General features: G+C 59.9%; 413 protein-coding genes, 10 tRNA genes, 6 rRNA genes, 1 other RNA gene and 4 pseudogenes (2 of these 434 only partly in view). 165 read left to right on the top strand and 269 right to left on the bottom strand.

What is annotated here, in order from left to right; all coding sequences use genetic code 11:
- Nucleotides 1–821, top strand: the 3' portion of a protein-coding gene (locus tag AB4N98_RS17440) for a diguanylate cyclase domain-containing protein (RefSeq protein WP_026067511.1). The gene continues 193 nt to the left of window position 1, outside the view; 821 of the gene's 1,014 nt are visible here — the last part of the coding sequence; the start codon falls outside the window, past its left edge; its stop codon occupies nt 819–821.
- A gap of 12 nt (nt 822–833) precedes the next feature.
- Here the strand turns inward: AB4N98_RS17440 and AB4N98_RS17435 are convergent, their stop codons facing one another.
- On the bottom strand, nt 834–1,862 hold the full coding sequence (locus tag AB4N98_RS17435) for an amino acid ABC transporter substrate-binding protein (protein WP_017531090.1): 1,029 nt from the start codon (nt 1,860–1,862) through the stop codon (nt 834–836).
- 222 nt (nt 1,863–2,084) lie between these two features.
- Here AB4N98_RS17435 and AB4N98_RS17430 point away from each other — a divergent pair, with 222 nt between their 5' ends.
- Nucleotides 2,085–3,335, top strand: coding sequence for a 2-aminoadipate transaminase (locus tag AB4N98_RS17430; RefSeq protein ID WP_135196886.1), 1,251 nt, complete (start codon nt 2,085–2,087; stop codon nt 3,333–3,335).
- A gap of 131 nt (nt 3,336–3,466) precedes the next feature.
- Complete coding sequence (locus tag AB4N98_RS17425) at nt 3,467–4,183, top strand: hypothetical protein (RefSeq protein ID WP_116079741.1); 717 nt, start codon at nt 3,467–3,469, stop codon at nt 4,181–4,183.
- A 61-nt stretch (nt 4,184–4,244) separates the two neighbouring features.
- Here AB4N98_RS17425 and ptaA read toward each other — a convergent pair whose 3' ends face one another.
- Nucleotides 4,245–5,339: a pyoverdine biosynthesis transaminase PtaA gene (ptaA, locus tag AB4N98_RS17420; protein ID WP_116079742.1), complete on the bottom strand. Its 1,095-nt coding sequence runs from the start codon at nt 5,337–5,339 to the stop codon at nt 4,245–4,247.
- Between the two features lie 143 nt (nt 5,340–5,482).
- Nucleotides 5,483–6,838: a serine hydroxymethyltransferase gene (locus AB4N98_RS17415; RefSeq protein WP_017531094.1), complete on the bottom strand. Its 1,356-nt coding sequence runs from the start codon at nt 6,836–6,838 to the stop codon at nt 5,483–5,485.
- Nucleotides 6,839–7,146: 308 nt separating this feature from the next.
- Here AB4N98_RS17415 and AB4N98_RS17410 point away from each other — a divergent pair, with 308 nt between their 5' ends.
- Entirely contained in the window at nt 7,147–7,749 is a 603-nt protein-coding gene (locus AB4N98_RS17410; RefSeq protein WP_017531095.1) for a helix-turn-helix transcriptional regulator, read from the top strand.
- Nucleotides 7,736–8,614 carry a queuosine precursor transporter gene (locus AB4N98_RS17405; protein WP_017531096.1) on the top strand — a complete coding sequence of 293 codons (879 nt, stop codon included), beginning with the start codon at nt 7,736–7,738 and terminating at the stop codon, nt 8,612–8,614. The genes AB4N98_RS17410 and AB4N98_RS17405 overlap by 14 nt, the downstream gene beginning before the upstream one ends.
- Nucleotides 8,615–8,671: 57 nt before the next feature.
- Here AB4N98_RS17405 and queC read toward each other — a convergent pair whose 3' ends face one another.
- The 8 genes from queC to hmpA form a co-directional block, all read right to left on the bottom strand.
- The gene (queC, locus tag AB4N98_RS17400) at nt 8,672–9,370 is read right to left on the bottom strand and encodes a 7-cyano-7-deazaguanine synthase QueC (RefSeq protein ID WP_460148842.1); all 699 of its coding nucleotides are present in this window, start codon (nt 9,368–9,370) and stop codon (nt 8,672–8,674) included.
- A 104-nt stretch (nt 9,371–9,474) separates the two neighbouring features.
- Entirely contained in the window at nt 9,475–10,362 is an 888-nt protein-coding gene (gene cyoE / locus AB4N98_RS17395; RefSeq protein ID WP_003194050.1) for a heme o synthase, read from the bottom strand.
- Nucleotides 10,363–10,373: 11 nt separating this feature from the next.
- The gene (gene cyoD / locus AB4N98_RS17390; protein WP_003176003.1) at nt 10,374–10,709 is read right to left on the bottom strand and encodes a cytochrome o ubiquinol oxidase subunit IV; all 336 of its coding nucleotides are present in this window, start codon (nt 10,707–10,709) and stop codon (nt 10,374–10,376) included.
- Nucleotides 10,709–11,335 (bottom strand): cytochrome o ubiquinol oxidase subunit III, encoded by a 627-nt coding sequence (locus AB4N98_RS17385; protein WP_003176004.1) that lies wholly within the window; start codon nt 11,333–11,335, stop codon nt 10,709–10,711. The genes cyoD and AB4N98_RS17385 overlap by 1 nt, the downstream gene beginning before the upstream one ends.
- Before the next feature lie 3 nt (nt 11,336–11,338).
- Nucleotides 11,339–13,357 (bottom strand): cytochrome o ubiquinol oxidase subunit I, encoded by a 2,019-nt coding sequence (gene cyoB, locus AB4N98_RS17380; protein ID WP_003176005.1) that lies wholly within the window; start codon nt 13,355–13,357, stop codon nt 11,339–11,341.
- Nucleotides 13,358–13,360: 3 nt separating this feature from the next.
- Nucleotides 13,361–14,302: a ubiquinol oxidase subunit II gene (gene cyoA, locus AB4N98_RS17375; protein WP_026067513.1), complete on the bottom strand. Its 942-nt coding sequence runs from the start codon at nt 14,300–14,302 to the stop codon at nt 13,361–13,363.
- 793 nt (nt 14,303–15,095) lie between these two features.
- A complete protein-coding gene (locus tag AB4N98_RS17370; protein ID WP_068937464.1) occupies nt 15,096–15,602 on the bottom strand; it encodes a disulfide bond formation protein B in 507 nt (168 codons plus the stop codon).
- 164 nt (nt 15,603–15,766) lie between these two features.
- Nucleotides 15,767–16,948: an NO-inducible flavohemoprotein gene (gene hmpA / locus AB4N98_RS17365; protein WP_017531100.1), complete on the bottom strand. Its 1,182-nt coding sequence runs from the start codon at nt 16,946–16,948 to the stop codon at nt 15,767–15,769.
- Between the two features lie 147 nt (nt 16,949–17,095).
- Here hmpA and norR point away from each other — a divergent pair, with 147 nt between their 5' ends.
- The gene (gene norR, locus AB4N98_RS17360; RefSeq protein WP_017531101.1) at nt 17,096–18,637 is read left to right on the top strand and encodes a nitric oxide reductase transcriptional regulator NorR; all 1,542 of its coding nucleotides are present in this window, start codon (nt 17,096–17,098) and stop codon (nt 18,635–18,637) included.
- Nucleotides 18,638–18,745: 108 nt separating this feature from the next.
- On the opposite strand, the gene AB4N98_RS17355 is transcribed toward norR, so the two are convergent.
- Nucleotides 18,746–19,648 carry a DMT family transporter gene (locus AB4N98_RS17355; protein WP_017531102.1) on the bottom strand — a complete coding sequence of 301 codons (903 nt, stop codon included), beginning with the start codon at nt 19,646–19,648 and terminating at the stop codon, nt 18,746–18,748.
- A gap of 138 nt (nt 19,649–19,786) precedes the next feature.
- Between AB4N98_RS17355 and AB4N98_RS17350 the strand changes: the two genes are divergently transcribed.
- The gene (locus tag AB4N98_RS17350) at nt 19,787–20,659 is read left to right on the top strand and encodes a helix-turn-helix domain-containing protein (protein WP_017531103.1); all 873 of its coding nucleotides are present in this window, start codon (nt 19,787–19,789) and stop codon (nt 20,657–20,659) included.
- Here AB4N98_RS17350 and AB4N98_RS17345 read toward each other — a convergent pair.
- From AB4N98_RS17345 to AB4N98_RS17315, 7 genes are all read right to left on the bottom strand, one after another.
- Nucleotides 20,656–23,157, bottom strand: coding sequence for a LuxR C-terminal-related transcriptional regulator (locus AB4N98_RS17345; RefSeq protein WP_217855363.1), 2,502 nt, complete (start codon nt 23,155–23,157; stop codon nt 20,656–20,658). The genes AB4N98_RS17350 and AB4N98_RS17345 overlap by 4 nt on opposite strands.
- Before the next feature lie 184 nt (nt 23,158–23,341).
- The gene (locus tag AB4N98_RS17340; protein WP_217855365.1) at nt 23,342–24,700 is read right to left on the bottom strand and encodes a DUF1329 domain-containing protein; all 1,359 of its coding nucleotides are present in this window, start codon (nt 24,698–24,700) and stop codon (nt 23,342–23,344) included.
- 26 nt (nt 24,701–24,726) lie between these two features.
- Nucleotides 24,727–26,517, bottom strand: a complete 1,791-nt coding sequence (locus AB4N98_RS17335; RefSeq protein ID WP_460148841.1) for a DUF1302 domain-containing protein — start codon at nt 26,515–26,517, stop codon at nt 24,727–24,729.
- Between the two features lie 484 nt (nt 26,518–27,001).
- Nucleotides 27,002–27,913, bottom strand: a complete 912-nt coding sequence (locus tag AB4N98_RS17330) for an SDR family oxidoreductase (protein WP_017531107.1) — start codon at nt 27,911–27,913, stop codon at nt 27,002–27,004.
- Nucleotides 27,914–28,031: 118 nt separating this feature from the next.
- Nucleotides 28,032–28,934: an alpha/beta fold hydrolase gene (locus AB4N98_RS17325; RefSeq protein ID WP_065876564.1), complete on the bottom strand. Its 903-nt coding sequence runs from the start codon at nt 28,932–28,934 to the stop codon at nt 28,032–28,034.
- Nucleotides 28,934–29,716: a class II aldolase/adducin family protein gene (locus AB4N98_RS17320; protein WP_017531109.1), complete on the bottom strand. Its 783-nt coding sequence runs from the start codon at nt 29,714–29,716 to the stop codon at nt 28,934–28,936. The genes AB4N98_RS17325 and AB4N98_RS17320 overlap by 1 nt, the downstream gene beginning before the upstream one ends.
- Nucleotides 29,717–29,915: 199 nt before the next feature.
- Nucleotides 29,916–30,371, bottom strand: coding sequence for a flavodoxin (locus AB4N98_RS17315; protein WP_017531110.1), 456 nt, complete (start codon nt 30,369–30,371; stop codon nt 29,916–29,918).
- A 128-nt stretch (nt 30,372–30,499) separates the two neighbouring features.
- Between AB4N98_RS17315 and AB4N98_RS17310 the strand changes: the two genes are divergently transcribed.
- Both AB4N98_RS17310 and AB4N98_RS17305 read left to right on the top strand, forming a co-directional pair.
- Nucleotides 30,500–30,967 carry a PAS domain-containing protein gene (locus AB4N98_RS17310; protein ID WP_017531111.1) on the top strand — a complete coding sequence of 156 codons (468 nt, stop codon included), beginning with the start codon at nt 30,500–30,502 and terminating at the stop codon, nt 30,965–30,967.
- A 59-nt stretch (nt 30,968–31,026) separates the two neighbouring features.
- A complete protein-coding gene (locus AB4N98_RS17305) occupies nt 31,027–31,632 on the top strand; it encodes a hypothetical protein (RefSeq protein ID WP_065876565.1) in 606 nt (201 codons plus the stop codon).
- Between the two features lie 2 nt (nt 31,633–31,634).
- On the opposite strand, the gene AB4N98_RS17300 is transcribed toward AB4N98_RS17305, so the two are convergent.
- Nucleotides 31,635–32,594, bottom strand: a complete 960-nt coding sequence (locus tag AB4N98_RS17300; protein ID WP_460148840.1) for a MerR family transcriptional regulator — start codon at nt 32,592–32,594, stop codon at nt 31,635–31,637.
- A 227-nt stretch (nt 32,595–32,821) separates the two neighbouring features.
- Here AB4N98_RS17300 and AB4N98_RS17295 point away from each other — a divergent pair, with 227 nt between their 5' ends.
- From AB4N98_RS17295 to AB4N98_RS17270, 6 genes are read left to right on the top strand one after another with little or no spacing between them, the layout of a single operon-like run.
- Nucleotides 32,822–33,382, top strand: a complete 561-nt coding sequence (locus AB4N98_RS17295) for an antibiotic biosynthesis monooxygenase (protein ID WP_460062896.1) — start codon at nt 32,822–32,824, stop codon at nt 33,380–33,382.
- Nucleotides 33,383–33,439: 57 nt separating this feature from the next.
- The gene (folM, locus tag AB4N98_RS17290) at nt 33,440–34,150 is read left to right on the top strand and encodes a dihydromonapterin reductase (RefSeq protein WP_065876567.1); all 711 of its coding nucleotides are present in this window, start codon (nt 33,440–33,442) and stop codon (nt 34,148–34,150) included.
- A 20-nt stretch (nt 34,151–34,170) separates the two neighbouring features.
- A complete protein-coding gene (gene folE, locus AB4N98_RS17285; protein ID WP_065876568.1) occupies nt 34,171–34,731 on the top strand; it encodes a GTP cyclohydrolase I FolE in 561 nt (186 codons plus the stop codon).
- 2 nt (nt 34,732–34,733) lie between these two features.
- Entirely contained in the window at nt 34,734–35,105 is a 372-nt protein-coding gene (gene folX / locus AB4N98_RS17280; RefSeq protein ID WP_003176029.1) for a dihydroneopterin triphosphate 2'-epimerase, read from the top strand.
- Nucleotides 35,106–35,121: 16 nt separating this feature from the next.
- The gene (locus AB4N98_RS17275; RefSeq protein WP_017531117.1) at nt 35,122–35,418 is read left to right on the top strand and encodes a DUF1244 domain-containing protein; all 297 of its coding nucleotides are present in this window, start codon (nt 35,122–35,124) and stop codon (nt 35,416–35,418) included.
- Entirely contained in the window at nt 35,411–35,752 is a 342-nt protein-coding gene (locus AB4N98_RS17270) for a HopJ type III effector protein (protein WP_460148839.1), read from the top strand. The genes AB4N98_RS17275 and AB4N98_RS17270 overlap by 8 nt, the downstream gene beginning before the upstream one ends.
- 158 nt (nt 35,753–35,910) lie before the next feature.
- Here the strand turns inward: AB4N98_RS17270 and trxB are convergent, their stop codons facing one another.
- Nucleotides 35,911–36,873 (bottom strand): thioredoxin-disulfide reductase, encoded by a 963-nt coding sequence (gene trxB, locus AB4N98_RS17265; RefSeq protein ID WP_017531119.1) that lies wholly within the window; start codon nt 36,871–36,873, stop codon nt 35,911–35,913.
- A 281-nt stretch (nt 36,874–37,154) separates the two neighbouring features.
- On the opposite strand from trxB, the gene cysZ reads away from it, so the two are divergent.
- Nucleotides 37,155–37,919 (top strand): sulfate transporter CysZ, encoded by a 765-nt coding sequence (cysZ, locus tag AB4N98_RS17260; RefSeq protein ID WP_017531121.1) that lies wholly within the window; start codon nt 37,155–37,157, stop codon nt 37,917–37,919.
- Nucleotides 37,920–37,973: 54 nt separating this feature from the next.
- Nucleotides 37,974–39,152, top strand: coding sequence for a glycosyltransferase family 4 protein (locus AB4N98_RS17255; RefSeq protein ID WP_460148838.1), 1,179 nt, complete (start codon nt 37,974–37,976; stop codon nt 39,150–39,152).
- A gap of 33 nt (nt 39,153–39,185) precedes the next feature.
- Here the strand turns inward: AB4N98_RS17255 and AB4N98_RS17250 are convergent, their stop codons facing one another.
- The 7 genes from AB4N98_RS17250 to rplU form a co-directional block, all read right to left on the bottom strand.
- Nucleotides 39,186–40,289 carry an NADH:flavin oxidoreductase gene (locus AB4N98_RS17250; protein ID WP_017531123.1) on the bottom strand — a complete coding sequence of 368 codons (1,104 nt, stop codon included), beginning with the start codon at nt 40,287–40,289 and terminating at the stop codon, nt 39,186–39,188.
- A gap of 174 nt (nt 40,290–40,463) precedes the next feature.
- Nucleotides 40,464–40,946 carry a glutathione peroxidase gene (locus AB4N98_RS17245; protein WP_116079750.1) on the bottom strand — a complete coding sequence of 161 codons (483 nt, stop codon included), beginning with the start codon at nt 40,944–40,946 and terminating at the stop codon, nt 40,464–40,466.
- Between the two features lie 100 nt (nt 40,947–41,046).
- Nucleotides 41,047–41,511: a CreA family protein gene (locus tag AB4N98_RS17240; RefSeq protein WP_017531125.1), complete on the bottom strand. Its 465-nt coding sequence runs from the start codon at nt 41,509–41,511 to the stop codon at nt 41,047–41,049.
- Nucleotides 41,512–41,527: 16 nt separating this feature from the next.
- Entirely contained in the window at nt 41,528–42,646 is a 1,119-nt protein-coding gene (gene proB / locus AB4N98_RS17235) for a glutamate 5-kinase (RefSeq protein WP_026067516.1), read from the bottom strand.
- A gap of 123 nt (nt 42,647–42,769) precedes the next feature.
- Complete coding sequence (cgtA, locus tag AB4N98_RS17230; RefSeq protein ID WP_003176048.1) at nt 42,770–43,993, bottom strand: Obg family GTPase CgtA; 1,224 nt, start codon at nt 43,991–43,993, stop codon at nt 42,770–42,772.
- A gap of 193 nt (nt 43,994–44,186) precedes the next feature.
- On the bottom strand, nt 44,187–44,444 hold the full coding sequence (gene rpmA, locus AB4N98_RS17225; protein ID WP_003176049.1) for a 50S ribosomal protein L27: 258 nt from the start codon (nt 44,442–44,444) through the stop codon (nt 44,187–44,189).
- A gap of 34 nt (nt 44,445–44,478) precedes the next feature.
- Nucleotides 44,479–44,793, bottom strand: coding sequence for a 50S ribosomal protein L21 (gene rplU / locus AB4N98_RS17220; RefSeq protein WP_017847748.1), 315 nt, complete (start codon nt 44,791–44,793; stop codon nt 44,479–44,481).
- Between the two features lie 239 nt (nt 44,794–45,032).
- On the opposite strand from rplU, the gene AB4N98_RS17215 reads away from it, so the two are divergent.
- The 3 genes from AB4N98_RS17215 to AB4N98_RS17205 all read left to right on the top strand — a co-directional run bounded on the left by AB4N98_RS17215 (nt 45,033) and on the right by AB4N98_RS17205 (nt 46,955).
- Nucleotides 45,033–46,001, top strand: coding sequence for a polyprenyl synthetase family protein (locus AB4N98_RS17215; RefSeq protein ID WP_017531128.1), 969 nt, complete (start codon nt 45,033–45,035; stop codon nt 45,999–46,001).
- Nucleotides 46,002–46,193: 192 nt separating this feature from the next.
- Entirely contained in the window at nt 46,194–46,535 is a 342-nt protein-coding gene (locus AB4N98_RS17210) for a zinc ribbon domain-containing protein YjdM (protein WP_017531129.1), read from the top strand.
- A 162-nt stretch (nt 46,536–46,697) separates the two neighbouring features.
- Complete coding sequence (locus AB4N98_RS17205; protein ID WP_017531130.1) at nt 46,698–46,955, top strand: PA4570 family protein; 258 nt, start codon at nt 46,698–46,700, stop codon at nt 46,953–46,955.
- Between the two features lie 58 nt (nt 46,956–47,013).
- Here the strand turns inward: AB4N98_RS17205 and AB4N98_RS17200 are convergent, their stop codons facing one another.
- Nucleotides 47,014–47,631 carry an FKBP-type peptidyl-prolyl cis-trans isomerase gene (locus AB4N98_RS17200; protein WP_017531131.1) on the bottom strand — a complete coding sequence of 206 codons (618 nt, stop codon included), beginning with the start codon at nt 47,629–47,631 and terminating at the stop codon, nt 47,014–47,016.
- Between the two features lie 178 nt (nt 47,632–47,809).
- Here AB4N98_RS17200 and AB4N98_RS17195 point away from each other — a divergent pair, with 178 nt between their 5' ends.
- The 3 genes and pseudogenes from AB4N98_RS17195 (at nt 47,810) to AB4N98_RS17185 (ending at nt 55,669) form a co-directional block, all read left to right on the top strand.
- Nucleotides 47,810–53,557: a membrane-targeted effector domain-containing toxin gene (locus tag AB4N98_RS17195; RefSeq protein WP_267864548.1), complete on the top strand. Its 5,748-nt coding sequence runs from the start codon at nt 47,810–47,812 to the stop codon at nt 53,555–53,557.
- A 192-nt stretch (nt 53,558–53,749) separates the two neighbouring features.
- A pseudogene (locus tag AB4N98_RS17190) lies at nt 53,750–54,766 on the top strand (methyl-accepting chemotaxis protein); the annotation flags it as partial.
- 39 nt (nt 54,767–54,805) lie between these two features.
- Nucleotides 54,806–55,669 carry a methyl-accepting chemotaxis protein gene (locus AB4N98_RS17185; RefSeq protein ID WP_411736595.1) on the top strand — a complete coding sequence of 288 codons (864 nt, stop codon included), beginning with the start codon at nt 54,806–54,808 and terminating at the stop codon, nt 55,667–55,669.
- A gap of 73 nt (nt 55,670–55,742) precedes the next feature.
- Here AB4N98_RS17185 and AB4N98_RS17180 read toward each other — a convergent pair whose 3' ends face one another.
- The 5 genes from AB4N98_RS17180 to AB4N98_RS17160 all read right to left on the bottom strand — a co-directional run bounded on the left by AB4N98_RS17180 (nt 55,743) and on the right by AB4N98_RS17160 (nt 62,495).
- On the bottom strand, nt 55,743–56,111 hold the full coding sequence (locus tag AB4N98_RS17180) for a glyoxalase superfamily protein (protein WP_116079762.1): 369 nt from the start codon (nt 56,109–56,111) through the stop codon (nt 55,743–55,745).
- 88 nt (nt 56,112–56,199) lie between these two features.
- A complete protein-coding gene (locus tag AB4N98_RS17175; RefSeq protein ID WP_068933584.1) occupies nt 56,200–58,680 on the bottom strand; it encodes a dermonecrotic toxin domain-containing protein in 2,481 nt (826 codons plus the stop codon).
- Between the two features lie 133 nt (nt 58,681–58,813).
- On the bottom strand, nt 58,814–60,271 hold the full coding sequence (locus AB4N98_RS17170) for an N-acyl-D-amino-acid deacylase family protein (RefSeq protein ID WP_065876573.1): 1,458 nt from the start codon (nt 60,269–60,271) through the stop codon (nt 58,814–58,816).
- A 1-nt stretch (nt 60,272) separates the two neighbouring features.
- Entirely contained in the window at nt 60,273–61,133 is an 861-nt protein-coding gene (locus AB4N98_RS17165) for a MurR/RpiR family transcriptional regulator (RefSeq protein WP_017531137.1), read from the bottom strand.
- A 12-nt stretch (nt 61,134–61,145) separates the two neighbouring features.
- On the bottom strand, nt 61,146–62,495 hold the full coding sequence (locus AB4N98_RS17160; protein ID WP_017531138.1) for a GntT/GntP/DsdX family permease: 1,350 nt from the start codon (nt 62,493–62,495) through the stop codon (nt 61,146–61,148).
- Nucleotides 62,496–62,742: 247 nt separating this feature from the next.
- Here AB4N98_RS17160 and AB4N98_RS17155 point away from each other — a divergent pair, with 247 nt between their 5' ends.
- The gene (locus AB4N98_RS17155) at nt 62,743–63,126 is read left to right on the top strand and encodes a lysozyme inhibitor LprI family protein (RefSeq protein WP_065876574.1); all 384 of its coding nucleotides are present in this window, start codon (nt 62,743–62,745) and stop codon (nt 63,124–63,126) included.
- A 4-nt stretch (nt 63,127–63,130) separates the two neighbouring features.
- Here AB4N98_RS17155 and AB4N98_RS17150 read toward each other — a convergent pair whose 3' ends face one another.
- The 4 genes from AB4N98_RS17150 to AB4N98_RS17135 all read right to left on the bottom strand — a co-directional run bounded on the left by AB4N98_RS17150 (nt 63,131) and on the right by AB4N98_RS17135 (nt 67,079).
- On the bottom strand, nt 63,131–64,576 hold the full coding sequence (locus AB4N98_RS17150) for a SulP family inorganic anion transporter (protein WP_065876575.1): 1,446 nt from the start codon (nt 64,574–64,576) through the stop codon (nt 63,131–63,133).
- A gap of 102 nt (nt 64,577–64,678) precedes the next feature.
- Nucleotides 64,679–65,575 (bottom strand): LysR family transcriptional regulator, encoded by an 897-nt coding sequence (locus AB4N98_RS17145; RefSeq protein WP_017531141.1) that lies wholly within the window; start codon nt 65,573–65,575, stop codon nt 64,679–64,681.
- 30 nt (nt 65,576–65,605) lie between these two features.
- On the bottom strand, nt 65,606–66,196 hold the full coding sequence (locus AB4N98_RS17140) for an NADPH:quinone oxidoreductase MdaB (RefSeq protein ID WP_017531142.1): 591 nt from the start codon (nt 66,194–66,196) through the stop codon (nt 65,606–65,608).
- Between the two features lie 118 nt (nt 66,197–66,314).
- On the bottom strand, nt 66,315–67,079 hold the full coding sequence (locus AB4N98_RS17135; RefSeq protein WP_017531143.1) for a sulfite exporter TauE/SafE family protein: 765 nt from the start codon (nt 67,077–67,079) through the stop codon (nt 66,315–66,317).
- 190 nt (nt 67,080–67,269) lie between these two features.
- Between AB4N98_RS17135 and AB4N98_RS17130 the strand changes: the two genes are divergently transcribed.
- Nucleotides 67,270–68,166 (top strand): LysR family transcriptional regulator, encoded by an 897-nt coding sequence (locus AB4N98_RS17130; RefSeq protein ID WP_017531064.1) that lies wholly within the window; start codon nt 67,270–67,272, stop codon nt 68,164–68,166.
- Here AB4N98_RS17130 and AB4N98_RS17125 read toward each other — a convergent pair.
- Together AB4N98_RS17125 and kynU are read right to left on the bottom strand one after the other, a co-directional pair.
- Nucleotides 68,112–69,518, bottom strand: coding sequence for an amino acid permease (locus AB4N98_RS17125; protein WP_065876576.1), 1,407 nt, complete (start codon nt 69,516–69,518; stop codon nt 68,112–68,114). The genes AB4N98_RS17130 and AB4N98_RS17125 overlap by 55 nt on opposite strands.
- A 67-nt stretch (nt 69,519–69,585) precedes the next feature.
- A complete protein-coding gene (gene kynU / locus AB4N98_RS17120) occupies nt 69,586–70,836 on the bottom strand; it encodes a kynureninase (protein WP_065876577.1) in 1,251 nt (416 codons plus the stop codon).
- A gap of 144 nt (nt 70,837–70,980) precedes the next feature.
- On the opposite strand from kynU, the gene AB4N98_RS17115 reads away from it, so the two are divergent.
- On the top strand, nt 70,981–71,454 hold the full coding sequence (locus AB4N98_RS17115) for an Lrp/AsnC family transcriptional regulator (RefSeq protein ID WP_017531067.1): 474 nt from the start codon (nt 70,981–70,983) through the stop codon (nt 71,452–71,454).
- Nucleotides 71,455–71,590: 136 nt separating this feature from the next.
- Here AB4N98_RS17115 and catA read toward each other — a convergent pair whose 3' ends face one another.
- From catA to AB4N98_RS17100, 3 genes are read right to left on the bottom strand one after another with little or no spacing between them, the layout of a single operon-like run.
- Complete coding sequence (gene catA, locus AB4N98_RS17110; protein WP_017531068.1) at nt 71,591–72,520, bottom strand: catechol 1,2-dioxygenase; 930 nt, start codon at nt 72,518–72,520, stop codon at nt 71,591–71,593.
- Between the two features lie 41 nt (nt 72,521–72,561).
- Nucleotides 72,562–72,852, bottom strand: a complete 291-nt coding sequence (gene catC, locus AB4N98_RS17105) for a muconolactone Delta-isomerase (RefSeq protein ID WP_017531069.1) — start codon at nt 72,850–72,852, stop codon at nt 72,562–72,564.
- 12 nt (nt 72,853–72,864) lie between these two features.
- Nucleotides 72,865–73,992 (bottom strand): muconate cycloisomerase family protein, encoded by a 1,128-nt coding sequence (locus tag AB4N98_RS17100; RefSeq protein ID WP_017531070.1) that lies wholly within the window; start codon nt 73,990–73,992, stop codon nt 72,865–72,867.
- 114 nt (nt 73,993–74,106) lie between these two features.
- Here AB4N98_RS17100 and AB4N98_RS17095 point away from each other — a divergent pair, with 114 nt between their 5' ends.
- A complete protein-coding gene (locus AB4N98_RS17095) occupies nt 74,107–74,982 on the top strand; it encodes a LysR family transcriptional regulator (protein WP_065876578.1) in 876 nt (291 codons plus the stop codon).
- A 48-nt stretch (nt 74,983–75,030) separates the two neighbouring features.
- Here the strand turns inward: AB4N98_RS17095 and AB4N98_RS17090 are convergent, their stop codons facing one another.
- Entirely contained in the window at nt 75,031–76,023 is a 993-nt protein-coding gene (locus AB4N98_RS17090) for an AraC family transcriptional regulator (protein ID WP_017531072.1), read from the bottom strand.
- Nucleotides 76,024–76,337: 314 nt separating this feature from the next.
- Between AB4N98_RS17090 and antA the strand changes: the two genes are divergently transcribed.
- The 4 genes from antA to AB4N98_RS17070 all read left to right on the top strand — a co-directional run bounded on the left by antA (nt 76,338) and on the right by AB4N98_RS17070 (nt 80,737).
- Nucleotides 76,338–77,729, top strand: coding sequence for an anthranilate 1,2-dioxygenase large subunit (gene antA / locus AB4N98_RS17085; RefSeq protein ID WP_017531073.1), 1,392 nt, complete (start codon nt 76,338–76,340; stop codon nt 77,727–77,729).
- Nucleotides 77,729–78,220: an anthranilate 1,2-dioxygenase small subunit gene (gene antB, locus AB4N98_RS17080; protein ID WP_017531074.1), complete on the top strand. Its 492-nt coding sequence runs from the start codon at nt 77,729–77,731 to the stop codon at nt 78,218–78,220. Before antA ends, antB begins: the two co-directional genes overlap by 1 nt.
- A gap of 35 nt (nt 78,221–78,255) precedes the next feature.
- Complete coding sequence (gene antC / locus AB4N98_RS17075) at nt 78,256–79,263, top strand: anthranilate 1,2-dioxygenase electron transfer component AntC (protein ID WP_017531075.1); 1,008 nt, start codon at nt 78,256–78,258, stop codon at nt 79,261–79,263.
- A gap of 70 nt (nt 79,264–79,333) precedes the next feature.
- Complete coding sequence (locus AB4N98_RS17070; protein WP_065876579.1) at nt 79,334–80,737, top strand: amino acid permease; 1,404 nt, start codon at nt 79,334–79,336, stop codon at nt 80,735–80,737.
- 45 nt (nt 80,738–80,782) lie between these two features.
- Here the strand turns inward: AB4N98_RS17070 and kynA are convergent, their stop codons facing one another.
- Nucleotides 80,783–81,640: a tryptophan 2,3-dioxygenase gene (kynA, locus tag AB4N98_RS17065; RefSeq protein WP_065876580.1), complete on the bottom strand. Its 858-nt coding sequence runs from the start codon at nt 81,638–81,640 to the stop codon at nt 80,783–80,785.
- Nucleotides 81,637–82,287, bottom strand: coding sequence for an arylformamidase (kynB, locus tag AB4N98_RS17060; RefSeq protein ID WP_065876581.1), 651 nt, complete (start codon nt 82,285–82,287; stop codon nt 81,637–81,639). The genes kynA and kynB overlap by 4 nt, the downstream gene beginning before the upstream one ends.
- A 298-nt stretch (nt 82,288–82,585) precedes the next feature.
- Here kynB and AB4N98_RS17055 point away from each other — a divergent pair, with 298 nt between their 5' ends.
- Nucleotides 82,586–82,930 carry a cupin domain-containing protein gene (locus AB4N98_RS17055; RefSeq protein ID WP_017531079.1) on the top strand — a complete coding sequence of 115 codons (345 nt, stop codon included), beginning with the start codon at nt 82,586–82,588 and terminating at the stop codon, nt 82,928–82,930.
- 53 nt (nt 82,931–82,983) lie between these two features.
- Here the strand turns inward: AB4N98_RS17055 and mmsB are convergent, their stop codons facing one another.
- The gene (gene mmsB / locus AB4N98_RS17050; RefSeq protein WP_017531080.1) at nt 82,984–83,871 is read right to left on the bottom strand and encodes a 3-hydroxyisobutyrate dehydrogenase; all 888 of its coding nucleotides are present in this window, start codon (nt 83,869–83,871) and stop codon (nt 82,984–82,986) included.
- Between the two features lie 14 nt (nt 83,872–83,885).
- Nucleotides 83,886–85,403, bottom strand: coding sequence for a CoA-acylating methylmalonate-semialdehyde dehydrogenase (locus tag AB4N98_RS17045; RefSeq protein WP_017531081.1), 1,518 nt, complete (start codon nt 85,401–85,403; stop codon nt 83,886–83,888).
- Between the two features lie 131 nt (nt 85,404–85,534).
- On the opposite strand from AB4N98_RS17045, the gene AB4N98_RS17040 reads away from it, so the two are divergent.
- Nucleotides 85,535–86,482, top strand: coding sequence for a LysR family transcriptional regulator (locus AB4N98_RS17040; protein WP_017531082.1), 948 nt, complete (start codon nt 85,535–85,537; stop codon nt 86,480–86,482).
- Between the two features lie 148 nt (nt 86,483–86,630).
- Here AB4N98_RS17040 and AB4N98_RS17035 read toward each other — a convergent pair whose 3' ends face one another.
- From AB4N98_RS17035 to mrcB, 20 genes are all read right to left on the bottom strand, one after another.
- Nucleotides 86,631–87,122: an OmpA family protein gene (locus AB4N98_RS17035; protein WP_065876582.1), complete on the bottom strand. Its 492-nt coding sequence runs from the start codon at nt 87,120–87,122 to the stop codon at nt 86,631–86,633.
- A gap of 4 nt (nt 87,123–87,126) precedes the next feature.
- Nucleotides 87,127–88,389, bottom strand: coding sequence for a diguanylate cyclase domain-containing protein (locus AB4N98_RS17030; protein WP_017530722.1), 1,263 nt, complete (start codon nt 88,387–88,389; stop codon nt 87,127–87,129).
- A complete protein-coding gene (locus AB4N98_RS17025; protein WP_017530723.1) occupies nt 88,386–88,952 on the bottom strand; it encodes a YfiR family protein in 567 nt (188 codons plus the stop codon). The genes AB4N98_RS17030 and AB4N98_RS17025 overlap by 4 nt, the downstream gene beginning before the upstream one ends.
- A 142-nt stretch (nt 88,953–89,094) precedes the next feature.
- The gene (recD, locus tag AB4N98_RS17020; protein ID WP_460148837.1) at nt 89,095–91,164 is read right to left on the bottom strand and encodes an exodeoxyribonuclease V subunit alpha; all 2,070 of its coding nucleotides are present in this window, start codon (nt 91,162–91,164) and stop codon (nt 89,095–89,097) included.
- Nucleotides 91,161–94,835 carry an exodeoxyribonuclease V subunit beta gene (recB, locus tag AB4N98_RS17015; protein ID WP_068932433.1) on the bottom strand — a complete coding sequence of 1,225 codons (3,675 nt, stop codon included), beginning with the start codon at nt 94,833–94,835 and terminating at the stop codon, nt 91,161–91,163. The genes recD and recB overlap by 4 nt, the downstream gene beginning before the upstream one ends.
- The gene (gene recC, locus AB4N98_RS17010; protein WP_068932432.1) at nt 94,832–98,281 is read right to left on the bottom strand and encodes an exodeoxyribonuclease V subunit gamma; all 3,450 of its coding nucleotides are present in this window, start codon (nt 98,279–98,281) and stop codon (nt 94,832–94,834) included. Before recC ends, recB begins: the two co-directional genes overlap by 4 nt.
- Before the next feature lie 134 nt (nt 98,282–98,415).
- Nucleotides 98,416–98,531 (bottom strand): 5S ribosomal RNA (gene rrf, locus AB4N98_RS17005).
- 157 nt (nt 98,532–98,688) lie between these two features.
- A 23S ribosomal RNA gene (locus AB4N98_RS17000) occupies nt 98,689–101,580 on the bottom strand.
- Between the two features lie 234 nt (nt 101,581–101,814).
- Nucleotides 101,815–101,890, bottom strand: a tRNA-Ala gene (locus AB4N98_RS16995).
- A gap of 30 nt (nt 101,891–101,920) precedes the next feature.
- Nucleotides 101,921–101,997: transfer RNA gene (locus tag AB4N98_RS16990), tRNA-Ile, on the bottom strand.
- A gap of 82 nt (nt 101,998–102,079) precedes the next feature.
- Nucleotides 102,080–103,616: ribosomal RNA gene (locus AB4N98_RS16985) — 16S ribosomal RNA — on the bottom strand.
- Together the 16S, 23S and 5S rRNA genes with 2 tRNA genes alongside form the textbook arrangement of a ribosomal RNA operon.
- A gap of 488 nt (nt 103,617–104,104) precedes the next feature.
- Complete coding sequence (msrQ, locus tag AB4N98_RS16980; RefSeq protein ID WP_017528759.1) at nt 104,105–104,725, bottom strand: protein-methionine-sulfoxide reductase heme-binding subunit MsrQ; 621 nt, start codon at nt 104,723–104,725, stop codon at nt 104,105–104,107.
- A complete protein-coding gene (gene msrP, locus AB4N98_RS16975; protein ID WP_068937239.1) occupies nt 104,725–105,738 on the bottom strand; it encodes a protein-methionine-sulfoxide reductase catalytic subunit MsrP in 1,014 nt (337 codons plus the stop codon). Before msrP ends, msrQ begins: the two co-directional genes overlap by 1 nt.
- Before the next feature lie 63 nt (nt 105,739–105,801).
- Entirely contained in the window at nt 105,802–106,659 is an 858-nt protein-coding gene (gene pssA / locus AB4N98_RS16970) for a CDP-diacylglycerol--serine O-phosphatidyltransferase (RefSeq protein ID WP_065876800.1), read from the bottom strand.
- A gap of 143 nt (nt 106,660–106,802) precedes the next feature.
- Complete coding sequence (gene ilvC, locus AB4N98_RS16965; protein WP_003194132.1) at nt 106,803–107,819, bottom strand: ketol-acid reductoisomerase; 1,017 nt, start codon at nt 107,817–107,819, stop codon at nt 106,803–106,805.
- 47 nt (nt 107,820–107,866) lie between these two features.
- Nucleotides 107,867–108,358 (bottom strand): acetolactate synthase small subunit, encoded by a 492-nt coding sequence (gene ilvN / locus AB4N98_RS16960; protein ID WP_003176102.1) that lies wholly within the window; start codon nt 108,356–108,358, stop codon nt 107,867–107,869.
- A 2-nt stretch (nt 108,359–108,360) separates the two neighbouring features.
- Nucleotides 108,361–110,085 carry an acetolactate synthase 3 large subunit gene (locus AB4N98_RS16955; RefSeq protein ID WP_026067331.1) on the bottom strand — a complete coding sequence of 575 codons (1,725 nt, stop codon included), beginning with the start codon at nt 110,083–110,085 and terminating at the stop codon, nt 108,361–108,363.
- 431 nt (nt 110,086–110,516) lie between these two features.
- Entirely contained in the window at nt 110,517–110,846 is a 330-nt protein-coding gene (locus tag AB4N98_RS16950; RefSeq protein WP_017528763.1) for a YqcC family protein, read from the bottom strand.
- Nucleotides 110,846–111,580, bottom strand: a complete 735-nt coding sequence (locus AB4N98_RS16945; RefSeq protein ID WP_017528764.1) for a tetratricopeptide repeat protein — start codon at nt 111,578–111,580, stop codon at nt 110,846–110,848. The genes AB4N98_RS16950 and AB4N98_RS16945 overlap by 1 nt, the downstream gene beginning before the upstream one ends.
- A gap of 16 nt (nt 111,581–111,596) precedes the next feature.
- Nucleotides 111,597–113,921: a penicillin-binding protein 1B gene (mrcB, locus tag AB4N98_RS16940; RefSeq protein ID WP_017528765.1), complete on the bottom strand. Its 2,325-nt coding sequence runs from the start codon at nt 113,919–113,921 to the stop codon at nt 111,597–111,599.
- Nucleotides 113,922–114,039: 118 nt separating this feature from the next.
- Here mrcB and AB4N98_RS16935 point away from each other — a divergent pair, with 118 nt between their 5' ends.
- The 3 genes from AB4N98_RS16935 (at nt 114,040) to AB4N98_RS16925 (ending at nt 116,509) form a co-directional block, all read left to right on the top strand.
- Nucleotides 114,040–115,596 carry a bifunctional aminoglycoside phosphotransferase/ATP-binding protein gene (locus AB4N98_RS16935; RefSeq protein ID WP_135196738.1) on the top strand — a complete coding sequence of 519 codons (1,557 nt, stop codon included), beginning with the start codon at nt 114,040–114,042 and terminating at the stop codon, nt 115,594–115,596.
- Between the two features lie 92 nt (nt 115,597–115,688).
- On the top strand, nt 115,689–116,033 hold the full coding sequence (locus AB4N98_RS16930; protein ID WP_017528767.1) for a pentapeptide repeat-containing protein: 345 nt from the start codon (nt 115,689–115,691) through the stop codon (nt 116,031–116,033).
- Between the two features lie 203 nt (nt 116,034–116,236).
- Complete coding sequence (locus AB4N98_RS16925; RefSeq protein WP_017528768.1) at nt 116,237–116,509, top strand: TfoX/Sxy family protein; 273 nt, start codon at nt 116,237–116,239, stop codon at nt 116,507–116,509.
- A gap of 244 nt (nt 116,510–116,753) precedes the next feature.
- Here AB4N98_RS16925 and AB4N98_RS16920 read toward each other — a convergent pair whose 3' ends face one another.
- Genes AB4N98_RS16920 through AB4N98_RS16910 form a run of 3 tightly spaced genes read right to left on the bottom strand, consistent with a single transcriptional unit; the run spans nt 116,754 to nt 119,433 of the window.
- Entirely contained in the window at nt 116,754–117,521 is a 768-nt protein-coding gene (locus AB4N98_RS16920) for a heme ABC transporter ATP-binding protein (RefSeq protein ID WP_460148836.1), read from the bottom strand.
- The gene (locus tag AB4N98_RS16915) at nt 117,521–118,504 is read right to left on the bottom strand and encodes a FecCD family ABC transporter permease (RefSeq protein WP_175404173.1); all 984 of its coding nucleotides are present in this window, start codon (nt 118,502–118,504) and stop codon (nt 117,521–117,523) included. The genes AB4N98_RS16920 and AB4N98_RS16915 overlap by 1 nt, the downstream gene beginning before the upstream one ends.
- A gap of 50 nt (nt 118,505–118,554) precedes the next feature.
- A complete protein-coding gene (locus tag AB4N98_RS16910) occupies nt 118,555–119,433 on the bottom strand; it encodes a heme/hemin ABC transporter substrate-binding protein (protein ID WP_065876796.1) in 879 nt (292 codons plus the stop codon).
- Between the two features lie 156 nt (nt 119,434–119,589).
- Here AB4N98_RS16910 and AB4N98_RS16905 point away from each other — a divergent pair, with 156 nt between their 5' ends.
- Nucleotides 119,590–119,907 carry a Rieske (2Fe-2S) protein gene (locus AB4N98_RS16905; RefSeq protein ID WP_017528772.1) on the top strand — a complete coding sequence of 106 codons (318 nt, stop codon included), beginning with the start codon at nt 119,590–119,592 and terminating at the stop codon, nt 119,905–119,907.
- Here AB4N98_RS16905 and sfsA read toward each other — a convergent pair.
- Both sfsA and AB4N98_RS16895 read right to left on the bottom strand, forming a co-directional pair.
- Nucleotides 119,904–120,614 (bottom strand): DNA/RNA nuclease SfsA, encoded by a 711-nt coding sequence (sfsA, locus tag AB4N98_RS16900; RefSeq protein ID WP_068937241.1) that lies wholly within the window; start codon nt 120,612–120,614, stop codon nt 119,904–119,906. The two genes, AB4N98_RS16905 and sfsA, sit on opposite strands and share 4 nt — an antisense overlap.
- The gene (locus AB4N98_RS16895; protein WP_017528774.1) at nt 120,614–121,786 is read right to left on the bottom strand and encodes a pyridoxal phosphate-dependent aminotransferase; all 1,173 of its coding nucleotides are present in this window, start codon (nt 121,784–121,786) and stop codon (nt 120,614–120,616) included. Before AB4N98_RS16895 ends, sfsA begins: the two co-directional genes overlap by 1 nt.
- Before the next feature lie 319 nt (nt 121,787–122,105).
- Here AB4N98_RS16895 and dksA point away from each other — a divergent pair, with 319 nt between their 5' ends.
- The 14 genes from dksA to AB4N98_RS16825 all read left to right on the top strand — a co-directional run bounded on the left by dksA (nt 122,106) and on the right by AB4N98_RS16825 (nt 141,544).
- Nucleotides 122,106–122,537: an RNA polymerase-binding protein DksA gene (gene dksA / locus AB4N98_RS16890; protein WP_065876794.1), complete on the top strand. Its 432-nt coding sequence runs from the start codon at nt 122,106–122,108 to the stop codon at nt 122,535–122,537.
- 83 nt (nt 122,538–122,620) lie between these two features.
- On the top strand, nt 122,621–123,508 hold the full coding sequence (gene gluQRS / locus AB4N98_RS16885) for a tRNA glutamyl-Q(34) synthetase GluQRS (protein ID WP_460148835.1): 888 nt from the start codon (nt 122,621–122,623) through the stop codon (nt 123,506–123,508).
- 62 nt (nt 123,509–123,570) lie between these two features.
- The gene (locus tag AB4N98_RS16880; RefSeq protein ID WP_003176118.1) at nt 123,571–123,747 is read left to right on the top strand and encodes a hypothetical protein; all 177 of its coding nucleotides are present in this window, start codon (nt 123,571–123,573) and stop codon (nt 123,745–123,747) included.
- Nucleotides 123,731–126,685, top strand: a complete 2,955-nt coding sequence (locus AB4N98_RS16875) for a sensor histidine kinase (RefSeq protein WP_017528777.1) — start codon at nt 123,731–123,733, stop codon at nt 126,683–126,685. Before AB4N98_RS16880 ends, AB4N98_RS16875 begins: the two co-directional genes overlap by 17 nt.
- Nucleotides 126,686–126,707: 22 nt before the next feature.
- The gene (locus AB4N98_RS16870; RefSeq protein WP_017528778.1) at nt 126,708–128,144 is read left to right on the top strand and encodes a sigma-54-dependent transcriptional regulator; all 1,437 of its coding nucleotides are present in this window, start codon (nt 126,708–126,710) and stop codon (nt 128,142–128,144) included.
- Between the two features lie 709 nt (nt 128,145–128,853).
- Complete coding sequence (locus tag AB4N98_RS16865) at nt 128,854–130,257, top strand: polynucleotide adenylyltransferase PcnB (RefSeq protein ID WP_017528779.1); 1,404 nt, start codon at nt 128,854–128,856, stop codon at nt 130,255–130,257.
- 2 nt (nt 130,258–130,259) lie between these two features.
- The gene (gene folK, locus AB4N98_RS16860) at nt 130,260–130,757 is read left to right on the top strand and encodes a 2-amino-4-hydroxy-6-hydroxymethyldihydropteridine diphosphokinase (RefSeq protein ID WP_017528780.1); all 498 of its coding nucleotides are present in this window, start codon (nt 130,260–130,262) and stop codon (nt 130,755–130,757) included.
- Between the two features lie 214 nt (nt 130,758–130,971).
- On the top strand, nt 130,972–131,772 hold the full coding sequence (gene panB, locus AB4N98_RS16855) for a 3-methyl-2-oxobutanoate hydroxymethyltransferase (protein ID WP_017528781.1): 801 nt from the start codon (nt 130,972–130,974) through the stop codon (nt 131,770–131,772).
- The gene (gene panC / locus AB4N98_RS16850) at nt 131,769–132,620 is read left to right on the top strand and encodes a pantoate--beta-alanine ligase (RefSeq protein ID WP_017528782.1); all 852 of its coding nucleotides are present in this window, start codon (nt 131,769–131,771) and stop codon (nt 132,618–132,620) included. The genes panB and panC overlap by 4 nt, the downstream gene beginning before the upstream one ends.
- 225 nt (nt 132,621–132,845) lie before the next feature.
- A complete protein-coding gene (pgi, locus tag AB4N98_RS16845) occupies nt 132,846–134,510 on the top strand; it encodes a glucose-6-phosphate isomerase (RefSeq protein WP_017528783.1) in 1,665 nt (554 codons plus the stop codon).
- Between the two features lie 105 nt (nt 134,511–134,615).
- Nucleotides 134,616–136,553 carry an acetate--CoA ligase gene (gene acs / locus AB4N98_RS16840; protein WP_135196737.1) on the top strand — a complete coding sequence of 646 codons (1,938 nt, stop codon included), beginning with the start codon at nt 134,616–134,618 and terminating at the stop codon, nt 136,551–136,553.
- Nucleotides 136,554–136,571: 18 nt separating this feature from the next.
- Entirely contained in the window at nt 136,572–137,441 is an 870-nt protein-coding gene (locus tag AB4N98_RS16835) for an oxygenase MpaB family protein (protein WP_017528784.1), read from the top strand.
- Between the two features lie 65 nt (nt 137,442–137,506).
- Entirely contained in the window at nt 137,507–138,523 is a 1,017-nt protein-coding gene (locus AB4N98_RS16830; protein ID WP_065876791.1) for a class I SAM-dependent rRNA methyltransferase, read from the top strand.
- Nucleotides 138,524–138,610: 87 nt separating this feature from the next.
- Nucleotides 138,611–141,544 carry a DUF748 domain-containing protein gene (locus AB4N98_RS16825; protein WP_017528786.1) on the top strand — a complete coding sequence of 978 codons (2,934 nt, stop codon included), beginning with the start codon at nt 138,611–138,613 and terminating at the stop codon, nt 141,542–141,544.
- Nucleotides 141,545–141,696: 152 nt separating this feature from the next.
- Here AB4N98_RS16825 and AB4N98_RS16820 read toward each other — a convergent pair whose 3' ends face one another.
- From AB4N98_RS16820 to rlmE, 16 genes are all read right to left on the bottom strand, one after another.
- Complete coding sequence (locus tag AB4N98_RS16820; protein WP_017528787.1) at nt 141,697–142,320, bottom strand: BON domain-containing protein; 624 nt, start codon at nt 142,318–142,320, stop codon at nt 141,697–141,699.
- Nucleotides 142,321–142,615: 295 nt separating this feature from the next.
- The gene (gene pnp / locus AB4N98_RS16815) at nt 142,616–144,721 is read right to left on the bottom strand and encodes a polyribonucleotide nucleotidyltransferase (RefSeq protein WP_017528788.1); all 2,106 of its coding nucleotides are present in this window, start codon (nt 144,719–144,721) and stop codon (nt 142,616–142,618) included.
- A gap of 196 nt (nt 144,722–144,917) precedes the next feature.
- The gene (gene rpsO, locus AB4N98_RS16810; protein ID WP_003177875.1) at nt 144,918–145,187 is read right to left on the bottom strand and encodes a 30S ribosomal protein S15; all 270 of its coding nucleotides are present in this window, start codon (nt 145,185–145,187) and stop codon (nt 144,918–144,920) included.
- Between the two features lie 115 nt (nt 145,188–145,302).
- Nucleotides 145,303–146,220: a tRNA pseudouridine(55) synthase TruB gene (gene truB / locus AB4N98_RS16805; RefSeq protein WP_003176136.1), complete on the bottom strand. Its 918-nt coding sequence runs from the start codon at nt 146,218–146,220 to the stop codon at nt 145,303–145,305.
- Between the two features lie 3 nt (nt 146,221–146,223).
- Nucleotides 146,224–146,619 carry a 30S ribosome-binding factor RbfA gene (gene rbfA / locus AB4N98_RS16800; protein ID WP_003176137.1) on the bottom strand — a complete coding sequence of 132 codons (396 nt, stop codon included), beginning with the start codon at nt 146,617–146,619 and terminating at the stop codon, nt 146,224–146,226.
- A 159-nt stretch (nt 146,620–146,778) separates the two neighbouring features.
- On the bottom strand, nt 146,779–149,304 hold the full coding sequence (infB, locus tag AB4N98_RS16795; RefSeq protein ID WP_017528789.1) for a translation initiation factor IF-2: 2,526 nt from the start codon (nt 149,302–149,304) through the stop codon (nt 146,779–146,781).
- 27 nt (nt 149,305–149,331) lie between these two features.
- The gene (gene nusA / locus AB4N98_RS16790) at nt 149,332–150,813 is read right to left on the bottom strand and encodes a transcription termination factor NusA (protein WP_017528790.1); all 1,482 of its coding nucleotides are present in this window, start codon (nt 150,811–150,813) and stop codon (nt 149,332–149,334) included.
- A 47-nt stretch (nt 150,814–150,860) separates the two neighbouring features.
- A complete protein-coding gene (rimP, locus tag AB4N98_RS16785) occupies nt 150,861–151,319 on the bottom strand; it encodes a ribosome maturation factor RimP (RefSeq protein ID WP_032865935.1) in 459 nt (152 codons plus the stop codon).
- 140 nt (nt 151,320–151,459) lie between these two features.
- Nucleotides 151,460–151,536, bottom strand: a tRNA-Met gene (locus tag AB4N98_RS16780).
- 96 nt (nt 151,537–151,632) lie between these two features.
- Nucleotides 151,633–151,718: transfer RNA gene (locus AB4N98_RS16775), tRNA-Leu, on the bottom strand.
- A 22-nt stretch (nt 151,719–151,740) separates the two neighbouring features.
- Entirely contained in the window at nt 151,741–152,124 is a 384-nt protein-coding gene (gene secG, locus AB4N98_RS16770) for a preprotein translocase subunit SecG (protein WP_003235031.1), read from the bottom strand.
- A 4-nt stretch (nt 152,125–152,128) separates the two neighbouring features.
- Nucleotides 152,129–152,884, bottom strand: a complete 756-nt coding sequence (tpiA, locus tag AB4N98_RS16765) for a triose-phosphate isomerase (protein ID WP_015885920.1) — start codon at nt 152,882–152,884, stop codon at nt 152,129–152,131.
- A 66-nt stretch (nt 152,885–152,950) separates the two neighbouring features.
- Entirely contained in the window at nt 152,951–154,288 is a 1,338-nt protein-coding gene (gene glmM, locus AB4N98_RS16760; protein ID WP_017528791.1) for a phosphoglucosamine mutase, read from the bottom strand.
- 16 nt (nt 154,289–154,304) lie between these two features.
- Nucleotides 154,305–155,156 carry a dihydropteroate synthase gene (folP, locus tag AB4N98_RS16755; protein ID WP_065876788.1) on the bottom strand — a complete coding sequence of 284 codons (852 nt, stop codon included), beginning with the start codon at nt 155,154–155,156 and terminating at the stop codon, nt 154,305–154,307.
- An 8-nt stretch (nt 155,157–155,164) separates the two neighbouring features.
- On the bottom strand, nt 155,165–157,075 hold the full coding sequence (gene ftsH, locus AB4N98_RS16750) for an ATP-dependent zinc metalloprotease FtsH (RefSeq protein WP_032883474.1): 1,911 nt from the start codon (nt 157,073–157,075) through the stop codon (nt 155,165–155,167).
- 200 nt (nt 157,076–157,275) lie between these two features.
- Nucleotides 157,276–157,926 carry a 23S rRNA (uridine(2552)-2'-O)-methyltransferase RlmE gene (gene rlmE, locus AB4N98_RS16745; protein ID WP_017528794.1) on the bottom strand — a complete coding sequence of 217 codons (651 nt, stop codon included), beginning with the start codon at nt 157,924–157,926 and terminating at the stop codon, nt 157,276–157,278.
- A gap of 105 nt (nt 157,927–158,031) precedes the next feature.
- Here rlmE and yhbY point away from each other — a divergent pair, with 105 nt between their 5' ends.
- Nucleotides 158,032–158,340 carry a ribosome assembly RNA-binding protein YhbY gene (gene yhbY / locus AB4N98_RS16740; RefSeq protein ID WP_017528795.1) on the top strand — a complete coding sequence of 103 codons (309 nt, stop codon included), beginning with the start codon at nt 158,032–158,034 and terminating at the stop codon, nt 158,338–158,340.
- A 9-nt stretch (nt 158,341–158,349) separates the two neighbouring features.
- Here the strand turns inward: yhbY and AB4N98_RS16735 are convergent, their stop codons facing one another.
- The 8 genes from AB4N98_RS16735 to grpE all read right to left on the bottom strand — a co-directional run bounded on the left by AB4N98_RS16735 (nt 158,350) and on the right by grpE (nt 168,817).
- Nucleotides 158,350–158,754, bottom strand: a complete 405-nt coding sequence (locus tag AB4N98_RS16735) for an MFS transporter (RefSeq protein WP_068935257.1) — start codon at nt 158,752–158,754, stop codon at nt 158,350–158,352.
- A gap of 28 nt (nt 158,755–158,782) precedes the next feature.
- Complete coding sequence (gene greA / locus AB4N98_RS16730; protein WP_017528797.1) at nt 158,783–159,259, bottom strand: transcription elongation factor GreA; 477 nt, start codon at nt 159,257–159,259, stop codon at nt 158,783–158,785.
- Nucleotides 159,256–162,477 carry a carbamoyl-phosphate synthase large subunit gene (gene carB / locus AB4N98_RS16725; RefSeq protein WP_017528798.1) on the bottom strand — a complete coding sequence of 1,074 codons (3,222 nt, stop codon included), beginning with the start codon at nt 162,475–162,477 and terminating at the stop codon, nt 159,256–159,258. Before carB ends, greA begins: the two co-directional genes overlap by 4 nt.
- 105 nt (nt 162,478–162,582) lie before the next feature.
- The gene (gene carA, locus AB4N98_RS16720) at nt 162,583–163,719 is read right to left on the bottom strand and encodes a glutamine-hydrolyzing carbamoyl-phosphate synthase small subunit (RefSeq protein ID WP_065876786.1); all 1,137 of its coding nucleotides are present in this window, start codon (nt 163,717–163,719) and stop codon (nt 162,583–162,585) included.
- 259 nt (nt 163,720–163,978) lie between these two features.
- Nucleotides 163,979–164,785 carry a 4-hydroxy-tetrahydrodipicolinate reductase gene (dapB, locus tag AB4N98_RS16715; protein ID WP_017528800.1) on the bottom strand — a complete coding sequence of 269 codons (807 nt, stop codon included), beginning with the start codon at nt 164,783–164,785 and terminating at the stop codon, nt 163,979–163,981.
- 10 nt (nt 164,786–164,795) lie between these two features.
- Nucleotides 164,796–165,920 (bottom strand): molecular chaperone DnaJ, encoded by a 1,125-nt coding sequence (dnaJ, locus tag AB4N98_RS16710; protein WP_017528801.1) that lies wholly within the window; start codon nt 165,918–165,920, stop codon nt 164,796–164,798.
- A gap of 317 nt (nt 165,921–166,237) precedes the next feature.
- Nucleotides 166,238–168,154 (bottom strand): molecular chaperone DnaK, encoded by a 1,917-nt coding sequence (gene dnaK, locus AB4N98_RS16705; protein WP_017528802.1) that lies wholly within the window; start codon nt 168,152–168,154, stop codon nt 166,238–166,240.
- 102 nt (nt 168,155–168,256) lie between these two features.
- Nucleotides 168,257–168,817 carry a nucleotide exchange factor GrpE gene (grpE, locus tag AB4N98_RS16700; RefSeq protein WP_065876784.1) on the bottom strand — a complete coding sequence of 187 codons (561 nt, stop codon included), beginning with the start codon at nt 168,815–168,817 and terminating at the stop codon, nt 168,257–168,259.
- Nucleotides 168,818–169,072: 255 nt separating this feature from the next.
- On the opposite strand from grpE, the gene recN reads away from it, so the two are divergent.
- On the top strand, nt 169,073–170,746 hold the full coding sequence (recN, locus tag AB4N98_RS16695) for a DNA repair protein RecN (RefSeq protein WP_017528804.1): 1,674 nt from the start codon (nt 169,073–169,075) through the stop codon (nt 170,744–170,746).
- A 77-nt stretch (nt 170,747–170,823) separates the two neighbouring features.
- Here the strand turns inward: recN and fur are convergent, their stop codons facing one another.
- Nucleotides 170,824–171,228, bottom strand: a complete 405-nt coding sequence (gene fur / locus AB4N98_RS16690; protein ID WP_003194220.1) for a ferric iron uptake transcriptional regulator — start codon at nt 171,226–171,228, stop codon at nt 170,824–170,826.
- A gap of 98 nt (nt 171,229–171,326) precedes the next feature.
- On the opposite strand from fur, the gene AB4N98_RS16685 reads away from it, so the two are divergent.
- On the top strand, nt 171,327–171,854 hold the full coding sequence (locus AB4N98_RS16685; protein WP_460148834.1) for an outer membrane protein assembly factor BamE: 528 nt from the start codon (nt 171,327–171,329) through the stop codon (nt 171,852–171,854).
- Between the two features lie 63 nt (nt 171,855–171,917).
- On the opposite strand, the gene AB4N98_RS16680 is transcribed toward AB4N98_RS16685, so the two are convergent.
- Together AB4N98_RS16680 and AB4N98_RS16675 are read right to left on the bottom strand one after the other, a co-directional pair.
- On the bottom strand, nt 171,918–172,220 hold the full coding sequence (locus AB4N98_RS16680) for an RnfH family protein (RefSeq protein ID WP_017528806.1): 303 nt from the start codon (nt 172,218–172,220) through the stop codon (nt 171,918–171,920).
- On the bottom strand, nt 172,213–172,647 hold the full coding sequence (locus tag AB4N98_RS16675) for a type II toxin-antitoxin system RatA family toxin (RefSeq protein ID WP_017528807.1): 435 nt from the start codon (nt 172,645–172,647) through the stop codon (nt 172,213–172,215). Before AB4N98_RS16675 ends, AB4N98_RS16680 begins: the two co-directional genes overlap by 8 nt.
- Before the next feature lie 168 nt (nt 172,648–172,815).
- Between AB4N98_RS16675 and smpB the strand changes: the two genes are divergently transcribed.
- Entirely contained in the window at nt 172,816–173,298 is a 483-nt protein-coding gene (smpB, locus tag AB4N98_RS16670) for an SsrA-binding protein SmpB (RefSeq protein ID WP_003176160.1), read from the top strand.
- Nucleotides 173,299–173,333: 35 nt separating this feature from the next.
- Here smpB and AB4N98_RS16665 read toward each other — a convergent pair whose 3' ends face one another.
- Nucleotides 173,334–174,101 carry an FCD domain-containing protein gene (locus AB4N98_RS16665; protein ID WP_017528808.1) on the bottom strand — a complete coding sequence of 256 codons (768 nt, stop codon included), beginning with the start codon at nt 174,099–174,101 and terminating at the stop codon, nt 173,334–173,336.
- Nucleotides 174,102–174,350: 249 nt separating this feature from the next.
- On the opposite strand from AB4N98_RS16665, the gene AB4N98_RS16660 reads away from it, so the two are divergent.
- The 4 genes from AB4N98_RS16660 (at nt 174,351) to ssrA (ending at nt 179,833) form a co-directional block, all read left to right on the top strand.
- Nucleotides 174,351–176,045, top strand: coding sequence for a lactate permease LctP family transporter (locus AB4N98_RS16660; RefSeq protein ID WP_017528809.1), 1,695 nt, complete (start codon nt 174,351–174,353; stop codon nt 176,043–176,045).
- Nucleotides 176,046–176,115: 70 nt separating this feature from the next.
- On the top strand, nt 176,116–178,929 hold the full coding sequence (locus AB4N98_RS16655; protein ID WP_065876781.1) for an FAD-binding and (Fe-S)-binding domain-containing protein: 2,814 nt from the start codon (nt 176,116–176,118) through the stop codon (nt 178,927–178,929).
- A gap of 136 nt (nt 178,930–179,065) precedes the next feature.
- Nucleotides 179,066–179,344 carry a hypothetical protein gene (locus AB4N98_RS16650; protein WP_017528811.1) on the top strand — a complete coding sequence of 93 codons (279 nt, stop codon included), beginning with the start codon at nt 179,066–179,068 and terminating at the stop codon, nt 179,342–179,344.
- Nucleotides 179,345–179,436: 92 nt separating this feature from the next.
- Nucleotides 179,437–179,833, top strand: a transfer-messenger RNA (tmRNA) gene (gene ssrA, locus AB4N98_RS16645).
- 237 nt (nt 179,834–180,070) lie between these two features.
- Here ssrA and AB4N98_RS16640 read toward each other — a convergent pair.
- The 4 genes from AB4N98_RS16640 to AB4N98_RS16625 are packed head-to-tail and all read right to left on the bottom strand — an operon-like array spanning nt 180,071 to nt 187,593.
- The gene (locus AB4N98_RS16640; RefSeq protein ID WP_460148830.1) at nt 180,071–180,982 is read right to left on the bottom strand and encodes a restriction endonuclease; all 912 of its coding nucleotides are present in this window, start codon (nt 180,980–180,982) and stop codon (nt 180,071–180,073) included.
- Between the two features lie 28 nt (nt 180,983–181,010).
- The gene (locus AB4N98_RS16635; protein WP_460148828.1) at nt 181,011–184,211 is read right to left on the bottom strand and encodes a type I restriction endonuclease subunit R; all 3,201 of its coding nucleotides are present in this window, start codon (nt 184,209–184,211) and stop codon (nt 181,011–181,013) included.
- Nucleotides 184,211–185,620 (bottom strand): restriction endonuclease subunit S domain-containing protein, encoded by a 1,410-nt coding sequence (locus AB4N98_RS16630; protein ID WP_460148826.1) that lies wholly within the window; start codon nt 185,618–185,620, stop codon nt 184,211–184,213. The genes AB4N98_RS16635 and AB4N98_RS16630 overlap by 1 nt, the downstream gene beginning before the upstream one ends.
- Nucleotides 185,617–187,593: a type I restriction-modification system subunit M gene (locus AB4N98_RS16625; protein WP_460148824.1), complete on the bottom strand. Its 1,977-nt coding sequence runs from the start codon at nt 187,591–187,593 to the stop codon at nt 185,617–185,619. The genes AB4N98_RS16630 and AB4N98_RS16625 overlap by 4 nt, the downstream gene beginning before the upstream one ends.
- Before the next feature lie 680 nt (nt 187,594–188,273).
- Between AB4N98_RS16625 and AB4N98_RS16620 the strand changes: the two genes are divergently transcribed.
- The 5 genes and pseudogenes from AB4N98_RS16620 to AB4N98_RS16600 all read left to right on the top strand — a co-directional run bounded on the left by AB4N98_RS16620 (nt 188,274) and on the right by AB4N98_RS16600 (nt 194,203).
- A complete protein-coding gene (locus tag AB4N98_RS16620; protein ID WP_017528849.1) occupies nt 188,274–189,224 on the top strand; it encodes an HD-GYP domain-containing protein in 951 nt (316 codons plus the stop codon).
- A gap of 108 nt (nt 189,225–189,332) precedes the next feature.
- Nucleotides 189,333–190,568 (top strand): annotated as a pseudogene (locus AB4N98_RS16615) (cache domain-containing protein); the annotation flags it as partial.
- A 42-nt stretch (nt 190,569–190,610) separates the two neighbouring features.
- Nucleotides 190,611–191,513, top strand: a complete 903-nt coding sequence (locus AB4N98_RS16610) for a methyl-accepting chemotaxis protein (protein ID WP_438811433.1) — start codon at nt 190,611–190,613, stop codon at nt 191,511–191,513.
- 107 nt (nt 191,514–191,620) lie between these two features.
- Nucleotides 191,621–192,652 carry a hypothetical protein gene (locus AB4N98_RS16605; protein WP_068935204.1) on the top strand — a complete coding sequence of 344 codons (1,032 nt, stop codon included), beginning with the start codon at nt 191,621–191,623 and terminating at the stop codon, nt 192,650–192,652.
- Nucleotides 192,653–192,769: 117 nt separating this feature from the next.
- Nucleotides 192,770–194,203 (top strand): ArnT family glycosyltransferase, encoded by a 1,434-nt coding sequence (locus AB4N98_RS16600; RefSeq protein ID WP_068935206.1) that lies wholly within the window; start codon nt 192,770–192,772, stop codon nt 194,201–194,203.
- Between the two features lie 15 nt (nt 194,204–194,218).
- On the opposite strand, the gene AB4N98_RS16595 is transcribed toward AB4N98_RS16600, so the two are convergent.
- Entirely contained in the window at nt 194,219–194,707 is a 489-nt protein-coding gene (locus tag AB4N98_RS16595; RefSeq protein WP_003176188.1) for a TIGR00645 family protein, read from the bottom strand.
- Nucleotides 194,708–194,871: 164 nt separating this feature from the next.
- On the opposite strand from AB4N98_RS16595, the gene AB4N98_RS16590 reads away from it, so the two are divergent.
- On the top strand, nt 194,872–196,695 hold the full coding sequence (locus tag AB4N98_RS16590) for a hypothetical protein (RefSeq protein ID WP_460148821.1): 1,824 nt from the start codon (nt 194,872–194,874) through the stop codon (nt 196,693–196,695).
- 6 nt (nt 196,696–196,701) lie between these two features.
- On the opposite strand, the gene AB4N98_RS16585 is transcribed toward AB4N98_RS16590, so the two are convergent.
- Complete coding sequence (locus AB4N98_RS16585; RefSeq protein ID WP_017528854.1) at nt 196,702–197,019, bottom strand: PA4575 family protein; 318 nt, start codon at nt 197,017–197,019, stop codon at nt 196,702–196,704.
- 327 nt (nt 197,020–197,346) lie between these two features.
- Nucleotides 197,347–199,785, bottom strand: a complete 2,439-nt coding sequence (locus AB4N98_RS16580; protein WP_017528855.1) for a Lon protease family protein — start codon at nt 199,783–199,785, stop codon at nt 197,347–197,349.
- Between the two features lie 266 nt (nt 199,786–200,051).
- Here AB4N98_RS16580 and AB4N98_RS16575 point away from each other — a divergent pair, with 266 nt between their 5' ends.
- The 5 genes from AB4N98_RS16575 to AB4N98_RS16555 all read left to right on the top strand — a co-directional run bounded on the left by AB4N98_RS16575 (nt 200,052) and on the right by AB4N98_RS16555 (nt 203,924).
- Nucleotides 200,052–200,540 carry a DUF3015 domain-containing protein gene (locus tag AB4N98_RS16575; protein WP_017528856.1) on the top strand — a complete coding sequence of 163 codons (489 nt, stop codon included), beginning with the start codon at nt 200,052–200,054 and terminating at the stop codon, nt 200,538–200,540.
- Between the two features lie 93 nt (nt 200,541–200,633).
- Nucleotides 200,634–202,487 carry an Lnb N-terminal periplasmic domain-containing protein gene (locus AB4N98_RS16570; RefSeq protein ID WP_068935207.1) on the top strand — a complete coding sequence of 618 codons (1,854 nt, stop codon included), beginning with the start codon at nt 200,634–200,636 and terminating at the stop codon, nt 202,485–202,487.
- 94 nt (nt 202,488–202,581) lie between these two features.
- Nucleotides 202,582–202,881 carry a chorismate mutase gene (locus tag AB4N98_RS16565; protein WP_017528858.1) on the top strand — a complete coding sequence of 100 codons (300 nt, stop codon included), beginning with the start codon at nt 202,582–202,584 and terminating at the stop codon, nt 202,879–202,881.
- 118 nt (nt 202,882–202,999) lie between these two features.
- Nucleotides 203,000–203,356: a hypothetical protein gene (locus AB4N98_RS16560; protein WP_017528859.1), complete on the top strand. Its 357-nt coding sequence runs from the start codon at nt 203,000–203,002 to the stop codon at nt 203,354–203,356.
- A 70-nt stretch (nt 203,357–203,426) separates the two neighbouring features.
- A complete protein-coding gene (locus tag AB4N98_RS16555) occupies nt 203,427–203,924 on the top strand; it encodes a GreA/GreB family elongation factor (protein ID WP_017528860.1) in 498 nt (165 codons plus the stop codon).
- Here the strand turns inward: AB4N98_RS16555 and gdhA are convergent.
- Both gdhA and ettA read right to left on the bottom strand, forming a co-directional pair.
- Nucleotides 203,921–205,258, bottom strand: a complete 1,338-nt coding sequence (gdhA, locus tag AB4N98_RS16550; RefSeq protein ID WP_017528861.1) for an NADP-specific glutamate dehydrogenase — start codon at nt 205,256–205,258, stop codon at nt 203,921–203,923. The genes AB4N98_RS16555 and gdhA overlap by 4 nt on opposite strands.
- Nucleotides 205,259–205,610: 352 nt before the next feature.
- Entirely contained in the window at nt 205,611–207,275 is a 1,665-nt protein-coding gene (gene ettA, locus AB4N98_RS16545) for an energy-dependent translational throttle protein EttA (protein ID WP_017528862.1), read from the bottom strand.
- 284 nt (nt 207,276–207,559) lie between these two features.
- Here ettA and AB4N98_RS16540 point away from each other — a divergent pair, with 284 nt between their 5' ends.
- Nucleotides 207,560–211,411 carry a bifunctional diguanylate cyclase/phosphodiesterase gene (locus AB4N98_RS16540; protein ID WP_065876767.1) on the top strand — a complete coding sequence of 1,284 codons (3,852 nt, stop codon included), beginning with the start codon at nt 207,560–207,562 and terminating at the stop codon, nt 211,409–211,411.
- Nucleotides 211,412–211,573: 162 nt separating this feature from the next.
- Nucleotides 211,574–212,827, top strand: a complete 1,254-nt coding sequence (gene glyA / locus AB4N98_RS16535; RefSeq protein WP_017528864.1) for a serine hydroxymethyltransferase — start codon at nt 211,574–211,576, stop codon at nt 212,825–212,827.
- Between the two features lie 78 nt (nt 212,828–212,905).
- Here the strand turns inward: glyA and yjiA are convergent, their stop codons facing one another.
- The 3 genes from yjiA to AB4N98_RS16520 all read right to left on the bottom strand — a co-directional run bounded on the left by yjiA (nt 212,906) and on the right by AB4N98_RS16520 (nt 216,300).
- Nucleotides 212,906–213,865: a GTPase gene (gene yjiA, locus AB4N98_RS16530; RefSeq protein ID WP_017528865.1), complete on the bottom strand. Its 960-nt coding sequence runs from the start codon at nt 213,863–213,865 to the stop codon at nt 212,906–212,908.
- 155 nt (nt 213,866–214,020) lie between these two features.
- A complete protein-coding gene (locus tag AB4N98_RS16525) occupies nt 214,021–214,218 on the bottom strand; it encodes a YbdD/YjiX family protein (RefSeq protein ID WP_003194308.1) in 198 nt (65 codons plus the stop codon).
- A gap of 15 nt (nt 214,219–214,233) precedes the next feature.
- On the bottom strand, nt 214,234–216,300 hold the full coding sequence (locus tag AB4N98_RS16520; RefSeq protein WP_017528866.1) for a carbon starvation CstA family protein: 2,067 nt from the start codon (nt 216,298–216,300) through the stop codon (nt 214,234–214,236).
- Nucleotides 216,301–216,473: 173 nt separating this feature from the next.
- On the opposite strand from AB4N98_RS16520, the gene AB4N98_RS16515 reads away from it, so the two are divergent.
- On the top strand, nt 216,474–216,842 hold the full coding sequence (locus AB4N98_RS16515) for a PilZ domain-containing protein (protein WP_017528867.1): 369 nt from the start codon (nt 216,474–216,476) through the stop codon (nt 216,840–216,842).
- Nucleotides 216,843–216,846: 4 nt separating this feature from the next.
- On the opposite strand, the gene AB4N98_RS16510 is transcribed toward AB4N98_RS16515, so the two are convergent.
- The 4 genes from AB4N98_RS16510 to katB are packed head-to-tail and all read right to left on the bottom strand — an operon-like array spanning nt 216,847 to nt 221,128.
- A complete protein-coding gene (locus AB4N98_RS16510; RefSeq protein ID WP_116079116.1) occupies nt 216,847–217,572 on the bottom strand; it encodes a hypothetical protein in 726 nt (241 codons plus the stop codon).
- 16 nt (nt 217,573–217,588) lie between these two features.
- Nucleotides 217,589–218,956 (bottom strand): DNA repair protein RadA, encoded by a 1,368-nt coding sequence (gene radA / locus AB4N98_RS16505; RefSeq protein ID WP_017528869.1) that lies wholly within the window; start codon nt 218,954–218,956, stop codon nt 217,589–217,591.
- Between the two features lie 35 nt (nt 218,957–218,991).
- The gene (locus AB4N98_RS16500) at nt 218,992–219,531 is read right to left on the bottom strand and encodes an ankyrin repeat domain-containing protein (RefSeq protein ID WP_068935217.1); all 540 of its coding nucleotides are present in this window, start codon (nt 219,529–219,531) and stop codon (nt 218,992–218,994) included.
- Between the two features lie 55 nt (nt 219,532–219,586).
- Nucleotides 219,587–221,128 carry a catalase KatB gene (katB, locus tag AB4N98_RS16495; RefSeq protein WP_065876763.1) on the bottom strand — a complete coding sequence of 514 codons (1,542 nt, stop codon included), beginning with the start codon at nt 221,126–221,128 and terminating at the stop codon, nt 219,587–219,589.
- 287 nt (nt 221,129–221,415) lie between these two features.
- Here katB and mscL point away from each other — a divergent pair, with 287 nt between their 5' ends.
- The gene (gene mscL, locus AB4N98_RS16490) at nt 221,416–221,832 is read left to right on the top strand and encodes a large-conductance mechanosensitive channel protein MscL (RefSeq protein ID WP_017528872.1); all 417 of its coding nucleotides are present in this window, start codon (nt 221,416–221,418) and stop codon (nt 221,830–221,832) included.
- Between the two features lie 48 nt (nt 221,833–221,880).
- Here the strand turns inward: mscL and AB4N98_RS16485 are convergent, their stop codons facing one another.
- Nucleotides 221,881–222,657, bottom strand: coding sequence for a ferredoxin--NADP reductase (locus AB4N98_RS16485; RefSeq protein ID WP_017528873.1), 777 nt, complete (start codon nt 222,655–222,657; stop codon nt 221,881–221,883).
- A 455-nt stretch (nt 222,658–223,112) separates the two neighbouring features.
- On the opposite strand from AB4N98_RS16485, the gene AB4N98_RS16480 reads away from it, so the two are divergent.
- Both AB4N98_RS16480 and AB4N98_RS16475 read left to right on the top strand, forming a co-directional pair.
- On the top strand, nt 223,113–223,835 hold the full coding sequence (locus AB4N98_RS16480; RefSeq protein WP_068935219.1) for a LuxR family transcriptional regulator: 723 nt from the start codon (nt 223,113–223,115) through the stop codon (nt 223,833–223,835).
- Between the two features lie 110 nt (nt 223,836–223,945).
- Nucleotides 223,946–225,070 carry a methyltransferase gene (locus AB4N98_RS16475; protein ID WP_065876760.1) on the top strand — a complete coding sequence of 375 codons (1,125 nt, stop codon included), beginning with the start codon at nt 223,946–223,948 and terminating at the stop codon, nt 225,068–225,070.
- Nucleotides 225,071–225,136: 66 nt separating this feature from the next.
- Here the strand turns inward: AB4N98_RS16475 and AB4N98_RS16470 are convergent, their stop codons facing one another.
- The 3 genes from AB4N98_RS16470 to AB4N98_RS16460 are packed head-to-tail and all read right to left on the bottom strand — an operon-like array spanning nt 225,137 to nt 227,765.
- On the bottom strand, nt 225,137–225,304 hold the full coding sequence (locus tag AB4N98_RS16470; protein ID WP_017528876.1) for a DUF2474 domain-containing protein: 168 nt from the start codon (nt 225,302–225,304) through the stop codon (nt 225,137–225,139).
- 12 nt (nt 225,305–225,316) lie between these two features.
- Nucleotides 225,317–226,324, bottom strand: coding sequence for a cytochrome d ubiquinol oxidase subunit II (cydB, locus tag AB4N98_RS16465; RefSeq protein ID WP_017528877.1), 1,008 nt, complete (start codon nt 226,322–226,324; stop codon nt 225,317–225,319).
- A 1-nt stretch (nt 226,325) separates the two neighbouring features.
- Nucleotides 226,326–227,765, bottom strand: coding sequence for a cytochrome ubiquinol oxidase subunit I (locus AB4N98_RS16460; protein WP_065876759.1), 1,440 nt, complete (start codon nt 227,763–227,765; stop codon nt 226,326–226,328).
- Nucleotides 227,766–228,098: 333 nt separating this feature from the next.
- Between AB4N98_RS16460 and AB4N98_RS16455 the strand changes: the two genes are divergently transcribed.
- Nucleotides 228,099–229,337, top strand: a complete 1,239-nt coding sequence (locus AB4N98_RS16455) for an MFS transporter (RefSeq protein ID WP_017528879.1) — start codon at nt 228,099–228,101, stop codon at nt 229,335–229,337.
- Nucleotides 229,338–229,397: 60 nt separating this feature from the next.
- On the opposite strand, the gene AB4N98_RS16450 is transcribed toward AB4N98_RS16455, so the two are convergent.
- The 4 genes from AB4N98_RS16450 to AB4N98_RS16435 all read right to left on the bottom strand — a co-directional run bounded on the left by AB4N98_RS16450 (nt 229,398) and on the right by AB4N98_RS16435 (nt 233,613).
- Nucleotides 229,398–231,581: a xanthine dehydrogenase family protein molybdopterin-binding subunit gene (locus AB4N98_RS16450; protein ID WP_135196727.1), complete on the bottom strand. Its 2,184-nt coding sequence runs from the start codon at nt 231,579–231,581 to the stop codon at nt 229,398–229,400.
- Complete coding sequence (locus AB4N98_RS16445) at nt 231,578–232,567, bottom strand: FAD binding domain-containing protein (protein ID WP_017528881.1); 990 nt, start codon at nt 232,565–232,567, stop codon at nt 231,578–231,580. The genes AB4N98_RS16450 and AB4N98_RS16445 overlap by 4 nt, the downstream gene beginning before the upstream one ends.
- Complete coding sequence (locus AB4N98_RS16440) at nt 232,564–233,070, bottom strand: (2Fe-2S)-binding protein (protein WP_460148816.1); 507 nt, start codon at nt 233,068–233,070, stop codon at nt 232,564–232,566. Before AB4N98_RS16440 ends, AB4N98_RS16445 begins: the two co-directional genes overlap by 4 nt.
- A gap of 96 nt (nt 233,071–233,166) precedes the next feature.
- Entirely contained in the window at nt 233,167–233,613 is a 447-nt protein-coding gene (locus AB4N98_RS16435) for a DUF4879 domain-containing protein (RefSeq protein WP_116079184.1), read from the bottom strand.
- 188 nt (nt 233,614–233,801) lie between these two features.
- Between AB4N98_RS16435 and AB4N98_RS16430 the strand changes: the two genes are divergently transcribed.
- From AB4N98_RS16430 to AB4N98_RS16415, 4 genes are all read left to right on the top strand, one after another.
- A complete protein-coding gene (locus AB4N98_RS16430; RefSeq protein WP_017528884.1) occupies nt 233,802–235,097 on the top strand; it encodes an NCS2 family permease in 1,296 nt (431 codons plus the stop codon).
- Nucleotides 235,094–236,173, top strand: a complete 1,080-nt coding sequence (gene trmA / locus AB4N98_RS16425) for a tRNA (uridine(54)-C5)-methyltransferase TrmA (protein WP_065876757.1) — start codon at nt 235,094–235,096, stop codon at nt 236,171–236,173. The genes AB4N98_RS16430 and trmA overlap by 4 nt, the downstream gene beginning before the upstream one ends.
- A gap of 158 nt (nt 236,174–236,331) precedes the next feature.
- Nucleotides 236,332–236,781, top strand: a complete 450-nt coding sequence (gene aroQ / locus AB4N98_RS16420) for a type II 3-dehydroquinate dehydratase (RefSeq protein WP_017528886.1) — start codon at nt 236,332–236,334, stop codon at nt 236,779–236,781.
- The gene (locus AB4N98_RS16415; protein ID WP_460148814.1) at nt 236,778–237,626 is read left to right on the top strand and encodes a shikimate dehydrogenase; all 849 of its coding nucleotides are present in this window, start codon (nt 236,778–236,780) and stop codon (nt 237,624–237,626) included. Before aroQ ends, AB4N98_RS16415 begins: the two co-directional genes overlap by 4 nt.
- Nucleotides 237,627–237,711: 85 nt before the next feature.
- On the opposite strand, the gene AB4N98_RS16410 is transcribed toward AB4N98_RS16415, so the two are convergent.
- Together AB4N98_RS16410 and quiC are read right to left on the bottom strand one after the other, a co-directional pair.
- Nucleotides 237,712–238,377: a TetR/AcrR family transcriptional regulator gene (locus tag AB4N98_RS16410; RefSeq protein ID WP_017528888.1), complete on the bottom strand. Its 666-nt coding sequence runs from the start codon at nt 238,375–238,377 to the stop codon at nt 237,712–237,714.
- Between the two features lie 77 nt (nt 238,378–238,454).
- Nucleotides 238,455–240,356 carry a 3-dehydroshikimate dehydratase QuiC gene (quiC, locus tag AB4N98_RS16405; protein WP_068935225.1) on the bottom strand — a complete coding sequence of 634 codons (1,902 nt, stop codon included), beginning with the start codon at nt 240,354–240,356 and terminating at the stop codon, nt 238,455–238,457.
- A 223-nt stretch (nt 240,357–240,579) separates the two neighbouring features.
- On the opposite strand from quiC, the gene AB4N98_RS16400 reads away from it, so the two are divergent.
- The gene (locus AB4N98_RS16400; RefSeq protein ID WP_065876753.1) at nt 240,580–241,914 is read left to right on the top strand and encodes an MFS transporter; all 1,335 of its coding nucleotides are present in this window, start codon (nt 240,580–240,582) and stop codon (nt 241,912–241,914) included.
- A gap of 1 nt (nt 241,915) precedes the next feature.
- Here AB4N98_RS16400 and AB4N98_RS16395 read toward each other — a convergent pair whose 3' ends face one another.
- Nucleotides 241,916–242,794, bottom strand: a complete 879-nt coding sequence (locus AB4N98_RS16395; protein WP_017528891.1) for a DMT family transporter — start codon at nt 242,792–242,794, stop codon at nt 241,916–241,918.
- Nucleotides 242,795–242,989: 195 nt separating this feature from the next.
- Between AB4N98_RS16395 and AB4N98_RS16390 the strand changes: the two genes are divergently transcribed.
- From AB4N98_RS16390 to AB4N98_RS16380, 3 genes are read left to right on the top strand one after another with little or no spacing between them, the layout of a single operon-like run.
- A complete protein-coding gene (locus AB4N98_RS16390) occupies nt 242,990–243,403 on the top strand; it encodes a membrane lipoprotein lipid attachment site-containing protein (RefSeq protein WP_017528892.1) in 414 nt (137 codons plus the stop codon).
- A gap of 56 nt (nt 243,404–243,459) precedes the next feature.
- Nucleotides 243,460–244,347: a KPN_02809 family neutral zinc metallopeptidase gene (gene ypfJ, locus AB4N98_RS16385; protein ID WP_017528893.1), complete on the top strand. Its 888-nt coding sequence runs from the start codon at nt 243,460–243,462 to the stop codon at nt 244,345–244,347.
- Complete coding sequence (locus AB4N98_RS16380) at nt 244,348–245,328, top strand: hypothetical protein (RefSeq protein ID WP_017528894.1); 981 nt, start codon at nt 244,348–244,350, stop codon at nt 245,326–245,328.
- A 64-nt stretch (nt 245,329–245,392) separates the two neighbouring features.
- On the opposite strand, the gene AB4N98_RS16375 is transcribed toward AB4N98_RS16380, so the two are convergent.
- From AB4N98_RS16375 to AB4N98_RS16365, 3 genes are read right to left on the bottom strand one after another with little or no spacing between them, the layout of a single operon-like run.
- Nucleotides 245,393–245,980, bottom strand: coding sequence for an HAD family hydrolase (locus AB4N98_RS16375; RefSeq protein ID WP_065876751.1), 588 nt, complete (start codon nt 245,978–245,980; stop codon nt 245,393–245,395).
- Nucleotides 245,977–246,846 (bottom strand): acyl-CoA thioesterase II, encoded by an 870-nt coding sequence (tesB, locus tag AB4N98_RS16370; RefSeq protein WP_017528896.1) that lies wholly within the window; start codon nt 246,844–246,846, stop codon nt 245,977–245,979. Before tesB ends, AB4N98_RS16375 begins: the two co-directional genes overlap by 4 nt.
- Nucleotides 246,847–246,884: 38 nt before the next feature.
- Nucleotides 246,885–247,454, bottom strand: coding sequence for a GNAT family N-acetyltransferase (locus AB4N98_RS16365; RefSeq protein ID WP_017528897.1), 570 nt, complete (start codon nt 247,452–247,454; stop codon nt 246,885–246,887).
- Between the two features lie 76 nt (nt 247,455–247,530).
- On the opposite strand from AB4N98_RS16365, the gene AB4N98_RS16360 reads away from it, so the two are divergent.
- Together AB4N98_RS16360 and AB4N98_RS16355 are read left to right on the top strand one after the other, a co-directional pair.
- Nucleotides 247,531–248,451 (top strand): histone deacetylase family protein, encoded by a 921-nt coding sequence (locus AB4N98_RS16360; protein WP_017528898.1) that lies wholly within the window; start codon nt 247,531–247,533, stop codon nt 248,449–248,451.
- 172 nt (nt 248,452–248,623) lie between these two features.
- Nucleotides 248,624–249,862, top strand: a complete 1,239-nt coding sequence (locus tag AB4N98_RS16355) for a TIGR03862 family flavoprotein (RefSeq protein WP_068935233.1) — start codon at nt 248,624–248,626, stop codon at nt 249,860–249,862.
- Between the two features lie 61 nt (nt 249,863–249,923).
- Here AB4N98_RS16355 and AB4N98_RS16350 read toward each other — a convergent pair whose 3' ends face one another.
- Both AB4N98_RS16350 and yedA read right to left on the bottom strand, forming a co-directional pair.
- Entirely contained in the window at nt 249,924–251,258 is a 1,335-nt protein-coding gene (locus tag AB4N98_RS16350) for a DEAD/DEAH box helicase (protein ID WP_017528900.1), read from the bottom strand.
- A gap of 48 nt (nt 251,259–251,306) precedes the next feature.
- Nucleotides 251,307–252,203: a drug/metabolite exporter YedA gene (gene yedA, locus AB4N98_RS16345; RefSeq protein ID WP_068935236.1), complete on the bottom strand. Its 897-nt coding sequence runs from the start codon at nt 252,201–252,203 to the stop codon at nt 251,307–251,309.
- A 159-nt stretch (nt 252,204–252,362) separates the two neighbouring features.
- On the opposite strand from yedA, the gene AB4N98_RS16340 reads away from it, so the two are divergent.
- Together AB4N98_RS16340 and AB4N98_RS16335 are read left to right on the top strand one after the other, a co-directional pair.
- A complete protein-coding gene (locus AB4N98_RS16340) occupies nt 252,363–252,824 on the top strand; it encodes an Lrp/AsnC family transcriptional regulator (protein ID WP_017528902.1) in 462 nt (153 codons plus the stop codon).
- Between the two features lie 493 nt (nt 252,825–253,317).
- Nucleotides 253,318–253,626 carry a DUF3077 domain-containing protein gene (locus AB4N98_RS16335; RefSeq protein ID WP_460148808.1) on the top strand — a complete coding sequence of 103 codons (309 nt, stop codon included), beginning with the start codon at nt 253,318–253,320 and terminating at the stop codon, nt 253,624–253,626.
- Nucleotides 253,627–253,766: 140 nt separating this feature from the next.
- On the opposite strand, the gene AB4N98_RS16330 is transcribed toward AB4N98_RS16335, so the two are convergent.
- From AB4N98_RS16330 to AB4N98_RS16320, 3 genes are all read right to left on the bottom strand, one after another.
- A complete protein-coding gene (locus AB4N98_RS16330; protein WP_017528904.1) occupies nt 253,767–254,378 on the bottom strand; it encodes a 3'-5' exonuclease in 612 nt (203 codons plus the stop codon).
- A gap of 42 nt (nt 254,379–254,420) precedes the next feature.
- Nucleotides 254,421–254,897, bottom strand: coding sequence for a LabA-like NYN domain-containing protein (locus AB4N98_RS16325; protein WP_017528905.1), 477 nt, complete (start codon nt 254,895–254,897; stop codon nt 254,421–254,423).
- Nucleotides 254,898–255,015: 118 nt separating this feature from the next.
- Nucleotides 255,016–255,747, bottom strand: coding sequence for a DUF2076 domain-containing protein (locus AB4N98_RS16320; protein ID WP_065876747.1), 732 nt, complete (start codon nt 255,745–255,747; stop codon nt 255,016–255,018).
- Between the two features lie 180 nt (nt 255,748–255,927).
- Between AB4N98_RS16320 and AB4N98_RS16315 the strand changes: the two genes are divergently transcribed.
- Together AB4N98_RS16315 and AB4N98_RS16310 are read left to right on the top strand one after the other, a co-directional pair.
- Nucleotides 255,928–256,587, top strand: coding sequence for a YciC family protein (locus AB4N98_RS16315; RefSeq protein WP_017528907.1), 660 nt, complete (start codon nt 255,928–255,930; stop codon nt 256,585–256,587).
- A 40-nt stretch (nt 256,588–256,627) separates the two neighbouring features.
- Nucleotides 256,628–257,716, top strand: coding sequence for an endonuclease/exonuclease/phosphatase family protein (locus AB4N98_RS16310; RefSeq protein ID WP_017528908.1), 1,089 nt, complete (start codon nt 256,628–256,630; stop codon nt 257,714–257,716).
- A 63-nt stretch (nt 257,717–257,779) separates the two neighbouring features.
- Here the strand turns inward: AB4N98_RS16310 and hrpB are convergent, their stop codons facing one another.
- Complete coding sequence (hrpB, locus tag AB4N98_RS16305) at nt 257,780–260,290, bottom strand: ATP-dependent helicase HrpB (RefSeq protein ID WP_065876746.1); 2,511 nt, start codon at nt 260,288–260,290, stop codon at nt 257,780–257,782.
- 110 nt (nt 260,291–260,400) lie between these two features.
- On the opposite strand from hrpB, the gene AB4N98_RS16300 reads away from it, so the two are divergent.
- Both AB4N98_RS16300 and AB4N98_RS16295 read left to right on the top strand, forming a co-directional pair.
- Nucleotides 260,401–260,820 carry a hypothetical protein gene (locus AB4N98_RS16300; protein ID WP_017528910.1) on the top strand — a complete coding sequence of 140 codons (420 nt, stop codon included), beginning with the start codon at nt 260,401–260,403 and terminating at the stop codon, nt 260,818–260,820.
- A 9-nt stretch (nt 260,821–260,829) separates the two neighbouring features.
- Nucleotides 260,830–261,723 carry a cation diffusion facilitator family transporter gene (locus AB4N98_RS16295; RefSeq protein ID WP_017528911.1) on the top strand — a complete coding sequence of 298 codons (894 nt, stop codon included), beginning with the start codon at nt 260,830–260,832 and terminating at the stop codon, nt 261,721–261,723.
- On the opposite strand, the gene AB4N98_RS16290 is transcribed toward AB4N98_RS16295, so the two are convergent.
- Nucleotides 261,720–262,751: a DUF6515 family protein gene (locus AB4N98_RS16290; protein WP_460148805.1), complete on the bottom strand. Its 1,032-nt coding sequence runs from the start codon at nt 262,749–262,751 to the stop codon at nt 261,720–261,722. The two genes, AB4N98_RS16295 and AB4N98_RS16290, sit on opposite strands and share 4 nt — an antisense overlap.
- A gap of 416 nt (nt 262,752–263,167) precedes the next feature.
- Here AB4N98_RS16290 and AB4N98_RS16285 point away from each other — a divergent pair, with 416 nt between their 5' ends.
- Nucleotides 263,168–263,647 carry an Lrp/AsnC family transcriptional regulator gene (locus AB4N98_RS16285; protein WP_003194418.1) on the top strand — a complete coding sequence of 160 codons (480 nt, stop codon included), beginning with the start codon at nt 263,168–263,170 and terminating at the stop codon, nt 263,645–263,647.
- Nucleotides 263,648–263,781: 134 nt separating this feature from the next.
- The gene (locus AB4N98_RS16280) at nt 263,782–263,991 is read left to right on the top strand and encodes a DUF2788 domain-containing protein (protein WP_025999909.1); all 210 of its coding nucleotides are present in this window, start codon (nt 263,782–263,784) and stop codon (nt 263,989–263,991) included.
- Here AB4N98_RS16280 and AB4N98_RS16275 read toward each other — a convergent pair.
- The 4 genes from AB4N98_RS16275 to AB4N98_RS16260 form a co-directional block, all read right to left on the bottom strand.
- The gene (locus AB4N98_RS16275; protein WP_017528914.1) at nt 263,986–264,621 is read right to left on the bottom strand and encodes a pseudouridine synthase; all 636 of its coding nucleotides are present in this window, start codon (nt 264,619–264,621) and stop codon (nt 263,986–263,988) included. The two genes, AB4N98_RS16280 and AB4N98_RS16275, sit on opposite strands and share 6 nt — an antisense overlap.
- Nucleotides 264,622–264,692: 71 nt before the next feature.
- A complete protein-coding gene (gene amn, locus AB4N98_RS16270; protein WP_003176267.1) occupies nt 264,693–266,165 on the bottom strand; it encodes an AMP nucleosidase in 1,473 nt (490 codons plus the stop codon).
- Between the two features lie 90 nt (nt 266,166–266,255).
- Nucleotides 266,256–267,911: an acyl-CoA dehydrogenase family protein gene (locus AB4N98_RS16265; RefSeq protein ID WP_065876741.1), complete on the bottom strand. Its 1,656-nt coding sequence runs from the start codon at nt 267,909–267,911 to the stop codon at nt 266,256–266,258.
- Nucleotides 267,912–267,980: 69 nt separating this feature from the next.
- Nucleotides 267,981–270,371 (bottom strand): hybrid sensor histidine kinase/response regulator, encoded by a 2,391-nt coding sequence (locus AB4N98_RS16260; protein ID WP_137220295.1) that lies wholly within the window; start codon nt 270,369–270,371, stop codon nt 267,981–267,983.
- 272 nt (nt 270,372–270,643) lie between these two features.
- On the opposite strand from AB4N98_RS16260, the gene AB4N98_RS16255 reads away from it, so the two are divergent.
- The 4 genes from AB4N98_RS16255 (at nt 270,644) to AB4N98_RS16240 (ending at nt 274,164) form a co-directional block, all read left to right on the top strand.
- On the top strand, nt 270,644–271,441 hold the full coding sequence (locus AB4N98_RS16255; RefSeq protein ID WP_017528918.1) for a hydroxymethylpyrimidine/phosphomethylpyrimidine kinase: 798 nt from the start codon (nt 270,644–270,646) through the stop codon (nt 271,439–271,441).
- A gap of 18 nt (nt 271,442–271,459) precedes the next feature.
- Nucleotides 271,460–272,089, top strand: coding sequence for a thiamine phosphate synthase (thiE, locus tag AB4N98_RS16250; protein WP_065876739.1), 630 nt, complete (start codon nt 271,460–271,462; stop codon nt 272,087–272,089).
- Between the two features lie 11 nt (nt 272,090–272,100).
- Nucleotides 272,101–273,384, top strand: coding sequence for a glutamate-1-semialdehyde 2,1-aminomutase (hemL, locus tag AB4N98_RS16245; protein WP_017528920.1), 1,284 nt, complete (start codon nt 272,101–272,103; stop codon nt 273,382–273,384).
- A gap of 225 nt (nt 273,385–273,609) precedes the next feature.
- Entirely contained in the window at nt 273,610–274,164 is a 555-nt protein-coding gene (locus AB4N98_RS16240) for a tetratricopeptide repeat protein (protein ID WP_017528921.1), read from the top strand.
- Between the two features lie 10 nt (nt 274,165–274,174).
- On the opposite strand, the gene AB4N98_RS16235 is transcribed toward AB4N98_RS16240, so the two are convergent.
- Nucleotides 274,175–274,501: a DUF1820 family protein gene (locus AB4N98_RS16235; RefSeq protein ID WP_003236992.1), complete on the bottom strand. Its 327-nt coding sequence runs from the start codon at nt 274,499–274,501 to the stop codon at nt 274,175–274,177.
- 131 nt (nt 274,502–274,632) lie between these two features.
- Between AB4N98_RS16235 and miaB the strand changes: the two genes are divergently transcribed.
- From miaB to lnt, 5 genes are all read left to right on the top strand, one after another.
- Complete coding sequence (gene miaB / locus AB4N98_RS16230; RefSeq protein ID WP_017528923.1) at nt 274,633–275,961, top strand: tRNA (N6-isopentenyl adenosine(37)-C2)-methylthiotransferase MiaB; 1,329 nt, start codon at nt 274,633–274,635, stop codon at nt 275,959–275,961.
- A 203-nt stretch (nt 275,962–276,164) separates the two neighbouring features.
- Nucleotides 276,165–277,169 carry a PhoH family protein gene (locus tag AB4N98_RS16225; protein WP_003176276.1) on the top strand — a complete coding sequence of 335 codons (1,005 nt, stop codon included), beginning with the start codon at nt 276,165–276,167 and terminating at the stop codon, nt 277,167–277,169.
- The gene (ybeY, locus tag AB4N98_RS16220; protein WP_460148802.1) at nt 277,162–277,620 is read left to right on the top strand and encodes an rRNA maturation RNase YbeY; all 459 of its coding nucleotides are present in this window, start codon (nt 277,162–277,164) and stop codon (nt 277,618–277,620) included. The genes AB4N98_RS16225 and ybeY overlap by 8 nt, the downstream gene beginning before the upstream one ends.
- Nucleotides 277,621–277,665: 45 nt before the next feature.
- Complete coding sequence (locus AB4N98_RS16215; RefSeq protein ID WP_017528925.1) at nt 277,666–278,505, top strand: HlyC/CorC family transporter; 840 nt, start codon at nt 277,666–277,668, stop codon at nt 278,503–278,505.
- 8 nt (nt 278,506–278,513) lie between these two features.
- Nucleotides 278,514–280,037 (top strand): apolipoprotein N-acyltransferase, encoded by a 1,524-nt coding sequence (gene lnt, locus AB4N98_RS16210; RefSeq protein WP_017528926.1) that lies wholly within the window; start codon nt 278,514–278,516, stop codon nt 280,035–280,037.
- Between the two features lie 57 nt (nt 280,038–280,094).
- Here lnt and AB4N98_RS16205 read toward each other — a convergent pair whose 3' ends face one another.
- Both AB4N98_RS16205 and AB4N98_RS16200 read right to left on the bottom strand, forming a co-directional pair.
- The gene (locus tag AB4N98_RS16205) at nt 280,095–280,856 is read right to left on the bottom strand and encodes a YdcF family protein (RefSeq protein WP_065876737.1); all 762 of its coding nucleotides are present in this window, start codon (nt 280,854–280,856) and stop codon (nt 280,095–280,097) included.
- 98 nt (nt 280,857–280,954) lie between these two features.
- Nucleotides 280,955–281,272: a hypothetical protein gene (locus AB4N98_RS16200; protein WP_017528928.1), complete on the bottom strand. Its 318-nt coding sequence runs from the start codon at nt 281,270–281,272 to the stop codon at nt 280,955–280,957.
- Between the two features lie 261 nt (nt 281,273–281,533).
- Here AB4N98_RS16200 and leuS point away from each other — a divergent pair, with 261 nt between their 5' ends.
- The 5 genes from leuS to AB4N98_RS16175 all read left to right on the top strand — a co-directional run bounded on the left by leuS (nt 281,534) and on the right by AB4N98_RS16175 (nt 287,581).
- Nucleotides 281,534–284,140 carry a leucine--tRNA ligase gene (gene leuS / locus AB4N98_RS16195; RefSeq protein WP_217855443.1) on the top strand — a complete coding sequence of 869 codons (2,607 nt, stop codon included), beginning with the start codon at nt 281,534–281,536 and terminating at the stop codon, nt 284,138–284,140.
- Between the two features lie 88 nt (nt 284,141–284,228).
- The gene (locus AB4N98_RS16190) at nt 284,229–284,834 is read left to right on the top strand and encodes an LPS-assembly lipoprotein LptE (RefSeq protein WP_017528930.1); all 606 of its coding nucleotides are present in this window, start codon (nt 284,229–284,231) and stop codon (nt 284,832–284,834) included.
- 39 nt (nt 284,835–284,873) lie between these two features.
- Nucleotides 284,874–285,911 carry a DNA polymerase III subunit delta gene (holA, locus tag AB4N98_RS16185; RefSeq protein WP_017528931.1) on the top strand — a complete coding sequence of 346 codons (1,038 nt, stop codon included), beginning with the start codon at nt 284,874–284,876 and terminating at the stop codon, nt 285,909–285,911.
- 118 nt (nt 285,912–286,029) lie between these two features.
- Nucleotides 286,030–286,194, top strand: coding sequence for an alternative ribosome rescue factor ArfA (gene arfA / locus AB4N98_RS16180; protein ID WP_003176285.1), 165 nt, complete (start codon nt 286,030–286,032; stop codon nt 286,192–286,194).
- 61 nt (nt 286,195–286,255) lie between these two features.
- Nucleotides 286,256–287,581 (top strand): lytic murein transglycosylase, encoded by a 1,326-nt coding sequence (locus AB4N98_RS16175; RefSeq protein WP_017528932.1) that lies wholly within the window; start codon nt 286,256–286,258, stop codon nt 287,579–287,581.
- A gap of 123 nt (nt 287,582–287,704) precedes the next feature.
- On the opposite strand, the gene AB4N98_RS16170 is transcribed toward AB4N98_RS16175, so the two are convergent.
- From AB4N98_RS16170 to AB4N98_RS16110, 13 genes are all read right to left on the bottom strand, one after another.
- On the bottom strand, nt 287,705–288,625 hold the full coding sequence (locus tag AB4N98_RS16170) for a S66 peptidase family protein (RefSeq protein WP_460148798.1): 921 nt from the start codon (nt 288,623–288,625) through the stop codon (nt 287,705–287,707).
- A 147-nt stretch (nt 288,626–288,772) separates the two neighbouring features.
- On the bottom strand, nt 288,773–289,774 hold the full coding sequence (gene lipA / locus AB4N98_RS16165; protein WP_161979900.1) for a lipoyl synthase: 1,002 nt from the start codon (nt 289,772–289,774) through the stop codon (nt 288,773–288,775).
- A gap of 26 nt (nt 289,775–289,800) precedes the next feature.
- Nucleotides 289,801–290,448 carry a lipoyl(octanoyl) transferase LipB gene (gene lipB, locus AB4N98_RS16160; RefSeq protein WP_137220293.1) on the bottom strand — a complete coding sequence of 216 codons (648 nt, stop codon included), beginning with the start codon at nt 290,446–290,448 and terminating at the stop codon, nt 289,801–289,803.
- On the bottom strand, nt 290,448–290,723 hold the full coding sequence (locus AB4N98_RS16155) for a DUF493 domain-containing protein (protein WP_017528936.1): 276 nt from the start codon (nt 290,721–290,723) through the stop codon (nt 290,448–290,450). The genes lipB and AB4N98_RS16155 overlap by 1 nt, the downstream gene beginning before the upstream one ends.
- Before the next feature lie 84 nt (nt 290,724–290,807).
- Nucleotides 290,808–291,965, bottom strand: coding sequence for a D-alanyl-D-alanine carboxypeptidase family protein (locus AB4N98_RS16150; RefSeq protein ID WP_017528937.1), 1,158 nt, complete (start codon nt 291,963–291,965; stop codon nt 290,808–290,810).
- A 178-nt stretch (nt 291,966–292,143) separates the two neighbouring features.
- Nucleotides 292,144–293,142, bottom strand: coding sequence for a septal ring lytic transglycosylase RlpA family protein (locus AB4N98_RS16145; RefSeq protein WP_017528938.1), 999 nt, complete (start codon nt 293,140–293,142; stop codon nt 292,144–292,146).
- Nucleotides 293,142–294,152 (bottom strand): lytic murein transglycosylase B, encoded by a 1,011-nt coding sequence (gene mltB / locus AB4N98_RS16140; RefSeq protein WP_017528939.1) that lies wholly within the window; start codon nt 294,150–294,152, stop codon nt 293,142–293,144. The genes AB4N98_RS16145 and mltB overlap by 1 nt, the downstream gene beginning before the upstream one ends.
- A 17-nt stretch (nt 294,153–294,169) precedes the next feature.
- Complete coding sequence (gene rodA / locus AB4N98_RS16135) at nt 294,170–295,273, bottom strand: rod shape-determining protein RodA (protein ID WP_050554003.1); 1,104 nt, start codon at nt 295,271–295,273, stop codon at nt 294,170–294,172.
- A 31-nt stretch (nt 295,274–295,304) separates the two neighbouring features.
- Nucleotides 295,305–297,203, bottom strand: coding sequence for a penicillin-binding protein 2 (gene mrdA, locus AB4N98_RS16130; RefSeq protein WP_017528941.1), 1,899 nt, complete (start codon nt 297,201–297,203; stop codon nt 295,305–295,307).
- Nucleotides 297,204–297,218: 15 nt separating this feature from the next.
- On the bottom strand, nt 297,219–297,686 hold the full coding sequence (rlmH, locus tag AB4N98_RS16125; protein WP_003176297.1) for a 23S rRNA (pseudouridine(1915)-N(3))-methyltransferase RlmH: 468 nt from the start codon (nt 297,684–297,686) through the stop codon (nt 297,219–297,221).
- Between the two features lie 9 nt (nt 297,687–297,695).
- Entirely contained in the window at nt 297,696–298,190 is a 495-nt protein-coding gene (rsfS, locus tag AB4N98_RS16120; RefSeq protein WP_003176298.1) for a ribosome silencing factor, read from the bottom strand.
- A gap of 69 nt (nt 298,191–298,259) precedes the next feature.
- Nucleotides 298,260–298,904 (bottom strand): nicotinate-nucleotide adenylyltransferase, encoded by a 645-nt coding sequence (nadD, locus tag AB4N98_RS16115; protein ID WP_017528942.1) that lies wholly within the window; start codon nt 298,902–298,904, stop codon nt 298,260–298,262.
- Nucleotides 298,904–300,169, bottom strand: a complete 1,266-nt coding sequence (locus tag AB4N98_RS16110) for a glutamate-5-semialdehyde dehydrogenase (protein WP_017528943.1) — start codon at nt 300,167–300,169, stop codon at nt 298,904–298,906. Before AB4N98_RS16110 ends, nadD begins: the two co-directional genes overlap by 1 nt.
- A 174-nt stretch (nt 300,170–300,343) precedes the next feature.
- On the opposite strand from AB4N98_RS16110, the gene AB4N98_RS16105 reads away from it, so the two are divergent.
- The gene (locus tag AB4N98_RS16105; protein WP_065876802.1) at nt 300,344–301,030 is read left to right on the top strand and encodes a DNA-3-methyladenine glycosylase; all 687 of its coding nucleotides are present in this window, start codon (nt 300,344–300,346) and stop codon (nt 301,028–301,030) included.
- 78 nt (nt 301,031–301,108) lie between these two features.
- Complete coding sequence (locus AB4N98_RS16100) at nt 301,109–302,425, top strand: bifunctional DedA family/phosphatase PAP2 family protein (protein ID WP_068936652.1); 1,317 nt, start codon at nt 301,109–301,111, stop codon at nt 302,423–302,425.
- Here AB4N98_RS16100 and AB4N98_RS16095 read toward each other — a convergent pair.
- The 3 genes from AB4N98_RS16095 to AB4N98_RS16085 are packed head-to-tail and all read right to left on the bottom strand — an operon-like array spanning nt 302,422 to nt 304,100.
- Nucleotides 302,422–303,012, bottom strand: a complete 591-nt coding sequence (locus tag AB4N98_RS16095) for an LON peptidase substrate-binding domain-containing protein (protein ID WP_068936650.1) — start codon at nt 303,010–303,012, stop codon at nt 302,422–302,424. The genes AB4N98_RS16100 and AB4N98_RS16095 overlap by 4 nt on opposite strands.
- Before the next feature lie 21 nt (nt 303,013–303,033).
- The gene (locus AB4N98_RS16090; RefSeq protein WP_017528947.1) at nt 303,034–303,750 is read right to left on the bottom strand and encodes an LrgB family protein; all 717 of its coding nucleotides are present in this window, start codon (nt 303,748–303,750) and stop codon (nt 303,034–303,036) included.
- Nucleotides 303,747–304,100 (bottom strand): CidA/LrgA family protein, encoded by a 354-nt coding sequence (locus AB4N98_RS16085; protein WP_017528948.1) that lies wholly within the window; start codon nt 304,098–304,100, stop codon nt 303,747–303,749. The genes AB4N98_RS16090 and AB4N98_RS16085 overlap by 4 nt, the downstream gene beginning before the upstream one ends.
- A gap of 163 nt (nt 304,101–304,263) precedes the next feature.
- Between AB4N98_RS16085 and AB4N98_RS16080 the strand changes: the two genes are divergently transcribed.
- The 3 genes from AB4N98_RS16080 (at nt 304,264) to AB4N98_RS16070 (ending at nt 307,214) form a co-directional block, all read left to right on the top strand.
- Nucleotides 304,264–304,719 carry a MaoC family dehydratase gene (locus tag AB4N98_RS16080; RefSeq protein ID WP_017528949.1) on the top strand — a complete coding sequence of 152 codons (456 nt, stop codon included), beginning with the start codon at nt 304,264–304,266 and terminating at the stop codon, nt 304,717–304,719.
- A 105-nt stretch (nt 304,720–304,824) separates the two neighbouring features.
- Nucleotides 304,825–306,543: a C13 family peptidase gene (locus tag AB4N98_RS16075; RefSeq protein WP_017528950.1), complete on the top strand. Its 1,719-nt coding sequence runs from the start codon at nt 304,825–304,827 to the stop codon at nt 306,541–306,543.
- Nucleotides 306,544–306,572: 29 nt separating this feature from the next.
- Complete coding sequence (locus tag AB4N98_RS16070; RefSeq protein ID WP_017528951.1) at nt 306,573–307,214, top strand: oxidoreductase; 642 nt, start codon at nt 306,573–306,575, stop codon at nt 307,212–307,214.
- A gap of 82 nt (nt 307,215–307,296) precedes the next feature.
- Here the strand turns inward: AB4N98_RS16070 and AB4N98_RS16065 are convergent, their stop codons facing one another.
- The 7 genes from AB4N98_RS16065 to AB4N98_RS16035 all read right to left on the bottom strand — a co-directional run bounded on the left by AB4N98_RS16065 (nt 307,297) and on the right by AB4N98_RS16035 (nt 316,197).
- A complete protein-coding gene (locus AB4N98_RS16065) occupies nt 307,297–307,581 on the bottom strand; it encodes a YceK/YidQ family lipoprotein (protein WP_017528952.1) in 285 nt (94 codons plus the stop codon).
- Nucleotides 307,574–308,203 (bottom strand): flavin prenyltransferase UbiX, encoded by a 630-nt coding sequence (gene ubiX, locus AB4N98_RS16060; RefSeq protein WP_017528953.1) that lies wholly within the window; start codon nt 308,201–308,203, stop codon nt 307,574–307,576. The genes AB4N98_RS16065 and ubiX overlap by 8 nt, the downstream gene beginning before the upstream one ends.
- On the bottom strand, nt 308,200–309,549 hold the full coding sequence (mpl, locus tag AB4N98_RS16055) for a UDP-N-acetylmuramate:L-alanyl-gamma-D-glutamyl-meso-diaminopimelate ligase (protein WP_217855447.1): 1,350 nt from the start codon (nt 309,547–309,549) through the stop codon (nt 308,200–308,202). Before mpl ends, ubiX begins: the two co-directional genes overlap by 4 nt.
- Before the next feature lie 232 nt (nt 309,550–309,781).
- Nucleotides 309,782–310,735, bottom strand: coding sequence for a hypothetical protein (locus AB4N98_RS16050; RefSeq protein WP_065876729.1), 954 nt, complete (start codon nt 310,733–310,735; stop codon nt 309,782–309,784).
- 231 nt (nt 310,736–310,966) lie between these two features.
- Nucleotides 310,967–313,129, bottom strand: a complete 2,163-nt coding sequence (locus AB4N98_RS16045) for a hypothetical protein (RefSeq protein ID WP_460148792.1) — start codon at nt 313,127–313,129, stop codon at nt 310,967–310,969.
- 32 nt (nt 313,130–313,161) lie between these two features.
- Complete coding sequence (locus AB4N98_RS16040) at nt 313,162–313,962, bottom strand: hypothetical protein (protein WP_460148791.1); 801 nt, start codon at nt 313,960–313,962, stop codon at nt 313,162–313,164.
- A 327-nt stretch (nt 313,963–314,289) separates the two neighbouring features.
- The gene (locus AB4N98_RS16035) at nt 314,290–316,197 is read right to left on the bottom strand and encodes a sigma-54-dependent Fis family transcriptional regulator (protein ID WP_223496190.1); all 1,908 of its coding nucleotides are present in this window, start codon (nt 316,195–316,197) and stop codon (nt 314,290–314,292) included.
- A gap of 271 nt (nt 316,198–316,468) precedes the next feature.
- Between AB4N98_RS16035 and exaC the strand changes: the two genes are divergently transcribed.
- The 9 genes from exaC (at nt 316,469) to AB4N98_RS15990 (ending at nt 325,873) form a co-directional block, all read left to right on the top strand.
- Entirely contained in the window at nt 316,469–317,989 is a 1,521-nt protein-coding gene (exaC, locus tag AB4N98_RS16030; protein WP_017528960.1) for an acetaldehyde dehydrogenase ExaC, read from the top strand.
- Between the two features lie 210 nt (nt 317,990–318,199).
- Entirely contained in the window at nt 318,200–319,633 is a 1,434-nt protein-coding gene (eat, locus tag AB4N98_RS16025; RefSeq protein ID WP_017528961.1) for an ethanolamine permease, read from the top strand.
- A 53-nt stretch (nt 319,634–319,686) separates the two neighbouring features.
- A complete protein-coding gene (locus AB4N98_RS16020) occupies nt 319,687–321,081 on the top strand; it encodes an ethanolamine ammonia-lyase subunit EutB (protein ID WP_017528962.1) in 1,395 nt (464 codons plus the stop codon).
- Nucleotides 321,078–321,911, top strand: a complete 834-nt coding sequence (gene eutC / locus AB4N98_RS16015) for an ethanolamine ammonia-lyase subunit EutC (protein WP_065876726.1) — start codon at nt 321,078–321,080, stop codon at nt 321,909–321,911. Before AB4N98_RS16020 ends, eutC begins: the two co-directional genes overlap by 4 nt.
- Before the next feature lie 91 nt (nt 321,912–322,002).
- Nucleotides 322,003–322,461 carry a GNAT family N-acetyltransferase gene (locus AB4N98_RS16010; RefSeq protein ID WP_017528964.1) on the top strand — a complete coding sequence of 153 codons (459 nt, stop codon included), beginning with the start codon at nt 322,003–322,005 and terminating at the stop codon, nt 322,459–322,461.
- A 308-nt stretch (nt 322,462–322,769) separates the two neighbouring features.
- Nucleotides 322,770–323,426 carry a DedA family protein gene (locus AB4N98_RS16005; protein WP_017528965.1) on the top strand — a complete coding sequence of 219 codons (657 nt, stop codon included), beginning with the start codon at nt 322,770–322,772 and terminating at the stop codon, nt 323,424–323,426.
- Between the two features lie 6 nt (nt 323,427–323,432).
- Nucleotides 323,433–324,248: a M90 family metallopeptidase gene (locus AB4N98_RS16000; protein WP_460148790.1), complete on the top strand. Its 816-nt coding sequence runs from the start codon at nt 323,433–323,435 to the stop codon at nt 324,246–324,248.
- Between the two features lie 108 nt (nt 324,249–324,356).
- Nucleotides 324,357–324,884: an inorganic diphosphatase gene (gene ppa / locus AB4N98_RS15995; protein ID WP_003176323.1), complete on the top strand. Its 528-nt coding sequence runs from the start codon at nt 324,357–324,359 to the stop codon at nt 324,882–324,884.
- A 212-nt stretch (nt 324,885–325,096) separates the two neighbouring features.
- On the top strand, nt 325,097–325,873 hold the full coding sequence (locus AB4N98_RS15990; protein WP_065876724.1) for a LexA family transcriptional regulator: 777 nt from the start codon (nt 325,097–325,099) through the stop codon (nt 325,871–325,873).
- A 312-nt stretch (nt 325,874–326,185) separates the two neighbouring features.
- Here the strand turns inward: AB4N98_RS15990 and AB4N98_RS15985 are convergent, their stop codons facing one another.
- The 3 genes from AB4N98_RS15985 to AB4N98_RS15975 all read right to left on the bottom strand — a co-directional run bounded on the left by AB4N98_RS15985 (nt 326,186) and on the right by AB4N98_RS15975 (nt 330,045).
- Nucleotides 326,186–328,540: a TonB-dependent siderophore receptor gene (locus AB4N98_RS15985; protein WP_460148789.1), complete on the bottom strand. Its 2,355-nt coding sequence runs from the start codon at nt 328,538–328,540 to the stop codon at nt 326,186–326,188.
- A gap of 102 nt (nt 328,541–328,642) precedes the next feature.
- Complete coding sequence (locus tag AB4N98_RS15980) at nt 328,643–329,584, bottom strand: FecR domain-containing protein (protein WP_223271458.1); 942 nt, start codon at nt 329,582–329,584, stop codon at nt 328,643–328,645.
- On the bottom strand, nt 329,581–330,045 hold the full coding sequence (locus AB4N98_RS15975; RefSeq protein ID WP_241665023.1) for a sigma factor-like helix-turn-helix DNA-binding protein: 465 nt from the start codon (nt 330,043–330,045) through the stop codon (nt 329,581–329,583). The genes AB4N98_RS15980 and AB4N98_RS15975 overlap by 4 nt, the downstream gene beginning before the upstream one ends.
- Nucleotides 330,046–330,390: 345 nt before the next feature.
- Between AB4N98_RS15975 and ycaC the strand changes: the two genes are divergently transcribed.
- From ycaC to AB4N98_RS15940, 7 genes and pseudogenes are all read left to right on the top strand, one after another.
- Nucleotides 330,391–331,023, top strand: coding sequence for an isochorismate family cysteine hydrolase YcaC (gene ycaC / locus AB4N98_RS15970; protein WP_017528971.1), 633 nt, complete (start codon nt 330,391–330,393; stop codon nt 331,021–331,023).
- A gap of 284 nt (nt 331,024–331,307) precedes the next feature.
- Nucleotides 331,308–335,873, top strand: a pseudogene (locus AB4N98_RS15965) (RHS repeat-associated core domain-containing protein).
- Nucleotides 335,870–336,292 (top strand): hypothetical protein, encoded by a 423-nt coding sequence (locus AB4N98_RS15960; RefSeq protein WP_460148788.1) that lies wholly within the window; start codon nt 335,870–335,872, stop codon nt 336,290–336,292. The pseudogene AB4N98_RS15965 and the gene AB4N98_RS15960 overlap by 4 nt, the downstream one beginning before the upstream one ends.
- 321 nt (nt 336,293–336,613) lie before the next feature.
- Nucleotides 336,614–336,856, top strand: coding sequence for an exodeoxyribonuclease VII small subunit (locus AB4N98_RS15955; protein WP_003176346.1), 243 nt, complete (start codon nt 336,614–336,616; stop codon nt 336,854–336,856).
- Nucleotides 336,853–337,740 carry a (2E,6E)-farnesyl diphosphate synthase gene (gene ispA / locus AB4N98_RS15950; RefSeq protein ID WP_017525996.1) on the top strand — a complete coding sequence of 296 codons (888 nt, stop codon included), beginning with the start codon at nt 336,853–336,855 and terminating at the stop codon, nt 337,738–337,740. The genes AB4N98_RS15955 and ispA overlap by 4 nt, the downstream gene beginning before the upstream one ends.
- A gap of 99 nt (nt 337,741–337,839) precedes the next feature.
- Complete coding sequence (dxs, locus tag AB4N98_RS15945) at nt 337,840–339,738, top strand: 1-deoxy-D-xylulose-5-phosphate synthase (RefSeq protein ID WP_068936637.1); 1,899 nt, start codon at nt 337,840–337,842, stop codon at nt 339,736–339,738.
- An 80-nt stretch (nt 339,739–339,818) separates the two neighbouring features.
- Entirely contained in the window at nt 339,819–341,714 is a 1,896-nt protein-coding gene (locus AB4N98_RS15940; RefSeq protein WP_135196956.1) for a TonB-dependent receptor domain-containing protein, read from the top strand.
- Between the two features lie 153 nt (nt 341,715–341,867).
- On the opposite strand, the gene AB4N98_RS15935 is transcribed toward AB4N98_RS15940, so the two are convergent.
- From AB4N98_RS15935 to nrdR, 11 genes are all read right to left on the bottom strand, one after another.
- The gene (locus AB4N98_RS15935) at nt 341,868–342,656 is read right to left on the bottom strand and encodes a cobalamin-binding protein (RefSeq protein ID WP_068936641.1); all 789 of its coding nucleotides are present in this window, start codon (nt 342,654–342,656) and stop codon (nt 341,868–341,870) included.
- Nucleotides 342,653–343,072, bottom strand: coding sequence for a nuclear FMR1 interacting 1 family protein (locus AB4N98_RS15930; protein ID WP_065879169.1), 420 nt, complete (start codon nt 343,070–343,072; stop codon nt 342,653–342,655). Before AB4N98_RS15930 ends, AB4N98_RS15935 begins: the two co-directional genes overlap by 4 nt.
- Complete coding sequence (ribA, locus tag AB4N98_RS15925; protein WP_017525991.1) at nt 343,069–343,686, bottom strand: GTP cyclohydrolase II; 618 nt, start codon at nt 343,684–343,686, stop codon at nt 343,069–343,071. Before ribA ends, AB4N98_RS15930 begins: the two co-directional genes overlap by 4 nt.
- Nucleotides 343,687–343,815: 129 nt before the next feature.
- Nucleotides 343,816–344,544 (bottom strand): substrate-binding periplasmic protein, encoded by a 729-nt coding sequence (locus tag AB4N98_RS15920; protein WP_065879168.1) that lies wholly within the window; start codon nt 344,542–344,544, stop codon nt 343,816–343,818.
- A gap of 66 nt (nt 344,545–344,610) precedes the next feature.
- Nucleotides 344,611–345,576 carry a thiamine-phosphate kinase gene (gene thiL / locus AB4N98_RS15915; protein WP_065879167.1) on the bottom strand — a complete coding sequence of 322 codons (966 nt, stop codon included), beginning with the start codon at nt 345,574–345,576 and terminating at the stop codon, nt 344,611–344,613.
- An 18-nt stretch (nt 345,577–345,594) separates the two neighbouring features.
- Nucleotides 345,595–346,095 carry a transcription antitermination factor NusB gene (nusB, locus tag AB4N98_RS15910; RefSeq protein WP_017525988.1) on the bottom strand — a complete coding sequence of 167 codons (501 nt, stop codon included), beginning with the start codon at nt 346,093–346,095 and terminating at the stop codon, nt 345,595–345,597.
- Entirely contained in the window at nt 346,092–346,568 is a 477-nt protein-coding gene (gene ribH / locus AB4N98_RS15905) for a 6,7-dimethyl-8-ribityllumazine synthase (protein ID WP_003194576.1), read from the bottom strand. The genes nusB and ribH overlap by 4 nt, the downstream gene beginning before the upstream one ends.
- Before the next feature lie 88 nt (nt 346,569–346,656).
- Complete coding sequence (gene ribBA, locus AB4N98_RS15900; RefSeq protein WP_017525987.1) at nt 346,657–347,748, bottom strand: bifunctional 3,4-dihydroxy-2-butanone-4-phosphate synthase/GTP cyclohydrolase II; 1,092 nt, start codon at nt 347,746–347,748, stop codon at nt 346,657–346,659.
- Nucleotides 347,749–347,763: 15 nt separating this feature from the next.
- Entirely contained in the window at nt 347,764–348,426 is a 663-nt protein-coding gene (locus tag AB4N98_RS15895; RefSeq protein WP_017525986.1) for a riboflavin synthase, read from the bottom strand.
- 48 nt (nt 348,427–348,474) lie between these two features.
- The gene (gene ribD, locus AB4N98_RS15890; RefSeq protein WP_137220457.1) at nt 348,475–349,602 is read right to left on the bottom strand and encodes a bifunctional diaminohydroxyphosphoribosylaminopyrimidine deaminase/5-amino-6-(5-phosphoribosylamino)uracil reductase RibD; all 1,128 of its coding nucleotides are present in this window, start codon (nt 349,600–349,602) and stop codon (nt 348,475–348,477) included.
- A complete protein-coding gene (gene nrdR, locus AB4N98_RS15885; protein ID WP_026067112.1) occupies nt 349,599–350,069 on the bottom strand; it encodes a transcriptional regulator NrdR in 471 nt (156 codons plus the stop codon). Before nrdR ends, ribD begins: the two co-directional genes overlap by 4 nt.
- Nucleotides 350,070–350,208: 139 nt before the next feature.
- On the opposite strand from nrdR, the gene AB4N98_RS15880 reads away from it, so the two are divergent.
- From AB4N98_RS15880 to trxA, 3 genes are read left to right on the top strand one after another with little or no spacing between them, the layout of a single operon-like run.
- Nucleotides 350,209–350,664 (top strand): YbaY family lipoprotein, encoded by a 456-nt coding sequence (locus tag AB4N98_RS15880; protein WP_017525983.1) that lies wholly within the window; start codon nt 350,209–350,211, stop codon nt 350,662–350,664.
- Nucleotides 350,661–351,323: a class I SAM-dependent methyltransferase gene (locus AB4N98_RS15875; RefSeq protein ID WP_065879165.1), complete on the top strand. Its 663-nt coding sequence runs from the start codon at nt 350,661–350,663 to the stop codon at nt 351,321–351,323. Before AB4N98_RS15880 ends, AB4N98_RS15875 begins: the two co-directional genes overlap by 4 nt.
- Before the next feature lie 32 nt (nt 351,324–351,355).
- The gene (gene trxA, locus AB4N98_RS15870) at nt 351,356–352,228 is read left to right on the top strand and encodes a thioredoxin (protein ID WP_017525981.1); all 873 of its coding nucleotides are present in this window, start codon (nt 351,356–351,358) and stop codon (nt 352,226–352,228) included.
- Here the strand turns inward: trxA and AB4N98_RS15865 are convergent.
- Nucleotides 352,225–352,572: a hypothetical protein gene (locus tag AB4N98_RS15865; RefSeq protein ID WP_017525980.1), complete on the bottom strand. Its 348-nt coding sequence runs from the start codon at nt 352,570–352,572 to the stop codon at nt 352,225–352,227. The two genes, trxA and AB4N98_RS15865, sit on opposite strands and share 4 nt — an antisense overlap.
- 131 nt (nt 352,573–352,703) lie before the next feature.
- Here AB4N98_RS15865 and AB4N98_RS15860 point away from each other — a divergent pair, with 131 nt between their 5' ends.
- From AB4N98_RS15860 to AB4N98_RS15840, 5 genes are all read left to right on the top strand, one after another.
- Nucleotides 352,704–353,306 carry a DUF2796 domain-containing protein gene (locus AB4N98_RS15860; RefSeq protein ID WP_065879163.1) on the top strand — a complete coding sequence of 201 codons (603 nt, stop codon included), beginning with the start codon at nt 352,704–352,706 and terminating at the stop codon, nt 353,304–353,306.
- An 8-nt stretch (nt 353,307–353,314) separates the two neighbouring features.
- The gene (locus AB4N98_RS15855; protein WP_017525978.1) at nt 353,315–354,025 is read left to right on the top strand and encodes an ABC transporter ATP-binding protein; all 711 of its coding nucleotides are present in this window, start codon (nt 353,315–353,317) and stop codon (nt 354,023–354,025) included.
- Between the two features lies 1 nt (nt 354,026).
- Nucleotides 354,027–355,292, top strand: a complete 1,266-nt coding sequence (locus AB4N98_RS15850) for an ABC transporter permease (protein ID WP_068934171.1) — start codon at nt 354,027–354,029, stop codon at nt 355,290–355,292.
- An 11-nt stretch (nt 355,293–355,303) separates the two neighbouring features.
- Complete coding sequence (locus AB4N98_RS15845; protein WP_065879161.1) at nt 355,304–355,825, top strand: DUF3299 domain-containing protein; 522 nt, start codon at nt 355,304–355,306, stop codon at nt 355,823–355,825.
- Nucleotides 355,826–355,919: 94 nt separating this feature from the next.
- Entirely contained in the window at nt 355,920–356,618 is a 699-nt protein-coding gene (locus tag AB4N98_RS15840; RefSeq protein WP_017525975.1) for an OmpW/AlkL family protein, read from the top strand.
- A gap of 63 nt (nt 356,619–356,681) precedes the next feature.
- Here the strand turns inward: AB4N98_RS15840 and AB4N98_RS15835 are convergent, their stop codons facing one another.
- On the bottom strand, nt 356,682–357,566 hold the full coding sequence (locus AB4N98_RS15835; protein ID WP_017525974.1) for a sugar nucleotide-binding protein: 885 nt from the start codon (nt 357,564–357,566) through the stop codon (nt 356,682–356,684).
- A 177-nt stretch (nt 357,567–357,743) separates the two neighbouring features.
- Complete coding sequence (locus tag AB4N98_RS15830; protein ID WP_065879160.1) at nt 357,744–359,843, bottom strand: mechanosensitive ion channel family protein; 2,100 nt, start codon at nt 359,841–359,843, stop codon at nt 357,744–357,746.
- A gap of 148 nt (nt 359,844–359,991) precedes the next feature.
- Between AB4N98_RS15830 and AB4N98_RS15825 the strand changes: the two genes are divergently transcribed.
- From AB4N98_RS15825 to AB4N98_RS15810, 4 genes are read left to right on the top strand one after another with little or no spacing between them, the layout of a single operon-like run.
- Nucleotides 359,992–360,918 carry a DUF72 domain-containing protein gene (locus AB4N98_RS15825; protein WP_017525972.1) on the top strand — a complete coding sequence of 309 codons (927 nt, stop codon included), beginning with the start codon at nt 359,992–359,994 and terminating at the stop codon, nt 360,916–360,918.
- On the top strand, nt 360,915–361,691 hold the full coding sequence (locus tag AB4N98_RS15820) for an endonuclease/exonuclease/phosphatase family protein (RefSeq protein WP_017525971.1): 777 nt from the start codon (nt 360,915–360,917) through the stop codon (nt 361,689–361,691). Before AB4N98_RS15825 ends, AB4N98_RS15820 begins: the two co-directional genes overlap by 4 nt.
- Nucleotides 361,688–362,956 carry a cardiolipin synthase ClsB gene (clsB, locus tag AB4N98_RS15815; RefSeq protein ID WP_223497107.1) on the top strand — a complete coding sequence of 423 codons (1,269 nt, stop codon included), beginning with the start codon at nt 361,688–361,690 and terminating at the stop codon, nt 362,954–362,956. Before AB4N98_RS15820 ends, clsB begins: the two co-directional genes overlap by 4 nt.
- Nucleotides 362,946–363,890, top strand: coding sequence for a lysylphosphatidylglycerol synthase domain-containing protein (locus AB4N98_RS15810; protein WP_068934167.1), 945 nt, complete (start codon nt 362,946–362,948; stop codon nt 363,888–363,890). Before clsB ends, AB4N98_RS15810 begins: the two co-directional genes overlap by 11 nt.
- Before the next feature lie 51 nt (nt 363,891–363,941).
- On the opposite strand, the gene AB4N98_RS15805 is transcribed toward AB4N98_RS15810, so the two are convergent.
- The 3 genes from AB4N98_RS15805 to AB4N98_RS15795 form a co-directional block, all read right to left on the bottom strand.
- The gene (locus tag AB4N98_RS15805) at nt 363,942–364,697 is read right to left on the bottom strand and encodes an alpha/beta hydrolase family protein (RefSeq protein ID WP_460148778.1); all 756 of its coding nucleotides are present in this window, start codon (nt 364,695–364,697) and stop codon (nt 363,942–363,944) included.
- A complete protein-coding gene (locus AB4N98_RS15800; RefSeq protein WP_217855463.1) occupies nt 364,687–365,796 on the bottom strand; it encodes a DUF3182 family protein in 1,110 nt (369 codons plus the stop codon). The genes AB4N98_RS15805 and AB4N98_RS15800 overlap by 11 nt, the downstream gene beginning before the upstream one ends.
- A gap of 170 nt (nt 365,797–365,966) precedes the next feature.
- Nucleotides 365,967–366,926: a GlxA family transcriptional regulator gene (locus AB4N98_RS15795; protein WP_026067109.1), complete on the bottom strand. Its 960-nt coding sequence runs from the start codon at nt 366,924–366,926 to the stop codon at nt 365,967–365,969.
- A gap of 97 nt (nt 366,927–367,023) precedes the next feature.
- Between AB4N98_RS15795 and AB4N98_RS15790 the strand changes: the two genes are divergently transcribed.
- On the top strand, nt 367,024–367,584 hold the full coding sequence (locus AB4N98_RS15790; RefSeq protein WP_217855465.1) for a cysteine hydrolase family protein: 561 nt from the start codon (nt 367,024–367,026) through the stop codon (nt 367,582–367,584).
- Nucleotides 367,585–367,596: 12 nt separating this feature from the next.
- Here AB4N98_RS15790 and tam read toward each other — a convergent pair whose 3' ends face one another.
- From tam to AB4N98_RS15770, 4 genes are all read right to left on the bottom strand, one after another.
- Entirely contained in the window at nt 367,597–368,358 is a 762-nt protein-coding gene (gene tam, locus AB4N98_RS15785; RefSeq protein ID WP_217855467.1) for a trans-aconitate 2-methyltransferase, read from the bottom strand.
- Between the two features lie 57 nt (nt 368,359–368,415).
- A complete protein-coding gene (locus AB4N98_RS15780; protein WP_135196962.1) occupies nt 368,416–369,987 on the bottom strand; it encodes a hypothetical protein in 1,572 nt (523 codons plus the stop codon).
- 148 nt (nt 369,988–370,135) lie between these two features.
- Nucleotides 370,136–370,651, bottom strand: a complete 516-nt coding sequence (locus AB4N98_RS15775) for a single-stranded DNA-binding protein (RefSeq protein ID WP_003176397.1) — start codon at nt 370,649–370,651, stop codon at nt 370,136–370,138.
- Nucleotides 370,652–370,660: 9 nt separating this feature from the next.
- A complete protein-coding gene (locus AB4N98_RS15770) occupies nt 370,661–372,055 on the bottom strand; it encodes an MFS transporter (RefSeq protein WP_017525961.1) in 1,395 nt (464 codons plus the stop codon).
- 178 nt (nt 372,056–372,233) lie between these two features.
- Here AB4N98_RS15770 and uvrA point away from each other — a divergent pair, with 178 nt between their 5' ends.
- On the top strand, nt 372,234–375,068 hold the full coding sequence (gene uvrA / locus AB4N98_RS15765; RefSeq protein ID WP_116079178.1) for an excinuclease ABC subunit UvrA: 2,835 nt from the start codon (nt 372,234–372,236) through the stop codon (nt 375,066–375,068).
- Nucleotides 375,069–375,134: 66 nt separating this feature from the next.
- Here uvrA and bfr read toward each other — a convergent pair whose 3' ends face one another.
- From bfr to tyrS, 55 genes are all read right to left on the bottom strand, one after another.
- The gene (gene bfr, locus AB4N98_RS15760; protein ID WP_017525959.1) at nt 375,135–375,599 is read right to left on the bottom strand and encodes a bacterioferritin; all 465 of its coding nucleotides are present in this window, start codon (nt 375,597–375,599) and stop codon (nt 375,135–375,137) included.
- Between the two features lie 155 nt (nt 375,600–375,754).
- Nucleotides 375,755–377,200 (bottom strand): catalase, encoded by a 1,446-nt coding sequence (locus AB4N98_RS15755; RefSeq protein ID WP_460148774.1) that lies wholly within the window; start codon nt 377,198–377,200, stop codon nt 375,755–375,757.
- 244 nt (nt 377,201–377,444) lie between these two features.
- Nucleotides 377,445–377,831, bottom strand: coding sequence for a 50S ribosomal protein L17 (gene rplQ, locus AB4N98_RS15750; RefSeq protein ID WP_003176402.1), 387 nt, complete (start codon nt 377,829–377,831; stop codon nt 377,445–377,447).
- A gap of 41 nt (nt 377,832–377,872) precedes the next feature.
- On the bottom strand, nt 377,873–378,874 hold the full coding sequence (locus tag AB4N98_RS15745) for a DNA-directed RNA polymerase subunit alpha (protein ID WP_003176403.1): 1,002 nt from the start codon (nt 378,872–378,874) through the stop codon (nt 377,873–377,875).
- Between the two features lie 22 nt (nt 378,875–378,896).
- Complete coding sequence (rpsD, locus tag AB4N98_RS15740) at nt 378,897–379,517, bottom strand: 30S ribosomal protein S4 (protein ID WP_003176404.1); 621 nt, start codon at nt 379,515–379,517, stop codon at nt 378,897–378,899.
- A gap of 18 nt (nt 379,518–379,535) precedes the next feature.
- The gene (rpsK, locus tag AB4N98_RS15735) at nt 379,536–379,925 is read right to left on the bottom strand and encodes a 30S ribosomal protein S11 (protein WP_002555466.1); all 390 of its coding nucleotides are present in this window, start codon (nt 379,923–379,925) and stop codon (nt 379,536–379,538) included.
- A 30-nt stretch (nt 379,926–379,955) separates the two neighbouring features.
- Nucleotides 379,956–380,312, bottom strand: a complete 357-nt coding sequence (gene rpsM, locus AB4N98_RS15730; protein WP_003194635.1) for a 30S ribosomal protein S13 — start codon at nt 380,310–380,312, stop codon at nt 379,956–379,958.
- A 129-nt stretch (nt 380,313–380,441) separates the two neighbouring features.
- Entirely contained in the window at nt 380,442–380,558 is a 117-nt protein-coding gene (gene rpmJ / locus AB4N98_RS15725; protein WP_002555468.1) for a 50S ribosomal protein L36, read from the bottom strand.
- Between the two features lie 28 nt (nt 380,559–380,586).
- Complete coding sequence (gene secY / locus AB4N98_RS15720) at nt 380,587–381,915, bottom strand: preprotein translocase subunit SecY (protein ID WP_003194637.1); 1,329 nt, start codon at nt 381,913–381,915, stop codon at nt 380,587–380,589.
- Nucleotides 381,916–382,353, bottom strand: coding sequence for a 50S ribosomal protein L15 (gene rplO, locus AB4N98_RS15715; protein WP_003176407.1), 438 nt, complete (start codon nt 382,351–382,353; stop codon nt 381,916–381,918).
- Between the two features lie 3 nt (nt 382,354–382,356).
- The gene (gene rpmD, locus AB4N98_RS15710) at nt 382,357–382,533 is read right to left on the bottom strand and encodes a 50S ribosomal protein L30 (protein WP_003176408.1); all 177 of its coding nucleotides are present in this window, start codon (nt 382,531–382,533) and stop codon (nt 382,357–382,359) included.
- 2 nt (nt 382,534–382,535) lie between these two features.
- On the bottom strand, nt 382,536–383,036 hold the full coding sequence (gene rpsE / locus AB4N98_RS15705) for a 30S ribosomal protein S5 (RefSeq protein ID WP_003186035.1): 501 nt from the start codon (nt 383,034–383,036) through the stop codon (nt 382,536–382,538).
- A gap of 3 nt (nt 383,037–383,039) precedes the next feature.
- A complete protein-coding gene (gene rplR / locus AB4N98_RS15700; RefSeq protein ID WP_003186037.1) occupies nt 383,040–383,390 on the bottom strand; it encodes a 50S ribosomal protein L18 in 351 nt (116 codons plus the stop codon).
- Nucleotides 383,391–383,400: 10 nt separating this feature from the next.
- Nucleotides 383,401–383,934, bottom strand: coding sequence for a 50S ribosomal protein L6 (rplF, locus tag AB4N98_RS15695; RefSeq protein ID WP_003176412.1), 534 nt, complete (start codon nt 383,932–383,934; stop codon nt 383,401–383,403).
- Nucleotides 383,935–383,946: 12 nt separating this feature from the next.
- Nucleotides 383,947–384,339, bottom strand: a complete 393-nt coding sequence (gene rpsH, locus AB4N98_RS15690; RefSeq protein WP_003176413.1) for a 30S ribosomal protein S8 — start codon at nt 384,337–384,339, stop codon at nt 383,947–383,949.
- Between the two features lie 208 nt (nt 384,340–384,547).
- Nucleotides 384,548–384,853 carry a 30S ribosomal protein S14 gene (rpsN, locus tag AB4N98_RS15685; protein WP_003176414.1) on the bottom strand — a complete coding sequence of 102 codons (306 nt, stop codon included), beginning with the start codon at nt 384,851–384,853 and terminating at the stop codon, nt 384,548–384,550.
- Nucleotides 384,854–384,866: 13 nt separating this feature from the next.
- The gene (gene rplE, locus AB4N98_RS15680; protein WP_003194642.1) at nt 384,867–385,406 is read right to left on the bottom strand and encodes a 50S ribosomal protein L5; all 540 of its coding nucleotides are present in this window, start codon (nt 385,404–385,406) and stop codon (nt 384,867–384,869) included.
- A gap of 22 nt (nt 385,407–385,428) precedes the next feature.
- Complete coding sequence (gene rplX, locus AB4N98_RS15675) at nt 385,429–385,743, bottom strand: 50S ribosomal protein L24 (protein ID WP_007896770.1); 315 nt, start codon at nt 385,741–385,743, stop codon at nt 385,429–385,431.
- Nucleotides 385,744–385,754: 11 nt separating this feature from the next.
- Nucleotides 385,755–386,123 carry a 50S ribosomal protein L14 gene (gene rplN / locus AB4N98_RS15670; RefSeq protein WP_002555479.1) on the bottom strand — a complete coding sequence of 123 codons (369 nt, stop codon included), beginning with the start codon at nt 386,121–386,123 and terminating at the stop codon, nt 385,755–385,757.
- Between the two features lie 23 nt (nt 386,124–386,146).
- Nucleotides 386,147–386,413, bottom strand: a complete 267-nt coding sequence (gene rpsQ / locus AB4N98_RS15665; RefSeq protein WP_003194644.1) for a 30S ribosomal protein S17 — start codon at nt 386,411–386,413, stop codon at nt 386,147–386,149.
- A 2-nt stretch (nt 386,414–386,415) separates the two neighbouring features.
- Nucleotides 386,416–386,607 carry a 50S ribosomal protein L29 gene (rpmC, locus tag AB4N98_RS15660; protein ID WP_002555481.1) on the bottom strand — a complete coding sequence of 64 codons (192 nt, stop codon included), beginning with the start codon at nt 386,605–386,607 and terminating at the stop codon, nt 386,416–386,418.
- Entirely contained in the window at nt 386,607–387,020 is a 414-nt protein-coding gene (gene rplP, locus AB4N98_RS15655) for a 50S ribosomal protein L16 (protein WP_003232424.1), read from the bottom strand. Before rplP ends, rpmC begins: the two co-directional genes overlap by 1 nt.
- 12 nt (nt 387,021–387,032) lie before the next feature.
- On the bottom strand, nt 387,033–387,719 hold the full coding sequence (gene rpsC, locus AB4N98_RS15650; RefSeq protein WP_003176422.1) for a 30S ribosomal protein S3: 687 nt from the start codon (nt 387,717–387,719) through the stop codon (nt 387,033–387,035).
- Nucleotides 387,720–387,732: 13 nt separating this feature from the next.
- Nucleotides 387,733–388,065 (bottom strand): 50S ribosomal protein L22, encoded by a 333-nt coding sequence (gene rplV / locus AB4N98_RS15645; RefSeq protein ID WP_003103908.1) that lies wholly within the window; start codon nt 388,063–388,065, stop codon nt 387,733–387,735.
- Nucleotides 388,066–388,076: 11 nt separating this feature from the next.
- On the bottom strand, nt 388,077–388,352 hold the full coding sequence (rpsS, locus tag AB4N98_RS15640) for a 30S ribosomal protein S19 (RefSeq protein ID WP_003232420.1): 276 nt from the start codon (nt 388,350–388,352) through the stop codon (nt 388,077–388,079).
- A 16-nt stretch (nt 388,353–388,368) separates the two neighbouring features.
- A complete protein-coding gene (gene rplB / locus AB4N98_RS15635; RefSeq protein WP_003176423.1) occupies nt 388,369–389,193 on the bottom strand; it encodes a 50S ribosomal protein L2 in 825 nt (274 codons plus the stop codon).
- Between the two features lie 14 nt (nt 389,194–389,207).
- Nucleotides 389,208–389,507 (bottom strand): 50S ribosomal protein L23, encoded by a 300-nt coding sequence (gene rplW, locus AB4N98_RS15630; RefSeq protein WP_002555488.1) that lies wholly within the window; start codon nt 389,505–389,507, stop codon nt 389,208–389,210.
- Nucleotides 389,504–390,106 (bottom strand): 50S ribosomal protein L4, encoded by a 603-nt coding sequence (gene rplD / locus AB4N98_RS15625; protein WP_003176424.1) that lies wholly within the window; start codon nt 390,104–390,106, stop codon nt 389,504–389,506. Before rplD ends, rplW begins: the two co-directional genes overlap by 4 nt.
- Nucleotides 390,107–390,118: 12 nt before the next feature.
- A complete protein-coding gene (rplC, locus tag AB4N98_RS15620) occupies nt 390,119–390,754 on the bottom strand; it encodes a 50S ribosomal protein L3 (protein ID WP_003194649.1) in 636 nt (211 codons plus the stop codon).
- Nucleotides 390,755–390,835: 81 nt separating this feature from the next.
- A complete protein-coding gene (gene rpsJ, locus AB4N98_RS15615) occupies nt 390,836–391,147 on the bottom strand; it encodes a 30S ribosomal protein S10 (RefSeq protein WP_003186070.1) in 312 nt (103 codons plus the stop codon).
- A 158-nt stretch (nt 391,148–391,305) separates the two neighbouring features.
- Nucleotides 391,306–392,499 carry an elongation factor Tu gene (tuf, locus tag AB4N98_RS15610; protein WP_003176426.1) on the bottom strand — a complete coding sequence of 398 codons (1,194 nt, stop codon included), beginning with the start codon at nt 392,497–392,499 and terminating at the stop codon, nt 391,306–391,308.
- A 30-nt stretch (nt 392,500–392,529) separates the two neighbouring features.
- On the bottom strand, nt 392,530–394,635 hold the full coding sequence (gene fusA, locus AB4N98_RS15605) for an elongation factor G (RefSeq protein ID WP_017525957.1): 2,106 nt from the start codon (nt 394,633–394,635) through the stop codon (nt 392,530–392,532).
- Between the two features lie 30 nt (nt 394,636–394,665).
- Nucleotides 394,666–395,136: a 30S ribosomal protein S7 gene (gene rpsG, locus AB4N98_RS15600; RefSeq protein ID WP_002555493.1), complete on the bottom strand. Its 471-nt coding sequence runs from the start codon at nt 395,134–395,136 to the stop codon at nt 394,666–394,668.
- A 118-nt stretch (nt 395,137–395,254) separates the two neighbouring features.
- A complete protein-coding gene (rpsL, locus tag AB4N98_RS15595) occupies nt 395,255–395,626 on the bottom strand; it encodes a 30S ribosomal protein S12 (RefSeq protein ID WP_002555494.1) in 372 nt (123 codons plus the stop codon).
- 216 nt (nt 395,627–395,842) lie between these two features.
- Nucleotides 395,843–400,042, bottom strand: coding sequence for a DNA-directed RNA polymerase subunit beta' (gene rpoC, locus AB4N98_RS15590; RefSeq protein ID WP_017525956.1), 4,200 nt, complete (start codon nt 400,040–400,042; stop codon nt 395,843–395,845).
- A 64-nt stretch (nt 400,043–400,106) separates the two neighbouring features.
- Nucleotides 400,107–404,180 (bottom strand): DNA-directed RNA polymerase subunit beta, encoded by a 4,074-nt coding sequence (gene rpoB / locus AB4N98_RS15585; RefSeq protein ID WP_017525955.1) that lies wholly within the window; start codon nt 404,178–404,180, stop codon nt 400,107–400,109.
- Nucleotides 404,181–404,399: 219 nt separating this feature from the next.
- On the bottom strand, nt 404,400–404,765 hold the full coding sequence (gene rplL, locus AB4N98_RS15580; RefSeq protein WP_003176432.1) for a 50S ribosomal protein L7/L12: 366 nt from the start codon (nt 404,763–404,765) through the stop codon (nt 404,400–404,402).
- A gap of 78 nt (nt 404,766–404,843) precedes the next feature.
- Entirely contained in the window at nt 404,844–405,344 is a 501-nt protein-coding gene (gene rplJ / locus AB4N98_RS15575; RefSeq protein ID WP_010174464.1) for a 50S ribosomal protein L10, read from the bottom strand.
- A gap of 199 nt (nt 405,345–405,543) precedes the next feature.
- Nucleotides 405,544–406,239, bottom strand: coding sequence for a 50S ribosomal protein L1 (rplA, locus tag AB4N98_RS15570; protein WP_003176434.1), 696 nt, complete (start codon nt 406,237–406,239; stop codon nt 405,544–405,546).
- Nucleotides 406,239–406,670 (bottom strand): 50S ribosomal protein L11, encoded by a 432-nt coding sequence (gene rplK, locus AB4N98_RS15565; protein WP_003176435.1) that lies wholly within the window; start codon nt 406,668–406,670, stop codon nt 406,239–406,241. Before rplK ends, rplA begins: the two co-directional genes overlap by 1 nt.
- Before the next feature lie 116 nt (nt 406,671–406,786).
- Nucleotides 406,787–407,320 carry a transcription termination/antitermination protein NusG gene (gene nusG / locus AB4N98_RS15560; protein ID WP_003176436.1) on the bottom strand — a complete coding sequence of 178 codons (534 nt, stop codon included), beginning with the start codon at nt 407,318–407,320 and terminating at the stop codon, nt 406,787–406,789.
- Between the two features lie 9 nt (nt 407,321–407,329).
- Entirely contained in the window at nt 407,330–407,698 is a 369-nt protein-coding gene (gene secE / locus AB4N98_RS15555; RefSeq protein ID WP_016969478.1) for a preprotein translocase subunit SecE, read from the bottom strand.
- A gap of 45 nt (nt 407,699–407,743) precedes the next feature.
- Nucleotides 407,744–407,819 (bottom strand) — tRNA-Trp (locus AB4N98_RS15550).
- A gap of 158 nt (nt 407,820–407,977) precedes the next feature.
- A tRNA-Thr gene (locus AB4N98_RS15545) sits at nt 407,978–408,053 on the bottom strand.
- Between the two features lie 25 nt (nt 408,054–408,078).
- Nucleotides 408,079–408,152: transfer RNA gene (locus tag AB4N98_RS15540), tRNA-Gly, on the bottom strand.
- Nucleotides 408,153–408,175: 23 nt separating this feature from the next.
- Nucleotides 408,176–408,260, bottom strand: a tRNA-Tyr gene (locus tag AB4N98_RS15535).
- Nucleotides 408,261–408,402: 142 nt separating this feature from the next.
- Entirely contained in the window at nt 408,403–408,840 is a 438-nt protein-coding gene (locus AB4N98_RS15530; protein ID WP_017525954.1) for a hypothetical protein, read from the bottom strand.
- A 7-nt stretch (nt 408,841–408,847) separates the two neighbouring features.
- The gene (locus tag AB4N98_RS15525; protein WP_017525953.1) at nt 408,848–409,597 is read right to left on the bottom strand and encodes a pantothenate kinase; all 750 of its coding nucleotides are present in this window, start codon (nt 409,595–409,597) and stop codon (nt 408,848–408,850) included.
- Nucleotides 409,587–410,546 (bottom strand): bifunctional biotin--[acetyl-CoA-carboxylase] ligase/biotin operon repressor BirA, encoded by a 960-nt coding sequence (birA, locus tag AB4N98_RS15520; RefSeq protein ID WP_017525952.1) that lies wholly within the window; start codon nt 410,544–410,546, stop codon nt 409,587–409,589. The genes AB4N98_RS15525 and birA overlap by 11 nt, the downstream gene beginning before the upstream one ends.
- A 158-nt stretch (nt 410,547–410,704) precedes the next feature.
- Nucleotides 410,705–410,820 (bottom strand): 5S ribosomal RNA (gene rrf, locus AB4N98_RS15515).
- A 157-nt stretch (nt 410,821–410,977) separates the two neighbouring features.
- Nucleotides 410,978–413,869: ribosomal RNA gene (locus tag AB4N98_RS15510) — 23S ribosomal RNA — on the bottom strand.
- A gap of 234 nt (nt 413,870–414,103) precedes the next feature.
- A tRNA-Ala gene (locus AB4N98_RS15505) sits at nt 414,104–414,179 on the bottom strand.
- A gap of 30 nt (nt 414,180–414,209) precedes the next feature.
- Nucleotides 414,210–414,286, bottom strand: a tRNA-Ile gene (locus tag AB4N98_RS15500).
- A gap of 82 nt (nt 414,287–414,368) precedes the next feature.
- Nucleotides 414,369–415,905 (bottom strand): 16S ribosomal RNA (locus AB4N98_RS15495).
- A 496-nt stretch (nt 415,906–416,401) separates the two neighbouring features.
- A complete protein-coding gene (gene tyrS / locus AB4N98_RS15490; protein ID WP_217855473.1) occupies nt 416,402–417,601 on the bottom strand; it encodes a tyrosine--tRNA ligase in 1,200 nt (399 codons plus the stop codon).
- Between the two features lie 208 nt (nt 417,602–417,809).
- Between tyrS and AB4N98_RS15485 the strand changes: the two genes are divergently transcribed.
- Both AB4N98_RS15485 and AB4N98_RS15480 read left to right on the top strand, forming a co-directional pair.
- The gene (locus AB4N98_RS15485) at nt 417,810–419,228 is read left to right on the top strand and encodes a peptidoglycan DD-metalloendopeptidase family protein (protein ID WP_065879390.1); all 1,419 of its coding nucleotides are present in this window, start codon (nt 417,810–417,812) and stop codon (nt 419,226–419,228) included.
- Between the two features lie 3 nt (nt 419,229–419,231).
- Nucleotides 419,232–420,323, top strand: a complete 1,092-nt coding sequence (locus AB4N98_RS15480; protein ID WP_017530834.1) for an anhydro-N-acetylmuramic acid kinase — start codon at nt 419,232–419,234, stop codon at nt 420,321–420,323.
- A gap of 65 nt (nt 420,324–420,388) precedes the next feature.
- On the opposite strand, the gene erpA is transcribed toward AB4N98_RS15480, so the two are convergent.
- Entirely contained in the window at nt 420,389–420,739 is a 351-nt protein-coding gene (erpA, locus tag AB4N98_RS15475) for an iron-sulfur cluster insertion protein ErpA (protein ID WP_003176443.1), read from the bottom strand.
- A gap of 165 nt (nt 420,740–420,904) precedes the next feature.
- Nucleotides 420,905–421,939 carry an N-acetyl-gamma-glutamyl-phosphate reductase gene (argC, locus tag AB4N98_RS15470; protein ID WP_065879389.1) on the bottom strand — a complete coding sequence of 345 codons (1,035 nt, stop codon included), beginning with the start codon at nt 421,937–421,939 and terminating at the stop codon, nt 420,905–420,907.
- Nucleotides 421,940–422,074: 135 nt separating this feature from the next.
- On the opposite strand from argC, the gene hemJ reads away from it, so the two are divergent.
- From hemJ to coq7, 6 genes are all read left to right on the top strand, one after another.
- On the top strand, nt 422,075–422,503 hold the full coding sequence (gene hemJ, locus AB4N98_RS15465) for a protoporphyrinogen oxidase HemJ (protein WP_017530832.1): 429 nt from the start codon (nt 422,075–422,077) through the stop codon (nt 422,501–422,503).
- A 25-nt stretch (nt 422,504–422,528) separates the two neighbouring features.
- Complete coding sequence (locus tag AB4N98_RS15460) at nt 422,529–423,491, top strand: NAD(P)H-dependent flavin oxidoreductase (protein WP_460148765.1); 963 nt, start codon at nt 422,529–422,531, stop codon at nt 423,489–423,491.
- Nucleotides 423,492–423,561: 70 nt separating this feature from the next.
- The gene (locus AB4N98_RS15455) at nt 423,562–424,527 is read left to right on the top strand and encodes a DUF805 domain-containing protein (RefSeq protein WP_017530830.1); all 966 of its coding nucleotides are present in this window, start codon (nt 423,562–423,564) and stop codon (nt 424,525–424,527) included.
- A gap of 61 nt (nt 424,528–424,588) precedes the next feature.
- Nucleotides 424,589–425,377, top strand: coding sequence for an SDR family NAD(P)-dependent oxidoreductase (locus tag AB4N98_RS15450; protein ID WP_068936418.1), 789 nt, complete (start codon nt 424,589–424,591; stop codon nt 425,375–425,377).
- A 46-nt stretch (nt 425,378–425,423) separates the two neighbouring features.
- Complete coding sequence (locus AB4N98_RS15445; RefSeq protein ID WP_005792015.1) at nt 425,424–425,762, top strand: histidine triad nucleotide-binding protein; 339 nt, start codon at nt 425,424–425,426, stop codon at nt 425,760–425,762.
- Between the two features lie 116 nt (nt 425,763–425,878).
- Nucleotides 425,879–426,526, top strand: a complete 648-nt coding sequence (coq7, locus tag AB4N98_RS15440; protein WP_017530828.1) for a 2-polyprenyl-3-methyl-6-methoxy-1,4-benzoquinone monooxygenase — start codon at nt 425,879–425,881, stop codon at nt 426,524–426,526.
- A 61-nt stretch (nt 426,527–426,587) separates the two neighbouring features.
- Here coq7 and AB4N98_RS15435 read toward each other — a convergent pair whose 3' ends face one another.
- Nucleotides 426,588–427,010: an OsmC family protein gene (locus AB4N98_RS15435; protein WP_460148762.1), complete on the bottom strand. Its 423-nt coding sequence runs from the start codon at nt 427,008–427,010 to the stop codon at nt 426,588–426,590.
- Nucleotides 427,011–427,256: 246 nt separating this feature from the next.
- Between AB4N98_RS15435 and crp the strand changes: the two genes are divergently transcribed.
- The gene (gene crp, locus AB4N98_RS15430) at nt 427,257–427,901 is read left to right on the top strand and encodes a cAMP-activated global transcriptional regulator CRP (protein WP_017530827.1); all 645 of its coding nucleotides are present in this window, start codon (nt 427,257–427,259) and stop codon (nt 427,899–427,901) included.
- On the opposite strand, the gene AB4N98_RS15425 is transcribed toward crp, so the two are convergent.
- From AB4N98_RS15425 to AB4N98_RS15360, 14 genes are all read right to left on the bottom strand, one after another.
- Nucleotides 427,898–428,593: a lipoyl protein ligase domain-containing protein gene (locus AB4N98_RS15425; RefSeq protein ID WP_065879388.1), complete on the bottom strand. Its 696-nt coding sequence runs from the start codon at nt 428,591–428,593 to the stop codon at nt 427,898–427,900. The genes crp and AB4N98_RS15425 overlap by 4 nt on opposite strands.
- Nucleotides 428,594–428,673: 80 nt before the next feature.
- Nucleotides 428,674–429,510 (bottom strand): indole-3-glycerol phosphate synthase TrpC, encoded by an 837-nt coding sequence (trpC, locus tag AB4N98_RS15420; protein WP_017530825.1) that lies wholly within the window; start codon nt 429,508–429,510, stop codon nt 428,674–428,676.
- Nucleotides 429,507–430,556, bottom strand: coding sequence for an anthranilate phosphoribosyltransferase (gene trpD, locus AB4N98_RS15415; RefSeq protein ID WP_015886156.1), 1,050 nt, complete (start codon nt 430,554–430,556; stop codon nt 429,507–429,509). The genes trpC and trpD overlap by 4 nt, the downstream gene beginning before the upstream one ends.
- A gap of 9 nt (nt 430,557–430,565) precedes the next feature.
- Nucleotides 430,566–431,159, bottom strand: coding sequence for an aminodeoxychorismate/anthranilate synthase component II (locus AB4N98_RS15410; protein ID WP_065879387.1), 594 nt, complete (start codon nt 431,157–431,159; stop codon nt 430,566–430,568).
- 10 nt (nt 431,160–431,169) lie between these two features.
- A complete protein-coding gene (gene trpE / locus AB4N98_RS15405; protein WP_017530823.1) occupies nt 431,170–432,651 on the bottom strand; it encodes an anthranilate synthase component I in 1,482 nt (493 codons plus the stop codon).
- A gap of 70 nt (nt 432,652–432,721) precedes the next feature.
- Nucleotides 432,722–433,540 (bottom strand): phosphoglycolate phosphatase, encoded by an 819-nt coding sequence (locus tag AB4N98_RS15400; protein WP_017530822.1) that lies wholly within the window; start codon nt 433,538–433,540, stop codon nt 432,722–432,724.
- On the bottom strand, nt 433,537–434,211 hold the full coding sequence (gene rpe / locus AB4N98_RS15395; protein ID WP_017530821.1) for a ribulose-phosphate 3-epimerase: 675 nt from the start codon (nt 434,209–434,211) through the stop codon (nt 433,537–433,539). Before rpe ends, AB4N98_RS15400 begins: the two co-directional genes overlap by 4 nt.
- Before the next feature lie 85 nt (nt 434,212–434,296).
- Complete coding sequence (locus AB4N98_RS15390; protein ID WP_017530820.1) at nt 434,297–435,445, bottom strand: iron-containing alcohol dehydrogenase; 1,149 nt, start codon at nt 435,443–435,445, stop codon at nt 434,297–434,299.
- Between the two features lie 169 nt (nt 435,446–435,614).
- Entirely contained in the window at nt 435,615–436,439 is an 825-nt protein-coding gene (locus tag AB4N98_RS15385; protein ID WP_003176462.1) for an ABC transporter permease, read from the bottom strand.
- 12 nt (nt 436,440–436,451) lie between these two features.
- Nucleotides 436,452–437,699, bottom strand: a complete 1,248-nt coding sequence (locus tag AB4N98_RS15380) for an ABC transporter permease (protein WP_017530819.1) — start codon at nt 437,697–437,699, stop codon at nt 436,452–436,454.
- Between the two features lie 161 nt (nt 437,700–437,860).
- On the bottom strand, nt 437,861–438,904 hold the full coding sequence (locus AB4N98_RS15375) for an ABC transporter substrate-binding protein (protein WP_017530818.1): 1,044 nt from the start codon (nt 438,902–438,904) through the stop codon (nt 437,861–437,863).
- Nucleotides 438,905–438,948: 44 nt separating this feature from the next.
- Nucleotides 438,949–440,061, bottom strand: coding sequence for an ABC transporter ATP-binding protein (locus AB4N98_RS15370; RefSeq protein ID WP_017530817.1), 1,113 nt, complete (start codon nt 440,059–440,061; stop codon nt 438,949–438,951).
- Between the two features lie 214 nt (nt 440,062–440,275).
- Entirely contained in the window at nt 440,276–440,905 is a 630-nt protein-coding gene (locus AB4N98_RS15365; protein ID WP_017530816.1) for a response regulator, read from the bottom strand.
- A 12-nt stretch (nt 440,906–440,917) separates the two neighbouring features.
- The gene (locus AB4N98_RS15360) at nt 440,918–442,918 is read right to left on the bottom strand and encodes a PAS domain-containing sensor histidine kinase (protein WP_223496764.1); all 2,001 of its coding nucleotides are present in this window, start codon (nt 442,916–442,918) and stop codon (nt 440,918–440,920) included.
- A gap of 77 nt (nt 442,919–442,995) precedes the next feature.
- Between AB4N98_RS15360 and AB4N98_RS15355 the strand changes: the two genes are divergently transcribed.
- Nucleotides 442,996–443,967, top strand: coding sequence for an alpha/beta hydrolase family protein (locus AB4N98_RS15355; RefSeq protein WP_068936425.1), 972 nt, complete (start codon nt 442,996–442,998; stop codon nt 443,965–443,967).
- Between the two features lie 63 nt (nt 443,968–444,030).
- On the opposite strand, the gene AB4N98_RS15350 is transcribed toward AB4N98_RS15355, so the two are convergent.
- The 3 genes and pseudogenes from AB4N98_RS15350 to AB4N98_RS15340 form a co-directional block, all read right to left on the bottom strand.
- Nucleotides 444,031–444,798, bottom strand: coding sequence for a TerB family tellurite resistance protein (locus AB4N98_RS15350; protein ID WP_017530813.1), 768 nt, complete (start codon nt 444,796–444,798; stop codon nt 444,031–444,033).
- 1 nt (nt 444,799) lies between these two features.
- The gene (gene murU / locus AB4N98_RS15345) at nt 444,800–445,474 is read right to left on the bottom strand and encodes an N-acetylmuramate alpha-1-phosphate uridylyltransferase MurU (protein WP_017530812.1); all 675 of its coding nucleotides are present in this window, start codon (nt 445,472–445,474) and stop codon (nt 444,800–444,802) included.
- A pseudogene (locus AB4N98_RS15340) lies at nt 445,471–446,495 on the bottom strand (aminoglycoside phosphotransferase family protein). Before AB4N98_RS15340 ends, murU begins: the two are co-directional and overlap by 4 nt.
- A 130-nt stretch (nt 446,496–446,625) precedes the next feature.
- Between AB4N98_RS15340 and AB4N98_RS15335 the strand changes: the two are divergent.
- From AB4N98_RS15335 to AB4N98_RS15285, 11 genes are all read left to right on the top strand, one after another.
- Complete coding sequence (locus tag AB4N98_RS15335) at nt 446,626–449,436, top strand: LPS-assembly protein LptD (RefSeq protein WP_065879383.1); 2,811 nt, start codon at nt 446,626–446,628, stop codon at nt 449,434–449,436.
- Nucleotides 449,411–450,751, top strand: a complete 1,341-nt coding sequence (locus AB4N98_RS15330; protein WP_017530809.1) for a peptidylprolyl isomerase — start codon at nt 449,411–449,413, stop codon at nt 450,749–450,751. The genes AB4N98_RS15335 and AB4N98_RS15330 overlap by 26 nt, the downstream gene beginning before the upstream one ends.
- The gene (pdxA, locus tag AB4N98_RS15325) at nt 450,748–451,737 is read left to right on the top strand and encodes a 4-hydroxythreonine-4-phosphate dehydrogenase PdxA (protein ID WP_065879382.1); all 990 of its coding nucleotides are present in this window, start codon (nt 450,748–450,750) and stop codon (nt 451,735–451,737) included. The genes AB4N98_RS15330 and pdxA overlap by 4 nt, the downstream gene beginning before the upstream one ends.
- Entirely contained in the window at nt 451,734–452,546 is an 813-nt protein-coding gene (gene rsmA, locus AB4N98_RS15320) for a 16S rRNA (adenine(1518)-N(6)/adenine(1519)-N(6))-dimethyltransferase RsmA (protein ID WP_017530807.1), read from the top strand. Before pdxA ends, rsmA begins: the two co-directional genes overlap by 4 nt.
- A 158-nt stretch (nt 452,547–452,704) precedes the next feature.
- Nucleotides 452,705–453,085, top strand: coding sequence for a Co2+/Mg2+ efflux protein ApaG (gene apaG / locus AB4N98_RS15315; protein ID WP_017530806.1), 381 nt, complete (start codon nt 452,705–452,707; stop codon nt 453,083–453,085).
- Nucleotides 453,085–453,933 carry a symmetrical bis(5'-nucleosyl)-tetraphosphatase gene (locus AB4N98_RS15310; protein WP_017530805.1) on the top strand — a complete coding sequence of 283 codons (849 nt, stop codon included), beginning with the start codon at nt 453,085–453,087 and terminating at the stop codon, nt 453,931–453,933. Before apaG ends, AB4N98_RS15310 begins: the two co-directional genes overlap by 1 nt.
- A gap of 9 nt (nt 453,934–453,942) precedes the next feature.
- Nucleotides 453,943–454,272 (top strand): thiosulfate sulfurtransferase GlpE, encoded by a 330-nt coding sequence (gene glpE, locus AB4N98_RS15305; RefSeq protein WP_017530804.1) that lies wholly within the window; start codon nt 453,943–453,945, stop codon nt 454,270–454,272.
- Nucleotides 454,273–454,556: 284 nt separating this feature from the next.
- Nucleotides 454,557–456,479: a PrkA family serine protein kinase gene (locus tag AB4N98_RS15300; protein WP_003176479.1), complete on the top strand. Its 1,923-nt coding sequence runs from the start codon at nt 454,557–454,559 to the stop codon at nt 456,477–456,479.
- Between the two features lie 113 nt (nt 456,480–456,592).
- On the top strand, nt 456,593–457,864 hold the full coding sequence (locus tag AB4N98_RS15295) for a YeaH/YhbH family protein (RefSeq protein ID WP_003194735.1): 1,272 nt from the start codon (nt 456,593–456,595) through the stop codon (nt 457,862–457,864).
- Nucleotides 457,861–459,426, top strand: coding sequence for a SpoVR family protein (locus tag AB4N98_RS15290; protein ID WP_065879381.1), 1,566 nt, complete (start codon nt 457,861–457,863; stop codon nt 459,424–459,426). Before AB4N98_RS15295 ends, AB4N98_RS15290 begins: the two co-directional genes overlap by 4 nt.
- Nucleotides 459,427–459,489: 63 nt before the next feature.
- Nucleotides 459,490–460,716 (top strand): multifunctional CCA addition/repair protein, encoded by a 1,227-nt coding sequence (locus AB4N98_RS15285; protein ID WP_017530802.1) that lies wholly within the window; start codon nt 459,490–459,492, stop codon nt 460,714–460,716.
- 6 nt (nt 460,717–460,722) lie between these two features.
- On the opposite strand, the gene folK (AB4N98_RS15280) is transcribed toward AB4N98_RS15285, so the two are convergent.
- Complete coding sequence (gene folK, locus AB4N98_RS15280; RefSeq protein WP_017530801.1) at nt 460,723–461,241, bottom strand: 2-amino-4-hydroxy-6-hydroxymethyldihydropteridine diphosphokinase; 519 nt, start codon at nt 461,239–461,241, stop codon at nt 460,723–460,725.
- A protein-coding gene (gene folB, locus AB4N98_RS15275; protein ID WP_017530800.1) for a dihydroneopterin aldolase crosses the window boundary here: on the bottom strand, nt 461,232–461,373 show its end. It continues 212 nt past the right edge of the window; the window shows 142 of its 354 coding nt (coding positions 213–354); the start codon falls outside the window, past its right edge; it ends in the stop codon at nt 461,232–461,234. The genes folK (AB4N98_RS15280) and folB overlap by 10 nt, the downstream gene beginning before the upstream one ends.

Here is a 461,373-nt window from a genome sequence, read left to right as displayed (position 1 = left end):
TCACCTGGGAAAACGTGATCCACCCCGACGATTACAACCAAGTGATGACGGTGTTTGACGACTACATCAACCGTCGCGCCCCCCAGTATCAAACTGAATACCGCTGCCGCAAAAAAGACGGCAGCTACCTGTGGATCGAGGACCGCGGTTATGTGGTGGCGCGTAACCCCGACGGTTCGGTGGCGCGGATGGTCGGGGCCCTGCGCGATATCCAGCTGCGCAAATATTCCATCGAGCAACTGGAGCGGCGCAATCAATCCCTTGAGGCATTGGTGGCCGAGCGCACGCTTGAACTGTCGCGGGTCAATCAGCAATTGCAGCTGCAGGTGGATGAGAACCGCGTCCTGGCTGAACGGGATGCCTTGACCCTCGTCGCCAACCGGTATCGCCTGGAAAAAGTGTTGCTCCAAGAGTGCGAACGCGCCCAGCGCTTTCACCTGCCGTTGTCACTGATCGCGATGGATGTTGACGACTTCAAGCCGATCAATGATCGACACGGGCACGGCGTAGGCGACCAGACCCTGGTGCAGGTGGTGGAACGCCTGGAAAGCTGCGTCCGCCAGGGCGACCTGTTGGCTCGTTGGGGGGGCGATGAGTTTATGGTGGTCCTTCCCGAAAGCTCATTGGAAACAGCCAAGGCCCTGGCCGAGACTATCTGCCAGAGCTTGAGAACTCACCGGATAACCGACGACGTCAAGGTCACACTGAGCCTGGGCGTGGTCGAACGCCAAGTGAATGAAGCCCCCGCCGCCCTGATGGCGCGCGCCGATCAGGCCCTGTATCGAGCCAAAGCGGCGGGCAAAGACGGCGTATCGACATAGGCCGCCCCGGTATCAGCGCACCGGCGGCGCGTACTGAATGCCGCCGTTGTTCCATAAGGCATTGAGCCCGCGCTTGATCTTCAACACGCTGCCCTGGCCGATGTTGCGCTCGAATACTTCGCCGTAGTTGCCCACTTGCTTGACGATCTGCACCACCCAATCCTTGCGCAGTTTGAGGTCCTTGCCATATTCGCCGTCGGCACCCAGCAGCCGCGCCACATCCGGATTCTTGGAATCCTTGGCCTGCGCTTCGACATTCTGCGACGTGATGCCCATCTCCTCGGCATTGAGCATGGCGAACAGGGTCCATTTGACGATGCTGAACCACTCGTCATCCCCCTTGCGCACCAACGGTCCCAGGGGTTCTTTGGAGATGACTTCCGGCAGCACCACAAACTCATCCGGGTGCGCCATCTTGATGCGCTGGGCATACAGGCCCGACTGGTCGGTGGTCAGCACATCGCAACGCCCGGCTTCCAGGCCCTTGGCGCTTTCGTCGGCGGTATCGAAGGTGATAGGCGTGTACTTCATGCCATGGGTGCGGAAGTAATCGGCCACGTTGAGTTCGGTGGTAGTGCCGGCCTGGATGCACACGGTGGCGCCATTCAACTGCTTGGCGGCGCTAACACCGAGTTTGTTGTTCACCAGAAAACCGATGCCGTCGTAGTAGGTAACGCCGGTAAACACCAGGCCCATGCCCGAATCGCGGGAGCTGGTCCAGGTGGTATTACGCGAGATCAGGTCGATCTCGCCGGACTGCAAGGCGGTGAAACGTTCCTTGGCGGTCAATTGGGTGAACTTCACTTTTGATGCATCGCCGAACACCGCGGCCGCCACGGCATGGCACACATCCACATCGATGCCGGTCATCTTGCCCGTACTGTCGGGCACGCCAAAGCCAGGCAACCCGTCGCTGACACCGCATTGAATAAAACCTTTTTTCTGGATTGCATCCAACGTCGCACCGGCGTGGGCGGTGCCGGCCAGGCCCAATAGGGCCGTAGCACTGATCGTGGCCAAGGTGGTTTTGAATAGGTTCATGCGAGGCGCTCCCTGTCGGTCCTTATTATTCGGCGCTGCACAGCCCGCGCCGGTTTCTGATGCTGCCGGGGGAGAGTGACGGGTTTACAGCGCCGCCACAAACGACCTTTTGGCAACAGCTCCTTCCGATTTGGAATGACCCGGCGATTTTATTTCCTTTGCGCCAGGGCCCCGCCGGCAGCTTAGATAAAAAGACGCCCGCCACTGCCGAGTCCAGGATCCATGAGCCGCGAAACCATCAGCCAGTCGATTTCCGTCGTTCACCCCATCAGCCTCAGCCACGGTAAAAACGCCGAAGTCTGGGACACCTCGGGCAAGCGCTATATCGATTTTGTCGGTGGCATCGGCGTGCTCAACCTCGGCCATTGCCACCCCGCCTTGGTGGCGGCGATTCGTGAACAGGCGACCCAACTGACCCACTACGCCTTCAACGCCGCGCCGCACAAGCCCTACCTCGAACTGATGGATCGCCTGACCGCGTTTATTCCGGTGGGCTATCCGGTCAGCGGCATGCTCACCAACAGCGGCGCCGAGGCCGCGGAAAATGCCTTGAAGATCGTGCGCGGGGCCACGGGCCGCACGGCGGTGATCGCCTTTGACGGCGCGTTCCACGGCCGCACCCTGGCCACGCTCAACCTCAATGGCAAAGTGGCGCCCTACAAGCAAAAGGTCGGCGTACTGCCCGGCCCGGTGTATCACCTGCCCTACCCCAGTGCCGATAACGGTGTCACCTGCGCTGAAGCATTGAAGGCCATGGACCGACTGTTCAGCGTAGAAATCGACGTCGACGATGTAGCCTGCTTCATCATCGAACCGGTACAGGGCGAAGCCGGCTTTCTGCTCCTGGACAGCGAATTCGCCCAAGCCCTGCGGCGTTTCTGCGATGAAAAAAATATCCTGCTGATCGCCGACGAAATCCAATCAGGGTTTGGCCGCACCGGCCAGCGTTTCGCCTTTTCGCGCCTGGGCATCGAACCCGACCTGATCCTGCTCGGCAAAAGCATCGCCGGCGGCGTGCCACTGGGTGCGGTGGTCGGGCGCAAAGCGTTGATGGACAACCTGCCCAAGGGCGGGCTGGGCGGTACCTACTCCGGTAACCCCATCGCCTGCGCGGCGGCGTTGGCGACCCTGGATGCAATGACCGATGAACAGGTGCACGCGTGGGGCGCCCGGCAAGAAGCGGCCATCGTCAGTCGCTACCAGGCCTGGCGCGAGCAGCATCTGTCGCCCTACCTGGGCCGCTTGACTGGCGTTGGTGCCATGCGCGGCATAGAACTGGCGCATGCCGACGGTACAGCCGCGCCCAAGCAACTGGCCCAGTTGCTGAGCCTGGCGCGGGACGCCGGCTTGCTGTTGATGCCCAGTGGCAAGTCTCGGCACATCATTCGCCTGCTGGCGCCGCTGACCATTGAACCTGCGGTACTGGAAGAAGGGTTGGATATTCTTCAAGCGTGTCTCAAGCAGTTGGTTTAACCCCCGCATCCGCCGGCCGGCAGCCCAACCGCACGATAAGGGCATTGTGCTGCCTTGACCTGATTCCCCCGCCCCCTGAAAATGCGCGACGTTTTTTTGTCTCCCCCGTTTACTGAAGTAGTGAAATTTCAATGTCCGATTCTTACACCGAACACACCGCCGAAGAATCCGTAGTCGCCTTGCACGCCAAAGCTGAATACGAAAATGCCATCAATCTTTCACAGCATGTACCCGCCGCCAAGATCATCAGCGAGATGGTGCTGGACGCGTTCCATACCTCCAAGGAAAGCGATCAGATCCGCGAACTGCGCATCGCCATCCGCCAGGCGCACGATGCCTTCGACGACGACAAAGCCTACGAACTGATGGGCCAGCTCAAGCAGTTGAAAGACGCCGAAGCCGCCGACAACATCGCACTGGAAGACCTGAGCAGCAAATTCTCGATCAGCCGCATCCTGTCCAGCTTCAAGGACGACCCCGAGTTCCAGGAGTTGGTCTACGGCCTGGCCCTCAAAGTGCTGAACCAGTCTCACCAGGCCATCAGCAACCCAAGCACCGGCAAGGGCAAGGCCGCACGCGCCAAGAAAGAAGCCGAAGTGTTTGTGATCAGCAAAGATGGCGTCAGCGTCACGCTGCCCCTGCGCACGCCGCGCTCCAAGTTGAATGTCGACCGTGAAGCCTTCGAGTTCCTGGGTTTGCGCTTTGTAGGCGAAGGCGATGAAGCGGAGTTGGAAGTGGACAGCTTTGTGGATAACGCCGGCATTGAACAGCCGCTGAGCCGCAAGAGCGTGATCACCGCCCTGCAGCAACAGAGCGCGTTCGAAGGCTACAGCATCGCGCAGCAATAACCCCTCCAGGCAACACCGCACAACTGAACGTGTGGGAGCAAACCCGCTCCCACACGTGGTATCAACCGACGCGCTCAACCTGCGCCGCGAACACCTCGCGAAAGCGCGCCATCTGCTGCTTGCTCCCCACCGTCACCCGCACCCACTGCGGCCAGTTTTCCCACACCCGTCCGATGAGTACGCCGTGTGCGGCGAGTGTCTCGATGACCTGCTCCGCCGGCCGCTTGACGTCGATCATGAAACAGTTGGCCTGGGAGGCCGTGCAGGCGAAACCGCGACCCTTGAGCCACGTGATGGTCTCATCGCGCAGTTGGGCATTGAGCGCCTTGCGTTGCGCCAATAATTTCACGTCTTCCAGGCTGGCAAGGCCTCCGAGCAAAGAAGCGCCCGCCGGAACGTTGTCGCCGCCAAATACCGCCAAGCGTTCCAGCAACGCCGGGTGGCCGATCGCCAAGCCCAGGCGCGCACCGGCCATGCCATAGATTTTCGAAAAGGTGCGCAGCACCAGCAGATCGTCGTGGTCCTTGACCCAATTGACCACGCTCGGCGTGTCGGCAAAGTCGATGTAAGCCTCGTCCACCACCAGCACGCTGCCCTTGGGTTTGTTGGTCAGCGCCTGGCGGATGGCTTCGATCGGGGTCAGGGTGCCGGTGGGGTTGTTAGGGTTGCACAGGTACAGCATGCCAGCCTGCGGGTCGGCCGCCAGCATGGCCGACACGTCGTGAGCATGCTCGGCGTTGAGGCTCACTTCCTTGACGGGCGCCTTGTGTGACTCGGCTGCCTGCCGTGGCACTTCGTACGACGGCGTGGCCATTACCAGGCCACGGGTTTGGCTGGTAAACGCCAGCACGGCATAACGCAATGCGGCCATGGAACCGGAAAATACCGCCACCTGCGTTTCGGCAAGCCCGTGTTGCTGGGCAAACAAACCGGCCAGCGCGTACATATGCGTGTAGGGATATCGCCCGGCCGTCGTGATCCCGCGCTGCATCGCCGCGCGGGCCGCCGGCGATGGTCCGTAGGGGCTTTCGTTATAGTTGAGCAGCACCTCGTCAGTCTCCGCCGCCGGCGGCGCGGCGACCGCCCAATTCAGGTGGCCCAGCACCGGCAGGGCGGCCCCCAGGGCCAGAAGGGATCGACGGCTGACGCTGACCATGGTGACTACTCCGTGTAGAGGGAATGGATGGGCACTGCTCCTATTGAAAGGTATGACGAGACAAGCGTCGGATGATTTAACCGAGCCCCGATAAACGAGCCGCGCGCGACCACTCAAGGCGGGGCTTTTTTCCAGCCACGGCCTCAGCTTTCCCAGTAGTCGGCGATGGGATATTTCGCGCACAGGTGCTCGAGTTCCGCACGCAATTGCGCCTGCATTGCCGGTTCCAACCGGTACTCGTGTTCGCCGAGCGGCGTCACCTGCTGCAGTATTCGGCACACCAGATCGACGACCTGTCGGCAGCCATCGGTGTCGATGTTACGTTGCGCCATGGATCCGGTGCCGATGCTCAACCCATTGTCGACAGCGCACGCGCGGGCCTGGCCCGGCACGCGATGCGTGTTCACCACGATGCCGCAGCTTTCCAATGCCACTTCGGCGATGGAACCGCTAATACCGTCGCGCAAGCGGATCTGCACGGTATGGTTTTCACTGCGCCCGCCCACCACTTCATAGCCGCGGGCCAGGAATGCACCGGCCAGCTCATCGGCCAGGCTGCGAACCCGGCCCATGCAGGCGTCAAACTCCGCGGTCATCGCGTAGCCCAGCGCGGCCGCTTTGGCGGCGATCATATTGACCGCCGGCGCGCCCTGCATGCGCGGAAATACAGCCTGGTCGAGCACACGGCTGAACGTCGCCCGCAAGCCGGGCACCTTGGTATGTGCATCGCGACCGCAAAGGATCAGCCCGCCGCGTGGGCCGCCCAGTTGTTTGTGAGTACAGGTGGTGGTGACGTGTGCCGCATTGATCGGGCTTGGGTGCCGACCTGTCGCCACCAGCCCGGCGATATGGGAGATGTCCGCCAGCAGGATCGCGCCCGCCTCATCGGCAATTGCACGGAACCGCTCGAAATCCACCACTCGCGAATAGGCCGAAGCACCGCAGAGGATAACGCGTGGCCGATGGGCCAGTGCCAGGCTGCGCACCTGCGCGTAATCAATCAGCCCCTCGGCGGTGGTGCCGTAGCGGATAGCCTTGTAATAGGCGCCGGTAAATATCGCCGGGCTGCCGTAGGTAAGGTGCCCACCATGATCAGGGGCCATGCCCAGCAGAGTATCGCCAGGTTCAAGCAGTGCGGACAGCACTTGGGCGTTGGCATGGGAGCCGGAGTGCGACTGAACATGGGCGTAGTGGGCATCAAACAGTTCACGGGCGCGGCCAATCGCCAGGGATTCGACCCGGTCGACATTCTCGCAACCGGCGCGATGGCGACTGCCCCGCGTGCCCTCGGCGGTGACGTTGACCAGTGCAGAAGCAGACGCCGCCAGAGTGCGGGGTTTTACAGCGCAGGAGGAAGGCACCAGCGACAGGGTTCGGTGTTGACGCTCGACTTCGGCGTCGAGGAGCATCGCCAGCTCCAAGTCCTCGGCGCGCAGATCTGCCATGCCTCGGCGCAGCAAGTCAGCCTGATCCTGCAGTTGTACGGTGTTGACTGCCATGGGCGATGTCCTTTTCTGGGTTGCTGCTCGTCAGTTCGTCCTGAACCGTGGCGACCAATTAAACAGGAAATTAAACATTTTCCAAATTATATGTTCTCTTTCGTCCGCTCCAACCGAGTTAATGGCCATCTGCCTTGCCTGCTGCCAGCGCCGAGCATCTTGGACTTTATTGTTGAACCGCACGCGTGCAACACTTGCGCCCGCCACGCAGCCATAAACGCCCCGGATGGGCGCTCAATCGCTGGAAAACATCCCATGGCAGCGGCAAGGTCCAAAGGTTCTGACTAAAAGGAAGTGGTGAGCACGTGATGCACAGACGCGAAAAAACCGAGCATTTGAAGAGCAACATCAAGTATCTGATCAAGAGCCGCGGCGAGACCCAGTTGTCGTTGTGCAACGCCGCCGGGCTCACCCGCACCACGATCTACAACATCCTCGAAGGAAAGGTCGTCAACGTGCAGCAGTCGACCCTGCGCAAGATTTCAGATTTTTTCGGTGTGTCTTACAAAGAAATCGAGACCATCGATTTTGAAGCCAAAGAGCTTATCGAGAGCAGCGTTTCGCCCCAAGGCAACATGAACCCGGCGGCCGTGCCGGTGCTCAAGCAAAGCCAGGTCATGCAGCACCTGGACAAGCGCATTGGCGAACTGGCCACACTCTTCCCCCTTACGTACTACTTCGGCACGTCCCACAACCTGATCGGCGTGCGGCTGGAGCAGGCCATACCGGGGGTGAACGAGCCGGGCGATCTGTTGATCATCCAAAAGGGCATGTCGAGCGACGATAAGGAAAAGTTGGTGTTCGACAGGGCCACCCAGACGCTGTCTATCCGCCGTGAACCCTGCGCCAGCTCAGAACGCCTGTGTGTACTGGGCGATATCATTGAGGAGCGCTTCAATGACGGCGTATGAAGGCGAGATCGAAAACAGCAAATACAAACTGCTTGGCTTTGAAAATGACAAGTGCCTGGCGGTGATCATGATCATCGCCACGGGCAAGATCATTCGGGTCAAGTTGAGCGAAGTCTTAAACAGCGAAATCATGGACAATCTGAACAAAATGGAAATTAAAAACCTGTACAAGAAGTTTTATTCCCAGGGCGGCGCGGTCACCGCGTACGACCTCAATGATCGCAATGAAAACTCCTGGATGATCTACATCATCCTGAACCTGCTGCTCTTCACGTTTTATATTTTTACCAGCATTGCCGCGACCAAACCGATCTACATCGAATCCCTCGACATCATCGTCACACCGGGCACTTTCCTGTATCCGCTGACCTTCCTGATCGTGGATCTGCTCAACGAGAACTTCGGCCTAAGGCTTGCCAGAAAGGCCATCCTGTTTGCCTTCGCCAGCAACGCGATGATTATTATCCTGCTCTACGGCTCGACCTTTCTGCCCGGCCTGCCAGGCTGGAAGCTCGATGGGCCTTACAACGCAGTGATCGTGCAGGTGTCATCGGTATTGATCGCGTCGTCGGTGTCGTTCCTGGTGTCGGAGAACATCAACTCGTATTTGCTGTGCAAGATCAAAGAGCTGACCAACTCCAGGTACTTGTACTTGCGCATCTTCCTCAGCACGTTCTTTGCGGTGATTATCGACAGCTTCCTGTTCTGTTTTATCGCGTTTTATGGCGCCATGCAGACCAGCGACATTGTGAGCATGATCTACGTGCAGATCGCGATCAAAGTCGGTTTTGCGTTCTTCAACATCTTGCCGGCCTATGGCGCACGTTCATTATTCAAACGCTACCTGACCAACGCCACTGCGTGATCGGCCGTTGCCTGGCGTCGTTGCAGCTGCCGAAGCAGCTGCCATGACGGTCGGCGGTCAGGCCAGTGGCAACTTCTGCTTGAGGCTCTGCATGACCCGCGCTTTGTTCTGCAGGTAATCATTCAAACCGCGCGCGCGCAGGTTGCACGCGTCGCAGTTGCCGCAGCCGGTGCCGATGATGCCGTTGTAGCAGGTCAGTGTCTGCTCACGGACCAAGTCCAGTTGCTGGTAGTAATCAGCCAATGCCCAGGTTTCAGCCTTGTTCAGCCACATCAACGGCGTGTCGAGGCGCACGTCGTATTCCATGCCCAGCTTGAGCGCCTGGTTCAACGCCTTGACGAACTCGTCGCGGCAGTCGGGGTAGCCCGAGAAGTCGGTTTCGCAGACGCCGGTGATCACCGTCTCAGCCTTGACCTGGTATGCGTAAATTGCCGCCAGGGTCAAAAACAGGATATTGCGCCCGGGCACAAAGGTGCTGGGCAGGCTGTCGCCCGAGCTGTTCACGGTGGGTACCGGGATGTTGTCACGCGTGAGGCTGCTGATGGCCAACTCGTTGAGCAACGACACATCCATCACTTTATGAACGGTGGCTCCCAACTGTTTGGCCAACTGTTGGGCGACTTCGACTTCCGCCACATGGCGCTGGCCGTAGTCGAAGGTGATGCAGTGCACTTCGTCATACAGCGCCAGCGCCTGGATCAGACAGGTCGTCGAATCCTGCCCGCCACTGAACACCATAACGGCTTTTTTACTCATTGCTTTGCTTCCTGCACGGATAGGGTTTAGCGCTAGTTTAAGGGTCACTCAATAAAAAACCCCGCGCTTCTTGCGAAGGCGGGGCTTTTTGTTGCTCATGCCACTCAGTGTGCGTAAGTCAGCAACAGCTCTTTGGGCACTTGGAAATCCAGGGACATCATCACGCTGAGCGCGGTGATGGTGAAGATCGAGAACACAAACAGCTTGCGCGCCCAGACGGTGTCATCCACCGCCTTGTAGCCGGTCCAGGCCATGTACAACCAGTACATGCCCATGGCGGCGGCGACGGCGAGGTAGCTCATGCCGGCGTAGCCACTGAAGGTCAACATCAAGGTCGCCACGAGGAAGGCCAGGATGTAGAGCAGGATGTGTTTCTTGGCGACCTGGATACCACGCTTGACCGGCAGGACCGGAATCGACGCAGCCAGGTAGTCGTTGAAACGGAAGATCGCAATGGCGTAGGAATGCGGCATCTGCCACAGGCTGAACATCACCAGCAGCGTCAGCGCGGCCATGTCGAAGCTATTGGTCACAGCCACATAACCAATCACCGGCGGCATCGCCCCCGACAGACTGCCCACCAGCGTGCCGTGAACCGACTTGCGCTTGAGGTACAGGCTGTAGAGGCCGACGTAGATGACAAAGCCGATCACGGCAAACAGCGCCGCCAGCGGGTTGGCCACCTTGTACAACAGCGCCACACCGGCAACACCCAAAACGGTCGCATAGATCAGTGCCAGCTTCAGGGAGATCAGGCCCTGGACCAGCACGCGATTCTTGGTGCGCTCCATCTTGATGTCGATGTCACGGTCGATGCAGTTGTTGAATACGCAACCGGAAGCCACCACCAGGGACGTACCGATCATCGCAGCCAGGAAGATGGCCAGATCGACATGTCCCTTGGAGGCCAGGAAGAAACCGCCCGCCACAGAAAGCACGTTACCGAAAATGATCCCCGGTTTGGTGATTTGGATAAAGTGCTTAAGCGACATCGGGTCTTACCTCACTTCGCCATCATGTAGGTGTGGATGCTGAACATGATCCACAGCGACAGACCAACCAGCAGAACGATCACCAGGCCTGCGAACACGAACGCAATCACGTTCTCGCGCTGGGCCTCGGAGCGGTCCAGGTGCAGGAAGTACACCAGGTGAACCAGCACCTGGATCACCGCGAACGCCAGGACGATCATCAGGGTGATCGACTTCGGCAAGGTCGGGTACATCACCAGGCCGAACGGGATCAGGGTCAGGATGACCGACAGGATGAAGCCGATAGCGTAAGACTTTACGCTGCCGTGGCTTGCATCGTGGCTGTCATGGGAGTGTGCATTAGCCATTACAGAGTCCCCATCAAGTAGACGACGGTGAATACGCAGATCCAGACCACGTCCAGGAAGTGCCAGAACAGGCTCAGGCAGCTCAGGCGCGTCTTGTTGGTGTTGGTCAGGCCGTGCTTATTGACCTGATACATCATCACCGCCATCCACAGCAGGCCGGCCGAAACGTGCAGGCCGTGGGTGCCAACCAGCGTGAAGAACGCCGACAGGAAGCCGCTGCGGTGCGGGCCGTAGCCTTCGGAGATCAGCAGGTGGAACTCGTTGATCTCCATGCCGATGAAGCCCAGGCCGAACAGGAACGTCAGGCCCAGCCAGCTCAGCACGCCTTTCTTGTTGCCCTTGTAGAAGGCCAACATGGCGAAGCCGTAGGTGATCGAACTGAACAACAGCAAGGCGGTTTCGCCGAGCACGTAAGGCAGTTCGAAGATGTCGTGGCCCGACGGGCCACCCGCTACGTTGTTTACCAGTACCGCGTACACCGCGAAGATCGACGCAAACAAGATGCAGTCGGTCATCAGGTAGAGCCAGAAACCGAAGACGGTCATTGGCCCCGAGTCGTGGTGATGGTCATCGTGCCCATGGTCATCGACATGGGCGTGTCCAGCATTGGTCACTAAGTTCGACATGGTTTAAGCCTGTTCCAACGAGGTTTCAACACGGTTGGCCGGGATTTTCTTCTCGGCTACCAGGCGAGCGTGCTGCTCGGCTTCGATGCGCTCGATTGTCTCGACCGGCACCATGTAGCCTTGATCATCACGTGCTGCGTGGACAATGAAGTAGCCGATGGTGCCCACCAGGCTCACGATTGCCAGCCACCAGATGTGCCAGATCATCGCGAAACCGAACACGGTCAACAGCGCACCCATCACCACGCCAGTGGCGGTGTTGCTTGGCATGTGGATCGGTTCGTAGTGCTTGGGTTGCTGGTACGCAGTACCGTCTTCCTTGGCTTCGGTGAACGCATCGATGGTGTTCGCAGTCGGGATCACGGCGAAGTTGTAGAACGGCGGTGGCGACGAGGTCGACCATTCCAGGGTGTGGCCATTCCACGGGTCGCCGGATTCGCACATGTTCTGCTTGCGATCACGCACGCTGACATACAGCTGGATCAGTTGGCAGGCGATGCCCACAGCGATCATCACCGCACCGAACATGGCGACGTACAGGTACGGCACCCACTCAGGGTTGGTGGTGGCGTTCAGACGACGGGTCATGCCCATGAAGCCCAGTGCATAGAGCGGCATGAACGCGACGAAGAAGCCCGAGATCCAGAACCAGAACGCAGCCTTGCCCCAACCCTCGTGCAGCTTGAAGCCGAACGCTTTCGGGAAGTAGAAGCTGAAGCCGGCGATGTAACCGAATACCGCACCACCGATGATCACGTTGTGGAAGTGCGCGATCACGAACAGGCTGTTGTGCAGCACGAAGTCAGCGCCCGGAATGGCCAGCAGTACGCCGGTCATGCCGCCGATGGCGAAGGTCACCATGAAGCCCAGGGTCCACAGGACCTGGCTGGTCATGCGCAGACGACCGTGGTAGATGGTGAACAGCCAGTTGAATAGCTTCACCCCCGTCGGGATGGAAATCAGCATCGTCGCCAGGCCGAAGAAGGCGTTGACGCTGGCCCCCGAACCCATGGTGAAGAAGTGGTGCAGCCAGACCATGAAGCCCAGTACGGAGATCGCGCCCGAGGCGTAGACCATCGAGTGGTGACCGAACAGGCGCTTGCCGGTAAAGGTCGAGATCACTTCGGAGAAGATACCGAACGCCGGCAGGATCAGGATGTACACCTCAGGGTGACCCCATGCCCAGAACAGGTTCACGTACATCATCGGATTGCCACCAAGTTCATTGGTGAAAATGTGGAAATCCAGGTAACGGTCAAGCGACAGCAGCGCCATGGTAGCGGCCAGGATCGGGAACGAAGCCACGATCAGTACGTTTGCCCAGGTGCAGGTCCAGGTGAAGATCGGCATGTCCATCAGTTTCATGCCAGGGGCGCGCATCTTCAGCACGGTGGCCAGGAAGTTGACCCCCGTCAGCGTCGTCCCGAGCCCTGATAACTGTAGCGCCCAGATGTAGTAGTCCACACCCACGCCAGGGCTGTACTGAATGCCCGACAACGGCGGATACGCAACCCAACCGGTCTTGGCGAATTCGCCGACGCCCAGGGACACGTTGATCAGCACAACACCGGAAACCAGCAGCCAGAAGCTCAGGGAGTTCAGGAACGGGTAGGCAACGTCACGCGCACCGATCTGCAGCGGCACCGCAAGGTTCATCAGGCCGGTGAAGAAAGGCATCGCCATGAAGATGATCATGATCACACCGTGAGCGGTGAAGATCTGGTCATAGTGTTCAGGCGGCAGGTAGCCAGGCGAACCCTCGGTGGCCATGGCCAACTGGGTACGCATCATGATGGCGTCGGCAAAGCCGCGCAGCAGCATGACCATGGCAACGATGATGTACATCACGCCAATTTTCTTGTGGTCGACCGAAGTCAGCCACTCGGTCCACAGGTAGGTCCACTTCTTGAAGTAAGTGATACCTGCAAACAGTGCCAGACCACCCAGCGCGATCATGGCGATGGTAATCATCACAATCGGCTCGTGGAACGGGACCGCATCCCAACTTAATTTACCAAACATCGTTTACTCCTCTGCCCCAGCAGTTGAATGCGCGCCCGTGTCAGAACCTTCAACCGCGGCCACTTCTTTCTTCTCGTGCTTGACCGGTTTGCCTGGTTTCATGCCTTCGTACTTGTCGACGATTTTCTGAAACAGGTTCGGCTCGTACGCGGAGTACAGGGCGACTGGGTTGTTCTGGCTTGGTTTGGTCAGGGCGTCGTATTCAGCTTGATCAAGCTGTTTAGGTGCGGCCTTGACTTCGGCTACCCAGGCGTTGAAGTCTTCCTGGCTCGTCGAGATCGCTTTGAATTTCATGCCGGTGAAGCCAGCGCCGCTGTAGTTGGCGGAGATGCCTTCCATTTCAGCTTTCTGGTTGGCGATCAGGTGCAGCTTGGTCTGCATGCCTGCCATCGCGTAGATCTGACCGCCCAGGGCAGGGATGAAGAACGAGTTCATCACAGCGTCGGAGGTGATCTTGAAGTTCAGCGGAGTGTGCTCCGGGAAGCGGATCTGGTTAACCGTGGCGATACCCAGGTCCGGGTAGATGAACAGCCACTTCCAGTCCAGCGCGACCACTTCGATGTTGATCGGCTTGACGTCGGATTCCAGCGGACGGTACGGGTCCAGTGCGTGGGTCGACTTGTAGGTCACATAACCCAGGGCAATGATGATGAGGATCGGAACCAGCCACACCGCGATTTCAATCTTGGTGGAGTGCGACCACTTCGGCGCGTAGGTGGCGCTGGTGTTGGACGCGCGGTATTTCCAGGCGAAGGCGAAGGTCATGATGATCACAGGGACCACGACCAGCAGCATCAGCAGGGTGGCGGTGATGATCAGGTTTCGTTCATCCAGGCCGACCTGTCCTTTTGGGTCGAGCAAGGTCCACTTGCAGCCTCCCAGCATTAAGAACATGCCAAGCAGCGGCAAAAAGCCTAGTAATCGGGGGTACCTGTTTTTACTCATCTCACGACCTCTAAAGCAGCTTGCGCAATGCAGTTGGGTTTTGATCGCCAACACTTCACCCTGCCAAGGGTTGGCATTTCTCTTCGATTGAATAAGAGCCTGCCCGTCACGTCACACATGTACGTTGCACGGACCTGCGGTGAGTTCTTATTCGATTTCGTGGTTAAAGGCCTTGTTACAGACCAATTCCCTTTGGTGCGGATAGTTGAAAGGCTGCCGGAACCTGGGGTCGCACAGAGCCATCCATCTGCCCCCTCGACCGCTCCAATGCTCAAATATTGAACAGCACCGGACATTCAGTGCGGGCGATTGTAGTTAGCTGGCGATGTATAAACCATGTCTTATAAAGAAATAATTTTTATCGAAAGCAGCAATAATCCTTCACCAATATCGCAAAGGTTCGCGATCTTATCGCGTTCGATTCTCAACAAAAACCACAAAAATTGCCGTGTTATAGGGCAAACCGCCACACCCCATACGCCTTGTAAGGGCAGGTAAAACCTATGCAAGCCCCCAGAAAACAAGGCATTCGGACATCACGCAAACACGCGTGCGGCGTGAGGTTGGCGGCATTGTCCAAGCTGCAAACTGACAGCACACCCCGGCTGTTTTTTGCAAATTTAAAGTGCGGTTCGGCGGCGTGGAAACGTCCTGCGCCCGCTTCCGTGTGACAACATGTCGCACACTGCGCGCACCCAAAATTGTCCGGCGTCACGCTCTGTTCACAAAACCCGCACATGCAAAAACGCCCCGGCCTTCTTTGTAGAGGGACCGGGGCGTTTGAGCGAATGGGTCAGGCCTTGCGCTGGCGATTGCGATAGATGCCCAGCGGCACCAGGACCACCGTGAGCACGAACGCCACCAGCGCCCATTGCGCCAGCGACAAGCCCAGCACCGGCGGATACGGTGTGCTGCAAAAACCATCGACCTGGAAGCCCAGCGGGAAGACCTTGGCCAGCGGCAGGTCATCGACAATCGGTTGCAGCACATCAACGCCGCAGCTCACCTGTGGGAAAAACTGGGTGTACACATGATGCCCGGCCGCCGCCACGCCCCCGAGGGCGCTGAGCACCACCAGCCCTTCGAAAAAGGTCAGCGCACTCTTGGTGCGCATGGCTGCGCCAATGAACGCGAAAAGCGCGATCAACAACAAGGCATAACGCTGCAGGATACACAGCGGGCATGGCGCCTCGCCCAGCACCACCTGCATGTACAACGCCCCGCCGATCAGCGCCAGGCAGATAATGCCCAGCAACACCAGAAAGCGCCGCTCCCTGCCTAAACGCAATTCGTCACTCATCCCCGTATTCCTTAGTTTGGTTGTGCCTATGGGCGCAAGTTTACACACAGGGAGTGGTTAAAACAGAAGGGGGTTAACAGCGGATTAATTTGGAGGAATAGAGAAGCAAATGTGGGAGGGGGCAAGCCCCCTCCCACACTTTGAACAGTGTTGTTTCGAAAAATCTATTCCAGGGCAGCCGCAGGGCCAAAGAACTCGTAGCGGCTCTGTTTCTCCGGCACGCCCAACGCCTTGAGGTGGCGCTTGATCGCCGCCATGAAGCCTTTAGGCCCCAGGAAGTAGGCGTCCACATCCCGCTGCTCGGGCAGCCACTCGGCCAGTTGCTCCTGGCTCAGCAGCCCGACCTTATCCGCCGCCGCGCTCACCCCGTCATCCTCGGCATAGCAATAGAAGCGCTTGAGCTGTGGATGCTTGGCCGCCAGTGCATCCACCCACTCGCGGAACGCATGCACCCCGCCATTACGCGCGCAATGAATAAAGTGCACCGGGCGCTGGGTGGCCAGGGCCGCTTCGAGCATCGGCAAGGTTGGGGTGATGCCGACGCCGCCGCTGATCAGTACCAGTGGCCTGTCGCTGTCTGCCAGGGTGAACTCGCCCGCTGGCGGGAACAGCTCGATCGTCGCGCCGACCTGCAACTGATCGTGCAGGTAATTGGACACCCGCCCACCCACTTCGCGCTTGACGCTGATGCGGTACTGGCCGGCATCGCTCAAGGCCGACAGGGAATAGTTGCGGCGCACTTCTTCGCCGTCGAGCACCAGCTTCATGCCGATGTATTGGCCGGGCGCGGCCTTGAGGATCGGGCCGTTGTCCACCGGGGCGAAATAAAAGGAGGTGATCTCGCCACTCTCTTGCACGCGCTGGACCACGGTAAACGATCGCGCACCGCGCCAGCCACCCACCGCATGGGCTTTCTCGTCATAGATCGCCGCCTCGGCGCCAATCAAAATATCCGCCAGTTGCCCATAGGCGGCGCCCCAGGCATTCATCACCTCGGGGGTGGCAATCTCGCTGCCCAGCACCTCGGATATCGCACGCAGCAAGCACGCCCCCACGATCGGGTAATGCTCGGGCAATATCTGCAACGCCACGTGCTTGTTGATGATCTTCGCCACCAGGTCGCCGAGTTGGTCAAGCTGGTCGATATGCCGCGCATACATCAACACGCCGTTGGCCAGGGCGCGAGGCTGGTCGCCGCTGGCTTGGTGAGCCTGGTTGAACAGCGGACGCACCTCAGGGTATTCGGCGAGCATCATGCGGTAAAAATGGGTAATCAGCGCCTCACCGCCGCTTTCCAGCAGAGGCACGGTGGATTTGACGATGGCACGGTCTTGGGCACTAAGCATGGGAGCCTCCTGGGCTTCTTTACTGACTGCCTTTACCTAGTCAGCATTCATGCCAACTAATAAACCGTTATTTTTCAATATCTTAAATTATATGTAGTCAGTATGACTTCCTACACTTTATAGTCATAAGGACTACAAGGAGTCATTATGACCGCACAGTCGCTGCTCACCACCCTGCTGCCCCTGGTCGCCGACCTGTCCCGCGACCTGCCCGAAGGCGAGCGCTACCGCCGCCTGCTGCAAGCCATGCGCGCCCTGCTGCCCTGCGATGCCGCCGCCTTGCTGCGCCTGGATGGCGAATGGCTGGTACCGTTGGCGGTGGACGGCTTGAGCGCCGACACCCTCGGCCGGCGCTTCAAGGTCAGCGAACACCCGCGCTTCGGCGTGCTGCTGAGCAGCCCCGGCCCGACACGTTTCGACAGCGACAGCGAACTGCCCGACCCTTACGACGGCCTGGTCGATGGCCTGCACGGGCACCTTGAAGTCCACGACTGCATGGGCTGCCCGTTGTTTGTCGACGACCACCCCTGGGGCCTGCTGACCCTGGACGCCCTCGACACCGAACGTTTCGAACGGGTTGAGCTCGACGCCCTGCAAGCCTTCGCCAGCCTCGCCGCCGCCACCGTCAACGTCGCCGAACGCATCGAACGCCTGGCCCTGCGTGCCGAAGACGAACACCAGCGCGCCGAGATCTACCGTCAGGCCAGCGGCCAGCAACACAACGAGATGATCGGCCAAAGCAAGGCTCATAAACGCCTGGTCGAGGAAATCAAACTGGTGGGCGGCAGCGACCTGACCGTGCTGATCACCGGCGAGACCGGAGTGGGCAAGGAGCTCGTGGCCCAGGCCATTCACGCGGCATCAACCCGTGCGGACAAACCGCTGATCAGCCTCAACTGCGCTGCCCTGCCGGAAACCCTGGTGGAAAGCGAGCTGTTCGGCCACGTCCGCGGCGCCTTTACCGGCGCGTTGAACGAGCGCCGGGGCAAGTTCGAACTGGCCAATGGCGGCACGTTGTTCCTGGATGAAGTGGGCGAACTGTCGCTGGCCGTGCAAGCCAAGCTGCTGCGGGTACTGCAAAGCGGCCAGTTGCAGCGCCTGGGGTCGGACAAGGAGCACCAGGTGGATGTGCGGCTGATCGCCGCCACCAACCGCGACCTCGCCGATGAAGTGCGCAACGGCCGCTACCGCGCCGATTTCTACCACCGCCTCAGCGTGTACCCGTTGCAAGTGCCCGCGCTGCGCGAGCGCGGACGTGATGTATTGCTGCTGGCGGGTTTCTTCCTGGAGCAGAACCGCTCACGCATGGGCCTGGGCAGCCTGCGCCTAGGCAGCGACGCCCAGGCGGCACTGTTGGCCTATAACTGGCCAGGCAATGTGCGCGAACTGGAGCATCTGATCGGACGCAGCGCGTTGAAAGCCCTGGGCAACTGTCGCGAACGTCCGAAGATTCTCAGCCTGAGCGCCCAGGACCTGGACTTGCCTGATGTCGGCGCACCGGTCGCTGACGCGCCCAGCCCAGTGGCGCCGATAACCGGCGATCTGCGCCAGGCCACCGAGCACTACCAGCGCCAGGTGATCAACGCCTGCCTCGAACGCCACCAGCACAACTGGGCCGGCGCCGCCCGCGAACTGGGCCTGGACCGCGCCAACCTGGGCCGCATGGCCAAGCGCCTTGGCCTCAAATAACCACACAACTGGATCAAATGTATGAAATGCAGGAAATGTGGGAGAGGGCTTGCCCCGCTATAGCGGTCTGGCTGACACACTGCCATCGGAGGCAAGTCCCCTCCCACATTAGACGGTCTTCGCCTGGAAGGCCGGGCTGGCAGACTTCGGCTTACGAAACACCAACACATTCCCCACCATCACCAGCACCAACCCCGCCAACGCCGGCGCGGTCCACTGGTAGCCCTCGACAAACGCCGACACATTCAGCGCCACCACCGGAAACAGCACCGTGCAATACGCCGCCCGCTCCGGCCCCATGCGCCCCACCAACGTGAGGTAGGCGGTAAAGCCGATCACCGACCCGGGAATCACCAGGTACCACAAGGCACCGATATAGCGTGCGCTCCAGTCCATCTCAAACGGGATCCCGCTTACCGCGCAATAGGTCGCCAGCATCGCGGCGCCATAGGCCATGCCCCAGGCATTGGTCGTCAACGGCTTGAGCCCGGCCTTCTGTTGCAGGCTCGACAACATATTGCCCGCCGAGAAGCACATCGTCCCCAGCAACGCCAAGCCGAGGCCGAGCAAGGTCTGAGGGCTGGCGGTATGCCCCACCAGTTCCGGCCAGAACAGCAAACCCAGGCCCGCCAGGCCGAGACCGCCGCCCATCAATACATTGCGCGCCACGCGCTGGCCGAAGAACACACGGGCGTTGAGGGCGTTCCACAACGTGGCCGTGGAAAACACCACCGCCACCAGGCCGCTGGGGATCCATTGGCTGGCGGTCAGGAAGCACATGAAGTTGATGCAGAACAGGCAGAGGCCCTGGGCCAGGCAGATCAGGTGCCCGCGTCGGTTCATCACCTGCAACTTGCGGCTGAGCAGCAACAACACAAACAGCACCAGCGCCGCGAGGCCGAAGCGATAGACGATGGACACCGGAATCGCCACCACGCCCAACTGCCATTTGAGTGCGATCCAGGTGGTACCCCAGATCAGCACGGTGAGTAGATACAAAGAAAGGTTCATAGCGGGCTCCATCGGTTGAGCCACAGTGTCGCCTTGAACCCGTACACCGTTCTTGCACAATCTTGCGCTTTTGTCGGGCGCCCGGATCACAGCGCAGGCTTCGCGGAGTAGGATGCAAAGCGTCGGAGAACACTCACCATGCCAGACCTGGAATCCCTGCAAGTCTTTCAAGCCCTTAACCGCTCGCCCAACGCACGCCTTGAAGCCTGCGCCGAGCTCGGTGACGGCTTGTCCGCAGCCTTGTGGAGCAACCACCACGACGCCCAGGATTACCAGGCGCCCAGCCATCACACTTTGTCCTGTTACATCGGCGGCGGCACCGGCACGTTTCGGCGTGACCAACCGGGCACCAAGGGTGGGCCCGACAAGTTGTGCATCCTGCCGGCCGAGCACCAGTCGGCGTGGGTGATCAACGGTGAGATCCGCCTGGCCCATGTGTATTTCAGCGCGGAGCAATTTGCCCTGGGTTGCGTCACCCTGCTCGACCGCGAACCGCGCGCGCTGGAGCTGCGCGAAAGCACCTTCCTGGAAGACGCCCGCCAGGCCCGGCGCTTCCACCAGCTCATCGCCCTCAACTGGGCCGAGCCCGCCGAACGCTTGCTGACCAGCAGCCTGGCCCATGAAATGCTCAGCCACACCTTGCTCAGCCAAGTCGGCAGCCGCGAAGGCCTGCGCCTCAAAGGTGGCTTGGCGGCATACCAGCGACGGCTATTGGTGGACTACATCGAGCAACACCTGGAAGAGCCGCTCAGCCTCGGGCAACTGGCCGGGCTGTGTGCGCTGTCGCACTACCACTTCGCGCGGATGTTCCGCCAAAGCTTCGGCCTGCCGCCCCACCAGTACCTGCTGGCGCGCCGGCTCAGCCGCGCGCAACACCTGCTGCGCAGCGGCGCCCTGGCCCTGGGTGAAATTGCCTTGCTGTGCGGGTTTTCCAGCGCCAGCCACTTCACCCATCGCTTCCGCCAGGCCATGGGCGCGGCGCCTGGCGATTACCGCCAGGCCTTCATTTAAACCATCAAGCCCAGCGTCTTGGCCTTGGCCACCGCTTGGGTGCGTCGCTCCACCCCGAGCTTGCTGTGGATACGCCGCGCGTGGGTCTTGACGGTGTGCAGGGAAATAAACAGCCGGTCGGCGATTTCCAGGTTGGAACTGCCCAACGCGATCAACTGCAACACCTCCAACTCACGCTGGCTCAAGGGGTTTTCCACTGCCCCCGAAGTGCATGCGCGGGGTTCCATGCCCAGTTCACTCAACAACCCCGGCGAGCGTAGCCGCAGCTCGCGGATCGCTTGTTGCACCTGGCAACGCTCGGCCAACTCCAAGCCGTTTTGCAGCGAGCGACGCGCCAACGCGGGCTCGCCGACGTGCCAGGCGACTTCCCCCAGCACCAGGTGCAGTTCGGTTTCCAGGCAGAGCATGCCGCGCTGATGAGTCGCCTGCAGCAAGGCACTGAGCCGCGCCACCGGTTGCTCGGCGCAACCGAGCTTCACCTCCGCCAACACCAGCAGGTATTCAAGGCGCGGGATCAATTCCAGGGTGGCCGGCGGCGCTTGTTTGGCCTGGGGCCCACGGAAGTGGCGCAATACGCGACGCATCGCTTCCACGGTCAGTTCGGCGCGGCCCTGCTGCAACCAGAAGTGCCCACTGACCAACAACAGCACGGCGCGGTACACCGTGTCCGGCACCTGGCGTTGCTGCATCAGGCGCTCGGCCTCGCGCAACTGGAAAAATGCCTGGGCGTAATCGCCACGATTGGCAGCCACCAGCGCCAGGCCGAGAAACCCGTAGAGCACGCGTTTGTCCTGGCTGTGCAGGCACATCTTCATGCCGCTCTCGAAACACTCCACCGCCAGGCTATCCTGCCCCTGGCGCAGGGCCAGATGCCCACGGCGCAGAGCGATACGCCCAACCAACGGGCCCGCGCTGAGCCGCTGTTTAAGCAACATCGCCTGCACCCCTTCCAGCAGGCTTTGCGCACGGTAAGGCGCGCCGCGCTGTTCCAGCAACTGGGCGTGATCCAGCTCGAGCAGCGCCTCCAGCAACAATGAGCCATGGGCGCGAGCCAGGCACAACGCCTCGCGGTTCAGGCCCTGGGCCACGTCCAGTTCACCGCGCAGCAAGGCTTGCTGGGTCAGCCCCGACAGGCACATCAGGCGCGAGGTCCAGGCGCTGTCGGGCAAGGCTTGCAGGGCTTCCAGAAAATGCCCGCGAGAACCCTCGGCATCGCCGCCCAGGTGCAACAGCCAGCCCCACTGCGCCTGCCAGCGCGCCAGCAAATGTCGCTGGCGGGGCGCCGTGGATTGCGGGGCAAACCGCGCGAGCTGATCGATGCACACCGCCGCCTGATCGAAGCGCCCGGCGAACAGCAGCGCCGCCGTCAGCAGGCCCACCAGTTGCGCCGAACCGAGCATCAATTCATCGCCGTGCTGTTCATGCAGACGCAACAGCAGCGCGGCGTTTTGCTGGCGGAACAGGTCCTCGAAACTGAAGTGCTGCAACAGGCTCACCGCCACTTCATATTCTTCGGCCAACAGCGCCTGCTCGAAGGCGGCCTGCCAGTCCTGTTCGGCGCAGAACCATTGGCAGGCGCGCCGGTGCCACGAGCGCTTGGCCGGCCAGGGTGCGTTGCGCATCAACTGCGCCAGCGGCGGAAAAACCTGCAGCCAGTCGCTGTCTTCCCACGGCTGGATAAATGCACCGAGGGCCTGTAGATCGCGCAGATACTGGTCGCCATCACCGGCGCCGAACAGATGCTCGCACAGGCCAATGTTGAAACGCGGCAGATGGGCCAGCACCTGCCAGGCCTCCGTCAGTTCGGGCGGCAGGGTGCTGAAGAGTTCATGTTGCAGGTAATCGAGCAGGGTTTTGTCGGGATGGCCGTCGCCCAGCAAGGCGATGCGCACCCCGGCGCACCAGCCGGCGCTGAACTGCAACACACTGTGCAGAGTCTGCCCCGGCGCATGGCTGAGCAGTTGCTGGATTTCCGCCGGGTTGAACGCCAGTTCGGCGCCACATTCGAGCAGCTCATCGTCGAGCAGCAGCCGCGGCCAGTTACACGCCGGCCGCCGTCGCGCGCCCAGCCACCAGGTCAGCGCCGGGCTGCTGGCAATGAGTAGGCGATCGAGCAAGGCGTCGGTGGCAGGAGCGGGCAAGCGGCAAAAATCATCGAGGAACAGCCAGGCAGGGGTCTGCCAACGGCTGAGGTCCAGCAGCAAGGTGGCTTCATCGGTAAACGCCAGGCCCAGGTTCTGCGCCAGGTGCCGACACAGGTCGAGCGGGCTGAGGGCCACGCCATTGAGGGGCAGCCAATACACCTGACAACCCGTCGGCGCCTGCAATGCGCATTCAGCGAGCAAGGCACTCTTGCCGCTGCCGCCGGGCGCGCACAACAACTTGACCCGTACCTGCGCCGCCAGCAACGGCTCGGCCAGGCGCGGGCGCAGCAGATGATGGGCGGACAGCCGAGGCATGAATCCAGGACGGTCCAGGCAGCGTGTCATGGCAGTCATTGCTGCATCCTGCGTTTTTATTGTTATGCAACGTGATGCGTACCCTAGTCCTGAGGCGGGCGGTTGTTGAAGAAGTATTCAGCGGGGTGATTGAGGGCCATGCATAGAACCCCATGTGTACAAAACCAGTGTGGGAGGGGGCAGCAAGCCCCCTCCCACATTTTGCCTCCACTTCGATCCGGGATCAGCGCACGCCCTCAGCCCGCAAGGCCGCCGGGGTGTAGTCCGCCGCCTTGGCCGCGAAGCCGAACACGAAGCTGCTTTTCTCCTCGTTTTTCATGCCCAGCGCGATGTAGCGCCCGGCGATCAGGTCATACAGGGTTTCCACCGTGTAGGCCGGCACCTGGTGGTCGTAATAGAACTGCGCATGGCCTTCGGCAACCCGCCACAGTTGGCCGCGGCCGTCGTAGTGATCCACCAGCGCGACTTGCCAGCTGTCTTCGTCGATGTACATGTGGCGCTTGGCATAGATATGCCGCTCGCTGGGCTTGACCGTACCGACCACTTCCCACACCCGGTGCAGTTCGTAGCGGGTCAGGTCCTGGTTGATGTGCCCGGCCTTGATGATGTCGTCGTACTTGAGCGAGGGCGAGTCGAGCTTGTAGCTGTTGTAGGGGATGTACATCTCTTTTTTGCCCACCAGCTTCCAGTCATAGCGGTCGGGGGCGCCGGAGAACATGTCGAAGTTGTCGGTGGTGCGCAGGCCGTCGGAGGCGGTGCCCGGGCCGTCGTAGGACACTTGCGGCGCGCGTCGCACGCGGCGTTGGCCGGCGTTGTAGATCCAGGCCAGGCGTGGCTCCTTCACTTGGTCGAGGGTTTCATGCACCAACAGCACGTTGCCCGCCAGGCGCGCAGGGGCGGTGACCGATTGCTTGAAATAGCTGAGCACGTTGGCCGCCTTGGCCTGATCGATATCCGGGATCGCTTGCGGCACCGCCACTTCTTCTTCGAAGCGGATCGGCGTGTAGCTGCCGTTGGTCTGCGGGGTGGCCTGGGTAATGATGCGGCGCAGGTTACCGCCGTGGTAACGGGTGATGTGGTTCCACAGCACCTCCACGCCGTTCTTCGGAATCGGGAATGCGTAGTAACGGTTGCCGGTGAAGTTTTCCAGGCCGTTACCGTCATTGATCGCCTTGACGTTCAGCGCGCTGCGCTTGATCGACTCGTAGATATCCGCCGGCAGGTTGACCGTACGGTGGCTGGGGTACACCGGGATCTTGTAGGTCTCGGGGTAGCGCTTGAACATCGCCACCTGGCCGTCGGAGAGCTTGTCTTTGTACTTGTCGACGGTGGCGGCGGTGATCACGAACAGCGGTTTTTCGCTGGCGAATGGGTCGGCAAGGAAACCTTTGCTGTCCACCGCGCCGGCGTTTTTCGGGATGCCGCCGGTCCAGGCCGGGATCGAGCCGTCGGCGTTGCCGGCCTTTTCGGCACCGACCGGGGTCAGGATGGTGCCCAGCTTGGCGGCTTCTTCCGGCGACACCGCCGCCATCACGTGGGCGGCCAACAGACTCAGGGCCAATACTGCAATTGTCTTACGCATAGGTTCTTGTCCTTCTTTAAGCCAGATCAGAAGTTCACGCCGAAACTGAGGGCGAGGAAGTCACGGTCGGTCAGGGTGTTGTAGTCGCCACCGAAGAAATCGGTGTAGCTGAGGCTGGCGGTGTAGGTGCTGCGGTAGTCCGCATCCACGCCGACGCTGATGGCCTTGGCGCCTTTATTGAACAGACCGTTGGGACCGTAACCGGCCACGTCATGGGACCAGGACAGGTTGGGCTTGAGGTTCACCCCGGCAATCGCGTTGTTGTAGTCCAGGATCGCCCGCGCGCGGTAGCCCCACGAGGTGGAAGTGACGAAACCGTCGGTGTCGCCCTGGAAACCATAGGCGCCGTACACCGAATCACGGCCGTAACGCAGTTTGGATTTATCTTCCAGCCCGGCCACGTGTACCACGGCCGCTTCGCCCACCAGCGTCAGGCGTTCGGCGCCCAGCACCTGGTCGAAGAACTGAGTCAGGGAGCTTTGGATCTGGGTGATTTCCTTGCGACGATAACCTTTGTTGTCGCTGCCGAAATTGCTGCGGATGGGCGAGGCGAGTTGGCCGGACGTCGGGTTGATCAGGGCCAGGGTCAGGTCGGTGGTATTCAACTGCACCGGGGCATTCGGGCGATAGCTGATCTCACCGGTCCACGCGGTGCCGGTGGGCAGGGTGGTGGAGAAACTGGCCCCAAACAGGCGGATATCTTCCGGATATTCAAGGTAGTACTGGCCACGGCCGAGCATCGTGCTGGTGACCAGGCTATCTCCCGTATTCGGCCGCAACAGGTTGGAAAGGTCGCGGATGGCGTCCATCGTCGTCGCGTTGGAGTTGTTGGTAATTGTCCCCACAGTCGGCGTCCGGCTGTGGTAGTTCATAAAGTACAAACCGTACTCGGTGTCGTCCCCCAACCACCGCAGGGCGGCGCCAAATTGACCGGAATCGCGAGCATCACGGTCGCCGGCGCGGCGTACGATCACCCCTTCATTGGTTACCCCAAAGCCTTGGCCAAAGCGCGCGGCCACGGGTTGCAACGGTGCAATCGCCGGGCTGCCCACCGTGTAATTACCCGTGCAACCATCCGCCGCCACATCCCCACCGAAGAACGTGCCGCAGTTATCCAGCACGGTCTGGTCCCACTCCAACTGGTAGAAACCCTCCACGGTCAGCTGGCTGGTCAGGCTCTGGGACGCGAATAGCATGTTCACCGGGATCAGGCCTTCCTTGATCTCGGCACCGGGCCGACGGAAGGCCGACACGTCAATGGGGTTGATGCTGTTGATGGAGTTGCCGATGAAGGTACTTTCGCCCCAACTGACCACCTGCTTACCGGCGCGCACGGTGCCCGGCAGGTCGCCCAGGGAGTAGTTGTGGTAGACGAACGCATCGAGGATCTGCGCGCCGCTGGATTTGGCGCCTTCCTTGCGGTTGTGGTCGCTGATCTGTTTGAACTCGCGGTCTTCGTCCTTGAGTTCAAAGTCGTACCAGTACTTGCCGCGAACGAACACACCGGTGTCGCCGTATTTGAGCTCAAGGTCGTGCAGGCCCTTGAAGATCTTGGAGAAGGTTTCGCCCTTCTTGAAATTGAGCCGCCCGTCATCCCCGGTGGACGCTTGCCCCGTACCGCCGTTGACGGTGCCGACCAGGCTCTTGTCGGCATCGCGCATGCCCCAACTCGCACCCACCGACAACGACGAATCGAATTGCCCTTCGATCTCGCCAATATTGAACGAAACAGCCTGAGCCTGGGCACAGCAACCCAAGGCAACCGTAGCGGCCAGCGCCTGTGGCGTGAAGATGGCGCGCATTGTTGTTTTTGTCATGCGTCTTCCCCGGTGAGTGACAGAAGGCTCCACCCTACTGCCGCGCATCGGGAGCGATAAGCGCACCAAGGAGGGATTCGCGTTGTCGCTCAAAAGGATTACCGGGCGCTCTGGCTGGGGTCTTGGCGACGGCATGGATCGGGTGGATGGTGGCTTATCAGGGGGATGGATGGCGCCCAGGGCAACTGTTGCCGTATCGGTAACAGTCCTTGTTCCGAAGCGCTATTACTCATTGTGTTACCAACGGCTATTCTTGCCGGGCTTTCAGGGCAAACCGCCCGCTTCCGCCACCGGAAGAAAAGCCATGTTCAAATGGATTGGTGCCTGTTTTCAATCTGTTACCGGTGTTCACTGACGTTGATTTGTCGCTCCTTGATCCAACGTCTTACTTCGGCCGCTGCGTTTGCAGCGGCCTTTTTTATGCCTGGAATAAAAACGGGGCGCCCATGGCGCCCCGTCATATTCAAGGGTATTCAAGCAACGATCACAGGCTGTATTTCTGCAGGTTGGCCATCATCTCCTTCAACGCCTCGATGTTGTCTTGAGGATGGGCTGCGCCTTCGAAATCGCAGATCTGCTGCCAGTGCGCCGCCACGTCATCGGGCGAAAAACCGGCCTCGGGGTCAAAACCCACACCCAGGCTGCGCTCCCAGCGGGTCTTGCCGACCCAGCCGCCGCCCACTTCGAATAGACCCGAGGTTTCCTGGCACGCCTCGCTGCCCAGGTACACCACCAGCGGGCTGACCAGCTCCGGCTTGAGGCGCTCGAATACCTGCGGCGGGATCAGGCCTTCGGTCATGCGCGTGCCGCCGGTGGGGGCGATGGCATTGACCAGGATGTTGTTCTTGCGCCCTTCCAGCGCCAGGGTGCGGGTCAGGCCATACAGGCCAAGCTTGGCCATGCCGTAGTTGGACTGGCCAAAGTTGCCGTAGATGCCCGAAGTGGACGCGGTGAAGATCACCCGGCCATACCCTTGCTCACGCAGATGGGGCCAGGCGGCGCGGGTGACTTTGTAGGCGCCTTCGACATGCACGCGGTAAACCAGGTCCCAGTCGGCGTCGTCCATTTTGTGGAAGGTTTTATCGCGCAGGATGCCGGCATTGTTGACCACCACATCGATGCGGCCGAAGGCGTCCAGTGCGTGCTGCACGATCTTGTCACCGTCGGTGACAGAGTCATGGTTGGCCTCGGCGATACCGCCCGCCGCGCGGATTTGCGCCACCACCCGATCAGCTGCCGACGCATTGGCGCCTTCGCCCTGGGTAGAACCACCCAGATCGTTGACCAGTACCTTGGCCCCGTGCCTGGCGAACAACAGCGCATGGGCCCGGCCCAAGCCGCCGCCGGCGCCGGTGACGATCACGACCTTATCCTGGAACTGCACTGACTCACTCATACCGAACTCCAATGGCGACAATGGCAATGGGTGGAGTGTCAGGCACAGCGTCTCTGGTCACAATAAAAACGGCCAGGGCTGAATGGTGCTCGATAAGGCTGGGGGATGATCCTGCGGCTCAGGAATAAGCCACTCGCGACTCAACCTGCCGGATGCGCTCACGAAACGCCAGGTAGTGCTTGAGCACCTGCACCGGCGCCTCGATCTGCGGGTAGTGGCCGATATTGGCGAGCAACACCGTGTCGGCGTGGGGCACCAACTGGTGGTAACGCTCCAGCATATGAACACCGGAGATGGGGTCGAGCTCGCCGTTGATCAGCTTCAGCGGCACCTCACCCTGCTGCATCGCCGTAACCCAGCGCTCACGCAGGCGCCGACGCTGAGGGATGTAGGCAATCAATTTGTGCAGGATGCGCGTGCCGTCATTGCCGTCGATCAGGCTCCAGAAGTCGTCCAGGGCGCTTTCGCTGGGGCGGGTATCGGGGCCGAAAATCTCGTTGAAGCTGTTCGCCAGGGCATTGCGCCCGAAGGCTCGACCGATCATCCAGCCCAATGGGCTGAGCAAGAGCTTTTGTACCAACGCCGGGCGATGGGTTTCCGGGAACAACCCGCCGTTGAGAAACACGCAACTGGCCATCCGGAACCGGCCCTCGGAATGGCGAGCCAACAGTTCCTGGGCGACGCTGTCCCCGTAGTCATGGGCCAGCACATGCACCGGCTGCTCAACCCGCAGGTGTTCGAGCAGGGCTTGTTGCACATCCGCCTGCTCCAACAGGCAGTAGCCGTGATCGAGCGGCTTGGCCGAATCGCCGAAGCCGAGCATGTCACACGCAATGACCAGGTTGTGCTGGGTCAGGGGCTGCCACAGGTAATGCCAGTCCCAACTGGCCGTGGGGAAGCCATGGATCAACAGCAAGGGTTCGCCCTGCCCCGCCACCCAATAGCGGAGGGTGTGGCCGCGAAAATCGAAACTCTGGCTGCGCTTGCGCCAGGCTCTGAGGGGGATCTCGGCGAGTGGCATCAGCTTCTATACCCAGGGTCTTGAGCATCCAATTTACGTAGCAACGCCGGCCAGGCCAGCGCGCCCCCCATACCTTGAGCACTCTTGGTGACCGCCGCCACCATGGCCTTGGCGCCCGCCAGAATCTGCGGGCCGATGGCGATCAGTTCCGCGCCGCCGTTTTGCGCCAGCACCTGGATATCGCAGGCACGCTGGAAGGTAAACATCATCAGGAAGGTGTCGGCGATGGTGTTGGCGCAGGTCAGCAGCCCATGGTTGTGCAGCATCAGGAAATGCTTGTCGCCCAGGTCGGCTTGCAGGCGCGCCTTCTCTTCGTGATTCAGCGCCACACCCTCATAGGCGTGATAGGCCAGGCTCGACAGCACGAAGATCGATTGCTGGCTGATCGGCAACACACCTTGCTTTTGCGCGGCCACCGCAACACCGGCGGCGGTGTGGGTGTGCAGCACGCAGGTCACGTCGTGACGCACTTCATGGATGGCGCTGTGGATGGTGTAGCCCGCCGGGTTGATCTCGTAGGGGCTGTCCATCAGCTTGTTGCCGGCCTGGTCGACTTTGACCAGGCTCGACGCGGTGATCTCGTGGAACATCAGCCCGTAGGGGTTGATCAGGAAATCATCGGTGCCCGGCACCTTGGCCGAGATATGGGTGAAGATCAAATCATCCCAGCCATGCAGCGCCACCAGGCGGTAGCAGGCCGCCAGGTCGACACGGGTTTGCCATTCGGCAGCGCTGACCTGGTCTTTGACATTCTGCGGCGATACAACCGGGGCTAGGCTCACGGCAATGACCTCCTTGGCGCACGTTCTTATTGTTTTTTAAGTGATGGGCCAGTCTAGTCAGACGCCCTGGCCGAAGGAGTTGCCTTCGCAGCCAGCTTGATGACCGAGCGAGTCAGCTGTGAGGATAGTTTAATTTTGTTTAAACGGCGTCAAAGAGACGCCGTCAATAAAACTGCCGCGCACCGTCGGCAAAGCCCGTTCAATTGCGCAGTGCGCTAACCAATTCGGCCAGCCAAGGCTCGGCGTCGGCTTCCGGGGTGACGCTTTCGCTGGCGTCCAGGCGCAACATCGGCAGCACTTCATGTACACCCAACTCACCGAACAACTCGCGCATCTGTTCGCCGCCGCCACAGAAGGTATCGCCGTAGCTCGCATCGCCCAGGCCGATCACCGCGCCGGGCAGGCCACGCCAGGCGGCGGGCAACTGATCGCGAATGGTCGAGTACAGCGGTTGCAGGTTGTCGGGCAATTCGCCCATGCCGGTGGTCGACGTCACTGCAAGGAAGGCCTGCGGGGCAAAGGCCTGCACCTCGGCCAGGGTAGCGCGCGGGTTGTGCAAGACTTCAAAACCGGCGTTATTGAGGATGCCTGCGGCGTGGCGGGCGACTTCTTCAGCCGTGCCGTACACCGAGCCGGAAAGGATGGCGACTTTCATCAATCTGATCCTGTGGTTGAGCGAAAGGCTGGGATATTAACAGCGGTGCAAAAATTTCGCGGCACGCCATGCAAGATTGTGAAGTTGCCATAAACTGTCTCACTCCTCACTCAGCCATGGATCGCCTAATGATCAACGCCAAGCTGATGCAAATGATCGTCAACGCTTCCAACGACGGCATCGTGGTCGCCGAACGCGAAGGCAAGGACAAGCCGCTGATCTACGTTAACCCGGCCTTCGAACGGCTGACGGGCTACACGCTGGATGAAATCCTCTATCAGGATTGCCGCTTCCTGCAATCGGGCGACCGCGATCAGCCGGCCCTGATGGCGATTCGAGAGGCCTTGGAAGACGGCGGTGCGTGCCGGGAGATCCTGCGTAATTACCGCAAGGACGGCAGCCATTTCTGGAATGAGCTGTCACTTTCAACGGTGTATAACGAGGCCGATAAACAAACCTATTTTGTCGGCGTACAAAAGGACGTCACGCTCCAGGTCAAGGCCCAGCAGCGTGTTACCCAGTTGGAAAGCGAACTGGCGGGGGTCAAGGCCGAGCTGGCCGCGCTCAAGGCGACGAGCGGATCTAACAAAATTTAGAATCCGCAGCCATTCGGTAGGATAATGGCACTTTAATGCCCTTCTATTGAGCAACCGCGATGCCACGCAACGCACTCTTGACCCAAGACGAACTGGATTTCATCCAGAGCATGCAGCACAACCCGCAACTGAACCTGCATGAGGCTTCGTCGAGCCTGACCGTCAATGGAGGCGCACAGATTCGCGACTTGCTCACCCGGCTGGCGGCCCACGACCAGGTCACCATCCAGGCGCAGTTCGACAACCAGCAACTGACCTTCCCTCTGCATCTGGTCGAAGATGAGTTCAATGCGGTGCATCTGCGCTTGGGGGTACCGAGCATTTTCGAAGACGGGCCGATGATCCGGCCGTGGCGCATGGCACTTGAGGAACCGGTGGCATTGGAGAACGTCAGGGGTACTCCTGGCGCGCTTTGGGTGCATGAAGTGTCGTTCAAGGGCGTGCTGGTGGAAATTCGCGGCCGGATCAAACCACCCAGGACCTTTTCACTATGGTTCAGCCCGTCCGGCTACGAACGCATCGCGTTGCGTGGCGCGCTGGAGCGGGAAACCGCCCGTGGCCTGCTTGCCTACCGCTTGAGCCAGACTGATGGGGGCGAGACCGAGCGCCTGCGCCAGTTCATCCTGCATCAACATCGCCTGATGCACCCGCACGTGCACGCCTGACCTCAGGTATCCAGGCTGCCATACAGAAACTGCTGCAAGCGGCGCTGCATCAAGCGCCCTTCACTGCCCAGGCAACCGACGGAAGACCCCGCGAGGTCGTGTTCCGCCAGGTCCGAAGCGGCCCCGGCGACGAACAGCGGGCAGTCCAGGGTCTGCGCCAGACGGTTCAGGCGCCCGACCAGTTCGTGGTTATGTGAATAGTTGGAGAACAACACCAGCGCCTTCGGACGAGCCTTCTCACACACCAGCGTCAACTCATCAAATGGCTGGCCCATGCCCAGCACCTTCACGGCCAGGTCTTCCCGGCTCATCAGCATTGCCGCCACCAGCAACTCCAATTTACGGCACTCGCCGGGCATCGCCGCCAGCAATACCCGAGGTGCAGGCGACGCGCTCGCCAGGTGCAAGCGCTCAAAGGTATGGATACGCAGGAAAGAGTCGTAAAACAGCCATTCACTGGCCTGGCCGAAACGGCCTTGATGACGCAACAGTTCATTCCAGAGGGGCATCAAGATGTCTTGGAATGCCACGCTGAGGGGGTAGGTCGCGCAGATCTGGCCATACAGGCATTCCAGTTGACGATCATCAAAGGCACTGACGGCCTGCCGCAGGCGGGCCCGCCACTGCGACCACTCGCACTCTTCGACGGCGCCCCGCTGAGCGCGAACCGCTTCGGCCTGCTGCTCGTCGCGGGCAAGAATTTTGCCCACTTTGCTGACCGCCACCCCGCGCTCAATCCAATCGAGAATACGATTGACGGTCACGATATCGGCTTGGGAGTAGAGACGGTGCCCGCTTTCGGTGCGCAGGGGCTGGATCAGGCCATAACGGCGCTCCCAGGCACGCAGGGTGACCGGGTTGACGCCTGTCAATCTCGAGACTTCACGGATTGGAAACAACGCGTCGGCGTCGACCGGTTCCAGATGCGAAAGACTATCAATGGGAGCAGTAATCACGGGCATTTGAGAGCAAAACACCGACGGATATTGGGCGCTTATTTAACGCCTTTACACCTGTCTTTTTCAAGTTCTGTGCTTTTCGGACCAATGTCGCTGATTTATTGCGCTAAAACAGGAATAATTCTTGCCTGTCTGCTCTGGTGAAAAGAGCAACGACGCGGCACCACCCCGCAGCGTCGTCCGTGCACCACCTACCCGGTTGAACGCACCCGAATACTTGGAGATACACAATGTCTACCTCTCCCGTCACCTTGATGGTTGCGCGCCGCGTCGCCAAAGGTCGTTACGAAGAACTGATGGCCTGGCTGCGCGAAGGCGAGCAACTGGCTACGGACTTCCCCGGTTACCTGGGTTCAGGCGTGCTCGCGCCACCGCCCAACGATGATGAGTTCCAGATCATTTTCCGCTTCGCCGACGAAAAGACCCTGCACGCCTGGGAGTTTTCCGCGTCCCGCAGTGCCTGGCTGAGCCGTGGCAGCGAGCTGTTTGCCGACCCCTCCGAGCACCGCGTGCGTGGCATCGATGGCTGGTTCGGTGCGGTGGGTTCAAGGCCGCCGCGCTGGAAGCAGGCCGTGGCGATCTGGCTGGCGTTTTTCCCGGTGTCGCTGCTGTTCAACTTTGTACTGGGGCCATTGCTCAACGAATTGGCCCTGCTGCCGCGCGTACTGGTCAGCACGCTGGCGCTCACACCGCTGATGGTTTACCTGTTCATTCCGCTGTCGACCCACCTGCTTTCGAACTGGCTGCATCCCGCGCCGGCACCGCGCAAGGCCACCGAAGCGGCGGCGTGAGTACAGGGGCGGCCCGTCGCTGGTATGATTTGCGCCTGCCAGCGACGCGAGCCTCCCATGACTGCAACGAACGCCCCGATCCTGATCACCGGCGCCGGCCAGCGCGTCGGCCAACATTGCGCCCAGCGCCTGCTGGACGAGGGCCAGTCGGTGATTTTCAGCTACCGCAGCGAACGCCCCGGCGTGCAGGCCCTGCGCGAACGGGGTGCGATCGGCGTGTTTGCCGATTTCTCCAGCGAGGCCGGGATCCTGGCGTTTATTGCTGAACTGAACACCCATACCCAGAGCCTGCGTGCGATCATCCACAACGCTTCGGCCTGGGTCGCGGAAACGCCAGGCGATGAAAGTCGCGCGTTCAGCGACATGTTCAGCGTACACATGCTTGCGCCCTACCTGATCAACCTGCATTGTTCACCGTTGCTGCAACGCTCATCACCTGCCGATATCGTGCATATCAGCGACGATGTGGTGCGCAAGGGCAGCCGTCAGCACATCGCCTATTGCGCCACCAAGGCGGGGCTCAACAGCCTGACACTGTCATTTGCCGCGCAGTTTGCGCCGCAGATCAAGGTCAACGGCATCGCCCCGGCGATGGTGATGTTCAACGCGGACGACGACGCGGCCTACCGCGCCAAGGTCCTGGCCAAGTCGGCATTGGGCATCGAGCCCGGCCCCGAGGTGATCTACCAGAGCGTGCGTTACCTGCTGGACAATCCCTATGTCACCGGTACCACCCTGACCGTCAACGGCGGGCGGCATATCAAGTAAGCCGTTTGTGAGGATGTTGTATGACTTTATCCCTGCCCCACCATTACCGTGAGATTCTCAAGGGCTTGGGTGAAGACCCGGAGCGCGAAGGCCTGCTCGATACGCCCAAACGCGCCGCCAAGGCCATGCAATACCTGTGTCATGGTTATGAGCAGAACCTGGAAACCATCGTCAACGGCGCACTGTTCGCCTCCGACAACGACGAGATGGTGATTCTCAAGGACATCGAGTTGTACTCGCTGTGCGAACACCACCTGCTGCCCTTTATCGGCAAGGCTCACGTGGCCTATATTCCAACCGGCAAGGTGCTGGGCCTGTCAAAGCTGGCGCGCATCGTCGACATGTTCGCCCGGCGCCTGCAGATCCAGGAAAACCTCACGCGGCAAATCGCCGACGCCATCCAGGACGTGACCCAGGCCGCCGGTGTGGCGGTGGTGATCGAGGCTAAGCACATGTGCATGATGATGCGCGGTGTGGAAAAACAGAATTCAACCATGAACACCTCGGTGATGCTCGGCGCCTTCCGCGAGTCGAACACCACGCGCATGGAGTTCCTGCAACTGATTGGACGGAGCAAGTAGCAATGCCACAACTTCAACCAGGCATGGCGCGCATCCGGGTCAAGGACCTGTGCCTGCGCACCTATATCGGCATCAATGAGGACGAGATCCTCAACAAGCAGGATGTGCTGATCAACCTGACCATCCTGTATGCCGCCCAGGAAGCCGTGCGCGACAACGACATCGACCATGCCCTGAACTACCGCACCATCACCAAGGCAATCATCGCCCACGTGGAGGGCAACCGTTTTGCCCTGCTCGAGCGCCTGACCCAGGAGTTGCTGGACCTGGTGATGAGCAATGAATCGGTCCTGTACGCCGAAGTCGAAGTGGACAAGCCCCATGCGCTGCGTTTTGCCGAGTCGGTTTCGATCACTCTGGCGGCCAGCCGCTGATAGTTAAGTGAGCCTTATGAACGACCAACAACGCCTCGAACTCGAAGCCGCAGCCTTCCGCAGGCTGGTGGCGCACCTGGACAGCCGCAAGGATGTGCAGAACATAGACCTGATGAACCTCGCCGGTTTCTGCCGCAACTGCTTATCCAAGTGGTACAAGGCCGAGGCCGATGAGCGCCAGATCGACGTCAGCCTCGATGACGCCCGTGAAGTGGTGTACGGCATGCCGTACGCCGAGTGGAAAGCCCACTACCAGAAAGAAGCCAGCGCCGAGCAACACGCGGCGTTCGTCAAAGGAAAAACCCATGACTGATTTGAACACCCTGCGCGCAAGCCTCAACAGTGGCGAACACGCGTTTGCCGACACCTTGGCCTTTGTCGCTGCCGGCTACGACTACCAGCCGCAATCCTTCACCAACGGCGGCGTGGAAAACGCCGCCGGGCAGAACGAAGGTTCGTGCAAGACCCTGGGTTTGGCGCTGCTGGAAGGGTTGAGTGACCAGGAGGCGTTGCTGGCGTTTGGGGAGCATTACCGTTCGGTGGTGGCTACGCCTGAGGGCAGCGATCACGGCAATATTCGGGCGCTGATCGAGCATGGCCTGGCCGGTGTCAAATTCACCGCACAGCCTCTGATCCGCAAACCCTAAGCCAGACGCAAACCAAAATGTGGGAGGGGCGGTGCGACGATTCGACTTGCTCCCGATAGCGGTGAATCAGCCAAAAATCCGGTGACTGACACCCTGTTATCGGGAGCAAGTCGAATCGTCGCACCGCCCCTCCCACATTTGTTTTTTTGCGGCGTTGGTTAGAACGAAGCGTCCTTCAACCCATCGAGGTACCGCTCGGCATCCAGAGCCGCCATGCAACCGGCGCCGGCCGAGGTGATGGCCTGGCGGTACACGTGGTCAGCCACGTCACCCGCAGCAAAGATACCTTCGATGTTCGTCGCGGTGGCATTGCCTTCACGGCCGCCCTGCACCACCAGGTAACCATCCTTGGCTTCCAGCACACCTTCGAACAGCGAAGTGTTCGGGGTGTGGCCGATAGCGATGAACACACCGTCGACTTTCAGCTCGTCGAAGCTGCCGTCGTTGTTCTTCAGGCGGGCACCGGTCACGCCCATGTTGTCGCCCAGGACTTCGTCCAGGGTGGCATTGAGCTTGAGGATGATCTTGCCTTCAGCGACACGGGCGTGCAGCTTGTCGATCAGGATCTTCTCGGCGCGGAACGTTTCGCGGCGGTGAACCAGAGTCACGGTGCTGGCGATGTTGGCCAGGTACAGCGCCTCTTCCACGGCAGTGTTGCCGCCACCGACCACGGCGACCGGCTTGTTGCGGTAGAAGAACCCGTCGCAGGTGGCGCAGGCCGAAACGCCCTTGCCCATGAACGCCTCTTCCGACGGCAGGCCAAGGTAGCGGGCGCTGGCGCCGGTGGCGATGATCAGCGCGTCACAGGTGTACACGCCGCTGTCGCCGGTCAGGCTGTAAGGCTTCTTGGAGAAGTCGACCTTGTTGATGTGATCAAACACGATCTCGGTTTCAAAGCGCTCGGCGTGCTCTTTCATGCGTTCCATCAGCGCCGGGCCGGTCAGGCCGTGGACATCCCCAGGCCAGTTGTCGACTTCGGTGGTGGTGGTCAACTGACCGCCCGCCTGCATGCCGGTGATCAGCAGCGGCTTGAGGTTGGCCCGGGCAGCATAGACGGCAGCGCTGTAACCGGCAGGGCCGGAACCCAGAATAATCACTCGCGAATGACGGGTATCAGACATGACTCGCTCCTATCGACCGCCCGGACTACAAGACGGCTGGAATAAAAAAGGACCGCGAAGCACTTGGGGAAGGCTTGAACTCGCAGATCCTGAAAATAATGGGTGCAGCGTATAGAGGGGGGCAAGATTAAGGAAATACGGAATAACAATCCAGCTCATAGGTGGTCTCTATGCAGTCGGCTCGGTCAATCGACAGGTTTGTTACCGCTGATGTCGCCGCTTTCGCCCGGAATACAAAGCCGGTAAGGTCGGCGCGTTCGTCCCTATGCTCGGAGTTTTCCATGCCTGCCCCTGCTCTTTCCGGCCCGCAATACCTGCGTGAAGGCCTCAAACTGGTGCTGAGCCCTGGCTTGCGCCTGTTTGTGCTGCTACCGCTGGTGATCAATCTCGTGCTGTTCGTCGGCCTGATTTATTTCGCCGGTCATCAGTTCAGCCTCTGGGTTGACCATTTGATGCCGACCCTGCCGAGTTGGCTGAGCTTTTTGAATTACCTGCTCTGGCCGTTGTTTGTGGTGCTGGTGGTGCTGATGGTGTTTTTCACCTTCACCATGCTCGCCAATATCATCGCGGCACCGTTCAATGGCTTTCTCTCGGAAAAGGTCGAAGTGGTGGTGCGTGGCACCGATGACTTCCCGGCCTTTAGTTGGGGCGAGCTGATCGCCATGGTGCCGCGCACCCTGGCCCGTGAAATGCGCAAGCTGGGTTATTTCCTGCCGCGGGCCATCGGCCTGTTTATCCTGTCGTTTATCCCGGTGGTCAACCTGATCGCCGCGCCGTTGTGGCTGTTGTTCGGCGTGTGGATGATGGCGATCCAATACATCGACTACCCGGCCGACAACCACAAGCTGGGCTGGAACGAAATGCTCGCCTGGCTGCGCCAGAAACGCTGGCAGAGCATGAGCTTCGGCGGGATCGTCTACCTGGTGCTGCTGGTGCCGGTGCTCAACCTGCTGATGATGCCGGCGGCGGTGGCCGGGGCGACGTTGTTCTGGGTGCGCGAGCAGGGTGCCGAGGCGATGGCCGTGGCGAAAGTGACCCCGTCATAAATCCATCATCTGCACGACACAATGGCGACATGGCCCACAGGGACACTGTGGGTCATGACGACTGCTTTGCTTCATATCACCCTGATTACCGAAACCTTCCCGCCAGAGATCAACGGAGTGGCCAATACCCTTGGCCGCCTGTGCGAAGGGCTACGTGCGCGTGGCCATCAAGTCGAACTGGTACGCCCACGCCAGGGCGCCGACCAAAGCCGCCCCAGCGACGACCAATTGTTGTTGTGCCGTGGCTGGCCGTTGCCCGGTTACCCAGGCCTGCAATTGGGTCAATCTTCGATGCACAAGCTGCTGCGACGCTGGACACGGCAGCGCCCGGACGTGCTGTATATCGCCACCGAGGGGCCGCTGGGGCTGTCGGCCTTGCGGGCGGCGCGGCGCTTGGGGATCAGCGTGGTCAGCGGTTTTCACACCAACTTCCAGCAGTACTCGAACCAGTACGGTTTGAGCCTGTTGAGCCGCATGGTCACGCAGTACCTGCGCTGGTTTCATAACCGCTCCACCCTGACCCTGGTGCCCAGCGCCAGCCAGCGCCTGGAACTGGAGCGTCGGCATTTCGAACGCCTGGGGATGTTGTCGCGTGGGGTCGACAGCCAACTGTTCCACCCGATCAAGCGCGACAACGCACTGCGTGAGGGCTGGGGCTTGGCAAACGACGATATTGCCGTGCTGCACGTTGGGCGCCTGGCCCAGGAGAAAAACCTCGGGTTACTCAAACGCTGTTTCGATGCCTTGCGGGCAACGTACCCACAGCGCCGGATGCGGCTGATCATCGTCGGCGACGGCCCGCAACGCCTGTTGCTGGAGCGCGAGCTGCCCGACGCGGTGTTTTGCGGGACCCAGCGCGGCGAGGAACTGGCAAGGCATTACGCCTCTGGGGATCTGTTCCTGTTCCCCAGCCTGACCGAAACCTTTGGCAATGTGGTGTTGGAAGCAATGGCTTCAGGGTTGGGCGTAGTGGCTTATGACCAGGCGGCCGCCACCCAGCACATCCGCCATGGCTACAACGGTGTGCTGGCGATGCCGGGGGATGAGGATGCGTTTTGCGATGCGGCCATTTGGCTGCTGGAAGAACGGGAAACGTTGCGCAGGGCGCGCCTGAATGCACGCCAACACGCCAGCCGCCAGGGCTGGCCGGCGATTATCGAGCAGTTCGAACAGCAACTGCGTGGGGCGTGCGGCGAGCAGCCTGCGCTTGCGGGGGCCTCGCGCCTGATCTGACACGCGTGAGGCTTGTCAGATCGCTGGCGCCGCTTAGACCAGGGTCGTCAACGCCTCACGACTGAACGGCAGAATATCGCCCTCGCGACCTTCCCGTACCTTCACCGCCCACTCCGGATCAACCAGCAGCGCACGGCCCACGGCAACCAGATCGAACTCATCGTTGTTCAGGCGCTCCAGCAGTTTCTCCAGGCTGGCTGGCTGCGCAACTTTGTCGGTGTTGACCATGAACTGCAGGAATTCGCCATCCAGGCCGACGCTACCCACCGTAATGGTCGGTTTGCCGGTGAGTTGGCGGGTCCAGCCGGCCAGGTTGAGGTCGGAGCCTTCGAATTCCGGCTCCCAAAAACGGCGGGTGGAGCAGTGGAAAATATCCACGCCCGCGTCGGACAACGGCTTCAGGAACTCACCCAGCGCTTCAGGGGTTTGCACCAGGCGTGCGGTGTAATCCTGCTGCTTCCACTGGGAGAAACGGAAGATGATAGGGAAGTCCGGGCCGACGGCTGCGCGCGTGGCCTGGATCAATTCGATGGCAAACCGCGAACGGTTGGCCAGGCTGCCGCCATATTCGTCGGTACGCTGGTTGCTGCCTTCCCAGAAGAACTGGTCCACCAGATAGCCGTGGGCGCCGTGGATCTCTACACCGTCCATGCCGATGCTTTGTGCATCCTTGGCGGCTTGAGCGAAGGCATTGATCACGTCCTTGATGTCCTGGGCGCTCATGCCGTGGACGACCACCGTGCCATCTTTGAGTTTTTCCATCGGGCCATAAGCCGGCACGCTGGCATCCGGCTCGGTGCCGATACGCCGCACGCTGCCCACGTGCCAGAGTTGCGGGACGATCTTGCCACCCTCGGCGTGGACGGCATCCACCACCTTCTTCCAACCGGCCAACGCAGCCTCGCCGTAAAAATGCGGCACATTCGGGTACCCATTGGAGGCCTGGTGACCGACCACGGTGCCTTCGGTGATGATCAGGCCTACGCCGGCCGCCGCGCGGCGACGGTAGTACTCGATGACGTTGGAATTGGGAACGCCGCCAGGAGAAAACGAGCGCGTCATCGGCGCCATGACCACACGGGTCGACAGCTGCAGTGCACCGAGCTGGAAGGGTTTGAACAGGGCTTGGACAGGCATGCGGGCACTCCACGAAAGACGAGGTTTATGACGCGGATAATATGGGCCGTGCCCGGTGCTGAGTAGCACTATTGATCTGGGTGATTAAAGGGTAAAAGCGGCAAAGGTTAGACGGGGCTGCTGCGCAGCCCAACGCGGGCAAGCCCGCTCACCCCAAAAGCCCAGTGGGAAGGGTCAGATCAGGGCTTTTTCGATGGCCTGGATGACTGTGGGATCATCCGGCGCCGTGCGTGGCGAGAAACGCGCGAGTACGCGACCGTCTTTGCCGAGCAGGAATTTCTCGAAGTTCCAGGTGATATCCCCTGGAAACTCGGCGCCCTCGCCTGCCAGCAAGCGGTACAGTTGGTGACGATCAGGGCCGTTGACGTCGAGTTTGCTGCCCAGGGGGAAGGTCACGCCGTAGTTCCGGCTGCAGAACGTCTGAATCTCTTGCTCGGTACCCGGCTCCTGGCCTGCAAATTGGTTGCAGGGAAGGCCCAGCACGGTAAACCCCTGGTCCTTGTATTGCTGATAGAGGTTTTCCAACGCCGCATATTGCGGGGTCAAGCCACACTTGGACGCCACATTGACCACCAGCACGACTTGCCCCTTGAAGGGCGCCAGCGGCAGTTCCTGTCCGTCTAAAGCTTTGAGTTTAAGGTCGTGGAAAGCACTCATGACGAACTCCAGATATTCCAGGTCTTTGCATTGCAGTGATTCGAGATTACAACCCGCAAGCCTGCAATCATAGACGCCGATTACAAAACTCGCCTGCGGGTTACTGAGCGGTCGCCCACGGCAAAATCGGAATCGCGGTGACGGCGTTCTGCGGGCTGCCTTCGATGAGGCGATCGCTGTAGACCAGGTACACCAGGGTGTTGCGCTTCTTGTCGAGGAAACGCACCACTTGCATGGTCTTGAACACCAGCGAGGTGCGCTCTTTGAACACTTCGTCGCCGTCCTTGAGTTCGCCCTTGAAGCGGATCGGCCCCACCTGACGGCAGGCGATCGAGGCTTCGGCACGGTCTTCGGCCAGGCCCAGGCCGCCTTTGACCCCGCCGGTCTTGGCGCGCGACAGGTAGCACGTCACGCCTTCGACCTTGGGGTCGTCAAAGGCTTCAACGACGATCCGGTCATTGGGGCCGACAAACTTGAACACCGTCGACACCTGGCCAATCTCTTCGGCCGAGGCCAGCAGCGGCATGGCCAACAGCAGGCCGAGTAATCCCTTCATCACGCGCATCGTGTACTTCCTATGGTTAAACCAGGATCAGGTTGTCGCGGTGAACCAGTTCCGGTTCGGCCATATACCCCAAAAGCCCGACAATGGCGTCAGACGATTGCCCAATAATTTTCTGCGCTTCCAGGGCGCTGTAGTTGGCCAGGCCACGGGCGATCTCGCGACCGTCCGGCGCGACACACACCACCATTTCGCCACGGCGGAAGCTGCCCTGCACCAGCTTGACGCCCACCGGCAGCAGGCTTTTGTTGCCCTGGGAAAGTGCCGAGACCGCACCATCGTCCAGCACCAGGGTGCCACGGGTCTGCAGATGCCCGGCCAGCCACTGCTTGCGCGCCGCCAGCATGCCGCGCTCCGGTGACAGCAGCGTGCCAATGCGCTCACCGGCCTTGAGACGGTCCAGTACGCGCGCCAGGCGGCCACCGACGATGATGGTGTGGGCACCGGAACGCGCGGCCAGGCGCGCGGCGCGCAGCTTGGTCTGCATGCCGCCACGGCCCAGGGCACCGCCGACGCTGCCGGCCACGGCGTCCAGCGCCGGGTCATCGGCACGCGCTTCATAGATAAGCTGGGCATCGGGGTTGTTGCGCGGGTCGGCGTCGTACATGCCGTCGCGGTCGGTGAGGATCACCAGCAGGTCGGCTTCCACCAGGTTGGCCACCAGGGCGGCCAGGGTGTCGTTGTCGCCGAAGCGGATTTCGTCGGTGACCACCGTGTCGTTCTCGTTGATCACCGGGATCACCTTGAGCTCCACCAACGCGCGCAAGGTGCTGCGGGCGTTGAGGTAGCGCTTGCGGTCGGACAGGTCGTCGTGAGTCAGCAGGATCTGCGCCGTGTGGCGGCCGTGCTCGGCGAAGCTCGATTCCCAGGCTTGCACCAGGCCCATCTGGCCGATGGCGGCGGCGGCTTGCAGTTCGTGCATCGCGCTGGGTCGCGCGGTCCAGCCGAGGCGGCTCATCCCGGCGGCAACCGCTCCGGACGACACCAGCACCAACTCCACGCCCGCTTCATGCAAGGCCACCATCTGTTCAACCCAGACGCTCATGGCTGCCCGATCCAGGCCCTTGCCATCTGCCGTCAGCAATGCACTGCCGATCTTTACGACCCAGCGCTGCGCACCTGTCACTTTGCTCCGCATCATCTTCAACCTTAGAGTGAGGGCCGCGCGACCCAGCGCGCCCCATAACGTTATTAGTGACTACGTATACCCAGATACCAAAACGCCGCTCATGTGAGCGGCGCTTAAGTTTACTGCAACGAATCAGTCGCGCACGTAAATGATTTCCGGACCGTCTTCATCATCCACGTCTTCTTCGTCCCAATCGTCGTCGCCGATGTCATGGACCGACTTCACGCCGCTGCGGCGCAGGGCACGCTGGTCGTCCAGGGCTTGCAACTGGGCGCGGGCTTCGTCTTCGATCTGCTGGTCGAGTTCGGCGAGTTCGGCCTTGTACACCGGGTCGGCCGCCAGGCGGTCGGCGCGGTCTTCCAGGTAGCGCATGATGTCGCGGGTCAGGCGTTCGGTGCCTTCTTTGGCAATGGCCGAGATCACGTAGACCGGACCCGTCCACTCCAGGCGGTCGACGATTTCCTTGACGCGCTCCTCGTGCTCTTCTTCGAGGATCTGGTCGCACTTGTTCAGCACCAGCCAACGATCACGCTCGGCCAGAGCCGGGCTGAACTTGGTTAGTTCGCTGACGATCACTTCGGCCGCATCCGCTGCGCTGGTCTCATCCAGCGGCGCCATGTCGACGAGGTGCAGCAGCAAACGCGTGCGCGACAAGTGCTTGAGGAAGCGAATCCCCAGGCCCGCGCCATCGGAAGCACCTTCGATCAGGCCGGGAATATCGGCGATCACAAAGCTTTTCCAGCGGTCGACGCTGACCACGCCCAGGTTTGGCACCAGGGTGGTGAACGGGTAGTCGGCGACTTTCGGCTTGGCGGCCGAGACCGAGCGAATGAAGGTACTTTTGCCGGCGTTCGGCAGGCCCAACAGGCCAACGTCCGCCAGTACTTTCATTTCCAGCTTGAGGTCACGCTGCTCGCCCGGCTTGCCCGGCGTGGTCTGGCGTGGCGCACGGTTGGTACTGGATTTGAATCGGGTGTTACCCAGACCGTGCCAGCCGCCCTGCACCACCATCAGCTTCTGGCCGGCCTTGGTCAGGTCGCCGATCACTTCCTGGGTCGCGGAGTCGATGATCGTGGTGCCGACCGGTACGCGCAGTACCAGGTCTTCACCTTTTTTACCGGTGCAATCGGTGCTGCCGCCGTTGGAGCCACGCTCGGCATCGAAGTGCCGGGTGTAACGGTAGTCGACCAGGGTGTTGAGGTTTTCGTCGGCCATCATGTAGATGGAACCGCCGTCACCGCCGTCACCGCCGTTGGGACCACCGTTTTCGATGAATTTTTCGCGACGGAAACTCATGCAACCGTTACCGCCGTCGCCTGCTTTTACTCGGATGGAAACTTCATCAACGAACTTCATAACAAAACGCCTCTCGCCGCACGGACGAGCTTAAAAAACCAAGACATAAGACTCTTGCAAAAATGAGCGCAGCGACCTCAAACAGCGACCGCCTATCCAGCGCCTGAGCCCATTACAAACAGCTTTGCAAGAGACTCACTCCACAAACGAAAAAGCCCCGTCGCAAGACAGGGCTTTTCCAGCGATCTCGCAATTAAGCTGCGACAACGCTCACGTAACGGCGGTTGAACGCGCCTTTTACTTCAAACTTGATCACGCCTTCGATTTTCGCGAAGAGGGTGTGATCTTTACCCATGCCTACACCGTAACCGGCGTGGAATTGGGTGCCGCGCTGACGCACGATGATGTTGCCCGGAATGATTTTCTGGCCGCCATACATCTTAACGCCAAGGCGTTTGGCTTCTGAGTCGCGACCGTTACGGGTACTACCACCAGCTTTTTTGTGTGCCATGAGTCAATTCTCCTAGTGAGGAATTAGGCTGAAATTAAGCCTGAATACCGGTGATTTTGATCTCGGTGTACCACTGGCGGTGGCCCATACGCTTCATGTGGTGCTTACGACGACGGAACTTGATGATGCGGACTTTATCGTGACGACCTTGGGAGATCACTTCAGCCACAACGGTAGCGCCAGCAACAACTGGAGCGCCGATGTTCACGTCATCGCCATTGGCGACCAACAGAACGCGATCAAATGTCACGGAGTCGCCAGTAGCGAGTTCCAGTTTTTCGATCTTCAGGTATTCACCTGGGGCGACCTTGTATTGCTTGCCACCAGTAACAATTACTGCGTACGACATGGTATTTCTCCGATAATCCTGCTCACCCAGCTCTTTATAAGAAGAGGTATTGGCTGGCATGGCTGCATGGGATGGACGTCCCGAATGCAATTGCGTAAGGCAGGTGCTGCCCAGGAAGTTCAGGGTGCGCGATTGTACGCAAGCTATTGAGGCCTTGCAAGTGGCCGTCTATCGCGCCTTGACACTGCGGGGTCAGGGTCCTAGCATGCCGCGCAACCCTTCTGGAGCGACTGTCGCTGATGCAACCCCAAGCTTTCTACCGCGCGGTCGCGGACGATTTTAGCGCCGTCGACGGCATCATCAAGCAGCAGCTGACGTCTAAAGTGCCGCTGGTCTCCAAAATTGGCGACTACATTACGTCGGCGGGCGGTAAACGCCTGCGTCCTTTATTAGTGTTGCTGTGTGGCAAGGCCCTGGGCCGTGAAGGCGATGACCTGCGCCTGCTCGCCGCCACCATCGAATTCCTGCACACCGCCACCCTGCTGCATGACGACGTGGTCGACATGTCCGGCATGCGCCGTGGCCGCGAGACCGCCAACGCGATGTGGGGCAACGCCCCGAGCGTGCTGGTGGGCGATTTCCTGTATTCGCGCTCGTTCGAAATGATGGTCGAGCTGGGCTCGATGCCGGTGATGAAGATTCTCTCCCAGGCCACGCGCATCATCGCCGAAGGCGAAGTCTTGCAACTGTCGAAGGTGCGTGACGCCAGCACCACCGAAGAAACCTATATGGAAGTCATTCGCGGCAAGACCGCCATGCTCTTCGAAGCCTCCACCCACAGCGCCGCCGCGCTGTGTGGCGCCACCGTCGAACAGGCCGAAGCCCTGCGCACCTTTGGCGATCACCTGGGCGTGGCGTTCCAACTGGTGGACGACCTGCTCGACTACCGTGGCGACGCCGAAACCCTGGGCAAGAACGTCGGTGACGACCTGGCAGAAGGCAAGCCGACCCTGCCGCTGATCTACACCATGCGCGAAGGCACGCCGGAACAGGCCGCCCTGGTGCGCAAGGCGATCCAGAAAGGCGGCATCGAAGACCTGGAAAGCATCCGCGCTGCCGTGGAAGCCTCGGGCTCGCTGGACTACACCGCGCAACTGGCGCGTGACTACGTGGCCCGCGCAATCAAATGCCTGCAAGCCCTGCCGGCCAGCGAATACCGGGATGCCCTGGTTGAGCTGAGTGAATTTGCGGTGGCGCGTACGCACTAAAATAGTTGCATGTAGGAGGGGGCTTGCTCCCGATGGCGGTATGTCAGTCACCGGATCTGCTGGCTGACACACCGCCATCGGGAGCAAGCCCCCTCCCACATTTAGTGTGTATTGCCAATTCCAGACCGCCCAGCGCACAAAACCCTATATAATGTGCGACTTTTAGCCATCCCTGACTCCCGAGGAGCTTTAGTGAGCACGTTGCCACCCTGCCCGAAATGCAATTCCGAATTCACCTACGAAGACGGCGCCCAACTGATCTGCCCGGAATGCGCCCATGAGTGGTCCGCCAACGGCGAGGCCGAAGTGGCCGGCGATGAAACCGTGAAGAAAGACTCTGTGGGCAACGTCCTGCAGGACGGCGACACCATTACCGTGATCAAAGACCTCAAGGTCAAGGGCACGTCTCTGGTCGTGAAAGTCGGCACCAAGGTCAAGAACATCCGCTTGTGTGACGGTGACCACGATATCGATTGCAAGATCGACGGTATCGGCCCGATGAAGCTCAAGTCCGAATTCGTGCGCAAAGTCTGAATACGTTGCTTCCATCCCGCGCCCGCCGCGGGATGGCGTTTTGCCCTCTCCGTTGACCCTTCTCAATATCCACACAGAAAAAAACCGGAAACCGCCAATAGGCTCTTGCTATTCCACGAATAAGAATTATTCTCATTGAAACCCATCAAGGAGATGCGCCCCATGACTTATTTGATCGATGCCTGGCTGGACCGTCCACACCCTTACCTGCGCATCCTGCATCGGGAAACCGGTGAAGTCTGTGCGGTGCTGGAAGAAGAAGCGCTGAATGAGCTACAGGACCAGGGCGACCTGGACGTCAATGGCCTGAGTTCGAGTGAACCGAGTGTGTTGAAAGAGGTGGTGCGTAATCTGTTTCTGTTCTGCTATGCCCGTGCGTTGCGCCCGGCGACAGAGCTGAATGGCAAATTCCATCCATGAAAAAACCAGCCAACAACGGTGGGAACGAGCAGGCTCGCTCCCACCGCTTCAGCAGGTCTTACAGAACGTCGAGCAGCTCGACGTCGAACACCAGAACACTGTGCGGCGGGATGCTGCCAACGCCTTGAGCGCCGTAGGCCAGTTCGCTCGGCACGTACAGGCGCCATTTGCTGCCGGCATTCATCAGTTGCAGGGCTTCGGTCCAGCCGGCGATCACGCCGCCTACCGGGAATTCTGCAGGCTGGCCGCGCTCGTAGGAGCTGTCGAACACAGTGCCGTCGATCAGGGTGCCGTGGTAGTGGGTACGCACTTGGTCTTCACGGGTCGGCTTGGCGCCGTCACCGGCAGTCAACACCTCAAATTGCAGGCCGGAAGCCAGGGTGGTGATGCCATCACGCTTGGCGTTTTCAGCCAGGAACGCCAGACCGGCGCCAGCCGCCGCTTCAGCCTTGGCAGCTGCTTCGGCTTGCATGACTTCGCGGATAACCTTGAAGCTGGCCGCCATTTGCTCTTGGTCAACACGGCTTGGCTTGCCTGCGAACGCGTCGGTCAGGCCGGCCAGGATCGCGTCCAGGCTTACACCCGGTGGCGGGTTGTCGCGCAGTTGGTCGCCCAATTGACGGCCAATACCGTAGCTGACGCGGGTTTCGTCGGTGGACAGATTAACTTCGGACATGAAGAGGCTCCGCTGTAGGACGACACGATTTCCCGCGCCATCCAAAACTAAAAGGGCCCGCAGACTAGCACACAAGCCCCCTTCCTGATGAGCCCCGCGTCTGGCGGCTATGTATCTACTACCGAGCCCCGGGTACCGGGCGACAAGCTGAGCCCCTCAATATCAAGGAGCTTCAGACATGACCCCCACCCCACTTGACCGCCCACCGACGTTCCAGGAGATACGCAACGACCTGGGACAGATCAGTGATTACCTGTTGCAGGGCGCCCCGATCAAGGCTCAGGCCAAACCTGAGGAACTCGTTGAGTTGGAGCGCCTGAACCAGGCCCTCAAAACCCATAACCAGACCCTGCTGCACAGTGCCCGCGCCCTGTATCAACCCGTTGAAAACAGCGACCTGCAGACGGCGCAGGGTAAGGCACTGATCACCCGGCTGAAGGCTGAGCTGAACCCAGCACTCAAGGAACTGGACGAGCGCACCCAGATCGAGAACAAGAGTCGCAAGACCTACCTCACCTTCGAGGCCGGCATTTTGGCCCTGGAACACGAGGCCAAGCTGCTCGCCAAGGATCGTCTGCTTCATCCGGACTGGAGCACAACGATCCAGAACATATCCCTGGGCCCCGACGCGCGCCCCGGCCTGTATGCACTGACCTTCACCTACCAGGACACACGTGTCGAAGTCGCCGGCGCCTTTGTGCTGACTGAAAAACCCACACCCGTGGTTACAAACCTGAGCGGCGACGCCAACGTTGGCCCCCTCCTGCTGTTCCTGCCTTCCCGCGGCCTGGAAGCCTTCGATTCGTTGGCGCAACTCGATACCTGGCTACAACACGCCGTTCACAGCGCCAGCCTGCGCCCAGCATTCGCCGACTGCCTGGCGCAGCAGTACCAAGCGCTCAGCGTGGCAGGAATCTGGCCCCTGGCCTTGGAAAAAATCGACGACGCGCCCCTTTTTGAACACCTCTACAACGCCCGCATCAGCAAGCGCACGCAGGACATCGAACGGGCACTGAGCCTTATCGACAACCCCGAGCACAGCGCAAGGCAGCTCTATCAATACCTGGACAAAGCCGTCGGCGCCGCCCTGCCCACCTACGACCAGCGTCTTGAGATGCGCGCCCAAGCCTTGTTGGAACGCAGCCTGCGCTACAGCGCACCGGACTGGTACCGCAGCGCCGATACAGCCAGGCGCACCTCGCTCGCCGAGCATGTTCAGCACTACAACCAGGCCCGCCAGGCACTGGCCGAGTTTTTTGGCCCCGCCGCCTCACCGCAGGCGCTGGCACACTATCAACTGATCGAACAGTTGGATGTCGATCTCGACATCCAGGACTTGGACCCCGATCAACTGATAGTTACCACGCAACGCCACGTGCCGCAGGTCGGTGCCTACGAGCATAAAAAGTCCCTGACCGACCTGGCCCTTCGCGGCCTGCATACCGGCGACGAAAATCCCGGCTCGGCCTTTCTCGAAAAAACCACGCTCAGTTACGCTGGCGCCCCACTGCCCGAGCGTTACCAAGACCTGACGCCGCGCTATCTGGCGCAACTGCTCAAAACCGTGCAGCCCCGCATGGCGTTCACCCAGCTCCAGCGTGAAATTCATGGCAGGCCCGGGCTCAAGGAGGCCATCCAGCACATGCTGGATCAACGCATCAATTGCCTGGCCTACGCCGCCCTGCTGCAACAGCACATCAGCGAGCCGGACTACCAACTGATCCAGAACCTGCGCCTGGGCAACGATCCGCGCCTGAGTGCATCGACCCTCTCGCTGCATGGGGCCCAACTCCAGGACCTGTGGGTACTGCGCCAGGTCGACAGCAACGGCAAGCCCATTCGCCTGTTGCTGTGTACGCCCTCCGCGCCCAGGCCAGAACAATTCATGGCGTTCGACAGTGAGATCGCCTGTCAGACCCACGTGCTGAGCTGGAGCCGAAACAGCGGCTCCGCTGCCGGCAAAACCATGAGCGATTACCTGCTGGAACGCGTTGCCCTACGGTTTCGCGAGGCCATGGCAAAAACCTTGATGGGCCTGAGCTTCAAGCCCCACGAACAGGAATACAAAGAAGTCACATTCGACACCCCCTGCAGCCATGCCGATTGCCTTGCCAGCATGGCCGCACATTTCATCGCCACCCAGTTGGACGACCACGACTCCAGCACTGCGCCGTGGTACCGATCGACGACCGCGGCCAACCGCAGCAAGTTGCTGACACTGGCCGACGACGCCGAAGGCGCGCTGCGCACCTACAACGCCGACCCGCAATCGGACAACGCCTTTGCCGGCTTCAAGGCCTATGTGCATCAACAGGCGAAAACCGCCCTTAACCGATTGCTTGGGCGTCGACAAGACGATGTCGACCCGGACAAGGTGTGGGCCTATTACCCCAAGCACTTTGTGACCTCGACACCGGCGCCGGTCAACTACACCACGCTGTACCGAGATGGGTATGACGACAGCATCGGTTTTCTGAACGAGGCATTCGCTGAATCCGCATCCTTCAAAGGCCCGGAAGGTATCGACCTGAGCCCACTGACTGCGCAGAAGGTCGCGGCGTCGGTGCGCGGTACCTGGATCGGCGAACGCTATATCAACCAAGTGCGTGCCAAGCTGCAAAACGCCAACAGCCCCGGCTACGACAAACGCCGCGAGGCGACCCTGGCAATCACGCAACTGCAAATGCGCAATGCCGCCCTGGAATGCCAGCTCAATGGCCATATCAGCAGCATGGATCTGGCTTGGCTTGAAGCCGCCATTCAAAGCATGGGCGATAAATCCGCAGCCGTTCGCCAGCAGTACAAGATCCATCGCCTGGTGATAGACGGTGACTGGATCATCGACACTTTGCTGTTCAGCCACGCGGATAACCCGGTGCTGCTCTACACCCCAAAAGCCCCCGATCACATCGTGTTTCGCGAAGCACGCCTGTTCAACCACACACTGAAAACGATCAGTGGGATGGTGGGCTACCTGACCAAGCGCGCGCCCATCCAGTCCCAGGCTCGCGTCGGGCAATTTCTTAAAAACGCCCGCGAGCAGCTGCCCGAGCACATCAATAGAACCACCCCCAGCGCGCCGCGCTACGACAGCCTCGAACGCGTCGCCCCGCTCATGGACTTGCGCCACGAGCTGTACAACATGAAGCTGCAACGCCGCATTGATGATGTGTTCGCCACCACCCATAACCGCACACAGATGATCATGGGGATTGTGTGGACCTGCGTTGAATGGGTCGTGGCGGTCGCGACCGCGCCCTTTCCAGTCCTGAGCCTGGGCACGGGCCTGCTGCTGGCCTTCAAGGACGCCATGTTGGCACTGGAGGCTTACGTTCAAGGCGATAACGATGCCGCCCTGCAACACCTGATCGGTTACTTGCTCAACGCAGGCGGCGCCTTGTTCACCGACCTGCGCCCCGCCCTCGGCTCGATCAAGGCGTTCAGCAAGCGCATACGCCCAAGCTTGCAAGGTACGCCTGCCAGCCAGGCCATCGCGCAGACGCGTTCTCTGCAAACCCCACTCCCATCACGCGAACACATGCAGCCGGTGCTGTTCCGTGGCGATTGGTACTGGGCGCCCGCCACGCCCGATCCGTTGGGGCGCTTCCTGTTGTTTCGCCTTGACCCCGCCAGCGGCCAGTTGCGTTCAACCGCACGACTGGTGGAAAAAACCACAGACGGTTGGCGACGTTCAGGCGTCGTGGGGGGCGCGCCCAAATATGAAAAACTGCCCGACACATACAACGCACTCAAGCCTTATGAAATCGATGCGCACCATTGGCGGGATGTCGAGCGCCTGCTCAAGCCGGACTTCAGGCGCTCACTGATCAGCGATGACCCGGTGCTTCCACGCCTGTATTTCGTCGACAAACATCGTGAACACATGGCACCCATTCATCAGGCGTACCTCAAGCAGGTCGACACGTTGAGCCGAGACGCCGAAGCGTTTTTCTCCGCCTCCAGGCCCAGCGTTGCGCGCCCTTCATTGCCGCCACTGGCCAGCGACGCCGCGCACCCGCAGATCCTTGATGCGCTGTTCAAACACAGCGACGGGTTGGTGCTCGGCGAGGTGAGCGAGTCGATCGCCAGCAAGCAGTTCCTGATCGATAACATGGGCGTGCTGGCCCGTCAGGGCGTCAAGCGCCTGTACATCGAACACCTGCCTAACGACGTGTTCCGCGAGAAGCTGCATAAACTCAACACCAAGGGTTCATCCCGGCATATCGAAAAACACCTGGGCAGCGTGGACCGTACCTTCAACCTCGCCGGCGGGTCTGCGCCGTCCTACCTGAACCTGATGAAAACGGCCCGCAAGCACGGCATTGAACTCAAGGCCCTCGACGCCGCGACCTCTTATGACTTGACCCACGCCTTCCATATCATCGAAAACGCCAAGGCCCCGCCACGCGCCAACGCCCTGCGCAATTTCTATTCACATAAAGCGATCAGCGCCGATCTGGCCGACCAGCCGGGAACACGCTGGGTGGCGCTGGTGGAACACAGCCGTGTACGCACCTCGGAGCAAATCCCCGGGCTGGCCGATTTGAACAACGCCATTGGCCTGCGTATCGACGACGTCGCCACGGACTCGGCGGTGGGCATCTGGAGCGACCCGGTGGATTTCAGGCTGAGGCTGAAAACCACTTACCAACCAGCCGCCCGCCCCCCTTCGCCGACGCTGCCGCCGCCCCTTGTGCCGACCGTGGCTGCGTTACCCGAGCCGGCCCACTTCAACACATTCGATGTTGCCCCAGCCCTCAGGGAACAACTGCGCAAACTGCAGATGATGCGCAGAGGCCTGGACTCAAACTACACGCTGGCGCTTCCTGAAGCGCAAGCGGCTTACACCGCCTTTATCGAAACCCGGCGGCGCCTTCTCACCACCGCCGATGAGTTCTTCAGTGATTACACGGCGCCTGCCAGGCCCTCGCTACCCGACCCAACGTTGCTGCGCACGGAAAAAGACTTTATCGAGCAGGCGTACGCTTATTCCTCGGGCTTGGTGATCGGCGAAGCCCATTCTTCGGAAGCGGCCAAGAAATTCTTCATAGAGCACATGGCCGACCTGAAAAAACAGGGCGTTCAAACCCTCTACTTCGAGCACTTGCAAACCGATTTGCACCAGCTCGAGCTCAGCGCCTTCAACCAGACAGCAACACTGGCCGACAGCCTCAAAGCATTTGTGCAAAGCCAAGACCTGGGGCAGATGCGTTTTTACGATGGCAAGACCGTCAACTACACCGGCCCGTACACCTACACCAACGTGTTGCAGGCGGCCAACAAGTACGGGATTCGCGTGCAGGCCATTGACTGCGCGGCGAGCTATAACCTCAAAGGGCTCAAACGCACCTCGGCGCCACTCGGCGACCCGGATGCCCTACGCAACGTGATGTTCAGCTACTTCGCATCGCGCGTGATAGCGGCCGACCAGGCCGCGCGCGGTGCGCACAAGTGGGTGGCGTTCGTGGGCTCCGCGCATACCGATACTTACCTCGGCATCCCGGGCCTGGCGCCGATACACGGCGTATTGAGTTTGCACATACGCGACAGCGCCACCCACCTCGCAAAAGGTATTGAGCCGGGTAGTTGGCAGGTATTCAGCGAAACCAAATGGCGTGCCTTGCGCAGTGACTTCGTACTGAATATGGGCTTTGAGCGTATAAAAGCCCCTGAGCCGTTCGTGCCGTTGGACCGCTCGCGGTTGAGGGACACCGGCCATTTCCTGATTGAGCGCCCCACGCCTGAGCAAACCAACCTTCTGCACAAATCCAACAGCGGTCAGGTGGTCTCCACGCCCATCCAGATGGATGACACCGGGCACTTTTTCATTGACCGCTGGGAGGCGCTCAAAGATCAGCGCTTCCTGTCGCAGGACAGCCTGATTCATGCACTGAGGTTCGTCATACAACTGACACCCGCACCGTAACCGCCCCTCATTGATTGCCTCCACCCGGAGGCAATCTTACCCATTCGTCGGGGGCCACCCCTGCGCGGCTAAAAAATTACTACAGCTCAAGATTTTGCGGCCGATACGGGCGTACACCTTTGTGTGCTGGCATCAAGAACAAAAACTTCCAGCTCCAGAAAACAAATCGACTGCGTGCCTGGAGGCATAGTAATGAACAGCTGGTTCGGTAACATCAGCGTCAACCTCAAACTGGGCCTGGGTTTTGGCCTGGTGCTCGTCCTCACCTCGATCCTGGCCCTTACCGGCTGGACCAGCCTGGGCGGCCTGATCGACCGCAGCAACTGGATGAGCGACATCACCCAGCTCAATGCGTCGCTGACCAAACTGCGTATCGTGCGCTTGCAATACATGCTGGCCAACGGCGACGAAGCCGTGGCCCAAAACGTACAGACCAGCCTCGACGCCTTTGCCGCCCAGCAACAGAAACTGCTCGACAGTTTCAAGAGCCCGGAAAACGTCAAGCTGCTCAACGAACAGAAAGCGATCATCACCGCCTACCAGCAGTCCCTGAACAAAATGCGCGAGGCTTACCGTAACGGCAACGCCTCTCGCCAGGTGATGGGCGACAAGGCCGACATCGCCAACGCCCAGATCAACGCACTGGATGCCACGGTGCAGCAGATGCCAGACAGCCCGGAACGCTTCGCTCAGTTCCAGGCCGTGACCAATGCCAAATTCGAATTCCTGTCGGCCCGCTACGAAGTGCGTGGCTATACCGCTAACGTCAACCCCGACACCGAAGCCCGCGCTGCCGCGCAGATCGAAAAAACCATCGCTGGCCTGAAAGACCTCGGCAGCGCCTTCGGCGCCAGCCAGCAAAGCGCACTGAGCGCGTTGGAAACCGCCCTGGGCGCGTACCGCACCGCCGTGCAGAACTACAAGGCGGCCAACGCCAACATCGTCGCCGCCCGTGCCGAAATGACTACTCAAGGCGCAGACATCGTCACCATCAGCGACAAGCTCTACGAGATCCAGCTCAACCGCCGCGACGCCGAAAGCGCCCAGGCCCGCAGCCTGCAATTGACCAGCACCTTGCTGGCCCTGCTGGTTGGCATCATCGCTGCCCTGGTTATCACCCGCCAAATCACCCGCCCATTGCAAGACACCCTGGCCGTGGTCGAGCGGATTGCCTCGGGCGATCTGAGCCACAACATCCAAGTCACCCGCCGCGATGAACTGGGTGTGTTGCAACAAGGCATCCAGCGCATGGGCAGCACCTTGCGTGAACTGATCAGCGGGATTCGCGACGGCGTGACGCAAATCGCCAGCGCCGCCGAAGAGTTATCGGCCGTGACCGAGCAAACCAGCGCCGGCGTCAACAGCCAGAAGATCGAGACCGATCAAGTCGCCACCGCGATGCATGAAATGACCGCCACGGTGCAGGAAGTAGCGCGCAACGCCGAACAGGCTTCGCTGGCGGCGGCGGATGCCGACGGCCAAGCGCGTGCAGGCGACAAGGTGGTGGCCGAAGCGATCGCCCAGATCGAGCGCCTGGCCGCCGAAGTGGCGCGCTCCACAGACGCCATGAGCCATCTGCAACAAGAGAGCAATAAGATCGGCAGCGTGATGGATGTGATCAAGGCCGTGGCCGAACAGACCAACCTGCTGGCGCTCAATGCGGCGATCGAAGCGGCGCGTGCCGGTGAAGCCGGCCGTGGGTTTGCGGTAGTGGCCGACGAAGTGCGGGGCCTGGCGCAGCGCACGCAGAAGTCCACCGAAGAAATCGAAGGCCTGGTCGCCGGCTTGCAGAACGGCACCCAGCAAGTGGCCAACGTGATGAACAACAGCCGCAGCCTCACCGACAGTAGCGTTGAGCTGACGCGCAAGGCCGGTGTATCGCTGGAGAACATCACCCGTACCGTCTCGAACATCCAGTCAATGAACCAGCAGATCGCCGCCGCGGCCGAACAGCAAAGTGCCGTGGCCGAAGAGATCAGCCGCAGCATCGTGAATGTGCGCGATGTGTCGGAGCAGACGGCCACGGCGAGTGATGAGACCGCCAAGTCGAGTGTGGAACTGGCACGCTTGGGTAGCCAGTTGCAGCAGATGGTCAGCCACTTCCGCGTTTAAACCCGGCCAATCACCGTGGCGAGGGAGCTTGTTCCCTCGCCACCGCCGTTAACTGACCGGCATTACCTGCCGCTCAGCCCTCGCCTTCCTCGACAAACACCACCCGATTGCCAAATGGGTCCTTGATGCTCATCTCCCGCGAGCCCCAGGGCGTTTGCTCAACCCCAGGCTTGGCGTAACGGTAGCTCTTGCCCTGCAATTGCTGCTGGTACACATCCACGCCTTGCGCCTGAATCCGCACCGCCGCACCCGGTGAGGCATCGCCATGGTGCTCGGACAGATGCAGCACGCACTCCCCCAACGACACCTGCAGATACAACGGGAAGTTCGCCTCGAAACGATGCTGCCAATCAACCTTGAACCCGAGGAAGTCCACGTAGAACTCCAGCGCCTTGGCTTCGTCGAATATGCGCAAAATCGGAACGACTTTCCCGCACTGCACAGGCTGCTCCATGACGTCAGTACTCCCTATTGATGGACCGCCACACTAACCGAGAAACAGGCGTGTGTGAACGTCAGGCCAGGCGCGCCTACCGCTGGCGAATGCGGCGGATCCTGCTGCTGCCCACCAAGTCGTTATCCAGATGGACCTCATCAAAATCAAAGGCCCCTTCGGAGAACCCTTTGAGCCCTCCATTCGCACGCGCGTGTGCGATCTCACCCGGATCCATGTGCTCGCGAAGCTCATAAAATTGCGGGTTGAGGTCGATATTTTCATTCAAGGAAACGGCCGGAATGCCCTGGCTGTCGATTTCATAGAGGTTGTAGTTGCCACCGAATTCGCTGTCCCCGAATTGCATGGCGCCCTCCATGGAACGCGACGTGACCAGCACATTGCCGTCGCGCATTTTTTCCGCTCCGGCAAAATAGTTGGAGTTCATGAAACCGTAATGCTCGGGGTCGCCACGGCGCTCTACACGCTCGGCCTTCTCTACGCGATAAACCTTGGGCAAGTCGGTGCGTTCGATCATGCCCCGACTGTTGAAATACCCACCGGCCGGCAACTGGACATTGGCCTGGAACGGGTTTTCCCGTATGACATCGCTGTCATCGTAGGGCCTGTAGTCCGCCGATGATGTGGCGTCGGATGCCACAGAATCCGGCGAGTCAGGCGAGTCAGGCGAGTCAGGCGAGGCCGGCGAGGCCGGCGACTGCGCCTGCGGCTCGTGCAGTTTCAGCCTTTTTCCGGAGCCTGCCTGCTCTTCATCAACACGAGGGCCGGAAGCGGCGCGCCTGCGGCCAGGCTCAAGGTAAACCTCCATGGTCGGATCCCAGGCCGGGTTCAACTCGGGCTCGGGCAGCGCCAGCGCATGCGGCCGGGTCGGGCTCATCAATACGCCGACCTGCCCGTTGACCCGCCTGTAATTGAAGAACGGCTTGGCACCCCCGCTATTCACGCCGGCGGAAGCCGTACGTTCAGCAGGCGCCCGGGCGGCACCCAACGAAGCGCCGGCTTTGCCCGCCGCATGAAAGAACGCAAGCGTGGCAACATCCATGACCGCCCCCTGCAACCCTGCCTGCCGCTCGGCCTGGGTATCACCCTCTACGGCTTTGTCGACTTCCATTCCCACCTGGGCGCCGAGTGCCGCGCCGCCGATGGCGAGGCCGATAGGCCCCAGTAACGCCAAGGGAATGGAAAGCAGCGCATTCCCCGCCTGTAGCATGCCCAGCGCGTTGTCCTTGTAGACCTCTGCGTTGGATTTCATTTCAGTGTCGGTGTCGCTGGCAATCCGCTCTCGCGTTTGCCTGGCCATCACCGAAAACACGTCCTCGGCAATCGGGTAGTTGCGGCTGTTGATGTGGTTACCGTTCGCCGCCATGGTCCCGGCGCCTATTTTCTGTAGCGCGCTGTCGACGCCGTTGACACTCAGAGCCCCGAAAATACCTTGCTGGCGATCCTTGAGGGAGAAGTGCTGGGCCAGCGCCATGGCCTTGGCCGGGTCCTTGCCTTGCTCCGCCACCCAGCGGTTCAACGCCACGCGGTCATTGAATTTGAGGAGCGCAGGCGTCGCGCCGGGTACATACAACACCTCGGAGCCGTCCCTGGAGACAAACCGCAGAATATCGCTGGCGACGTACCCATTGATGTCAAAACCCAACACTTTGCTATCCGGATCAGGGGCCGCCAGCGCCAGACACTGTGCCGGGGTCGCCGGCCCCTCCAGTGGCACATTCGCAGCCGCCGCCCTCATCACGCTTTGATAATCCTGCGGGCTCAGGCCTTCAGCAGGGTTTGCCTGGTGAAGCGCCAAGGCCGCCTTGGCCTCCTTGACGAATTGCCCCTTGGCCATGGCTCGCCATTGCGGCATGTGCCCTGACCAAAACGCATCGAGCTTGGCCAGCACCTTCTTTTGCAGGTCGCCCTCGCGCACGATGTTCAACAGTTCGCTGGGCTTGAGGCGCAATTCGTTGTCGGCGTCATAACGGCCCTTTTCCGGGCCATCCAGATAGAGGCCATAGGCGGCATCCAGATCACGCCAGCTTTCCGTCAGTTGCGGCACATCGTCATGGATTTTCGAATAGATATAACCAGGCCCGGTTCTATCAAAGATCGTTCGCCCCAGGCGACTGAAGAAATCCGACACGCTTTCGCTGTGGAAGATGGAGAACGGACTGACATTGGACGACAGAAAATGCGTCACCGCCTGGGCTTCGCCGATTGCGCCATAACGCTCCGCCGAAAAGAAATCACTGGCGACAGCGTCGGTCAGCGTCATGGTTTTTTCGGGGCGGCCGTTGTGCTGCCAACCCGTAGACGTGCCGCCGGACGCTACGGTATGAGTGCTGGAAAACTGATGCAGGTAGGTTTTGTCCGGATCAATTCGCTGGCCGGTGGCAGCGAAGACTTTGTCCTGGATCCAGGCCTTGATCGTGTCGCGAGGAAAAGGAAATGCCCCCATGCCTTCAGCGAGGGGCGTTGGAGCCGACTTGGTGGGCGCAGCGGCGCGACGGGGAAGGTGGCTCGCATAATCTTTGTTGAAGCAACGCATTTCAGCCAGGGGTGCTCGCATACAGGTTCTCCATGAAAGGGCCTGCATCATAAGCAGTGCCCTTTCAGGGGCAACGGGCCTTTTGTAAGCGCTCATTAGCCCGATATCCAGCTCTGCACGTGCGTTTCAACCGCGCCGACAACGGCCGTGAAACCTACTGGAAACCCGCGTTCAAATTGCCGGAACGCGCCAGGAAAACCCCGCCCCGCTGCCCGTTTGCCTGACCTTCGTGGTAGCTCAGAACGCCGTTGACCCACACCTCATCAATGCCCTGCGCCGCACGCTGCGGCGTTTTGAAATCCGCTACATCGCGCACCCGCAAGGGATCAAACAACACCAGATCCGCCCGGTGCCCTACACGAATTTCGCCGCGCTCCGACAACCCGAAACGCGCGGCCGACAAGCCGGTCATTTTGTGCACCGCCGTGTGCAACGGGAACAACCCCACATCCCGGCTGAAATGCCCCAACACGCGTGGAAACGCGCCCCACAATCGCGGGTGCGGAAACGGATCTTCCGGCAAGCCATCAGAGCCCACCATCGACAATGGATGCGCCAGGATGCGTCGTACATCCGCCTCGTCCATGCCGTAATACACCGCGCCCGCCGGTTGCAGGCGACGCGCGGCGTTCATCAGCGAAACGCCCCACTCTGCCGCGATAGCCTGCAGATCACGCCCGCCCATGTCAGGGTGCGGCGTGGACCAGGTGATGGTGATGCGAAACGCATCGGTCACTTGCTTGAGGTCCAGGGTCGAAGAGCTGGCCGCATAGGGATAACAATCGCAGCCCACCGGATGGCTTTTCGCGGCATGTTCCAACGCCGCCAACAGCTGCGGGCTACGCCCCCAGTTCCCCGCGCCGGCACATTTGAGGTGGGAAATAATCACCGGCGCCCTGGCATGCCGGCCAATCAAGAACGCCTCGTCCATGGCCTCCAGCACCGGTTCGAATTCGCTGCGCAAATGGGTGGTGTACACCGCGCCGCTGGCGGTCAGCTCTTCACTGAGTTGCAGTACCTCATCGGTCTTGGCATTAAACGCGCTGGCGTAGGCAAGCCCTGTGGATAAACCCAGCGCGCCAGCTTCAAGGCTCTGTCGCAACTGCACGCGCATGGCGGTAATTTCCTCCGCCGTGGCGGTACGGTGCAGGTCGTCCATATGGTTGCTGCGCAGCGCCGTGTGGCCGACCAGCGCCGCAACGTTGACGGCTGGGTGGGCGCGTTGCACCGCGGCGCGGTAGTCGGCGAAACGCGGATAGGTGAACGCCTTACGCGTGCCCAGCAGGTTCATCGGGTCTGGCGGATCACGGCGCAAACTGACCGGCGAGGCACTGATGCCGCAGTTGCCGACGATCACCGTGGTCACTCCCTGGCTGAGCTTGGGCAACATCTGCGGCTGGCGGATCACCACGGTGTCGTCGTGGGTATGCACGTCGATAAAACCTGGCGCCAATACGCGGTCACGGGCGTCGATATCATGCGCGGCCACGGCGGTGGACAAGTCACCGATCGCCTCGATACGCCCCTCGCGCAGCCCCACATCGGCGACGTAGCCAGGCGTGTTGCTGCCATCAATGACCATCGCCTGGCGAATCAGCGTGTCGTACTTCATATCAGTCTCCAAGCGGCAGGCTATCGGGGCCGCCACGGTAATCGTCCAGGGCCAGCTTGATTCGGCGCAGGCGTTCCTGGTTGGCGTCGGGCAGGGCCAGCGCCAGCTCGGTGGCGAGCAGGTCAATGGCCAGCAGCATGCCGTAGCGCGCCGCCGTGGGTTTGTAGATAAAGCTGGTTTCGGCCGGTTGCAGCGCCAGCACAACGTCTGCCAAGCGTGCCAGGGGCGAGTCGGCCAGGGTGATGGCGAGGATGCGCACATCGTAGTTGCGCGCCAGCTCCGTCACCGCCAGTAACTCGGGGGTGAGGCCGGTGAGGGAACACACGATCAGCGCGTGCTCCGCGCCCAAGGTGGCGGCGGTGACGCGCATCATCACCGGGTCATGACAGGCTGCAATCGGATAGCCCAGGCGCACCAGGCGCACTTGCAATTCATCGCTGCACAGGCTCGATGGGCCGCCCATGCCGAACGCATGGATCATCCGCGCCTTGCCCAACAGGCTCACCGCATCGGCAAAGCTCGCCTGACTGAACCCAGACAGGTGCTGACGCAACGTCGCCTCGATATCGCCGAGAATCTGCCGATGGAACGCCGACTGCTCGGGCAACCCCGCCGGGTCCAGGAAGCGGCTGCCGACGCCGCTGGCCTGGGCCAGTTGCAGGCGCAGATCGCGTAAATCCCGACATCCCACGCTGCGGGCAAAGCGCGACAACGTCGCCGTGCTCACCTCGGCCCGCTGGGACAGTTCTTCCAGGCTGGCGGACGCGGCAAAGCCCACGTCCTCCAGCATCAGTTGGGCAATACGCCCTTCGCCAGCGCTGAACGAGGCTTGGCGGGCGCGGATCTGGTAGAGGATGTCCATCGAGGCTCCGGGTTACAGAAGGCAGGACAGACCGTAGGTCAGAGCGAAGGCAACCACCGAAATCAGCGTCTCCAATACGGTCCAGGTCTTGAAGGTTTGGATCACCGTCATATTGAAGTATTCCTTGATCAGCCAGAAGCCGCCGTCATTGACGTGGGAAAAAATCACCGAGCCTGCGCCCGTGGCCAACACCAGCAATTCCGGGTGTGGATAACCCAGGCCCAGGGCGACCGGCGCGACCACGCCGGACGCCGTCGTCATCGCCACGGTGGCCGAGCCGGTGGCGATGCGCATCAAGGCCGCGAACAGCCAGCCCATCACCAGCGGCGACAGCTGGAAGGCATGGGCCAGGCCAAGAATTTCGTGGGTCACGCCGGCATCCACCAGAATGCGGTTCAACCCGCCGCCCGCGCCCACCAGCAAGGTAATGCTGGCGGTCGGTGCCAGGCATTCATTGGTGAATTTGAGGATCGATTCGCGGTTCAAGCCCTGGGCCAGGCCCAGGGTCCAGAAACTCACCAGGGTCGCCAGCAACAGCGCGATCACCGAGTTGCCGATAAAGGCCAGGAACTGGTTAAAGCCCGTGCCCGGCGCTGAGATCACGTTGGCCCAACCGCCGATCATCATCAGCACCACCGGCAACAGGATAGTGCCCATGGTCAGGGCAAAACTCGGTAGACGGGTGCGCGGTTCACGCTCGATAAACTGGCGCTCCAGCGGGTTTTCCGCCGGCAGTTGAATGCGCGGCACGATGAACTTGGCATACACCGGGCCGGCGATGATCGCCGTAGGGATGCCGATCAAAATCGCATACAACACGGTCTGCCCCACCGACGCGTTATACGCCAGCACCGCCATCATCGCGGCCGGGTGCGGCGGCACCAGTGCATGCACCACCGACAGGCCGGCGACCATCGGCAAGCCGACCATCAGGATCGACACACCTACGCGCCGCGCCACGGTAAAGGCGATCGGCACCAGCAACACAAAACCCACTTCGAAAAACAGCGGCAGCCCCACCAGGAACGCGATGCAGACCATCGCCCAATGGGCATTGCGCTCACCGAAACGGTTGATCAAGGTGCGTGCCACCTGCTCGGCGCCACCGGACTCGGCCATCATCTTGCCGAGCATGGTGCCCAGCGCCACCACCAGGGCAATGTGCCCCAGGGTCTTGCCCACGCCCGCTTCATAGGAGCCCATGATGGTGTCCGCCGGCATCCCGGCCATCAGCGCCAGGCCGATGGACACCAGGGTGATGACGATAAATGGGTTGAGCCGGTAGCGTGCGATCAGCACGATCAAAGCAATGATGGCGATGGCAGCATATGCCAGTAGCCCGAAGCCCGGTGATGCAGCCATGCGGTACTCCTCGTAAAAGGGTCACGTCGAATAGGTTGTGAAACTCATAAATCATTACCGAGGAGGGTTTTCAATTTTTATGAAAGTAAGTTTCGCCCACGGATAAGTGCTGTCGCGTCGGGATATGCGCGACACCCGCGGATGAAAATTCGCGGGGCGTTCTTACATGAAGATCACACGGCTGGAAACTCAACGGACGCGCTTGAGTCATAAAACTCACATCCCTTGATGCCCAGGAAAAACGCAGATGATTCGTACGCCATTCGCCGCCAGTATCTTGCTGCTCGCCCTGTGCGGTACTACTGCCACCGCCGCCGAGAACCCGGCCCTGAAAAAATGCATGGACGGCGCCAACACCACCGCCGACATGGTCACGTGCAATATCAAGGAAACCAAAGTGCAGGACACGCGCCTGAACACCGCCTACACAACCGCACTCGCGGCGCAGGAAGGCAACCGCCGGCAGCAACTGCAAGACGTGCAGCGCCTGTGGATAAAGTACCGCGATGCCAATTGCCAATTTATCGGCTCGGCCACCGGCGGCACCATCGATCAGGTCAATGGCACCGGCTGCGTGCTGGACATGACCCAGGCACGCGCCCAGGAACTGGAAGACCTGGTCGGGCCGTGATCACTTATTCAGGATGAACGCGAGCGCGCTTGAGCAGCTTCTTGCAGCGCTCCGACAAGTGCAGCACGCGTAAATGCTTGCCGGCCTTGGTGTACCGCTCGCGCAGGGTCATCAGCGCGGCAATTGCCGAGTAGTCGACAAAGCTCAGGTGGCGGCAATCCAGTGTGACCTGAGCCGGGTCGTTGGCCGGATCGAACTGGTTCAAAAACCCGGTGGTAGAGGCAAAGAACAACGTGCCGTGCAGGCGATAGAGCTTGCTGCCATCAGCCTCCAGATGTTCATCGGCGTACAGCTCACGGGCCTGTTGCCAGGCAAAGTTCAACGCTGCGATGACGATCCCGCACAGCACGGCGGTTGCCAGGTCGGTGAATACCGTGATCACCGTTACCGCAATAATCACCAGCACGTCATTGGCCGGTACTTTGTTGATCACCCGCAGCGACGCCCAGGCGAACGTCTGCTGGGATACCACGAACATCACCCCCACCAGCGCCGCCAGCGGGATGCGCTCGATCAGCGGCGACAGAAACAGAATGAACAGCAGGATCATCACCCCGGCAAACACCCCGGAGAAACGCCCGCGCCCGCCGGAACTAAGGTTGATCACGGTTTGCCCGATCATCGCGCAACCGCCCATGCCGCCGAACAGGCCCGACACCATATTCGCCGCGCCCAGGGCCACGCTTTCGCGGTCCGGGTAGCCACGGGTCTCGGTGATTTCGTCGGTGAGGTTGAGGGTCAGCAGGGTTTCCAGCAGGCCGACCATGGCCATCAGGAACGCATAAGGCGCAATGATGCCCAGGGTTTCCAGGGTCCAGGGCACCTGCGGCAGCGCGAAGCCCGGCAGGCCGCCGGCGATGTGCGCCATGTCGCCGAGGGTGCGGGTCGGCAACCCCAGCAGATACACCGCCAGGCCTACGCCGAGGATCGCCACCAGCGCCGGTGGCACCGCGCGGGTGATGCGTGGCAGCACGTAGACGATGGCCATGGTCGCCACGACCAGCCCGCTCATCACATACAACGGCGTCCCGCTGAGCCAGTGCTCGCCGCTCTTGAAATGCTCCAACTGCGCCAGCGCGATGATGATCGCCAAGCCGTTGACGAAACCCAGCATCACCGGATGCGGCACCATGCGCACCAGTTTGCCCAGGCGCAACAGGCCGAACGTGAGCATGATCAACCCGCCCAGCAGCACCGTGGCGAGCAGGTAGCCCACGCCGTGCTGCACCACCAGCGCGACGATCACCACCGCCATCGACCCCGCCGCGCCCGAGACCATGCCCGGGCGCCCACCGAACAACGCGGTGAGGGTGCAGATGATAAAGGCGCCATACAGCCCCATCAGCGGGTTGAGGTGAGCGACCAACGCAAAGGCGATGCACTCGGGCAGCAGCGCGAAAGACGTGGTGAGGCCGGCCAGGGCATCGGCGCGCAGACGGGTGAGGTTCATGAGATACCAGGGAATTGCGGGGGATTAGGCGGGGAATGGTACGAAATTGCAGCGGGTGGGGCCAGTAATGTGTAACAACAGATGAACCCGGTAGCCGCCCATTCAGCAGGCATACCGCGCCAACTTGGCCTGGATAAAGTCCAGGAAGCACTGGATCCGCAACGCCAACTGCGAGTTGCGATAGAACACCGCATGGATCGGCTGGCGATAGCCACTGTTGAACGCCTCCAGCACCGGCACCAGGCGCCCGGCGTCGATGTCGGCGCTGGTCATGAAGTTCGACAGGCAACAAATGCCCTGCCCTTCCAGCGCCAACTGACGCAGGGTTTCACCGCTGGACGCAGCAATACCCGGTTCGATCAGCCAGCGGTCGCCCTCCCCATGGCGCAACGGCCAGTGGTTGAGGGTTTCGGTGTGGGTGAAGCCAAGCAACGTGTGTTCCGCCAGTTCGGCAACGGCCTGCGGTGCGCCGTACTGCTTGAGGTAACCGGGGCTGGCGAGGATGTGCAACGGGGTGCAGCCAAGTGAGCGTGCGTGCAGGGTGGAATCCGCCAGGGCACCGATGCGAATGGCGATGTCGGTGCTTTGCTCAAGCAGGTCGATGATCAGGTCATCGCTGTTCAGCTCCAGCTGGATATCCGGGTAGAGGCTGCGAAACTCGGCGATGTACGGCACGATCCCATGCAGCATGAATGGCACGGCAGCGTTGATGCGCAAGCGCCCGGCGGGGTTCTGGCGGCGCGATGACATGCGCTCTTGCAGCTCATCCATCTGCGCCAGGATCAGCTTGGCCTGCTCGAAAAAGTACTTGCCCTCCTCGGTCAGGTCCATGCGCCGTGTGGTGCGGTTGATCAGCGTGGTGTCGAGCTTGGCTTCCAGACGCGACAACGTGCGGCTGACCGCCGAGGGCGTCTGCCCGACCTGCTCCGCCGCAGCGGAAATCGAGCCGCACTCGATCACGCTGACGAAGGTCTGTAGCTCATCGGATCGGGCTTTCATGGGCGGTCCTCGGTGTAGGTTGCGCGCAGCTTACACCGAGAGGCTGAACACCTGCGCCAGATGCTGCTCGTAGCGCGCCACGTCGGCCTCGATCGCCGGGCGTTTCATCACGTCCACGCAGAGGAAGGTCGGCAGGCGGCGCATGCCGAGGAACTCATTGGCCTTGTGGAACGGGAAGTACACCGCATCCACGCCCTTGGCCTCGAAGAAATCGCTCGGGTCGTCGAAGGCTTGCTGCGGTGCATTCCAGGTCAGCGAGAGCATGTACTGCTTGCCCTGAATAAGACCGCCACTGCCGTACTTCTGCGAGGCATCGGAACGCGTACGACCGTCGCTGGCATACAGGCTGCCGTGGCCTTCGGTAAAGACTTCGTCGATGTATTTCTTGACGATCCACGGTGCGCCCATCCACCAGCCGGGCATCTGGTAGATGATCACGTCGGCCCAGAGAAACTTGGCGACCTCTTCAGCCACGTCGTAGCCCTGGTCGATGTGCGTGACCTTGACGTCGACGCCGCCACGGTCCAGCACGGCCAACGCGGCATCATGCAGGGTGTTGTTGTAGCGGCCATCGGAGTGGGCGAACTTTTTGCCGCCGTTGAGCAGGAGTACTTTTTTCATGGGAGGGCATCCAGAAGGTTGAAATGTCTGGACGCAGACTATCGACCTCAGCCCCTGGGAATAAGCCGCCACGCGGCAAAATACCTTTGACCAAAAAGCACGAATACCCAGCGCATTGTTAACCGCTGATCAGCAGATGCCCGCCCAACAGTGCCATGCCGATAAAAAACAGGCGCTTGAACAGCACCGCACTGATGCGCTGGCGCAGTGCCTGGCCCAGCCACATGCCCAACAGCGCCGGCACCAGCGCCAGCAGCGAGGCGCTGATTTCACCCGTGCCCAGCATGCCGCGCCAGGCCAACCCCGCCGCCAGCGCCAGCGTCGACACGCTGAACGACAGCCCCAACGCCTGCACCAGTTGATCGCGATTCAAGCCCAGCGCTTGCAGGTACGGCACCGCAGGAATCACAAACACCCCGGTCGTTGAGGTGATCACGCCAGTGACCAGCCCACACAGCGGGGCCAGCCAGCGCTCGGTTTCAGGCTTGACCCTGAAGGCGGGCAGGAACAACCCGCTCAGCGCGTACAACAGCAGTGCCCCGCCCAGCGCCCGCACCACCCAACGCCCGCCATCCATGCCCAGCCACACCGTGCCAAGCCCCGTGCCGAGGAAAATCAGCACGAGCATTGGCCACAGCCGCTTGAGCAAGGCACTCAGGTGGCCGCCGAATGCCAGTTGCCACAGGTTGGTCACCGTTGACGGAATGATCAGCAACGCCGCAGCCTGCGCCGGCAGCATAGCCAGGCCGAGCAGGCCCATTGCGACAGTCGGCAAGCCCAGGCCGATCACACCCTTGACGGTGCCGGCCAGCAGGAAGGTGCCGATCACCAGCAAAGTCAGGGCGGGGCCGAGGTTTTGGTAGAGCGCGAGGAAGGTATTCATGGGGCGATTGTGCGGGTTTGGAGCTGGGCTGGATATTCGCCATATACTGAGGCAGCCTCTTGTTTTATGTGAGGCTGAGGGCCTCATCGGGGGCAAGCCCCCCTCCCACATTTGAATGTGTTCGCAAATCAACATGTGGGAAGGGGCTTGCCCCCGATGAGGCCAGTAACGCCATTCGAGAACCCCAGCCATGCACTTTGACCTGATCGACCTGCGCCTATACCTGCACACCCTCGACACCGGCAATATCACCGCCGGCGCCGGCCGCAGCCATTTATCCCTGGCCGCCGCCAGCGCCCGCATTCGCGCCATGGAAGCGTCGCTGGGCATCGAGTTGCTGGCGCGCGGTCGCCGTGGCGTCACGCCAACCGCCGCGGGCAAGGCGCTGGCCCGCCACGCGCGTCTGCTGCTGCAACAGGCCGACCATTTGCAACAGGACCTGGCCGAGTACGCCAAGGGCATCAAAGGCCAGGTGCGCCTGCTGTGCAACACCACGGCGCTGACGGAATACCTGCCGGAACTGCTGGCGGACTTTCTGTGCGAACACCCCAACCTTGAGATCGACCTGCAGGAGTTGCCCAGCCTGCGTATCACCCAGGCCCTGCGCCAGGGCACGGCGGACCTGGGGATTATTTCCGACGCCGTCGACACCCATGGCTTGCAGACATTGCCCTTTCGCGATGACCCGCTGGTGCTGATCCTGCCCCTGGAGCATCCCCTGGCGAATAAAACGGTGAGTTTTATCGACAGCCTGTCACACGATTACGTCGGCCTGGCCGCCCACAGTGCACTCGCGTCGTACCTGGAGGAACAAGCGCTGCACGCCGGCTTTCGCTTGCAGACGCGCGTCCGTGCCGAGGGGTTTGAGGGGGTGATTCGCATGGTCGCCCGGGGCGCGGGCCTGGGCATCGTGCCCCAGGCGGCACTGGACCGCTGGCCGTTGCAACGCGCCTTCACGGCCCAGCCTCTGCAAGAAGGCTGGGCCTGCCGCCAGTTGTTGCTCTGCGCGCGTTCGTTCGAGCAGTTGCCGGGTTACGCCAAAGCCTTGTTCGAGGCCTTGGCCCTGCCCTTGCGGAAAAACCCGTAATACACCGCGCTCAGAATCAACAGGAACGGCACGCCAAAGACCAAGGTCATCCTGAACGCGTCGGTGAAATACGTGGTGATCATCACCGCGCCCATCAGCACCAGGCCCAGCAGCGTACTGTAGGGAAACAGGCGCAGCTCGAAGGACAACTTCGCCCCGCCATGGCGCTTGCGATAGCGGCGGAAGAACAGGTGCGTGAGAAAGATCATGAACCAGGTGAAGATCGCGCCAAACATCGAGATCGCCATCATCAGGGTGAACGAGCTTTGCGGGTACAGCACGTTGAGCAAGGTCGCCAGCGCAATGCCCGAGCTGGACAGCAGCAACGCGTTCAACGGGATGCCGCTCTTGGTCAGGGCGCCCATGGACTTGGGCGCAAAGCCGGCGCGGGACAAGCTGAACATCATGCGCGTGGTGATGTAGAGCTGGCTGTTCATCGCCGACAACGCGGCAATCAGGATCACGAAGTTCATCACCCCGGTAGCGCCGGGAATGCCGATGGTCTGCATCACCGTGACGAACGGGCTCTGGGCCTGACCGGCCTGGTTCCACGGCACGATGGCCAGCATCAGCGCCAGGGTCAGCAGGTAAAACACCACCAGGCGCACGATGGTGGCGCGAAAGGCCTTCTTCACGGCCTGCTCCGGGTCGGCGGCTTCACCGGCGGCCACGGCAATCATTTCGACGCTGAGGTAGCTGAAGATCGATACGATCACCGCGATCCACATGCCGCTCAACCCATGCGGGAAAAAACCGCCGTGAGCCGTGTAGTGATGCACGCCGTATTCCGGGTTGCCGGAACCGAACACCACGTACACCGCCAGGATGATGAAGCCGACAATCGCGCTGATCTTGATGGTGGAGAACCAGTATTCAAAATTGCCGAAGGTCTTCACGCTGATGGCGTTGAGCACAATCAGCACACTGGAAAACGCCACGATCCACACCCACTCCGGCACGTTGGCGAACCAGTACTTCATGTACATCGCCACCGCCGTGACCTCGGCGCCCACCGCCAGCACAATCGCCGCCCAGTACGCATAACGCACCAGGAACCCGGCGAGTGGGCTGATGTAGAACTCGGCGTACGCGCCAAACGACCCCGAGGTGGAATGCGCCACCGTCATCTCCGCCAGGCAGCCCATCAATAGCAAGGTGATCAATGCGCCGATGGCGTAGCTCACCAGCACGCTGGGCCCGGCATAGCCGATGGCATAGGCACTGCCCATGAACAGCCCGGTGCCGATGGCGCCACCGATGGCGATCATGCTCATCTGGCCAGAAGTGAGCTGGCGCCTCAGGCCCAGTTCGCGGTGGGTGATTTCTGCAAAGCCTTGGTCTGGCGTGGTCACGTTGGTGTGCCTCTTTATTATTGTGATTGCACTGTTTGGATATTGGCGCCGATCCCCTGTGTCTAATTCAGGTGACGCTGTGGCGCACTTTGAACTGCGGTTGGTCCCAGGTGCTTTCATCGAGGATTTCACCGAGGATTTCCACCGCGTCCCACACCTCACTGAAACGGGTGTAGAGCGGCGTAAACCCAAAGCGCATGATGCGCGGCTCGCGGTAATCGCCGATCACCCCGCGCGCGACCAGCGCCTGGATCACCGCATAACCTTCAGGATGTTCGAAGCTCACATGGCTGCCGCGCCGGGCGTGTTCACGCGGGGTGATCAGCACAAGACCATGGGCGGCGCAACGCGCTTCGACCAACGCGATAAACAGGTCCGTCAACGCCAGGGATTTACGGCGCAGGCAGGCCATGTCGGTCTGTTCAAAAATCTGCAGCCCGCACTCGACCATGGCCAGCGAAGTGATCGGCTGGGTACCGCACAGGTAGCGGGCGATGCCGGCACTCGGCGCGTAGTTGGACTCCATGGCGAACTGCCGGGTATGCCCGAACCAGCCCGACAGCGGCTGACGCACCTGGTCGACCAACGCCGGGTTGACCCATACGAACGCCTGGGAACCGGGCCCGCCGTTGAGGTATTTGTAGGTACAGCCAATGGCGTAATCCGCCCCGGCGGCGCGCAGGTCGATAGGCACCGCGCCAGCCGAATGCGCCAGGTCCCAGATGCTCAGGGCGCCGCACTCATGGCTCAGGGCAGTGAGCGCCTGCATGTCGTACATGTAGCCGGTTTTGTAGTTGACGTGGGTAAGCATCACCACCGCCACGTCGGCGTCGATCGCCTGGGGCAGTTCGTCCGGGCTGTTCACCAGACGCAGGCAATAGCCCTGTTGCAGCAGCTCGGCCAGGCCTTCGGCGATGTACAGGTCGGTGGGAAAGTTGCTCGCTTCGCTGACGATCACCTTGCGCGCGGGTTCGCGTTGGCGCTGCACGGTCAAGGCGGCGCTGAGTACTTTGAACAGGTTGATCGACGTGGTATCGGTGATCGCCACTTCGCCCGCACCCGCGCCGATCAGGGGGGCCAGGCGATTGCCCAGGCGCAGCGACAGGTCGGCCCAGCCGGCGCTGTTCCAACTGCGGATCAAGCCATTGCCCCACTCCTCGGCGATCACCTGTTGCGCCCGCGCCAGCGAGGCCACCGGGCGCGCGCCGAGGGAGTTACCGTCGAGGTAGATCACCCCCGCCGGCAGCGCGAACTGATCGCGCAGAGGCGCCAGCGGGTCCTGGGCGTCGAGGGTTTGGCAATGGCTTCGGGAGGTCATGACAGGTCCTGGTTCTTATCAGTGAAGACGAAGCAAATAATGAACGAAGATTTGCAGAATTTTCGTGCAAAGTGGTGGGCAACAAGCTAATTAAGCTGTAGGAAATTCGAATTTAACACCTAAACACGCGGATTTATTCTAACCATGATTCTCGACGCCACCGACCTGCGCCTCCTGCATTTCCTGCAACAGGATGGCCGTATCAGCAACCAGGAACTGGCGGAAAAAGTCGCGCTGTCTCCCTCCGCCTGCCTGCGCCGTTTGCGCCTGCTGGAGAGCGAGGGAGTCATCAGCGGTTACCGCGCGGTGTTGAATGCCGAGCAACTGGGCATCGAGCTGGAAGCCATCGTGCACCTGTCGTTACGCCAGGATGTCGAGGACTGGCACGAAACGTTCATCAAGAAAGTGCAAGGCTGGCCGGAGGTGGCCAGCGCCTATGTGATCACCGGCGCGAGCAACTACGTGCTGCGGGTGCAGGCGAGGAACCTCAAGCATTTTTCGGACTTTATCGTGAACCACCTGAACCGCACGGCGGGGGTGATGGATATACGGTCGGAGATCGTGTTGCAGAAGATCAAGGATCGCGATGAGGTGCTGGATCTGGTCGTACGCAAATAGCGACAGCAACAAAGATCAAATGTGGGGGGCTTGCTCCCGATAACGACGGATCAGTAAACATTTAAGTGACTGACACGCTGCTATCGGGAGCAAGTCGAATCGTCGCACCGCCCCTCCCACATTTTGACCGCGCTTATCAGTCTTCGAGGGCTCGCACTCGCTGCATGCGTTTCTGTTCCAGCGGTGCATCAGCCACCTGCAGCTCAAAATCAAAATCAATCTGCGCGAGGCGCCCTTGCACCCCAAACTCCCGCGCCAGTTGCTGGTCGTCACTGAAGCGGATCTCGGCGATCAATTCATCGCGTGTCGCATACGCAAAGTCGTCGTGCAGGTAGGGGTCGTCCGACAGGTTGATCTGCGTGGTCAGGTGCCGATAGCCCGGCGCCGAGATGAAGAAGTGGATATGCGCCGGCCGCTGCCCATGGCGCCCCAGTTGGTCGAGCAACTGCTGGGTCGGACCGGTCGGCGGGCAGCCGTAGCCCGACGGCACGATGCTGCGAAAACGGTAGTTGCCCTGGGCATCGGTCTGGATACGGCGGCGCAGGTTGAACTCCGATTGAGTGCCATCGAACCAGGAATAAGTGCCGCCGGTATTGGCCTGCCACACATCGACAATCGCGCCGGCCAACGGTTTGCCATTGGTATCGCGCACCTGGCCGCGCATGAACAGCGGCACCGCGGCGTCGGTCCCATCATCCAAGCGCGCTTCGTACTGGGAGAGTGGCGCGCCGGCTACGTACAGCGGGCCTTCGATGGTGCGCGGAGTGCCGCCGGTCTTGCCGGCCTCTTCATCGGCGGCATCCATCAACATGTCCAGGTAATGCTCCAGGCCCAGCCCGGCGACGAGTAGCCCGGCCTCTTGGTTCTTGCCCAGTTCGTTGAGGTAGTTGACTGCCTTCCAGAACTCTTCGGGCGTCACCTCCAGGTCTTCGATGATGTTCACGGTGTCGCGCAATATGCGGTAGATCAGCGCCTTGGTGCGCGGGTTACCGCCGTCATTAAGGTTGCCGCTGGCTTCTTCGAGAAACTGTTGGGCATGGGCAGTCTGGGACAGTCGAATGGACATGGTGCACTCCTCATCTTGTAGTTATCAGGTGTAGGACCGGCTTAACGGTCGTCCTCATGGATCGACGAAGGGTGGCGGCACAGGGCGTTCACTTCGATGGCCATGTAAGGGTAAAGCGGCAGTTGCATCAGCAGGTCATGCAGTTCCTGCACGCTATCGACATCGAACACGCTGTAGTTGGCGTAAAGCCCGGCAATGCGCCACAGGTGGCGCCATTTGCCCTCCTGTTGCAACCGCTGGGCAAGCGCTTTTTCGTCGGCCTTGAGGTGGGCGGCGCGCTCGGGGTTCATGTCGACGGGCAGGTTCACAGTCATTTTTACGTGGAACAGCATGGCGGGCGCCTCTTAGTGTTTATCACGGCGGAAGAACGCCAGGCGCTCTTCGTCGATGGCCAGGCCCAGGCCCGGCGCGGTGGAGACATGCAGATGGAAATCGCGGTACACCAGCGGCTCGGTGAGGATGTCTTCGGTGAGCAAAAGCGGGCCGAACAGCTCGGTATCCCAAGCCAGTTTGTTCAGGGTCAGGAAGGCGTGGGCCGAGGCCAGGGTGCCGATACCGCCCTCCAGCATGGTGCCGCCGTACAGGCCGATACCCGCCGCTTCGGCAATGGCCGCCGTGCGCAATACGGCACGCGGGCCGCCATTCTTGGCGATCTTGAGCGCAAACACCGAGGCCGCACCGTCACGGGCCAGGTTGAAGGCATCTTCGACACACTCGATGGACTCATCGGCCATGATCGGCGCCGGGCTCGACAGGTTCAGCCGCGCCATGCCGCCACGGTTGTTGCGAGAGATCGGCTGCTCGATCAGGTCGATGCCGTTATCGCCCAACACCTTGCACGCCCGCAGCGCCACGGCTTCGTCCCAGGCCTGGTTGACGTCGACGCGCACACTGGCGCGCTCACCCAGGGCCTTCTTGATCGCGATGACGTGGGCCAGGTCGCGGCTCACTTCACCGGCACCGATCTTCAGTTTGAAGATACGGTGGCGGCGCAGGTCGAGCATCTTCTCGGCTTCGGCGATGTCTTGTTCGGTATTGCCGCTGGCCAGGGTCCAGGCCACCGGCAAGGCGTCTCGCACACGGCCGCCGAGCAGTTCGCTCACGGGAAGATTCAGGCGTTTGCCCAATGCGTCGAGCAAGGCGCTTTCCACGCCGGACTTGGCAAAGGTATTGCCGCGGATACTGCGCTCCAGGCGCAACATGGCGGCGTTGATATTGCTGGCGTCCTGGCCGACCAACAGCGGTGCAAAGTGCCGGTCGATGTTGATCTTGATGCTGTCGGGGCTTTCGTTGCCGTAGCTCAGGCCACCAATGGTGGTGGACTCGCCGATGCCTTCGATGCCATCGGCGCAGCGAATGCGGATGATCACCAGCGTCTGGTTTTGCAGGGTGTGCATCGCCAGCTTGTGCGGGCGGATGGTGGGGAGGTCGACGATAATCGTCTCGATCGACTCGATGGCGCAAATCGGCATGGCAATACCCGTTGGGTTCTTTATAGGTCTGCGCTGATTCTGTGCCCGTGCTTTCCAAGCAGCCAATATAGAATTAGTCTCGAACAATACTTTTAAGGTATCAAAGGAGCCGTCATGGAACTGCGTCACCTGCGCTACTTCCAGGTGTTGGGCGAAACCCTCAACTTCACCCGCGCCGCCGAACGCCTGCATATCGCCCAGCCGCCGTTGAGCCGGCAGATCCAGCAATTGGAAGAGGAACTGGGCGTGGTCCTGCTGGAACGTGGCCGGCCCTTGCGGCTGACCGAGGCCGGGCGATTCTTCTATGAGCATGCCAATGTGTTGCTCGAACAGTTGAACAAAATCTGCGACAGCACGCGGCGTATCGGCCAGGGCGAAAAAACCTGGCTGGGCATCGGTTTTGCGCCGTCGACGCTGTATGGCGTGCTGCCCGAGCTGATCCGACGGCTGCGTACCCACGAGGCGCTGGAGTTGGAGTTGGGCCTGTCGGAAATGACCACGTTGCAGCAGGTCGACGCACTCAAGGCCGGGCGCATCGATGTGGGTTTTGGGCGGATCCGCATCGACGACCCGGCCATCGTGCAACGCGTGCTGGTGGAGGACCGGTTGGTGGCCGTGTTGCCCGCCGGTCACCCGTTGCTCGCCGCGCCCGCCACCCTCGCCCAATTGGCCGCCGAGCCGTTCGTGCTGTACCCCGGCAATCCGCGCCCCAGCTATGCCGACCACGTGATCGCACTGTTCGACGCCCATGGCTTGAGCCTCAAGGTGGCGCAGTGGACCAACGAACTGCAAACCGCCATCGGCCTGGTCGGCGCGGGCATGGGCGTAACGCTGGTGCCTGCGTCGGTGCAGGTGCTGCATCGGGCGGATATCGGCTACACGCCAGTGGTGGAGGCCACGGCGACGTCGCCGATTATTCTGAGCCGAAGGGTGAATGATCAGTCGCCGGGGGTGAGGCATTGTTTGCAGTTGGTTGAAGAGCTGATCTGAGTTCATTCAAACGCCAAGCCCCCTCCCACATTTTGATCTTCATTGCTTTCAAAGACTGCGCAGGCGCTTGCGCTGCAACGTCTGGCTGGGGGATTCATCGAACAGCTTTCTGTACTCTGCCGAAAACCGCCCCAGGTGGGTAAACCCCCAGCCCAGGGCGATCTCGGAGATGGTGCTCGTGCAGCCCTGTTCAAGAATGTCCTGGCGCACCCCCACCAGTCGGTATTTCTTCACGTAGGCCATGGGCGACAGCGCGAAGTACTTGCGGAACGCATCGAACAACTTGAACCGCGACACGCCGGCAGCCGCTTCCAGGTCTTCCAGATGCACCGGTTCGCGGGCGTTGTCGTGAATGTACTGGCGCGCCCGAATCAAGTAGTGCGGCAGTTTCACGCCGAGGACAGCGCGCAGTTCTTCGGAATAGTTGTTCGGCTGGGCCAGGATCAGGCCCTTGATCAGCGAGCTTTCCAGGTCGCGGGTAAACGCGGCCTGTTCGTATAACTCGCTGCTGCGTTCCAGCTCGGCGATGAAGTAGCGCGCCATGCGCCACCACGAGGCCGGCGCGCCGTCCACCGCATCCATCACCGGTTCAAAGCGCAGCGGCGCATCGATGGGCCGTTGCAGCAGACCTTCCAGGGATTCACTCATCGCCGCCCGGGTGATCACCACTTGCAGCTTGCGACAGTCACCGGAAATCGCCAGCACCTGGTGCTCGTTGGGCGCGATGATGACCCCTTGATCGCGGTTGGAACTGACGCGCTCGCCGTTCTTGCAGAGTTCCTGCTCGCCCACCAGCGGCAGGCTCAGGCTGTAGCTGCTGAAGTGCTCGGCGTCTTCGATGTCGATGGTCACGTCGGTGCCGTATTCGATCACGCCCAGGGTGGTCGCGCGGGACTTGAATACGTTGGCGCTGTGATGAAAACGCAGGCGTTCCGGCGTACTTGTCGCCAGGCGGTGCGGCCCGCAGATGCCGGACATCCAGCGGCAAGCGCCTTCAAGGTCGAAGCGTTGAATACTGATATCGCGTGTCTGGCTACTCATCAGGGGGCACCCACGGCGGTTAGGCGTTTGCGCGCTCTGGCGGCGCGTCACGGTTGTTGGACAGCAAGTTCCACGCCACGCGGCGCGGGGGCAACCAGGTGGATAGCAACGGCCGACTATGTGGATAAAACACAGACGTTTCCCACAATCGCCCAGCGGGACGGTAGCGCATTGCGTCACCGCGCCGCACCGTTATGAGTATTTGCTGCCCAACTTTGCGGCCCATCTTCCCCCATTAAGCGGATAGCCCGCGCCCTGCCCGGCTGCCTCTAATACCCCACCCGATCAGCCCCTATCAAATAAAGGTGCCTCCCATGAGTGGTGCAAGAAGCGTCGAGCAGTGGAAGAGCTTTATCGAAAGCTGCCTGGATTTTCGTCCAGCCGATGAGGTGTTCCGCATCGCCCGCGACATGTTCACCGAGCCTGCGCTGTTTGACCTGGAGATGGAATTGATCTTCGAGAAGAACTGGATCTACGCCTGCCACGAAAGCGAACTGGCCAATAACCATGACTTTGTGACAATGCGCGCCGGGCGCCAGCCGATGATCATCACCCGCGACGGCGAGGGCCGCCTGAATGCGTTGATCAACGCCTGCCAGCATCGCGGCACCACCCTCACCCGCGTCGGCAAGGGCAACCAGTCCACCTTCACCTGCCCCTTCCATGCCTGGTGCTACAAGAGCGATGGCCGGCTGGTGAAGGTCAAGGCGCCGGGGGAATACCCGGAAGGCTTCGACAAGGCCACGCGCGGCCTGAAAAAGGCGCGCATCGAGAGCTACAAGGGCTTTGTGTTCATCAGCCTGGACGTGAACGGCACCGACAGCCTGGAAGACTTCCTCGGCGACGCCAAAGTGTTCTTCGACATGATGGTCGCGCAGTCCGCCACTGGCGAGCTGGAAGTGCTGCCGGGTAAATCCGCCTACACCTACGACGGCAACTGGAAGCTGCAGAACGAAAACGGCCTGGACGGTTATCACGTCAGTACCGTGCACTACAACTACGTGGCCACGGTGCAGCATCGCCAACAGGTGAATACCGAGAACGGCACGGCCTCGGGCACCACGTTGGACTACAGCAAACTCGGCGCGGGCGATGCGAATACCGACGACGGCTGGTTCGCCTTCAACAATGGCCACAGTGTGCTGTTCAGCGACATGCCCAACCCCAGCGTGCGCTCCGGCTACGCCACCATCATGCCGCGCCTGGTGGAAGAACACGGCCAGCAAAAAGCCGAATGGATGATGCACCGCCTGCGCAACCTGAACATCTACCCCAGCTTGTTTTTTCTCGACCAGATCAGCTCGCAGCTGCGCATCATCCGCCCGGTGGCGTGGAACAAGACCGAGATCATCAGCCAGTGCCTGGGGGTGAAGAACGAGTCGGACGCCGACCGCGAAAACCGGATTCGCCAGTTCGAAGATTTCTTCAACGTCTCGGGCATGGGCACGCCGGATGACCTGGTGGAATTTCGTGAAGCCCAGCGCGGTTTCCAGGGCCGCCTGGAGCGCTGGAGCGACATCTCGCGCGGCAGCCACCGTTGGGCCACCGGGCCGACGCCCAACAGCGAAGCCATCGGTATTCAACCGGCCATGACCGGCACCGAATTCACCCACGAAGGGCTGTACGTCAACCAGCACCGCAACTGGCAACAGTTCCTGCTCAAGGGCCTGGACAAACAAGCGCTGACACTGCGGGAGGTGGAATGATGAACGCCGAGTTGCAATACCGGATCGAGCAGTTTTTTTATCGTAAATCCGAGCTGTGCGACGCCCAGGACTGGGACGCCTATGTGCAGCTGTTCGACCCGCTGAGCGAGTTCCACCTGCCGCAGTGGGACTCGGAACACGTGTACACCCGTGACCCCAAGCGCGAGATGTCATTGATCTATTACGCCAACCGTTCCGGCCTGGAAGACCGCGTGTTTCGCTTGCGCACCGGCAAGGCCGCGTCGGCCACGCCGATGCCACGCACGGTGCACCTGATCAACAACGTGCGCATCGCCGAGCAAGCCGGCGGCACGCTGGAAGTGAAGCTGAACTGGCACACGTTGTTCTATCGGCTGGCGACCTCGGAGCAGTTTTACGGGCAGGCCACTTACACATTAAAGCCCGATGGCGACAGCTGGTTGATCACGCGCAAGCATGCCTTGCTGCTCAACGACACCATCAATTCGGTGCTGGATTTCTATCACCTCTGACCGCGGCTGTTGCACGTTTGTACGGAGTTCAATCCATGAATCACAAAGTTGCCTTCAGTTTTGCCGACGGCAAGACCCTGTTTTTCCCGGTGGGCGCCAATGAGATCCTGCTGGATGCCGCACTGCGCAACGGCATCAAGATCCCGCTGGACTGCCGCGAGGGCGTATGCGGCACCTGTCAGGGCCGTTGCGAATCCGGCGAATACACCCAGGATTACGTGGACGACGAAGCGCTTTCCAGCCTCGACCTGCAACAGCGCAAAATGCTCAGTTGCCAGACCCGGGTGAAGTCCGACGCCACGTTCTACTTCGACTTTGATTCGAGCCTGTGCAACGCGCCTGGGCCGGCGCAGGTGCGCGGCACGGTGAGCGCAATGCAGTTGGTATCGGCCAGTACCGCGATCCTGCAGGTGCAATTGGACGCACCGCTGGATTTTCTGCCGGGCCAATATGCGCGGCTGGCGGTGCCGGGCACATCCAGTTGGCGCTCGTACTCCTTCGCCAATCGGCCGGGTAATCAAGTGCAATTCCTGATCCGCCTGCTGCCGGACGGGGTCATGAGCAACTATCTGCGTGAACGTTGCCAGGTCGGCGACGAGCTGCTGATGGAGGCGCCTTTGGGTGCGTTCTACCTGCGCCACGTCACTCAGCCGTTGGTGCTGGTGGCCGGCGGCACCGGCTTGTCGGCAATGCTGGGCATGCTCGACGAACTGGTCGCCTCAGGCTGCGAGCAACCTGTGCACCTCTATTACGGCGTACGCGGCGCCGAGGACTTATGCGAGGCCGCGCGCATCGCCGCCTACGCCTCGACACTGGCGGGTTTTCGCTACACCGAGGTGCTCAGCGACGCCTCACCCGAGTGGGCCGGCAAGCGCGGTTACCTCACCGAACATGTTGACCTGGCTCCCTTGCGCGACAGTTCGGCGGATATGTACGTGTGCGGCCCCCCGCCGATGGTTGAATCCATCCAACAATGGTTGGCGGATCAGGCACTTGATAGCGTTCAGCTGTATTACGAAAAGTTTACGCAGAGTAATATCTGACCCCTCAGCACTGAGGGGCTGGTGTGGCGTGCAATCAACCCCAAGAAAAACAAAGTAAAAGGGAACCTTAATGGCGGATGACATGGTTAACCCGGTGGGCCTCAAGCGTGGCCTGAAGAACCGGCATATTCAGTTGATCGCCTTGGGAGGGGCGATTGGTACGGGGTTGTTCCTCGGCTCGGCCGGGGTACTCAAGTCGGCGGGGCCGTCGATGATCCTCGGTTACGCGATTGCCGGTTTCATTGCGTTCCTGATCATGCGCCAGCTCGGTGAGATGATCGTCGAAGAGCCGGTGGCCGGGTCCTTCAGCCATTTCGCGCATAAATATTGGGGCGGCTACGCGGGCTTTCTGGCGGGCTGGAACTACTGGGTGCTGTACGTGCTGGTGGGCATGGCCGAATTGACGGCCGTGGGCAAATACATCCAGTTCTGGTGGCCTGAAATCCCGACCTGGGTCAGCGCGCTGGTGTTCTTTGTCGCGGTGAACCTGATCAACACGCTGAATGTGAAGTTCTTCGGCGAGACCGAGTTCTGGTTCGCGATCATCAAGGTCGTGGCGATCGTCGGCATGATCGTGCTCGGCTGCTACCTGCTGTTCAGCGGTACCGGCGGCCCGCAGGCGTCCATCAGCAACCTGTGGAGCCACGGCGGGTTCTTCCCCAATGGCGGCATGGGGCTGTTGATGTCGATGGCGTTCATCATGTTCTCGTTCGGTGGCCTGGAGCTGGTGGGCATCACCGCCGCCGAAGCCAGCGAACCGCGCAAGGTGATCCCCAAGGCGATCAACCAGGTGGTGTACCGGATCCTGATTTTCTACGTCGGTGCCCTGACCGTGCTGCTGTCGCTGTACCCATGGGACCAACTGCTGCAAACCCTCGGCGCCTCGGGCGACGCCTACAGCGGCAGCCCGTTTGTGCAGATCTTCTCGCTGATCGGCAACGACACCGCCGCGCACATCCTCAACTTCGTGGTGCTGACCGCGGCGCTGTCGGTGTACAACAGCGGCGTGTACTGCAATAGCCGCATGCTGTTCGGCCTGGCCGAACAGGGCGATGCGCCCAAGGCACTGATGAAGCTCAACAAGCAGGGCGTACCGCTGCGGGCGCTGGCGATTTCGGCATTGGTGACGATGCTGTGCGTGGTGGTCAACTACGTCGCGCCGCAAAGCGCCCTGGAATTGCTGTTTGCGCTGGTGGTTGCCTCACTGATGATCAACTGGGCGCTGATCAGCATCACCCACATCAAGTTCCGCAAGGCCATGGGCGAGCAAGGCGTGACGCCGTCGTTCAAGACCTTCTGGTTCCCGTTCAGCAACTACCTGTGCCTGGCGTTCATGCTGATGATCATCAGCGTGATGCTGGCGATCCCGGGCATCCGCGAGTCGGTGTATGCGATGCCGATTTGGGTGGGGGTTATCTATATGGCCTACCGGTTGCGCACGAATAAGGCGAAAGCGGTAGCCGCAGCGCAGTAATACCCATGTGGGAGGGGGCTTGCTCCCTCCCACATTTGATTGCGTTTACAGAGTAGAGCGTACTCGCCACAGTTCGGGGAACAACACCGTGTCGAGCATCTTGCGCAGATACCCCACGCCTTCGGTACCACCGGTGCCCGGCTGGAAGCCAATAATCCGCTCCACCGTGGTCACATGCCGAAAACGCCACTGGCGGAACGAATCTTCCAGGTCGATAAACTTCTCGGCCAACTGATACAAATCCCAATACCGGTTCGGATCGCGATACACCTCGCGCCACGCCGCCTCCACCGACTCATCATGCACCGTGGCCGCCGTCGGGTCGCGCTCGGCACGCTTCGGATCAATCGCCAGGCCCGCCTTGATCATCAGGTTGATCGCCTCGTCATACAGCGACGGCGTGGCAATCGCCACTTGCAGCTGTTGCAGCAGCTCCAGGCGATGGGCGTGCGGACGCAGCAGCGCAGGGCTTTTGTTACCGAGGATAAATTCGATCTCGCGGTACTGGAACGACTGGAACCCCGACGACTGCCCCAGGAACGGGCGGATCGCCTTGTACTCGGACGGCGTCATGGTCGCCAGCACCGCCCAGGCATGTACCAATTGATCAAAGATGCGCGAGACCCGCGCCAGCATCTTGAACGCCGGCGGCAACTCGCCCAGGCGCACATGTTCGCGGGCGGCCTTGAGTTCGTGGAGCATCAGTTTCATCCACAGCTCGGAGGTCTGGTGCTGGATGATGAAGAGCATTTCGTTGTGGTCCGGCGACAGCGGGTGCTGGGCACTGAGCACTTTGCCCAGGTCCAGATAGTCGCCATAGCTCATGGACTCGGAAAAATTCAGTTCGGCGTTATGCCATTCTTCCGGGGGTTGGTAATCGGCAGAGAAGGGACATTGGCTCATCGCGTGGGCTCCAGAAGCGGGCGCAGGATTGCGCGGACGGGGCTGGCGTCGAGGTTGGCAAAGCGCAGCGGCAGGGCGATCAACTCGTAGTCGCCCTCCGGCACGTCATCAAGCACGATGCCTTCAAGAATCGCCATGCCATGACGGGCCACGGCGTTGTGGGAATCCATGGTCTTGGACTGCTGCGGGTCCAGGGACGGGGTATCGATGCCGATCAAGCGCACGCCCAGGCTGGCGAGCAGCTCGATGGTTTGCGGCGCGATGGCGGTGAAGTTTGAATCCCACTCGGTCAGCGGCGCTTGTGGATAAGTGCGCAACAGCACACGTTCCGGCAAGTTATCCACACGCCCTTGCAACTGATGCGGCTGCACCAGCGCGCCGCTGTCCAGGCAATGCAACACGCGACAAGGCCCCATGTACACATCCAGCGACACTTCGCCGATCGGCGCACCGTCGGCGCTGTAATGCAGCGGCGCATCCACATGGGCGCCGGTGTGCGGCGACAGGGTAATGCGCCCTACATTCACCGGGCACTCGGGGCCGAACTGCCACACGCGCTCTTCCTGGAACGGCGTATCACCCGGCCACGTCGGGGTCGCCGTACTCAAGGGCGGGCTGATATCCCACCACGTTTTTATTGGGTTCATTTGCAGGCTCTCGGCGGTTACTGAAGTGAATGATACGAGGGCCTGTCGTGAATTTTCTTGCGAATTCTGGCGCAGAGCGGGAAATCTTTCGCAGTTACTGCGAGGAAATGCCTGGTTTACGCTCGAAAGTGCCGCCCAACCACAGGGGAGCTGCCACCAAAGCCCCCACATTGTCCTCGCTGTGCCAGTAGAACCGTATGCGCCTGCGCTTCTGGGTATCCCAGTGTCGAGTTCAGACCACCGGCCCCGCGCCCAAGGCTTTAGGGTGCTTCTTTTAATTCCCTGCCTCGGAGTCATCATGCCCAAGCCCATCACTGTATTGCGCGACACCCATCCCCTGCCGGTCCTGGACGCCTGCAAATGGGAAAAGCTCGAAGGCGACCCGCACACCGTCAACCTCAATGCCTACACCAGCGAAGACGGCAGCAAGATCATGGGCACGTGGATCTGCACCCCGGGCAAGTGGTATGTGGACTACGTGAAGTGGGAATACTGCCACTTCCAGGAAGGCTACTGCATCATCACCCCTGAAGGGATGGCGCCGATCCACCTGCGGGCTGGGGATATCTTTGTGGTGGAGCCGGGGATGAAGGGAACGTGGGAAGTGGTCGAAACGGTGCGTAAGTATTTTGTGTTTGCCTGAAGCTGTTTTGTGGTGAGCGGGCTTGCCACCGCGAGCCCGCTCACCACAACGGGTTATTTGGGCTTGCGATAGCTGTTGATGATCGCCGAGAAGTCCTTGCCCCCCTCCCCGCGCTGGCTCATCGATTGATACAACTGCTGGGCCACCGCGCCGAGAATCACCGGTTGCCTGGCTTGGCGCGCCGCTTCGGTGGCCAGCCCCAGGTCCTTGAGCATCAAGTCCGCGCCGAACCCGCCGGTATAGCCGCGCGATGACGGCGCGGTTTCAATCACGCCCGGCCATGGGTTGTAGGTGTCGGAGCTCCAGCAACGCCCGGTGGAGCTGTTGATGATGCCGGCCAGCACCTGGGTGTCGATACCCAGCGCATCGCCCAGCGCCATGGCTTCGCTGACGCCGACCATGCTGATGCCCAGCAGCAGGTTGTTGCAGATCTTGGCGATCTGCCCGGTGCCCACATCACCGCAATGCACGATGTTACGACCCATCTGCGCCAGCACCGGTTGCAGGGTGGCGAACAGTTCCGGGGTGGCGCCGACCATGAAGGTCAGGGTGCCGGCTTGTGCCCCGCCGGTACCGCCGGAGACCGGCGCGTCGGCCATCACTACACCGTGTTTGGCGGCAGCCGCCGCCACCTCGCGCGCGGTTTGCGGGTCGATGGTGCTGCAATCCACCGCCGGCACGCCCTTGCCGATACCGGCGAGTACGCCATCTTCGTTCAACCAGACGCTGCGCACATGGGCGGCGGCCGGCAGCATGGTAATGACCAGCTCGGCGCCACTGGCCGCATCACGCGGTGAGTCGCTGATGCGGCCGCCCAGTTCGGCGAGTTCCTTGAGCACGGCCTGGTTCAGGTCGAACAGGTTCAGCGCATGGCCGGCCTTGATCAGGTTGCGGGCCATGGGCGCGCCCATGTTGCCCAGGCCGATAAATGCAATTTTCATGGTCGTCTCCAAAATCAGCGCAGGTTGATGGTGGTGTTGACGCCATCGTTGACCGTGTCGTCATCGAACCAGCGGCTGGTGACGGTTTTGGTCTGGGTATAGAACTGCACCACTTGCTTGCCGTAAGGGCCGAGGTCGCCGAGCTTGGAGCCACGCGAGCCGGTAAAGCTGAAGAACGGCACCGGCACCGGGATCGGAATGTTGATGCCGACCTGGCCTACGTCGATCTCGCTCTGGAACTTGCGCGCCGCCGCCCCACTCTGGGTGAACAGACCGGTGCCGTTGCCGAACGGGTTGGCGTTGACCAGCGCAATGGCCTGGTCGAGGGTGTCGACTTCCAGCACCACCAGCACCGGGCCGAAGATTTCCTGGGTGTAGATCTGCATGTCCGTGGTCACGCCCGAGAACAGGGTCGGGCCGACGAAGTTGCCTTGCTCGAAGCCCGGCACTTGAATGTCACGGCCGTCCAGCTCCAGCTTGGCGCCTTCTTTGACGCCGCTTTCGATCAGCTCCAGGATGCGCGCCTTGGCGCGCTTGGAGATCACCGGGCCCACATCGGTGCCGGCTTCGCTGCCCGCGTTGACCTTGAGTTTCTGCGCCAGCGCCTTGAGGTCCGGCAGCCATTGCTTGGCGGCGCCCACCAGCACCACCACCGAGGTGGCCATGCAGCGCTGGCCCGCCGCGCCGAAACCGGCTCCCACCAAGGCGTTGAGCGTGTGTTCGCGATTGGCATCCGGCAGCACCACCGCGTGGTTCTTCGCGCCCATCATCGACTGCACGCGCTTGCCGTGTTTGCCGGCCAGGTCATAGACGTGAGTGCCGACCGCCGTCGAACCGACGAAGGAGACGGCCTTGATGTCTTTGTGGGTACAGAGCGCATCCACCACGTCCTTGCCGCCATGCACCACGTTGAGCACGCCGGCCGGTACACCGGCTTCCAGCGCCAGCTCCACCAGCAGCAGGGTCGACAGCGGGTCCTGCTCGGATGGCTTGAGGACGAAGGTGTTACCGCAGGCGATGGCCATCGGGAACATCCACAGCGGGATCATCGCCGGGAAGTTGAACGGGGTGATGCCGGCGCACACGCCGATGGGCTGGCGCAGGGTATAGGTGTCGACCCCGCCCGCGACGTTCTCGGCGAACTCGCCCATTTGCAGGGTGCCAATGGAACAGGCGTGTTCCACCACTTCCAGGCCACGGAAAATATCGCCCTCGGCGTCGGCAATAGTCTTGCCCTGCTCGGCGCTGAGGACGACGGCGATACGTTTGGAATGTTCACGGATCAAGGCTTGCAGCTTGAGCATGATGCGCATGCGTGCGCCGATCGGCGTGAGCTTCCAGGTCTGGAAGGCGCGATGGGCGGCGTCGATGGCGGCGTTGACTTCCTCGGCCGTGGCAAACGGGACTTTGGCCAGTACCTGCTGGGTGGCCGGGTTGACGATGTCTTGCCAGTGGGTGGTCTTGGATTCGACCCACTCGCCATTGATCAGCAATTTGACCTGTTGTACGGAAATATCGGCAGATGCGTTCATGGGGTCTCCAACTCTTATATTTATCTAGAGACAAGGCGCTTGAATCGCCTTGAAGAATGAGGCGTTCGGACTGTTTTTGGAGTATAGATGTGCAAATCTCTAATAAGAACGCACATAAAAGCCGGTCCAATATGCAAAAAAACATCACATCACTGGGTTCCCTGAACTGGGATGACCTGAAGTTTTTCCTCGAAGTGGCGCGCACCCGCAAGGCCAGCGTCGCCGCCAAGCGCCTGGCGGTGGACTACACCACCGTGTCGCGGCGCATCAGTTCACTGGAAGTGTCGCTCGGCACGCTGCTGTTCGAAAAATCCCGGACCAACGGCTTCGTGCTCACCGCCGAAGGCCAGCGTTTGCTGGGCTACGCCGAGTCCATCGAAAGCACCCTGCACATGGCCTGCGAGCAAGTCTCCGGCTCTGGCGTGGCGCTGTCCGGGCATGTGCGCATGGGGTGCACCGAGGGCTTCGGCAGTTTCTTTGTTACCCCGCAGTTGAGCCACTTCGTCGACACCTACCCGGCGATTTCGGTAGACATCCTGCCCCTGCCCCACTTCATCAGCCTGTCCAAGCGCGAAGCCGACATCGTCATCGCCCTGGAACGCCCGGAACACGGGCCCTATGTGTGCTGCAAACTGTGCGACTACAAATTGCAGTTGTACGCCACCCAGGGCTACCTCGACCAACATCCCCCCATCCAACGCCCGGCGGATTTGGCCGAGCATCCGTTTATCAGCTACGTAGACGACTTGGCGTTCAGCTCGGAGTTGCTGTACCTGGCGAACGTGGTGCCCGGCGCCAGCGCCAGCCTGCGCAGTACCAGCGTAATCGCGCAATACGTGGCGGCGCAGCAGGGCCGGTCGATGGCGATACTGCCGTGCTTTCTGGCGGCGCAGGACCCGCGGTTATTGCCGGTGCTGGGGGAGCAGATTGCGATTACCAGACAGTTTTGGATGTATTGCCGCGAGGATCTGAGGAAGTTGAAGCGCATTACGTTGCTGTGGGATTACATCCGCGAGGTGACGGAGCAGAACCAGGGGTTGTTGATGGGGGAGACGCGGGAGATGAGGTTTGCAGATTGAAGGCCAGCATTCGGCGGTTGAAATGTGGGAGGGGCTTGCCGCCGATAGCAGTGTGTCAGTCACTGGAGGTAGTGACTGATGCATTGCTATCGGGAGCAAGCCCCCTCCCACAGTTGATTGCATTTCAGATAAGAACTGGCGAGTGCGCTCAGTCGGCAATCACCACGATCGACACCCGCCGATTCTCGGTACGCCCTGCTGCGGTGTCGTTGGACGCCACCGGCTCGCTGCTGCCCAACCCGCGCAGTTGGACGTTTTCTTCTTTCATGCCTACGCCCGTCAACACCGTGGCCACGCTTTTGGCGCGGCGCAAGGAGAGTTGTTGGTTGTAGATTTCCTTGCCCGAGGTGTCGGTATGGCCGTCGATGCGCACACGTTCGATGCCGACGCCCAGCAGGGCCTTGCCGATGCGTTGGACGATCTCGGTGCTGGGTGGGTTGAGGGTTTCGACGTCGCTGCCAAACAGCACTTTGCCCGACAAGCCGAATGCCCAGCCTTCGTCGGTGAGTTCGAAACCTTGTTGTTTGAGGACCGCCACCTGCGCCGGGGTCAGGCCTTTGGGGGGTGGTGTCTGACAGCCGCCGAGGGCCAGCAGCGCCACCCATAACATGAAGAACATAACGCGTGCAGTCGAAAACAAGGGATCAACTCCTGTGTTGAACATTGACGGCGGAGTGCTCCGACTCTGCCGTTTGATGGCCGCCCTGGAAAAACCGTTTGGCCTGGTACATCGCCGTGTCGGCGGCATTGAGTAAGGCGCCGGGTGTCGCGCCATGGTCGGGATAGATCGCGATACCGATGCTCAGTGAGGTCAGCACCTGGGCGTCGCCAGGTACAACGATGGGTAAATCCATGCTGGCGATGATCTTGTCGGCGATGCCTTGGGCATCCTCGACCGTGTGCAAGGGTGCCAGCAGGATGGCGAACTCATCACCGCCCAGACGCGCCACCAGGTCGTCTTCACGCAGCTGCGCACGCACGCGGTTGGCCACGGCGACGAGGACGGCATCGCCGGCGGCGTGGCCAAAGCTGTCGTTGATTTCTTTGAAACGGTCGCTGTCGAGGAACAGCACCGCCACTTTTTCGTCGAGCTTCGCGGCGCTGCGCAGGGCGCGGATCAGCCGGCCTTCGAAGAACGCGCGGTTGGGCAGGCCGGTGAGGCTGTCGTGATTGGCCTGGTGCGCCAGGGTTTCGTTTTCGCTTTGCAGGTGGTTTTGCCAGGCTTGCATTTCGCCCAGCAAGGCATTGAAGTCGCTGCCCAGGCTGTCGAGTTCGGCGATGCGCGCCGGCGGCACGCGGCGGTTAAAATCGCGCTCGCTGCGTGCGGCGTGGGCCACGGCGGCAAGGCTTTGCAGCGGCTCGGTGATGCCCCGCAGCAGGCGCCGCGCCAAGTGCAGGGCCACCCAGGCGCTGAGGGCGGTACACACCAGAATGCCGGCCAGGCCGCTGAGCAAAAAGCGCAACAGGCTGCCGCCGTGGCCGCTCAGGTGGATGCTGCCGATGGTACGCCCCTGGTGCAGTATCGGCTGGCTGATGGGCTGTTCGAGCAGGGTGTGCGCCAGCGCCAGTTCCAGCCGCGAGAGCATGCCGGTTTCCGGGCGTTCCCAGTTCGCCAGTGACTTGCCGTTGGCATCCAACACTTGGGCCTCGGCCACTTCCTCGGTAGACGCAATCAGGCTGAGCGCCTCGGTGGCAGCGGCGCGGTCGTTAAACACCACGGCGGCTTCCACGGTGTAGTTGATGGAGCGAGCGATCAGGTGCAGGTTGTGTTCGGCGTAGACCCTAAGCGCCAATACGCCGAGCAGGGTCAGCGACACACTGGCCAGGGTCACTGCCACCAGAGCCAGGATCAAGTGCCCTCGACCGATGACGGAACGCAGGGTCGGTCGCGCTTTCACGGCTGTCATGAACCGGGTGCCCGACGACGTGACAGTTGCAGCACACTGGGATGAATGCGCACGCCGCTGCGCGCCACCGAGTCGAGGTTGACCTCAAACGACACCTGCTCATCGCCCACTCGCAGGCAGAACAAACTGCCCACGGTGCATTGGTCGCCGCCTTCGCTGATGCTGAGCACCGGGTGGCCGATCAAGGAGGTAAACAGGCGGCTGCGTTCGTCATTGCTGAGCTTGCCGATGTACACCGCGTCACAGGCATTGACGATATCGGGATGGTCGGCCAACAAGCGCCGCACCTCCACCGGGCGCCCGGTGGCTTGGGTGGTGCCTTTGATCAGGTCATCGGTGTATTGGGTCGGGCCGACAATGCACAGGTGCAGTTGGGTGGGTTCTACCGGCCAGCGGGCATAGCTGAGAATACCGAGCACCACCTGGGTGACCGCCTGGGCACGCTGGTCCGCTGCGCTCGGCGCCTCGGCAAACGCGCACGGTGCCAGCAGGCAGAGAATCGCCACCAACCACACGCGTCTCCAGCTCAAGCTACGGCCTATGGGCGAGACAGCCACGTTCATGCAGCGATTCTCTTTGGTCTTGTTGGGATGATGCCGCAACGATAGCACACGGCAGGAAAACCCCGTGAGGGTGCCACCTCGAAGGGTCCTGCTATTTTTTCAGAAAACACCTACAACTCAACCAGAAAGATTAAATAACCGTTCAGTCAGTTTTGTCTGCTTCCTGGCCCAGCTCCAGCATCAACCCACTCAAGCGCTTGACCTTGCGCCGTACGGCCTCCTCAAACACCCCGCCACGCGGTTCGATCAGGCTGAACCAGCGCTTGGCGCGGGTAATGCCGGTGTAGATCAGCTCCTTGGTCAATACCGGGTTCAAGGCGTCTGGCAGGATCAATGCCGTGTGAGTGAACTCCGAGCCCTGGGATTTGTGCACGGTCATGGCGTACACGGTTTCCACATCGTTAAGCCGGCTGGGCAGCACAAATCGCACGCCGCCCTGGCCGTCGTTACGTGGGAACGCCACGCGCAACACGTGGGGGCCGCCGTTGCTTTCGGGGAGTTTGAGGGCGATGCCGATGTCGCCGTTCATCAGGCCCAGGCCATAGTCATTACGGGTCATGAGTACCGGGCGGCCTTCATACCATTGCTCTTCGCCCTCGATCAGCCGAACTTTGCGCAAGGCCGCGGTGATGCGCAGGTTCAGCCCTTCCACGCCCCACGGGCCCTTGCGCACCGCGCAGAGCAGCTGAAACGCATCGAAGGCTTGCAACAATTGCTGTGCCCAGTGGGTCCAGGCGGCGTCTTCACGCGGGGTGTCGAGGGACGGACGGGCGCTGTGCAGCAGGTTGAGGTAATAGCGATAGCCCTCGGCACCCTCACCCTGCCCGTCCAAAACCAGACGTTCCAAGGCGTGGTCGTGCTCACCCTTAAGGCCTACGCAGAACAGGTCGCGGTGGCTGCGCGCGGCCAGCAGTTTGCGCGCCTCTTCGGCGTTCTGCTGGTTAACCCAGCGTGCCAGTTGGCCGATGCCGCTGCCTTCGCCGAAACGTCGCGAGTAACGCAGCATCACCACTTGCTGGGCCAGGGGATGGCTACCGTCGAGGTCTTCGCGCAGGCCGCCGGCGCTGAGGTCTTCGCCGCTGACGGTTTGCAGCCATTGGCGGGTCTGGGGGTTGTACCAGCCGGCTTCGGCGTCGCGGCACAAGTCGCCGAGTACGGCGCCGGCCTCCACCGAGGCGAGTTGGTCCTTGTCGCCCAACAGCACCAGGCGCGCATGGGGCGGCAACGCGTCCAACAGGTTGGCCATCATCTCCAGGTCGATCATCGAGGCTTCGTCCACCACCAGCACATCCAATGGCAATGGGTTGCCCAGGTGATGACGGAAGTGCCGGGTGCCGGGGCGACTGCCCAGTAAACGGTGAACAGTGGTGACTTGGGTCGGGATCTTTTCCTTCACGCTTTGCGGCACTTTCAGCGACAGCACTTGCTGGCTGATGGACTCGGTAAGGCGCGCGGCGGCTTTACCGGTGGGCGCGGCAAGACGGATGCGCAACGGGCTGCCGGCCTCGACGGCAGGCGCCTGCAACAAGGCGAGCAAGCGCACCACGGTGGTGGTCTTGCCGGTACCGGGGCCGCCGGTGACGATGCTGAAGGCACCTCGGGTAGCCAGGGCGCAGGCGAGCTTTTGCCAGTCGATCACGCCATCGGGCGCCGGCTGGTCAAACAGACCGTTGAGGCGTTCGGGCAAATCGGCGGCGACCGCTTCTTCGCTCGCCAGCCGCTGGCGTAGAGCGCTGTCGATGCGGCGCTCGTAGGCCCAGTAGCGGCGCAGGTACAAGCGTTTGCCGGACAGCACCAGCGGACGGCTTTGCGCGGCTTCGCTGGCGTCCAACGCCAGGGCGACCAGCGGGCTCGCGGCCAGGGCATGGCACCAATGGGCACCGTCGAGACCATCAAGCAATTGCGACGGCAGTAGCATGGCACCGGTTTGCAGGTCGCCTTCGGGCGGCAAGGACAAGGCGAAATCCGGCGCCTTGAGGGTTTCAAACAGGTCGAGGCACACGTGACCGTGGCCCAATTGATGGCTGGTCAAGGCCGCCGCCAGCAGCACCAAGGGGTCGGCCTGCGGGTCGAGTTCATGCAGGAAACCGACAAAGGCCTTGTCCAACGCCCGCAGCCAACCACGGTCAACCCATCGCTCAAGCAACTGCACCAGGTCGGCGGCGCGGCCCAGGGGCTCCAGCGCTTCAAGCGGTAACGGCGACAGGCTCATAACAACACTCCTTGTTCCCAGGCGGGCTCAACCTTGGGCGGGATGGGCTTGCCCTGGAACAACAGGTCCAGGCCTTCGATCAGTTCTCGTGGCGGCCGGGTGAAATACGCGCCCCGGCTCGCGGACTGGGTGCCGCGCAGAAACACATACAGCGCACCACCGACGTGACGGTCGTAGTCATAGTCCGGCAGACGAGCCTTCAGTTGGCGGTGCAGGGCCAGCAGGTAAAGCACGTATTGCAAGTCATACCGATGCTCAAGGATCGAACGTTCCATGGCATCGAGGGTGTAGGCCGAATCGTCTGGGCCGAGCCAGTTGGATTTGTAGTCGGCCACGTAATAGCGGCCGTCATGTTCGAAAGTCAGGTCGATAAAGCCCTTGAACATACCGTTGAGCAGCACCGGCTCGGCGGCTACCCGCGCGACACCGTTGTGGGTGTACTGGCACACCAGCTTATCGAGGGCGAGCACGTCGACTTTATGGCTGGCAAACCAGAACTCCATTTCGATCTGGTATTGCTGCAGGCTGCTGAGGGTAACGTGAGCGTTATCCACCGGCAGCGGCGTTTGCAGCAAATGGCCCAGCCAACCGCTGAGGGTGATGATCCAGCCTTCCCAGTTGCGGCGATTGCAACGGGCGCCTACGGCGTTTTCGATGGCCTGCGGTGACACGTTGAAGCCTTCTTCGCCGGCCCACTCCAGCAAGCCGTGGAGGAAGGTGCCGGGGTTGGGGCCGCGTGGGAAACGGTGTATGTCGCCGCCGGACACCGCCACTTCACGCGGTGCGTCGGGGTCGAGGCGTTCGTCATCGAACAGCTTTTGCGCTTGCGGGCTTTCTGGTGCCTCGAGATTGGCGACGCTCATGCTGTCGCCAATGCGCAAGGCGCTGTAGGACGCGATCCACCAGTTTTCGGCGGCCTTGCGCTTGGGCAATAACGGCGCGAGCAAGGTGGCCTGGTTGCGCGGTGGGTGAAACAGGCTTTCTTGCGCTTCGGGTACGTGGGCGTAGTGGATGGCCGGGCAGCCTTGCTGCAGGTCCAGCAGCCAACGCGCCAGGCCTGCCGATTCCGCCAACGAGGCCCCGCCGCCGAGCAAATAGCCCAGCGCCGACAGGTGCAATACCGAACTGGCGCTGTTGCCGCGCTTGAGGTCGGCAACGCCAAGCCAGCAGGCATGTTTGGCGCGCGTCAGGGCTACGTAGAACAGACGCAGGTCTTCGGCCAGACGCTCGTCATCGGCCTGGGCAATCAACTCGGCGGTTGGGCGCAGGCTGACCTGGGATTTACCGTGTTCGTCGTGGTAGTGCAGCGGCAATCGGCTGCCGTCTACCGGTTTGGCCGAACAAATGAACGGCAGGAACACCAAGTCGTACTCCAGGCCCTTGGATTTGTGGATGGTCACTACCTTGACCAGCTGCTCATCGCTTTCCAGCCGCAGGATCTGCTCTTCGCCGGCCTGGCCGGACGACGCCAGGTGTTCGGCCAGATGGCGGATCAGCGCCTGTTCGCCATCCAGCTCCGAAGCGGCCTGTTGCAGCAGTTCACTCAGGTGCAGCAGGTTGGTCAACACGCGCTCGCCGTCGCTGCGGGCGATCAGGGTTTGTGGCAGTTTGAAATCGTGGAGCAGGCGACGCAGCATCGGCAGCACGCCTTGGGTACGCCAGATCGCGCGATAGCCACGAAATTGCATCACACGGGTTTCCCACGCCAGTTCGTCCTGGTTCAGACGCTCCAGTTCCGGCAGGGAAAGGTTGAGCGTGACGCAGGCCAGCGCGGCGCGCAGCGGGCGCTCGACGTCGGGCTCTGCGCAGGCCTTGAGCCAGGCCAGCAGGTCGTGGGCTTCTTGGGCGGCGAACACCGAGTCCTTATCGGACAGGTACACGCTACGCACACCACGAGCAGCCAACTCGGCGCGCACGGCCTGGGCTTCTTTACCGTCGCGCACGAGGATGGCGATGTCTGACGGTAGTACGCCTTTGAAGCTGTCATCTGAGTGTAGGAAGCCGGCCGTGCCCTGCTGGCCGCCGTTGAGCAACGCGACAATCTGCGTGGCGCAGGCGCCGGCCAATTGCTGGCGGTACACCGCGTTGGATACGGGTTGGTCGGTAGGCAGGTGCCAGAGGTTCATCGCCGGCAGCGTTTGGCCATCGACCTGGAGTTTTTCCTTGCGTCCTTGGGACAGCACCGGCTGGAACGGCACCGGGTTATCACCATTGGGTTCACGGAACAAGAACGCACCGCGACCTGTTTCCGCGCGCTGGAATACATGGTTTACCGCCTCGACCATCGCATGGCTGGAGCGGAAGTTGGTGCCCAAGGTGTGGTGCCGTCCGGTGGTGGACTGCCGCGCACGCAAGTAGGTATAGATATCGGCACCACGGAAGGCGTAGATCGCCTGCTTGGGGTCGCCGATCAGGAACAAGCCGCTGTCGGGGTGGTTTTCTTCGATGCGGTAAATGCTGTCGAAGATGTTGTATTGCACGGGGTCGGTGTCTTGGAATTCATCGATCAGGGCTACCGGGAACTGCTCACGAATCACGTTAGCCAGGCGCTCGCCGCCGTCGGCTTGCAAGGCCGCGTTGAGGCGGATCAGCATGTCGTCGAAGCCCATTTCGGCGCGGCGGCGTTTTTCTTCTTCGAAGCACTTGCTCACCCAGCCGGCGGCGTGTTGCAACACGGCGGCATCGGGGGTAGGCAGGGCGTCAAGGCTGGCTTTAAGGCTGGCCATGGCGTCAATGCCGGGATGCTGCGGTGGGTCGCCCTTCCAGGCTTCGGCTATACCGTCGGGGGTGAGCCGGGTAAAACCGGTGCCGATGTCCAGTTGTTCCAGGATGTCGTCTGCGGCCCAGGCGCTGATCTTCTCGAACCAGGGCTCAAAGTAGCGAGCTTGCATCTTGCGGCCGTCGACCGCTTTGGCGGCCACCGCTTGCAGGCAGATATCGCGTAGCTCAGCGGCCCATTGTTGCCAGGGAGCTTTGATGTTGATCAACGCTTCGCGGCGTTCTTGTAGGCAAGCGCTGATCAACTCGGCGGGTTCGCGGTTTTCATCTGTCGGCCGTTCGCTGCCGAACAGTGCGCGCACGCGTGGCATCAACGCAGCGGGGCCACCCCAGTTACTGCGCACCCAGTTGAGGGCGTCGTCGTGCATGGGGTAGCAGAACAACCGCCAGTAATCGCGCAGCACTTGGCCCAGCAGGTCGCTGTGGTCGGTCTCCAGGGTCTGGGTAAACAGGCTGCCGCTGTCGAACGCATGTTCGCGCAGCATGCGCTGGCACCAACTATGAATGGTCGAAACGGCGGCCTCGTCCATCCACTGCGCGGCAATGTCCAAGCGGTTGGCGCAGCCGGGCCATTGCTCGGGTGGGTATTCTTCGCGCAGCTCTGCGATCAGGGCATCGGGCTGATCGATTTCGTCGCGAAAAAACCGCGCGGCTTCAGCCAGGCGAATGCGGATACGTTCACGCAACTCTTTCGTTGCCGCATCCGTGAAGGTCACCACCAGGATTTGCGGCGGCAGCAGTTCGCGGCCAAAGCCGGACTCTTGACCGCCGTGGCCAAGCACCAGGCGCAGGTACAACGCGGAGATGGTGAAGGTTTTGCCGGTACCGGCGCTGGCTTCAATCAGTTGGCTGCCTTTTAGCGGGAAGGCCAGGGCCAAGGGTTTGTTGTTCATGTGCCGACCTCCTCGCCTGTAAGTGATCGCCAGGGAGCATTGAGCAGTGGGCGATAGAGGGTTTCGCACCAACCTTCGAATTCTTCATTCGCGATCAAGGCGCTGTAATCGGGGAATTGTCGGGTGAGCGCGGGGGTTTCGCGGCGCTCGCCGTCGGAGGTCAAGCCGTCGCCTTCGAAGGCTTTGCGCGCTGCGGCGTGGGCCTTGTCCGGGTCGGTTTGGCTGAGCCAGGCGAAGGCAGTTTTAACGGCTACCGCAAGTGGTTTTTGCATGCCGTAGCGCCAGGCCAGCAGCAGTTCGCCGAGGGTTTCCCGGGCGGCGGCTTTATCCAGCGGGGCCAGCAGCAAGGTGTCGTCGCTGGCCACCAGACCGGTGCTCAGCGGCAGACCGCAGGCACACGCCACCAGGTGATTGACCCACGGACGGATCAGGCGATGCCACTTGCGCGTTTTGACCGAGCCAATGCTGTTGGGGATGGTGGTGATGCTTAGCAACCCGCCATCACTGCGTCGATGCAGCCCACTGATCCAGCCCTCCAGCGCAATGCCTTGATGCTCGAAACTGATCGGTTCGGCACCGGGATGCGGGGTTGGCCAGAGGGCCAGTAATTGGTGGTAGCGCTGTAGCAGGTCGGGCAAAGGCTCGATCAGTTCGTTGCGCAGGCACTCGCCGAAACCGACCATGGGCAACAGACCGCTGCCTTGCAAACGCAAGGCCTGGGCGTTGAGGGCTTGGTCGAGCTGAGCCGGCTGTGACAGCGCGGCGTTCAACAGGCTGTCACTCAAGCTGTAGCGTTGCAATGCATCGAGGACGAAGGGTTCTTCATCAGCCAAAGGCACTTCGGCAGCTTCGAAAAATACCTTGAGGCGCTGGCTGAAGAAGTGTTTGACCGGGTTGCGCAGGAAGTCTTGTAGCTGGCCAAGGCTCAGCGGTTCCTCCTGGTGGTGCTGCGCCAGCTCATCTGCATTAACCACGGCTTCGGCCGTTTGGTGGAGCAATTGCCACTCGCGGGCATAACTGAACAGCGGGTCGTCTTCGTGGAAATAGCGGGCGCTGAAAGGTTGAAGAGGGTGTTCCTGGGTCATCGCCTCCACTAGGGGGGTTGCTTGTGCGTTATGCCAGCCGCTGGCGATATGATCGCGCAGTTGGCCGATCAGTACTGATGCGGGGCGCTCGCTATTGTCGCGGATGCTGCGGCCCACCCAACTGATATAGAGCTGATCGCGGGCGGACAGCAAGGCTTCGAGTAGCAGGTAGCGGTCGTCTTCGCGGCGTGAACGATCACCGGGGCGGTAGTCGCTGCCCATCAGGTCGAAATCCAGCGGCGGTTGCGCGCGAGGGTAGTCGCCGTCGTTCATGCCGAGCAGGCAAACGAGCTTGAACGGGATCGCTCGCATAGGCATCAGGGTACAAAAATTGACAGCACCGGCGAGGAAACGCTGGGACAAGCGGCCTTGATCGAGACCGGCCAGCCAGGCTTCGCGCACTACAGTGAGAGGTAATTGGTCCTGCAGGCCAACGGACTCGCAGGTTTCCAGCCACGTTTCCCGGAGTTGTTCGAGTTGGCCGAGCAGGTAGTCGTCGTGCTCGCTGCTGGGCAGGAAGAAAAGTTGCATCAATCGTCGTAGACGTTCGCCCCACTCTTGGGGCGCGGCCGGTTGGGAGAGCGTTTGATGCGCGTCATGCAATGCGTCGAGCAGAGCGACCAAGGGGCCAATCAACGCCGCGTCGAGGCCCCCGATTTCATCGTAGGGTTCAATGCCGTTGCAAGCGGCACCGGTGCCGACGGCGTACCCCAACAGCATACGACGCAGGCCAAATCGCCAGCTGTTCTGCTCCAGGTCTACCGGCAGACCGAGGCCGGCACGTTGTTCGGCGTTGAGGCCCCAACGAATGCCGGCGCCTTCGATCCAGCGGTGCAGCGTGGGCAGGTCGCGCTCCTTGATGGCGAAACGTTCGCGCAGCGCGGGAACGTCGAGCAGGTCAAGAATTTCGCTGACGGGGAAGCGGCTGTCAGGGAGTTTGAGCAGGTGTTCAACGGCGATCAGCAGCGGGTCGCGGCCACGCTGGCCTTGATCGGTAAGGGTGAAGGGGATGAAGCGGGAGTCGCTTCTTTCCAACTGGCCGAACACGGCGCGAATATGCGGCGCGTAGCTGTCGACATCGGGGACCATGACGATGATGTCGCGGGGGCGCAGTGCCGGATCGTCGCTGAAGCGTTGAAGCAATTGGTCGTGGAGAATTTCCACTTCGCGTTGAGCGCTGTGGGCAATGTGGAAGCGGATTGACGTATCACGTTGCAGATCGACAGCAGCCCATCGCTCACGCGTCTCATTGAGTGGGCGTAGCTCGAGGATATCGTCCTGGAGTTGGTTGAGCAGTGTGGTGGGGACGCTGTCGCTGAACAGGTCGATGCGACCGTCGTGGAAGGCTGCGCGGTAACTGTTGGGGTCGTCATAACTGTCCAGCAGGCTGATGTAGTCGCGGCCTTGCTTGCCCCAGGCAGCGAGTAACGGGTGGGCGTGCTGGTGCAGGGTCTGTGAATCGAGCGTGAGCGGCATGCCAGCTTTGCGCGCTTGGCGTTTGTATTCGTTACGCAGTAGGTCTTTGTCGGCAACGATGTCGGACCAATGATGGCGACAAGGGTTGTGCACGCACAGCAGGACTTGGCTGAAACGGGCGAGTCCGGCAAGGGCTTCGAGCGCTTGGGCAGGCAGGGAAGAAATCCCGAAAACGATCACCCGCGAAGGCAGCCCATTAGGTGCTTGCGCAAGGGCATTGATGCGTTCGATGAAGCGCTGATGAACACCGGCCCGGCTTTGGGCCATGCCCTCTGCCCCTACATCCAGTAGCAATGCGCGCCATAACTCAGCTTGCCAGCAGTTGGAGGGGTTGAGTGGCTTGGGTTCGCCTCGACCGTTGCGCAATTGGTGGCGACCGGCAGCCCAGTCTTCCAGCCAGTCGGCGCGGTAGACCTGATATTGGTCGAACAAGTCGGCCAGGCGCTCCGCCAGTTGGTAGCGTTTACGTAGATCCGTGTCGTGGGTCAAAAAGCGTTGTAATGGCTCGAAATGCGGTCGATCGATGAGTTCCGGAAGCAAGCGCATCAAGCGCCATGTGAGTGGAGCTTTATCGAGCAGAGACTTGGGGGGGATTTCGTCACGTCCCAAGACCATGCGATAGAGCTGCCACATGAAGCTGCCGGGAAGTTGCACGTCGATGGCGGCGGCGATGCCGCAGCCGCCCATATCGTCCTCTTGCGGGTCTTCCGCCAGGGCCAACTTGAGCCATTGAGCAATGCCGTTGCTTTGTACCAACGCGATTTCGTTTTCCAGGGGCGCCAGAGGGTAACGGCGCATCCAACTCACCACCAAGCTGCGCAGTTCGTCCAGGCGATTGCCGTGAACCACCATGAATCCAGCGCTGAGTGACGTCGCATCCGGCATAACGGCTTCCTTGGGAAAAGCTAAATCGAGGAAAGGACTTTAGCATTGAAGGTCGCTCTGATGAGCTTCTTGCACTTTCCGAGCGCCCAAAACAAAACCCCATCTGCTTTCGCAAATGGGGTTTTGGAATTTAATCTTGACGATGACCTACTCTCACATGGGGAAACCCCACACTACCATCGGCGATGCATCGTTTCACTGCTGAGTTCGGGATGGGATCAGGTGGTTCCAATGCTCTATGGTCGTCAAGAAATTCGGGTACTGACTCGTGACCAGATGGCCTCGCTTCAGCAAATTGGGTATGTGACAGCAGTCGGTGTTTTGTGAGTTACAAACTTTCGGTTCGTTTCGTCTTCACACACCGCAATCTGATGCTCTTTCGAGTAGTCAAATTGCTTGGGTGTTATATGGTCAAGCCTCACGGGCAATTAGTATTGGTTAGCTCAACGCCTCACAGCGCTTACACACCCAACCTATCAACGTCGTAGTCTTCGACGGCCCTTCAGGGAACTCAAGGTTCCAGTGAGATCTCATCTTGAGGCTAGTTTCCCGCTTAGATGCTTTCAGCGGTTATCTATTCCGAACATAGCTACCCGGCAATGCCACTGGCGTGACAACCGGAACACCAGAGGTTCGTCCACTCCGGTCCTCTCGTACTAGGAGCAGCCCCTCTCAAATCTCAAACGTCCACGGCAGATAGGGACCGAACTGTCTCACGACGTTCTAAACCCAGCTCGCGTACCACTTTAAATGGCGAACAGCCATACCCTTGGGACCGGCTTCAGCCCCAGGATGTGATGAGCCGACATCGAGGTGCCAAACACCGCCGTCGATATGAACTCTTGGGCGGTATCAGCCTGTTATCCCCGGAGTACCTTTTATCCGTTGAGCGATGGCCCTTCCATACAGAACCACCGGATCACTAAGACCTACTTTCGTACCTGCTCGACGTGTCTGTCTCGCAGTCAAGCGCGCTTTTGCCTTTATACTCTACGACCGATTTCCGACCGGTCTGAGCGCACCTTCGTACTCCTCCGTTACTCTTTAGGAGGAGACCGCCCCAGTCAAACTACCCACCATACACTGTCCTCGATCCGGATAACGGACCTGAGTTAGAACCTCAAAGTTGCCAGGGTGGTATTTCAAGGTTGGCTCCACGCAGACTGGCGTCCACGCTTCAAAGCCTCCCACCTATCCTACACAAGCAAATTCAAAGTCCAGTGCAAAGCTATAGTAAAGGTTCACGGGGTCTTTCCGTCTAGCCGCGGATACACTGCATCTTCACAGCGATTTCAATTTCACTGAGTCTCGGGTGGAGACAGCGCCGCCATCGTTACGCCATTCGTGCAGGTCGGAACTTACCCGACAAGGAATTTCGCTACCTTAGGACCGTTATAGTTACGGCCGCCGTTTACCGGGGCTTCGATCAAGAGCTTCGCGTTAGCTAACCCCATCAATTAACCTTCCGGCACCGGGCAGGCGTCACACCCTATACGTCCACTTTCGTGTTTGCAGAGTGCTGTGTTTTTAATAAACAGTCGCAGCGGCCTGGTATCTTCGACCGGCATGAGCTTACGGAGCAAGTCCTTCACCCTCACCGGCGCACCTTCTCCCGAAGTTACGGTGCCATTTTGCCTAGTTCCTTCACCCGAGTTCTCTCAAGCGCCTTGGTATTCTCTACCCAACCACCTGTGTCGGTTTGGGGTACGGTTCCTGGTTACCTGAAGCTTAGAAGCTTTTCTTGGAAGCATGGCATCAACCACTTCGCTAACTAAAAGTTAGCTCGTCATCAGCTCTCGGCCTTAGAATCCCGGATTTACCTAAGATTCCAGCCTACCACCTTAAACTTGGACAACCAACGCCAAGCTGGCCTAGCCTTCTCCGTCCCTCCATCGCAATAACCAGAAGTACAGGAATATTAACCTGTTTTCCATCGACTACGCTTTTCAGCCTCGCCTTAGGGACCGACTAACCCTGCGTCGATTAACGTTGCGCAGGAAACCTTGGTCTTTCGGCGTGGGTGTTTTTCACACCCATTGTCGTTACTCATGTCAGCATTCGCACTTCTGATACCTCCAGCAAGCTTCTCAACTCACCTTCACAGGCTTACAGAACGCTCCTCTACCGCATCACTTACGTGATACCCGTAGCTTCGGTGTATGGTTTGAGCCCCGTTACATCTTCCGCGCAGGCCGACTCGACTAGTGAGCTATTACGCTTTCTTTAAAGGGTGGCTGCTTCTAAGCCAACCTCCTAGCTGTCTAAGCCTTCCCACATCGTTTCCCACTTAACCATAACTTTGGGACCTTAGCTGACGGTCTGGGTTGTTTCCCTTTTCACGACGGACGTTAGCACCCGCCGTGTGTCTCCCATGCTCGGCACTTGTAGGTATTCGGAGTTTGCATCGGTTTGGTAAGTCGGGATGACCCCCTAGCCGAAACAGTGCTCTACCCCCTACAGTGATACATGAGGCGCTACCTAAATAGCTTTCGAGGAGAACCAGCTATCTCCGAGCTTGATTAGCCTTTCACTCCGATCCACAGGTCATCCGCTAACTTTTCAACGGTAGTCGGTTCGGTCCTCCAGTTAGTGTTACCCAACCTTCAACCTGCCCATGGATAGATCGCCCGGTTTCGGGTCTATTCCCAGCGACTAGACGCCCTATTAAGACTCGCTTTCGCTACGCCTCCCCTATTCGGTTAAGCTCGCCACTGAAAATAAGTCGCTGACCCATTATACAAAAGGTACGCAGTCACCCAACAAAGTGGGCTCCCACTGCTTGTACGCATACGGTTTCAGGATCTATTTCACTCCCCTCTCCGGGGTTCTTTTCGCCTTTCCCTCACGGTACTAGTTCACTATCGGTCAGTCAGTAGTATTTAGCCTTGGAGGATGGTCCCCCCATATTCAGACAAAGTTTCTCGTGCTCCGTCCTACTCGATTTCATGACTAAGAGATTTTCGCGTACAGGGCTATCACCCACTATGGCCGCACTTTCCAGAGCGTTCCGCTAATCTCAAAGCCACTTAAGGGCTAGTCCCCGTTCGCTCGCCACTACTAAGGGAATCTCGGTTGATTTCTTTTCCTCAGGGTACTTAGATGTTTCAGTTCCCCTGGTTCGCCTCTTGCACCTATGTATTCAGTACAAGATAACCATCTTATGATGGCTGGGTTCCCCCATTCAGACATCTCCGGATCAAAGTCTGTTTGCCGACTCCCCGAAGCTTTTCGCAGGCTACCACGTCTTTCATCGCCTCTGACTGCCAAGGCATCCACCGTATGCGCTTCTTCACTTGACCATATAACCCCAAGCAATCTGGTTATACTGTGAAGACGACATTCGCCGAAAATCTGTAATCACTCACAAATTTTACCTTAGCCTGATCCGTTACCAGTGAAAGTAACGTTCAGTCTATCTTTCTATCACATACCCAAATTTTTAAAGAACGATCTAATCAAAGACTAGAAATCAACATTCACCATCGCTAGGATGGAATGCTCATTTCTAAGCTTTCATACGTCAGAAGCAGTAGTGGTGGAGCCAAACGGGATCGAACCGTTGACCTCCTGCGTGCAAGGCAGGCGCTCTCCCAGCTGAGCTATGGCCCCATATTTCTACAGGCGTTTCCCACACAAAATTGGTGGGTCTGGGCAGATTCGAACTGCCGACCTCACCCTTATCAGGGGTGCGCTCTAACCAACTGAGCTACAGACCCAATTTCGGGCTGCTTCTTATCGTCTTCTTCAATGAATCAAGCAATTCGTGTGGGAACTTATGGAGCAGCTGATGTCGTCGATTAAGGAGGTGATCCAGCCGCAGGTTCCCCTACGGCTACCTTGTTACGACTTCACCCCAGTCATGAATCACACCGTGGTAACCGTCCTCCCGAAGGTTAGACTAGCTACTTCTGGTGCAACCCACTCCCATGGTGTGACGGGCGGTGTGTACAAGGCCCGGGAACGTATTCACCGCGACATTCTGATTCGCGATTACTAGCGATTCCGACTTCACGCAGTCGAGTTGCAGACTGCGATCCGGACTACGATCGGTTTTATGGGATTAGCTCCACCTCGCGGCTTGGCAACCCTCTGTACCGACCATTGTAGCACGTGTGTAGCCCAGGCCGTAAGGGCCATGATGACTTGACGTCATCCCCACCTTCCTCCGGTTTGTCACCGGCAGTCTCCTTAGAGTGCCCACCATGACGTGCTGGTAACTAAGGACAAGGGTTGCGCTCGTTACGGGACTTAACCCAACATCTCACGACACGAGCTGACGACAGCCATGCAGCACCTGTCTCAATGTTCCCGAAGGCACCAATCTATCTCTAGAAAGTTCATTGGATGTCAAGGCCTGGTAAGGTTCTTCGCGTTGCTTCGAATTAAACCACATGCTCCACCGCTTGTGCGGGCCCCCGTCAATTCATTTGAGTTTTAACCTTGCGGCCGTACTCCCCAGGCGGTCAACTTAATGCGTTAGCTGCGCCACTAAGAGCTCAAGGCTCCCAACGGCTAGTTGACATCGTTTACGGCGTGGACTACCAGGGTATCTAATCCTGTTTGCTCCCCACGCTTTCGCACCTCAGTGTCAGTATCAGTCCAGGTGGTCGCCTTCGCCACTGGTGTTCCTTCCTATATCTACGCATTTCACCGCTACACAGGAAATTCCACCACCCTCTACCATACTCTAGTCAGTCAGTTTTGAATGCAGTTCCCAGGTTGAGCCCGGGGATTTCACATCCAACTTAACAAACCACCTACGCGCGCTTTACGCCCAGTAATTCCGATTAACGCTTGCACCCTCTGTATTACCGCGGCTGCTGGCACAGAGTTAGCCGGTGCTTATTCTGTCGGTAACGTCAAAACAATCACGTATTAGGTAACTGCCCTTCCTCCCAACTTAAAGTGCTTTACAATCCGAAGACCTTCTTCACACACGCGGCATGGCTGGATCAGGCTTTCGCCCATTGTCCAATATTCCCCACTGCTGCCTCCCGTAGGAGTCTGGACCGTGTCTCAGTTCCAGTGTGACTGATCATCCTCTCAGACCAGTTACGGATCGTCGCCTTGGTGAGCCATTACCTCACCAACTAGCTAATCCGACCTAGGCTCATCTGATAGCGCAAGGCCCGAAGGTCCCCTGCTTTCTCCCGTAGGACGTATGCGGTATTAGCGTCCGTTTCCGAACGTTATCCCCCACTACCAGGCAGATTCCTAGGCATTACTCACCCGTCCGCCGCTCTCAAGAGAAGCAAGCTTCTCTCTACCGCTCGACTTGCATGTGTTAGGCCTGCCGCCAGCGTTCAATCTGAGCCATGATCAAACTCTTCAGTTCAAACATCTTTGGGTTTTTAAGAAACCCTAAACTTGGCTCAGCAATCGTTGGTTACATCTTTGATTTCTCGCGGAGTAACTTGTGATGCTGATAATCTTGTTGACTATCAGTCTGACTCCACAAGCACCCACACGAATTGCTTGATTCAGTTGTTAAAGAGCGGTTGGTTAAGAGCTTTCGTCTCAACCGAGGCGCGCATTCTACAGCAGCCTCACTTGCTGTCAAGCGGTTATTTTCAGAAGCTTTCGAAGATTTCTTCAACAACTTCAACCACTTGCGCTTCCGATCCCTCGTCAGCGGGAGGCGAATTCTACAGCGTTACACGCTGCTGTCAACACCTCTTTTTCAACTTCCTTTTGGCTTCGATGAACTGAAGCAACTTGCTGCCGAAAACTGCGTAACTCATTGTTTACCAAGGAGTTTTACGTTTCGACTGCGCCGGAAGTGGGGCGAATTATAGGCTTCCAGAGTCTGCGGTCAAGCGTTAATTACACTTTCGTTGCAGAAGGTGCTTTTTTTGCAATAAGGCGAGGGATTCGACGCATCAAGGGCGGAATCCGTAATACGAGGAGCAGCGTACCTATAGAAGCATAGATAGCCCACTCCTTCAGATCAGCCCGCACAATCCACAACATATGCAGTAGGCCAAGCCCCAGAATCACATAAACAAGGCGATGCAATTTCTTCCAGCGGCTACCCAGCCGACGCTGGCTATAGCGATTGGACGTTACCGCCAACACCAACAACGCCAAGAAGCCCAACGCCCCGACAATAATGTAAGGCCGCTTACGTAACTCCACGCCCAACTGTGACCAATCAAGGCCCAGGACAAACACACAATAGGCAGCCAGGTGCAGCACGACATAAGCGAAGCACCACAAACCAAGCTGGCGGCGTACAGCAATCCACCCAGCCCAACCACTGAGCTTCTGCAGTGGCGTCATACCCAGGGTAACCAACAACAGGATCAACGTACCCAAGCCGAGTCGATCAACCAATACCTTGCCCGGGTCCGGCCCCAGCGCAAAGCTCCACGCTTGATATAGCCATAACAACGGCCACACCGCCGCAGCGATAAAGATGCCAATGCGCCAGATGGGGTAACGCATCAGTAGTTCTTCCGCAGATCGAGACCGCTATAAAGAGAAGCAACCTCCTCTGAGTAGCCATTGAACATCTGCGTTTCACGCACATTGGGACTGAACAGGCCACTCGGCAAGCGACGCTCGCGCGCTTGGGTCCAACGAGGATGATCGACTGTCGGGTTCACATTTGCATAAAACCCATACTCATCCGCCGCAATGCTCTGCCAGGTGGTTTTCGGCTGCTCGCTTACCAGGCTGATCCGCACGATTGACTTCACGCTCTTGAAACCGTACTTCCACGGCACAACCAGACGCAACGGTGCGCCGTTCTGATTCGGCAGCTCCCGCCCATACATACCAACAGCAAGAATCGCCAAGGGATTCATTGCTTCATCCAGACGCAACCCTTCTACATACGGCCAGTCGATCAAGCCGAAACTCGAACGCTGCCCAGGCATGCTCTTGGGATCCTGAAGGGTTTCGAAACGAATGTATTTGGCCTTGGAAGTTGGCTCAACCTGCTTGAGCAAGGCAGAGATTGGAAAGCCTATCCATGGAATGACCATCGACCAAGCTTCCACACAGCGCAAACGATAGATCCGCTCTTCCAATTGATAGGGCTTCATGAAGTCTTCCAAGGCATAACGCCCCGGTTTTGCAACCTCACCATCAATCACCACGCTCCAGGGCTCGGTCTTGAGTGAGCCTGCATTGTTCGCAGGGTCGCCCTTATCTATGCCGAACTCATAGAAGTTGTTGTAGTGGGTGGCATCCTTGAATGGCGTAATGGCTTCGTCTTTAGCCGTCACTGCCTGCCATTTGGTAGCCGGCAGTTTCTCGGCAAACCAATCAGGCGCTTTGCCCGGTTCAACGTCGGCATAACGCGCAGCATCCTCGGCACTGGCCCAACGCGGCAAGCTGCTGGCGGCAATACCCGCCAACGCACCACCGAGTAAGCTGCGGCGAGAGAGATAAAAAGATTCAGGCGTGACATCCGATTCATGACAATCGGACGCTTTAGACAATTTGATTAACATGGCAACTCCGCAGCATTGGAGGACTGATGCACCAATAGACTGCGGAGTATGGGGGAAATTACATTAAGGCAACGTTTTGTCCCGACGCAGATGCAGCAGGTACTGAATCGGCCCCGAGACGGCATAAACCAGAAATGCCAACAGCAGGATACGCGGCGGATCACTGAAGACCACGGCGAACGCCAGCACGACCACCAGGATAGCCACGAAGGGAACGCGCCCCTTAAGGTCCAGCTCCTTGAAGCTGTTGTACTTGATGTTACTGACCATCAACATCCCGGCCGCAGCGACCATCAAGGCCACCAGGAACGACATTTTCGATCCCTGGATGCCATAGTCACTAAACGCCCAGACGATCCCCGCCACTACACCCGCCGCCGCCGGACTGGCCAGGCCGATGAAGTAACGCTTGTCGGCAGTTCCTACCTGGGTATTGAAGCGTGCCAGACGCAACGCCGCGCCCGCGACATAAATAAAGGCAACCATCCACCCCACCTTGCCCATATCACCCAGCGCCCAGGCGAATGCCAAAAGCGCCGGAGCAACACCAAAGGCAACCATGTCCGAGAGCGAGTCGTACTCGGCACCGAAGGCACTTTGAGTATTGGTCATACGCGCCACGCGACCATCCAGGCCGTCGAGCACCATGGCGACAAAGATCGCAATGGCAGCAAAGCCGAAATACTTGCTGGCACTCGCAGCATCACCCGCCGCCAGCGCGCTCTGAGCACTCATGGAGTTGATAATGGAATAGAACCCGGCGAACAGGTTCGCCGTGGTGAACAGGTTGGGCAAAAGATAGATGCCACGATGCCGGACCTTGCGGCCTTCCGCGTCATGCCCTTCTTCGACATGCTCATCGATCGGCAGCAGGCTTTCGGCGTCAGAAGCCTGGCTTGGCTCTTCGGGACGTTCGCTCATGGACTTTACCTTGCAACGGTGTGAAAAATTCGACAAATACTCGCGGCGAGTGTTCGCACGCAAACGATGCAGCTTTATACCAGAACCGGCCTCTCAAACGAAAAAACGCGGCCTAGGCCGCGTTTTCTCTTGATGCGCTCGACTTAGTTTTTGGCTTTGTCGACGATCTTGTTGGCACCGATCCACGGCATCATCGAGCGCAGTTGCTCGCCGATCACTTCGATACCGTGAGCAGCGTTGTTACGACGCTTGGCGGTCATAGAAGGGTAGCCGGTAGCGCCTTCGCTGATGAACATTTTGGCGTACTCGCCGTCCTGAATACGTTTCAGGGCGTTGCGCATGGCCTGACGGGACTCGGCGTTGATCACTTCCGGGCCAGTCACGTACTCGCCGTATTCGGCGTTGTTGGAGATCGAGTAGTTCATGTTGGCGATACCGCCTTCGTACATGAGGTCAACGATCAGCTTCAGTTCGTGCAGGCATTCGAAGTAGGCCATTTCCGGCGCATAGCCAGCTTCAACCAGGGTTTCGAAACCTGCTTTGACCAGCTCAACGGTACCGCCACACAGAACGGCTTGCTCGCCGAACAGGTCGGTTTCGGTCTCGTCCTTGAAGGTAGTTTCGATGATGCCGGTACGACCGCCACCCACGCCGGCAGCGTAGGACAACGCAACGTTCTTGGCGTTGCCGGAGGCGTCCTGGTAGATAGCGATCAGGTCTGGAATACCGCCGCCTTTCACGAACTCGGAACGTACGGTGTGACCTGGCGCTTTTGGCGCGATCATGATCACGTCCAGGTCAGCGCGCGGCACAACCTGGTTGTAGTGAATCGCGAAGCCGTGGGAAAAGGCCAGGGTGGCGCCTTTCTTGATGTTCGGCTCGATTTCGTTTTTGTACAGCGAGGACTGGAACTCGTCCGGAGTCAGGATCATGACCAGGTCGGCAGCCGCAACAGCGGAAGCAACGTCAGTCACTTTCAGGCCGTGAGCTTCAGCCTTGGCAACAGTGGCCGAGCCTTTACGCAGGCCAACAGTCACGTCAACGCCGGAATCTTTCAGGTTGCAGGCTTGCGCGTGACCTTGGGAGCCGTAGCCGATGATGGCGACTTTCTTGCCCTGGATGATCGACAGGTCACAATCTTTATCGTAATAAACTTTCATGAGGTTCCTCTATATATCCAGGCCGTAAGGCCATTCACTAATTTGGGTTAGATGCTGAGTACTTTGTCGCCACGGGCAATCCCGGTGACACCACTGCGTACCGTTTCCAGAATCGAGGCCGTCCCGATCGACTGGATGAAGCTGTCCAGCTTGTCGCTTGTACCGGTCAGTTGAACGGTATAAACGCTGGCACTCACATCGACGATCTGCCCGCGATAGATGTCGGTAGTGCGCTTGATCTCGGCACGTTGAGCACCCGTGGCCTTGACTTTAACCAGCATCAGCTCGCGCTCGATGTGGGCACTTTCCGACAGGTCGACCAGCTTGACCACTTCGATCAGCTTGTTGAGGTTCTTGGTGATCTGTTCGATCACTTCATCATGACCCACGGTGGTCAACGTCAGGCGCGACAGGGTCGGGTCTTCGGTCGGGGCCACGGTGAGGCTTTCGATGTTGTAGTTGCGTTGCGAAAACAGGCCGACAACACGAGACAGAGCGCCGGGTTCGTTCTCCAGAAGCAGGGAGATAATATGCCGCATGATTAAGTACGCTCCGTCTTGTTCAGCCACATGTCGCGCATAGAGCCGTCTTTGATCTGCATCGGATAGACGTGCTCGCTGGTATCCACCTGAATATCGATGAACACCAGGCGGTCTTTCATGGCGAACGCTTCTTCCATCTTCGGCTTTAGATCTTTCAAATCAGTGATGCGAATGCCGACATGGCCATAGGCTTCAACCAACTTGATGAAATCCGGCAACGATTCCATGTAGGAATGGGAGTGACGGCTACCGTAGCTCATGTCCTGCCACTGACGAACCATGCCCAGTACGCCATTGTTCAAGCAGACGATCTTCACCGGAAGGCCGTACTGCAGGCACGTCGACAACTCCTGGATGTTCATCTGGATGCTGCCTTCGCCGGTGACGCAGGCAACGTCGGCATCCGGGAAGCTCAGTTTCACCCCCATGGCCGCGGGAAAACCGAAGCCCATCGTGCCCAGGCCACCGGAGTTGATCCAGCGGTTGGGCTTGTCGAACTTGTAATACTGCGCGGCGAACATTTGGTGCTGACCTACGTCGGAGGTCACAAAGGCATCGCCCTTGGTCACTTCGCACAGGGTCTCGATCACGGTTTGTGGCTTGATGATGCTGCCGTCGCCCTTGTCGTAAGGGAACAAGCCGCGATCGCCGCGCCATTCATCGATCTGCTTCCACCAGCTGGCAACGGATTCCTTGTTCGGCGTCTCGCCGATGTCCTTGAGCGCGGCGACCATTTCGGTCAACACGCTTTCCACCGGCCCAACGATCGGCACGTCGGCCTTGATGGTCTTGGAAATGGACGCCGGGTCGATGTCGATGTGAATGATCTTGGCATTCGGGCAGAACTTGCTCGCGCCGTTGATCACACGGTCATCAAACCGTGCGCCCACCGCCAGGATCACGTCGGCGTGGTGCATGGTCAGGTTGGCGGTGTAGCTGCCGTGCATGCCGAGCATGCCGACAAACTGACGATCCGTGCCTGGAAATGCGCCGAGGCCCATCAGGGTATTCGTGACCGGCAGGTTGAGCATCTTGGCCAGTTCGGTCAACGGTGCGGAACCGCCGCCCAGAATCACGCCACCGCCCGAGTACAGCACTGGGCGCTTGGCCGCCAGAAGCATTTCTGCTGCCTTGCGGATTTGCCCAGAGTGCCCACGCACGGCCGGGCTGTAGGAGCGCAGCTTGGCTTTCTTCGGGAAAACGTATTCGAATTTTTCAGCCGGGTTGGTCATGTCTTTCGGGATATCGACCACTACAGGACCCGGACGACCGGACTGAGCGAGGTAGAAGGCCTTTTTCATGACTTCCGGGATTTCCGACGCATGCTTGATCATGAAGCTGTGTTTCACGATCGGCCGGGAGATACCGATCATGTCGGTTTCCTGGAATGCATCGGTACCGACCATGGTGCTAGGCACCTGGCCAGAGATGATCACCATCGGGATAGAGTCCATATACGCAGTCGCGATGCCGGTAATGGCATTGGTTGCGCCTGGGCCAGAGGTCACCAGTACCACACCGGCTTTACCGGTGGCACGGGCATAACCGTCAGCCATATGGGTCGCGGCCTGTTCGTGGCGAACCAGGATGTGGGTAACAGCCGGCTCCTTGAACAGTGCGTCGTAAACATGCAGCAGAGCACCACCTGGGTACCCGTAGATATAGTCGACGCCTTCGTCACGCAAAAAGCGGACGAGCATCTCACCGCCAGATAAAAGCTCCACGTTGTTCACCTCTAAAACGCCAGAATACCGTCCGTTGAAAACCGACGGGTCTTAATAGGTTTACTTCTCAACAGAGCATGAGCGACGGTGGTCGCCGACTACGTCAGCACTGACTGAGCAAGTATTGGGATCGTCCCAAGTGTTGCGGGCTTTTCCCACCCAGCGCGAGGTAACGCGTTGCGGGTGTAACAGGTCGGCGCGGATGTGCGCCTCATGATCTGCCGAGCGGGCCTGCTTCTGGCAGTCCCGATACAGCGGACTTTGGATTCTTGTGTTTCAGGCCCTTCAAGTCAAGCAATAATTGCGCTTTTTTCCAACTAAGCGCATGAGAACGTAGAAGAAAGGCCTTTGAGGAGGGATAAAACTCGCCTGAATGTCGTCAAGCGGTAGAAATATGCGCAAGACTGCCGAAAAACCCGGCAGTCAGGCAATTAACGAGCGTCGACGATCAATTGATCGAACTTTTTCAGCGCATTGCGCAATCCAAGGCTCTCGCGTGGCCGATCGGCGTAAACCATCTCTGCCATTTCGAGGATGCCCGAGGCATTGGGCAACGGCAGGTCCTGTTCGAGGATCTGCTTCATACGTGCCAGGAAGATCCACTGCAGCCACTGATGGAAATCCAGTGTGTCCACCGAAAACGGCTCGACGCTGCTGAGCGCCTGCGCACTGGGGGACACTTCGTCCCACCAGCCCTGCACGCGCAACTCGCGCTCGATCAGCAATAACTGTTCGGCTATCGCGGGAAACCGTGCATCCATCAGAGGTTGACCTTGGCTTTTTGACGGGCCTGCGCAGCGCCGGCGGCATCGCCTTGCGCAGCACGTGCATCACCAATCAGAGCCCACAGGCTGGCTTGCAGGTCGGGACGACCATTGGCCAGCGAGAGCCCACGACGAGCGAACTGCTCGGCTTGCGGCGCATCCCCCTGGGCCATGCGGACCTGTGCCAGGCGGTACAGCACTTGCGGCTCGCGAGGCGCAACGCGTTGCGCGCGCTCAAGGCTGGACGACGCACCGTTCAAATCGCCCCCCGCCTGTTGTTGCTGCGCAGTGGTCAGCAGCGCCAGCACCGGGCCATCCAACTGCTCATCAGCCGACAGGCCGCCCGCATTGGAAGACGAAGGAATGCCACTCGGCGTCGACGGCATCGTGTAGGTGCCTTGGTTGACCGGCGCCGCCTGAATCGGCGCAGCGTCGATCGGCCCGGAAGTGCTTGGCCCTGGCGTCCACGGCTCCGCACTGATCGGCGCCGACGTGGCAGCACCGCCGCCCGGCACCATCACTACAACGCCCGAATCCTGAGGCATGGCCTGCGGCTTGGCTTGCGCCGGACGGTTGGTCACGGTCTGGCGGAAACCGCCATTGGCCGAGATGCGGTCGTTATTGGAAACGGCCGTGCTCGAGTCCACCACGGGAATGGAGCCGCGCTGCACGCTGGAACAGCCGCCGAGCAAAGCCAGAACTGTAATCGCTGGAATACACCACTTGTTCACTTGAAACCCTCTTTGCTTAATTCATCCAGCCCTTGACCCAGTCCATCACCGATTCCGCGTCAGCGGGGGCACCGCCACCGCACGCAGCTCCAGGAGGTGGTTCGCTGCCGCGAATATACGGCATCTGCACCGCGCCCGGGCAGTTGGCATCGGAGCCTTGACCTGTGTGCGGATCAATCCAGGCCTGCACGATGTTATCCGGCTGCGGCATGTTTAACGGCAGCGGGTCGGCCTTGCGCATGAAACTGGTCCAGACCTGCAGCGCACCGGTCGCACCGGTAAACGGCGTCTTGCCATTATCGTCACGACCCAGCCACACCACCGCCAGCACGTCCTGACCAAAACCGGCGAACCAACTGTCACGTGAGTCGTTACTGGTACCGGTCTTGCCCGCCAACGTGAGGTTGGACGGCAGCACTTTATAGACAGAACTGCCGGTACCTTCACGCATCACGCGCTGCATCGCGTTCTGGATCAGGTAGATCGAACCCGCATCGAAACGCTGCTGGATCTGGAACGGGTAGCGCTTGAGCGGCTCACCTTCAGCGGTCAGCACACTGCGAATCCCGCGCATAGGGGTATTGAAACCGCCGTTGGCGAGGGTCTGATACATGGTCGCGACTTCCATCGGCGTCATTGCGCCAGCACCCAGCAGGATCGACGGAAAGGCCGGGAACTCACGGGTAATACCCAGTCGCGCCAGGGTCTTGAGAACATTCGGCACGCCCACTTCAAGGCCCAGGCGCGAAGTGGAAATGTTGTAGGAATGCGCCAGCCCCTGGTACAGGAATACGGTGCCATGGGAGCGGCGATCGAAGTTCTGCGGCGTCCACACCTGGCCATCCCCGCCTTTGACCGACAATGGGTCATCCGACAGCCAACTGGTCAGGGTGTATTTGCTCGGTTTTTCCAACGCCGTCAGGTAGACCGCCGGCTTGACCAGCGAGCCGATCGGCCGCACCGCATCCAGAGCACGGTTGAAGCCGGCAAAGCTGGCCTGGCGACTGCCGATCATGGCCTGGACTTCACCCGTTTCCGGGTTGGTCACCACCATCGCCGCTTCTACTTCATCGGAACCTTTACGGCCCGTCAGACGCTTGAAGGTGTCGTTGACCGACGCTTCCGCTTTCATCTGCAGGATCGGGTCAAAACTGGTAAAGATCCGCAGGCCTTCTTCGGTCAAGTCTTCGTCGCGGTAATCTTCACGTAACTGGCGTTTAACCAAATCGATGAAGCCGGGGAAAGAGCTGTCCGCCAATTTGCCACGAGTGGTCACACCCAATGGCATTTTCTTCGCTGCTGCAACTTGCTCAGCGGTGGCCACACCCTGCTGCTCCAACACATCAAGCACCAGGTTGCGACGCTCCAACGCACGCTCAGGGTTGCGGCGCGGGTTGTAGTAGGACGGGCCCTTGACCATGCCCACCAACAAGGCGACCTGATGCAACTTCAGCTCGGACAGCGGCTGACCGAAGAAGAACTGGCTGGCCAGACCGAAACCGTGTACCGCACGCTGGCCATCCTGGCCGACGAAGACCTCGTTGAGGTACGCCTCGAGGATTTCCTGCTTGCTGTAGTGCAGCTCAAGCAGCATCGCCATCATGGCTTCGGTGAGTTTGCGGGTCAGGCTGCGCTCGCTGGTCAGGTAGAAGTTCTTGACCAACTGCTGGGTCAGCGTACTGCCGCCCTGAGTCATCTTGCCGCCGGAGGTGTTGATCCAGATCGCGCGGGCAATCGACTTCGGCGAGACGCCCCAGTGGCTATAAAAGTCGCGGTCCTCGACGGCAACCAGGGTTTCAAGCAGATACGGCGGCACCTGATCAAGCTTGATCAAGATGCGATCTTCAAGGTTCTTCGGGTAAATCCCACCGATCATCAGTGGTTCGAGGCGCACCACCGGTAGCTTAGAGCCGTTGAGCGATGACAGCTCCGCCACATAGTCACCGGAAAAACGCACGCGTACCGGCTGGGCTTTTTCCAGGCCTTCATAGAATTGAAAGCCGCGGGTATTCAGGTCGACCGTATTACCGCTGACAGCCGCCGCGCCCGGCCCGTTGCTCACGGGTTCACGACGGTAGCCCAGGGCATCGAGCTCAGTGAGGAAGTCATCCTTGCTCAGCTTCTGGCCAGTGAACAGCTCCAGCGGGCGCGCGTACACCTTGGCCGGAATGGTCCAGCGCTTGCCGGAGAACTTCTCCTGGACCACGGCGTCGAGGTACACCGCGACGCCTGCGAGCACCACAAGGCCCACAAGGCCGAGCTTGAGCGCCCAGCCGAGCCACGGACGCAGGCCACTGGAAGGAGGTTTTTTACGGGAACGGGGAGATCGGGTTCGAGTCATGGCGGCGGATTATACGCACTTTATTGATGTTCAACATGAGCCCGACAGCGGTTTGCACGACCGCCCGTAGCGGCCATAATGCCCGCCATGATTTCCCCCAGACTCTGAAGGATCGCCCGTGAGCCAAACACTGATCGCTGCCCTGCAAAACCCGGCTTTATACCCGCATCCGGTTGAAGCGTTCCACGTCATCGAAACCCATATTTCGTGGGTAGTGCTCACGGGGCCTTACGCTTATAAATTGAAGAAGCCGATGAACTTCGGCTTTCTGGATTTCACCGATCTGGAAAAACGCGGCCACTTTTGCAACGAAGAACTGCGCCTCAACCAACGCTTGACCCAGGATTTGTATCTGGACGTGCTGCCGATTACCGGTACGGCCGACGCACCTCGATTGGGCGGTGAAGGGCCGGTGATCGAGTACGCACTGAAGATGCGTCAGTTCCCGCAAAGCCAATTGCTCAGCACTTTGCAGGCCAACGGCGAGCTGACCAGCGTACACATCGATGAGATGGCCAAACAAATTGCGCACTTTCATCTCACCGCACCAAAGGTCCCGCAGGAACACCCCGCCGGTACCGCGAACGAAGTGATGGCACCGGTTCGGCAGAACTTCGATCAGATTCGCCCGTTTCTCAGCGATAAAGCCGACCTGGCCCAACTGGAAGCGCTCCAAGCCTGGGCCGAAAGCAGCTTCGAACGCCTTAGACCCCTGCTGGCACAGCGCAAAATCGACGGTTTCACTCGCGAGTGCCACGGTGACATTCACCTGGGTAACGCCACCTTGATCGATGGCCACGTAGTGATCTTCGACTGCATCGAGTTCAACGAACCGTTCCGTTTTACCGACGTGTACGCCGACACCGCGTTCCTGGCCATGGACCTGGAAGACCGCGGCCTCAAGTCCCTCGCTCGCCGCTTCATCAGCCAATACCTGGAGCTGACCGGCGATTATCAGGGCCTTGAACTGCTGAATTTCTACAAAGCCTACCGCGCACTGGTACGCGCCAAGGTGTCGCTGTTCAGTATGCCGAGCGAGGCAAGCCCGGTGCAGCGCGCCACCACCCTGCGTCAATACCGCAACTACGCCAACCTGGCGGAAAGCTACAGCACCATTCCGTCGCGTTTCCTGGCGATTACCCACGGCGTGTCCGCAGTGGGCAAAAGCCACGTCGCCATGCGCCTGGTAGAAGCACTGGGGGCCATACGCTTGCGGTCGGACGTGGAGCGCAAGCGCCTGTTCGGCGAGCAGCAGGTAGAAAACACCCCGCAGGCGGGTATTTACACCACAGATGCCAGCGCCAAGACCTACGCTCGCCTGAATGAAATCGCCGACACCGTGCTACGCGCCGGTTTCCCGGTGGTGCTGGATGCCACTTTCCTCAAGCGCGAGCAGCGCGACGCAGCCGCCAAGGTTGCCGAAGCCACTGGCGCTCCCTTCCTGATCCTGGATTGCAACGCGCCATCAGCTGTTATCGCCAGTTGGCTGGCACAACGTCAGACAGATAAAAATGATCCGTCTGACGCTACGCTGGCCGTTATTGAAGAACAGCAGGCCAACCGTGACCCGCTGACCGCTGAAGAGCTGCTGCTGAGCAAATGTGTCGAGACCAACCAAAGCGGAACCCTCGATGCGTTGGTTGCACAAATTCGTCAACGCCTGCCTGGTCTGTAAGAAAAATTTCTTGGGCGTGTCGTCTTCTTGGGCGCACGCCCCAGCAATAGTGGCACTATAATGGCGTCATAAATCCAACAGGAGGTGCCCTCATGAGTCAGCCTAAGCTTCTTGATACCCCGCTCTACGCGCTCCTGCATAAAGACGATATTCGAGGCTTCAATCATCAACGCCCGAAAGAAGGCGTCATCGACATGCGCGGTGGCGACTTCCGTGGGCTGGACTTACGCGACCTGCACGCGGATGACGTGGATTTCACTGATGCGTACTTCCGCTCCGCCGATCTGCGCGGCCTGGATTTGCGTCACTGCTCGCTGGAGGGCGCCAGCCTGGCCCATGCACAGATTTCGGGCACCTACTTCCCGCCTGAGTTGACCGCCGACGAAATCCTTATGTCGGTCAACTTCGGCACCCGCCTGCGCTATCGCACCAAGTAATACATCCGCCCAAGGCCCGACTACGCGCAATGCGTAGCGGGCGCTTTACCCTGCCCGCCGTCAAAATCCCCGCGCCATTCTTATAAGCTTTTGGGCCGTTTCGGACCAAAGAACCACGCTTTTCCTACTGAGCGCTACACTCCCTTTCAGGCTTGCCTGGTCACGATACCCACCGCACCATTCGGCCGTTGCAAGGAGGCTTGATGAACGATGAGCTGCAACACCTGAAGAACCTCGGCAAGACATCAGCACAATGGCTGCATGCGGTGGGCATCCACAGTGCATCGGACTTGCGTCGCCTGGGGGCGGTCGATGCGTATCGAGCCGTAAGGACCCGTGGCTTCCGGGCCTCCAAGGTTTTGTTGTACGCCATTGAAGGCGCCTTGATGGATGTGCACTGGAACGACATTCCTGCGGAGCGCAAGGAAGCATTGAACCGGCAACTGGAGGCGATTGCAGCGCGCCAGAAAATTTAAAATGGCCGGCAAACCCAAGGTCTACGCGGGTTTCGAACAGATGTTTGAGAAAAAACCAAAAGCAGGCAAAAACAACTGTTGACTCACAAATGAGAATCGTTATGATTATCACAACTGGTCGCGAGATCAGCCGATAACTGAAAGACCATTGGTTCGGACTCTCAGATTATCTCCTCATCAGGCTAATCACGGTTATTTGACCCGGCTCTTGCCGGGTCTTTTTTTGCCTGCGCGAAAGCTGGCATCACCGCGTGATAATCAACGCATGCCCACGTTCCGGATGCGGCTGCACCAACACATCCAGCCCAAACACCGCTTTAAGCGGCTCGGGCCGCATCACCTGTGCCGGCATATCCAGAGTATGCGGGCGCCCCTTCTCCAGCAGCAAAATGCGGTCACAGTAACGCGCGGCCAGGTTCAAGTCGTGAAGGATTACCAGCACCGCCGCCCCGCGATCGGCAAACGCCCGAATAGCCTGCAAGGTCGTGTGTTGGTGTAGAGGATCAAGCATTGATGTGGGCTCATCCAGCAACAAGGTCTGCCCCGCCTCTCCAGGCCATAGCTGCGCCAGCACGCGCGCCAGGTGCACGCGTTGACGCTCCCCGCCGGATAACGCCAGGTAACTGCGGCCCTTCAAGTGCGCGACATCCGCCGCCTGCAAGGCCGCCTGGATGATTTCGTCATCGCGTACGCGGCCGGTTTGATGAGGTAAACGGCCCATGCCGACCACCTCTTCGACACGGAACGCAAAATCCAGGGTCGAGGTTTGCGGCAACACCGCCAGTCGCTGTGCACGCTGCGATCCGCTCCAGTTTTCCAGCGCTTGCTGATCCAGCCACACCTTGCCCTGATTGGGGCGTAACTCACCGCATAACGCACCGAGCAGCGTACTTTTCCCGGCGCCGTTGGGGCCCAGCACGCCGAGCACTTCGCGCGGCAGCAGGTCCAGGGTGATATCCGCCAGCACAGTCTTGCCGCCGCGACGAATCTGCAGGTCTTGCACACTCAACATCAGGCACGCCCCCGCAACAACAGGTAAAGAAAAAACGGCGCGCCAATGAACGCGGTCACGATACCGATGGGCAGTTCAGCCGGTGCCAAGGCCAGCCGCGCGACCAGATCGGCAAACAACAGCAAACTCGCGCCCGCCAATACCGAAGCCGGCAACAACACCCGGTGATCAGGCCCCGCCAGCAACCGCACCAAATGCGGCACTACCAGCCCGACAAAACCAATCATGCCCGCCGCCGCCACCGCAGCCCCTACCCCCAAGGCAGTGCAGAACACCAATTCACGCTTGAGCCTTTCAACGTCAATTCCAAGATGATTGGCCTCGGATTCACCCAGCAACAATGCATTCAGTGCTTTCGCCCGGCGCGGCAACCACAGCGCCACCCCAGCGCTGACCAGCAGCAACGGCCACAACCGCGAATAACTGGCACCGTTGAGGCTGCCCAGATTCCAGAACGCCAGAGTGCGCAGAGTGGCGTCATCCGCCAGGTAGGTGAACAGGCCTACCGCCGAACCGGCCAACGCCGTAAGGGCGATACCCGCGAGCAGCATCGTCGCGACATTGGTCTGGCCGTTATGCCGCCCCAGGCGATAGACCAGCGCGGTAACGCCCAACCCGCCCAAAAAAGCGCACAACGACAGCAAGTAGGGCCCGAGTGCATCCGGCAGCCCACCCAACAGCGAACCGCCGACAATCGCGATAGCCGCCCCCAGCGCCGCGCCACTGGAAACGCCCACCAAACCCGGATCTGCCAGCGGGTTGCGAAACAGCCCCTGCATCGCCACGCCCGACAAGGCCAATACGCCACCCACCGCCAGGCCCAGCAAGGTTCGCGGCAGACGAATCTGCCCCAGGATCAGTTCAGCCTGCTCCAAACCTTGCGCTTCGATCGGCACGCCGACCAACCGCAACGCCGCCTTGAGCGTATCCAGCAACGGCAAACTCACCGGCCCCAGTGCCAACGAGAGCCAGGTCGCTAACACACACAACAGCGACAGCCCGACAAACAGTGTTTTCGGTTTAACCAGAGAGGTCATGGGGAAGGCTTGGCCTGAGGCGGATAAAAGCCGCTGGATAAATGCACCAGGCTTTGCGGCAGGCGCGGCCCAAGCCCGCCCACCAACAGCGTCGGATCCAATTCAAATACTCGCCCATTCTTTGCGGCAGGCGTTGAAGCCAGGATCGGATTTTCCTTGAACAACGCCGCGCGTGCCGCATCCCCCGTAAGGGCACGGTCAGCAAATACCAGTACATCCGGGCTCAACCCTGCCAGCGACTCCACGGAAAACGGTTTGTAACCACTATGGGTGGCCAAGTTATGCCCACCCGCCTGCTGCAGCACCCAATCGCCCGCCGTGTCTTTACCGGCGATCAACGGCTTGCCCCCGGCATGGCCGATCAGCAGCAACACACCCGGCGCCTTTTGCGTGGACCGGGCCTTGGCAACCCAGTTTTTTTGCTGAACCAGCGCCTGTTCATATCCGGCAAACAATTCGCGGGCCTTGGTTTCGTCCCCGAGTAATTTGCCCAGGTGTTGAAGATTGCCGTTCAAGCTCGGCAGATCTGGCTGCGCGGAGAACATTTCGACCTGGACACCTGCGTTGCGAATCTGCGCCAGCACCGGCGGCGGCCCCATCTCTTCGGTACCCACCAACACCTGGGGGCGCAGGCTGAGAATACCTTCGGCCGACAACTGCCGCTGATAACCAATGCTGGGTAGGGCCTTGAGCGATTCAGGATGCTGACTGGTGGTATCCACCCCCACCAGTTTCGACTCGCCGCCCAACGCCGTCACCCATTCAGACAGCGCCCCACCGGCACTCACCCAGCGTTGTGGCGGCTCAGAGGCTTGCGCCCCGGGGTTGACCAGCAGTCCGACAACAAGCGCAATAGCGCTGGCACTCAGGCGCATAACAGGGTTTCCTTCCAGAAGCAGGGCCTCTTGAGCGCTCACGAATGTGACAGATAATCCCTGCCAGGCATCGAACCGAGTACCCAGTCAGCAAACGGGCGAAGCCGGCATTTGATAATTGTTTGCATTTGAACGTCAAGGCACTTAAGGATTGTAATGAAGTTTCTCTGCCCCTCTGATGAGCTAGCGCCAGACAGCAGCCGCGGGTTTGATATCGACGGCTGCAAGCTATTGGCGGTGCGCCGGGAGGGCATTGCCTACTTCTATATCAACCGCTGCCCCCATCGAGGCATCCCCCTGGAATGGCACCCTGATCGCTTCCTCGACGACAGCGCCAGCCTGATCCAGTGCGCCACCCACGGTGCACTGTTCCTGATCGAGAGCGGCGAATGCATCGCAGGCCCGTGCGCCGGCAAGAGTCTCATTGCGCTGCCCGGCCGTGAAGACGAACAAGGCCTGTGGGTAGACGTCTAGTCGAGCAGCACGTCCAATCGGCGGTCCACGCCAATTTCCTCGGATGTCACCCGTACGCCATAGGCCAGCACTTCCACGCCGGCCGCCTTGGCTTCGCGCAGGGCCGCAGCGTAGATGGCGTCGATTTCCACCGCCGGGCGCACCGCATCAATGCCCGACAGGTTGACGCAATACAACTGCACCGCCCGCGCACCCTGCCGCGCCAGGTGCGCCAGCTCGCGCAGATGCTTGGCGCCACGCTGGGTCACCGCATCGGGGAAAGCGGCAACCCTGCTGTCGTCAAAGCCCAGGGTGACGCTTTTAACTTCCACGTAGGCCGCGCCGTCCGGGTATTCCAGCCGGAAGTCGATCCGACTTTTCTCCTGACCGTAGGGCACTTCACGCTTCAATGCGGTGAAGCCGTTGAGTTCCGTGATCACGCCCGCGCGCAACGCTTCCTCCACCAACTGATTGGCGCGCGCCGTGTTCACACATGCCAGGCGCCCTTGCGGTGTTTCGGCAATTTCCCAGGTACCAGGCAATTTACGCTTGGGGTCACTGGAACGGCTGAACCAGACCTGCCCGCCTTCGACCATGCAATTGAGCATGGAACCGGTGTTTGGACAGTGAATGGTGAGCAACTCGCCGGTAACGGTTTCGATATCGGTGAGAAAGCGCTTGTAGCGCCGGATCAGCCGACCCTCTTCGAGGGGAGGATAAAAACGCATCAGCCTTGCCAACTCCGCAGACCACGGGCAATTCGCTCTACGGCTTCCTGTAGGCGCTCAAGGTTTTGGGTGTAGGCAAAACGCACGTGGTGGCCGGCTTGATAGCGACCAAAATCCAATCCGGGGGTAAAGGCGACGTGTTCGGTTTCCAGGAAGTGACGACAAAACGCGAAGGCATCACCGCCGAACGCGCTGATATCGGCGTACAAATAGAATGCACCTTGCGGCTCTATCGCGATGCCGAAACCCAGTTCGCGCAGGGCCGGCAATAGAAAGTCGCGACGGCGGCCAAATTCGGTGCGGCGCTCTTCCAGAATGCTCAGGGTTTGCGGGGTAAAGCAGGCCAGCGCCGCATGCTGAGCCATGCTGGGTGCGCTGATATAGAGGTTCTGCGCCAGTTTTTCCAGTTCACTTACCGCCGCCGGCGGGGCTACCAGCCACCCCAGGCGCCAGCCGGTCATACCGAAATACTTGGAAAAACTATTGAGCACGAAGGCATCGTCGTCGACTTCCAGCACACTCGCGGCGTCTGTGCCGTAAGTCAGACCGTGATAGATCTCGTCCACCACCAGATGGCCGTCACGTGCCTTGATCGCGCTCGAAAGCCCAGCCAACTCGTCCCGCGTGAGCATCGTCCCGGTAGGGTTGGCCGGAGAGGCGACCAGCGCGCCTACGCTGTCCTGGTCCCAGTGCTTGGCGACCAGGTCGGCAGTCAACTGGTAGCGCACTTCAGGGCCCACGGGCACCAGTTGGGCGGCACCTTCAACCAGCCGCAGAAAGTGCCGGTTACAGGGGTAACCGGGATCTGCCAGCAGCCAGTGCTTACCCGGATCGACCAGCAGGCTGCTGGCCAACAACAACGCGCCGGAACCGCCAGGCGTGATCAGAATGCGCTCGGGGTCTACGCACAATCCGTAACGCTGCTGGTAAAACCCGCTGATGGCTTCGCGCAACTCCGGCAAGCCACGAGCGGCCGTGTAACGGGTCTTGCCATTGGCCAGCGCCGCCTGGCCGGCCTGGATAATCGGCTCGGCGGTAGTGAAATCCGGCTCGCCGATTTCCAGATGGATCACATCATGGCCAGCAGCCTGCAGCTCATTGGCCCGCGCCAGCAATGCCATGACATGAAAAGGTTCGATGGCGCGACTGCGCGCACTGTAGGGCTGAGCCATTAGCCTTCCTTAACGGTGAGGACAAAATCCGGATTCTACCGAACCCTGGCGCTAAAACATGCTCTATTGCCTGTTCGGCCGCCTGTGTGGTCCGGGCAAGCGCGTACAAAACGACTAAAATCAACATCCGAGCCGAGACATACCCAGCCACGACAGGCGATTGCAGTTTGCAACCTCTGCGCGACGGGCCTCGACAACCGGGAGTGGCGCACCCCGAATCTATCTGGTAAGTTCGCCCGCTTGCAGCCGCAGGGCCGGCAGGTGTCGGTGACGTTGCAATCCTGCGCAATGGATTAGAAGAGTGAGAGGCGGTCTATTCATGTCCACCCAAGACAAGCAAAACATCAGCGGCTTCGAACCTTACGTAGAAAAGAAAGGTGAGGAGTACATGGGCGAGCCCATGCGCGCGCATTTCACCAAGATCCTGAACAAGTGGAAACAGGACTTGATGCAGGAAGTTGACCGCACCGTTGACCACATGAAGGACGAAGCAGCCAATTTTCCTGACCCGGCCGACCGTGCCAGCCAGGAGGAAGAATTTGCCCTCGAACTGCGCGCCCGTGACCGCGAGCGCAAGCTGATCAAGAAGATCGACAAGACCCTGCAACTGATCAAGGACGAAGAATACGGCTGGTGCGAATCCTGCGGCGTCGAGATCGGCATTCGCCGCCTGGAAGCCCGCCCGACTGCGGACCTGTGCGTAGACTGCAAGACCTTGGCCGAAATCAAGGAAAAACAGGTCGGCAAGTAATCCTGCCGGGCTGAACGAATGGGGCGTGCGAACGCCCCATTTCTGTTTCTGGCGTTTACCGATTTTCCAGTAGTATCCGGCCCATGACAGCCTCTACCTATATCGGGCGTTTTGCCCCCACGCCCAGCGGCCATTTGCATTTCGGCTCACTGGTCGCCGCCCTCGCTTCTTACCTTGACGCCCGCGCCCACAAAGGCCGTTGGCTGATGCGCATGGAAGACCTTGACCCTCCCCGCGAAGAGCCCGGCGCACAGGCTGCGATTCTTCATGCATTGGCAAGCTATGGTTTCGAATGGGACGGTGAACTGGTCCGACAAAGCGAGCGGCATGATGCCTACGCCAAGGTATTGAACGACCTGTTCAACCATGGCTTGGCCTACGCCTGCACCTGCTCGCGCAAACAGCTGGAACCCTATAACGGGATCTATCCCGGCCTGTGCCGCAATGCCGGCCATGAGCAGCAGAATGCGGCCATCCGCTTGCGTGTTCCTGAGCTGGAATACCACTTTACCGACCGCGTGCAAGGCGAATTCCGACAACACTTGGTCCGCGATGCAGGAGACTTCGTTATCCGTCGCCGTGACGGTCTCTACGCCTACCAACTGGCCGTGGTGCTGGATGATGCCTGGCAAGGCGTTACCGATATCGTGCGCGGCGCCGACCTGCTCGATTCCACCCCGCGCCAGCTGTACCTGCAAGAGCTGCTGGGCCTGCGCCAACCACGCTATTTGCACGTGCCATTGATCGTCCAGCCGGACGGTAACAAGCTGGGCAAGTCCTACCGTTCACCGCCGTTGACGCCAGGCCAGGCCACCCCCTTGCTGGTCAGGGCCTTGCGCGCGCTCGGCCAGCAACCGGCGGCCGAACTGCTTCATGCCAGCCCGCGGGAGCTGCTCGACTGGGGCATCGAGCACTGGGATGCCACACTGATCCCACGCACACTGACGCTGGCCGAGGCGCAATTGAGCTGAAGGCGCTTGCAGCTTGCCCGGCATCCGTTACCATCGCCGCAGTTTTTTAATCAGAGGCCAACATGTACATCTATCGATTGGTCCTGCTGCTGGTCGTCGGGATCTACCTGTTTTCCCCCGCCATCATGGATTGGTGGATCGACGCCACGGGCGCCTGGTATCGCCCCTATCTGCTGTGGCTGATCCTGATCGTCGTGACTTTCATCCTGCAGAGCCAAAAAGATGCCGATGAGCTTTAGCCTCACCCAGATGTTGCTGATCAGCGCCGCCTACCTGGCCGCGCTGTTCGGCGTCGCCTGGATCAGTGAGCGCGGAATGATCCCGCGGGCGATCATTCGCCATCCGTTGACCTACACCTTGTCCCTTGGCGTGTACGCCAGCGCCTGGGCGTTTTATGGCACGGTCGGTCTGGCCTATCAGTACGGCTACGGTTTCCTGTCCAGCTACCTCGGCGTATCCGGCGCCTTTTTGCTGGCGCCGGTGCTGCTGTACCCGATCCTGAAGATCACCCGCACCTACCAACTGTCGTCCCTGGCCGACCTGTTTGCCTTCCGCTTTCGCAGCACCTGGGCCGGCGCATTGACAACCGTGTTCATGCTGATTGGCGTATTGCCCTTGCTGGCCTTGCAAATCCAGGCCGTGGCGGACTCCATCAGCATCCTCACCCGCGCACCGGTGCAACATGTGGTTGCCCTGGCCTTCTGTGCACTGATCAGCCTGTTTACGATTTTCTTCGGCTCGCGCCATATCGCCACCCGCGAGAAGCACGAAGGCCTGGTATTTGCGATTGCCTTCGAGTCGGTGATCAAGCTGATCGCCATCGGCGGCGTGGGCCTCTATGCGCTTTACGGCGTATTCGATGGTCCCCAACAGCTGGAACTGTGGCTGCTGCAAAACCAGACCGCCCTCGCCGCCCTGCACACGCCATTGCAGGAGGGCCCTTGGCGTACGCTGCTGCTGGTGTTCTTCGCCTCGGCAATCGTGATGCCGCACATGTACCACATGACATTTACCGAGAACCTCAACCCACGCTCGCTGGTCAGCGCCAGTTGGGGCTTGCCGCTGTTCCTGCTGCTGATGAGCCTGGCGGTGCCGTTGATTCTGTGGGCGGGCCTCAAGCTGGGCGCCACCACCAACCCCGAATATTTCACGCTCGGCATCGGCATTGCCGCCAATAGTCCCGCGCTGGCCCTGCTCGCGTATGTAGGTGGTTTGTCGGCCGCCAGCGGCTTGATCATCGTCACCACCCTGGCGCTGTCGGGCATGGCGCTTAACCACCTGGTGCTGCCGCTGTACCAGCCCCCCGCCGAAGGCAATATCTACCGTTGGCTGAAGTGGACGCGTCGCGCGCTGATTGTCGCGATCATCATGGCCGGCTACGGCTTCTACCTGTTGCTGGGCGCCGGGCAAGACCTCGCCAACCTTGGCATCGTTGCGTTTGTCGCCACCCTGCAGTTCTTGCCGGGCGTGTTGTCGGTGCTGTACTGGCCGACCGCCAATCGCCGTGGGTTTATCGCCGGTCTGCTCGCCGGGATTCTGGTCTGGGTCGTGACCATGCTGCTACCGCTGGTCGGGAACCTGCAGGGCTTCTACATCCCGCTGCTGAATATGATCTATGTGCTGGACGACACCAGTTGGCACATGGCCGCGATTGCTTCGTTGGCCGCCAACGTACTGATGTTCACCCTGATCTCGCTGTTCACCAATGCCAGCCCCGAGGAAACCAGCGCCGCCGAAGCCTGCGCCGTGGATAACGTGCGTCGCCCGCAACGTCGCGAATTGCACGCCGCCTCGCCCCAGGAGTTCGCCACGCAGTTGGCCAAGCCACTGGGCGCCAAGGCCGCACAAAAGGAAGTCGAGCAGGCGCTGCGCGATCTGTACCTGCCGTTCGACGAGCGGCGCCCCTATGCGCTGCGCCGCTTGCGCGACAGGATCGAGGCCAACTTGTCCGGCCTGATGGGCCCCAGCGTGTCCCAGGACATGGTGGAAACCTTCCTGCCCTACAAGGCTGGCGGCGAAAACTATGTCACCGAAGACATCCACTTCATCGAGAGCCGGCTGGAGGATTACCACTCACGCCTTACCGGCCTTGCCGCCGAACTCGACGCCTTGCGCCGCTACCACCGCCAGACCCTGCAGGAACTGCCGATGGGCGTGTGCTCACTGGCCAAGGATCAAGAGATCCTGATGTGGAACAAAGCCATGGAAGAACTCACCGGTATCGCCGCGCAACGGGTCGTGGGGTCGCGCCTGAACACCCTGGGCGAGCCGTGGAAAGAACTGCTGCAAGGCTTTATCGACGTGCCCGATGAGCATTTGCACAAGCAGCACCTGGCCCTCGATGGCCAGACCCGCTGGCTCAACCTGCACAAAGCGGCCATCGACGAGCCCCTGGCCCCCGGTAACAGCGGCTTGGTGCTGCTGGTCGAAGACCTGACCGAAACCCAGATGCTCGAAGACAAACTGGTACACTCCGAACGTTTGGCCAGCATCGGGCGGCTGGCGGCGGGCGTGGCCCACGAGATCGGCAACCCGATTACCGGGATTGCCTGCCTGGCGCAAAACCTGCGCGAAGAACGCGAGGAAGATGGCGAAATCATCGAAATCAGCGGGCAGATCCTCGAACAGACCAAACGCGTGTCACGCATCGTGCAGTCGCTGATGAGTTTTGCCCACGCCGGCGCCCATCAGAACCTTGATGAGGCCGTGTGCCTGGCCGAAGTGGCACAGGACGCCATTGGGCTGCTGGCCTTGAACCGGCGCAATTTCGAAGTACAGTTTTTCAACCTGTGCGACCCGGACCATTGGGTCGACGGCGACTCACAACGCTTGGCCCAAGTGTTGATCAACCTGCTGTCAAACGCCCGCGATGCGACGCCCGCCGGTGGCGCAGTACGGGTCAAGAGTGAGGCTTTCGAGCACACGGTCGACCTGATCGTGGAGGACGAAGGCAGCGGCATTCCACAGAACATCATGGACCGATTGTTCGAACCCTTCTTCACCACCAAGGATCCGGGTGAAGGCACCGGTCTGGGCCTTGCACTGGTCTATTCCATCGTTGAAGAGCATTATGGACAAATCACCATCGACAGCCCGGCTGACACCGAAAGCCAACGCGGCACCCGTATTCGGGTGACCTTGCCGCGTCATGTCGAAGCGACGTCCGCTGTGAACTGAGACCGTCGAGAGAATTGAATCAATGCCGCACATTTTGATCGTCGAAGACGAAACCATTATCCGCTCTGCCTTGCGTCGCCTGCTTGAACGCAATCAGTACCAGGTCAGCGAAGCCGGCTCGGTGCAGGAAGCACAAGAGCGTTTCAGCATCCCCACGTTCGACCTGATTGTCAGCGACCTGCGCCTGCCTGGCGCACCTGGCACCGAGTTGATCAAGCTTGGCCAAGGCACCCCGGTGCTGATCATGACCAGCTACGCGAGCCTGCGCTCGGCGGTAGACTCGATGAAGATGGGCGCGGTGGACTACATTGCCAAGCCTTTCGATCACGATGAAATGCTCCAGGCCGTGGCGCGCATCCTGCGCGACCGTCAGTCGGCCAGCAGCGCACCGGCCGAACAACGCCCCACCGGCAAAGCCGCCGGCGGCGCCGACAAACCGGGCGTCGACAACAGTAATGGCGAGATCGGCATCATCGGCTCCTGCCCACCGATGCAGGACCTGTACGGCAAGATCCGCAAAGTGGCGCCTACCGACTCCAATGTGCTGATCCAGGGCGAGTCGGGCACCGGTAAGGAACTGGTGGCTCGCGCCCTGCACAACCTGTCCAAGCGCGCCAAGGCACCGATGATCTCGGTGAACTGCGCGGCAATCCCCGAATCCCTGATCGAGTCCGAATTGTTCGGCCACGAAAAAGGCGCGTTTACCGGTGCCAGCGCCGGGCGTGCGGGCCTGGTGGAAGCGGCGGACGGCGGTACATTGTTCCTCGACGAAATTGGCGAGTTGCCATTGGAAGCACAGGCGCGATTGCTGCGCGTGCTGCAGGAAGGCGAGATCCGCCGCGTGGGTTCGGTGCAGTCGCAGAAGGTAGATGTTCGCCTGATCGCGGCCACCCACCGTGACCTCAAGAGCCTGGCCAAGATCGGCCAGTTCCGTGAAGACTTGTACTACCGCCTGCATGTGATCGCGCTCAAGCTGCCGGCCTTGCGCGAGCGTGGTGCCGACGTCAACGAGATCGCCAACGCGTTCCTGCTGCGCCAGAGTGCGCGCATCAACCGTACCGACCTGAGGTTTGCGCCGGATGCCGAGCAGGCGATCAGGCACTACTCGTGGCCGGGTAACGTGCGGGAACTGGAGAATGCGGTCGAGCGCGCGGTGATCCTGTCCGAGAGCCCGGAAATTTCCGCCGAGCTGCTGGGCATCGATATCGAACTCAGCGACCTGGAGGATGACGATTTCATCGGCCTGGCCCCGCAACAGGGCGGTAGCAATACCAGCCATGAGCCAACCGAGGATTTGTCACTAGAAGATTACTTCCAGCATTTTGTTCTGGAACATCAGGACCATATGACCGAAACCGAACTGGCGCGCAAACTGGGCGTGAGCCGTAAATGCCTGTGGGAGCGGCGCCAGCGCCTGGGCATCCCACGGCGCAAGACCGGTGTGGCCAGCGAAAGTTGAGGGCGCGCGCCCTTAGGTAACACCCACAGATGTGAAAAAACTGTTACCGCTGATTTTTTGCGTAACAAAAGCCGGGGCTTACGGTAACGAAGCCCCGGCTTTTTTTGGCCCGTCAAAAACCCAAAAACCCCTCAAACCCCCGGTTTTGTTAGGCGGCGCAAAAGTTGGCACGCACCCTGCTATATGCTTAGTACAAAAACAATAACAAGCTTTGTACAAGACAATAAAAATAAGACGAATCGACTCACGCATAACAAAAACAACACGGCGGAGGCGCAGCTAACTGATTCTTTTGGAGAGGCGTTGCATTTGGGGCTTGCCCCGCAACCAGGCCGAGAACAACAAAAACTGCCCTAAGGCAGAGCCTGAACTGGTTGGATCATAGATCAGCAACACAGCGACCAAAGCAATCCGTTTGCTCTTGACTCCCGATTGGGAGTGTCATGAAGGTGAAGCTTCATGGCGAGGGCGATCAACAAAAACAAGAAGCCCGAAACCAATAATAAAAATAGAGCACGCAACTACTTCTGGGGGAGCTTCGGCTCCCCTTGTAGTTTCTGGTAAATAGCTACGAACTCGACGCTCAAAGGCTTCTGGCGCAAAGCCTGCAGCTTGTTCCTACACCATCCCCCGACTAAATGCTAGAATCCCCGCCCATCATGCGGTCATTCTTCGTTATGGCCGAACATTCCTTCAAACAGTGCATCCCATGCTGAAGAAGTTGTTCCAGTCATTCCGTTCTCCCTTGCGTCGTACGCAACACAAACGCAGCACGCCTGAAGTGCTCAATAGCAGCCAACATTCGCTGCAACGCGCTCAGTTCAGCCGTTATGCGGTGAATATCGTCGAACGTTTGCAGAACGCCGGTTACCAGGCCTATCTGGTCGGCGGTTGCGTACGCGACATGCTACTTAATATCACGCCCAAGGATTTCGACGTCGCCACCAGTGCCACGCCTGAACAGGTGCGCGCCGAGTTTCGCAATGCGCGCATCATCGGCCGCCGCTTTAAGCTGGTGCACATCCATTTCGGGCGCGAAATCATCGAAGTCGCAACGTTCCGCGCCGGCCATCCGCAAAACGATGAAGAGGAAGACACCAATCAGTCCTCCCGCAACGAGAGCGGTCGCATCCTGCGTGACAACGTTTATGGCACCCTGGAAGAAGACGCGCAACGCCGCGACTTCACCATCAATGCCCTGTACTACGACCCGGTCAGCGAACGCATCCTCGATTACGCCAACGGCGTACACGACATCCGCAACAACCTGATCCGCCTCATCGGCGACCCGACGCAACGCTACCAGGAAGACCCGGTACGTATGCTGCGGGCCGTGCGCTTTGCCGCCAAGCTCAACTTCGGCATCGAGAAGCATACCGCTGCGCCGATTCGCGAATTGGCGCCCATGCTGCGGGAAATTCCCTCGGCACGTCTGTTCGAAGAAGTGCTCAAGCTGTTCCTCTCGGGCTACGCCGCCGACACGTTCGAGATGCTCGTCGACCTGCAGTTGTTCGACCCTCTGTTCCCGGCCAGCGCCGAAGCATTGGAATACAACCCAACCTATACCCACACGCTGATCAGCGAAGCGCTGATCAACACCGACCTGCGCATCAAGCAGAACAAACCGGTCACCCCGGCGTTCCTGTTTGCCGCCCTGTTGTGGCCAGCCCTGCCAAAACGTGTACTGCGTTTGCAGGACCGTGGCATGCCGCCGATTCCGGCCATGCAGGAAGCCGCTCACGAACTGATTGCCGAACAGTGCCAGCGCATCGCCATTCCAAAGCGCTTCACCATGCCGATCCGAGAGATCTGGGACATGCAGGAGCGCCTGCCGCGCCGCAGCGGAAAACGCGCCGACCTGCTGTTGGACAACCCACGCTTCCGCGCCGGCTACGATTTCCTGCTGCTGCGCGAAAGCGCCGGCGAACAGACCGACGGCCTGGGCGAATGGTGGACCGATTACCAGGACGCCAATGACAGCGAGCGTCGCGAGATGATTCGTGAGCTGGGCAGCAAAGGTGAAGCAACCGGCGAAGGGCCGAAGAAGCGCCGGCGCAGCGGTACCAAGCGCAAGCGCAGCGCAGCCGATGCCTCGGGCGCCGCAGGCGAATAAACGTGGAACGCATCTACATCGGCATGGGCAGCAACCTGGCCGCCCCGGACCAGCAATTGCGCAGCGCTATCCAAGCGCTGGCTCAGTTGCCAGGCACTTGCGTCGCGGGTGTGTCCGCCTTTTACCAAAGTGACTCCCTGCTCCCTGGCCAACCGCGCTACACCAACGCGGTTGCCGCCCTGGACAGCAGCCTTGCGCCTCTCGACTTGCTGGATGCGCTGCAAGCCATCGAAAACGACCAAGGCCGCGAGCGCCTGGAGCGTTGGGGCCCACGCACGCTTGACCTGGACATTCTGCTGTTTGGCGATCGCCTGATCGATGAACCGCGCCTGAAGGTGCCCCACTACCAGATGCACCTGCGTGCGTTTGTGTTGTATCCGCTGGCCGAACTGGCGCCCGCGGCATTGCAACTGCCGGATGGCACATGCCTCGGTGCCCTGCTTGAAGCCTGCCCGTTTGTCGGCCTGGAACGCCTTCGCGCTGCTGAATCGCATCAGTAACAGCGGTAACACCCCCGTCGTAACAATGCGGTAACACATCCAATTGACTTCCCGTGTCCTCCTCACGACTATAGGCGTCCCGCTGCCGCCAACCCGGCGCTAAAGGGCGCAATCCAGGCCTTATAAGCACTGCTCTCAAGACGGTGCGCCTGTATAAACGAAGACTCACGCGCGTTACTCGCTGTTTCCAAGCGCCTGAACGAGGACCCTTTTCATGCCAGACATTACCCTGACCACCTTGCAGAGCCTCAAGCTCAAAGGTGAAAAAATCACCATGCTGACCTGCTATGACGCCACCTTCGCCAACGCCTGCTGCCAGGCTGGGGTTGAAGTGTTATTGGTAGGCGACTCCCTGGGCATGGTTCTTCAAGGGAATGACAGCACCCTGCCCGTGACCACCGATGAACTCGCCTACCACACCGCCAGCGTCAAGCGCGGCAATGAGGGCGCGTTCATCATCGCCGACCTGCCGTTCATGGGCTATGCCACGCTTGAACAGACCTTCCTGAACGCCGGCAAACTCATGCAGGCCGGCGCGCACATGATCAAGGTGGAAGGTGCCGTATGGCTTGCCGAATCGATCCGCCTGCTGGCTGAACGCGGCGTGCCGGTGTGTGCGCACATGGGCCTTACGCCGCAGTCGGTGAACATCCTCGGCGGCTATAAAGTGCAAGGTCGCAATGAAGCCCAGGCGCGCCAGATGCGTGCCGATGCCATCGCCCTGGAGCAAGCGGGCGTGGCGATGATCCTGCTTGAGTGTGTGCCCAGCGAATTGGCCGCAGAAATCACCCAGGCCGTTAAGGTGCCGGTGATCGGTATTGGCGCAGGCTCGGCAACGGATGGCCAGGTGCTGGTATTGCACGACATGCTCGGCCTGTCGATCACCGGCCGCGTGCCGAAGTTCGTGAAGAACTTCATGACCGGCCAGGACAGCATCCATGCTGCGTTGAGTGCTTACGTCGCTGAAGTCAAAGGCGTGACCTTCCCAGGCGCCGAACACGGATTCTCTGCATGAACACCGTAAAAACCGTACGCGAACTACGCGCTGCCGTCGCCCACGCCCGCAAAGCCGGCAAACGCATCGGCTTCGTGCCCACCATGGGCAACCTGCACAGCGGCCATGCGACCCTGGTGAACAAGGCGGTGCAGCAGGCCGACTTTGTCGTCGCGAGCATCTTCGTCAACCCGCTGCAATTTGGCGCCGGCGAAGACTTGGACAAATACCCCCGCACCCTCGCCGCCGACCAGGAAAAACTCCTGCAAGCCGGGTGCAACCTGCTGTTCGCGCCCACCGTCGAAGAAATGTACCCCGGCGGCATGACCGGCCAGACCCGCGTCAGCGTTCCGCAATTGTCCGAAGGCTTGTGCGGCGCCAGCCGTCCCGGGCACTTCGAAGGCGTGGCCACGGTGGTCAGCAAGCTGTTCAACATGGTGCAGCCGGACATCGCGGTGTTTGGCCAAAAGGACTACCAGCAACTGGCGGTGATCCGCGCCATGGTCCACGACCTGAACATGCCGATCCAGATCATCGGCGAACCTACCGTGCGCGCCGACGACGGCCTCGCGCTGTCTTCACGCAATGGCTTTCTCAGCGAAGAGCAACGTGCGATTGCGCCGGTGCTGTTTCGCAGCCTCAGCCAGATTGCCGCCGCCATCAAGGACGGTGACCTCGATTTCGCCAAATTGCGCGCGCAACAGGTACAACAGATCCAAGCCGCCGGACTGCGCCTGGACTACCTGGAAGTTCGCCAAGGCCTGCACCTGCGCCCCGCCACGCCTGAAGATCGGGACATTGTGATTCTGGTCGCGGCCTTTCTGGGTACGACCCGCCTCATCGACAACTTGCACCTGAACCTCAACTGACCCCCTCCGAACAGCTCGCCTGTTGCCCTGAATGCTGCGCCGGTATAAAAAAGTACCGGCCACAGCGCAGACAAAGCCAAGACATATCGACACGCTAGGTTTAATGTAATCGCCCGGCGCTAAGGTTAGCGCTGTCTGGAACCCAATCCTTGATAGAAAGACTGGATGTTCCGGACTTTGAAGTGTCCTAAAGGCAGTCCCCGTAATAAAAGGAAACCCGCAGCGATGGCGTACTACCGCACCCCTCATGACGTTACCGCTCTGCCCGCCTGGCAAGCGCTTAACCAACACCGCCAAGCCATGCAGGATTTCAGCATGCGCGAAGCGTTCAATGCCGATCCCCAGCGCTTCTCCCAGTTCACCTTGAGCAGCTGCGGACTTTTCCTCGATTACTCAAAAAACCTGATTACCAGCGAAACCCGCGACCTGCTGGTGGGTTTGGCCAAGGAAGTCGGTCTGAAAGACGCGATCGATTCGCTGTACGCCGGCGAGCCGGTCAACTCGTCCGAAGGCCGCCCTGCCCTGCACACCGCCCTGCGCCGCCCGGTGGGCGACAAGCTGTCGGTAAACGGCGTGAACATCATGCCGGACGTGCATAAGGTGCTGAACCAGATCACCGATCTGGTCGGCCGCATCCACGATGGTCTGTGGCGTGGCTACACCGAAAAGCCGATTACCGACGTGGTGAACATCGGCATTGGTGGTTCGTTCCTCGGCCCGGAGCTGGTCTCTGAAGCGCTGTTGTCCTACGCCCATAAAGGCGTGCGCTGCCACTACCTGGCGAACATCGACGGCAGCGAGTTCCACGAGCTGACCATGAAGCTGCGCGCCGAGACCACGCTGTTTATCGTCTCGTCGAAATCCTTCAACACCCTGGAAACCCTGAAAAACGCCCAGGCCGCCCGCGCCTGGTATCTGGCCCAGGGTGGCTCGGAAGCCGAGTTGTACCGCCACTTTATCGCCGTATCGAGCAACAACGCGGCAGCCGTGGCGTTCGGCATCCGTGAAGAAAACATCTTCCCGATGTGGGACTGGGTCGGCGGCCGCTACTCGCTGTGGTCGGCCATCGGCTTGCCAATCGCCCTGGCCATTGGCATGTCCAACTTCAAGGAACTGCTGTCCGGTGCCTACACCATGGACCAGCATTTCCAGAACGCGCCGTTCGAGCAAAACATGCCCGTGTTGCTGGGCCTGCTGGGTGTCTGGTACGGCAACTTCTGGGGCGCGCAGAGCCATGCGATCCTGCCGTACGACCACTACCTGCGTAACATCACCAAACACTTGCAACAGTTGGACATGGAATCCAACGGCAAGAGCGTGCGCCAGGACGGTAAACCGGTGTCCACCGACACCGGCCCGGTGATCTGGGGGGGCGTGGGCTGCAACGGTCAGCACGCGTACCACCAACTGCTGCACCAAGGCACCCAACTGATCCCGGCCGACTTCATCGTGCCGATCGTCAGCTTCAACCCGGTGTCCGACCACCATCAGTGGCTGTACGCCAACTGCCTGTCGCAAAGCCAGGCGCTGATGCTCGGCAAGACCCGCAGCGAAGCCGAAGCCGAGCTGCGCGACAAGGGCATCGCCGAAGACGACGTGCAGAAGCTCGCCCCGCACAAGGTGATCCCGGGCAACCGTCCAAGCAACACCCTGGTGGTAGAGCGCATCAGCCCACGTCGCCTGGGCGCGCTGGTGGCAATGTATGAGCACAAGGTGTTCGTGCAGAGCGTGATCTGGGGCATCAATGCCTTCGACCAATGGGGCGTTGAGCTGGGCAAAGAGCTGGGCAAGGGCGTGTACAACCGCCTGACCGGCGCTGAAGAAACCTCAGCCGAGGATGCCTCGACCCAGGGCCTGATCAACTACTTCCGCGGTCGTCACCGCGGCTGATGCAGGTAACGCAAGGCCAACATCCGTTTGGACGTTGGCCTTGAACCCTCCTCCCACAGGGTGCATCTTTATCACTTGTCGCAAAAACAAGAATAAGGATCGCTCATGTTCGATATCAGCACGTTTCCAACCGCCGATGCCGTCCGCCGGGCTGCGCAACTCAGTCAAGAGGACTACCAGCGCCTCTATCGTCAATCCATCGAGCAACCCGATACCTTCTGGGGCGAACAGGCCAAGGGCTTTCTCGACTGGATAACCCCCTGGCACACCGTTCAACACTCGGATATCCACACCGGCGCAGCCCAATGGTTTGCCGGCGGCCAACTGAACGTCAGCTACAACTGCATCGACCGTCACCTGGCGCAACGCGCCGATCAAGTGGCCTTCATCTGGGAGGGCGACGATCCGACAAAGTCTGCCAAAATCACCTACCGCCAACTGCACCACAACGTTTGCCGCCTGGCCAATGTGCTGAAAAGCCGTGGCGTGAAGAAAGGCGACCGCGTGTGCATCTACATGCCGATGATCCCGGAAGCGGCCTACGCCATGCTGGCCTGCACGCGGATTGGCGCGGTGCATTCGGTGGTGTTCGGGGGCTTCTCGCCGGATGCCCTGCGCGACCGCATCCTCGATGCCGACTGCCGCACCGTGATCACCGCCGATGAAGGCGTGCGCGGCGGTAAGCCAGTGGCCTTGAAAAAGAACGTCGACAAGGCCCTGGCAAGCTGCCCGGGGGTCAATACCGTGCTGATAGTGGAGCGTACCGGTGCGCCCTTGGACTGGAGCGAAGGCCGCGACCTCAAGTACCAGCAAGCCCTGGATGCCGCCAGCGATGACTGCCCCCCCGAGCCGATGGGCGCCGAAGACCCGCTGTTCATCCTGTACACCTCGGGTAGCACCGGTAAACCCAAGGGCGTGCTGCATACCACCGGCGGCTATCTGCTGCAGGCCGCGATGACCTTCAAGTACGTACTCGATTACCGTGATGGCGAAGTGTTCTGGTGTACGGCGGATGTGGGATGGGTCACCGGCCACAGCTATATCGTCTACGGCCCGCTGGCCAATGGCGCGACCTCGCTGATGTTCGAAGGCGTGCCGAGCTACCCGGACAGTTCGCGCTTCTGGCAGGTGATCGATAAACATCAGGTGAATATCTTCTACACCGCGCCCACCGCCCTGCGCGCCTTGATGCGTGAGGGCCACGGCCCGCTGGAGAACACCTCCCGCGCCAGCCTGCGGCTGCTCGGCAGTGTGGGTGAGCCGATCAACCCGGAGGCCTGGGACTGGTATTTCAATGCGGTAGGCGAACAGCGCTGCCCGATTGTGGACACCTGGTGGCAGACCGAAACCGGCGGCATCATGCTCAGCCCACTGGTCAGCGCCCAACGGATCAAACCGGGTTGCGCGACCCAACCGATGTTTGGCGTACAGCCTGTGCTGCTGGATGAGCACGGCAAAGCAATCAGCGGCGCCGGCAGCGGCGTACTCGTCATCAAAGCCAGCTGGCCGGGGCAGATCCGCAGCGTCTATGGTGACCCGCAGCGCATGGTCGACACTTATTTCAAACCCTACCCCGGCTATTACTTCACCGGCGATGGCGCGCGCCGCGACGAGGACGGCGACTACTGGATCACCGGACGCATCGATGATGTGATCAACGTGTCCGGCCACCGTATCGGCACGGCCGAGGTGGAAAGCGCACTGGTGCTGCACGACCAGGTCGCCGAGGCCGCCGTGGTCGGCTACCCCCACGATGTCAAAGGCCAGGGCATCTACGCCTTCGTCACCCCGATGAATGGCGTGGAGCCCAGCGAAGCGCTGAAAAAACACCTGCTGGAACTGGTCAGCAAGGAAATCGGCAGCTTTGCCAAACCGGAACTGATTCAATGGGCACCGGCCTTGCCGAAAACCCGCTCCGGCAAGATCATGCGCAGGATTCTGCGCAAGATCGCCTGCAACGAACTGGACAGCCTCGGTGATACCTCAACCCTGGCCGACCCCAGCGTGGTGGACGGTCTTATCGACAAACGCCTGAACCGCTAGGAGACACCCCGAGTCGCCATGGAATTTATCCGCAGCCGTATCGAAACCCAGTTGATGAGCCTTACCGGTTTGTCACTGGGCCAACTGGACCTGGAAAACCCCAAGGGCGACCCCGGCCTGTTCGGACCGGATTCGGTCAGTTGGCAAGTGCATGGCGACTTCAGCAGCATGCTCATCGGCGGCATCAGCGCCTTGATGCTGCAAGCCTTGCACCCGCTGGCCCTGGCGGGCGTGTGGGACCATTCGAACTTTCGCCAGGACATGCTTGGGCGCTTGCGGCGCACATCACAGTTCATTTCCGGCACCACCTTCGGTTCGCGTAAGGACGCCGACTGGCTGATCGAAAAGGTGCGCACCATTCACTTGCAGGTAGTCGGCCATGCACCGGACGGGCGGCCATATGCGGCAAGCGACCCGGAACTGCTGACCTGGGTGCATGTTGCCGAAGTGAGCAACTTTCTGGCCGCTCACCTGCGCTACCGCAACCCCGGGCTTTCGGGGCGCGACCAAGACCGTTACTACAGTGAAATCGCCCTGGTGGCGGAACGCTTGGGCGCACGGCAAGTACCGCACTCACGGCAGGAAGTTTCCACTTACCTGGCACGCATCCGCCCGCAATTGCTGTGCGACGAGCGCAGCCGCGAAGTGCTGCGCCTGCTATTGAATGCGCCCGCGCCAAGTCCGCTGGCCAAGCCGTTTGGCGCATTAATGATGCAAGCCGGTATCGACCTGCTGCCGGACTGGGCCAGCGCCCTGCTCGACCAGCACCAAAGCCCGCTGCAGCGCCATCTGATTCGTGCCGGGGTCAAGCGCAGCGCGCCATTGTTGCGCTGGGCAATGCGCAATGGTTCGGTGCAACGGGCACACCGACGGATGGGGTTGATGTAGCCAAGGCCCCATAGCTGTTAAACTCCGCGCCCTCACTGCCCCCCTTACTTAGCAAGGCGCGCTCCATGTCTTCCTTGAATCAGGCGCTGCGCGCCGCCCTCGATCATCGCCAAGACCTGATCAGCGAACTGCACGCCCAGGGTACCGATTGTTATCGCCTGTTCCACGGCAGCCAGGAAGGCGCCGGCGGCCTGACCATCGACCGCTATGGCCCGCAGTTGCTGGTGCAAAGCTTTCACCAGTCGCTGGAAACCGCAGAGCTGCTGGACCTGCACCAACTGATCAACCAGTACATGGGTTTGGAATTACTGTTGGTGTACAACGACCGCTCCCGCGGCAACTCGCGGATCGATCGCGAAGACTCGGTGTACCGCGCAGAACCCGCCGCGCTGCAAGACCTGGTCGGTCACGAATGGGGCCTGAATTACCGCGTACGTGGGCGCCATGTCGGGCAAGACCCGCTGCTGTTTCTGGACCTGCGCAACACCCGCGGCTGGGTCAAAGCCCACAGCGCCGGCAAAAGCGTGCTGAACCTGTTCGCCTACACCTGCGGCGTGGGCCTGAGCGCAGCCGCCGGGGGCGCACGCGAGGTGTGCAACCTGGACTTCGCCGAAAGCAACCTGGCGGTCGGCCGTGAGAACGGCCTGCTCAACCCGCAGTTGCCGGCCATGGAGTTCGTGCAATCGGACTACTTCCCGGCGATTCGCCAGTTGGCCGGCTTGCCGATCACCCAGCGTCGAGGGCAGAAACTGCCGAGCTATCCGCGCCTGGAACAACGCCAATACGACCTGGTGCTGCTCGACCCACCCGCCTGGGCCAAGAGTGCATTCGGCACCGTCGACCTGTTGCGCGACTACCAGAGCCTGCTCAAGCCCGCCCTGCTCGCCACTGCCGACAACGGCGTGCTGATCTGCTGCAACAACCTGGCAAAAGTCAGCATGCACGAGTGGCGCGAACAGGTCCTGCGTTGCGCGGAAAAAGCCGGGCGACCGGTACGTGACTGGAAAATCATGACGCCGGGGGCGGATTTTCCTTCACTGGACCAGCAGCCTCCCCTGAAAACTCTGATACTTCAGCTGTAGGACTCTTCCCATAGGCTCGGTTCTTCGGAACCGAAAACCCGTGCCATACTCCAAGGCACTCTTGTTCGACATAGATGGCGCCGCCCCATGCCCAAAGGATTGATCCGCGCCACTGGCGCCTTGTTGACTGCCCTTGCTCTGTACAGCTTGCTGGGCTTTTTGATTCTGCCCGGCATCGCCCTTCGCGTTGCCAACCAACAGTTGGCCCATTACGCCACGACACCTGCACGCATCGAGCGTATCGAACTCAACCCATTCAGCCTGGAACTGACGCTCTGGGGCCTGAAAATCGGCGAACCCGGCAAGGAGCAGGTGGGTTTCGAACGGCTCTATGCCAACCTGCAGATCGACAGCCTGTGGACCCGCGCCCTGCACCTGGCTGACGTGCAACTGGACAAACCCAAGACCGAGCTGTTGTTCGACAAGAGCGGGAAGTTGAACCTGGCGCAGCTGTTCAAACTGCCACCAAGCGAACCAACGCCGACTGACCCCGATGCCAAGCCGTTCCCGCTGCGCATCGACAGCATCAAGCTGGCCGGCGGCTACGTGCATTTCGAAGACCTGCGCCCCAGCGAGCCCATCGAGTTCCTCTACGACACACTCGACTTCGAACTGAAGAACCTCAGCACCCTGCCCGAAGACAATGCCGACATGACCCTCGTGGCGGCAGGCCCTGAAGGCGGGCAGATCGACTGGAAGGGCAACTTCAGCCTGGTGCCGATCACCTCCGAAGGCACCTTGAAAGTCACCGGCGGCAAGATGAAAGCCTGGTGGCCCTACGTGCGCGACGCACTGCCTCTGGTACTGGAAGACGGCGTGCTCAATTTCAGCACCGAGTATAAATTCAGCCTGGCCAAACAAACCGAACTGAACCTGACCAACACCGCCGCCAGCATCGCGCCATTCGCCATCAAGGCACCGGATGGCCGTCCGCTGGTACGCCTGGAGCGTCTGGACGTCAGCGAAGCCTCCGTAGACCTGGCCAAGCAGCAGGTGCTAGTCGGCAAGATTCGCAGCAATAAGCTGGAAACCTGGGCCGCCCTTGAAGCCGATGGTCAACTGGATTGGCAAAAACTGTTCGCCAGCCAACCGAGCAAACCCGCCAAGGCGCCGGAGCCGGCGACGGCCCCCGCCACCGCTGACTCGCCAAAGCCCGAACCCGCTGCGCCAAGCAAACCCTGGCAAGTACTGCTCAAGGACGTACAGCTGCGCAACTATCAAGTGCACTTGGCTGACCGCCAGGCTAAGCCCGCTGTGGCACTGGAATTGGGCCCATTGAACGTCGATGTGCAGGACTTCGATAGCCTCAACCAGAACCCCTTCACACTCAAGATCGACAGCGGCGTGGGCAAGCAAGGCAAGCTCCAGGCCGCCGGCGTGGTCAACCTCAACCCAGTCAGCGCCAAACTGAAGGTCAATACCAAAGACATCGACCTGCGGGTTGCGCAGTCCTACATCAGCCCGTTTATCCGCCTGGAACTGCGTAGCGGTATGCTCGGCAGCGACCTCGACGTGAACCTGAAAAGCACCGCGCCACTGGCCTTGCAGATCACCGGCCGTGCGCAGGTCGACCAACTGCACACCCTTGATACGCTCAAGACCCGTGATTTTCTCAAATGGCAGCGGTTGGTCATCGAGGGCCTGAACTATCAACACGGGGACAGCCTGTCGATCGACAAGGTCAACCTGTTGCAACCTTATGCGCGCTTCATGATCAACGACGACCGCACCACCAACGTTGACGACTTGCTGATTCCGCAGCCGGCCGACAGTGGCGCCAAGTCGTCGAGCAAAGCCCCCGCGAGCAAAGAGAAGCCCCTGGGCATTCATATCGGGCAGGTTGCGATCAACGACGGTTCGGCCAACTTTGCCGACTTCAGCCTCACGCCCAACTTTGCCACGGCGATTCAACAGCTCAACGGCCAGATCGGCACCATTGACAGTCGCCAGAACAAACCGGCCAGCGTCGATATCAAGGGCAAGGTGGATCGCTATGCCCCGGTGACCATCAAAGGCAGCGTGAATCCGTTTGATCCTATGGCCGCGCTGGATATCGCCACCAGCTTCAAGCGCGTAGAGCTGACCACACTGACACCTTACTCCGGCAAATTCGCCGGCTTCCGTATCCGCAAGGGCCGTCTCAACCTCGACCTGCACTACGTGATCACCAAGGGCCAGCTGAAGGCCGAAAACAAAGTGGTGATCGAGCAGCTGCAACTGGGTGAGAAAGTCGACAGCGCCGATGCCGTGGATTTGCCGATTCGCCTGGCAATCGCCCTGCTCAAGGACACTGACGGCAAGATCTCCATCGAACTGCCGGTGAGCGGCGACCTGAATAACCCGCAATTCAGCGTGATGCCGATTGTGTGGCAGACCCTGCGCAACCTGGTGGCACGCGCGGCCACCGCGCCGTTCAAGTTTATCGGCGGGCTGGTCACCGGCGGCGGCGCGGAGGACCTTGGCAACGTGTCATTCGCCGCCGGGTCCAGCGAATTGAACAAAGATGCCGAAGGCGCTCTTAACACGCTGGCCAAGGCGCTCAAGGAACGTCCTGCCCTGCGCCTGGAAATCGAAGGCACGGCCGCTGCCAGCAGCGATGGCCCCTTCCTGGCCGCCCAGCGACTGGAACGTGAATACCAATACAACTATTACAAGATGCTCCAGCGTCGCGGCGACAAGGTTCCGGCCCAGGCCTCGTTGCTGGAAGTTCCGGAAAGCGAAAAAGCACCGTTGCTCGAAGGTATCTTCCGGACCCGCGTGAAACAACAGCCCCCGGCCGAGTGGAAGGACCTGAGCCGTGACGACCGCACCGCCAAGCTGCGTGAAGGTGTGATCAAGTTCTGGAGCGGCAGCGATGTGCTGCTGCGCCAACTCGGCCAGGACCGTGCCAGCACCATCAAAGACTACCTGGTCGACAAGGGCCAACTGGAAGATGACCGGGTGTACTTCATCGATGCCAACCTGGGCCAGGCAGAGAAAGACGGCCGGGTGGTCACGCCGCTGCACCTGGACGCCGAATAACCGCCCCGCAATAGAACAGGCCCCGACACAAAGTGCCGGGGCCTGTAATGACCACATCCGTGTGGTCGGTCGCATGAACCTCAGAGGTGCATTGAGTGGATATCTAACTCACGCGCCGCCGCCGCTGTTTAGTTCAAACTCAGTGTCAAGCGTTACTCGGCTTTCAGACCGTCAGCCGATACAGCTTTAACGCCTTTGATTTTCTTGGTGATCGCTACAGCGGTGGCTTTCTGCGACTCCGTCACGGCAGTGGCGGACGACAGGGAAACCACGCCTTTATTGGTCTCGACCTTGATATCGGTGCCAGGAATACCCTTCTCGGTCACCAAGTCAGCTTTCACTTTGGTGGTAATCCAGGTGTCGCTGGTGGTCTCTTTGGCGTCATGGGCTGCGCCTTTGGTTTTGTCGATGCCGTCTGCTTTGGTAGCGCCGCCAGCCAGCAGGCCATCAGCGGATACGGCAGTCACACCTTTGATTTTTTTGGTGATCGCTACAGCAGTCGCTTTCTGCGCGTCCGAGATAGCTACGTCCGACGACAGGGAAACCACACCTTTGTTGGTCTCAACCTTGATGTCCGAACCTGGGATGCCTTTTTCAGTCAGCAGGTCGGCTTTGACTTTGGTGGTGATCCAGGTATCCGAAGTGGACTCTTTGGCTTTGGTCATTTCGCCAGCGGCCAGGGTCATTGGCGCTTGGGTAGGCTGAGCAAAGGCGGCGTTAGCCATGGCCAGGGTCAGGGCAGTAGCAGTTGCGGTAGCGAGAGCGAACTTCTTCATACGAGTAACTCCTGTTTTATTAAAAGTCTGCAGTGTGTGAACCTTGATGCTGCAGCGTTAACAGGGATATTGCAGGCAGTGTGCCAACTCCCAATCACCCATGAAAACCTTTTAAATCAACAGCTTACAAAAACCTGTGCTTTTTGAAATCGTGCAACTTGCATGAAGTGGATCGCGCCTGCATGCAAGTTGCGGGTTTTGCAGTGTATTAAGCGACTGATTTTTAGGCACTTTCCGGTCCCCATAAAAAAAGGACTCCGAAGAGTCCTTTTTTTCAGCTTGAGCTGTGGGGTGATTAAACGCCCGAAGCCTTGGCTGCTGCTACGTCCTTGATGGACAGCTTGATACGACCGCGGTTGTCCACGTCCAGTACCAGCACTTCCACTTCCTGGCCTTCTTTCAGAATGTCGGTCACTTTCTCAACGCGAGCGTCGCTCAGCATGGAGATGTGAACCAGACCGTCTTTGCCAGGCAGGATGTTGACGAATGCGCCGAAGTCGACGATGCGCTCAACCTTACCAACGTAGATCTTGCCGATTTCGGCTTCAGCGGTGATGCCCAGAACGCGCTGACGTGCTGCTTCAGCCGCTTCCTTGGTTTCGCCGAAGATCTTGATCGAGCCGTCGTCTTCGATGTCGATCGAAGCCTTGGTCTCTTCACAGATCGCACGAATGGTCGCGCCGCCTTTACCGATAACATCGCGGATTTTGTCGGTGTCGATTTTCATCGCGATCATGGTCGGAGCATTTTCCGACAGCTCGGTACGCGACTGACCAATGATCTGGTTCATCTGACCGAGGATGTTCAGGCGCGCTTCCAGGGCTTGGCCCAGGGCGATCTCCATGATTTCTTCGGTGATGCCCTTGATCTTGATGTCCATCTGCAGCGCGGTAACACCTTTAGCGGTACCGGCTACTTTGAAGTCCATGTCGCCCAGGTGGTCTTCGTCACCCAGGATGTCGGTCAGGATGGCGAACTTCTCGCCTTCTTTAACCAGGCCCATGGCGATACCGGCAACCGGTGCCTTCATCGGCACACCGGCATCCATCAGGGCCAGGGAAGCACCGCAAACGGAAGCCATGGAGCTGGAACCGTTGGACTCGGTGATTTCCGACACAACACGGATGGTGTACGGGAACACGTCAGCGGCAGGCAGCATGGCCTGGACCGAACGACGCGCCAAACGGCCGTGACCGATTTCGCGACGACCAGCACCGCCCATGCGACCACACTCGCCCACCGAGAACGGAGGGAAGTTGTAGTGCAGCATGAACGGGTCTTTTTTCTCGCCTTCCAGGGTGTCCAGCAGCTGTGCGTCACGGGCAGTACCCAGGGTCGCAACTACCAGAGCCTGAGTTTCGCCACGGGTGAACAGTGCCGAACCGTGAGTTTTCGGCAGAACGCCGACTTCGATGTTCAGCGGACGTACGGTGCGGGTGTCGCGACCGTCGATACGTGGCTTGCCGTTAACGATGTTCTCGCGAACGGTGCGGTATTCGATTTCACCGAATGCAGCTTTAACGTCGCTGGCCGAAGGCTGACCTTCTTCACCGGACAGTTTGGCTACAACCTGGTCTTTCAACTCGCCCAGGCGAGCATAACGGTCGGCCTTGACGGTGATGGTGTAGGCATCGGAGATGGCAGCGCCGAACTCGGAGCGGATAGCGCCCAGCAGTTCGGTGGCTTCCGGGGCAGCAGCCCAGGTCCAGGTTGGCTTGGCAGCTTCGGCAGCCAACTCGGTGACAGCCTTGATAACCGCTTGGAACTCGTCATGGGCAAACAGTACGGCGCCCAGCATCTGGTCCTCGGTCAGCTCTTTGGCTTCCGATTCAACCATCAGGACGGCTTCCGAGGTACCGGCAACGACCATGTCCAGGCTCGATGCTTTCAGTTGCTCGTAAGTCGGGTTCAGCAGGTAACCAGTGCTTTCGTGGAACGCAACGCGGGCAGCGCCAATCGGGCCATCGAAAGGAATGCCGGAGATGGCCAGGGCCGCCGAAGTACCGATCATCGCAGCGATGTCCGGATCAGTCTTCTTGCTGGTGGAAACGACGGTGCAGACAACCTGCACTTCGTTCATGAAGCCTTCTGGGAACAGCGGACGGATCGGACGGTCGATCAGTCGGGAAGTCAGGGTTTCTTTCTCGGAAGGACGGCCTTCGCGCTTGAAGAAACCGCCAGGGATCTTACCGGCAGCGTAAGTCTTTTCCTGGTAGTGAACGGACAGAGGGAAGAAGCCCTTGCTCGGGTCAGCGGTCTTGGCGCCAACAACGGTCACCAATACGGTCACGTCATCGTCAACGGTAACCAGCACTGCGCCGGAGGCTTGACGGGCGATACGGCCTGTCTCGAGGGTAACGGTCGACTGACCGAACTGGAATTTTTTGATAACCGGGTTCACGGTGTCCTACCTTCTTTGTGGCTCTTGGGGGAACGTGTCTTCTTGCGAAATTCTTGGGCAATGTCGGGAATCGGCCCAACCCTTGTCCAGGGGTAAAACATGCATCCAGATAAAACTTGAGGCTGGGAGCCTACCATGGGCCAACGGGAATCCCGATGACACACGGCAGACAACCAACCTCTAGCGCAATCGCTGATTAGCGACGCAGACCCAGGCGACCGATCAGAGTCTGATAACGACCCAGATCCTTGCCTTTCAGGTAGTCCAGCAGCTTACGGCGCTGGTTTACCATGCGGATCAGACCACGACGGGAGTGGTGGTCTTTACCGTTGGCCTTGAAGTGACCTTGCAGTTTGTTGATGTTGTGGGTCAGCAGTGCAACTTGCACTTCTGGCGAACCAGTGTCACCAACAGCTTGCTGATAGTCAGCTACGATTTGTGCTTTTTCTTGAACGTCGAGAGCCATGAGGCAATCCTTTTTTCAGGAAACCACCCAAAGGGCAGTTTCAACAGGCCAGGGACAAATCCCTGTATCTAAAAATGAGTAGTGACCGTGCCTGTTAACAGCCACACTCGTTCGGTCATTCTGACCGAATCAGTCGACGCGGCGCGATACGCCCGTCTTCGCTCACTTCACCGATACCGATAAAGCGACCGTTGTGATCCTGTACTCGCACCATGCCGAACTTCGGGGCATCCGGGGCGCGTACCGGCTGGCCGTTGAGCCAGTAGAACGCGCTGTGCTCCGAGAAGTGCAGCAATGGCCAATCGAGCAAACCGCTGTCCGAAGGCATCAGGAAGCGATCAACCGCTTCGTTGCCGCCTTCGGCGTGTACCGCCTCCAACTCTTCCAGCGTGACCGTCTGGGCCAAGGTGAAAGGACCGGCTTGTGTACGTCGCAGTTCGGCAACGTATGCGCCGCAGCCCAGTTGCTCACCAATATCCTCTACCAGGGTACGGATATAGGTGCCTTTGCTGCAGTCCACCGCCAATCGGGCAGTGTCACCCTCACAGGCGAGCAATTCCAGCCGGGCAATAGTAACAGAACGCGGTTCACGCTCCACCACTTCGCCTGCACGTGCCAGCTTGTAAAGAGGCTGCCCGTCGCGCTTGAGAGCCGAGTACATCGGCGGTATCTGGCTGATTTGCCCACGAAAAGCGGGTAAAGCCGCTTCGATATCAGCGCGACCAACGGTCACGTCGCGAACCTGCAAAACATCACCTTCGGCGTCCGCCGTGGTGGTGGTTTTGCCCAGTTGCATCAGGGTTTCGTAACCCTTGTCGGAATCGAGCAGGTATTGCGAGAACTTGGTAGCTTCGCCAAAGCACAACGGCAACACACCGGTGGCCAGGGGGTCGAGGCTGCCGGTGTGCCCGGCCTTCTCGGCATTGAGCAGCCAGCGAACCTTCTGCAAAGCGGCATTGGAGGTAAAGCCAATGGGCTTGTCGAGCAGAATAATGCCGCTGACGTTGCGACGGATACGTTTGACCTGAGCCACCGCTTACTCCTTGGCGTCTTCAGGTGTGGACGGATGTTGGCTGTCTTCAGCCACCGCACGCTCGATCAGTGCCGACAGGTGCGCCCCCCGCACGACGCTTTCGTCGTAGTGGAAGTGCAACTGAGGCACGCTGCGCAGCTTCATTTCACGGGCCAACTGCATGCGCAGGAAGCCTGCAGCCGAGTTGAGCACCTTGATGCTTTGCGCGATTTCTTCGCTGTTGTCCTGGCCCATCACGGTGATGAAGATTTTGGCGTGACCCACGTCACGGCTCACTTCAACGGCGGTGATGGTGACCAGGCCAACGCGCGGGTCTTTGACTTCGCGACGGATCAGTTGGGCCAGCTCACGCTGCATCTGATCGCCGATACGTTGGGTGCGGCTGTATTCTTTTGCCATGTCTTGTTACCTGTTACTGCCACATGGTGAAACCCATGGGGTCTGAAAGCGGCAAACGCCCGGCCTGACAAAAGCCAGACCGGGCGTTGCGTTTAGAGTCCTGACACGGCGCGGGGCATGTGCATGCCCACACGCTGCGTGGCTCCTGAAGTGCGCGAGTTAGAGGCTGCGAGCAACCTGGACCTTCTCGTACACTTCGATCTTGTCGCCAGCTTTGACGTCGTTGTAGCTCTTGACGCCAATACCGCATTCCATACCGGCACGCACTTCGGAAGCGTCATCCTTGAAGCGGCGCAGGGATTCCAGCTCGCCTTCAAAAATAACGATGTCTTCACGCAGTACACGGATTGGACGGTTACGGTGCACAACACCTTCGATAACCATGCAACCGGCGATCGCGCCGAACTTCGGCGAACGGAACACATCACGCACCTCGGCAACACCCAGGATATTTTCCCGAACGTCGCTGCCAAGCATACCGGTGAGGGCTTTCTTGACGTCTTCGATGATGTCGTAGATGACGTTGTAGTAACGCATATCCAGGCCTTCCTGCTCGACGATCTTGCGAGCGCCGGCATCGGCACGCACGTTGAAGCCGAACAGTACAGCGTTCGAAGCCAGTGCCAGGTTGGCGTCGGATTCGGTGATACCACCGACACCGCCACCCACCACACGCACTTGCACTTCGTCGTTACCCAGGCCGTTCAAGGCGCCGTTCAACGCTTCGAGAGAACCGCGGACGTCAGATTTGAGGACGATATTGAGCGTCTTCTTCTCTGCCTGACCCATGTTCTCGAAGATATTTTCCAGCTTGCCGGCGTGAGCACGAGCCAGTTTGACTTCGCGGAACTTGCCTTGACGGAACAGAGCCACTTCACGGGCTTTCTTCTCGTCCGCAACCACGCTCATCTCGTCGCCAGCGTCCGGGGTACCGTCCAGGCCGAGGATCTCGACAGGGATGGAAGGACCGGCCTCTTTGATCGGCTTACCGTTTTCGTCGAGCATGGCACGTACACGGCCGTAGTTCGAACCGACCAGAACCATGTCGCCTTGGCGCAGGGTACCGTCTTGAACCAGTACGGTAGCAACCGGGCCACGACCTTTGTCGAGACGCGATTCAACCACAACACCGCGGCCTGGGGCCGATGGGGTTGCCTTGAGTTCGAGTACTTCAGCTTGCAGCAGGACCGCTTCGAGCAGCTCGTCTACGCCGGTACCGACTTTGGCCGAGACCGAAACGAACGGCGTATCACCGCCCCACTCCTCAGAGGTCACACCGTGAACCGACAGTTCGCTACGGATGCGATCCAGATCGGCGCCCGGCTTGTCGATCTTGTTCACGGCAACAACCAATGGAACACCTGCGGCCTTGGCATGCTGGACAGCTTCAATGGTCTGCGGCATCACGCCGTCGTCCGCTGCAACTACCAGGATCACAATGTCAGTCGCCTTGGCACCACGGGCACGCATCGCGGTAAACGCGGCGTGACCTGGGGTGTCGAGGAAGGTGACCATGCCGCGCTCGGTTTCAACGTGGTAGGCACCGATGTGCTGGGTGATGCCGCCGGCTTCGCCCGCAGCTACCTTGGCACGACGGATATAGTCGAGCAGCGATGTCTTACCATGGTCAACGTGACCCATTACGGTCACAACTGGCGCACGAGAGAACGTCTCGCCTTCAAACTTCAGGGACTCGGCCAGGGAGTCTTCCAGGGCCGTGTCGCTGACCAGGGTCACTTTGTGGCCCAGCTCTTCGGCTACCAGTTGAGCAGTTTCCTGATCAAGCACCTGGTTGATGGTCGCTGGAGTACCCAGTTTGAACATGAACTTGATGATTTCAGCAGCCTTGACCGACATCTGGTTGGCGAGGTCGCCAACCGTGATGGTCTCGCCGATCTGCACATCACGCACGACAGGGCCGGTTGGGCTCTGGAAACCGTGGGCGTTGCGCTTTTTCAGTTTGGCCTTGCCGCGACCACCACGACGGAAGCCATCGCTTTCTTCGTCGGTAGTACGTGGAGCAACGCGTGGTGCGGGCGCTTTTTCTTTGACCGACGCACGATGCGGAGCGTTTTTGCGCTCGCCATCGCCACCACCGCCACGACGATTGTTATCGTCGGCACGTGGTTTGTCCGGGCGACGAGGTTCGTCGCGCTTGCGCGCATCGGCAGCAGGTGCCGGCGCAGCGGCAACCGGAGCGGCCTCGCGTACAGCCTCTGCAGGAGCGCCGGGCGCGGCGACCGCTTCAGTGGAAGCAGGTTGCGCAGCAGCAGGCTGGCGACGCGCTTCTTCTTCGGCGCGACGCTTGGCTTCTTCTTCAGCCTTCTGACGAGCAGCATTTTCTACTGCGCGACGTTCTTCCAGTTCGCGTTTGCGCTCGGCTTCGATTTCTTCCGGGCTGCGCTGTACGAAGACTTTCTTCTTGCGTACTTCAACGCTGATGCTTTTGCTACCAGCAACACGCAGGGTGCTGGTGGTTTTGCGCTGCAATGTAATCTTGCGCGGTTCTTCCACTTTCGCCTTGTGGCTGCTCTTCAAGTGAGTCAGCAAAGACTGCTTCTCACTATCGCTCACACCTTCATCGGCGGCGGTGTGCGGCAGACCTGCCTCACGCATCTGCTGCAACAGGCGCTCTACCGGTGTTTTGACCTCATCGGCCAGTTGTTTCACCGTGACTTGCGTCATGCACTTCTCTCCTCAGGCCGCGCCTAATTACTCGAACCAATGGGCTCGGGCGGCCATGATCAACTTGCCGGCACGATCATCGTCAATGCCGTCGATGTCGAGCAGATCGTCAATAGACTGCTCGGCCAGGTCTTCGCGGGTAATTACGCCGCGCACCGCCAGTTCCATCGCCAAATCCTTGTCCATACCCTCAAGCGAGAGCAGGTCTTCGGCCGGATGGGCGTCTGCCAGCTTTTCCTCAGTAGCGATGGCTTTGGTCAACAAACGATCCTTGGCCCGAGCGCGAAGCTCGTTGACGATATCCTCGTCAAAGCCGTCGATGTTGAGCATTTCCTCCACCGGTACGTAGGCAATCTCTTCCAGGCTGGTAAAGCCTTCGTCCACCAGCACCTGTGCCAGTTCTTCATCGACTTCAAGCTCTTCGATAAAGTTGCGCAGGATGTCGCCGGTTTCAGCTTGCTGCTTAGCCTGGATGTCCGATTCGGTCATCACGTTCAGGGTCCAACCGGTCAGTTGGCTGGCCAGACGCACGTTCTGACCACCACGACCAATGGCCTGAGCCAGATTGTCTGCGCCAACGGCGATGTCCATTGCATGGGCATCTTCGTCAACGATAATTGCCGCCACTTCAGCTGGCGACATGGCGTTGATCACGAACTGCGCCGGGTTATCGTCCCACAGGACGATGTCCACACGCTCACCACCCAACTCGCCCGACACGGCCTGGACGCGCGAACCGCGCATACCAATGCACGCGCCTTGCGGGTCGATGCGTTTGTCCTTGGAGCGAACCGCGATCTTGGCGCGCGAACCCGGGTCGCGGGACGCAGCCATGACTTCGATCAGGCCTTCGGCGATTTCCGGCACTTCGATACGGAACAGCTCGATCAGCATTTCCGGCGCAGTGCGCGACAGGATCAACTGAGGGCCACGGTTCTCGGTGCGGATTTCCTTGAGCAGCGCACGCAGACGCACGCCAACTCGGAAAGTTTCGCGAGAGATGATGTCTTCGCGAGCCAGCAACGCCTCAGCGTTGTTGCCCAGGTCAACGATCACGTTGTCGCGAGTTACTTTTTTCACGGTGCCGGAGATGATTTCACCCAGGCGTTCGCGATAGGCGTCAACGACTTGAGCGCGCTCGGCTTCGCGAACCTTTTGCACGATCACCTGCTTGGCGGTCTGTGCAGCAATACGGCCGAATTCGATCGACTCGATCTTTTCTTCGACGACGTCACCCACCTTGGCGCCCGGGTGCGTTTGCGCAACCTTGCTCGGCCAGGTCTCGATCGCCGGATCATCAAGATCGTCCTCTTCAACCACCGTCCAACGACGGAAAGTCTCATAGGCACCCGTGTGACGGTTGATTTCCACACGCAGATCTACTTCGTCTTCAAAACGTTTCTTGGTAGCAGTGGCCAGGGCCAGCTCCAACGCTTCAAAAATCACGCTTGCCGGTACGCCCTTTTCATTGGATACCGACTCAACAACCAGCAGTACTTCTTTGCTCATCGTACGCCTCGCCTTTCGCAAGCCATTGGATCCGCGGGATCCGCGTCTCAGTCAAAACTGGGAATAATGTTGGCCTTGTCGATCATATCGATCGGCAACAGGAACTCATGGTCTTCTACCTGCACCACGACATCCTGCTCTTCTACACCACGCAGAAGGCCCTGAAAGTTGCGTCGCCCCTCAAAGGGAGATCGCAGCTTGATCTTCACTTGTTCACCGGCAAATTTTGCAAACTGATCAATAGTGAACAGTGGGCGTTCCATGCCTGGCGAGGAAACTTCGAGGGTGTACTCAACGGCGATCGGATCTTCAACATCCAGGACACCGCTGATCTGACGGCTGACAATGGCACAATCGTCCACCAGCACGCCGCCCTCTTTATCGATATAAACGCGCAACATTGAGTGGCGACCTTGAGCCGAAAACTCAATACCCCAGCATTCATAGCCTAGGGCCACGACCACCGGGGCCAACAAGGCCTGCAACTCTTCTAGCTTGCTCGACACCTGAACCCCCTCGTGCATGTATGTGCATGCTGTGCAAAATAAAAAAATGGGCGAAACGCCCATCCTTGAAACGCCGTCGAATAGCGGCGTTGAAAGTGTCCAGCTAACAAAAAGCCCCTTAAAAGGGGCTCCGCTAAAACTGGTTGCGGGGGCCGGATTTGAACCGACGACCTTCGGGTTATGAGCCCGACGAGCTACCAGACTGCTCCACCCCGCGACAAAGCTGGGGCGGAAGTATACGACCGATCCCTTACAGGGTCAATGTAACCTTCCACCTACAAGAAAGCCCGCAACAGCGGGCTCTCCTGATAATTGGTACCGAGAAGGGGACTCGAACCCCTACACCCTATGGGCACAACCACCTCAAGGTTGCGTGTCTACCAATTCCACCACCTCGGCAATACAGCGTTTACAACCCTTCTTACTTCTGCTCTTGAGCTGGAGGCACGTCAGTCGCTGGAGTAGCCGACTTTTGCTCTTGAAGCACCGGGACATCATCAGAAGCCGGTTTTGCTTTTGGTACTTCCAACACTGCTGGGTTTGGCAAACCTGCCTGAGTCAGCACATGAGCTTTCTCTTTAGCAAAGTAACCTAACCCTAAGCTGGTTATGAAGAAACCGGCGGCAAGTATAGCAGTAAACTTACTAAGAAAGGTAGAGGAACCTTGGCTTCCGAACACAGTATTTGAAGCACCTGCACCGAAAGACGCACCAGCATCCGCACCTTTACCCTGTTGCAACAAAACCAGGGCAACTACGCCCAGGGCAGCCAACAGATGAAAAACGACTACGACTGTTTCCAGCATTTTTTCAGTTTCCCGCGGCGCGACAGATCGCACCGAACTCATCTGCATTCAGGGAGGCTCCACCAATGAGCCCCCCATCGATATCCGGCATGCCGAACAGTTCGACCGCATTGGCCGCCTTCACGCTGCCGCCGTATAGAAGACGCACACCTTGTGCGACTTCAGAATTCTCTGCCGCCAACTGAGCGCGAATGGCTGCATGCACATCCTGCGCTTGTTGTGGTGTAGCAGTCAGCCCGGTACCAATGGCCCAGACCGGCTCGTAAGCAATTACTGCCTTTGCAAACGCACCAACACCCAGCTCCTCGATAATGCTGCCAAGCTGACGCGAGACAACCTCAAGAGTTTTGCCCGATTCGCGCTGCTCAAGGGTTTCCCCTATGCACAACACCGGAATCAAGCCACAAGCCTGTGCCGCTGCGAACTTGCGATTGAGTGTCCCATCACGCTCGCCCATCATCTGACGGCGCTCGGAGTGCCCGACAAGCACATAGGAACAACCCGCATCAACCAGCTGACTCGGTGCAATCTCACCGGTCAAGGCACCTTGCATGGCTTCCACCGCAGAATTCTGCGCGCCGACCTGGATCGACTTACCTTTCAAGCCATCAACCACTTGGGTGATATGCAAGCAAGGCGGGAAAACCGCGATATCAACACCGCTAGGCAAGGCCAAGTGACGAAGGCCGTTGATCAGCTCAGCGACACTGGCGCGGGTACCGTGCATCTTCCAGTTACCAGCTACCATAGTGCGACGCATGCTGTACCTCGTCGGTCAAAGTGGGCGCAGATGTTACCCAACCACATCATCACTGGCAAGCCGAATTCAGACGCAAACTTCAGTTACTAGTTTTGCCAAGTCTTCGGCATGGCCACGAACCTGTATTTCATCGTCACCCTCGACCATAACGCGCACCAAAGGCTCTGTGCCGGACTTGCGCAACAGCACCCGGCCACGCCCCGCCATTGCCAGGGTCACACGCTCGCACGCTTCTTTGACAGCTGGGTGCTCAATCGGGTTTTCACCGCCCGCAAAACGCACATTAAGCAAGACTTGAGGGCATTTACGCAGCGCCTGACGCGCCTGGGCCAGGCTCTCGTCTCGACGACGCAAGGCCAGCAACACCTGCAATGCCGCAATAATCGCATCGCCCGTGGTGGTGTGCTGGAAGCACACGACATGCCCGGAGTTCTCACCACCTACTTGCCAGTTACGCTCCAACAGTTCGGCAATGACATAACGGTCACCGACATTGGCGCGCACAAAGGGAATACCCAGGTCTGCCAGCGCCAACTCGAGACCGAGATTGCTCATCAGCGTCCCGACGACACCACCTTGCAGCTTGTTACGCTCATGCAAATCGCGAGCAATGATAAACAACAGGTCGTCCCCATCGACCACTGCACCCGTATGATCGACCATCAAGACACGATCACCGTCACCATCGAAGGCGATACCCAGATCGGCATGCTCAGCAAGCACGGCTGCCTGCAACTGCTCCATATGGGTGGAACCGCAGTTTTCGTTGATGTTCAACCCGTTTGGCTGGGCCGACAGCACCGTCACATCCGCACCCAATTCTCTGAATACGCTTGGCGCCACTTTGTAGGTGGCGCCATGAGCACAGTCCACCACGACTTTCAGGCCTGCGAAGTTGGTGCTGGTTGGCACACTGCTCTTGCAGAATTCGATATAGCGGCCGGACGCGTCATTAATACGCGACACCTTGCCCAATTTACTGGACTCAACCACCGTCATCGGCGCATCCAGCAGCTCTTCGATCATCAGCTCGATTTCGTCCGGCAGCTTGGTGCCCTGCCCCGAGAAGAACTTGATGCCATTGTCATCATGAGGGTTGTGCGAGGCGCTGATCACGATACCGGCTTCAGCGTGAAAGGTACGCGTCAGGTAAGCGATCGCCGGTGTCGGCATTGGCCCCAGCAACATCACATCAGCACCTGCGGCAGACAGACCAGCCTCCAGCGCGGACTCAAACATGTATCCCGAAATTCGGGTGTCCTTGCCCACCAGGATGCGGCAAGCGCCCATGCTGCGGAACGCCATGCCTGCCGCCCAACCCAGCTTGAGCATAAAATCAGGAGTAATCGGAAATTCGCCGACCCGACCACGGATACCGTCGGTGCCAAAGTATTTTTTAGTCATAAGTGCTCCATCATTCTTATTCGGCTGATTCTACTGCGGCAAGCATGCGCACCACATCCACGGTTTCGGCGACGTCATGTACACGCAAAATACGCGCGCCCTTGGTCATCGCAAGCGCTGCCAGTGCAAGACCACCGTACAGCCGCTCACCCACCGGGCGATTCAACGCGAGCCCTATCATGCTCTTGCGCGAAACACCGACCAACAAAGGCCGACCAAGGGCATGCAGGGATTCCATATGCTTGAACAGGCTTAAGTTATGTTGCAGGGTCTTGGCGAAACCAAATCCGGGATCAAGGATGATTTTCTCCGGCGCAATTCCTACGCTGGCACATTGAGTCATCCTTTCAGCAAGAAACCCACTTACTTCACCAACGAGATCATCATAGTGCGGACTGTCCTGCATATTGCCGGGCTCTCCCAGCATATGCATAAGGCACACGGGCAAGCCGGTAGCCGCAGCCGCATCCAAGGCGCCGTCACGCCGAAGGGAACGCACATCATTGATCAGCCCCGCCCCCAGACGCGCCGTTTCGTGCATCACGGCAGGCGTCGATGTATCAACCGAGATGATCACATCCAGCTCACGGGCGATAAGCTCTACTATTGGAGCCACTCGCTCAAGCTCCTCCACAGGAGAAACTACGCGAGCGCCCGGCCGGGTGGACTCACCACCGACATCAATCAAGGTCGCGCCAGCGTTCATCATCGCCTCGGCATGACGTAACGCGGCATCCAACTGGCTGAAGCGGCCACCATCGGAAAAGGAATCGGGGGTTACATTGAGAATGCCCATGACATGCGTATGGGCCAAATCAAGAACCCGGTTGCCGCAAGGCAACCGGGTGGAGGACAACACAGAAGTCATTTCAAACCTTAGTGATCAGCTGCTGGGCCGCCGATAGGGGTTTCAGGCCGCTCATTCTGAACGACTGGCGGGGTGCCAGAAGTGCCCGAACCGCCTTCCCAATCGCGAGGCTCACGAGGCTCGCGACCCGCCATGATGTCATCGATCTGATCGGCATCTATGGTTTCGTACTTCATCAGCGCATCAGCCATTGCGTCCAGCTTGTCGCGGTTATCGGTCAGGATCTGCTTGGCCGTGCCATAGCACTGGTCAATGATGCTGCGCACTTCGGAGTCGATCAGCTTGGCTGTTTCACCGGAGAAGCTGGCACTCTGACCGCCACCGCCACGCCCCAAGAACACTTCACCTTCTTCCTCGGCATACATCAGAGGGCCCAGCTTTTCCGACAAGCCCCATTTCGTCACCATATTTCGTGCAATCTGACTGGCCCGCATGATGTCGTTGGAAGCGCCGGTGGTTACGCCGTCGAAACCCAAGGTCATCTCTTCAGCGATACGACCGCCATACAAAGAACAGATTTGGCTGATCAGCGCACGCTTGGAGAGGCTGTAACGATCTTCTTCCGGCAGAAACATGGTGACACCCAGCGCCCGACCACGAGGAATGATCGACACTTTGTAGACCGGATCGTGCTCAGGCACTACGCGACCGACAATGGCATGACCCGCCTCATGATAAGCAGTGTTCTGCTTCTCTTTTTCAGACATGACCATGGATTTACGCTCAGCGCCCATCATGATCTTGTCTTTAGCCAGCTCGAACTCCTTCATCTCAACGATGCGCTTGCCGGTACGGGCAGCAAACAGCGACGCTTCGTTCACCAGGTTGGCCAGGTCAGCACCAGAGAAGCCTGGCGTACCCCGCGCAATCACCGCCGGGGCTACGTCATCACCCATTGGCACTTTGCGCATGTGCACTTTCAAAATCTGCTCACGCCCACGAATATCTGGCAAGCCCACCACGACCTGCCGGTCGAAACGGCCTGGACGCAGCAACGCCGGGTCCAGTACGTCTGGTCGGTTGGTTGCGGCAATAACGATGATGCCGTCATTCATTTCGAAGCCATCCATCTCGACCAGCAACTGGTTGAGAGTCTGCTCACGCTCATCATGACCGCCACCCATGCCGGCGCCACGATGGCGACCCACGGCATCGATTTCGTCGATAAAAATGATGCAGGGAGCATGCTTCTTGGCCTGCTCGAACATATCGCGAACACGGCTGGCGCCCACACCGACAAACATTTCGACGAAGTCAGAACCGGAAATAGTGAAGAACGGCACCTTGGCCTCGCCGGCAATCGCCTTGGCCAGCAAGGTTTTACCGGTACCCGGAGGTCCAACCATCAGTACGCCACGGGGAATACGACCACCCAGACGCTGGAACTTGCCTGGATCGCGCAGGAACTCGACCAGTTCGCCGACTTCCTCCTTGGCTTCGTCGCAACCGGCAACGTCCGCCAGGGTAGTCTTTACCTGATCTTCGGAGAGCAGGCGCGCCTTACTCTTGCCAAAGCTCATCGGCCCGCCCTTGCCTCCAGCACCGCCTTGCATCTGGCGCATGAAGAACATGAACACAGCAATAATCACCAGGATAGGAAAGCTGGCTACAAGCAGTTGAGTCCAGATGCTCTGCTGCTCAGGCTGCTTGCCCTCGACAACCACGTGGTTATCCACCAGGTCGCCGATCAAGCCATTGTCTGGGATATTCGGGCGAATGGTCTTGAAGCCATCGCCATCGTTGCGCTTGCCGGTGATAACCGCGCCATCGACCGTCACGCGCTCTACCTTGCCATCCTTGACTTGCTGGATGAAGTCGGAATAGTTGAGGGTCTGTGGCTCGTTAGGGCTGGAGAAGTTGTTCATCACCGTCACAAGGACAGCCGCGATGATCAACCACAGGATCAGATTCTTTGCCATATCGTTCAATTAACTACCCTCTGAAGCAAGCTCCGCTACTGGCGCGTGCTTCGCATGATATTCACCAGCCTAACTTACTACATTACCTACAACTCTGGCAGGCGCCGTCTGTAACCCTTTGTGAAACTTTGACTACACAATATTCGTAAAGCTTCGCGACGAAAGCGATATAAAAAAACCTATCGACTCCCTTCAAACCTTCAAAGACGCTCATCACTGGCGGCACCTTCGATGCCGCGGTACCCCCGCGCCAACAGGTATTGCTCGCGCGAGCGGTCTCGGGAAGAGTCCGGCTTACGCATCTGAACCTTGTCGAACAGCTTGCGGATGTTCTTGTGATATTCGTCGAAGCCTTCCCCTTGGAAGACCTTGACCAGGAAATCCCCACCCGGACGCAATACCCGCCCGGCCAGGTCCAGCGCCAGCTCGCAAAGGAACATGGCTCGCGGCATATCAACAGCCGGTAATCCACTCATATTGGGGGCCATGTCGGAAATCACAAGGTCAACCTGTGAATTTCCCACAGCCTCCAGGATCTCGGCCAGAACGGCATCCTGGGTAAAATCGCCGTGCACGAAGGTCACATCGGGGATGCTGTCCATCTCCAGGATATCGGAAGCGATCAACCGACCTTGCCCACCAATCAGACGACTGGCCACCTGGGACCAGCCACCCGGCGCAGCGCCCAGGTCTATCACGCTCATGCCGGGGCGAAACAATTTGTCCTTGTCCTGCAGCTCCAGCAGCTTGTAGCTGGCCCGGGAACGGTAACCATCCTTTTGCGCCTTTTTGACGTAAGGATCGTTGAAATGCTCTTGTAGCCACTTAAGGCTGGTTTTGGAACGGGCCACGGGCCACCTCGAAAATAAAACGGGTCGTGATTAACTGGGCGGTCCCGGACTCGCTCGGGTAAACTGGCCGCCGCTTTTTACAAGATCAGACGCAGGGGTCAGATTATGCCGCTCACTCAAGAGCAGAAGAAACAGTACAAATCCATTGGCCACCATCTGAAACCAGTTCTGATTGTGGCAGACAACGGTTTGACTGAAGGTGTGTTAGCCGAATTTGAACGCGCACTCAATGATCATGAACTGATCAAGATCAAGGTCAATATCCTTGATCGCGAAGCGCGCCTGGCCGCCGTTGCAGAACTGTGCAAGGTGGGCAAGGCAGACTTGGTTCAAGTCATCGGCAAGATGGCGCTGCTGTATCGCAAGAATTTCAGCGCCAATAAGCAATTGTCGAACGTCCATCGCTTCAAGTGATGAAAAGGGTCAAGGGCGTGCTTCGCGCGCCCCGCCACTCCACCCCGGTGCAGGCTGCATAATCAGCACCAAGCCAGAGAACCCTAGCACAAGATAGCTGAATAACTGCCAGCGCAACGCTTCCGGCACCCACACATGCAATACGCAAAACAATGCGCATGCATACAGCGCCATCAACAGCAGTTGGCCGCGAATATCCCGCCACAAACTCCCCAAGCCTTCAGCCTTGACCAGCACCAATGCCTGGATCGTCACGCACGCCGCCGAAAAACCCACCAGCAACCCGCTCAGCAATCCATCGATTTCATCGATGAGCAGCGGAGCCAGGCCTATCAGACCCAGCGCCGGCAATACACCGATGTGCAGCAGCCAAAGGCCGCCCACCCACAACATCTGGACAAGCTGCCAAAGCATGGCGCCCGCACGAAGCGGGCGCCGCCTTTCAGATGTGACGAACTTCAACGATCTCGTACTCGATCACGCCGCCAGGCGTCTTGACGGCCACCACATCACCCTCTTCCTTGGCAATCAAGGCGCGGGCCAGCGGTGAACCCACAGAGATCTTGCCGAGCTTGAAGTCAGCTTCATCCTCTCCAACGATGTGGTAGACAACGCTTTCGTCAGTCTCAACGTTGGCGATTTCCACGGTAGTACCGAAAATCACCTTGCCGGTGCGAGGAATGGTCGTCACATCAATCACCACCGAATTTTGCAGGCGGCCTTCGATGTCACGGATCCGCGCCTCGACCATACCTTGCTGCTCGCGAGCAGCGTGGTATTCGGCGTTTTCCTTTAAGTCACCCAGCTCGCGGGCCGTACCGATGTCCTGGCTCAGCTTTGGACGTACGACCTTGGTCAGATGAGCGTGCTCCTCTTCCAGCGCCTTGAAGCCCTGGACTGTCATTGGGTATTTGGTCATGCCTTCAATCCTGCGTGTAGATCCTGCAAGCGACGCACGGTCTTTTCCGGACCGAACTTGAGCGCTTCGCAGATAGCTTCGCCAGCAGCAATGGTGGTGGTGCAGTAAATCTTGTGCTGCAGGGCGTTACGACGAATGGAGTAGGAGTCCGCGATCGACTGGCGACCTTCGGTGGTGTTGATGATCAGGGTGACTTCGTCATTCTTGATCATGTCGACCACATGCGGACGGCCTTCCGTTACCTTGTTCACGCGACGCACTTTCAGGCCGGCAGCTTCGATCAGCTTGGCGGTCCCGGCAGTGGCGACGACTTCGAAGCCCAAGTTGATCAGATCACGCGCCACACCTGCAACCAGTGGCTTGTCGTCATCACGCACGCTGATGAACGCGGTACCGCCGGTCGGCAGCACTTCGCTTGCGCCCATCTGAGCCTTGGCGAACGCCTCGCCAAAGGTATCGCCCACGCCCATCACTTCACCGGTGGACTTCATCTCTGGGCCCAGGATCGGGTCCACGCCAGGGAATTTGGCGAATGGGAACACCGCCTCTTTCACGCTGTAGAAGTTCGGGATGATTTCCTTGGTGAAGCCGATTTCCTTCAAGGTCTTACCAGCCATCACGCGGGCAGCGATCATGGCCAGGGACACACCGATGCACTTGGAAACGAACGGCACGGTACGCGAAGCGCGCGGGTTGACTTCGATGACGTAGATGTCTTCGCCTTGCAGCGCCAACTGTACGTTCATCAGGCCGACCACGCCCAACTCCAGCGCCATCTTCTTGACCTGTTCACGCATCTCGTCCTGGATATGCAGCGGCAGCGAGTAAGGTGGCAGCGAGCACGCGGAGTCACCGGAGTGAACACCGGCCTGCTCGATGTGCTGCATGATCGCGCCGATCACCACGTCGGTACCGTCGCAGACCGCATCTACGTCCATTTCGATAGCACAGTTGAGGAAGTGATCCAGCAGCACCGGGCTGTCGTTGGATACTTTCACCGCATCACGCAGGTAACGCTTGAGCTCTTCTTCCTCGTAGACGATTTCCATCGCACGCCCGCCCAGTACGTAGGACGGGCGCACCACCAACGGGTAGCCGATCTTGCTGGCTGCACGGATGGCTTCGTCTTCGCTGCGCACGGTGGCGTTCGGCGGCTGACGCAGGTTCAGGCGCTCAACCATCTGCTGGAAGCGCTCACGGTCTTCGGCACGGTCGATTGCATCCGGGCTGGTACCGATGATCGGCACGCCGGCGGCCTCAAGGGCACGCGCCAGTTTCAGCGGTGTCTGGCCGCCATACTGGACGATCACGCCTTTAGGCTTCTCGACGCGACAGATTTCCAGCACGTCTTCCAGCGTTACCGGCTCGAAATACAAACGGTCGGACGTGTCGTAGTCAGTTGAAACAGTTTCCGGGTTGCAGTTGACCATGATGGTCTCGTACCCGTCTTCGCGCAGCGCAAGCGCGGCGTGTACGCAGCAATAGTCGAACTCGATGCCCTGGCCGATACGGTTCGGACCGCCGCCCAGGATAATGATCTTGTCGCGGCCCGACGGTGCGGCTTCGCACTCTTCCTCGTAGGTGGAGTAAAGGTACGCAGTGTCGGTGGCAAATTCGGCGGCGCAGGTGTCAACGCGCTTGTAGACCGGAAAGATATCCAGCTTATGGCGATGCGTGCGCAGGTTTTTCTCGGTCACACCCAGCAATTTGGCCAGGCGCTGGTCGGAGAAGCCTTTGCGCTTGAGGCGGAACATCAGGTCGCGGTCGATAGACGACAGACCTAGGGTCTTGACCTTCTCTTCTTCCTTGATCAGATCTTCGATCTGCACCAGGAACCAAGGGTCAATCATGTTCATGCCAAAGATATCTTCGACGGTCATGCCCGCACGGAAGGCGTCAGCCACGTACCAGATACGCTCGGCACCCGGCACGGTCAGCTCGCGCTTGAGCACGCTCATGCTCTCCGGGTTGCTCAGGTCAAGCTTCTCGTCCAGACCGCAAACGCCCACTTCCAGGCCACGCAGGGCTTTCTGCAGGGATTCCTGGAAAGTGCGGCCGATGGCCATGACTTCACCCACAGACTTCATCTGGGTGGTCAGGCGCGCGTCAGCCTTGGCGAATTTCTCGAAGGCAAAGCGCGGCAGCTTGGTCACAACGTAGTCGATGGACGGCTCGAAAGAGGCCGGCGTAGCGCCGCCCGTGATTTCGTTTTGCAGCTCGTCCAGGGTATAGCCGATAGCCAGCTTGGCAGCGATACGCGCAATCGGGAAGCCAGTAGCTTTCGAGGCAAGCGCCGAAGAACGCGATACACGCGGGTTCATCTCGATCACGACCATGCGGCCGGTATCCGGGCAGATGCCAAACTGAACGTTGGAACCACCGGTTTCAACGCCGATCTCACGCAATACCGCCAGCGAGGCGTTACGCATGATCTGGTATTCCTTGTCCGTCAGGGTCTGCGCCGGAGCAACGGTGATCGAATCGCCGGTGTGCACACCCATCGGGTCGAAGTTTTCGATGGAGCAGACGATGATGCAGTTGTCCTTTTTGTCGCGGACAACCTCCATCTCATACTCTTTCCAGCCGATCAGGGACTCGTCGATCAGCAGCTCTTTGGTCGGCGACAGATCCAGACCACGGGCGCAGATTTCTTCGAACTCTTCACGGTTGTAAGCAATGCCACCGCCGGTGCCGCCCATGGTGAAGGACGGACGGATAATGCACGGGAAGCCCAGTTTTTCGAGAACCGCGTTGGCCTCTTCCATGCTGTGGGCGATGCCGGAACGCGGGCAGTCAAGGCCGATGGACTTCATGGCTTTGTCGAAACGCGAACGGTCTTCAGCTTTGTCGATGGTATCGGCGTTGGCGCCGATCATCTCTACGCCAAACTTCTCCAGGACGCCTTCGCGCTCCAGGTCCAGGGCGCAGTTCAGGGCAGTCTGGCCACCCATGGTTGGCAACAACGCGTCCGGGCGCTCTTTTTCGATGATCTTGGCAACGGTCTGCCATTTGATCGGTTCGATGTAGGTGGCGTCGGCCATGTCCGGGTCGGTCATGATGGTGGCCGGGTTGGAGTTCACCAGGATGACGCGGTAGCCCTCTTCGCGCAGGGCTTTACAGGCCTGGGCGCCGGAGTAGTCGAATTCGCAGGCCTGGCCGATCACAATCGGGCCAGCGCCGAGAATCAGGATGCTTTTTATGTCTGTACGTTTTGGCATGGGTTTGTCACTCAAATCCGCAGGTCAGTCGGCAAGCCGTCTTGAACAATCTTTGAAGAGCCAGCGGGGGCCACCGAGGTTCGGGGCCGCCCGCAGGCCGCTCACTCAGCGTCGCTTGGCCATCTCATTGATGAAACGGTCGAACAGCGGCGCGACGTCGTTCGGGCCCGGGCTGGCTTCAGGGTGGCCCTGGAAGCTGAACGCGCTCTTGTCGGTGCGCTCGATGCCTTGCAGGGAGCCGTCGAACAGCGACTTGTGAATGGCGCGGACGTTGCCCGGCAAAGTCGCCTCATCCACCGCAAAACCGTGGTTCTGGCTGGTGATCATTACAACGCCGGTATCCAGGTCTTGCACGGGATGGTTGGCACCATGATGGCCGTGACCCATTTTCAGGGTTTTGGCGCCGGAGGCCAGGGCCAGCAACTGGTGGCCGAGGCAGATACCGAATACCGGAATCTCGGTCTCCAGCACTTCCTTGATTGCCTGGATGGCATAGTCGCAAGGTTCCGGGTCACCCGGCCCGTTGGACAGGAACACACCGTCCGGCTGCAGGGCCAGTACGTCGCTGGCAGGCGTTTGCGCCGGCACCACGGTAACGCGACAGCCACGCTCGACCAGCATGCGCAGGATGTTGTACTTCACACCGTAGTCATAAGCGACAACGTGGTAAGGCAGGTCCGCGGACTCGATGGTCGCGTGGCTGTCAGTCTTCAGATCCCAGACGGTGGAGCGCCACTCGTACTGTTCCTTGGTGCTGACGACTTTCGCCAGGTCCATGCCTTTCAGGCCAGGGAAGCCTTGCGCCGCGGCAATCGCCGCCTCTTCGGAAATATCGTCGCCGACCATGATGCAGCCGTTCTGCGAGCCTTTTTCACGCAGGATGCGCGTGAGGCGGCGCGTATCGATACCGGCAATCGCCACAACGTTGTTGGCTTTCAGGTAGTCCGACAGCGACATCGTGTTACGCCAGTTGCTTGCAACCAGCGGCAAGTCACGGATCACCAGGCCGGCCGACCAGACACGATCAGACTCGACGTCTTCCGGCGTAGTACCGGTGTTGCCGATGTGCGGATAGGTCAGGGTAACAATCTGTTGGGCGTAGGAAGGATCGGTAAGGATTTCCTGATAGCCGGTCATGGCGGTGTTAAACACCACCTCTCCAACGGTCTGACCGTCGGCTCCAATGGCTTCGCCGCGAAAAATGCTGCCATCAGCAAGGGCGAGTATGGCTGGCTTAGTCAAGAAGACCTCCCGTAAATAAAGCCTGAAAGGGCGATCGCAGGTTGTAAAAAAGCGGAGTGACGTATGGACACGTCACCCCGCTTCTTCACTGAATTATTCTGCGCGCTTTTAGTGGACACACTAAAGCTGTAGCTTACAGAAAAAGGGTTTTTTGGTCCACCGCTAAAGAGCCTAAAAGGCAGGAGAATGCGACAGGGCGTCGCTTAGCGGGTAAAAACGGGGCCTCAGGATAATCCCGAGGCCCTGTTTTAGCTACTGATTAGTGCAAATCCAGCACATCGCGCATGTCGTACAGGCCAGGTTCGCGACCTTCCAACCAGAGCGCCGCACGCACCGCGCCCTTGGCAAATGTCATGCGACTGGAGGCCTTATGAGTGATTTCCAGCCGCTCGCCTTCTGTGGCGAACAGCACGGTATGGTCACCCACCACATCACCACCGCGAACGGTTGCAAAACCAATGGTGTCACGCGCACGTGCGCCGGTATGACCTTCACGACCGTACACCGCCACCTTCGACAGGTCGCGACCCAGCGCATCGGCAATCGCTTCTCCCATACGCAGCGCAGTCCCGGACGGGGCATCGATCTTGTGACGGTGATGAGTTTCGATGATCTCGATATCCGCTTCATCCCCAAGCACACGAGCCGCCATATCCAGCAACTTGAGCGACAGGTTCACGCCGACACTGAAGTTGGCGGCGAAGACGACAGGGATATCCTTGCCCGCCTCCACCAGCAATTGCTTTTGCTCAGCCGTCAAGCCGGTGGTACCAATGACCATGGCCTTGCCTGCCTTGCGGCAGAATGCAAGATTTTTGAGCATGACGTCGGGCAAGGTGAAATCGATCAGTACGTCGAACTCCTCAACCACCTGCTCAAGACTGCCGGACATCGACACCCCGATACGACCCAACGAGGCCAACTCACCGGCGTCCGCACCGATCAACGTGCTGCCAGGGCGAACAATGGCCGCTGTCAGCCCCGAGGCCGGCGAGCGCTGCTGCACCGCCTCGACCAATGTTTTGCCCATGCGCCCGGCGGCACCCATTACGGCTATACGTCGCATACTCACTTCCTTACAGGTCGCCGAAGAAGCGCTTCACGCCTTCGAAGAAGCCAGTGGTTTTCGGCGAATGGGTGTCGTCGCCTTCCAGCGAACTGCGAAACTCCTCAAGCAGCTCGCGTTGACGGCGATTCAGATTGACCGGTGTCTCCACCGCCACCCGACACATCAGGTCGCCAGCACCGCCGCCACGCACCGGGGCAACACCCTTGCCGCGAATACGGAACTGCTTGCCGGTCTGCGTCCCCTCAGGGATCTTGAGCTTCACGCGACCATCAAGAGTCGGGATCTCCAGCTCGCCACCCAAGGCCGCATCGACAAAGCTGATTGGCACTTCACAGAACAGGTGCTTGCCGTCGCGCTGGAAGATCGAATGCTCGCGCACATTGATCACCACGTACAGGTCGCCCGTTGGGCCACCCTGAGCACCCGCCTCGCCTTCGCCCGACAGACGAATACGATCCCCGGTATCCACGCCGGCCGGCACTTTCACCGACAACGTCTTGTACTCTTCGACACGACCTTCGCCGTGGCAGGAGTCGCACGGATCGGAAATGATCTTGCCCTGGCCATGGCAGCGCGGGCAGGTCTGCTGCACCGAGAAGAAGCCCTGCTGCATCCGCACCTGGCCAATACCGCCACAGGTCGGACACGTAATCGGCGCGGAGCCTTTTTTGGCACCCGAACCGTCGCACGGCTTGCAGTTCACCAGCGTCGGCACACGGATATTGACGCTGGTACCGCGCACGGCTTCTTCCAGGTTCAGCTCAAGGGTGTAGCGCAAGTCGCTGCCACGCTGGGCGCCACCACGCTGGCCACCCCGACCACCACCGAAGAAGTCGCTGAATACATCGCCAAAAATATCGGAGAAATTCTGACCACCAAAACCGGCACCGCCGCCGCCCATGCTTGGATCGACACCAGCATGGCCATACTGGTCGTAGGCCGCACGTTTGTTGGGATCAGACAGGCATTCGTAGGCCTCGTTGGCCTCCTTGAACATTTCTTCGGATTCTTTGCTATCCGGATTACGGTCTGGGTGATGCTTCATCGCCAGGCGACGGTAAGCCTTTTTCAGGTCCGCCTCGCTGGAGCCACGCTCCACACCCAATACTTCGTAATAGTCACGCTTTGCCATAAGTCTTTGCACTCTTAAGGACGTTCAGCCAGACCCTCCTGAGCCTCGCCAAACTCGTTGAGCCCCAATACAGGCCCGGACCCAACTCACGTCAATTCAACGATCCTGGACATTACTGCTTTTAGCCAGGGACCCGGCCAAAAAAGCGGTATTTATTGCTCGGAAAGCAGGAGCATTCCCGATCACACCGCCAGCATCCGAACGTTGTCGCACGCTGTAAAAATTCGCATACCCCAGACACACCAACGCGGGAGCAAGCTCCCGCGCGGCGACATCCTACCAGTCACCGCTGGACAGCGGTCAACCGGGCGACCAACTTACTTGTGGTCTTTGACTTCTTCAAACTCAGCATCGACAACGTCATCATGCTTGGCTTCAGGCTCTGCTTGCTGCGCAGCACCTTCAGCCGGCTGGCCTTGCTCGGCGTACATCTTTTGGGCAACCGGCGCGGAGACTTTCGACAGCTCCTCGACCTTGGCTTCGATGGCGGCCTTGTCGTCGCCCTTGATGGCAGCTTCCAGGGCAACCACGGCAGCTTCAATCGCGGTCTTCTCTTCAGCGGTCACTTTGTCGCCAGCATCCGCAACCATTTTGCGCGTCGAGTGAACAAGCGCATCACCCTGGTTACGCGCACCGGCCAGCTCTGCGAACTTGGCATCCGCTTCGGCGTTGGCTTCAGCATCACGAATCATCTGTTGAATTTCTTCATCAGACAGTCCGGAGTTGGCCTTGATGGTGATCTTCTGCTCTTTGCCGGTCGCCTTGTCTTTCGCGCCGACGTGCAGGATGCCGTTGGCATCGATGTCGAAGGTCACTTCGATTTGCGGCACGCCACGTGGAGCCGGTGGAATCTCGGCCAAGTCGAACTTGCCCAGGGACTTGTTCTGCGCAGCCTGCTTACGCTCACCTTGCAGCACGTGGATGGTCACAGCGCCCTGGTTGTCATCAGCCGTCGAGAACACCTGGGATTTCTTGGTAGGAATCGTGGTGTTTTTCTCGATCAGCGCAGTCATCACGCCGCCCATGGTTTCGATACCCAGGGTCAGCGGGCTGACGTCCAGCAGCAGCACGTCTTTCACGTCACCGGCCAATACCGCGCCCTGGATGGCAGCACCCATGGCAACTGCTTCGTCCGGGTTCACATCCTTACGCGCTTCTTTACCGAAGAACTCGGTGACTTTCTGCTGCACCAGCGGCATACGAGTCTGACCACCAACGAGGATGACGTCATTGATGGAGCCAACGTCGATACCGGCGTCTTTCAGTGCGATACGGCAAGGCTCGATGGTGCGCTGCACCAAGTCTTCAACGAGCGCTTCCAGCTTGGCGCGGGAAATTTTCACGTTCAAGTGCTTAGGACCCGTGGCGTCTGCAGTGATGTACGGCAGGTTCACGTCGGTCGACTGAGCGGAAGACAGTTCGATCTTGGCTTTCTCGGCAGCTTCTTTCAGGCGCTGCATCGCCAGCGGGTCGCCCTTGAGGTTCATGCCGCTTTCTTTCTTGAATTCGTCAACGAGGTAGTCGATCAGACGAATGTCAAAGTCCTCGCCACCCAGGAAGGTGTCACCGTTGGTGGCCAACACTTCGAACTGGTGCTCGCCGTCCACTTCAGCGATCTCGATCACGGAAACGTCGAAGGTACCGCCACCCAGGTCATAAACGATCACGGTGTGATCGCCCTTGGCCTTGTCCATGCCGTAGGCCAGAGCAGCCGCGGTAGGTTCGTTGATGATACGTTTTACGTCCAGGCCCGCGATGCGGCCGGCGTCTTTGGTCGCCTGGCGCTGGCTGTCGTTAAAATAGGCCGGAACGGTGATCACCGCCTCGGTGACGGCTTCGCCCAGATAGTCTTCGGCTGTCTTCTTCATCTTTTTCAAGACTTCAGCCGAGATCTGCGGTGCAGACATTTTGTTGCCGTTTACTTCAACCCAGGCGTCACCATTGTCAGCCTTGGCGATTTTGTACGGCACCATCTTGATGTCTTTTTGTACGACTTCTTCGTCGAACTTACGACCGATCAGACGCTTTACCGCGTACAGGGTGTTGTGCGGGTTGGTGACAGCCTGACGCTTGGCCGACTGACCAACGAGGATCTCGCCATCGTTGGCGTAAGCAATGATCGACGGCGTAGTACGCGCACCTTCGGCGTTTTCGATAACTTTGGCTTTGCCGTTTTCCATGACGGAGACGCAGGAGTTGGTGGTCCCCAGGTCGATACCGATGATTTTGCCCATGATTTACTCTCCCGAAACTTGAATTTGGTTGCCGCAGCAGTGGTGGCTAACTGCGGTAGCACTTAAACGCTTGACTTATAAATGGGGGCCTTGCGGCAGATTTCAAGCCTGCTCATCAATAGAAGGCGAAACGGGTGCAGGAGCCTTGCTCACCACTACCATCGCCGGGCGCAGCAAGCGGCCGTTGAGCAGATAACCCTTCTGGAACACTTTCAACACGCTGTTTGGCTCAAGGTCATGGCTTTCCTGCATGGCCATTGCCTGGTGATGTTCAGCATTGAATGGCTCGCCGCCTTGCGGATCGATGGCTTCCAACTGATAACGCTTCAGGGTGTCCTGGAACATTTTCAGCGTCAGCTCGATCCCTTCGCGCATCGGACGGATGTTTTCGTCGTCCGGGTTGGACAGCTCAAGACCACGCTCCAGGCTGTCGATGATCGGCAGCAAATCACTGGCAAATTTTTCCAGCGCGAACTTGTGCGCTTTTTCTACATCCTGCTCGGCACGGCGGCGGACGTTCTGCAGATCGGCGGCAACACGCAAAGACTGATCCTGCGCAGCGACCAACTGCTCTTCGAGCACTTGCACGCGAGTTGCCAGTTCATCACCGACGGCCGAATTGGCGTCTGGAGCTTGCGTATCCTGCGTCTGTTCGTCAGCCATAGTTTTCTCCTTTCAAAATCATGCACGAGCTCAACTCGCGCTTCTGTTCCGGTATATGGGGTCACAATTTCCAGGTTCAAGAGCGCGAACGTCAGCAAAAGTCTTTCCGATGCCCAGGATCAATTCCTGCTCCTTACATTCCCCGTCGCGCTTAAAAAACGTTCACATCAAACGAATCGAGCTAAGCGCGAGGATTGTCAGCTCCAGACAAAACACTGTATAAATAACCAGACCTAACATCTGGGAGCGGCCGTCATGCTCGTGCACCTGTCTGTACATAACTACGCCATCGTTGAACATCTGGATCTCGAACTGGATCGCGGGATGAGCGTAATCACAGGCGAAACCGGCGCCGGCAAGTCGATCATGCTCGACGCCCTGGGCCTGACCCTGGGCGACCGCGCCGACAGTGGCGTAGTGCGCCCCGGTGCAGAAAAGGCCGACATCCTCGCCACCTTCGATCTATCAGACATTCCCGAAGCCGAAACCTGGCTGACCGAGCGCGACCTCAATAATGAAGGCCCCTGCATTCTGCGCCGGGTCATCACCGCCGAAGGGCGCTCCCGCGGCTACATCAACGGCACCCCCTGCCCTCTTGGCGATTTGAAAGCCCTGGGCGAGTTGTTGATCGACATCCACAGCCAGCACGAACACCAGTCACTGCTCAAAACCGATACCCATCGCCGGCTGCTCGATGAATACGCAGGCGCCACTGACCTTGCGCGCCAAGTCCAGTTGGCTGCCCAACGCTGGCGCCAAACGCGCCAAGAGCTGGAACGCCTCTCCAACTCGGGCGATGAACAACGTGCTCGGCATCAACTTCTCAGCTACCAGCTTGAAGAATTGGAAAGCCTGGGTCTTGGCGAGACGGAGCTGGAGCAACTGGAGCAGGAACACAAAAACCTGACCAATGCCGAAACCCTGCTGGGTATCTGCCGCCAGGTGGTGGAGCAATGCAGCGAAAGCGATTCTGGCAATGTGCTCAACGCACTTACCGCCAGCCTCAATCGGCTATCCAGCGTAAATAGCGCCTCGGGGTCGCTAAGCGAGGCGACCACGCTGCTGACCAGTGCGCAAATACAAGTCGAGGAGGCTGTGGGCGAACTGAATCGTTTTCTGGACCACTTCGATGCCGACCCGGCGCGCCTGCAAGAAATAGAAGAGCGCCTGGACACCATCTATACCCTGGCGCGCAAACATCGAATCCAGCCCACTGAAGTGGCAACGATGCAGCAAAAACTGCTCGATGAAATCGAGACGTTGAATGCCAATGACGAATCCATTGAGCGACTGGGCGAAGAGCTCACCTCTTTTGCCCGCCACTATCAAGAGAAAGCCCGGGAACTGAGCGACCTGCGCCAACAGGCCGCCACAAGCCTGGCCAGCGCCGTAGAGCAGGAAATTCAGCGCCTGGGCATGCCGGGTGGGCGCTTCACCATTGAGCTGCGCGCCAACGCCGGCCATGAGCTGCAGCCCCACGGACTGGAACAGGTAGAACTACTGGTCAGCGCCAACCCAGGCCAACCGCTCAAGGCACTGGCAAAAGTGGCGTCTGGTGGCGAGCTGTCGCGAATCAGCCTGGCGATCCAGGTGATTACCGCGCAAACCTCACGGGTACCGACATTGGTATTCGACGAAGTTGACGTCGGTATCGGCGGGCCGACTGCGGAAATTGTTGGCCAGCTGTTGCGCCGCCTGGGGGACCGGGGCCAGGTGCTTACGGTCACGCACCTGCCACAAGTGGCAGCCCAAGGGCACCAGCACTTGTTTGTGCACAAGGTAAGAGGCAGCGATGCGACACATACTGCGGTATCCAAGCTGAACAAGTCGGAGCGAGTGGAAGAAGTGGCGCGAATGCTCGGCGGGATAGACTTGACCAAAGAGTCTTTGGCTCACGCCAAAAAAATGGTTGTAGCCGCCAAGGCCTGAATACCTCTCCTATAGAAAGCACGAAGGCGACCCTAAGGTCGCCTTCGATCGTTTCGCAGAGCAATTCTGCGTCGTTTTTACTTTTTCTTACGGATGTACAACACCAGATTGTGGTCGACCAGATCGAAGCCATGCTCTTCAGCAATCTTATGCTGCAGCGCTTCGATTTCGGGGCTGGTGAACTCGATAACCTCGTTGGTATCCAGGTCAACCATGTGGTCGTGATGACCACCGTCAGCCAATTCGAACACCGCATGACCGCCGTCGAAATTATGACGAACCACCAGCCCTGCGGCTTCAAACTGGGTCAGTACACGGTAAACCGTGGCCAGGCCGACATCCTCGTTAGACTCCATCAGCGCCTTGTAAACATCCTCGGCACTCATGTGACGCTGCTCAGCAGAATCGAGCATTTGTAGAATCTTGACTCGTGGCAGAGTCACTTTAAGACCGGCTTTGCGTAGTTCGCTATTTTCAACCATGGTTAGCTTTCTCGCGGATGCTGCTTCGCAGCTTCTCTTAATACGGGTATGATCGGCGTTTACGTTGTCCCAGCCAAGATAGTGGAAGTCGCCCACCGATGCAAAACACCAAGCTCTTGCTAACCAGTTTCACCTTTGTGGGACTGCTCGCACTCGCCGGTTGTTCATTCCCCGGGGTTTACAAAATCGACATCCAGCAGGGCAATGTCGTCACGCAGGACATGATAGACCAGTTACGCCCGGGAATGACCCGACGGCAAGTAAGGTTTATCATGGGCAATCCCCTGCTGACCGACACTTTCCATGCCGATCGCTGGGATTATCTCTATAGCCTCCAGCCTGGTGGCGGTGAACGCCAACAGGAGCGCGTCAGCGTCATTTTCAATGGCAATGACCAGCTCGTCAGCCTGTCCGGCGACTTCATGCCTGGCGTAAGCCGTGACGAAGCCCTGCTCGGCAAGGACAACGGGGCCAACGTGACCGCGCCAGCGCAGGAAAGCGAGAAGCCGAAGTCCGAAGTACCGGCCAAGCCTGGGTCCTTGCTCGACAAGATCCAGAAGGACGTCGACGGGGTCGAAACCGTTCCAGTCCCGACGCCTCAGCCTCTGGACACCAGCCCGCAGTAACTTCGTGGCGCTCAACAAAAAGCCCGGCATGCCGGGCTTTTTGTTGCCTGTGGTTTGGCGACTTTATAAAGACTGCTGCTTGGCCAGCGCCGCCTTGGCCGCACGTAGCCTGCGGACTTCCTTAGGGTCTACCAGCAAGGGGCGGTAGATTTCAATACGATCCCCCGCTTGCACAGCGCGCGCATCAGCGTCTGCGACTACCTTGCCGAAGACCCCCAAAGGGCAGCCCGCCAGGTCCACTCCAGGAAATTGCGCCGCCATCCCCGACGCCAGCACCGCGGCTCGCAGACTGGTTCCCGGCGCCACCGCAACCGCCAACAGAACCTGACGTTCAACAGCGGCGTACACCACCTCAATCTCAACCATGCAGTTGCTTGGCTCGCTGGCAGAATGCATCGACCAAGGTGTTGGCCGCCTGATTGAACAAAGGCCCCAACGTCGCGCGCACAATCGGCCCCGCGTAATCGAACGAGAGGTCCAGACTGATCTTGCAAGCCTTGTCGGTCAGCGCCTTGAACACCCACACGCCGTGCAGTTGGGTAAATGGCCCTTCCTGCAGATTCATTTCAATGGACTTGCCCGGCACCAGCACATTGCGCGTCACAAAATGCTGGCTAAGGCCACCCTTGGCCACCCCGACACTGGCGACCATGTGCTCCTCACTGCCTTCCAACACTTCGGCGGTGGAGCACCACGGCAAGAATTCCGGGTAACGCGCCACGTCGTTGACCAGGTCATATAGCGCCTGCGCCGGGTAAGGCAGCAGGGCCGAGCGTTGAATATGCGTCGTCATGTGTGCGTTATTTCCACAGCTGAGCAGCAAACATCGCGAAAGAACAGGCCGATTCGCGAGAGAAAAAAACCAAAGAACTGCCCGCATTGTCCGGGATTCGTCCAACACGCTCAAGCACGCAGGTTGACCGTAGCCGATACGCTCGCAACTCCCTATAATGCCGCCCCTATGGCTAAACAAAAGAAACACCCCACAGGGACCATCGCGCAAAATAAAAAGGCGCGACACGATTACTTCATCGAACATCGTTTCGAGGCTGGTCTGGTCCTGGCCGGCTGGGAAGTAAAAAGTCTGCGCGCCAGCAAGCTGCAACTGGTCGACAGCTACGTACTGCTCAAAGATGGCGAGGCATGGCTGCTCGGCAGTCATATCACCCCGCTGACCACCGCGAGCACCCACGTGATTGCCGACCCGGTGCGCACGCGCAAGCTGTTGCTCAATGCCCGCGAACTGGAAAAACTCGCTGCCGCCGTACAGCAGAAGGGCTATGCCTGCATCTGCCTGTCCTGGTATTGGAGCAAGCATCTGGTCAAGTGCGAGATCGCCCTGGGCAAGGGCAAGAAGGAATACGACAAGCGTGATACCGAGCGCGAGCGCGATTCCAACCGCGAGCTGCACCGCGCGGTACGCAACAAAGGCAAGGAAGAATAGCCGTTGCCACGATGTAGCCCTGGGTAACCCCTCGGCTACATTCCTTTACGCCGCTCCGCACGCGCTACCCGCTGAACCTCCTGACGCACTTCCTCCAACACCTCCTGCACATACTCCAAATGACGCGTTGAGACTTCTCGCGCCTGCTCGGCCCGCCCTTCGATAATCGCCAGGTACAAATCCCGGTGCTGACTGATCAGCATGTCGCGGGTTTCCGTACGCTGCTGGTACATGCCACCAATGTTGGTCACCACGTTACGCTTGAGCAGGTCGAACAAACCGCGAATGGTGTGCAGCAACACCGCATTATGGCTGGCCTCGGCAATTGCCAAGTGGAACCTCGCATCCGCCACCCCCTCCTCGGCCCGGCTCACTTCGTCGACACGGGTGTAGCAATCCTGAAGGGCATCAAACGCAGCGGTCAGCCGCTCGCGATCGACTTCGGTCGCACGCAACGCGGCGTAATAGGCACAGGACGCTTCAAGCGTCTGACGAAACTCCAGCAGGTCGCGCTGCGCTTCAGGGTTGTTTTCCAGCAAGTGCAGCAGCGGATCGCTGAAGGTCGACCCCAGGGACTCTGCGACATAATTGCCGCCGCCCTGACGACTCACCAACAGCCCTTTGGCAGCCAGCTTCTGGATAGCCTCCCGCAACGATGGGCGCGATACGCCAAACCGCTCAGCCAAGGCGCGCTCGGCCGGCAAGCGCTCGCCCGACTTCAACGTGCCCTCGAGAATCATGCCCTCAAGTTGCTCGACAATATCGTCAGACAAACGGCGCTGACGCACCTGATCAAACCCCATAACTCGCTCTCCACCATCCCGACCACTCGCCGGGCCCTCTATTCTGGCCTATCGCCAAACTTCCAGCACCTATCAGAACACCTTCGTTTTACCCGATCAGAGGCCTCCAGCAGCGACCTACGACCAAAGTTTCGCAGGCGGCAAATTGACACATCCTCCGAAGGCTTTTAACCTAGCCGACAGCGATTGTAAATTGGTATTACCAATTATCCAAGCTGACCAAACAACAACAATCAGGGGCCACCCCATATGCAAACCTGGCAACAGCTCTACAGCCCACTCGGCAGCCTCGGCCTGTCCGCATTGGCCGCCGTCATTCCGATCGTATTCTTCTTCCTGGCCCTGGCCGTGTTCCGCCTCAAAGGCCATGTAGCTGGCAGCATCACGCTCGCGCTGTCGATCCTGGTCGCAATCTTTGCCTTCCAGATGCCGGTGGACATGGCGTTCGCAGCCGCCGGTTATGGCTTCGCCTATGGCCTCTGGCCTATCGCGTGGATCATCGTCGCGGCCGTGTTCCTCTACAAACTCACCGTCAAGAGCGGCCAGTTCGAGATCATTCGCAGCTCAGTCCTGTCGATCACTGACGACCAGCGCCTGCAAGTCCTGCTGATCGGCTTCTGCTTCGGGGCCTTCCTCGAAGGTGCCGCCGGCTTCGGCGCTCCCGTGGCGATCACCGCCGCATTGCTGGTAGGCCTGGGTTTCAACCCGCTGTACGCAGCCGGGCTGTGCCTGATTGCCAACACCGCGCCCGTTGCCTTCGGCGCCCTGGGCATCCCGATCATCGTTGCCGGCCAAGTGACCGGCATCGATGCGTTCAAGATTGGCGCCATGACAGGCCGGCAACTGCCCCTGCTGTCACTGTTCGTGCCGTTCTGGCTAGTGTTCATGATGGACGGCCTGCGCGGCGTGCGCGAAACCTGGCCGGCAGCACTGGTGGCAGGCTTGAGCTTTGCTATCACCCAATACTTCACCTCCAACTTCATCGGCCCCGAACTGCCGGACATCACCTCGGCCCTGGCCAGCCTGATTTCCCTCACCCTATTCCTGAAAGTCTGGCAACCCAAGCGCACCGCAGGCGCGCAGATTGCCGGCGCCACCTCCGGCGTAGCGATCACCGCCAGCGCCGGCGGCTTCGGCTTACCCCGCAGCACCGTCGCCTCGCCTTACAGCTTGGGCCAGATCTTCAAAGCCTGGTCGCCGTTCCTGATCCTCACCGTACTCGTCACCATCTGGACCCTCAAACCGTTCAAGGCGATGTTCGCCGCCGGCGGGTCGATGTACAGCTGGGTGTTCAACTTCGCGATCCCACATCTGGACCAATTGGTGGTCAAAGTCGCGCCGATCGTCACCGCCCCGACCGCCGTTGCGGCCGTCTTCAAGCTAGACCCGATTTCAGCGACCGGCACCGCGATCTTCTTCTCTGCCCTGATCTCAATGCTGGTCCTGAAGATCGACATAAAAACTGGTCTTACCACTTTTAAAGAGACCTTTTACGAACTGCGCTGGCCAATCTTGTCTATCGGCATGGTGTTGGCATTCGCCTTTGTCACCAACTACTCCGGCATGTCCTCGACCATGGCCTTGGTATTGGCCGGCACCGGCGCAGCCTTCCCGTTCTTCTCGCCGTTCCTTGGCTGGCTGGGGGTTTTCCTGACAGGCTCCGACACATCCTCCAACGCCTTGTTCAGCTCGCTGCAAGCCACCACCGCGCACCAGATCGGCGTCAACGACACGCTGCTGGTGGCCGCGAACACCAGCGGCGGCGTGACCGGCAAAATGATCTCACCACAATCAATCGCCGTGGCCTGCGCCGCCACCGGGCTGGTCGGCAAAGAATCCGACCTGTTCCGCTTCACCCTCAAGCACAGCCTGTTTTTCGCCACGATCGTCGGGCTGATCACGCTGGCCCAGGCCTACTGGTTTACCGGCATGCTGGTGCACTGAGACCTGCACGTAATAGGGTAAGAACCGACGCCGGCCCCTTATACCGGCGTCAGCTACTTTTGGAGGACCCATGAGCCTGCCTGCCGCTTTCCTTGCTGACGTCGCACAGCTGATTCCGAAACAGCGGTGCTTTGACGACCCGCTTTCCACCCTCGCATTCGGCACAGACGCCAGCTTTTACCGACTGATCCCACAACTGGTTATCCGCGTGGAGTCGGAAGACGAAGTGGTCGCTCTGCTGCAACTGGCCCAGCGCGACCGCGTGCCGGTGACTTTTCGCGCAGCCGGCACCAGCCTGTCCGGGCAAGCGATAAGCGACTCGGTGCTGATCGTGCTGGGGGATAACTGGAACGGCCGCGAAATTCGCGGGCAAGGCACGCAGATCCGCTTGCAGCCCGGCGTGATCGGCGCCCAGGCCAATGCGTGGCTGGCACCGTTCGGGCGCAAGATCGGGCCGGACCCGGCGTCGATCAATGCCTGCAAGATCGGCGGAATCGCCGCCAACAATGCCAGCGGCATGTGTTGTGGTACCGCTCAAAACACCTATCACACCCTCGCCGGCATCCGCCTGGTGCTGGCCGACGGCAGTCGCCTGGACACCGAAGACGCGGCCAGCGTCAGTGCCTTTCGCGAACAGCACGGCGCTCTGCTTGAACGCCTGGCGACATTGGGGCACGAGACGCGGGCAAATGCCGAACTGGCTGCGAAAATCCGCCACAAATATCGCCTGAAAAATACCACCGGCCTGTCACTCAACGCCCTGGTCGATTTTGACGAGCCGCTGGATATTCTCAGCCATCTGCTGATAGGTTCCGAAGGGACCTTGGGGTTTATCAGCGCCATCACCTACGACACTGTGGTCGATCACCCGAACAAGGCGTCGGCATTAATCGTGTTTCCGGACGTTGAAACCTGCTGCAACGCAGTGACCGTTCTGAAAACCCAACCAGTCTCAGCCGTAGAATTATTGGATCGACGCAGCATGCGCTCGGTGCAGGACAAACCGGGCATGCCGGCTTTCGTACAGCACCTTTCGGAAAATGCCTGCGCCCTGCTCATCGAATCCCGCGCTGCCTCGCCCTCCCTGCTGCACGAACAACTGGCGCTGATCATGGCGTCCCTGGCCGTTTTTCCGGTTGAGAAACAGGTCGATTTCACCGAAGACCCCACAGAAAACGCGCGGCTGTGGGCAATCCGCAAAGACACCTTCCCCGCCGTCGGCGCGGTGCGCAAAACCGGCACCACGGTAATTATCGAAGACGTGACCTTCCCGGTCGAACAACTGGCCATCGGCGTGAACCGTTTGATCGAGCTGTTCGACAAACATCACTACGACGAAGCCATCCTTTTCGGACACGCCCTGGAAGGCAATCTGCACTTCGTGTTCACCCAAGGCTTCAACAGCGCGCAAGAAGTCGCACGCTATCAAGCGTTCATGGACGACGTCGCACAGTTGGTAGCCGTGGAGTTCGGCGGCTCATTGAAAGCCGAGCACGGCACCGGCCGCAATATGGCGCCTTTCGTGGAGTTGGAATGGGGCAGCGAGGCTTACCAGTTGATGTGGCAGCTCAAGCGCCTGCTCGACCCCAGCGGCATCCTCAACCCGGATGTGGTGCTCAGCGAAGACCCGCAGATTCACCTCAAGCACCTCAAACCGCTGCCTGCCGCCGATGAACTGGTGGACAAGTGCATCGAGTGCGGGTTCTGCGAGCCGGTCTGCCCATCCAAGGGGCTGACCTTGAGCCCGCGCCAGCGCATCGTGATCTGGCGTGATATCCAGGCGAAGAAACGCGCCGGCATCGATACCGCAAAACTGGAAGAGGCCTACCACTATCAAGGCATCGACACCTGCGCGGCTACCGGGCTGTGTGCCCAACGCTGTCCTGTGGGAATAAACACCGGCGATCTGGTGAAAAAGTTGCGCAGCCGTAACGCCGACCGTACGAAAACGGCCGAATGGCTTGCCACCCATTTCGCCACCGCATTGCAGGGAGCACGCTTTACCCTGCACGTGGCTAATGGCGCACGCATGCTGCTGGGCGCACCTCGCCTGGCGAAGCTATCGGCTAAGGTGACCAAACTGTCCAACGGGCAAATCCCGCAGTGGACCAACGCCATGCCTCAGCCGGAAAAAGCCATTCGCTTCAGCCCGCCGGTGATGGACGAACGCCCTCGCGTTGTCTACCTCGCGGCTTGCGTGTCACGTGCCATGGGCCCGGCTGCCGATGATAAAGAGCAAATGTCGCTGTACGACAAAACCCGTGGCCTGCTGGAAAAAGCCGGTTACCAGGTGGTACTTCCCGACAACCAGGACAGCCTGTGCTGCGGCCAGCCGTTCGCCTCCAAAGGCTACACCGAACAGGCCGAACACAAACGTCAGGAACTGATCGGCGCCCTGCTCCACGCCAGCCGTGGTGGCCTTGACCCCATCTATTGCGACACCAGCCCCTGCACCCTGCGCCTGGTGCAAGACCTCGGCGAAACGCGGCTGGACCTCTACGACCCCGTGCGTTTTATCCGCACGCACCTGATCGACCGCCTTGATTTCACACCTCAGGATGCGCCAATCGCCGTGCACGTCACCTGCAGCACCCAGCACCTTGGCGAGAGCCAGGCATTGATCGACCTGGCCCGGCGCTGCGCTAAAACCGTAGTGATCCCGGAAGGCATCCACTGCTGTGGCTTTGCCGGTGACAAAGGCTTCACCACGCCGGAACTCAACGCCCACTCGCTGCGCTCCCTCAAAGACGCGGTGCAACATTGCAGCGAAGGTATCTCCACCAGCCGCACCTGCGAAATCGGCCTGAGCCAACATGGCGGCATCGACTACCACGGGTTGGTATACCTCGTGGACCGCGTTACCCAGGCCCGCGCCCTCCACTAATCCTGCAAAAAAACAGAACCCCTGCGCTCCGGCGCAGTCATCTGCATAGGCCTCGGCGAACGAGGCCCATCAGTGATGTCGCTGGCAGCACTTGAACGCCAGCAGCGTCGAGCCCTTTTGCGCAAGGAGATACCCTATGAAGCGTTCCGCTCTTGCTGGCTTGTTCATTACCGCGGCAATGCTGGCCTCCCCTGTTTTCGCGGCGGGCGAGCCCGATCTGTGCAAGATCAACCTGGATAAAATCAACAACGGCAAGGCGCTGCTCGCGACCGACACCACGGGCAAAAGCGGCGAAATCGACACCGCCGTCTCCCAGGCCAAAGCCGCCCACGCCGCCGGTGACGACAAGAAGTGCATCGAGATCACGTCCAAAGCCCTGCAAGATTTGCAGAACAACGAGAAAGGCGGTCAGTAAACGATGGGCCAACCTACGGGTTGGCCTTCCGTAAGCATTTGGCGTACACTGCACAGGCTTGTCACTCACTGGAAACAACGAGTTACAAGCACGGGGCCGTTTAGGATTCGACGCCGGTCGCGAAACTTTAGGTGCATGCCGAGTTGGTAACAGAACTCGTAAATCCACTGTTGCAACTACTTATAGTTGCCAATGACGAAAACTACGGCCAGGAATTCGCTATCGCTGCGTAAGCAGCCTTAGACCTGAGCTTCTGGTACCTTCGGGTCCAGCAATCACCAGGGGATGTCTGTAAACCCAAAGTGATTGTCATATAGAACAGAATCGCCGTGCAGTACGTTGTGGACGAAGCGGCTAAAACTTACACAACTCGCCCAAAGCACCCTGCCAGTCGGGTCGCTGAGGGTTAACTTAATAGACACGGCTAAGCATGTAGTACCGACAGCGGAGTACTGGCGGACGGGGGTTCAAATCCCCCCGGCTCCACCACTTCAACATCTAAAGACGTCCACGGACGTCTTTTTTTGTGCCTGAGACCCGCTAAGTACGGGAGCTTCAGGACTATTGGGGGTTTTCCAGGTTTTTTGAGTTCCAGCCGATTTGGTATTCCCAATGGTATTCCAAGGCATGCGGTACTATTTTTTGGAATACCAAAACGGTGTCAGAGGTAGCTCTCATGCCCGCTCCAGCTCTCTGCCTTTCCGACCGCCAGCTTAATTCGGCAAGTCATTCTCCGGCGAAATAATCACTGTCCAGTTGCTTCACTTCGTACACCTGCTTAACGCTCACGCCCAGGTTGTTCTCTACCATCAGTCGCGCGAGCTCAACACCATCGATCAATACCACTTTGATATCCAACCCCAGCGCTGCAGTCCGGGCCCCCTCGGAGAACTCTGAAGTAGTGATGAACACACCCTTACGCGCACGCTGGCGAGTCAGTGCGCCGATAAACTTGTCGATCTCCGGACGATGCACCGTGTTGGCCCAGCGCTTGGCCTGCAGATAGATCACGTCGAGGCCAAGCTTGTCTTCTTTTATGATGCCGTCGATACCATCATCATTGGTCGCCTGGGTCGCTTTACCCGCTTCTTTACGCGAGCCGCCGTAACCCATGGCAATCATGAGATCGACTACCAACTGTTCAAAGAAGCTCGGGGTGGCTAGCCGGACTTGCGTCAGCAGCTCATCTGCGAGGGACTGCATCAGCGCCTGATGCGCATCGGCCAACTGCTCGTCTGGCGTGGTTTCGGCAGTACCAATGCTCAGCACGGCAGGGGCATCAGCTGATTGCGGTTTGGCTGTATGAAAGTCCGCAAACTCAGGAAACTGCTTCAACCAGCTCACCGTGATGCGCTGCGGACCATTGGTCAAGGCATCAAGGCCACGCGGGGTGATTTGCACCATGCCCTTGGCCGGAATGCACAACAGCCCAGCCTTATTCAAATAGGTACGAGCCCAGCCCACGCGGTTGTTGATCACCGTCTGCTGGCCTGAGGGTAGCCGCTCTCTACGTTCGTCCTCGGTCAGTTGGAACTGATCAGCCACCCGCTCGCGCAATTCATTGAGCGGCAGCGGCGCACCGTTCTGTACGGTGCTCAGCACCGGGCGCATCACGCTTTGAAAATCCGGAATTGCCACTGTTACTCCCCCAACCTTAACGACCGCTTTAGACCCCGCCCACGCGGTTCTCATCGAAAGAAGCCGCGGTCTTGAGCATCTTCAAAATCACCAGCGCAAACGCGCGGCTCTTCGTTTCGTTATCCAATACTTCCAGTGACAGCTTCTCGTGGTCGGTCATGGCATCCAGCACGGTGTCGAGAACACGCTTGGGAAACAGGCCGTGCATCACTTGATCCACCGAATGGTTGTTCACCTGGGCCATCACATCTTCCTGACGACTGATGCGCTGGGCGATACCGGTAAGGAACTGCAACTGGTCGTCGTCGCTCACTTCGGCACCAAAGATATCGTTCAGCGCCTCAATGATTTCGGATAAGCGCTTCTTCTCCGGATCATGCGGCTTACCGCTCCCAACGTCACTGCCGGGTTTGACGGTATATGTGCCCGCTTCCTCGTTCAGACGCAGCACGTGTTCAGCTCGCTTACTCAGGCGGTAGTGGCTCAGTTGCAGTTCACCCACATCCACGTCATCTTCCAGCAGGCGATCTACACGCAGCAATGGGTGCAGATGTTTGGCGTACACACATAGCTGTTCTAGTTCGCGATCTTCGTAAGGCACGATCTGCGACAGAAACTCGTACAGGCGCACAAAGCTCTGCAGGTTCTTGCGGAACAGGTCGAGCTGATCGACTTGCTCGCCAGCTTCTTTCAACGCGTGCTCGGCTTTTTTCAAGCCGGCGCTATCCCCGTTGGCTTCGGCGGTTCTTTTGTAATCAAGCGCCTGCTGACGAGATTCCAGCGAGAAGGCATAGCGCTTGGCAAAACGCTCTTTGGCCGGCGCGCAGTAATAACTGAGCTTGCTGGCTTGCGCCTTAGGATCGAAGAAGGCCAAGGCAAACGCTTCGACCTCTTGCCAGTGATAGATGCCCTCGGCATCCAGCTTCTTCTGCAGGTCATAGATGATCTGCGGGTCGGTCACGTCGGTCAGCTCGGCCTTGGTGTAGTACGGCAAGAAGGCGTCGAGAATGTCCTGTGGCTCGTTGAAAAAATCGAGGATGAAGGTTTGTTTGCTATCACCGAACGTGCGGTTCAATCGCGAGAGGGTCTGCACGCAGTCCACGCCTTGCAGCTTTTTATCCACGTACATGGCACACAGCTTGGGCTGATCAAAGCCGGTCTGATACTTGTTGGCCGCGATCATCACGTTGAAGTCTTGGGTGTCGAAAGCGTCCGCCAAGTCGCGGCCATTCAGGCCCGCGTTGAGCAAGCTGCTGTTTTCGGTCACTTCCTCGGGAATCACCTCATCCGGCAACACACTGCCGGAGAACGCCACCAGCGGGTGCACATCGTTGTAACCCATCTGTTGCACATAATCTTTCAACGCCAACTGATAACGAACCGCTTCTTGACGGCTGCTGGTCACTACCATGGCCTTGGCTTGACCATTGAGCAGACCGCGGATATTGGCGCGGAAATGCTCGACGATTACTTCGACCTTCTGGCTGATGTTGTACGGGTGCAAGCGCACCCAGCGTGCCAGCTTGATGCGTGCTTTTTTGCTGTCCACCTCATCGTCTTCGCCATCCGGGTGGGCGATCTTCCAGGCGGTGCTGTAGGTGGTGTAGTTGCGCAGCACGTCGAGGATAAAACCCTCCTCGATAGCTTGGCGCATGGAATACAGATGAAACGCCTCAGGCTTATTGCTGGTGCTCGCTGGCAGCGTGGAGTCGGCCGGACGACCGAACAGCTCCAGGGTTTTAGCTTTTGGGGTGGCGGTAAAGGCGTAGTAGCTGATGCGCTCATTGGGCTGGCGCGCTTGTACGGCGGCATCCAGTAACTCTTCGGCGCTGACTTCTTCCGCCTCCAGAGCATCGCTGCCGAGAATTTGTTTCAACTTGCTGGCCGATGAGCCCGTTTGCGAGGAGTGCGCCTCGTCGGCGATCACGGCATAACGCCCGCTGGCCAGCTTGGGGTACTTGTCCAGTGCATCGAACAGCGCCGGGAAGGTCTGGATGGTGACGATGATGATGCGCGTCTGCTCGGCCAGCGCTTCGGCCAGTTGTTCGGATTTGCTCTGGTTGCCGACATCGCGACTGATCGGTTTGACCACGCCCTGGGCGTGCTCGAACTGGTAGATGGTGTTCTGCAGCTGGCTATCCAGCACTGTCCGGTCGGTGACCACGATCACCGAGTTGAACAGGCGCTGACCGCTATCGTCGTACAGCGAGGCCAGTTGATGGGCGGTCCAGGCGATGGAGTTGGACTTGCCCGAGCCGGCGCTGTGCTGAACCAAATATCGCTTGCCCGGCCCTTCGGTGCGGGTGGTATTGATCAGCTTATTGACCACTTCCCATTGATGGTAACGGGGGAAGATCATCATCTCCTTGGTCACCAGCGTACCGTCGAAGCCTTCACTGGTTTTCTTGTCCAAGTGCAAAAAGCGCCCAAGCACTTTGAGCCACGCATCCGGCTGCAATAGGCGTTGCCAGAGGTAACTCGTGGCATATTGGCTGTCGTCCTCAGGCATCGGGTTGCCCGCGCCGCCTTCCTCGCTGCCGAGGTTAAACGGCAGGAAGAAGGTTTCTTTACCCGCCAGCTTGGTGGTCATCGCGACTTCGTTTTGGCCCACGGCAAAGTGCACCAGCGCGCCGCGCTTGAAGGTCAGCAGCGGCTCGGGTTTGCGTGTCAGTGGGTCTTTTACCGGGCGGTCATTGCGGTACTGGCGCTTGGCGTTTTCCACCGACTGTTTGAATTCGCTTTTCAGCTCCAGCGTGGCGGTGGGAATGCCGTTGACGAACAGCACCAGATCCAGGCGCGGGTCGTAGCTCTGTCCACCGGCGCCAGCATCACGCGCGTGCGGTGAATAAGATACTTCCGGCACCACGCGCAAGCGGTTGCAGTGGTAGCGCTTGAGGGTGTCCGGGTTCATGCCGTGATCGGGCTGGAAGCTGCACAGTTCCACTTTTACTGCCGGTAGTTTGAAGCCATGACGCAGCACATCGAGGGTGCCGCTCTGCTCCAGCTCACGTACCAGCTTTTGCACCAGCACATTATCCGGATTGTTCGGGTTGGCCTTGGCGAACTTTTCCCAACGTTCCGGCCATGCGTCTTTGAAGTAGCCCAGCACATCTTCGATATACAGCGCCGTGCGGCGGTCATAGCCGCTGGAGGTGCCGACAAGCCAGCCTTGGGTTGCCAAGGCCTCGGTGATGTCCTGCTGGAATTGCGCTTCCTTGCTGCTCGCCATTACACGGCCTCTTTTGCTAATTCGGGGGATGGCGCATCGGTCGGTGGCTGCCAGCCGCGCACGTCGATTTTGCCGGTGACGGCGGCGGAGATTAGTGCAGAGCGGCGTTCTTGGAGAAGTTCTACTGCTAAGTCGCCCTCGGCAATCAGCTCGTCAATTCGCCCAGTTTTTTCATTGATCAGTTCGGCAATCGCGCCTTGTTCGTGTTCAGGAGGTATAGCCAGCCAGAATGCGAGCAAGGAGGACTGTGGCAAATTATTAGCCAAGCCATTCCCGCCACTCAGCGCCTGTTCTATTTGAGATCGCATGAATTGCGCGTTCATTACCCAAACAAAAAATTGAGTACTGACCTTTTCTTCCAAATGGACACGGAAGATTTTGTCAGAAAGCATCAGCCGTTCACGCACCTGCCCCAGCAATGCAGTCGAACCGACTAGCTCAGGCGACCCACTCGCTCGTGACATCAATATGTCCCCCGCACGAACCTCATACTCGGGAATTGGTTTCAGCGTAGAAGGTAGTGTCTTGTTCTCGGACGAATCGAAAAAGCCTCCGTTAACGCAACCCGCTTTCAGTACGCCCCAGCCATCTTCTTCGGCAGGATATGACTCACATTCAGGACTCCAACCTTGCTCAATAAATCGGATTGCTCGCCGAGTGGCACAAACAACCCAATGCGCTGGCACATCGCCTAGCCACTCCACGCCTGAGTCTTTCATTGGCACCATCGGATCGAGACCTTTGGTAACGGCGTGGGAGATCACGGCCTGGCGCTTTTCCTTGAGCAGTTCGATCAGGCGCTGTTGCTCTTCGATCAACGCGTCGATGTGGGCGGTTTCGTGATCGAGGAAGCGGGCGATTTGGGTTTGTTCGACGACAGTTGAAACAGGTAAGAGAATTTCGCCAATCAAGGTTCCGTTTAAGTTGGCAAGCCCAGTTGTTGAGTTCGAAAGCAAATCCAGCTGAGCTCTAGCCAGCTCATTGTTCATGACATACCAAGCTAGTTTCGGAGTAAAACTTGAGTTCACCCTTAGCCTCTGCATGAAGTTTCCATAGCAGCAACCCTGTTTAGCTATAGCAGCAGTTACCAGCGTCGTTTTACCTATGTGCAAGGAGCTTCCGCTGGATTTCGTTACTACTAAATCGCCCTGGACAAGAAGCGCGCTAGCTTTCTCCTTGTTGCTAAGCTTTCGGGGTGCGGGGTCAATAAGCTTCCAGTTTCCGTCTACGGTTTGATCCGTAGAACGCAACACTAACGTGTCACCTTCCCCCGATGGGTCATCCCCCCAAACACCGCCGTCGTTATTGCTAAGTAACCACTTGAATGGCTTGACCGCCCAAGAGGTTGGCACGTCACCAATCCAAGTTACCTCAGAGTCCTTGTATACCGGATACGCAGGAAAGCTCATGCCGACAGCCCCTCAATCATCTGCTTGATACGGTCGGTACAGACTTTCAGATCGTGGTCAATCTCAGCCAACGAGCGCGGCGGCTGGAACACATAGAAGTGGCGGTTAAACGGGATCTCGAAGCCGACAATACCCACCTCGTCATCCAGCGCATCGGTCTTGCTTTCGTCGATCCAGGCATCCGGCACATGGGGGATGACTTCACGCTGGAAGTAGTCATACACCGATTCGCCCAGCGGCACGTTTTCGTTGTCACGCAGGCCGGTGTCTGCTTCCGGTTGGCCTTTGGTGGTGCAGATATCCGCCTCGGGGTCGCGCTCGCTCAGGGCGCTCATCAGGGCTTTTAGCTCCGGCGTGCTGAGGCTGACGCCGTTGTCGGTGAGGGCTTTTTTCAGCAATTTGCTGAACTGCTCGCGGTTACGGTGCAGTAGGCTGGCGTCCATCGTTTGTAGGGCGGTAATTAGTTGCTGCCGAGCGGCGCTGTCGAGTTTCTCGATGGCTTTTTCTTCCAGCACCTTGGCGATGCGCTCGGCGCTGGTTTGAAAGTTCAAACGCAACGGCCGCTCGACGGTAATCCGGCGATAACCGAAGGCGTCGATGGGGAAGATCTTGCTCTGCGCGCTGTGCTCGAAGCTGCCATACAGACGCACCAGCTCGCTGATTTGATCTTCGGTGATGTACTGGCGCTTACTGCCCAGCGACTTGCGCATTTTGGCGTAATGCTGGCTGCCGTCGATCAACTGCACCTTGCCCCGGCGCGCATCGGCCTTGTGGTTGCTGAGGATCCACACATAAGTGGCGATGCCGGTGTTGTAGAACATGTCCGTCGGCAGCGCGACGATGGCTTCGACCAAGTCGTTCTGCAACAGGTAGCGGCGAATCTCCGACTCACCCGAACCCGCGCCACCCGTAAACAGCGGCGAACCGTTGAGGATGATGCCGATGCGCGAGCCACCGTCGCGCGGGTCACGCATCTTGCTGACCAAATGCAGAAGGAACAGCAGCGAACCATCGGACACGCGCGGCAGGCCGGGACCGAAGCGGCCGTCGAAGCCCTTGTGGTTATGCTCGTCGGTGATCTGCTTTTGTACCTTCTTCCATTCCACGCCGAACGGCGGGTTGCTGAGCATAAAGTCAAAGCGCTTATCGGCCAACTGGTCGTTGGACAGGGTGTTGCCGAGCTTGATACTGGCTACGTCCTGGCCCTTGATCAGCATGTCCGCCTTGCAGATGGCGTAGGACTCGGGGTTGAGCTCCTGGCCGTGAAGCGACACGCTGACCTTCTCGCTGATGGACTGGATGTACTCATCACCTTCGGACAGAAAGCCACCGGTGCCCGCGGTTGGGTCATAAATCGTGACGATGCTGTTGGGCGCGAGTTTGTGATCCTGATCGGTGATCACCAGCGAGGTGGTCAGGTGCACGATGTCGCGCGGGGTGAAGTGCTCCCCGGCGGTTTCGTTGGAGCTTTCCGCGAACTTGCGGATCAGTTCTTCGAAGATAATGCCCATGCCGAAGTTGCTGATGAACTCGGGGCTCAGGTCCGTGGCGGCAAAGCGTTGCACCACCTGATACAGCAGGTTGGCGGTTTCCAACTGCTGAACGAAATCTTCGAAGTGGAAGTGCTCGAAAATCTCGCGGGCGTCCTTGCTGAACGCTTGTACGTAACTCATAAGGTCGGCGGCGGTCTGAGTGTCAGAGAGCGTGCCGAGGGTCAGCGGCGAGCCGTTGAAGAACTGCTGACCGGCAGCCCGCAGCAGAATCATCTCGCGCACCTGATCCGGACGGCCTTCCTGGGCGAAGGTTTGTTTGATCACCTCAGCCTTGGTCGGTGCGAGTACACACTCCATCCGCCGCAACAGAGTGAACGGCAGGATGATCCGGCCGTATTGCGATTGCTTGAAGTCACCGCGCAGCAGATCGGCAATGGACCATAGAAACGCGGCCGTCTGGGAATGATTTTCCGTGTTCACGCAATAACTCCTTGGAGTACAGGCAAAAAACGCAAGTCTAACACTTGAGGATGCCCATCCGGAGCGTGCGCTTTAGGTCATGAACGGTCGCCGAACCAGGGGCCGCTTTTGAGCGGCTTTGCCAGTGCTGAGCCGCTCACTCAACCTGGCCCATTGCAAATCACAAAAAGACAACACCTCGCAAACTTATTACAACCCCCGTTCAACCTTAATCATTCTCAACATCCAAATAGCAAGTTAGCGAACTATCTATTCCACCCCATCAACTGGATAGACAATCACAAACCACCCATTGCTTTAACGATAAACCCCCTCGTTATTTTGTTTTCAAATGCATTTCAAATACCCACACCCATGCTAATGTCATTACGATATCAGTGCTGTTTAAGCAGGCCTGGGAGGTTATTCGTTGCCCCACATTCTCTCTACTACCAAAGTCTAATAACGATATTTGTGGAGTCACCAATATCCGAGGCGCGCGCATCCTCTTCTAGACGCGTAATAAGAAGACCATCAGCAGAGGGCATACCATGTTGAAGTGCAATGGACCCAATGATCGGGCTGCCGGCGAGGCGAAGCCATTTTGGCGAGATCGCGTGGAGGCACCGTGTACCCAGGAGTGTGATGTTCAACCCGCCTCTGACCCGGCAGAACCGGCCACCTTGGCTCCTCTAACGTCCATGAAAGACGAACTGATCGCCGCGCAGGCGATTTGTGGTCGCGCCAAGTCCGCGGTGGTCGAAATGTTCGGCCATGCCCGCATGGGCCGGGCGTTGGAGTTGGAGCATATCGGCGCATTGGTCGACGATATTTCAAGCTCCATTGCACGCCATCCCAATGCTTTTATCAGCCTGGCACGTCTGAAAAGCATCGATGACTACACCTACATGCATTCGGTCGCGGTGTGTGCGTTGATGATCGCCCTGGGCAATCAGTTAGGCCTGCCCACCGCCCTGATTCGCAAGGTCGGGCTGGCCGGACTGCTGCACGACATCGGCAAAATGGCGATTCCCGGTGCCATTCTCAACAAGCCCGGCCGCTTGAGCGATGACGAATTACAGGTGGTGCGAACGCATCCGCTTGAAGGGGAAAAAACATTGCTGGCCACCGCGCAAGTATGCGAGATGGTCGTGGATGTATGCCTGCATCACCACGAGAAAATCGACGGCACCGGCTACCCCCATCAGTTGGCTGGCGACCAGATCAGCCTTGTGGCTCGGATGGCCGCGGTCTGCGATGTCTACGACGCAATTACCTCGGACCGTTCGTACAACCAGGGCTGGGACCCTGCCGTGGCTATTCAACAAATGTCGACATGGGAAGGGCATTTTGACGATGACGTATTCCGCGCGTTTTTAAAGTCCGTGGGTATTTACCCCGTCGGTTCTATCGTTCAATTGCAAAGCGGCGGTATCGGTGTAGTGATAGAACAACATGCCGACTCATTATTGACGCCAAAAATCAAAGTGTTTTTCCTGCCGGCTTTAAATGTCTATATCCCCTACCAAATAATAGACCTGGGCACCCCCAACCAACACGATCGTATTATTGCGCGGGTAGCGCCGCAACGTTATGGTTTCAAAAATACCGAGCGTTTATGGCTCGACGACGCCGCACCCAAAACGCGTTAAGCAACTTACAGCGCTGTACAGCATGCCAATGCCAAAGCAGCCGATGATCCAATAAGCCGTGCGAATACAAAGACACTGGAATGTCGACATCCGATTATTTTGGTCGTTATGAGCGTGGGCGAAAACATCATGAAATTCAAATCATTGCAGACTCGAATCTGTTTTACGGCCGGACTCTGCCTGTTTATTTCCTGCGCAAGTCTGGTGTTATATGGGCTGTATTCCTCAAAGGCCAACGAAGCCTATGTGGGCACGCAAGTATCGGCATTGATTGAAACCGCCACCATCCGCGAAGTGCAGAATCTGGCAGAGTCTCGTGCCACCGCCATCCAGGCGAAGCTGCAAAACGCGCTGGACTCGGCACGCACACTGGCCAATACGCTGGGCGCGGGCAAAAGCGCCCAAAGCCCGCTGGTATTGGGTCGGGACTCAATCAACACAATGTTGCTCAGCGTGCTCAAGGACAACCCCGACTTCAACGGCACGTACTCCTGCTGGGAGCCCGACGCACTGGACGGCCAGGATCAAGCCTTTCGTAATAACGAGGGCGGTAACAACCCCTTGACTGGCCGCTTCACCCCTTATTGGACACGCAGTTCAGACGGTCATATCGCCGTGCAACCACTGGTCGAATATGACTCCGATGCCCGCCACCCCAACGGTGTGTTGAAGGGCGGCTGGTACTCAGGCCCCCGGGACACCTTGAAGGAAAGCGTACTCGACCCCCTCCCCTACGTGGTGCAAGGCAAGAATGTATGGCTGACCACCCTGTCGGTGCCGATCACCGCCAATGGCAAGTTCTACGGCGTGGTCGGTGCTGACTTCGATATCTCGTTTATCCAGAAACTCAGCGAGCAGATGTCCGCCGACCTTTATGGCGGCAACGGCTCCGTATCGATCCTCAGCCATCAAGGGCTGGTGGTGGCCGACAGCAAACGGCCGGAACTGATCGGCCAGCCGCTCAAAGCCTTGCTGCCCGACGCTTGGGAGAAGGTGTTGGCCAATGTTCAAAAAGGCCAGGGCGACAGCCAAATCAACCAGGGCACCCAGGAAATCGAGGTGCAGATGCCCATCAACCTGGGCCGCACCGACAAGCCGTGGGCCATCGTGATCCACCTGCCCAAGGCGGTCGTCATGAGCCAGGCCCTGGCTCTGGAGCAAGAATTGCAATCGCGCGGCGTCAACAGCAGCATCTGGCAGGTCGCGGTGGGCATCGCCATCTCCATGCTGGCTTTGCTTACCCTGTGGTTGGCTACCGCCAAAATCGTCGGCCCGATTCGTGAAGCCGCCCACCTGGCCGCTAACATCAGCCTGGGCGACTTTTCGCGTCGGCTGGTGCAAACGTCTGAAGATGAGGTCGGCCAATTGTCCTTTGCCCTGAACGATATGTCGGAAAGCCTGCAACGCCAGGTGCGCGTGGCCGAACGCATTTCCGAGGGTGATCTGGACCTGGAGGTACGTCTGTCCTCGCCCAATGACACGCTGGGCAAATCCTTGGAAAAAATGGTCGGCAACCTGAACACCTTGATTTCCCAAGTGCAGGCCAGCGCCACGCAAATCACCGGCAGCTCTGCACAGGTCACGCAGTTGAGCCAGTCGCTGTCCGACGGCGCATCCAATTCGGCGTCGTCGATCACTGAAATCAGTGCCGTCATGACCCAAATGGCGGCGCAGACCACCGACAACGCCGCCAATGCCAAAAAGGCCGACGAACAATCCCAGGCGGCGCGCGCCGACGCGGGGGAAAGTGACAAGCTGATGAGCGAACTGATCGCGGCCATGGCCGAGATCGATAATTCGGGCAAAGACATTACCGCCATCATCACCACCATCGACAACATTGCCGCGCAGACCAACCTGCTGGCGTTGAACGCCGCGATCGAAGCCGCACGTGCCGGGGAGCTGGGCCGCGGCTTTGCCGTGGTGGCCGATGAAGTGCGCAGCCTCGCGGCACGCAGTGCCGAGGCGGCACAACAGACCGCAGCGCTGATTGCCGACTCGTCGACCAAGACGCAACGCGGCATGATCATCGCCGGCCGCACCGCCGACTCGCTGCGCAACATTGTCACCGGCACCGGCACCGTCTCAAGTCTGGTGTCACTGATCTATCAGGCGTCCAGCGAACAGGCGTCCGGCTTGCAACAGGCGAGTATTGGGCTGGAGCAGATCGACGAGGTCACCCAGCAAAACCAGGCCAACTCCCAGCAATGCGCGATCGCGGCCAGGAACCTGTCAGAGCGGGCCAATGCAATGCAGCAGGGGTTGGGGCGTTTTAAAGTCAAAGCCTAAGGTGTTAACCGGCGCGCACTGACCGCCACGCAGGCGCAACCACTTGGACTCCACCCGACTTCCCATTACCCTGAGCGCCCCATCAGACAACCGGAAGTCAGATACCCGTGTTCAAGCCCGTCGCTGCTATCGCTCTTGCCTGCACACCTTTGCTCGCCAACGCCGCCGACCTCGCCGGCGTCTGGACCGGCACGCTGGGCAAATCCGCCATTACCGCCTGTTTCAACGGAGCTGACGGGGAGCACGGCAGTTATTACTACCAACGCATCCTCACCCCCATTCAACTGACCCAAGCCAGCGACAGCGCGCCGTGGGTGGAGGAAGGCGATACCGGGTTCTGGACGCTGGATAATCGCTCCGGCGATACGCTGGCGGGCGCTTGGCGTAAAACGCAAGGCGGCAAACCGCTGCCGATTACCCTGAAACGTGTCGGTACGCCAAACGACGGCTGCGGCAGCGATGCTTATAACGCCGCCCTGGAAGCGGCGCCGCTGCCGGTCAAGACGCAGGAAAAATCCTTCGGCGGTCACCGCTACGTGCTCAAGACCCAAGGCGCCCGAGTCACGCTCAAGCTTGAGGGTGATGGCCCGGCGGTGCAGAAAATCAATCGGCAACTCGCGGCGCTGGCGGTCAACGACGACGATCAGGCCGACTATTTGCGCGAGCGTCGCGAGTATCTGGGACGAAACGGCTCGGCCCTCACCAGTGAAATCACGGTTGAGCCGACGTATTGGTCGTCGCAGTGGATCACCGTGAAGTTCTACCGCTGGACCGCGGGCATGGGCGCCCGGGGCATCAGTTGGGGGCAGCATTCCTGGAACCTGCAGACCGGCGAAGCGGTTGACCCCTGGACGTGGCTGGGCGGGCACCAGCAGTGGTATGACGCCTATTCCGGCGAAGTGAAGCTGTCGACCCCGTTCAAGACATGGCTGGCCAGACAAACCACCACCGACGAGGGATGCCCGGCGATCAACAGCTATTCCACGTTCGACCTGAGCTTCAACACCCAAGGATTGCAGCTGTCGACACCCGCCAACGGTGACGGGTGCGACAACGAACTGAGCTTTACCTGGGAGCAATTGGCAGCCGTGTTGACAGCCGAGGGTAAAGCCGCGCTGCCCAGCTTGAAGGCGCCGTGAATACCTGAATACAAAAACCCTACACTCGTTCACGAAACATTCAGAAACGCCGACAGATACTAGCCGAATGCCACGGCCGCTCCCCCGAGCGGCCCACTGCCTCGGTAGCCACAACCCATGACACGCCCCGCCTCTTTATTGTTTCTGCTCGCCGGTCTTTTATTTTTTTTCGCCCTAGGTAGCCACGACCTGCAAGGCTCCACCGAAGCCCGCGTCGCCGGGATCGCCATGGCCATGCATCTGGACAATAACTGGGTGGTGCCACAGTTATTTCGCGAGCCTTTTTTGGAAAAGCCGCCCTTGAGCCTGTGGCTGGATGCCGGGGCGATTCGCCTGTTTGGCGGCACCACCTGGGCTGTGCGCCTGGCGTCGGCGTTTGCCGGGTTGTTCAGCGTAATGCTGCTCTACGCAATGCTGCGCAGGTTCGGCCGGCCGCAGACATTGGCGTTCAGCGCAGCCTTGATCCTGGCGACCATGGCCAGTTACTGGAGCAACGTGCGGGGCGTGGGTGAGGACTCGTTGCTCAGCCTCGGCGTGACCACTGCGCTGCTGGCGTTCTATCAGGCGGTGCGGCCGGACCGCGAAGGCCCCAACATGGGCCATTGGGCGCTGTTTACCGTCGGGATGGCGATCGCCACGCTAAGCAAAGGTGTGCTGGGGCTGGCCATGCCGGGCATTGTGATTTTTGTGTACCTGGCCGCTACCAGCGTGATGGACAAACGCCTGCGCATCGGCAACTGGCTCAAACCCGCGCTGTGCACCCTATTGGCATTGGTGCCGCTGCTGATATGGCTGTGCTTCCTGTACCAACGTGGCGGCATGCAGGCTGTAGGCGAAGTACTGTGGACCAACAGCGTCGGCCGGTTCAGCGGCTCGTTTGTCGAAGCCGGGCATTACGAGCCGTTCTACTACTACATCGCCAAACTGCCGGAGGCGTTCCTGCCCTGGAACATCCTGGTGTACCTGGGGCTGTGGCATTTGCGTAAAAGCCTGGCGCGCAATCGCTATCACCTGTTTTTCAGCGTATGGCTGGTGGCGCAATTCACCTTGCTGACCCTGGCGTCCAGTAAGCGCACGGTGTACCTGATGACGCTGGCCCCGGCCGCCGCCGTGTTGGCCGCCGAATATGCACGGGTACTGCTGCAATGGCTCAAAGAGCACAAACCCGCCCTGTATAAACACCACCGACCTCTGGTGGGCGGCGTGTTCACCCTGGCCATTGCCAGCTACCTGATCGCTGCCTTCTGGTTTGCGCCCAAGGCTGATGTGCGCCAGTCATTCGTGCCGGTCATCCGCCAGATCCAGGCACTGCAAGCCGAAGGCAAAGAAGTCGTATTGTTCCAGCCCAATGAACGCATCGCCGGCGCCGGCGTGTTCTACATGCAGGGCTATTTGAAGATGCTGCAGACAGAACCCGAGCTGCACCGTTACCTGGCGGCCAAGCCCGGCAACGTTGCGCTGCTAGACCACACCAACGGCTTGAATCCCCAGGTGAAGGTGATCAAGCACATGGCGATCAACCGCCAGCCCTACTACTTCGTCGAGCAGTAGGGCCGGCGCAAGGCATCAGTGCTTGGTGAGTTTGTCCAGGTAGCCCATCGCGAACGCGGAGATCACGAAGGTCATGTGGATGATCACGTACCACATCAGGTGCTGCGGATCGACGTTCTTGGCATCCATGAAGATGCGCAGCAAGTGGATCGAGGAAATCGCCACGATGGAGGCCGCCACTTTCATCTTCAGCGACGAAGAGTCCATGGTGCCCAGCCAGTTGAGTTTCTCTTTGTTGTCATCGATATCCAGCTGCGAGACGAAGTTCTCGTAGCCGGAAATCATCACCATCACCAGCAAGCCACCGACCAGCGCCATGTCGATCAACGACAGCAGCAGCAAGATGACGTCCGCCTCCAGCATGCTGAACACATTCGGCAGAACGTGGATGATTTCCTGAAAGAATTTCAATGCCAGGATCAGCAGGCCCAGGGACAAGCCGAGGTAGATCGGCGCCAACAGCCAGCGTGAAGCGTACATAGTATTTTCGATAAAGCGTTCCATGGGGGTCTCACACAGCTTGGCTAGAAATGGCGGCGAGTATACCAGCCGCCACAAGTCACCTGTAACCGCGAGAAAACTGACCCAGGCGGCTTCTGTAAGAGAATTTTTCTGCTAGTGTCGAGCCCATCAACTCGGCTCGATGACGTCGGACAGGAAAAACTCAGATGATGGATGTGCGCTCCCCCTTGGCCGGTGTTGGCCTGTGTGCGGCGTTGCTGATGGGCAGCGGTTGCTCCCCCAGTGATGAGCAGAAACAGACGACCCTCGAAGAGAAAACCGCCAAGTTCGAACAATCCCTCGACAGCATCCAGGACCCCAAGCTGCGCGACGCCATCGCCGACCTCGGCGGCTCGCTGTTATTGCTGGAGCGGGCCCAGGCCAAGCTCGCCACCAAGCCCATTGAGGCCGAGTACGGCGACGACACCCTGGCCCTGCTCAAGCACTACCCCACGCCGCAAGCGCTGGTGGACACCTACATCAATGGCCTGTTCGTGCTGCGCAAGACCTCTCACTCCGACTACCTGACGGATTTGCAGCCGGTCTTCCCGTTCAGCTTCAACATGCCCGACCAATTCCCCTTCCCCCATGGCCTGGAGTGGCAATCGGTCACGTTGAGCAACAACAAAGTCATCCCCTTCCAGCCGGAATGGTCGGAAACCGACCCAGGTATCCAACTGAGCCCCAGCAGCTCCAACCTGACCAACCCCGATGACCTGACGGTGACCTATCCGTTCATCGATGGCCTCGAAACCGAAAACAAGAGCCAGCCTCAGCCTGTGAGCCTCAAGGGCCGCGTGGAAGTGATCGCGCCGGGCAGGGTGTTGACGTTCGACCTGTCGAAAAAAGACGTGGGCCATAAGCGCACCGAGGGCAATATCACCGTCAACCTGCTGCTCCTGGAAAAAAACTACGCCGAAATCGAACTGACCAACAGCCAGCCGCTCGCTCCGCAAGTGGGCGACGATTCGCCGAACCCGTTGCTGGTACAGGCACGCGATAGCACCGGGCAATTCCTCACACGTTCGGGCTCGATCAATGAAAGCGCCGCGCAGGTGGCGTTTTACCAGAAACAATTGGCCGAGATGCAAAAACAGAACACTTGGTCCGAAGCCTTCGAAAAACAGCTTATCGACGAACAAAAAGCCTTCGAGCACAAACAGGGCAGCCATTACGCCAAGGTATATTTCAATGGCCTGATCGATAGCGTGCAGGTCAACGTGCTGGACTTTTCCACAGCCTCCGTCACCCGCAAGGACCTCGACCTGCCGATACTGCGTTTCGACAAGAACAGCCTGCAAAAAACCGTACAAGCCTTGCCGATGCCAGTCACCGTGTACGACGACGGCGCCGCCAACTGGCTCAAGGGCGCCACGCTCAGCGAGGAACAACTGAAAAACAGCGTGACGATCACCCAGTCCGTCGAAGACGCCAGTGCCGCGCATATCACCTTCGATCACCCCTTCACCTTCAACGACGAATTGGTGGGCGCCGAGCGCAACAGCAGCGAATCGCCAGTGACGTTCTTTACCGCCGACGACAAGGGCGAACGCGGCGAGCCCATCGAATTGCCCAGCGAAGCCTACGAGCTGACCCCGGCGCGCGGCACGCTCACCTACGACCTCAACCTGTTCCCGGAAAACCCGGCGTTCGTGGTGGGCTCGATCCCGCTGTTCCTGGCGACCATCGAGAAAGGCGAGATTGACGTGGCCAAGCTGCCCAAGGGCCTGTCGCTCAAGGACAACGCGCTGATCGTCGACCAGAAGGCATTCCCCGCCGACAGCTGGCGCTTCTACGCCAAGGACGCCAGCGGCCATTACCTCAAGGAAATCCTCGGCGTCAGCCACCGTGCGCAGGAGTACGGCACGGCGATGTTTGACGTGCATTATTTCTATGGCACGCCGACGGCGCTGGAAAGCTACCAGCGCACCGACCTGACGACCGTGCAATACGGCTTCGAGGTCAAGCTGGACAAGCCCGAGGGCAAATGACCCGGCCTACAGCGCAAGCTGCTCATGGTTGCCGTTGAGCTGTCGCAGGTGGGCCTGCATGTGCAGGCACCAGATCTGCGGATCGCCCGCCAGCTCGTAGCCATGCAGGGTCAGGCTGTCGACGATTGATTCCAGAATGGTCTGCGCCGCAATCGGCCCATGAAACGGGCCTTGGGACTTGATGGTGGACGGCTGTTCACCGGACATGCCGGCGGCAAACAATAAGGTCCACATGCCGGTATCCCCCGCGAGCGGGCGAATGGAACATTCGATACGGGTGACCAGGCCAAAGCACTGGCGGGTAAGGCAAAGGTTGCGCGACATGGCGGCGCCCCTCGGTAGATCGGTGTTCAACCCCGGCCAATGGCGAGGCTGTTTCTATCCAGCGACTCCTGTGGATATCCCTAAAACAGAGAATAGAAGAAAAACACAACAAACCAAGGCGCTAGAGACCAACGGTGGCGGCCACCGGAATCGAGTCAATTTTATGGCGGCCACAGGTCTGAAGGCACTGACATCCATTGTGGGAGGGGGCTTGCTCCCGATAGCGGTGTACCAGCTACCCATAAGCTGGCTGACCCACCGCCATCGGGAGCAAGCCCCCTCCCACATTGGGATCTGCTTCGTTCTACAGATCCTACTTACCACGCGTCAGCTCGGCTTGGCCTCAGCCAACGCCTGCTGCGCCAACTCCTTCTCCGCCTCCTTCAAGTCTTCCTCGCTGATCATCTCGGCAATCGCACGCAAACGCTCAACCACCCGCGCGTTGACGCTGCCTTCGGGGAATTGCCCCTCGGCATCCGGCTCGCCGGCAGGTTCACCCACCAGCAGGCTCAAGGCCTCGTCCGCCTGGCGTACCGCGTAGATGTGGAATTGCCCGGCGCGTACGGCCTGCAACACCTTCTCATCGAGCATCAGCGTGGCGACGTTGGCCTGGGGGATGATCGCCCCTTGCTCGCCGGTCAAGCCGCGCGCTTCGCAGAGGCGGAAGAAGCCTTCGATTTTCTCGTTGACGCCACCCACCGCCTGCACTTCACCAAACTGGTTGATCGAGCCGGTGATGGCAAAACACTGCTTGAGCGGCGTTTTCGACAGCGCCGAGATCAGCGTGCAGGCTTCGCCCAAGGACGCACTGTCACCATCCACATACCCGTAGGACTGCTCCAGCGCGATACTCGCCGAAATCGCCAACGGGAATTCCTGGGCATAACGGCTGCCCAGGTAACCGGTGAGGATCATCACGCCCTTGGAGTGAATCGGCTGGCCGAGGTTAACCTCGCGCTCGATGTCGACAATACCGCTGCCGCCGGGGTACACCGTGGCGGAAATGCGTGCCGGCACGCCGAACGCCGAATCGCCCACCTCCAGTACCGTCAGCCCGTTGCATTTGCCGACGGCCGCACCCGCGGTATCGATCAGGATCACCCCGGCGAGCATGTCATCGAGAATCCGTGCCGACACGCGCCCGGTCCGCGTGGCCTTGGCCTTGAGCGCGCGCTCGATGTGGCCGGCGTCGGTCATGTCATCGCCCGCCAGGTGGCGGATAAAGTCCGCCTCGCTGACCAGTTGGAACAGGTCGCCAATGCGTGCCGACAAGCGCCCCTGGTGCTCGGCCAGCCGGGCGCTGTACGTGGCCAACCGCGCCACTGCGTCCGAAGTCAGCGGCGCCATGCCTTCTTCCGAGGTGCGGGTTTTAAGCAACTGGGCGAACTGTTCCAGGCTCTCGTCCACCATCGGGATGTCTTCGTCGAAGTCCACCAGCACCCGGAACATCTCCTGGAAGTCCGGATCGGCGTCCTGCAATGCGTAATACAACTGGCGCGAACCGATGATGATCACCTTGACCTGCAACGGAATCATTTGCGGGTTGAGGGTGACGGTGGCCAGGCGGCCCAGCTCGCCCAGTGGCGATTCCATCTTCAGCTTGCGCGATTGCAGGGAGCGCTTGAGCGCGTCCCATACAAACGGTTCGCTGAGCATTTTTTCGGCTTCAAGAATCAGAAAACCGCCATTGGCACGGTGCAAGGCGCCCGGGCGCAACTGACGGTAAGTGGTGTAGAGCGCGCCCTGGTCGGTGCTGTACTCGATACGGCCGAACAGGTTGTCGTAGGTCGGGTGCGGTTCGAACACCACCGGTGCGCCGCCGTTGACCGCATGGCCCACCACCAGGCTCGGGCAGTATTGCTCTTCAAGCAGCTTGCGCGCCTGGGCGTCGGTCTTGGCGTCGTCCACCAATTGCTCGACCACGGTTTTGAGCAGGTACACCTGCATGGCTTGCAGATAACCGCAGACTGCGGCGTTTTCCGCGTATTTTTCCGACAGCGGCGCCAGCAAAGGTTGCAGGGCCAGGGTGATGGTTTCTTCGTTGAACTGGCGCAGTTGGTTGTTGGACTCGCGCTTCCACTGCGGCAGGCTGGCCAACTCTTCGTTGAGGCGCTCTTCCAGCTCGGAGATGTCCGTGTGGAAACGTTCGCGATCCACTTCCGGCAGCTGCGAGAACTCAGCCTCGTCCAGCGCCTTGCCGTCGAGCATCGGCGTGAACGCGATGTTGGAACTGTCACGGTACAGCGCCACGTCTTTTTCCAGGGCCAGCCGTTCGATCACGTCCAGGGCCTTGTCGTAACGCTGGTTGAAGGCACGGTCGATGGCGCTTTTGCGCTGTTGATAGGTCGGGTGCTCGAAGGCGGCCGGGAACGTCGCCACCAGGTTGTCGACCAGGCCATTGATATCTGCGATGAACGCCGCCGCCGCGCCGCCAGGCAATTCCAGGGCGCGGGGTTCGCGAGGCTCATCGAAATTATTCACGTAGACCCAGTCCGCCGGGGTCTGCAGGCGCTTGCCTTCGGCCTTCAGGTAACGTTTGACGAACGAAAAGCGGCCAGTGCCCGGCTCGCCCATGACAAACACGTTGTAACCGGGGCGTGGCATCGCCACACCGAACTGCAACGCTTCAACCGCGCGTTCCTGGCCAAGCACACCGCGAAAGGGCTCCAATTCATTGGTGGTCGAGAAGCTGAACTGTTCAGCGGAGAAAGGGCGAGTCAGCGCTTCGGGCGCTAGGCGCAAGCTGGCAGCAACAGGATCAGGCATCGGGCTTCCTTACATCAGGCGGGGCAGATGACGGCATTCTGGCTCCCCCTTGCGCGCTCTGGCAAGGCGCGCCGTAGGGAAAGCACAGGTACGGGACGCGTCCTACAAAAAATCGCGACAATGCTGATTGTTTTATAAAAACCCACGGAACCCTTGGAACCTGCCTAAACTCCAAACTGCGCGGGTTGGACTAATAACCGATCCCTAGGGCGCTATGAAGTGCCTGAACCCTTGTCCATTGGTTTGCACACAAAGAGAACAAAGCTATGAAACGGATCCTTCTCGGTACTCTCTTCACCGTTGTCTCCCTCAATGCAATGGCAGAATCACCAGGTGGCCCGAACTGCGGTTGGGGCAACATGTTGTTCGAAGGCCAGCGCGGTACTCCGGCTCACTTCCTGGCTTCCACCACCAACGGCACTTCGGGTAACGCCACCTTCGGCATGACCTCGGGCACCAACGGTTGCAGCACCAACAGCGCGCTGACCTACGGCGGCAAGTCCTGGATTGCCATGAATGGCATGATGAACGAGCTGTCCGAAGACATGGCCAAGGGTAATGGCGAAGCACTGACCACCTACGCCGTGGTACTGGGCGTTGCACCGGAAGATCGCGCGCACTTCGCGGCCGTGGCGCACGAACACTTCCAGCAAATCTTCAGCAAGGCCGACGTGACCGCTGAAGACGTGCACAACAACACACTGGCTGTACTCAAAGGCGATGCCCGCCTGGCGAAATACGCTACCCAGGCTTAAGCTCGACCTGCCCGCGCCTCCCGAGGCGCGGGTTTTATTTTTGGGCCCGCCTCCCCTTTGGGTCTGTCTAAATATCCGACTTAAGTTGCCCCTATGCTCAAACGCTTTGCCTGGATGGCACTCTTCGCCTGCGCCCCGCTGTACGCGGCACCGCATCTTGATGATCAACGTTTGCAGCAACTGGCCAATGATCCGTTCTGGCTGTCGCTGGGCCATTACGAAGCCGGCAAGCTAAAAGGCTGGCGCAGTTATGTCAGCGAGCAGAAATTCTTCCTCGCAGCCGATGGTGCCCACCACCCGGATGCGGAGCTCAAGGCCACCGTTGACGCCCTCTATGCGCCGGCCAGCCTGGGTGAAAAACATGCCCAATGCGTCTACCCCGCACGTACCCGCTGGCTCAAGGACCAGTTGCACCTGGCCGACCTGCCGGCCGTGAACTGCAAGGAATTCAAGCAATGGTTCAAGGACGTCGCCCCCCACAGCGCGGTGATGATCTTCCCGGCGGCCTACCTCAACAGCCCGTCATCGATGTTCGGCCACACCCTGCTGCGTATCGACCAGGCCGACGTGCAAAGCAACAATACGGCGCTGCTCAGCTACGCGATCAACTTCGGCGCGTACATTGAAGGCTCGGACAACAGCATCCTCTACGCCTGGAAAGGCCTGATGGGCGGCTATCCCGGCCTGTTCGCGCTGGTGCCCTACCAGGAAAAACTCTCCGAATACCGTAGCCTCGAAAACCGCGACCTGTGGGAATACCGCCTCAACCTCACCCAAGTCGAAACCGAGCGCATGGTCGAGCACGTGTGGGAGCTCAAGCAAATCCAGTTCGACTACTTCTTCTTCGACGAAAACTGCTCCTACCGCCTGCTGGAGCTGCTGCAAGTGGCCCGCCCAGGCCTGCGCCTGACCGAACAGTTCCCGCTGACCGCCATTCCTACCGACACGGTCAAAGCCGTTAAAGATGCGGGGCTGGTCGAGAAAATCGACTACCGGCCTTCCCGCGAGCGCGAACTGCTGGAGCGCGCCAAACCGCTGGACAGCGACGAGCAACAATGGGTATTGAAGGTCAGCGACGACCAGAACCAATTGCAAGAGCCCGCATTCAAAGCCCTGCCTCGCGACCGCCAGGCGCTGATCATCGACGCCGCCTATCGCCTGGGCCGCTACCGCGCCAATGGCCTGGAACGCGACACCGCACGCTCCCAGCGCAGCTTCGAACTCTTACGCGCGATCAACCAAAACCCCGCGCCGGACCTTGAGATCACGCCCCCCGGCCTGCCGGAAAACGGCCATGAATCCCGTACCTGGCAAGCCGGCATCGGCACCCGGGGCGACAAAACCTTTGGCGAATACGGCCTGCGCATGGCCTATCACGACCTCAACGACAACGCCGAAGGCTTCCCCCTCGGTGCGCAGATCGAAATCCTGCAAATGAAGTTGCGCCAGTACGAAGGCAACCACTGGCAACTGCAACAACTGGACCTGGCCACCATCCGCTCCCTGACGCCACGCAACGCCCTGTTGCAACCCTGGTCATGGCAAGTCACCGGCGGCCTGGAACGCGTACCGGGCAAACACGACGACGAAACCCTGGTGGCGCACGTCAATGGCGGCGCCGGCGGCACCTGGCAACTGAGCGACGACATGCTCGGCTTCGCCCTCGGCACCGTGCGGGTGGAGCACAACAATGACTTCAGCGAAGCCATCTCCCCCGCTGCTGGCTTCAACACTGGCGTGCTGTGGAAAAACCCGCTGGGCAACCTGAGCCTGGAAGCCAAGGGCGACTTCTTCACCAATGGCGAAGTGCGCCGCAGCATCAGCCTGAACCAACAATGGGAATTGTCCCGCAACCTGGGCCTGCGCCTGAGCGCACAGCGCGAGTACAGCCACTTATCGACGCCGGTCAATGAGGTGATGCTTGAAGTGAAGTGGTATCACTACTGACCACAGCCAGACCAGGACCCAAAATGTGGGAGGGCTTGCCCCTCCCACATTTGGCCTGCATTTATTCAGCTTTATCTCAAGGAGTTCAACCAACATGGCCGTTAACTGCAGCAGTCTCGAAGAAGTCCGCGACAATATCGACCGACTCGACCAGCAAATCGTCAGCCTGCTGGCTGAGCGTGGCCACTACGTATCCCAAGCCGCCCGCTTCAAAAAGGACACCGATGGCGTCAAGGCGCCGCAGCGGGTCGAACAGGTGATCGCCAAGGTGCGGGACTTGTCGCACACGCTGGGCGCCAATCCGGACGTTACCGAACAGGTGTATCGGGCGATGATTGCAGCGTTTATCCAGCAGGAGTTGGCTGAGCATGCGGCACTGACACCCCCTAGGTAGCCCGTTGACGTTGAATTGAGCGTTACCCCGACACCGTTATCACCTCGCCTTCACACCCTCCCGACAAATCCCCTTCTAAACTTCCCTTATCAGCCGTGAAACGGCCAGGGAGTATGTCATGTGGCGGTATGCGGTATTGCTGTGTGCGGTGGTGGGATTGTCGGGTTGCCAGTCCACCCATCAGGAATTACTCGCCCGCGGTTATCCACCCGCTTTTGCCGATGGCTTTGACGACGGTTGCAGCAGCGGTCGCCAGGCTGCCGGGGTGATTAGCGGGACGTTTCGCAAGAACGTGCCGCGTTACCTGAAGGACCGGCTATACGCCGAAGGCTGGGAGGACGGTTTCCGCCAGTGCAAGGCCATGCGCGAAAACGAGGAACTGCGCGACTACAAGAACAACCACTGGGATGACCGCGAACGCGCCTGGCAGCAAGAGAAGGATCGCGATGCGGCGCGGGCCTATCGCTCGCAATAGGTCGCTTTCAGACATCCATCGAAACTAAAGCACGGCGACCATGGCCCAAGCTCCAGAGAGGGAGAACACCATGAGCCGAGCTTTTGTGAATGAAGACAACGCCGCCGCTCAGGCCGATCAGCCGGTGGAGCGCCAGGTCAGTGAGCAACCCAATCGCCTGACCGCGCAGGGTTTGGCGCAGTTGCAGGCCAAGGTTGCGCAACTGCAGTCTGAATACGGCGCCGAATCCGCCAAGGGCGAGCAGGCCGATAAACAGCGCCAGGCCGACCTTGAGCGGGACCTGCGCTATTTCAACCAGCGGGTGCAGAGCGCCCAGGTAGTCGCGCCGGCCACCGCCACCGACAAGGTCCGGATTGGCAGTTGGGTAACCTTTGCCAACGAACAGGATGAGCAGCAGCGCATCCAGTTGGTCGGTGAAGACCAGGCGGACGCCGGCGCCGGCCTGATCAATTGGGGTTCGCCCCTGGGTCGCGCCTTGCTGGGCGCCCAGGTCGGTGACGAGGTGCTGTGGAAGCGCCCCGTCGGCGATCAGTTGATCGAAGTGCTGCGCATCGACGCCGAAGCCTAGACGATGCCTTGGGCCAGCATTGCATCGGCCACTTTCACGAAGCCTGCGATGTTGGCGCCCTTCACATAATTGATCCGGCCGTTTTCTTCGCCGTAGTGCACGCAGGCGTGGTGGATAGATTGCATGATGTTATGCAGCTTGCTGTCCACCTCCCCGGCGGTCCACAGCAAACGCATGGCGTTCTGCGACATTTCCAGGCCACTGACGGCCACACCACCGGCATTGGACGCCTTGCCCGGTGCGAACAGAATGCCCGCCTCGATAAAGATATCCACAGCCTCAAGCGTGGTCGGCATGTTGGCGCCTTCGGCCACGCAGATGCAGCCGTTGCGCAACAGCGTGCGGGCGGCGTCGGCGTCCAGCTCGTTCTGGGTAGCGCACGGCAGTGCGATATCGCACGCCAACTCCCAAGGCGTTTGGCCTTTGCGAAATTCCAGGCCGAAACGCTCGGCCAGTTCGCTGATGCGGCCGCGCTGTACGTTTTTCAGTGCCAGCAGGGCCGACCATTGCTCTTCGGTCAAACCACTTTCGGCGTACAGCGTCCCTTCGGAGTCAGACAGTGAAACCACTTTGCCGCCCAGGTCCATGACCTTGCGTGCGGCATACTGCGCCACGTTGCCGGAGCCGGACACCGCCACGCGCTTGCCTTCAACGCGCTGGCCGTTGCGCTTGAGCATCTCTTCGGCGAAGTACACGCAGCCAAACCCGGTGGCCTCCGGACGGATCAGGCTGCCGCCGTAGGTCATGCCTTTGCCGGTGAGCACAGACGTGAACTGGTTGCTCAAGCGCTTGTACTGGCCGAACAGAAAGCCGATTTCGCGAGCGCCAACGCCGATATCACCGGCGGGTACGTCCACGTCTGCGCCGATATGGCGGTACAACTCGCTCATGAACGCCTGGCAGAAGCGCATGACTTCGGCATCGCTTTTACTTTTTGGATCAAAGTCCGAGCCGCCTTTGCCGCCGCCCATGGGCAGCGAGGTCAGGGAATTTTTGAAGGTCTGCTCGAAAGCGAGGAATTTCAGCACCCCCAGGTTTACCGACGGGTGGAAACGCAGGCCGCCCTTGTACGGGCCAATGGCGCTGTTCATCTGGATCCGGAAACCGCGATTGACCTGGACCTTGCCGTGGTCATCCACCCATGACACTCGGAAGGTGATTGCGCGTTCCGGCTCGCAGATGCGTTCCAGAATGCCCGAGGTCAGGTAATGCGGATTGGCTTCGAGAAACGGCCACAGGCTGCGTAGGACTTCTTCAACAGCCTGGTGGAATTCCGGCTGGTCTGGGTCGCGTTTCTTGAGGCGGGCGAGGAAGGATTCGACGGATTCGGTCATGAACAGTCTCGGCAAATTGATTGTTTTTAAGTGAGATTGGGCCGGACTTTATCAATTCATGTCGCACCGCGACAGGGCAAAATGTCGCTTTTGTGAATTTAAATGGTGCATTGGATATAACTGTATCCAGTTTTTTGGCGGTTTATGCACTTAAAAGAGGATTTAAAATCTGAGGGATGCACCAACAGGTAGATCGCTATCGGGGGCAAGCCCCCTCCCGCATTCGACTGCATTTCAAGGTTGGAACGCGATCAAATGTGGGGCTTGCTCGCGAATGAATTGAACGCGGTATTCCTGAAAACACCCAAAAAAAACGGAGCCCGAAGGCTCCGCTTGTTTCAAACCAGCCGGATCAGGCCAGTTTTTTGTGGCGTACGCGGTGCGGCTGGGCAGCCGCTTCGCCCAGGCGCTTCTTACGGTCGGCTTCGTACTCGGTGTAGTTGCCTTCGAAGAACACCGCTTGGGAGTCGTCTTCGTACGCCAGGATGTGGGTCGCGACGCGGTCAAGGAACCACCGATCGTGAGAGATCACAATGGCGGCGCCCGGGAAGTCCAGCAGGGCTTCTTCCAGGGAACGCAGGGTTTCCACGTCGAGGTCGTTGGACGGTTCGTCGAGCAGCAACACGTTGCCGCCCTCTTTCAGCGTCAGCGCCAGGTGCAAGCGGCCGCGCTCACCGCCGGACAGGTCCTTGACGAACTTCTGCTGGTCGCCGCCCTTGAAGTTGAAACGGCCGACATAGGTGCGCGACGGGATTTCATAGTTGCCGATGCGGATCTGGTCGGAGCCATCGGAGATCTGCTGGAACACGGTCTTGCTGCCGTCGAGGTCGTCGCGGCTCTGGTCCACACAGGCCAGTTGCACGGTTTCGCCGATCTCGATGCTGCCGGAGTCCGGCGTTTCCTTGCCCATCAGCATGCGGAACAGCGTGGACTTACCCGCACCGTTACCGCCGATAACGCCGACGATCGCGCCTTTTGGCATGGAGAACGACAGGTTGTCGATCAACACGCGGTCGCCATAGCCTTTGCACACGTTTTTGAATTCGATGACCTTGTCACCCAGGCGCGGGCCGGCCGGGATGTAGATCTCGTTGGTTTCGCTGCGTTTCTGGAATTCCTGCGACTGCATTTCTTCAAAGCGCTGCAGACGGGCCTTGGATTTGGACTGGCGGGCCTTGGCGCCTTTGCGCACCCATTCCAGTTCTTCCTTCATGGCTTTTTCGTGGGCCGATTGCTGCTTGGATTCGGCGGCCAGACGGTCGGACTTGGCTTCCAGCCAACCGGAGTAGTTGCCCTCGTAAGGGATACCGGCGCCGCGGTCGAGTTCGAGGATCCAGCCGGCAACGTTGTCCAGGAAGTAGCGGTCGTGCGTGATCGCAACCACGGTGCCTGGGAAGTCGTGAAGGAAATGTTCCAGCCACGCGACGGAATCGGCGTCCAAGTGGTTGGTCGGTTCGTCGAGCAGCAACATATCGGGAGCCGACAGCAGCAGGCGGCACAGGGCCACGCGACGTTTTTCACCACCGGACAGGTGTTCGACCTTGGCGTCCCACGCCGGCAGGCGCAGCGCGTCGGCGGCAACTTCCAGCTGGCGCTCCAGGTTATGACCGTCGCCGGCCTGCAGGATGGCTTCGAGCTTGGCTTGTTCGGCGGCCAGCTTGTCGAAATCGGCATCCGGCTCGGCGTAGGCGGCGTAGACCTCATCCAGGCGAGCCTGGGCGTCCTTGATCACGCTGACGGCCTCTTCGACCACTTCACGCACGGTCTTGGCCGGATCCAGCTGCGGCTCCTGGGGCAGGTAGCCGATGTTCAGTTCGGGCATCGGACGGGCTTCGCCTTCGAACTCGGTGTCGACGCCGGCCATGATTTTCAGCAGCGTGGACTTACCCGAACCGTTGAGGCCGAGCACACCGATCTTGGCGCCGGGGAAGAAGGACAATGAAATGTTTTTCAGGATTTCCCGCTTCGGTGGGACAACTTTGCCCAGCCGATGCATGGTGAAGACGTATTGAGCCATGGTGAACCTAGCGTCAGTGACTGATGAATTGAGCGGGCGAAGCCCGTGCCAGACCATGCGCCGCGCGGGCCTTTGACTATCATCAATGCCAGCGAGCGGAAAAGGCCTGAATGTTTGGGGCTGGAACGCCCCGCGTAACCGGCAAAGCTACCTGAATGCGCTTGGTCAGTCCAGCCGAGCGGGACTGGCACTTTGCCACAACTCAAGGCATGCTAGCCGCCCTTTGGGCGTCCGGCTTATAGTGCACGTCGCGCGCCAATCCAGCCAAACCGCAGGATCACAGCTTGTCCAAAGTCACGCCGCCCACTCCTCTGCGCGCCGCTCATATAGCGCCGGGAGCGCCCCTGCACGGCACCCTCAAAGGCGCGTTGGCGACGCTCGTCCTCATGCTGCTCGCGTTATTGTTCTGGCAACTGCTGGATCAACTGCAGCAAAACCAGAAAAACCAGCAGCAATACACCATCGACTACAGCGCCGACCTGGCGGAGCAGATCAGCCTGAATATGGCCCTGAGCGCAAAAATCGCCCTCAACCTGCTCCCGATGCTCGAACCGCCGCGCGACAACGAACAGCAACAAGCCTTGATGCGCACCTTGCAGCGCTCGCTGCCGGAGCTGCGCAGTATCGCCCTGCTCGCCCCCAGCGGCGCGATCATCAGCGACAGCGCCACCGACAGCCAGGACGGCGCCTGGCTCGAAAACTTGGTTCAACGCAGCCACGGCCAGTCCTATTACCTGAGCAACAACGACGACGGCACCCTCATTTATCTGCTCCTGCACCAGCCCAGCGGCGGCTCGCGGGTGTACTGGGCGCTGCGCCTGGCACCCGCCTACCTGGCCAACCTGACCCGCCAGGACAGTCAGGGCCAGCGGCCGATGTGGGCCATCGAGAACCGCCTGAACCACCGCGTAGTCAGCCGTGACAGCGGCATGCCGATGCAATGGGACGGGGCCCTGACCCCGGACGACCTGAATAAAAGCGTGCTGGTCACCCCGTTAAGCAAAAGCGACTGGCAACTGCGCGGGATGTTCGACCGTACGGCCGTGCTGGAGCAACTGTTGCCGGCGTTTATCGGCAAGTGCCTGCTAGGCCTGGCTTTTTCGCTGATCCCGGTGATCGTGCTGCTGAACATGCGCCGCCGCCAACGCCAAGTGCACGAAGGCCGCCGGCGCTACCAGGATATTTTCGAAGGCACCGGCGTCGCCCTCTGTGTACTTGACCTCTCGGGCCTGAACAGCTTTTTTGACAAGCCGTACATGCAGACCCGTGAGCAACTGCGTCTGTGGTTGCAGGACCATCCCGATGGGCATAAGCAATTGCTCAAGGAATTGCGCATCACCGAGGTCAACCAGGTGGCGGTGCGCCTGCTGAACGTGTCGTCCTGCGAAGACGCCTGGGAACGGCTTATCAATGATTGCCCGGACAATGCCACGTCCATCGGCCATCAGATACTCGAAGCGGTGCGCACTCACCAGAACCAGCTGGAGCTGGAAATCCAGTGCAAGGACATCGCCGGCAACGAGCAATACCTGTGGCTGGTCATGCGCCTGCCGGAGCAGCAAGACGACTTCAATGCGGTGATCCTCAGCATCAGCGATATCACCAGCCGCAAGCTGATCGAACTGTCGCTGGTCGAGCGTGAAGGTTTCTGGTCGGACGTCGTACGCACAGTGCCCGACCACCTGTACGTACAGGATGTGATCAGCCAGCGCATGATTTTCAGCAACCACCACCTCGGGCACACCCTCGGCTACACAAAGGCCGAACTGCAGCAAATGGGCGAGTACTTCTGGGAAATCCTGCTGCACCCCGAAGATGCCGAGCACTACCACGATTTGCGCCTGCAACAGCGCCAGGCCGGCTATAGCGCCCAACTGCAATGCCAGTTGCGCTTTCGCCATCGCAACAATCAATGGCGACGCTTCGATATTCGCGAACAGGCCCTGGCGCGGGACACGACCACCCAAGTCACGCGCATCATCGGCGTGGCCAAGGACATCACCGACCAGATCGAAGCCAGCGAATCCCTGCGCGACAGTGAACAGCGTTACCGCATGCTGGCCGAAAGCATCAGCGACGTGATCTGCTCCACCGACAGCCAGTTGGCGCTCAACTACATCAGCCCGTCGGTGAATGCCGTGCTGGGGTATGACGTGGACTGGGTGTTCAAGAACGGCTGGCAGTCGATCATCGCCAACCCAAAGCAACTGGCCGGCATTTATAGCCTGGTGGAGCAAGTCAGCCGTGCGCTGGGCGATATCGAGGCGCTGAACAAGCTGCGCGATGACGTGCAGACCCAACTGTTCCTGTTCGATTGCTTGCGCGCCGACGGTCGTAAAGTACCGATCGAGTTGCGCCTGGTGCTGGTGTGGGATGAACACGGCGCCTTCGAGGGCATCCTGGGGGTAGGCCGCGACATCAGCCAGCAACGCCGGGCCGAAAAAGACCTGCGCATGGCGGCCACGGTATTCGAGCACTCCACGTCGGCGATCCTGATCACCGACCCGGCGGGCTATATCGTGCAGGCCAACGAGGCGTTCAGCCGGGTCAGCGGCTATGAGGTGAGTGACGTACTCGACCAATTGCCGAACATGCTCACCGTTGACGAGCAACAGGAAGCGCACTTGCGCTACGTGCTCAAACAACTGCACCAGCACAGCACCTGGGAAGGCGAAGTGTGGCTCAAGCGCCGCAATGGCGAGCACTACCCTGCCTGGGTCGGCATTACCGCCGTGTTCGACGATGAAGGCGATTTGGCCAGCTACGTGTGCTTTTTCAGTGATATCAGCGAGCGCAAGGCCAGCGAACAACGCATCCACCGCCTGGCGTATTACGACGCCCTGACCCACCTGCCCAACCGCACACTGTTCCAGGACCGCCTGCACACCGCGTTGCAGTCGGCGGAGCGGCAGAAGTCGTGGGTGGTGCTGATGTTCCTCGACCTCGACCGTTTCAAGCCGATCAACGACTCCCTGGGCCACGCCGCCGGCGACCGCATGCTCAAGGAAATGGCCACCCGCCTGCTCGGCTGCGTGGCCGAAGACGATACGGTGGCGCGCATGGGGGGTGACGAGTTTACCTTGCTGCTGCAACCGCGCCTGAGCCGCGAGATGGCGCTGAACCGTGCGATTCACGTGGCCGAGCAGATCCTCGCCAGCCTGGTAAAACCCTTCGTGCTCGAAGGCCGCGAATTCTTCGTGACCGCCAGTATCGGCATCGCCCTCAGCCCCCAGGACGGCAACGAGCTGAGCCAACTGATGAAAAACGCCGACACCGCGATGTATCACGCCAAGGAGCGCGGCAAGAACAACTTCCAGTTCTACCAGGCCGACATGAACGCCAGCGCCCTGGAACGCCTGGAGCTGGAAAGCGACCTGCGCCACGCCCTGGACCAGAACGAATTCGTGCTTTATTACCAACCGCAGTTCAGCGGCGACGGCAAACGCCTCACCGGCGCCGAGGCTTTGCTGCGCTGGCGCCATCCACGGCGCGGGCTGGTGCCGCCGGGGGACTTTATCCCGGTGCTGGAAGAATTGGGCCTGGTCGTGGATGTCGGCGACTGGGTGATCAGCGAAGCCTGTCGCCAGCTCAAGACCTGGCATCAGAACAAGGTCCGCGTGCCGAAAGTGTCGGTGAACATCTCGGCGCGGCAGTTCTCCGACGGGCAACTGGGCACGCGCATCGCCACTATCCTCAAAGACACCGGCCTGCCGCCGGCGTGCCTGGAACTGGAGCTGACCGAAAGCATCCTGATGCGCGAAGTCAACGAAGCCATGCACATCCTCGACAGCCTGAAAAACCTGGGCCTGAGCATCGCGGTGGACGACTTCGGCACCGGTTATTCCTCGCTCAACTACCTCAAGCAGTTCCCTATCGACGTCTTGAAGATCGACCGTACCTTCGTCGACGGCCTGCCGTCCGGCGAGCAGGACGCGCAGATCGCCCGCGCGATTATCGCCATGGCCCACAGCCTGAACCTGGCGGTGATCGCCGAGGGTGTGGAAACCCATGAACAACTGGACTTCCTGCGCGAGCATGGCTGCGATGAAGTACAGGGCTACCTGTTTGGGCGACCGATGCCGGCGAATCGGTTCGAGGCGCAGTTCAGCAATGACGCGCTGTTCATGTTCGACTGACATGCTGCTGTGGTGGGGCTTGCTCCCGATGAGGCCGGCACAGACACCGCCCACCCCCAGATGAGCCCCACTTGTCCGCGACATGATGTCCTTTCATATGCCATCTAAAACCCATTGGGTTAGAATGCCCTCCTTTTCTGCCCCCGATCCTTGAGGACCGCCATGTTCAGCCGTGATTTGACCATTGCCAAGTACGACGCCGATCTCTTCGCCGCCATGGAGCAAGAAGCCGTGCGCCAGGAAGAGCACATCGAGCTGATCGCTTCGGAAAACTACACCAGCCCTGCGGTCATGGAGGCTCAAGGTTCGGTTCTGACCAACAAGTACGCCGAAGGCTACCCAGGCAAGCGCTACTACGGCGGTTGCGAGTACGTCGACGTGGTTGAGCAGTTGGCCATCGACCGTGCAAAAGAGCTGTTCGGCGCCGATTACGCCAACGTCCAGCCGCACGCCGGCTCCCAAGCCAACAGCGCGGTGTACCTGGCCCTGCTGCAAGGCGGCGACACCATCCTGGGCATGAGCCTGGCCCACGGCGGTCACCTGACCCACGGCGCCAGCGTTTCATCCTCCGGCAAGCTGTACAACGCCGTTCAATACGGTATCGATGCCAACGGCCTGATCGACTACGACGAAGTCGAGCGCCTGGCGGTCGAGCACAAGCCAAAAATGATCGTGGCCGGTTTCTCGGCCTACTCGCAGATCCTGGATTTCCCGCGCTTTCGCGCAATCGCCGACAAAGTCGGCGCCTACCTGTTCGTCGACATGGCCCACGTGGCCGGTCTGGTCGCCGCTGGCGTCTACCCGAACCCGGTGCCTTTCGCTGACGTGGTCACCACCACCACGCACAAGACCCTGCGCGGTCCACGTGGCGGCCTGATCCTGGCGCGCGCCAACGCCGAGATCGAGAAGAAGCTGAACTCCGCCGTATTCCCTGGCGCCCAGGGTGGCCCGCTGGAGCACGTGATCGCCGCTAAAGCGATCTGCTTCAAGGAAGCCTTGCAGCCTGAGTTCAAGACCTACCAGCAACAAGTGGTGAAGAACGCCAAGGCCATGGCCGGCGTGTTTATCGAGCGCGGCTTTGATGTCGTGTCCGGCGGTACCGAGAACCACCTGTTCCTGCTGTCGCTGATCAAGCAGGACATTTCCGGTAAAGATGCGGACGCTGCCCTGGGCAAAGCCTTCATCACCGTGAACAAGAACTCCGTGCCAAACGACCCACGCTCGCCGTTCGTCACCTCGGGCCTGCGCTTCGGCACCCCGGCCGTGACCACTCGTGGCTTCAAGGAAGCAGAGTGCAAGGAACTGGCCGGCTGGATCTGCGACATCCTGGCAGACCTGAACAACGAAGCCGTGATCGACGCGGTCCGTGAGAAGGTCAAGGCCATTTGCAAAAAGCTGCCGGTGTACGGCGCTTGATAGTAGCTGCCTGAATAAAAAGCCCGGCTCTTGAGCCGGGCTTTTTTATTTATGCCCGTTTGAAATGCAATCCCCAAATCAGGACTGGTAGACCTTGGCAAAGCCTTGGCGAATCTTGTCTTCCGGCAATTCATCGGCAATAAACACAATCACACTTTCCCGCGTCTCGCCTTCGGCCCATTCGGTATCCCAGTCGAAGCCATAGAGCTTCAACACCCCCTGGAACACCATGCGCCGATCCTCCCCGGCAATGTTCAGCACGCCCTTGTAGCGCAGCAGTTGCTTGCCGTGGTCTTCCAACAACTCGTTCATGAATTCACTGAGGCGGTCGATATCCAGCGGTTGGTTGGTGCGCAGCACCAGGCTGGAGATACGGTCGATGGACGGCGCCTTGCTCACCGGGCGCAGGCTCATGCCGGCGTTGAGGTTGAAGCCGCGCACATCGAGCAACTCGGCGAGGTCGATGTTGCCGTGGTTTACCACACGGATCGGCGCGCGACGGTTGATACGCGTCAGGCGTTCGCTGAGGGCGTCGAAGGTCGCGTCGTCTACCAGATCACGTTTGCTGACCAGCAGGCGGTCGGCGAAACCGATCTGCGCCTGGGCGATGGTTTGGGTCAGGTGATGCTCGGCGTGGGCCGCATCGACCAGGGTGATGATGCCGTCGAGGATGTAACGCTCGCGCAGGTCTTCATCGATGAAAAAGGTCTGGGCCACGGGAGCGGGGTCAGCCAGGCCGGTGCATTCGATGACCAGGCGGTCGAAGGCAATTTCACCGCTGTCCAGGCGCTCCAGCAGCAGGTAAAGGGCTTTGGTCAGGTCGGTGTGGATGGTGCAGCACACGCAACCGTTGGACAGGGTCATGACTTGCACCGGTTCTGCGCCCAACAGTTGGGTGTCGATGCCGGCGTCGCTGAATTCGTTTTCGATCACGGCGATTTTAAGGCCGTGCTCGGCTTTGAGCAGGTGGCGCAGCAAGGTGGTCTTGCCGGCGCCGAGGAAGCCACTGAGGACGGTGACGGGGATGGGAGAGGACAAAGACAGTTCTCCTTATGACTGAAGAAACACAAAACAAATGTGGGAGAGGGCCTGCTCCCGATAGCAGTGTGTCAGGCAGTTATCTGTCACTGACACACCGCTATCGGGAGCAAGCCCCCTCCCACAATAGATCACCACTGGCCCGAACTATCGGGTCAGCAGCACTTGGGCCCACCCTTGCCACCGTAACGGGCTTCCTGGCGTTCCCGGAAGAACGCCTTGTAGTCCATCACCGGTTTGTCCGGGTGTTTGGTTTGCATATGCTCGACGTAAGTGTCGTAGTCGGGCATGCCGACCATCAGGCGCGCGGCCTGACCGAGGTATTTACCGAGGCGACTGATGTCATTGAACATGGCTGCAATCCTCGATCAAGCGTCCGGTACGGCCTGGAACGGGGCTTCTTTATCCGTGCGTTCTTTGTTGCCCCAGGCGGCGACACCGACCTTGAGCGCATAGAACAGGATGCTGAATACCACGAACAGGAACAGCGCCGTCAGCGTTGCGTTGGTGTAGGCGTTCCAGATCACGTGCTGCATCTGGTCGATGCTCTTGGCCGGAGCCAGGATCTGGCCGCCTGCCAGGGCATCGCTGTACTTCTTGGCCAGCGACAGGAAGCCGATCGCCGGGTTAGCGTCGAACAGCTTGATGAAGCCCGCCGTGGTGGTGCAGATCAGCAGCCAGACCGCCGGCAGCATGGTCACCCAGATGTAGCGTTGGCGCTTCATTTTGATCAGCACAACGGTCGCCAGCATCAGCGCGATACCCGCCAGCATCTGGTTGGAGATACCGAACAGCGGCCACAAGGTGTTGATGCCGCCCAGTGGGTCGATCACGCCTTGGTACAGCAGGTAGCCCCACATCGCCACGCAACCGGCCGTTGCGATCAGGTTGGCGGTCCAGGATTCGGTGCGCTTGAGCGCCGGCACGAAGGAACCCAGCAGGTCCTGCAACATGAAGCGACCGGCACGGGTGCCGGCGTCAACGGCGGTCAGGATGAACAGCGCTTCGAACAGGATCGCAAAGTGGTACCAGAACGCCATGGTGTTTTCACCCGGCAGCACACTGTGCAGGATCTGCGCGATACCCACGGCCAATGTCGGCGCACCGCCGGCACGTGCCAGGATGGTGGTTTCACCGATGTCATGGGCCACGGCCGACAACGCCTCAGGGGTAATTGCAAAGCCCCAGTTGCTGACGGTCTGCGCCACGGTCACCACGTCGGTCCCGACAATCGCCGCAGGGCTGTTCATGGCGAAGTACACGCCAGGCTCGATCACCGACGCGGCAACCATCGCCATGATGGCGACGAACGACTCCATCAACATGCCGCCATAACCGATATAGCGGGCATGGCTTTCACTGGCCAGCAACTTGGGCGTGGTGCCCGAGGAGATCAGCGCGTGGAAGCCCGAGACCGCGCCGCAGGCGATGGTGATGAACAGGAATGGGAACAGGCCGCCCTTCCACACCGGGCCAGTGCCATCGATGAACTGGGTCAGCGCCGGCATTTTCAGGTCGGGCATGGTCACCAGGATGCCGATTGCCAGGGCAATGATGGTGCCGATTTTCAGGAACGTGGAGAGGTAGTCACGCGGTGCCAGAATCAGCCAGACCGGCAGCACTGCCGCGACGAAACCGTAGCCGATCAGCATCCAGGTGATCTGGATCCCGGTGAAGCTGAACGCCTTGGCCCAGACCGGGTCAGCGGCAATCTGCCCGCCCAGCCAGATCGAACCCAGCAGCAACGCCACGCCGATGACCGAAATTTCACCGATGCGGCCCGGGCGGATGTAGCGCATGTAAATGCCCATGAACATCGCGATCGGGATGGTCGCCATCACCGTGAAAATGCCCCATGGGCTCTCGGCCAGGGCCTTGACCACGATCAGCGCCAGCACCGCGAGGATGATGATCATGATCAGGAAGCAGCCAAACAGCGCGATGGTGCCCGGAATGCGGCCCATCTCTTCGCGAACCATGTCCCCCAGGGAACGGCCGTTGCGACGGGTGGACAGGAACAGGATCATGAAGTCCTGCACCGCACCGGCCAGCACCACGCCGGCGATCAGCCAGAGCGTGCCGGGCAGGTAGCCCATTTGCGCCGCCAGTACCGGGCCGACCAACGGGCCTGCGCCGGCAATCGCCGCAAAGTGGTGACCGAACAGAATGTGTTTGTTGGTCGGCACATAGTCCAGACCGTCGTTATTGATCACTGCGGGGGTGGCCCGCCGTGGGTCGAGTTGCATCACGTTATTCGCGATGAACAGGCTGTAGTAGCGATAAGCAACCAGGTAGATGGCCACTGCGGCAACCACAATCCACAAGGCGTTGATCGCCTCGCCGCGGCGCAATGCCACTACGCCAAGGGCGCACGCTCCTACGATTGCCAGCACCAGCCAGGGTAGGTGGCGTAGCAGGCTATTATTATTTTTCATTTTTATATTCCAGCCAGGGTGGACAGAAAGGACAGCATCCGGAGTTTAGCGCTGTTGGCTTTAAAGGCCACCCCCCTACGTTGGTCTAGAGCCTTGCAACGGCAAAAAAAGCCGAAATAAAGGCTAAGTGATGGCGCAGGGCTACACTGCTTCTATCCATCGAGGGTTTCACCATGACCGATCACCCGTCCGACCGCCGCTGTTTCCGCCGGATTGCGATTGACGCCAAGACCGAAGTTCGACAAAACGGCCAGGAATGGCCGGTTAAATTGCTGGATCTGTCGCTGAAAGGCTTGGCGATAAAACGGCCCGAGTCCTGGAAAGGCAATAACGCACTCCCCTTCGAAGTCGACATCCGCCTGGACCCGAAGGCGCATATAAAGATGCGGGTAAAACTGACCCACGACGACCACGGCCAATTAGGCTTTGAGTGCAAGGAAATCGATCTGGACTCGATCAGCCACCTGCGGCGGCTGGTCGAGTTGAACCTGGGTGATCAGCAAGAGCTAGAGCGGGAACTCGGCGCGTTGCTGCACGTGTGATGGCTCAGGGAAACGCCTTACGCGCGGGAAACTCGCTTTCCGTGTCCCAATAGCCTTTTTTCTGGCTGGACACGCCCCGCCATTGCCCATCGACAAAACGATAGGTCTCGTATCGGGTGGCAAAATCGTCCTCGCCCTCGCCGTCCATGAAGGACGACACCTGCAACAGTTCATCCGCGCCGCCGCTGGCGCTCACGACCTTCCACTCGGCCTTGCCGGTTCGCGCCAGGGTCAAGGGCTCGACCTTGCCGTCGGCGGCGGTGTAATTCACCGGTTTGAGTTGCTGTTTGGCCGGCAGCAGCAATTGGGTGGCAGGCCCGCTGTAACTGCCCATCGGCGCGGTCTGGTCGATGGTCAGAAAATACACAGGTTCAGGCTGCCCTTTAAGCGGCGCTTTCTTGACCTTGGCCAACGGATAGCCCAGGTTCTGGTGTGCGATCACATCACCGGCAGGCGATACCAGGCGCACTTGCGCCTCAAGCAGCGGGTTCTCCAGCAGATCGGCGGTGTCGTCGAACGAGTCCGCATCCAGCCCGCTGCCCCAGCTGTCTTTATGCATCTGCGCGCTGATGCGCTGGTCTTCCAGCACTTGCAACGCGCTGCCATCTTCCATCGACAGTTTTTGCGCCAGGCGATAACCTGCGGGCAGTTCAGCCGCCCACGCCATGGCCGGCGATACGGCCAGGGCGACACACAGGGCAGCGATTGCCCGGTAGTTCAAACGTTGCATAGCGTGCCTTCCTGATTCATTCGAAAAGTGCATCCAATGCCTGCTCCAGGCGTGTTACCGCAATAATCTGCAAGCCCGCCGGCGCCTCCTTCGGCGCATTGCCCTTGGGCACGATGGCGCGCTTGAAGCCGTGCTTGGCGGCCTCCTTGAGGCGTTCCTGGCCGCTGGGTACCGGGCGTACTTCGCCGGACAGGCCAACCTCGCCAAACACCAGCAAGTCGTGGGGCAACGGCCGGTTACGCAGGCTGGACATCACCGCTGCCATCAAGGCCAGGTCGGAAGCGGTTTCCAGCACTTTGACCCCGCCCACCACGTTGAGGAATACATCCTGGTCGTGGGTAGGAATGCCGCCGTGCCGGTGCAATACCGCCAGCAACATTGCCAGTCGGTTCTGATCCAGGCCAAGCGTTACCCGGCGAGGGTTGGCCAGGTGACTGTCATCCACCAGCGCCTGCACTTCCACCAGCATCGGCCGGGTACCTTCCCACGTTGCCATCACCACGCTCCCCGGAACTTCTTCCTGGGCACGGGTCAGAAAAATCGCCGACGGGTTGGAGACTTCTTTCAGCCCCCGGTCGGTCATGGCGAATACGCCCAACTCGTTCACGGCGCCGAAGCGGTTCTTCACCGCCCGCAGCAAGCGCAAGCGGCCGTCGGATTCGCCTTCGAAATACAGCACGGTATCGACCATATGCTCCAACACCCGTGGCCCGGCCAATGCGCCCTCCTTGGTCACATGGCCGACGAGGAAGATCGCCGTGCCGCTCTGCTTGGCATAACGCACCAGCAGCGCCGCACTCTCGCGCACCTGGGACACGCCGCCGGGCGCCGATTGCAGTTGCTCGGTGAAAATCGTCTGGATCGAGTCGATCACCATGACCTTGGGTTTTTCGATGCGGGCCGTGGCGATGATGCTTTCGATGCAGGTTTCGGTCATGACCCGCAGTTGATCCTGGGGCAAGCCCAGGCGGCGCGCGCGCATGGCCACTTGCTGCTGGGACTCTTCGCCGGTGACGTACAGCGCCGGCATGCGGCTGGCGATGCTGCACAGGGTTTGCAGCAGGATGGTGGATTTGCCGATACCGGGGTCGCCGCCGATCAGTACCACCGAACCGTCCACCAGGCCGCCGCCCAACACCCGGTCCAGCTCGCCGGAGGCGGTGGAAAACCTTGGGATCTCTTCGACGCTGACTTCGGCCAGGGTCTTGATCTGCGCCTGTTGCCCGGTCCAGCCGGCACGGCCGGTAGGGGCTGCCGCGCCGCCGCTCTCGATCATGGTTTCGGTGAGCGTGTTCCAGGCCCCACACTCGCCGCACTGGCCGGCCCACTTGGGAAAGGTCGCGCCGCACTCGGTGCAGCCGTACATGCGCTTGGCCTTTGCCATTTGAGAACCTCCAACCGAAAAACCGCGATGATAGCTCAGCGCGACGCCGGGGTCCGGATTTCACCGCCGGCCAATCGTGAAGCACTGTTGCCGACCGGGTCTTCGGCATTCAGGTCAGCGCCCTTGGCTTTCAAGGCGTCGAGCAACTCCACGCGCTTGAACAAGCCGGCGTACATGGCTGCCGTCTGCCCGGCACCGTTGCGTTGGTCGGGGTTGCAGTCAGTGGCCAGCAGGCGCTGGGCGATTTTCAGCTCGCCCTTGAAGATTGCGCCCATCAACGCCGTATTGCCGCGATTGTCCTGCACGCAGGCATCGGCGCCGGCGGCGAGCAGGCGGTCCACATAGGCGCCTTCACCGTGGTACGCGGCGAGGATCAGGGCGGTATAACCCTTGTCGTCCTGGGCGTTGAGGCTGTAGCCGGCCTCGATAAAGGTATTGAGCATGTCGACGTCGCCACGGCGGGCGGCGTCGAAGTAATAATCCTGCAGCTGTGCCTTGAGTGCCGCAGGTTCGGGCGGCTCGGCATGGGCGACAAAGGCCAGCATGGCCATCAATAAACCGATAGAAATACGCATAGGGTTCTCCTGTCAGAGGTCGACGCCCCCTTGGGCGTCGACCGGAACCAACGGGTCAGTCCGTCAGTTTTTCAGCCAGCGCCTTCACGCGCGCCAGGTCACCCTTGGCAACCTTGGTCACGCCCGTGCCGTACTCCGGGTCTGCCTTGTAGAGGAACGACAGGATGATGTGCTTGCTCTCGTCATCGGTGGTGGCCAGGGAGCCGCCGAAGTTGTCGATCAAGTCCTGGCGCTCCTTCTGGTTGTAGGAGCGGTACAGGTCACCGGCCTGCTTGAAGTTCTGCTCGCGCTGGATCTTCGCCTGCTGGGTACTGCCCACCAGCGCCGACTGGCTGTATCGCGCGGCTTGCGGCTCTTCGCGCGGCATCAGGCGGCTTGGCTGGTAATTCACACCCGTGGTGGTTTTGCCGACGTTCATCGCGCCATCCTGGTTACCATTGTTGACGGTGGCCCGTGGGGCGTTGATCGGCAATTGCAACGCGTTGGCACCCAGGCGGTACATCTGCGTGTCGGCGTAGGAGAACACCCGGCCTTGCAGCAGGCGGTCTTCCGACGGCTCGATACCCGGCACCAGGTTGGCGGGGGCCATGGCTACTTGCTCGGTTTCCTGGAACACATTCGCCGGGTTGCGGTTCAGCACCATTTGCCCGACTTTGCGCTCGGGCACATTCGGCCAGATCTTGGTCGCGTCCAGCGGGTCGAAGTCGAACTTGGCCAAGTCTTCAGGTTTGAGCACTTGCACATACAGATCCCACTTGGGGAAGTCGCCCTTGTTGATGTGCGTGACCAAGTCGTTAGTCATATGGCTGTAGTCACGGCCCTGTACCTCGGTGACTTGTTTTGGGTCAAGGTTCTTGATGCCCTGCAGGCTCTTCCAATGGAACTTGACGTAGTGCACTTCGCCCTTGGCGTTAATCAACTTGTAGGCATGTACGCCGTTGCCGTCCATTTCCCGATAACTGGCAGGCGTGCCGGCATCGGAATACAACTCGGTGAGCGTACGCGTGGACTCGGGAACATGGGAGAAGAAGTCAAAACGGCGGGAGTCGTCATCCAGGTTAGTGCGGGGGTCCGGTTTAAAGGCGTGGACCATGTCCGGGAACTTGATGGCGTCGCGGATAAAGAACGTCGGGAAGTTATTACCCACTAAGTCCCAATTACCCTCGGCGGTGTAGAACTTGGTGGCGAAGCCGCGTGGATCACGCAGTGTTTCCGGCGAGTGGTTGCCATGCACCACGGCCGAGAAGCGCACGAATACCGGGGTCGCTTCGCCGGCGGCAAAGACTTTGGCCTTGGTCAGGTCGCTGAGGTTATCGGTGACGGTGAAGGTACCGTGGGCACCGGTGCCACGTGCGTGCACCACGCGCTCCGGGATACGCTCGCGGTCAAAGCGCTGCAGTTTCTGGATCAACTGCACGTCTTGCAGCAGCACCGGGCCGTTGGCGCCGGCGGTTTGCGAGTTCTGGTTGTCGCCTACCGCGGCGCCGTTATCGCGGGTCAGGTTGGCGGCCTGCACCGACAGGGAAAGCAGGCTGGCGGTCGCCAGCGCCACTACGTGACGCGCCAGCAACGGCCCGCGGCTCATTGACTTGTTCATCGAGGTTTCCTCTGGTTTTTTTAATGCACATTCAGTTGTGCTTGCCAGAGGCTAGTGACCCGCGAGTCAGAAGATAAATAGAAATAGCCCACCAGGGCGATTGAGAAAATAGTGTAGTAACCCACTGAAATGACGGGTATTCCGCGCGCGATTGATGGCACTTTGCAAACTATTTGCGATTTAATGTGTCGATAAAAACTAACAGTGTTAACAGTTGTGTCGGGCAAGCCTGCTACGTCTGACTTACACTGGGCTCCACCCTTCTCATCTGTAACAAGGAATAACCTATGGGCGTGATCAGTGAGTTCAAGGCCTTCGCGGTCAAAGGTAATGTGGTCGACATGGCCGTCGGTATCATCATCGGCGCCGCCTTCGGCAAAATTGTTTCCTCGTTCGTAGGCGACGTGGTGATGCCCCCGATTGGCCTGTTGATCGGCGGCGTGGATTTCGGTGACCTGGCGGTGACGCTCAAAGCGGCCCAGGGCGATGCGCCCGCCGTGGTGCTGGCGTACGGCAAGTTTATCCAGAGCGTGATCGACTTCGTGATTGTCGCGTTTGCGATCTTTATGGGCGTGAAGGCCATCAACCGCCTCAAGCGCGAAGAAGCCGTGGCGCCAAGCCTGCCGCCGACGCCGAGCAAGGAAGAGGTGCTGCTGGGCGAGATTCGCGACCTGCTCAAGGCACAGAACGACAAACCGCTTTAATCCGCCTGAGCTAGCAAAAAAGGCGCCTGTTTGCAGGCGCCTTTTTTATTACCAGTAGTTTTCCACCGCCACTTGCCCTGGGCGGCGGCTCAGGCTCAGTTGCAGGTCACGTTGTTTGAGCAACTGGCGGGTGTCATCGACCATTTGCGGGTTACCGCAAATCAGCACGCGGGAATGCTCAGGGGTCAGTTCAACGCCGGCTGCGCGTTCCAGTTCGCCATTTTCAATCAACGCGGTAATGCGCCCATTCAGCGCGCCCGGATGCTGTTCACGGGTGACAATCGGTATGTAGGTCAACTTATGTGCGTACTCGGCCAGGTACTCACGCTGCCCCAGCTCGTTGATCAACGATTGATAGGCCAGTTCTTTGGCTTCCCGGGCGCTGTACACCAGAATGATGCGCTCGAATTTTTCCCAGGCCTCGAAGTCCTGCAGGATCGAAAGAAATGGCGCTACCCCGGTGCCGGTGCCCAGCAGCCACAAGTCGCGGCCGTCCACGAAGCGGTTCAGGGTCAGGAAGCCCGTGGCCTGGCGTTCCACCATCAGCGTGTCGCCTACCCGCAGGCGACTCAGCTCACTGGTGAACTCGCCTCCTGGAACCACAATCGAGAAGAAATCCAAATGTTCATCAAAGGGTGAAGACACCACGGAATAGGCGCGCCACACCGTAGTGCCGTCGGCCTTGGTCACACCCAGGCGCACGAACTGGCCGGCGGTAAACCGAAAACCCGGATCGCGGGTGGTACGCAGGGTAAACAGGCTGGGGGTCAGCGATTGCACATCGAGCAATGTCTGGCGGGTGAATTTTTCAGCACTGGCCGTCATGGGGAACTCCGTTTTGCACAGAGCCCTAGTGTCCCTCAAAGTCGCACCGGCTAACACCGGTGATTTGTGCGGTATTGCGGCCCCGCATCTTTTACGCGCTGATACGTTGTAAAAACCTTTATTTTTTTGCGGGAATTCACCGCAAAAACCTTGTTTAAAATCAACTAATCATTTCGCTATTAATGGGCCGGCCTATACCGCCAGATGACGTAAATGCTTTAACTAGCTATCAATTTGGCATCACTTACAACGCCTTAAATTAAATAAAATTTTTACTGATGCCTAAACCCTCTTATACAAAACAAAACACCTTGTACAAAATCAGATTTTTTAAATACTGCGGGGAGATAAACTTTTTTCCCACCAACAAGTAGCCGTTATCCTACAATCATTTCCGTGCTTCGTTGGGATTCAGGACGTACCCAAGTCACACAGACATTCATGGAGAGTTATAGATGGTCAACTGGCGCAACACACGGCTCCCAAGACAGGAAGAGGAAGACCAGATCACCGATGTTTTTGAAATGGTTATCAACGAGACATTCGCGCTCGGCTTCCAATTCTGTTCCTTTAAGATGAGTACCCATCAACTTACGCACCCAAAAAATCTGTTTGAAAAAAACAACTATCCAGATGAGTGGAACCACCTTTATAAACAAGCAGCCTTCTCTGACGACGACCCGGTTGTAGCCCACTGCCAGCGCTCCGTACTGCCTTTCGTCTGGCACGAAACCTCTTTCAACGGCGCTCCTAATCTGTGGGCATTGGCCAAGACCCATGGTGTGCACTTGGGGTGGACCCAACCGCTGCACGGGCCAAGGGGCGTGTTCAGTATGCTGACGCTGGGCCGAAGTAAACGTGAGATCACCCCGGAGGAGCTTTACGAAAAAGCCGGCAATGCCCTGTGGCTCTGCCACGCCATGCATACCGTTGTGTCGCACAAGTACGCGAACGAACCGGATGCCGTGCCCTGTAACAACTTGACGCCGCGCGAGCTGGAAGTTCTGCGCTGGTCAGCCCTGGGCAAGACTGCAGGTGAGATCGCCAAGATTCTGTGCCTGTCTGAACGTACCGTCGGCTTTCATAACTGCAGTTCAATGAGAAAACTGGGGGTCAATAATAAAATCGCAGCCATCATGAAGGCCGCCAAAGCCGGTTTCTTTAACGACCTCATGTAATCCTTGCGGAAAAAACGTAACATTCTCGACCAGTTCCGGGTGATGACGCAGTTAGCAATCTCGCGCCGCCGTTCCCCCGGATGGTTCGATTACCCAGAGTTTCCCCCGCCATGCCCCTGCTCGACAGCCCCTTCGCCCAGCTCGATCTGATCCGCCAGCCCGAACAGCACAACGATCCGCTGCAAGCCTTCGATGCCGCCGATGAGTACCTGCTCAGCTACCTGGCAGAACAACAGCCTGCTGCCGTCACCCGCGTGCTGGTGCTCAACGACAGCTTCGGCGCCCTGGCCGCCAGCCTTGAAGGTCGGGTGCAGGTGGTGTCCAGCGGTGATTCATTTCTCGCCGCCCAGGGGCTGGAAAAAAACCTGGTGCGCAACGCCAAGGCCTTTGATGCCGTGATGTTTATCCCTGCCAGCCAAACCCCGAACGGGCCCTTCGACCGCGTACTGATCCGCGTGCCCAAGACCCTGGCGTTGTTGGAGGAGCAACTGATCCGCCTGCAAGGCCAACTGGCACCGGGCGCCGAAGTGATTGCCGGGGCAATGGTCAAGCATCTGCCCCGGGCGGCCGGTGAATTGCTGGAGCGCTATATCGGGCCGATGCATGCTTCATTGGCCGTGAAGAAAGCACGACTGCTGATCGCGACCCTTGCGGATCGGCCGGCGGCGGTCTCGCCCTACCCGACGCGCTATACCCTGGAAACCCCCGCCATCGAACTGCTCAACCACGCCAACGTGTTCTGCCGCGAAGGCCTGGACATCGGCACCCGCGCATTCCTGCCGCACCTGCCCAAGGGCCTGGGCAACGCGCGCGTGGCGGACCTGGGCTGCGGCAACGGCGTGTTGGCGATTGCCAGCGCGCTGTACAACCCCGACGCGCAGTACACCTTGCTGGACGAGTCGTATATGGCCGTGCAGTCCGCCGCCGAGAACTGGCAGGCCGCGCTGGGCGACCGCGCGGTGACGGTCCGCGCCGGCGATGGCCTGGCCGGCCAGGAACCGCAGTCCCTGGACGTGGTGCTGTGCAACCCACCGTTCCACCAGCAGCAGGTAGTGGGTGACTTCCTTGCCTGGCGCATGTTCCAGCAAGCCCGCGAAGCGCTGGTGGTCGGAGGCGCGCTGTATATCGTCGGCAACCGTCACCTGGGTTATCACAGCAAGCTGGCGCGCCTGTTCCGGGGTGTCGAGCAGGTGGCCGCGACGCCGAAATTCGTCATCCTCAAGGCACGCAAATAAAAAAACCCTGCCGATCTCGCGAACGGCAGGGTTGGAAAACCGGGCCGCGAGGCCCGGATCGGGATGTCAATGCGTGGTCAGGCCGGCCGCATTCATAAACATGCGCATCAGGCTGGCGACCATAAACAGGGCCAGCACACTGCCGGTCCAGATCATCGCGAGCCACCCAAGGCGCCGCCACAACGGCTGTTTCTCGGCCTGTTCGATATCGTGCAACGTAGGTTTGCCGGACATGCGACGACCCTCCTAGTGATAACCGTCTTCATGGGTGACCTTGCCGCGGAACACGTAGTAGCTCCAGAAGGTGTAGCCCAGAATGAACGGGATGATGAACAAGGTGCCCACCAGCATGAAGCCCTGGCTTTGCGGCGGCGCGGCGGCGTCCCAGATCGACACTGAAGGCGGAATGATGTTCGGCCACAGGCTGATGCCCAGCCCGCTGTAGCCGAGGAAGATCAGCACCAGCGTCAGCAGGAACGGCGTGTAGTGCGCATTGCGCGCCACGGCGCGAACCAGCCCGTACATGGTCACCAGCACCAGGAGCGGCACCGGCAGGAACCAGAACAGGTTCGGCAGGGTGAACCAGCGCGAAGCGATTTCCGGGTGCGACAACGGGGTCCAGATACTGACGATGCCGATCACCGCCAACACCACGAAGGCCAACGGCCGCGCCAGGTTGTGCATCTGCTCTTGCAACTTGCCTTCGGTCTTCATGATCAGCCAGGTGCAGCCGAGCAAGGCATACGCCACGATCAGCGCCACGCCGCAGAACATCGTGAACGGTGTGAACCAGTCCAGCGAGCCGCCGGCGAACTGCCGGTTGACCACCGGGAAGCCGTCAATGAACGCCCCCAGCGCCACGCCCTGGAAGAAGGTGGCGGCAATCGAACCGCCGATAAACGCCTTGTCCCACAGGTGCCGCTTGTGGTCCTTGGCCTTGAAGCGGAACTCGAACGCCACACCCCGGAAGATCAGCCCGATCAACATCAGGATCAACGGCAGGTACAGCGCCGACAACACCACCGAGTAGGCCAGCGGGAACGCGCCGAACAACCCCGCGCCGCCCAATACCAGCCAGGTTTCGTTGCCGTCCCATACGGGCGCCACGGTGTTCATCATCACGTCGCGGTCGGTCTTGCCCTTCACGAATGGAAACAGGATGCCGATGCCCAGGTCGAAGCCGTCCATGACCACGTACATCATGATCCCGAAGATGATGATCACAGCCCAGATCAGCGGAAGATCAATACCCATCTCAATGCCCCTTGTGCTGGATGTGGTCGTGGTCTTGGTCGGTGCCATCGTCGGCAGCCGACAACGGACGCGCCGGTGTGCGTTTCTGGCCAGGGCCACCGTGGGTCGACTCGCTGCCTTCGTGAATCACCGGGCCTTTGCGCACCAGGCGCATCATGTAGCCCAAGCCGGCGCCGAACAGCGCGAAGTACACCACCACGAACAACACCAGAGTGATGGTCATCTGCGCCAGGCTATGCCCGGAGGACGCATCCGCTGTGCGCATCAGCCCGTAGACCACCCACGGCTGGCGGCCGATTTCGGTGGTGAACCAACCGGCAAGAATCGCGATCAGGCCGGACGGCCCCATCCACAACGCCAGGTACAGGAACGGTTTGGACGTGTACATCTTGTCGCCCCGACGCAGCCACAAGCTGAACAGCCCGGTGAAGATCATCAGCAAGCCCAGGCCGACCATGACCCGGAACGACCAGAACACAACGGTCGAATTCGGGCGATCCTCAGGCGGGAACTCCTTGAGCGCCGGCACCTGTTTGTCCAGCGAGTGGGTCAGGATCAGGCTGCCCAGGTACGGGATTTCCACCGCGTATTTGGTTTTTTCGGCCTGCATGTCCGGCCAGCCGAACAGGATCAGCGGCGTGGGCTCATTGCCTTTGTTTTCCCAGTGACCTTCAATCGCCGCGATTTTCGCCGGCTGGTGCTCAAGGGTATTGAGGCCGTGGAAGTCACCGATCACGGCCTGGATAGGCGCCACGATCAGGGCCATCCACATCGCCATCGAGAGCATTTTGCGGATCGCCGGGTTGTCCTTGCCGCGCAGCAAGTGCCAGGCCGCCGAGGAACCGACAAAGAACGCGGTGGCCACAAAAGCGGCCGTGGCCATGTGCATCAGGCGGTAGGGGAACGACGGGTTGAAGATCACCGCCAGCCAATCGGTAGGAATCACCCGGCCGTCGATGATTTCGAAACCTTGCGGCGTCTGCATCCAGCTGTTGGACGCAAGAATCCAGAACGTGGAGATCAACGTACCGACAGCCACCATCACGGTGGAGAAGAAGTGCAGCTTGCGCCCCACCTTGTTCCAGCCGAACAGCATCACGCCAAGGAAACCGGCCTCGAGGAAGAAGGCCGTCAGCACTTCATAGGTAAGCAGTGGCCCCGTGACAGCGCCGGCAAAGTCCGAGAAGCGACTCCAGTTGGTGCCGAACTGATAGGCCATGACCAGGCCCGAGACCACGCCCATGCCAAAGTTGACGGCAAATATCTTCGACCAGAAATGGTAGAGGTCACGGTAGGTGTCGTTGCGGGTCTTGAGCCACAACCCTTCCAGCACCGCGAGGTAGCTGGCCAGGCCGATAGTGATCGCCGGGAACAGGATGTGAAACGAGATGGTGAACGCAAATTGAATTCGGGCGAGATCTAGCGCCTCCAAACCGAACATAAGTTTTCCTCTGTCAGGTAATACCGGCTGCTGGCGGGAGCCTGCACCCACTGCCCCCACGGATATGGAGTGTGGCGAATTTCAATTCGTTTCTTTTTTAAACCAGCCACGTAGGGATTCTGGCCTTGCGGCCGCCCGATCAGTTCCTCTGAAGGTTTTGATCTGGATCAAGCATTGCTCAAAGAGTAGTCCCATTTTGTGTGTGCAGTTATGTGGTCTTTTGCCGCGTGACAGCTTGCCTCATGGGGGCTTTCATCGAATCAGTCTTTGCAACTATTTGTTACAGCTTGATGCTAATCTGGCCATTCCCTCCCGCCTTGACCTGAACTCCCGATGCCTAGTGAACCCGCGTTGCTGTTGCGTCACCACCGCCCTTTCATCGCGTTCTGGCTGGCGCGGATCTTCACCGCCAGCGGCTTCCAGATGCTAACCGTGGCCATCGGCTGGAACCTTTACCAACTGACCGGCAACGTGCTGGACCTAGGCTTGGTCGGCCTGGTGGAATTTGTGCCCCGCGTGTTGTTCATGCTGCACACCGGGCATGTGGCCGATCGCTATGAGCGACGCAAAGTCGCGGCCATCTGCCAGACCGTGCAGGCGTTGATCGCGCTGTCCCTGGCCATCGGCGGCCTGACCGGCAATGTGACCCGCGAGATGATTTTTATCCTGGCCTTCGTGCTCGGCGCCGCACGCTCGTTCGAAATGCCCACCACCCAGGCGCTGCTGCCGAGCATTGTGCCCAGCGCGCTGTTCCCCAGGGCCGTGGCTTCGTCGCAATCAGCCCAGCAACTGGCAACCATCGTGGCCCCGGCCCTCGGCGGTTTGCTTTATGCGTTCGGCAGCGTCTGGGTGTATGGCCCCACGGTGGCGCTGTACCTCATCGCCTGCCTGCTGACCCTCAACCTGCCCGCCCGCCAGACCCCGCTGAACAAAGGCAAGGCGACCCTGGATTCGCTGCTGGCCGGCATCCGTTTTATCCGCAGCCGCCCCGACATCCTCGGGGCGATTTCCCTCGACCTGTTCGCCGTGCTGCTGGGCGGCGCCACCGCGCTGCTGCCGGTGTTCGCCAAAGACATCCTGCTGACCGGCGCCTGGGGCCTGGGCCTGTTGCGTTCGGCACCGGCGGTGGGCGCGTTGTTGATGTCATTGTGGCTGGCGCGCTTCTCGGTCGACCGCCAGGTGGGCCGCGTGATGTTCACCGCCGTCGGCGTGTTCGGCGTGGCGACCATTGCCTTCGGCCTGTCCACCTCGTTCTGGTTTTCCCTCGCGGTGCTGGTGGTGCTGGGCGCGGCGGACATGATCAGCATGGTTATCCGTGCGTCGTTCGTGCAACTGGAAACACCGGACGAAATGCGCGGGCGGGTCAGTGCGGTCAACGGCCTGTTTATCGGCGCCTCCAATCAATTGGGCGAGTTCGAATCCGGCATCACCGCGCACTGGTTCGGCACCGTGCCGGCGGTGGTGATGGGCGGCATCGGTACGCTGGTGGTGACCGGGGTGTGGATCAAACTGTTTCCGACGCTGGCGAATCGGGACCGGATGCATGTGCCGGTGGAAGAAGCCAAAGTCTGAGCGTCACCACGCGACCTTATTGGGTAATAAGCCCCCTCCCACAAGGGTTGTGCGGTGTTTTCAGAGCACCTTATCCAACGTGATCGGAAACTCCCGCACCCGCTTGCCGGTGGCGTGGTAGATCGCATTCGCCACCGCCGCCGCCACGCCGACAATGCCGATCTCCCCCACGCCCTTGGACCCCAGGGCGTTGACGATCTCGTCGTGCTCTTGAACAAACACCACGTCAATCTCGCCGATATCGGCATTCACCGGGATGTGATACTCGGCCAGGCTGTGGTTCATGTAGCGCCCCAAACGGTGGTCGACCTGGGTTTCTTCATGCAACGCCATGCCGATGCCCCACACCACGCCGCCGAGGATCTGGCTGCGCGCCATTTTCGGATTGACCACCCGCCCGGCGGCAATCGCGCTGACCACCCGGCTGACCTTGATAGTGCCCAGGTCTTCGTCGACGCGAACTTCCACAAAAACCGCCGAATGAGTGGCGGTGGCATAGCCCTCGCGTTTTTTGTCGGGCTGGCTGTCCACCTGTGCCTCCAGCGTCGCTTGACCACTGTCCTTGACCAGTTGCGCCAGCGACACACTCACATCACCGGTATGCAGTTGGCCGTCTTCAAAGCGCACAGATTCGGCCTCCTTAAATACCGGGTACGTCTGCCGAGCGATGCCCAGCAGTTTGGCCGTCAACGCTTCGCAGGCTTGCTGCACGGCGGTGCCCACCGACGACACGGTAAACGAGCCGCCCTGCAGCGGCGCGGTGGGCAGTGAGGAATCGCCGAGCAGGAAGCTCACATCACCCATGGCCACACCGCTGGCTTGCGCCGCAATCTGGGTCATCACCGTGTAGGTACCGGTGCCGATATCCGTGGTCGCGCTGCTGACCGTCAGTTTGCCTTCAGTGTCGATACGCGCCTTGGCGCTGGCCTTCATTTGCATGGCCTCCCACACGCCGCCGGCCATGCCCCAGCCGATCAACTGGCGGCCATCGCGCATGCTGCGCGGTTCCGGGTTGCGCTGCTTCCAGCCGAACCGCTCGGCGCCCTCGCGGTAGCATTCGCGCAGGGCTTTGCTCGACCAGGGTTTGTCTTCGTTGCCGTTGCGCTCTGCATAGTTGATCAGCCGCAGTTGCACCGGGTCGATGGCCAGGGCGCAGGCCAGTTCATCCATGGCGCATTCCAGGCCGATCAACCCCAGGGCGGCGCCGGGTGCGCGCATGTCCAGCGGCGTGAACACGTCCAGCGGCACCAGTTTGTAGGTCAGTTGCACGTTGTCGCAGTGGTAGAGCATGCCGCTCCACTCCACCACGTGCTCGCTGAAGTCTTCGAAGCGCGAGGTCTGGCCAATCGCCGTGTGCCCCAGCGCCAGCAACCGACCGTTGGCCGCCGCGCCCACTTGCAGGCGCTGCAAGGTGCGTGGGCGGTAGCCGAAGGTGAACATCTGCTGGCGCGTGAGGGTGACACGCACCGAACGCTTGAGCGCCAGCGCGGCCATCACCGCCAGCGGCAGTTGGTACTGCGGGCGCAGGCCCGAGCCGAACGCACCGCCGACAAACGCGGCGAAGACGCGCACCTGGCTTTTATCCAGGCCGAAGACTTTTTGCACATAGGCCTGGCAGTTCTGCGGCCCCTGGGTTTTTTCATGGATATGCAACGTGCCGTCCGGCTGATACAGCACGGTACTGGCATGGGGTTCCATGGGGTTGTGGTGTTCGATGGGCGTGCTGTAGTGCAGATCGAGGCTGATGGCCGCGCCGGCCCACTCGGCCTGGAAGTTGCCGCGCGGCGCGGGCGGCGTTTGCGGTGAGGGGTGGGCCCGCTCCTGCTGGGTGAGCAGGTCCGTCTCGAAGGCGTCGCGGTCGTACTCGATTTCGACCAGGGAGCCCGCATGCCGGGCCAGTTCCAGGTTGTCTGCCACCACCAGGGCCAACGGCTGCCCGCTGTAGAGCACGCGGTCGTTGTAGAGCGGGCGAAACGGCGAGCCATCGGCGGCATCGGCGTCGGCAAAAGCGTCGTCGTAGCTGGCGATTGTCGGCCGGTTGAGGTGATGGATAACGTCCACCACACCCGGCAGTGCCAGGGCTTTTGAAGCATCGATACGGGTTACCCGGCCTTTGGCAATGCTGCTGGACACCACGCTGCCATGCAGCAGGCCGTCTTCGGGAAATTCCGCTGCATAACGCGCCTGGCCCGTGACCTTGAGCACACCGTCGACACGGTCCAGGGGTTTGCCGATGGCAATCATGGCTGTTCTCCCGCGACAGCGGCGTCGCTCAAGGCGCGAATAATTGCACGGCGCGCCAGCTTGATCTTGAAGCCGTTGTGCTGCAGCGGCTCGGCGTCTTGCAATAAGGCATCAGCGGCGTTGCTGAAGGTTTCGCGGCTGACGGCTTGGCCGATCAACGCGGTTTCCACTGCGCGGTCACGCCAGGGTTTGTGGGCCACGCCGCCGAGGGCCAGGCGCGCATCGGTGATCACATCGCCGTTCAGTTCAAGCGCGGCGGCGACGGAAACCAAGGCGAAGGCATAGGAGGCGCGATCGCGGACCTTGAGGTAATGGCTGTGCCGCGCCAACTGATCGGCGGGCAGTTCAATGGCGGTGATCAGTTCATCGTCGGCCAATTGGTTGTCGCGTTGCGGTGCATCGCCGGGCAAGCGGTGGAAGTCGGCGAACTCGATCACCCTGGCGCCGGCGCGGCCTTCGACATGCACCCGCGCCTCCAGCGCCGCCAGGGCCACGCACATGTCCGACGGGTGAGTGGCCACGCACTGCTCGCTGGCGCCGAGGATCGCATGGATGCGATTCAAACCGCTGCGCGCCGGGCAGCCGCTGCCAGGCTCGCGCTTATTGCAGGGCACCGTGGCGTCATAGAAGTAATAGCAACGGGTGCGTTGCAACAGGTTGCCACCGGTACTGGCCATATTGCGCAGTTGCGGCGACGCCCCGGCCAGGATGGCCTGGGACAGCAAGGGGTAACGCTGTTCGATCAAGGGGTGCCAGGCCAGGTCGGCATTGCTCACCAGCGCGCCGATGCGCAGGCCGCCGTCGGCGGTTTGCTGGATGTCATGCAGCGGCAGGCCAGTGATGTCGATCAGGTGCTCGGGGTGGCTGATGTTCTCTTTCATCAGGTCCAGCAGGTTGGTGCCGCCGGCGATGAAGCGCGACACACCGCTGCTCAGGTGCACAGCTTCTTGCACATTAACGGGCTTGCTGTAATGGAAGGGATTCATCGCTCACCTCCCAGGGCATCTTCAATGGCATCGCGGATATTGGAATAGGCGCCGCAGCGGCACAGGTTGCCGCTCATCAATTCCTGGATTTGCGCCGTGTCGTGGGCACGGCCTTCATTGGCCAGGCCGACGGCGGAGCAGATCTGGCCGGGGGTGCAGTAGCCACACTGGAAGGCGTCATGCTTGATGAAGGCTTGCTGCATCGGGTGCAGTTGGTCGCCGTTGGCCAGGCCTTCGATGGTGGTCAGCTCGGCGCCATCGCACATCACCGCCAGGGTCAGGCAGGCATTGATGCGCTTGCCGTCGCGCAACACGGTGCAGGCGCCACATTGGCCGTGATCGCAGCCCTTTTTACTGCCGACCAGGTCCAGTTGTTCGCGCAGCAGGTCGAGCAAGGTGGTCCAGGGCAGGATGTCCAATTGGCGATCCTGGCCATTCAAGCTCAAGCGTATCGAGTGGGCGACGAACGGTTGGGCCGCCGCGCCATTGGGGGTCGCGCTCATAAACACCTCACGGTTGGTGTACGTCCGCGGCGTTCAGGGAAACCGCCGTCTCAAGGGGTACGACTTCCCGGGGTTTTGAGCGTTCAAGCTGATTGATCAGTGGATATTGAGCTGGGTTTTCAGGGTGTTGCGCGGGGGGTTGATCGAGGAGTTGCTGTATTCGAACCAGCCCTGGGCCTCGACGTCCAGGTCAAACACATAGATGTAGCCCATCAAGGTGCCCGCGCCATTGCAGGCCTGGCTGATGTTACCGACCTGGCACACCGCCGTGCGCTGGCCGTTGAGTACCGCGCCGTTGAACAGGCCGACCGGGTTGTTGCCCAGGCCCACCTCCATCACCGACACCTTGGTGGGCCCACGGTGGGTACACATCTGGGTACTGCCGGCGCGCTCCGGGATGGTTTCCGTGCACCGCGCCGATTCGACCTTGAACACGCGCACCTCGCTCAAGGCCGGTGCAGTCGCGCTCCACGCTGGTGCCGCGCCCAGCCACAGGCCGAGACAAGGGATCAGGGCTAGACTCCACGCGTTGGCTTTTTTCATGCTGTCGATGACCCGCTGTTGAACGTCGGCGCAGTATGCCTCAAGGCCATGCGCCACACAGCCTCGGCTGCTGGTATGATGCGCCGCTTTTTCCGATCCTCTCTGAAACCACAGGCGCTTGGCGCAGTTTGTGCTTTGACTTAGAGGTCAACAAATCACGACGCAAAATAGCGTCACAGGGAGCCGGCATGCTGGAAAAGCTGTTTCAACTCAAGGCACACAACACCAACGTGCGCACCGAGATCCTCGCGGGTATCACGACATTCCTGGCCATGGCCTACATCCTGTTCGTGAACCCGAGCATCCTCGGCGAAACCGGCATGGACAAGGGCGCGGTGTTCGTCGCGACTTGCCTGGCGGCCGCCATCGGTTCCACCGTGATGGGCCTGATCGCCAACTACCCGATTGCGCTCGCGCCGGGCATGGGCCTCAACGCCTTCTTTACCTACACCGTGGTGCTGCACATGGGCCACACCTGGCAGGTGGCGTTGGGGGCGGTCTTTATTTCGGCGGTGCTGTTCTTCCTGCTGTCGATCTTCCGTATCCGTGAGTGGATCATCAACGCCATCCCCCTGCCCCTGCGCTCGGCGATTGCCGCCGGTATCGGCCTGTTCCTCGCGTTGATCGCACTGCACAACGCGCAGATCGTGGTCAGCAACCCGGCCACCATGGTTGGCCTGGGCGACCTGACAAAAGCCGCCCCCATCCTCGCCACCCTCGGTTTCGTGCTGATCGTCGCACTGGAAGCCCTGGCCGTGCGCGGTGCGGTGTTGATCGGTATTCTCGCGGTCACCATCGCCTCCATCGTATTGGGCGTGACCCCGTTCGGCGGCGTGACCTCGATGCCACCCTCCCTGGCCCCGACCTTCCTGCAGCTGGATATCAAGGGCGCGCTGGATATCGGCCTGGTCAGCGTGATCTTCGCCTTCCTGTTCGTCGACCTGTTCGACAACTCCGGCACCCTGATCGGCGTCGCCAAGCGCGCCGGCCTGATGAGCAAGGACGGCCACATGCCGAAAATGGGCCGTGCGCTGATCGCCGACAGCACCGCCGCCATGGCCGGCTCGCTGCTGGGCACCTCGACCACCACCAGTTACATCGAATCCGCCGCGGGCGTGAGTGCCGGTGGCCGAACCGGCCTGACGGCCATCGTGGTCGCGATCCTGTTCCTGCTGGCGTTGTTCTTCTCGCCGCTGGCCGCCAGCGTACCGGCCTTCGCCACCGCGCCGGCGCTGCTGTTCGTGGCGGTGCTGATGACCCAGGGCCTGGCCGAAATCGACTGGGATGACATTACTGTGGCCGCGCCGGTGGTGATCACCGCCCTGGCGATGCCCTTCACTTACTCCATCGCCAACGGCATCGCCTTCGGTTTCATCGCCTGGACCGCCATCAAGCTGCTTTCGGGCCGCTACCGTGAGCTGAACCCGGCGCTGGTGATTCTGTCGATTCTGTTTGTGATCAAGCTGGGCTGGTTCAACGCATGACTTTTGACGCCGCACACTACACCGCGCAACTGCAAGACAAGGTCACGCGCCTGCGTGACCTGCTGGCACCGTTCGACGCGCCCGAACCGCAGGTATTCGACTCGCCCCTGCAGCACTTTCGCCTGCGGGCGGAGTTCCGCCTGTGGCGCGAAGCCGGCGAGCGCCACTACGCGATGTTTTCCCAGGACGACAAGCGCACGCCGATCCTGATCGAAGAGTTCCCCATCGCCAGCCAGCGCATCAACCAATTGATGCCGCAGCTCAAGGCCGCCTGGCAGGCCAGCGCCGCCCTGAGCCACAAGCTGTTCCAGGTGGAGTTCCTCACCACACTGGCGGGCGACGCAATGATCACCCTGTGCTATCACCGCCCGCTGGATGAGCATTGGCACACGGCGGCGAACAAACTCGCGGCCGACCTGAACGTGAGCATCATCGGCCGCTCCAAGGGCAAGCGCGATGTGATCGGCCACGACTACGTGGTGGAAAAACTCGAGGTTGGCGGGCGCACCTTCAGCTACCGCCAACCTGAAGGCGCGTTCACCCAGCCCAACGGCACGGTAAACCAGAAGATGCTCAACTGGGCCTACGAAGCGTTGGGCGAGCGCCCGGATGACTTGCTGGAGCTGTATTGCGGCAACGGCAACTTCACCCTGCCGCTGGCGACCCGCGTACGCAAAGTGCTAGCCACCGAAATCAGCAAGACTTCGGTCAACGCAGCCTTGAGCAACCTTGATGAAAACGCGGTGGGTAACGTCAACCTGGTGCGCCTCTCCGCCGAAGAACTCACCGAAGCGCTCAACGACGTGCGCCCCTTCCGGCGCTTGCACGGCATCGACCTGAAGAGTTACGAGTTCGGTAGCGTATTCGTCGACCCGCCACGCGCCGGCATGGACCCGGACACCTGCGAACTGACCCGACGCTTCGACAACATCCTGTACATCTCCTGCAACCCGCAAACCTTGGCGGCGAACGTCGCGCAACTGCATGACACGCACCGCATTACCCGCTGTGCGCTGTTTGACCAGTTCCCATGGACGCACCATATGGAATCCGGGGTGTTGCTGACCCGGCGATAAACCCGACGCACACCGCCGCCCGACATGTGAGAGCGGCGCTGTTCCGGCGGCTGATTAAAGGTTCGATAATCGAACACATCCGCCGCCTTTAATTGACCAAATTAACCATTCAGTACATTTTATCCCCACAACGAACAAGACCTGTGGAGATACATCTGATGCCGCCTATCGTGCTGGTGCTCAACGGCCCCAACCTCAACCTGCTCGGCACCCGCGAGCCCGCCACCTATGGCCACGAAACCCTGGCCGACGTCGCCGCCCTGTGCGGGCGCAGCGCCGAGAAACTCGGGCTGAAGATCGAATTTCGCCAGACCAACCACGAAGGTGAATTGCTCGAGTGGATCCACGGCGCCCGCGAACGTTGCGCCGGCATCGTGATCAACCCGGCGGCCTGGACCCACACCTCGGTAGCGATCCGCGATGCGCTGGTGGCCAGTGAAGTGCCGGTGATCGAAGTGCATTTATCCAACGTGCATGCACGTGAGGCGTTTCGTCATCACTCGTTCGTGTCGCCCATCGCCAAGGCAGTGCTCGCAGGCTTTGGCAGCCATGGTTACCACCTGGCCCTGGAACATTTCAGCCGGTTGCTCAAGGGTTCAGCTCAATGAAATCGCGCATCCTCGCCGGCCTGATCGGCGCCGGTATCCAAGCCTCCCGCACCCCAGCCCTGCATGAACAGGAAGGCGACGCCCAAGGCTTGCGTTACCTGTACCGTCTCATCGACCTTGAGCCCCTGGGCCTGGACATCAACGCCCTGCCCGACCTCCTACGCGCCGCCGAGCAGATGCACTTTACCGGGCTGAACATTACCTACCCGTGCAAACAGGCGATCCTGCCGTTGCTCGATGAACTGTCCGACGAAGCCAGGGGCATTGGCGCGGTGAATACGGTGGTGTTCAAAGACGGCAAACGCATCGGCCACAACACCGATTGCCTGGGGTTTGCTGAAGGGTTTCGACGCAACCTGAGTGATGCGCCGCGCCGGCGCGTGGTGCAGATGGGCGCCGGTGGCGCGGGCGCTGCGGTGGCCCATGCACTGCTGGCCGGAGGCGTGGAGCACTTGAGTATTTTTGACGTGGATGCCCAGCGTGCCCGCGAGCTTGTGGATAACCTCGCCCAGCGTTTCGGCAGCGGCCGCGTGCAAGTGGGTCAGGATTTGGAAAACGCCCTGGCCGAGGCGGATGGCCTGGTCAACACCACGCCAATGGGCATGGCCAAACTGCCCGGTATGCCGGTGCCGGCAGCCTTCTTGCGGGCGCAATTGTGGGTTGCGGAAATCGTGTATTTCCCACTCGAAACCGAACTGCTGCGCAACGCCCGCGCCCTGGGTTGCCGCACGCTGGATGGCGGCAACATGGCGGTGTTCCAGGCGGTGAAGGCGTTTGAGTTGTTCAGTGGCGAGGTGGCGGATGCGCAACGGATGTTGGCGCACTTCAAGAGCATGAATACCTGACTGTAGAAACCAAATCCAAATGTGGGAGGGGGCTTGCTCCCTCCCACATTTTGAGCCAGTTTTCACATGAGGTTCAGCGGTGAATTCAGGCCTGCAGGTACCGCAACACCGACTCACAGATCATCTCGCGATGCCGTTGTTTAACCGCCTCATCCGACAGCTCGATCTGAAAGATCTCACTGAACGTGTGGCGGTTGGACACCCGGTAAAAGCTGAATGAGTTGATCAGCAAGTGCACATCCAACGGCTCCAGCCCTTCCCGGAATACGCCCATTTCAGCCCCGCGGCGCAAGGTCTCCCCCAGCCCTTCCAGGATCTTGCTGTTCATCGCCTTGATCGTGTCGGTGCGCTTCACGTACTCGGCATTGTGGATATTTTCGATGCTGACGATCCGCACAAAATCCACGTTCTGGTCATGGTGATCAAAGGTGAATTCCACCAACCGCCGGATCGCCTCACGCGGTTCAAGCGCGGTGAGGTTCATGCGCGTTTCGGTATTGCGGATATCGCCGTAGAGCTTCTCCAGCACCTCGACGTACAGCTGCTCCTTGCTACCGAAGTAGTAATAGATCATGCGCTTGGAGGTGTGAATGCGCTCGGCGATGGCGTCCACCCGAGCCCCGGAAAGGCCCTGCTGGACAAACTCCGCAATAGCCTCCTGGAGTATGTTTTCGCGGGTCTTTTCCGGGTTGTTCTTACGACTCTTGCGCGGTGCGTCTGACACCGCAGGGAGTTCGGGACTCGAGGTCATGGTGCGCTCACGGCCATTGTTGTGCAGGCGCTGATTATGGGCCGCGGCGCCTGCCGAAGGAAGCGCTCGACTCGCCGTTATAAACGCGCCTGGCGCAAGGCACCGCTGCGCGATTTGGCCATCGCCGCTAGACGCACGGCCACGTTGGCCGCTCCGTAGCCGGCATAGCCGTGCTTGCGCTGGATGATTTCGAAGAAAAACCGCCCTTCGAACGGTTCGGTGTACACGTGAAATAACTCACCGCCCTGGGCGTCACGGTCGTACAACACGTTGTAGTACGCCAGTTCGCTGAGGAACTCATCGTCAAAGTCGAAACGCGCCGCCAGGTCGTCGTAGTAGTTGAGCGGGATGTCCAGCAGCGGTACGCCGGCCTCTTTGGCGCGGCGCACCTCGGCGAAAATATCCGCACAGTCGAAGGCAATATGGTGCACGCCAGAGCCGCGATAGCTCGACAGCGCGTGGGAAATGGCGGTGTTGCGGTTCTCGGAGATGTTCAGGGGCAGGCGAATCGAGCTGCAGCGGCTACGCAATGCGCGGCTTTTAACCAGGCCATACGGGTCGGGCAGCACCACTTCGTCATCGGCTTCGAAATCCAGCAGGCTCTTGTAGAACAGCACCCAACTGTCGAGGCTGTCGGCCGGCAAGGCCATGGCCATATGGTCGATGCGCAGCAGGCCACCGCCATCGGTCGCGGCCGGTTGCAGGTTGAAATCGGTGTCGTACAGCCCGCCTTCGCCTTGGTCTACCAGGTAAATCAGGCTGCCATCCGGCGCGCGCACGGCCGCAAGTTCCAGTTCGTTGGGCCCGACCAGGCCACGATAGGGCTGGCCCTTGTAGGCCACCGCTCGTTCCAGGGCCTTGGCACTGTCCTTGACCCGGATGGCGGTGGCGCACAACGACGGCCCATGGGCTTCGAAAAAATTATGCGCGAAGGAATAGGGCTCGCAATTGAGGATCAAGTTGATATCGCCCTGGCGCAACAGGCTCACGCTCTTGGAACGGTGCTGCCCGGCCTTGACGAAACCCAGACGCTCCAGCCAATGGGTCAGCTTGGCGCCAAGGTTTTCATCCACGGCGAACTCAAGAAACTCAATGCCGTCGTACTCGCTGGCCGCCGGGGTTTCGAAGAGGATATCCAGCGGCGCGGCGGGCTGCTCCTCGGCCAGCCGTTCGCGGGTTTTCTCTTCCAGGTACAGCAGCGATCGCAGGCCATCGGCGGCATTCGCGCGGGTCGGCGCGGCGCGGAAGCCATCGTTGAAAATTTCCAGGGACAACGGCCCGGTGTAGCCACTCTTGATGATCGGCGCGAGGAAGCCCGCCAGGTCAAATTCACCCTGGCCAGGGAAGCAGCGAAAATGCCGGCTCCACTCCAGCACGTCCATGGCTAGGATCGGCGCGTCGGCCATTTGCACGAAGAAGATCTTATCGCCGGGGATCTGGGCGATGGCACTCGGGTCGCCCTTGAGCGACAAGGTGTGGAAACTGTCGAGCAACACGCCCAGGCTGGGGTGATCGACCTGACGCACCAGGTTCCACACCTGCTGCCAGGTGTTCACATGCCTGCCCCAGGCCAGCGCTTCATAGCCGATGCGCAAACCTCGGCGGCCGGCATGTTCGGCCAACAGGCTGAGGTCGTCGAGCAGAATACGTTCATCGCCCACCGAATCCGCCGCGGCGTTGCTGCACACCAGCACCAGGTCGGTGCCCAGTTCCTGCATCAGGTCGAACTTGCGCTCGGCGCGCTCCAGGTTGCGCGCCAGGCGGTCGCGTCGGCAGCCTTCAAAGTCGCGGAACGGCTGGAACAGCGTGATAGCGATACCCAGGTCGGCGCACATTTGTTTAACTTCGCGCGGGCTGCCGTCGTAATACAACAAGTCGTTTTCAAAGATCTCGACCCCATCAAACCCGGCGGCGGCAATGGCTTCGAGCTTTTCCGGCAGGGTGCCGCTCAAGGACACAGTGGCGATGGAACGTTGCATGGGCGACTCCCGGCAATTGTTGTTTGTGGCAAATTATTCGCCGCCAGCCTACGCGCAGCAATTAAAATGTACGAACCGGTTAGTTTTCAGTGCGATTATCGAACACAATGCCCCATAGCGAATTGACGATTTTTTAGCCACTGCGCACCATCGACTTCGCTTCTACCTGTAAGAAAAAGACCCAGAACACACCATAAAAATTTCAAAAAACGGGTACAACCACATGCCTCTGCAAAACTCCGCCCTGGCCTCGCGCCCCGGCACCCCGCACGCCGGCATCGGCGACAAGATCCGCGGCGCCATGGCCGTAGGCAAAACCCGCTGGGGCATGCTGGCCCTGGTGTTTTTCGCCACCACCCTCAACTACATCGACCGCGCCGCGTTGGGCGTGATGCAACCTATCCTCGCCAAAGAAATGAGCTGGACGGCGATGGACTACGCCAACATCAACTTCTGGTTCCAGGTGGGTTATGCGATCGGCTTTGTGCTGCAAGGCCGCTTGATCGACCGCGTCGGCGTGAAACGCGTGTTCTTTTGCGCGGTGCTGCTGTGGAGCCTGGCCACCGGCGCCCACGGCCTGGCCACCTCGGCCGTCGGCTTTATGGTGTGCCGCTTTATCCTCGGGCTGACCGAGGCCGCCAACTACCCGGCCTGCGTCAAGACCACACGCCTGTGGTTCCCGGCGGGTGAGCGCGCGGTGGCCACCGGTATCTTCAACGCCGGCACCAACGTCGGCGCGATGATGACGCCGATGCTGCTGCCGTTGATCCTGCATGTGTGGGGCTGGCAGGCGGCGTTCTTGTGCATGGCATCGCTCGGCGCGATCTGGCTGGTGTTCTGGGGGCTGAAATACTACAACCCGGAAGAGCACCCAACCGTCAAACAATCGGAACTGGACTACGTGCAACAGCACGCCGAGCCGGAACAACCCGGCGTCCCGTTCAGCCGCATCCTGCGCATGCGCGGCACCTGGGCGTTCGCCATCGCCTATGCGCTGACCGCGCCGGTGTTCTGGTTCTACCTGTATTGGCTGCCGCCGTTCCTGAACCAGCAATACAACCTGGGCATCAACGTGACCCAAATGGGCATCCCGCTGATCATCATCTACCTGACCGCCGACTTCGGCAGTGTGGGCGGTGGCATCCTGTCGTCATTCCTGATCGGCCGCGGGATGAACCCAATCAAGGCGCGGCTGCTATCGATGCTGCTGTTTGCCTGCTGCATCGTGGGCGTGATCATGGCGGCCGGTTCCAGCCAACTGTGGGTCGCGGTATTTGCGATCTCCCTGGCCATCGGCGCGCATCAGGCCTGGACGGCCAACATCTGGAGCCTGGTGATGGACTACACGCCCAAGCACATGATGAGCACGGTGTTCGGCTTCGGCGGCATGTGCGCGGCCATCGGCGGCATGTTCATGACCCAGATCGTCGGCCATATCCTCACCGTGACCAACAACAACTACACCGTGTTGTTCACCCTGATTCCGGCGATGTACTTCATTGCGCTGACGTGGATGTACTTCATGGCGCCGCGCAAGATTCCTACGGTAGACGTGTAATTCAACGACGCCGCTGCTGCCAGGCAGCGGCCAACCCGCTCATGCAGATCACCCCGATACCGGCCACCGTGGTCATGTCGGGGGTATGGCTGAATACCAGCCAGCCCAACAACCCCGCAAACACGATCTGGCAATAGCCGAACGGCGCCAGCAAGGCCGGCGCCGCAAAGCGGAACGCCTGGGTCAGCATCAAGTGCGCGGTCATCCCGCACGTGCCCAGCGCCAGCATCAACACGCCGTGCCACAGCGTCGGCACCTGCCAGAAGAACGGCACCATCGCACTCATCACCAGGGTATTGCACAGCCCGGCAAAGAAGTTGCTGGTAGTGGGCGTGTCGTATTGGCTGAGGATGCGTGTGAGCAACTGGTAAAAGCAGAAGAACATCGCCGAACACAATGGCAGCAGCACCGCCGGGGTGAACAGCTCGCCGCCGGGATGGATGATCACCAGCACGCCGACAAACCCGCAGATCACCGCCAGCCATTGGCCGCGCGTGACGTGTTCGCCCAGCAGCGGCACCGAGAGAGCCGTCACCAGGATCGGTGCGAGGAAGTTCACCGCCGTGGCTTCCGCCAGGGGGATGTAATGCAAGGCGCTGGTAAAAAACAGACTGGTGCCCAACAGGCACAACGCCCGCACCACCTGCATACCGGGCCGTTTGCTGCGCAGCACGCGCAGGCCCGATTGCGGCAGGAAGATGCCGGCCATCAGCAAGGTGTGCACCACATACCGCGCCCACACCACCATCACGATCGGGTAGAACCCGGCCAGGTATTTGGACAAGGCGTCGTGGCTGGAAAACAGGAACGTCGCCAGCACAATCAGCAGGATGCCTTTAAAGGGGTGGTTGACGCCGGAAAGTGGGGTACTGACAGTCATGGAATTCTCTTGCGTGGCGAGCGGAACACTGAGCACTGAACGAGGTAGCGCTAACCCGGTAATCTAGCAGCCGGGCCGGAGTCTGCCCCAAGAGCATAACCAAACACCGGGCGAACAGCGCACTAAATCAGCGGATTCGAGTCCAACCCTGCACGCCCGCCCCCGCGCTGCGCACTTTTCAACCAAGGCTTTGCTATGAAAAAAATCTTCTTTGTTGTGTCTGCCCTTGCCCTGCTTACCGCCTGTAACGAGCAAGCCAAGGACGCGCCAAAACCCGCGCCGGCGTCGGTACAAGCCACCCTGGTACCGGAACACCCGCCCACCGATAAGTGGGTCGGCCAATGGGTTGGCGTCGAAGGCCTGAACCTGACCATCGCCAAGGACGACGCCATCGGCCGTGGCCATTATCGGCTCACCATGCAATACGGCCTCGACGCCACCGACAGCGGCACCTTCAAGGGTGAAGCCAATGAAGAGGGCATCGCCTTCGTACGCCCGGACGGCCCACAACTGCTGCGGGCCGGCGACGGCGAAGCCACCGGCCTGAAGTGGCTGGCCGATAAAAAAGACTGTTTGATCGTGAACACCGGTGAAGGGTATTGCCGCTAATAACGGCCATACTCCACCCATAACTTTGTAGGACCGTTCATCAAGAGGATTGCCCCATGCTATGGAAAAAAGGCCGACGCAGCGACAACGTGGTGGATGCGCGGGATGACAGTGGCGGCGGTGGTGGCGGCATGCGCTTTGGTGGCGGCAAGGGCCTGAGCCTCACGGCGATTGTGCTGATCGTCGGCATCGGCTGGCTGACCGGCCAGGACCCGCTGCAGATCCTCGGCCAGTTGACCGGCCAGATGGAACAGGCGCCGTCGGTCAGCACACAGACGCGCCAGGCGCCGCCGGCCAACGATGAGCAGGCCGATTTCGTGCGTGCGGTGCTGGGCGACACTGAAGACACCTGGGCCCAGGTGTTCCAGGAAAACGGCCTGGCCTACAAGAACCCGAAACTGATCCTGTTCCGTGGCCGGGTCAATTCCGCCTGCGGTGGCGCCACCTCGGCCACTGGCCCGTTTTATTGCCCGGCGGATCAACAGGTGTACCTGGACCTGGACTTCTTCCGGGAAATGTCGCAACGCTTCCAGGCCGCCGGCGACTTTGCCCAGGCTTACGTGATCGCTCACGAAGTGGGGCACCACGTGCAGACCCTGCTGGGCATCTCGTCCAAGATCCAGGCCGCGCGCCAGCAAGGCCGACAGATGCAAGGCGACGGCGGCCTATTGGTACGCCAGGAACTGCAAGCCGACTGCTTTGCCGGCGTGTGGGCCAACCGCGCGCAAAAACGCTTGAACTGGCTGGAGCCCGGCGACATCGAAGAAGCCCTGAACGCGGCCAACGCCATTGGCGATGACCATTTGCAACAGCAGGGTCAGGGCCGCGTGGTGCCGGACTCGTTTACCCACGGCACTTCGGCGCAGCGGGTGCGCTGGTTCAAGACCGGCTTCGCCCAGGGCCAGATCACTCAATGCGATACGTTTGCCGCCAAGAGCCTTTAAATGAATAAACCATGGGGTGTGCTGCTGGGGGTTCTGGTCTCGTGTTCAACCCTGGCCGCCGAGCATGGCGTCGCGGTGGTCAGCCCCGAGCGGTTCCACCTGCAGGCCGGCGACCTCAGCCTGGGCCTGAGCCAGGACTGGCGCCAGCCGCTGCCCCGCGTGACCCGCGCGTTGATCATCGTGCATGGCCGCTTGCGCAATGCGCAGACCTACCTGCAAAGCGGCAAGGAGGCCGCTGAACACGCGGGGGTTGGCGCCGCGACCCTGGTGATTGCACCGCAGTTTCTCAACAACGCCGATGTGAGGCGCCACGCGTTGGGTCAACAGGTATTGCGCTGGAACGGCAACAGCTGGATGGCTGGCGAGCCGTCGGTCGGCCCTGGCCAACTCAGTTCTTACGGCGTGCTGGACCAACTCATCAAGCACCTGGGCAACCGCACACTGTTCCCGGCGCTCAAGGAAATCGTAGTGGCCGGGCATTCCGGCGGCGGGCAAGTCGTCCAGCGCTTCGCCCTCACCGGTCACGACCACCCGACTCTGCAAGCCGAAGGCATCCGCCTGCGCTATGTGGTGGCCAACCCTTCGTCCTACGCCTACTTCAGCCCGCAACGCCCGGTCCAGTTCGACGCAACCCTGTGCCCGGGTTTCAACGACTGGAAGTACGGCATGCAGCACCTGCCCGCCTACGCCCATGGCCAGAGCCCGCAACATCTGGAACAGGTCTATGTGTCACGGGACATCACCTACCTGCTGGGCCAGCAAGACACCAACCCCAACCACCCGGCGCTGGACAAAGGCTGCGAAGCCGAGACCCAGGGCGCGTATCGATTGATTCGCGGACACCACTACTTTGACTATCTCACGCTGCGCCATCCGCAACTGCGCCAGAAGCTGGTGGAAGTGCCGGGGGTGGGGCATGACGGGGATAGGATGTTTACCTCGCCGGAGGGGCAAAAGGCGCTGTTCCCCAATAACCCCTGAAGAAACCGGCTCAAAATGTGGGAGGGGGCTTGCCCCCTCCCACATTTGATCTTTATTGACTGGGCTAAATCATTCGGCGCAGTACCGTGCAGTCTGGTGCATGCCAATCCGCCAACTCCGGCCAGGGGTTGTCCGGCAGGTTGACCAGCACCGTGCGGGCGCCCGCCGCCCGACCGCAATCCAGGTCAAAACGGTAATCGCCGACCATCACCAACTCACTCGGCGCCACGTCCCACGCGGCCGCCAGTTTCAACAACCCACCCGGGTCGGGCTTGGGCGGCGCATCCTCTCTGCCGAGTATGTCGTCGATGGCAAAACACTCTGCCAGGCCAATCGCTTCCAGCGTCACATGCGCCAATGCCTGCGCATTGCGCGTCAGAATCCCCAGGCGATACCCACGACTGGCCAATTCGCGCACCAACTCCACCGCGCCAGTGGCCGCCACCGAGCCCAGCGCCAACTCACGCTCATGCTCCAGCAACCAGGCATGCTTGGCCGCCGCAACATCGGCGGGCAATGCGGCCAGATGGGTGAGGATGTCGTCCTCGGGCGGTATCTCCAGCGCCACGCGGATGGCCGCAAAGTCATGCACGGCCACCGTGAGGGTGCCGTCCATATCAAATACCCAGTGCTTAACGTCGCTCAGGCTCATGCCCAATCCTTGCGATGGCGAATCAACCCTTCCTGGGTCACCGATGCCACCAGTTGGCCGGCGCGGTTGTACACACTGCCACGCGAGAATCCGCGGGAATTGCCGGCCCACGGGCTGTCCATGGCATACAGCAACCAGTCATCGGCGCGCAGGTCGGCGTGGAACCACAGCGCATGGTCGAGGCTGGCGACCTGCATGTCTTTTTGCCACACGGTCTTGCCATGCGGCAGTAGCGAGGTGGTCAACAGGCCGAAGTCCGAGGCGTACGCCAACAGGTATTTATGCAGCGCCGGCGTGTCGGCCAGCGCACCGTCGGCGCGAAACCACACGTATTTGACCGGGTCGGACGGCTGCGGGTTGAACGGGTCTTTTTCGGTGACCGGGCGCACTTCGATCGGCTTGGGGCACAGCAGCTTTTCGCGCATGTGCTCGGGGATCAGGTGCGCGCGCTGCTGGGTCAGCTCAAGCTCCGACGGCAGGTTTTCCGGGCCGACCACCACGGGCATGGTGGTTTGATGCTCAAAGCCTTTTTCGTCGTACTGGAACGATGCGCTGCAGGTGAAGATCGGGTGGCCCTTCTGGATCGCCGTGACGCGGCGCGTGCTGAAACTGCCGCCATCGCGCACGCGGTCCACCGAGTACACCACCGGCAACGCCGCATCGCCGGGGCGCAGGAAATAACCGTGCAACGAATGCACGTGGCGTGCTTCTTCGACGGTCTGGCTGGCCGCCGACAACGACTGGCCGAGCACCTGGCCGCCGAACAGTTGACGAAAACCCAGGTCCTGGCTGCGGCCGCGAAAGAGGTTTTCCTCGATCGGCTCCAGGGTCAGCAAGTCCACCAGATCTTCCAATACTTGGCTCATAGAGCAACTCCTACAATCTATGGGGCATTCCGGGCTGCTTATCCGTGCAGCGTGTCCAACCATTGGGCGCGGGTGATGCGGTACAAAACATGCGGGCGCAGCGGGTCATCGGCTGCGACCTTGGGGTGTGCAAAATCTGCCTGCGGATCGTAATGCATACCGATGGCCTGCATGACTTTTTGTGAGGGCTGATTGGCCTCCGTGGTAAAGGCGACAATTTCATCCAACTGCAAACGGTCGAAACCACAGCGCAGTGCGGTCCAGGCCGCCTCACTGGCGTAACCCAGGCCCCAATGCTCGCGAGCCAGGCGCCAGCCAATTTCCACTGCCGGGGTAAAGCCGGCTTCAAAGTTGACGTTCTGCAAACCGGTCAGGCCGATGAACTCACCCGTGTCCTTACGCTGCAACGCCCAAAAGCCAAAGCCGTATTCGGCGAAGTGGCCGCGGATCCGCCCTATCAGCGCAGCGCTTTCCAGGTGGCTGAGCTTGGCCGGGAAATAGCGCATCACCTGCGGGTCGGCGCACATGCGCGCAAACTCCGGCAAGTCGGTGTCGCGCCATGGGCGCAGCACCAGACGCGCGCTTTCCAATTCGAGTATCGGCTCCATGGGTCCCCTCCCCTTGCCATGTGCGTGAGTGTACAGCGCTGGTAAGATCCTTCGCAGTTTCCCGTCAGAAAATCCCATGCCTTTGCCATTGATCTACCACGACGACTACAGCCCCGAGTTCCCGCCGGACCACCGGTTCCCCATGGACAAATTTCGCCTGTTGCGCGACCACCTGGTGGACAGCGGCCTGACCCAGGACAGCCAACTGCTGCGCCCGCCGCTATGCCCGGCGGACATTCTGGCCCTGGCCCATGAACCTGGGTATATCGAGCGCTACATGAGCGGCGAGTTGTCCCGCGAAGACCAGCGCCGCCTCGGCCTGCCCTGGAGCGAAGCCCTGGCCCGGCGCACCGTACGGGCGGTGGGCGGTTCGATACTGGCCGCCGAGCAGGCGCTGGAACACGGCCTGGCCTGTCACCTGGCGGGCGGTACCCATCACGCGCATTACGATTACCCGGCGGGCTTTTGCATCTTCAATGACCTCGCGGTGATCAGCCGCTACCTGCTGGCCAGCGGCCGGGTCAACCGCGTGCTGATCTTCGACTGCGACGTGCATCAAGGGGACGGCACCGCACGCATCCTGCACGACACGCCGGAGGCGATTACCGTGTCGCTGCACTGCGAAAAGAACTTCCCGGCACGCAAGGCCCACAGCGACTGGGACATCCCGTTGCCCATGGGCATGGGCGACGCCGACTACCTCAAGGTGGTCGACGATGCCCTCAACTACCTGCTGCCGCTCTACCAGCCCGACCTGGTGCTGTACGACGCCGGTGTGGATGTGCATAAAGACGACGCCCTGGGCTACCTCAAACTGACAGACGCCGGCGTGGCCGCCCGCGATGAAAGCGTGATGCGCCATTGCCTGGGCCGCGACATTCCGGTGATGGGCGTGATCGGCGGCGGCTACAGCAAGGACCGCCCCGCCCTGGCGCGCCGCCACGGCATCCTGCACCACAGCGCGCAACGGGTGTGGACGTCATCAGGTTGTCATTGAGCTGTGAGCGTTACCCACAATGGCTGTGGAACGGCCTGTGGATAACTTGAGCGTAAGCGGCTGAGAGCGAGCCGCCATAAGGCTTGTAGGAAAGTGTACATTTTTTGATCAGGCAGCCGCCGCTCCGTCCGGTAGAATGCTCGGCTTATTCACAGCCCGTGTAGCCTTGCCCATGCCTCACACCGCACCTCCACACGTCACTATTATCGGCGGCGGCCCAGCCGGGCTGATGGCCGCCGAAGTCTTGAGCCAGGCCGGGGTGCGCGTGGACCTGTACGACGGCATGCCTTCGGTGGGGCGCAAGTTCCTGCTGGCCGGCGTGGGCGGCATGAACATCACCCACTCCGAAGCCTACCCGGCTTTTGTGTCGCGCTACGCCGAACGCGCACCGCAGATGGCGCCGTTGCTGCGTGGGTTTGGTGCCCAGGCATTGTGCGAATGGATCCATGGTCTGGGCATCCAAACCTTTGTCGGCACTTCCGGCCGCGTATTTCCTACCGATATGAAAGCCGCCCCGCTGTTGCGTGCCTGGCTCAAACGCCTGCGCGACCAGGGCGTGGTTATCCACACCCGGCATCGCTGGGTGGGCTGGAATGCCGAGGGCGGTTTACTTATCCACAGCCCGGACGGCGAAAAAGTTGTCCACAGCGCTGCCGTGCTGTTGGCGTTGGGCGGTGGCAGCTGGTCGCGCCTGGGCTCCGACGGGGCGTGGCTTAACCTGCTGGAGGGCAAAGGCGTGCCCTATGTTCGCCTGCAGCCGAGCAATTGCGGCTTCGACGTGTCTGCCTGGAGCGAACTGATGGTCAGCAAATTCGCCGGCGCGCCGTTGAAGAACGTCGCCATCGGCCTGGGGGACGACGCGCCTCGACTGGGCGAGTGTGTCATCACCGCCACGGGCATCGAAGGCAGCCTGATCTATGCGCTGTCGGCGCCGATTCGCGAGACGATCAACCGCGACGGTTCGGCGACGGTGCATATCGATTTGTTGCCGAGCAAACCGTTGGACAAGGTCCGGGCCGCCCTGGCCAAGCCGCGTGGCTCGCGGTCGATGAGCAAGCATTTGCACAGCCAGTTGGGGTTGGATGGGGTCAAGGCCGCGTTGTTGCGCGAACTGACGCCGGCTGAGCACTTCAACGATCCGGCGCAGTTGGCGGTGGATATCAAGGCGTTGCCGTTGAGGCTGGTGAAGACGCGGCCGATAGATGAGGCGATCAGTACCGCCGGTGGCGTGCCGTTTGAGGCGCTGGATGAGCGGTTGATGCTCAAGCAATTGCCGGGGGTGTTTTGTGCGGGGGAGATGCTGGATTGGGAGGCGCCGACTGGGGGGTATTTGCTGACGGGGTGCTTTGCCAGCGGGCGGGCGGCTGGACGGGGGATGTTGGAGTGGCTTAGAAGCAGCCACAAGCTATAAGCGACAAGCTACAAGTAAAGGCACCACGGCGCCGACTTGCAGCTTGCGGCTTATAACTGCTTCACTTCTTCTTACGCGGCCCCGTGTTAAACACTGGCACCTTGCGCACCGGCTTGATCGACGGCTCCACCGGCGCGGCGTCCCCACTGTCCACCCACTTGCCCAGGTTGCGCTTACCGCCGCCACCGGAGGTTTTAGGCTTCTTCGGTTTTTTCGGCTTCTTCACCACTTGCCCGCTGGCATCGGTGTCCGGCACGCGGTGTTCCGGTTCGAAGTCGGCTTCCATTTTGCGGGTCAGGGTCTGACGAGTGAGCATCTCGATGGCCGACAGCATGTTCACTTCATCAGCGCACACCAGGGAAATCGCCTCACCGGTGTTGCCCGCACGACCGGTACGGCCGATGCGGTGGATGTAGTCTTCGGCGACGATCGGCAGGTCGAAATTGACCACCAGCGGCAGGTCTTCGATATCCAGGCCACGGGCGGCTACGTCGGTGGCTACCAGGATCTGCACTTCGCTGGCTTTGAAACGGTCCAGGGCACGCTGGCGGGTCGCCTGGGGTTTGTCGCCATGGATACCGTCGGCATTGATGCCCAAGCCCTGTAACTTGTCCACCAGCGCATCCACGCCGTTGCGGGTCTTGGCGAACACCAGCACCTGCTTCCAGCGACCTTTGCGCATCAGGTGGACGAACAACTCCGGCTTGCGCTTCTTGTCCACCGGCACCACCCATTGCTTCACGGTGTTGGCGGCGACGTTGCGCGGGCTGACTTCGATGCTCAGCGGGTCGTTGAGCATCTGCCCGGCCAACAGGCGGATGTCGTCGGAGAAGGTCGCGGAGAACAGCAGGGTCTGGCGCTTTTTCGGCAGCATGCGATAGATGTTCGCCAGCTCTTCGGAAAAGCCCAGGTCGAGCATGCGGTCGGCTTCATCCAGCACCAGGGTTTGCAGCTGGTTGAGTTTCAGCGCGTTCTGGCGGAACAGGTCGATCAGGCGGCCAGGCGTGGCGACCAAAATGTCGACGCCCTTGCGCAGCTTCATCATCTGCGGGTTGATGCTCACGCCGCCGTACACCGCGTAGGTGGTCAGCGGCAGGTGTTGCGCGTATTCGGCGACGCTGGCGTGTACTTGCTCGGCCAGCTCCCGGGTGGGGCAGAGGATTAACGCGCGCGCCGAGTTAGCGGCGACTTTCGGCCCTTCCATGGTCAGCAGTTGCAGCAGCGGCAAGGCGAAACCGGCGGTCTTGCCGGTGCCGGTCTGGGCCGCGGCCATCAGGTCGCGACCGGCCAGCACCGCCGGAATGGCTTGCGCCTGCACCGGCGTCGGGGTCTGGTAGCCAAGCGTCTCAAGGGCGCGCAGCAAGGGTTCGATCAGGCCAAGGGTGGCGAAAGTCATGTAGTTACCGTAGGAAAATTCAGCGCAAGGTCGCAATTGCGCCGCAGTTTACCTTATTTCCGGCTTCGGCTTGCGCCACTGCGGCAGGCTGATCAGCAGCACCGCGCTGATGATCACCAGCATCGCCAGGGCTTCTTCCACGCCGATGGTTTCGCCCACGAACACGATCCCCAGCAACACTGCCACCGCCGGGTTCACATAGGCATAGCTGGTCGCCGCCGCCGGGCGCACGTGCTTGAGCAGGTACATATAGGCGTTGAAGGCGATGATCGAACCGAACACCGTCAAGTAGGCCAGCGCCAGCCAGCCTTCCAGCGGCGGCATGGCCTGCAGGTGTTCACCGGACACCGCGCTGCCGATCAACAGTGCCACACCGGCCACCAGCATCTCCGCCGCGCTGGCCATGGCGCCCTGGGGCAGCGGCAAATGCCGGCTCCATACCGAGCCGAACGCCCAGGAGGCCGCCGCGAACAACAGCAACGCGGCGCCCATCGGGCTCGATTGCAAGGTGCTGCCCATGTTGAGCATGGCAATGCCGACAATGCCCAGGATCACCCCGGCCCATTCCAGGCGCGTATTACGCGCGCCCCAGAAGTACCCGCACAGCAAGGTGAACAGCGGCACCGTCGCCACCGCTAGCGCGGCCACCCCGGATGACACGCCCGTGTGTTCGGCCACGCTGACCGCGCCATTACCGAAGGTGAGCAGCAAGATGCCGATCATCGCGGCTGCCTTCCATTGCGCCCAGGTCGGTGCCGGCACCCCGCGCCACCTGAGGTAGCCGTACATCAACGCCCCCGCCGTGCAGAACCGGATACCCGCTAGCAACAGCGGCGGCCAGTATTCCACGCCGATGCGAATCACCAGGTAGGTGGAACCCCAGATCACATACAGCGCAAAAAAGGCGGCGATCAACGGTAAGGGAAAGCGACGTGGGCCAGGCATTGGGCGGCTCTATGGCAGGAGTGGGAGGCTTATTCTAGAAACGAAGGAGAATAAACATAAGTTACAAAACCTGTTTAAACCGCCCATACACTTTTCAAAGCATGGTTATGAAGGCTATAACCCGTGCTTTCGAAAGCCACGCGCAATTGGAGCCTTATCATGGACAAATACGATCGTATGCTCCTCAGCGCCCTGCTCGAAGACGGCCGCGCCTCCTATGCGCAACTGGCCCGCACGGTAAACCTCTCCGCCCCCGCCGTGGCCGAGCGCGTGGCCAAGCTGGAGGCCAGTGGGGTGATCACCGGGTACCAGGCCAAGGTGGACTTATCCAAAGTGGGGTTGCCGATTCAATGCGTGATTGAACTGCGGCTGACCAATCATGGCAGCCAAAAGGTCTACGACGCCCTCGCCGAAATCCCCGAACTGACCGAATGCCACCGGGTAACCGGCGACCCGTGCGTGATCATGCAAGCCGCGGTGGGCTCGATGCCTGAGCTTGAGAATTTGATCAACCGGATAGCCAAGTTCGGCTTCAGCAAAACTTCGATTATTTTGTCGAGCGCGATAGAACGGCGCGTGCCGTTGGGGCAGTTGGAGGGCAATGGGAAAAGTGGTGGCTGAGCGATCGCGATCGGGAGCAAGCCCCCTCCCACACTTGTGAACTCCTTCAAAAGGTCTGTTGAAATCGCCCTCGATTAAAAAAACGGAAGGCTCCGATAGCAGTGCAGGACTTAACCTACTGACTGTTCTGACGACACATAAAAAAGCCATCCACCGCGCAGTGTTTCGATGGCCAGCAAGACCAATCCCTTTCATTTGCGGGACGTTTCCGAGAGAATTCCACGGCCTTGTTTCCGTCGGATTCGGTAGCTAGTCTCGCTCCGTCATCGAGTTTTCGGTGATCGGACGTGCAAGTCCGACGACGGTAATACGCATAGCCTTAACTCTCTACGCCTGGGTTTATCTCAGGCGCTAAGTGTCATGGCAGCTGTACGCGGGAGGTCTTCGGATCTACCGGACTCCGTCTCGGTCTTGCACACCCGCGTACTGCTGCCACCCTAATTCGTGTGCAAGCGAACGGTTGCAGCTTCTTAACTGACGGAGAAGTTTCACCATGGTCAAAATCACCCCCGATCCACCCAAGCCCAACGCCGACTTCCCCAGCGAAGACGCCCTGCTCCACCGCCGTGCCATCGACTATTACCGCAAAGCGTGCGCCCCGGATGCGCCGACCTTCATCCTGAATGACAACCTGAGCCTGGAAGACGCCCTCGCCCATGCGGCGGATTTGCTGCATTGCGCGGTGGAGGCGGCGCATGCCTCGGGTGAAGTGATGAAGGCGCCGCAGCGGGCGGTGATGCATTTGGTGGAGATGGCCAAAGGCGTGGTGGACCAAGCCTTGGGCTGTGTGCAGCCTCGATAGGCGCCGCATAACTTAATGTGGGAGGGGGCTTGCTCCCGATGGCGGTGGGTCAGTGACAAATACATTGCCTGACACACTGCTATCGGGAGCAAGCCCCCTCCCACATTTGGACCTCCAGTGTTCTTGAGGTCGTGGCTGGCTTAGAACCCGCGATGTTTCTTCAAATGCTCATTGATCTTCGCCGCCGGCACTTTCTGCAAGGTGCATAGCAAATCGTGGGACAGCTCGCGCAGGCCGTGGGTCTGGCGCAGTTCCCGGGCCAGGTGCGCGGTGAGGTTGGCGGCCATTTCCGCATCCGCCAGCGCCCGGTGAGCCTGGCCGGTGTGGGGCAGTTTGGCGTAGGTGTTGAGAGTGCCGAGTTTGTGGTTCGGTGCCGCCGGCATGAGGCGCCGGGCCAGCAGCAGCGAGCAGGCGAATTTTTGCAGGCGGGTGCGGCGGATCAGGCCCAGCTCAAAGTCCCAGAACTTCTGGTCGAACGCGGCGTTATGCGCCATCAGCGGCGTGGTGCCGACGAATTCGTTGACCTCGTTCATCACCCGCTCGGCCGACGGCGCGCTGCGCAGCATGGCGTTGCTGATGCCGGTGAGTTGTTCGATAAAGCCCGGCACGCGTACGCCGGCGTTCATGAGGCTCTGGTAGCGATCGACGATTTGCCCGCGCTCAAGGATGACCACGCCAATTTCCGTGGCCCGGCAGTGGCTGCTCGGGGTGATGCCGGTGGTTTCAAAGTCGATGACCGCTATACGTTCCAAACCTGTTTCAACTCCGTTTAACGATTGATTGAGCCGCAGCGCTTACTTGAGCAGCAGCGCGCCTTCGATCGGCACGTAGCGGCTGGCGGCGCGTATCAATGAATTGGCCGTGAGCCCCGGCACGCCGTAGGCCACGGCGTGTACGCCATGCTTTTGGATGATGCGTTCGAGCAGCATGTCGAAATCACCGTCGCCGGAGGCCAGCACCACTTCGTCGACATGGTCGGCGGCGTCCATGATGTCAAGCGTGATGCCCACGTCCCAGTCGCCCTTGGCCGAGCCGTCGGCACGCTGGATATACGGTTTGAGTTTTACCGTAAAGCCCAGGTTGCGCAGGATCTGCTGGAATTGCTGCTGCTTGCTGTCGCCTCGGTCGATGGCATAGGCGTACGCCTCGACGATTTGCCCGCGTGCGCTGATGTCAGCCCACAGGGCCGCGTAATTGAAGTGGCAGCCATAGGCCTGGCGCACGGTGTAATAGAGGTTTTGCACATCGGCGAACACTGCAATTTTTTTCACCGCACTTCCCCATGACAGCCAGGCGCCAGCGCCCGGAAAGGGTGCCAGTATGCCAGCCGCGAGAAGGTTTCCGGGAAAATCAGCCCGGCGCGACGAAGCGCACCGGGCGTGGGGAGGGTCAGACGAAGGAATCGTCGTCGCCAAAGGAGGATGAGTCGTCGGAATAGTCGCTGTCGGCGAAGCTGTCCGAGTTGTTGGCGCCCCAGCTGTCATTACCGGCGAACTTCTGGTCGTCATTGCCCCAGCCACCCTGGTCGCTGGCCGGTGCCGGTTGTTCGATGATTTCTTCCACCACCTGCGGCTGCTGGTTGTGATGGAACAGGCTGCTGATGCCTTCGGCCAGCAACACACCGCCGGCCACACCGGCGGCGGTTTTCATCGCACCGCCGAGGAAACCGCTGCCCACGGGCGCGGCGGCGGCCGGTTGTTGCGGCGGTTGCTGATAGTTCTGCTGCGGTGCGGGTTGGCTGAATGCCGGCCGCGCCGGTTCACGCCAGCCACCTCCCGCGTTGCTCGGCGCAGGTTGCGCCTCTCGCGAGCCACCGCCAAAGATGCTCGACAAAAAACCGCCACCGCTTGGCGCGGCCGCCTGCGGGGATCTGGCGCGCTGCAGCTCCTGCTGCAATTGCTCGATCTGTTGCGCCTGTTGCTTGTTCTGCGCGTCGAGGCTTTTGAGTGCGTGTTCCTGCACCAGGATCGACTGGGTCATGTAGTACCCGGCGGCGGGTTGGCGAGTCATGTGCTCCTTGATCCGCGCTTCGGCCTGGGCGTCGCGGGGGGCTGAGTCCGTTTCGGCTTGCTGCAACCGTGAAAACAGTCCATCGATCAGGGTTTGCTCTTCGCTGTTCATGGCGACCTCGTTAGATTGCCGGTAAAAATCGTGGTCCTGCCTGTGATCAGGCCAGGTGCGCTCTAGTTATGGGGGTGTTACGAGTTGTTTCAATGGTCTTTACGCAAGGTTTACGTTTGCGCCCTACAGACCCTGATCGGTTAAAGTGTCGCCCTTGCTTTTAAGCCAGCGATGAACCCGATGAATCCGTTAGATGTATTGCGCGACTCCTTCCGTTTTACCCGGCATAACCTGGGCGCCATCGTGCAGTTGTGCCTGCCGCTGGTGATCCTCGAGGCCCTGTTGCAACAGGTACTCGACCACACGCTCGGCCCGGATGCCTTCCCGGGTTACAGCGTGGTGGTGGGGTTATTGGTGTACCCGCTGTACACCGGCGCCTTGATCCTGTTCCTCGACGCGCGCACCCGTGGCGAGTCGCCGCGTACCAAAGACGTATGGGCCATGGCGCTCACGCTGTGGCCGCGTTTTGCGGTGTTGACGGCCATGAGCACCCTGCTGATCCTGCTGGGCTTGTCGATGTATTTGCTGCCGGGCCTGTGGCTGATGGTGGTGCTGGCGTTTGCCGAGTATTTACTGGTGCTGCGCGGCCTGTCGGCGCTGGAGGCGATGAAGGAAAGCTTTCGCCTGACACGCGGGCATTTCTGGCGAATCCTGGTGTGCCTGCTGTGCGTGATGACCCCGCTGTGGCTGCTCAAGGGCGCCAGCGTCGCGGCCTATCCCAACCCGGCGCCATGGCTGGGCCTGTTGATGGATAGCGCCCACAGCTTCCTGCAATTGTTTACCAGTGTGGTGTTGTTCCGTTTATTCATGTTGATCGGTGGCGATGCCGACGCACGGTGATATGCTCCGTGCCATTCCTGAAACGCCATAAGCCGAGCCGATGACCCGTTTATTGCGCATCACCTTGCTGGGCCTGTTGATCATCGCAGGCCTGCTCACCGCCCTGATCTATAGCCTGACCTGGCGCCCCGCCGCCAAGGAGACCTTGCCGGTAAGCTGCGTCGCGCCGCGTGCGCCGACCCTGCTGCCGGGGCAGGCGCTCAAGGTGATGACGTGGAACGTGCAATATCTGGCCGGCAAGAACTATGTGTTTTGGTACGACACCGCCGACGGCAGCGGCCCCGATGATCGCCCCACCGTGGAAGACATGGCCGTGAGCCTGGACGAAGTGGCACGGGTGATCCGCGACGAACAGCCCGACATTCTGCTGTTGCAGGAACTCGACGAAAACGCCAAGCCCTCCCACTACCAGGACCAGCTTGCCCTGTTGCAAGAGCGCCTGGTCGACCTCTACCCCTGCAGCGCCCAGGCGTTCGACTGGAAGGCCGATTTTGTGCCCGACCTGCATATCTTCGGCAGCGTCGGACGCAAACTCGCGACCCTGAGCCGTTACCAGATCGAACACGCCGAGCGCCTGCAATTGCCGGCACCGGAGGCCAACCTGATCAGCCGCCAATTCCAACCCAAGCCGGCCTTGCTGCTGACCTACCTGCCGCTGAGCGACGGCGGCCAACTGGCGGTGCTCAACACCCGTTTGGACGCTGGCGCGCCGGGGCGCAGCGCGGTGCAGGAACAGGTGAAAACCACGGTCAAGCTGCTGGATAAATTCGAAGGCCGCGGTACGCCCTGGCTGATCGGCGGCGATTTCAACCTGCTGCCCCTGGGCCAATTCCTGCGGTTGGACGCCAGCAAACGCGGGCAGTATTCGCCGGACAGCGAGCTGCACCTGCTGTGGGATAAATACCCGATGATCCCGAGCAACAGCCAGTCCAGCGGTATCGATCGCGAAAAATGGCTGACGCACTTCCCCAATGACCCAAGCCTGGATGGCCCGGATCGCACCTTGGATTACCTGTTCTACAGCCCGCGGATCAAACGGGTGGACACCAAGGTGCGGCAGGAGGATACCTTGCGTATCTCCAACCATCTGCCGGTGATTGCCCGGTTCCTGTTGCCCGCCGCGCAATAACAAAACGCCGCAAAACCTAATGTGGGAGGGGGCTTGCTCCCTCCCACTTTTGGATCTTTGGCGTTACGGCTTTCGGGGTTTGATCCTGGCAGTCGGCTCTGCGATCAGCGGATCATCCGGCCAATAATGTTTCGGGTACCGCCCCTTCAGATCCTTCTTCACCTCGGCGTAGGTACTGCGCCAGAAGTTCGCCAGATCCTGGGTAACCTGCACCGGCCGCCGCGCCGGCGACAGCAGGTGCAGCTTCACCACCTGGCGCCCACCGGCAATGCGCGGAGTATCCGCCAGCCCGAACAGTTCCTGTAGGCGCACCGCCAGGATCGGCGGCTGTTCGCTGTAGTCCACCCGCACCGATGACCCCGACGGCACTTTCACATGCTGCGGCGCCAGTTCGTCCAGGCGCTGGGGCAGCGGCCAGGGCAGCAGGTTGTGCAAGTAGCTGGAAATATCCAGGTGGGCGAAATGGCTCAGGCGCGAGACTTTGCCCAGGTAGGGCATCAGCCAATGCTCCAGGCCGGCGAGCAACGCCTTGTCGCTGACGTCCGGCCATTCGCTGGTTTTACCCGCGTCCAATTGGCGCAGCAGCATCACCCGGGCCTGCCATTGGCGCAGTTCGGGGGTCCAGGGCAGCAGTTCCAGGCCTTTGCGGCGCATCAGGTTGACCAGCGCCTGGCTGCGGGCGTTTTCGTCGAGGCCGGTAAGGGGTTCGCGGCTGAGTACCAGTTCGCCGACTTTGCGCTGGCGCTCGGCGCGCAGCACGCCTTCACGCTCATCCCAATCGAGCTGATCGACGTTGCGCACTTGCTCGGCGAGTACCGTATCAAACAACGCCGGGTCAAAGTCCGCCGCGAGGTAGATGCGTTCTTCGCGCTGGCCCTGGCGGCTGCCGAGGTCGGCGATCACCAGCCAGGGTTGTTTCATCAGGCTGTCGGCTTCGGCGAACAGCGCCGCGCGGCCGTTGGCCAAGCGATATTCGGCGCCACCGGGACGACGTTGCTGGGCGACGCGGTCCGGGTAGGCCAGTGCCAGCAAGGCGCCCAGCCAGCGTGGGTGGTCAGGATCGGCCACGGGCTGCACGGCCTGGCCCCGCAAATAACCGCGATATTGCCGCGCCAGTTGCTTGGCCCGTTGCACGCCACCTTGAGTGGCGCGTGCGCGTTCTTCACCAGACAACAGCGCCAGACGGCTGTGCAAATCCGCACCGCCACCGCGCAAAATATCGCGCTCGCCCAACAACGCGGCGACGTCACAGGCCGTTGCCGCCAGCCCCAAAGCCTGCCCGCGCAGCAGTAGATGCGCGATACGCGGGTGCGCCGGCAGTTCGGCCATTTTGTGCCCATGGGCGGTGAGTTTTTCCTCATTCAACGCGCCAAGGCGCACCAGCAGATCCTGGGCCTGGGCATACGCGGCGGCCGGCGGCACATCCAGCCACACCAGTTGCGCGGGCGTGACGCCCCAGCGCGCCAGTTGCAAGGCCAGGCCTGCGAGGTCGGCGGCGAGGATTTCGGCACTGCCATAGGCGGCGAGCCCTTCGTGCTGGTCCTCGGACCACAAGCGATAACACACCCCCGGCTCCAAACGCCCTGCCCGGCCGGCACGCTGGGTGGCGCTGGCGCGGGAGATGCGTTGGGTGTCGAGGCGGGTCATGCCGCTGCCGGGGTCGAAACGCGGTACCCGCGCCAGCCCGGCGTCGATCACCACGCGCACGCCGTTGATGGTCAGGCTGGTCTCGGCGATGTTGGTGGCGAGCACCACTTTGCGCTTGCCGGCCGGCGCCGGGTCGATGGCGGCGCGTTGGGCGTTGAGGTCCAGTTCACCGTGCAGCGGGCACAGCAGCACATCCTGGCGATCACCCAGCGCGTCGGCCAGTTGCTGATGGACGCGGCGGATCTCGGCCTGCCCCGGCAAAAACACCAGCACGCTGCCGGTCTGGTCTTGCAAGGCTTCGAGGAGGGTCTGCACCACCCGAGGCTCAATGAATTCGCCCGGCTGGTACGGCCGGCCCCAGCGCATCTGCACCGGGAACATACGCCCTTCGCTGCGCAGGATCGGTGCGTCATCCAGCAGGCTGGCCAGGCGCTCGCCTTCGAGGGTGGCGGACATCAGCAGGATTTTCAGCGGTTGTTCATCGCGAAACAGCTCGCGGCCGTTCAGGCTCAGGGCCAGCGCCAGGTCGGCGTCGAGGCTGCGTTCGTGGAATTCGTCGAAGATCAAAAGCCCCACGCCGTCCAGCGCCGGGTCGTCCTGCAGGCGGCGGGTGAGGATGCCTTCGGTGACCACCTCGATCCGCGTGTTGGGGCCGACTTTGCTATCCAGGCGGATGCGATAACCCACTGTCTCACCGACTTTTTCCCCCAGTTCGCTGGCCAGGCGTTCAGCGGCGGCGCGGGCAGCCAGGCGGCGCGGTTCGAGCATCAGGATGGTTTGCCCGGCCAGCCAGGGCTCATTTAACAATGCCAAGGGCACGCGGGTGGTTTTACCGGCGCCGGGCGGTGCTTCCAGCACGGCTTCATGGCGGTTCGCCAAGGCGTCACGCAGGGCGGGTAAAACATCATCAATGGGCAACGAATTCATACTGGCTCCAAAGCAGAGCCGCGAGTATAACGGCGAACTGCCGCATGCCGACGCTGGTCTCAAGGTCAGTGTTATATAGTCGCGTACCAACCGAGTTCAGGAGAGTTTCCATGCGTATCGCTTCCCGTGTTATCGGCGGTGTTTTAGCCGTCACCCTGTTGAGCCAACTCACCGCCTGCGGTTCGATTTTCTACCCGGACCGCCGTGGCCAGATCGAAGGCAAAATCGACCCGACCATCGCCGTGCTCGATGCCGTAGGCCTGCTGTTTTATGTGATCCCAGGCCTGATTGCGTTTGGCGTCGACTTCGCCACCGGCGCGATTTATTTCGAGCCGGGCAAGACCGCCCAAGTCGCGCCGGAAAAACTCCACGAAGCCATCGGCGCCGACGGCCAGGTCGACAACGCCAAGCTGCAATCGATCATCCAGAAAGAAACCGGCCACAGCTTGCCGCTGGACGACCCGCGCCTGATCCAGTTCAAGGGCAGCGTGCAGCAACTCGCCACCCTGGGCCTGCAACCTGCCGCGTAAGGACTGCTTATGACCAGCAGTCCCGAACACGCCAGGCTCCTGCGCCTGGCCACCCGCGCCTCTGTCGGTGTGGCCTGTGTGCTGATCATTACCAAGGCGATCGCCTGGTGGTTCAGCGGCTCGGTGAGCATGCTCGCCGGGCTGACCGACTCGCTGCTCGATGGCGTGACCTCGTTGCTGAACCTGCTGGCGGTGCATTACGCGCTACGCCCGGCGGACGATGACCACCGCTATGGCCACGGCAAGGCGGAGTCACTGGCGGGCATGGCCCAGGCGTTGTTTATTGGTGGCAGTGCGGTGTTGATCGCGCTGCAAGCCTACGAGCGGTTGCACAACCCGCAACCGGTCGGTGCGCCGTGGTTGAGCATCGGGGTGATCGTATTTTCGCTGGTGCTGACCGTTGCGCTGCTGATGCTGCAACACCGGGTAATCCGCGAAACCGGTTCCAACGCCGTGCGCGCGGACTCGCTGCACTATCGCTCGGACCTGCTGCTCAACGGCAGCATCCTGGTGGCGCTGGTACTGGCCGCCATCGGTTTGCATCAGGTGGACGCCTGGTTCGGCCTGGGCATCGCGGCTTATATTTTGTGGAGCGCGATCCACATCGCCAAGGAAAGCTTCGCGGTGCTGATGGATGAGGAACTGCCGCCGGACGTAAGCCAGCACATGCTCGAACTGGCCCGTGGCGTGCCGGGGGTATTGGGTGCCCATGACTTGCGCACGCGCGTGTCGGGCAACCATTGGTTTGTGCAACTGCATCTGGAGTTGCCGGGCGAGTTGACGCTGTCTGTGGCCCATGGCATCAGCGACCAGGCCGCCGATGCCATTCACAACGCCTACCCGCGCGCCGAAGTGCTGGTACACGCCGACCCACGGGAAGTGGTCACCGGCAACAAGGCTTAATACTGCACCTGGTAACCGCGACTGCTCAGGCAGTTACCCTGGGCCTGGCGGTAGGTTTGCACCACCGCCGGGTCCGGGGCGTACGTGGTGGCCTGCGGGTCGAAACCGCTTTGCTGCACGGCCCAGCGATAACAGTCGTAACCGTCCTGCTGCACTTGGGCCGGTGACTGGCCGTTGGCGGGATAAGCCACCACGTCATAGCCGTTGCCTTGCGGCGCGGGCGGTGCCGACGGCACTTGCGCCGGCGGTTGCACCACCACGTATTGCTGGGAGCTTTCTTCGTAGGCGTAGTAGGCACCCGCGGCAAGAAACAACAACGAGCCCCCCACCCACACTTCACGCGCATAGTCCGGCAGGTAATGCACGCGGATGCCATAGGGCGGCGCCACTACGACGTAGCGCGGCCCCTGTGGACGGTACCAGTAGCCGCCGGAAAAAAAGTAGTCCTGCCCGCGATACGGCACGCGGAAATTGCGCTCGGGGAAACGATCCACCACATAGCCGGGCCGATACTGCGGGCCCGGCCCCCAGCCATTGCCATGACCGTCGGGGCGACCGGGCCAGCGATGGTCATCGGGGCGGCCATTGTTGAAACCGCCGCCGTTATTGCCGGGGCGCTGGCCAGGGCCGCCAGCCTCCCAATGTCGGTTGTCGTCATTGCGCCGGGGGATGTCGCGGTAGTAACCCTGGCGCGGCTCCTGGGTCTGACGCACGGTGTCGGGCCGGCTCTGGATCGGCAGGTTGTTCGACGGTTGCGGTTGCGGTGCCGGCCGGCTCGGCTCATTGCCTTGCGGGCGACCTTGCCACTGGCCGGCGCGTTCACCGTGAGGGTTCTGCGGGCGTGGCTGATTGTTCTCGGGGCGCGGCGGCGCGTTTTCCGGCCGTCGCCCGCCTTCGGGACCTCGCTCATGCTGGCCCTGCGGCCCTTGGCCCTCGCGAGGTGCGTTATCGCGCTCATCGGCCATTACCTGCGCGCCGACGCTGACCACCAGCAAACCAACACCTGCCATACGCCAGATGCGCTTCATGCTTTTCCTCACTGCGGGTTAGGGCTTACAGATGAGACTGGAAAAGCCTCGCCCGGTTCTGAGACAGGTTATCAGTCACGAGAAGTATTTTCTTAAGGCAAAAAGAAAAGGGGCGACCCGTCGGCCACCCCTTGAGAACTTCGTCCATGCTCAACGCTTTTGACGTTGGCTCACCTCACGCCGTCTGGTGGACAGTGTGCAGCCTGGAGGCCGGCTCAACCCTGCTGGGGTGGCGGCCGCAGCGGGCCTGATTGGGCGCGCTGCGTGGACTGTTGTCCAGGCGGTGATTCTGTTGATAAAGATACCCGCCCGCGCCCGACAGAGGATTGCGAAGATTGCGTCAATAAACAGTGCTTGCGCAATTTTTAACCCTTCATGGATAATTCATCGCAATAGTTACGACAAAGGCTAACCCAATGAGCAAGCTTGACCGATACGATCTGAGTATTTTGGCGGAATTGCAGCGCGACGCGAGGATCTCCAACCAGGAGTTGGCCGAACGCATCGGCCTGTCACCGTCGCCCTGCTCGCGCCGGGTCAAGCAACTGGAGGACGACGGCTACATCGCCCGCCAGGTCGCCCTGCTCGACCGCAAGATGCTCGGCCTGAGCCTCACGGCTTATGTGCTGATCGGCATGGACCGGCACACTCCCGAGCGTTTCGAGAACTTCGAAGCGGCCATCCGCACCCTGCCCCAGGTGTTGGAGTGCAGCCTGGTGACCGGCATGGATGCGGACTATCAACTGAAGGTGGTGGTCCCGGACATGGATCACTACCAGAAACTGCTGCTGGGCCACCTCACGCGGATTGAGGGGGTGACCAGCGTGCGGTCGAGCTTTGTGCTCAACCAGGTGCTCAACAGTACCGAGCTTCCCCTGACCCACCTGCGCACCTAAGATCAGTGAAGGTCAAATGTGGGAGGGGCTTGCCCCCTCCCACATTTGGATTGCGCTTCGATCCAGATCAATGTTGCGCCTGTAGCGCTGCCCTATACTTGCCGCCTGCCCCAACGGAATAGCCCATGGACAACATCGACCCCGCCCTCTTCGAAGAATGGATGATGACCGGCCTGGTCACGATCCTGATCATTTTCATGGGTTTTATCGTCTGGGACCTGGCGAAGAAGTCCAAGGCCGGGCGCTTTGGTTCGTTCATCCTGTTTTTTGTGCTGGGGCTGGGCGTGGCCGCGTTTATCATCAAGAGCGTGGTGATCGGCCTGATCGAGTCCGGCGCCTTATAAGCGCGCCGGCACGGCTTTCCATTGGCCCTGATCGAGGCCTTCGATCGACCAATCGCCAATGCGCACGCGCACCAGGCGTAACGTCGGCAACCCTACCGCCGCCGTCATACGCCGCACCTGACGGTTGCGCCCCTCGCGAATCACCAGCTCCAGCCAATGGGTCGGCACGCTTTTACGAAAGCGCACCGGCGGGTTGCGTGGCCATAACTGGGGCTCTTCCAATGGCCGCGCTTCGGCGGGCAAGGTCATGCCGTCATTGAGCTGCACGCCGTCGCGCAGGCGTTGCAATTGTTCTTCCGTCGGCTCGCCCTCGACTTGCACCCAGTAGGTTTTCGCCAACTTGTGCTTGGGGTCGGCAATACGCGCCTGCAACTGGCCATCGTTGGTCAGCAACAACAGGCCTTCACTGTCACGGTCCAGACGGCCCGCCGGGTAGATGCCGGGAATATCGATGAAATCCTTGAGAGTCGCCCGCCCGCCTTCGTCGCTGAACTGGGTCAGCACATCGAAAGGCTTGTTGAACAGGATCAGCTTGGGCTCGGCCGGCGGCGCCTTGGCGACACGACGAGCAGCGGAGTGCGGAGGTTTCACGCCAGGGCGGCGCGAATCAGGGCGAGCAGGACGGGACATGGCAAAGGAACATCTAACGGTCAGGGCCGACAATGCTAGTGGCCTGACCGTTAAATAACCATCCCAACCGCTTAGCGGAACGGGGGCTCGTCGAAGCTGCGCAGTTTGCGCGAATGCAGCGAGTTGAGTTCGGTGCGCAACAGGTCCACCGCTTCAATGCCGATCTTCAAGTGCTGGCTCACCGCACGCTCATAGAACGCGTTGGCCGAACCCGGCAGCTTGATCTCGCTGTGCAACGGTTTATCCGAGACACACAGCAACGTGCCGTACGGCACACGCAAACGATAGCCCTGCGCGGCGATGGTGCCGCTTTCCATGTCCACGGCCACGGCGCGGGACAGGTTGATCAGCGGCCGTTCCTGGGCCCAGCGCAGTTCCCAATTGCGGTCGTCGTAGGTCAGCACGGTGCCGGTGCGCAGACGTTTTTTCAGCTCTTCACCTTTTTCGCCGGTGACATTCGCCGCCGCCTGCTGCAACGCCATCTGCACTTCGGCCAGGGCCGGGATCGGAATGTTCGGCGGCACCACGCGGTCGAGGATTCCGTCGCGGCGCATATAAGCGTGGGCCAGTACGTAGTCACCGATGGTCTGGGATTGGCGCAGGCCGCCACAGTGGCCGATCATCAGCCAGCAATGTGGGCGCAGCACGGCGAGGTGGTCGGTGATGTTCTTGGCGTTGGACGGGCCTACGCCGATGTTCACCAGGGTCACGCCGTGGCCATCAGTGGCCTGCAGGTGATAGGCCGGCATTTGGTAGCGGTGCCAGACCACGCCGGCGGCGATGGCCGACGCTTCGCCGTGGTCCATGCTCTTGTCGATCACCACGTTGCCCGGCAACACCATGCGGATAAACCGCGGGTCGCTGCGCAGTTGCTCCAGGCCATGCAGGATGAACTGGTCGACATAGCGGTGGTAGTTGGTCAGCAGGATCCACGGTTGCACATGGCGCCAGTCGCTGCCGGTGTAGTGCACCAGGCGGCGCAGGGAAAAGTCCACGCGCGCCGCATCGAACAACGCCAGCGGCAGGGGGTCGGTGTTTTCCCAGTCATAGAGGCCATCGGCGATGCCATCGGTGGCGGCCGACAAGTCGGTGCTGGGGAACACGCGGGCCAGGGTCGCAGCGGTCACGCCGGAACCGGCCAGTTCGTCGCCCTGCTCCACCACGTACGGGTAGGGAATGTTCTGCTGGCTGACGCCCACTTCGACCGTCACGGTGAAGTCGTGCATCAATGGCACCAGTTGCTCCAGCAAATATTTACGGAACGCCGACGGATGGGTGACGGTAACGCTGTAGGTGCCCGGCAATTGCACCTTGGCATATGCCCGGGTGGTCTGTGGGACTTCGCCGTGGCAGTGGTAGGTCAAACGCAGTTCCGGGTAGCGAAACAGTGCGCGTTGCGCGGCGTCGGGTTCGACGCGGTCCTTGAGATATTGCTTGAGGGCCTGGTTGAGCGCGCCGGTGGCCCGCTCATGCAGAGCGGCCAGCCGGTCCACGGCTTCTTCGGCGGTTTGAACGACAACAAAAGCTTCGGTCACGGTAAGCATCCTGTGTTCTGACGTGCAGGCCTTTATCTTGCCTGTATCCAGGGCTCACCGAAACAGCAGAGTTGGAATGCAATCCAATGTGGACCGTGTTTACATAGGTGAATGAGGGGTTGAGCGGGCGACGATGGCTGCCACATCCACACCACGCGGCAACGCCCCATACACCCGCCCGGACGACTCGCCCAACCGACTGGCAATAAACCCATCACTGACCGCCGCATTCCCGGCTTCCAGCAACAACTTGGCCTGCAACGCCACGGCAATATCCTCGGTCAGTTGGCGTGCACGGTATTGAATATCCTGAGTGTCCATAAACGCCGACTTGAGCTGCTCGATACGCCGCGCCAGTTGCCTGTCGCCGTGTCCATCACCAAGCTCGACAAACAACACCTCCAGCACGCCCGGCTCTTTCGACAGCGCACGCAACACGTCCAGGCACTGCACATTGCCGGAACCTTCCCACGTGGAATTCACCGGCGCCTCACGGTAGAGGCGCGGCAGGATGCTGTCCTCCACGTAGCCGGCACCGCCCATGCATTCGGCAGCTTCGTTGATCATCGCCGGCGCGCGCTTGCAGATCCAATACTTGCCCACCGCCGTCACCAACCGGGCGAACTTGGCTTCCCGCTCATCGCCCAAGTGGTCCAGGGCGCGCCCCATGCGCATGCTCAAGGCCAGCGAGGCCTCGCTTTCCAACGCCAGGTCGGCGAGCACGTTTTGCATCAGCGGTTGTTCGCTGAGCACGCGCCCGCTGACCGAGCGGTGGGCACAATGATGGCTGGCCTGGGTCAACGCCTGGCGCATCAAGGCGCTGGAGCCGACCATGCAATCGAAGCGGGTCATGGCGACCATCTCGATGATGGTGGGTACGCCACGGCCTTCTTCACCCACCATCCAGGCCAGTGCGCCACGCAATTCCACCTCGCTGGAAGCATTGGAGCAATTGCCGAGCTTGTTTTTCAGGCGTTGGATGTAGAACTCGTTGCGAGTGTCATCCGGACGCTGCCTGGGCAGTAGGAAACAGGTAAGGCCCTTGTCGGTCTGCGCCAGGGTCAGGAACGCATCGCACATCGGCGCCGAGCAAAACCACTTATGGCCAACCAGTTCATAGGCTTGCCCAGGGCCGCTCGCGCCTACCGGATAGGCGCGGGTGGTGTTGGCGCGCACGTCGGTGCCGCCCTGTTTCTCGGTCATGGCCATGCCGATGGTGGCGCCCGGTTTGTGGGCGATGCCGACGTTGCGCGGGTCGTATTCGGTGCTGAGGACTTTTGGCAGCCAGGTCTTCGCCAGGTCCGGTTGCAGGCGCAGCGCCGGGACGCAGGCGAAGGTCATGGTCAGCGGGCAACCGGTGCCGGCTTCGGCCTGGCTGTGCAGATACGTCAGGGCGGCGCGAGCCACGTGGGCGCCGGATTGCGGATGGGCCCAGGGCAGCGACGGCAGGCCGTGTTCGACGGCGGTGCGCATCAGCTCGTGGTAGGCCGGATGAAACTCCACCAGGTCAATGCGATGGCCATAGCGGTCATGGCTGCTGAACACCGGCTTGTACTGATTCGCCAGGAACCCGGCCGCCATCAACGGCCCACCGGCCAGCGCACCGTAGGCATTGATGCGTGGCTCTGCCCAGCCGGCACCAAAGCGGCGCGACCAGTCTTGCAAGGGCAGATCGATGCGGTACAGGTTGGTGCCGTCCAGGGACGGCGGCTGGTTGGTGACGTCGTGGGTTTCGGCAAACGGGTGCGGGTGCATGACGGGCCTCCTGGAAAAAAGGCCGCGTTTGGATGGGGCCTGAAGGTCAGTTAAGCACCGTAACCTGGCTTAAAAAAGTGGCATACCCGCCGAATTGACGGCGCTTTCACCCTCCATTACAGCCAGAACCCGGCGCTCCAGTACCCTCTGCAACGCGTCGAAGCGTACGGGTTTGGCGAGGCGCTCGGAGATGCCGATGCCCTCGCAGTGCTCACGCTCAGCCACGTTCAGCGATGGGCTCACAGCGATCACCGGCAGCTCGCCGCAGCCCGGCAGTGCACGGATCTGGCAGCACAACGAGAAATCACCTTCAGGCATATCCAACAGCACGCCGTCGAAATTGCCCGCCTGCAACGCCCCTAAAGCACTCGGGCCGCTGTCCACGGTTTTCACCCGGTAACCAAGCTTGAGCAACATGCCGCGCACCACCAGTTGCCCGACACTGTTGTCATCCACCAACAGCACCGTGCACTCCTGGGGCGAGCGCTGGTGATCGGGCGCGGGTTTAGGCTCGGACGCCACCGGGCTGACGCACAGGTCCAACTGGAACCGGCTGCCTTTGCGCGGTTCGGAGTGATGGGTGAGCCGCCCGCCCAACAACTCGATCAGTTGCCGGCAGATGGCCAGGCCGATACCTAGGCCACCGTATTCGCGGGTAGTGGAACCATCAAGCTGGAAGAAGCGCTGATACAGCGTGGCCTCGTCGAGAAAGGCAAAACCGATACCGGTGTCCGTGACGATAAAGCTCAGGCGCAAGCCGCCATCACTCTCCGGCACGCCCACCACACGCAGGCGCACGGCACCTTGGTGGGTGAACTTGAAGGCGTTGTCCAGCAGGCAGTCCAGACACTGAAGCAGCTTGTCGGCGTCACCGCGCACGCGGTCCGGCAGTTCATCGGCCACGTCGATGGAAAACGCCAGGCCTTTGCTCTGGGCGCTGGCATTGAATTGCTGGCGCAGGCTGTCGAGCACGCCGCGCAGGCTGAACACCTGAGGCTGGGCACTCAAGCGCCCGGCCTGCAATTCGGTCAGGGTGAGGATGCCGTTGACCATGCGCATCATGTCCCGCGCCGAACCGGCGGCGGTTTGCTGGTACTGCGCCAGGTCGCTGTCCAGGGGCACGGTTTGCATCAGCTCCAACGAGCCGATCACCCCGTTCATCGGCGTGCGCAGTTCGTGGGTCAGGGTGGCGAGGAATTCATCCTTGAGCCGGTTGCTGCGCGCCAACTGTTGGTTGAGCACTTCGAGCTTCTGGCTCGCGTCGAGCAGAATCTGCGCCTGTTGTTCACGCATTGCGTTGATGCGGTCGGCCAGGGCCAGGGAAAGCAGCGCCACTTCAATCGCCGAGCCGATCTGGCTGGCGTACATCGTCAGGAACACATTAGGCAGGTAGCCCAGCACCATCAGTGTGTTCACCACCCCGCCCAGCAGGAACGCCGACCAGGCGATGATGAAATAGCGCGCCACCCGCTGGCCGCAGTACCAGGCATTGATGGCGGCCACAAAAATGCTCAGGGTGAAGACCAGCGCCAGGCCCGTAGCCAGGCGCAGCGCCAGTGCGTAGCTGGTCATTAGCGACAGCAACATCACCACCGCGCCGCAGGCCACCAGCGCCAGCAGCAGGCGGTTGATCCAGCGACTGTGTTGCGCGGTGTGCAGGAAACTGCGCGCAAACAGGCTGCCAAACAGCGCCGATGCACCGATCAGAAAAGGCGTCGCGGCATTCGCCCACCAGGGGTTGTTCGGCCAGAAGTACTCCACCGCCGCGCCGTTGACCGACAACTGGTACATGCCGAACGAGGCGATATAGAAGATGTAATAGAGGTAGCTGGTGTCGCGCACGCTGAGGTAGATAAACAGGTTGTACACCAGCATTCCCAGCAGCACGCCATAGATCAGGCCCAGGACGTAAAGGCGCAACGGCTGTTGCTCAAGGTACGCCGTGCTGGACCAGAGGGTCAGCGGCGCCTGGATCGAGCCTTCGCTTTGCAGGCGCAGGTAAACGGTTTTCGCCTCGCCGGGGGTGAAGTCGAGCTTGAACAGGTAGTTGTTCTGGCGAATCTCACGGGCCGAAAACGGCAACGCATCCCCGGTGCGCCCGGCCAGGCGATAGGTGCCGGTGCTGTCGGGCTGGTACAGGTCGAGGTGGTCCAGCGGCGGGTAAGCCAGTTCCAGCAACCAGGTGCGCTGGGCCTCGCGGTTCTGAGGCAGGTAGTGCAGGTCGACCTTGAGCCAGAACACCGAGCGCGAGTAGCCGGCGTTGAGCGTGTCTTTTTCGTGGGGCTTGAACTGCCGGGCGGCGGAAGGTGCGCTGACCTGGGCAATGGTGAGGGCATCGGTCGGGTCTTCGAGCACTTGCATGGCTCGGCCCAGCGGCAGGCTGCGCGTGTCCTGGTTGAACTCGATGGCGCTGGCGAGCATCGGTAGCCCGCACAACAATAAAATCAGCAAATAGCGCATAGAGCCCCAGCGTGGCCTGTCCGGTCGTGTCAAAAGCCCCCATTCCTTTTGAGCAGACGTACACCGGCAATACAGTTAAGTTGTTTGGATCCACTCTAGCATAGCCGGCAAAGGCCATTGGACACCATTGAAGATTTCCCACAAAGGCTCTAGTACAAGGCTTACAGAGCGCTGTAACGATTAATTGCGCATCCAAAAGCACTATTTCCCGTCAAAAATCCCCCTTCGCCCGACAGCCACGCAAAAAGCGTTTGGTGGTAAGCTCGCGCACCATGAATATCTACAGCTCTCGCCCTGTTGTTCTCTGTCTCTCCGGCCATGATCCCAGTGGTGGCGCCGGCTTGCAGGCAGATATCGAAGCCCTGCTCGCGCAGGGTTGCCACGCGGCTCCGGCCGTCACCGCGCTGACCGTGCAGAACACCGTCAATGTCAGCGATTTCCGCGTGCTCGACCGCGAGTGGGTGCTGGCCCAGGCCAATGCCGTGCTGGGCGACTCCGAAGTGGCGGCGGTCAAGCTGGGCATGCTCGGCTCCACCGCGATGGTCGACACCGTGGTCGAACTGCTGCAGGCGCACCCGCACCTGCCGGTGGTATGCGACCCAGTGCTGCGGGCCGGCGGCGGCGGCAGCCTGGGCAAGGATGAAGTGGGTTACGCCATGCGCGAGCGGCTGCTGCCCTTGTCGCTGATCGCCACGCCCAACCTACCCGAAGCGCGCATCCTTGCCGAACTGCCGCACGGCACGGCGGACGAATGCGCCGACAAGCTGCTGCCGTTTATCAAGCACCTGTTGATCACCGGTGGCCATGGCGATGAGCATGAAGTGCATAACCGCTTGTACAGCCGCGATGGCACGCGCCAGACCTTTACCTGCCAGCGCCTGCCGGGCAGCTATCACGGTTCGGGCTGCACGTTGGCCAGCGCCCTGGCCGGGCGGATCGCCCAGGGCGAAAGCCTGGCCAGCGCGGTGCAATCGGCGCTCAACTACACTTGGCGCACCCTGCGTGACGCCGAGCAACTCGGGCAGGGCCAATTTGTACCGCGCCGCCTGCCACTGGATTTCTGCTCCTGATACCGAGAGGCCTGCACGATGAAATTACGTGGCCTTTACGCCATTACCGACAGCCAACTGTTGGCCGGCAAATTCCTCGCCTACGTCGAAGCGGCGCTGGAAGGTGGCGTGACCCTGCTGCAATACCGCGACAAAAGCAGCGATGACGCCCGGCGCCTGCGTGAAGCGCAAAAGCTCAAGGAGTTGTGCGCGCGCTATAAAACCCAGCTGATCATCAACGACGACGCCGAATTGGCCGCGCGCCTGGGCGTCGGCGTGCATCTGGGCCAGACCGACGGCCCATTGACGCCAGCCCGTGCGCTGCTCGGGTCCAAGGCGATCATTGGTGCCACCTGTCATAGCCGGATCGAACTAGCCGAGCAGGCCGCACAGGAAGGCGCCAGTTATGTCGCCTTCGGTCGCTTCTTCAATTCCACGACCAAGCCCGGCGCCCCGGCCGCCACCGTTGAAATGCTGGCCGATGCGCGCAAGCGCCTGCACCTGCCGATCTGCGTGATCGGCGGCGTCACCCTGGAGAACGCCGAACCCCTGGTGGCCCACGGCGCCGACCTGCTCGCGGCGGTGCACGGCCTATTCGGTGCCGACACCACCCAGGAAGTGACGCGCCGCGCCCGCGCCTTTAACGACCTTCTTAAATATTCAGTTTAGAGAGCCCGCACATGTCACGTTCCGAAACCCTGTTTGCCAATGCCCAGAAGCACATCCCCGGCGGTGTGAACTCGCCCGTGCGTGCGTTCAAAAGCGTCGGCGGCACGCCGTTGTTCTTCAAACATGCCGAAGGCGCCTACGTCACCGACGAAGACGACAAACGCTATGTGGACTACGTGGGTTCCTGGGGCCCGATGATCCTGGGCCACAGCCACCCGGACGTGCTCGATGCGGTGCGCAAACAGTTGGAACACGGTTTGTCCTATGGCGCGCCGACTGCCATGGAAACCGAAATGGCTGACCTGGTGTGCTCAATCGTGCCGTCGATGGAAATGGTGCGCATGGTCAGCTCCGGCACCGAAGCCACCATGAGCGCGATCCGCCTGGCGCGCGGTTTCACCGGCCGCGACAGCATCATCAAGTTCGAAGGCTGCTACCACGGTCACTCCGACAGCCTGCTGGTCAAAGCCGGCTCCGGCGCGCTGACGCAGGGCGTGCCAAGCTCGGCCGGCGTGCCGGCGGCGTTCGCCAAACACACCCTGACCCTGCCCTTCAACGACATCGGCGCCGTCGAGCAGATGCTCAGCGAAGTGGGCCAGGAGGTGGCGTGCATCATCGTCGAGCCGGTAGCCGGCAACATGAACTGCGTACCGCCGGCGCCGGGCTTCCTCGAAGGCCTGCGCGCGCAGTGCGACAAGCATGGCGTGGTGCTGATTTTCGACGAAGTGATGACCGGTTTTCGTGTTGCCCTCGGCGGCGCCCAGGCGCACTACGGCGTCACGCCGGACCTGAGCACCTTCGGCAAGATCATCGGCGGCGGCATGCCGGTCGGCTGCTTCGGCGGCAAGCGCGACATCATGCAGCACATCGCGCCGCTGGGCCCGGTCTACCAGGCCGGCACCCTGTCCGGTAACCCGTTGGCCATGGCCGCCGGCCTGACCACCCTGCGCCTGATCAGCCGCCCGGGCTTCCATGCCGAGCTGACCGACTACACCACGCGCCTGCTCGACGGCCTGCAACTACGTGCGGATGCAGCCGGTATCCCGTTCGTCACGACCCAGGCCGGCGGTATGTTCGGCCTGTACTTCAGCGGCGCCGACGATATCGTCACGTTCGATGACGTAATGGCCAGCGACGCCGGCCTGTTCAAGCGCTTCTTCCACCTGATGCTGGAAGGCGGTGTGTACCTGGCACCAAGCGCCTTTGAAGCAGGCTTTACGTCAATCGCCCATGGTGATGCCGAGTTGAAACTGACTCTGGATGCCGCTGAACGCGCGTTCGCAGCCCTGAAATAAACAGCCGCGCAGGTTTGACACCGCCCATGCGGTGTCAAATTTGCTACCTTGCTTACAGATATTTCCCTATTTGTCTGAGAATTCACCTGTAATCCGGCAGATAACTTGCCTGACCAGCAGAAAAACGAGTAAAGACTTTGTAAGCAGGGGCCTGCTTATTTCATAATGCGCGCTTATTGGACCCTACGAGGGTCCGCGTGCCCCGTCAGAGGTAAGTCGATTCCCATGAAACGCACCGGCCGCACCCTGGTTCTGGGCTGCCTGTTGCTCCTTCAGCCGCTGCTGGCACATGCACAAGCAGGCGGCAACTCGTTGTTAATCCCAGCGATGGGTCGTTGCACCCTCAATACCCAGCCGGACAGCCAGGCCGAAGCCCTGAGCGCGTGCCAGAAGCAGGCCGACGGTGGGGATGCGCAGGCGCAATACGAGTTGGGCGAGTACTACCACGACAGCAAAAACCCCGCCCGTGACCTTAACAAGGCCTTGAGTTACTTCGAGAAAGCCTCGTTGCAGGGCCACGCCCAGGCACAGTTCCAGCTCGGCACCATGTTCTTCAAAGGTGAAGGCGTACCGGCCAATAACGTTCAGGCGTACATCGTGCTGAAAATGGCCGCGGTCAACGGCGCCGAAGACGCGCTGGACACCGCCGACGAGGTCGCCGAGCACATGCAACGCGATGAACTGGAAGTGGCGACCCAGGTGCTGGGGCAGATTTTCCGCAACTACCTGCAGGAATTGCAGAGCGCCGATGGGCGCTCGCCCTTCTCGCCCCTGCCCTGACCCACCAGCCTTACTTCTCAGGCATCGGCATCGGAAACGGCATGACATTGCTCACGCCCCGCGCCTCGCTGATTTTCGGCGTGCCCAGGCGCTCCACTTCGTCGATGCGCACAATTGAATGCATCGGCACAAAACTGCGCACAACGCCTTCGAACTGAGCCTTGAGCTTTTCTTCGCCCGGGTCGACGACCAACTGGGTGCGCTCGCCAAAGACGAACTCTTCCACCTCCAGGAAGCCCCACAGATCACTTTGATAGATCTGCTTGGCGTACATTTCGAACACCTGGCCCTGGTTGAGGAAAATCACCTTGTAGATTGGAGCTTCACGTTTGGTCATGGTGGGCGAATAACACATCGGGGATATAAAAGAGGGCGCGAACTATAGCATGGCACCCGATGCACAACGCTAGGAACCAATGGGCATGCCCCCTATAATGCGCGGTTCTTTACCACCAGTTGACGATTCCCATGGCCAAGAAGCTTTATATCGAAACCCACGGTTGCCAAATGAACGAGTACGACAGCTCGCGCATGGTTGATCTGCTGGGCGAACACCAGGCCCTGGAAGTCACCGCCCGCGCCGAAGATGCCGACGTGATCCTGCTCAATACCTGCTCGATCCGCGAACGGGCCCAGGACCGTGTGTACTCGCAACTGGGTCGCTGGCGTGAACTGAAACTGGCCAACCCGGACATGGTGATCGCTGTCGGCGGTTGCGTGGCCAGCCAGGAAGGCGCCGCCATCCGCGATCGCGCCCCCTACGTAGATGTGGTGTTCGGCCCGCAAACCCTGCACCGCCTGCCGGAAATGATCGACGCCGCCCGCGTTACCAAGCTGCCGCAGGTTGACGTCTCGTTCCCCGAAATCGAAAAATTCGACCATTTGCCCGAGCCACGCATCGACGGGCCAAGCGCCTATGTGTCGGTCATGGAAGGTTGCAGCAAGTACTGCACGTTCTGCGTGGTGCCCTACACCCGTGGCGAAGAAGTCAGCCGGCCGTTTGACGACGTGCTGTCGGAAATCATCCACCTGGCCGAAAACGGCGTGCGCGAGGTGACCCTGCTCGGCCAGAACGTCAACGGCTATCGTGGCCAGACCCATGACGGGCGCCTGGCCGACCTGGCGGAACTGATCCGCGTGGTGGCGGCGGTGGACGGTATCGAACGCATTCGCTACACCACCTCGCACCCGCTGGAGTTCTCCGACAGCCTGATCCAGGCTCACGCCGAGGTACCGGAACTGGTCAAGCACCTGCACTTGCCGGTGCAATCGGGTTCGGACCGCATTCTGTCGGCGATGAAGCGCAACCACACGGCCTTGGAATACAAATCCAAACTGCGCAAGTTACGCGCAGCGGTGCCGGGCATCTGCATCAGTTCGGACTTTATCGTCGGCTTCCCCGGCGAAACCGAGAAAGACTTCCAGCAAACCATGAAGCTGATCGAAGACGTTGGTTTCGACTTTTCCTACTCGTTCGTCTACAGCCAGCGCCCAGGCACACCGGCGGCCGACCTGCTGGACGAAACACCGGAGGCGCTGAAGAAGGAACGGCTAAATGCGCTGCAACATCGCTTGAACCAGCAGGGCTTCGAGATCAGCCGACAAATGGTCGGTTCGATCCAGCGCATTCTGGTGACCGATTACTCCAAAAAAGACCCCGGTGAATTGCAGGGCCGCACCGAGAACAATCGCATCGTCAATTTCCGCTGCGACAACCCGACCTTGATCGGCCAGTTTGCCGATGTGCATATCGATGCGGCGCAACCGCACTCGTTGCGCGGCTCGCTGGTGCAATAAATGTGATCCAGTGTGGCAGGGGGCTTACTCCCGATAGCGGTGTGTCAGTATCAAATGTACTGACTGCCCCATTGCTATCGGCAGCAAGCCCCCTCCCACATTGGAACCGTGCAGCATTGCGATGACGTAAGTGCTTTCGCACCCGCGCCACTGGCGTTATTCTCTCTTTCACATCAACAGCCAAAGGGCGGCTAAAAGCGACCTTGAACGCACCCATAGTAGAACCCCATCGTTTTCTCCTCGAGCCGTTTGAGGCTCGCCGTTTCGCCAATCTGTGCGGACAGTTCGACGAGCACCTGCGTCTGATCGAACAACGCCTGAGCATCGAGATCCGCAACCGCGGCAATCAGTTCGAGCTTATTGGTGAACCCCAACACACCACGTCCGCAGAGAACCTGCTGCGTCGTCTCTATCGCGAGACCAAAGGCAGTGAACTGTCGCCGGAAACGGTGCACTTGTACCTGCAAGAGTCCGCCGTGGAAGACCTGGCCAACAATCCCGTGGCCGAAGCCAGCGTGGCCCTGCGCACCAAAAAAGGCATGATTCGCCCTCGCGGCTTGAATCAGCAGCGCTACGTCAAGGAAATCCTCGGCAACGACATCAACTTCGGCATCGGCCCGGCCGGTACCGGCAAGACCTACTTGGCCGTGGCCTGCGCGGTCGATGCCCTGGAGCGCGAGCAAGTACGCCGCATCCTGCTGGTGCGCCCAGCGGTTGAAGCCGGTGAAAAGCTCGGCTTCCTGCCCGGCGACCTGGCCCAGAAGATCGACCCGTACCTGCGCCCGCTCTACGACGCGCTCTACGAGATGCTCGGCTTCGAATACGTGGCCAAGCTGATCGAGCGCCAGGTGATCGAGATCGCCCCGCTCGCCTACATGCGCGGCCGTACGCTGAACAACAGCTTCATCATCCTCGACGAAAGCCAGAACACCACCGTCGAGCAGATGAAGATGTTCCTGACCCGCATCGGTTTCGGCTCCACTGCCGTGATCACCGGCGACATCACCCAGGTCGACCTGCCCAAGGGCACCAAGTCGGGCCTGGGCCAGGTGATCGAGGTGCTCAAGGACGTGCCGGGCATCAGCTTTACGCACTTCATGCCCAAGGACGTGGTGCGCCACCCGTTGGTGCAGCGCATCGTCGAGGCCTACGAGCGCTTCGAACACCGTGATGACGGGCTGTCAAAGGACGTTCGCCGCGATGCTTGAGCTAGACCTGCAGCTTGAAAGCACAAAGCCCGCCCCCAGCGAAGCGCAGTTTCGCCAATGGTGCGAGCTGGCCCTGCGCCAGCGCAGCGCCGACTCGGAACTGACCATCCGCCTGGTGGACGAGCCAGAAGGCCGCGAACTCAACCACACCTGGCGCCAGAAGGACTACGCGACCAACGTGCTGTCCTTCCCCGCCGACGTACCCGATGAGTTACTGGACATTCCCTTGCTGGGCGATCTGGTGATCTGCGTCGCGGTCGTCGAGCGTGAGGCGAAGGAGCAAAACAAGGAACTTGAAGCCCACTGGGCTCATCTAGTCATTCACGGTTGCTTGCATCTCTTGGGTTACGACCATATAGACGATGAGGAAGCCGAGGAAATGGAAGCACTGGAACGAACGTTGCTTGCAGAACTGGGTCATCCCGACCCGTATGCAGCTGACGAAGCTTGAACATCACCTACTAACTGTAACGATAAAGGATTCAGAGTAATCGCTATGAGCGAAGACCGATCGAGCAACGGGCAGAAGTCGTGGCTGGGTAAACTGACCCAGGCTTTTGCCCACGAGCCGAAAAACCGCCAGGAGCTGCTGGAGCTGCTGCGCGAGGCCCATCAGAACAAGTTGCTGGACAGCGAAGCGCTGGCCATCGTCGAAGGCGCCATCCAGGTGGCTGACCTGCAAGTGCGTGACATCATGGTCCCGCGCTCGCAGATGATCAGCATCAAGGCGACCCAGACTCCACGGGAGTTCCTCCCGGCCGTGATCGACTCGGCGCACTCGCGCTACCCGGTCATTGGTGAAAGCCATGACGACGTCATGGGTGTCCTGCTGGCCAAGGACCTGCTGCCGCTGATCCTCAAGGAGAACGGTGACAGCTTCAACATCAAGGACCTGCTGCGTCCGGCCACGTTCGTCCCCGAATCCAAGCGCCTGAATGTGCTGCTGCGCGAATTTCGCGCCAACCACAATCACATGGCCATTGTGATCGACGAATACGGCGGCGTGGCGGGCCTGGTGACCATCGAAGACGTGCTGGAACAGATCGTCGGCGACATCGAAGACGAACACGACGTCGAAGAAGACAGCTACATCAAGCCGCTGCCCAGCGGTGACTTCCTGATCAAGGCGCTGACGCCGATCGAGAACTTCAACGAGTTCTTCGACAGCGAATTCTCCGACGATGAGTTCGACACCGTTGGCGGCCTGGTGATGAATGCGTTTGGCCATCTGCCCAAGCGTAACGAAACCACCGAGATCGGCGCCTATCGCTTCCGCATCCTGAATGCGGACAGCCGCAGGATCCACTTGATTCGCCTGACACCTATTGCCCGCTAAGGACTGACATGCGCCGTTTGATCGCACCCGGCTGGCCCGGTAACTTGCTGGCCGTGGTGGCCGGCGCCATCACCACCCTGGCGCTGGCGCCGTTCGATCTGTGGCCGTTTGCACTGGTGGCGGCGGGATTGTTCTACGTGGGCTTGCGGGAACTCACCCCGCGTCAGGCGCTTGGCCGTGGCTGGTGTTTCGGTTTCGGCCTGTTTGGCGCCGGCACCAGTTGGATCTACTACAGCATTCACCACTTCGGTGGCGCTTCGGTGCTGCTGGCTGGCTTTTTGATGCTGTTGTTTACCGCCGCCATCGCCTGGTTCTTCGCCCTGCCAGCCTGGTTATGGGCACGCTGGTTACGTCGCAATGAAGCGCCGTTGGCGGATGCGCTGACGTTCGCCGCGTTATGGGTGGGCCAGGAAGCCTTTCGCGGTTGGTTCCTCACCGGTTTCCCGTGGTTGTATTCCGGTTACAGCCAACTCGATGGCCCGCTCACCGGCCTGGCGCCCGTGGGCGGCATGTGGCTGATTTCCTTTGCCCTGGCACTCACGGCCGCCTTGCTGTGCAACCTGCCGCGCCTGCTGGCCGCCAAGCGCAATGCTTTTATCGGTGCGGGCCTGGTGCTGTTGGTTGCGCCGTGGGCTATCGGCTTGGCCCTCAAGCATCACGCCTGGACCAGCCCTTCCGGCGCCCCACTCACCGTGGCGGCCATTCAGGGCAACGTCGAACAAAGCATGAAATGGGACCCGCAGCAGCTCAACGCGCAATTGGCCCTGTACCGCGACATGAGCTTCACGTCCAAGCCCGTCGACCTGCTGGTTTGGCCGGAAACCGCCGTGCCGGTGCTCAAGGAATCGGTAGAGGGCTACCTGGGCATGATGGGCAAGTTCGCCGCCGACCGGCATACCGCGCTGATCACCGGGGTACCCATTCGCCAGGAAGTGCATCATCAGAAGCGCTACTTCAACGGCATCACCGTGGTGGGTGAAGGCGACGGCACCTACTTGAAGCAGAAACTGGTGCCTTTCGGTGAGTACGTACCGCTGCAGGACATGCTGCGCGGGCTGATCGCCTTCTTCGATCTGCCGATGTCGGACTTCGCCCGCGGCCCCGCTGACCAGGCCATGTTGCAGGCCAAGGGCTATCAGATCGCGCCGTTCATTTGCTACGAAGTGGTGTACCCGGAATTCGCCGCCAGCCTCTCGGCCCAGAGCGACCTGCTGCTGACCATCAGCAACGACACCTGGTTCGGCCGCTCGATCGGTCCGTTGCAACATTTGCAAATGGCGCAGATGCGCGCGCTGGAGGCCGGCCGCTGGATGATCCGCGCCACCAATAATGGCGTGACCGGGCTGATCAACCCGTTTGGGCAGATCACGGCGCAGATCCCGCAGTTCGAACGCGGCATCCTGTATGGCGAAGTAGTGCCGATGCACGACCTCACGCCGTACCTGCAATGGCGTTCGTGGCCGTTGATTATTGTGTGCCTGGTGCTGTTTGGCTGGGCGCTGCTGGCGGCCCGGATGGCCAAAACTGTCTGACTCAATGTGGGAGGGGGCAAACCCCCTCCCACATTTTTTGCATTTTAATCAGTAGGGTCAGCGATAGAACAACCGATAACCCACCTGCCCCACCGCCTCGTTGATCAACTGCCCGCTCTGCCACACCGCCTTGAACTCCGGCATCCAGCCGCCCAGCGGCCGGGCGTTGTCCACGCCCAGGAACCCCACAGGCGCCGGCACCACGGTGAGGCCAGCCTTTTCAAAACTCCAAACCGCCCGCGACATGTGCCAGGCCTGAGACACAACCACCACGCGCTTGACGCCCGCCGGCAATAGGATTTCAGCGCTCATCTGCGCGTTTTCCCAGGTGGTGCGGCTGCGCTCTTCCTTCCAGCGCACGCTCACGCCGAAATCGTCCTGCATCGACACCGCCATCAACTGCGCCTCGCTGGGCGGCGTACCGTAATGCAAGCCGCCTGTGGTGAGCACCGGCAACCCGGAGGCCTTGGCCAGTCGCGCGGCATAGCGCTGGCGCTCCAGGCCGACACCGGTAGGCTGGTCGCTGCCCCACGCCGGGTCCCCACGCTCGCGCCCCGACCCCAGCACCACAATGGCGTCGGCACGCTGCGCCAGTGTCGCCCACTGCTCGGGCGCCAATGGCGGCTCGGTCTCCAGGGCACGCGCGCCCCACTCCACCATCACCGGCAAACTGACCAACCACATGCCGCCCAGGCCCAAGGCGAAGCAACAGCCCGCCAACCGTGGGCGACTGCGGCGAAACCACCAGGCAAACGCCAGCAGCAGCAAAAGAATGCCGGGCGGCAGGAGCAGTTGTTTGATGAAGTAACGAATAGGCATCGGGCATCTCCAAAGATGCCCGAAGCCTAAGGTGTAACGGGGTTTAGCGACAATCTTTACAGTGACATACACGCGGGTGCGGCTGCGCGGGGAGTGAATTACTTGTAGCGGGCGGACCGGAGTGTTTCCGGGCCACGGCCGGCCGGCAAGTCCTTGAGCCACACCACCTTGGCAGAGTGCGTGGGCTCTTTGGCTGGCGGGGTTGCCACCCAGGGAGGCGCACTGCGCTTGTTGCGTTCCAGATAAGCCTTGATCAACTCCAGCTCCGCGCGGCTCAACCCGCGCAGTTCCAACTCCACAGGCCGCTCATCACGCAATCGGCCCGCAGTCCTCGCTGCATCCAATGCACGACCCAATCGGTCGATCAATCCTTCGTAGATTTCCGGTTTCGTTGCGGTTCGCTGCGATTCAACCATCCCCTCACCTCATTGAAGAAAGACTTGCTCCCCAATAAACAGCGTAGTCCCCGTGGCTGCGCCTGCCTGGCGCCGCGACAGACGGCCTCGACCGCGCAATCAGGGTTTCCCTCGATAGAGTGGGGTCATGTATGCTACGGCGCTTCCTGTAACTCCACTTCCCGCAAGGTTTGGGCACGGACGCGCCGCTTTTTGGTGTCGATCTACCTGGACAATGCTCCGAAGAGGATTAGGCCACCCCTATTCAGTTCAAAAGTAGCCATGCACGAACAATATCAGCCCCGTGAAATAGAAAATGCCGCCCAAACCTTCTGGGACGAGCAAAAGTCCTTTGAAGTCAGTGAACAGCCGGGCAAGGAGACTTACTACTGCCTATCGATGTTCCCTTACCCCAGCGGCAAGCTACACATGGGGCACGTGCGCAACTACACCATCGGTGACGTGATTTCCCGTTACCAGCGCATGCAAGGCAAGAATGTCCTGCAACCCATGGGTTGGGACGCCTTCGGCATGCCGGCGGAAAACGCCGCGATGAAAAACAACGTAGCTCCCGCCAAGTGGACCTACGAGAACATCGCCTACATGAAGACCCAACTGCGCAGCCTGGGCCTGGCGGTGGACTGGTCCCGCGAAGTGACCACCTGCAAGCCGGACTACTACCGCTGGGAGCAATGGCTGTTCACACGCCTGTTCGAAAAAGGCGTGATCTATCGCAAGAACGGCACCGTGAACTGGGACCCGGTCGACCAGACCGTACTGGCCAACGAACAGGTGATCGACGGTCGCGGCTGGCGTTCCGGCGCGGTGATCGAAAAGCGCCAGATCCCCATGTACTACTTCAAGATCACCGCCTACGCCGATGAGCTCTTGTCGGGCCTCGATGACCTGCCGGGCTGGCCTGAACAGGTCAAGACCATGCAGCGCAACTGGATCGGCAAATCCAAGGGCATGGAAGTACAGTTCCCGTACAACGTCGACTCGATCGGCGAGGCCGGTGCCCTCAAGGTCTTCACCACCCGCCCGGATACCCTGATGGGCGCGACCTACGTCGCCGTGGCCGCCGAACACCCGCTGGCCACCCAAGCCGCACAGAACAACCCTGAGCTTGCCGCGTTCATCGCCGAATGCAAAGGCGGCAGCGTGGCCGAAGCCGACGTCGCCACCCAAGCGAAAAAAGGCCTGCCGACCGGGCTGTTCGTCGAGCACCCATTGACGGCGGAGAAACTGCCGGTATGGGTCGCCAACTACGTGCTGATGCACTACGGCGATGGCGCCGTCATGGCCGTACCGGCCCACGACGAGCGCGACTTCGAATTCGCCACCCAGTACAACCTGCCGATCAAATCGGTAGTGCGTACCAGCTCGGGCAACACCAACCCGGCCCCGTGGCAGGACGCCTACGGCGAGCACGGCACTTTGATCAACTCCGGCGAGTTCGACGGCCTGGACTTCCAAGGTGCCTTCGACGCCATCGAAGTGGCGCTGATCAAGAAAAACCTCGGTGCCTCGCGCACCCAGTTCCGCCTGCGCGACTGGGGTATCAGCCGCCAACGCTACTGGGGCTGCCCGATCCCGATCATCCACTGCGACACCTGCGGCGACGTGCCGGTACCGGAAGACCAACTGCCGGTCGTGCTGCCGGAAGACGTGGTGCCGGACGGCGCCGGTTCGCCACTGGCGCGCATGCCTGAGTTCTACGAGTGCAGTTGCCCGAAATGCGGCGCGCCGGCCAAGCGTGAAACCGACACGATGGACACCTTCGTCGAGTCGTCGTGGTACTACGCGCGCTACGCCTCGCCGCACTACGAGGGCGGCCTGGTCGAGAAATCCGCGGCCGACCATTGGCTGCCGGTGGATCAGTACATCGGCGGTATCGAACACGCCATCCTCCACCTGCTGTACGCGCGCTTCTTCCACAAGCTGATGCGTGACGAAGGCCTGGTGACCTCCAACGAACCGTTCAAGAACCTGCTGACCCAGGGCATGGTGATCGCCGAGACTTACTATCGCCGCGAAGCCAATGGCGCCTACACCTGGTTCAACCCGGCGGATGTCCAACTTGAGCGCGACAGCAAAGCCAAGGTCATCAGCGCCAAGCTGATCGCCGACGGCCTGCCGGTGGAAATCGGCGGCACCGAGAAGATGGCCAAGTCGAAGAACAACGGCGTCGATCCGCAGTCGATGATCGATCAGTTCGGTGCCGACACTTGCCGCCTGTTCATGATGTTCGCCTCGCCGCCCGACATGAGCGCCGAATGGTCCGACTCCGGCGTCGAAGGTTCGCACCGTTTCCTCAAGCGCGTCTGGCGCCTGGCGCACGCCCATGTCAGCCAGGGCCTGCCGGCCAAGCTGGACGTGGCGGCCCTGAACGACGAGCAGAAAGCCATTCGCCGCAGCACTCACCTGGCCATCAAGCAAGCCAGCCAGGACGTGGGCCAGAACCACAAGTTCAACACCGCCATCGCCCAGGTGATGACCCTGATGAACGTGCTGGAAAAAGCCCCGCAGGTCACCGAACAAGACCGCGCACTGGTACAGGAAGGCCTGGAAACAGTCACCCTGCTACTGGCGCCGATCACGCCGCACATCAGTCACGAACTGTGGAACCGCCTGGGCCACAGCGACGCGGTCATCGATGCGCGCTGGCCGGTACAGGATGACAGCGCCCTGGTACAGGACACGCTGCAACTGGTTATCCAGGTCAACGGTAAACTGCGTGGCCATATCGACATGCCGGCCAGCGCCAGCCGCGAAGAAGTCGAAGCGGCCGCACGCTGCAACGAGAACGTGCTGCGCTTCACCGAAGGCCTGACGATCCGCAAAGTGATCGTGGTGCCTGGCAAACTGGTCAATATCGTCGCTAGCTAATCGGATCGGGCGCAGGGCTTGAGCCCTGCGCCGAACAAAGCCTTCAGGGCCTCGATAAGGCCCACATGGTTTCAAGGGGAGCAACAAAATGATCAAACGCAACCTGCTGGTTATGGGCCTGGCCGTACTGCTGAGCGCTTGCGGCTTCCAGCTGCGCGGCACCGGCACTACCGACCTGACGATCAAGGAACTGGACGTCAGCGCCCGCGACGCCTACAGCGAGACTGTCACCCAATTGCGCCAGGTCCTAAAAAGCAGCGGCGTGCACGTCTACACCGGCGCGACCTACAAGCTGTTCCTGGCCAACGAGAAAGAAACCCAGCGTAACCTGAGCTACGCCAGCGCGGGGCGTGCGTCCGATGTCGAAGTGAGCACCGAACTGAACTTCGAGATCCAGGGCCGCGACCATCAGCCATTGATGGGTGACAAGATCCAGATACAAAAAATCGTCAGCCACGACGGTAACAACCTGGTGGGTTCGGATTCCGAAGTCACCCAGGTTCGCAAGGAAATGCGTCGCGAGCTGGTGCAACGCCTGGTCCTGCGCCTGTCGATGCTGACCCCGGAACAACTCGAAACCTTGCAGCAAGCGGCTGACAACAAGGCCAAGGCTGATGCCGACGCGTTGAAGGCCGCCAAAGAGTACGAAGACAACACGCCGAAACAATCGCCTGTTGAAGTCCCTGTCGAGTAAGCCAGACGGGGCGCCACAGGCGCCCCGTTCGCCCTGCCTATGAAACTCGCACCCGCCCAACTCGCCAAACACCTGCAAGGTGGCCTTGCGCCCGTCTACATTGTCAGCGGAGATGACCCGCTGCTGTGCCAGGAAGCCGCGGACGCCATCCGCCTTGCCACCCGCCAACAAGGCTTTGATGAACGCCAGGTGTTCAGCGCCGACGCCAGTTTCGACTGGGGCACGCTGCTGCAAGCCGGCGCGAGCATGTCGCTGTTTGCCGAAAAGCGCCTGCTGGAACTGCGCCTGCCTTCGGGCAAGCCCGGTGACAAAGGCGCGGCGGCCTTGATGGAATACTGCGCACGCCCCGCGGACGACACAGTGCTGCTGATCAGCCTGCCCAAGCTCGACGGCAGCGCGCAGAAAACCAAGTGGGGCAAGGCCCTGGTGGAAGGGACACAGACCCAGTTCATCCAGATCTGGCCGGTGGACAGCAATCAGTTACCGCAATGGATTCGCCAGCGCCTGTCGCAATCGGGGCTGTCCGCGACTCAAGACGCGGTCGAGCTGATCGCGGCCCGGGTCGAAGGCAACCTGCTTGCCGCCGCCCAGGAAATCGAAAAGCTCAAGCTGATGGCCGAAGATGGGCAGATTACTGTCGAAACCGTCCAGGGCGCCGTGGCAGACAGTGCGCGTTTTGACGTGTTCGGGTTGGTGGATGCGATCCTTAACGGCGAACCCGCGCATGCCCTGCGCATGCTCGAAGGCCTGCGCGGCGAAGGCGTGGAGCCACCGGTGATTCTCTGGGCCTTGGCGCGCGAGTTACGGGTGCTGGCCAATATTTCCCTGCAATACAGCCAGGGAACGCCGCTCGACAAGTGCTTCAGCCAGGCCAGGCCGCCGGTATGGGACAAGCGCAAACCCTTGATGAGCAAAGCCCTGCAACGGCACTCGGCGCAACGCTGGGCGCAGCTCTTGCTGGAGGCTCAGCGCATTGATGCGCAGATCAAGGGCCAGGCGGCCGGTTCGCCATGGATGAGCCTCAGCCGTTTGTCGCTGCTGATGGCCGGTCAGCGCCTGGCACTGCCTGCCGAGTAACCTCAAGACAACTGCCCCTTCTACATTTTTGATTGTGTTTACCATTCATGGGCTTTACAGCGACCTGACTTAGGCAGATTATTTGCGCCGTTCAAACCACCCCATGAGAGTAATCAGCATGAGCAAAAAGCCATCCAAGCATGGCCCCAACAAGGCCAAATCCATCATCGCCCAGCCACTGTTCCGCAGCCGTCAGGAACGCGCCGGCAAGGGCAAAGGCAGCTACCGCCGCGAAGCCTTCCAGTCTAATAGCTGGGAGGCTTCTTACTTTCTGGCTGCCTGAAGGCAAGCGCCCCTCTGGCATGATAAGGTCTGTACCTGATTTGTAATCCCTGGACCTGTGCATGCCCTCTAGTCTTTCTCGTCGTTGGCACCTTCGCCAACTGATCGCTGCCTCCAGCCTCATTCTGCTTGTCGCCTGCGCCGAAAAACCCACCGCCGCCGACGCCCAACCACTCCCCAAGCTCCAGGCCGCCCCGGTGGTAGCACCCGCTGTCGTAGCCCCGCTGGCCGTGGACAATCTCGATATCCAACCGACCCAGACTTTCGCCGAATGGCAGGCAGGCTTTCGCGTGGATGCGCTGAAAGCCGGGATTACCCCAGCCGTCTTCGATAACGCCTTCGCCAACGTCACCCCGGACATGGCGGTGATTCGTGCCGACCGCAGCCAACCGGAATTTTCCCGCCCTGTGTGGCAATACCTCGACGGCGCCCTGTCACCAGTGCGTGTGCGTAACGGCCAGGCACTGCTGATCAAGTACGCCGACATCCTGCAAAGCATCGAGCAACGTTATGGCGTGGACCGCCAGGCGCTGGTGTCGGTATGGGGCATGGAGAGCAACTTCGGTCAGTTCCAGGGCAATAACTCAGTGATCCGATCACTGGCGACCCTGGCCTATGAAGGCCGTCGCCCGGCATTTGCCCAGGCGCAACTGCTGGCGGCGCTGCAGATCATCCAGCACGGCGACATCCAGGCCGACCAGATGAAAGGCTCCTGGGCCGGTGCGATGGGCCAGACGCAATTTATCCCGACCACTTACAACACCCACGCCGTGGATTTCGACGGCGACGGCCGCCGCGACATCTGGAACAGCCCAGCCGACGCCCTCGCGTCTACCGCGCACTACCTGCAAAGCTCCGGCTGGCAGAAAGGCCAGCCGTGGGGCTTCGAGGTGCAACAACTGCCAGCGAACTTCGATTACGCACTGGCCGACGGTGGCGTGCGCAAAAGCGTAGCCGAATGGCTGAAACTGGGCATCCAGTTGCCAGCCGGGGCCAGCCTGCCGCCCAACGTCGACCAACTGTCGGCCGCCCTGCTGCTGCCTGCGGGCTACCGTGGCCCGGCCTTCCTGGTATTGGATAACTTCCGGGCAATCCTCAAGTACAACAACTCGTCGTCCTACGCGCTGGCCGTTGGCCTGCTGTCGGAGCGGTTTGGTGGCGGTGGTGTGATTCGCGGCGATTGGCCCAAGGATGAGCTGCCGCTGAGCCGCTCCCAGCGTATCGATTTGCAAACGGCGCTCAGCGCCAACGGCTACGACGCGGGTAACCCGGACGGGATTATCGGCGCCAATACGCGTAAGGCGATTCGTGCGGCGCAGCAGGCACTGGGCTGGCCGGCGGACGGGTATCCAACGGTGAAATTGCTGGAGTCGTTGCAGGGCCGATAGATTGGCTTATGACGCCTACTGCTATCGGGAGCAAGCCCCCTCCCACATTGACCGCATCCACAGTGCGCGCGTCCATGTGGCAGGGGGCTTGCCCCCGATGCGGTTCAGCAGTCAGCAACCGATTCAGGACCTCACGACCACGTCCTGCTCCAACACCACCCGCTGCTCCCCCGCATCCAACCGCACCTGCGCGCCCAGCGGCAACGTCAGGTTCGGATCACAATGCCCGCTGCGCCAGCCGGACAACACCGGAATGCGCAGCGGCGCGAAGGTCTGTTTCAGCAGCCGCTGCAACGCGGCGTTATCCACACCGGCAACATCGCCCACCAGCACACCGGCGATCTGAGCGAACTTGCCCGACAGGTGCAGATGCGTCAGCAAGCGGTCGATGCGGTAGATCGGCTCGTTAACGTCTTCGATAAACAGAATGATGCCTTCAGCGTCGATTTCGTAAGGCGTGCCCATGACGGCCGCAATCATCGACAAGTTGCCACCCAGCAAGCGCCCACAGGCGATGCCCGGCTCAAGGGTGGTCAACGGGTAGGCAACCGGGTGCGCGAGCACACTACCGGCGCCAAGGTCACCGCGTAGCAGGCTGAACAGGGATGACTCGGTGGGGGGCTGTTTGTTGCCCAGCAGATCGGCATTAAGCATCGGGCCGTGAAAGGTCACGAACCCGGCGTAGCGGTTGATCGCCAGGTGCAAGGCGGTGATGTCGCTGTAGCCCACCAATGGTTTGGGGTTGGCGCGCAGCAGGTCGAAATCCAACGCGTCGAGCAGCCGTGGCGTGCCGTAGCCACCACGCAGGCAGAAGATCGCATCGATATCGGGATTGGCGAAAGCGGCATGCAGGTCGCGCAGGCGCACTGCATCGCTGCCGGCAAGATACCCGTCGCGCTCGTAGACGCCAGGAAAGATATGCAGGTCGTAGCCGCGGGCGCGCATCCATTGCCCGGCCTTTTCAACGTCCAGCGCGGCGGGGCCGGCGGGCGCGATCAGTGCGATGGTGCCTTCAGCACGAAGGGCTGGAACGGCGGCGGTCATACACAACTCTCCCTAATTAACGCGCAACGAAATGTGGGAGGGGGCTTGTTCCCGATAGCGGTGTATCAGTGACAGATAAGTGCCTGACACCCTGCTATCGGGGGCAAGCCCCCTCCCACATTGGATCTGCGGTGTGGCACAGATTTTTTACGAAACCAGGCTCGCCTTGACCAGCTTGGCCTGTTCGTCGGCGTGGTACGAAGAACGCACCAGCGGGCCAGAAGCGACGTTCTTGAAGCCCATCTTGTAGCCTTCCTCGGCGAACCAGGCGAAGGTGTCCGGGTGCACGAAACGCTGCACCGGCAAGTGGCTGCGCGACGGTTGCAGGTACTGGCCCAGGGTCAGCATATCGATGTCGTGCTCGCGCATGCGCTTCATGACTTCGATGACTTCTTCGTCGGTTTCGCCCAGGCCCAGCATCAGCCCGGACTTGGTTGGGATGTGCGGCATCATCTGCTTGAATTTCTGCAGCAGGGTCAGCGACCACTGGTAGTCCGAACCCGGACGCGCGGCCTTGTACAGGCGCGGCACGGTTTCCAGGTTGTGGTTGAACACGTCCGGTGGCTCGGCGGCGGTGATTTCCAGCGCCACGTCCATACGGCCACGGTAGTCCGGGACCAGGGTTTCGAGCATCACGTTCGGCGACAGTTTGCGGATTTCGCGGATGCAGTCGGCAAAGTGCTGGGCACCGCCGTCGCGCAAGTCATCGCGGTCTACCGAGGTGATCACCACGTATTTGAGTTTGAGGTCGGCGATGGCGATGGCCAGGCTTTCTGGCTCGTTGACGTCCAGTGGCTTCGGCCGGCCGTGGCCGACATCACAGAACGGGCAACGACGCGTGCAGATATCACCCATGATCATGAAGGTCGCGGTGCCGCCGGAGAAGCACTCGCCGAGGTTCGGGCAGGACGCCTCTTCGCACACGCTGTGCAGCTTGTGTTTGCGCAGCAGCGCCTTGATACGGTCGACTTCCGGCGAAACCGGGATGCGCACGCGGATCCAGTCGGGTTTCTTCGGCAGTTCGGTGGTCGGAATGATCTTCACCGGGATGCGTGCAACCTTCTCGGCGCCGCGCAGCTTGACGCCGGCTTCCACCTTGGCACGCGGGGCCGCAGCCGGACGCTCGGTGACGTCCAGCGTCGGGATCATGGTTTGCACTGCATCAGTAGTCATAGTCAGTCGATTCCGCCCGTAAGGGTCGTCTGCTCAGCATAGTCGAGGTGTTTGACGAGCTGCGCGCGCAGCCGGGCACTTACCTCGGCAAATTTAATCGGTGTCGCGTGGTCGCTCAACTGTGTCATCGCCAACCCGGCATAGCCACACGGGTTGATCCGCCGGAACGGCGCCAGGTCCATGTCCACATTCAGGGCCAGGCCGTGAAAGGAACAACCGTGACGAATGCGCAGCCCCAGGGAGGCGATTTTCGCGCCGTCGACGTACACACCCGGTGCATCCGGCTTGGCCATGGCGGTCACGCCGTAACTGGCCAGCAGTTCAATCAGGCAAGCCTCCATGCGGCTCACCAGTTCACGCACACCAAAGCCCAGTTTGCGCACATCCAGCAACAGATAAGCGACAAGCTGACCGGGGCCATGGTAAGTCACTTGGCCACCTCGGTCGACCTGCACCACCGGAATATCGCCCGGAAGCAGCAGATGCTCGGCCTTGCCGGCCTGCCCCTGGGTGAACACCGCAGGGTGCTCCACCAACCAGATTTCATCGGGGGCCGACGTGCCGCGTTCATTGGTGAAGCGCTGCATGGCGTGCCAGACCGGCTCGTAAGCCATCTGGCCGAGCTCGCGAAAGCCCAGGACCGGTGACATCAAAGCACCATATGCACGAAGCCGGTGGCCCGCAGTTCGCTGTTGATGTCGTAGAGCTGGTCTTGACCGGTCGCAACGATGTGCAACTGGATCGTGGTGTATTTACCGGTCGAGCTGGATCGCTCATCCACACGGTTATCGTTGATCGTGGCGTGTTTACGCACGATGTCGAGAATCTGGTCTTTGCGGCCCACACCGGTGTCGCTGATCACCTTGATAGGGTAATCGGTTACCGGGAATTCGATCTTTGGCGCCTTTACTTCTTTATCGGTCATGGCGTAACGGCCTCGTAAGCGTAAGCCGTGGCGACGGGCAAAGCCCCGTGTCGGATCAACACGGGGCTCTGCAGTTGCACACTATCAGTTGAACAAGCCGTAGAAGAATAGACGGATGCTATCCCACACGCGGCGGAAGATACCACCTTCGTCGACGGCGTCCAGCGCGATCAGGTCGGCGCTGTGCACAACCTTGTCGTCCAGCTTGACTTCGACTTTACCGATCACGTCGCCCTTGGCGATTGGCGCAACCAATTGCGGGTTCATGGTCATGCTGGCAGCGAGCTTTTTCAGCTGGCCTTTAGGCATGGTCAGGGTCAGGTCTTCGGCCAGGCCGGCCTTGACTTGCGAGGTGGCGCCTTTCCACACCGGCGCGGTCGCAAGCTCTGCACCCTTCTGGTAGAAGGTCTGGGTTTCGAAGAAGCGGAAACCGTAGGTCAGCAGTTTTTGCGTCTCGGCCGCACGGGCCTGCTCGCTGTTGGTGCCGAAGACTACGGCGATCAGGCGTTGGCCATCACGCACGGCGGACGACACCATGCAGTAGCCGGCTTCGTCGGTGTGGCCGGTTTTCAGACCATCGACGGTCTTGTCGCGCCACAGCAGCAGGTTGCGGTTAGGCTGTTTGATGTTGTTCCAGAAGAACTCTTTCTGGGAGTAGATCGCGTAATGCACCGGGTCGACACGAATGATCGCGCGGGCCAGGATCGCCATGTCGTGAGCCGACGAATAATGCTCAGGGTTCGGCAGGCCGGTCGGGTTCATGAAGTGGCTGTTGGTCATGCCCAGGTCGGCCACGGTTTTGTTCATCATGTCGGCGAACGCGTCTTCGCTGCCGGCGATGTGCTCGGCCAGGGCGACGCTGGCATCGTTACCCGACTGGATGATGATGCCGTGCAGCAGGTCACTCACGGTGACTTGCGAACCCACCTTGATGAACATCCGCGAACCGCCGGTACGCCAGGCGTTTTCGCTGACGGTCACCGGGTCGTTTTCACCGATCTGGCCGCGACGGATTTCCAGGGTGGCGATGTAGGCGGTCATCAGCTTGGTCAGGCTGGCCGGTGGCAGACGCTGGTCACCGTTGCTCTCGACCAACACGTTGCCGCTGGCGGCATCCATGAGCACCCAGGCCTTGGCGGCCAGTTGCGGTGAAGCCGGCACCATTTCAACCGCCCAGGCGGCGGGGGTGATGATCAGCGAAAGAAGCAGGCACGTGCGTTTGGCTAAGGTGGTGATGTTCATCCGTCTCTCGAAATTGCTTATGGAAACTTGCCCTCGCGGGCAAAACTTATTCAGACAGCCCGCTACCAGACTGTCACGTGTTCGGTTGCCCGCTCTCCCCTTGCCTTCGGGTTTTTATTGTTCAAAGAGCCAACAACCAGGGTTCGGGCACGCGCACGCGCCCGCACCATCAATCTTTTTATTCGGCGGTCACTACACTGGGTTGCCCCAGGTTGGCCAGGCGCACACTGTTCTGTACCTGGGCGACTTCGCTCGGCGAGCCGATCGGCCCCATGCGCACGCGGTGCAGGGTCTGCTGGTTACGCACGATAGAGCTGATGAACACCGGGGCATTGACCATGCCGCTGAGCTTGGACCTTAACAGCTCTGCCGCATCCGGGTTGGCGAAAGCGCCGACCTGCAAGTACTGCCCACCCGCTGCCGAGGCACCCGGTGCCGCATGGGGCACAACCACCGTGTCCGGCGCGTGCTGCTGCGGTGGCGGCGTCCACTGCTCGATCTTGCCGGTCGACGCGGTCACCTGCGGCTGCGGGGTCTGCGGTTCGTTGAGCATCAACGGTGCCGGCTTGCCACGCTGGGCCCAATACTGCGCCGGGTCGATACCTTCGACCTTGACCCGCGCGGTACCGGTTTCGGCATAGCCGAGTTTCTTCGCGGCAGCGTAGGACAAGTCGATGATGCGGTCCGAATAGAACGGCCCGCGGTCGTTGACCCGCAGGATCACCGTGCGGTTGTTGTCCAGGTTGGTCACCCGTACGTAGCTGGGCAGCGGCAGCGTCTTATGCGCCGCGCTCATGCCATACAGGTCATACACTTCACCGTTGGCGGTGTTCTGGCCATGGAACTTGGTGCCATACCAGGACGCCGTGCCCGATTGCACGTAGGTCTTGGAATCCTGCAACGGGAAATAGGACTTGCCCAACACCGTATAAGGGTTGGCCTTATAGGGGCCGGTGTGCAGGGTCGGGGTGGCATCCGGGATTTTCGACACGTCGACATCCCACCACGGCGCGCCGTCTTTGTGCGCGCGGTTGATGTCCAGGCCCGGCTGTGAACGCACTGCCGTGCCGCCGGACTTCTGCGTCGGCGCCCGGCTGGTGGAGCAACTGACGACCAGCAGGGACAACGCGGCGAACGCCACCAGCTTGAGCGGTTGATTGAACAGCGATGCCCGCATTACTTGTTGCCCCGTGCTTGGATAAGCATGTCTGACAGCTGATGCACCGCCATGGCGTACATCACACTGCGGTTATAACGCGTGATTGCGTAAAAATTCTTCAGGCCCATCCAGTATTCAGGGCCATTTTCGCCTTCCAGGCGGAACGCCGTGACCGGCATGTCATCGCGTGGCGCATTCTGACTCGACCAGCCCAGCGCCCGCAACTCCCCGACCGTCTTGGCCGGTTCGATACCCTGGGTCAGCCCTTCATCGGCGCGGTCCCCGGTCACCTCGGCGCGGATCACGACCGGCTCGCCGGCGACCCAACCGTGGCGCTTGAAGTAGCTGGCCACGCTGCCGATGGCGTCGTCAGGGTTGCTCCAGATATTGATATGGCCGTCGCCGTCAAAATCCACCGCATAGGCGCGAAAGCTGCTCGGCATGAACTGCGGCAAGCCCATCGCACCGGCGTAGGAACCCTTGAGGGTCAGTGGGTCGAGTTGCTCTTCGCGGGCCAACAGCAGGAACTCGCGCAGTTCCTTGCGAAAGAAGTCGGCGCGCGGCGGGTAGTCGAAGCCCAGGGTCGACAAGGCGTCGATCACCCGGTAACTGCCGGTATTGCGCCCGTAAAAGGTTTCGATGCCGATGATCGCGACAATCACCTGGGCTGGCACGCCATATTCCTGCTCGGCGCGGGCCAGCACGGCCTCATGCTGGCGCCAGAAGTCCACACCCCGGGCCACACGGGCGTCGGTGAGGAACATCGGGCGATATTCTTTCCACTGCTTCACGCGCTCGGCGGGACGGGAAATGGCATCCAGGATCGCCTGCTTTTTCTGGGCTTCGCGGAACACGCCCATCAGTTGTTCACCGGCGAAACCGTAGTCGCGGGTCATTTCACCGACAAATTCGGCGACCTGGGGTGAACCATCGTAGTCACCGGCCAGCGCCTCTTGCGTTGCGCCCAGCAGCCCAATCAGGCTCATCCAGGACGCATGCCGAGTCGCCCAGCCGCGCATTACTTGCATTGACATCTTCACCTTATTCAAACCTGCGCGATCCACTTGCGATGCGTGTGAATCGACATCAAAACCCCAAACGCTGACAGCAATGTCACCAGCGAAGTTCCGCCGTAGCTAATGAACGGCAACGGCACCCCAACCACCGGCAACAGGCCACTGACCATACCGATGTTGACGAAAACGTAAACAAAAAAAGTCATGGTCAGGCTGCCGGCGAGCAATTTGCCGAACAGCGTCTGCGCCTGGGCGGTAATGACCAGGCCCCGCCCGATCAGCAGCAAATAGATCAGCAACAACGCGCAAATGCCCACCAGGCCGAACTCTTCGCCCAGCACCGCAATAATGAAGTCGGTGTGGCTTTCGGGCAAAAAGTCCAAATGGGATTGGGTGCCCAGTAACCAGCCCTTACCAAATACTCCGCCGGAACCAATGGCGGCCTTGGATTGGATAATGTTCCAGCCGGTACCCAGCGGGTCGCTTTCCGGGTCGAGGAAGGTGAGGATCCGCTGCTTCTGGTAGTCGTGCATGAAAAAGAACCACATGGCCACCGCCACAGGTACCGCGGCGGCCAGCACGCTGAGGATCCAGCGCCAACGCAGCCCACCCATAAACAGTACGAACGCACCACCGGCCAGGATCAGCAGCGAGGTGCCGAGGTCCGGCTGACGCACAATCAGCACAAAGGGAACGCCGATCAGGATCAGGCTGATACCCACGTGCTTGAGCTGCGGCGGTAGTGTGCGCTTGGACAAATACCAGGCAATAGTGGCCGGCATCAGGATCTTCATGAATTCCGACGGCTGGAAGCGAATCACCCCTGGAATGTTGATCCAGCGGGTCGCCCCCATCGCGTTGTGGCCCATGACATCCACCACCACCAGCAGCAACACGCCGGCGACATACCCCAGCGGCACCCAACGCGCCATAAAGCGCGGCTCCAACTGGGCGATGACCACCATCGACAACAGGCCAAGGCCAAACGAGGACGCTTGCTTGATCAGCAGGTCCCAGTTTTTACCACTGGCCGAATACAGCACGAACAGGCTGCCGGCGGCCAGGGTCAGCAGCAGGATCAACAACGGGCCATCAATGTGCATGCGCTGCAGCAACGTCGCGCGGCGACGCATCACGTCTTCGCTGGAGAGGATGCGGTCAAAATTACTCTTCACTGGCCGTAACCTCGGGGGTTGAAGGGGGGCCGCCATATTCGGGCTTGAGCCTGCCGTCGGGGCCCAGCAGCCAGGCGTCCATCACCTGGCGCACCACGGGCGCGGCGACGCCGGAGCCGGACTCGCCGTTTTCCACCATCACCGCCACGACGATTTTAGGGTCGTCCGCCGGGGCAAAGCCGACAAACAACGCGTGGTCGCGGTGGCGTTCCTGGACCTTGGAGCGGTCGTATTTCTCGCCCTGCTTGATCGCAACCACCTGGGCCGTACCACTCTTGCCGGCAATGCGGTATTGCGCGCCGATCGCCGCTTTGCGCGCGGTACCACGGGCACCGTGCATCACTTGCTGCATGCCATGGTTGACCTTGGTCCAGTCGGACGGGTCACGCAGCACGATGTCCGGAATCGGATTGTCATCCACCGGCTTTTCGCCTTCGATGGTCTTGGCCAGGTGCGGTCGATTCCAGATGCCTTTGTTGGCCACCAGCGCGGTCGCCTGGGCCAGTTGCAATGGCGTTGCCTGCATATAGCCCTGGCCAATCCCGAGGATCAGCGTTTCACCAGGGAACCACGCCTGACGTCGGGTGGCACGCTTCCATTCCCGCGATGGCATCAGTCCGGGGGACTCTTCGAACATATCCAGGGAAACTTTCTGACCAAGGCCGAACTTGCCCATGTAGGCAGACAGACGATCGATCCCCAGCTTGTGGGCCAGGTCGTAGAAATAGGTGTCGTTGGACCGCATGATTGCCGTATCCAAATCGACATAGCCGTCACCGGTGCGGTTCCAGTTACGGTATTTGTGATCATAGTTGGGCAGCATGTAATAGCCGGGGTCATAGACCCGGCTCGATGCGGTCACCACACCGGCATCCAGGCCGGCAATCGCCACGGCCGGCTTGATGGTCGAGCCGGGCGGGTAGAGGCCGCGCAGCACGCGGTTGAACAATGGCCGGTCGATGGAATCGCGCAACTCGGCGTACGCCTTGAAGCTGATCCCGGTGACAAACAGGTTGGGGTCGAAACTCGGCTGGCTGACCATGGCCAGCACTTCACCCGTCTTCGGGTCCAGCGCCACCACGGCGCCGCGCCGACCGCCCAGAGCCATCTCGGCCGCTTCCTGCAACTTGATGTCCAGGCTCAGCACAATGTCTTTGCCGGGCACCGGATCGGTGCGCTTGAGCACGCGCAATACGCGGCCGCGGGCGTTGGTCTCGACTTCTTCGTAACCCACCTGGCCGTGCAGCTCGGGCTCGTAGAAACGCTCGATGCCGGTCTTGCCGATATGATGGGTGCCGCTGTAATTGACGGGGTCGAGGCTTTTGAGCTCTTTTTCGTTGATGCGCCCCATATAGCCGACCGAGTGGGCAAAATGCGGCCCTTGCGGGTAGTGGCGCACCAACTGCGCCACCACTTCCACACCCGGCAGGCGGAACTGGTTGACCGCGATACGTGCGATCTGCTCTTCGGTCAGCTCGAACAGGATCGGCACCGGCTCGAATGGCCGCCGCCCCTGCTTCATGCGTTTTTCGAAGACCACTCGATCTTCCGGGGTCAACTGCAGCACCTCGACAATCACATCGAGTACCTGCTGCCAATCGCCGGAGCGTTCGCGGGTCATGCTCAGGCTGAAACTGGGCCGGTTATCCGCGACCACCACGCCGTTGCGGTCGAAGATCAACCCACGGGTCGGTGGAATCGGTTGCACATGCACCCGATTGTTTTCCGACAGCGTGGAGTGATAGTCGTACTGGACCACTTGCAGGAAATACAGGCGGGCGATCAGCACCCCAATCAACGCCACCACCATGATCGCGCCAAACACCACGCGCGCACGTACAAGACGTGCGTCTTTCTCATGGTCCTTGATGCGGATCGGCTGGGTCATCGGGAGGGGCGCAGATTATTTGTGGTAAGGGTGCCCGGACAGAACTGTCCAGGCGCGATACAGCTGTTCACCGATCAGAATCCTTACCAACGGGTGCGGCAGCGTCAGCGCCGAGAGCGACCAGCGCTGATCCGCCCGCGCGCACACTTCCGGCGCCAGCCCCTCGGGGCCACCGACCATGAAGTTGACCGTGCGCGAATCCAGGCGCCAGCGATCCAGTTCCACCGCCAGTTGCTCGGTGCTCCAGGGCTTGCCGTGCACTTCGAGGGTGACGATGCGCTCGTTGGGGCCGACCTTGGCCAGCATGGCTTCGCCTTCCTGGCGGATAAAACGCGCCACGTCGGCATTCTTGCCCCGGGTATTGAGCGGTATTTCCACCAGCTCAAGCGACAGCTCGGCGGGCAGACGCTTGGCATACTCGTGCCAGCCTTCTTCCACCCACTTGGGCATGCGTGAACCGACAGCGATCAGACGCAGGCGCACAGCCGTTCCTTATTCCTGGTCTTTGTTGAGCTTGTCGAAGTGTGCGTGGCCCACTTCCGGGCTGTGGTGCTTACCATCGGCGGCACGGCTCTGCTCGGCGCCTTTCCACAGACGCTCCAGGTCGTAGAACTGGCGGGCGTTGGAGGTCATCATGTGAACGATCACGTCGTCCATGTCCAGCAACACCCAGTCGCTGTCGCCCTTGCCTTCTTCACCCAGTGGCTTGACGCCCTGGGCTTTGACGGCTTCGCGAACCTTGTCCAGCATCGCGCCGATCTGGCGGTTGGAGGTACCGGTGGCGATGATCATGAAGTCGGTGATGCTCTGCTTGTCGCGTACGTCCAGGACCTGGATGTCCTGGGCCTTCACGTCTTCCAGGGCGGCAACGGCGACTTTCACCAGCTCTTCGCCAGCCAGTTCCGGGCCAACATGGGCTTCGACCGGCAGCGGGGCGCTTTTGAAGGTGCCTTTGCGCTTAACTTTGCTTACGTCTTTGTTCGTCATATAAAACTCGTTTTGCTCGTATGTTCGGGCGCTCGCTGCACGACTGTTCGTGCGTTCAAGCGCGCCTTTTCAGTTCGACGCACGGTAAAGCCCGTGCGCATCGATGTAGGCCAGGACCGCGTCAGGCACCAGGAAACGTACCGACTTCCCGCTGGCCAGCAGTTGACGGATCTGGGTGGCAGACACCGCAAGCGGGGTTTGCCAGACGAATGCAATATTCCCGTTCGGCCCGGTCAGGGCCAAGGGGTCACTTACCGACCGCGCGGCCAGCAGGTTGCGCAAGGCATCCGGCGGTTCGCTGTCGGCATCCGGGCGTTGCAGCACCAGGATGTGGCAATGCTGGAGGAGTTCCTCCCAGCGATGCCAAGAGGGCAGGCCGCAAAATGCGTCCCAGCCCAAAAGCAGAAACAGCTGGTCATCCGCGGCCAACTCGGCGCGCATCAGTTCCAGGGTGTCGACAGTGTAGGACGGTTTATCGCGCTTGAGTTCACGATCGTCCACCACCAGCGGCGGTATGCCCTCTACGGCCAGGCGTACCATTTGCAAACGTTGTTGCGGTGACACTTGCGGCGTGTCGCGATGCGGCGGCCGGAAATTGGGGGTCAGGCGCAGCTCATCCAGCGCCAGGGCATCCGCGACTTCCAGGGCACTGCGCAAATGGCCGATGTGCACGGGGTCGAAAGTACCGCCGAGCAGCCCGATGCGTTTAGCCATCAAGTGCGCACATGACCGTCGCCAAACACCACGTACTTCTCGCTGGTCAGGCCTTCGAGGCCAACCGGGCCACGGGCGTGGAGCTTGTCGGTGGAAATACCGATCTCCGCCCCCAGGCCATACTCGAAGCCATCGGCAAAACGCGTCGAGGCGTTGACCATCACCGAAGCGGAATCCACTTCGTTGAGGAAACGTCGCGCATCGCTGAAATGCTCGGAAACAATGGCGTCGGTGTGCTTGGAACCGTACTTATTGATGTGTTCGATGGCTTGGTCCAGGTCGTCAACGATGCGGATCGACAGGATCGGCGCCGTGTATTCGGTGTACCAGTCCTGCTCGGTCGCCTCGATCACGTCCGCGCCCAACAGCGCACGGGTGCGCTCGCAGCCTCGCAACTCGACACCCTTATCGCGGTAGATGGCAGCCAGCGGCGGCAGCACGCGCTCGGCAATGCCGGCATGCACCAGCAGGGTTTCCATGGTGTTGCACGGCGCGTAGCGATGGGTCTTGGCGTTGTCGGCGATACGGATCGCCTTGTCGAGGTCGGCGGCGATGTCGATGAACACGTGGCATACACCGTCCAGGTGCTTGATGACAGGCACCTTGGCATCACGGCTGACACGCTCGATCAGGCTCTTGCCACCGCGCGGCACGATCACATCGACGTACTCCGGCATGGTGATCAGCGCCCCCACGGCGGCGCGGTCGGTGGTCTCGACCACTTGCACCACTTCGGCCGGCAACTCGGCCACGGCCAGGCCCTGCTGGATGCAGGCGGCAATGGCACGGTTGGAATTGATCGCCTCGGAGCCGCCACGCAGGATGGTGGCGTTGCCGGACTTGAGGCACAGGCTCGCGGCGTCGATGGTCACGTTCGGACGCGACTCATAGATGATACCGATCACGCCCAGGGGCACGCGCATCTTGCCGACCTGGATGCCGGACGGCAGGTAGCGCATATCGCGGATTTCACCGATGGGGTCAGGCAGCTTGGCCACCTGACGCAGGCCTTCGATCATGTCGTCGATACGTGCCGGCGTCAGTGCCAGGCGGTCCAGCAGGGCCGGCTCCAAGCCATTGGCGCGGCCGTTGGCCAGGTCCAGCTCGTTGGCGGCGGCGAGCTCGGAGCGCGAAGCATCCAGAGCATCGGCGGCCGCCAGCAAGGCGCGGTTCTTCTGCGCCGTGCTCGCACGGGCGATCAACCGCGAGGCCTGCCGGGCAGCGCGACCCAGGCGGGTCATGTAGTCAAGAACGGACTCAGTCATGGTCAGGGAGTCTTGGCAAAGAGGAAAGCGGCAGATTATAGCCGTGACGCCGCTCGACTGACAGCGGTGAGGGGCGGATGGTCGAAATGAACTGTAAAAACTTGGGGTTCAGCGGTAATTAAGGTGGGAGTTGTTATGATTCCGTCACATTTAGCCGTATTTCTCCTGACCACCATGCCCAGCCCATTGCCCAAACGCCCCGCCAGCGCCCTGCCCGACAGCTTCTTCGACCGTGACGCGCAGATACTCGCGTGCCAATTGCTCGGAAAAGTCATACGCCATCGCGTCGGCGAAATCTGGCTTTCGGCGCGAATTATTGAAACCGAAGCCTATTACCTGGCCGAAAAAGGCAGCCACGCCTCACTCGGCTACACAGAAAAGCGTAAGGCTTTGTTTCTGGATGGTGGCCATATCTACATGTACTACGCCCGTGGCGGCGACTCCCTGAACTTCAGTGCCCATGGCCCGGGCAATGCGGTGCTGATCAAATCGGCCTACCCGTGGGTCGATAATGTCTCCGGCCCCGCCAGCCTCGCGCAGATGCTGCTGAACAACCCAAACGCCGACGGCAGCCCGCGCACCTCGCAAAAGCTATGCGCGGGGCAGACGCTGCTATGCAAGGCATTGGGGCTGAAAGTGCCCATGTGGGATGCCAAGCGGTTCGACCAGGAGCTGCTGTATGTAGAAGATGTGGGCCAGGTGCCCACGCAGATTATCCAGACCACGCGGCTGGGTATTCCCAGCGGGCGTGACGCGCATTTGATGTACCGCTTCGTCGATGCTGGCTATGCGCCTTACTGCACACGGAACCCGCTGCGTCGGGGCCAGGTCGAAGGCCGCGACTATTTTTTGATTGGATGAATTGAACACAGCTGTTCGTGCTGCACATGGATACCCGCAGCGCTGAAGAGCCTGTATCGCATTGATGGAGTGGATCGTATGAGCCAATGGCTCGATAGCATTACCGGCTGGCTGACCCTGAACCCCCAATGGCTGGCCATGGCGGTGTTTGTCGTCGCGTGCGTGGAGTGCCTGGCCATTGCCGGCTTGATCGTGCCCGGCACGGTGTTGTTGTTCGCTATCGCCGCGCTGGCCGGCAGCGGTGCGCTGTCGTTGAGTGAAACCTTGCTGATGGGCTTTCTGGGAGGCTTATTGGGCGACGGGGTTTCCTACTTTTTAGGGCGCCATTTCCATCAGAACATCCGCCGCCTGCCCGGCCTGCGCCACCATCCGGAATGGATGAACGGCGCCGAAACCTACTTCCACAAGTACGGCATTGCCAGCCTGCTGGTCGGACGTTTCATTGGCCCATTGCGCCCCATGCTGCCGATGGTAGCGGGTATGTGCGATATGCCATTCCCGCGCTTTGCCCTGGTCAGCATGCTCGCCGCAGCCGGTTGGACGGTGGCGTATCTGCTGCCCGGCTGGGCCACCGGCGCCGCGTTCCGCTTGCCGCTGCCTGAAGGTTTCTGGCCTGAAGCGGGCGTGGTCACGGCGTGTCTGGCATTGCTGCTGGGCCTGAGCCTCAACAGCAGCCTGCGCGAACATCGACGCGCTACCTTATGGGTCGGTTGCGCCAGCCTGGTTCTGTTGATTGCGCTGTTTATCGGCTACCCGCACCTGAACGACTTCGACCAGGGCCTGAGTGCGCTGGTGCAAGAACATCGCAGCCCGTGGCTGGATGAAACCATGGTGAGGGTGACGCAGCTGGGCGAGTTCAAGAAGATGTTTATCGCCAGCGCCGTGTTCACCGGCCTGCTGTTGCTGGCTCGGCAGTGGCGTCACGCGATCTTTGTCGGCGCAGCATTGGCGGGTACGGCGGTCATCAACACCGGCACCAAGCTGTTTTTCGCGCGTGGCCGCCCCGAAATCCTGACCGACCCACTGACCAGTTTCAGCATGCCAAGCGGCCATGCATCCGGCGCCTTCGCGTTTTTCCTGGCGCTGGCGGTGTTGGCGGGTCGCGGCCAACCGATACGGCTGCGCCTGACCTGGATACTGCTGGGCTGCATTCCCGCCGCGTTTATCGCCTTGTCCCGCGTGTACCTGGGCGTGCACTGGCCCAGCGACATCCTCGCCGGCACGTTGCTGGCGATGACCGTGTGTGCGCTCAGCCTGACCGCTATCCAGTACCGCAGCCCGTTGCCGGCAATGCGCAAGAAAACCTGGTGGCTGCTGTTGCCGGCGATTGTGGCGGTGTTCAGTTTTATCGCACTCACCGGCACTTCCCACGCACTGTTGCGTTATGCCTACTAAGTGAAGAGTTCACCCTGCAACTCGTCGAGCAGCATCTGGATCGCGTCCAGGCGCTGCTGCGGGTCATCGAGTTGCAACAGGTCGATCTTGTCGGCTTCGGTGAAGGGCAAGAGGTAAGCCAACTGATTGCCCAAGGCTTGCTGGCCTTCGGCACTGGCGTCCATGTCCAACGATGCGACCATCGGGTGCTCCGCCAGTGCTTCAAGCAAGGCCAGCAAATCAGCATCTTCTTCGTGCAGTGGCTGGTCCGGCAACTCTTTAAGCCATTGCACGTCAGCCACCAGCAGTTGGTCCTTCTGCACCCCGGCCTCCCGCACGCGGAAACGGCGGCCGCCTTCGACGCGAATGCCGAGCAGGCCGTTGTCCTGCTGCTTGAAGTCGCGAATCAGCGCTTCGCAGCCAATCAATGCATAGCCATCCGCCGCCATGCCGACCTCCTTGCCGCCAAGGATGCAGACCACGCCGAAGCTTTCGCCCTTTTTCATGCAGCGGCTGATCATATCCAGATAGCGCGCCTCAAATATTTGCAGGTCGAGGGTGCAACCGGGGAACAACACGGTATTGAGCGGGAACAGCGCCAGACTCATAAAGGCTTCCTTAAACCTGGTTTAAACAATTACCGACACGGCCAGCGGTAGGAAGACCGCCGTAGCCACGCCCATCAGACTCATGGCCAGCGCCGCAAAGGCACCGCACTCTTCGCTTTCCTGCAGGGCCACCGAGGTGCCGACCGCGTGGGCGGTCATGCCCAGGGCCATGCCACGCGCCTCGGGGCCGTGTACGCGCAGAAGCGTCAGCAGCGCCGGGCCGACCATCGCGCCCACCACACCGGTTATCAGTACGAACACGGCCGCCAGGGCCGCCACGCCGCCAATCTGCTCGGCCACCAACATGGCAATCGGCGAGGTCACCGACTTGGGCGCCATGGTCATCAACATCATGTGTTCGGCGCCAAACCACCAGCCGAGCAGCACACACAGGCCGGTGGCCAGCACCCCGCCTATTACCAGCGTAGTAAAAATCGGCCAGAACAATTGGCGAATCCGTCGCAGGTTCAGATAAAGCGGCACGGCCAGGGCCACTGTCGCAGGGCCGAGCAGAACCCCCAGGATCTCGGTGCTCTTGCGGTACTCGGCGTAACTCAAGCCGCAAGTGAGCAACACCCCGATCACCAAAAGCATAGAGACCAGCACCGGTTGCAGGAAGATCCAGCGGGTTTTCTCAAAGCCCGCCAGCACCAGCTGATAGGCGCCGAGGGTGATGCCGATGCCGAACAGCGGGTGATGGATCACCGCCGTCCACGCGCCGTGCCAGTCGAACATCATTGGTCCTTCTCCTTGCGCTTGACCATCTGCTGCATCAGCACACCGACAAAGGCCATGGCCACCACCAGCGACAACACCAACGCGCCGACGATGGCCCAGAAGTCGGCGGCGATATCCTTGGCGTACACCATCACCCCCACCGCCGGCGGCACCAGCAGCAACGGTAGGTAACGCAGCAGGCTGCTGGCCGCCAGGCTCAGGGGCTCGCCGACTTCGCCACGCCACACCAGATAACCCAGCATCAGCAGCAGGCCGATGATCGGCCCCGGCAGCACCGGCAGCAATAAATGATTGATGGCCGTGCCGATCAATTGAAACAACACCAGCCATGTCAGCCCGCGTAACAGCATCCGCTCTCTCCCCTCAAGACCCGCCCGCATTATAAGCACGCCCGCGCTATGCATCGGCATTCGCCAAAAGCATGGTGGGTTGACCGGGCCGGGTGCCCATGATGATCTACATTGGTTCTCTGTAACCCCTAAAAACAGCATCGATGGACCAAGGAGAGACGCAATGCCCTATGTACCCGTAGCGCAGCTCAACGATTATGTCGGCAAGGAACTGGGACGTTCCGAATGGCTCACCATCGACCAGGCCCGTATCAACCTGTTCGCAGAGGCCACCGGCGATCATCAGTTCATCCACGTCGACCCGGTCAAGGCCGCGCAAACCCCGTTCGGCAGCACCATCGCCCACGGTTTCCTGTCGCTGTCGCTGATGCCCATGTTGATGGAAGACATTCTGATCATGCCCGAAGGCCTGAAGATGGCGATCAACTACGGCCTGGACAGCGTGCGCTTTATCCAGCCGGTGAAGGTCGACTCCAAGGTGCGCCTTAACGTGACCCTGACAAGTGTCACCGAGAAAAAACCTGGCCAGTGGCTGTTCAAGGCCACCGCCACCCTTGAGATCGAGGGCCAGGAAAAACCGGCTTACATCGCCGAGTCGCTGTCACTCTGCTTCGTATAAGGTTTTCCCTGTGGTGAGGCACTGAAACTCACCACAGGGTATGTAAATTTATGTATGAAACCTGCAGCTGCGGCATACTCGGCGCTCAATTATCCGGATCCCGCTATGCGCCCACTCGCCCCCCTCGCCCTTGCCCTGTTGCTCACCGCTTGCGGAGACGGCGAATCGCTGTTGCCGCCCGATGCGCGCCTGCCCGATGGCGGCCGTTACCGGGGCGATGTGGTCAATGGTTTGCTGCAAGGCCAGGGCCGCGTCGACTACCCCAATGGCAGTTGGTACGCCGGTGAGTTCGATAAGGGCCAGTGGCACGGCCAGGGCGAATGGCATGGCAGCAACGGCGAAGTCTATAAAGGCCAGTTCAAGCAGGGCCTGTTCGACGGCCAGGGCAGCCTGACCACGGCGGGCAGCCACTATGTCGGCGGTTTCAGCAACGGCCGGCGCAACGGCGAAGGCACCCTCAAAGAGGGGCAGATGACCTATCGCGGCGAATTCAAGGACGACCAGTATTCCGGCCTCGGCCGCCTGGAGCTGGCCGACGGCAGCCAATACCAGGGCCAGTTCGCCCACGGCAAGCCGAACGGCGAAGGCCAGCGCAACGACGACAGCGGCAACCAGTTCAGCGGCCATTTCGTCGATGGCCAGTTGGAGGGCAACGGCACCTTCAACAGCGCTGACGGCGACATCTATGTCGGCCAGTTCAAACAGAACCAACTCAACGGCAAGGGCCGTTATGAAAACGCCGACGGCGACGTGTGGATCGGCCAGTTCAAGGAGGGCGCGCTCAGCGGCAAGGGCGAGTTGATCGGGGTGGATGGCAGCCACTACGTCGGCCAGTTCAGCGACTGGCGCTTCACCGGCGAAGGCCGCCTGAACCTCACGGACGGCAGCTTCTACATCGGTGGCTTCGACAGCGACAACTATCAAGGCCGGGGCACCCTGGTACTCACCGACGGCACCGTACAGGCCGGCACATGGGTCAACGGCATGCGCGTGCGTGACGCCGACGGCAAGCTGCTGCCCGACCCTCTGGAAATCGGCGTATTGGCCCAGGGTCGCCTGCTCGATGCGGCACTCGCCGCCGTGCCCACCTCCACGCCGGCCGTCGAGCTGTATACCCTGGCGCTGGCCGGCGATGGCAAGCAAAGCGTGTTCCTGCGCGAAGCCGACTACGTCAGCAACATGCTCGCCTCACGCTTCGGCGCGCGCGGGCAGATCCGCCTGGTCAACCACCGCGACCATATCGCCGATCGCCCGCTGGCCACCCGTGAAAGCCTGCGCCGTGCCGTGCAAACCCTGGCCGAACGCACCGGGCCGGAAGACCTGGTGTTTATTTACCTGACCAGCCACGGCACCCACGAACACGAACTGGTCCTGGACCAACCGCGCATGGAACTCGCCGACCTGCCCGCCGACGAGCTGGCGGCCGTACTCGCCCCGCTGAAGAACCGCGACAAAATCGTGGTAATTTCCGCCTGCTACTCCGGAGGGTTTATCCCCGCGCTCAAAGACGATCGCACGCTGATCATGACCGCCTCGCGAGCCGACCGCGTGTCCTTCGGCTGCTCCGAAGAGGCTGACTTCACCTACTTCGGCGACGCCCTCTTCGCCCAAGCCTTCAACCAGACCGACGACCTGCAGCAAGCCTTCAAGCTGGCGCAACTGCACGTGACCGAGCGCGAACAGGCAGACAACTTCGAGCCCTCCGAACCGCAGATGTGGGCGCCTAAAGGGGTGATCGCTCACTGGCAACTATTACGCAAGCAGCAGGCACGAAAGGCGCTCGAAAGCGTCTCAATGAATAGCAAGGAAGCCAAAGGCAACTAAGCTGTAACGTGTAACAAGGGGGAAACACTATGTACCTGACACCTCAGCATATTTTGCTCGCTGGCGCCTCTGGCCTTACCGGCGAACACCTGCTCGATCGCCTGCTCAACGAACCCACCGTCACCCGCGTACTCGCGCCCAGCCGCAAGCCCCTGGCCGAACACCCACATCTGGAAAACCCGGTGGGTGACCCGGCGGTATTGCTGGCGCAACTGAGCGGTCGCGTGGATATCGCTTTCTGCTGCCTGGGCACCACCATCAAGAAGGCCGGTTCCGAGGCGGCGTTCCGGGCTGTCGACCTGGACATGGTCGTGACCTTCGCCAAGCGCGCACGGGAAATGGGCGCGCGGCATCTGATCGTGATCAGTGCGATTGGCGCCGATCCGCAATCCTCGGTGTTCTACAACCGGGTCAAAGGCGAAATGGAGCAGGCGCTGAAGGCGCAGGATTGGCCGCAACTGACCATCGTGCGCCCGTCTCTATTACTGGGGGAACGGCTGGAACCCCGCCTGGCCGAGCAACTGGCCGGCCCGTTGTCGCGCTTGATTCCGGGCAAGTACCACGGCATCGAAGTGTGCGAACTGGCCCGCGCCATGTGGCGCCTGGCACTGGAAGAGCAGGATGGGGTGCGGATCGTCGAGTCGGATGAGCTGCGCAAACTCGGTAAGTAATGCGATCTAAAAACCTGCACCTATCCAACTGTGGGAGCAAGCCCCCTCCCACATGAGTGATGTGGTGCCTTTAAAACCCAGGCTAGAGTCCGCCGGTTGCGTTGAATCCAACTCCCAGCACCGTCAACACCGACAACGGCAACAGCAGCGTATCGAGCAACGCACTGGCCGGCAGGTCGACGCCGGGGTAGCTCGGCGCCTCGGCGCCAAACCGGTCCTTGGCGCAGCAGCCACCATTTATCGCATACACGTCCAGCCGCGTGCCGGCATATACCACCGGCGCGCCCGGTTGCGCCGCGTCCAGCGTGCGCGCGGTGGCGCAGCCGCTCAGGTGCAGCGCCAACACCAGCAGCAGCGCCTTATTCATCGCTGCTCAGATGGTGCTCGCCCCAACGCGGCAGCATGTCCTGGGGGATGCTCAGCAGGTTGAGAATGCGAGCCACCACAAAATCCACCAGGTCATCGATGGTTTGCGGCTGGTGATAAAAGCCTGGCGATGCCGGCAAGATGGTCACGCCCATATTCGACAGCTTGAGCATGTGCTCCAGATGAATACTCGAATATGGCGCCTCGCGCGGTACCAGGATCAACTGGCGACGCTCCTTCAACGTCACGTCCGCCGCGCGCTCGATCAAATTATTGCAGGCCCCCGTGGCAATCGCCGACAAGGTGCCGGTAGAGCACGGCACCACCACCATCGCGGCCGGCGCACCGGAGCCCGAAGCCACCGGCGACATCCAGTCCTCTTTGCCATACACCTTGATCTGCCCCGCCGCCGCACCGGTGTATTCGGTGAGGAAGGCTTGCATCATCTGCACCTTGGGCGGCAGCTGCACCTCCGTCTCGGTAGCCAGCACCAATTGCGCCGCTTTGGAGATCAGGAAATGCACCTCACGGTCTTCACGCACCAAACAATCGAGCAGGCGCAGACCGTAAGGCGCGCCCGAGGCGCCGGTCATCGCCAGGGTAACGCGTTCCGGCCCGCTCACTTGAGCGCCTCGGCCAGCTTGCCGTGCAGGCCGCCGAAGCCGCCGTTGCTCATGATCACCACCTGGGTGCCGGGCTTGGCGTGGTGCTTGACGTCTTCGATGATGGCGTCGAGGGAATCACACACCTTCGATGGCACGGTGCACAGCGCGGCAATGGCCGGCAGGTCCCAGCCGAGGTTGGCCGGGGCGTACCACACCACCCGATCGGCGTCATTGACGCTTTGCGGCAACCCATCGCGGTGCGCGCCGAGCTTCATGGAGTTGGAGCGCGGCTCGACAATCGCGATCACTTGGGCATCCCCGACGCGCTTGCGCAGGCCATCAAGGGTGGTGGCGATCGCCGTGGGGTGGTGGGCAAAGTCGTCGTAGAGGGTAATCCCGTTCACATCGGCGACTTTTTCCATGCGCCGCTTCACGCTTTTGAACGCGCTCAAGGCCGCGATGCCCATGGACGGCACCACACCCACATGGCGCGCGGCGGCCAAGGTGACCAAGGCATTGGCAACGTTGTGCTGACCGGTCATGTCCCACTCGACGACGCCCTGGGCCTGGCCTTCGAACAGCACTTCAAAGCGCGAGCCGTCGTCGCTGAGCAACTTGACCTGCCACTGCCCGCCGACGCCGGTGGTTTGCACCGGGGTCCAGCAGCCCATGTCAATGACACGCTGCAAGGCCGGCTCGGTCGTGGGGTGAATCACCAGGCCTTCGCTGGGGATGGTGCGCACCAAATGGTGAAACTGCCGCTCAATGGCCGGTAGATCGGGGAAAATGTCGGCGTGATCGAACTCCAGGTTATTGAGGATCGCGGTGCGCGGACGGTAATGAACGAATTTGGAACGCTTGTCGAAGAAGGCGCTGTCATATTCATCCGCCTCAATCACGAAGAACGGCGTATCGCCCAGGCGCGCCGACACCGAGAAATTCTGCGGTACGCCGCCGATCAGGAAACCCGGGCTCATGCCCGCGTGCTCCAGCACCCAGGCCAGCATGCTGCTGGTGGTGGTCTTGCCATGCGTGCCGGCCACAGCCAGCACCCAGCGGCCTTGCAGCACATGATCGGCCAGCCATTGCGGGCCGGACACATAAGGCAAACCTTTGTTAAGCACGTATTCAACAGCAGGGTTACCACGGGACATGGCATTGCCGATGACCACCAGGTCAGGGACCGGGTCGAATTGCGCCGGGTCGTAACCCTGGGTCAACTCAATCCCCTGGGCCTCCAGTTGCGTGCTCATGGGTGGGTAAACATTGGCATCGGAGCCGGTCACGTGATGGCCGAGTTCCTTGGCCAGAACGGCCATCGAGCCCATGAATGTGCCGCAGATACCGAGAATATGAATGTGCATGGTTGACCTCTTAAACATCGAGGCAGGTTAGCGCAGGGAGGGGCAAATCGCACCTTTTATACGGTCAGCCGCCTGGTAAAATGCGCCAACGTTAACGCATGCACCGATAACCGCAGCGTGACTTTATGGCATGAACAACACGATAAGCAGTTGCCCCCCTGTTAAGTGAGCAACTGCTTATGAGCGGTTCAGTCGGAACCGCCCATTACACCGTGTATGAGGCGCGAATTAACTACACCTTGGGTTTTATGGCGCTCAACAGACCGTTGATGTATGCCATTCTGGACTCCATGCCAGTGGCCCGGCTCTTGATATCCTCTTCTTGCGCGCCGATTGACGGAGGCTGAGTTTGAATACCCCGCGAGTTCGCTTCTACAGCAAACTCCTTTTCAAGGTAGTCCAGCATCTCATCCAAGTAATCCATGCGTTCATCATTTGTTTTTGCCAACCACTCCACACTGGGTTTGACGCCCTCTTCCGAACGAAGACTACCCAGCGTATTTGCTAACAGAAATACGTTCCGTTGAGCATTATCAACCAGCCGCGACTCCATCACATGCTGCTCTGTAGCTGGCGTCTGCGCTGGATTGATTTTGGGTTTGAGACGTTCCAGAACGACGTTCGCGGCAAGTGTCGCGGTCGCCGTTATGGGTGCTGTGATCGCCGTCGTAATCGCGGCGGTCTTGGCTATATTTCGCGCCTCAAGCGGAAGCGCCCGATTCGCTTTCGCAGTTTTAGCCTTTACTACCACCTCGGCGTTGTCTTCAAGGCCACTCTGCGAAAAAGGCTCAGCCTCCCTTCCGTCTACTCGACCTGGGGTCGGCTGATCAAACAACTTATCCCGGGCTTTAGCATCTTGTTCAGCCTGCCACTTCTTCCTGTTCGCCTCTCTGTATTGAGTGATTTCTGGAGAATCAGGAGTATCTGCATCGGGGGTATCCCCTGGCTGGCGCTTGCCACTGACGTGCCCCGGCCCTTCAAAGCCACTCACTTTTTTATCGACGAAGTCCTGATCGAAATCGTGCTTGCTGCTGCCTGCAGACTTGGGCCCGGCCTGGACTTCTATCTTTGTAAGTTCAAACCCCTTGATAGGGGGTGGGGTGGGGGTCCTGGTCCACCCCCCACTAAAAATATCCCCAACTTTTGAGAAAGCTACCCGCCGTGTCACTGAATTTGAAAATATCATAATGCCCTACCTAATGATTGATTTACATTAGAAAGCCATCCGTTTCTTTCACCCACTGTGTAACTAAAAGAGCTTTAACGGTTCCAAATTAAAATTAAAAATTCATCACTAACACATAACGCGCCAACATTGACCACTGACACTGGAGCGTGTGAGGAGCAGTTAATTGGCCACCCGCAAATCATTTCGGTTTATTCGAGGACTGCAGTGCGCTCAACGTACCAAATTGCACTAACTGAGGGCCAAACGGGGTATTGGTGACACTACTGTACGCATACCACCCCCCTTTTTAAGTATCGCGACGATGGGCTTATACACGCCGTCAGATTCTATTTGATAGAACCCCTTGACAATATCACCTTCCTTATAAGTCCTAGTCACTTCATAAGATCCATAATTCCCTTTTAATCGAGGGAGCACCTCATCTGCATGTTTTTGCAGCGATCTTGCATCCTGACCCAATGCTACTGCCCCCCGCTTGAGGTTTTTCGGAAGCTCAATAGTATCGGTGACACCCGTAGAAGCGCCAAGGCCAGCAAAGAAAGAGCTTTTGAGTATTTTTCCGGTTGATTTTCCAAGTTTCGCCGCTCTGCTCGCGGCGCGCGCCCCAGGAAGAAAGAACCCTAAGAGGTCAAACCCGAGATTAAAAACCGAGCCCGCAACATTACCCTTGATCGCATCTTTGATGCCGTCATAAAAAGGGACAAGCGAAAGAATAAAATCATTGATCGCCTTAATTTTTCTATTATTCTTTTCAATAATTGTTTCACCGGCAGCCCGTGCCTTTAAGTCGCCATAATCTTTGGTGAAGAATTTACCCACGACGGTCGCCAGCCTACCCGTCCGTCGAGAAAAATAAGGTGCGCTTTCTTCACCCGCTACGTCAGGCGAGGCTGGGTTCGGATCAACAGCATCAAATATCGTAAACACATTATTAGTACCCGGCACACGCGGCGTTGAGTCCGAGGGAAAATACTTGCTATCGTCAAAGTTAGACTGTTCTTCCGGCACGCCCTGTTCCTTAACTATTTTCCCTAGGCCTGGAAAATAACTGTAGTACTCAACCTTGCCATCCGCTGCCTTCACTTTCATAAGTAAACCGCACACCCCGTCTAGTTCTTTGAGTTCATGCGGGGTCGGCGTTCGTGGTATGCGCTCAGGGAACAGGCCGCCGCGACTATTTAGCTTCGTTCCCAAAAACGGGCGAGACACACCGACGAACGTTACCTCAGAGTTTTTTATACGCTCCTGTTCCACCCATGGTAGCAAAGACACTTGATACTTGAACTGAATAGCCCAGGCAGCTGCTTGAGTCTTCGTATACACTTCAAACTCATCAGAGAACTTTTTATCGATATTGTCATCAAGCTCAGAAAAGCGAGCTTTCACCTGTTCCCACGAAAATTCCTTTTCATTTCGCGACTTCCACCAATCCAAATGCTGAGGCTTCGTCATATAGACATCCAGGGGCGATACGACATACCCGGCTTCATGAACACTCCGTAACGTCGCCTTCGTCGGATCAACCTCAGGGAACACCCGTTTGAACTCGGCCAACGCCGCTTCCTGCCGAGTAGGCGTTGGTTTCATTAGCTCGACGCGCGCCCACTCCAATTCCTTTTTCTGTTTTTTTAATACCTTTAATGATTGTTCAATCTCTTCGGACGTGTACTGCCCTTTTGGATTGCATTTAATCACCTGATTAGCGAGGCCCCACGCAATAAGCGGATCGGTTGACGCTGCGGCTAACGCCTCCCTCCCTTCAAGAATACGAAGTTGCGCATCCGCATAGCTCATGACTTGACTGAACGTCATGTTCCCCGACGCACCGGGTGCCTCATGCTCTACCAATGCAACCGCTATAGAGAACTCCCCCCACGTATGAGATCCATACACAAGGTTCGCAGGCGTGTTCTTCACCAGCAGTTCAGGAGCGACGGCTGATAGCAATAGTTGCGCAGCAAGCGGGGCGGCTTCAACTCCCACTTTACTTTCAAGGTGAGCAGTAAAGCGTTTGACGATTTCAGCAGCGCAGGCACCCACATTTTCGCTTTTATAAAGGTTATAGCCCGCCACGTTGAAACGTGACCGCTCTGGGTTAGGATCGAGCTCTTGCAAGAGCGCCGCAGTCAAGGCCTCAAGCGCACCGGTCGGCGATGCTGCTAGTTTGATACGCGTTTGTATAGCGCTGCCCAATGCCTGAGCATCGGGCGACCGAATGAGCTGGTCCACTCCCCATGAAGGATTGTCGGCAATTGCCTTCTTCTCAGATGCTGAAAGCGTGCTAATCAGGCTACGTAACAAGCTACCTGCCCCTGCCCCCACTTGCGGTTCAGCAGCTTGACTTGCATGCGCCAACTTCCACTGATCCACCACCGCTTTCATCTTGCGCAATGAGGTTTTGTTCAGCAGCCCAACAATATGCCTTACCCCCCAGCATCGGCACCAGGCACCCGGTGGGCAAGGTCAAAGGACATAGCGTTGGCCAAGTCATGCGCCAGTTCGCTGCTCGCAGGTGGTTTCTGCCCTTGCTCTTCGAGCAGTTGCGCAACACTTATTTCCCGGCGCTGTTCGCGAAGGAACAAACTCGAACGTGGGTCAATCGCAACCCTGACGTTACTCAGGTCGATCTTCCCTTCGGCGTCGTCTACCTGTGACCTCAGCGCAGCAAGAAGCGCATGACGATTTGCTTCATTCCCCAGCGCCTCCTCGTGCCCCGCCAGCGCCTCTACAGATCGCTGCAGTGCCTGCTTTACAGGCGCAAACTCAAACGCGCGCCCTTCTTTCAATTGCTTAATGTGTGAGGCGGCTTGTGAAGGCGAGAGGTCGACAGGTTCGCCATAAAACCTCCCCACCGTGTACAACGGCACCTTCCCTTCGGGCCAGGGATAATCGAACGCCTGCCCGGACATTGGGGCGATCGCCTTTGCAATGGATAACAGCACTCGAGAAATATCTGACCAACCCGAATCGTCGGTCAGGGAGAACGTTTGCAACTGGCCATTTACAATTGCAGTCAACTCCCCGAGGAACGGATCCAGTTTGAGTTTTTTGGTATCAAGCCCCTGCTCTTTTGCCCACGATATAAATCCGGGGCTCTTGAAAGCACTGTCCAATTGGGTACGCCAGCGCCCAAGCGTCGACTCGGGAGCAACTGGAACATCGGGAGGGGAAATTGAGGTGTGGTAAGAGCGCGTCGCCAATGCGATCGCGTAGGGCTTGGCCAATTGAGCGTCAGCAGTAGCTCGCGCTTCGGGGGTGTCCGGTATTTTCGCGGAGGGGGGTTGGTAACGAATGCATTATCTTTAGTCGCCCTGGCGGCAACCAATGGTAATTCGCGCGCCATGTTATTCGAAAAGAACGGTGTTGCTTTTACACCTTCAAAATTCGTCATCTTTCCACACTCGGGTACGATTAAATTCAGTAACTGTTCGTACCCTGAGTGGTGTGATTTCATACAAGTAATTCAAAAAAAATTCGAAAACTCTTATCCAATTATTTCGGCCCTACCCCCTCCCTCAGGCTTCGTAAATTTTGTGGCGACAAGGTGGCGATCATACTTGTGAACAACGTTCGATTCCGTGTTTGCGCAGCTTCCTGTAAAGCGTATTCCGGCTTACCCCTAAGCTCTTTGCCGTATGGGACATGTGCCAATGTTGCTGCTTCAATGCGTTGAGCAACGCCACCCGCTCTGCATCGTCCAGTGCGCGCTCTTGGCCAGACTCGACAACCGTCATCGCTCGCGCCTGGCGGATGATTGGCGGCAGGTCTTCAAAACCGATTTGCCCGTTCTCGCACAGCGCTGCCAACGTGCGAAGTACGTTGCGCAATTGCCGAACGTTGCCAGGCCAAGCGTATTCGAGCAGAGCGTGGTGCGCCGCCTCATCAAGCGACACAACCTGTCCTGCAGCTTCATTTGCAAGCAAAAACGCCAGCAATTGTGCTTTGTCGCTACGCTCGCGTAAGGGGGGCACCGCAATTTCAAGGCCGTTGAGACGATAGTAAAGATCTTCGCGGAAACTGCCATTGGCAACACGTGCTGACAGGTTACGATGGGTGGCGCTGATAACTCTGACATCCACCGCCTGCGGCGCGCCGCCGATGGGCACCACCACTCGATCTTCCAACACCCGCAGCAGACGGGTTTGCAACGCGAACGGCATGTCACCGATCTCATCGAGAAACAACGTGCCACCATCGGCCTGTTGCAGCTTGCCGCGCATCCCTTCTTTGAGCGCACCGGTAAAACTGCCACCGCGATAACCGAACAACTCACTTTCAATCAGGTTTTCGGGGATGGCGGCGCAGTTGAGGGCCACGAAGGGCTTGTCGGCACGCGAGCTGGCCTGATGCACGGCCTTGGCAAAAGCTTCTTTACCGCAGCCGGTTTCGCCGTTGATCAATAACGGCACGTCGCGCTCAAATACGCGCAGTGCTTTACGAAAATCATTTTGCAGGGCCGGGTCGCCCAGGCAGATATCTGCAAGGCGCGGCGCCACGGGCTTGGCGGTGGCGACCGGCACATTGCGTGCCTGCCCCCGCAACGCCGCAAATAAATGCCGGCCATCACGGGTGCGCAGGGGCCAACTGGCGGTCGCATTGGCGCTGGAGCGAGCGAGCAATTGGTCCAGGGAGCACTCGAAAAACGCTTCCACCGGCTGGCCCAGCAACCCCCCACGCACCTGCCCCAGCAGGTTCAACGCACTTTGGTTGACCGCGCACACCCGACCTTCGCCATCGAACGCCAACAGCCCTTCACTGAACAACCCCACGGACTCGGCCTGCAAATGGAAACGCAGCAGCCAGTGGTTCTCAAAATGACGCAGGAAGTAACAGCTCTCGATCATCTTCGCGGAGAGATTGACCAATGCCATGGTGTGAAACTGGCTCTGGCGCGACACCGCCTCCCGCGCCGACGACACATCCAGCACCGCCAGCAGCTCACCGTGAGGGTCGAACACCGGGCTGGCCGAACAGGTCAGCCCGGTATGCCGGCCGCGAAAGTGTTCATCGCGGTGGATGGTCAGGGACTGGCGCTCCACCAGGCAGGTGCCGATGCCATTGGTACCTTCGCAGGCTTCACTCCAATCGGCACCGAGCCACAGCCCGGCGCGCTCGAAAATCTTGCGCTCGGACGGCGCGGTGACACAGTTGAGGATCACCCCGCGCGCATCGGTCAGCAGCACCGCGTGGCCGGCGCCGGAGAGTTGTTGGTGCAGGCTGTTCATTTCGCTGCCGGCGATGTGCAGCACGTGCTGCAGACGCTCGCGGCTTTCCAGCAGACGCGCGTGTTCAAGCACGGTGGGAGCGATGGTCAGCGCAGGGTCGAGGTGGTAGTCCTGAAGGCAACGCAACCAGGAGCGGGCGATGGACGGGTCGCTGCCGGGGCCCTGGGTCAGGTCTTGCCCACGGGTAACGGTCAATACTTGCTGGGCATGGCGACTGAAATGATCGTTGTGCATGTTCTTATTATTCTCCCGGCGTGAGAGCGCCCAGCATCCCCCAGCCCTGCGGCAGATGCAATCCCGCGCCGACCCACCGGTCACAGCCTGTACCGTTTATGGCACAAACTGTCACGCGGCTGTACCGCCTGCGTGACAGCAACGCCTTGCAACAAACCCCAAGCCCTTGATTTAACTGACCCGCAGAGCACTGGCCCAACCTTTGCTCTACGCTTTATCAAGCGCTTGAGCGCTGCACTCCAATAAACATAAAAGCCAGGAGATACCCACCATGCGTTACGCACACCCCGGTACTGAAGGCGCGATCGTTTCGTTCAAAGCCAAGTACGGCAACTTCATTGGTGGCGAGTTCGTTGCGCCGGTCGACGGCAATTACTTCACCAACACCTCGCCGGTCAACGGCAAGCCTATCGCCGAATTCCCGCGTTCCACTGCCAAAGACATCGACAAGGCGCTAGACGCCGCCCACGCCGCCGCTGACGCCTGGGGCAAGACCTCGGCGCAGGACCGCTCGCTGGTGCTGCTGAAAATCGCCGACCGCATCGAACAAAACCTCGAACTGCTGGCCATCACCGAAACCTGGGACAACGGCAAGGCCGTGCGTGAAACCCTCAACGCCGACATCCCACTGGCCGCCGACCACTTCCGCTACTTCGCCGGCTGCCTGCGCGCCCAGGAAGGCACCAGCGCCGAGATCAACGAGCACACCGCGTCCTATCACTTCCACGAACCCCTCGGCGTGGTCGGCCAGATCATCCCGTGGAACTTCCCGCTGCTGATGGCCGCCTGGAAACTCGCCCCGGCCCTCGCCGCCGGTAACTGCGTGGTTCTCAAGCCGGCCGAGCAGACCCCGCTGGGCATCAACGTGCTGATGGAAGTGATCGGCGACTTGCTGCCACCGGGCGTGCTGAACGTCGTGCACGGCTTCGGCAAAGAAGCCGGCGAAGCCCTGGCCACCAGCAAACGCATCGCCAAGATCGCCTTCACCGGCTCCACCCCGGTGGGCTCGCACATCATGCATGCGGCGGCCGAGAACATTATTCCGTCGACCGTCGAGCTGGGCGGCAAGTCGCCGAACATCTTCTTCGCCGACATCATGAAAGCCGAGCCGTCGTTTATCGAAAAAGCCGCTGAAGGCCTGGTGCTGGCGTTCTTCAACCAGGGCGAAGTGTGCACCTGCCCATCCCGCGCGCTGGTGGAAGAGTCGATCTACGACGACTTCATGAAAGTGGTGATGAAGAAAATCGAACAGATCAAGCGCGGCGACCCGCTGGACACCGACACCATGGTCGGCGCCCAGGCATCCGAGCAGCAGTTCGACAAGATCCTGTCCTACCTGGAAATCGCCAAGGGTGAAGGCGCGCAACTGCTCACCGGTGGCAAAGTGGAAAAACTCACCGGCGACATGGCCGGCGGTTATTACATCCAGCCGACCCTGCTCAAGGGCACCAACGACATGCGCGTATTCCAGGAAGAAATCTTCGGCCCGGTGGTGAGTATCACCACCTTCAAGGACGAAGCCGAAGCCCTGGCGATTGCCAACGACACCGAGTTCGGCCTGGGCGCCGGCGTGTGGACCCGCGACATCAACCGCGCCTACCGCATGGGCCGGGCGATCAAGGCCGGGCGCGTGTGGACCAACTGCTATCACCTGTACCCGGCGCATGCTGCGTTCGGTGGTTACAAGAAGTCCGGCGTGGGCCGTGAAACGCACAAGATGATGTTGGACCATTACCAGCAGACTAAAAACTTGCTGGTGAGTTACGACATTAATCCGTTGGGCTTCTTCTAACCCATCACCCCACCCACTTTGAAATGCGGTTAAACCTGTGGGACGGGGCTTGCTCCCGATTGCATTGTGTCAGCCAATGTTTATATCACTGGCCCACCGCCATCGGGAGCAAGCCCCCTCCCCCAGGTTTGGATATTCATAAGTACTTGCGATGTGCATCCGGCACAAAGATGCCGAGTTAAAAACAATAACAATGAAAGGTACTTTCCCATGCCTAGCGAACCCACTGGCTCTTCCGTCGACTTTGAAAAAGTCGGCACCGACTACTTCCAACAACGCGAACTTAAAAAAGGCGCCGCCGGCTGGGTGCTGCTGGTCGGCCTCGGCGTCGCCTATGTGATCTCGGGCGACTACGCCGGCTGGAACTTCGGCCTGGCCCAAGGTGGCTGGGGCGGGATGTTCCTCGCAACCTTGCTGATGGCCACCATGTACCTGTGCATGTGTTTTTCCCTGGCCGAACTGTCTTCCATGATCCCCACCGCCGGCGGCGGCTACGGTTTTGCCCGCAGCGCCTTCGGCCCCTGGGGCGGGTTCCTCACCGGCACCGCGATTTTGATCGAATACGCCATCGCCCCGGCCGCCATCGCGGTGTTTATCGGCGCGTACTGCGAATCGCTGTTCGGCATTGGCGGCTGGATGATCTACCTGGCGTTCTACATCATCTTTATCGGCATCCATATCTTCGGCGTCGGTGAAGCCTTGAAGCTGATGTTTGTGATCACCGCCGTCGCCGCGATTGCCTTGGGCGTCTTCCTGGTGGCGATGGTGCCGCACTTCAACGTCGCCAACCTGCTGGACATCCCGGTGACCGAAGCCAAGGGCGCCAGCACCTTCCTGCCCTTCGGCTACGTTGGCGTGTGGGCGGCGATCCCCTATGCCATCTGGTTTTTCCTCGCGGTAGAAGGGGTGCCACTGGCCGCCGAAGAAACCAAGAACCCCAAGCGCGACCTGCCGCGTGGCTTGATCGGCGCCATTGTGGTGCTGACCAGTTTTGCTCTGTTGATCCTAGTGATCGCACCCGGCGGCGCGGGGACTTATGCGCTGATCAAATCCGGTAACCCGCTGGTAGAAGCGCTGGCGTTGTCCTACGGCGGCTCGACCTGGATGGGCAGCTTCGTCAACCTGGTGGGCCTGGCCGGGCTGATTGCGAGCTTTTTCTCGATTATCTATGCCTATTCGCGGCAGATCTTTGCCTTGTCGCGCGCCGGTTACCTCCCACGCAAGTTGTCGCAGACCAATAAAAGCAAGGCCCCGGTGCTGGCGCTGGTGATCCCCGGCATCATCGGTTTCGGCCTGTCGCTGACCGGCCAAGGTGATTTGCTGATCCTGGTGGCGGTGTTTGGCGCGACCATTTCCTACGTGCTGATGATGGCCGCACACATCACCCTGCGCATCCGCCGCCCCAAAATGGAACGTCCTTACCGTACGCCGGGCGGCATCTTTACTTCCGGCGTAGCGCTGGTACTGGCCTGCGTGGCCGTGGTGGCGGGCTTTCTGGTGGACCCACGGGTGGTGATTGGCGCCGCGATCATCTATGGAGTATTAATTGCTTACTTTGCTTTCTACAGCCGGCATCACTTGGTAGCAGGCACGCCCGAAGAGGAATTCGCGGCGATCCAGGCCGCGGAGGCCGCCTTGCACTAACTGCCGTAAACCTCGGCGCGGGCGCCTTGCCCGCGTCGCCAAGGAGACACTGTATGGCAAGCTTTTCCCACGCGGTGGGTACACAAACCTACCGCTTCGACAGCCTCAAGGACGTGATGGCCAAGGCCAGCCCCGCGCGCTCCGGGGATTTTTTGGCCGGCGTGGCCGCGCAAAACGACGGTGAACGGGTGGCGGCGCAAATGGCGCTGGCGAATATCCCGCTCAAGCACTTCCTGCAGGAAGCGCTGATCCCCTATGAAAGCGATGAAGTCACTCGGCTGATCATCGACACCCACGATAAACAGGCGTTTACCCCGGTCAGCCACCTCACCGTCGGCGGGTTACGCGACTGGCTGCTGAGCGACGCGGCCGATGAGCAATCCCTGCGCGCCTTGGCGCCCGGCCTGACGCCGGAAATGGCCGCCGCCGTCTCCAAGATCATGCGCGTGCAGGACCTGGTGCTGGTCGCGCAGAAGATCCGCGTGGTCACCCAGTTTCGCGGCACCATGGGTTTGCGCGGGCGCCTGTCGACCCGCCTGCAGCCCAACCACCCGACGGACGAACCGGCCGGCATCGCCGCGAGCATTCTCGACGGCCTGCTGTATGGCAACGGCGACGCCATGATCGGCATCAACCCGGCCACCGACAGCATCGCCTCGATCTGCGCCATGCTCGAGATGCTTGACGCGATCATCCAGCGCTACGAAATCCCCACCCAGGCCTGCGTGCTGACCCACGTCACCACCTCCATCGAGGCGATCAACCGTGGCGTGCCGCTGGACCTGGTTTTCCAGTCGATTGCCGGCACCGAGGCGGCCAACGCCAGTTTCGGCATCAGCCTGAGCGTGCTGCAGGAAGGCTACGATGCGGGCTTGAGCCTGAACCGCGGCACCCTGGGCCAGAACCTGATGTACTTCGAAACCGGCCAGGGCAGTGCCCTGTCGGCCAACGCGCACTTTGGCGTCGACCAGCAAACCTGCGAAACCCGCGCCTATGCGGTGGCCCGACACTTCAAGCCGTTTTTGGTCAATACCGTGGTCGGGTTTATCGGCCCCGAATACCTGTACAACGGCAAACAGATCATCCGCGCCGGCCTCGAAGACCACTTCTGCGGCAAGTTGCTCGGCGTGCCGATGGGCTGCGACATCTGCTACACCAACCATGCCGAAGCCGACCAGGACGACATGGACACCCTGCTGACCCTGCTCGGCGTGGCCGGCATCAACTTCATCATGGGCATCCCCGGCTCCGACGACATCATGCTCAACTACCAGACCACGTCGTTCCACGACGCCTTATACGCCCGCCAAACCCTGGGTTTAAAACCGGCGCCGGAGTTCGAACAGTGGCTGGCGAAAATGGGCATCTTCACGCAAGCCGACGGTAAAGTACGCTTCGGCAACAGCCTGCCACCGGCGTTTCGCCACGCCTTGGCGCAATTGGGATGAAGGAGCCGACCGTGCACCCAGAATTGCCTGACAACCCGTGGTTGGAACTGCGCCGCCTGACCCCGGCGCGTATCGCCCTGGGCCGTACCGGTACCAGCATCCCAACCAGCGCCCAGTTGGACTTCCAGTTCGCCCACGCCCAGGCGCGCGATGCCGTGCATTTGCCCTTCGACCCTGCAGGCCTGAGCAGCCAGTTGGCCGAGCGCGGCCGCGACAGCCTGTTGCTGCACAGCGCCGCCGCCGACCGGCACAGCTACCTGCAACGCCCAGATTTGGGCCGGCGCTTGAGCGATGAATCGGCGCAAACCCTGCGTGACCATGCGGCGGCCAACCCTGGCGGCGTGGACTTGGCGGTGGTGGTGGCCGATGGCTTGTCTGCGCTGGCGGTGCATAAACACACGTTGCCGTTTCTGACACGCATGGAGGAACAGACCCACGCCGAAGGCTGGTCCTTATCACCCGTCATACTGGTGGAACAAGGCCGCGTGGCCGTGGCCGATGAGATCGGGCACTTGCTCGGCGCAAAGATGGTGGTGATCCTGATCGGCGAGCGGCCAGGGCTCAGTTCGCCGGACAGCCTGGGACTGTATTTCACCTACAACCCCAAGGTCGGCCTCACCGATGCCTACCGCAATTGCATCTCCAACGTACGCCTGGAAGGCTTGAGTTACGGCATGGCGGCCCATCGTTTGCTGTACTTGATGCGCGAGGCATGTCGCCGACAGTTATCAGGGGTCAATCTCAAGGACGAGGCGCAGGTGCAAACGATCGAGTCCGACGATCCGGACCTGATGAAGGGTAATTTCCTGCTCAGCCCACCCGCAGACTGATCCCGGCACGATTGCGCTTTTTGGCGTCTTTAGGCAGCATCGAGTCACGGCCGCGCGCGTGGTCATACCCCTTTGGAAGTCGAGGCCTGGCATGCGGATTACTCAAGCGACCCTGGAACACCTGGACCTGCTGACCCCCCTGTTCGTCAAATACCGTGAATTTTACGGGGCCTTGCCCTTCCCGGACTCGTCGCGGGCCTTTCTGGAAAAGCGCCTGCGCCGCAAGGAGTCGGTGATTTACCTGGCCCTGGCCGATGATGACGACAAAAAACTGCTGGGCTTTTGCCAGCTGTACCCAAGCTTTTCGTCGCTGTCGCTCAAGCGGGTGTGGATCCTCAACGATATCTATGTAGCCGAGGACGCACGCCGGCAACTGGTGGCGGACAACCTGATGCGCACAGCGAAAAAAATGGCCAAGGAGACCCACGCGGTGCGGCTGCGGGTGTCTACCAGCAGTGACAATGAAGTGGCGCAGAAGACCTATGAGTCGATCGGTTTTCGCGAAGACACGGAGTTCAAGAACTACACCCTGCCGATCAGCGAGGATTAAGTTCGACAGACCAAACACCGCATATCCCCGTGGGAGAGGGCTTGCTCCCAATTGCGCTGGGCCAGTCAGACTATTTATAACTGACCCACCGTAATCGGGAGCAAGCCCCTCCCACAGTTGAGTCTCCAGCGGTTCCCACGCCGTGCACCACGACACTCTTCGCTACAAAACCCACACGCTTTTCACAGTTCAATCCGTATAATGCGGACCTTTCAGGGTTGTAAGAAAATACGGCATACCGGTGTAGCCTTATTACCCGAGCTTCCGCACAGGCCTGCAGAGCCGGGCCGTTCACACAGGTGTCATCCATGGATTTCAACCCGCTCGACCTTATCCTGCATCTCGACGTTTACCTCGACCTGCTGGTAACCAATTACGGTCCGTGGATCTACGCCATCCTGTTTCTGGTCATCTTTTGCGAAACCGGCCTGGTGGTCATGCCCTTCCTGCCGGGTGATTCCTTGCTGTTTATCGCCGGCGCCGTCGCTGCAGGTGGTGGCATGGACCCGGTGTTGCTGGCCGGTCTGTTGATGTTGGCGGCGATCCTCGGTGACAGCACCAACTACGTGATCGGGCGAACCATCGGCGAGCGCCTGTTCAACAACCCGAATTCGAAAATCTTCCGCCGCGACTACCTGCAAAAAACCCACGACTTCTACGACAAGCACGGCGGTAAAACCGTGACCCTGGCGCGTTTCCTGCCGATCCTGCGCACCTTTGCGCCATTCGTTGCCGGCATTGCGAAGATGCCCTACCCGCGGTTCTTCGGTTTCAGCGTGCTGGGCACCATCCTCTGGGTCGGCGGCCTGGTGACCCTGGGCTACTTCTTCGGCAACGTGCCGTTTATCAAGAAAAACCTGTCGCTGCTGGTGGTGTTCATCATCCTGCTGTCGCTGGTGCCGATGATCATCAGCGTATTGCGCAGCCGCTTTGGCCGTACCTCCTCCGAAGCCAAGCAGCAGTAACCGGCCATGTGGTCCTTCGGCGCTTGGCGTCGCCGGCGACTGCTGGCCAAGAACCCGATTGCCGATGACACCTGGCAACGGGTGCGCCACCACCTGACCTTCCTCGACGGCATCAGCGCCGAGCAGGACCAGTGGCTGCGCGAAGCCTGCGTAGTATTTCTCGCCGAAAAACACCTCACCGCACTGCTCGGCGTCAAGCTGCACCAGGAGCAACGCCTGCTGCTCGCCGCCCAGGCGCAACTGCCGCTGATGCACCTTGGCGATCTCGATTGGTACCAGGGCTTCCACGAAATCGTGCTGTACCCCGACGACTTCCTGAGCCCCCAGCGCCATCGCGATGCCAGCGGCGTGGAACACGAGTGGGACGGCGAACACAGCGGCGAAGCCTGGCAACAAGGCCCGGTGATCCTCGCCTGGCCCGGCGTGCTCGCCAGCGGCCAGTGGGAAGGCTACAACCTGGTGATTCACGAACTGGCGCACAAGCTCGACATGCTCAACGGCGACGCCAATGGCTTGCCGCCGCTGCACAGCGACATGCGCGTGCAGGAGTGGGCCAGCGTGATGCAAAGCGCGTTTGATGATCTCAATCGCCAGTTGGACGCCGACCCGGATGCCGAAACCGACATAGACCCGTATGCGGCGCAAGACCCGGCGGAGTTCTTTGCCGTGACCAGTGAATATTTTTTCAGTGCCCCGGATTTACTGGTCAACCGTTATCCACAGGTGTACGCCCAGCTCAGCCGCTTTTATCGCCAGGATCCCCTGGCCCGCCTGATCCATTTGCAGGCGCACGACCCACGTTATCAGCCACAAGACGAATGACCGTACGACGTCTGGCGCATGGCATCGGCGTCAGAATATGCCTATAATCGCCGCCACTTTTAGGCCAATCCGGCCATGTCATATGGCCAACTACGGGGGCAACGCCCAATGAGCTACAGCAAGATTCCGGCTGGCAAAGACCTGCCGAACGACATCTACGTCGCCATCGAGATTCCGGCCAACCACGCGCCGATCAAATACGAAATCGACAAAGACAGCGACTGCCTGTTCGTTGACCGTTTCATGGCCACCCCGATGTTCTATCCGGCCAACTACGGTTTCATCCCTAACACCCTGGCTGACGACGGTGATCCCCTCGACGTGCTGGTGGTGACCCCTTACCCGGTTACCCCAGGCTCGGTTATCCGCGCACGCCCAGTCGGCATCCTGAACATGACCGACGACGGCGGCGGCGATGCCAAAGTGATCGCAGTCCCGCACGACAAGCTCTCCCAGCTGTACGTGGACGTGAAGGAATACACCGATCTGCCGCCATTGCTGCTGGAACAGATCAAGCACTTCTTTGAAAACTACAAAGACCTCGAAAAAGGCAAATGGGTGAAGATCGACGGTTGGGGCAACGCAGACGCCGCCCGCGCCGAGATCATGAAGTCGGTCGCTGCCTATAAAGGCTGATACCTGCTCCTCTTGCCCAGGCAAGTTAAAAAGCCCCGACTGCTCGGGGCTTTTTTATGAAAAAAATTAAACTCCCAGTTAAACGCGTAACACATAACGTTGACCTAAGTTGCACAACTGAAAGATCAAGCCACAACTAAGTAAAAACCTACACGCGCAATTCAACGCATGGTTTATTTGAATGGTTTTTTCGGCCAGTAAACTCTGCGTTTATGAATACATCAGGTGATCGATTAAAAGCGCTGTTACGGGAAGTGCATCTTTCCGCCTCCGACTTCGCCAAGAACCGCGGCGTCACGCCTCAACACGTGAACAACTGGTTCAAACGCGGCGTGCCCATGGGCCGACTCAACGAGTTCGCAGAACTGCTCTGCGTCTCCAGCCGTTGGCTGCGCACCGGCGAAGGCCCCAAACACCCACCGGCCAACTTCCTCCTGGAAGGCCCGGAAACACGTAAAGGACTGCCCACCACCCGCGAAGGAAGCGGAAAGTACCTCACAGGCCCTGCCTGCCCTCCAGAAAAACTCGACGTGGAGATCCCCCTCCACCAAACCTTCACCTCAACCGAACGCATCCGCGTCGCCCTGCACACCCTCGACGCGCTCAACGTAAACCCCGACCGCGCGCTAGGCGCCTACATGGTCGACAACAGCATGATCGACATCATCCAACAAGGCGCCACCCTCGCCATCGACAAAGGCCGCACCCAAATCATCGACGGTGAAATCTACGCCGTCGAACACGACGGCATGCTGCGCATCAAATACCTCTACAACCGGCCGGGAGGTGGCCTTCGCATGCGTAGCCACAACGCCGGCGAACACCCGGACGAATACCTCACCTACGAGGAACGCTTCGAACAGAACTTCACTATCGTCGGCTGGGTATTCTGGTGGTCCACCCTCAACAACCGCCGTCCACCCGTGCCGCTGGATGAGCATCTTTTGGGCTGGGAAGGCTCTAAGTCGGATCCGGAGGTGGGCATTTGAAATGAATGTGGGTATCATGCGCCGCACATTTGGCAGGGGGTGGCAAACGCTTATCCACCCTGCTCGGCGAAGCGGAGGAGTTCCCGCGGATGCCCCTACTATTCAGCCCGACGCAACGTGGGCTGAGCGATTTGAAGGCTGGTGAGGCTTGTCAAAAACAAGCTGAGGCAGTCCCCGAGAAGCCGGCCACAAGCCGGCTTTTTAATGTCTTTTTGAAAGCCACTCTCGTAGCTCCCCTTACCTGCCCAGTCAGGAATATCGCAATTTGCGAATGCGTGCTCACCCGCCAACAGATGCCCACTCTGCGGGCTATCACCACTTATACGTAACCGAACCAATCAAGCTACGCTCATCGCCATACCGGCACGTGGTATTGCAATACAGATACTTCCTATCAAACAGGTTCTGCGCTTTAGCCTGCAGCTGCCAATGGCTGTCCAGATCATAACTAACCAGCGCATCTACCAGCGTGTAAGCCGGAATTTTCCCGTCATAAACACTCGGTGTCGTCCGCGTAGTTCCTATGTAGCGGGCGCCAGCACCCACGCGCAAGCGCTCAAGACCAAGGCTCGCCAAGCGGTAGCTGGCCCACAGGCTCGCGGTGTTGTAGGGCACGCCCTCGATGCGCTTACCTACGTTACTCGCGGTCTTGTCTTCCAGTACGTGGGTATCGGTGTAGGCGTAGCCGGCACTGAGTTGAAGGTTCTCGGTGAGGTTGCCCTTGGCTTCGAGCTCCAGGCCTTTAGAGCGGGTCTTGCCATATTGCACGTAGGTGTTGGTGAGGCTGTCGAGGCTCAGTGAGTTGTCCTGGTCGAGCTGGTAGACGGCGGCGCTGAGCAGGGTATCGGTGCCGGGAGGCTGGTAGCGCAGACCGATTTCGTATTGTTCGCCTTCCAGCGGGGCAAACGCGTTGCCGAAGGCCGGGTTGCTGACGCTGGCCGGCTGGAATGATTGGCTGTAGCTGATATAGGGCGCCAGACCGTTGTCCGCGAGGTAGACCAGGCCTACACGGCCGGTGGCTTTTTTGTCGTTGCGGGTGGCGCGAGCCTCAGTGGCGAAGGTAGTGGTGACGCTCTCAGCCCAGTCCTGGCGGCCGCCAAGCAGCAGTACCCATTTGTCGTCAAAGGTGATCTGGTCTTGCAGGTAGATGCCGGCCTGGCTGCTGTGCAGGTCACTGCCGGTATCGGCCGCGGTGTTGGCACCGACACCGGTGTATTGCGGGTTGGCCAGGTTCAGCGGCGGTGCCAGTTGGGCCACGGTCGAGCTGATAAAACGGTGCGAATCGTAAGTCTTGTGGTAGTAGTCGACGCCCAGCACCAGGTCGTGCTGCCAGCGCCCGCTGTCGAACGTGAAGTTGAGGTTATTGTCGCTGGTCCAGCCAGTGGAACGCTCTTCGCGGGCGCTGTAGCGGCGCAGCAGTCGGCTGCCACTGACCGACACAGGAATCAGGTAGTCCCAATTGGTATTGGCCTGGAAGTAACGAAGACTGTGGTTGACGGCGAGGTTGTCGTTGAAGCGGTGCTCGAAGAGGTAGCCGAGTGTGTCCATACGGTTGGTGAAGTGGTCGTAGCCGGGTTCACCCACGAACTGGTTGCGGCCGATCTTATAGCCGGCGGTGTTGCTGTAACTGCTGAGTGCATAGCTCATCGGCGGCGAGAAACCGGTATAGGTGTCCTGGTGGCTGGCGAGGACGGTCAGTGAGGTATCGTCGTCGGGTTTCCAGGTCACGGCCGGGGCAATGTAACGACGGTCATCATCGACGTGGTCAACCTGGGTACCGCTGTCGCGCCAAAGGCCGGTCAGGCGGTAACTGAACTCACCCTGGTCATCCAGCGGGCCGCCGAGGTCGATGGTGTACTGGCGGCGGTCGTAATTGCCTAGTTCCAGGCCGATTTCGTGCAGCGGCGTATCGGTAGGACGCTTGCTCACGGTATTGATCATGCCGCCCGGCGAGAGCTGGCCGTACAACACGGACGAGGCGCCCTTAAGTACCTCGACGCGCTCCAGACCATAGGCTTCGACGCTGCCATCGTAAGGGTTCGATTGCAGTTTCATACCATCGCGCAGGATACCCCCGGTACCGGCGCCGACGTTGAAGCCGCGTAGGGTGTAGTCGTCGGCGGTGCGGCTGAAACTGGCGGGCTGGCTGCTGAACCCGGGGGTGTACTTGAGCGCGTCGGAGAGGTTGTCGCTTTTGCGCGTGTTGAGCTCTTCGCGAGTCACTACCGACACGGATTGTGGGACTTTTACCAGTTCCGTGCGGGTTTTGGTGCCGACCGAGGAACGTTGAGCCACATAGCCGGCGTCAGCGGTTTCCCCGCTCTGACGGATTGCATTAATGGTGGTGGCATCCAGGGTCAGGCCGTCACCGGTTCGTTGCACGCTCAAGGCACCGCTTGCGGTGACCAGCACACTCAGGTCGGTGCCCGCCAGGCTCTGGCGTACCGCTTCACTCGCGCTCAGGAGGCCGCGCACCCCAGGCGCCTGACGACCTGCCACATCAGCCGGAATAAACAGCACCTGCTGGCCACTCACCTGGCCAATCCCTATCAGAGTCGCGCCCACGGCGCCGGCGGGCAGGTTGAAGTCATAGACGGTTTCGGCCGCTTGCAGGGTAAAGCTGGCCAGGCAGCCGGCAAACACCGGCAAAAGGAGGTTGGGATGCATGAGCGGGCTCGCAGAAGTACGGAAACGAGTGCGCGGAATACGCGCGTCTAACAGGTATGTGACGCAAGCCCGGGATATTTTCAGGGGTGTGGGAAAAAAAACTCAAACACGCTCGATTCGCGTCCATACGCCCAGCCAGTTATCGATGCGCAACGGCAGCACATCCCTAAGCGCGGCCAGCGCGCCACGCGTGTCATCCAGGGCGAACACCCCGGAAATCCGCAACACCGCCGCCGCTGGCGAAACATGCAGCAGCCCTTGGTGGTAAGGCGCCAGGTGCTCAACCACCTGGCCCAGAGACTGGTCATGCACTTCGAGCATCCCTCTGGTCCAACTGCGCTCGTCAACATAACGCGACGGGAGGTCCCGCCAGCGGTGGCCATCGAACGCCAGGCCCTCGCCGGCGGCGAGGTGTTGGCTGTCATGGGGCGTGCGCAACTGCAAGGAACCTTCCAGTGCCCACACTTGTGGCTGGCCGGCCTGCATCGCCAGCAGGCACTGCCCACTGTCGAGCCAGACCTCGCCCCACGGGCACGCCAGCACAAACGGCCGCGCCGGATCACTTCGCACCTGGGCCTGGGCCGCGCCGCGTAACAGCTGGACGTGACGCTGCAGAGGGTTGAAATTCACGTCGACGGAACTCTGGGCGTTGAGTTGCAAGGTCGAACCGTCTTCGAGGGTGAAACTACGGCGTTGGGCCGTTGACGTGCGCAGGTCGGCGCGAAAACGTGCGTGTAACGGCCCACCCGGCATGGTCAACAACTGCCCACCGACAGCCATCGCGCCCAGACCGAGGGCGCCACGCAGCAAACGTCGACGACTGTGCCCGGCATCGCACAGCGCATGGACGGCGGCCTGCTGCTGCACCAACGGTGCCACCGTACGGCTCAACTGCCGCTGCAAGGTCTGCCAGGCATGCAGATGACCAGGGTCGGCTTCGAGCCACAGCATCAATTGCTGTTGCTCCTGCTCAGTGAACACGCCCGAAGCACGCCGTGCATACCACTCGATCGCCTGTGCCGCCGCTGCGGACACTGTCGTCACGGAACGGCTCGATAACATGCAGTCAGTCCCTGCACCACGTACTGATGCACCCGCGTCACCGACACTCCCAGCTCATCGGCGATGCGCGCGTAAGTCAGGCCATCAATCTGGCTATATAGAAACGCCGCGCGGGCCTTGGACGACAAGCCATCGAGCAACTGATCGACCGCCATCAACGCCTCCATCACCACCCAGTGTTCCTCGGGCGAAGGCACGGTCGGCTCGGGCAAAGAGGTAAGGGCGTCGAGATAGGCTCGTTCGATATCATTGCGTCGCCAGCGAGCGAACATCAGCCGCTTGCCAATGAGGCTCAACAACGCCCGAGGCTCGCGAATGGCATGGGGATCCGGCAGCGCCACAACCTGGGCAAAGGTTTCGGCGGCCATATCGGCAGCATCTTCACGACAGTGCAGGCGCAGGCGCAGACGTTCGAGCAGCCAGCTGTGGTGCTCGCCGAACAAGCGGTGGAGCGCCTGCTGGCGGGGATCTTGGTTTGCCGAGCGAGTAGGAAACACAGCGGGAGGCGTCCGTGCTAATGAAAACTATTCTCAATAGTGGCGTGATTGGAGCCTGATTGCAAGAGTGGGCCGGGCTTGGCGGTGCAGGAGCGACTGGTCATCGATGCCAATGCCTGTACAACAGCTCATTCACCTCGCCCACGCCAACACCATCAGCTTACGCACATTGTCGCTTTTAAGTTGACAGTAAGACACCTACCAGCCGATTTATCCCCCCTCGCTCACCCATTAATCTATGCCCATGTTGAACGCAACGCCCAACCAACCTAAACAAAAAAGGATTCAACCATGAGCGCTCCAACCTATAACCGCTTGAACAAAGACGACGCCGTAGTTCTGTTGGTCGACCACCAGACCGGCCTGATCTCCCTGGTGCAGGACTTCTCGCCCAACGAGTTCAAGAACAACGTGCTGGCCCTGGCCGACCTGGCCAAGTTTTTCAACCTGCCGACGATCCTCACCACCAGCTTCGAACAAGGCCCCAATGGCCCGCTGGTACCAGAGCTGAAAGAGATGTTCCCGGACGCGCCCTACATCGCTCGCCCTGGCCAGATCAACGCGTGGGACAACGAAGACTTCGTCAAGGCGATCAAAGCCACCGGCCGCAAACAGATCATCATTGCCGGCGTGGTTACCGATGTGTGTGTAGCGTTCCCGACCTTGTCGGCGCTGGCGGAAGGGTTTGAGGTGTTTGTGGTGACGGATGCTTCCGGCACGTTCAACACCACCGTGCAGCAAGCCGCGTGGAGCCGCATGACGCAAGCCGGTGCGCAGTTGATGAACTGGTTCTCGGTGGCGTGTGAGCTGCATCGCGACTGGCGCAACGATATCGAAGGCTTGGGCAACCTGTTGTCCCAGCGCATTCCCAACTATCGCAACTTGATGAATGGGTATGCGGCGCTGACAGCTCATCAGAAGTAAGTCAGCCGAGATCCGCGATAAGCCTGCCCTGAAAAGCAGGCTTTTGCGCATCTATGCAAGGGCTTGCATAGATCTGAACGCAGACCGAACAACGCTCCCCCCTCCCACCTTGGAAAGCCCTGTTTCCTATGTGCAATGTCGCTATTTTAAGTAGCCCTTGCCCACCAGTTGACGCCGACTTTTACATCCTGCTCGTCAGCCTATTCTGACTTTTCCAACCGTTCATCCAGCCGCTTTTTGCTGCGGCAGACTCCGACGCCTTGCCCTCTGCCGAGACGTCACGGATGACACACGCCTCCCACATTGCCTCTATCGAACATGAGCTGGATGGCTTTCATCAGAGCCTGATGATTTATCGCCAGCAGATGGGCGCCTGGTATTCGCGGGCGCTGGATTCGGTGAGCCACGCGGCAGATATACCGTCCTTGTTGGGGATGGATCGGGTGGTGCGGGTCGGGGACTCGCAGCGTTCGGTAAGTATTTCCGATGCGGATTTTTCCACCGTGGCCCGCTGCCGTGCGGGCGGCGAGCTGAAGATCGAGAGCAAATTCGAGTCGCTGTATGACGTGCCGATTGGCGGGATTGCGGTCGAGGTGGTCGGGCTGGATGACGGCAGCTCCACGCCAGTCATGCTGGATGAGCACGGCAAGGGCTCTCACCACTGCGCTGCCGGCGGGCGCTATCAAGTGCGGGTGCAGGGCGGCGTGTCGGCAGAACAGGTCGATGCACTGTTTGCCTCCTATGCCGGGCTGACAGCGGACCTGGAGCAGTGGCTTCGCGAGCAGTGGCGAACCTTCAAGCCCTATTGGGAACAGTCCACCGCGAGTGCGATTGGCAGCGGCGTGCTGGCGGGCAGTTGGGCCGCGATCATGGACGTGTGGGACAGCGTCAAGCGGGTGCAGGCGGTTCTTGAAGACCCGCTTAAATACGTCGAAGAGCTCGGTGATCAGGCCGCCAAATTGGCGCAAATCGCCACCGACGCGCCCAAGGTCATGGAACAGGCGATGTTGCTCGCCAGTGACGAGGCGGCGCTGTTTCTGCTGGTGCGCACGGCGATGATCTGGTTGGACGCATTGCCGCCCAGTGAGATTGCGCAAGTGGCCGCTGGGTTTGTGGTGTCGCTGCTGATTGACCTTGTGATTGGCGCGGTGCTGACCATCGCATTGCCAGCGGCGGCTGTGGCGTATCTGAGCCTGCGGCTGGCCAGGTACGGCGCGCAGATTGTGAAGGAGGCCGTTGGTTTTGTTCAGAGCGTGCTGGCGATTCTTGCGAAGTTCATGCAAGCGGTGGGTCGCTACAAAGCGGTGGCGGTGCGCGGGGTCGTCGGTGGGGTGAAGCAAGGCAAGCTGCAGATGCGCTGGCGGGCGCGGCAGAACGCGGTGCTGAAGCAAAAAGAGCATGTCGACGATGCGCCTGTTTCGGGGAAAAACCCGAACGGAGATGCGGCGGCTTCGGCGGACAAGACCGTCACCAATGGCTGCCCGGTGTCGATGGTCACTGGGGAGGAATTGCTCACCCTCACCGATGGTGTTTTAGACGGGATATTGCCGTTTGAGTGGACCCGTTTGTACCGCACCAGCGCGGTGGAAGTGGATGTTGGGCTGGGGTTTGGCTGGAGTCATTCGCTGGCGCAGCGGCTTTCTGTTTCGGGCGATTCGGTGGTGTGGACCGACCATGAAAACCGCACTGTTTCGTTTCCACTGCCGACTGTTGCGCGACCGGCGATCACCAACAGCCTGGCTGAAGCGGCGATTTATTTGGGATCTTCGCCGGATGAGTTAGTGCTGGCCCAGGCCTCGCGGTTTTATCACTTTCGTGACGGGGTGCTGGTCTCGATCAGCGATGCGTATGACAACCGCCTGCGGATTTCGCGGGATGTGGTGGGGCGTATTGCACGGCTGGATAACGGCGTCGGGCGCTCGTTGTGTTTGCGCTATGAACTGGGCCGCATGGTGGCGGTGGATTACCAGGTTCAGCGGGCCAAGGGGTATGAGCCTTACGAATGGATCACGGAACAGAACGTTGTTTCCTACGCCTATGACGACGCGGGACGACTGCTTTCGGCAACCAACGCCGTCGGCGAAAGCGAGGTTTATCGGTACGACGAGCAGCACGTCATTCTGGAGCGGGGCTTGGCCGGCGGGGCGAGTTTCTTCTGGGAATGGGAACGCTCTGGCAAGGCGGCGCGGTGTGTCCGGCACTGGGCCAGTTTTTCGCAGATGGATACGCGGTATGTCTGGGAGGACAACGGCCGCGTGGTCGTGCATAACGCCGATGGCAGTCAGGAAGTGTATGTCCACGATGACCGCGCACGGCTGGTGCAGCGCATTGATCCGGACGGCGCTCAGCACTTCAAATCCTACGACGCCAAAGGCCGGCTGACGGTCGAGCAGGATCCGCTCGGGGCGGTGACGGCGTATCAGTACGACGATGCCGGACGCTTGGTGGCGTTGTTTCCGGGAGATGATGAACCGACGTCCTACGAGCATGACAACGGCTTCGTACGGGTGGTGCGGCGTGGTGAGGCGGTCTGGAAATACGAGCGTAACGACCAGGGCGACGTGACGCGTAGGACCGATCCCGATGGTGAGGTGACGGACTACAGCTACAACAAGTACGGGCAACTAACGGGCGTTTGGTATCCCGACCACAGTTGTCATCGGCTGGTGTGGAACGAACGCGGCCAGCTCATTGAAGAGCAACTGCCCAATGGCGGCGCCAAGCGCTATCGCTACGATGATCTGGGCCGCCAGATTGCCCGCGAGGATGAACAAGGCGCGCTGACCCAATACCAATGGGACAGCGTCGGCCGATTGATTCGCATCGTGTTGCCAGGCGGTGCCACGCGAGAATACAGCTACAACCCCTACGGAAAAATCACCGCCGAACGCGACGAACTCGGCCACGTCACCCGCTACGAATACGCCGACGGCCTACACCTGATCAGCCGCCGCCTCAACGCCGATGGCAGCCAGGTCAACTACCGCTACGACAACGCTCGGCTGTTGCTCACCGAAATCGAAAACGAAGTCGGCGAAACCTACCGGCTCAACTACCACCCCAACGGCCTGATCCAGCAGGAAATCGGCTTCGACGGCCAGCGCACCGCCTACGTCTACGACCTTAACGGCAACCTTCAGGAAAAAACCGAACACGGCGACGATGGCCGTCAGCTAGTTACCGTTTACCAGCGCGATCACGCCGGCCGCCTTGTACGAAAAACCCTGCCCGACGGCAATACCGTTGATTACGTCTACGACCGCCAAGGCAACCTCCTCAGCGTCGACGACGGCCACTGGGCGCTGGCCTACGAGTACGACACACAAAACCGCCTGACCGCCGAGCATCAAGGCTGGGGCACCTTGCGCTATGGCTATGACGCCTGCGGTCAACTGCAACACCTGCGCTTGCCGGACAACAATCGACTGACCTTCAACCATGCCAAAGGCGGCCATCTCGCCACCGTTGAGTTGAACGGCACACTGCTGACTTCCCACCTTTTCAAAGCCGGCCAAGAGCACCAACGCCAACAAGGTCAACTGCTCAGCCACTACCACTACGACGACCAACACCGCCTGCATGCGCACAGCGTCACGCAGCAGGAAAACCACCTCTACCAACGCCACTACGACTACGACAAAGCCGGCAACCTCACTCGCCTGAACGACACCCGCAAAGGCGAACACCACTACCGCTACGACCCACTAGGCCGCCTCACCCGCGCAGACCATTCGCAAGACCTGCAAGAACGCTTCGGCCACACCCCTGCCGGTAACCTGCTGATGCACGACCGCCCCGGCCCGGACATCGTCGCCGGCAATCGGTTGATGATCCAGGGCGACCGGCACTAAGACTATGACGCCTTCGGCAACCTGATCCGTGAACGGCGCGGCAAGGGCCATCAACTCGTTACCGAGTACCGCTACGACTGCCAGCATCGCTTGATCGGCCTCACCCAGCCCAACGGCCAAACCGGGAGTTACCGCTACGACCCGTTTGGGCGGCGCATCAGCAAAACCGTCGATGGCATAACGACCGAGTTTTTCTGGCAAGGCGACAAACTGATCGCCGAACACCATGCAGATCGCCACCGCAGTTTTATCTACGAACCGGACAGCTTTCGTCCGTTGGCCTTGCTGGAAGGGTTTGGTCCCAAAGAAACCAAGCCCTACCACTACCAACTCGACCACCTCGGCACGCCGCAGGAACTCACAGCTCCTGATGGCGAAATTGTCTGGTCCGCCCACTACCGCGCCTACGGCCAAATCAGCCGCCTCGACATAGGAAAAATCGACAACCCGCTGCGTTTCCAAGGCCAATACTTCGATCCGGAAAGCGGACTGCACTACAACCGCCATCGCTACTACAATCCGGATGTTGGTCGTTACCTGACGCCGGATCCGGTGAAGCTGGCGGGTGGGATCAACGCATACCAGTACGCGCCCAATCCTACGGGGTGGGTGGATCCGTTGGGATTAACTTGCGTCTCCGGGAGGTGCCCTGGACAAAGAGACGAAGCGTTAGCGAAAAAACATGGCCCCACCTCCCCGGAGACTAGTGGCGCTATCCGCTCATCAACATATGAACAGGCCGCAAATAAAGCACTAGATTGGCTGCTTGAAAATAACTTCCGCGCAGAAAAGCCAACTCCAGGAAGATTCGGTCCACGCAAAGGGGAGCCAGTGGGAATGCAGACAGCCGACGGTAAGACTGGTTACCGGGTTGAGCATGACAATAAGAATGGCGCCCATATAAATGTTTGGTCTGCGAAGAAAAAAGGACCACACTACCTTTTTGACGCCAGCCCAAAAACCGTATTCAAATTGACTAAAAGGTTCGCGAAAAAATGAGTTACTTTGATGACGAGCTAATTAAAGAGCTTAAGGCCCACAACATCCCCTTTAATATTCTATCTGTGAATAACCACAATTCTATCGTTAGAGAAATCAATGAGCGCATACCTTTCTCAGGAAGCAAAATCGCTTGGAGCAAATTAAAAAAGAGCATTAGCTTTGAGGATGAACTTCCGCACGCAGCGAATTCGCAACTCGCCAAGGAAATAAAAAATGTAGCAACCGACGAAATATTTATTTTAGGCGATTCGGTTTGTGATGAGGCTTACATCATACATTCCGAAGACTTAGAAGAAGCACTCAGATTTTTTTCAGAAATACCACAGCACACCTATATAACATCTAAGTCATTGGAATGGATTGCATGCATCTCATTCGAAGGACAATTGAACTTCGCTAATCTTGTCTCAGAATAAAAATTCGGGCCCTTGTTAAATCACTCCCATGGCTTGAGCCACAAAGATGGTCGCAGATCTGAACAACCATGAAACATGAAAAAGTTAGAATACTGCAGCACACCAAAACAAAAAAACAATAGCTAGACGCTTTCCAAAGCTCGTGTCAAGGCACGCCATGAGCATGACAATTCCTGCCAGCAAACCCATCCGCTTCCTGAGAGACCGCCGCAGCACGCGTTATCAGGTCGATACAGCGGACCGCTGACAGCCCACTCATTTGCCCCCATCCCCCATGTCTGCTAGTGTCGCGCCGGTTTACCGTCTACCGGAATAGCCGCCATGGCCCGCAAAAAAGTTGCACTCGATTTCGAACAATCCCTCGCCGATCTGCAAACCCTGGTCGAGCGTCTGGAGAACGGCGAGTTGTCGCTGGAGGACTCGCTGACAGCGTTTGAGCAAGGCATCGGCCTGACCCGTGACTGCCAGAGCGCGTTGGCGCAGGCCGAGCAAAAGGTGCAGGTGTTGCTCGAGCGTGACGGCGAGTTGGCCGAGGAACCTTTCGATGCGGAACAGCCGGAATGATCGACGCGTACCAGGCCAGTAGCCAAGCCCGGGTGAATGCGGCGCTGGAGCCCTTGTTTGTTGCGCCAAGCCCGGAAATGAAGCGTTTATACGAGGCCATGCGCTACAGCGTGATGAATGGCGGCAAGCGTGTACGCCCGTTGCTGGCGTATGCGGCCTGCGAAGCACTGGGCGCGCCCGCCGAGCAGGCCAATGGTGCGGCGTGTGCGGTGGAGTTGATCCACGCCTATTCCCTGGTGCACGACGATCTGCCGGCGATGGACGATGACGATCTGCGTCGCGGCCAGCCGACCACCCACAAAGCCTTTGACGAAGCCTATGCGATTCTGGCCGGCGATGGCCTGCAAAGCCTGGCGTTCAGTGCCTTGCTGGACCCGCGCCTGAGCAGTGTCAACGCCGAGATCCGTCTGCGCATGGTCACCGACCTGGCCCTGGCCGCCGGTCCGGCCGGCATGGTCGGGGGGCAGGCGATCGACATGGGCTCGGTCAGCCTCAAGTTGGATCAAACCGCCCTCGAACACATGCACCGCCACAAGACCGGCGCGCTGATCGAGGCCGCCGTGCAGTTGGGCGCCCTGGCCAGTGGTCGTGCCGACGCGGCCCAATTGGCGGCGTTGCAGACCTATTCCCGAGCCATCGGCCTGGCGTTCCAGGTGCAGGACGACATTCTCGACGTAGAAAGTGACACCGCAACCCTGGGCAAACGCCAGGGTGCCGATATCGCACGGGATAAACCGACGTATCCGGCACTGCTCGGCCTGCAAGCCGCCAAGGCCTATGCCCTGGAACTGCGCGATCAGGCCCTGGACGCCCTGCGACCATTCGACGCGGCAGCCGAGCCATTGCGTGACCTGGCGCGGTATATCGTCGAACGCCGCCACTGATAAAGGCCGCATATCGGCCAACTTCGGTGCTCTGCGTGGGCAGTTTGCGATGCTTGAGGTAAACTGCCGCCTCTTCTTATACCTATAACGATTCGCCTGATGCCCACGACGTTTCAAGAGATTCCCCGCAAGCGCCCGTCCACGCCCCTGCTCGACCGTGCTGCCATGCCGGACGGCCTGCGTCGACTGGGTGAAGCCGAGCTGGAAACCCTGGCCGATGAACTGCGCCTGGAATTGCTCTACACGGTCGGCCAGACCGGTGGGCATTTCGGCGCGGGCCTGGGCGTCATCGAGCTGACGATCGCCTTGCATTACGTGTTCGACACCCCGGACGACCGGCTGGTGTGGGACGTGGGCCACCAGGCGTATCCGCATAAAATCCTCACCGGCCGCCGCGAGCGCATGGGCACTCTGCGCCAGAAGGACGGCGTCGCCGCCTTCCCACGTCGCTCCGAGAGCGAATACGACACCTTCGGCGTCGGCCACTCCAGCACCTCGATCAGCGCAGCACTGGGCATGGCGATTGCCGCCCGTCTGCAAAACAGCGATCGCAAGGCGATTGCAGTGATCGGTGATGGCGCGCTGACCGCCGGCATGGCGTTTGAAGCGCTGAACCATGCGCCGGAAGTGGACGCCAACATGTTGGTGATCCTCAACGACAACGACATGTCGATTTCGCGCAACGTCGGTGGCTTGTCCAATTACCTGGCAAAAATTCTCTCCAGCCGTACCTACGCCAGCATGCGCGAAGGCAGCAAGAAAGTGCTGTCGCGCCTGCCCGGTGCGTGGGAAATTGCCCGGCGCACCGAAGAATATGCCAAGGGCATGCTGGTACCCGGCACGCTGTTCGAGGAGCTGGGCTGGAACTACATCGGCCCGATCGACGGTCATGACCTGCCCACCCTGATCGCCACGCTGCGCAATATGCGCGACCTCAAGGGCCCACAGTTCCTGCACATCGTTACCAAGAAGGGCAAAGGCTTCGCCCCGGCGGAAGTCGACCCAATTGGTTACCACGCCATCACCAAGCTCGAACCACTGGACGCCCCCGCCGCCGCGCCGAAAAAGCCCAGCGGGCCAAAGTATTCCGGTGTGTTCGGCGAATGGCTGTGTGACATGGCCGCCGCCGACCCGCGCCTGGTAGGCATCACCCCGGCGATGAAGGAAGGCTCCGACCTGGTGGCGTTCAGCGAGCGTTTCCCGCTGCGCTACTTCGACGTGGCCATTGCCGAGCAGCACGCGGTCACCTTCGCCGCCGGCATGGCCTGTGAGGGCGCCAAGCCGGTGGTGGCGATCTACTCCACGTTCTTGCAGCGCGGCTATGACCAGTTGGTACATGACGTCGCGGTGCAGAACCTCGATGTGCTGTTCGCCATCGACCGCGCCGGTTTAGTCGGCGAAGACGGCCCGACCCACGCCGGCAGCTTCGATTTGTCTTATCTGCGCTGCATCCCCGGCATGCTGGTGATGACGCCGAGCGACGAAAACGAACTGCGCAAGATGCTCAGCACCGGTCACCTGTACAACGGCCCGGCCGCCGTGCGCTACCCGCGCGGCAACGGCCCGAATGCCGTAATCGAAAAAGACCTGGAGCCAATCGAGATCGGCAAAGGCATCGTGCGGCGCCAAGGCAGCAAGGTCGCGTTCCTGGTGTTCGGCGTGCAATTGGCCGAAGCGCTGAAAGTCGCCGAGAAGATCGACGCAACCGTGGTCGACATGCGCTTCGTCAAACCGCTGGATGAAGCCCTGGTTCGTGAGATTGCCGGCAGCCATGAATTGCTGGTGACCGTCGAAGAAAACGCCATCATGGGCGGTGCCGGTGCGGCGGTCAGTGAGTTTTTGGCGCGGGAAAACATCCTCAAGTCGGTGCTGCACCTGGGCTTGCCGGATGTGTATGTCGAACATGCCAAACCGGCGCAGATGCTGGCGGAATGTGGGCTGGATGAAGCAGGGATCGAGGCTTCGGTGCGCGAGCGCATGGCGATGCTGGGCCTGTAGAAACCGGGACCTGAAAGGTGGGAGGGGCTTGCCCCTCCCACCCTTGGTTTTGTGTCAATTTTAAAAGCCACGTACAACCCATGAACCGCCTGCGCCTCGCCCTGCCCCTGCTGCTTCTCCCCGCACCCGACCTGCTCGCCGACACCCGCGACGCCGCCCTCAAACTCCCCGATGTGGTCATCAGCGCCAACCGCCAGGTCCAGGCGCGCAATGACAGCAGTGCGGCCAACACCGTCTTCACCCGCGACGACATCGACCGCCTGCAACCCACCAGCCTCGCCGACCTGCTCAGCCGCGTTCCCGGCGTACAAGTGGCACCCACCGGCGGGCGCGGCAGCCTGCCGGGGATTTACCTGCGCGGCACCAAATCCGCCCAAAGCCTGGTGCTGGTGGACGGCCAACGCATCGCCAACGCCACGTCCGGCGACAGCGGCCTGCAATACCTGAATGTCGACCAAATTGAGCGTGTGGAAGTGCTGCGCGGCTCACGTTCGGTGATCTACGGCAGCGATGCAATCGGCGGGGTGATCCAGCTGTTCACCCGGCGCAACGCCGAACAAGGTCTGCAACCGCGCCTGAAACTGGGTGTTGGCAGCCGCCAGACCTGGGAGCGCAGCCTGGGGCTGTCGGGCGGCGACGCACGCACGCGGTTCAACCTCGGGGCGAGCCTGGATGACACCGCCGGTATCAACTCAACCCACCGATCCTTCCCCAGCGACGGCGACCATGATGCCTATCGCAACCAGTCGATCAGCCTGAACCTCAGTCATTCGTTCAGCGATGAATTGGAGGCGGGATTCAACCTGCTGGATAACCGTGGCAAGTCGGAGTATGACAACAGCTTCGGTCGCTATGACGCCGCCAGCGGGCAGACGTTGGGGCAAAAGCCCTACACCGATTACGCCGTGAGCAGCGCCAGCGGCTATCTGGACGCCACGCTCAGTGAGCGCTGGCAGTCGCGCCTGGAACTGGGCCACAGCGAAAACCGCGACACCAAGCGCGATACGCTCAGTGATGAATTCAGCGTATTCAACACCTACCGCGACTCGGTCAACTGGCAAAACGATGTGACGCTGGACGAGCAAAACCGCCTGATCCTTGGAGGCGACTGGTACGAAGACCGCTTCCACGGCTCTACCACCTTCAGCGAAAACAGCCGCTGGAACCGCGCCGCATTTGTGCAGCACCGCTTCCACAGCGAGTGGTTCTCCACCGAACTGGGCCTGCGCCGCGACCAGAACCAACAGTTCGGTGGCCAGAACAGCTGGAGCGGCACCCTGACCTTGCCAATCAACCCCGACAATGACCTGCTGCTGACCTACAGCGAAGGCTTTCGCGCGCCGACCTTCAACGACCTGTATTACCCGGACACGAAGTACAGCAACCCCAACCTGCTGCCCGAAACCTCAAAAAGCTACGAGCTGCAATGGCGCAGTCAACTGACGGATAGCACGCAGCTGGAAGCCTCGCTGTACCGCACCGATTTGAGCGATGCGATTATCCTCGACAGCTCCGGCAAGCCGCAGAACGTGGCGTCGGCGCGCATCAATGGCTTTGAAGCGGCGCTCAAGCAGACGTTATTCGGCTGGCAGGGCAACCTCGGGCTTTCGATCATCGACCCGCGTGACCGCGACAGCGGCCATACCCTGGCCCGCCGCGCACGGCGCACGTTGAGCCTGGACCTGGACCGGCAATTCGACAGATTCGGGGTGGGCGCCAACTGGCAGGCGATCAGCCGCAGCTATGACGACGAAGACAACCGCAACCGTCTGGGCGGCTATGCGCTGCTCGGTCTGCGCAGCAGTTGGGCGATCAATCATGATGTCAGTGTGTCGTTGAAAGTCGACAACCTGCTGGACCGCCGCTATGCGCGGGCCCGCTACAGCTATGACGCAGCGGACTTTTCCAACAACCACGACTACCGCGAAGAGGGCCGCACCTGGCTGTTGGGGCTCACGTGGACGCCCCACCTGTAGCGACTCGACTCAATAGACCTGGCGCATAGGTTCGTTGTCGCTCAGGTAACCCGCTTTGATTGCCTCGGCACAGGTGATGAAGCCTTAGGCGCGCCTGTCGGTGAAGCCGACGTTCAGGTCTTAATAACCCGTCGGAAAATGCCCAGGCTCAGGCTAGCGCTGTGGCGCAATCAATTGGCACAGCTTCGCCACTGCGTCGACCATCTGCGCACTGGGCCGCTCCAGGCCTTTGTCCGTCACAAGCCGCACCCGCCCCGCCATCGCCGGCCAGACCTTCCAGGCATCCGCCTGAGCCTGGTCACCGACCAGAATCACCTCGGGATCGCGCTGCAACACCGACTCAATGCTCACCTGCGGCGCAGGCAGCTTCAGGTCATCAAACACATTGCGCGCACCGCATACCGTCAAGGCATCGCTGATGATCTGCCCGCCGCCCACGGTATAGAGCGGCTGGTTCCAGACTTGGTAAAACACCCGCACCGGCTCGGCCCGCTGATAACGCTGGCGCAGCTCGGCCAGACGCTGGCGCAGTTGAGCGGCCAATTGGCGGCCGGCATCGGCACGGCCCAGTTGCCGGGCAATCGCTTCGACCTGGGTGGTCAGTTGTTCAAGGCTATGGGGTTCGGCCACGTAGACGGGGATATTCAGGCGTTGCAACTGCTCACGCTGGGCCGGGCCGAGGCTGCCGGGCCACAGCAGGATCAAGTCGGGCTTGAGGCTGAGCAGGCGCTCGATGTTCAACTGGCCGTATCGGCCCACCGACGGCACCTGCGTCAACGCGGCCGGCCGCTCACCGCCATCGAGCACGCCCACCAGCAGGTCGGCGGCCCCCAGTTCAAGCACAATTTCCGACAGCGACGGCGCCAAGCTCACCACCCGCTCCGCGGCCGAGGCCTGGGCACTCGTTGCCAGCAGCAGAACCGCCAGCCAGTGGCGCATCATCCCAACTGACGCGGAATGCGATAGAGGTAAAACAGCACCAGCGTCGACAGCGCCAGCAAAAACAGCGGTACCGCCTCCAGGCCGACAAACACCGCCAACGCGCCGACCCAGGCCGGGAGCGCCGCCACCAGCAACGCCATGCGACGACGCGCCGCCAAGGTGATCCAGGCCGCCGGTTCTTCAGGGGTATCGAGGGCTTTGGAGGTCGCGATCAACGCGTGTTTATAGCCGTTAAAGAAGCGCAGGCTGAGAAACATCGAAGCCATGCCGGCGATAAAGAACGGCATGGCCAGCACCGGCAGCAGGGCTTCGGCGCGGCCGAACACCAGGTTGATCACGAACAATGGCAGCAGCGCGAGGGCCAGGTATTGCCACCAGTTGAAGGACAGTCGTCGCTTTACCTGGCCACGGGTCACGCGCGATCGACCTCGCCTTGGTGCTCATTGCCCATCATGTGGTCGAGCTTGCTGGCTTTAGTGGCCAGGTAGAGCTTGTTGTGCGGGTTGTGCCCGGTGTGCAGCGGCACGCGCTCGGCCACGGTGATGCCCATTTCGGTCAAGGCTTTGACCTTGCGCGGGTTGTTGGTCATCAGGCGCAGGGATTTCACGCCCAGATGTTCCAGCATCGGCAGGCAGATCGCGTAGTCACGCTGGTCGGCGGCGAAGCCCAGGCGCTCGTTGGCCTCAACGGTATCGGCGCCGCCGTCTTGCAGTTCGTAGGCGCGAATCTTGTTCAACAGGCCAATGCCACGACCTTCCTGACGCAAATACAGCAGCACGCCACGGCCTTCATGGGCGATGGCGCGCATGGCGGCTTCCAGTTGCGAGCCGCAGTCACAGCGCTGGCTGAACAACGCATCGCCGGTCAGGCACTCGGAGTGCACTCGCCCCAGCACCGGCGCGCCATCGGCGATATCGCCCAGGCTGAGCACAACGTGCTCGCGGCCAGTGGCTTCTTCGAGAAAGCCATTCATGGTGAACGTGGCAAAAGGGGTAGGCAGCTTGGAAGCAGCGACGAAAACGACGGGCACCGTGTGCTCCTGATTTCAGATTTCACAGAGGCGGGCATTGTAACAGCAGGTTCCTACAGACGCTTAAGCTGAATGATCGCTGATAAAGATCAATCGGTTTGATTGGCCTTCGTCCCGGTTCTATGCAGGTTAGAACGGATACGGCAGTTTCCAGCGCTGGAAGATCGGCTTGAGCTCGCCACTTTTTACCAGGACGGCCATGCGCTGGTCGAACACCGTGCGCAATGCCCGCCCGCGTTCGGTATCGGCAAAACCTACGTAGAGCGGCAAGTCGATGATGTGAGTAAGCCGGAATGTGGCGGGGTCTTGCGCCTGGCTGAGAACCTCGTTGGCTTCGGCGAGGGCATCGATGTAGAAGTCGGCACGGCCATGCTGGAGCATCGGCAAAATGCCCTCGCGCCGCTCGATCTGTTTAAAGCGCCGCATGTTAGGCAAATACCCTTCGTACTTGTAACCGCGCATCCAGGCCAGGCGGTAGTCGCCCAGCGTTGCCGCGCTCGGCGTCGGTGAGGAGGCCAACCCGAGGGCATAGATCCGGTCGGAGTCGAAGTTCCAGCGCGGGTACAGCACGCCCTTGACCTCATCGCGGTAAGAACCGACCCAGCCGTCCACTTCACCGCACTGGGCCAGGCCCACGGAGCGGGTGTAGGGCTCGATGCGGGTGTGCAAGGTGATCCCGGCCGGTTCGAATACCCGTCGCAATACGTCCCAGGCCAGGCCGCTGCCGTCGGCATTGGTGTAGTCGTCCCAGGCCTCACTGGCCAACATGACGTTGCCGGGAGGCACCGCGCTATCCTCTGCCCGCCCACAGGTCGAAACGACACACAGCAGTATCAGCAGCCAGCGGCGCACGTGCATCGGTACGACCTCCTGCAAAGCCTTGCATCGGTAATGACGTTATAGAGGGTAGCCCAGCACACCGATTCAGGGCGTCTGGCCAAAATGTTGATAACCACGCAGAGCGGGAGTGATGTCTTGCCCGCCGGCATCAAGCAGCGTTACGCCCTGCCCGGCCTCGACGCGGCCGATAACATGCACCGGCCAGCCGGCGGCCAGTAACGGCGCCAACTCGACGGGCGGCAGGGTGAACGCCAGCACATAGTCGTCGCCGCCGCTTAACGCGGCCACCCTGGCCTGCTCATCCCCCAAAAACGCGAGCAAGGCCTCGGACAACGGCAAGCGCTGACGCTCGATCAACAGGCTTACGCCCGACGCCTTGGCGATATGCCCGCAATCGGCCAACAAACCGTCCGAAATATCCATGGCGGCTGTCGCCCTGCCCCGCAGCGCCAGGCCCAGCGCCAATTGCGGTTGCGGCGACCAGTAATGCGCCAGCAGCGGGTCGGCAATGCTCGCATCGGCATTGCGTTGGCCCAGTACCAGCGGCAAGGCACCTGCGGCGTTGCCCAAGGCGCCGCCGACACACATCAGGTCGCCCGGTTGCGCACCGCGCCGCGTCAACGCTTGCCCGGCCGGCACACGGCCGAACACCGTCAGGGTCAGGCTGAGCGGCCCGCGCGTGGTATCGCCGCCCACCAGGCCCACACCGCAGCGTTGCGCCATGGCGTTCAACCCTTGGGCATAGCGTTGCAGCCAGTCGGCTTCGACCGTCGGCGTGGTCAGGGCAAGGGTGAATGCGAGGGGGTTGGCGCCCATGGCAGCCAAGTCGCTGACCGCCACGGCCAGCGAGCGCTGGCCGAGCAGGAACGGATCGCAAGGGTCGGCAAAATGCACGCCGGCCACCAGGGTATCGGTGGAAATTGCCAGTTGCTCCCCAGGCGGGAGTGCCAGCAAGGCGCAGTCGTCGCCGATCCCCAGGGCAATGCCTTCGCCACCCTGCGCACAGGGCGCGGCGGCGAAGTAGGTGCGGATCAGCTCAAACTCACCCATTCGGGACTCAAGCGCAACTTAGCGCTTGTGTTCCTTCACTTCGGCTTCACGCAGGCGCGGGGCCAGCTTGTCGAGCACGCCGTTCACGAACTTGTGGCCGTCGGTCGAACCGTAGACTTTCGCCAGTTCGATGCCTTCGTTGATCACCACGCGGTACGGCACGTCGACGCGCTTGAGCAACTCCCAGGTGGACAGGCGCAGTACGCACAGCTCAACCGGGTCGAGTTCTTCGAGGGTCAGGTCCAGGCAGGGCGCCAGGGCTGTATCGATCTCGGTCAGGTTGGCATGCACACCGTGCAGGATGTCGTGGAAATAGCTCTGGTCGGCGAAGGTGAAGTCGTTATCGACGCGAAACTGCGCCTCGATTTCGTTCAGCGAAGCGCCTGCCAGGTGACGCTGGTACAGCGCCTGGGTCGCGAGCTGACGCGCTTTACGACGCTTTTCGCTCTTGGATGGCTTGCCGGCATCCGCAGGGCGCGGGTCCTGAGGGTTGAACTGATCGCTCTCGTCGGAAATCACTTGGCCTCCAACTGCGACAGCAGGCTGACCATTTCCAGGGCGGACAGGGCAGCTTCAGCGCCTTTGTTACCGGCCTTGGTGCCGGAACGCTCGATGGCTTGCTCGATGGAATCAACGGTCAGTACGCCGAACGCGACCGGCACGCCGAACTCCATGGACACCTGGGCCAGGCCCTTGGTGCATTCACCGGCCACGTATTCGAAGTGCGGAGTACCGCCACGAATGACCGCGCCCAGGGCGATGATCGCCGCGTATTCGCCCTGTTGGGCAACTTTTTGCGCAACCAGTGGAATTTCGAAGGCGCCAGGGGCGCGGATGAGGGTGATGTCGCTTTCGCTCACACCGTGGCGAACCAGGGCATCCACGGCACCGCTTACCAGGCTTTCAACCACGAAGCTGTTGAAGCGGCCAACCACCAGGGCATAGCGGCCTTTGGGGGCGATGAAGGTACCTTCGATGGTCTTCAGGGTCATTCGACAAATCTCTTAAAGAGCCGGGACGCGAAAAGTGCGCCCCTCAGTGATGATTTAACCGCGAACAAGGGGCAAAAATAGCCGGCCTTTATTCGGAGGGCACGTATTCTACAACTTCCAGATCGAATCCGGATATCGCATTAAATTTCATCGGTGCGCTCATCAGGCGCATTTTGCGCACCCCGAGGTCGCGCAGGATCTGCGAACCGGCACCGACGATGCTGTAGGTGGTCGGTGTTTTCACCTGGGTCTGCTCGGCAGTTTCGCGAATATGCGCCAGCAACACGTCGCCATCCACCGGGTTGCCCAGCAGCAGCACCACGCCGCTGCCGGCCTCGGACACCGCAGCCATGGCGGCGCGCAGGCTCCAACGGCCGGGTTGCTTGACCATCAACAGGTCGCGTAGCGGGTCCATGTTGTGTACGCGCACCAGGGTCGGTTCTTCACCGCTGATGGCGCCCAGGGTCAGTGCCATGTGCACATCGCCTTCCACCGAATCACGGTAGGTCACCAGGTTGAATTGGCCCAGTTCGCTGTCCAGCGGCTGCTCGGCAATCCGCTGAACGGTACGTTCGTGGATCATCCGGTAGTGAATCAGGTCGGCGATGGTGCCGATCTTGATGCCATGTTCGGCGGCAAAGGCTTCGAGTTCGGCGCGACGGGCCATGGTGCCGTCGTCGTTCATCACTTCGCAGATCACGCCGCTCGGCTCGAAACCGGCCATGCGCGCCAAATCACAGGCGGCTTCGGTGTGGCCGGCACGGGCCAGGGTGCCGCCCGGCTGGGCCATCAGCGGGAAGATATGGCCGGGGCTGACGATGTCTTCGGCCTTGGCGTCCTTCGCGGCCGCGGCTTGCACGGTGCGGGCGCGGTCGGCGGCGGAAATACCGGTGGTGACGCCGGTGGTCGCTTCGATCGATACGGTGAACTTGGTGCCAAAACCAGAGCCATTGCGCGGCGCCATCAGCGGCAGCTTGAGCAGCTCGCAGCGTTCGCGGCTCATGGGCATGCAGATCAGCCCACGGGCGTGCTTGGCCATGAAGTTGATGTGCTCGGGCTTGCAGGCCTCGGCGGCCATGATGATGTCGCCTTCGTTCTCGCGGTCTTCGTCATCCATCAGGATGACCATCTTGCCTTGGCGGATGTCTTCAACCAGTTCTTCGATGCTATTGAGCGCCACGTGGCACCCCCTTGGTCAGGATTTCAGGTAGCCGTTAGCGGCCAGAAAACTTTCAGTGATGTTCCCGGACGCAGGCTCTGCGGCCTTGTCGCCCATCAGCAGGCGTTCCAGGTAACGGGCAAGCAAGTCGACTTCCAGGTTCACCCGGCGACCCGGCTGGTACGACGCCATGATGGTTTCGCTCAGGGTGTGGGGAATGATGGTCAGTTCGAATTCGGCGCCATTCACGGCGTTCACGGTCAGGCTGGTGCCGTCGACGGTGATCGAGCCTTTGTGGGCGATGTACTTGGCCAGCTCTTTGGGCGCGCGGATGCGAAATTCCACGGCGCGCGCGTTTTCGCTGCGCGCAACCACTTCACCGACACCGTCGACATGGCCGCTGACCAGGTGGCCGCCCAGGCGCGTGGTGGGGGTCAGGGCTTTTTCCAGGTTGACCGGGCTGCCGGCCTTGAGGTCGTTCATCGCGGTGCAGTCCAGGGTTTCCCGGCTGACGTCGGCGGCAAAGCCGTTGCCAGGCAGCTCGACGACGGTCAGGCACACACCGCTGACGGCGATGCTGTCGCCCAGCTTCACGTCGCCGAGGTCGAGTTTGCCGGTTTCAACCAGCAGGCGCACGTCGCCGCCTTTGGGGGTCATTGCACGGATGCTGCCGATGGATTCGATAATGCCGGTGAACATTTCGTTCTCCTGAAAACGGGGGGCTGACGCTCAAGCGCAGGCCGGGAATTATACGCTCGCTGCTGGCACAGGGATGGCAGTGACTCGCCAGTCATCGCCTACAGCGCGCATTTCAGTGATCTTGAGTTGGGGGGCATCGGCCAGTTTCTCAAGCGGCCAGTCGAGCAACGGCCGCGCAGCGGAACCGAGGAACTTGCCGGCGATGAAAATCACGTATTCGTCCACCAGGCCTTGTTGGGCAAAGGCGCCTGCCAGGCTTGGGCCGGCTTCCACCAGCACCTCGTTGACGCCACGCGCAGCGAGGGCGACCAGGGCCGAGCGCAGGTCGACCTGGCCGTCCACGCCGGGCACCACCAGGCACTCGGGGCCACGGGGAAACTGGTTTTCCGGGGTGACGCACGTAATGACCAGTGCCGGGCCGGCCTTGAAGAATGGCGCATTGAGCGGCACGCGCAGGCGGCCGTCGATCAATACGCGCAGCGGCGGGCGCGACATGGCCAGGGCCGTGGTGGCGGCATCCAGGCCCAGCTCGGCGGCGCGCACGGTCAGGCGGGCGCCGTCCGCCAACACCGTGTCGGCGCCGGTCAGTACCACGCTGGCCTCGGCACGCAGGCGCTGCACCGCCGCGCGGGCAGCGGGGCCGGTGATCCATTGGCTTTCGCCGCTGGCCATGGCGGTGCGCCCGTCCAGGCTCATCGCCAGCTTGACCCGCACAAACGGCAGGCCATGTTCCATACGTTTGAGAAACCCCGGGTTCAACGCCCGCGCCTGAGCTTCCAGCACGCCGCTGCGAACCTTGATCCCGGCCTGGGCCAGACGCTGCATGCCGCGCCCCGCCACTTCCGGGTTCGGGTCCTGCATGCCGGCCACCACGCGCGCGACGCCGGCACTCACCAGCGCATCGGCGCAGGGCGGCGTGTGGCCGTGGTGGCTGCACGGTTCGAGCGTCACGTACACCGTGGCGCCACGGGCCTTGTCACCGGCGGCGCGCAGGGCGTTGGGTTCGGCATGCGGTTCGCCGGTGCGTTCGTGCCAACCTTCACCGACCACCTGCCCATCGCGCACGATCACGCAGCCCACTCGCGGGTTGGGGTGAGTGGTGTACAGGCCGTTGCGCGCCAATTCTAGGGCGCGGGCCATGTAGTGGGCGTCGAGCACTGCCTGTTCAGAGGTCATTGTTTGGCAGGCTCACGGGCCAGGCGGTCGATCTCTTCGCGGAACTCATTGAGGTCCTGGAAGCGTCGATACACCGAAGCGAAACGGATATAGGCGACTTCGTCGAGCTTTTGCAGCTCGCTCATCACCAGCTCTCCTACCACCAGGCTCTTGACCTCGCGCTCGCCGGTCGCCCGCAGCTTGTGCTTGATATGCGCCAGCGCCGCTTCCAGGCGCTCGACACTCACCGGGCGTTTTTCCAGGGCGCGCTGCATACCGGCGCGCAGTTTTTCTTCGTCGAAGGGCTGGCGGCTGCCGTCGGACTTGATCAGACGCGGCAATACCAGTTCGGCGGTTTCGAAGGTGGTGAAACGTTCACCGCAGCCAGAGGCCAGGCATTCGCGCCGGCGACGCACTTGATCGCCCTCGGCGACCAGACGCGAGTCAATGACCTTGGTGTCGTTGGCACCGCAGAAGGGACAGTGCATGGTGGCAGGCAACAAAAAAAGGGAGGGCCATGGTAGCGCATCCCCGTGGCAAGACAAGCCATAGCCTTTCCGGTATACAGGCGGGCTATTATGTTTGTTACCTTTCACGTCACGGATTTTGTCCTTTTTGGAGCCGTACATGCAGTTACGACCCTTTGTTTTGCTCGCTTTGTTCAGTGTTCTGGTCGCCTGCAGCAGCGAAGCCCCCAAACCGTCCACGCCTCAACCCGTGCCCGCGCAAGAGAAAAAAGTCCCAGGGATCGAAGACCTCGGCCCGTTGCCGGCGTACCAGCGTGAAATCAATGGCAGCCTGACCAACGTGCCTGCCGGCGCGGAAGTCGAGATGGCCCTGCTGGTGATCGACGACCGTTCACGCCCACAACAATTGCTCGCCAGCAGCGTGCTCACCGGCAACGGCAAGCCCCTGGCGTTCCGCCTGCGCTTCAACCCCGAGGCCTTCCCGGCCGGTGCGCGGGTCGAACTGCGCGGCCGCGCCAGCCAGTCTGGCCAGTTGATCCTGCACCTGCCCGCCGTGCGCATTACCCAGGCGATCACCCAGACCACCGGCCCACTGGAACTCGTCAAGGCACCATGACGCCACCGTTGGACTTGCAGCGCGCGCTGAGCGAGCTGATCGGCGACGCCCACTTGGTGCCCTGCCCGCTGCCGGGCACGCAGCTGTCGTTGTGGCTGCTGGATGCCGACAATATGGACCGCGCCTTCAGCCCCGAAGAAACCCGACGCATCCTGCACGAACCGCCCTACTGGAGCTTTTGCTGGGCGAGCGGCCTGGCATTGGCGCGCTACCTGGCGGCCAACCCCGAGTGGGTCGCCGGCAAACGCGTGCTGGATTTCGGAGCAGGCTCCGGCGTGGCTGCGATTGCGGCCGTCAAGGCAGGCGCATTGGAAGTGGTGGCCTGCGACCTGGACCCGCTGGCGTTAGCCGCTTGCCGCGCAAATGCCGCGCTCAATAACGTGGCATTGACCTATTCGGCGGACTTTTTCGCCGAGGCTGACCGCTTCGACCTGATCCTGGTGGCCGATGTGCTCTATGACCGCGCCAACCTGCCGCTGCTGGACCAGTTCCTCACCCGTGGCCGCGAAGCGCTGGTGGCGGATTCGCGAGTGCGAGACTTCCAGCATCCGAGCTATCAGCGCCTGGAAATCCTGGATGCCCTGACCCTGCCAGACCTGGCCGAGCCTTGGGAGTTTCGCAAGGTGAGCCTGTACCATTCGCGGCGCCAGCCCTTATAGTTGCCCCATTCCCGCTTTATTCGAGACGCCCCATGAGTGAGCCCACGCCGTACATCTTCGACGTCACCAGCGCCAACTTCGACCAGGCCGTGATTCAGAACTCTTTCGAAAAACCCGTATTGGTGGATTTCTGGGCCGAGTGGTGCGCGCCGTGCAAGGCGTTGATGCCGATGCTGGCGCAGATTGCCGAGAGTTATCAGGGTGAGTTGCTATTGGCCAAGGTCGATTGCGAAGCCGAGCAGGATATCGTCGCGCGGTTTGGCATCCAAAGCCTGCCGACCGTGGTGCTGTTCAAGGATGGCCAGCCGGTCGACGGTTTTGCCGGGGCGCAGCCCGAATCAGCGGTGCGCGCGCTGCTCGCGCCGCATGTGCAGATGCCACCGCCCGCGGCGGCAGATCCGTTGGAACAGGCCCAGGCATTGTTCGCCGAAGGCCGCATCAGCGATGCCGAAGCCGTGCTGGTCGCGCTGCTGGGCGAGGACAACAGCAACGCCGCCGCGCTGATTCTGTACGCCCGCTGCCTGGCCGAACGCGGTGAGCTGGGTGAAGCCCAGACCGTGCTCGACGCGGTGAAAAGCGATGACCATAAAGCCGCCCTCGCCGGCGCCAAGGCGCAAATCACCTTCCTGCGCCAGGCTGCCGACCTGCCGGACGCCGCCGACCTGAAAAGCCGCCTGGCGCAAAACCCGCAGGACGATGAAGCCGCCTATCAACTGAGCATCCAGCAACTGGCCCGCCAGCAATACGACGCGGCGCTGGAAGGACTGCTCAAATTGTTTATCCGCAACCGCAGCTACAGTGAAGGCCTGCCGCACAAGACCTTGCTGCAGGTGTTCGAGTTGCTGGGCAACGATCACCCGCTGGTCACTGCATACCGCCGCAAATTATTCGCTGCGCTGTACTAATCGCCGACCCAGCTGTACAGCGGCGTATCCCCGCCGCTGGCGACTTTGACCTTGGCACTGTGGCGCAGGCGCACGAGCAGGCGCTTACCCGCCGAGGCGTCGCCGGCCAGGCCTTCGAGCCGGTCGAGCAGTTCCAGGCCGCTGAGCTGCCCGGCGTTGCGCAACAGGTCTTGGGCGCTCTGCCACAATTCATCGTTGTGTTTAGCCGGTGCCGCCGGCGCGGTGGCCGTGTTGGCCACGGGCGCCGTCTGCAACTGCGCGCCCAGCCGTGCCCAATCGCCGTCGTCCAGCTCCAGGGTCAAGTCCACCGGCAGGTTGCCGACGGTTCCACGAATTCGCAACATCGTCCTCACTCCTGCATTTTTCTGACGGGCATGCTCCCATGCGGCTTGCGCAACGCCAAGCAGGCGGTCAAACTCTCGGGCATATTGTTATAAGATCACATAACAAAACTTTCATCTTCTGGAGTGTACTCATGCGCCGTCTGTTGCTCGCTTTGCCGTTTGCCCTGCTGCCACTGGCCATTGCCCATGCCGCAGACGAACATGATCACGACCATGAGCACGGCAGCCTCGGTGCCCACGAACATGGCGTGGGCCGCCTCAACGCGGCACTCGACGGCCAGGCCCTGGAGCTGGAGCTGGACAGCCCGGCAATGAACCTGGTGGGCTTCGAACACCTCGCCAGTAGCGCGGCGGACAAAGCCAAGGTCGCCGCCGTGCGCAAACAACTTGAAAACCCACTGGCCCTGTTCAACCTGCCAGAGGCCGCCGGTTGCGTGGTCAGCAGCCAGGAACTGAACAGCCCCCTGTTCGGCGACAAACCCGAGGCCGACCACGACGACGATGATGATGACCATGACGCCAAGGACGGCGCCCATGAGCATCACCACGACCACAGCGAAATCCACGCCCACTACCAGTTCACCTGCGCCACGCCGACCGCGCTGAGCAACCTGGACCTGAGCCAGGTCTTCAAGACCTTCCCCGCCACCCAGAAAATTCAGGTACAACTGATCGGCCCAAGCGGCCAGCAGGGTGTTGATGCGACGGCCCAGGCAGCCACCCTGAAGTTCTGAGATACCCAATGACTCAAGCCTTAATCGAACTGTCTGACCTGGGCTTCAACTGGCCTGGTCACCCACAGTTGCTGGACATCCCCACGTTCCGTCTGGAACGCGGGGAAACGCTATTTCTCAAAGGCCCCAGCGGGAGTGGCAAGACCACCTTGCTGGGTTTGCTCGGCGGGGTGCAAAAACCCAGCCGGGGCAGCATTCGCCTGCTCGACCAGGAGTTGACCGCACTGTCGGCCGGCGCCCGCGACCGTTTCCGGGTTGACCACACCGGCTATATCTTCCAGCAGTTCAACCTGCTGCCGTTTCTGTCGGTGCGCGAGAACGTCGAGTTGCCTTGTCACTTTTCCAAGCTACGCGCGCAACGCGCCAGGCAGCGCCACGGCAGCGTGGCCCAGGCCGCCGCCGCCCTGCTTGCGCACCTGGGGTTGAAAGACCACGAGCTGCTGGAGCGTCGCGCCGACTCGCTGTCCATCGGCCAGCAGCAACGGGTGGCCGCCGCCCGCGCGCTGATCGGCCAACCGGAACTGGTGATTGCCGATGAGCCCACCTCGGCCCTGGACTACGACGCCCGCGAAGCCTTCCTGCAACTGTTATTTGCCGAATGCCGCGAAGCCGGCGCGAGCCTGTTGTTTGTCAGCCATGACCAGAGCCTGGCGCCGTTGTTCGACCGCAACCTGTCGCTGGCCGAACTCAATCGCGCCGCCACGCCCGCAGAGGTTTGAGATGTATTTGTTTCGTCTAGCCATGGCCAGCCTGGCTAACCGCCGCTTTACCGCGATCCTCACCGCTTTCGCCATCGCCCTGTCGGTGTGCCTGTTGCTGGCGGTGGAGCGCGTACGCGTTGAGGCGCGCAACAGTTTCGCCAGCACCATCAGCGGCACCGACCTGATCGTCGGTGCGCGTTCCGGCTCGGTGAACCTGCTGCTGTATTCGGTATTTCGCATCGGCAACGCCACCAACAATATCCGCTGGGACAGCTTCGAGCATTTTGCCGCCAACCCCCAGGTGAAATGGGCGATCCCGATTTCCCTCGGCGACTCTCACCGCGGCTACCGGGTGATGGGCACCAACGATTCCTACTTTGCGCACTACCAGTACGGGCGCAAACAACACCTCGAACTGGCCAGCGGCCGCGCCTTCGCCACCGACCCGTTCGAGGTGGTACTCGGCGCCGAAGTCGCCGACGCGTTGCACTACAAACTCGGCGACAAACTGGTACTGGCCCACGGTGTGGCGGTGGTCAGCCTGGTCAAGCACGATGACAAACCGTTCACCGTGGTCGGCATTCTCAAGCGCACCGGCACGCCGGTGGACCGCACGTTGCACATCAGCCTGGGTGGCATGGAAGCCATCCACATCGACTGGCACAACGGCGTGCCGGCCCAGGGCAAAGGCCGCATCAGCGCCGACCAGGCGCGCAACATGGACCTGACCCCGCAGGCCATCACCGCCTTCATGCTCGGCCTGAACAACAAGATTTCCACCTTCGCCCTGCAACGGGAGATCAACGAATTTCGCGGTGAACCGATGCTGGCGATCCTGCCGGGCGTGGCGCTGCAAGAGCTGTGGAGCATGATGGGCACCGCCGAAAAAGCCCTGTTCGTGATCTCGCTGTTCGTGGTGCTGACCGGTTTGATCGGCATGCTCACGGCGATCCTCACCAGCCTCAACGAACGTCGCCGCGAAATGGCGATTTTGCGTTCGGTGGGCGCGCGGCCTTGGCACATCGCTACGTTGCTGATCTTCGAAGCATTCGCCCTGGCCTTGTCCGGCGTGATCGCAGGCGGCGGTCTGCTGTATGTATGCATCGCCGCCTCGCGCGGGTATTTGCAGGCCAACTATGGCCTGGACCTGCCGATGGCGTGGCCGAGCGAATATGAATGGACCTTGCTCGCCGGTATCCTGGGCGCTGCGCTGTTGATGGGCAGCGTGCCCGCGTGGCGCGCCTACCGCCAGTCTTTGGCCGATGGCCTGTCCATCCGTTTATGAGGAAGGTTTCGATGCGTCGTGCCCTGTTTGCGCTGTTGTTGCTGGTGGCCGTGCCCGCGTGGGCGCAGGACCAGCCCAAGGATTTGTCCTGGCAGGAGATGATCCCGCCGGACGCCCCGCCGGAAGTGCCCAATATGAAACCGCTGCACAACCTGTCGAACATGGCCGATGCCTTGTCGGTGGAAGCCGCGCCGGCCGCCAAGCAGGATTTGCCCAACGCGCCGGTGGTGCAAAGCCTCAATGGTCAGCATATTCGCTTGCCGGGCTATATCGTGCCGCTGGAAGTCAGCGAAGAAGGCCGCACCACCGAGTTCTTGCTGGTGCCGTATTTCGGCGCGTGCATCCACGTGCCGCCGCCGCCTTCGAACCAGATCGTGCATGTAAAAAGCGAAGTCGGCGTGAAGCTCGACGAGCTGTACCAGCCGTATTGGATTGAAGGCGCGATGCAGGTCAAACCGTCCACCAGCGAACTGGCCGACGCCGGCTACCAGATGGATGCCGAGAAAATTTACATGTACGAACTGCCGGAATAACGCTGATCGCCCTTTCATTGAGCTGAGTCAACGGACAGAACGGAACGATCTTTACCATTGGACGTACAACTTTTAAACGTCCTTTGGAGCTCCCATGAACAAGTCTCTGCTCGGCGCGTCCCTCTTCGCGCTCGCCCTCGTCGCCCCCGTTGCCCACGCTCACGAAGCGGGTGACATTCTGATTCGCGCCGGTGCAATCACCGTGAACCCGAAGGCCGACAGCAGCACTGTCAAAGTTGACCAGGGCCCACTGGCCGGCGCCAACCTGGGCGGTAAGGCGACCATGAGCAGCGACACGCAACTGGGCTTGAACTTCGCCTATATGCTGACCAACCACGTGGGTATCGAACTGCTGGCGGCCACGCCCTTCGAGCATGACGTGAAGATCAAAGGCACCGCCCTCGGCGCCGCCAACGGCAAGCTCGGCACCCTGAAGCACCTGCCGCCAACCCTGAGCGTCGTGTACTACCCGCTGGACAACAAGTCCGCCTTCCAGCCCTACGTCGGCGCCGGTATCAACTACACCTGGATCTACGACGAACACGTCGGCAGCCGCGCCTCCGAAGCCGGCTTCAGCAATTTCAAAGCCGAAAACTCTTGGGGTTGGGCCGCGCAGATCGGTGCTGACTACATGATCAACGACAAGTGGATGATCAACGCCCAGGCGCGTTACATCGACATCAGCACCAAGGCCACTGTGGAAAACAACGCGGTCGCGCCGGGCACTCGCGCCAAGGTAAATGTGGACGTAGACCCGATGGTTTACATGGTGGGTATTGGCTACAAGTTCTAATCGGCACCGCATAACCCATGTGGGAGGGGGCTTGCTCCCTCCCACATTTTGCTTTGTGGTGGGTCAGCTGTGGCGGTAGAACCTGTCCAGCAACGCCGGCAGCCCCGCCCGCCATGCCCGTGGCTTGATGCCAAAGGTATGCAGGATTTTCTTGCAGGCCAGCACCGCGTGCTGCGGTTCGTCCGCCGCGTCCGGCCGGGCCGCGTGGGCCTGGGCGGTAGGCGCTTCGATGGCCAGCGCGTGGTAGCTGCGCGCTTCAGTGAGTATCGCCTGGCCCAGCGCCAGCGGCGTGGTCGCCTCATGCCCGGCGTAGTGGTACGTGCCCCATAGCGGCGCCGCGCAATCGAGTTGCTTGAGCACCGAGATGATCACCCGCGCCGCATCGTCCACCGGTGTCGGGTTGCCGCGACGGTCGTCCGCCATCAGCAATTGATCCGGTTGTTCGGCCTGGGCCAGAAAGCGACCCAAGGTGCCGTCGACACTGTCGTCCAGCAACCAGCCAAAGCGCAGCAGCACATGCTGCGGGCACGTGGCACGCACGCTCTGTTCGATACGCCACAACGCCTGGCCGCGCAGGCCCAGGGGCACCGGCTCGTCCTTCTCGCTGTAGGCGGTGGCGCGGGAGCCATCGAACACGCGGTAACTGGACGGTTGCACCAAGGTGATGGTGTGGTGCTGACAGAGTTCGGCCAGGCGTTCGATGGCGAACTCCTGGGCGGCCAAACGGGTTTCGCTGACCGCTTCGGCCTGGAACCAGTCGAAATAGTAGGCGAGGTTGATCAAGGCATCGGGACGGGTGTCGTCGAGCAATTGGGTGAGGCTCGCGGCATCCCAGCCGTCTTGGGGCGGTTTAGGGGCGAGGAAACCGATGTCTTCCTCCGCACCGAGGCGAATCAGCGCCTGCCCGAGGGCATTCCCGCCGCCCAGTAACATAAGGCGCATTCGCATAGATTGAGCAGGCCCGGTCTGTTGGGAACGATGGTTATGGTCGGCAGGCCCGTGAGCCTTGCCGTTGGCATTTGCCAGAATCGTTGCATTTTGCGGGTTTGTAGCGCAACCGTCACGGATAAAGTACGCACTGGCAACGTGTTGGCCGTCATTGCGAGCAAGCCAGAGCAGCCAACCTCATTCTTGTTGCCCGGGCTGCTCGGTCAGCGCCGCCGAGGCGGGCCTATCCTCATCCACCTGCGCCATCCGCCGGGGCAACAAAACCTGCTGTGGATAAGTTTGTGCGAAGTGCACCTCGGCGCAGTTATCCACAAGCTTTTTCAAGCGCTGGTTAAACGCCCGGCTCACCGCATATTGCCCGCCCGAGACGGTACGAAACTGCGCCGTGAGCACGACGCCGTTGAGGTCCATCCTGTCGACGCCAAACACTTCCAGCGGGCCTTGCAGGTTGTACTTGAGGAACACATCGTCGCGGATCGACTGCCCGGCCTCGCGAATCAGCTCCACGGCTTTGTCCACATCGGTGTCGTAGGTGAACTGCACCGAGAAGAACGCATAAGCAAATTGCCGCGACTGGTTGGTGACCGCCTTGATCTGCCCAAACGGAACCGAGTGGACAAAGCCCTTGCCGTCGCGCAGGCGCAGGGTGCGGATGGTCAGGCCTTCGACCGTGCCGGCGTGGCCGGAGTCGAGCACCACCCAATCGCCGATGGACAACGTGTCTTCGATGATGATGAACAGCCCGGTGATCACATCCTGCACCAGTTGCTGGGAGCCAAAGCCAATGGCCAGCCCGACCACGCCGGCGCCCGCCAGCAGCGGCGCGACGTTGATGCCCAGATTGGCCATGGTGGTGATCGCGCAGATCACCACCAGGATGATCTTCACCGCATTGCGCAGCAGCGGCAGGATGGTTTTGACCCGCGTGCTCGGTTGGCGGCTGGCGCGTTTATTCACCGGTGGTTTCAGCGCTTCCTGGATGGCCGTGTCGAGCACCACCCAGAACAGCCAGGTCACCAGCAGGATCAGCCCGATGCTGCTCAAGGAGTTGCTGATGGCGCGACCTATGGAGTTGCGCTCGGCAAACTCAAACAATGACACGCCCCAGATGCGCCCGAGGATTTCGATAAAAGCCACGGCCATGACAATGCGCAAGACCGCGTGCAACAAGCTGAGGAAGCGCTCTTTGTAGGCACTGCTGCGCTGGATCGCCACCTGGCTGCGGGATTTGAACAGGTGCTGCAACACCGTGCTGAGAAATACCGTGCCGATCAGCAGGATGGTGGTGAACAGTGCGCAGCGCAGGACCTTTTGATTATCGTCACCGGCGCCGATCAGGTTGATCGCCGAGACCAGCACCATCAATAAAATCGGCCAGTACCACAGCCCGGAGAAGATCCGCAGCGATTGCTGCAAGGCCGGGTGTTTGAGGCGCTGGGCCAGTGGCCGGTTGCGGATCAAATGCGCGACAGGCCTGCGCAGGCGCACCACCAGCACGCCGAAAATCAGCGTCGCGAACAGCGCGGTAAATACCGCGACGCTGCTGGTGATATTGCCGCCAAGTTGGCGGGCGATTTGCGGGCTGGTCAGCGCGTCACTGAGGGCGGCGAGAAAGCCGATCAGGAACAGCGGTTTGGGGCAGTAGCCGCGAATAATCCGCACCGCCCGGCGCTTATGGCCGACAGTGAACATCACGATCACGCACAGCAGCATCGAGGTGGTAAAGATGCCGCTGCTGGTCGCATAGGCAAAACACAGCGCCAGTGCGCGGCCGACCGAAGTGGCTAAAAAATGACTGACATACAGGGTCAGCGGCAGGCAAATCAGGGCCGGGATCGTATAGGGCAGCACATAGCCAAGCACTCCCAGCAGGCGCCCGCGCCGTTCGACGAATGCGCGCTGGCTCAGGCGCCGCACGAGCAGTCGCCCCAGCAGCGTCAGCAGCGCAAAGGCGCCCAGCCACACACCCGACAACAAGAGGAAATCGCCGGCCACGCTCCACGGCGAACGCGCAGCCGTCTGGTCGACCAGGCGCCCGACTTCGTTCGCGGCCCGGTCGGCACGCAGGCGCCATTCGTCAATGACGTTCTGATTGAGATCCAGCTTCTGCTGTACGTCATCAATGCTGGAACTGATGGCGCCAAGCAGCCCGCCCTCCACCAGCAACTCCGGCTTGGCCGGCGCCTCCGGTTCCGGCGCGGTCGCCGCGGCGTGCAACGCGCCGTTGCCGCAACACAGCAGCACGCCGAGCAGTAAGGCAGTTTTTAAGTTCAGCAAAACTCCGAGCTCCTTCAGACGGGTCCGTAAGGAACTGACGGATTTGCGCTCTGATCGTTCCCGGGAATGTGCCGTCTGTAGGAACAGCGAAACTTTCAGCCAAATAGCGCAGTCATCCCACAACGACCCTATCTCTACGGGAGCAACCATGGCGGCGATTCATATCGGCATTTCCGGCTGGCGCTACACGCCCTGGCGCGGGGGCTTCTACCCCCAGGGGCTGACTCAGAAACGCGAATTGCAGTTTGCCTCGCGTGCCGTCAACAGTATCGAAATCAACGGCTCCTTCTATGCCTTGCAAACTCCCCAGCGTTACGCCGAGTGGTATGCCGACACGCCTGAAGCGTTCATGTTCAGCGTCAAGGCGCCGCGCTACATCACGCACACCCTGCGCTTGAAGGACGCACACGCGGCCATGGCCAATTTCTTTGCCTCCGGCGTGCTTGAACTCAAAGAAAAGCTGGGCGCCATCCTTTGGCAATTCCCGCCCAGTTTCAAATTTGATCCCGCGTTGTTCGAAGGCTTTTTAAAGCAATTACCCACCGACACCCAACAGGCCGCCGCCCTCGCCCGCCAGCATGAGCCGCGCCTGAACGGCAAGGCGAGCCTGCAAGCCCACGGCAAACGCGTGCTGCGCCATGCGGTGGAGATACGGCATAAAAGTTTTGCCGAACCGGCCTTTGTGCAATTGCTTGAGCAGCACGGCGTAGCCTTGGTGGTGGCGGACACCGCCGGCAAGTGGCCGTATCTGGAAGACGTCACCGCCGATTTCGTGTACCTGCGCCTGCACGGCGATAAGCAGTTGTACGCCAGCGGTTATACGAGCGAGGCGCTCAAGCGCTGGGGTGACCGCATCGAGTGCTGGCGCCACGGCAAACAACCGCCGGACGCTCACCTGATCGACCCGCATCACACGCCCCATGCGCGTAAGCAGCGTGATGTGTTCTGTTTTTTCGACAATGACATCAAGGTGCGGGCGCCCTTCGACGCGCGCCAATTGCTCCACCGTTTCGGGTTGGATAAACACCTCGCCACCGAGCCCGGCCAACTGCCGCAACCGGGGGTATTGCCATGACCCACCCGGAACTGATCCCCACCCCGCCCTCCGCCGCCATCCGACGGTTTACGGTGCTGACGGTGAATATTCACAAGGGCTTCACCGCCCTGAACCGGCGTTTCATCCTGCCCGAGTTGCGCGAGGCGGTGCGCAGCGTAGGCGCCGACATGGTGTTTTTGCAGGAGATCCACGGCACTCACGAACGCCATCCACAGCGCTACAGCGACTGGCCGAGCATGCCGCAATATGAGTTCCTCGCCGACAGCATCTGGCCGCAGTTTGCCTACGGGCGCAACGCGGTTTACCCCCATGGCGATCATGGCAATGCACTGCTGTCGAAATTCCAGATCGTGCGCCACGACAACCTGGACATATCCCAAAGCGGGCACGAAAACCGTGGCCTGCTGCATTGCGTGCTGCGCCTGCCAGGTACCGGGCAAGAAGTCCACGCGATCTGTATGCACCTGGGCTTGCGCGAGGTCCATCGCCAGCAGCAACTGCGCCTGCTGGAGCAGCGTATCAGTGAGATTCCCGCCGATGCGCCGTTGGTGGTGGCCGGGGATTTCAACGATTGGCGCCAGCGCGCCGACCTGAGCCAGAGCGGCCTCAAGGAAGTGTTCGTCGAAGCCTTGGGCAAGCCGGCGCGCACCTTTCCCGCGCGCCTGCCGTTGCTCGCGCTGGACCGCATTTACGTGCGCAACTTAAAGGCCCATCACCCGAAAGTGCTGAACACACGGCCCTGGTCCCATCTGTCGGACCATGTGCCGCTCTCGGTGGAGGTCGAACTATGAACGTCGCGGTAGAGCACATTCCCACCGACCAACCGCCGGATGAAACCAAGGCCCGCGACCTGGACTACAGCTGGCAAAGCGGCAACCAGATCCAGTTGCTGGAGAACGGCGAGGCCTACTTTCCACGGGTGTTCGAGGCCATGCGCCAAGCCCAGCGCGAGATCCTGCTGGAGACGTTCATCCTCTTCGAAGACAAGGTTGGGTACGCGCTGCAACGCATCCTGATCGCGGCGGCGCAGCGTGGCGTGAAGGTGGTGGTGAGCCTTGACGGTTTTGGCTGTGGCGAACTGAGCCCGGCGTTCCTGAGCGAATTGGCCGACGCCGGGGTGATGGTGCAAATGTTTGATCCCGCCGCCAAAACCCTCGGCATCCGTACCAACTGGTTTCGCCGCCTGCATCGCAAGATCGTGGTGGTGGATGCCAGCGTGGGGTTTATCGGCGGGATCAATTTTTCGGCCGATCACCTGGCCGATTTCGGCGCCGAAGCCAAACAGGATTACGCCGTGCAAGTGGTTGGCCCGGCAGTGGCCGACCTGCATCACTTCGCCCTGGCGCAAAGCGGCCGCCAAGTGCGCACGCGACGCGGTTGGCGGCGCCGCCAGCAACGGCCTGCGCCTTGGTCGACCGAGCAGGGCGATGGCTGGGTACGTTTGATTTACCGCGACAACCTGCAACACCGCGACGATATCGAAGAGGCCTATATCCAGGCACTGAGCAAAGCCCAAACACGGGCGGTGATCGCCAATGCATATTTCTTTCCCGGCTACCGCCTGCTGCGCGAGATCCGTAATGCCGCACGCCGTGGCGTGCAGGTGCAACTGATCATGCAGGGCCAGCCCGACGTGCTGCTGGCCAAGCTGGCGGCGCGCATGCTCTACGACTACCTGCTCAAGGATGGCGTGGTGATCCACGAATACTGCCAGCGCCCGCTGCACGGCAAAGTGGCGCTGGTGGACGACGCCTGGAGCACCGTGGGCTCCAGCAACCTGGACCCGTTGAGCCTGGCGCTGAACCTGGAAGCCAACGTGTTGATTGGCGACCGTGCGTTCAACCAGCAGTTGTATGAACGCCTGCAAGCCCTTGCGAAAAATCACTGCCGGACCATCCCGCAAAAGCGCAAGCCGCGCCTATGGCTGTGGCGATTGACCGTGGGTTTCCTGGTGTTCCATGTGATGCGCCACTTCCCGGCGCTGACCGGCTGGCTGCCGGCGCACAAACCGCGCTTGAAACCTTTTGTACACGAGGGCCAGGCCCATGACGTCTGAACGCTTCAAACGCTGGAAGAAACCCCTGACCGTCGCATTCTTCCTGCTGCTGATCGCGCTGTTCACCCTGCTCGCTCGCAGGATCGACTGGAGCGAAGTGGTCCAGACCTTGGGCGATTTCAAACTGCGCACGTTGTTGGTCGCCAGCGCGCTGACCTTATGCAGCTTTATCGTCTACGCCTGCTTCGACCTGATCGGCCGCACCTACATCCGCCAGCCCTTGCGCTGGAAGCAGATCCTGCCGGTGGGGATCATCAGCTACGCGTTCAACCTCAACCTGAGCGCGTGGGTCGGCGGCATCGCCATGCGCTACCGGCTGTACTCGCGCCTGGGGGTGAGCACCGGCAATATCGCCAAGATCCTCGGCTTGAGCCTGGCCACCAATTGGTTTGGCTACATGGCATTGGCCGGCGCGGTGTTCAGCAGCGGGCTGGTGACGATGCCGCCGGGTTGGAAGCTGAGCAGCGGCGCCTTGCAGGGGGTGGGCGTGCTGTTGGTGCTGGCCAGCCTGGGTTACCTGGCGGCGTGCCGGTTTGCAAAAAAACGCGCCTGGTCGATTCGCGGCATCGAGATCAACCTGCCCTCGCTGCGCATGGCCTGCTTGCAGTTGGCCCTGGGTGCGCTGAATTGGTCGCTGATGGCCGCGGTGATTTTTACCCTGCTGCCCGCCAAGCTGGACTATCCACTGGTACTCGGCGTGTTGCTGATCAGCGCGATTGCCGGGGTGTTGACGCATATCCCGGCCGGGCTCGGCGTGCTGGAAGCGGTGTTCATCGGCTTGTTGCAGCATGAAGCATCACGGGGCAGTTTGTTGGCCGGCTTGATTGCTTATCGGGCGATCTACTTTATTTGCCCGCTGCTGATTGCGCTGGTGATGTACCTGGCGGTGGAGGCCAAGGCGAAGGCGTTGCGGGTTAAGAAAACCGCCACGTGAGGGAAGAGTTGCCGGGCGTACCGCCTTCGCGGGTACGCCCACCTACACGAATTACCTGGACTGGATGATGCTCAAGCGCTCCCCCACTACCATCTCGGTGATCCAGTCCACCAGAATCGACGTGTAAGCCTGTTGCGACACCGGATCACTCAAGGCATGGTCGGCACCGTCGATGATGCGGTGCGTCAGGGAATGGGTCTGCTGGCACGCCGCGCGGTAGCTCATGATGGTGGCGTGGGGCACATGGTCGTCGGTTTGCGATTCGACGATCAGCACATCCCCGGTAAATTCCGAGCACGCCTGCAAGGCGCGATTGGTTTGCGCATGCACCAGCGTACTGCGGTAATCCATCAAGTCCATCTTGTCCAGGTCACGCTTGGGCTTGGTCCATTCCTGGTCGCGATACAGCGCCGGCACCCGCAGCGCCAACCAGCGTACCGGGCGCAACGATGTCAGGATCGCGGCCAGGTAACCGCCATAACTGGTGCCCACCACGGCCACCGCCGACGTGTCGATGGCCGGGTGCGAGAGCAGCCGGTCGTAGGCGGCCAACAGGTCGCGCAGGTTGTCTTCGCGGGTGACGCGCGATAGCGGAATACCGGTGTCGGCATGGCCGCGCAGGTCGAAGGTGAGGCACACACAGCCGAGGCCGGCGATGCCTTTGGCGCGCTCAAGGTCGCGCTCCTGGCTACCGCCCCAACCGTGTACGAACAACACGCCCGGCACTTTGGATTTGGGGCTCAGGAATGTCCCGCTCATCTGTTCGTCGTCGATATCGATCCCAATGCTTTCGCTTCTAGCCGTCATAAGAGTTAACCGTTACGTACTTAAGGAGAAAGTCGCTGTTTTGCGCCGGGCCGCGGTACACCTCGATGGCGTCCGCCGGCAGCGCCTGCTCCACGTAGGTCTCTACCGAGGACACACGAATGGCCTTGAGACCTGGTTGATTGACAAAGCTCTGCAGCGCCGCGACTTCCGCGCTGCTGGCCCCGCCCATGCGCCAGGATTGTTCAAGCACGCCACTGCGGCGCTGGCCATCACTGTCCAGGCCCTGGGCGATGTCGTAGTTGCGCCGCGAGGCGTAGAAGCCGGGGTAGGCTTCATCCGCTGCGGCATCGAAGACCTGGGCTTGCTCGATAGCCAGGCGCACATCGTCGGGCAGGTCGAGCTTCAGCAAATCCGCGTAATCACCCGGCACCACCAGCAGGTTGGAGCCGCCATAGACCTTCTCGCCCTGCCCGTCCTCGGTGAGGTATTGCTCGCCGCAATAGCTGAACACACGCTCGCCGATACAACTGTGGCCCACACTATGGGTGACCACATCATGCAGGTCTTGTTCCAGCACCACGCCTTGGTTGAACAGTTGCGCCGCATCGGGCCGCGCCAGCAGCGCATCGAATTCGTCGAGGCTGTGGATAACTTCCTGACCGCGCCCAGCACACGCATGCACCGGTTTCAGCCGAATGGGCCCGCTGTAGAGCAAGCGCGTGGCGGCGGGCCGTGCATCGTCCAGGGCAAATACGCTGAGGCCGTCGAGCACCACATCGCGTACACGCTCACAGAACAACGCCGACCAGCCTTCGGGCGCCTTGGCTTCGGGACCTAACAGGCCATGGCTGATGGCTTTGGTGCAGATGAAATCGTGCTCGACATACCCGCCCCACAAGTCTTGCGGGCCTCTGATATTCAGGGCGAGCGCCTGCTCCGGCCCCACCAACGTTTGGGTGGGCAGCAGGTAAAGTTCGCGGCCTGCGTGTTTTTGCCGGTCGTAGCTACCACCGAATTCAAGCCCCAGGACCTGCGCCAGCCAACGGGCCAAGGCGCGGTTGGTGTCGACTTCATGCTGTGGCGCGCCCGCTCGCGAGGAGTGAGCAACCACCAGTTTTTTACGTTGATTTGGGGTCATGCTTCCCCCTTGGCTATCCCACCGTGTGTGTACAACAAGGGGTTGCAGGGATCAGGCCAAGGCTGATTGACGCGTAGGGTCCGGAATTTCATCCGTTGTGGAAAAAAGATGGCAGATGGCCTGTTTTATTCTGCACGACGGCGATGCGAGGGCGCGGCGTTCTGCACGACTTACACGCCAAAGCGGCTGCGGTAATCACTGGGCGCCAGGCCGGTGATTTTTTTGAATGTGGCACGAAAGGCACTGGGGTCCTGGTAGCCCACGGTCCAGGCGATATGGTCGATGGTGCCGTTGGTGAACTCCAGCATCTGCCGCGCCTTGCCCACGCGCAGGTGCTGGCAGTATTCGGTGGGCTTCAGGCCGGTGGCGCCGCGAAAACGCCGCAGGAAGGTGCGTTCTTCCAGGCCCGCTTCCTGCGCCATGGCCGCGACAGACACATCCACCGCGCCGCTGGCCTGCAACCAGTGCTGAACCTTGAGAATGGCCGCGTCGCCATGGCCGAGGATCGGCGCAAAATTACTGCCGCACTGGCTGGCGCTGTCGCTGTGTTCGATCACCAGAAAGCGCGCCGTGTCGGCGGCGATGCTTGGCCCCATCAGCCGATCGACCAGGCGCAAGCCCAGCTCGGACCAGGCCATCAACCCGGCCGTGGTGATCAAGTCGCCGTCATCGACGATGGGTTTGTCCGCTTCCAGGCGCACTGCGGGGTAACGTGCGGCGAAGGATTCGGCGGATGACCAATGAGTGGTGGCGCTGCGCCCATCCAATAAACCGCTGCGCGCCAGCATGATTGAGCCGATGCACACGCCGCCAAGGACGGTGCCGGCCGCATGTTGTTGGCGGATCCATGCCAGCAGCGCCGCCGGCGCCTGTGCCTCGGTGAACTCGCCGATCGAAGGCGGTACCAGCACGGCCATCAGCGGCTGCTCGGGGCCTGGGTGAGTGTCGAATACTTTTGCCGGTAGGCCATCGGCCTGCACTTGCCAATGGCTGACGCGTAGCAGCGGCAATTGCGCCGACTGGTGCTCGGCGCCAATCCGGTTGGCCACCCCAAACAGGTCGGTCAAGCCATGCACGGCGGCCAACTGCGCACCTTGGTAAATCAACACACCCAACTCAACAACAGCCATTGTCAGTTTTCCCCCTGTTATTGTCGGTGCAGCCAATGCCCGGCGCCGGCGCCAGCTAAGATACTGAGCCCATCAACCCATCAAGAGGCAATTACCCATGGCCAAGCAAGCGCTCATCCTAATCGATATCCAGAACGACTACTTCCCCCAAGGCAAGTGGCCGCTTGACGGCGTGGAAACGGCTGCGGACAAGGCCGCCCAGGTGCTGCAGGCTTTCCGCGAGGCCGGGGATGCGGTGATTCATGTGCGTCATGAGTTCACCTCCGAGGACGCGCCGTTCTTCACACCCGAGTCCAAGGGTGCGCACCTGCATCCAAAAGTGCTGAACGAAGGCAACGAGCCGGTGGTGCTTAAACATTTCGTGAATGCATTTCGCGAAACCAACCTGCGCACCCTGCTGGAAAAACGCAGCATCACCGAACTGGTGGTGGTGGGCAGCATGAGCCATATGTGCGTCGATGCCGTGGTGCGGGCAGCGGCCGACCTGGGTTACACCGTCACGGTGATCCACGACGCCTGCGCCACCCTGGACCTGGAGTTCAACGGGCAGGTGATTCCGGCGGCGCAGGTGCATGCCGCGTATATGGCGGCGCTGGCGTTTGGGTATGCGAATGTGGTGTCGGCGGACGAGTATGTGCAGGCCCGCGCAACGGCATGACCACCACTGGTTTTAGCAGGTGGCGATGACGAACAGGCGCGGGAATGGCAGCAATACCGTGCCATCGGCCAGGGCGGGATAAGCCTGGGTAATCCGCGCTTGATAATCCTGCAGGAACGCGACTTTTTCGCTCTGCGTGAGCGGTGCGAGATAGGGGCGCAACGCCGAGCCCTTGAACCACTCCACCACAGCGGCATGATCGGCCAGGGGATGCTGGTAGGTGGTGCCCCATACATCGACAGTGCTGCAATGCCGGCTCAGCAGTTCGTAGTAGTAGCTCGCGGTGTGTCGCTCGTTGTGTTTGATCGTGCCAACCTTGGCAGCCCACGGGCCATCCGCCGCGACTTGCCGAGCCAGGCGGTGCGCCGGCTCGTCGAGGTTGTCGGGGGTTTGCACCGCCAGCGTGCCGCCGGGGTTCAGTTGCCTGACCAGGTGCGGGTACAGCTTGGCGTGATCCGGCAGCCATTGCAGGGAGGCATTGGCCAGGATCACGTCGAATGGTTGCGCGGGGCTCCACGCACCAATGTCCGCCAGTTCGAAAGTCAGCGCGGGCAGCCTTTTGCGCGCGTCGGCCAGCATGTCATCGGAACTGTCCAGGCCGGTGACGCGCGCTTGAGGGAAACGCTCGGCCAAGACTTCGGTGGAGTTGCCGGGCCCGCAGCCCAGGTCGACAGCGGTGCGCACATTGGTATCAGGAATGGCGGCAACCAAATCCCGGACGGGGCGGGTACGCTGTTGTTCAAACAGCGTGTATTGCTTGGCAGACCAGGTCATTGCCGCTTTCCTTCTAACCCGTGGTGGTAGTGGACCGTACTGGAGCCGCGCATAGCGCTAAAACATCCACGTATCGTAAGGCGCCTTGAAGATCAGGTAGTCGCGCTCAAACATAACCTTGATGCCGTTGGGGTGGAAGAAGCGGAGCAGTGGTTCCTGATGAACGTCGCCGTTCTTGTCCGTCCACCGGTAATAGGCGGAGCCCTGCGGCGACACTTTCAGTTGGGCCTCGACCTGCTCGCCCAGGTGTTGTCGCTGCGCCGGCTCAAATGCCTCGGCAGGTACCTCCAAGCGCAGGCTGGTAACCACCTCATCCTGATGAACCGTATTGAAAAACCGCGCGAATGCGACCAGGTTTTTCGGTTGTTCAAGCGCGAACAACGCGCTTAGCAGCTGCGAATCTTCGAACAGCCGATCAAGGGGGAAATCAACGTGATTAATGGTGCCGGAGGTGTGAGTGAACTGCATCGATAGCCCCGGTTTCCCGGCAATATTGTCAATCACGCCCAAGCCCAGCCCATCGGCCATGGCCAGAGAGAGACTCTCGGCAATCATCCGTCGTAGCTTCGCTCGATCCGCCGGAGGATTCGCTGGGTCAAGGTCAGCCATTGACTGAAACGACGGGTGTGGCAGCAAGCTGATCCATCCGGCGGCAAGCGAGGTGTGCAAGATAATCCGCGTTGCTCGGGGCTGCTTTTGCAACTGCTGCACAAACGTGGTGAGTGCGGGGTTGAAGGGATCGATCTTTGCCAGATATTGCGCAACTTCAGCGGTGCTGTCGGGATCCTGAGTGGCGTCCAACCGCTCAAGGGCGTATTGGTGCGCCAACGCGCCGCCCTCGGAATCAAGACGCTCGTTCTGCAACATCTTGAAGGCCTGGAAGCGAAACGGCTTCGGGGAGTCGGCACGCTTGAGAATACTGACCGCCACGGGCATCAATCCCTCATCGCGGTCCATGATTTCGAGGATGTAGAGCTTGCGGTTGTTGTCGAAATCAACATCCTGGAAGAGCGCTCTCAACCGCACGCTGATTGAGTCGTTACGCGCGCCGAAGGCCCAGCCGCCACGGGCCACCGAGAGCAGTTTGAGCGCATCGAGAAAATCCGAGCTGTCCGAGTCTTTCGACTCGATAATCGACAGCAGGCGGTTTTCGTCGCCCTTTCTGAAATCCAGGTTAACCATGGACTCCCCGCGCGCCTTGCGGCGAGCCAACTGGATCATGTAGGAGTCAAGCAATGCTCGGGTGCGGTAGGTATCCAGCGTCTTGCTGGCGACTGAGGATTCGTTCTCAAGTGAAAGCCACGACTCCACACGCTGCTTCATCTGGGATTCAAATGTCGTCTGCAAATTGCTGCTGATGAAATAGGTCAGCGCAGACCCGCCGACCACAACCACCGAGATGATGAAGGTCAGCGCCTGGGTCGCCCGGGTAATGGGCGCATTGGCCTGCTCTAGAATCTCTTTGCTCAGTTCGTACTTCAGATGGCTTATTTGAGCCGCCTGGTTCGCTTCCAACTGGCGAACCCTCTCGAGGGCTTCCTGGATGCGCTGCTCGGCATCCTGAGTTTGCTCTCGGCAGGCTTTGAGGGCCTGGGCCAACGCATCCGATGCGGACGTATCAGTACTCACGTTTCAACTCCTGTTCCATTCTGCTATCCCTGACGTGCCTGACCGCGCAGGGGTGCAGACCTGCGCAGTATTCCGCGGGCAAAAATAAAGCCCCTGGTGAATACACAGGGGCTTTATTTGTTATTGACAACCGTTGCGACTATCCGTTTTAGAACGGGATATCGTCATCAAAGCTGTCAAAGTCAGGAGCCGGTTGCGCAGCGGCCTGCTGTGGCGCTGGACGCGACTCACGCTGCGGCTGCTGGCTTGGCTGTGGACGCGACTGCTGTGGGCGCGGAGCCGAGTTGGACATGCCACCCTGGCCCTGTTGGTCGCCCTGTGGACGACCGCCCAACAGTTGCATGGTGCCTTGCATGTCGACCACGATTTCAGTGGTGTAACGCTTGATGCCGTCCTTTTCCCACTCGCGGGTTTGCAGTTTGCCTTCGATGTAGACCTGCGAACCTTTGCGCAGGTATTCGCCGGCGATTTCCGCGACCTTGCCGAACATCGACACACGGTGCCATTCGGTCTTTTCGACCTTCTGACCGGTCTGCTTGTCGGTCCACTGTTCACTGGTCGCCAGACTCAGGTTGGTCACGGCGTTACCGTTAGGCAAGTAGCGAACTTCGGGATCCTGGCCGCACGTACCTACCAATATGACTTTGTTAACCCCACGGGCCATAACGTTCTCCTAGGCTGGGCGCGCTGTCGGCACTGGGTTGACCAGTTGCTCGAGCGTCGCGCGGTCCAATAATTCGGTGTCCAATTTGATGTAGATCGCAGCTTCTTCTGCGACCACTACTGCGTCCGTTACTCCAACGACGGCCTTCAGGCGCTCGGCCAAGCCAGCTTCGCGAATCGCTTCAGGCGATAACGGCAGGCGTAGGCTCGTCACATACGGAGGTTCGCGCATGGTAACAGCAAAGGCCAACCAGAGGGCAGCCAGACCTGCGCATCCCAGGAACACAACCGACAAACCGCCATGCTGGAACATCCAGCCGCCCATAATGCCGCCGAGCGCGGAGCCCAGGAACTGGCTGGTGGAATACACCCCCATCGCCGTGCCCTTGCCGCCGGCCGGTGAAACTTTACTGATCAGCGAAGGCAGCGAAGCCTCCAGGAGGTTGAACGCGGTGAAGAACACCACCGTGCCGATCACCAGCGCCCGCAGGCTGTCGCCGAACTGCCAGAAGAATAGTTCAGTGAGCATCAATGTCGCGACGGCGCCCAGCAAAACTCGTTTCATTTTGCGTTTTTTCTCGCCATAGATGATGAACGGGATCATGGCGAAGAACGAAATCAACAGCGCGGTGAGGTACACCCACCAGTGCTGCTCCTTGGGCAGGCCGGCTTTTTGCACCAGTGCCAGGGGCAAGGCGACGAAGCTGCACATCAGCATGGCGTGCAATACGAAGATACCTAAATCCAGGCGCAGCAGGTCCGGGTGCTTGAGCGTCGGTAACAACGCCTTGCGCGCAACCCCGGACTCGCGGTGCTGCAACGTGCCGGTGGAGCGCGGCACCATGAAGGCCACGATGAGGATACCGATCAGCGCCATGCCGCCGGTAGCGAGAAACAAACCGTGCAAGCCGAACGCACGCGTCAGCAACGGGCCAACCACCATGGCCACGGCAAACGACAGGCCTATGGTCATGCCGATCATGGCCATGGCCTTGGTACGGTGCTGTTCGCGGGTCAGGTCCGACAGCAGTGCCATCACCGCAGCGGAAATCGCGCCGGCGCCTTGCAGGATACGTCCGGCGATCACGCCCCAGATCGAATCGGCCTGGGCCGCCAGCACACTGCCGAGGGCGAAGACGATCAGCCCCAGGTAAATCACCGGGCGGCGGCCAATGCGGTCGGAGATGATCCCGAACGGAATCTGAAAAATCGCCTGGGTCAGACCATAGGCGCCAATGGCCAGGCCGATCAGTGCCGGGGTCGCACCGGCGAGGTCCATGCCATAGGTCGCCAGTACCGGCAACACCATAAACATGCCCAGCATACGGAAGGCGAACACCAGGGCCAGACCGCTTGCTGCTCGGGTCTCGCCGCTACTCATGCGTTCGCTGTGGGGATCGTGCATGGAAAAACCTCGTGTGAACCGGCGGCGATTCTACCAGTCCCATCGATTGAGAGGGTATATGCGGCGCTTTGCCGCGCAGCTTTCATGTAAGGCTGCACCCGGCACTTTGACAGTGTATATTCATCCAGTCTTCCGTCGTATACTCCCGCATTATTTACGCCCGCCGTGCGAGGCCATCTTGGACAAGATCCTGATTCGTGGGGCTAGAACCCACAACCTGAAGAACATCGACCTGACCCTGCCCCGGGACAAACTGATCGTCATCACCGGCCTGTCCGGCTCCGGCAAATCGTCCCTGGCGTTCGATACGCTGTATGCCGAAGGCCAGCGTCGCTATGTGGAGTCACTGTCGGCCTATGCCCGCCAGTTCCTGTCGATGATGGAAAAACCCGACGTCGACACCATCGAGGGGCTGTCGCCGGCGATTTCCATCGAACAGAAATCGACCTCCCATAACCCGCGCTCCACCGTGGGCACCATCACCGAAATCTACGACTACTTGCGCCTGCTCTATGCGCGAGTCGGTATTCCGCGCTGCCCGGACCACGACATTCCCCTGGAAGCCCAGACCGTCAGCCAGATGGTCGACCTGGTGCTGGCCCAGCCGGAAGGCGCCAAGCTGATGCTGCTGGCCCCGGTGATTCGCGAGCGCAAGGGCGAACACCTTTCCGTCTTCGAAGAGCTGCGCGCCCAGGGTTTTGTGCGCGCGCGCATCAACGGCAAGCTCTATGAACTGGACGAAGCGCCCAAGCTCGACAAGCAGAAGAAGCACTCCATTGATGTGGTGGTCGACCGTTTCAAAGTACGTGCCGACCTGCAGCAGCGCCTGGCGGAGTCGTTCGAGACAGCGCTGAAGCTGGCGGACGGCATCGCCCTGGTAGCACCGATGGATGACGAGCCGGGCGAAGAGATCATCTTCTCCGCGCGCTTCGCCTGCCCGATCTGTGGCCATGCCATCAGCGAACTGGAACCCAAGCTGTTTTCCTTCAACAACCCGGCCGGCGCCTGCCCGACGTGTGATGGCCTGGGTGTGAAGCAGTTCTTTGACATCAAGCGCCTGGTTAACGGTGAACTCACCTTGGCGGAGGGTGCGATACGCGGATGGGACAGGCGCAACGTCTATTACTTCCAGATGCTGGGGTCGCTGGCGTCGCACTATAAGTTCAGCCTGGAAATGCCCTTCAATCAACTGCCGGCGGACCAGCAGAAAGTCATCCTCCACGGCAGTGGCTCGCAGAATGTCGATTTCAAATATTTGAACGACCGCGGCGACATTGTTAAGCGCTCGCATCCGTTTGAAGGCATCGTGCCGAACCTGGAACGGCGCTACCGCGAGACCGAATCGGCCAGCGTGCGCGAAGAGCTGGCGAAATTCCTCAGCACCCAGCCCTGCCCGGATTGCCGAGGCACTCGCCTGCGTCGTGAGGCGCGGCATGTGTGGGTAGGCGAGAAAACGCTGCCAGCGGTGACCAACCTGCCCATCGGCGATGCCTGCGAGTACTTTGGCGTACTCAAGCTGACCGGACGCCGCGGGGAAATTGCCGACAAGATCCTCAAGGAAATCCGCGAGCGGTTACAGTTCCTGGTTAACGTGGGCCTCGACTACCTGTCGCTGGATCGTAGCGCCGACACGTTGTCCGGCGGTGAGGCGCAGCGCATTCGTCTGGCCAGCCAGATCGGTGCCGGCCTGGTGGGTGTGTTGTATATCCTCGATGAGCCGTCGATTGGCTTGCACCAACGGGATAATGATCGCCTGCTGGGTACGCTGAAACACCTGCGCGATATTGGCAACACCGTGATCGTGGTCGAGCACGATGAAGACGCGATCCGCCTGGCGGACTATGTAGTCGATATCGGCCCGGGCGCCGGTGTGCATGGTGGGCATATCGTTGCCGAGGGCACCCCGGCCGAAGTGATGGCGCATCCCGACTCGTTGACCGGCAAGTACCTGTCCGGCCGCGTCAAGATCGAAGTACCGGCCAAACGTACACCGCGTAACAAAAAGATGGCGTTGCACCTCAAGGGCGCGCGCGGTAACAACCTGCGCAATGTCGACCTGGAGATTCCGTTGGGCCTGCTGACATGCGTGACCGGTGTTTCCGGCTCAGGCAAATCGACGCTGATCAATAACACGCTGTTCCCTTTGAGCGCCACTGCCCTGAACGGCGCGACTACCCTGGAAGCCGCTGCGCATGACAGCATCAAGGGCCTGGAGCACCTGGACAAGGTGGTCGACATCGACCAGAGCCCGATCGGCCGTACACCGCGCTCCAACCCGGCAACCTATACCGGGCTGTTTACGCCGATTCGCGAGCTGTTTGCCGGAGTACCGGAGTCCCGCTCGCGCGGTTACGGGCCTGGTCGGTTCTCGTTCAACGTCAAGGGCGGGCGATGCGAAGCATGCCAGGGCGATGGCTTGATCAAGGTAGAGATGCACTTTTTGCCGGACATCTACGTGCCGTGCGATGTGTGCAAGAGCAAACGCTATAACCGTGAAACCCTGGAGATCAAATACAAAGGCAAGAGCATCCACGAAACCCTGGAGATGACTATCGAGGAAGCTCGTATGTTTTTCGACGCGGTCCCAGCGTTGGCGCGCAAGCTGCAAACGTTGATGGATGTGGGCCTGTCGTATATCAAGCTGGGGCAATCGGCGACCACGCTGTCTGGTGGCGAGGCGCAACGGGTCAAGCTGTCTCGCGAGCTGTCCAAACGCGATACCGGCAAGACTCTGTATATCCTCGACGAACCGACCACGGGGCTGCATTTTGCGGATATCCAGCAACTGTTGGACGTGTTGCACCGGTTGCGCGACCACGGCAATACGGTGGTAGTGATCGAGCACAACCTTGATGTGATCAAGACCGCGGATTGGCTGGTGGATCTGGGGCCGGAAGGCGGTTCCAAGGGTGGCCAGATCATTGCGGTAGGTACGCCGGAGCAGGTCAGCGAGATGGAGCAGTCCCACACCGGTTACTACTTGAAACCGTTGTTGGAACGCGATCGGGCCTGAGTGATTCAGGCCCAAGAAAAAGCCCCTGTCACGTTGCGGTGACAGGGGCTTTTTTGTAAGCGGAAATCAGAATTGCGATTGCAGGTAGTTTTCCAGGCCAATCAGTTTGATCAGGCCCAACTGCTTTTCCAGCCAATAGGTGTGATCTTCTTCGGTGTCGTTCAACTGCACCCGCAGAATCTCCCGCGTGACGAAGTCGCTGTGCTGCTCGCAGAGCTCGATGCCCTTGCAGAGTGCGGCACGAACCTTGTATTCAAGACGAAGATCAGCTGCAAGCATGTCAGGTACGCTGGTGCCCACATCCAGATCGTCGGGACGCATACGCGGCGTGCCTTCGAGCATTAGAATCCGGCGCATCAATGCATCGGCGTGCTGTGCCTCTTCTTCCATCTCATGGTTAATACGCTCGTAGAGTTCGGTAAAACCCCAGTCTTCGTACATACGCGAGTGGATGAAATATTGGTCACGAGCTGCCAGTTCTCCCGTCAGCAACGTGTTGAGGTAATCGATTACGTCGGGGTGACCTTGCATCGCCCTACATCTCCCTGCTTGAAAGCCTGTAGTTTGAACCATCATGACTCGGAGGTCACGGGATCAACGGCATAAAAGTGCAGATTTGCGGAGAAAAGTAGCTGAAATAACGCAAAAACCGCCCAAATGAGGGCGGTTCTGCTTCTCGTTTAGAGTCAGCTAAGCGTTACACCCAGCGCCTTTGCGATTGCTTCTCCATAAGCCGGGTCGGCGTTGTAGAAGTGTTGCAGTTGGACCTGTACCACTGCGCTGGTGACGCCTTCCATCGCACCGGCGATGTTGCTGACCAGCAGAGCTTTCTGGGCATCATCCATCAACCGGTACAGCGCACCTGCATGGCTGTAGTAATCGGTGTCTTCACGTTGATCATACCGGTCTGCTGCACCGTTCAACGGCAGGGGCGGCTCTGCATACTGGGGTGCCTGCTTTGGAGCATCAGCGTAACTGTTAGGCTCATAATTTGGTGCAGCTGCGCCATTGCTACCAAATGCCATGGAGCCGTCACGCTGATAGCTGTTCACCGGGCTTCGCGGGGCGTTCACCGGCAGTTGCTGGTGATTGGTCCCTACGCGATAGCGGTGTGCATCAGCATAGGCAAACACGCGACCTTGCAGCATGCGATCCGGCGACAACCCAACACCAGGCACCATGTTGCTTGGGCCAAATGTAGCCTGCTCGACCTCGGCAAAATAATTCAAGGGATTGCGATTCAGCTCCAACTCGCCGACTTCGATCAGTGGGAACTCCTGCTGCGACCAGGTCTTGGTCACATCGAAGGGGTTCTCATAGTGAGCGGCAGCCTGAGCCTCGGACATGATTTGGATATTGACACTCCATTTCGGAAAGTCGCCGCGCTCAATCGCAGCAAACAGGTCGCGTTGAGCGTAATCAGGATCGGTACCGGCCAAGCGCGCAGCCACATCTGGCGCCAGGTTCTTGATGCCTTGTTTGGTTTTGTAGTGCCACTTCACCCAATGACGCTCACCCTTAGCGTTGATCAGGCTGTAGGTGTGGCTACCAAAGCCGTGCATATGACGGTAGCCGTCGGGGATACCGCGGTCCGAAAACAGAATGGTGATCTGATGCAGCGCCTCGGGCGAGTGTGACCAGAAGTCCCATTTGGCTTGGTTACTGCCAAGGTTGCTCTGCGGCAGTCGCTTCTGGGTGTGGATGAAATCGGGAAATTTGAGCGGATCGCGGATGAAGAATACCGGGGTGTTATTGCCAACGATGTCCCAGTTACCTTCTTCGGTATAGAACTTCAAAGCGAAGCCCCGCGGGTCACGCGCAGTGTCTGCCGAACCACGCTCACCACCCACGGTAGAGAAGCGCAGGAACGTTGGCGTTTGTTTACCAACGGTCTCGAACAACTTGGCACGTGTGTATTGAGTGATGTCGCGTGTAACGGTGAACGTTCCGTAGGCACCTGAACCCTTGGCGTGCACACGACGCTCAGGAATGTTTTCGCGGTTGAAGTGCGCAAGCTTTTCAATCAGATGAAAGTCATCAAGCAGCAACGGGCCGCGCGGGCCAGCAGTGCGGGAGTTCTGGTTGTCAGCAACGGGAGCGCCACTGGCGGTCGTAAGCGTTTTCAGGCTCATGCTCAATCTTCCTCAGGTCAGGCTTAACTGCCGGCTATCGGCTTGGAGGGAGTATTGACCATCAAGATGACACCATCAAATGCATTAAATTATGGGCTTTGATAGAAAATAACTAATTACCCGTCAGGGCGAATAGCGTCTGCTTAAAAGAGAACCGGTAGCGACCCGAATAATATAGATGGCTTTTCTATCGCCCACAAAAAACCGGGCACTAAGGCCCGGTTCTTCGTTACAGCTTGTCGTCTTACTCGGCGCTTACAGCTTCGCCGGCAGTAGCACGATCAACCAACTCAACGTACGCCATAGGCGCGTTGTCACCAGCGCGGAAACCGCACTTGAGGATGCGCAGGTAGCCACCCTCACGGGTAGCGTAACGCTTGCCCAGGTCGTTGAAGAGCTTACCAACGATAGCTTTCGAACGAGTACGGTCGAAAGCCAGACGGCGGTTAGCCAGGCTGTCTGTCTTGGCCAAAGTGATCAGCGGCTCAGCAACGCGACGCAGTTCTTTAGCTTTCGGCAGTGTAGTTTTGATCAGCTCGTGCTCGAACAGCGACACCGCCATGTTTTGAAACATGGCCTTGCGGTGCGAGCTGGTACGGCTCAGGTGACGACCACTTTTACGATGACGCATGGTTCATTCCTTACCAAACTCACGTTCGGTGATTACGACGATCAGGCAGTCGCCTTGTCGTCCTTCTTAAGACTTGCAGGCGGCCAGTTGTCGAGGCGCATGCCGAGGGACAGACCGCGGGAGGCCAGAACGTCCTTGATTTCAGTCAAGGATTTCTTGCCCAGGTTCGGAGTCTTCAACAGTTCTACTTCGGTACGCTGAATCAGGTCACCGATGTAGTAAATGTTTTCCGCCTTAAGGCAGTTAGCCGAACGTACAGTCAGTTCCAGATCGTCAACCGGGCGAAGCAGGATCGGATCGATCTCGTCTTCCTGCTCGATTACCACTGGTTCGCTGTCACCTTTGAGGTCGACGAACGCAGCCAACTGCTGTTGCAGAATGGTTGCAGCGCGGCGAATAGCCTCTTCAGGATCCAGAGTACCGTTGGTTTCCAGATCAATAACCAGCTTGTCCAGGTTAGTACGCTGTTCGACACGGGCGTTTTCCACCACGTATGCGATACGGCGAACCGGGCTGAACGAAGAGTCAAGCTGCAAGCGACCAATGCTGCGGCTTTCGTCTTCATCGCTCTGACGCGAGTCGGCCGGTTCATAACCACGACCACGAGCTACAGTGAGCTTCATGTTCAGGGCGCCGTTAGACGCCAGGTTAGCGATTACGTGATCGGGGTTAACGATCTCGACATCATGATCCAGCTGAATATCGGCAGCGGTAACCACCCCCGAACCCTTCTTCGACAAGGTCAGCGTAACTTCGTCACGGCCGTGCAGCTTGATAGCCAGACCTTTAAGGTTCAACAGGATTTCAATTACGTCTTCCTGTACACCTTCGATGGCGCTGTACTCGTGGAGCACACCGTCAATCTCGGCCTCGACTACTGCACAGCCGGGCATTGAGGACAACAGGATGCGGCGCAGCGCGTTGCCCAGGGTGTGGCCAAAACCACGCTCGAGAGGCTCGAGAGTGATCTTGGCGCGGGTTGGACTGACAACCTGCACATCAATGTGGCGGGGTGTCAGGAACTCATTTACCGAAATCTGCATGGATGCACCTATTTTCTAGCCCTTACTTGGAGTAGAGCTCGACAATCAGGCTTTCGTTGATGTCGGCGGACAGATCACTGCGAGCTGGAACGTTCTTGAAAACGCCCGACTTCTTCTCAGTGTCTACTTCTACCCATTCTACGCGGCCACGTTGGGCACACAGATCGAGAGCTTGGACAATGCGAAGTTGGTTTTTAGCTTTCTCGCGAACTGCGACCACGTCACCAGCACGAACCTGGTAGGACGGAACGTTTACGGTCTGACCGTTAACGCTGATCGACTTGTGCGATACCAGCTGACGGGATTCGGCACGAGTAGAACCAAAGCCCATACGGTATACAACGTTGTCCAGACGGCATTCGAGCAGTTGCAGCAGGTTTTCACCGGTTGCACCTTTCTTGCCAGCAGCTTCTTTGTAGTAGCCGCTGAACTGACGCTCGAGAACGCCGTAGATACGACGGACCTTCTGCTTTTCACGCAGTTGGGTGCCGTAATCGGACTGGCGACCGCGGCGTTGGCCGTGGATACCAGGTGCTGCTTCAATGTTGCACTTCGATTCGATCGCGCGCACGCCGCTCTTCAGGAAGAGATCGGTGCCTTCGCGACGAGCGAGTTTGCATTTTGGACCAATGTAACGAGCCATTCTTTACAATCTCCTGGATTACACGCGGCGCTTCTTCGGCGGACGGCACCCGTTGTGCGGGATTGGCGTCACGTCGGTGATGCTGGCGATCTTATAGCCACAGCCGTTCAAAGCACGGACAGCAGACTCACGACCTGGACCTGGACCTTTGACGTTAACGTCGAGGTTTTTCAGGCCGTATTCCAGCGCAGCTTGACCAGCACGTTCAGCAGCTACTTGAGCAGCAAACGGGGTGGACTTGCGGGAACCGCGGAAACCCGAACCACCGGAGGTAGCCCAAGAAAGCGCGTTACCTTGACGGTCGGTGATGGTCACGATGGTGTTGTTAAAAGATGCATGGATGTGGGCGATGCCATCAACCACTGTCTTTTTAACTTTTTTACGAGGACGAGCAGCAGGTTTTGCCATGATAATTTTCCTGTCGATTCGCTGGGGCGATTACTTGCGGATCGGCTTACGCGGACCTTTACGGGTACGCGCGTTAGTCTTGGTACGCTGACCGCGTACTGGAAGACCACGACGATGACGCAGACCGCGATAGCAACCGAGGTCCATCAAACGCTTGATTTTCATGTTGATTTCGCGACGCAGGTCACCTTCAGTGGTGAACTTCGCCACTTCGCCACGCAGCTGTTCAATCTGCTCGTCGCTCAGATCCTTGATCTTAGCGGCTGGGTTTACCCCAGCAACTGCGCAAATTTTCTGCGCAGTAGTGCGACCAACACCATAGATGTAGGTCAGCGAGATAACAGTGTGCTTGTTATCTGGAATGTTAACGCCTGCAATACGGGCCATTCAGTGGGACTCCAATTGACAGCTACCTACGCCCCGGAAGCCAAGAAATAGGGCGCGAGATAATATCGCTGTAATAACAAATAATCAACCCGGCAGCGCACTAGCTGCCGGGCTTCAAGCGGATCACACTCAGCCTTGGCGCTGTTTGTGACGCGGTTCCGCGCTGCAAATTACTCGAACAACACCTTCGCGGCGAATAATCTTGCAGTTACGGCACAGCTTTTTCACCGATGCACGAACTTTCATCACCAACTCCTCGAACCTTATGGGGTACTCAGCGCAACATGCCGCTGCCGTAGCCCTTCAGGTTGGCTTTCTTCATCAGGGATTCGTACTGGTGCGAAACGAGGTGCGATTGTACTTGGGACATGAAGTCCATCACAACCACGACGACGATCAGCAACGAGGTCCCGCCAAGGTAGAACGGAACGTTTGCTGCAACCACCAGGAACTGGGGCAACAAGCACACGGCCGTCATATATAGAGCACCGAACAGGGTTAAACGGGTCAGAACGCCATCAATGTAGCGTGCAGACTGCTCACCTGGACGAATGCCCGGAATAAAGGCACCGGACTTCTTCAGGTTTTCCGCTACGTCTTTCGGATTGAACATCAACGCCGTATAGAAGAAGCAGAAGAAAATAATCCCTGCACTAAACAGCAGAATATTCAACGGCTGACCAGGAGCGATCGACTGAGAGAGGTCCTGCAGCCAGCCCATATTTTCAGACTGACCAAACCAGGTACCCAACGAAGCCGGAAACAGCAAAATGCTGCTCGCGAAAATTGCCGGAATAACACCGGCCATATTCACTTTCAGCGGCAAGTGGCTGGTCTGCGCGGCAAAAACCTTACGGCCCTGCTGACGCTTGGCGTAGTGAACAGCAATACGACGCTGACCACGCTCAATGAACACCACAAAACCGATAATCGCTACTGCCAGCAAACCGATGGCAACCAAGGCGAAAATGTTGATATCACCCTGACGCGCAGACTCGAAAGACTGCCCTATCGCTCTCGGAAGACCGGCGACGATACCTGCGAAAATCAACATCGAGATACCGTTGCCAACACCACGCTCAGTAATCTGCTCACCCAGCCACATCATGAACATCGCACCAGCCACAAACGTGGATACCGCGACGAAATGGAAGCCAAAGTCACCAGTGAACGCAACGCCCTGCCCGGCCAAGCCAACGGACATGCCGATAGCTTGGACCAGGGCGAGGACGACAGTGCCGTAGCGGGTGTACTGGCTAATCTTGCGACGACCAGCTTCACCTTCCTTCTTCAACTGCTCCAGTTGCGGACTGACGGCGGTCATCAACTGCATGATGATCGATGCCGAGATGTACGGCATGATCCCCAACGCAAAGATGCTCATCCGTTCCAGCGCGCCACCGGAAAACATGTTGAACAAGCTAAGAATGGTCCCCTCATTCTGTCGAAACAGGTCTGCGAGTCGGTCCGGGTTGATACCTGGAACCGGGATGTGTGCGCCTATTCGGTAGACGATAATCGCCAGGAACAGAAAACGCAGACGAGCCCAAAGTTCAGACATACCGCCTTTGCCGAGCGCTGAGAGAGCACCTTGCTTAGCCATTTATTCCTCGAACTTGCCGCCAGCTGCTTCGATAGCCGAACGCGCACCTTTGGTGGCGCCGATTCCCTTGCCGATAGTGACAGCGCGAGTCACTTCACCGGACAACATGATTTTCACACGTTGTACGTTGACGTTGATCACGTTGGCATCTTTCAGGGTCTGCACAGTAACGATGTCGCCTTCCACTTTAGCCAGCTCGGACAGACGCACTTCTGCGCGGTCCATGGCTTTCAGGGATACGAAACCGAACTTAGGCAGGCGACGATGCAGCGGCTGTTGACCGCCTTCAAAGCCTGGAGCAATGGTGCCACCGGAGCGGGAGGTTTGACCTTTGTGGCCACGGCCACCAGTCTTACCCAAACCGCTACCGATACCACGGCCCGGACGATGCTTTTCACGACGGGAACCCGGCGCTGGACTCAGATCATTGAGTTTCATCGATTAACCCTCGACACGCAGCATGTAGTAAGCCTTGTTGATCATCCCGCGATTCTCGGGAGTATCCTGGACTTCTACAGTGTGACCGATGCGACGCAGACCCAAACCCTTAACGCACAATTTGTGGTTAGGGATGCGACCGGTCATGCTTTTGATCAGCGTTACTTTAACGGTAGCCATGATCAGAAGATCTCCTTGACGCTTTTGCCACGCTTGGCGGCAATGGATTCAGGAGATTGCATAGCTTTCAAACCCTTGAAAGTGGCGTGAACCACGTTTACTGGGTTAGTCGAGCCGTAGCACTTGGCCAGAACGTTCTGAACGCCAGCAACTTCGAGAACAGCACGCATAGCGCCGCCAGCGATGATACCGGTACCTTCAGAAGCAGGCTGCATGTACACCTTCGAAGCGCCATGGGCGGATTTCATTGCGTACTGCAGAGTGGTGCCGTTCAGATCAACTTGGATCATGTTGCGACGAGCAGCTTCCATTGCCTTCTGGATCGCAGCAGGCACTTCACGCGACTTGCCACGGCCGAAGCCAACACGCCCTTTACCATCACCCACCACGGTCAACGCGGTGAAAGTGAAGATACGGCCGCCTTTAACGGTTTTGGCTACGCGGTTAACTTGAACCAGCTTCTCAATGTAGCCTTCGTCGCGCTTTTGGTCGTTATTTGACATAACTTAGAACTCCAGCCCAGCTTCACGAGCAGCATCAGCCAGCGCTTTAACGCGGCCATGGTACTTGAAGCCAGAGCGGTCGAAAGCCACTTGCGAGACGCCAGCGGCCTTAGCACGCGTAGCGACCAGCTGGCCAACCTTTGTGGCCGCGTCGATGTTGCCAGTGGCACCATCACGCAGTTCTTTATCCAAAGTCGAGGCACTTGCCAGAACTTTGTTGCCGTCGGCCGAGATGACCTGGGCGTAGATGTGCTGCGACGAGCGGAACACGCAGAGACGCACGACTTCGAGTTCGTGCATTTTCAGGCGTGCTTTGCGAGCGCGACGCAGTCGAGTAACTTTTTTGTCGGTCATTTGCTATGCCCTACTTCTTCTTGGCTTCTTTACGACGGACGACTTCGTCCGCGTAGCGCACACCTTTGCCTTTGTACGGCTCTGGTGGACGGAAGTCGCGGATCTCAGCGGCCACCTGACCTACCAGCTGCTTATCAATACCCTTGATCAGGATATCGGTTTGGCTAGGGGTCTCAGCGGTGATGCCTTCCGGCAGTTCGTAATCCACTGGGTGCGAGAAGCCAAGGGCCAGGTTCAAAACCGTGCCTTTTGCTTGCGCTTTGTAACCAACACCGACCAGCTGGAGCTTACGCTCGAAGCCTTGGCTTACGCCTTGGACCATGTTGTTTACCAACGCACGCGTGGTACCGGCCATTGCGCGAGTTTGTTGATCGCCATTGCGAGCAGCGAAACGCAGCTCACCAGCTTCTTCAACGATCTCAACGGACGAATGGATGTTCAGTTCAAGAGTGCCCTTGGCACCCTTCACCGAAAGCTGTTGGCCTGCGAATTTGACTTCGACACCGGCTGGCAGCTTAACGGGGTTCTTAGCGACGCGAGACATGCTTATCCCCCCTTAGAACACAGTGCAAAGAACTTCGCCGCCGACACCGGCAGCGCGCGCAGCACGATCCGTCATCACACCTTTGTTGGTGGAGACGATAGACACGCCCAGACCGCCACGAACTTTCGGCAGATCTTCAGCGGACTTGTACTGACGCAGGCCTGGACGGCTAACGCGCTTCACTTCCTCGATGACCGAACGGCCTTCGAAGTACTTCAGCTCGATGGACAGCAGTGGTTTGATTTCGCTGCTGATCTGATAACCCGCAATGTAGCCTTCGTCTTTCAGGACTTTGGCAACAGCTACCTTCAACTTGGAAGATGGCATGCTTACGACGGACTTTTCAGCCATCTGGGCATTACGGATACGAGTTAGCATGTCCGCTAACGGGTCCTGCATACTCATGGGCTAGACGCTCCTAATACAAAAAAATTAGCCTTACGGCTACATATGTCGCCGAGAATCTCCGAGCATAGAAAACACGGGCTCAGGCGAGCCGGGTATTCTAGACACACTCCGGAAATGAAACAAGCCCCAAAAGGGGCTTGTTCCAGATTCAAGGTCACCGGTGGTCAGTATCTTTCGATTCAGACCACCTGGACGTTGAAAGTACTTACCAGCTGGCTTTAACCAGACCTGGTACGTCACCACGCATTGCGGCTTCACGCAGCTTGTTACGGCCGAGGCCGAACTTGCGGTAAACGCCGTGCGGACGACCAGTCAGGCGGCAGCGGTTACGCATGCGCGAGGCGCTTGCGTCACGTGGCTGCTTCTGCAGGGCAACTGTAGCTTCCCAACGTGCTTCTGGACTTGCGTTCAGATCAACGATGATTGCTTTCAGTGCTGCACGCTTTTTGGCGTACTTGGCAACCGTGAGCTGACGCTTCAGCTCGCGATTTTTCATGCTCATCTTGGCCATGGTCCTACTCCAATCAGTTGCGGAACGGGAATTTGAAAGCACGCAACAGGGCGCGACCTTCATCATCGTTCTTGGCAGTGGTGGTCAGGGTGATGTCCAGACCGCGGAGAGCATCGATCTTGTCGTAGTCGATTTCCGGGAAGATGATCTGCTCTTTCACGCCCATGCTGTAGTTACCACGACCATCGAAGGACTTGGCATTCAGGCCGCGGAAGTCGCGAACCCGAGGCAGGGAGATCGACAGCAGACGATCCAGGAATTCGTACATACGCTCACGGCGCAGGGTCACTTTGACGCCGATCGGCCAACCTTCACGGACTTTAAAGCCAGCGATGGATTTCCGAGCGTAGGTCACAACGACTTTCTGGCCGGTGATCTTTTCCAGGTCAGCAACAGCGTGCTCGATGACTTTTTTGTCGCCGATCGCTTCGCCCAGACCCATGTTCAGGGTGATTTTGGTAACGCGCGGAACTTCCATCACGTTCCCGAGCTTAAGTTCTTCCTTAAGCTTGGGGGCGATTTCCTTCCGGTAAATCTCTTGTAGTCGTGCCATGGTCTTATCTACCTAGCAGTGTTCAAGCATCAACCGCTTTTTGGGTCGACTTGAAGACACGAATTTTCTTACCGTCTTCTACTTTGAAACCAACACGATCAGCCTTGTTGGTTTCGCCGTTGAAAATGGCGACGTTAGAAGCGTGCAGTGGCGCTTCTTTTTCGACGATACCGCCCTGTACGCCCGACATCGGGTTAGGCTTGGTATGACGCTTGACCAGGTTCAAACCACCAACGACCAGACGGTCATCAGCGAGAACCTTCAGCACCTTACCGCGCTTACCTTTGTCTTTGCCGGCGATCACGATGATCTCGTCGTCACGACGAATCTTTTGCATGTCGGATCTCCTTACAGCACTTCTGGGGCGAGCGAGACGATCTTCATGAACTTCTCAGTACGAAGTTCACGGGTCACTGGCCCAAAGATACGGGTGCCGATCGGCTCTTGCTTGTTGTTCAGAAGAACAGCAGCGTTGCCGTCAAAGCGGATAATGGAGCCATCTGCACGGCGTACGCCGTGACGAGTGCGGACTACAACAGCAGTCATCACTTGGCCTTTTTTCACTTTACCGCGAGGAATTGCTTCCTTGACGGTAACTTTGATGATGTCACCGATACCAGCGTAACGACGATGGGAGCCACCCAGCACCTTGATGCACATAACACGGCGAGCGCCGCTGTTATCGGCCACATCGAGCATGGATTGAGTCTGAATCATATAATTTCTCCGACCCCTAGTCCTTAGACTTCCACAGCGCGTTCGAGAACATCAACCAGCGCCCAAGACTTGGTCTTGGCCATCGGACGAGTTTCACGAATAGTGACTTTGTCGCCGATGTGGCACTGATTGGTTTCGTCGTGCGCGTGCAGCTTAGTCGAACGCTTAACATATTTACCGTAGATCGGGTGCTTAACGCGACGCTCGATCAGAACGGTGATGGTTTTGTCCATCTTGTCGCTGACAACACGGCCAGTCAGCGTACGGACAGTCTTTTCGGCTTCAGCCATGATCACTTACCTGCCTGCTGGTTGAGCACAGTCTTCACGCGAGCAATGTCACGCTTAACTTGCGAGAGCAGATGAGACTGCCCCAACTGGCCAGTTGCTTTCTGCATACGCAGATTGAACTGGTCGCGCAGCAGGCCGAGCAGTTGCTCGTTCAGCTGCTGTGCGGATTTTTCACGAAGTTCATTCGCTTTCATCACATCACCGTCCGTTTAACAAAGGCGGTGGCGAGCGGCAGCTTTGCAGCAGCCAGGGCAAAAGCCTCACGCGCCAGCTCTTCAGTTACACCCTCGATTTCATACAGGACTTTGCCTGGCTGAATCTGGGCTACCCAGTATTCCACGTTACCCTTACCTTTACCCATCCGAACCTCGAGAGGTTTTTTGGAGATCGGCTTGTCCGGGAATACACGGATCCAGATCTTGCCGCCACGTTTAACGTGACGGGTCAGTGCACGACGCGCTGACTCGATCTGACGAGCGGTGAGACGACCACGAGCTACAGACTTCAGCGCGAACTCGCCGAAGCTGACTTTGCTACCGCGCTGAGCCAGACCACGGTTGTGGCCTGTCATCTGCTTGCGGAACTTCGTACGCTTTGGTTGCAACATTTGGCGTACCCCTTACTTAGCAGCTTTTTTACGAGGCGCTGGTGCTTGTGGTTTCAGTTCTTCTTGGCGACCACCAATTACTTCGCCTTTGAAGATCCAAACCTTTACACCGATCACACCATAAGTGGTGTGAGCTTCGTAGTTGGCATAGTCGATGTCGGCACGCAGGGTGTGCAGTGGCACACGACCTTCGCGATACCATTCAGTACGTGCGATTTCAGCACCGCCGAGACGACCGCTCACTTGGATTTTGATGCCTTTGGCACCAATGCGCATGGCGTTCTGTACAGCGCGCTTCATAGCGCGACGGAACATTACGCGACGCTCCAGCTGCTGAGCTACGCTCTGCGCAACCAGCATACCGTCGAGTTCCGGCTTACGGATCTCTTCGATATTGATGTGCACAGGCACACCCATTTGCTTGGTCAGGTCCTGACGCAGTTTCTCAACATCTTCACCTTTCTTCCCGATAACGATACCTGGACGAGCGGTGTGGATGGTGATACGTGCAGTTTGGGCCGGACGATGGATATCGATACGGCTTACGGACGCGCTTTTTAGTTTGTCTTGGAGATACTCACGCACCTTCAGATCAGCGAACAAGTAGTCCGCATAAGTCCGACCGTCTGCGTACCAGACGGAGGTGTGCTCCTTGACGATTCCCAGGCGAATGCCAATGGGATGTACTTTCTGACCCATCTCTTCGACTCCGTTACTTGTCAGCAACCTTGACAGTGATATGGCAAGACCGCTTGACGATGCGATCAGCACGGCCTTTGGCACGTGGCATGATGCGCTTCAGCGAACGCCCTTCGTTGACGAAAACGGTGCTGACCTTCAGGTCATCAACGTCTGCGCCTTCGTTATGCTCGGCGTTGGCTACGGCCGACTCCAGCACTTTCTTCATGATCTCGGCGGCTTTCTTACTGCTGAAAGCCAACAGGTTGAGCGCTTCGCCCACCTTCTTCCCGCGGATCTGGTCGGCGACCAAGCGGGCTTTCTGGGCGGAGATTCGAGCGCCCGACAACTTAGCGGCTACTTCCATTTCCTAACCCCTTAACGCTTGGCTTTCTTGTCAGCCACGTGCCCACGATAAGTGCGGGTACCGGCGAACTCGCCCAGTTTGTGGCCAACCATGTCTTCGTTCACGAGAACTGGGACGTGCAGACGACCGTTGTGTACAGCGATGGTCAGACCGACCATTTGTGGCAGGATCATCGAACGGCGCGACCAGGTTTTCACCGGTTTGCGATCGTTCTTTTCCGCCGCCACTTCGATCTTCTTCAGTAGGTGAAGATCAATAAAAGGACCTTTTTTCAGAGAACGTGGCACTGTCGTATCCCTCTATTTACTTGCGACGACGGACGATCATTTTGTCGGTACGCTTATTACCACGAGTCTTCGCGCCCTTAGTCGGGAAGCCCCATGGCGATACCGGATGACGACCACCAGAGGTACGACCTTCACCACCACCGTGTGGGTGGTCAACCGGGTTCATGGCAACACCACGAACGGTTGGGCGAACGCCACGCCAGCGTTTGGCACCAGCTTTACCCAGCGAACGCAGGCTGTGCTCGGAGTTCGAGACTTCACCCAGGGTCGCGCGGCATTCAGCCAGCACTTTACGCATCTCACCAGAACGCAGACGCAGGGTCACGTAGACACCCTCACGAGCGATCAGCTGAGCCGAAGCACCAGCGGAACGAGCGATTTGCGCGCCTTTACCTGGCTTCAATTCGATGCCGTGTACGGTGCTACCAACTGGAATGTTACGCAGTTGCAGAGCGTTGCCCGGCTTGATCGGCGCCAGGGCACCTGCGATCAGCTGGTCGCCAGCGCTCACGCCTTTAGGGGCGATGATGTAGCGACGCTCGCCATCTGCGTACAGCAGCAGAGCGATGTGAGCAGTACGGTTTGGATCGTATTCAATACGCTCGACAGTGGCAGAGATGCCATCTTTGTCGTTGCGACGGAAGTCGACCAGACGATAATGCTGCTTATGGCCACCACCGATGTGACGAGTGGTAATACGACCATTGTTGTTACGACCACCAGTCTTCGATTTTTTCTCGAGCAGCGGTGCGTGAGGAGCGCCTTTATGCAGCTCCTGGTTGACCACCTTGACCACAAAACGGCGGCCAGGGGAAGTCGGTTTGCATTTAACGATTGCCATGATGCACCCCTTCCTTACTCAGCACTGCTGCTGAAATCGAGATCTTGGCCTGGCTGAAGGGAGATAACTGCCTTCTTCCAGTCATTACGCTTGCCCAGACCGCGAGCAGTGCGCTTGCTCTTACCCAGAACGTTCAGGGTAGTAACACGCTCTACTTTCACGCTGAACAGGCTTTCGACGGCCTTCTTGATTTCCAGCTTGGTTGCGTCAGTTGCAACCTTGAAAACGAACTGGCCTTTCTTGTCAGCCAGAACCGTAGCCTTTTCGGAAACGTGCGGGCCAAGCAGAACTTTAAATACGCGTTCCTGGTTCATCCCAGCAGCTCCTCGAATTTCTTCACGGCCGACACGGTGATCAACACCTTGTCGTATGCGATCAGACTAACTGGATCGGAACCTTGCACGTCACGTACATCAACGTGTGGCAGGTTGCGAGCAGCCAGGTACAGGTTCTGATCAACAGCTTCAGACACGATCAAAACGTCGGTCAGGCTCATGTTGTTCAGTTTGCCCAGCAGATCTTTGGTTTTTGGACTTTCAACAGCGAAGTCCTGAACCACGACCAGACGATCAGTACGCACGAGTTCAGCAAGGATGGAGCGCAGAGCTGCGCGGTACATCTTCTTGTTGAGCTTCTGAGAGTGATCCTGTGGACGAGCTGCGAAAGTGGTACCGCCGCCACGCCAGATTGGGCTACGGATAGTACCGGCACGAGCACGGCCAGTGCCTTTCTGACGCCAAGGGCGCTTACCGCCACCACGAACGTCGGAACGGGTCTTTTGCTGCTTGCTACCTTGACGGCCGCCGGCCATGTAGGCCACGACTGCTTGGTGAACCAGCGTCTCGTTGAATTCGCCGCCAAATGTCAGTTCGGAAACTTCGATCGCTTGAGCGTCATTTACATTTAATTGCATGTCAGCTTCCCCTTAACCGCGAGCCTTGGCCGCTGGACGTACAACCAGGTTGCCGCCAGTAGCGCCAGGAACAGCACCCTTGACCAACAACAGATTGCGTTCAGCGTCGACGCGCACTACTTCGAGGGACTGCACGGTCACGCGCTCAGCGCCCATATGACCGGACATTTTTTTGCCCTTGAATACACGACCAGGAGTCTGGCACTGGCCAATAGAGCCCGGGACGCGGTGGGAGACGGAGTTACCGTGAGTGTTGTCTTGGCCACGGAAATTCCAACGCTTGATCGTACCCTGGAAGCCTTTACCCTTGGACTGACCGGTTACATCAACCAGTTGACCAGCGGCGAAGATTTCAGCGTTGATCAGATCGCCAGCCTGGTAGTCGCCGTCTTCAAGACGGAACTCCATAACAGTGCGACCAGCTGCAACGTTTGCTTTAGCGAAGTGACCCGCTTGAGCAGCAGTCACACGCGAAGCACGACGCTCGCCTACAGTGACTTGCACTGCACGATAGCCATCGGTTTCTTCAGTTTTGAACTGGGTGACGCGATTCGGCTCGATCTCAATGACCGTGACCGGAATGGAGACACCTTCTTCGGTGAAAATACGGGTCATACCGCATTTACGACCGACTACACCAATAGTCATGTTGTAAACCTCATGAGTGTACGGGGCTTTCACCCGCTATGGCCGCCCATTTCAGAGCGTTACACGACTAAGACCCAAGTCTTAGCCGAGGCTGATCTGTACTTCCACACCGGCCGCCAGATCGAGCTTCATAAGTGCATCAACGGTTTTATCCGTTGGCTGGACGATGTCCAGTACGCGCTTATGAGTACGGATCTCGTACTGGTCACGCGCGTCTTTGTTGACGTGCGGGGAGACCAGAACGGTGAACCGCTCTTTACGGGTAGGCAGTGGAATTGGACCACGCACTTGTGCACCAGTACGTTTCGCGGTTTCCACGATTTCCTGGGTGGATTGGTCGATCAGGCGATGGTCAAAAGCCTTCAACCTGATACGGATTTGCTGATTTTGCATTGGATTTCAGACTCCGGCTGCTATTCCCAGCGAGCGCAATACGCCCGTTAAAAGGAGGCGCAATTCTATAGACGCCCCAGATAGGTGTCAACCCAATAAAAAAGGCCCCCGCTAAGCGGGGGCCTTCTCAAAACCAAGAGCTATCTCGAAAGAGATAATTACTCGATGATTTTAGCTACAACGCCAGCACCAACGGTACGGCCGCCTTCGCGAATAGCGAAACGCAGACCGTCTTCCATTGCGATGGTTTTGATCAAGGTAACAACCATTTTGATGTTGTCGCCCGGCATTACCATCTCAACGCCTTCCGGCAGTTCGCAGTTGCCAGTCACGTCAGTAGTACGGAAGTAGAACTGTGGACGGTAGCCTTTGAAGAACGGAGTGTGACGACCGCCTTCTTCTTTGCTCAGCACGTACACTTCAGCTTCGAACTTGGTGTGCGGCTTAACCGAACCTGGCTTAACCAGAACCTGGCCACGCTCAACGTCGTCACGCTTGGTACCACGCAGCAGAACGCCGCAGTTCTCGCCAGCACGACCTTCGTCGAGCAGCTTACGGAACATTTCAACACCGGTGCAGGTGGTGACGGTAGTGTCACGCAGACCAACGATTTCCAGTGGATCTTGAACCTTAACGATACCGCGCTCGATACGACCAGTCACAACAGTACCGCGACCAGAGATCGAGAATACGTCTTCGATTGGCATCAGGAACGGCTTGTCGATAACACGAACTGGGTCTGGGATGTAGCTGTCCAGAGTTTCAACCAGTTTACGAACGGACGTGGTGCCCATTTCGTTGTCATCTTTGCCTTCCAGAGCCATACGAGCAGAACCGATGATGATCGGAGTGTCGTCGCCTGGGAAGTCGTAAGTGCTCAGCAGATCGCGCACTTCCATCTCAACCAGTTCCAGCAGCTCAGCGTCGTCTACCAGGTCAGCCTTGTTCAGGTAAACCACGATGTACGGAACACCTACCTGACGGGACAGCAGGATGTGCTCACGGGTTTGTGGCATCGGACCATCAGCGGCCGAGCAAACCAGGATCGCGCCGTCCATCTGGGCAGCACCGGTGATCATGTTCTTCACATAGTCAGCGTGACCTGGGCAGTCAACGTGAGCGTAGTGACGGATCAGCGAGTTGTATTCAACGTGCGCGGTGTTGATGGTGATACCACGAGCTTTTTCTTCTGGTGCGCTGTCGATTTTATCGAAATCAACGATTGCAGAACCGAATACTTCGGAGCAAACGCGAGTCAGAGCAGCAGTCAGAGTGGTTTTACCGTGGTCAACGTGACCGATGGTGCCAACGTTGACGTGCGGTAGGGAACGATCAAATTTTTCTTTAGCCACGACAATTAACTCCTTGCCTAAAGGACTGAATCAGCCTTGTTTTTTGGATACAGTTTCAGCGATGTGCGCCGGAGCTGTGTTGTATTTTTTGAATTCCATAGAGTAGCTTGCGCGCCCCTGGGACATGGAGCGAACGTCGGTCGCATAACCGAACATCTCACCCAACGGAACCTCGGCGCGAATCACTTTGCCGGAAACCGTGTCTTCCATACCCAAGATCATGCCGCGACGACGGTTAAGGTCGCCCATGACATCACCCATATAGTCTTCAGGTGTAACAACTTCTACCGCCATGATTGGCTCAAGCAACTCACCACCGCCCTTCTGGGCCAGTTGCTTGGTTGCCATGGAAGCAGCCACCTTGAACGCCATCTCGTTGGAGTCGACGTCGTGGTAAGAACCGTCAAAAACGGTTGCTTTCAGGCCGATCAGCGGATAGCCGGCAACAACACCGTTCTTCATCTGCTCTTCGATACCCTTCTGGATAGCAGGGATGTATTCCTTAGGAACAACACCACCCACTACTTCGTTCACGAATTGCAGACCTTCCTGACCTTCGTCAGCAGGAGCAAAACGGATCCAGCAGTGACCGAACTGACCACGACCGCCGGACTGACGAACGAACTTGCCTTCGATTTCACAGTTCTTCGTGATGCGCTCACGATAGGAAACCTGAGGCTTACCGATGTTGGCTTCGACGTTGAACTCACGGCGCATCCGGTCAACCAGGATGTCCAGGTGCAGCTCGCCCATGCCGGAGATGATCGTTTGACCAGTCTCTTCATCAGTCTTGACACGGAAAGATGGATCTTCCTGAGCAAGCTTGCCCAGAGCGATACCCATTTTTTCCTGGTCATCCTTGGTCTTAGGCTCTACGGCAACCGAAATAACCGGCTCCGGGAAGTCCATGCGAACCAGGATGATTGGCTTGGCAGCGTCGCACAAAGTCTCACCAGTGGTGACGTCCTTCATGCCGATCAGGGCCGCGATGTCACCAGCGCGTACTTCCTTGATCTCCTCGCGGGCGTTTGCGTGCATTTGCACCATACGACCCACACGCTCTTTCTTGCCTTTAACCGAGTTGATCACGCCGTCGCCGGAGGCCAACACGCCCGAGTAAACGCGGACGAAGGTCAAAGTACCCACGAATGGGTCGGTAGCGATCTTGAACGCCAGAGCCGAGAACGGCTCGCTATCATCGGCGTGACGCTCCATCTCTTCTTCCTCGTTATCAGGGTTGGAACCCTTGATAGCAGGAATGTCGGTTGGAGCAGGCAAGTAGTCGATAACGGCGTCAAGAACCAGGGGAACGCCCTTGTTCTTGAAGGAAGAACCGCAAACAGCCAAGACGATTTCGCCAGCAATAGTACGCTGACGCAGAGCGGCCTTGATTTCCACGTTGGTGAGTTCTTCACCTTCGAGGTACTTGTTCATCAGCTCTTCGCTGGCTTCGGCAGCAGCCTCAACCATGTTGTTACGCCACTCGTCAGCCAGCTCCTGCAACTCTGCAGGGATAGGCTTACGAACAGGAACCATACCTTTGTCGGAGTCGTTCCAGTAAACAGCTTCCATGTTGATCAGATCGATCTGACCCTGGAAGTTGTCTTCGGAACCGATCGCCAATTGGATTGGCACCGGAGTGTGACCCAGACGCTGCTTGATCTGACCGATCACGCGCAGGAAGTTGGCACCAGCACGGTCCATCTTGTTTACGTAAACAAGACGTGGAACGCCGTATTTGTTGGCTTGACGCCATACGGTTTCCGACTGAGGCTCAACACCCGAGGTACCGCAGAACACAACGACAGCGCCGTCGAGTACGCGCAGAGAACGCTCAACTTCAATGGTGAAGTCTACGTGGCCCGGGGTATCGATTACGTTGAAGCGATGCTCGTCTTTGTACTGCTTCTCGGAACCTTTCCAGAAGGCGGTAATAGCAGCAGAAGTAATGGTAATACCACGCTCCTGCTCCTGAACCATCCAGTCTGTGGTCGCGGCGCCGTCATGCACCTCGCCCATTTTGTGACTTTTGCCGGTGTAAAACAGTACGCGCTCAGTGGTGGTGGTTTTACCAGCATCCACGTGAGCAACGATACCGATGTTACGGTAGCGGCTAATCGGAGTAGTACGAGCCATAAAGCCCTCGCAAAATTAGTGAAGCTAAGATTAGAAGCGGTAGTGCGAGAAAGCTTTGTTAGCTTCAGCCATACGGTGCACGTCTTCACGCTTCTTAACAGCAGCACCTTTACCTTCAGCAGCGTCCAACAGTTCGCCAGCCAAACGCAGAGCCATAGACTTCTCGCCGCGCTTACGGGCGAAGTCTACCAACCAGCGCATTGCCAGAGCGTTACGACGGGACGGACGAACTTCAACCGGAACCTGGTAAGTAGCACCGCCTACACGGCGCGACTTCACTTCGACCAGCGGAGCGATGGCGTCGAGAGCTTTCTCGAAGATTTCCAGGGGGTCGCTGTTCTTGCGTTCTTTAACCTTTTCCAGCGCGCCATAAACGATACGCTCGGCAACGGCTTTCTTGCCGCTTTCCATCACGTGGTTCATGAACTTGGCCAGGATTTGGCTTCCGTATTTTGGATCGTCAAGCACTTCGCGCTTGGCTGCTACGCGTCTTCTTGGCATGGATAAGCCCTCAAACGGTCTTCAGGTTCGTTCGGAATCGGTGCCCTTGCGGGACGCCTCCGACCTTACTCTTATCGACTCAGAAAATAAGATGATTCAGTTTTACAAAAAGCCGCTACTACTTAGGCTTCTTGGTACCGTACTTCGAACGACCCTGGTTACGACCTTTAACGCCGGAAGTATCCAAGGAACCGCGTACGGTGTGGTAACGAACACCTGGCAAGTCTTTTACACGACCGCCGCGGATCAGTACCACGCTGTGCTCTTGCAGGTTGTGACCTTCACCACCGATGTACGAGGAAACCTCGAAACCGTTGGTCAGGCGCACACGGCATACTTTACGCAGTGCCGAGTTAGGTTTTTTCGGCGTGGTGGTATACACACGAGTGCATACGCCACGACGTTGCGGGCAGTTCTGCAGCGCAGGCACGTCGGATTTCTCGACGATACGCTTACGCGGCTGACGTACCAGCTGGTTGATAGTTGCCATCTACTAGCTCCACTGTTGTCTTGCGACGCTATTGTCTTGCAAGAAAAGCAAAATGGCAGGAACGAATTCCCGCCAAATTTAGGGGTACAAGAGTCTAAAGAGGATCTTGCCCCCAGTCAAGGCAAGGCCCCGACCTCCCCTCTCGTCGAATCGGGGCAAAAATGCCTCGATCCGACGAATGGGGCTGCCAGGGCCCAGACTCATCTATCGCAGAACTCAGTTACCGCTTGAGTTCAGCGCTTCGGTCAGTGCAGCTTCCACTTCACTGGCGCTCACGCGCAGCGGCTTGTCCGCATCACGGCGGCGCTTACGCTCGCTGTGGTAAGCCAAACCGGTACCGGCTGGGATCAGACGACCCACAACCACGTTTTCTTTCAGGCCGCGCAGGTAATCGCGCTTGCCGGTTACCGCTGCTTCGGTCAGTACGCGAGTGGTCTCCTGGAAGGAGGCCGCCGAGATGAACGACTCAGTGGACAACGACGCCTTGGTGATACCCAGCAGCACGCGAGTGAACTTGGAGACAAATTTCTCTTCGTTCGCCAGGCGCTCGTTTTCTACCAGTACGTGAGTCAGTTCCATCTGGTCGCCCTTGATGAAACTGGAATCGCCGGATTCAGCGATTTCAACTTTACGCAGCATCTGACGCAGAATGGTCTCGATGTGCTTGTCGTTGATCTTCACGCCTTGCAGACGGTAAACGTCCTGGATCTCGTTAACGATGTACTTGGCCAGCGCACTCACACCCAGCAGACGCAGAATGTCGTGTGGATCGCTTGGGCCGTCGGAGATAACTTCGCCGCGGTTTACCTGTTCGCCTTCGAACACGTTCAGGTGACGCCACTTCGGAATCAGCTCTTCATACGGATCGCTACCGTCGTTCGGGGTAATGACCAGACGGCGCTTGCCTTTAGTCTCTTTACCAAACGCGATGGTGCCGCTGACTTCAGCCAGAATCGACGCTTCTTTCGGACGACGAGCTTCGAACAAGTCGGCAACACGCGGCAGACCACCGGTGATGTCACGGGTCTTCGAAGTTTCTTGCGGGATACGCGCGATAACGTCACCGATCGCGATCTTCGCACCGTCCGCTACACCGACCAGGGCGTTGGCTGGCAGGAAGTACTGAGCGATTACGTCAGTGCCTGGCAGCAACAGATCCTTGCCGTTGTCATCGACCATCTTCACGGCAGGACGAATGTCTTTACCGGCAGCTGGACGATCTTTGGCGTCGAGTACTTCAATGTTGGTCATACCGGTCAATTCGTCAGTCTGACGCTTGATCGTGATGCCTTCTTCCATGCCCACGTAGGTCACGGTACCTTTCATTTCGGTAACGATTGGGTGAGTGTGCGGATCCCACTTGGCCACGATTGCGCCAGCGTCGACCTTGTCACCTTCTTTAACCGAAATCACAGCACCGTACGGCAGCTTGTAGCGCTCACGCTCACGACCGTAGTCATCAGCGATGGCCAGCTCACCCGAACGGGAAACAGCAACCAAGTGGCCATCCACTCGCTCAACGTGCTTCAGGTTGTGCAGACGGACGGTACCGCCATTCTTCACCTGAACGCTGTCGGCTGCGGAGGTCCGGCTGGCCGCACCACCGATGTGGAACGTACGCATGGTCAGCTGGGTACCCGGCTCACCGATGGACTGTGCGGCAATAACGCCGACCGCTTCACCGATGTTCACCTGGTGACCACGAGCCAAATCACGGCCGTAGCACTTGGCGCAGATGCCGTAGCGGGTTTCACAGCTGATCGGCGAGCGAACGATCACTTCGTCGATGCTGTTGAGCTCGATGAACTCGACCCACTTCTCGTCGACCAGAGTGCCGGCAGGAACGATAACTTCCTCGGTACCTGGCTTGAATACGTCACGGGCAATAACACGACCCAATACGCGCTCACCCAGCGGCTCTACAACGTCACCGCCTTCAATGTGCGGAGTCATCAGCAGGCCGTGCTCGGTGCCACAATCGATCTCGGTTACTACCAAGTCTTGTGCAACGTCTACCAGACGACGAGTCAGGTAACCGGAGTTAGCGGTTTTCAACGCGGTATCCGCCAGACCTTTACGAGCACCGTGAGTTGAGATGAAGTATTGGAGTACGCTCAAACCTTCACGGAAGTTCGCGGTAATCGGCGTCTCGATGATGGAACCGTCCGGCTTGGCCATCAGGCCACGCATACCGGCGAGCTGACGGATCTGCGCAGCAGAACCCCGTGCGCCCGAGTCGGCCATCATGTACATCGAGTTGAAGGATTCCTGGTCAACTTCGTCGCCGTGACGGTCGATAACCTTCTCTTTCGAGAGGTTGGCCATCATCGCCTTGGAGACTTCGTCGTTGGCCTTGGACCAAAGGTCGATCACTTTGTTGTACTTCTCGCCCTGTGTTACCAGGCCCGAGGCGTACTGGCTTTCGATCTCTTTCACTTCATCGGTAGCAGCCGCGATGATGCGAGCTTTTTCATCCGGGATAACGAAGTCGTTAACGCCGATGGAAACGCCGGAAATAGTCGAGTAAGCAAAACCGGTGTACATCAACTGGTCAGCGAAGATCACGGTCTCTTTCAAACCAACCACGCGGTAGCACTGGTTGATCAGCTTGGAGATCGCCTTTTTCTTCATCGGCAAGTTGACGACGTCGTACGACAGACCTTTTGGCACAACTTGGTACAACAGCGCACGGCCGACAGTAGTGTCGACGATACGGGTGTTGCTCACGCTGCCGCCGTCACGGTCGTTGACGGTTTCGTTGATCCGAACTTTGACCTTGGCGTGCAGTGCGGCTTCGCCGGCACGGAACACACGGTCAACTTCCTGCAGGTCAGCGAATACTCGACCTTCGCCTTTGGCGTTGATCGCTTCGCGGGTCATGTAGTACAGACCCAATACAACGTCCTGCGACGGAACGATGATTGGCTCACCGTTGGCTGGCGACAGAATGTTGTTGGTCGACATCATCAACGCACGCGCTTCCAACTGGGCTTCCAGTGTCAGCGGTACGTGCACGGCCATTTGGTCGCCGTCGAAGTCGGCGTTGTACGCGGCGCAGACCAGAGGGTGCAGCTGGATAGCCTTACCTTCGATCAGAACCGGTTCAAACGCCTGGATACCCAGACGGTGAAGGGTCGGTGCACGGTTGAGGAGGACCGGGTGTTCGCGGATTACTTCAGCGAGAACGTCCCAAACCTCTGGCAGTTCGCGCTCGACCATTTTCTTGGCCGCTTTGATAGTGGTCGCGAGACCGCGCATTTCCAGCTTGCCGAAGATGAACGGCTTGAACAGCTCGAGTGCCATCTTCTTAGGCAGACCGCACTGGTGCAGACGCAGGGTCGGGCCTACGGTAATTACCGAACGACCGGAGTAGTCAACACGCTTACCGAGCAGGTTCTGACGGAAACGACCTTGCTTACCCTTGATCATGTCAGCCAGGGATTTCAGAGGACGCTTGTTGGAACCGGTGATAGCGCGGCCACGACGACCGTTGTCGAGCAGGGCATCGACCGCTTCTTGCAACATACGCTTTTCGTTGCGCACGATGATGTCCGGAGCGGACAGATCGAGCAGGCGCTTCAAGCGGTTGTTACGGTTGATCACGCGGCGGTACAGGTCGTTGAGGTCGGACGTCGCGAAACGACCACCGTCCAACGGCACCAGCGGACGCAGGTCTGGCGGCAGAACCGGCAGAACGGTCAGCACCATCCACTCTGGCAGGTTGCCGGAACCCTGGAAGGCTTCCATCAACTTCAGACGCTTGGACAGTTTCTTGATCTTGGTTTCGGAGTTGGTTTGCGGAATTTCTTCGCGCAGACGGCCAATCTCGTGCTCCAGGTCGATAGCGTGCAGCAGTTCACGGACAGCTTCGGCACCCATGCGGGCATCGAAATCGTCACCGAACTCTTCCAGCGCCTCAAAATACTGCTCATCGTTCAGCAACTGACCTTTTTCAAGGGTGGTCATGCCTGGATCGATAACGACGTAGCTCTCGAAGTAGAGAACGCGCTCGATATCACGCAGGGTCATGTCCATCAGCAGGCCGATACGGGACGGCAGCGATTTCAGGAACCAGATGTGGGCAACTGGCGAAGCCAGTTCGATGTGCGCCATGCGCTCACGACGAACCTTGGCCAATGCGACTTCAACGCCGCACTTCTCGCAGATCACACCACGATGCTTCAAGCGCTTGTACTTACCGCACAGGCACTCGTAATCCTTTACCGGGCCAAAGATCTTGGCGCAGAACAGGCCGTCACGTTCAGGTTTGAACGTACGGTAGTTGATCGTTTCCGGCTTTTTAACTTCACCGAACGACCACGAACGGATCATCTCAGGCGATGCCAACCCAATACGGATGGCGTCGAACTCTTCGACTTGACCCTGGTTTTTCAGCAAATTCAGTAGGTCTTTCAAGGCCTTTCCTCCTGGCGGAGCAGAGAGCGGGCATCACTGCCTCGCTCTCGATTCGCGTCACGTGTTATTCGGTTTCCAGATCGATATCGATGCCGAGGGAACGAATTTCTTTGATCAACACGTTGAAGGACTCGGGCATGCCCGGCTCCATACGGTGATCGCCGTCCACGATGTTTTTGTACATCTTGGTACGACCGTTCACATCGTCCGACTTCACTGTGAGCATTTCTTGCAGAGTGTATGCAGCACCGTATGCTTCCAGTGCCCAGACCTCCATCTCCCCGAAACGCTGACCACCGAACTGAGCCTTACCACCCAGCGGCTGCTGGGTAACCAGGCTGTACGAACCGGTAGAACGAGCGTGCATCTTGTCGTCTACCAAGTGGTTCAGCTTCAGCATGTACATGTAGCCAACAGTAACCGGGCGCTCGAACTTGTTGCCGGTGCGGCCGTCGAACAGCTGCATCTGGCCGCTTTCCGGCAGGTCTGCCAGCTTCAGCATGGCCTTGATTTCGCTTTCCTTGGCACCGTCGAATACCGGGGTAGCCATTGGAACGCCGCCGCGCAGGTTCTTCGCCAGATCCAGGATTTCCTGATCGGAGAAGGTGTCCAGCTCTTCGTTGCGACCGCCGATCTCGTTGTAGATCTCGTGCAGGAACTTGCGCAGGTCTGCGACCTTGCGCTGCTCTTCGATCATGCGGTTGATCTTTTCGCCCAGACCTTTGGCCGCGAGGCCCAGGTGGGTTTCAAGGATCTGACCAACGTTCATACGCGAAGGTACGCCCAACGGGTTGAGGACCACATCGACCGGGGTGCCATTGGCATCGTGCGGCATGTCTTCAACCGGCATGATCACGGAGACCACACCTTTGTTACCGTGACGACCGGCCATCTTGTCGCCCGGCTGAATGCGGCGACGGATTGCCAGGTAAACCTTGACGATTTTCAGCACGCCTGGAGCCAGGTCATCGCCCTGCTGCAGTTTGCGCTTCTTGTCTTCGAACTTGTCGTCCAGCAGACGGCGACGATCAACGATGTAAGCCTGAGCCTTCTCGAGCTGCTCGTTAAGAGCATCTTCAGCCATGCGCAGTTTGAACCACTGGCCGTGTTCAAGACCGTCGAGGATTTCGTCGGTGATGTCTTGACCTTTCTTCAGACCTGCGCCGCCTTCGGCCTTGTGGCCTACCAGAGCGGAGCGCAGACGTTCGAAGGTCGCGCCTTCAACGATACGGAACTCTTCGTTCAGGTCCTTACGGATCTCGTCGAGCTGAGTCTTCTCGATGGACAGTGCGCGAGCATCACGCTCAACGCCGTCACGAGTGAAGACTTGTACGTCGATGACAGTACCCTTGGTACCGGTAGGTACACGCAGGGAAGTGTCTTTAACGTCGCTGGCTTTTTCACCGAAGATGGCACGCAGCAGCTTCTCTTCCGGAGTCAGTTGGGTCTCGCCTTTCGGAGTGACCTTACCGACCAGGATGTCGCCAGCGCCAACTTCAGCACCTACATAAACGATACCGGCTTCATCCAGCTTGTTCAGTGCAGCTTCACCCACGTTCGGGATGTCTGCAGTGATTTCCTCAGGCCCAAGCTTGGTGTCACGTGCCACACAGGTCAGTTCCTGAATGTGGATCGTGGTGAAGCGGTCTTCTTGAACGACACGCTCGGACAGGCAGATGGAGTCTTCGAAGTTGAAGCCGTTCCATGCCATGAACGCGATGCGCATGTTCTGACCCAGTGCCAGCTCACCCATATCGGTGGACGGGCCGTCGGCCATGATGTCGCTACGCTGGACGCGATCACCCTTGCTCACCAGCGGACGCTGGTTGATGCAGGTGTTCTGGTTCGAGCGGGTGTATTTGGTGAGGTTGTAGATGTCGACACCGGCTTCGCCAGTTTCAACTTCATCATCCGCAACACGAACCACGATACGGCTTGCATCAACGGAGTCGATCACGCCGCCACGACGAGCCACGACGCAAACGCCGGAGTCACGGGCTACGTTACGCTCCATGCCGGTACCTACCAGCGGCTTGTCAGCGCGCAGGGTCGGTACAGCTTGACGCTGCATGTTGGAACCCATCAACGCACGGTTGGCGTCATCGTGCTCCAGGAACGGGATCAGCGACGCCGCAACAGAAACTACCTGCTTGGGCGATACGTCCATCAAGGTGACGTCTTCCGGCGCCTTGACGGTGAACTCGTTCAAGTGACGAACAGCTACCAGCTCGTCGATCAGGACTTTCTTGTCGTTCATCGTGGCCGAAGCCTGAGCGATCACGTGATCAGCTTCTTCGATGGCGGACAGGAAAACGATCTCGTCGGTGACCAGAGCGTCTTTCACCACGCGGTACGGGCTCTCAAGGAAGCCGTACTGGTTGGTGCGCGCATAAGCGGCCAAGGAGTTGATCAGACCAATGTTCGGACCTTCCGGCGTTTCGATCGGGCAAACACGACCGTAGTGCGTCGGGTGTACGTCACGAACTTCAAAGCCTGCACGCTCACGCGTCAGACCGCCCGGGCCCAGTGCGGATACACGGCGCTTGTGGGTGATCTCGGAGAGCGGGTTGTTCTGGTCCATGAACTGGGAAAGCTGGCTGGAACCGAAGAACTCTTTCACCGCCGCAGCCACTGGCTTGGCGTTGATCAGGTCTTGCGGCATCAGGCCTTCGCTTTCAGCCATCGACAGACGCTCTTTGACCGCACGCTCAACACGTACCAGGCCAACGCGGAACTGGTTTTCAGCCATCTCGCCTACGCAGCGAACACGACGGTTACCCAAGTGGTCGATGTCATCGACGATGCCTTTACCGTTACGGATGTCGACCAGGGTCTTCAGGACCGCAACGATGTCTTCCTTGCACAACACGCCCGAACCTTCGATCTCGGTGCGACCGATACGACGGTTGAACTTCATCCGGCCGACCGCAGACAGGTCGTAGCGCTCAGGGCTGAAGAACAGGTTATTGAACAGGGTCTCGGCAGCGTCTTTGGTTGGCGGCTCACCAGGACGCATCATGCGATAGATCTCGACCAGCGCTTCCAATTGGTTGCTGGTGGAGTCGATCTTCAGTGTGTCGGAGATGAACGGACCGCAGTCGATATCGTTGGTGTACAGGGTCTCGATGCGAACAACCTGGGCCTTGGCGATCTTCGCCAGGATCTCGGTGTTCAGCTCGGTGTTGCACTCAGCCAGGATTTCGCCTGTAGCCGGATGAACGATGACCTTGGCGGTCGTGCGACCCAGGACGTAGTCCAGAGGCACGTCCAGCGACTTGATACCGGCTTTTTCGATCTGGTTGATGTGGCGCGCAGTAATACGGCGGCCCGCCTCAACAATGACCTTGCCTTTTTCATCCTGGATGTCCAGAACGGCAATTTCACCACGCAGACGCGATGCAATCAGTTCCAGGCTGAGGGTTTCATCCTTCAGGCTGAATACGTTGGTGGTGTAGAAAGCATCCAGCACTTGCTCAGTGGTATAGCCGAGCGCGCGCAGCAGTACCGAGGCCGGCAGCTTGCGACGACGGTCGATACGCACGAACACGCAGTCTTTCGGATCGAACTCGAAGTCCAACCACGAACCGCGGTACGGAATGATCCGCGCGGAGTACAGGAGCTTACCGGAGCTGTGCGTCTTGCCGCGGTCGTGGTCGAAGAACACGCCCGGCGAACGGTGCAGCTGGGAAACGATCACACGTTCGGTACCATTGATAACGAAGGTACCGTTCTCAGTCATCAATGGGATTTCGCCCATGTAGACTTCTTGCTCTTTGATGTCCTTGATCGCTTTGTTCGACGATTCTTTGTCGAAAATGATCAAACGGACTTTTACCCGCAAAGGTACGGCGTACGTAACACCGCGCAATACGCATTCTTTGACATCAAATGCCGGTTCGCCCAGGCGATAACCGACGTACTCCAGCGCAGCATTGCCGGAGTAGCTGATGATCGGGAAAACGGATTTGAAGGCCGCATGCAGGCCCACGTCGCGGAACTGATCTTTGGTCGCTCCCGCCTGCAAGAATTCACGATACGAATCCAGCTGGATAGCCAGAAGGTACGGGACATCCATGACGTCCGGCAACTTGCTAAAGTCCTTGCGGATACGTTTTTTCTCAGTATATGAGTAAGCCATCAGCGTTCCCCAGCTTGGTCACCTGCTTGTTTGGCCCCTCCGACGGGAGCAGCCAGAAAATCTCGCAAACCCCATGGTTTGCACCACCGCATCGGGTGGCTACAGCGCGTTAATGGTAGCGACCGAGTCGACAACCAAGAACGGAAAAAGGCCGGTGGCAAGTGCCACCAGCCATCAGCCTTCAGCTTAACGCGTGGGCTGGAGACGCAAGGTCGATGCTTACTTCAGCTCGACTTTAGCGCCTGCTTCTTCCAGAGTAGCTTTGGCTTTGTCAGCGGCGTCTTTCGACACTGCTTCCAGAACCTGGGCAGGAGCGCCGTCAACTACAGCCTTGGCTTCTTTCAGGCCCAGACCGGTCAGCTCACGTACTGCCTTGATCACGTTTACTTTCTTCTCGCCAGCTTCCAGCAGCATGACGTTGAATTCGGTTTGCTCTTCAGCAGCGACAGCAGCAACAGCTGGACCAGCGGAAGCAGCGGCAGCGGAAACGCCGAATTTTTCTTCGAAAGCTTTGATCAGCTCAACAACCTGCAGAACCGACATTTCAGCTACGGCGTTGAGGATATCGTCTTGGGAGATAGACATTGCTGTATTTCCTGAATTGGGGGACGGCCTACGCGGCCATCGAAATAAACAAAAATACGCGAGAGAAGTCGCTCAGCCTTAGGCTGCGGCAGCTTCTTTTTGCTCGCGAACTGCGGCCAGAGTACGAGCCAACTTGCTGGTAGCGCCTTGAATCACGCTCATCAGCTGAGAAATAGCTTCGTTACGGGTCGGCAGTGTTGCCAGTACGTCGATTTGGTTAGCTGCGAGGAACTTGCCCTCGAACGCAGCTGCCTTGATCTCGAACTTATCCTGACTCTTGGCAAATTCCTTGAACAAACGGGCAGCAGCACCTGGATGTTCCTTGGAAAACGCGATCAGAGTCGGGCCAGTGAACACGTCGTTGAGGACACTGTATTCAGTGTCAGCAACAGCGCGCTTGAGCAGGGTGTTACGTACAACACGTACGTATACGCCAGCTTCACGAGCCTCTTTACGGAGTCCGGTCATAGCGCCTACTGTCACACCACGGGCATCAGCCACGACAGCGGACAGAGCAGCTTTGGCAGCCTCGTTGACTTCAGCGACGATGGCCTTCTTGTCTTCGAGATTAATTGCCACGGGTTTAACTCCTGCTTGTTACCGTTTCATCTGGCCGAAGCCGGATGTCGTTTTGGTGTCTGATTCGGTAAGGAACCGGGAGCACCATCTGCGTAGGCTTGTGGTTTAAGACTTTCGTCGCCTACGGTCTTGGATAGCCCCCGCCAGGCAGGGACCCCAATTTTTCCAATCGGCGCAATCGCTTGCGCCAATTTGTGTCTTATACGTCCAGCGAGCCTTGGTCGATGACCAGACCTGGGCCCATAGTGGTGCTCAGGGTAACGCGCTTGACGTAGATACCTTTCGAGGAAGCAGGCTTGATACGCTTCAGATCAGCGATCAGGGCTTCAACGTTTTCCTTCAGCTTGACGGCATCGAAGCCGACTTTGCCAACGGAAGTGTGAATGATGCCGTTTTTGTCGGTGCGATAACGAACCTGACCAGCCTTGGCGTTTTTAACCGCGGTAGCTACGTCTGGCGTTACAGTGCCGACTTTAGGGTTAGGCATCAGGCCACGTGGACCCAGGATCTGACCCAACTGACCTACAACACGCATTGCATCCGGGGAAGCAATAACGACGTCATAGTTCAGGTCGCCGCCTTTCATTTCGGCAGCCAGGTCGTCCATACCCACGCGATCAGCGCCGGCAGCCAGAGCAGCTTCAGCTGCAGGGCCTTGGGTGAAGACAGCAACACGTACAGTCTTACCAGTACCGTGTGGCAGCACAGTAGCGCTACGAACGACCTGGTCGGATTTACGTGGGTCAACACCCAGGTTCACAGCAACGTCAACAGACTCGCTGAACTTGACAGTCGACAGCTCGGTCAGCAGAGCAGCAGCGTCTACAAAGTTGTAGGACTTGCCCGCTTCGATTTTGCCGGCGATAGCCTTTTGGCGCTTGGTCAGCTTAGCCATTACACACCCTCCACGTTAAGGCCCATGCTACGAGCAGAACCGGCGATGGTACGCACGGCTGCATCCATATCAGCTGCAGTCAGATCCGCGTTTTTGGTTTTCGCGATTTCTTCCAGCTGAGCACGAGTCACGGTGCCAACCTTAACGGTGTTAGGACGAGCGGAACCGCTAGTCAGACCAGCAGCTTTCTTCAACAGAACCGAAGCCGGGGTCGACTTGGTTTCGAAAGTGAAGCTACGGTCGCTGTATACAGTGATGATCACTGGAGTCGGCAGACCTGGCTCAAGCCCCTGAGTACGGGCGTTGAAGGCCTTGCAGAATTCCATGATGTTCACGCCGTGCTGACCCAGAGCTGGACCGACGGGTGGGCTAGGGTTGGCCTGAGCGGCCTTCACTTGCAGCTTGATGTAAGCGGTAATTTTCTTGGCCATGAGGCACTCCAATTACGGGTTCAAGCGCCTCGAAAGGCTCCCCGGTTACTTGCGCGTTTATCCCAGTGACGACAAAACCCCACAGCCTAAGCTGCGGGGTTGGGATGCTTGCTCAGCTAGACCTTTTCGACCTGACTGAACTCCAACTCTACCGGAGTAGAGCGACCGAAAATGAGCACTGCCACTTGGATCCGGCTCTTCTCGTAGTTAACTTCTTCGACAGTACCGTTGAAATCTGCGAACGGACCATCTGTGACACGAACAACCTCACCCGGCTCGAAAAGCGTCTTCGGCTTAGGCTTGTCGCTACCATCAGCAACACGACGCAGAATTGCTTCCGCCTCTTTGTCGGTGATAGGAGCAGGCTTATCGGCAGTACCACCGATGAAGCCCATGACACGAGGGGTATCCTTGACCAAGTGCCAAGTACCTTCGTTCATGTCCATCTGTACCAAAACATAGCCAGGGAAGAACTTGCGCTCACTCTTGCGCTTCTGGCCATTCCGCATTTCAACCACTTCTTCAGTGGGAACCAGAATTTCGCCGAAGCCATCTTCCATGCCTGCCAGCTTTACGCGCTCTAGCAACGAGCGCATGACATGCTTCTCGTAACCCGAGTAAGCATGCACAACGTACCAACGCTTAGCCACGGGACACCCTTAGCCAACAATCAAGGAAACAAGCCAGCCGAGCAGGGAATCAAGCCCCCACAACAGCAACGCCATAACCAGAACAACAGCCACAACGATCAACGTGGTCTGCGTGGTTTCTTGGCGAGTCGGCCAAACGACTTTACGGATCTCGGTGCGAGCCTCCTTCACCAGGACCGCGAAAGACTTCCCCTTAGCAGTCTGCAGGCCCACAAAGGCAGCCACAGCAGCAAGAGCAAGCAAAGCGAGCACACGGTACAGGATCGGCGAAGCAGAATAGTACTGATTGCCAACAACGCCTACGACCACCAAGACAACTACAGCGAGCCACTTGACCAGATCGAAACGAGAGCTTTGAGCTTCAGCCTTAGGAGTCATCTATGAAGATCCTGTGAAAAGAAAGCCAGACACACCACGTGAATCTGGCAGGTCAGGAGGGAATCGAACCCCCAACCTACGGTTTTGGAGACCGTCGCTCTGCCAATTGAGCTACTGACCTAAAACAAAATCAGGCCGACCATTATGCAGGCCTGAAAAAGACTTTACAACAACCGCCACCAACACACTTGAAATCACCCAAGAACACTGGGCGCGACACCATCAAGCCGGTACAGCTGTTAAAACAAAGGCAGATATTTTCATATCTGCCTTGTCATATGGAGCTCTTGAGCGGATTTGAACCGCTGACCTCACCCTTACCAAGGGTGTGCTCTACCAACTGAGCTACAAGAGCAAAACACTTGCACAACCTGCAAACTTGGAGCGGGTAGCGGGAATCGAACCCGCATCATCAGCTTGGAAGGCTGAGGTTCTACCACTAAACTATACCCGCGGAGCTTGCAGCTCACGCTAAAATGGTGGAGGGGGAAGGATTCGAACCTTCGAAGTCGTAGACGTCAGATTTACAGTCTGATCCCTTTGGCCGCTCGGGAACCCCTCCTAAGCGAGCCGGCATTTTACATCACGCCGACCTTCTGTCAAGCATTTTCTCATTTAAATTATGAGGTTAGCTGCATTGACACTCGCTTCACCATGCAGACCTTAAAGGTCTTCACTGCGAAGCGGGCGCCATTCTATGCAAACTAATCGGCAGTTGCAATGCCTTCGCACAGCATTATTTTATGTTTTAACTCATTGAATTCCTTGGCAAGGTTTTCAAAGGACAGATCGTCGGCCAAGCGCCTGCTTTCAGGAGCCACTCGAAGCCAGTACCCAGAAACGTCAGGCGCACTCAAGAACTGGACCTTGACCTTTATATCCAGGCTAGTGAGACGCTGTTCGACAGTTTGCGCCTGACGCTGATCGGCGAATCCACCAATGTACAGGCACGTATCGGACGCTTTCGCCCGATCCCGCCGAGTCATCGCCTCAGAAGACTCACTTAGCAGGCGAATATCCTGCTGGGAACCTCGATAAAGGCTCAGGGGGGTTACGTCCTTGGCGCGCAATGGCGCCTCCTGCTGATGCCATATGTAGTAGAAAACGTTGAGAATCAGTAGAAGCAAGAACAGCCAACGCATAAACACCTCAAGACAAAGGACACGCCATTGCCAGACCAACAAATACCAGATCAGGAACGAGCCGCGCCTGCGGAACGGCATCGGAGACCAGGTCAGCGTCTCCACCGGTCAGAAACACCATGAAGTCATCCCCCCAGTAACTCCTGGCAAGCTCGACTTGGGTTAGCACAAACCCTCTCAGCATTAGCATACAGCCTCGCTCAACCGCCTCGGCAGTTGTGCGCCCCGGCAACACTCGCTCAAGAGCCCGCCCAGCCGCAGCGTCGTCGTAGCGTATCTTGCGGGTATGCGTTCGCAACTGGTTGCGCATAAGAGGCATACCAGGGCAAATAAAGCCCCCCAAATGCTCGCCGTCCGCAGTAACGAAATCCGCGGTCGCCGCAGTACCGAAATCCAGCACCAGACAAGCACCTGATGCCAATTTGTACCCGCCAAGGATCGCCAACCAGCGATCAAGACCAAGCCGCTCGAAATCCTCATAACCATTTCGCACGCCCGCCATTTCAACTGCAGACGTTGCGCAGCAAACGGTGACATCAAAAGCCTCGACCAAAGCCTCGATCAGCTTGTTGGTCTCTTCCAGAGCACGAACGCTCACCAACCGGCACCGCGTCAGTAATAAGGCCGGGGCGGCCAGAAGACTCTCGATCAAAGCGATATTCGAACCGACAACACCTTCAGCGACGACACTTACACTGCCCGCCTCCAGTACACGCCACTTGATAAAGCTATTCCCACAGTCGAGCTCAAGAATCATCACGCAACCTCAGGCTTAACTCCCCACCGCTGTACGTTTTCTCAACGCCATTAACACTTAGGCGCAACGCACCTTGATGATCAACACCGAGCACCACGCCATCCACACGGTTAACACCTGCTATGAGCGACACCGACCGGCCCTGCCAGCCATGATTTTGCTCCCACTCCTCCTGGAGGGCGGAAAAACCAGCTGCCTTGTGTCGATCAAGATAGCTCTGGAGCTGCAGGCCGACCCGCCCTACCAGAGAGTTACGATTGGCAGCAGAACCCGTTTCAAGCCGCACAGAAGTCCATTGCTGATCAACCTCATCAGCCTTTTGCATATTCACATTAATTCCGATACCGAGGACAACGTGGCAGATGTCAGCAGGATCCCCCACCAACTCCAGCAATATCCCGGCAATTTTCTTCTGCCCTACCAACACGTCGTTCGGCCATTTCAGAACCGCCCCCTGCACGCCCGACTCACGCAGGGCTTGAATCACCGCCAAACCTACAACAAGACTTAGCCCCTCCAATTGGCGAAGGCCATCCTCAATGCGCAGTGCAAGGCTGTAATAGATATTTTGGGCGAATGGACTGATCCATTTTCTGCCGCGCCTCCCCCTCCCGGCCATTTGCTGCTCGGCTAGCACCAAGAAGGGTGTTGCGTGCGAGGTGCTTACTAGGCGCAACGCCTCTGCATTAGTGGAATCAATGGAATCGTAAATATGAATAGGCCAAGCTAACGACGGGGCACTTAGCGCTATTTCTTGCGCACTCAGAAATACCAGCGGCGATGCCAACTGATACCCCTTACCACGCACCTTATGAATAGGTAGATTCAATTCGACCTCAAGAAGCTGGAGCTGCTTCCACACAGCACTGCGGCTAACGCCCAAGGCCGCACCCAGCGCCTCACCGGAGTGGAATCGGCCATCTTTCAGAAGTTCTAACAGCGTAAGCATGCAAGTATCGCCTCACAATGAGGCACGCATGATAGCCATGCGAGCAGGCATTGCATAGAAAGGCCGCACATCGCCAAGCCGCGATGAGCCTCTTCGCACTTTTCGAGCGCCCAAAACAAAACCCCATCTGCTTTCGCAAATGGGGTTTCGGAATTTAATCTTGACGATGACCTACTCTCACATGGGGAAACCCCACACTACCATCGGCGATGCATCGTTTCACTGCTGAGTTCGGGATGGGATCAGGTGGTTCCAATGCTCTATGGTCGTCAAGAAATTCGGGTACTGACTCGTGACCAGATGGCCTCGCTTCAGCAAATTGGGTATGTGACAGCAGTCGGTGTTTTGTGAGTTACAAACTTTCGGTTCGTTTCGTCTTCACACACCGCAATCTGATGCTCTTTCGAGTAGTCAAATTGCTTGGGTGTTATATGGTCAAGCCTCACGGGCAATTAGTATTGGTTAGCTCAACGCCTCACAGCGCTTACACACCCAACCTATCAACGTCGTAGTCTTCGACGGCCCTTCAGGGAACTCAAGGTTCCAGTGAGATCTCATCTTGAGGCTAGTTTCCCGCTTAGATGCTTTCAGCGGTTATCTATTCCGAACATAGCTACCCGGCAATGCCACTGGCGTGACAACCGGAACACCAGAGGTTCGTCCACTCCGGTCCTCTCGTACTAGGAGCAGCCCCTCTCAAATCTCAAACGTCCACGGCAGATAGGGACCGAACTGTCTCACGACGTTCTAAACCCAGCTCGCGTACCACTTTAAATGGCGAACAGCCATACCCTTGGGACCGGCTTCAGCCCCAGGATGTGATGAGCCGACATCGAGGTGCCAAACACCGCCGTCGATATGAACTCTTGGGCGGTATCAGCCTGTTATCCCCGGAGTACCTTTTATCCGTTGAGCGATGGCCCTTCCATACAGAACCACCGGATCACTAAGACCTACTTTCGTACCTGCTCGACGTGTCTGTCTCGCAGTCAAGCGCGCTTTTGCCTTTATACTCTACGACCGATTTCCGACCGGTCTGAGCGCACCTTCGTACTCCTCCGTTACTCTTTAGGAGGAGACCGCCCCAGTCAAACTACCCACCATACACTGTCCTCGATCCGGATAACGGACCTGAGTTAGAACCTCAAAGTTGCCAGGGTGGTATTTCAAGGTTGGCTCCACGCAGACTGGCGTCCACGCTTCAAAGCCTCCCACCTATCCTACACAAGCAAATTCAAAGTCCAGTGCAAAGCTATAGTAAAGGTTCACGGGGTCTTTCCGTCTAGCCGCGGATACACTGCATCTTCACAGCGATTTCAATTTCACTGAGTCTCGGGTGGAGACAGCGCCGCCATCGTTACGCCATTCGTGCAGGTCGGAACTTACCCGACAAGGAATTTCGCTACCTTAGGACCGTTATAGTTACGGCCGCCGTTTACCGGGGCTTCGATCAAGAGCTTCGCGTTAGCTAACCCCATCAATTAACCTTCCGGCACCGGGCAGGCGTCACACCCTATACGTCCACTTTCGTGTTTGCAGAGTGCTGTGTTTTTAATAAACAGTCGCAGCGGCCTGGTATCTTCGACCGGCATGAGCTTACGGAGCAAGTCCTTCACCCTCACCGGCGCACCTTCTCCCGAAGTTACGGTGCCATTTTGCCTAGTTCCTTCACCCGAGTTCTCTCAAGCGCCTTGGTATTCTCTACCCAACCACCTGTGTCGGTTTGGGGTACGGTTCCTGGTTACCTGAAGCTTAGAAGCTTTTCTTGGAAGCATGGCATCAACCACTTCGCTAACTAAAAGTTAGCTCGTCATCAGCTCTCGGCCTTAGAATCCCGGATTTACCTAAGATTCCAGCCTACCACCTTAAACTTGGACAACCAACGCCAAGCTGGCCTAGCCTTCTCCGTCCCTCCATCGCAATAACCAGAAGTACAGGAATATTAACCTGTTTTCCATCGACTACGCTTTTCAGCCTCGCCTTAGGGACCGACTAACCCTGCGTCGATTAACGTTGCGCAGGAAACCTTGGTCTTTCGGCGTGGGTGTTTTTCACACCCATTGTCGTTACTCATGTCAGCATTCGCACTTCTGATACCTCCAGCAAGCTTCTCAACTCACCTTCACAGGCTTACAGAACGCTCCTCTACCGCATCACTTACGTGATACCCGTAGCTTCGGTGTATGGTTTGAGCCCCGTTACATCTTCCGCGCAGGCCGACTCGACTAGTGAGCTATTACGCTTTCTTTAAAGGGTGGCTGCTTCTAAGCCAACCTCCTAGCTGTCTAAGCCTTCCCACATCGTTTCCCACTTAACCATAACTTTGGGACCTTAGCTGACGGTCTGGGTTGTTTCCCTTTTCACGACGGACGTTAGCACCCGCCGTGTGTCTCCCATGCTCGGCACTTGTAGGTATTCGGAGTTTGCATCGGTTTGGTAAGTCGGGATGACCCCCTAGCCGAAACAGTGCTCTACCCCCTACAGTGATACATGAGGCGCTACCTAAATAGCTTTCGAGGAGAACCAGCTATCTCCGAGCTTGATTAGCCTTTCACTCCGATCCACAGGTCATCCGCTAACTTTTCAACGGTAGTCGGTTCGGTCCTCCAGTTAGTGTTACCCAACCTTCAACCTGCCCATGGATAGATCGCCCGGTTTCGGGTCTATTCCCAGCGACTAGACGCCCTATTAAGACTCGCTTTCGCTACGCCTCCCCTATTCGGTTAAGCTCGCCACTGAAAATAAGTCGCTGACCCATTATACAAAAGGTACGCAGTCACCCAACAAAGTGGGCTCCCACTGCTTGTACGCATACGGTTTCAGGATCTATTTCACTCCCCTCTCCGGGGTTCTTTTCGCCTTTCCCTCACGGTACTAGTTCACTATCGGTCAGTCAGTAGTATTTAGCCTTGGAGGATGGTCCCCCCATATTCAGACAAAGTTTCTCGTGCTCCGTCCTACTCGATTTCATGACTAAGAGATTTTCGCGTACAGGGCTATCACCCACTATGGCCGCACTTTCCAGAGCGTTCCGCTAATCTCAAAGCCACTTAAGGGCTAGTCCCCGTTCGCTCGCCACTACTAAGGGAATCTCGGTTGATTTCTTTTCCTCAGGGTACTTAGATGTTTCAGTTCCCCTGGTTCGCCTCTTGCACCTATGTATTCAGTACAAGATAACCATCTTATGATGGCTGGGTTCCCCCATTCAGACATCTCCGGATCAAAGTCTGTTTGCCGACTCCCCGAAGCTTTTCGCAGGCTACCACGTCTTTCATCGCCTCTGACTGCCAAGGCATCCACCGTATGCGCTTCTTCACTTGACCATATAACCCCAAGCAATCTGGTTATACTGTGAAGACGACATTCGCCGAAAATCTGTAATCACTCACAAATTTTACCTTAGCCTGATCCGTTACCAGTGAAAGTAACGTTCAGTCTATCTTTCTATCACATACCCAAATTTTTAAAGAACGATCTAATCAAAGACTAGAAATCAACATTCACCATCGCTAGGATGGAATGCTCATTTCTAAGCTTTCATACGTCAGAAGCAGTAGTGGTGGAGCCAAACGGGATCGAACCGTTGACCTCCTGCGTGCAAGGCAGGCGCTCTCCCAGCTGAGCTATGGCCCCATATTTCTACAGGCGTTTCCCACACAAAATTGGTGGGTCTGGGCAGATTCGAACTGCCGACCTCACCCTTATCAGGGGTGCGCTCTAACCAACTGAGCTACAGACCCAATTTCGGGCTGCTTCTTATCGTCTTCTTCAATGAATCAAGCAATTCGTGTGGGAACTTATGGAGCAGCTGATGTCGTCGATTAAGGAGGTGATCCAGCCGCAGGTTCCCCTACGGCTACCTTGTTACGACTTCACCCCAGTCATGAATCACACCGTGGTAACCGTCCTCCCGAAGGTTAGACTAGCTACTTCTGGTGCAACCCACTCCCATGGTGTGACGGGCGGTGTGTACAAGGCCCGGGAACGTATTCACCGCGACATTCTGATTCGCGATTACTAGCGATTCCGACTTCACGCAGTCGAGTTGCAGACTGCGATCCGGACTACGATCGGTTTTATGGGATTAGCTCCACCTCGCGGCTTGGCAACCCTCTGTACCGACCATTGTAGCACGTGTGTAGCCCAGGCCGTAAGGGCCATGATGACTTGACGTCATCCCCACCTTCCTCCGGTTTGTCACCGGCAGTCTCCTTAGAGTGCCCACCATGACGTGCTGGTAACTAAGGACAAGGGTTGCGCTCGTTACGGGACTTAACCCAACATCTCACGACACGAGCTGACGACAGCCATGCAGCACCTGTCTCAATGTTCCCGAAGGCACCAATCTATCTCTAGAAAGTTCATTGGATGTCAAGGCCTGGTAAGGTTCTTCGCGTTGCTTCGAATTAAACCACATGCTCCACCGCTTGTGCGGGCCCCCGTCAATTCATTTGAGTTTTAACCTTGCGGCCGTACTCCCCAGGCGGTCAACTTAATGCGTTAGCTGCGCCACTAAGAGCTCAAGGCTCCCAACGGCTAGTTGACATCGTTTACGGCGTGGACTACCAGGGTATCTAATCCTGTTTGCTCCCCACGCTTTCGCACCTCAGTGTCAGTATCAGTCCAGGTGGTCGCCTTCGCCACTGGTGTTCCTTCCTATATCTACGCATTTCACCGCTACACAGGAAATTCCACCACCCTCTACCATACTCTAGTCAGTCAGTTTTGAATGCAGTTCCCAGGTTGAGCCCGGGGATTTCACATCCAACTTAACAAACCACCTACGCGCGCTTTACGCCCAGTAATTCCGATTAACGCTTGCACCCTCTGTATTACCGCGGCTGCTGGCACAGAGTTAGCCGGTGCTTATTCTGTCGGTAACGTCAAAACAATCACGTATTAGGTAACTGCCCTTCCTCCCAACTTAAAGTGCTTTACAATCCGAAGACCTTCTTCACACACGCGGCATGGCTGGATCAGGCTTTCGCCCATTGTCCAATATTCCCCACTGCTGCCTCCCGTAGGAGTCTGGACCGTGTCTCAGTTCCAGTGTGACTGATCATCCTCTCAGACCAGTTACGGATCGTCGCCTTGGTGAGCCATTACCTCACCAACTAGCTAATCCGACCTAGGCTCATCTGATAGCGCAAGGCCCGAAGGTCCCCTGCTTTCTCCCGTAGGACGTATGCGGTATTAGCGTCCGTTTCCGAACGTTATCCCCCACTACCAGGCAGATTCCTAGGCATTACTCACCCGTCCGCCGCTCTCAAGAGAAGCAAGCTTCTCTCTACCGCTCGACTTGCATGTGTTAGGCCTGCCGCCAGCGTTCAATCTGAGCCATGATCAAACTCTTCAGTTCAAACATCTTTGGGTTTTTAAGAAACCCTAAACTTGGCTCAGCAATCGTTGGTTACATCTTTGATTTCTCGCGGAGTAACTTGTGATGCTGATAATCTTGTTGACTATCAGTCTGACTCCACAAGCACCCACACGAATTGCTTGATTCAGTTGTTAAAGAGCGGTTGGTTAAGAGCTTTCGTCTCAACCGAGGCGCGCATTCTACAGCAGCCTCATTTGCTGTCAAGCGGTTATTTTCAGAAGCTTTCGAAGATTTCCTCAACAACTTCAACCACTTGCGCTTCCGATCTCTCGTCAGCGGGAGGCGAATTCTACAGCGTTACACGCTGCTGTCAACACCTCTTTTTCAACTTCCTTTTGGCTTCGATGAACTGAAGCAACTTGCTGCCGAAAACTGCGTAACTCATTGTTTACCAAGGAGTTTTCCGTTTCGACTGCGCCGGAAGTGGGGCGAATTATAGACAGATATAATTCGCCGTCAACCTCTAATTCAGGACTTATTCGGATTTTAGCGTAATACGCGCAAATGCCTTCTTCCCAGCCTGGCAAACGTGGGTCGCGCCAAGCCCGTATATAAAGGTGCGATCGACCACCTCGCCATCTATACGCACACCACCGGAACCCAACAGATCACGCGCCACGGCAGAGTTCTTCACCAAACCTGCCTTATTAAGGACAGCAGCAATCGGCATTGCCTCGACAGCCGACAGCTCAATCTCCGGCAGATCATCCGGCAACTCCCCATCCTTCATGCGATTGCCCGCCGCGCGATGAGCATTGGCTGCAGCCTCTTCACCGTGGAAGCGCGCAACAATCTCTTCGGCCAGCTTGATTTTCACATCACGCGGATTGGCGCCAGCCTCAACATCAGCACGCAGCGCGTTGATCTCTTCCATCGAACGGAAGCTAAGCAACTCGAAGTAACGCCACATCAGCGCGTCGGGAATGGAGACCAGCTTGCCGTACATCACACCCGGCGCCTCCTGAATCCCCACATAGTTACCCAAAGACTTGGACATCTTCTTGACGCCATCCAACCCTTCCAGTAACGGCATGGTCAGGATGCACTGAGCTTCCTGACCATAAGCACGCTGCAATTCTCGCCCCATCAGCAGGTTGAACTTCTGATCGGTACCGCCAAGCTCTACGTCGGCCCGCAACGCCACAGAGTCATACCCTTGGACCAACGGGTACAGGAACTCGTGAATCGCGATTGGTTGATTGGTGGAGTAGCGCTTGTCGAAGTCGTCACGCTCCAGCATTCGCGCAACGGTGTACTGGGAGGTCAGGCGAATGAAGTCCGCCGGCCCCATTTGATCCATCCAAGTGGAGTTGAACGCAACTTCGGTCTTGGCCGGATCGAGAATTTTGAACACCTGAGTCTTGTAGGTCTCGGCATTATCAAGCACCTGCTCACGGGTCAGCGGCGGACGCGTGGCACTCTTGCCACTCGGATCTCCGATCATTCCCGTGAAGTCACCAATCAGAAAGATGACTTGATGCCCCAGTTCCTGGAACTGACGCAGCTTATTAATAAGCACGGTATGACCCAGGTGCAGATCCGGCGCCGTCGGATCAAAGCCAGCCTTAATGCGCAGGGGTTGACCACGCTTGAGCTTTTCAATCAGCTCGGCCTCGACCAACAGTTCTTCCGCACCACGTTTTATCAGCGCTAGCTGCTCTTCAACCGACTTCATAACAGACCCGCAAGGCTCAGATTCAAAAGGGAACCAACCATACAAGATCAGGGACTAATTACAAGTTTTGCCCTGCGTACGGACACCGTTCAGCAAGCCCAGCGTTCGCGAGCTTGCGCCACAGATGATTTGGTTATATTTTATACAGTTATTTCATCTTCATCATGTCATTCATCTTTTCCATTTCATCTTCAAAGTCAAATTACCTATGACCACTGAACCGTCTAAAGCGCCGCCGCTTTACCCGAAGACCCACCTGCTCGCCGCAAGTGGTATCGCCGCCCTTCTCAGCCTGGCACTCCTGGTATTCCCTTCCAGTGACGTAGAAGCCAAACGAACATCCCTGAGCCTTGACTTGGAGAGTCCAGTTGAACAACTGACACAAGATCAAGACGCCTCCGACGCACAACAAGCCACAAATACCCCAGCCGAATCGCCGTTCGCCCAGATAGAAAGCACGCCTGAAGACACGCAGCAAGCCGTGCAGGATCAACCAAAGCCCGCAGCAGATGCCGCCAAAAACGCCCAACACCGCGAAGTGATCGTGGCGAAAGGCGATACGCTTTCTACCCTGTTCGAGAAGGTAGGCCTCCCCTCTGCCACCGTTAGTGAAGTGCTGGCCAGCGACAAGCAAGCCAAGCAGTTCAGCCAGCTCAAACGCGGCCAGAAACTTGAGTTCGAACTGACGCCGGACGGCCAGCTGACCAACCTGCACAGCAGTGTCAACGACCTCGAAAGCATCTCCCTGACCAAGGGCGCCAAAGGTTTTGCCTTCAACCGCATCACCACTAAACCCGTCATGCGCTCTGCGTACGTCCACGGCGTAATCAATAGTTCGCTGTCGCAATCCGCCGCGCGCGCAGGCTTGTCCCATAGCATGACCATGGACATGGCCAGCGTGTTTGGCTACGACATCGACTTCGCCCAGGACATCCGCCAGGGTGATGAATTCGACGTAATCTACGAGCAGAAAGTCGCCAACGGAAAAGTCGTCGGCACCGGCAACATTCTTTCCGCACGCTTCACCAACCGCGGCAAGACCTACACAGCCGTGCGCTACACCAACAAGCAAGGCAACAGCAGCTATTACACGGCTGATGGCAATAGCATGCGCAAGGCCTTCATCCGTACCCCGGTGGATTTCGCTCGTATCAGCTCGCGTTTCTCCATGGGTCGCAAGCATCCAATTCTGAACAAAATCCGCGCCCACAAAGGCGTCGACTATGCCGCCCCGCGCGGCACGCCTATCAAGGCTGCCGGTGACGGCAAGGTGCTACTGGCCGGGCGTCGTGGCGGTTACGGCAATACCGTAATCATCCAACATGGCAACACCTACCGTACGCTGTATGGCCATATGCAAGGCTTCGCCAAAGGCGTGAAGACCGGTGGCAACGTGAAACAGGGCCAAGTGATTGGCTATATCGGCACCACCGGCCTGTCCACTGGCCCGCACTTGCACTATGAGTTCCAGGTCAATGGCGTGCACGTCGACCCGCTGGGCCAGAAGCTGCCGATGGCCGACCCGATCGCCAAGGCCGAGCGTGCGCGCTTCATGCAACAGAGCCAGCCACTGATGGCGCGCATGGACCAGGAGCGCTCCACCCTGTTGGCCTCGGCGAAGCGCTAAGCCATGCCGCTCTATATAGGTGTGATGTCCGGGACCAGCCTCGATGGCCTGGATATCGCCCTGATCGAACAAGACTCGGCGATCAAGCTGATCGCCACTCACTACACGCCAATGCCCGATACCCTGCGCGCCGAGCTGCTGAGCTTGTGCGCCAGCGGCCCGGATGAGATCGCCCGCTCGGCGATTGCCCAGCAACGATGGGTACGTCTCGCCGCCGATGGCATCAACGCGCTGCTCATTCAGCAAAAACTCAAGCCCCAGGCCATTCGCGCAATCGGCAGCCATGGCCAGACCATCCGCCACGAGCCAGCTCGGGGCTTTACCGTACAGATCGGCAACCCGGCGTTGCTCACCGAGCTGACGGGTATCACCGTGGTCAGCGATTTCCGCAGCCGCGATGTGGCCGCCGGCGGCCAGGGCGCACCGCTGGTGCCTGCGTTTCATGAAGCACTGTTTGGCGAGAGCACCGGCAACCGGGCGGTATTGAATGTCGGCGGTTTCAGCAACCTCAGCCTGATCGAGACCGATACACCCGTAGCGGGCTTCGACTGCGGCCCAGGCAATGTCCTGCTCGATGCCTGGATACATCGCCAACGTGGCGAGCACTTCGACCGCGACGGTCAATGGGCAGGCAGCGGCAAGGTCGAACCCCAGTTGCTCAGCACGCTGCTCAGCGATCCATTCTTCCTGACCAAAGGCCCGAAAAGCACCGGTCGTGAAGTGTTCAACCTACATTGGCTGCAACAGCACCTTGGCCAGTTGCCGGCGTTTCAACCCGAGAACGTCCAGGCGACGCTGCTGGAGCTCACCGCCCAGACCATCGTCGAGTCCCTGAAAACGGCGCAATCCGAGACCCAAACCCTGCTGGTCTGTGGCGGCGGCGCCCATAACACGACCTTGATGAACCGCCTGGCGGCCCTGCTGCCCTCTACCCAGGTGAGCAGCACTGCCGCCTACGGTGTAGACCCGGACTGGGTCGAAGCCATGGCCTTCGCCTGGCTGGCTCATTGCTGCCTGGAAGGCATAGCCGCCAATCGCCCCAGCGTCACCGGCGCGCGCGGGTTACGAGTACTGGGCGCAATTTACCCAGCCTGAGCTACAGACAGCAAAACGCCGCTTGGCCTTTAAAAGCCAAGCGGCGTTTTTGTTTGCAGCATCGATCAGATCGAGAACGAAGACCCGCAACCACAGGTGGTGGTGGCGTTAGGGTTCTTGATCACAAAACGCGAACCTTCCAGACCTTCCTGATAATCCACCTCGGCACCCGCCAGGTACTGGAAGCTCATCGGGTCTACAACCAGGCTCACGCCCTCGCGTTCAACGATAGTGTCGTCATCGGCCACATCTTCATCGAAGGTAAAACCGTACTGAAACCCTGAACAACCGCCGCCCGTAACGAATACGCGCAGCTTCAAGCGATCATTACCCTCTTCATCGACCAGGCTCTTCACCTTGTGCGCAGCACCGTGGGTGAATTGCAAAGCCGTGGGGGTGAAGGATTCAACGCTCATGCTGATAATCTCCCGGCGTAGCGCCGCCATATGCGTAATGGCGGGCATTATCCGCTTCTCCTAGAAAAGCGGTCAACTATTGTTACGGTATATCAATCCGCTTCGCCGCTATTAAAAACACAAAAGGCCCGATTAACGGGCCTTTTGCACCATCCGCCAAGCGACTTAAGGCAACATGCCAGCGTGGGACAACCCAAGCTTTTCATCCAGGCCGAACAGGATGTTCATGTTCTGCACTGCCTGGCCCGACGCGCCCTTGACCAGGTTATCGATCACCGACAGCACCACCACCAGGTCACCGTCCTGCGGGCGATGCACGGCAATCCGACATACATTGGCGCCACGCACGCTGCGGGTCTCCGGGTGGCTGCCGGCCGGCATGACGTCGACGAACGGCTCGTCGGCATAACGCTTTTCAAACAGCGCCTGCAAGTCGACCGAGCGATCGGTGACCGTCGCGTACAACGTGGAATGAATGCCACGAATCATCGGTGTCAGGTGCGGCACAAAGGTCAGCCCCACCTCCTTGCCCGCAGCACGGCGCAGGCCCTGGCGAATCTCCGGCAGATGGCGATGCCCCTTTACCGCATAGGCCTTCATGCTTTCTGACGTCTCGGAATACAGCGACCCCACCGCCGCGCCCCGGCCTGCACCGCTGACACCCGACTTGCAGTCTGCGATCAGCCGCGAAGTATCCGCCAGCCCCGCTTCGAGCAATGGCAGGAAACCCAATTGTGTCGCCGTCGGATAGCAACCCGGCACCGCGATCAGGCGTGCCTGCTTGATCTGCTCACGATTGACTTCCGGCAAGCCGTACACGGCCTCTTCCAACAGCTGCGGCGCACCGTGCGGCTGGTTGTACCACTTGGCCCATTCATCGGCGTCCTGCAGACGGAAGTCCGCCGACAGGTCGATCACCTTGGTGCCGGCAGCCAGCAACTCACCGGCCAGCGCATGGGCAACGCCGTGGGGCGTGGCAAAGAACACCACGTCACAGGCGCCAAGCGTCTTGATGTCCGGCACGCTGAACGCCAGGCCATCGTAGTGACCTCGCAGGTTCGGGTACATATCGGCCACTGCCAGGCCGGCCTCGGATCGGGAGGTAATAACCACCACCTCAGCTTGCGGATGCTGAGCCAACAGACGCAGCAATTCGACACCGGTATAACCCGTGCCGCCGACGATACCGACCTTGACCATAAACCTGCCCTCAACGAACCACTGGAAAGCCGTCGATAATAGGGGCCACATCGTTTTGCGACAACCGCCAACGTGACGTACGGATGCATGAGCCACTACTATCTTCAGTTACCGTGAACCTGGGAATAACTAAACATGCTCTATCTATGGGTCAAAGCCTTCCATATCGTCAGCATCGTCTGCTGGTTTGCCGGGCTGTTCTACCTGCCACGCCTGTTCGTCTACCACGCCCAAAGCGAAGACACCGTCAGCAAGGAGCGCTTCAGTGTCATGGAGCGCAAGTTGTACCGCGGCATCATGGGCCCGGCGATGCTTGCCAGCCTGGTGTTCGGCATTTGGCTGATCGCCCTCAACCCGGGCATCTTCAGCATGGGCGGCTGGATTCACGCCAAGCTGACCCTGGTAGTGCTGCTGATCGGTTATCACCATATGTGCGGCGCACAGGTAAAACGCTTCGCCCGTGGCGAAAACACCCGCAGCCATGTCTTTTATCGCTGGTTCAATGAAGTGCCGGTTCTGATATTGCTGGCTATCGTAATTTTGGTCGTGGTCAAACCGTTCTAATTTCAATTACCTGGGGTACCTCCATATGTCGCTGCCCGCTCTGCTTGAACAACGACTGCGCCTGCCGGTAGTGGCCGCGCCGATGTTCCTGATTTCCAACCCACAACTGGTCCTGGCCTGCTGCCGCAATGGTGTGGTCGGAAGTTTCCCGGCCCTCAACCAACGCGAAAGCAGTGGTTTCAAGGCCTGGCTGGAAGAAATCGAAGCGGGCCTGGCGCAGTTGGACAACCCCGCGCCTTACGCCGTGAACCTGATCGTGCACAACAGCAACCCACGGCTGGAGGCGGACCTGGCGATCTGCGTCGAGCATAAAGTGCCGATCATCATCACCAGCCTGGGCGCAGTAAAAGAACTGGTGGATGCGGTGCACAGCTATGGCGGCCTGGTATTTCACGATGTCACCACGCGGCGCCACGCCGAAAAGGCCGCTGAAGCGGGTGTCGATGGCCTGATCGCTGTCGCGGCGGGCGCCGGTGGGCATGCGGGTACCTGGAGTCCATTCTCACTGATTGCCGAGATTCGCCAGTTCTTCGATAAAACCCTGCTGCTGGCTGGCTGCCTCAACCATGGCCATGAGATCCTCGCCGCGCAGTTGTTGGGGGCGGACCTGGCATATTTCGGCACACGCTTTATCGGCACGACTGAAAGCCAAGCCCCAGATGCGTATAAAGAGATGCTGCTCACAGCGCGCGCCGCCGACATCGTGCACACTCCCGCAGTCTCCGGCGTGCCCGCAAGCTTTATGCGCCAGAGCCTGGAAAATGCCGGTTTTGATCTCGCCTCTCTGCAAGGCAAAGGCGAAGTCAACTTCGGCTCCAAGCTCAAGCCGCTGAGCGACGAAGCCAAGGCCTGGAAGACCGTATGGTCGGCCGGCCAGGGCGTCGGTGAGATTAATGATTTGCCCAGCGTCGATGAACTCGTCGCCCGCCTGGATGCCGAATACCGCAAGGCACGCGAGCAGGCGGTACAGTTGCGCTGGCCACGCTGAACCCATCGCATGGTCTGTCTATTGAACAGACCTGCATTCCCCCCATTGATTGAATGACAAGGATGCCCGTATGAGCGACAACCGTTTCAAGATTGTGTTTGATGGAGCCTTGCTCCCGGGTGTCGAAAGCACCACGGCCAAGCTGAACCTGGCCGAACTGTTCAAAAGCAGTGTCGAGGATATCGAGAAACTCTTCACCGGCCGCCCGGTTGCACTGAAACGCGACCTGTCCCGCCCCGATGCCGAAACCTACCTCACCGCGTTGAAAAACGCCGGGATAGATGCGCGTATCGAAGCCGAACAACCCGTGGCATTCAGCCTGGCCGAAACCCACGAGACGGACTCCGGTGCCGCTGATTTCTCGCGCCCCGCCGCCTCACCCTACGCGCCGCCGCGTGCAACCGTGGGTGAGAACCTGCCGGAATACGCCGAACTCAAAGTCTTCACCATCAACGGGCGTATCGGTCGCCTGCGGTACCTGGCATGGACGCTGGTGCTGACCGTCGCAATGCTCGTGGCCGCCGGCATCATCAGCACCGTGGGCTTCGCCATCGCAACTGCGTCGCCGACCATAGCCATCATTCTCGGCTCGCTGCTGGGTTTCGCGCTGTTCGTTGCGCTGGTTGTGGTGAGCGTGCAGATCGGTGTGCAACGCCTGCATGACTTGGGCTGGTCAGGCTGGCTATACCTGCTCAACCTGGTGCCGCTGGTAAACAGCATTTTCCCGCTACTGCTGCTGGTGCTGCCAGGTAACGCGGGCGCCAACCAGTACGGCGCACCGCCTCCGCGCAACTCCACCGCGGTGAAGGTACTTGCCTCGTTGTGGCTGGCGTTCATTCCGTTGATGCTCATCATCGTGGTCTCGCTGGGCATGAACGGCTACCTGGACCAACTCGAATCCAACGTGGACAGCAGCTACGAAAGCAGCTCCATCACCTCCGACGAAGACGCCGACCAAAGCGTGATCGTCGAGGAAGAAGACGCGCAAAGTGCTGACGAAGCAGCCGAACCTGTAGACTCCCCCGAAGAACAGTAAAGAAAACGCCCCCATCCGTGATGCCTCCATCATCGATGGGGGCGTTGCGATGGAGAAAGGCATGACCCGTTACGCTCTGATCACCGGTGCCTCCAGCGGCATCGGCCTGGCACTGGCCGAAGCGTTGGCCCGCCGCGGCCGTAGCTTGATTCTGGTGGCCCGCCAGCGTGATCAGTTGGAAAGCATTGCACTGGAACTGACTCAACGCTTCGGCGTCGAGGTGCTGATTCGTGCCTGCGACCTGGGCGAGCCGCTGCGCTTGTCCGGGTTCCTGCTGGAGCTTGAGGAAGGCGAGCGGCAGATCGACTTGCTGGTCAATTGCGCCGGTATCGGCACCAGTGGGCCGTTCCTGGCCCAGGACTGGATGACCGAACAAGACCTCATCGAAGTCAACATCCTCGCCCTGACCCGCATGTGCCACGCCCTGGGCAATACCATGGCGCTGCACGGCGGCGGGCAAATCCTCAATGTCGCTTCGGTTGCCGCCTTCCAGCCCGGCCCGTGGATGAGCAGCTACTACGCCAGCAAGGCCTATGTGCTGCACTTCTCCGAAGGCCTGCGCGAAGAACTGAAGAGCTGCGGCATCCAGGTTTCGGTCCTTTGCCCTGGCCCTACGCGCACCGCGTTCTTCGACACCGCGCAAATGGACACCGCCAAGCTCGACCGCAGCGAGCAGTTGATGAGCCCCGAAGAAGTCGCGCTGTACACCGTGCGTGCATTGGACAAAAACAAAGCCATCATCATTCCCGGTCGCCGCAACCGCTGGTCGGCCTTCAGCCCGCGCTTGAGCCCACGCTGGCTTACCCGCAAGATTGCCGGCGCGATCAACAAGGCCTATTGCCCACGCTGATCGCCTGAGTACACTCACCCTGCACATTCATAATGGAGAAACAGCTGTGGATACTCTGTTCACCAAGATCATCAACAGAGAAATACCTGCGAAGATCATCTACGAGGATGACCAAGTCCTGGCCTTCCACGATATTGCCCCTCAGGCGCCCGTGCATTTTCTGGTGATTCCGAAGAAGCCGATCCGCACGCTCAATGACCTCACGGAAGAAGACAAGGCACTGGCCGGGCACATCCTGTTCACCGCCCAACGCCTGGCCGTGGAACAAGGTTGCGAGAAAGGCTTTCGCGTGGTGATGAATTGCAATGAAGATGGCGGGCAGACCGTCTATCACATTCATATGCATGTGCTGGGGCAGCGTCAGATGAACTGGCCGCCGGGCTGACAGGCCTCCCAAACGGATCGCAGCGCCGTGCTGCGACCCCATGCCCTTGACTCAGCGCAAACGCGCGCCCCTCTCTTGCGGTAAACTGGCCGCCGAGATTCCTCCCGGAGGTCAGCATGACTACCCAACGTCACTACTCGCCGATTGATCGTCTATTGCTGCAAGCCGACACGGCCATGCGTACATTGCTGCCCTTCAGCGGCCAGCCCTACCGTCCGTCGCCGGCCATCGTGCAGCCCGACGCGCAGATGAGCCAGACCGAGACCCGACATGTCGCCGGCCTGATGCGCATCAACCATACCGGCGAAGTGTGTGCCCAGGCGTTGTACCAGGGCCAGGCCCTGACCGCCAAACTGCCTCAAGTGCGCGCGGCCATGGAGCACGCAGCCGAGGAAGAAATCGATCACCTGGCCTGGTGCGAACAACGCATTCGCCAACTGGGCAGCCATCCCAGCGTGCTCAACCCGCTGTTTTACGGTTTGTCATTCGGCATCGGCGCGGCAGCCGGCTTGATCAGCGACAAGGTCAGCCTCGGCTTTGTCGCCGCGACCGAACATCAGGTATGCAAGCACCTGGATGAACACCTGGAGCAATTGCCGGCGGAAGACGAAAAGTCCCGCGCAATTCTCGAACAGATGCGCATCGATGAAGAACATCACGCCGAAAGCGCGCTGGATGCCGGCGGCTTTCGCTTCCCGGCGCCCGTGCGGTTCGGCATGAGCCTGCTGGCCAAGGTCATGACCAAAAGCACCTACCGCATCTGACCCAAACCGCAGCTGAAAAAAAGGGCGCTATCAAAGCGCCCTTCTTTTTGCCAATGCGTCATCAGCCCAGCTCGATAATCTCGTAGTCATGGGTGATGGCCACTCCGGCCGCGCCAAGCATGATCGACGCCGAGCAGTACTTCTCCGCCGACAGTTCAATCGCACGCTTGACCTGCGCCTCTTTCAGCCCCCGGCCCTTCACCACGAAATGCATGTGGATCTTGGTGAACACCTTGGGATCCTCCGTGGCGCGCTCGGCTTCCAGGAAAGCTTCGCAGCTTTCCACGGCCTGACGGGATTTCTTCAGGATGCTGAGCACGTCGAAATTGCTGCAACCGCCTACGCCGAGCAGGAGCATTTCCATCGGGCGTACGCCCAGGTTACGGCCACCGGCTTCCGGCGGGCCATCCATGACCACTACGTGACCGCTGCCCGATTCACCGAGGAACATGGCTTCGCCCGCCCATTGGATGCGTGCCTTCATCGCCCAGACTCCACTGCTAAAAAAGGGTCGCCAGCTTAGCACAGGGCCCGCCGGCGTCAGCGTTTCCCACAAAAGCGATCAATTGCAGGGCTTCCTGGGAAAATTGGCTAATCGAGACAGAATGTGTCTGTTAAGCTGGCGCCAAATCGATGGCGTATTGCCACCCTTTATACAGCGCCTATCAATGCCGATAGCGCTGCAGATAACAACTCAAACCACCTCGCGCTGCCTTTTCGGGATACAACCATGGTTGCTCTTACTCCCATACCCAAGATCAAGAATCTCGACAAGCTGTTGACGCACTGCCAGCGCCGACGTCACCCGGCCAAGCACAACATCATCTGCGCCGGCGAACGCTCCGAAACACTGTTCTTCATTATCAAGGGCTCGGTCACCATCCTGATCGAGGACGAAGACGGCCGCGAGATGATCATCGCCTACCTCAACACCGGAGATTTTTTCGGCGAACTGGGGTTGTTTGAACAAGCGGGCAAGGAGCAGGAACGCAGCGCCTGGGTGCGGGCCAAGGTCGAGTGCGAAGTGGCCGAGATCAGCTACAGCAAATTTCGCGAGCTGGCCCAGCAGGACCCCGACATCCTCTACGCCCTCAGCGGCCAGATCGCCCAGCGCCTGCGAGATACCACGCGCAAGGTCGGCGACCTGGCGTTCTTTGACGTCACTGGCCGGGTGGCCCGCTGCCTGCTGGAACTGTGCAAGCAACCCGACGCCATGACCCACCCGGATGGCATGCAGATCAAAGTCACGCGCCAGGAAATCGGGCGCATTGTCGGCTGTTCACGGGAGATGGTCGGCCGCGTGCTCAAGGACTTGGAGGAACGCAACCTGGTGCACGTCAAAGGCAAGACAATGGTGGTGTTCGGCACCCGTTAAACCGGCAGGAAGCTGGCCAGCATCTGACGGTACAAGGTGTCCAGCCGACTGATCGCATCCGGCGCGGGGAACGCTTCGTGCAGGGCGATATGGCTGTCGGCGCGAACACGCTGCTCAAGGCCACAAGCCTCGTTGAAGCGGTTGACCGCTGCGATCAATGCCTCTCGATCGTTATCCAGCAGCAAGGCGCCATGCACCAACCCCACCGGTCGGCCACCGATTTGGCGCCAGCGCTGGGCCGTGCCGACCATTTTGCGGCCGTCGAGATTGACGTTATAGCGACCGTCGCAGAAGGCGCCGTCGATTTCACCCACCGAGGCATCGCCGCCCAATTCGATCAACAAGTCGCAGATCGGCTGGCATAAGCGCTGGTAACCGGTTTCGATACGGCCCTGATCGCCTTCGCTGCGCGGTGGCGCGTAGACCAAGGCGATATTCACCGTGGCAGCCGACTGTGGCACCGGCTCGCCACCGGTTTCGCGCAGCAGCACGGGCCAACCGGCGTCGGCCGAGACCCGGCTGGCAGCTTCAAACGCCGGCAGCCGGCTCAACCGGCGCGGCATCACCAAGGCTCGGTCGCTGGGTTGCCAGAACAGCAGGCCGAATTCCTGTTCGCCTGCACACACGGCAGCCAGTAGCGCTTGCTCAGCGGCAAGCCCTGCTTCGACAGTCATCGACACTGGCTGGATCATCGAACACCCACCTCGCTGAATAAACACAAAACCCAATGTGGGAGGGGGCTTGCTCCCTCCCACATTTTGAGCGCATTTCATCAATCCAGAGTCGAACCGCTGACCGCCACGCCCCGCTCCGGGAAAAACAAGCGTTGCAGCTCTGCCCCTGGGTTCTCGGCGCGCATGAACGTCTCGCCCACCAGGAACGAATACACCTCGCTGATTTCCATCAGTTCCACGTCGGCGCGGTTGACGATGCCACTCTCGGTGATCACCAAACGGTCGCGCGGGATACGTGGCAGCAGGTCGAGGGTGTTTTCCAGGCTGACTTCAAAGGTGTGCAGGTTGCGGTTATTCACCCCCACCAACGGCGTGTCGAGGGTTTTCAGCGCACGTTCCAGCTCATCGCCATCGTGCACTTCCACCAGCACGTCCAAGCCAACACTTTTGGCCACGGCCGCCAGCTCGGCCAGCTTCACGTCATCCAGGGCGGAGACGATCAGCAGTACGCAGTCGGCGCCCAAGGCACGCGCTTCGACGATCTGGTACGGGTCGACCATGAAATCCTTGCGGATCACCGGCAGCTTGCACGCCGCGCGGGCCTGTTGCAGGAACAGATCAGAACCCTGGAAGTAATCGATATCGGTCAGCACGGACAGGCACGTAGCGCCGCCCTTTTCATAGCTGACCGCGATTTCTGCAGGTACAAAGTGCTCGCGGATCACGCCTTTGCTCGGCGAGGCCTTCTTGATCTCGGCGATCACCGCCGGCTGCTTCTTTTTCGCCTGGGCGATCAAGGCATTGGCAAAACCACGCGGTGCATCCGCATTTTTGGCCAAACCTTCCAGCTCGGCCAGGCTTACGCGGGCGCGGCGCTCGGCGACTTCTTCGGCTTTTCGGGCGAGGATTTTTTCCAGAACGGTCGGCACACTCATCCTTCATTCTCCATCTTGAATACAGCGGTGAATGCACCCAGCTCTTCGAGTTTTTCGCGAGCCAGACCGGTATGCAGCGCATCGTGGGCCAATGCGACACCTTCTTTAAGACTATAGGCATGGTCGGCCGCGTAAAGTGCCGCGCCAGCATTCAGAACGATCATTTCCGCAGCTTTTTGGCCGTTCTCGGTCTTGCGCCGCCCCAATGCATCGCGAATCAATTCCAGCGATGCCGCCGGGCTTTCTACCGCCAAACCGTGCAGGCTCTGGCTCTTCATGCCCAGGTCTTCAGGCTCGACCCAATATTCAGTGATTTGGTCATTCTTCAGCTCTGCCACGAAGGTCGGTGCAGCCAGGCTGAATTCGTCCAGGCCGTCTTTGGAATGCACCACCAACACGTGCTTGCTGCCCATGCGTTGCAGCACTTCGGCCAATGGCCGGCACAGCGCCTGGCTGAAGACGCCCACCACCTGGTGCTTCACACCGGCCGGATTCGTAAGCGGGCCGAGCATGTTGAACAAGGTACGCAGGCCGAGGTCCTTGCGCGGGCCGGCGGCGTGCTTCATCGCTCCGTGATGAGACTGGGCAAACATGAAGCCGATGCCCACATTGTCGATACAGCGCGCCACTTGCACGGGCGTCAGGTTCAGGTAAATACCGGCCGCCTCCAGCAGGTCGGCACTGCCGCTCTTGCCGGACACCGCACGGTTACCATGCTTGGCCACGGTGCAACCAGCCGCCGCCACTACAAAAGACGAAGCCGTCGACACGTTGAAAATATTCGCACCGTCACCGCCGGTGCCGACCACGTCGACCACACCGTCGAGGGTCTTGAGCTCAACCTTGTCCGCCAACTCGCGCATCACCGAGACGGCGCCGACGATTTCGTCGATGCTTTCGCTCTTCATGCGCATGGCCATCATAAACGCGCCGATCTGCGCGTCGGTGCATTGGCCGGTCATGATCTCGCGCATCACATCGCTCATTTCAGCGGTGCTCAGGTCCAGATGGCCGACGATACGGCTCAGGGCAGTCTTGATATCCATGGAAAGTCCTTAGCGCGTGCCGCCGCTCTGCTTGAGAAAGTTGGCGAACAGCTCGTAGCCCTGCTCGGTCAGGATCGACTCGGGGTGAAACTGCACCCCTTCGATGTTCAATGTCTTGTGGCGCAGGCCCATGATCTCGTCGACGGAGCCGTCTTCCAGTTGGGTCCAGGCCGTCAGTTCCAGGCATTCAGGCAGGGTTTCACGCTTGACTACCAGCGAATGGTAGCGAGTGACCGTGACCGGCAGGTTAAGGCCTTCAAACACGCCCGTGCTCTTGTGGAACACCGGGCTGGTCTTGCCGTGCATCACCTGGCGCGCACGCACCACATCACCGCCAAACGCCTGGCCGATGGACTGGTGACCCAGGCATACACCCAGGATCGGCAGTTTGCCGGCGAAATACCGGATGGCTTCGAGGGAGACACCCGCCTCGGTCGGGGTGCACGGGCCAGGCGAAACCACGACGCGCTCGGGGTTCAGCGCAGCGATTTGCGCCACGGTGAGTTCATCGTTGCGCACCACCTTGACCTCGGCACCCAGCTCGCCCAGGTACTGCACAACGTTGTAGGTAAAGGAATCGTAGTTATCAATCATCAGCAACATGGGGGAAACCTCAGGAATTGGGGGTCTGTTCAGCCAGCGCAACAGCGCGGAACATTGCGCGGCGCTTGTTCAGGGTTTCTTCCCATTCGAGGGCCGGCACCGAGTCGGCGACGATCCCGCCACCGGCCTGTACATGCAGTTCCCCGTCCTTGATCACTGCCGTGCGGATCGCAATGGCCGTGTCCATGTTGCCGTTCCAGGCGAAATACCCCACCGCGCCGCCGTAGACGCCGCGTTTGACCGGCTCCAGTTCGTCGATGATTTCCATCGCACGGATCTTCGGCGCGCCCGACAACGTGCCGGCCGGCAGAATCGCGCGCAATGCGTCCATCGCGGTCAGGCCGGCTTTCAGCTCGCCAGTGACGTTGGACACGATGTGCATCACGTTGGAATAGCGCTCGATGACCATCTTCTCGGTCAATTTCACCGAGCCGATTTCCGAGACGCGCCCGGTGTCGTTGCGGCCCAGGTCGATCAGCATCAGGTGCTCGGCGATTTCCTTGTCGTCGCTCAGCAGGTCTTCTTCCAGCGCCACGTCCGCTTCTTCGGTCGCACCGCGCGGGCGAGTGCCGGCAATCGGGCGCACGGTGATCAGGTTGTCTTCGACGCGCACCAACACTTCCGGCGAACTGCCCACCACGTGGAAGTCGCCAAAGTTGAAGAAGTACATGTACGGCGTCGGGTTGAAGCAGCGCAGCGCCCGGTACAGGTCGATGGGCGCCGCCTTGAAGTCGATGGACATACGTTGCGACGGCACTACCTGCATGCAGTCGCCGGCGAGGATGTATTCCTTGATCGTGTCGACGGCGCGCTCGTAGTCATCCTGGGTAAAGCTGGAACGGAACACCGGGTCGGCTGCTGGTGGACGGCTGAGGTCCAGGCCGCGACGCGGGGTGATCGGCTGGCGCAGTTTGTCCAGCAGGGCTTCGAGGCTGGCCTGGCCTTGTTCGAAGGCATCCGCCTGGGCCGGATCGGCCAACACGATCGCATGCATTTTGCCGGCGAGGTTGTCGAACACCACCACCGCATCGGACACCATCAGCAGAATATCCGGCACGCCCAATGGGTCTGGATTCGGGCATTTGCCCAGGCGTTTTTCCACATAACGCACGCAGTCGTAGCCGAAATACCCCACCAGGCCACCGTTGAAACGCGGCAGGCCAGGGATGGTCGGCACGTTGTAACGCGCCTTGAAGGTTTCGACGAAGGCCAGTGGGTCTTCCACGTCGTGGCTTTCGATCTCGACGCCGTCATGAGTGATGCTCACATGATGGTCGTGTACCCGCATCACCGTACGGCATGGCAGGCCGATGATCGAATAACGCCCCCACTTCTCGCCGCCCTGCACCGATTCCAACAGATAGGAATTGGGCTCGTCGGCCAGTTTCAGGTAGATCGACAGCGGTGTGTCGAAGTCGGCCAGGGTTTCGCAGGCCAGGGGAATACGGTTATAGCCGGCAGCGGCCAAACGCAGGAATTCTTCGCGGGTCATGAGGTGCCTCGTGGTGTGAGGGTCTAACAGTCAGGTAGGCAAACGTGCCGCAGAGCGCGGCCAGGATCAGTCAGGCGCGCCAACGCCAGCGGGCCAGGGCCTTGATGACTTTCATCCAGAGTTTGCGAGTGACCACCACGATGGAATTTCCAGAAGGGGACGGATCGGTATCGGGCAACGTTATCTCAGCGCCCGCTCCCAAGCAACCGGGGATTAGCAGTCGCAGGTCATCAATGACCAACGCCGGAGATTCCTCGGCAATCGGCCGGCCATGGTTATAGCCGTAGCTCAAGGCTACGCACTGCACACCCGCCGCTTTTGCCGCCTGCACGTCGCTGCGCGAATCGCCGACAAACAATGACTGCGAGGCCGGGATATTGGCCATTTTCATCACAAAAAACAGCGCCGCCGGGTCAGGCTTTTTCTGCGGCAACGTATCGCCGCCGATGATCCAGCGGAAATAACGGCCGATCTTCATCTGGTCCAACAGCGGCGCAACGAATCGCTCCGGCTTGTTGGTGATCAGGGCCATTTCCACGCCCTGCTTGCTCAGCCACTTGAGGGTGTCACGTACGCCGGGGTAAACCACGGTCAGTTCATGGTCGCCTTCATAGGCCGTGTTGAACAATTCCAAGGCGTGTTCGGCTTCCACCTCGTCGACACCGTCGGCCTCGATGTGGTTGGCCAGGGCCCGGCGCACCAGCATCGGCGCGCCGTTGCCGACCCATTCGCGTACCGACTCCAGCCCCGCCGGCGGGCGCCCCAGTTTGAGCAGCATCTGGTCCACCGCCGCCGCCAGGTCCGGCACCGAGTCGATCAAGGTACCGTCCAGATCGAACATCACCAGCCGTGGCAGTTTGCCGGGGAACAGCTGCTCAAAGCCGCTCATGGACGCGCCAGCGCCAGTTCGGCGCGCATTTTGGCGATCACTTCCTGATAGTCCGGGGCATTGAAGATCGCCGAACCGGCGACGAAGGTGTCGGCACCGGCGGCAGCGATTTCGCGGATGTTGTTGACGTTGACCCCACCGTCGATTTCCAGGCGGATATCACGGCCCGAGGCATCGATCAGCGCGCGGGCTTCACGCAGCTTGTCAAGAGTGCCGGGGATGAACTTCTGCCCACCGAAACCTGGGTTGACGCTCATCAGCAGCACCATGTCGACCTTGTCCATCACGTACTTGAGCACGTCCAGCGGGGTAGCCGGGTTGAACACCAGGCCCGCCTTGCAACCGCCTTCGCGGATCAGTTGCAGGGTACGGTCGACGTGCAGCGAAGCTTCCGGGTGGAAGGTGATGTAGGTGGCGCCGGCTTCGATGAAGTCGCCGATGATGCGGTCCACCGGGCTGACCATCAAGTGCGCGTCGATCGGCGCGGTGATGCCGTATTTGCGCAGCGCCGCGCAGACCATCGGGCCGATGGTCAGGTTGGGCACGTAGTGGTTGTCCATGACATCGAAGTGCACGAAGTCGGCACCGGCGGCCAACACGTTGTCCACTTCCTCACCCAGGCGGGCGAAGTCGGCGGAGAGAATCGATGGGGCAATAACGAAGGGCTGCATGACGCACCTTTTCTGAGCTAAATCACGATGGCGCGCATTGTATACCTCATGCTTTGCTGCGCGCACCGTGACCTGGCTCAACGGGCTAGTAAGCGGCCCGGTAGATTTTCTCGATATCCGCCACGCTGAGCTTGCGCGGGTTGTTGCGCATCAACCGTTCGATCCCCGCAGCTTCAGTGGCCATGGCCGGGATCGCGTTCTCGGGGATTGCGAAACTGCGCAGGCCTGCCGGGATCTCCACGGCGGCGCAGAGTCGCGTCATGGCCTCCACCGCCTGGTCGGCAGCCTCATTGACACTCAGCCCGCTGGTATTGACGCCCATGGCCTGGGCAATGTCCTGCATGCGCTCGACACAGGCCAGCTTGTTCCAGTGCATCACGTAGGGCAGCAACAGCGCATTGCTCACGCCGTGGGCAATATTGAAACGCCCGCCCAGCGGGTAGGCCAACGCATGCACCGCCCCCACCCCGGCGTTACCGAAAGCCATGCCGGCCATCAAGCTGGCGGTGGCCATATCGTCCCGGGCCTGCAAATGGGCCGGGTTGGCGTAGGCCTTGGGCAGCGCCTTGGCGATCAGCTTGATCGCACCGATGGCCAAGGCATCGGTGATCGGCGAGGCGTTCAGCGACAGGTACGACTCAATGGCATGCACCAGCGCATCCACGCCGCTGGCGGCGGTAACGCTGCGCGGGCAGGTCAGGGTCATTTGCGGGCTGATCAGCGCCACGTCCGGCAACAGGTAATCGCTGACGATACCTTTTTTCAACTGCGCGACTTTGTCGGAGAGGATCGCCACATTGGTGACTTCCGAGCCGGTGCCGGCCGTGGTCGGGATCGCGATCAATGGCGGGCCTTTACGCGGTACCTGATCGATACCGAACAAATCCGCCAGCGCGCCGTGGTAACCGGCATAGGCCGCCACGCTTTTGGCAATGTCGATGGCGCTACCGCCCCCCAGGCCAATCAGGCCGTCGTGCCCGCCGTCGCGGTAGGCCTGCATGCAGTCTTCGACAATGGCTATTTCCGGGTCGGGCAGCACGCGGTCGAAGATTTCGTAGCTGCGCTCGCCCAGGTGTTCGAGGGCCAAGGCTACGGTGCCGGATTTGACCAGCACCGCATCGGTGACAATCAGCGGGTTGTCCACATCCAGACGGGTAAGCTCGGCGGCCAGCTGCCCGATGGCGCCTGCGCCTGTCAGCAATTTGTGGGCGATCTTGAATGAGGAAGTACTCATGTGCGCGGCCTCTTATCAATGATGGGGCTGGCACAAGAGTAGCTGATGCATAGGGGTTGTCTGCCATTCAGCGGCTGAATGGTCTTGGAGGCTCAACACAAAACCCCTGTGGGAGGGGGCAAGTCGAATCGTCGCACCGCCCCTCCCACATTTTGATCTGTGCTGGGCTCTAGACCTGTGCTGTCCGCAGCTTCTCGCTACGGCCACGCAACCACTCCAAGGTCAGCAACAGCAACACCGAGAACGCAATCAGCAAGGTCGCCGCCGCCGCAATCGTCGGGCTGAGGTTTTCGCGGATACCGCTGAACATCTGGCGTGGCAGGGTTGCTTGCTCGGGGCCGGCAAGGAACAGCGTCACCACCACCTCATCGAACGAGGTGGCAAAGGCAAACAACGCGCCGGAGATCACCCCCGGCGCAATCAGCGGCAGGGTTACCCGACGAAACGCGGTCAAGGGCGAAGCCCCCAGGCTGGCCGCTGCCCGCACCAGGTTATGGTTGAAACCCTGCAAGGTCGCCGACACGGTGATGATCACAAACGGCACACCCAGCACCGCATGCACCACGATCAACGAGAAAAAGCTGTTACCCAGGCCCAGCGGCGCAAAGAACAGGTAACTGGCCACGCCGATGATCACCACCGGCACCACCATCGGCGATATCACCAGGGCCATCACCAACGCCTTGCCGGGGAAATTCCCACGGGTCAGGCCAATCGCCGCCAGGGTGCCGAACACCATCGCCAGCACCGTGGCCGCCGGGGCGACGATGATGCTGTTTTTCAGCGCACGCATCCATTCGGCCGAGGCAAAGAAGTCGTGGTACCACTGCAGCGAAAAGCCTTGCAGCGGGTACACCAGGAAACTGCCGCTGTTGAACGACAGCGGGATGATCACCAGCACGGGCAATATCAGGAACAGCAGGATCAAGCCGCAGAGAATCCGCAAGCTGTAGAACCACACCCGCTCCACGGGGGACATATAAGGGCTCAGCATCGCAAGGTCTCCTTAGCTCAGGCGCAGGCGGCTGGCGCCGACCAGCCGGTTGTAGATCAAGTACAGCACCACGGTCGCCAGCAGCAGCAGGCCGCCCAACGCCGTCGCCATGCCCCAGTTGATGCTGGTGTTGGTGTAGAACGCCACGAAGTAGCTGACCATCTGGTCGTTCGGGCTGCCCAGCAACGCCGGAGTGATGTAGTAACCAATCGCCAGAATGAACACCAACAGGCAACCGGCGCCCACACCGGCGTAGGTCTGTGGGAAGTACACGCGCCAGAAACTGGCGAACGGGTGGCAGCCCAGGGAAATGGCCGCACGCATGTAGGTGGGTGAAATGCCCTTCATCACGCTGTAGATCGGCAAAATCATGAACGGCAGCAGGATGTGCACCATCGAGATGTAGACCCCGGTGCGGTTGAACACCAGCTCCAAGGGTTTATCGATGAGGCCCATGCCCATCAGCGCGCTGTTGATCAGGCCACCCGATTGCAGCAGCACGATCCATGCGGCGACCCGCACCAGGATCGAGGTCCAGAACGGCAGCAACACCAGGATCATCAGCAGGTTGCTTTTACGCGCCGGCAGGTTGGCCAACAGGTAGGCCAGGGGGTAGGCCAGCAGCAGGCAGATGACCGTGATGACCAGGCCCATCCAGAAGGTGCGGGCGAAAATGTCCAGGTAGATCGCCTGGTCGGGCGTGGCCGGGGCGATTTCGCCCAGGTCGTCGATACGGTGATCGACCGCCGCCAGCAAGTAATACGGCGTCAGGCTGCTGGTATTGCGCCGGATCGCCTGCCAGTACGCCGGGTCGCCCCAACGTTCGTCGAGGGTTTCCAGCGCTTCTTTATAAGAGGCCGGCGCTTCGGTAAACGGCAGCGCCCGTGCGGTTTTGGTCAGCAGGCTGCGGTAGCCGGCCAGTTCCATGTTCAAGCGCTTGGACAGGTCGCCCAAGGTCTGGTTTTTGCGCGCTTCACCCAGGTCTTCACTCAGCGCCCGGTATACCGGCTCGCCCGGCAGGCCACGACCGTCCCAAGCTGTCACCGCCATCACGGTACGCGGCAAGCCGCCCACCACTTCCGGGTTACCGACACTTTTAAACAACAGCGCAACGATCGGCACCAGGAAGACCAGCAGCAAAAACAGCACCAGCGGCGCAATCAAGGCCTGGGCCTTCCAGCGGTTAAGCCGCTCGGCACGCGCCAGGCGCTGCTTGAGGGTGGGGCTGTTGACCTCGTTCGAGGGAACGGCGATGGCCATGGCTGACTCCGGATCTTAAAGATGAATGCACACCCTGTGGGAGGGGCGGTGCGACGATTCGACTTGCTCCCGATAGCGGTGGATCAGTCAGCCTGTGTATTGCCTGACAGTCTGCCATCGGGAGCAAGTCCCCTCCCACAGGGGTTCAGCGGTGCTGCTGGTTACTTTGCAGCCCAGGAATTGAAGCGCTGCTCAAGCTGCTCGCCGTTATCGGCCCAGAAGCTCACATCGATCTGCACCTGGTTGGCGATGTTCTCTGGCGTCGTCGGCATGTCCTTGAGAATGTCCTTGGCCAGCAACGGTACGGCTTGGGTATTGGCCGGGCCGTAGGCGATGTTTTCCGAATAGGTCTTCTGCTGCTGCGGCGCCACCGAGAAGGCGATGAATTTCTTCGCCGCTTCCGCGCGGTCTTTGGCCAGGCCTTTAGGAATGGCCCAGGCGTCGAAGTCGTAGATGCCGCCGTTCCACACCACTTTCAGGTTGCTTTCTTTTTGCACGGCAGCGATGCGGCCGTTGTAGGCCGAGCTCATCACTACGTCACCCGAGGCGAGGTACTGTGGCGGTTGTGCGCCGGCTTCCCACCATTGGATCGACGGCTTGAGTTCGTCGAGCTTCTTGAACGCACGGTCCTGGCCGTCTTTGCCGGCCAGTACTTTGTAGACGTCTTTGGGCGCTACGCCGTCGGCCATCAACGCAAATTCCAGGGTGTACTTGGCGCCTTTACGCAGGCCGCGCTTGCCCGGGAATTTCTTGGTGTCCCAGAAATCCGCCCAACTGGTGGGCGCGGAGGCCAATTTGTCGGCGTTGTACGCCAGCACGGTCGACCACACGAAGAAGCCCACACCGCACGGCTGGATCGCGCCTTTTACGTAGTCTTCGGCTTTGCCGAACAGTTTCGGGTCGAGCGGTTCGAACATGTCTTCGTCGCAACCGCGGGACAATTCCGGCGATTCCACTTCCACCAGGTCCCAGGACACGCTCTTGGTGTCGACCATGGCTTTGACCTTGGCCATCTCACCGTTGTACTCGCCGGCAACGATCTTGCCGTTGCCCGCGCTTTCCCACGGTGCATAGAAGGCCTTGACCTGGGCCGCCTTGTTCGCGCCACCAAAGGACACAACCGTCAGGTCCGGGCCGGCGGCCATGGCCTGTGTCGCGCCCATCAAACCGAGGGCGAGCGCTGAATACTTAAGGGATTTCAACATTGTTGTTCTCTCCACGTGCAGGGTTGGTGAAGCCATGGGGGCGATCAATTCGCCTCTAAAAGTGGGTCGAGTGCGCGAACGTGCTCGACTTGCCAGCCAATCGGTACCACGTCGCCGACCGCCAGGGCCGGGTCCAGCTCGGCAATCGGTTGTTTCACAAAAAAATCGGCCTTGCCGCAGACTTCCAGGCGTACGCGCACGTGGTCGCCCAGGTAGATGAATTCCGCCACTCGCCCCGAAAAACGGTTGCTGCAGCTTTCGCTGGAACCGTTGAGGCTGACGCGTTCCGGGCGTACCGACAGCGTCACCGGGCCGCCGAGCTGGCCGACGTTGATCGCCAGGGCCTCGACCTTCTCGCCCCGCGCCAGCTCGACCACGCAGCGGTCGCCGGTGTGGCTGTGCAAGCGCCCGTTGAGGCGATTGTTCTCGCCGATGAAGTTGGCCACGAAGGTGTTTCTGGGCTCTTCGTACAAGGTGCGTGGCGGGGCGATCTGTTGGATCTCGCCCTGATGAAACACCGCCACGCGGTCGGACATGGTCAGGGCTTCACCCTGGTCGTGGGTCACATACACCACCGTCACGCCGAGGCGCTGGTGCAGGTGCTTGATCTCCATCTGCATGTGTTCACGCAGTTGCTTGTCGAGGGCGCCGAGGGGTTCGTCCATCAGCACCAACTGTGGCTCGAACACCAGCGCGCGGGCCAAGGCCACACGCTGTTGCTGGCCGCCGGACAATTGCGCCGGGTAGCGCTGGGCGAAAGCGTCAAGCTGGACCATGCTCAGCACGCGTTTGACCCGCTCGCTGATATCGGTCTTGCTCAACCCGCGCACCGAGAGCGGGAACGCCAGGTTCTCGGCGACGGTCATGTGCGGGAACAACGCGTAGTTCTGGAACACCATGCCGATGTCGCGCTTGTGCGGCGGCACGTTGTTGATGGCGCGCCCCGCCAGCTGGATTTCGCCGGCGGTGGGGGTTTCAAAGCCGGCGAGCATCATCAGGCTGGTGGTCTTGCCCGAACCGGATGGCCCGAGCAAGGTGAGGAACTCGCCCTTGCGAATCTCCAGGTTGAGGTCTTTGACGATCAGGTTCTCGCCGTCGTAGCTTTTCTGCACGCCACGAAAGCTGACCAGTACATCATTTGAATCCACCTCGCTCATACCCGCACCTTTGTGTTTTGGACTGCTGTGGCACAAGCGTAGTCCACGCCAGAGCCCCCGGAAATCGGGGGCCAGGAGAGATTTGCATCAGCCGGATGGAAGGCTGGGGGTAGGGATCGCCCTACATCAATGGCGGGGATGGAACAGTGTCACGGCCGCACGCGCCGGGAATGGCTTCAGTACGGTTTAAGGGGCGTCGCAAACAGGCATGTCGTCACAGAAGTTTGTGTTCCATGGCGTACTTCACCAGTTCAGCCAGGGAGGTGATGTTGAGCTTTTGCATCAAGCGCGCTTTGTGGGTACTGATGGTTTTGCTGCTCAGCGCCAGTTGCTGGGCGATATCGTTAACGTTGGCGCCTTGGGCCAGGCGCTCGAACACCGAGAACTCGCGCTCCGACAGCAACGCATGCAGCGGCCTGGCGTCGGTGAGGCCGACTTCAAAGACCATGCGGTCGGCCAGGTCCGGGTCGATATAGCGCCCGCCGGCGGCCACCTTGCGAATAGCGGTGAGCAGCAACGCCGGGTCACTGTCCTTGGTTGCATAGCCGGCGGCGCCCACCTTCAAGGCGCGGGCTGCCATCTGCGCTTCGTCGTGCATCGACAGCACCAGGATCGCCGGCGGGTTGCTCAACGCGCGAATCCGCGCAATCGCCTCCAGGCCATTGACGCCAGGCATCGAAATGTCCAGCAGGACCACCTCGCAGGACACGTGGCGCAAGGTCTCCAGCAACTGTTCGCCATTGCTCGCCTCGCCTACCACCAGCAGGTCTTTGGCCAGGCCGATCAGTTGCTTGATGCCTTCACGAACAATGGTGTGGTCTTCGGCTACCAGTACGCGGATCACAGGGGTTTCCTCTTATTGTTTGGCATCCAGCGGCACCATCACGCTCAGGGTGGTGCCCTCCCCCAACTCACTGTGCAGGCTCAATTGCCCACCCATGATCAGCACCCGCTCGCGCATGCCGACCAGGCCAAACGAGACCGCGCGGCCTTCAGGCTGGACGAAGCCAACGCCGTCGTCGCTGATGGTCAAGCGCAAATCGCTGCCGTCCATCGCCAACGTCAGCTCCACAGTATGCGCCTGGGCATGGCGCATCACATTGGTCAGCGCCTCCTGCAGGATACGAAACAGGCCTATGGCCTTGGCGTCGCTCAGGGCCGGCAGGTTATCCGGCACCTGCACCAGGCAGGGAATGTGCGTACGCGCTTCAAAGCGGCGGGCTTGCCACTCGATGGCAGACGCAATCCCGGCATCGAGAATCGGCGGGCGCAGGGCGGTGGCTACGTCCCGCACTAGCTGGAACAACTGAGCGATCAGGCGTTTCATGCTGTTCAAGCGCTCGTGCAGGCCGGGGTCCAGTTGCGCATAGGCCAGCTCGCACATGGACGTTTCCAGCTTGAGCACCGTGAGCATCTGCCCGAGTTCGTCGTGCACTTCGCGGGCAATGCGCGCCTTCTCTTCTTCGCGCACGGTTTCCAGGTGCGCGGACAATTCGCGCAGTTGCGCTTCGCTTTGCAGCAACGCGGCCAGGGTACGGCGCAGTTCGGTGACGTCGTTGAGGTAAACCACAAGGTACTCGGCCTCGGCAAACCGCAAGAAGCTCAAGGACACGTTGGCCGGCAGGATGCTGCCGTCGGCGCGCAGGCAATCGGTGGCAAAATTCTGCGGCCCCTCTTCGCTGGCGCGCGCGCGCTTCCATAGGTTGAGCCAGCGGTCCATGTCCAGCGTGGGGTCGAGATCGACCAGCGGCCGCTCGATCAGCGCGCCGGGGTCGTAGCCGAGCATGCTTTCGGCGGCGCGGTTGGCGTAGCGCACATGGCTGTCCCAGTTGACCCACAGGATGCCGACGGTGCTTTGGTCGATAGAAAATTGCGTCAGGCGCAACGCTTGCGCACCGGCGGCGCGCGCGGCGCTTTCTTCGCGCGCGGCCAATAGGTCGTGTTCCAGCGCGCGTTGCTGGCGGCGTTGCCAGAACACCACCGCCAGGCTGGCGAGCAACAACAGCCCCAGCAACAGGCAGAGGTTTTGCCAAAAGCCTTTGGATTCGGATAAACGCGGGTATTTGGGCTGCAGCCAACGATTGTGCAGCTGGTCCAGGTCTCGGGCAGGGATGGCGCGCAGCGCGCTTTCCATAATGCCGGCCAACTGCGGCCAGTCGCGTCGAGTGGCCACGCGCAGCAACTGCGGCAAGCCGATATCCCCTACCACCGCCAACCCGGCGAACTCCGCTTCGCCGGACAAGCGACTCAGTTGCGCTTCATCGACGATGGCGTAGCGCGCCTGCTCGCTGACCAGCAATTGCAGGGCCTGGCGCTCCATGGGCACACCTTGCAGGTTAAGGCCTGGGTAAGTACCGCGCAGATAATCGGCCACGGCGCTGGGCATGCGCACGGCGACGCGAGACTGCCCATCGAGTTTTTCCAGCTCAACGGCGCCACCGCCCTCCCGGATGCCGACGATGTGTTGGGGCACACGCATATAGGGGTCGGTGAACAACCACAGGCGCAACCCGGCCGGGGTCTGTTGCAGGCCTGGGGCGATGTCGACTTCATCGTCGCGCACGGCGGCTTCCAACTGCTCCTGACTGGGAAAGTTGCGCCACACCAGGTCAATGTTCAGCGCCTTGGCCAGCCATTGCATCAGTTCCACATTGGCGCCGGACAAGCGTTGCAGCCGCCGGTCGTATTGCGCGTAAGGCGCCTGCAGCACCACACCTACCCGCAGCTCCGGGTGCGCGGCCAGCCATTCGCGCTGCTGCGCGTTGAGCTGTGCCTGCGGGACGGCAGGCGCGGGGGCGGCGTTGGCCATAAAGGCAATGCACAAACAGCCGATAACCAGCAGACAGCGAAAACCCATGATCCACGTCTCACATCACTGACAAATACTGACCAACCCATTAGGCTGCTGGAATCTCTTCTGGCCGGGAATTAACGATGCTCTTTCTCCACCGTTCGGCACTGCCAGCATTGTGCCTGTCGCTGCTATTTACCAGCGCCTTTTCTGTACACGCCGCCGACACACCGCCGTCCGCCGAAAAACCCGTCGAGCGCCAACCCTTGCCCGAGCGCAGCCAGCAAGAGGCCAGTTCGCTGGAGCGCACCCTGCCGCAACAGGAACAACAGCAGTTGCAGGCCGGCAGCGACTCCTTCCTCGCCCTGTGGAAACCCGCCAACAGCTCCGAACCCGAAGGCGTGGTGATTATCGTACCGGGGCGCGGTGAAAATGCTGATTGGCCTCAAGCAATCGGCCCATTGCGGCGCAAATTGCCGGACGCCAATTGGGGCAGCCTCAGCTTGTCGCTGCCGGACGTAAGCGTCGACACCCTGCCGCCACGCGCCGCGGAAGCGCCCAACGCCACGGTCGACACCAGCAGCAAGGAAGCCAGCACCGCCGACAAACCGATCGAACAAGCCGCCAGCGCCGAGGCCGAAGGCACCGACCCGGCGGTGGTGGCGGGCGCCGATGAGCAGGACAAGACCGACGCGTCGCGTATCTTCGACCGCATCGACGCCGCCGTGGCCTTCGCCCAAACCCAAAGCGCACGTAGCGTGGTGCTGCTCGGCCATGGCACGGGCGCCTGGTGGGCCGCGCGTTACCTGAGCGAGAAACAACCGTCCCAGGTGCAGAGGTTCGTGATGGTCGCGGCGCAAACGCCCAATGGCCGCCATCCGGACGTGCAACAACTGGCCCCCGGCCTGAAGTTGCCGACCGCTGACGTGTTCTACCAAGACACCGCTCAATCCCGCAAAAACGCACTGGCGCGGGCCCAGGCCGCCAAACGCTTGAAGAATGATGGCTATAAGCAAGTGACCTTGAAGACCCTGCCCGGCAACAGCGCTGCCGAGCAAGAACAGTTGTACCGGCGAGTACGTGGGTGGTTGAGCCCACAGGCCGATGCGGACTGAAGAACAACGCAAAATTCATGTGGGCTTGCTCCCTCCCACATGGGATTGTGGTTATCCCTGGGGCTAGCGAAAATCCCGCCGCTCGCGAATCAACGCATAGGCATTGTGCAGGTCGCGGGTGCGCTCGGTGGCCTCACGCACTTGCGCAGGGGTGGCGCCACTGCCGGCAACCTTGTCCGGGTGGTGACGACTGAGCAGGCGGCGATAGGCGCGCTTGATTACCGACGGTTCAGCGGTGGCGGTTACGCCAAGCAAGCGCAACGCCTCCTGATACGTGCCGTTGCGATTGACCAGCGGCTTGCGTTCAGGCGTGTAGTCCGCCGCCAGGGCCTGGAGTTGTTGCGGTGTCCAGCCCAACCATTTACCCCATTGGTCGATCAGGTCGCGTTCAGCGTCATCCGCCCTGCCGTCCGCCCAGACCATCCGCCAGCACGCACGCAGCACGCCTTCGGCCGCGTGGGGCTGGGCCTTAAGCACGCGCAGATAGCGGCGCACCCGGTCGGAGCCGGATTTGCCACGGTTGAAGGCTGCGATTGCACGGCGCTGGGCCGAGTCGGTCATGTCCAGCGAGCGCATTTCCTGGCGCGCCTGCTGAATATGCCCATCCACCACGCGCCCGTTGCTTTTGGCCAGGCGCCCCAGCAACACAAACAGCAATTCGTCGTTACGCAACGCGGGACGCCCGCCCAGGCGCTCGCGCAGCTGTGCCCAACTGTGCAGTTGCAGGCGGCGATCCAGCGCCTGCCCTAGCAACGCACCCAACAAAGCCCCCGGAATACTGGCAATGGCAAAGCCAGCCCCGGCGCCGATCAGCGTCCCTGGCCACAACATGCTACTGCCCCGCTGTCAGCAGGGTTTCGACTTGCGCCAGGCGCTCCAGCGTGCCGACATCAATCCAGCGTCCCGCCATGTGTTCCCCCGTTACCAGACCCTTGGCCATCGCCGCCCGCAGCAGCGGTGCCAGCTTGAAGGCACCCGCGCTGCAACCCTCGAACAACTTGGGGTCAAGCACTGAAATGCCACTGAAGGTCAGGTTATCGGCACCGGGCGCGGCATCATGAAGCAAACCCTGATCGAGATAGAAATCCCCGCCTGAGGGGTGATGCGCCGGGTTGTCGACCATCACCAGGTGCGCCAGGCCCTGGAGCGGTTGCCTGAGCCGGGTAAAGTCGTAATCAGTCCAGATATCGCCATTGACCACCAGGAACGGCGCGTCTCCCAGCAGTGGCAAGGCCCGGAAAATCCCACCGCCGGTTTCCAGCGGCTCGCCCTCCGGGGAATAACGGATGCGCAGGCCAAACTGCGCGCCATCCCCCAGATAACTTTCGATCTGTTGGCCGAGCCAGGCGTGGTTGATCACGATATCGGTGAAACCGGCCTTGGTTAGCGCCTCCAGGTGATATTCGATCAAGCGCTTGCCACCGGCCTGCACCAACGGCTTGGGCGTGTGCAACGTGAGCGGACGCATCCGCTCGCCTTTGCCGGCGGCCAGGATCATGGCCTTCATACAACGGCCTTTGCGGGTTGACGCAGGCTGGTCAACAGCTCGGCCAATTCGCTCAGTTCCGGGCGATCGGCGAGCACCGCTTCTATATAAGCAAAGAAGCGCGGTACGTCAGCCAGGTAGCGCGGCTTGCCGTCGCGATGGCAAATGCGCGCGAAGATACCGATGACCTTGAGGTGGCGCTGCACACCCATCAGGTCGCTGGCACGCAGGAAGTCCTCGAAATCCGGCTGCACCGGGATCCCCAGTTCCGCCGCACGCTCCCAATAACCGCACTGCCATTCACGCACGCGCGCCTTGGGCCAACTGAGGAAGGCGTCCTTGAACAGGCAGGTGATGTCGTAGGTGACCGGGCCGTAGACCGCGTCCTGGAAGTCCAGCACGCCCGGGTTAGGCTCGCTGATCATCAGGTTGCGCGGCATGTAGTCGCGGTGCACCAGCACCTTGGGCTGCGCCAGGGCGCTCTCGATCAGGTGGTCGCTGGCGCGTTGCCACAGAGCCTGCTGTTGTGTATCCAACTCGATACCCAGATGGCGGCGTACGTACCACTCCGGGAAGAGCTCCAGTTCACGGCGCAGCAAGGCAACGTCATAACTGGGCAGCGGCGCCTCCATCGGCAAGCGCTGGAACGCCAGCAGCGCGTCGATGGCGTCGGCGAATAATGCGTCGGCGTTTTGCTCGTCGATCACGTCCAGATAGGTTTTTGTGCCCAGGTCATTGAGCAAAAGAAAGCCGCGCGGCAAATCTTCCGCATAAATTTTTGGAACATTTATGCCCGATGTCGCCAGTAAATACGCGATATCGACGAAAGGTTTGCAGTTTTCCTGGGGGGGCGGCGCGTCCATCACCACCAGCGTCCGGCCTCCCCCTCCCAGCGAAAGTAACGCCTGAAACTCGCGTCGCTGCTGGCCGCGGTCAATGTGGCCGGGGGTACGGGGCCCCAGTCCTGAGCGTTGAAAAGGATCGGCAACTGCTCTTCCAGCCAGACTTCCAGCTGTTGTAAACGTAGATCTTGCTCGGGCATTACAAGGGTCTCCGACGGCGCTAGCCGTCAAGCGGGGCATGCTTTATTATCACGCATCTTTTTCAGACCATCGAGAGGCGTGCGGCCCAAACCGCGGGCAGATGGCACGCAGGAAGCCCGGACTAATAAGATGGCATTGAAATCCCCCGCGTTTCGTAGAAAATTTCCGTTGCTGGTAACCGGCAGTCTGCTGGCCTTGCAACCCTTCGCCACCTCATTCGTGGTCGCCGCGGAACAGTATGACTGCTCAGTCTCTGCTTCGGGTGCCTGGGATTGCGCGCCGAAAACCGCCGCCAGCCCGTTGCCACCGCGCCCGGTGCATGACGGCGCAGCCGTCAGCTCGGCCAACAGCACGGCGCAGGCCGAGGCTGGTGGCAGTGCCGCGGCCGAGCCCAAGACCGCACTGGTCACCGAATCCAAGGGCCGCGGCCTGCGTTCGCGCAGCGCCGACTACAGCCACTTGGACTGGGTGCCTCGCGAAAAGTTGACCGCGGCCCAACTGGCCGAAACCGGTCCTTATTGCGGCGGTGCGTACATCGAGCCGACTCGTCCTGGCATGAACGACAAGACGGACAAGAGCGATGCGCCCACCTTCATCGGTGCCAAGGCCTCTCGTTACGAGCAGGAACAGCAAGTCGCAACCCTGGCCGGTGACGTCGTCATGCGCCAGGGCAGCATGCAGCTGGAATCTGAAGAGGCCAGCCTGTACCAGGCGGAAAGCCGCGGCGAACTGAACGGCAACGTGCGTTTGCGCGACAAGGGTGCCTTGATCGTCGGCGACCACGCCGAGGTTCAGCTGGACACCGGTGCCGCTCAGATCGACAACGCCGAATACGTGCTGCACAAGTCGCGCATCCGCGGTAACGCGCTGTACGCCAAGCGCGCCGAGAACGCGATCATCCGTCTCAAGGACGGTACGTACACCACGTGCGAACCAGACAGCAATGCCTGGCAACTGCGCGGCAACAACATCACGTTGAACCCGGCCACCGGTTTCGGTACGGCCACCAACGCGACGTTGCGGATCAAGAACATCCCGATCCTGTACACCCCTTACATCTATTTCCCGATCGACGATCGTCGTCAATCCGGCTTCCTGCCGCCGAGCTTCAGCACCGGTGGCGAAACCGGCTTCACCCTGCTTACGCCGTACTACTTCAACCTGGCGCCGAACTACGACGCCACGTTGTACCCGCAATACATGACCAAGCGCGGCATGATGATGGAAGGCGAGTTCCGCTACCTCACCAAGTCCAGCGAAGGCCAGTTCGGCGGCGCGTACCTGAACGACGACAACGACGAGCGCAAGCTGCAGACCGACTACGAAAAAACCCGCTACATGCTCAATTGGCAGCACAAGGGCGGGCTGGATTCGCGCGTACTGACCCAGGTTGACTACACCCAGATCAGCGACCCTTACTTCTTCCAGGACCTGAAGTCCAACCAGGAAGGCGTTGTGAGCCGCGACTACGTCAACCAGCAGGGCTCCGTGGCTTATCGCGGTGACACCTTCCAGGCACGCCTGAACCTTCAGGCCTACCAGTTGGCGACGATTTCCCAGGTTACCCCGTATAACCGCCTGCCGCAGATCACCTTCAACGGGACCCTGCCGTACCATCCGGGCGGTTTGAACTTCAGCTACGAGACCGAAGCGGTCCGCTTCGAACGCGACCTGGAGAACGGCACCTTCAGAGACCAGGATGGCTTGATAAGCCCTCGCCTGGATACCTTTGTACGCGGCCTGACCCGCGCCAACGGCACACGCCTGAACGTAGCCCCGGCCGTCGAATACCCGATGAACTGGACCTACGGTTTCGTCACCCCGAAGCTCAAGTACGTCTACACCAAGTACGACCTGGACCTGGACAGCATCGGCAAGAACCAGATCCTTGCTGAACAAGCTGCAGCAACCCCGGCCAATCCGTACGCGGGTGGCACCTTCAAAAGCTCCCAGGACCGCGCGGTTCCGGTGGCCAGTGTCGACAGCGGCCTGTACTTCGATCGCAATACCAACTGGTTCGGCAAAGACTATCGCCAGACCCTTGAGCCGCGTGCGTTCTACCTGTACGTACCGAACAAGGACCAGGCGGATATTCCCGTCTTCGACACCAGCGAGTACTCGTTCAGCTACGCATCGCTGTTCCGTGACAACCGCTTCAGCGGTTCCGACCGTATCGGCGACGAGAACAAGCTGTCCCTGGGCGTGACCAGTCGCTGGATCGAAGACAACGGCTTCGAGCGTCAACGCGTATCCGTAGGCCAGGCGGTGTACTTCAAGGATCGTGAAGTCCAACTGCCGGGCATCCTGGCTGCCGACCGTGACGACGCACAGTCAGACGTATCGCCGGTTGCACTGGACTACGAGTTCCGCTTCAACCGCGACTGGCGCGCCACTGCCGACTACAACTGGGACACCGAGGAGCACAGCCCTCGCTCCGGCAGCGCAATGCTTCACTACCAGCCGGAAGACAACCCGAACAAGATCATCAACGTTGGTTATCGCTATCGTAACGACCAGGTCGTCTACAACCAGCTGACCGGCAAATGGCAGTTCGGTGGCGACTACGGCCAGCCAGGCGACGCGAACTACGTGAAGGATTACTACAAAATCCAACAACACGACTTCTCGATGATGTGGCCGATCATTCCGCAGTGGAACCTGATCACCCGCTGGCAGTATGACTACGCTCGCAACCGTACGCTGGAAGCCTTCGGTGGTTTCGAGTACGACAACTGCTGTTGGAAACTGCGCGTCATCAACCGTTACTGGGTTTCCAACGACGAATACAGCCAGATCGCCCCGCTCAACGAAAAGGGTGACCACGGGCTCTTCCTGCAAATCGTCCTCAAAGGACTCGGCGGCCTGACCGGCGCCAAGGTAGAGAGCTTCCTCGACAAAGGCATTGAAGGTTATCGTGAACGTGAAGACCAAGCTTTCTGATTGTCTGCGCCCGCTCGTACTGGGCGCGCTGTTCCTGGGGGCCGCATCGGCACACGCTGCGGTTCAACAGCTGGATAAAGTGGTGGCCATCGTCGATAACGACGTGATCATGCAGAGCCAACTGGACCAACGCGTCAAGGAAGTTCAGCAAACCATCGCCAAGCGTGGCGGTGGCGTGCCGCCTACCAGCGTCCTGGACCAACAGGTGCTGGAACGCCTGATCGTCGAAAACCTGCAACTGCAGATCGGTGATCGTTCCGGCATCCGTATTTCGGACGAAGAGCTGAACCAGGCAGTCGGCACCATTGCCCAGCGCAACAACATGAGCATCGATCAGTTCCGCGCGGCCCTGGCCCACGACGGTCTTTCGTATGAAGACGCCCGTGACCAGATCCGCCGCGAGATGATCATCAGCCGTGTGCGCCAACGCCGTGTGGCCGAGCGGGTTCAGGTGTCCGAGCAGGAGGTCAAGAATTTCCTGGCATCGGACCTGGGCAAGATGCAGCTTTCCGAAGAACTGCACCTGGCCAATATCCTGATTCCGACCCCGGACAGTGCGAACTCCGAGCAGCTCAATGCCGCCGCCGCCAAGACCCAGGCTATCTATGAACGCCTGAAGGCCGGTGCTGATTTCGCCCAGATGGCAATCGCCCAGTCCGGCAGCGACAACGCCCTTGAAGGCGGTGACATGGGCTGGCGTAAAGCCGCTCAACTGCCCCCTCCGTTCGACCGCGAGCTGAGCGCCATGGAAGTCGGCGGCATCACCCAGCCGGCCCGCACCCCTGGTGGTTTCATCATCCTGAAGCTGCTGGAACGTCGCGGTGGCGAGACCTCGTTGAAAGACGAAGTGCATGTGCGTCATATCCTGGTCAAACCAAGCGAAATCCGCACCGAAGCGCAAACCAAGGAACTGGCTCAGAAGATCTATGACCGCATCCAAAGCGGTGAAGACTTCGCCACTCTGGCCAAGAGCTTCTCGGAAGACCCGGGTTCGGCCCTCAACGGCGGCGACCTGAACTGGATCGACCCGAAAGCGCTGGTGCCGGAATTCCAGCAGGTGATGGCCGATACCCCGCAAGGCGTACTGTCCAAGCCGTTCAAGACTCAATACGGTTGGCATGTCCTGGAAGTCCTTGGCCGTCGCGCCACCGACAATACCAGCCAGGCCCGCGAGCAACAGGCACTGAACGTACTGCGCAACCGCAAATACGATGAAGAGCTGCAGACCTGGTTGCGTCAGATCCGTGACGAAGCCTACGTAGAGAACAAGCTGCCAGGCGCCGAGCAAACAGGCGCCAGCCAGGCAACTCCGTGAAACCACAGCGTTTCGCGGTAACACCCGGCGAGCCGGCCGGCATAGGTCCAGACCTGTGCCTGCTGCTCGCCTCGCAAGCCCAGCCACATCCCCTGATCGCCATTACCAGCCGCGACCTGCTCCTTGAGCGGGCCGCGCAACTGGGTGTGGCTATCACTCTGCTGGATGCAGCGCCAGGCAACTGGCCCGACGTGCCTGCCCCAGCCGGCAGCCTGTATGTGTGGGACACCCCACTGCAAGCCAAGGTAGTTGCCGGGCAACTGGACAAGGCCAACGCAGCGTTTGTACTGCAAACCCTGACTCGCGCGGGGCAAGGCTGCCTCGACGGCGACTTCGCCGGCATGATCACCGCACCCGTCCACAAGGGCGTGATCAACGAATCCGGTATCGCCTTTTCCGGCCACACCGAATTCCTTGCCGAACTGACCCACACCGCTCAAGTCGTCATGATGCTCGCCACGCGTGGCCTGCGAGTCGCCCTGGTGACCACGCATTTGCCACTGCGCGAAATTGCGGATGCCATTACCGTCGAGCGCCTGGAGCGTGTCACGCGCATCCTGCATGCCGACCTGCAACACAAATTCGGCATCGCCCAACCGCGCATCCTGGTCTGCGGGCTCAACCCGCATGCCGGTGAAGGCGGCCATTTGGGCCATGAAGAAATCGACATCATTGAACCAACCCTGGAGCGTCTGCGCCAAGAAGGCATGGACCTGCGCGGCCCACTGCCGGCGGACACTCTGTTTACCCCCAAATATCTGGAGCACTGCGACGCAGTGCTGGCGATGTACCATGACCAGGGGCTGCCGGTGCTGAAATACAAAGGCTTCGGCGCCGCCGTCAACGTGACACTGGGCCTGCCGATCATCCGTACCTCCGTCGACCATGGCACTGCCCTGGACCTGGCGGGCAGCGGCAAGATCGATACCGGCAGCCTGCACGTGGCCCTGGAAACCGCCTATCAGATGGCCGAGACCCGTATATGACCGAGCATTACCAACACCGGGCGCGCAAGCGCTTCGGGCAAAACTTCCTGCACGACGCCGGCGTGATCGACCGCATCCTGCGCTCAATCCATGCCAAGCCAGAAGACCGTCTGCTGGAAATCGGCCCGGGCCAGGGCGCACTGACCCAAGGTCTGCTCGCCAGCGGTGGCCAGTTGGACGTGGTTGAACTGGACAAGGACCTGATCCCGATCCTCAACCAGCAGTTCGCCGGCAAATCCAACTTCAATCTGCATCAGGGCGATGCGCTGAAGTTCGACTTCAACACCCTCAACGCCGCGCCCAACAGCCTGCGCGTGGTGGGCAACCTGCCGTACAACATCTCCACGCCGCTGATTTTTCACCTGCTGAACAACGCCGGGATCATCCGCGACATGCACTTCATGTTGCAAAAGGAAGTGGTGGAGCGCATGGCCGCCGGCCCGGGCGGTGGTGATTGGGGCCGCTTGTCGATCATGGTTCAGTACCACTGCCGCGTCGAACACCTGTTCAACGTAGGCCCTGGCGCGTTCAACCCGCCGCCGAAGGTCGACTCGGCCATCGTACGCCTGGTGCCGCACGCCGTGCTGCCGCACCCGGCCAAGGATCACAAATTGCTGGAGCGCGTGGTGCGCGAGGCGTTCAACCAGCGCCGCAAAACCTTGCGCAATACGCTCAAGGCCTTGCTGAGCAACGCTGAAATCGAAGCCGCCGGCGTGGACGGCAGCCTGCGTCCCGAGCAACTGGACCTGGCCGCCTTCGTGCGCCTGGCCGACCAGCTCGCCATCCAGCCTGCTCCAACCGCGGAATAAGGCGTAAGGGCTACGCGATATAGATGTGGGAGGGGCGGTGCGCCCCTCCCACATTTGAACTGCGTCATACCAGACAGCATGTCTGGCCTAGTGCCCGCCTCTTGGCCTAGACTGATCCGCATCTGCTGTCCTCCGCTTTTGCTTTTAAGGCCTCTTGCATGTCCGATCCTCGCTACCAGATCGACGTCAGCGTCGTCACCCGCTTCCTGGCGGACCAATCGCAACCTGAACACAACCGTTTCGCCTTTGCCTACACCATCACGGTGAAGAACAACGGGCTGGTGCCGGCCAAGCTGCTGTCGCGCCACTGGGTGATCACCGACGGTGATGGCCAGGTCGAGGAAGTGCGCGGCGCGGGCGTTGTCGGCCAGCAACCGTTGATCGACGCCGGGGCCAGCCACACCTACAGCAGCGGCACGGTCATGACCTCCAAGGTCGGCACCATGCAGGGTTCGTATCAAATGAAAGCCACCGATGGAAAGCTGTTCGATGCCATCATCAAGCCTTTTCGCCTTGCCGTGCCGGGAGCCCTGCACTGATGGCGACGTACGCGGTCGGCGATCTGCAAGGCTGCCTGGAGCCGCTCAAGTGCCTGCTTGAGCGCGTGGCCTTCGACCCGGCGAATGATCGGCTGTGGTTGGTGGGCGACCTGGTCAATCGTGGCCCCGAGTCCCTGGCAACCCTGCGCTACTTATATAGCCTGCGCGATGCACTGGTGTGCGTACTCGGCAACCACGACCTGCACCTGCTGGCGGCCGGCAATAACATCGAACGCCTGAAAAAAGGCGATACCCTGCGCGAAATCCTTGAAGCACCTGATCGTGCCGAGCTGCTCGACTGGCTGCGCCGGCAAAAAATCATGCACTACGACGACGGCCGCAATATGGCCTTGGTCCATGCCGGCATCCCGCCACAGTGGACGCTGAAGAAAGCCCTCAAGTGCGCCGCCGAAGTCGAACATGCCTTGGCCGATGACAGCCTGTATACCGCCTTCCTCGACGGCATGTATGGCAACGAGCCGGTGAAATGGGACAACGACCTCACCGGCGTGGCTCGCCTGCGGGTGATCACCAATTACTTCACGCGCATGCGTTTCTGCACCGCCGACGGCAAGCTGGACCTCAAGAGCAAAGAAGGTGCCGACACCGCCCTGCCCGGCTACAAGCCATGGTTCGCCCACAAGGAGCGCAAGACCCGTGACACGAAGATCATCTTCGGCCACTGGGCGGCGCTGGAAGGTAAGTGCGACGAGCCCGGCGTGTTCGCCCTGGACACCGGCTGCGTATGGGGCGGCGCCATGACCCTGATGAACATCGATACCGGCGAGTTTCACACCTGCCGGTGCGAACCCCGCCTTTCCACACAGCTGGCCGCAGCCAAGCCTTAGGAGCCCGCCATGAGCGAATTCAAACGTATCCCCCCAGAACACGCCCAGGCCCTGCGCGAGCAAGGCGCAGTGGTCGTCGACATCCGTGACCAGCCGACCTATGCGGCCGCTCACATCACCGGCGCCCACCATCTGGACAACATCAACATCGCCGATTTCATCCGCGCCGCCGACCTCGATGCACCGCTGATCGTGGCCTGTTACCACGGTAATTCCAGCCAAAGCGCAGCCGCTTACCTCGTCAGCCAGGGCTTCTCCGACGTCTACAGCCTGGACGGCGGTTTTGAGTTGTGGCGTGCGACCTATCCTGCGGAAATTTCCTCCGGCGATTCGCAATAATTTTTTTCACACCCCGCTACCCCGCGTGACGCTTGGGCTAGCGCCGTTTCTGACGAACGGCGCAGCCAAACTAATTGCGTATCGCGCCTTGACCTCCCCGATTCCGAACTATCCTTAAGCGCAGGCCATCCGAATCAGGGGAGAGCCGGTACACCGGCGTGCGGGTCATCGGTAGCGTTTAGGGTGTTCTGGGGGGAAAACAGTCATTGGCGTAGGTCAATGACTGCCAGCATCGACTGATTGATCCGGCGTCGGCTCCACGTATCGAGCGAGGTGACGACGTCATGAGTATCTTTAGCCACTTCCAACAACGCTTCGCGTCCACACAGCAGGAGGAACTCACGCTTCAAGAGTATCTCGAACTGTGCAAACAGGACCGCAGCACGTACGCATCCGCCGCCGAACGCCTGTTGCTGGCGATTGGCGAACCGCAACTGATAGACACCTCGAACAATTCGCGCCTGTCGCGAATCTTTTCCAACAAGGTGATCCGCCGCTACCCGGCCTTTGAAGACTTCCACGGAATGGAAGAATGCATCGACCAGATCGTCTCCTACTTCCGCCACGCCGCCCAAGGCCTGGAAGAGAAGAAGCAAATCCTCTACCTGCTCGGCCCCGTCGGCGGCGGTAAGTCGTCCCTGGCCGAAAAGCTCAAGCAATTGATCGAGAAAGTGCCCTTCTATGCCATCAAGGGCTCGCCGGTGTTCGAGTCGCCCCTGGGCCTGTTCAACGCCACGGAAGATGGCGCGATCCTCGAAGAAGACTTCGGCATCCCACGGCGCTATCTCAACACCATCATGTCGCCTTGGGCCACCAAGCGCCTGGCCGAGTTCGGCGGTGATATCAGCCAATTCCGCGTGGTGAAACTCTACCCGTCGATCCTTAACCAGATCGGCGTGGCCAAGACCGAGCCGGGGGATGAGAACAACCAGGATATTTCGGCGCTGGTAGGTAAGGTCGATATCCGCAAACTCGAAGAATTCCCACAGAACGACGCCGACGCTTATAGCTACTCGGGCGCGCTGTGCCGGGCCAACCAGGGCCTGATGGAGTTCGTGGAAATGTTCAAGGCGCCGATCAAGGTGCTGCACCCACTGCTCACAGCGACACAGGAAGGCAACTACAACAGCACCGAAGGCCTGGGCGCGATTCCATTCACCGGGATCCTGCTGGCCCACTCCAACGAATCGGAATGGCACACCTTCCGCAATAACAAGAACAACGAAGCGTTCATCGACCGGATCTACATCGTCAAGGTGCCGTACTGCCTGCGAGTGAGCGACGAGATCAAGATCTACGACAAGCTGCTGTTCAACAGCTCCCTGGCCAAGGCCCATTGCGCGCCCGACACCCTGAAGATGCTCGCCCAGTTCACGGTGCTGTCGCGCCTCAAGGAGCCCGAAAACTCGAACATCTACTCCAAGATGCGCGTGTATGACGGCGAAAACCTCAAGGACACCGACCCCAAGGCCAAGTCGATCCAGGAATACCGCGACACCGCAGGCGTGGACGAGGGCATGAACGGGCTGTCGACGCGCTTTGCGTTCAAGATCCTGTCCAAGGTCTTCAACTTCGACCCGCATGAAATTGCCGCCAACCCGGTGCACCTGCTCTACGTGCTGGAACAACAGATCGAACAGGAGCAATTCCAGGCCGAGACCCGCGAGCGCTATCTGCGCTTCCTCAAGGAATACCTGGCGCCGCGCTACATCGAGTTCATCGGCAAGGAAATCCAGACCGCCTACCTGGAGTCCTACAGCGAGTATGGCCAGAACATCTTCGACCGCTACGTGCTGTACGCCGACTTCTGGATCCAGGACCAGGAATACCGCGACCCGGAAACCGGCGAGATCCTCAATCGCGTAGCCCTCAACGAAGAGCTGGAAAAAATCGAGAAACCGGCCGGCATCAGCAATCCGAAGGATTTCCGCAACGAAATCGTCAACTTCGTGCTGCGCGCCCGGGCCAATAACAACGGTAAGAACCCGACCTGGCTCAGCTACGAAAAACTGCGGGTGGTCATCGAGAAGAAAATGTTCTCCAACACCGAAGACCTGCTGCCAGTCATCAGCTTCAATGCCAAGGCCAGCAAGGAGGATCAGCAAAAACACAACGACTTCGTCACACGAATGGTCGAACGCGGCTACACCGACAAACAGGTACGACTGCTCTCCGAGTGGTATCTGCGGGTGCGCAAATCGCAATAAGGCAGCGGCAAGCGCGCAATGCCAGGCCTATGGCCTGGCAACTGACCGCTTGTCCTTAAGCTTCCAGCTCGCGGCTGGAAGCTTGTAACGTGAAGCTGCCCGGAGGGCTCCGCATGAGCTATGTGATCGACCGACGCCTCAATGGCAAGAACAAGAGCACGGTAAACCGTCAGCGTTTCCTGCGGCGTTACCGTGACCACATCAAAAAGGCGGTTGAAGAAGCCGTCAGCCGCCGTTCCATCACCGACATGGAACATGGCGAACAGATCAGCATTCCCGGTCGCGATATCGACGAACCGGTGCTGCACCATGGCCGGGGCGGAAAACAGACCGTCGTACACCCAGGCAACAAGGAGTTCACTACCGGCGAACATATCCAGCGCCCCCAGGGTGGTGGTGGCGGCAAAGGCCCGGGCAAGGCCGGTAACTCCGGCGAAGGCATGGATGAGTTTGTATTCCAGATCACCCAGGAAGAATTCCTCGAATTCATGTTCGAAGACCTGGAATTACCCAACCTGGTCAAACGCAACCTGACCGGCACCGACACCTTCAAGACCGTGCGCGCCGGCATCAGCAACGAGGGCAACCCCTCGCGCATCAACATCATCCGCACCCTGCGCTCGGCCCATGCGCGGCGTATCGCCCTGTCGGGCAGCAGCCGCGCCAAATTGAAGCAAGCCAAGGAAGAGCTGGCGCGCCTCAAGCGTGAAGAGCCGGACAACTTCGGCGATATCCAGGAAATAGAAGCGGAAATAGAGAAACTCAGCGCACGCATTCATCGTGTGCCGTTCCTCGACACCTTTGACCTTAAATACAACCTGCTGGTCAAACAGCCCAACCCCAGCTCCAAGGCGGTGATGTTCTGTCTGATGGACGTGTCCGGCTCCATGACCCAGGCCACCAAGGACATCGCCAAGCGCTTTTTCATCCTGCTGTACCTGTTTCTCAAGCGGAACTACGACAAGATCGACGTGGTGTTCATCCGACATCACACCAGCGCCCGGGAAGTGGACGAAGAGGAGTTTTTTTACTCGCGGGAAACCGGCGGCACCATTGTGTCCAGCGCATTGAAGCTGATGCAGGAGATCATGGCCGAACGCTACCCCGCCAACGAGTGGAACATCTACGCCGCCCAAGCCTCCGACGGCGACAACTGGAATGACGACTCACCGATCTGCCGCGACATCCTGATCAACCAGATCATGCCGTTCGTGCAGTATTACACCTACGTTGAAATTACCCCCCGTGAGCACCAAGCCCTGTGGTTCGAATACGAGCGCATCGGCGAAGCTTTTGCCGATACGTTTGCCCAACAGCAACTGGTCTCGGCCGGCGATATCTACCCGGTCTTCCGTGAACTCTTCCAGCGCAGGTTAGTGACATGACCGCCAAAAAAGAGACTAAGCGCCAACCCATTTCCACCGGGTCCGAATGGACCTTTGAGCTGATCCAGGCCTATGACCGGGAAATCAGCCGCATTGCGGCGGGTTATGCCCTGGATACTTACCCCAACCAGATCGAAGTGATCACTGCCGAGCAGATGATGGACGCATACGCCTCGGTGGGCATGCCGCTGGGCTATCACCATTGGTCCTACGGCAAACACTTCCTCAGCACCGAAAAGTCCTACAGTCGCGGCCAGATGGGCCTGGCGTACGAGATCGTGATCAACTCCGACCCGTGCATCGCCTACCTGATGGAAGAAAACACCATCTGCATGCAGGCACTGGTAGTGGCCCACGCCTGCTATGGGCATAACAGTTTTTTCAAGGGCAACTACCTGTTCCGCACGTGGACAGATGCCAGTTCGATCATCGATTACCTGGTATTTGCCAAGCAGTACATCATGCAGTGCGAGGAGCGCCACGGCATCGACGCGGTGGAAGACCTGCTCGACTCCTGCCATGCCTTGATGAACTACGGCGTTGACCGCTACAAGCGCCCATACCCGATTTCGGCCGAGGAAGAACGCCTGCGTCAGAAGGAGCGCGAAGAGCATCTGCAAAAGCAGATCAATGATCTCTGGCGCACTATTCCCAAGCGCGCCGGCAAGAACAGCGATAAGGACAATGCGCGCTTCCCCGCCGAACCACAGGAAAACATCCTGTATTTTCTGGAAAAACACGCGCCGTTGCTCGAACCGTGGCAACGGGAGATCGTGCGCATCGTGCGCAAAATCGCCCAGTATTTTTATCCACAGCGCCAGACCCAGGTGATGAACGAAGGCTGGGCAACGTTCTGGCATTACACCTTGATGAATGACTTGTATGACGAGGGCCTGGTCACCGACGGCTTCATGATGGAGTTCCTCACGTCCCATACCAGCGTGGTGTACCAGCCGGGCTTCGACAGCCCGTACTACAGCGGCATCAACCCTTACGCCCTGGGCTTTGCGATGTACCGCGACATACGGCGCATGTGCGAACACCCCACTGAAGAGGACCGCCGCTGGTTCCCGGAAATCGCCGGCAGCGACTGGCTGTCCACCCTCAAATTTGCCATGAGCAGCTTCAAGGACGAGAGTTTTATCCTGCAATACCTGTCACCCCAGGTGATCCGCGATCTCAAGCTGTTCAGCATCCTGGACGACGACCTCAAGGACGACCTGATGGTACCGGCCATCCACGATGAGCCCGGCTACCGCACCATTCGCGAAACCCTGGCGGCGCAGTACAACCTGGGTAACCGTGAGCCCAACGTGCAGATCTACAGCATTGATGTGCGCGGCGACCGCTCGCTGACCCTGCGTCATCAGCAGCACGACCGCAAACCCTTGGGCGAATCCACCGAAGAGGTGCTCAAGCACCTGCACCGCCTGTGGGGCTTTGATATCCACCTGGAAACCCTGCAGGGCGACCAAGTCATGAAGACCCACCATGTCCCACCGCGCAGCGATCATAACGACAACGACTATGGCCGCCTGGACCTGGCCGTCGTTCACCTCTGAAACAGCAAAGCCTCCATTGGTCAGGCACAGGCGTTATCCTGTGCCGCTAATGGAGGCTTTTTCATGAAAATCTACAAAGTCGGCGGCGCCGTGCGTGATCGCTTGCTGGGCATCACGGTTACCGATGTGGACCGCGTGGTCGTTGGCGCGACCGCTGAAGCGATGCTTGCCAAAGGCTTCAAGCCGGTAGGCGCGGATTTCCCGGTGTTCCTGGACCCGAAAAACGGCGACGAGTACGCCCTGGCCCGCACCGAACGCAAAAGTGGTCGGGGCTACGGCGGCTTTGTGTTTCACGCCAGCCCCGATGTCACACTCGAAGACGACCTGATTCGTCGCGACCTGACCATCAACGCGATGGCCGAAGACGATGAGGGCAACCTGACCGACCCTTATCACGGCCAACGCGACCTGCAAGCACGTATTCTGCGCCACGTTTCCCCCGCGTTCGCCGAAGATCCCCTGCGAGTGCTGCGCGTTGCGCGCTTTGCTGCGCGCTATGCACATTTGGGCTTTACGGTGGCCCCCGAAACCCTCGAACTGATGCGCCAGCTCAGCGAATCCGGGGAACTGGAGGCACTGACGCCAGAGCGCAGCTGGAAGGAAATTTCCCGGGCATTGATGGAAGATCAACCCCAGGTGTTTATCCAGGTCCTGCGCGACTGCAACGCCCTGAAAACCTTGATGCCGGAAGTGGATGCGCTGTTCGGCGTACCGCAACCCGAGGCACATCACCCGGAGATCGACACCGGCATACACACCTTGAGCGTGCTCGAACAGGCAGCCCTTCATAAACAACCGCTGACCGTACGCTGGGCCTGCCTGCTGCACGATTTGGGCAAGGGCCTGACGCCTGTGGATAAGTTGCCGCAGCACATTGCTCATGAGCATCGCGGGCTGAAGCTGATCAAGGCGGTCAACGAACGCTTCAAGGTACCCAAGGATTGTCAGGAACTGGCCTTGCTGGTGGGCCAATATCACACCCACTGCCACCGCGCCCTGGAACTCAAAGCCTCGACATTGCTGGATTTGCTGCAGAGTTTTGACGTGTACCGAAGGCCGCAGCGCTTTGAAGAGTTTGTGGTGGCCTGTGAAATGGACGCCCGCGGGCGCAAGGGCTTTGAACAGCGCAGTTATCCACAGGCGGGCTACTTGCGCGCCGCGGCGCAGGCAGCGCGGGAGGTGGCGGTGGCGCCGTTGCTGGAGAAAGGTTTCAAAGGCCCGGCGCTCGGAGAAGCCCTGAAGCGCGAGCGGCTCAAGGCATTGCAGACCTATAAGGAACTTGCTTCCTAGAAAGACCTACACAAACTCACTCGGCGTCAGTTGCCGGCCCTGCCACTCAAACGCGACAGGCGCCAGCACTTGGTCGATGTCCGCGTCGCGCCACAGCTCGGCCATGGTCTTGCCTGCCCCAGGATGCACACGGTCCGGCGCCATCATCGACAGCGGCCACAACACAAAGGCGTTTTTCAGGATCTCTGCGCGGGGCAGGACCAAACCGTCGAAATCGCCCACCATTTCGCCGTACAGCAGCACGTCGATATCCAACGGCAAACCCTTGCGATCCGGCGCATAGCGACCATTGTCGGCTTCGATGAGCTTGAGACGACGGTCCAACTCCATCAACGGCAGGTCGGTATACGCCGACACCACCAAATTGAAGAACGGCCCACTTTTGATGCCCACCGGCTGGCTTTCGAACACCGCGGAGCAGCGCATATCGGTCAGCACGTTCGCCAGCGCATCAAGGCCGGCGCACAAATGGGCCTCGCGCTCGATATTGCTACCGAGGCCAAGGTAAACCTGAGTCAGCGACATCCGCGCTCGATCTCCACGCCCACGCCCTTGGCAGCCGGTACGGCGCCGGGCTTGGTCAGTTTGAGGTGCAGCCAGGGAATCTGGAACTCACTCATGAGCACTTCGGCCAGGCGCTCGGCAAAAGTTTCCACC

Source organism: Pseudomonas sp. S3_E10 (assembly GCF_054667615.1).
The sequence above is the reverse complement of the archived record's forward strand: the minus strand, read 5'-3'. Positions and strand labels throughout refer to the sequence as shown.

Excerpts from the sequence above, each read along its gene's own strand:
- arfA (WP_003176285.1), top strand. The coding sequence starts at position 286,030 with ATGAGCAAAAAGCCATCCAAGCATGGCCCCAACAAGGCCAAATCCATC.
- AB4N98_RS16515 (WP_017528867.1), top strand. The coding sequence starts at position 216,474 with ATGACCGATCACCCGTCCGACCGCCGCTGTTTCCGCCGGATTGCGATT.
- clsB (WP_223497107.1), top strand. The coding sequence starts at position 361,688 with ATGAACGTCGCGGTAGAGCACATTCCCACCGACCAACCGCCGGATGAA.
- rpsQ (WP_003194644.1), bottom strand. The coding sequence starts at position 386,413 with ATGGCTGAAGCCGAAAAGACTGTCCGTACGCTGACTGGCCGTGTTGTC.
- recB (WP_068932433.1), bottom strand. The coding sequence starts at position 94,835 with ATGAACAACAAACCCTTGGCCCTGGCCTTCCCGCTAAAAGGCAGCCAA.
- AB4N98_RS16070 (WP_017528951.1), top strand. The coding sequence starts at position 306,573 with ATGTACCTGACACCTCAGCATATTTTGCTCGCTGGCGCCTCTGGCCTT.
- lipB (WP_137220293.1), bottom strand. The coding sequence starts at position 290,448 with ATGTCACCGGTCCTGGGCTTTCGCGAGCTCGGCCAGATGGCTTACGAG.
- AB4N98_RS15775 (WP_003176397.1), bottom strand. The coding sequence starts at position 370,651 with ATGGCCCGTGGGGTTAACAAAGTCATATTGGTAGGTACGTGCGGCCAG.
- AB4N98_RS16820 (WP_017528787.1), bottom strand. The coding sequence starts at position 142,320 with ATGAAGAAGTTCGCTCTCGCTACCGCAACTGCTACTGCCCTGACCCTG.
- folM (WP_065876567.1), top strand. The coding sequence starts at position 33,440 with ATGACTGCAACGAACGCCCCGATCCTGATCACCGGCGCCGGCCAGCGC.
- infB (WP_017528789.1), bottom strand. The coding sequence starts at position 149,304 with ATGACGCAAGTCACGGTGAAACAACTGGCCGATGAGGTCAAAACACCG.
- AB4N98_RS15525 (WP_017525953.1), bottom strand. The coding sequence starts at position 409,597 with ATGATTCTTGAGCTCGACTGTGGGAATAGCTTTATCAAGTGGCGTGTA.
- trxA (WP_017525981.1), top strand. The coding sequence starts at position 351,356 with ATGAGTGAGCCCACGCCGTACATCTTCGACGTCACCAGCGCCAACTTC.
- AB4N98_RS16560 (WP_017528859.1), top strand. The coding sequence starts at position 203,000 with ATGTGGCGGTATGCGGTATTGCTGTGTGCGGTGGTGGGATTGTCGGGT.
- rpmC (WP_002555481.1), bottom strand. The coding sequence starts at position 386,607 with ATGAAAGCGAATGAACTTCGTGAAAAATCCGCACAGCAGCTGAACGAG.
- gdhA (WP_017528861.1), bottom strand. The coding sequence starts at position 205,258 with ATGACCGAATCCGTCGAATCCTTCCTCGCCCGCCTCAAGAAACGCGAC.
- AB4N98_RS17315 (WP_017531110.1), bottom strand. The coding sequence starts at position 30,371 with ATGAAAGTCGCCATCCTTTCCGGCTCGGTGTACGGCACGGCTGAAGAA.
- AB4N98_RS17345 (WP_217855363.1), bottom strand. The coding sequence starts at position 23,157 with ATGACTGCCATGACACGCTGCCTGGACCGTCCTGGATTCATGCCTCGG.
- AB4N98_RS17175 (WP_068933584.1), bottom strand. The coding sequence starts at position 58,680 with ATGCGAGCACCCCTGGCTGAAATGCGTTGCTTCAACAAAGATTATGCG.
- AB4N98_RS16825 (WP_017528786.1), top strand. The coding sequence starts at position 138,611 with ATGCCCAAAGGATTGATCCGCGCCACTGGCGCCTTGTTGACTGCCCTT.
- AB4N98_RS15920 (WP_065879168.1), bottom strand. The coding sequence starts at position 344,544 with ATGCACGTGCGCCGCTGGCTGCTGATACTGCTGTGTGTCGTTTCGACC.
- rplO (WP_003176407.1), bottom strand. The coding sequence starts at position 382,353 with ATGAAACTCAATGATCTGAGTCCAGCGCCGGGTTCCCGTCGTGAAAAG.
- AB4N98_RS15895 (WP_017525986.1), bottom strand. The coding sequence starts at position 348,426 with ATGTTCACCGGCATTATCGAATCCATCGGCAGCATCCGTGCAATGACC.
- AB4N98_RS17250 (WP_017531123.1), bottom strand. The coding sequence starts at position 40,289 with ATGCCTGTCCAAGCCCTGTTCAAACCCTTCCAGCTCGGTGCACTGCAG.
- AB4N98_RS17310 (WP_017531111.1), top strand. The coding sequence starts at position 30,500 with ATGATCAACGCCAAGCTGATGCAAATGATCGTCAACGCTTCCAACGAC.
- dksA (WP_065876794.1), top strand. The coding sequence starts at position 122,106 with ATGTCCACCCAAGACAAGCAAAACATCAGCGGCTTCGAACCTTACGTA.
- AB4N98_RS16635 (WP_460148828.1), bottom strand. The coding sequence starts at position 184,211 with ATGGCGAGCAGCAAGGAAGCGCAATTCCAGCAGGACATCACCGAGGCC.
- murU (WP_017530812.1), bottom strand. The coding sequence starts at position 445,474 with ATGAAGGCCATGATCCTGGCCGCCGGCAAAGGCGAGCGGATGCGTCCG.
- AB4N98_RS17160 (WP_017531138.1), bottom strand. The coding sequence starts at position 62,495 with ATGGCTGCATCACCGGGCTTCGGGCTACTGGCATATGCTGCCATCGCC.
- AB4N98_RS15790 (WP_217855465.1), top strand. The coding sequence starts at position 367,024 with ATGGCCAAGCAAGCGCTCATCCTAATCGATATCCAGAACGACTACTTC.
- trxB (WP_017531119.1), bottom strand. The coding sequence starts at position 36,873 with ATGTCTGATACCCGTCATTCGCGAGTGATTATTCTGGGTTCCGGCCCT.
- catA (WP_017531068.1), bottom strand. The coding sequence starts at position 72,520 with ATGTCCATTCGACTGTCCCAGACTGCCCATGCCCAACAGTTTCTCGAA.
- rplQ (WP_003176402.1), bottom strand. The coding sequence starts at position 377,831 with ATGCGTCATCGTAAAAGTGGTCGTCACCTGAGCCGTACCAGCTCGCAC.
- AB4N98_RS15800 (WP_217855463.1), bottom strand. The coding sequence starts at position 365,796 with ATGACCCCAAATCAACGTAAAAAACTGGTGGTTGCTCACTCCTCGCGA.
- rsfS (WP_003176298.1), bottom strand. The coding sequence starts at position 298,190 with ATGACGAACAAAGACGTAAGCAAAGTTAAGCGCAAAGGCACCTTCAAA.
- AB4N98_RS15295 (WP_003194735.1), top strand. The coding sequence starts at position 456,593 with ATGAGCTATGTGATCGACCGACGCCTCAATGGCAAGAACAAGAGCACG.
- amn (WP_003176267.1), bottom strand. The coding sequence starts at position 266,165 with ATGCTTACCGTGACCGAAGCTTTTGTTGTCGTTCAAACCGCCGAAGAA.
- AB4N98_RS16655 (WP_065876781.1), top strand. The coding sequence starts at position 176,116 with ATGAGCCTGCCTGCCGCTTTCCTTGCTGACGTCGCACAGCTGATTCCG.
- AB4N98_RS16170 (WP_460148798.1), bottom strand. The coding sequence starts at position 288,625 with ATGACCGCCGCCGTTCCAGCCCTTCGTGCTGAAGGCACCATCGCACTG.
- panB (WP_017528781.1), top strand. The coding sequence starts at position 130,972 with ATGCCAGACATTACCCTGACCACCTTGCAGAGCCTCAAGCTCAAAGGT.
- AB4N98_RS17095 (WP_065876578.1), top strand. The coding sequence starts at position 74,107 with ATGGAACTGCGTCACCTGCGCTACTTCCAGGTGTTGGGCGAAACCCTC.
- AB4N98_RS17055 (WP_017531079.1), top strand. The coding sequence starts at position 82,586 with ATGCCCAAGCCCATCACTGTATTGCGCGACACCCATCCCCTGCCGGTC.
- AB4N98_RS16925 (WP_017528768.1), top strand. The coding sequence starts at position 116,237 with ATGAACGATGAGCTGCAACACCTGAAGAACCTCGGCAAGACATCAGCA.
- rpsJ (WP_003186070.1), bottom strand. The coding sequence starts at position 391,147 with ATGCAAAATCAGCAAATCCGTATCAGGTTGAAGGCTTTTGACCATCGC.
- AB4N98_RS15355 (WP_068936425.1), top strand. The coding sequence starts at position 442,996 with ATGCTCTTTCTCCACCGTTCGGCACTGCCAGCATTGTGCCTGTCGCTG.
- AB4N98_RS15820 (WP_017525971.1), top strand. The coding sequence starts at position 360,915 with ATGACCCACCCGGAACTGATCCCCACCCCGCCCTCCGCCGCCATCCGA.
- AB4N98_RS17195 (WP_267864548.1), top strand. The coding sequence starts at position 47,810 with ATGACCCCCACCCCACTTGACCGCCCACCGACGTTCCAGGAGATACGC.
- AB4N98_RS17030 (WP_017530722.1), bottom strand. The coding sequence starts at position 88,389 with ATGACAGCCGTGAAAGCGCGACCGACCCTGCGTTCCGTCATCGGTCGA.
- AB4N98_RS15390 (WP_017530820.1), bottom strand. The coding sequence starts at position 435,445 with ATGAGTACTTCCTCATTCAAGATCGCCCACAAATTGCTGACAGGCGCA.
- AB4N98_RS16340 (WP_017528902.1), top strand. The coding sequence starts at position 252,363 with ATGGACAAATACGATCGTATGCTCCTCAGCGCCCTGCTCGAAGACGGC.
- norR (WP_017531101.1), top strand. The coding sequence starts at position 17,096 with ATGACCGCACAGTCGCTGCTCACCACCCTGCTGCCCCTGGTCGCCGAC.
- ycaC (WP_017528971.1), top strand. The coding sequence starts at position 330,391 with ATGAGCGCTCCAACCTATAACCGCTTGAACAAAGACGACGCCGTAGTT.
- AB4N98_RS16365 (WP_017528897.1), bottom strand. The coding sequence starts at position 247,454 with ATGGAGCCGATACTCGAATTGGAAAGCGCGCGTCTGGTGCTGCGCCCA.
- coq7 (WP_017530828.1), top strand. The coding sequence starts at position 425,879 with ATGACTACCCAACGTCACTACTCGCCGATTGATCGTCTATTGCTGCAA.
- AB4N98_RS17070 (WP_065876579.1), top strand. The coding sequence starts at position 79,334 with ATGGCGGATGACATGGTTAACCCGGTGGGCCTCAAGCGTGGCCTGAAG.
- ribD (WP_137220457.1), bottom strand. The coding sequence starts at position 349,602 with ATGACCTCTGAACAGGCAGTGCTCGACGCCCACTACATGGCCCGCGCC.
- rpsL (WP_002555494.1), bottom strand. The coding sequence starts at position 395,626 with ATGGCAACTATCAACCAGCTGGTACGTCAGCCGCGTAAGCGTATCGTC.
- folX (WP_003176029.1), top strand. The coding sequence starts at position 34,734 with ATGCCACAACTTCAACCAGGCATGGCGCGCATCCGGGTCAAGGACCTG.
- AB4N98_RS16065 (WP_017528952.1), bottom strand. The coding sequence starts at position 307,581 with ATGAATAAGGCGCTGCTGCTGGTGTTGGCGCTGCACCTGAGCGGCTGC.
- tyrS (WP_217855473.1), bottom strand. The coding sequence starts at position 417,601 with ATGAAGTCGGTTGAAGAGCAGCTAGCGCTGATAAAACGTGGTGCGGAA.
- AB4N98_RS17090 (WP_017531072.1), bottom strand. The coding sequence starts at position 76,023 with ATGAGTAGCCAGACACGCGATATCAGTATTCAACGCTTCGACCTTGAA.
- AB4N98_RS16000 (WP_460148790.1), top strand. The coding sequence starts at position 323,433 with ATGTGGTCCTTCGGCGCTTGGCGTCGCCGGCGACTGCTGGCCAAGAAC.
- AB4N98_RS16035 (WP_223496190.1), bottom strand. The coding sequence starts at position 316,197 with ATGCACAACGATCATTTCAGTCGCCATGCCCAGCAAGTATTGACCGTT.
- cgtA (WP_003176048.1), bottom strand. The coding sequence starts at position 43,993 with ATGAAGTTCGTTGATGAAGTTTCCATCCGAGTAAAAGCAGGCGACGGC.
- rodA (WP_050554003.1), bottom strand. The coding sequence starts at position 295,273 with ATGCGTCGCCGCGCGACGTTGCTGCAGCGCATGCACATTGATGGCCCG.
- AB4N98_RS17385 (WP_003176004.1), bottom strand. The coding sequence starts at position 11,335 with ATGTCGAACTTAGTGACCAATGCTGGACACGCCCATGTCGATGACCAT.
- dxs (WP_068936637.1), top strand. The coding sequence starts at position 337,840 with ATGCCCACGACGTTTCAAGAGATTCCCCGCAAGCGCCCGTCCACGCCC.
- rplK (WP_003176435.1), bottom strand. The coding sequence starts at position 406,670 with ATGGCCAAGAAAATTACCGCTTACATCAAGCTGCAAGTGAAGGCCGCT.
- AB4N98_RS16880 (WP_003176118.1), top strand. The coding sequence starts at position 123,571 with ATGTACATCTATCGATTGGTCCTGCTGCTGGTCGTCGGGATCTACCTG.
- AB4N98_RS15310 (WP_017530805.1), top strand. The coding sequence starts at position 453,085 with ATGGCGACGTACGCGGTCGGCGATCTGCAAGGCTGCCTGGAGCCGCTC.
- AB4N98_RS15805 (WP_460148778.1), bottom strand. The coding sequence starts at position 364,697 with ATGACGGCTAGAAGCGAAAGCATTGGGATCGATATCGACGACGAACAG.
- AB4N98_RS17140 (WP_017531142.1), bottom strand. The coding sequence starts at position 66,196 with ATGAAAAAAGTACTCCTGCTCAACGGCGGCAAAAAGTTCGCCCACTCC.
- ybeY (WP_460148802.1), top strand. The coding sequence starts at position 277,162 with ATGCTTGAGCTAGACCTGCAGCTTGAAAGCACAAAGCCCGCCCCCAGC.
- ilvC (WP_003194132.1), bottom strand. The coding sequence starts at position 107,819 with ATGAAAGTTTATTACGATAAAGATTGTGACCTGTCGATCATCCAGGGC.
- AB4N98_RS16190 (WP_017528930.1), top strand. The coding sequence starts at position 284,229 with ATGATCAAACGCAACCTGCTGGTTATGGGCCTGGCCGTACTGCTGAGC.
- ilvN (WP_003176102.1), bottom strand. The coding sequence starts at position 108,358 with ATGCGGCATATTATCTCCCTGCTTCTGGAGAACGAACCCGGCGCTCTG.
- rpsM (WP_003194635.1), bottom strand. The coding sequence starts at position 380,312 with ATGGCCCGTATTGCAGGCGTTAACATTCCAGATAACAAGCACACTGTT.
- AB4N98_RS16315 (WP_017528907.1), top strand. The coding sequence starts at position 255,928 with ATGAATCCGTTAGATGTATTGCGCGACTCCTTCCGTTTTACCCGGCAT.
- queC (WP_460148842.1), bottom strand. The coding sequence starts at position 9,370 with ATGAGTAAAAAAGCCGTTATGGTGTTCAGTGGCGGGCAGGATTCGACG.
- sfsA (WP_068937241.1), bottom strand. The coding sequence starts at position 120,614 with ATGCGTTTTTATCCTCCCCTCGAAGAGGGTCGGCTGATCCGGCGCTAC.
- AB4N98_RS16445 (WP_017528881.1), bottom strand. The coding sequence starts at position 232,567 with ATGAATCCCTTCCATTACAGCAAGCCCGTTAATGTGCAAGAAGCTGTG.
- msrP (WP_068937239.1), bottom strand. The coding sequence starts at position 105,738 with ATGTTAATCAAATTGTCTAAAGCGTCCGATTGTCATGAATCGGATGTC.
- dapB (WP_017528800.1), bottom strand. The coding sequence starts at position 164,785 with ATGCGACGTATAGCCGTAATGGGTGCCGCCGGGCGCATGGGCAAAACA.
- AB4N98_RS17335 (WP_460148841.1), bottom strand. The coding sequence starts at position 26,517 with ATGACAAAAACAACAATGCGCGCCATCTTCACGCCACAGGCGCTGGCC.
- AB4N98_RS17130 (WP_017531064.1), top strand. The coding sequence starts at position 67,270 with ATGCACTTTGACCTGATCGACCTGCGCCTATACCTGCACACCCTCGAC.
- grpE (WP_065876784.1), bottom strand. The coding sequence starts at position 168,817 with ATGGCTGACGAACAGACGCAGGATACGCAAGCTCCAGACGCCAATTCG.
- smpB (WP_003176160.1), top strand. The coding sequence starts at position 172,816 with ATGGCTAAACAAAAGAAACACCCCACAGGGACCATCGCGCAAAATAAA.
- kynB (WP_065876581.1), bottom strand. The coding sequence starts at position 82,287 with ATGAACCCAATAAAAACGTGGTGGGATATCAGCCCGCCCTTGAGTACG.
- AB4N98_RS15460 (WP_460148765.1), top strand. The coding sequence starts at position 422,529 with ATGTCGCTGCCCGCTCTGCTTGAACAACGACTGCGCCTGCCGGTAGTG.
- AB4N98_RS17165 (WP_017531137.1), bottom strand. The coding sequence starts at position 61,133 with ATGGACATCCTCTACCAGATCCGCGCCCGCCAAGCCTCGTTCAGCGCT.
- AB4N98_RS16920 (WP_460148836.1), bottom strand. The coding sequence starts at position 117,521 with ATGTTGAGTGTGCAAGACCTGCAGATTCGTCGCGGCGGCAAGACTGTG.
- AB4N98_RS16355 (WP_068935233.1), top strand. The coding sequence starts at position 248,624 with ATGCCTCACACCGCACCTCCACACGTCACTATTATCGGCGGCGGCCCA.
- AB4N98_RS16085 (WP_017528948.1), bottom strand. The coding sequence starts at position 304,100 with ATGCTGTTACGCGGGCTGACATGGCTGGTGTTGTTTCAATTGATCGGC.
- apaG (WP_017530806.1), top strand. The coding sequence starts at position 452,705 with ATGTCCGATCCTCGCTACCAGATCGACGTCAGCGTCGTCACCCGCTTC.
- AB4N98_RS16105 (WP_065876802.1), top strand. The coding sequence starts at position 300,344 with ATGCCCAGCCCATTGCCCAAACGCCCCGCCAGCGCCCTGCCCGACAGC.
- AB4N98_RS16090 (WP_017528947.1), bottom strand. The coding sequence starts at position 303,750 with ATGATGTTCGACTGGCACGGCGCGTGGACGGCGGTGATCCATCACCCG.
- erpA (WP_003176443.1), bottom strand. The coding sequence starts at position 420,739 with ATGAGCGTTGAATCCTTCACCCCCACGGCTTTGCAATTCACCCACGGT.
- AB4N98_RS17425 (WP_116079741.1), top strand. The coding sequence starts at position 3,467 with ATGTCCGATTCTTACACCGAACACACCGCCGAAGAATCCGTAGTCGCC.
- AB4N98_RS15380 (WP_017530819.1), bottom strand. The coding sequence starts at position 437,699 with ATGGCCATCGCCGTTCCCTCGAACGAGGTCAACAGCCCCACCCTCAAG.
- AB4N98_RS16520 (WP_017528866.1), bottom strand. The coding sequence starts at position 216,300 with ATGAAAAATAATAATAGCCTGCTACGCCACCTACCCTGGCTGGTGCTG.
- AB4N98_RS15335 (WP_065879383.1), top strand. The coding sequence starts at position 446,626 with ATGGCATTGAAATCCCCCGCGTTTCGTAGAAAATTTCCGTTGCTGGTA.
- AB4N98_RS17045 (WP_017531081.1), bottom strand. The coding sequence starts at position 85,403 with ATGAACGCATCTGCCGATATTTCCGTACAACAGGTCAAATTGCTGATC.
- AB4N98_RS15455 (WP_017530830.1), top strand. The coding sequence starts at position 423,562 with ATGAGCGACAACCGTTTCAAGATTGTGTTTGATGGAGCCTTGCTCCCG.
- AB4N98_RS15825 (WP_017525972.1), top strand. The coding sequence starts at position 359,992 with ATGGCGGCGATTCATATCGGCATTTCCGGCTGGCGCTACACGCCCTGG.
- AB4N98_RS16335 (WP_460148808.1), top strand. The coding sequence starts at position 253,318 with ATGGTCAAAATCACCCCCGATCCACCCAAGCCCAACGCCGACTTCCCC.
- AB4N98_RS16300 (WP_017528910.1), top strand. The coding sequence starts at position 260,401 with ATGCGTATCGCTTCCCGTGTTATCGGCGGTGTTTTAGCCGTCACCCTG.
- ptaA (WP_116079742.1), bottom strand. The coding sequence starts at position 5,339 with ATGGTCAGCGTCAGCCGTCGATCCCTTCTGGCCCTGGGGGCCGCCCTG.
- AB4N98_RS16580 (WP_017528855.1), bottom strand. The coding sequence starts at position 199,785 with ATGCCTGATCCTGTTGCTGCCAGCTTGCGCCTAGCGCCCGAAGCGCTG.
- AB4N98_RS16265 (WP_065876741.1), bottom strand. The coding sequence starts at position 267,911 with ATGCACCCGCACCCGTTTGCCGAAACCCACGACGTCACCAACCAGCCG.
- cyoB (WP_003176005.1), bottom strand. The coding sequence starts at position 13,357 with ATGTTTGGTAAATTAAGTTGGGATGCGGTCCCGTTCCACGAGCCGATT.
- rplA (WP_003176434.1), bottom strand. The coding sequence starts at position 406,239 with ATGGCTAAGCTGACCAAGCGCCAAAAGGCTATCGCCGGCAAAATCGAA.
- hemL (WP_017528920.1), top strand. The coding sequence starts at position 272,101 with ATGTCACGTTCCGAAACCCTGTTTGCCAATGCCCAGAAGCACATCCCC.
- recN (WP_017528804.1), top strand. The coding sequence starts at position 169,073 with ATGCTCGTGCACCTGTCTGTACATAACTACGCCATCGTTGAACATCTG.
- lipA (WP_161979900.1), bottom strand. The coding sequence starts at position 289,774 with ATGATCCCGACGCTGGACGTCACCGAGCGTCCGGCTGCGGCCCCGCGT.
- rpsH (WP_003176413.1), bottom strand. The coding sequence starts at position 384,339 with ATGAGTATGCAGGACCCGTTAGCGGACATGCTAACTCGTATCCGTAAT.
- cyoE (WP_003194050.1), bottom strand. The coding sequence starts at position 10,362 with ATGTCGCTTAAGCACTTTATCCAAATCACCAAACCGGGGATCATTTTC.
- AB4N98_RS17275 (WP_017531117.1), top strand. The coding sequence starts at position 35,122 with ATGAACGACCAACAACGCCTCGAACTCGAAGCCGCAGCCTTCCGCAGG.
- AB4N98_RS17410 (WP_017531095.1), top strand. The coding sequence starts at position 7,147 with ATGCACAGACGCGAAAAAACCGAGCATTTGAAGAGCAACATCAAGTAT.
- AB4N98_RS16485 (WP_017528873.1), bottom strand. The coding sequence starts at position 222,657 with ATGACGGCCAGTGCTGAAAAATTCACCCGCCAGACATTGCTCGATGTG.
- AB4N98_RS15865 (WP_017525980.1), bottom strand. The coding sequence starts at position 352,572 with ATGTTGCGAATTCGTGGAACCGTCGGCAACCTGCCGGTGGACTTGACC.
- argC (WP_065879389.1), bottom strand. The coding sequence starts at position 421,939 with ATGGTCAAGGTCGGTATCGTCGGCGGCACGGGTTATACCGGTGTCGAA.
- AB4N98_RS16875 (WP_017528777.1), top strand. The coding sequence starts at position 123,731 with ATGCCGATGAGCTTTAGCCTCACCCAGATGTTGCTGATCAGCGCCGCC.
- AB4N98_RS15935 (WP_068936641.1), bottom strand. The coding sequence starts at position 342,656 with ATGATGCGCCACTGGCTGGCGGTTCTGCTGCTGGCAACGAGTGCCCAG.
- AB4N98_RS16410 (WP_017528888.1), bottom strand. The coding sequence starts at position 238,377 with ATGACCTCGAGTCCCGAACTCCCTGCGGTGTCAGACGCACCGCGCAAG.
- antC (WP_017531075.1), top strand. The coding sequence starts at position 78,256 with ATGAATCACAAAGTTGCCTTCAGTTTTGCCGACGGCAAGACCCTGTTT.
- AB4N98_RS15860 (WP_065879163.1), top strand. The coding sequence starts at position 352,704 with ATGCGCCGTCTGTTGCTCGCTTTGCCGTTTGCCCTGCTGCCACTGGCC.
- AB4N98_RS16050 (WP_065876729.1), bottom strand. The coding sequence starts at position 310,735 with ATGATATTTTCAAATTCAGTGACACGGCGGGTAGCTTTCTCAAAAGTT.
- AB4N98_RS16200 (WP_017528928.1), bottom strand. The coding sequence starts at position 281,272 with ATGGTTGAATCGCAGCGAACCGCAACGAAACCGGAAATCTACGAAGGA.
- rpsG (WP_002555493.1), bottom strand. The coding sequence starts at position 395,136 with ATGCCAAGAAGACGCGTAGCAGCCAAGCGCGAAGTGCTTGACGATCCA.
- AB4N98_RS17215 (WP_017531128.1), top strand. The coding sequence starts at position 45,033 with ATGCAACCCCAAGCTTTCTACCGCGCGGTCGCGGACGATTTTAGCGCC.
- AB4N98_RS15350 (WP_017530813.1), bottom strand. The coding sequence starts at position 444,798 with ATGTTGTGGCCAGGGACGCTGATCGGCGCCGGGGCTGGCTTTGCCATT.
- AB4N98_RS15845 (WP_065879161.1), top strand. The coding sequence starts at position 355,304 with ATGCGTCGTGCCCTGTTTGCGCTGTTGTTGCTGGTGGCCGTGCCCGCG.
- AB4N98_RS15880 (WP_017525983.1), top strand. The coding sequence starts at position 350,209 with ATGCAGTTACGACCCTTTGTTTTGCTCGCTTTGTTCAGTGTTCTGGTC.
- AB4N98_RS16395 (WP_017528891.1), bottom strand. The coding sequence starts at position 242,794 with ATGACTGTCAGTACCCCACTTTCCGGCGTCAACCACCCCTTTAAAGGC.
- AB4N98_RS16905 (WP_017528772.1), top strand. The coding sequence starts at position 119,590 with ATGAAGTTTCTCTGCCCCTCTGATGAGCTAGCGCCAGACAGCAGCCGC.
- crp (WP_017530827.1), top strand. The coding sequence starts at position 427,257 with ATGGTTGCTCTTACTCCCATACCCAAGATCAAGAATCTCGACAAGCTG.
- AB4N98_RS16010 (WP_017528964.1), top strand. The coding sequence starts at position 322,003 with ATGCGGATTACTCAAGCGACCCTGGAACACCTGGACCTGCTGACCCCC.
- AB4N98_RS17355 (WP_017531102.1), bottom strand. The coding sequence starts at position 19,648 with ATGAACCTTTCTTTGTATCTACTCACCGTGCTGATCTGGGGTACCACC.
- AB4N98_RS15875 (WP_065879165.1), top strand. The coding sequence starts at position 350,661 with ATGACGCCACCGTTGGACTTGCAGCGCGCGCTGAGCGAGCTGATCGGC.
- AB4N98_RS16735 (WP_068935257.1), bottom strand. The coding sequence starts at position 158,754 with ATGCTTTGGCAGCTTGTCCAGATGTTGTGGGTGGGCGGCCTTTGGCTG.
- lnt (WP_017528926.1), top strand. The coding sequence starts at position 278,514 with ATGCGCCGTTTGATCGCACCCGGCTGGCCCGGTAACTTGCTGGCCGTG.
- glyA (WP_017528864.1), top strand. The coding sequence starts at position 211,574 with ATGTTCAGCCGTGATTTGACCATTGCCAAGTACGACGCCGATCTCTTC.
- AB4N98_RS16145 (WP_017528938.1), bottom strand. The coding sequence starts at position 293,142 with ATGCGGGCATCGCTGTTCAATCAACCGCTCAAGCTGGTGGCGTTCGCC.
- recD (WP_460148837.1), bottom strand. The coding sequence starts at position 91,164 with ATGAGCCTGTCGCCGTTACCGCTTGAAGCGCTGGAGCCCCTGGGCCGC.
- nusA (WP_017528790.1), bottom strand. The coding sequence starts at position 150,813 with ATGAGCAAAGAAGTACTGCTGGTTGTTGAGTCGGTATCCAATGAAAAG.
- AB4N98_RS16310 (WP_017528908.1), top strand. The coding sequence starts at position 256,628 with ATGACCCGTTTATTGCGCATCACCTTGCTGGGCCTGTTGATCATCGCA.
- folP (WP_065876788.1), bottom strand. The coding sequence starts at position 155,156 with ATGACTTCTGTGTTGTCCTCCACCCGGTTGCCTTGCGGCAACCGGGTT.
- AB4N98_RS16600 (WP_068935206.1), top strand. The coding sequence starts at position 192,770 with ATGACACGCCCCGCCTCTTTATTGTTTCTGCTCGCCGGTCTTTTATTT.
- secG (WP_003235031.1), bottom strand. The coding sequence starts at position 152,124 with ATGCTGGAAACAGTCGTAGTCGTTTTTCATCTGTTGGCTGCCCTGGGC.
- rplW (WP_002555488.1), bottom strand. The coding sequence starts at position 389,507 with ATGAACCAGGAACGCGTATTTAAAGTTCTGCTTGGCCCGCACGTTTCC.
- rsmA (WP_017530807.1), top strand. The coding sequence starts at position 451,734 with ATGACCGAGCATTACCAACACCGGGCGCGCAAGCGCTTCGGGCAAAAC.
- rplF (WP_003176412.1), bottom strand. The coding sequence starts at position 383,934 with ATGTCTCGCGTCGCTAAGAACCCCGTTAAGCTGCCAGCCGGTGTCGAA.
- AB4N98_RS15840 (WP_017525975.1), top strand. The coding sequence starts at position 355,920 with ATGAACAAGTCTCTGCTCGGCGCGTCCCTCTTCGCGCTCGCCCTCGTC.
- thiE (WP_065876739.1), top strand. The coding sequence starts at position 271,460 with ATGAAATTACGTGGCCTTTACGCCATTACCGACAGCCAACTGTTGGCC.
- AB4N98_RS15770 (WP_017525961.1), bottom strand. The coding sequence starts at position 372,055 with ATGCACGATCCCCACAGCGAACGCATGAGTAGCGGCGAGACCCGAGCA.
- thiL (WP_065879167.1), bottom strand. The coding sequence starts at position 345,576 with ATGGGTGAGTTTGAGCTGATCCGCACCTACTTCGCCGCCGCGCCCTGT.
- rplB (WP_003176423.1), bottom strand. The coding sequence starts at position 389,193 with ATGGCAATCGTTAAATGCAAACCGACTTCCCCTGGCCGCCGTTTTGTG.
- panC (WP_017528782.1), top strand. The coding sequence starts at position 131,769 with ATGAACACCGTAAAAACCGTACGCGAACTACGCGCTGCCGTCGCCCAC.
- antB (WP_017531074.1), top strand. The coding sequence starts at position 77,729 with ATGAACGCCGAGTTGCAATACCGGATCGAGCAGTTTTTTTATCGTAAA.
- leuS (WP_217855443.1), top strand. The coding sequence starts at position 281,534 with ATGCACGAACAATATCAGCCCCGTGAAATAGAAAATGCCGCCCAAACC.
- AB4N98_RS16870 (WP_017528778.1), top strand. The coding sequence starts at position 126,708 with ATGCCGCACATTTTGATCGTCGAAGACGAAACCATTATCCGCTCTGCC.
- AB4N98_RS15485 (WP_065879390.1), top strand. The coding sequence starts at position 417,810 with ATGACCACTGAACCGTCTAAAGCGCCGCCGCTTTACCCGAAGACCCAC.
- AB4N98_RS15435 (WP_460148762.1), bottom strand. The coding sequence starts at position 427,010 with ATGAAGGCACGCATCCAATGGGCGGGCGAAGCCATGTTCCTCGGTGAA.
- rpsD (WP_003176404.1), bottom strand. The coding sequence starts at position 379,517 with ATGGCTCGTTACATTGGTCCAAAATGCAAACTCGCTCGTCGCGAAGGC.
- rplU (WP_017847748.1), bottom strand. The coding sequence starts at position 44,793 with ATGTCGTACGCAGTAATTGTTACTGGTGGCAAGCAATACAAGGTCGCC.
- tpiA (WP_015885920.1), bottom strand. The coding sequence starts at position 152,884 with ATGCGTCGCACTATGGTAGCTGGTAACTGGAAGATGCACGGTACCCGC.
- secY (WP_003194637.1), bottom strand. The coding sequence starts at position 381,915 with ATGGCTAAGCAAGGTGCTCTCTCAGCGCTCGGCAAAGGCGGTATGTCT.
- nadD (WP_017528942.1), bottom strand. The coding sequence starts at position 298,904 with ATGGCTAAACGCATCGGGCTGCTCGGCGGTACTTTCGACCCCGTGCAC.
- AB4N98_RS15290 (WP_065879381.1), top strand. The coding sequence starts at position 457,861 with ATGACCGCCAAAAAAGAGACTAAGCGCCAACCCATTTCCACCGGGTCC.
- exaC (WP_017528960.1), top strand. The coding sequence starts at position 316,469 with ATGCGTTACGCACACCCCGGTACTGAAGGCGCGATCGTTTCGTTCAAA.
- AB4N98_RS16930 (WP_017528767.1), top strand. The coding sequence starts at position 115,689 with ATGAGTCAGCCTAAGCTTCTTGATACCCCGCTCTACGCGCTCCTGCAT.
- AB4N98_RS17245 (WP_116079750.1), bottom strand. The coding sequence starts at position 40,946 with ATGAGTGCTTTCCACGACCTTAAACTCAAAGCTTTAGACGGACAGGAA.
- trpD (WP_015886156.1), bottom strand. The coding sequence starts at position 430,556 with ATGGATATCAAGACTGCCCTGAGCCGTATCGTCGGCCATCTGGACCTG.
- AB4N98_RS17305 (WP_065876565.1), top strand. The coding sequence starts at position 31,027 with ATGCCACGCAACGCACTCTTGACCCAAGACGAACTGGATTTCATCCAG.
- AB4N98_RS15850 (WP_068934171.1), top strand. The coding sequence starts at position 354,027 with ATGTATTTGTTTCGTCTAGCCATGGCCAGCCTGGCTAACCGCCGCTTT.
- AB4N98_RS17115 (WP_017531067.1), top strand. The coding sequence starts at position 70,981 with ATGATTCTCGACGCCACCGACCTGCGCCTCCTGCATTTCCTGCAACAG.
- antA (WP_017531073.1), top strand. The coding sequence starts at position 76,338 with ATGAGTGGTGCAAGAAGCGTCGAGCAGTGGAAGAGCTTTATCGAAAGC.
- mrcB (WP_017528765.1), bottom strand. The coding sequence starts at position 113,921 with ATGACTCGAACCCGATCTCCCCGTTCCCGTAAAAAACCTCCTTCCAGT.
- AB4N98_RS16255 (WP_017528918.1), top strand. The coding sequence starts at position 270,644 with ATGAATATCTACAGCTCTCGCCCTGTTGTTCTCTGTCTCTCCGGCCAT.
- AB4N98_RS16895 (WP_017528774.1), bottom strand. The coding sequence starts at position 121,786 with ATGGCTCAGCCCTACAGTGCGCGCAGTCGCGCCATCGAACCTTTTCAT.
- AB4N98_RS16155 (WP_017528936.1), bottom strand. The coding sequence starts at position 290,723 with ATGACCGATAAAGAAGTAAAGGCGCCAAAGATCGAATTCCCGGTAACC.
- AB4N98_RS17370 (WP_068937464.1), bottom strand. The coding sequence starts at position 15,602 with ATGAGTGACGAATTGCGTTTAGGCAGGGAGCGGCGCTTTCTGGTGTTG.
- AB4N98_RS17135 (WP_017531143.1), bottom strand. The coding sequence starts at position 67,079 with ATGAATACCTTCCTCGCGCTCTACCAAAACCTCGGCCCCGCCCTGACT.
- AB4N98_RS17240 (WP_017531125.1), bottom strand. The coding sequence starts at position 41,511 with ATGCGCGTGATGAAGGGATTACTCGGCCTGCTGTTGGCCATGCCGCTG.
- AB4N98_RS16620 (WP_017528849.1), top strand. The coding sequence starts at position 188,274 with ATGAAAGACGAACTGATCGCCGCGCAGGCGATTTGTGGTCGCGCCAAG.
- AB4N98_RS16095 (WP_068936650.1), bottom strand. The coding sequence starts at position 303,012 with ATGAGTCTGGCGCTGTTCCCGCTCAATACCGTGTTGTTCCCCGGTTGC.
- AB4N98_RS16400 (WP_065876753.1), top strand. The coding sequence starts at position 240,580 with ATGCCTCTGCAAAACTCCGCCCTGGCCTCGCGCCCCGGCACCCCGCAC.
- cydB (WP_017528877.1), bottom strand. The coding sequence starts at position 226,324 with ATGGGTATTGATCTTCCGCTGATCTGGGCTGTGATCATCATCTTCGGG.
- radA (WP_017528869.1), bottom strand. The coding sequence starts at position 218,956 with ATGGCAAAGGCCAAGCGCATGTACGGCTGCACCGAGTGCGGCGCGACC.
- AB4N98_RS16215 (WP_017528925.1), top strand. The coding sequence starts at position 277,666 with ATGAGCGAAGACCGATCGAGCAACGGGCAGAAGTCGTGGCTGGGTAAA.
- AB4N98_RS16320 (WP_065876747.1), bottom strand. The coding sequence starts at position 255,747 with ATGAACAGCGAAGAGCAAACCCTGATCGATGGACTGTTTTCACGGTTG.
- rpe (WP_017530821.1), bottom strand. The coding sequence starts at position 434,211 with ATGCAGCCCTTCGTTATTGCCCCATCGATTCTCTCCGCCGACTTCGCC.
- AB4N98_RS15360 (WP_223496764.1), bottom strand. The coding sequence starts at position 442,918 with ATGGGTTTTCGCTGTCTGCTGGTTATCGGCTGTTTGTGCATTGCCTTT.
- AB4N98_RS15835 (WP_017525974.1), bottom strand. The coding sequence starts at position 357,566 with ATGCGAATGCGCCTTATGTTACTGGGCGGCGGGAATGCCCTCGGGCAG.
- AB4N98_RS17170 (WP_065876573.1), bottom strand. The coding sequence starts at position 60,271 with ATGAAGTACGACACGCTGATTCGCCAGGCGATGGTCATTGATGGCAGC.
- rpmD (WP_003176408.1), bottom strand. The coding sequence starts at position 382,533 with ATGGCTACCGTTAAAGTAACGCTGATCAAAAGCATGACCGGTCGCATC.
- gluQRS (WP_460148835.1), top strand. The coding sequence starts at position 122,621 with ATGACAGCCTCTACCTATATCGGGCGTTTTGCCCCCACGCCCAGCGGC.
- tam (WP_217855467.1), bottom strand. The coding sequence starts at position 368,358 with ATGACCTGGTCTGCCAAGCAATACACGCTGTTTGAACAACAGCGTACC.
- miaB (WP_017528923.1), top strand. The coding sequence starts at position 274,633 with ATGGCCAAGAAGCTTTATATCGAAACCCACGGTTGCCAAATGAACGAG.
- AB4N98_RS15410 (WP_065879387.1), bottom strand. The coding sequence starts at position 431,159 with ATGTTGCTGATGATTGATAACTACGATTCCTTTACCTACAACGTTGTG.
- recC (WP_068932432.1), bottom strand. The coding sequence starts at position 98,281 with ATGCCGGATGCGACGTCACTCAGCGCTGGATTCATGGTGGTTCACGGC.
- rpsN (WP_003176414.1), bottom strand. The coding sequence starts at position 384,853 with ATGGCCAAGATGAGCATGAAAAATCGCGAGCTGAAGCGTCAGCTCACG.
- cyoA (WP_026067513.1), bottom strand. The coding sequence starts at position 14,302 with ATGAGTAAAAACAGGTACCCCCGATTACTAGGCTTTTTGCCGCTGCTT.
- AB4N98_RS16680 (WP_017528806.1), bottom strand. The coding sequence starts at position 172,220 with ATGGTTGAGATTGAGGTGGTGTACGCCGCTGTTGAACGTCAGGTTCTG.
- hrpB (WP_065876746.1), bottom strand. The coding sequence starts at position 260,290 with ATGAATTCGTTGCCCATTGATGATGTTTTACCCGCCCTGCGTGACGCC.
- rpsC (WP_003176422.1), bottom strand. The coding sequence starts at position 387,719 with ATGGGTCAGAAAGTACATCCCATTGGCATTCGCCTGGGAATCGTCAAG.
- hemJ (WP_017530832.1), top strand. The coding sequence starts at position 422,075 with ATGCTCTATCTATGGGTCAAAGCCTTCCATATCGTCAGCATCGTCTGC.
- AB4N98_RS17295 (WP_460062896.1), top strand. The coding sequence starts at position 32,822 with ATGTCTACCTCTCCCGTCACCTTGATGGTTGCGCGCCGCGTCGCCAAA.
- birA (WP_017525952.1), bottom strand. The coding sequence starts at position 410,546 with ATGCTTACGCTGTTAGAACTTCTGAAAGATGGCCGATTCCACTCCGGT.
- rplX (WP_007896770.1), bottom strand. The coding sequence starts at position 385,743 with ATGCAAAAGATTCGTCGTGACGACGAGATCATCGTGATCGCCGGCAAA.
- AB4N98_RS16110 (WP_017528943.1), bottom strand. The coding sequence starts at position 300,169 with ATGACTGAGTCCGTTCTTGACTACATGACCCGCCTGGGTCGCGCTGCC.
- AB4N98_RS17025 (WP_017530723.1), bottom strand. The coding sequence starts at position 88,952 with ATGAACGTGGCTGTCTCGCCCATAGGCCGTAGCTTGAGCTGGAGACGC.
- AB4N98_RS16660 (WP_017528809.1), top strand. The coding sequence starts at position 174,351 with ATGCAAACCTGGCAACAGCTCTACAGCCCACTCGGCAGCCTCGGCCTG.
- AB4N98_RS16865 (WP_017528779.1), top strand. The coding sequence starts at position 128,854 with ATGCTGAAGAAGTTGTTCCAGTCATTCCGTTCTCCCTTGCGTCGTACG.
- AB4N98_RS16500 (WP_068935217.1), bottom strand. The coding sequence starts at position 219,531 with ATGCGTATTTCTATCGGTTTATTGATGGCCATGCTGGCCTTTGTCGCC.
- hmpA (WP_017531100.1), bottom strand. The coding sequence starts at position 16,948 with ATGCTTAGTGCCCAAGACCGTGCCATCGTCAAATCCACCGTGCCTCTG.
- mscL (WP_017528872.1), top strand. The coding sequence starts at position 221,416 with ATGGGCGTGATCAGTGAGTTCAAGGCCTTCGCGGTCAAAGGTAATGTG.
- AB4N98_RS15385 (WP_003176462.1), bottom strand. The coding sequence starts at position 436,439 with ATGCTGAGCCCTTATATGTCCCCCGTGGAGCGGGTGTGGTTCTACAGC.
- AB4N98_RS17430 (WP_135196886.1), top strand. The coding sequence starts at position 2,085 with ATGAGCCGCGAAACCATCAGCCAGTCGATTTCCGTCGTTCACCCCATC.
- nrdR (WP_026067112.1), bottom strand. The coding sequence starts at position 350,069 with ATGCACTGTCCCTTCTGCGGTGCCAACGACACCAAGGTCATTGACTCG.
- AB4N98_RS17325 (WP_065876564.1), bottom strand. The coding sequence starts at position 28,934 with ATGCCACTCGCCGAGATCCCCCTCAGAGCCTGGCGCAAGCGCAGCCAG.
- ypfJ (WP_017528893.1), top strand. The coding sequence starts at position 243,460 with ATGCTATGGAAAAAAGGCCGACGCAGCGACAACGTGGTGGATGCGCGG.
- AB4N98_RS16390 (WP_017528892.1), top strand. The coding sequence starts at position 242,990 with ATGAAAAAAATCTTCTTTGTTGTGTCTGCCCTTGCCCTGCTTACCGCC.
- AB4N98_RS16590 (WP_460148821.1), top strand. The coding sequence starts at position 194,872 with ATGATGGATGTGCGCTCCCCCTTGGCCGGTGTTGGCCTGTGTGCGGCG.
- AB4N98_RS16205 (WP_065876737.1), bottom strand. The coding sequence starts at position 280,856 with ATGCCTATTCGTTACTTCATCAAACAACTGCTCCTGCCGCCCGGCATT.
- AB4N98_RS15810 (WP_068934167.1), top strand. The coding sequence starts at position 362,946 with ATGACGTCTGAACGCTTCAAACGCTGGAAGAAACCCCTGACCGTCGCA.
- AB4N98_RS15530 (WP_017525954.1), bottom strand. The coding sequence starts at position 408,840 with ATGCGTTGGCTGTTCTTGCTTCTACTGATTCTCAACGTTTTCTACTAC.
- mltB (WP_017528939.1), bottom strand. The coding sequence starts at position 294,152 with ATGCAAGTAATGCGCGGCTGGGCGACTCGGCATGCGTCCTGGATGAGC.
- AB4N98_RS17405 (WP_017531096.1), top strand. The coding sequence starts at position 7,736 with ATGACGGCGTATGAAGGCGAGATCGAAAACAGCAAATACAAACTGCTT.
- AB4N98_RS16585 (WP_017528854.1), bottom strand. The coding sequence starts at position 197,019 with ATGTCGCGCAACCTTTGCCTTACCCGCCAGTGCTTTGGCCTGGTCACC.
- ribH (WP_003194576.1), bottom strand. The coding sequence starts at position 346,568 with ATGACCCTGAAGACCATCGAAGGTACCTTCATCGCCCCCAAAGGCCGC.
- pssA (WP_065876800.1), bottom strand. The coding sequence starts at position 106,659 with ATGAGCGAACGTCCCGAAGAGCCAAGCCAGGCTTCTGACGCCGAAAGC.
- yedA (WP_068935236.1), bottom strand. The coding sequence starts at position 252,203 with ATGCCTGGCCCACGTCGCTTTCCCTTACCGTTGATCGCCGCCTTTTTT.
- carB (WP_017528798.1), bottom strand. The coding sequence starts at position 162,477 with ATGCCAAAACGTACAGACATAAAAAGCATCCTGATTCTCGGCGCTGGC.
- AB4N98_RS17350 (WP_017531103.1), top strand. The coding sequence starts at position 19,787 with ATGCCAGACCTGGAATCCCTGCAAGTCTTTCAAGCCCTTAACCGCTCG.
- rbfA (WP_003176137.1), bottom strand. The coding sequence starts at position 146,619 with ATGGCAAAAGAATACAGCCGCACCCAACGTATCGGCGATCAGATGCAG.
- AB4N98_RS16685 (WP_460148834.1), top strand. The coding sequence starts at position 171,327 with ATGCAAAACACCAAGCTCTTGCTAACCAGTTTCACCTTTGTGGGACTG.
- AB4N98_RS17145 (WP_017531141.1), bottom strand. The coding sequence starts at position 65,575 with ATGAAAGCCCGATCCGATGAGCTACAGACCTTCGTCAGCGTGATCGAG.
- AB4N98_RS16260 (WP_137220295.1), bottom strand. The coding sequence starts at position 270,371 with ATGCGCTATTTGCTGATTTTATTGTTGTGCGGGCTACCGATGCTCGCC.
- secE (WP_016969478.1), bottom strand. The coding sequence starts at position 407,698 with ATGACTCCTAAGGCTGAAGCTCAAAGCTCTCGTTTCGATCTGGTCAAG.
- AB4N98_RS16475 (WP_065876760.1), top strand. The coding sequence starts at position 223,946 with ATGCCCCTGCTCGACAGCCCCTTCGCCCAGCTCGATCTGATCCGCCAG.
- kynA (WP_065876580.1), bottom strand. The coding sequence starts at position 81,640 with ATGAGCCAATGTCCCTTCTCTGCCGATTACCAACCCCCGGAAGAATGG.
- rplP (WP_003232424.1), bottom strand. The coding sequence starts at position 387,020 with ATGTTGCAACCAAAGCGTACGAAGTTCCGCAAGCAGATGACAGGCCAC.
- AB4N98_RS16275 (WP_017528914.1), bottom strand. The coding sequence starts at position 264,621 with ATGTCCCGTCCTGCTCGCCCTGATTCGCGCCGCCCTGGCGTGAAACCT.
- AB4N98_RS16175 (WP_017528932.1), top strand. The coding sequence starts at position 286,256 with ATGCCCTCTAGTCTTTCTCGTCGTTGGCACCTTCGCCAACTGATCGCT.
- aroQ (WP_017528886.1), top strand. The coding sequence starts at position 236,332 with ATGCCGCCTATCGTGCTGGTGCTCAACGGCCCCAACCTCAACCTGCTC.
- AB4N98_RS17415 (WP_017531094.1), bottom strand. The coding sequence starts at position 6,838 with ATGGCAGTCAACACCGTACAACTGCAGGATCAGGCTGACTTGCTGCGC.
- kynU (WP_065876577.1), bottom strand. The coding sequence starts at position 70,836 with ATGACCTCCCGAAGCCATTGCCAAACCCTCGACGCCCAGGACCCGCTG.
- AB4N98_RS16350 (WP_017528900.1), bottom strand. The coding sequence starts at position 251,258 with ATGACTTTCGCCACCCTTGGCCTGATCGAACCCTTGCTGCGCGCCCTT.
- AB4N98_RS16950 (WP_017528763.1), bottom strand. The coding sequence starts at position 110,846 with ATGGATGCACGGTTTCCCGCGATAGCCGAACAGTTATTGCTGATCGAG.
- AB4N98_RS17255 (WP_460148838.1), top strand. The coding sequence starts at position 37,974 with ATGACGACTGCTTTGCTTCATATCACCCTGATTACCGAAACCTTCCCG.
- katB (WP_065876763.1), bottom strand. The coding sequence starts at position 221,128 with ATGAACAAGTCAATGAGCCGCGGGCCGTTGCTGGCGCGTCACGTAGTG.
- ftsH (WP_032883474.1), bottom strand. The coding sequence starts at position 157,075 with ATGGCAAAGAATCTGATCCTGTGGTTGATCATCGCGGCTGTCCTTGTG.
- AB4N98_RS16360 (WP_017528898.1), top strand. The coding sequence starts at position 247,531 with ATGCCTTTGCCATTGATCTACCACGACGACTACAGCCCCGAGTTCCCG.
- AB4N98_RS16665 (WP_017528808.1), bottom strand. The coding sequence starts at position 174,101 with ATGGGGTTTGATCAGGTGCGTCAGCGCCGTTTGTCTGACGATATTGTC.
- AB4N98_RS16575 (WP_017528856.1), top strand. The coding sequence starts at position 200,052 with ATGAAACGGATCCTTCTCGGTACTCTCTTCACCGTTGTCTCCCTCAAT.
- AB4N98_RS16450 (WP_135196727.1), bottom strand. The coding sequence starts at position 231,581 with ATGATTGCCATCGGCAAACCCCTGGACCGTGTCGACGGTGTGCTCAAG.
- AB4N98_RS16075 (WP_017528950.1), top strand. The coding sequence starts at position 304,825 with ATGCGCCCACTCGCCCCCCTCGCCCTTGCCCTGTTGCTCACCGCTTGC.
- folK (WP_017530801.1), bottom strand. The coding sequence starts at position 461,241 with ATGTCGCTGACTCAGGTTTACCTTGGCCTCGGTAGCAATATCGAGCGC.
- AB4N98_RS15450 (WP_068936418.1), top strand. The coding sequence starts at position 424,589 with ATGACCCGTTACGCTCTGATCACCGGTGCCTCCAGCGGCATCGGCCTG.
- AB4N98_RS16675 (WP_017528807.1), bottom strand. The coding sequence starts at position 172,647 with ATGACGACGCATATTCAACGCTCGGCCCTGCTGCCTTACCCGGCGCAG.
- msrQ (WP_017528759.1), bottom strand. The coding sequence starts at position 104,725 with ATGCGTTACCCCATCTGGCGCATTGGCATCTTTATCGCTGCGGCGGTG.
- ispA (WP_017525996.1), top strand. The coding sequence starts at position 336,853 with ATGATCGACGCGTACCAGGCCAGTAGCCAAGCCCGGGTGAATGCGGCG.
- AB4N98_RS16435 (WP_116079184.1), bottom strand. The coding sequence starts at position 233,613 with ATGAAAAAAGCCAACGCGTGGAGTCTAGCCCTGATCCCTTGTCTCGGC.
- rplL (WP_003176432.1), bottom strand. The coding sequence starts at position 404,765 with ATGTCTATCTCCCAAGACGATATCCTCAACGCCGTAGCTGAAATGTCG.
- mpl (WP_217855447.1), bottom strand. The coding sequence starts at position 309,549 with ATGCACATTCATATTCTCGGTATCTGCGGCACATTCATGGGCTCGATG.
- AB4N98_RS16510 (WP_116079116.1), bottom strand. The coding sequence starts at position 217,572 with ATGCAACGTTTGAACTACCGGGCAATCGCTGCCCTGTGTGTCGCCCTG.
- rplR (WP_003186037.1), bottom strand. The coding sequence starts at position 383,390 with ATGACCGACAAAAAAGTTACTCGACTGCGTCGCGCTCGCAAAGCACGC.
- AB4N98_RS15745 (WP_003176403.1), bottom strand. The coding sequence starts at position 378,874 with ATGCAGATTTCGGTAAATGAGTTCCTGACACCCCGCCACATTGATGTG.
- AB4N98_RS17200 (WP_017531131.1), bottom strand. The coding sequence starts at position 47,631 with ATGTCCGAAGTTAATCTGTCCACCGACGAAACCCGCGTCAGCTACGGT.
- AB4N98_RS16020 (WP_017528962.1), top strand. The coding sequence starts at position 319,687 with ATGGCAAGCTTTTCCCACGCGGTGGGTACACAAACCTACCGCTTCGAC.
- holA (WP_017528931.1), top strand. The coding sequence starts at position 284,874 with ATGAAACTCGCACCCGCCCAACTCGCCAAACACCTGCAAGGTGGCCTT.
- AB4N98_RS16285 (WP_003194418.1), top strand. The coding sequence starts at position 263,168 with ATGAGCAAGCTTGACCGATACGATCTGAGTATTTTGGCGGAATTGCAG.
- AB4N98_RS17100 (WP_017531070.1), bottom strand. The coding sequence starts at position 73,992 with ATGCCGATTTGCGCCATCGAGTCGATCGAGACGATTATCGTCGACCTC.
- folE (WP_065876568.1), top strand. The coding sequence starts at position 34,171 with ATGACTTTATCCCTGCCCCACCATTACCGTGAGATTCTCAAGGGCTTG.
- AB4N98_RS16455 (WP_017528879.1), top strand. The coding sequence starts at position 228,099 with ATGCCTAGTGAACCCGCGTTGCTGTTGCGTCACCACCGCCCTTTCATC.
- AB4N98_RS16650 (WP_017528811.1), top strand. The coding sequence starts at position 179,066 with ATGAAGCGTTCCGCTCTTGCTGGCTTGTTCATTACCGCGGCAATGCTG.
- AB4N98_RS16525 (WP_003194308.1), bottom strand. The coding sequence starts at position 214,218 with ATGTTCAATGACATCAGTCGCCTCGGTAAATACCTCGGTCAGGCCGCG.
- rplD (WP_003176424.1), bottom strand. The coding sequence starts at position 390,106 with ATGCAATTAAATGTAAATGACGCTCAAGCGATCGAAGTTTCCGAACTG.
- AB4N98_RS15960 (WP_460148788.1), top strand. The coding sequence starts at position 335,870 with ATGAGTTACTTTGATGACGAGCTAATTAAAGAGCTTAAGGCCCACAAC.
- acs (WP_135196737.1), top strand. The coding sequence starts at position 134,616 with ATGTTCGATATCAGCACGTTTCCAACCGCCGATGCCGTCCGCCGGGCT.
- AB4N98_RS15400 (WP_017530822.1), bottom strand. The coding sequence starts at position 433,540 with ATGAGCGGCTTTGAGCAGCTGTTCCCCGGCAAACTGCCACGGCTGGTG.
- glmM (WP_017528791.1), bottom strand. The coding sequence starts at position 154,288 with ATGACTAAAAAATACTTTGGCACCGACGGTATCCGTGGTCGGGTCGGC.
- ppa (WP_003176323.1), top strand. The coding sequence starts at position 324,357 with ATGAGCTACAGCAAGATTCCGGCTGGCAAAGACCTGCCGAACGACATC.
- quiC (WP_068935225.1), bottom strand. The coding sequence starts at position 240,356 with ATGCAACGTTCCATCGCCACTGTGTCCTTGAGCGGCACCCTGCCGGAA.
- AB4N98_RS16610 (WP_438811433.1), top strand. The coding sequence starts at position 190,611 with ATGTCGGAAAGCCTGCAACGCCAGGTGCGCGTGGCCGAACGCATTTCC.
- AB4N98_RS17270 (WP_460148839.1), top strand. The coding sequence starts at position 35,411 with ATGACTGATTTGAACACCCTGCGCGCAAGCCTCAACAGTGGCGAACAC.
- AB4N98_RS16595 (WP_003176188.1), bottom strand. The coding sequence starts at position 194,707 with ATGGAACGCTTTATCGAAAATACTATGTACGCTTCACGCTGGCTGTTG.
- trpE (WP_017530823.1), bottom strand. The coding sequence starts at position 432,651 with ATGACCCGCGAAGAATTCCTGCGTTTGGCCGCTGCCGGCTATAACCGT.
- AB4N98_RS15985 (WP_460148789.1), bottom strand. The coding sequence starts at position 328,540 with ATGCATCCCAACCTCCTTTTGCCGGTGTTTGCCGGCTGCCTGGCCAGC.
- AB4N98_RS16415 (WP_460148814.1), top strand. The coding sequence starts at position 236,778 with ATGAAATCGCGCATCCTCGCCGGCCTGATCGGCGCCGGTATCCAAGCC.
- AB4N98_RS15990 (WP_065876724.1), top strand. The coding sequence starts at position 325,097 with ATGAATACATCAGGTGATCGATTAAAAGCGCTGTTACGGGAAGTGCAT.
- AB4N98_RS17040 (WP_017531082.1), top strand. The coding sequence starts at position 85,535 with ATGCAAAAAAACATCACATCACTGGGTTCCCTGAACTGGGATGACCTG.
- AB4N98_RS16480 (WP_068935219.1), top strand. The coding sequence starts at position 223,113 with ATGGTCAACTGGCGCAACACACGGCTCCCAAGACAGGAAGAGGAAGAC.
- AB4N98_RS15300 (WP_003176479.1), top strand. The coding sequence starts at position 454,557 with ATGAGTATCTTTAGCCACTTCCAACAACGCTTCGCGTCCACACAGCAG.
- cysZ (WP_017531121.1), top strand. The coding sequence starts at position 37,155 with ATGCCTGCCCCTGCTCTTTCCGGCCCGCAATACCTGCGTGAAGGCCTC.
- yhbY (WP_017528795.1), top strand. The coding sequence starts at position 158,032 with ATGCCGCTCACTCAAGAGCAGAAGAAACAGTACAAATCCATTGGCCAC.
- rpsE (WP_003186035.1), bottom strand. The coding sequence starts at position 383,036 with ATGTCAAATAACGACCAAAAGCGCGACGAAGGCTACATTGAGAAGCTG.
- AB4N98_RS15375 (WP_017530818.1), bottom strand. The coding sequence starts at position 438,904 with ATGTTGAAATCCCTTAAGTATTCAGCGCTCGCCCTCGGTTTGATGGGC.
- AB4N98_RS16910 (WP_065876796.1), bottom strand. The coding sequence starts at position 119,433 with ATGCGCCTGAGTGCCAGCGCTATTGCGCTTGTTGTCGGACTGCTGGTC.
- rplE (WP_003194642.1), bottom strand. The coding sequence starts at position 385,406 with ATGGCACGACTACAAGAGATTTACCGGAAGGAAATCGCCCCCAAGCTT.
- AB4N98_RS17185 (WP_411736595.1), top strand. The coding sequence starts at position 54,806 with ATGGGCAGCACCTTGCGTGAACTGATCAGCGGGATTCGCGACGGCGTG.
- AB4N98_RS17205 (WP_017531130.1), top strand. The coding sequence starts at position 46,698 with ATGACTTATTTGATCGATGCCTGGCTGGACCGTCCACACCCTTACCTG.
- rplV (WP_003103908.1), bottom strand. The coding sequence starts at position 388,065 with ATGGAAGTAGCCGCTAAGTTGTCGGGCGCTCGAATCTCCGCCCAGAAA.
- rpsO (WP_003177875.1), bottom strand. The coding sequence starts at position 145,187 with ATGGCTCTCGACGTTCAAGAAAAAGCACAAATCGTAGCTGACTATCAG.
- AB4N98_RS17340 (WP_217855365.1), bottom strand. The coding sequence starts at position 24,700 with ATGCGTAAGACAATTGCAGTATTGGCCCTGAGTCTGTTGGCCGCCCAC.
- cyoD (WP_003176003.1), bottom strand. The coding sequence starts at position 10,709 with ATGGCTAATGCACACTCCCATGACAGCCACGATGCAAGCCACGGCAGC.
- AB4N98_RS16005 (WP_017528965.1), top strand. The coding sequence starts at position 322,770 with ATGGATTTCAACCCGCTCGACCTTATCCTGCATCTCGACGTTTACCTC.
- AB4N98_RS16380 (WP_017528894.1), top strand. The coding sequence starts at position 244,348 with ATGAATAAACCATGGGGTGTGCTGCTGGGGGTTCTGGTCTCGTGTTCA.
- AB4N98_RS16830 (WP_065876791.1), top strand. The coding sequence starts at position 137,507 with ATGTCTTCCTTGAATCAGGCGCTGCGCGCCGCCCTCGATCATCGCCAA.
- rpsK (WP_002555466.1), bottom strand. The coding sequence starts at position 379,925 with ATGGCAAAACCTGCTGCTCGTCCTCGTAAAAAAGTTAAAAAGACAGTG.
- AB4N98_RS17300 (WP_460148840.1), bottom strand. The coding sequence starts at position 32,594 with ATGCCCGTGATTACTGCTCCCATTGATAGTCTTTCGCATCTGGAACCG.
- AB4N98_RS15370 (WP_017530817.1), bottom strand. The coding sequence starts at position 440,061 with ATGAGCGAGGTGGATTCAAATGATGTACTGGTCAGCTTTCGTGGCGTG.
- glpE (WP_017530804.1), top strand. The coding sequence starts at position 453,943 with ATGAGCGAATTCAAACGTATCCCCCCAGAACACGCCCAGGCCCTGCGC.
- AB4N98_RS16555 (WP_017528860.1), top strand. The coding sequence starts at position 203,427 with ATGAGCCGAGCTTTTGTGAATGAAGACAACGCCGCCGCTCAGGCCGAT.
- AB4N98_RS16565 (WP_017528858.1), top strand. The coding sequence starts at position 202,582 with ATGGCCGTTAACTGCAGCAGTCTCGAAGAAGTCCGCGACAATATCGAC.
- AB4N98_RS17150 (WP_065876575.1), bottom strand. The coding sequence starts at position 64,576 with ATGAACCTCACCCGTCTGCGCGCCGATGCCCTGGCCGGCCTCACCACG.
- rpmJ (WP_002555468.1), bottom strand. The coding sequence starts at position 380,558 with ATGAAAGTTCGTGCATCGGTGAAAAAGCTGTGCCGTAACTGCAAGATT.
- AB4N98_RS15755 (WP_460148774.1), bottom strand. The coding sequence starts at position 377,200 with ATGAGCCTGAAAACGCTTACGACCGCCAGTGGCGCTCCCGTTGCTGAC.
- AB4N98_RS16375 (WP_065876751.1), bottom strand. The coding sequence starts at position 245,980 with ATGAGCCTGAGCGACGTTAAGCACTGGGTATTTGATATGGACGGCACC.
- catC (WP_017531069.1), bottom strand. The coding sequence starts at position 72,852 with ATGCTGTTCCACGTAAAAATGACTGTGAACCTGCCCGTCGACATGAAC.
- tesB (WP_017528896.1), bottom strand. The coding sequence starts at position 246,846 with ATGAGCCAAGTATTGGAAGATCTGGTGGACTTGCTGACCCTGGAGCCG.
- AB4N98_RS16440 (WP_460148816.1), bottom strand. The coding sequence starts at position 233,070 with ATGAGCGCGACCCCCAATGGCGCGGCGGCCCAACCGTTCGTCGCCCAC.
- fur (WP_003194220.1), bottom strand. The coding sequence starts at position 171,228 with ATGGTTGAAAATAGCGAACTACGCAAAGCCGGTCTTAAAGTGACTCTG.
- AB4N98_RS16080 (WP_017528949.1), top strand. The coding sequence starts at position 304,264 with ATGCCCTATGTACCCGTAGCGCAGCTCAACGATTATGTCGGCAAGGAA.
- dnaJ (WP_017528801.1), bottom strand. The coding sequence starts at position 165,920 with ATGGCAAAGCGTGACTATTACGAAGTATTGGGTGTGGAGCGTGGCTCC.
- pgi (WP_017528783.1), top strand. The coding sequence starts at position 132,846 with ATGGCGTACTACCGCACCCCTCATGACGTTACCGCTCTGCCCGCCTGG.
- AB4N98_RS16460 (WP_065876759.1), bottom strand. The coding sequence starts at position 227,765 with ATGTTCGGTTTGGAGGCGCTAGATCTCGCCCGAATTCAATTTGCGTTC.
- AB4N98_RS16430 (WP_017528884.1), top strand. The coding sequence starts at position 233,802 with ATGCTGGAAAAGCTGTTTCAACTCAAGGCACACAACACCAACGTGCGC.
- AB4N98_RS16290 (WP_460148805.1), bottom strand. The coding sequence starts at position 262,751 with ATGAAGCGCATCTGGCGTATGGCAGGTGTTGGTTTGCTGGTGGTCAGC.
- fusA (WP_017525957.1), bottom strand. The coding sequence starts at position 394,635 with ATGGCTCGTACTACTCCGATTAGCCGCTACCGTAACATCGGTATCGTT.
- rpmA (WP_003176049.1), bottom strand. The coding sequence starts at position 44,444 with ATGGCACACAAAAAAGCTGGTGGTAGTACCCGTAACGGTCGCGACTCA.
- AB4N98_RS16630 (WP_460148826.1), bottom strand. The coding sequence starts at position 185,620 with ATGAGCTTTCCTGCGTATCCGGTATACAAGGACTCTGAGGTAACTTGG.
- AB4N98_RS16295 (WP_017528911.1), top strand. The coding sequence starts at position 260,830 with ATGACCAGCAGTCCCGAACACGCCAGGCTCCTGCGCCTGGCCACCCGC.
- trpC (WP_017530825.1), bottom strand. The coding sequence starts at position 429,510 with ATGAGTGTGCCGACCGTTCTGGAAAAAATCCTCGCCCGAAAAGCCGAA.
- eutC (WP_065876726.1), top strand. The coding sequence starts at position 321,078 with ATGAAGGAGCCGACCGTGCACCCAGAATTGCCTGACAACCCGTGGTTG.
- AB4N98_RS16570 (WP_068935207.1), top strand. The coding sequence starts at position 200,634 with ATGCTCAAACGCTTTGCCTGGATGGCACTCTTCGCCTGCGCCCCGCTG.
- AB4N98_RS15425 (WP_065879388.1), bottom strand. The coding sequence starts at position 428,593 with ATGATCCAGCCAGTGTCGATGACTGTCGAAGCAGGGCTTGCCGCTGAG.
- trmA (WP_065876757.1), top strand. The coding sequence starts at position 235,094 with ATGACTTTTGACGCCGCACACTACACCGCGCAACTGCAAGACAAGGTC.
- rplN (WP_002555479.1), bottom strand. The coding sequence starts at position 386,123 with ATGATTCAGACTCAATCCATGCTCGATGTGGCCGATAACAGCGGCGCT.
- ettA (WP_017528862.1), bottom strand. The coding sequence starts at position 207,275 with ATGGCTCAATACGTCTTCACCATGCATCGGCTGGGCAAAGTTGTCCCA.
- AB4N98_RS17330 (WP_017531107.1), bottom strand. The coding sequence starts at position 27,913 with ATGAGTGAGTCAGTGCAGTTCCAGGATAAGGTCGTGATCGTCACCGGC.
- AB4N98_RS16100 (WP_068936652.1), top strand. The coding sequence starts at position 301,109 with ATGAGCCAATGGCTCGATAGCATTACCGGCTGGCTGACCCTGAACCCC.
- AB4N98_RS16470 (WP_017528876.1), bottom strand. The coding sequence starts at position 225,304 with ATGTCCGGCAAACCTACGTTGCACGATATCGAACAGGCCGAGAAACAG.
- bfr (WP_017525959.1), bottom strand. The coding sequence starts at position 375,599 with ATGCAAGGTCACCCCGACGTAATCGATTACCTCAACACGTTGCTGACG.
- AB4N98_RS15480 (WP_017530834.1), top strand. The coding sequence starts at position 419,232 with ATGCCGCTCTATATAGGTGTGATGTCCGGGACCAGCCTCGATGGCCTG.
- greA (WP_017528797.1), bottom strand. The coding sequence starts at position 159,259 with ATGACCAAATACCCAATGACAGTCCAGGGCTTCAAGGCGCTGGAAGAG.
- AB4N98_RS15940 (WP_135196956.1), top strand. The coding sequence starts at position 339,819 with ATGAACCGCCTGCGCCTCGCCCTGCCCCTGCTGCTTCTCCCCGCACCC.
- mrdA (WP_017528941.1), bottom strand. The coding sequence starts at position 297,203 with ATGACCCAGCCGATCCGCATCAAGGACCATGAGAAAGACGCACGTCTT.
- mmsB (WP_017531080.1), bottom strand. The coding sequence starts at position 83,871 with ATGAAAATTGCATTTATCGGCCTGGGCAACATGGGCGCGCCCATGGCC.
- AB4N98_RS15285 (WP_017530802.1), top strand. The coding sequence starts at position 459,490 with ATGAAAATCTACAAAGTCGGCGGCGCCGTGCGTGATCGCTTGCTGGGC.
- AB4N98_RS17435 (WP_017531090.1), bottom strand. The coding sequence starts at position 1,862 with ATGAACCTATTCAAAACCACCTTGGCCACGATCAGTGCTACGGCCCTA.
- proB (WP_026067516.1), bottom strand. The coding sequence starts at position 42,646 with ATGCGGAGCAAAGTGACAGGTGCGCAGCGCTGGGTCGTAAAGATCGGC.
- AB4N98_RS15955 (WP_003176346.1), top strand. The coding sequence starts at position 336,614 with ATGGCCCGCAAAAAAGTTGCACTCGATTTCGAACAATCCCTCGCCGAT.
- rpoB (WP_017525955.1), bottom strand. The coding sequence starts at position 404,180 with ATGGCTTACTCATATACTGAGAAAAAACGTATCCGCAAGGACTTTAGC.
- rplC (WP_003194649.1), bottom strand. The coding sequence starts at position 390,754 with ATGACTATTGGTGTAGTCGGTCGTAAATGCGGTATGACCCGTATTTTC.
- AB4N98_RS17155 (WP_065876574.1), top strand. The coding sequence starts at position 62,743 with ATGATTCGTACGCCATTCGCCGCCAGTATCTTGCTGCTCGCCCTGTGC.
- AB4N98_RS16835 (WP_017528784.1), top strand. The coding sequence starts at position 136,572 with ATGGAATTTATCCGCAGCCGTATCGAAACCCAGTTGATGAGCCTTACC.
- dnaK (WP_017528802.1), bottom strand. The coding sequence starts at position 168,154 with ATGGGCAAAATCATCGGTATCGACCTGGGGACCACCAACTCCTGCGTC.
- AB4N98_RS16235 (WP_003236992.1), bottom strand. The coding sequence starts at position 274,501 with ATGACCAAACGTGAAGCTCCAATCTACAAGGTGATTTTCCTCAACCAG.
- AB4N98_RS15795 (WP_026067109.1), bottom strand. The coding sequence starts at position 366,926 with ATGGCTGTTGTTGAGTTGGGTGTGTTGATTTACCAAGGTGCGCAGTTG.
- AB4N98_RS16150 (WP_017528937.1), bottom strand. The coding sequence starts at position 291,965 with ATGAACATCACCACCTTAGCCAAACGCACGTGCCTGCTTCTTTCGCTG.
- eat (WP_017528961.1), top strand. The coding sequence starts at position 318,200 with ATGCCTAGCGAACCCACTGGCTCTTCCGTCGACTTTGAAAAAGTCGGC.
- AB4N98_RS15855 (WP_017525978.1), top strand. The coding sequence starts at position 353,315 with ATGACTCAAGCCTTAATCGAACTGTCTGACCTGGGCTTCAACTGGCCT.
- AB4N98_RS16240 (WP_017528921.1), top strand. The coding sequence starts at position 273,610 with ATGAAACGCACCGGCCGCACCCTGGTTCTGGGCTGCCTGTTGCTCCTT.